Origin of the sequence: Vibrio barjaei, assembly GCF_001639065.2 — a bacterium.
GTDB classification, from domain to species: Bacteria; Pseudomonadota; Gammaproteobacteria; order Enterobacterales; family Vibrionaceae; genus Vibrio; species Vibrio barjaei.
In genome coordinates, this window is record NZ_LQXO02000009.1 from 1 (window position 1) to 397,665 (window position 397,665).

353 protein-coding genes and 5 tRNA genes are annotated in these 397,665 nt (G+C 44.6%); 205 read left to right on the plus strand and 153 right to left on the minus strand.

The annotated features are described in order from the left end of the window. The 16 genes from AWH66_RS04600 to rpsU form a co-directional block, all read right to left on the minus strand. A partial coding sequence (locus AWH66_RS04600; protein ID WP_071487843.1) for a phosphohexomutase domain-containing protein occupies positions 1-1,015 on the minus strand: 1,015 nt, incomplete at its 3' end. A gap of 60 nt (positions 1,016-1,075) precedes the next feature. Continuing rightward, positions 1,076-3,481, minus strand: a complete 2,406-nt coding sequence (locus AWH66_RS04605) for a glycoside hydrolase family 94 protein (RefSeq protein ID WP_063605889.1) — start codon at positions 3,479-3,481, stop codon at positions 1,076-1,078. A gap of 21 nt (positions 3,482-3,502) precedes the next feature. Continuing rightward, positions 3,503-5,473, minus strand: coding sequence for a beta-N-acetylhexosaminidase (locus tag AWH66_RS04610; protein ID WP_063605890.1), 1,971 nt, complete (start codon positions 5,471-5,473; stop codon positions 3,503-3,505). 9 nt (positions 5,474-5,482) lie between these two features. Continuing rightward, positions 5,483-6,361 carry a glucosamine kinase nucleotide-binding domain-containing protein gene (locus AWH66_RS04615; RefSeq protein WP_063605891.1) on the minus strand — a complete coding sequence of 293 codons (879 nt, stop codon included), beginning with the start codon at positions 6,359-6,361 and terminating at the stop codon, positions 5,483-5,485. Next, positions 6,354-8,075, minus strand: coding sequence for a glycoside hydrolase family 9 protein (locus tag AWH66_RS04620; RefSeq protein WP_063605892.1), 1,722 nt, complete (start codon positions 8,073-8,075; stop codon positions 6,354-6,356). The genes AWH66_RS04615 and AWH66_RS04620 overlap by 8 nt, the downstream gene beginning before the upstream one ends. A gap of 53 nt (positions 8,076-8,128) precedes the next feature. Continuing rightward, entirely contained in the window at positions 8,129-9,121 is a 993-nt protein-coding gene (locus tag AWH66_RS04625; protein WP_063605893.1) for an ABC transporter ATP-binding protein, read from the minus strand. 52 nt (positions 9,122-9,173) lie between these two features. Further along, positions 9,174-10,163 carry an ABC transporter ATP-binding protein gene (locus AWH66_RS04630; RefSeq protein WP_006075060.1) on the minus strand — a complete coding sequence of 330 codons (990 nt, stop codon included), beginning with the start codon at positions 10,161-10,163 and terminating at the stop codon, positions 9,174-9,176. A 2-nt stretch (positions 10,164-10,165) separates the two neighbouring features. Next, positions 10,166-11,191, minus strand: a complete 1,026-nt coding sequence (locus AWH66_RS04635) for an ABC transporter permease (protein ID WP_063605894.1) — start codon at positions 11,189-11,191, stop codon at positions 10,166-10,168. A gap of 2 nt (positions 11,192-11,193) precedes the next feature. Then, positions 11,194-12,180 (minus strand): ABC transporter permease, encoded by a 987-nt coding sequence (locus tag AWH66_RS04640; RefSeq protein WP_006075062.1) that lies wholly within the window; start codon positions 12,178-12,180, stop codon positions 11,194-11,196. Between the two features lie 149 nt (positions 12,181-12,329). Beyond that, complete coding sequence (locus AWH66_RS04645; RefSeq protein WP_063605895.1) at positions 12,330-14,012, minus strand: ABC transporter substrate-binding protein; 1,683 nt, start codon at positions 14,010-14,012, stop codon at positions 12,330-12,332. 697 nt (positions 14,013-14,709) lie between these two features. After that, positions 14,710-15,405: a VC0807 family protein gene (locus AWH66_RS04650; RefSeq protein ID WP_063605896.1), complete on the minus strand. Its 696-nt coding sequence runs from the start codon at positions 15,403-15,405 to the stop codon at positions 14,710-14,712. Between the two features lie 241 nt (positions 15,406-15,646). Beyond that, positions 15,647-15,722 (minus strand) — tRNA-Ile (locus tag AWH66_RS04655). 141 nt (positions 15,723-15,863) lie between these two features. Then, entirely contained in the window at positions 15,864-17,714 is a 1,851-nt protein-coding gene (gene rpoD, locus AWH66_RS04660; RefSeq protein ID WP_063605897.1) for an RNA polymerase sigma factor RpoD, read from the minus strand. A 100-nt stretch (positions 17,715-17,814) separates the two neighbouring features. Next, entirely contained in the window at positions 17,815-19,581 is a 1,767-nt protein-coding gene (dnaG, locus tag AWH66_RS04665; protein WP_063605898.1) for a DNA primase, read from the minus strand. An 81-nt stretch (positions 19,582-19,662) separates the two neighbouring features. Then, the gene (locus AWH66_RS04670; protein ID WP_006075067.1) at positions 19,663-20,106 is read right to left on the minus strand and encodes a GatB/YqeY domain-containing protein; all 444 of its coding nucleotides are present in this window, start codon (positions 20,104-20,106) and stop codon (positions 19,663-19,665) included. 26 nt (positions 20,107-20,132) lie between these two features. After that, positions 20,133-20,348: a 30S ribosomal protein S21 gene (gene rpsU / locus AWH66_RS04675; protein WP_001145625.1), complete on the minus strand. Its 216-nt coding sequence runs from the start codon at positions 20,346-20,348 to the stop codon at positions 20,133-20,135. 242 nt (positions 20,349-20,590) lie between these two features. Here rpsU and tsaD point away from each other — a divergent pair, with 242 nt between their 5' ends. Both tsaD and AWH66_RS04685 read left to right on the plus strand, forming a co-directional pair. Continuing rightward, on the plus strand, positions 20,591-21,610 hold the full coding sequence (tsaD, locus tag AWH66_RS04680; RefSeq protein WP_038229098.1) for a tRNA (adenosine(37)-N6)-threonylcarbamoyltransferase complex transferase subunit TsaD: 1,020 nt from the start codon (positions 20,591-20,593) through the stop codon (positions 21,608-21,610). Positions 21,611-21,721: 111 nt separating this feature from the next. Beyond that, on the plus strand, positions 21,722-22,534 hold the full coding sequence (locus AWH66_RS04685; protein WP_063605899.1) for an alpha/beta fold hydrolase: 813 nt from the start codon (positions 21,722-21,724) through the stop codon (positions 22,532-22,534). 78 nt (positions 22,535-22,612) lie between these two features. On the opposite strand, the gene plsY is transcribed toward AWH66_RS04685, so the two are convergent. Beyond that, complete coding sequence (gene plsY, locus AWH66_RS04690) at positions 22,613-23,209, minus strand: glycerol-3-phosphate 1-O-acyltransferase PlsY (protein ID WP_038229101.1); 597 nt, start codon at positions 23,207-23,209, stop codon at positions 22,613-22,615. Positions 23,210-23,314: 105 nt separating this feature from the next. Here plsY and folB point away from each other — a divergent pair, with 105 nt between their 5' ends. From folB to AWH66_RS04705, 3 genes are read left to right on the plus strand one after another with little or no spacing between them, the layout of a single operon-like run. Then, positions 23,315-23,674, plus strand: coding sequence for a dihydroneopterin aldolase (folB, locus tag AWH66_RS04695; protein WP_063605900.1), 360 nt, complete (start codon positions 23,315-23,317; stop codon positions 23,672-23,674). Next, entirely contained in the window at positions 23,671-24,153 is a 483-nt protein-coding gene (folK, locus tag AWH66_RS04700) for a 2-amino-4-hydroxy-6-hydroxymethyldihydropteridine diphosphokinase (protein ID WP_063605901.1), read from the plus strand. Before folB ends, folK begins: the two co-directional genes overlap by 4 nt. Before the next feature lie 13 nt (positions 24,154-24,166). After that, positions 24,167-24,970 (plus strand): undecaprenyl-diphosphate phosphatase, encoded by an 804-nt coding sequence (locus tag AWH66_RS04705; RefSeq protein WP_063605902.1) that lies wholly within the window; start codon positions 24,167-24,169, stop codon positions 24,968-24,970. An 11-nt stretch (positions 24,971-24,981) separates the two neighbouring features. Here AWH66_RS04705 and AWH66_RS04710 read toward each other — a convergent pair whose 3' ends face one another. After that, positions 24,982-26,208 (minus strand): multifunctional CCA addition/repair protein, encoded by a 1,227-nt coding sequence (locus AWH66_RS04710; RefSeq protein ID WP_063605903.1) that lies wholly within the window; start codon positions 26,206-26,208, stop codon positions 24,982-24,984. An 86-nt stretch (positions 26,209-26,294) separates the two neighbouring features. Between AWH66_RS04710 and AWH66_RS04715 the strand changes: the two genes are divergently transcribed. Together AWH66_RS04715 and AWH66_RS04720 are read left to right on the plus strand one after the other, a co-directional pair. Continuing rightward, on the plus strand, positions 26,295-27,959 hold the full coding sequence (locus tag AWH66_RS04715; RefSeq protein ID WP_063605904.1) for an AAA family ATPase: 1,665 nt from the start codon (positions 26,295-26,297) through the stop codon (positions 27,957-27,959). Continuing rightward, positions 27,956-28,558: a general secretion pathway protein GspB gene (locus AWH66_RS04720; protein WP_063605905.1), complete on the plus strand. Its 603-nt coding sequence runs from the start codon at positions 27,956-27,958 to the stop codon at positions 28,556-28,558. Before AWH66_RS04715 ends, AWH66_RS04720 begins: the two co-directional genes overlap by 4 nt. Before the next feature lie 35 nt (positions 28,559-28,593). Here the strand turns inward: AWH66_RS04720 and AWH66_RS04725 are convergent, their stop codons facing one another. The 4 genes from AWH66_RS04725 to AWH66_RS04740 form a co-directional block, all read right to left on the minus strand. Then, positions 28,594-30,363, minus strand: coding sequence for a PglL family O-oligosaccharyltransferase (locus AWH66_RS04725; RefSeq protein ID WP_063605906.1), 1,770 nt, complete (start codon positions 30,361-30,363; stop codon positions 28,594-28,596). Positions 30,364-30,433: 70 nt separating this feature from the next. Beyond that, positions 30,434-33,262 carry an excinuclease ABC subunit UvrA gene (gene uvrA / locus AWH66_RS04730; protein ID WP_063605907.1) on the minus strand — a complete coding sequence of 943 codons (2,829 nt, stop codon included), beginning with the start codon at positions 33,260-33,262 and terminating at the stop codon, positions 30,434-30,436. Between the two features lie 163 nt (positions 33,263-33,425). Continuing rightward, the gene (gene galU / locus AWH66_RS04735) at positions 33,426-34,295 is read right to left on the minus strand and encodes a UTP--glucose-1-phosphate uridylyltransferase GalU (RefSeq protein WP_006070978.1); all 870 of its coding nucleotides are present in this window, start codon (positions 34,293-34,295) and stop codon (positions 33,426-33,428) included. A 175-nt stretch (positions 34,296-34,470) separates the two neighbouring features. Continuing rightward, positions 34,471-35,121: a LuxR C-terminal-related transcriptional regulator gene (locus AWH66_RS04740; protein WP_063605908.1), complete on the minus strand. Its 651-nt coding sequence runs from the start codon at positions 35,119-35,121 to the stop codon at positions 34,471-34,473. 259 nt (positions 35,122-35,380) lie between these two features. Between AWH66_RS04740 and AWH66_RS04745 the strand changes: the two genes are divergently transcribed. The 26 genes from AWH66_RS04745 (at position 35,381) to tldD (ending at position 66,145) form a co-directional block, all read left to right on the plus strand. Next, complete coding sequence (locus AWH66_RS04745; RefSeq protein WP_006070982.1) at positions 35,381-35,932, plus strand: single-stranded DNA-binding protein; 552 nt, start codon at positions 35,381-35,383, stop codon at positions 35,930-35,932. A gap of 262 nt (positions 35,933-36,194) precedes the next feature. Further along, entirely contained in the window at positions 36,195-38,186 is a 1,992-nt protein-coding gene (gene csrD / locus AWH66_RS04750) for an RNase E specificity factor CsrD (RefSeq protein WP_063605909.1), read from the plus strand. Between the two features lie 12 nt (positions 38,187-38,198). After that, on the plus strand, positions 38,199-39,704 hold the full coding sequence (locus tag AWH66_RS04755; protein ID WP_143081467.1) for an MSHA biogenesis protein MshI: 1,506 nt from the start codon (positions 38,199-38,201) through the stop codon (positions 39,702-39,704). Continuing rightward, entirely contained in the window at positions 39,704-40,354 is a 651-nt protein-coding gene (gspM, locus tag AWH66_RS04760; RefSeq protein WP_063605911.1) for a type II secretion system protein GspM, read from the plus strand. Before AWH66_RS04755 ends, gspM begins: the two co-directional genes overlap by 1 nt. Before the next feature lie 10 nt (positions 40,355-40,364). Beyond that, on the plus strand, positions 40,365-40,691 hold the full coding sequence (locus AWH66_RS04765) for a hypothetical protein (protein WP_063606136.1): 327 nt from the start codon (positions 40,365-40,367) through the stop codon (positions 40,689-40,691). A 15-nt stretch (positions 40,692-40,706) separates the two neighbouring features. After that, positions 40,707-42,374, plus strand: a complete 1,668-nt coding sequence (gene mshL / locus AWH66_RS04770) for a pilus (MSHA type) biogenesis protein MshL (protein ID WP_063605912.1) — start codon at positions 40,707-40,709, stop codon at positions 42,372-42,374. 48 nt (positions 42,375-42,422) lie between these two features. Next, complete coding sequence (locus AWH66_RS04775) at positions 42,423-43,262, plus strand: ExeA family protein (RefSeq protein ID WP_063605913.1); 840 nt, start codon at positions 42,423-42,425, stop codon at positions 43,260-43,262. 2 nt (positions 43,263-43,264) lie between these two features. After that, entirely contained in the window at positions 43,265-44,338 is a 1,074-nt protein-coding gene (locus tag AWH66_RS04780) for a tetratricopeptide repeat protein (RefSeq protein WP_063605914.1), read from the plus strand. Further along, a complete protein-coding gene (locus AWH66_RS04785; protein WP_063605915.1) occupies positions 44,328-46,052 on the plus strand; it encodes a GspE/PulE family protein in 1,725 nt (574 codons plus the stop codon). Before AWH66_RS04780 ends, AWH66_RS04785 begins: the two co-directional genes overlap by 11 nt. 29 nt (positions 46,053-46,081) lie before the next feature. Beyond that, positions 46,082-47,305: a type II secretion system F family protein gene (locus AWH66_RS04790; protein ID WP_063605916.1), complete on the plus strand. Its 1,224-nt coding sequence runs from the start codon at positions 46,082-46,084 to the stop codon at positions 47,303-47,305. Between the two features lie 6 nt (positions 47,306-47,311). After that, positions 47,312-47,779: a hypothetical protein gene (locus AWH66_RS04795; RefSeq protein WP_063605917.1), complete on the plus strand. Its 468-nt coding sequence runs from the start codon at positions 47,312-47,314 to the stop codon at positions 47,777-47,779. An 89-nt stretch (positions 47,780-47,868) separates the two neighbouring features. After that, a complete protein-coding gene (locus AWH66_RS04800; protein WP_394629710.1) occupies positions 47,869-48,405 on the plus strand; it encodes a prepilin-type N-terminal cleavage/methylation domain-containing protein in 537 nt (178 codons plus the stop codon). A gap of 17 nt (positions 48,406-48,422) precedes the next feature. Beyond that, positions 48,423-48,899 carry a type II secretion system protein gene (locus AWH66_RS04805; protein ID WP_006071001.1) on the plus strand — a complete coding sequence of 159 codons (477 nt, stop codon included), beginning with the start codon at positions 48,423-48,425 and terminating at the stop codon, positions 48,897-48,899. Between the two features lie 147 nt (positions 48,900-49,046). Beyond that, a complete protein-coding gene (locus AWH66_RS26200) occupies positions 49,047-49,520 on the plus strand; it encodes a prepilin-type N-terminal cleavage/methylation domain-containing protein (protein WP_063605919.1) in 474 nt (157 codons plus the stop codon). Continuing rightward, on the plus strand, positions 49,510-50,088 hold the full coding sequence (locus AWH66_RS04815) for a type IV pilus modification PilV family protein (RefSeq protein WP_063605920.1): 579 nt from the start codon (positions 49,510-49,512) through the stop codon (positions 50,086-50,088). Before AWH66_RS26200 ends, AWH66_RS04815 begins: the two co-directional genes overlap by 11 nt. Beyond that, positions 50,088-50,816 carry a PulJ/GspJ family protein gene (locus tag AWH66_RS04820; protein WP_063605921.1) on the plus strand — a complete coding sequence of 243 codons (729 nt, stop codon included), beginning with the start codon at positions 50,088-50,090 and terminating at the stop codon, positions 50,814-50,816. Before AWH66_RS04815 ends, AWH66_RS04820 begins: the two co-directional genes overlap by 1 nt. After that, positions 50,806-51,279 (plus strand): hypothetical protein, encoded by a 474-nt coding sequence (locus AWH66_RS04825; protein ID WP_063605922.1) that lies wholly within the window; start codon positions 50,806-50,808, stop codon positions 51,277-51,279. The genes AWH66_RS04820 and AWH66_RS04825 overlap by 11 nt, the downstream gene beginning before the upstream one ends. Further along, on the plus strand, positions 51,276-55,259 hold the full coding sequence (locus tag AWH66_RS04830) for a DUF6701 domain-containing protein (protein WP_063605923.1): 3,984 nt from the start codon (positions 51,276-51,278) through the stop codon (positions 55,257-55,259). Before AWH66_RS04825 ends, AWH66_RS04830 begins: the two co-directional genes overlap by 4 nt. Before the next feature lie 151 nt (positions 55,260-55,410). Next, complete coding sequence (locus AWH66_RS04835; RefSeq protein WP_006071009.1) at positions 55,411-56,454, plus strand: rod shape-determining protein; 1,044 nt, start codon at positions 55,411-55,413, stop codon at positions 56,452-56,454. A gap of 61 nt (positions 56,455-56,515) precedes the next feature. Then, positions 56,516-57,379 carry a rod shape-determining protein MreC gene (mreC, locus tag AWH66_RS04840; RefSeq protein ID WP_006071010.1) on the plus strand — a complete coding sequence of 288 codons (864 nt, stop codon included), beginning with the start codon at positions 56,516-56,518 and terminating at the stop codon, positions 57,377-57,379. Positions 57,380-57,396: 17 nt separating this feature from the next. Further along, positions 57,397-57,885, plus strand: a complete 489-nt coding sequence (mreD, locus tag AWH66_RS04845) for a rod shape-determining protein MreD (protein ID WP_006071011.1) — start codon at positions 57,397-57,399, stop codon at positions 57,883-57,885. A 4-nt stretch (positions 57,886-57,889) separates the two neighbouring features. Further along, positions 57,890-58,459 carry a Maf family protein gene (locus AWH66_RS04850; protein WP_063606137.1) on the plus strand — a complete coding sequence of 190 codons (570 nt, stop codon included), beginning with the start codon at positions 57,890-57,892 and terminating at the stop codon, positions 58,457-58,459. A gap of 18 nt (positions 58,460-58,477) precedes the next feature. Beyond that, a complete protein-coding gene (gene rng, locus AWH66_RS04855) occupies positions 58,478-59,947 on the plus strand; it encodes a ribonuclease G (RefSeq protein WP_063605924.1) in 1,470 nt (489 codons plus the stop codon). 10 nt (positions 59,948-59,957) lie between these two features. Next, complete coding sequence (locus AWH66_RS04860) at positions 59,958-63,851, plus strand: YhdP family protein (protein WP_063605925.1); 3,894 nt, start codon at positions 59,958-59,960, stop codon at positions 63,849-63,851. A 4-nt stretch (positions 63,852-63,855) separates the two neighbouring features. Continuing rightward, positions 63,856-64,680: a carbon-nitrogen hydrolase family protein gene (locus AWH66_RS04865; RefSeq protein WP_063605926.1), complete on the plus strand. Its 825-nt coding sequence runs from the start codon at positions 63,856-63,858 to the stop codon at positions 64,678-64,680. A gap of 25 nt (positions 64,681-64,705) precedes the next feature. Next, positions 64,706-66,145, plus strand: coding sequence for a metalloprotease TldD (gene tldD, locus AWH66_RS04870; RefSeq protein WP_063605927.1), 1,440 nt, complete (start codon positions 64,706-64,708; stop codon positions 66,143-66,145). A gap of 63 nt (positions 66,146-66,208) precedes the next feature. On the opposite strand, the gene AWH66_RS04875 is transcribed toward tldD, so the two are convergent. Continuing rightward, complete coding sequence (locus AWH66_RS04875) at positions 66,209-67,585, minus strand: PhoH family protein (RefSeq protein WP_038229151.1); 1,377 nt, start codon at positions 67,583-67,585, stop codon at positions 66,209-66,211. Positions 67,586-68,076: 491 nt separating this feature from the next. On the opposite strand from AWH66_RS04875, the gene rapA reads away from it, so the two are divergent. From rapA to AWH66_RS04890, 3 genes are read left to right on the plus strand one after another with little or no spacing between them, the layout of a single operon-like run. Then, entirely contained in the window at positions 68,077-70,986 is a 2,910-nt protein-coding gene (gene rapA, locus AWH66_RS04880; RefSeq protein WP_063605928.1) for an RNA polymerase-associated protein RapA, read from the plus strand. Between the two features lie 59 nt (positions 70,987-71,045). Beyond that, positions 71,046-71,783 (plus strand): bifunctional tRNA pseudouridine(32) synthase/23S rRNA pseudouridine(746) synthase RluA, encoded by a 738-nt coding sequence (gene rluA / locus AWH66_RS04885; protein WP_063605929.1) that lies wholly within the window; start codon positions 71,046-71,048, stop codon positions 71,781-71,783. 32 nt (positions 71,784-71,815) lie between these two features. Beyond that, positions 71,816-72,778 carry a D-2-hydroxyacid dehydrogenase gene (locus AWH66_RS04890; RefSeq protein WP_063605930.1) on the plus strand — a complete coding sequence of 321 codons (963 nt, stop codon included), beginning with the start codon at positions 71,816-71,818 and terminating at the stop codon, positions 72,776-72,778. Between the two features lie 35 nt (positions 72,779-72,813). On the opposite strand, the gene AWH66_RS04895 is transcribed toward AWH66_RS04890, so the two are convergent. The 4 genes from AWH66_RS04895 to argR form a co-directional block, all read right to left on the minus strand. Next, positions 72,814-73,254, minus strand: a complete 441-nt coding sequence (locus tag AWH66_RS04895; RefSeq protein ID WP_063605931.1) for a universal stress protein — start codon at positions 73,252-73,254, stop codon at positions 72,814-72,816. 125 nt (positions 73,255-73,379) lie between these two features. After that, positions 73,380-75,959, minus strand: a complete 2,580-nt coding sequence (locus AWH66_RS04900; protein ID WP_063605932.1) for a TRAP transporter permease — start codon at positions 75,957-75,959, stop codon at positions 73,380-73,382. 254 nt (positions 75,960-76,213) lie between these two features. Beyond that, positions 76,214-77,182, minus strand: coding sequence for a TAXI family TRAP transporter solute-binding subunit (locus AWH66_RS04905; protein WP_063605933.1), 969 nt, complete (start codon positions 77,180-77,182; stop codon positions 76,214-76,216). A 334-nt stretch (positions 77,183-77,516) separates the two neighbouring features. Continuing rightward, on the minus strand, positions 77,517-77,987 hold the full coding sequence (argR, locus tag AWH66_RS04910; RefSeq protein WP_006072881.1) for a transcriptional regulator ArgR: 471 nt from the start codon (positions 77,985-77,987) through the stop codon (positions 77,517-77,519). Positions 77,988-78,325: 338 nt separating this feature from the next. Here argR and mdh point away from each other — a divergent pair, with 338 nt between their 5' ends. Then, complete coding sequence (gene mdh / locus AWH66_RS04915; RefSeq protein WP_038229161.1) at positions 78,326-79,261, plus strand: malate dehydrogenase; 936 nt, start codon at positions 78,326-78,328, stop codon at positions 79,259-79,261. Between the two features lie 105 nt (positions 79,262-79,366). Then, complete coding sequence (locus tag AWH66_RS04920) at positions 79,367-79,558, plus strand: hypothetical protein (protein WP_031496916.1); 192 nt, start codon at positions 79,367-79,369, stop codon at positions 79,556-79,558. A 56-nt stretch (positions 79,559-79,614) separates the two neighbouring features. Here the strand turns inward: AWH66_RS04920 and ispB are convergent, their stop codons facing one another. Further along, on the minus strand, positions 79,615-80,586 hold the full coding sequence (gene ispB / locus AWH66_RS04925; RefSeq protein ID WP_063605934.1) for an octaprenyl diphosphate synthase: 972 nt from the start codon (positions 80,584-80,586) through the stop codon (positions 79,615-79,617). Positions 80,587-80,858: 272 nt separating this feature from the next. Between ispB and rplU the strand changes: the two genes are divergently transcribed. From rplU to folA, 7 genes are all read left to right on the plus strand, one after another. Beyond that, a complete protein-coding gene (gene rplU, locus AWH66_RS04930; RefSeq protein ID WP_006074830.1) occupies positions 80,859-81,170 on the plus strand; it encodes a 50S ribosomal protein L21 in 312 nt (103 codons plus the stop codon). A 21-nt stretch (positions 81,171-81,191) separates the two neighbouring features. Further along, positions 81,192-81,449, plus strand: a complete 258-nt coding sequence (gene rpmA, locus AWH66_RS04935; RefSeq protein ID WP_004409945.1) for a 50S ribosomal protein L27 — start codon at positions 81,192-81,194, stop codon at positions 81,447-81,449. A gap of 268 nt (positions 81,450-81,717) precedes the next feature. Then, a complete protein-coding gene (cgtA, locus tag AWH66_RS04940) occupies positions 81,718-82,887 on the plus strand; it encodes an Obg family GTPase CgtA (protein WP_063605935.1) in 1,170 nt (389 codons plus the stop codon). Positions 82,888-83,025: 138 nt separating this feature from the next. Then, the gene (locus AWH66_RS04945) at positions 83,026-84,081 is read left to right on the plus strand and encodes an FUSC family protein (protein WP_063605936.1); all 1,056 of its coding nucleotides are present in this window, start codon (positions 83,026-83,028) and stop codon (positions 84,079-84,081) included. 109 nt (positions 84,082-84,190) lie between these two features. Further along, entirely contained in the window at positions 84,191-84,958 is a 768-nt protein-coding gene (locus tag AWH66_RS04950) for a threonine/serine exporter family protein (protein WP_063606138.1), read from the plus strand. Beyond that, positions 84,958-85,431 carry a threonine/serine exporter family protein gene (locus AWH66_RS04955; RefSeq protein ID WP_063605937.1) on the plus strand — a complete coding sequence of 158 codons (474 nt, stop codon included), beginning with the start codon at positions 84,958-84,960 and terminating at the stop codon, positions 85,429-85,431. Before AWH66_RS04950 ends, AWH66_RS04955 begins: the two co-directional genes overlap by 1 nt. Positions 85,432-85,450: 19 nt before the next feature. Then, positions 85,451-85,930: a type 3 dihydrofolate reductase gene (folA, locus tag AWH66_RS04960; RefSeq protein WP_063605938.1), complete on the plus strand. Its 480-nt coding sequence runs from the start codon at positions 85,451-85,453 to the stop codon at positions 85,928-85,930. Between the two features lie 46 nt (positions 85,931-85,976). On the opposite strand, the gene AWH66_RS04965 is transcribed toward folA, so the two are convergent. The 6 genes from AWH66_RS04965 to lptD form a co-directional block, all read right to left on the minus strand. Then, a complete protein-coding gene (locus AWH66_RS04965) occupies positions 85,977-86,783 on the minus strand; it encodes a symmetrical bis(5'-nucleosyl)-tetraphosphatase (protein WP_063605939.1) in 807 nt (268 codons plus the stop codon). An 8-nt stretch (positions 86,784-86,791) separates the two neighbouring features. Next, entirely contained in the window at positions 86,792-87,172 is a 381-nt protein-coding gene (gene apaG, locus AWH66_RS04970; protein ID WP_063605940.1) for a Co2+/Mg2+ efflux protein ApaG, read from the minus strand. Positions 87,173-87,261: 89 nt separating this feature from the next. Then, positions 87,262-88,068, minus strand: a complete 807-nt coding sequence (rsmA, locus tag AWH66_RS04975) for a 16S rRNA (adenine(1518)-N(6)/adenine(1519)-N(6))-dimethyltransferase RsmA (RefSeq protein WP_063605941.1) — start codon at positions 88,066-88,068, stop codon at positions 87,262-87,264. Beyond that, a complete protein-coding gene (gene pdxA, locus AWH66_RS04980) occupies positions 88,065-89,051 on the minus strand; it encodes a 4-hydroxythreonine-4-phosphate dehydrogenase PdxA (RefSeq protein WP_063605942.1) in 987 nt (328 codons plus the stop codon). Before pdxA ends, rsmA begins: the two co-directional genes overlap by 4 nt. Further along, positions 89,041-90,345 (minus strand): peptidylprolyl isomerase SurA, encoded by a 1,305-nt coding sequence (surA, locus tag AWH66_RS04985; RefSeq protein ID WP_063605943.1) that lies wholly within the window; start codon positions 90,343-90,345, stop codon positions 89,041-89,043. The genes pdxA and surA overlap by 11 nt, the downstream gene beginning before the upstream one ends. Before the next feature lie 73 nt (positions 90,346-90,418). Beyond that, positions 90,419-92,737 carry an LPS assembly protein LptD gene (lptD, locus tag AWH66_RS04990; RefSeq protein WP_063605944.1) on the minus strand — a complete coding sequence of 773 codons (2,319 nt, stop codon included), beginning with the start codon at positions 92,735-92,737 and terminating at the stop codon, positions 90,419-90,421. Positions 92,738-92,896: 159 nt separating this feature from the next. Between lptD and djlA the strand changes: the two genes are divergently transcribed. Continuing rightward, positions 92,897-93,745 (plus strand): co-chaperone DjlA, encoded by an 849-nt coding sequence (djlA, locus tag AWH66_RS04995; protein ID WP_063605945.1) that lies wholly within the window; start codon positions 92,897-92,899, stop codon positions 93,743-93,745. Further along, a complete protein-coding gene (locus AWH66_RS05000) occupies positions 93,745-94,287 on the plus strand; it encodes a DUF924 family protein (protein ID WP_063605946.1) in 543 nt (180 codons plus the stop codon). Before djlA ends, AWH66_RS05000 begins: the two co-directional genes overlap by 1 nt. Before the next feature lie 39 nt (positions 94,288-94,326). Here AWH66_RS05000 and AWH66_RS05005 read toward each other — a convergent pair whose 3' ends face one another. The 5 genes from AWH66_RS05005 to leuA form a co-directional block, all read right to left on the minus strand. Beyond that, complete coding sequence (locus tag AWH66_RS05005) at positions 94,327-95,106, minus strand: DUF547 domain-containing protein (protein ID WP_394629709.1); 780 nt, start codon at positions 95,104-95,106, stop codon at positions 94,327-94,329. Positions 95,107-95,235: 129 nt separating this feature from the next. After that, complete coding sequence (gene leuD, locus AWH66_RS05010; protein WP_063605948.1) at positions 95,236-95,838, minus strand: 3-isopropylmalate dehydratase small subunit; 603 nt, start codon at positions 95,836-95,838, stop codon at positions 95,236-95,238. Positions 95,839-95,851: 13 nt separating this feature from the next. Then, a complete protein-coding gene (leuC, locus tag AWH66_RS05015) occupies positions 95,852-97,252 on the minus strand; it encodes a 3-isopropylmalate dehydratase large subunit (protein ID WP_063605949.1) in 1,401 nt (466 codons plus the stop codon). Positions 97,253-97,312: 60 nt separating this feature from the next. Beyond that, on the minus strand, positions 97,313-98,401 hold the full coding sequence (gene leuB, locus AWH66_RS05020) for a 3-isopropylmalate dehydrogenase (RefSeq protein ID WP_063605950.1): 1,089 nt from the start codon (positions 98,399-98,401) through the stop codon (positions 97,313-97,315). Positions 98,402-98,521: 120 nt separating this feature from the next. Further along, a complete protein-coding gene (gene leuA, locus AWH66_RS05025; RefSeq protein WP_006074850.1) occupies positions 98,522-100,069 on the minus strand; it encodes a 2-isopropylmalate synthase in 1,548 nt (515 codons plus the stop codon). A 404-nt stretch (positions 100,070-100,473) separates the two neighbouring features. On the opposite strand from leuA, the gene AWH66_RS05030 reads away from it, so the two are divergent. The 7 genes from AWH66_RS05030 (at position 100,474) to AWH66_RS05060 (ending at position 110,792) form a co-directional block, all read left to right on the plus strand. Then, positions 100,474-101,130, plus strand: a complete 657-nt coding sequence (locus AWH66_RS05030) for a TetR/AcrR family transcriptional regulator (RefSeq protein WP_063605951.1) — start codon at positions 100,474-100,476, stop codon at positions 101,128-101,130. A 15-nt stretch (positions 101,131-101,145) separates the two neighbouring features. After that, positions 101,146-102,447, plus strand: a complete 1,302-nt coding sequence (locus AWH66_RS05035; protein WP_063605952.1) for an efflux RND transporter periplasmic adaptor subunit — start codon at positions 101,146-101,148, stop codon at positions 102,445-102,447. Next, positions 102,444-105,545, plus strand: a complete 3,102-nt coding sequence (locus AWH66_RS05040; protein ID WP_063605953.1) for an efflux RND transporter permease subunit — start codon at positions 102,444-102,446, stop codon at positions 105,543-105,545. Before AWH66_RS05035 ends, AWH66_RS05040 begins: the two co-directional genes overlap by 4 nt. Before the next feature lie 160 nt (positions 105,546-105,705). Beyond that, on the plus strand, positions 105,706-106,239 hold the full coding sequence (locus AWH66_RS05045; RefSeq protein WP_063605954.1) for a phosphatase PAP2 family protein: 534 nt from the start codon (positions 105,706-105,708) through the stop codon (positions 106,237-106,239). A 12-nt stretch (positions 106,240-106,251) separates the two neighbouring features. After that, a complete protein-coding gene (locus AWH66_RS05050; RefSeq protein WP_063605955.1) occupies positions 106,252-107,295 on the plus strand; it encodes an MJ1255/VC2487 family glycosyltransferase in 1,044 nt (347 codons plus the stop codon). Positions 107,296-107,816: 521 nt separating this feature from the next. Continuing rightward, positions 107,817-108,776, plus strand: coding sequence for a transcriptional regulator LeuO (gene leuO / locus AWH66_RS05055; RefSeq protein WP_006074856.1), 960 nt, complete (start codon positions 107,817-107,819; stop codon positions 108,774-108,776). 204 nt (positions 108,777-108,980) lie between these two features. After that, on the plus strand, positions 108,981-110,792 hold the full coding sequence (locus AWH66_RS05060; protein WP_063605956.1) for an AMP-dependent synthetase/ligase: 1,812 nt from the start codon (positions 108,981-108,983) through the stop codon (positions 110,790-110,792). A gap of 82 nt (positions 110,793-110,874) precedes the next feature. Here AWH66_RS05060 and AWH66_RS05065 read toward each other — a convergent pair whose 3' ends face one another. Then, on the minus strand, positions 110,875-112,164 hold the full coding sequence (locus AWH66_RS05065; RefSeq protein WP_063605957.1) for a peptidoglycan DD-metalloendopeptidase family protein: 1,290 nt from the start codon (positions 112,162-112,164) through the stop codon (positions 110,875-110,877). A gap of 129 nt (positions 112,165-112,293) precedes the next feature. Here AWH66_RS05065 and tyrS point away from each other — a divergent pair, with 129 nt between their 5' ends. Beyond that, positions 112,294-113,481 carry a tyrosine--tRNA ligase gene (tyrS, locus tag AWH66_RS05070; RefSeq protein ID WP_063605958.1) on the plus strand — a complete coding sequence of 396 codons (1,188 nt, stop codon included), beginning with the start codon at positions 112,294-112,296 and terminating at the stop codon, positions 113,479-113,481. A 216-nt stretch (positions 113,482-113,697) separates the two neighbouring features. On the opposite strand, the gene grcA is transcribed toward tyrS, so the two are convergent. Beyond that, entirely contained in the window at positions 113,698-114,075 is a 378-nt protein-coding gene (grcA, locus tag AWH66_RS05075) for an autonomous glycyl radical cofactor GrcA (RefSeq protein WP_031494358.1), read from the minus strand. 372 nt (positions 114,076-114,447) lie between these two features. Here grcA and nfo point away from each other — a divergent pair, with 372 nt between their 5' ends. From nfo to AWH66_RS05090, 3 genes are all read left to right on the plus strand, one after another. After that, positions 114,448-115,299 (plus strand): deoxyribonuclease IV, encoded by an 852-nt coding sequence (nfo, locus tag AWH66_RS05080; protein ID WP_063605959.1) that lies wholly within the window; start codon positions 114,448-114,450, stop codon positions 115,297-115,299. Between the two features lie 347 nt (positions 115,300-115,646). Then, positions 115,647-116,321 carry a uracil-DNA glycosylase gene (ung, locus tag AWH66_RS05085; protein ID WP_063605960.1) on the plus strand — a complete coding sequence of 225 codons (675 nt, stop codon included), beginning with the start codon at positions 115,647-115,649 and terminating at the stop codon, positions 116,319-116,321. Positions 116,322-116,421: 100 nt separating this feature from the next. Beyond that, positions 116,422-116,973, plus strand: coding sequence for a hemerythrin domain-containing protein (locus AWH66_RS05090; RefSeq protein WP_063605961.1), 552 nt, complete (start codon positions 116,422-116,424; stop codon positions 116,971-116,973). A gap of 61 nt (positions 116,974-117,034) precedes the next feature. Here the strand turns inward: AWH66_RS05090 and AWH66_RS05095 are convergent, their stop codons facing one another. The 10 genes from AWH66_RS05095 to AWH66_RS05140 form a co-directional block, all read right to left on the minus strand. Further along, the gene (locus tag AWH66_RS05095; protein ID WP_063605962.1) at positions 117,035-118,222 is read right to left on the minus strand and encodes a tetratricopeptide repeat protein; all 1,188 of its coding nucleotides are present in this window, start codon (positions 118,220-118,222) and stop codon (positions 117,035-117,037) included. After that, positions 118,219-118,845, minus strand: coding sequence for an energy transducer TonB (locus AWH66_RS05100; protein ID WP_063605963.1), 627 nt, complete (start codon positions 118,843-118,845; stop codon positions 118,219-118,221). Before AWH66_RS05100 ends, AWH66_RS05095 begins: the two co-directional genes overlap by 4 nt. Beyond that, positions 118,845-119,249 (minus strand): ExbD/TolR family protein, encoded by a 405-nt coding sequence (locus tag AWH66_RS05105; protein WP_006075432.1) that lies wholly within the window; start codon positions 119,247-119,249, stop codon positions 118,845-118,847. The genes AWH66_RS05100 and AWH66_RS05105 overlap by 1 nt, the downstream gene beginning before the upstream one ends. Then, positions 119,246-119,824, minus strand: a complete 579-nt coding sequence (locus tag AWH66_RS05110; protein WP_063605964.1) for a MotA/TolQ/ExbB proton channel family protein — start codon at positions 119,822-119,824, stop codon at positions 119,246-119,248. The genes AWH66_RS05105 and AWH66_RS05110 overlap by 4 nt, the downstream gene beginning before the upstream one ends. Beyond that, the gene (locus tag AWH66_RS05115) at positions 119,814-121,172 is read right to left on the minus strand and encodes a MotA/TolQ/ExbB proton channel family protein (RefSeq protein WP_063605965.1); all 1,359 of its coding nucleotides are present in this window, start codon (positions 121,170-121,172) and stop codon (positions 119,814-119,816) included. The genes AWH66_RS05110 and AWH66_RS05115 overlap by 11 nt, the downstream gene beginning before the upstream one ends. Then, positions 121,172-121,954 (minus strand): DUF3450 domain-containing protein, encoded by a 783-nt coding sequence (locus AWH66_RS05120; RefSeq protein WP_063605966.1) that lies wholly within the window; start codon positions 121,952-121,954, stop codon positions 121,172-121,174. The genes AWH66_RS05115 and AWH66_RS05120 overlap by 1 nt, the downstream gene beginning before the upstream one ends. Positions 121,955-122,273: 319 nt before the next feature. Then, the gene (locus tag AWH66_RS05125; RefSeq protein ID WP_063605967.1) at positions 122,274-123,014 is read right to left on the minus strand and encodes a siderophore ferric iron reductase; all 741 of its coding nucleotides are present in this window, start codon (positions 123,012-123,014) and stop codon (positions 122,274-122,276) included. Between the two features lie 6 nt (positions 123,015-123,020). Continuing rightward, complete coding sequence (locus AWH66_RS05130) at positions 123,021-125,165, minus strand: TonB-dependent siderophore receptor (protein WP_206360038.1); 2,145 nt, start codon at positions 125,163-125,165, stop codon at positions 123,021-123,023. Between the two features lie 132 nt (positions 125,166-125,297). Continuing rightward, positions 125,298-126,215, minus strand: a complete 918-nt coding sequence (locus AWH66_RS05135) for a helix-turn-helix domain-containing protein (protein WP_143081469.1) — start codon at positions 126,213-126,215, stop codon at positions 125,298-125,300. A gap of 153 nt (positions 126,216-126,368) precedes the next feature. Beyond that, positions 126,369-126,554, minus strand: a complete 186-nt coding sequence (locus AWH66_RS05140) for a DUF3545 family protein (RefSeq protein WP_063605969.1) — start codon at positions 126,552-126,554, stop codon at positions 126,369-126,371. 705 nt (positions 126,555-127,259) lie between these two features. Between AWH66_RS05140 and AWH66_RS05145 the strand changes: the two genes are divergently transcribed. Further along, positions 127,260-128,696, plus strand: a complete 1,437-nt coding sequence (locus AWH66_RS05145) for an alanine/glycine:cation symporter family protein (protein WP_038225549.1) — start codon at positions 127,260-127,262, stop codon at positions 128,694-128,696. 107 nt (positions 128,697-128,803) lie between these two features. Next, positions 128,804-129,577 carry a peroxide stress protein YaaA gene (gene yaaA / locus AWH66_RS05150; protein ID WP_063605970.1) on the plus strand — a complete coding sequence of 258 codons (774 nt, stop codon included), beginning with the start codon at positions 128,804-128,806 and terminating at the stop codon, positions 129,575-129,577. 99 nt (positions 129,578-129,676) lie between these two features. Here the strand turns inward: yaaA and srmB are convergent, their stop codons facing one another. Together srmB and AWH66_RS05160 are read right to left on the minus strand one after the other, a co-directional pair. Next, positions 129,677-130,900, minus strand: coding sequence for an ATP-dependent RNA helicase SrmB (gene srmB / locus AWH66_RS05155; protein WP_006075412.1), 1,224 nt, complete (start codon positions 130,898-130,900; stop codon positions 129,677-129,679). A 99-nt stretch (positions 130,901-130,999) separates the two neighbouring features. Beyond that, positions 131,000-131,722 (minus strand): tRNA1(Val) (adenine(37)-N6)-methyltransferase, encoded by a 723-nt coding sequence (locus AWH66_RS05160; RefSeq protein WP_063605971.1) that lies wholly within the window; start codon positions 131,720-131,722, stop codon positions 131,000-131,002. A 297-nt stretch (positions 131,723-132,019) separates the two neighbouring features. Between AWH66_RS05160 and brnQ the strand changes: the two genes are divergently transcribed. Then, positions 132,020-133,330, plus strand: a complete 1,311-nt coding sequence (gene brnQ / locus AWH66_RS05165; RefSeq protein WP_006075410.1) for a branched-chain amino acid transport system II carrier protein — start codon at positions 132,020-132,022, stop codon at positions 133,328-133,330. A gap of 75 nt (positions 133,331-133,405) precedes the next feature. Here the strand turns inward: brnQ and fldB are convergent, their stop codons facing one another. Continuing rightward, positions 133,406-133,924, minus strand: coding sequence for a flavodoxin FldB (gene fldB / locus AWH66_RS05170; protein WP_062457033.1), 519 nt, complete (start codon positions 133,922-133,924; stop codon positions 133,406-133,408). A 150-nt stretch (positions 133,925-134,074) separates the two neighbouring features. On the opposite strand from fldB, the gene xerD reads away from it, so the two are divergent. The 8 genes from xerD (at position 134,075) to AWH66_RS05205 (ending at position 142,728) form a co-directional block, all read left to right on the plus strand. Continuing rightward, on the plus strand, positions 134,075-134,989 hold the full coding sequence (gene xerD / locus AWH66_RS05175) for a site-specific tyrosine recombinase XerD (protein WP_370736768.1): 915 nt from the start codon (positions 134,075-134,077) through the stop codon (positions 134,987-134,989). 30 nt (positions 134,990-135,019) lie between these two features. After that, positions 135,020-135,805 carry a bifunctional protein-disulfide isomerase/oxidoreductase DsbC gene (dsbC, locus tag AWH66_RS05180; RefSeq protein ID WP_063605972.1) on the plus strand — a complete coding sequence of 262 codons (786 nt, stop codon included), beginning with the start codon at positions 135,020-135,022 and terminating at the stop codon, positions 135,803-135,805. A 42-nt stretch (positions 135,806-135,847) separates the two neighbouring features. Further along, on the plus strand, positions 135,848-137,587 hold the full coding sequence (gene recJ / locus AWH66_RS05185) for a single-stranded-DNA-specific exonuclease RecJ (protein ID WP_062456800.1): 1,740 nt from the start codon (positions 135,848-135,850) through the stop codon (positions 137,585-137,587). Between the two features lie 104 nt (positions 137,588-137,691). Next, positions 137,692-138,790, plus strand: a protein-coding gene (gene prfB / locus AWH66_RS05190) for a peptide chain release factor 2 (protein WP_096441785.1) whose coding sequence is annotated in 2 segments (ribosomal slippage) — positions 137,692-137,766 and positions 137,768-138,790 — 1,098 coding nt in all. Because the reading frame shifts where the segments join, the coding sequence is not laid out codon by codon here. A gap of 34 nt (positions 138,791-138,824) precedes the next feature. Continuing rightward, the gene (gene lysS, locus AWH66_RS05195) at positions 138,825-140,342 is read left to right on the plus strand and encodes a lysine--tRNA ligase (RefSeq protein ID WP_063605973.1); all 1,518 of its coding nucleotides are present in this window, start codon (positions 138,825-138,827) and stop codon (positions 140,340-140,342) included. 216 nt (positions 140,343-140,558) lie between these two features. Continuing rightward, the gene (locus AWH66_RS05200) at positions 140,559-141,887 is read left to right on the plus strand and encodes a sigma-54-dependent transcriptional regulator (RefSeq protein WP_063605974.1); all 1,329 of its coding nucleotides are present in this window, start codon (positions 140,559-140,561) and stop codon (positions 141,885-141,887) included. A 349-nt stretch (positions 141,888-142,236) separates the two neighbouring features. Beyond that, positions 142,237-142,362: a hypothetical protein gene (locus AWH66_RS26205; protein WP_256200709.1), complete on the plus strand. Its 126-nt coding sequence runs from the start codon at positions 142,237-142,239 to the stop codon at positions 142,360-142,362. A 114-nt stretch (positions 142,363-142,476) separates the two neighbouring features. Further along, on the plus strand, positions 142,477-142,728 hold the full coding sequence (locus tag AWH66_RS05205; RefSeq protein ID WP_063605975.1) for a DUF1127 domain-containing protein: 252 nt from the start codon (positions 142,477-142,479) through the stop codon (positions 142,726-142,728). Positions 142,729-142,780: 52 nt separating this feature from the next. Here the strand turns inward: AWH66_RS05205 and AWH66_RS05210 are convergent, their stop codons facing one another. Beyond that, complete coding sequence (locus tag AWH66_RS05210; protein ID WP_063605976.1) at positions 142,781-143,815, minus strand: NADP(H)-dependent aldo-keto reductase; 1,035 nt, start codon at positions 143,813-143,815, stop codon at positions 142,781-142,783. A gap of 146 nt (positions 143,816-143,961) precedes the next feature. Between AWH66_RS05210 and AWH66_RS05215 the strand changes: the two genes are divergently transcribed. Then, positions 143,962-144,267: a DUF6482 family protein gene (locus AWH66_RS05215; RefSeq protein ID WP_063605977.1), complete on the plus strand. Its 306-nt coding sequence runs from the start codon at positions 143,962-143,964 to the stop codon at positions 144,265-144,267. Positions 144,268-144,287: 20 nt separating this feature from the next. Here the strand turns inward: AWH66_RS05215 and mutH are convergent, their stop codons facing one another. Further along, positions 144,288-144,953, minus strand: a complete 666-nt coding sequence (mutH, locus tag AWH66_RS05220; protein WP_063605978.1) for a DNA mismatch repair endonuclease MutH — start codon at positions 144,951-144,953, stop codon at positions 144,288-144,290. 628 nt (positions 144,954-145,581) lie between these two features. Between mutH and rppH the strand changes: the two genes are divergently transcribed. From rppH to AWH66_RS05245, 5 genes are read left to right on the plus strand one after another with little or no spacing between them, the layout of a single operon-like run. Further along, complete coding sequence (gene rppH / locus AWH66_RS05225) at positions 145,582-146,100, plus strand: RNA pyrophosphohydrolase (protein ID WP_038225527.1); 519 nt, start codon at positions 145,582-145,584, stop codon at positions 146,098-146,100. Between the two features lie 2 nt (positions 146,101-146,102). Further along, positions 146,103-148,352: a phosphoenolpyruvate--protein phosphotransferase gene (gene ptsP / locus AWH66_RS05230; RefSeq protein WP_063605979.1), complete on the plus strand. Its 2,250-nt coding sequence runs from the start codon at positions 146,103-146,105 to the stop codon at positions 148,350-148,352. Between the two features lie 21 nt (positions 148,353-148,373). Further along, a complete protein-coding gene (locus AWH66_RS05235; RefSeq protein WP_063605980.1) occupies positions 148,374-149,165 on the plus strand; it encodes a sulfite exporter TauE/SafE family protein in 792 nt (263 codons plus the stop codon). 33 nt (positions 149,166-149,198) lie between these two features. Further along, positions 149,199-150,014 (plus strand): prolipoprotein diacylglyceryl transferase, encoded by an 816-nt coding sequence (gene lgt / locus AWH66_RS05240; RefSeq protein WP_038225522.1) that lies wholly within the window; start codon positions 149,199-149,201, stop codon positions 150,012-150,014. 11 nt (positions 150,015-150,025) lie between these two features. Continuing rightward, a complete protein-coding gene (locus AWH66_RS05245; protein WP_006075639.1) occupies positions 150,026-150,877 on the plus strand; it encodes a thymidylate synthase in 852 nt (283 codons plus the stop codon). Between the two features lie 43 nt (positions 150,878-150,920). Here the strand turns inward: AWH66_RS05245 and AWH66_RS05250 are convergent, their stop codons facing one another. Beyond that, complete coding sequence (locus AWH66_RS05250) at positions 150,921-151,661, minus strand: SDR family NAD(P)-dependent oxidoreductase (protein ID WP_063605981.1); 741 nt, start codon at positions 151,659-151,661, stop codon at positions 150,921-150,923. Positions 151,662-151,774: 113 nt separating this feature from the next. After that, positions 151,775-152,083, minus strand: coding sequence for a hypothetical protein (locus AWH66_RS05255; protein ID WP_063605982.1), 309 nt, complete (start codon positions 152,081-152,083; stop codon positions 151,775-151,777). A gap of 246 nt (positions 152,084-152,329) precedes the next feature. Between AWH66_RS05255 and AWH66_RS05260 the strand changes: the two genes are divergently transcribed. Beyond that, positions 152,330-152,899: a Slp family lipoprotein gene (locus tag AWH66_RS05260; RefSeq protein WP_063605983.1), complete on the plus strand. Its 570-nt coding sequence runs from the start codon at positions 152,330-152,332 to the stop codon at positions 152,897-152,899. 68 nt (positions 152,900-152,967) lie between these two features. Here the strand turns inward: AWH66_RS05260 and AWH66_RS05265 are convergent, their stop codons facing one another. Continuing rightward, the gene (locus tag AWH66_RS05265; RefSeq protein ID WP_031493676.1) at positions 152,968-154,113 is read right to left on the minus strand and encodes a Na/Pi symporter; all 1,146 of its coding nucleotides are present in this window, start codon (positions 154,111-154,113) and stop codon (positions 152,968-152,970) included. A 406-nt stretch (positions 154,114-154,519) separates the two neighbouring features. On the opposite strand from AWH66_RS05265, the gene nhaR reads away from it, so the two are divergent. Both nhaR and AWH66_RS05275 read left to right on the plus strand, forming a co-directional pair. Further along, positions 154,520-155,413 carry a transcriptional activator NhaR gene (nhaR, locus tag AWH66_RS05270; RefSeq protein ID WP_006075376.1) on the plus strand — a complete coding sequence of 298 codons (894 nt, stop codon included), beginning with the start codon at positions 154,520-154,522 and terminating at the stop codon, positions 155,411-155,413. A 177-nt stretch (positions 155,414-155,590) separates the two neighbouring features. Then, positions 155,591-155,890 carry an ArsR/SmtB family transcription factor gene (locus AWH66_RS05275; RefSeq protein ID WP_006075375.1) on the plus strand — a complete coding sequence of 100 codons (300 nt, stop codon included), beginning with the start codon at positions 155,591-155,593 and terminating at the stop codon, positions 155,888-155,890. A 64-nt stretch (positions 155,891-155,954) separates the two neighbouring features. On the opposite strand, the gene rpsT is transcribed toward AWH66_RS05275, so the two are convergent. Further along, positions 155,955-156,215 carry a 30S ribosomal protein S20 gene (gene rpsT / locus AWH66_RS05280; protein ID WP_031493675.1) on the minus strand — a complete coding sequence of 87 codons (261 nt, stop codon included), beginning with the start codon at positions 156,213-156,215 and terminating at the stop codon, positions 155,955-155,957. A 258-nt stretch (positions 156,216-156,473) separates the two neighbouring features. Here rpsT and murJ point away from each other — a divergent pair, with 258 nt between their 5' ends. The 7 genes from murJ (at position 156,474) to AWH66_RS05315 (ending at position 165,367) form a co-directional block, all read left to right on the plus strand. Beyond that, positions 156,474-158,036, plus strand: coding sequence for a murein biosynthesis integral membrane protein MurJ (gene murJ / locus AWH66_RS05285; protein WP_063605984.1), 1,563 nt, complete (start codon positions 156,474-156,476; stop codon positions 158,034-158,036). 69 nt (positions 158,037-158,105) lie between these two features. Next, entirely contained in the window at positions 158,106-159,041 is a 936-nt protein-coding gene (gene ribF, locus AWH66_RS05290) for a bifunctional riboflavin kinase/FAD synthetase (RefSeq protein ID WP_063605985.1), read from the plus strand. A gap of 62 nt (positions 159,042-159,103) precedes the next feature. After that, entirely contained in the window at positions 159,104-161,932 is a 2,829-nt protein-coding gene (ileS, locus tag AWH66_RS05295) for an isoleucine--tRNA ligase (RefSeq protein WP_063605986.1), read from the plus strand. A gap of 115 nt (positions 161,933-162,047) precedes the next feature. Then, positions 162,048-162,551 (plus strand): signal peptidase II, encoded by a 504-nt coding sequence (gene lspA / locus AWH66_RS05300; RefSeq protein ID WP_031493672.1) that lies wholly within the window; start codon positions 162,048-162,050, stop codon positions 162,549-162,551. 129 nt (positions 162,552-162,680) lie between these two features. Beyond that, positions 162,681-163,112: an FKBP-type peptidyl-prolyl cis-trans isomerase gene (gene fkpB, locus AWH66_RS05305; protein WP_038225509.1), complete on the plus strand. Its 432-nt coding sequence runs from the start codon at positions 162,681-162,683 to the stop codon at positions 163,110-163,112. Positions 163,113-163,151: 39 nt separating this feature from the next. After that, positions 163,152-164,108: a 4-hydroxy-3-methylbut-2-enyl diphosphate reductase gene (ispH, locus tag AWH66_RS05310; protein WP_083399956.1), complete on the plus strand. Its 957-nt coding sequence runs from the start codon at positions 163,152-163,154 to the stop codon at positions 164,106-164,108. 413 nt (positions 164,109-164,521) lie between these two features. After that, complete coding sequence (locus AWH66_RS05315; protein WP_063605988.1) at positions 164,522-165,367, plus strand: magnesium transporter; 846 nt, start codon at positions 164,522-164,524, stop codon at positions 165,365-165,367. Positions 165,368-165,398: 31 nt separating this feature from the next. On the opposite strand, the gene dacB is transcribed toward AWH66_RS05315, so the two are convergent. Next, positions 165,399-166,838, minus strand: a complete 1,440-nt coding sequence (gene dacB, locus AWH66_RS05320) for a serine-type D-Ala-D-Ala carboxypeptidase (protein ID WP_083399957.1) — start codon at positions 166,836-166,838, stop codon at positions 165,399-165,401. Between the two features lie 460 nt (positions 166,839-167,298). Here dacB and greA point away from each other — a divergent pair, with 460 nt between their 5' ends. Next, positions 167,299-167,772, plus strand: coding sequence for a transcription elongation factor GreA (greA, locus tag AWH66_RS05325; RefSeq protein WP_038225505.1), 474 nt, complete (start codon positions 167,299-167,301; stop codon positions 167,770-167,772). 147 nt (positions 167,773-167,919) lie between these two features. On the opposite strand, the gene yhbY is transcribed toward greA, so the two are convergent. Next, on the minus strand, positions 167,920-168,216 hold the full coding sequence (gene yhbY / locus AWH66_RS05330; RefSeq protein WP_038225582.1) for a ribosome assembly RNA-binding protein YhbY: 297 nt from the start codon (positions 168,214-168,216) through the stop codon (positions 167,920-167,922). Positions 168,217-168,328: 112 nt separating this feature from the next. Here yhbY and rlmE point away from each other — a divergent pair, with 112 nt between their 5' ends. The 17 genes from rlmE (at position 168,329) to AWH66_RS05415 (ending at position 186,457) form a co-directional block, all read left to right on the plus strand. Beyond that, the gene (rlmE, locus tag AWH66_RS05335) at positions 168,329-168,958 is read left to right on the plus strand and encodes a 23S rRNA (uridine(2552)-2'-O)-methyltransferase RlmE (RefSeq protein WP_038225504.1); all 630 of its coding nucleotides are present in this window, start codon (positions 168,329-168,331) and stop codon (positions 168,956-168,958) included. Between the two features lie 106 nt (positions 168,959-169,064). Further along, a complete protein-coding gene (gene ftsH, locus AWH66_RS05340) occupies positions 169,065-171,044 on the plus strand; it encodes an ATP-dependent zinc metalloprotease FtsH (RefSeq protein ID WP_063605989.1) in 1,980 nt (659 codons plus the stop codon). Between the two features lie 55 nt (positions 171,045-171,099). Continuing rightward, positions 171,100-171,930 carry a dihydropteroate synthase gene (folP, locus tag AWH66_RS05345; protein WP_063605990.1) on the plus strand — a complete coding sequence of 277 codons (831 nt, stop codon included), beginning with the start codon at positions 171,100-171,102 and terminating at the stop codon, positions 171,928-171,930. Positions 171,931-171,951: 21 nt separating this feature from the next. Beyond that, positions 171,952-173,289 carry a phosphoglucosamine mutase gene (gene glmM / locus AWH66_RS05350; RefSeq protein ID WP_063605991.1) on the plus strand — a complete coding sequence of 446 codons (1,338 nt, stop codon included), beginning with the start codon at positions 171,952-171,954 and terminating at the stop codon, positions 173,287-173,289. A 280-nt stretch (positions 173,290-173,569) separates the two neighbouring features. Continuing rightward, positions 173,570-173,905: a preprotein translocase subunit SecG gene (secG, locus tag AWH66_RS05355; protein WP_063605992.1), complete on the plus strand. Its 336-nt coding sequence runs from the start codon at positions 173,570-173,572 to the stop codon at positions 173,903-173,905. A 34-nt stretch (positions 173,906-173,939) separates the two neighbouring features. After that, a tRNA-Leu gene (locus AWH66_RS05360) sits at positions 173,940-174,023 on the plus strand. A gap of 55 nt (positions 174,024-174,078) precedes the next feature. Then, positions 174,079-174,155 (plus strand) — tRNA-Met (locus AWH66_RS05365). Positions 174,156-174,390: 235 nt separating this feature from the next. Next, positions 174,391-174,846 (plus strand): ribosome maturation factor RimP, encoded by a 456-nt coding sequence (gene rimP, locus AWH66_RS05370; protein WP_006072042.1) that lies wholly within the window; start codon positions 174,391-174,393, stop codon positions 174,844-174,846. Between the two features lie 33 nt (positions 174,847-174,879). Next, entirely contained in the window at positions 174,880-176,367 is a 1,488-nt protein-coding gene (gene nusA, locus AWH66_RS05375; protein ID WP_063605993.1) for a transcription termination factor NusA, read from the plus strand. Positions 176,368-176,389: 22 nt separating this feature from the next. Next, entirely contained in the window at positions 176,390-179,107 is a 2,718-nt protein-coding gene (infB, locus tag AWH66_RS05380) for a translation initiation factor IF-2 (protein ID WP_063605994.1), read from the plus strand. A 108-nt stretch (positions 179,108-179,215) separates the two neighbouring features. Continuing rightward, entirely contained in the window at positions 179,216-179,632 is a 417-nt protein-coding gene (gene rbfA, locus AWH66_RS05385; protein WP_042496581.1) for a 30S ribosome-binding factor RbfA, read from the plus strand. Next, positions 179,632-180,585, plus strand: a complete 954-nt coding sequence (gene truB, locus AWH66_RS05390) for a tRNA pseudouridine(55) synthase TruB (RefSeq protein WP_063605995.1) — start codon at positions 179,632-179,634, stop codon at positions 180,583-180,585. Before rbfA ends, truB begins: the two co-directional genes overlap by 1 nt. A gap of 118 nt (positions 180,586-180,703) precedes the next feature. Continuing rightward, positions 180,704-180,973, plus strand: coding sequence for a 30S ribosomal protein S15 (rpsO, locus tag AWH66_RS05395; protein WP_005380094.1), 270 nt, complete (start codon positions 180,704-180,706; stop codon positions 180,971-180,973). A 310-nt stretch (positions 180,974-181,283) separates the two neighbouring features. Next, positions 181,284-183,425, plus strand: a complete 2,142-nt coding sequence (pnp, locus tag AWH66_RS05400; RefSeq protein WP_063605996.1) for a polyribonucleotide nucleotidyltransferase — start codon at positions 181,284-181,286, stop codon at positions 183,423-183,425. Between the two features lie 176 nt (positions 183,426-183,601). Beyond that, positions 183,602-184,537: a lipoprotein NlpI gene (gene nlpI, locus AWH66_RS05405; RefSeq protein ID WP_063605997.1), complete on the plus strand. Its 936-nt coding sequence runs from the start codon at positions 183,602-183,604 to the stop codon at positions 184,535-184,537. Between the two features lie 122 nt (positions 184,538-184,659). Continuing rightward, the gene (locus AWH66_RS05410) at positions 184,660-185,070 is read left to right on the plus strand and encodes a MarR family winged helix-turn-helix transcriptional regulator (protein ID WP_063605998.1); all 411 of its coding nucleotides are present in this window, start codon (positions 184,660-184,662) and stop codon (positions 185,068-185,070) included. 46 nt (positions 185,071-185,116) lie between these two features. Continuing rightward, complete coding sequence (locus AWH66_RS05415; RefSeq protein WP_063605999.1) at positions 185,117-186,457, plus strand: MATE family efflux transporter; 1,341 nt, start codon at positions 185,117-185,119, stop codon at positions 186,455-186,457. 49 nt (positions 186,458-186,506) lie between these two features. Here the strand turns inward: AWH66_RS05415 and AWH66_RS05420 are convergent, their stop codons facing one another. The 3 genes from AWH66_RS05420 to AWH66_RS05430 form a co-directional block, all read right to left on the minus strand. Further along, positions 186,507-187,385 (minus strand): U32 family peptidase, encoded by an 879-nt coding sequence (locus AWH66_RS05420; RefSeq protein ID WP_063606000.1) that lies wholly within the window; start codon positions 187,383-187,385, stop codon positions 186,507-186,509. A 10-nt stretch (positions 187,386-187,395) separates the two neighbouring features. Continuing rightward, positions 187,396-188,409 carry a ubiquinone anaerobic biosynthesis protein UbiU gene (ubiU, locus tag AWH66_RS05425; protein WP_063606001.1) on the minus strand — a complete coding sequence of 338 codons (1,014 nt, stop codon included), beginning with the start codon at positions 188,407-188,409 and terminating at the stop codon, positions 187,396-187,398. Positions 188,410-188,535: 126 nt separating this feature from the next. Beyond that, positions 188,536-190,575, minus strand: coding sequence for a sensor domain-containing protein (locus AWH66_RS05430; RefSeq protein ID WP_063606002.1), 2,040 nt, complete (start codon positions 190,573-190,575; stop codon positions 188,536-188,538). A gap of 179 nt (positions 190,576-190,754) precedes the next feature. On the opposite strand from AWH66_RS05430, the gene ubiT reads away from it, so the two are divergent. The 7 genes from ubiT (at position 190,755) to AWH66_RS05465 (ending at position 195,145) form a co-directional block, all read left to right on the plus strand. Next, on the plus strand, positions 190,755-191,282 hold the full coding sequence (gene ubiT / locus AWH66_RS05435) for a ubiquinone anaerobic biosynthesis accessory factor UbiT (protein WP_063606003.1): 528 nt from the start codon (positions 190,755-190,757) through the stop codon (positions 191,280-191,282). Then, positions 191,266-191,781, plus strand: coding sequence for a GNAT family N-acetyltransferase (locus AWH66_RS05440; protein ID WP_063606004.1), 516 nt, complete (start codon positions 191,266-191,268; stop codon positions 191,779-191,781). The genes ubiT and AWH66_RS05440 overlap by 17 nt, the downstream gene beginning before the upstream one ends. A 146-nt stretch (positions 191,782-191,927) precedes the next feature. Then, positions 191,928-192,359: a DNA polymerase III subunit psi gene (locus tag AWH66_RS05445; RefSeq protein ID WP_063606005.1), complete on the plus strand. Its 432-nt coding sequence runs from the start codon at positions 191,928-191,930 to the stop codon at positions 192,357-192,359. After that, the gene (rimI, locus tag AWH66_RS05450) at positions 192,352-192,810 is read left to right on the plus strand and encodes a ribosomal protein S18-alanine N-acetyltransferase (RefSeq protein ID WP_063606006.1); all 459 of its coding nucleotides are present in this window, start codon (positions 192,352-192,354) and stop codon (positions 192,808-192,810) included. Before AWH66_RS05445 ends, rimI begins: the two co-directional genes overlap by 8 nt. A gap of 171 nt (positions 192,811-192,981) precedes the next feature. After that, a complete protein-coding gene (locus tag AWH66_RS05455) occupies positions 192,982-193,773 on the plus strand; it encodes a hypothetical protein (protein ID WP_063606007.1) in 792 nt (263 codons plus the stop codon). A 201-nt stretch (positions 193,774-193,974) separates the two neighbouring features. Then, a complete protein-coding gene (locus AWH66_RS05460; RefSeq protein WP_063606008.1) occupies positions 193,975-194,742 on the plus strand; it encodes an SDR family NAD(P)-dependent oxidoreductase in 768 nt (255 codons plus the stop codon). 13 nt (positions 194,743-194,755) lie between these two features. Then, entirely contained in the window at positions 194,756-195,145 is a 390-nt protein-coding gene (locus tag AWH66_RS05465) for a hypothetical protein (RefSeq protein WP_063606009.1), read from the plus strand. A gap of 55 nt (positions 195,146-195,200) precedes the next feature. Here AWH66_RS05465 and AWH66_RS05470 read toward each other — a convergent pair whose 3' ends face one another. Then, on the minus strand, positions 195,201-196,856 hold the full coding sequence (locus AWH66_RS05470; protein ID WP_063606010.1) for a hypothetical protein: 1,656 nt from the start codon (positions 196,854-196,856) through the stop codon (positions 195,201-195,203). 271 nt (positions 196,857-197,127) lie between these two features. On the opposite strand from AWH66_RS05470, the gene AWH66_RS05475 reads away from it, so the two are divergent. Next, positions 197,128-198,252: a BamA/TamA family outer membrane protein gene (locus tag AWH66_RS05475; RefSeq protein ID WP_063606011.1), complete on the plus strand. Its 1,125-nt coding sequence runs from the start codon at positions 197,128-197,130 to the stop codon at positions 198,250-198,252. A gap of 56 nt (positions 198,253-198,308) precedes the next feature. Here AWH66_RS05475 and AWH66_RS05480 read toward each other — a convergent pair whose 3' ends face one another. Further along, on the minus strand, positions 198,309-199,490 hold the full coding sequence (locus tag AWH66_RS05480) for an MFS transporter (RefSeq protein WP_063606012.1): 1,182 nt from the start codon (positions 199,488-199,490) through the stop codon (positions 198,309-198,311). A gap of 309 nt (positions 199,491-199,799) precedes the next feature. Between AWH66_RS05480 and prfC the strand changes: the two genes are divergently transcribed. Beyond that, positions 199,800-201,389, plus strand: a complete 1,590-nt coding sequence (gene prfC, locus AWH66_RS05485; protein WP_006071994.1) for a peptide chain release factor 3 — start codon at positions 199,800-199,802, stop codon at positions 201,387-201,389. 75 nt (positions 201,390-201,464) lie between these two features. Here the strand turns inward: prfC and AWH66_RS05490 are convergent, their stop codons facing one another. The 4 genes from AWH66_RS05490 to AWH66_RS05505 form a co-directional block, all read right to left on the minus strand. Next, complete coding sequence (locus tag AWH66_RS05490) at positions 201,465-202,430, minus strand: ABC transporter permease (RefSeq protein ID WP_063606013.1); 966 nt, start codon at positions 202,428-202,430, stop codon at positions 201,465-201,467. A 2-nt stretch (positions 202,431-202,432) separates the two neighbouring features. After that, positions 202,433-203,563 (minus strand): ABC transporter permease, encoded by a 1,131-nt coding sequence (locus AWH66_RS05495; protein ID WP_063606014.1) that lies wholly within the window; start codon positions 203,561-203,563, stop codon positions 202,433-202,435. After that, complete coding sequence (locus tag AWH66_RS05500; protein ID WP_063606015.1) at positions 203,560-205,140, minus strand: ABC transporter ATP-binding protein; 1,581 nt, start codon at positions 205,138-205,140, stop codon at positions 203,560-203,562. The genes AWH66_RS05495 and AWH66_RS05500 overlap by 4 nt, the downstream gene beginning before the upstream one ends. Positions 205,141-205,256: 116 nt before the next feature. After that, the gene (locus AWH66_RS05505) at positions 205,257-206,252 is read right to left on the minus strand and encodes a BMP family lipoprotein (protein WP_231896575.1); all 996 of its coding nucleotides are present in this window, start codon (positions 206,250-206,252) and stop codon (positions 205,257-205,259) included. Between the two features lie 318 nt (positions 206,253-206,570). Here AWH66_RS05505 and AWH66_RS25875 point away from each other — a divergent pair, with 318 nt between their 5' ends. The 7 genes from AWH66_RS25875 to deoD all read left to right on the plus strand — a co-directional run bounded on the left by AWH66_RS25875 (position 206,571) and on the right by deoD (position 213,638). After that, a complete protein-coding gene (locus tag AWH66_RS25875) occupies positions 206,571-206,693 on the plus strand; it encodes a DUF5363 family protein (protein WP_006071986.1) in 123 nt (40 codons plus the stop codon). Next, the gene (locus tag AWH66_RS05510) at positions 206,683-207,462 is read left to right on the plus strand and encodes a TatD family hydrolase (protein WP_063606016.1); all 780 of its coding nucleotides are present in this window, start codon (positions 206,683-206,685) and stop codon (positions 207,460-207,462) included. The genes AWH66_RS25875 and AWH66_RS05510 overlap by 11 nt, the downstream gene beginning before the upstream one ends. A 205-nt stretch (positions 207,463-207,667) precedes the next feature. Continuing rightward, entirely contained in the window at positions 207,668-208,933 is a 1,266-nt protein-coding gene (locus tag AWH66_RS05515) for a NupC/NupG family nucleoside CNT transporter (RefSeq protein WP_062456865.1), read from the plus strand. Between the two features lie 449 nt (positions 208,934-209,382). After that, positions 209,383-210,159 carry a deoxyribose-phosphate aldolase gene (gene deoC / locus AWH66_RS05520; RefSeq protein ID WP_006071980.1) on the plus strand — a complete coding sequence of 259 codons (777 nt, stop codon included), beginning with the start codon at positions 209,383-209,385 and terminating at the stop codon, positions 210,157-210,159. 85 nt (positions 210,160-210,244) lie between these two features. Then, positions 210,245-211,579, plus strand: coding sequence for a thymidine phosphorylase (deoA, locus tag AWH66_RS05525; RefSeq protein ID WP_063606017.1), 1,335 nt, complete (start codon positions 210,245-210,247; stop codon positions 211,577-211,579). A gap of 15 nt (positions 211,580-211,594) precedes the next feature. After that, positions 211,595-212,815: a phosphopentomutase gene (locus tag AWH66_RS05530; RefSeq protein WP_063606018.1), complete on the plus strand. Its 1,221-nt coding sequence runs from the start codon at positions 211,595-211,597 to the stop codon at positions 212,813-212,815. Positions 212,816-212,918: 103 nt separating this feature from the next. Continuing rightward, positions 212,919-213,638, plus strand: coding sequence for a purine-nucleoside phosphorylase (gene deoD, locus AWH66_RS05535; RefSeq protein ID WP_063606019.1), 720 nt, complete (start codon positions 212,919-212,921; stop codon positions 213,636-213,638). Between the two features lie 88 nt (positions 213,639-213,726). On the opposite strand, the gene AWH66_RS05540 is transcribed toward deoD, so the two are convergent. Then, positions 213,727-214,326, minus strand: a complete 600-nt coding sequence (locus tag AWH66_RS05540; protein ID WP_063606020.1) for a YtjB family periplasmic protein — start codon at positions 214,324-214,326, stop codon at positions 213,727-213,729. Between the two features lie 107 nt (positions 214,327-214,433). On the opposite strand from AWH66_RS05540, the gene serB reads away from it, so the two are divergent. Then, on the plus strand, positions 214,434-215,402 hold the full coding sequence (gene serB, locus AWH66_RS05545; protein WP_063606021.1) for a phosphoserine phosphatase: 969 nt from the start codon (positions 214,434-214,436) through the stop codon (positions 215,400-215,402). Positions 215,403-215,453: 51 nt separating this feature from the next. On the opposite strand, the gene AWH66_RS05550 is transcribed toward serB, so the two are convergent. Continuing rightward, positions 215,454-217,799 (minus strand): PilZ domain-containing protein, encoded by a 2,346-nt coding sequence (locus AWH66_RS05550; protein WP_063606022.1) that lies wholly within the window; start codon positions 217,797-217,799, stop codon positions 215,454-215,456. A 262-nt stretch (positions 217,800-218,061) separates the two neighbouring features. Here AWH66_RS05550 and radA point away from each other — a divergent pair, with 262 nt between their 5' ends. Both radA and fusA read left to right on the plus strand, forming a co-directional pair. Continuing rightward, entirely contained in the window at positions 218,062-219,441 is a 1,380-nt protein-coding gene (gene radA / locus AWH66_RS05555; protein ID WP_063606023.1) for a DNA repair protein RadA, read from the plus strand. Positions 219,442-219,734: 293 nt separating this feature from the next. Beyond that, positions 219,735-221,816 (plus strand): elongation factor G, encoded by a 2,082-nt coding sequence (fusA, locus tag AWH66_RS05565; RefSeq protein ID WP_063606025.1) that lies wholly within the window; start codon positions 219,735-219,737, stop codon positions 221,814-221,816. Between the two features lie 56 nt (positions 221,817-221,872). Here fusA and AWH66_RS05570 read toward each other — a convergent pair whose 3' ends face one another. After that, positions 221,873-222,814 (minus strand): LysR substrate-binding domain-containing protein, encoded by a 942-nt coding sequence (locus tag AWH66_RS05570; protein WP_063606026.1) that lies wholly within the window; start codon positions 222,812-222,814, stop codon positions 221,873-221,875. Positions 222,815-222,905: 91 nt separating this feature from the next. On the opposite strand from AWH66_RS05570, the gene AWH66_RS05575 reads away from it, so the two are divergent. Beyond that, complete coding sequence (locus AWH66_RS05575; protein WP_063606027.1) at positions 222,906-223,121, plus strand: DUF1127 domain-containing protein; 216 nt, start codon at positions 222,906-222,908, stop codon at positions 223,119-223,121. Between the two features lie 41 nt (positions 223,122-223,162). Here the strand turns inward: AWH66_RS05575 and AWH66_RS05580 are convergent, their stop codons facing one another. From AWH66_RS05580 to chrA, 3 genes are all read right to left on the minus strand, one after another. Beyond that, entirely contained in the window at positions 223,163-224,848 is a 1,686-nt protein-coding gene (locus AWH66_RS05580; protein WP_063606028.1) for an AMP-binding protein, read from the minus strand. Between the two features lie 204 nt (positions 224,849-225,052). Then, positions 225,053-226,186 carry an HD domain-containing phosphohydrolase gene (locus AWH66_RS05585; RefSeq protein ID WP_063606029.1) on the minus strand — a complete coding sequence of 378 codons (1,134 nt, stop codon included), beginning with the start codon at positions 226,184-226,186 and terminating at the stop codon, positions 225,053-225,055. A gap of 171 nt (positions 226,187-226,357) precedes the next feature. Then, entirely contained in the window at positions 226,358-227,515 is a 1,158-nt protein-coding gene (gene chrA / locus AWH66_RS05590) for a chromate efflux transporter (protein WP_063606141.1), read from the minus strand. A gap of 148 nt (positions 227,516-227,663) precedes the next feature. Between chrA and AWH66_RS05595 the strand changes: the two genes are divergently transcribed. The 6 genes from AWH66_RS05595 (at position 227,664) to AWH66_RS05620 (ending at position 236,211) form a co-directional block, all read left to right on the plus strand. Further along, positions 227,664-228,608 carry a LysR family transcriptional regulator gene (locus AWH66_RS05595; protein WP_063606030.1) on the plus strand — a complete coding sequence of 315 codons (945 nt, stop codon included), beginning with the start codon at positions 227,664-227,666 and terminating at the stop codon, positions 228,606-228,608. Positions 228,609-228,862: 254 nt separating this feature from the next. Further along, entirely contained in the window at positions 228,863-230,122 is a 1,260-nt protein-coding gene (locus AWH66_RS05600; RefSeq protein WP_063606031.1) for an ABC transporter substrate-binding protein, read from the plus strand. A 72-nt stretch (positions 230,123-230,194) separates the two neighbouring features. Then, positions 230,195-231,112, plus strand: coding sequence for a carbohydrate ABC transporter permease (locus AWH66_RS05605; RefSeq protein ID WP_063606032.1), 918 nt, complete (start codon positions 230,195-230,197; stop codon positions 231,110-231,112). Then, positions 231,112-231,927, plus strand: a complete 816-nt coding sequence (locus AWH66_RS05610; RefSeq protein ID WP_063606033.1) for a carbohydrate ABC transporter permease — start codon at positions 231,112-231,114, stop codon at positions 231,925-231,927. Before AWH66_RS05605 ends, AWH66_RS05610 begins: the two co-directional genes overlap by 1 nt. 13 nt (positions 231,928-231,940) lie before the next feature. Next, positions 231,941-235,045 (plus strand): beta-galactosidase, encoded by a 3,105-nt coding sequence (locus AWH66_RS05615; RefSeq protein ID WP_063606034.1) that lies wholly within the window; start codon positions 231,941-231,943, stop codon positions 235,043-235,045. Positions 235,046-235,125: 80 nt separating this feature from the next. Continuing rightward, entirely contained in the window at positions 235,126-236,211 is a 1,086-nt protein-coding gene (locus AWH66_RS05620; protein WP_063606035.1) for an ABC transporter ATP-binding protein, read from the plus strand. Between the two features lie 55 nt (positions 236,212-236,266). Here AWH66_RS05620 and AWH66_RS05625 read toward each other — a convergent pair whose 3' ends face one another. Then, positions 236,267-237,610: an MATE family efflux transporter gene (locus AWH66_RS05625; protein WP_063606036.1), complete on the minus strand. Its 1,344-nt coding sequence runs from the start codon at positions 237,608-237,610 to the stop codon at positions 236,267-236,269. Between the two features lie 442 nt (positions 237,611-238,052). Here AWH66_RS05625 and mglB point away from each other — a divergent pair, with 442 nt between their 5' ends. The 7 genes from mglB (at position 238,053) to galM (ending at position 246,418) form a co-directional block, all read left to right on the plus strand. Next, complete coding sequence (gene mglB / locus AWH66_RS05630) at positions 238,053-239,027, plus strand: galactose/glucose ABC transporter substrate-binding protein MglB (RefSeq protein ID WP_063606037.1); 975 nt, start codon at positions 238,053-238,055, stop codon at positions 239,025-239,027. A 135-nt stretch (positions 239,028-239,162) separates the two neighbouring features. Beyond that, positions 239,163-240,671 carry a galactose/methyl galactoside ABC transporter ATP-binding protein MglA gene (gene mglA / locus AWH66_RS05635; RefSeq protein WP_063606038.1) on the plus strand — a complete coding sequence of 503 codons (1,509 nt, stop codon included), beginning with the start codon at positions 239,163-239,165 and terminating at the stop codon, positions 240,669-240,671. A gap of 10 nt (positions 240,672-240,681) precedes the next feature. Then, the gene (gene mglC / locus AWH66_RS05640; protein WP_063606039.1) at positions 240,682-241,689 is read left to right on the plus strand and encodes a galactose/methyl galactoside ABC transporter permease MglC; all 1,008 of its coding nucleotides are present in this window, start codon (positions 240,682-240,684) and stop codon (positions 241,687-241,689) included. Positions 241,690-241,988: 299 nt separating this feature from the next. Then, positions 241,989-243,008, plus strand: coding sequence for a UDP-glucose 4-epimerase GalE (gene galE, locus AWH66_RS05645; RefSeq protein ID WP_063606040.1), 1,020 nt, complete (start codon positions 241,989-241,991; stop codon positions 243,006-243,008). Positions 243,009-243,059: 51 nt separating this feature from the next. Then, the gene (locus AWH66_RS05650; RefSeq protein WP_063606041.1) at positions 243,060-244,112 is read left to right on the plus strand and encodes a UDP-glucose--hexose-1-phosphate uridylyltransferase; all 1,053 of its coding nucleotides are present in this window, start codon (positions 243,060-243,062) and stop codon (positions 244,110-244,112) included. Between the two features lie 78 nt (positions 244,113-244,190). After that, positions 244,191-245,348, plus strand: a complete 1,158-nt coding sequence (galK, locus tag AWH66_RS05655) for a galactokinase (RefSeq protein WP_063606142.1) — start codon at positions 244,191-244,193, stop codon at positions 245,346-245,348. Then, positions 245,345-246,418, plus strand: coding sequence for a galactose-1-epimerase (gene galM, locus AWH66_RS05660; RefSeq protein WP_063606042.1), 1,074 nt, complete (start codon positions 245,345-245,347; stop codon positions 246,416-246,418). Before galK ends, galM begins: the two co-directional genes overlap by 4 nt. Before the next feature lie 52 nt (positions 246,419-246,470). Here galM and AWH66_RS05665 read toward each other — a convergent pair whose 3' ends face one another. Next, positions 246,471-247,487 (minus strand): LacI family DNA-binding transcriptional regulator, encoded by a 1,017-nt coding sequence (locus AWH66_RS05665; protein WP_006071920.1) that lies wholly within the window; start codon positions 247,485-247,487, stop codon positions 246,471-246,473. Between the two features lie 218 nt (positions 247,488-247,705). On the opposite strand from AWH66_RS05665, the gene AWH66_RS05670 reads away from it, so the two are divergent. Together AWH66_RS05670 and AWH66_RS05675 are read left to right on the plus strand one after the other, a co-directional pair. Next, positions 247,706-248,776, plus strand: coding sequence for a cellulase family glycosylhydrolase (locus tag AWH66_RS05670; RefSeq protein ID WP_062456900.1), 1,071 nt, complete (start codon positions 247,706-247,708; stop codon positions 248,774-248,776). A gap of 69 nt (positions 248,777-248,845) precedes the next feature. Then, a complete protein-coding gene (locus AWH66_RS05675) occupies positions 248,846-250,231 on the plus strand; it encodes an MFS transporter (protein WP_062456904.1) in 1,386 nt (461 codons plus the stop codon). A gap of 65 nt (positions 250,232-250,296) precedes the next feature. Here the strand turns inward: AWH66_RS05675 and AWH66_RS05680 are convergent, their stop codons facing one another. Together AWH66_RS05680 and AWH66_RS05685 are read right to left on the minus strand one after the other, a co-directional pair. After that, positions 250,297-251,298: a substrate-binding domain-containing protein gene (locus AWH66_RS05680; protein WP_006071916.1), complete on the minus strand. Its 1,002-nt coding sequence runs from the start codon at positions 251,296-251,298 to the stop codon at positions 250,297-250,299. 228 nt (positions 251,299-251,526) lie between these two features. Continuing rightward, complete coding sequence (locus AWH66_RS05685) at positions 251,527-253,419, minus strand: PTS fructose transporter subunit IIABC (protein WP_038225452.1); 1,893 nt, start codon at positions 253,417-253,419, stop codon at positions 251,527-251,529. Between the two features lie 431 nt (positions 253,420-253,850). Between AWH66_RS05685 and AWH66_RS05690 the strand changes: the two genes are divergently transcribed. Then, positions 253,851-254,681 (plus strand): helix-turn-helix transcriptional regulator, encoded by an 831-nt coding sequence (locus AWH66_RS05690; protein WP_006071913.1) that lies wholly within the window; start codon positions 253,851-253,853, stop codon positions 254,679-254,681. On the opposite strand, the gene AWH66_RS05695 is transcribed toward AWH66_RS05690, so the two are convergent. Together AWH66_RS05695 and AWH66_RS05700 are read right to left on the minus strand one after the other, a co-directional pair. After that, positions 254,676-255,470: a PTS sugar transporter subunit IIA gene (locus tag AWH66_RS05695; RefSeq protein ID WP_063606043.1), complete on the minus strand. Its 795-nt coding sequence runs from the start codon at positions 255,468-255,470 to the stop codon at positions 254,676-254,678. The genes AWH66_RS05690 and AWH66_RS05695 overlap by 6 nt on opposite strands. Positions 255,471-255,472: 2 nt before the next feature. Beyond that, positions 255,473-255,784, minus strand: a complete 312-nt coding sequence (locus AWH66_RS05700; protein WP_063606044.1) for a PTS fructose transporter subunit IIB — start codon at positions 255,782-255,784, stop codon at positions 255,473-255,475. 256 nt (positions 255,785-256,040) lie between these two features. Here AWH66_RS05700 and AWH66_RS05705 point away from each other — a divergent pair, with 256 nt between their 5' ends. Further along, positions 256,041-257,225 carry an NnrS family protein gene (locus AWH66_RS05705; RefSeq protein ID WP_063606045.1) on the plus strand — a complete coding sequence of 395 codons (1,185 nt, stop codon included), beginning with the start codon at positions 256,041-256,043 and terminating at the stop codon, positions 257,223-257,225. A gap of 71 nt (positions 257,226-257,296) precedes the next feature. Here the strand turns inward: AWH66_RS05705 and asnB are convergent, their stop codons facing one another. From asnB to nagA, 4 genes are all read right to left on the minus strand, one after another. Then, positions 257,297-258,961, minus strand: coding sequence for an asparagine synthase B (gene asnB, locus AWH66_RS05710; protein ID WP_063606046.1), 1,665 nt, complete (start codon positions 258,959-258,961; stop codon positions 257,297-257,299). 227 nt (positions 258,962-259,188) lie between these two features. Continuing rightward, complete coding sequence (locus AWH66_RS05715) at positions 259,189-260,769, minus strand: cation:proton antiporter family protein (RefSeq protein WP_063606047.1); 1,581 nt, start codon at positions 260,767-260,769, stop codon at positions 259,189-259,191. Positions 260,770-260,870: 101 nt separating this feature from the next. After that, positions 260,871-262,085, minus strand: coding sequence for a DNA-binding transcriptional regulator NagC (gene nagC / locus AWH66_RS05720; protein WP_063606048.1), 1,215 nt, complete (start codon positions 262,083-262,085; stop codon positions 260,871-260,873). Between the two features lie 2 nt (positions 262,086-262,087). Beyond that, the gene (gene nagA / locus AWH66_RS05725; protein WP_063606049.1) at positions 262,088-263,224 is read right to left on the minus strand and encodes an N-acetylglucosamine-6-phosphate deacetylase; all 1,137 of its coding nucleotides are present in this window, start codon (positions 263,222-263,224) and stop codon (positions 262,088-262,090) included. 466 nt (positions 263,225-263,690) lie between these two features. Between nagA and nagE the strand changes: the two genes are divergently transcribed. Beyond that, positions 263,691-265,259 carry an N-acetylglucosamine-specific PTS transporter subunit IIBC gene (gene nagE, locus AWH66_RS05730; RefSeq protein WP_038222489.1) on the plus strand — a complete coding sequence of 523 codons (1,569 nt, stop codon included), beginning with the start codon at positions 263,691-263,693 and terminating at the stop codon, positions 265,257-265,259. Positions 265,260-265,462: 203 nt separating this feature from the next. Beyond that, entirely contained in the window at positions 265,463-267,130 is a 1,668-nt protein-coding gene (glnS, locus tag AWH66_RS05735; protein ID WP_006071895.1) for a glutamine--tRNA ligase, read from the plus strand. Between the two features lie 91 nt (positions 267,131-267,221). Here glnS and fcrX read toward each other — a convergent pair whose 3' ends face one another. Further along, positions 267,222-267,668 (minus strand): ferric iron uptake transcriptional regulator FcrX, encoded by a 447-nt coding sequence (gene fcrX / locus AWH66_RS05740; RefSeq protein WP_006071894.1) that lies wholly within the window; start codon positions 267,666-267,668, stop codon positions 267,222-267,224. A gap of 191 nt (positions 267,669-267,859) precedes the next feature. Between fcrX and AWH66_RS05745 the strand changes: the two genes are divergently transcribed. Together AWH66_RS05745 and AWH66_RS05750 are read left to right on the plus strand one after the other, a co-directional pair. Beyond that, positions 267,860-268,372: a DUF4442 domain-containing protein gene (locus tag AWH66_RS05745; RefSeq protein ID WP_063606050.1), complete on the plus strand. Its 513-nt coding sequence runs from the start codon at positions 267,860-267,862 to the stop codon at positions 268,370-268,372. 74 nt (positions 268,373-268,446) lie between these two features. After that, positions 268,447-268,854, plus strand: a complete 408-nt coding sequence (locus AWH66_RS05750; protein ID WP_143081471.1) for a hypothetical protein — start codon at positions 268,447-268,449, stop codon at positions 268,852-268,854. Positions 268,855-268,903: 49 nt separating this feature from the next. Here AWH66_RS05750 and fldA read toward each other — a convergent pair whose 3' ends face one another. From fldA to AWH66_RS05765, 3 genes are all read right to left on the minus strand, one after another. Beyond that, positions 268,904-269,437 carry a flavodoxin FldA gene (gene fldA / locus AWH66_RS05755; RefSeq protein WP_006075773.1) on the minus strand — a complete coding sequence of 178 codons (534 nt, stop codon included), beginning with the start codon at positions 269,435-269,437 and terminating at the stop codon, positions 268,904-268,906. 48 nt (positions 269,438-269,485) lie between these two features. Then, positions 269,486-269,707 (minus strand): DUF2788 domain-containing protein, encoded by a 222-nt coding sequence (locus AWH66_RS05760; RefSeq protein ID WP_006075772.1) that lies wholly within the window; start codon positions 269,705-269,707, stop codon positions 269,486-269,488. Positions 269,708-269,805: 98 nt separating this feature from the next. After that, on the minus strand, positions 269,806-270,564 hold the full coding sequence (locus AWH66_RS05765; protein WP_063606143.1) for an alpha/beta fold hydrolase: 759 nt from the start codon (positions 270,562-270,564) through the stop codon (positions 269,806-269,808). Positions 270,565-270,657: 93 nt separating this feature from the next. On the opposite strand from AWH66_RS05765, the gene seqA reads away from it, so the two are divergent. The 6 genes from seqA to rlmM all read left to right on the plus strand — a co-directional run bounded on the left by seqA (position 270,658) and on the right by rlmM (position 276,348). Beyond that, entirely contained in the window at positions 270,658-271,188 is a 531-nt protein-coding gene (gene seqA, locus AWH66_RS05770; protein WP_063606052.1) for a replication initiation negative regulator SeqA, read from the plus strand. Positions 271,189-271,279: 91 nt separating this feature from the next. Continuing rightward, positions 271,280-272,926 (plus strand): phosphoglucomutase (alpha-D-glucose-1,6-bisphosphate-dependent), encoded by a 1,647-nt coding sequence (pgm, locus tag AWH66_RS05775; RefSeq protein WP_063606053.1) that lies wholly within the window; start codon positions 271,280-271,282, stop codon positions 272,924-272,926. Between the two features lie 400 nt (positions 272,927-273,326). After that, positions 273,327-274,235, plus strand: a complete 909-nt coding sequence (locus AWH66_RS05780; protein ID WP_038225434.1) for a transcriptional regulator GcvA — start codon at positions 273,327-273,329, stop codon at positions 274,233-274,235. After that, entirely contained in the window at positions 274,228-274,851 is a 624-nt protein-coding gene (locus tag AWH66_RS05785; RefSeq protein ID WP_063606054.1) for an alpha/beta family hydrolase, read from the plus strand. The genes AWH66_RS05780 and AWH66_RS05785 overlap by 8 nt, the downstream gene beginning before the upstream one ends. Further along, positions 274,844-275,260: a DUF423 domain-containing protein gene (locus AWH66_RS05790; protein WP_031493794.1), complete on the plus strand. Its 417-nt coding sequence runs from the start codon at positions 274,844-274,846 to the stop codon at positions 275,258-275,260. The genes AWH66_RS05785 and AWH66_RS05790 overlap by 8 nt, the downstream gene beginning before the upstream one ends. Continuing rightward, positions 275,257-276,348, plus strand: a complete 1,092-nt coding sequence (gene rlmM, locus AWH66_RS05795; RefSeq protein ID WP_063606055.1) for a 23S rRNA (cytidine(2498)-2'-O)-methyltransferase RlmM — start codon at positions 275,257-275,259, stop codon at positions 276,346-276,348. Before AWH66_RS05790 ends, rlmM begins: the two co-directional genes overlap by 4 nt. Before the next feature lie 14 nt (positions 276,349-276,362). Here rlmM and xni read toward each other — a convergent pair whose 3' ends face one another. The 5 genes from xni to queF form a co-directional block, all read right to left on the minus strand. Then, a complete protein-coding gene (gene xni / locus AWH66_RS05800) occupies positions 276,363-277,145 on the minus strand; it encodes a flap endonuclease Xni (RefSeq protein ID WP_063606056.1) in 783 nt (260 codons plus the stop codon). Positions 277,146-277,208: 63 nt separating this feature from the next. Beyond that, positions 277,209-278,570: a nucleotide 5'-monophosphate nucleosidase PpnN gene (gene ppnN / locus AWH66_RS05805; RefSeq protein ID WP_063606057.1), complete on the minus strand. Its 1,362-nt coding sequence runs from the start codon at positions 278,568-278,570 to the stop codon at positions 277,209-277,211. A gap of 290 nt (positions 278,571-278,860) precedes the next feature. Next, a complete protein-coding gene (locus AWH66_RS05810; protein ID WP_063606058.1) occupies positions 278,861-280,429 on the minus strand; it encodes a GGDEF domain-containing protein in 1,569 nt (522 codons plus the stop codon). A 104-nt stretch (positions 280,430-280,533) separates the two neighbouring features. Then, positions 280,534-282,798 carry a tetratricopeptide repeat protein gene (locus AWH66_RS05815; protein ID WP_063606059.1) on the minus strand — a complete coding sequence of 755 codons (2,265 nt, stop codon included), beginning with the start codon at positions 282,796-282,798 and terminating at the stop codon, positions 280,534-280,536. A gap of 29 nt (positions 282,799-282,827) precedes the next feature. Further along, positions 282,828-283,673 carry an NADPH-dependent 7-cyano-7-deazaguanine reductase QueF gene (queF, locus tag AWH66_RS05820; protein ID WP_063606060.1) on the minus strand — a complete coding sequence of 282 codons (846 nt, stop codon included), beginning with the start codon at positions 283,671-283,673 and terminating at the stop codon, positions 282,828-282,830. 110 nt (positions 283,674-283,783) lie between these two features. Between queF and syd the strand changes: the two genes are divergently transcribed. Continuing rightward, positions 283,784-284,329 carry a SecY-interacting protein gene (gene syd, locus AWH66_RS05825; RefSeq protein ID WP_063606061.1) on the plus strand — a complete coding sequence of 182 codons (546 nt, stop codon included), beginning with the start codon at positions 283,784-283,786 and terminating at the stop codon, positions 284,327-284,329. 2 nt (positions 284,330-284,331) lie between these two features. Next, on the plus strand, positions 284,332-285,108 hold the full coding sequence (locus AWH66_RS05830; RefSeq protein WP_063606062.1) for a Zn-ribbon-containing protein: 777 nt from the start codon (positions 284,332-284,334) through the stop codon (positions 285,106-285,108). 86 nt (positions 285,109-285,194) lie between these two features. Here the strand turns inward: AWH66_RS05830 and AWH66_RS05835 are convergent, their stop codons facing one another. From AWH66_RS05835 to metN, 3 genes are read right to left on the minus strand one after another with little or no spacing between them, the layout of a single operon-like run. Next, positions 285,195-286,004, minus strand: a complete 810-nt coding sequence (locus AWH66_RS05835; RefSeq protein ID WP_062456951.1) for a MetQ/NlpA family lipoprotein — start codon at positions 286,002-286,004, stop codon at positions 285,195-285,197. Positions 286,005-286,037: 33 nt separating this feature from the next. Beyond that, the gene (locus AWH66_RS05840; protein WP_063606063.1) at positions 286,038-286,715 is read right to left on the minus strand and encodes a methionine ABC transporter permease; all 678 of its coding nucleotides are present in this window, start codon (positions 286,713-286,715) and stop codon (positions 286,038-286,040) included. Next, positions 286,705-287,739 (minus strand): methionine ABC transporter ATP-binding protein MetN, encoded by a 1,035-nt coding sequence (gene metN / locus AWH66_RS05845; protein ID WP_063606064.1) that lies wholly within the window; start codon positions 287,737-287,739, stop codon positions 286,705-286,707. Before metN ends, AWH66_RS05840 begins: the two co-directional genes overlap by 11 nt. Before the next feature lie 199 nt (positions 287,740-287,938). Here metN and gmhB point away from each other — a divergent pair, with 199 nt between their 5' ends. The 5 genes from gmhB (at position 287,939) to treC (ending at position 293,258) form a co-directional block, all read left to right on the plus strand. Next, positions 287,939-288,490, plus strand: coding sequence for a D-glycero-beta-D-manno-heptose 1,7-bisphosphate 7-phosphatase (gene gmhB, locus AWH66_RS05850; RefSeq protein WP_063606065.1), 552 nt, complete (start codon positions 287,939-287,941; stop codon positions 288,488-288,490). Between the two features lie 37 nt (positions 288,491-288,527). Then, positions 288,528-288,896 carry an MliC family protein gene (locus tag AWH66_RS05855; RefSeq protein ID WP_083399958.1) on the plus strand — a complete coding sequence of 123 codons (369 nt, stop codon included), beginning with the start codon at positions 288,528-288,530 and terminating at the stop codon, positions 288,894-288,896. Further along, complete coding sequence (gene treR, locus AWH66_RS05860; RefSeq protein ID WP_063606067.1) at positions 288,896-289,840, plus strand: trehalose operon repressor TreR; 945 nt, start codon at positions 288,896-288,898, stop codon at positions 289,838-289,840. The genes AWH66_RS05855 and treR overlap by 1 nt, the downstream gene beginning before the upstream one ends. Positions 289,841-290,074: 234 nt before the next feature. Next, the gene (gene treB, locus AWH66_RS05865; RefSeq protein ID WP_063606068.1) at positions 290,075-291,499 is read left to right on the plus strand and encodes a PTS trehalose transporter subunit IIBC; all 1,425 of its coding nucleotides are present in this window, start codon (positions 290,075-290,077) and stop codon (positions 291,497-291,499) included. Positions 291,500-291,575: 76 nt separating this feature from the next. Then, positions 291,576-293,258, plus strand: a complete 1,683-nt coding sequence (treC, locus tag AWH66_RS05870; RefSeq protein ID WP_063606069.1) for an alpha,alpha-phosphotrehalase — start codon at positions 291,576-291,578, stop codon at positions 293,256-293,258. Positions 293,259-293,306: 48 nt separating this feature from the next. Here treC and AWH66_RS05875 read toward each other — a convergent pair whose 3' ends face one another. Next, the gene (locus tag AWH66_RS05875) at positions 293,307-293,906 is read right to left on the minus strand and encodes a YitT family protein (protein ID WP_063606144.1); all 600 of its coding nucleotides are present in this window, start codon (positions 293,904-293,906) and stop codon (positions 293,307-293,309) included. Between the two features lie 348 nt (positions 293,907-294,254). Between AWH66_RS05875 and glyA the strand changes: the two genes are divergently transcribed. Next, positions 294,255-295,505 carry a serine hydroxymethyltransferase gene (gene glyA, locus AWH66_RS05880; protein WP_063606070.1) on the plus strand — a complete coding sequence of 417 codons (1,251 nt, stop codon included), beginning with the start codon at positions 294,255-294,257 and terminating at the stop codon, positions 295,503-295,505. A 104-nt stretch (positions 295,506-295,609) separates the two neighbouring features. Here glyA and AWH66_RS05885 read toward each other — a convergent pair whose 3' ends face one another. The 13 genes from AWH66_RS05885 to leuS all read right to left on the minus strand — a co-directional run bounded on the left by AWH66_RS05885 (position 295,610) and on the right by leuS (position 308,567). Then, positions 295,610-295,939 (minus strand): hypothetical protein, encoded by a 330-nt coding sequence (locus AWH66_RS05885; RefSeq protein WP_031493179.1) that lies wholly within the window; start codon positions 295,937-295,939, stop codon positions 295,610-295,612. Positions 295,940-296,091: 152 nt separating this feature from the next. Continuing rightward, complete coding sequence (gene lipA / locus AWH66_RS05890) at positions 296,092-297,057, minus strand: lipoyl synthase (protein ID WP_063606071.1); 966 nt, start codon at positions 297,055-297,057, stop codon at positions 296,092-296,094. 4 nt (positions 297,058-297,061) lie between these two features. Then, on the minus strand, positions 297,062-297,703 hold the full coding sequence (lipB, locus tag AWH66_RS05895) for a lipoyl(octanoyl) transferase LipB (protein WP_063606072.1): 642 nt from the start codon (positions 297,701-297,703) through the stop codon (positions 297,062-297,064). Positions 297,704-297,878: 175 nt separating this feature from the next. After that, entirely contained in the window at positions 297,879-298,157 is a 279-nt protein-coding gene (ybeD, locus tag AWH66_RS05900; protein ID WP_031493181.1) for a DUF493 family protein YbeD, read from the minus strand. A 142-nt stretch (positions 298,158-298,299) separates the two neighbouring features. Further along, positions 298,300-299,478, minus strand: coding sequence for a serine hydrolase (locus tag AWH66_RS05905; protein ID WP_063606073.1), 1,179 nt, complete (start codon positions 299,476-299,478; stop codon positions 298,300-298,302). A gap of 100 nt (positions 299,479-299,578) precedes the next feature. Next, the gene (locus AWH66_RS05910) at positions 299,579-300,379 is read right to left on the minus strand and encodes a septal ring lytic transglycosylase RlpA family protein (RefSeq protein WP_038225413.1); all 801 of its coding nucleotides are present in this window, start codon (positions 300,377-300,379) and stop codon (positions 299,579-299,581) included. Then, the gene (gene rodA, locus AWH66_RS05915) at positions 300,379-301,500 is read right to left on the minus strand and encodes a rod shape-determining protein RodA (RefSeq protein WP_063606074.1); all 1,122 of its coding nucleotides are present in this window, start codon (positions 301,498-301,500) and stop codon (positions 300,379-300,381) included. The genes AWH66_RS05910 and rodA overlap by 1 nt, the downstream gene beginning before the upstream one ends. Continuing rightward, positions 301,497-303,380 carry a penicillin-binding protein 2 gene (gene mrdA / locus AWH66_RS05920; protein ID WP_063606075.1) on the minus strand — a complete coding sequence of 628 codons (1,884 nt, stop codon included), beginning with the start codon at positions 303,378-303,380 and terminating at the stop codon, positions 301,497-301,499. Before mrdA ends, rodA begins: the two co-directional genes overlap by 4 nt. 11 nt (positions 303,381-303,391) lie before the next feature. Next, positions 303,392-303,862 (minus strand): 23S rRNA (pseudouridine(1915)-N(3))-methyltransferase RlmH, encoded by a 471-nt coding sequence (rlmH, locus tag AWH66_RS05925; RefSeq protein WP_063606076.1) that lies wholly within the window; start codon positions 303,860-303,862, stop codon positions 303,392-303,394. A 4-nt stretch (positions 303,863-303,866) separates the two neighbouring features. Further along, positions 303,867-304,184, minus strand: coding sequence for a ribosome silencing factor (gene rsfS, locus AWH66_RS05930; protein ID WP_063606077.1), 318 nt, complete (start codon positions 304,182-304,184; stop codon positions 303,867-303,869). Between the two features lie 69 nt (positions 304,185-304,253). After that, positions 304,254-305,273, minus strand: coding sequence for a DNA polymerase III subunit delta (gene holA / locus AWH66_RS05935; RefSeq protein WP_063606078.1), 1,020 nt, complete (start codon positions 305,271-305,273; stop codon positions 304,254-304,256). Between the two features lie 19 nt (positions 305,274-305,292). Then, a complete protein-coding gene (locus AWH66_RS05940) occupies positions 305,293-305,859 on the minus strand; it encodes an LPS-assembly lipoprotein LptE (RefSeq protein ID WP_063606079.1) in 567 nt (188 codons plus the stop codon). A 134-nt stretch (positions 305,860-305,993) separates the two neighbouring features. Further along, positions 305,994-308,567 carry a leucine--tRNA ligase gene (leuS, locus tag AWH66_RS05945; RefSeq protein ID WP_063606080.1) on the minus strand — a complete coding sequence of 858 codons (2,574 nt, stop codon included), beginning with the start codon at positions 308,565-308,567 and terminating at the stop codon, positions 305,994-305,996. A gap of 183 nt (positions 308,568-308,750) precedes the next feature. Here leuS and AWH66_RS05950 point away from each other — a divergent pair, with 183 nt between their 5' ends. Further along, entirely contained in the window at positions 308,751-309,221 is a 471-nt protein-coding gene (locus AWH66_RS05950) for a zinc ribbon-containing protein (RefSeq protein ID WP_063606081.1), read from the plus strand. An 80-nt stretch (positions 309,222-309,301) separates the two neighbouring features. Here the strand turns inward: AWH66_RS05950 and cysZ are convergent, their stop codons facing one another. Continuing rightward, positions 309,302-310,039 carry a sulfate transporter CysZ gene (cysZ, locus tag AWH66_RS05955; protein ID WP_063606082.1) on the minus strand — a complete coding sequence of 246 codons (738 nt, stop codon included), beginning with the start codon at positions 310,037-310,039 and terminating at the stop codon, positions 309,302-309,304. 182 nt (positions 310,040-310,221) lie between these two features. Here cysZ and zipA point away from each other — a divergent pair, with 182 nt between their 5' ends. From zipA to AWH66_RS05970, 3 genes are all read left to right on the plus strand, one after another. After that, positions 310,222-311,220 carry a cell division protein ZipA gene (zipA, locus tag AWH66_RS05960; RefSeq protein ID WP_063606083.1) on the plus strand — a complete coding sequence of 333 codons (999 nt, stop codon included), beginning with the start codon at positions 310,222-310,224 and terminating at the stop codon, positions 311,218-311,220. Between the two features lie 67 nt (positions 311,221-311,287). Continuing rightward, positions 311,288-313,291, plus strand: a complete 2,004-nt coding sequence (gene ligA, locus AWH66_RS05965; protein WP_063606084.1) for an NAD-dependent DNA ligase LigA — start codon at positions 311,288-311,290, stop codon at positions 313,289-313,291. Between the two features lie 483 nt (positions 313,292-313,774). Continuing rightward, complete coding sequence (locus AWH66_RS05970; protein WP_063606085.1) at positions 313,775-314,899, plus strand: porin; 1,125 nt, start codon at positions 313,775-313,777, stop codon at positions 314,897-314,899. A 213-nt stretch (positions 314,900-315,112) separates the two neighbouring features. Here AWH66_RS05970 and AWH66_RS05975 read toward each other — a convergent pair whose 3' ends face one another. Beyond that, positions 315,113-315,742 (minus strand): YccT family protein, encoded by a 630-nt coding sequence (locus tag AWH66_RS05975; RefSeq protein ID WP_063606086.1) that lies wholly within the window; start codon positions 315,740-315,742, stop codon positions 315,113-315,115. A gap of 175 nt (positions 315,743-315,917) precedes the next feature. Here AWH66_RS05975 and cueR point away from each other — a divergent pair, with 175 nt between their 5' ends. Beyond that, the gene (cueR, locus tag AWH66_RS05980) at positions 315,918-316,328 is read left to right on the plus strand and encodes a Cu(I)-responsive transcriptional regulator (protein WP_063606145.1); all 411 of its coding nucleotides are present in this window, start codon (positions 315,918-315,920) and stop codon (positions 316,326-316,328) included. Between the two features lie 33 nt (positions 316,329-316,361). Here the strand turns inward: cueR and AWH66_RS25880 are convergent, their stop codons facing one another. Both AWH66_RS25880 and AWH66_RS05985 read right to left on the minus strand, forming a co-directional pair. Continuing rightward, a complete protein-coding gene (locus AWH66_RS25880; RefSeq protein WP_006075229.1) occupies positions 316,362-316,535 on the minus strand; it encodes a hypothetical protein in 174 nt (57 codons plus the stop codon). Positions 316,536-316,944: 409 nt separating this feature from the next. Further along, complete coding sequence (locus AWH66_RS05985) at positions 316,945-317,793, minus strand: TraB/GumN family protein (RefSeq protein ID WP_063606087.1); 849 nt, start codon at positions 317,791-317,793, stop codon at positions 316,945-316,947. A 551-nt stretch (positions 317,794-318,344) separates the two neighbouring features. Between AWH66_RS05985 and AWH66_RS05990 the strand changes: the two genes are divergently transcribed. From AWH66_RS05990 to AWH66_RS06000, 3 genes are all read left to right on the plus strand, one after another. After that, positions 318,345-319,055 carry an oligogalacturonate-specific porin KdgM family protein gene (locus tag AWH66_RS05990; protein WP_063606088.1) on the plus strand — a complete coding sequence of 237 codons (711 nt, stop codon included), beginning with the start codon at positions 318,345-318,347 and terminating at the stop codon, positions 319,053-319,055. 223 nt (positions 319,056-319,278) lie between these two features. Beyond that, entirely contained in the window at positions 319,279-319,632 is a 354-nt protein-coding gene (locus tag AWH66_RS05995; protein WP_083399959.1) for a DUF2799 domain-containing protein, read from the plus strand. Between the two features lie 322 nt (positions 319,633-319,954). Further along, positions 319,955-320,701: a hypothetical protein gene (locus AWH66_RS06000; protein WP_063606089.1), complete on the plus strand. Its 747-nt coding sequence runs from the start codon at positions 319,955-319,957 to the stop codon at positions 320,699-320,701. A 57-nt stretch (positions 320,702-320,758) separates the two neighbouring features. On the opposite strand, the gene AWH66_RS06005 is transcribed toward AWH66_RS06000, so the two are convergent. Together AWH66_RS06005 and AWH66_RS06010 are read right to left on the minus strand one after the other, a co-directional pair. After that, the gene (locus AWH66_RS06005; protein WP_063606090.1) at positions 320,759-321,208 is read right to left on the minus strand and encodes a DUF411 domain-containing protein; all 450 of its coding nucleotides are present in this window, start codon (positions 321,206-321,208) and stop codon (positions 320,759-320,761) included. A 58-nt stretch (positions 321,209-321,266) separates the two neighbouring features. Next, positions 321,267-324,029 (minus strand): heavy metal translocating P-type ATPase, encoded by a 2,763-nt coding sequence (locus AWH66_RS06010; RefSeq protein WP_063606091.1) that lies wholly within the window; start codon positions 324,027-324,029, stop codon positions 321,267-321,269. 163 nt (positions 324,030-324,192) lie between these two features. Between AWH66_RS06010 and gltX the strand changes: the two genes are divergently transcribed. Next, entirely contained in the window at positions 324,193-325,620 is a 1,428-nt protein-coding gene (gene gltX / locus AWH66_RS06015) for a glutamate--tRNA ligase (protein WP_063606092.1), read from the plus strand. A 109-nt stretch (positions 325,621-325,729) separates the two neighbouring features. Here the strand turns inward: gltX and dxs are convergent, their stop codons facing one another. Genes dxs through xseB form a run of 3 tightly spaced genes read right to left on the minus strand, consistent with a single transcriptional unit; the run spans position 325,730 to position 328,765 of the window. Next, the gene (gene dxs, locus AWH66_RS06020) at positions 325,730-327,595 is read right to left on the minus strand and encodes a 1-deoxy-D-xylulose-5-phosphate synthase (RefSeq protein WP_063606093.1); all 1,866 of its coding nucleotides are present in this window, start codon (positions 327,593-327,595) and stop codon (positions 325,730-325,732) included. Between the two features lie 22 nt (positions 327,596-327,617). Further along, complete coding sequence (gene ispA, locus AWH66_RS06025) at positions 327,618-328,502, minus strand: (2E,6E)-farnesyl diphosphate synthase (RefSeq protein WP_063606094.1); 885 nt, start codon at positions 328,500-328,502, stop codon at positions 327,618-327,620. Between the two features lie 20 nt (positions 328,503-328,522). Continuing rightward, a complete protein-coding gene (gene xseB / locus AWH66_RS06030; RefSeq protein WP_063606095.1) occupies positions 328,523-328,765 on the minus strand; it encodes an exodeoxyribonuclease VII small subunit in 243 nt (80 codons plus the stop codon). A 343-nt stretch (positions 328,766-329,108) separates the two neighbouring features. Here xseB and pomA point away from each other — a divergent pair, with 343 nt between their 5' ends. The 3 genes from pomA (at position 329,109) to thiI (ending at position 332,537) form a co-directional block, all read left to right on the plus strand. Further along, positions 329,109-329,873: a flagellar motor protein PomA gene (gene pomA, locus AWH66_RS06035; protein WP_031493735.1), complete on the plus strand. Its 765-nt coding sequence runs from the start codon at positions 329,109-329,111 to the stop codon at positions 329,871-329,873. Between the two features lie 39 nt (positions 329,874-329,912). Beyond that, on the plus strand, positions 329,913-330,848 hold the full coding sequence (locus tag AWH66_RS06040; protein ID WP_063606096.1) for a flagellar motor protein MotB: 936 nt from the start codon (positions 329,913-329,915) through the stop codon (positions 330,846-330,848). Positions 330,849-331,088: 240 nt separating this feature from the next. Continuing rightward, entirely contained in the window at positions 331,089-332,537 is a 1,449-nt protein-coding gene (gene thiI, locus AWH66_RS06045) for a tRNA uracil 4-sulfurtransferase ThiI (protein WP_063606097.1), read from the plus strand. Between the two features lie 93 nt (positions 332,538-332,630). On the opposite strand, the gene AWH66_RS06050 is transcribed toward thiI, so the two are convergent. After that, complete coding sequence (locus tag AWH66_RS06050; protein WP_063606147.1) at positions 332,631-333,398, minus strand: DUF1853 family protein; 768 nt, start codon at positions 333,396-333,398, stop codon at positions 332,631-332,633. Between the two features lie 84 nt (positions 333,399-333,482). Between AWH66_RS06050 and AWH66_RS06055 the strand changes: the two genes are divergently transcribed. Beyond that, positions 333,483-334,241, plus strand: coding sequence for a Nif3-like dinuclear metal center hexameric protein (locus AWH66_RS06055; protein WP_063606098.1), 759 nt, complete (start codon positions 333,483-333,485; stop codon positions 334,239-334,241). Positions 334,242-334,316: 75 nt separating this feature from the next. On the opposite strand, the gene AWH66_RS06060 is transcribed toward AWH66_RS06055, so the two are convergent. After that, positions 334,317-335,606, minus strand: a complete 1,290-nt coding sequence (locus AWH66_RS06060) for a citrate synthase (RefSeq protein ID WP_006074261.1) — start codon at positions 335,604-335,606, stop codon at positions 334,317-334,319. A gap of 395 nt (positions 335,607-336,001) precedes the next feature. Here AWH66_RS06060 and sdhC point away from each other — a divergent pair, with 395 nt between their 5' ends. The 8 genes from sdhC (at position 336,002) to sucD (ending at position 345,596) form a co-directional block, all read left to right on the plus strand. Further along, entirely contained in the window at positions 336,002-336,394 is a 393-nt protein-coding gene (gene sdhC / locus AWH66_RS06065; protein WP_038222929.1) for a succinate dehydrogenase cytochrome b556 subunit, read from the plus strand. Continuing rightward, on the plus strand, positions 336,388-336,735 hold the full coding sequence (gene sdhD, locus AWH66_RS06070) for a succinate dehydrogenase, hydrophobic membrane anchor protein (protein ID WP_006074263.1): 348 nt from the start codon (positions 336,388-336,390) through the stop codon (positions 336,733-336,735). The genes sdhC and sdhD overlap by 7 nt, the downstream gene beginning before the upstream one ends. After that, a complete protein-coding gene (gene sdhA, locus AWH66_RS06075) occupies positions 336,736-338,502 on the plus strand; it encodes a succinate dehydrogenase flavoprotein subunit (RefSeq protein ID WP_063606099.1) in 1,767 nt (588 codons plus the stop codon). Between the two features lie 15 nt (positions 338,503-338,517). Beyond that, a complete protein-coding gene (locus AWH66_RS06080) occupies positions 338,518-339,228 on the plus strand; it encodes a succinate dehydrogenase iron-sulfur subunit (RefSeq protein ID WP_063606100.1) in 711 nt (236 codons plus the stop codon). A 102-nt stretch (positions 339,229-339,330) separates the two neighbouring features. After that, a complete protein-coding gene (gene sucA / locus AWH66_RS06085) occupies positions 339,331-342,141 on the plus strand; it encodes a 2-oxoglutarate dehydrogenase E1 component (protein WP_063606101.1) in 2,811 nt (936 codons plus the stop codon). Positions 342,142-342,169: 28 nt separating this feature from the next. Next, complete coding sequence (gene odhB, locus AWH66_RS06090; protein WP_006074267.1) at positions 342,170-343,375, plus strand: 2-oxoglutarate dehydrogenase complex dihydrolipoyllysine-residue succinyltransferase; 1,206 nt, start codon at positions 342,170-342,172, stop codon at positions 343,373-343,375. A gap of 182 nt (positions 343,376-343,557) precedes the next feature. Beyond that, on the plus strand, positions 343,558-344,724 hold the full coding sequence (gene sucC / locus AWH66_RS06095) for an ADP-forming succinate--CoA ligase subunit beta (RefSeq protein ID WP_038225388.1): 1,167 nt from the start codon (positions 343,558-343,560) through the stop codon (positions 344,722-344,724). Beyond that, a complete protein-coding gene (gene sucD / locus AWH66_RS06100) occupies positions 344,724-345,596 on the plus strand; it encodes a succinate--CoA ligase subunit alpha (protein ID WP_006074269.1) in 873 nt (290 codons plus the stop codon). The genes sucC and sucD overlap by 1 nt, the downstream gene beginning before the upstream one ends. Positions 345,597-345,673: 77 nt before the next feature. On the opposite strand, the gene znuB is transcribed toward sucD, so the two are convergent. Both znuB and znuC read right to left on the minus strand, forming a co-directional pair. Continuing rightward, positions 345,674-346,459: a zinc ABC transporter permease subunit ZnuB gene (gene znuB / locus AWH66_RS06105; RefSeq protein ID WP_062463085.1), complete on the minus strand. Its 786-nt coding sequence runs from the start codon at positions 346,457-346,459 to the stop codon at positions 345,674-345,676. Continuing rightward, positions 346,456-347,238: a zinc ABC transporter ATP-binding protein ZnuC gene (gene znuC / locus AWH66_RS06110; RefSeq protein ID WP_063606102.1), complete on the minus strand. Its 783-nt coding sequence runs from the start codon at positions 347,236-347,238 to the stop codon at positions 346,456-346,458. The genes znuB and znuC overlap by 4 nt, the downstream gene beginning before the upstream one ends. An 81-nt stretch (positions 347,239-347,319) precedes the next feature. Between znuC and znuA the strand changes: the two genes are divergently transcribed. Together znuA and AWH66_RS06120 are read left to right on the plus strand one after the other, a co-directional pair. Continuing rightward, positions 347,320-348,207 (plus strand): zinc ABC transporter substrate-binding protein ZnuA, encoded by an 888-nt coding sequence (gene znuA, locus AWH66_RS06115; protein WP_063606103.1) that lies wholly within the window; start codon positions 347,320-347,322, stop codon positions 348,205-348,207. Between the two features lie 306 nt (positions 348,208-348,513). After that, on the plus strand, positions 348,514-351,858 hold the full coding sequence (locus AWH66_RS06120) for an AraC family transcriptional regulator (protein ID WP_063606104.1): 3,345 nt from the start codon (positions 348,514-348,516) through the stop codon (positions 351,856-351,858). Here AWH66_RS06120 and AWH66_RS06125 read toward each other — a convergent pair. From AWH66_RS06125 to AWH66_RS06135, 3 genes are read right to left on the minus strand one after another with little or no spacing between them, the layout of a single operon-like run. Next, positions 351,855-352,796: a 5-oxoprolinase subunit C family protein gene (locus AWH66_RS06125; protein ID WP_063606105.1), complete on the minus strand. Its 942-nt coding sequence runs from the start codon at positions 352,794-352,796 to the stop codon at positions 351,855-351,857. The two genes, AWH66_RS06120 and AWH66_RS06125, sit on opposite strands and share 4 nt — an antisense overlap. Continuing rightward, on the minus strand, positions 352,781-353,479 hold the full coding sequence (gene pxpB / locus AWH66_RS06130; protein ID WP_063606106.1) for a 5-oxoprolinase subunit PxpB: 699 nt from the start codon (positions 353,477-353,479) through the stop codon (positions 352,781-352,783). The genes AWH66_RS06125 and pxpB overlap by 16 nt, the downstream gene beginning before the upstream one ends. Further along, a complete protein-coding gene (locus tag AWH66_RS06135) occupies positions 353,476-354,216 on the minus strand; it encodes a 5-oxoprolinase subunit PxpA (RefSeq protein ID WP_083399961.1) in 741 nt (246 codons plus the stop codon). The genes pxpB and AWH66_RS06135 overlap by 4 nt, the downstream gene beginning before the upstream one ends. 562 nt (positions 354,217-354,778) lie before the next feature. Here AWH66_RS06135 and AWH66_RS06140 point away from each other — a divergent pair. From AWH66_RS06140 to AWH66_RS06150, 3 genes are read left to right on the plus strand one after another with little or no spacing between them, the layout of a single operon-like run. Continuing rightward, positions 354,779-355,006, plus strand: coding sequence for a FeoA family protein (locus AWH66_RS06140; RefSeq protein ID WP_006074277.1), 228 nt, complete (start codon positions 354,779-354,781; stop codon positions 355,004-355,006). Then, a complete protein-coding gene (gene feoB, locus AWH66_RS06145; RefSeq protein ID WP_063606108.1) occupies positions 355,006-357,276 on the plus strand; it encodes a Fe(2+) transporter permease subunit FeoB in 2,271 nt (756 codons plus the stop codon). The genes AWH66_RS06140 and feoB overlap by 1 nt, the downstream gene beginning before the upstream one ends. Beyond that, positions 357,273-357,503 carry a FeoC-like transcriptional regulator gene (locus tag AWH66_RS06150; RefSeq protein ID WP_038225379.1) on the plus strand — a complete coding sequence of 77 codons (231 nt, stop codon included), beginning with the start codon at positions 357,273-357,275 and terminating at the stop codon, positions 357,501-357,503. The genes feoB and AWH66_RS06150 overlap by 4 nt, the downstream gene beginning before the upstream one ends. Before the next feature lie 50 nt (positions 357,504-357,553). On the opposite strand, the gene AWH66_RS06155 is transcribed toward AWH66_RS06150, so the two are convergent. From AWH66_RS06155 to argS, 3 genes are all read right to left on the minus strand, one after another. Next, the gene (locus AWH66_RS06155) at positions 357,554-358,057 is read right to left on the minus strand and encodes a YqhA family protein (protein WP_063606109.1); all 504 of its coding nucleotides are present in this window, start codon (positions 358,055-358,057) and stop codon (positions 357,554-357,556) included. Between the two features lie 168 nt (positions 358,058-358,225). Beyond that, positions 358,226-358,654: an HIT family protein gene (locus AWH66_RS06160; RefSeq protein ID WP_063606110.1), complete on the minus strand. Its 429-nt coding sequence runs from the start codon at positions 358,652-358,654 to the stop codon at positions 358,226-358,228. Between the two features lie 110 nt (positions 358,655-358,764). Further along, positions 358,765-360,498 (minus strand): arginine--tRNA ligase, encoded by a 1,734-nt coding sequence (gene argS / locus AWH66_RS06165; RefSeq protein WP_063606111.1) that lies wholly within the window; start codon positions 360,496-360,498, stop codon positions 358,765-358,767. A gap of 177 nt (positions 360,499-360,675) precedes the next feature. Between argS and AWH66_RS06170 the strand changes: the two genes are divergently transcribed. Both AWH66_RS06170 and AWH66_RS06175 read left to right on the plus strand, forming a co-directional pair. Continuing rightward, entirely contained in the window at positions 360,676-361,278 is a 603-nt protein-coding gene (locus AWH66_RS06170) for a VOC family protein (RefSeq protein WP_063606112.1), read from the plus strand. Between the two features lie 163 nt (positions 361,279-361,441). Then, positions 361,442-362,251: a hypothetical protein gene (locus AWH66_RS06175; protein WP_063606113.1), complete on the plus strand. Its 810-nt coding sequence runs from the start codon at positions 361,442-361,444 to the stop codon at positions 362,249-362,251. 109 nt (positions 362,252-362,360) lie between these two features. Here the strand turns inward: AWH66_RS06175 and purU are convergent, their stop codons facing one another. After that, entirely contained in the window at positions 362,361-363,194 is an 834-nt protein-coding gene (purU, locus tag AWH66_RS06180) for a formyltetrahydrofolate deformylase (protein ID WP_006074285.1), read from the minus strand. A gap of 270 nt (positions 363,195-363,464) precedes the next feature. On the opposite strand from purU, the gene AWH66_RS06185 reads away from it, so the two are divergent. From AWH66_RS06185 to rnd, 8 genes are all read left to right on the plus strand, one after another. Beyond that, a complete protein-coding gene (locus AWH66_RS06185) occupies positions 363,465-363,662 on the plus strand; it encodes a hypothetical protein (protein WP_031494254.1) in 198 nt (65 codons plus the stop codon). Between the two features lie 146 nt (positions 363,663-363,808). After that, on the plus strand, positions 363,809-365,767 hold the full coding sequence (locus tag AWH66_RS06190; RefSeq protein ID WP_063606114.1) for a DNA repair helicase YoaA: 1,959 nt from the start codon (positions 363,809-363,811) through the stop codon (positions 365,765-365,767). Next, positions 365,768-366,469 (plus strand): tRNA (adenosine(37)-N6)-threonylcarbamoyltransferase complex dimerization subunit type 1 TsaB, encoded by a 702-nt coding sequence (gene tsaB, locus AWH66_RS06195; RefSeq protein WP_063606115.1) that lies wholly within the window; start codon positions 365,768-365,770, stop codon positions 366,467-366,469. A 45-nt stretch (positions 366,470-366,514) separates the two neighbouring features. Beyond that, positions 366,515-366,832, plus strand: a complete 318-nt coding sequence (locus AWH66_RS06200) for a hypothetical protein (RefSeq protein WP_063606116.1) — start codon at positions 366,515-366,517, stop codon at positions 366,830-366,832. 34 nt (positions 366,833-366,866) lie between these two features. Beyond that, positions 366,867-367,415: a Slp family lipoprotein gene (locus tag AWH66_RS06205; protein WP_063606117.1), complete on the plus strand. Its 549-nt coding sequence runs from the start codon at positions 366,867-366,869 to the stop codon at positions 367,413-367,415. Between the two features lie 2 nt (positions 367,416-367,417). Next, positions 367,418-368,284 carry an alpha/beta fold hydrolase gene (locus AWH66_RS06210; protein ID WP_083399962.1) on the plus strand — a complete coding sequence of 289 codons (867 nt, stop codon included), beginning with the start codon at positions 367,418-367,420 and terminating at the stop codon, positions 368,282-368,284. A 168-nt stretch (positions 368,285-368,452) separates the two neighbouring features. Continuing rightward, positions 368,453-370,153 carry a long-chain-fatty-acid--CoA ligase FadD gene (gene fadD, locus AWH66_RS06215; RefSeq protein WP_063606118.1) on the plus strand — a complete coding sequence of 567 codons (1,701 nt, stop codon included), beginning with the start codon at positions 368,453-368,455 and terminating at the stop codon, positions 370,151-370,153. A gap of 74 nt (positions 370,154-370,227) precedes the next feature. Beyond that, positions 370,228-371,346, plus strand: coding sequence for a ribonuclease D (rnd, locus tag AWH66_RS06220; RefSeq protein ID WP_063606119.1), 1,119 nt, complete (start codon positions 370,228-370,230; stop codon positions 371,344-371,346). A 45-nt stretch (positions 371,347-371,391) separates the two neighbouring features. On the opposite strand, the gene minE is transcribed toward rnd, so the two are convergent. Genes minE through minC form a run of 3 tightly spaced genes read right to left on the minus strand, consistent with a single transcriptional unit; the run spans position 371,392 to position 373,155 of the window. Continuing rightward, complete coding sequence (gene minE, locus AWH66_RS06225; protein WP_031494240.1) at positions 371,392-371,655, minus strand: cell division topological specificity factor MinE; 264 nt, start codon at positions 371,653-371,655, stop codon at positions 371,392-371,394. A gap of 3 nt (positions 371,656-371,658) precedes the next feature. Beyond that, positions 371,659-372,471, minus strand: a complete 813-nt coding sequence (minD, locus tag AWH66_RS06230; RefSeq protein ID WP_062463132.1) for a septum site-determining protein MinD — start codon at positions 372,469-372,471, stop codon at positions 371,659-371,661. A 21-nt stretch (positions 372,472-372,492) separates the two neighbouring features. Next, a complete protein-coding gene (gene minC, locus AWH66_RS06235; RefSeq protein WP_031494241.1) occupies positions 372,493-373,155 on the minus strand; it encodes a septum site-determining protein MinC in 663 nt (220 codons plus the stop codon). 180 nt (positions 373,156-373,335) lie between these two features. Between minC and AWH66_RS06240 the strand changes: the two genes are divergently transcribed. Together AWH66_RS06240 and AWH66_RS06245 are read left to right on the plus strand one after the other, a co-directional pair. After that, positions 373,336-373,611, plus strand: a complete 276-nt coding sequence (locus AWH66_RS06240; RefSeq protein WP_006075752.1) for a YcgL domain-containing protein — start codon at positions 373,336-373,338, stop codon at positions 373,609-373,611. 24 nt (positions 373,612-373,635) lie between these two features. Next, entirely contained in the window at positions 373,636-374,613 is a 978-nt protein-coding gene (locus AWH66_RS06245) for a lytic murein transglycosylase (protein ID WP_063606120.1), read from the plus strand. Positions 374,614-374,668: 55 nt separating this feature from the next. Here the strand turns inward: AWH66_RS06245 and folD are convergent, their stop codons facing one another. Further along, positions 374,669-375,532 (minus strand): bifunctional methylenetetrahydrofolate dehydrogenase/methenyltetrahydrofolate cyclohydrolase FolD, encoded by an 864-nt coding sequence (gene folD, locus AWH66_RS06250; RefSeq protein ID WP_063606121.1) that lies wholly within the window; start codon positions 375,530-375,532, stop codon positions 374,669-374,671. Positions 375,533-375,737: 205 nt separating this feature from the next. Between folD and AWH66_RS06255 the strand changes: the two genes are divergently transcribed. Together AWH66_RS06255 and AWH66_RS06260 are read left to right on the plus strand one after the other, a co-directional pair. Beyond that, positions 375,738-375,814 (plus strand) — tRNA-Arg (locus tag AWH66_RS06255). A 103-nt stretch (positions 375,815-375,917) separates the two neighbouring features. Continuing rightward, on the plus strand, positions 375,918-377,111 hold the full coding sequence (locus AWH66_RS06260; protein ID WP_063606122.1) for a DEAD/DEAH box helicase: 1,194 nt from the start codon (positions 375,918-375,920) through the stop codon (positions 377,109-377,111). Positions 377,112-377,171: 60 nt separating this feature from the next. On the opposite strand, the gene AWH66_RS06265 is transcribed toward AWH66_RS06260, so the two are convergent. The 3 genes from AWH66_RS06265 to AWH66_RS06275 form a co-directional block, all read right to left on the minus strand. Next, positions 377,172-377,624, minus strand: coding sequence for an NfeD family protein (locus tag AWH66_RS06265; RefSeq protein ID WP_181359012.1), 453 nt, complete (start codon positions 377,622-377,624; stop codon positions 377,172-377,174). Continuing rightward, positions 377,621-378,556: an SPFH domain-containing protein gene (locus AWH66_RS06270; RefSeq protein ID WP_063606123.1), complete on the minus strand. Its 936-nt coding sequence runs from the start codon at positions 378,554-378,556 to the stop codon at positions 377,621-377,623. The genes AWH66_RS06265 and AWH66_RS06270 overlap by 4 nt, the downstream gene beginning before the upstream one ends. 222 nt (positions 378,557-378,778) lie before the next feature. After that, complete coding sequence (locus AWH66_RS06275; protein WP_063606124.1) at positions 378,779-379,633, minus strand: co-chaperone YbbN; 855 nt, start codon at positions 379,631-379,633, stop codon at positions 378,779-378,781. A gap of 72 nt (positions 379,634-379,705) precedes the next feature. Here AWH66_RS06275 and AWH66_RS25645 point away from each other — a divergent pair, with 72 nt between their 5' ends. Then, entirely contained in the window at positions 379,706-379,912 is a 207-nt protein-coding gene (locus tag AWH66_RS25645) for a hypothetical protein (protein WP_143081474.1), read from the plus strand. Positions 379,913-380,009: 97 nt separating this feature from the next. Here the strand turns inward: AWH66_RS25645 and AWH66_RS06280 are convergent, their stop codons facing one another. Both AWH66_RS06280 and AWH66_RS06285 read right to left on the minus strand, forming a co-directional pair. Then, entirely contained in the window at positions 380,010-380,837 is an 828-nt protein-coding gene (locus AWH66_RS06280) for an SDR family oxidoreductase (RefSeq protein WP_063606125.1), read from the minus strand. A 63-nt stretch (positions 380,838-380,900) separates the two neighbouring features. Further along, positions 380,901-381,815, minus strand: coding sequence for a TIGR01777 family oxidoreductase (locus AWH66_RS06285; RefSeq protein WP_063606126.1), 915 nt, complete (start codon positions 381,813-381,815; stop codon positions 380,901-380,903). Between the two features lie 234 nt (positions 381,816-382,049). Between AWH66_RS06285 and AWH66_RS06290 the strand changes: the two genes are divergently transcribed. The 5 genes from AWH66_RS06290 (at position 382,050) to yfcE (ending at position 384,941) form a co-directional block, all read left to right on the plus strand. Beyond that, positions 382,050-382,784 (plus strand): DUF1538 domain-containing protein, encoded by a 735-nt coding sequence (locus tag AWH66_RS06290; protein WP_038225354.1) that lies wholly within the window; start codon positions 382,050-382,052, stop codon positions 382,782-382,784. After that, entirely contained in the window at positions 382,781-383,590 is an 810-nt protein-coding gene (locus tag AWH66_RS06295; RefSeq protein WP_063606127.1) for a DUF1538 domain-containing protein, read from the plus strand. Before AWH66_RS06290 ends, AWH66_RS06295 begins: the two co-directional genes overlap by 4 nt. Then, positions 383,580-383,930 (plus strand): P-II family nitrogen regulator, encoded by a 351-nt coding sequence (locus AWH66_RS06300; RefSeq protein ID WP_038225352.1) that lies wholly within the window; start codon positions 383,580-383,582, stop codon positions 383,928-383,930. Before AWH66_RS06295 ends, AWH66_RS06300 begins: the two co-directional genes overlap by 11 nt. Further along, the gene (locus AWH66_RS06305) at positions 383,927-384,331 is read left to right on the plus strand and encodes a CBS domain-containing protein (RefSeq protein ID WP_038225351.1); all 405 of its coding nucleotides are present in this window, start codon (positions 383,927-383,929) and stop codon (positions 384,329-384,331) included. Before AWH66_RS06300 ends, AWH66_RS06305 begins: the two co-directional genes overlap by 4 nt. 64 nt (positions 384,332-384,395) lie before the next feature. Continuing rightward, complete coding sequence (gene yfcE, locus AWH66_RS06310; RefSeq protein ID WP_063606150.1) at positions 384,396-384,941, plus strand: phosphodiesterase; 546 nt, start codon at positions 384,396-384,398, stop codon at positions 384,939-384,941. A gap of 98 nt (positions 384,942-385,039) precedes the next feature. On the opposite strand, the gene crr is transcribed toward yfcE, so the two are convergent. The 9 genes from crr to miaB all read right to left on the minus strand — a co-directional run bounded on the left by crr (position 385,040) and on the right by miaB (position 394,812). Beyond that, positions 385,040-385,549: a PTS glucose transporter subunit IIA gene (gene crr / locus AWH66_RS06315; protein WP_031494205.1), complete on the minus strand. Its 510-nt coding sequence runs from the start codon at positions 385,547-385,549 to the stop codon at positions 385,040-385,042. A 41-nt stretch (positions 385,550-385,590) separates the two neighbouring features. Further along, entirely contained in the window at positions 385,591-387,318 is a 1,728-nt protein-coding gene (gene ptsI, locus AWH66_RS06320) for a phosphoenolpyruvate-protein phosphotransferase PtsI (protein WP_063606128.1), read from the minus strand. Positions 387,319-387,454: 136 nt separating this feature from the next. Further along, entirely contained in the window at positions 387,455-387,712 is a 258-nt protein-coding gene (locus AWH66_RS06325) for an HPr family phosphocarrier protein (protein ID WP_006075478.1), read from the minus strand. Positions 387,713-388,010: 298 nt separating this feature from the next. After that, positions 388,011-388,979, minus strand: a complete 969-nt coding sequence (gene cysK / locus AWH66_RS06330) for a cysteine synthase A (RefSeq protein ID WP_006075477.1) — start codon at positions 388,977-388,979, stop codon at positions 388,011-388,013. 202 nt (positions 388,980-389,181) lie between these two features. Continuing rightward, the gene (gene lnt, locus AWH66_RS06335; RefSeq protein WP_063606129.1) at positions 389,182-390,687 is read right to left on the minus strand and encodes an apolipoprotein N-acyltransferase; all 1,506 of its coding nucleotides are present in this window, start codon (positions 390,685-390,687) and stop codon (positions 389,182-389,184) included. Positions 390,688-390,730: 43 nt separating this feature from the next. Then, positions 390,731-391,627 carry a CNNM family magnesium/cobalt transport protein CorC gene (gene corC, locus AWH66_RS06340; RefSeq protein WP_006075474.1) on the minus strand — a complete coding sequence of 299 codons (897 nt, stop codon included), beginning with the start codon at positions 391,625-391,627 and terminating at the stop codon, positions 390,731-390,733. 87 nt (positions 391,628-391,714) lie between these two features. After that, the gene (ybeY, locus tag AWH66_RS06345; RefSeq protein ID WP_063606130.1) at positions 391,715-392,179 is read right to left on the minus strand and encodes an rRNA maturation RNase YbeY; all 465 of its coding nucleotides are present in this window, start codon (positions 392,177-392,179) and stop codon (positions 391,715-391,717) included. Next, entirely contained in the window at positions 392,179-393,270 is a 1,092-nt protein-coding gene (locus tag AWH66_RS06350; RefSeq protein ID WP_006075472.1) for a PhoH family protein, read from the minus strand. The genes ybeY and AWH66_RS06350 overlap by 1 nt, the downstream gene beginning before the upstream one ends. Positions 393,271-393,387: 117 nt before the next feature. Beyond that, complete coding sequence (gene miaB / locus AWH66_RS06355; protein WP_063606131.1) at positions 393,388-394,812, minus strand: tRNA (N6-isopentenyl adenosine(37)-C2)-methylthiotransferase MiaB; 1,425 nt, start codon at positions 394,810-394,812, stop codon at positions 393,388-393,390. Positions 394,813-395,105: 293 nt separating this feature from the next. Between miaB and AWH66_RS06360 the strand changes: the two genes are divergently transcribed. Continuing rightward, entirely contained in the window at positions 395,106-396,266 is a 1,161-nt protein-coding gene (locus AWH66_RS06360) for a 2-octaprenyl-3-methyl-6-methoxy-1,4-benzoquinol hydroxylase (protein WP_063606132.1), read from the plus strand. Here AWH66_RS06360 and AWH66_RS06365 read toward each other — a convergent pair. Beyond that, on the minus strand, positions 396,253-397,278 hold the full coding sequence (locus tag AWH66_RS06365) for a lactonase family protein (protein WP_063606133.1): 1,026 nt from the start codon (positions 397,276-397,278) through the stop codon (positions 396,253-396,255). The two genes, AWH66_RS06360 and AWH66_RS06365, sit on opposite strands and share 14 nt — an antisense overlap. 194 nt (positions 397,279-397,472) lie before the next feature. Continuing rightward, positions 397,473-397,557: transfer RNA gene (locus AWH66_RS06370), tRNA-Leu, on the minus strand. Positions 397,558-397,665 lie beyond the last annotated feature (108 nt).

A 397,665-nucleotide genomic window follows, 5' to 3' on the forward strand; every position in this document is an offset into this window, starting at 1 on the left:
TTAACCCGCCGGAGCTTTCACCGCCGATTAACGAGTCGTCAGCCTCCATTTGGGCACTGATGTGCTTAAAGCCTACGGGAACCTCAAAGCTTTTTTCACCATAACTCTGTGCGATTTTGTCGAGTAGGTGAGTTGTGGCGATGTTACGCACTACTGAGCCTTTCCAGCCTTTGTATTCTAGAAGGTAGTAATAAAGCAGCATCAAGACTTCATTGGGGTGAATGAAGTTGCCTTTCTCGTCAATAATCCCTAAGCGATCAGCGTCGCCATCAGTACCAATACCAATATCGTATCCTTCTGCTGCCACTAAGTGTTTTAAGCGATATAGGGTTGCGGCGCTAGGGGATGGCATAAGCCCACCGAAATCAGGGTTCTTCCCATCGTTAATCACATCGACATCACAGCGACCATTAATCAGTACAGTTTGTAGTGCATTTTTGGCTACGCCAAACATAGGGTCGATCAACACGCGTAGATTGGCTTTTTTAATGGACTCAATATCAATAAGCTCAATGATTGAATCGACAAACTCGTTCATAGGGTTTATTTCGATGATCTGTTGCTTGTCCACGGCGTGCTCGAAGTCGACAGATTTTACCTCCGTAGCAGTTAAGGTCGCGATTTGAGACTCTATCTTTTCTGTAATCACTTCATCGGCATCGCGACCACCTTCAATAAACACTTTAATGCCGTTGTAATCAGCAGGGTTGTGAGATGCGGTGATGCAAGCCGAGTAAGCGCAGTTCATGCTCTTGGCTTTAAACATAACGATGGGCGTTGGTACAAATTTATTGATAAAGTGCACTGGAATTTTGTTCGCGGCTAGTACTTCGGCAAACCAGCGGCCTGCTTTGTCCGATAAAAAACGTCGGTCATAGCCGATGATAAATCCTCGTTCTGCGACGTTTTCATCATTGATGATGTTAGCCAGCGCTTGCGCTACCAGTTTGACGTTATCACGAGTGAACTCTTCACCAATAAAAGCGCGCCACCCACCTGTTCCAAATTTGATCATACATTGCTCCTTGAGAAGAGCCCCGTAGGGCTCATTATTATGGTCAACTCAGGCTGTTGATTAGCCGAGAACAACGTTGACTTGGTTAACGCTACCCGTAGGTTGCGCAGGAATAGCACCTTCAATGTCGTCACCGTTTAAGGTGATACTTGTGACGCCTTTGCTGACATGGTTGGGGTTGGTAACTTTGATATGGTAAGTCGCGCCTTGCCATTCACGAGTAACTTCAAACTCTGGCCAGCTTGTTGGAATGCACGGGTCAACGACAAGACCATCAAAGCTTAAGCGAACCCCAAGGATGTAGTTAGTCGCGGCAAAGTAAGCCCATCCTGAGGTACCTGTTAACCATGGATGATTGGCGCGGCCATGATCTTGATGGTCGCGCCCCATGATAAATTGCACATAGGAGTACGGCTCGGTAACACGAGTTTCAATCATGTCATTCTGGTTATACGGATTTAGAGCGTCATAGAACTTCATCGCTTGATCACCGCGCCCTAACTTGGCTTCGGCGACCCAAGCCCATGGATTCGGGTGAGAGAATATTGCCCCGTTTTCTTTTACCCCTTGGTAAACCCGAGTGACGAAGCCAATATCGTCGTTAGGAGTGGCGAAAGATGGTGCGTTGAGGTGTAAGCCGTAATCGGAATAGAGGTATTCATCGACCGCATCCATAGCTTTCTTACCGCGATCTTCGGAGACCGCACCTGACACTACCGCCCAAGTGTTTGATTCTAAATGAACCTTGCCTTCGGTCTGTTCGTTGGTTCCGACTTTATCGCCATTTTTGGTAATACCACGGATGTACCAGCCACCTTCCTCATCCCAAAGGTGAGTCTCACAGGCATCTTGAACTTTTTTCGCCATCTGTCCATAGTGCGCCACATCGTCAAGTTGTCCCAATTTACGAGCTAAGTCGACAAACTCTTGTAGCGCCCAGTAGTGAAGGAACGCCACCATGGAAGATTCTCCTCCGCCTAAGTTGAGGCAGTCGTTCCAGTCAGCACGCAGACCTTTTGCAATACCAGTAGCACCAACATGTTTGTCTGTGAAATCAAGCGCTGCTTTCATATGCTCATACACAGTGGCATCACCACCATCTGCGTAAGGTATGACTTCATTGAAGAAATCCATCTCGCCAGTTTCCATCACATAGCGGCAGATAGTTGGCACTAACCATAGGTGGTCATCAGAACAGGTATCCGCGATACCGTGGATCTTATCTTCATCGCTAGGGGTTGGTACTACCGTCGGGGATTTAGAAGGTTTAACGTCCGCTTTCTCTGGATCGAACCAATCAGGATCGAACAGGTGCAAACCATAACCAGCCTTAACTTGGCCACGAAGCAGATCGACAATGCGTTTTTTAGTCATTTCAGGAGCAGAGTGAGGGACGGCCATGGCATCTTGGGCCGTATCTCGGTATCCCAAGCCAGTGCGACCTCCCACCTCGATAAATGAAGCAAAGCGAGACCAAACCACACAGGTTTCAGCTTGGTACAGAGTCCAAGTATTCAACATGGTATCTAAGCCTTCATTCGGAGAGCTGACTTGGAATTTCGCGCAGCGTGTCTCCCAGTGAGCTTTGATGGCCTCAAAGGCACTATCCACTTCAGATAGGTTTTGATATTTAGCGCGAAGTCTGGCCCCGTTGCCCTTGCCAATACCTAGAATGTAAGCGAATCGAACCTCTTCTCCTGGCTGAATAGTGAATTGCTTATGCAGCGAGCCGCAATGGTTATAACAGGTTTGCGTATGATTTGAACAACGTCCTTGTTCAACGGCAATAGGGTTCGATTCATCTCGGTAAGCACCAAGAAAATTGTCTCTTTGACCATCGTAGCTATCGGGATCAAAGGTTGATGCTAGGTAGTAGAAGCCTTCAAAATCGTTGGTGTTGTAGAACAAGTCATACTCGATCACACCATCGCTATAATTGGTGCCTGCTGAGTAAAGTGACATCTGGTGGTTTTGGTTATCAGAGGCGATATGACTGAATGAGAACTCAACAAAAGAAAAGGCACTGATAGTGCGAGGCTTATTGCTGGTATTACGAATGACAACATCCCAAACCTCAGCATCCTCACCCTTAGGAACAAACAAGGTTTTGGTTGCTTCAATGCCCGCATAGTCACACTTAAATTTCGAGTATGAAAGACCGTGACGAACCTCATATTGAGCCTCGTCGAGGCTCTTTGCTACAGGCTGCCAAGAGATAGACCAGTAGTCTCCGGTTTCATCATCGCGTAAGTACACATAGTGCCCTGGGCGGTCAAAGCTTGCATTTGGTCTGAATTTGGTGACTCGATTGTACTCTGGTGAGTTGTAGAACGAGTAGCCACCGGCATTATGAGAAATCACCGTACAGAATTTTTCAGTACCAAGGTAATTGGTCCATGGCGCAGGAGCATCGGGACGAGTGATGACGTATTCACGATTCTCGTTGTCAAAGTAGCCGTATTGCATGTCTATATCCTTATGGGGAAATTAAATTTTATCGTTGTTATTGTTGTTCGTCTGGTGATGCGCGTTTTCAGGTTCCTCGGTATGAGTCCAAGGATCTCGATAATGAACACCTTGGCGTTGCAATAAGCTAAGGTGAGCTTTCAGCCTGGCTAAAAAGGCGCTGTAGTTTTTTCGACTCTCTAGACCCCAAGCGGTCTCTGCTAGAGCGAGTAGTCGGGGGAATATCATGTAATCTAGGCGTTGCTGGTGGCTGACTATTTCAGTCCACAGCGCAGCTTGCATCCCTAGTATTCGCTTTTTGATTGGGTCATTGGAGCTCAGCTCAGAGAGAGGTTCATATAGGTAGGCTTGCTCCAGTGTGATGACGTTTGCCCAATCAACACCAGGCTCTGTTGGGCAGTGATCTTGTGCCATATCTAGATAGGTGGTTTGACCCGGCTGCAGTACGACGTCATAGCCGAGTTTGGCGCAGTTAATGGCAGCTTCTTCACTTAGCCACGAGTATATGACGGTGTCTTTGCTGACTTTGTGTCCAAAGTGTGCCTCTTCCCAACCCAGCATGCGTTTACCCAGAGACTTCAGTTTGTCTTCGGCGTAACGAAGTAAATGACCTTGCAGCTCTTTAGAACTACTGTAGCCGTGAGTTTCCATTAAAGCTTGGCAACTTGGGCTTTTCTCCCAAACACCCACTGGCACTTCATCTGCACCAATATGAACGTAAGGAGCAGGGAATAGCTCGCTAGTCTCTTCTAAGACGATATCAAGGAAGCGATACGTGCCATCAATACCTGGCGACAGCGTATTGTCGTTGTAATGTTGGACACTGCGGTAGATAGAGCGGTCATCAGGATCAACCAGCATATGTGGTAATGACTTGATGGCGGCACGGCAGTGACCTGGAATATCGATTTCTGGAATCACTTGGATGCCGCGTTGTGCTGCAAATGCGATGACGTCCTTAATATCTTCTTGGCTATAGAATCCGCCATAACGCTGATTGATATGATGGAACTGAGCCTCAAGGGTTTCATTTGGGCCTCGCCAAGCGCCAATCTCAGTGAGCTCAGGTAGCGCTTTTATCTCAACACGCCATCCTTCATCATCCGTTAAATGCCAATGGAAGGTATTCAATTTATAATGAGCAAACAGGTTGATAAGACGTTTGATGTCTTCAACCGATTGGAAGCTACGCGCACTGTCTATCATCATTCCACGATAAGCAAAACGAGGCTTATCATGAATTTGGCAGAAAGGAATGTAGAGAGTATGGCGCGCCGCATCAAAATCCATCAATTGAATTAAGGTCGCAGCACCATAGATAAAGCCTGACTGACTGGTTGACTCGATGACCACACCGTTATCATTGACGATCAGTTTATATTCTTCAGTATCCAGCACTGGTGAGTGCCTAAAATGAATATCTTGCTGACCAATGGACTTGGATTCGATACTGAACAAGCGAGTTATTTCTTCGGCTAACCAATTGGCAGCAGATTGAAACTCTGTATTGTCGACGGTTATCTGACTATAACGAGTTAGCTCATAGACACCACTATTAAAGTTCGCTGACATCGGCTCTGGAATGAGCTTATGTCTTGCTGTTTTGACGCTGGGTACTTCGGATGGTTGGTCGATCGCTTCTTTCAACACAATCGGTGACACAGATACGGTGCACTGCGTACCGGAATCTGTGGTCAGGTACGCTTCTTTTATACCATCAGAGAGCAGTTTGAATGGCGATGTAGCAATAGCAAACTCTACGTAGCAATGGTTGTTGGCATAAAGTGGCGTGCTGTTTATCGATAAAGTGCATAGGCTGCCTACTTGCGTCAGCGTTCCATGAGATAAACTGGCTTGCTCAATATGTCTGTCGAAAGCAAAATTGAGTTGCCAGTTAGCCACACTTTTTTCAGAAAGGTTATGCAGTGTTAGCCCAAAACGGCTGCCTTTGGGTAAGATTTCAATCACTGCTAGGTCGATACGAAAGTCCATAGATATACCTCAATCGTAAAGATTGTGACTTGGCTGTCCTGCCATCATCAACGCACCGTCCATTGCATCTCCTTTCGGAGACACTATCCAACGTTGCGCTGCTGGCGATAACCACTCAAAAATACGTTCGGCAATACTGCCCATTAAACAGATGTTTTCTGCCCCGCGTTGATGCAAAGTGGTAAGAAACATCTCAATATCACCGGCGGTTTGCATCAGTAGTTTTTTTGCAAGAGGATCATTGAGGTAGGCATACTCAAAAATCTGCGGTGAAAACTGACCGTAATCTCTAGGTAGAGCGGTCTTTGACCATTCAACAATATTGTCGATGTCGTTGTTAAAATGCGTCATCACGATGTCGGCCAAAGGAGATGAATCCAAAATTCCGTCTTGAATAAGCAGCACATCTTGAATCAACCTTAACCCCATGATGGCACCGCCTCCTTGATCAGAAATCGGAAATTCGCGCCCACCAACGACGTGCTGCGTTGTACCTGAAATAAACAGTCCAACAGAGCCAGTACCCGCTATCATGATGGCGCCATCTTTGCCTTTATGAGCGCCTAAGCATGCACCGTAGCCGTCGGTATTTAGAGTGATGCTGGCAAATGGATGTGGGGTCGATAGAAAAGCGAGGTAACTGGCTTTATGCTCTGCGCCTGCTAGTGCTAGACCCACATCGACTTGGTTTAAGTAGGAGTTATCCAAACCACCTTGTGTCAGCGCAATGGAGATCGCTTCGATGATTGAATCTAAAGCGACCTTGGCACCTAACATGATGTTGGCGCTACCACTTTTTCCTTCGCCGATGATCGTGCCGTTTTTGTCCAGAACTCTGGCGCGACATGAGGTGCCGCCACCGTCGATCCCTGCGATGAATCTAGCCATGGTGCTCACCTCGGCTATCGTTATGTTTTAATGCCACCGCTAACAGGTACCATGCAGCGTGAGGTATCCACTGCTCACCCCAACGCCAGTTTTGCAGCATGTCGTCCTTTTGATTTTTGGGGTTAAATGCAATATCTCGTTCATCGTCAAAGCCGCCAGTAATGCCGTTACAGATACCCCCAGCGGCATTGAAGAATCCAAGCTTTGGTAGATAGTCGGGGTTATTAAAACCGTAACCGTCTAACATACACATGTCATAGGGGTTCAACCCTAAGATCCAGTCCAGACAGTGTATAGCATAGCTCTCTAGCTGTTGCTTTAATGAACTGTCAGAGACAACGTCCTTGGCAATAAAGGCCATGGATGCGAGAGAGGCAATACGGGCATTTTCACCTTGCCACCAATAGCCAGACTCGTTGTTATGTGGAATGAAAAAGGCAGAGCGTTTTGGCTCATCAACGCCTTTTACATACTGTCTTGGGTAGCTAAAGGGGTTAAATACTTCAGCGGTTACGGTCAGTTCAAATTGACAGGCTTGTGTGACTAACTGCATGAAACGTTGCTGACGTTCTAGGTTAGCCTCAATAGCAAGATATTCTGCTAATGCAATGACAGGTAATCCAGCTTCAGCAGCGTGGTAAAACGGGCGAGAACCGTCACAATCACTAGACCAGAAGAAATCGTAGTTGTCGTCGGCCTTAGCCCGCAAGGCTAATGAGTCCGCCCAGATTCTCGCTTGATCTAAATAAAGGTCTTCACCGCTCGCTTTATAAAGCTCGACCGTCGCCAGCAGTGCACAGTACTCATCAATGATATTAGCAATACCGTCGTTGAGATATTGCGTATTATGTTCTTGTAAGTGCCAATAGCCTTTTTGGGCTAGCTCAATAAAATTCGCGGCTTGGGAAGAGGTGGCCGACTCAGATTGACTCGCTTTGGCAAGAGCGGCAATAGCGATGCCAGCACCTTGTCGAAAACCAGCTTGATAGTCTTGTTTCTTGTGACCTAATTGAGTCTCGTAGGCACAGATATCGCGCTGTTCGACATCTTTGCTCCACTTATCAAACACGGTCATGTAAAAGTAACCGTCACTATGTTGCATGCGAGCAAGAAACTCGGCGCCGTAAAGCGCTTCCTCTTGTAAACGTGCACGCACAAAATTTGGGGCGTCTTGTTGTGCGTACAGAAGATCGTCCGCTTTCAGCATATTCCAAACCACCATTGGGGTTTGCTGTGGATTGAGGTAATTGGCGTAGGAAAGGTGGCTTAGATATTTACTGACATCTCCAGAAGCATCATACCAACCACCGTGCACATCGGCGGTTTCATCGCTGCCGATAATACGCGCTTGCCTATCGTGTTCATCGAATTGTCCACCGCAGCGTTGAGATTTGAAATAATGAATGACATCAGAAAAACTGCGCGTTAATAGGTTATGTTCTTCAATAACAAAATCATGAGAGCGAACGGACTGGTAGCGAAGGTAGTAACGTCCCGCTTGCTGATACTGACTGAAGTCGATAGTAAAAAACACCCCACAATGCCAGTTGTCGACAGACTGTCCGCCTTCGAGTGTGAGCTCTAGAACGGTGTTTTCAGAATACGTATCAACTAAATATGCAGTTGTCACTTGTTGATGTGGATCAGTACACATCAACACTGCGCGTTTCGCATTGTTTACCTGATAGCCAATATGATTAGTGAGCAATTGCATCGTTTTTTCATTCACCTGTCGAGAAGAAGCGCTCCCATTACAGGAGCGTTTAATTAGTTTTCGTAGAGATAACAACGTACAAAATGGTTGTCGGCGAGTTTGGTCACTGGCGGCAAGGCTTCCGTACATTTACTGGTTGCGTGTTTGCATCGACCTGCAAATGGGCAGCCAACGGAGGCTGGTGTCCAGAGTGGAATCTCGCCTTTATTACCTTCCAACTTCTCATGGATAGATTTCTTCGGATCCGGTACCGCAGAAACAAGAAGTTGAGTGTATGGATGCTGGGGGTTTGCGATGACCTCATCGGTATCACCCCATTCCACCATATGGCCGACATACATCACCGAAATATCTTCTGCGATATAGCGAGCGGTTGCGATATCGTGAGTGATGTAAAGCAATGACATTTGTTTCTCAAACTTCATCTCTTCCATCAGGTTGAGAACGCCAGCGCGAATCGAGACATCGAGCATAGAGGTGGGCTCATCAGCCAGTACCACTTCTGCGCCAACCGCAATATTTCTCGCTAAATTGACACGCTGTCTTTGACCACCAGAAAGCTGGTGAGGGTACTTGGCAGCGGTTTCTTTAGGTGGAATCAAGCCCACTTGTTCGAGCAGATCGTACACACGCTCTTCTAGCTCTTTTTTATTGCTTTTCGACACCTTGTTATGGATCAGCAGTGGACGCGCAATATGATGAAAGATCGTGTGTGTAGGGTTTAATGAACCAAACGGATCTTGCCATACCATCTGTACGCCTTCGCGGTATTTCATCAATTCGCTGCGCGCTTTGATCTCTTGAATATCACGGCCGCGATATTTAATTTCACCACCACTTGGGGCATACATTTTGGCGATCATTTTTGCCGTTGTTGATTTGCCAGAACCTGACTCTCCAACCACCGCAAGACCGCGACTTTTGTACATTTTGAATGAGACGTCATTGATAGCACGCATCATTGGTTGTTTTAGCGTATTACTGTTTATTGCGAAATCTTTGACAACATTTTTGCCTTCAATCAGCAGTTCACCATAGTTGCTCATAATGTTTCTCCAGAAATTCCTTGTATAACTTGCTCAGTTCGTTGCTGGTTGCTTATGACAACTCTTGCGATACAGCGATGGTGTCGCCATATAAGTGGCAGTTAGAAAAACGGTTTGGTTCAATTTGGCGTAACTTTGTTGGTACGCGAGTACACGTTTCATGAACGCGATCGCATCGTGCTTGGAAACGACAACCTTGTGGAATCTCCAACAGGTTTAGTGGATTACCTGGAATGCCCGTTAACTTGGTTTTGGGACCTGTTAAAGGAGGGAATGAACTTCCCAGCCCTTTTGTGTACGGGTGGTAAGGTGAATCTAAAATCTGTTGTGAAGGGGCGACTTCAATAAGCTCACCGGAATACATGATCCCAATGCGATCTGAGAACTCCACCATAAGTGAAATATCGTGGGTGATGAACAAGATCGAAAATCCAAACTCCTCTTTGAGGGCATAGATCTTTTGCAGAATCTCACGCTGTACAACCACATCAAGCGCAGTGGTTGGCTCATCCATGATGATCATTTTCGGATTGAGGGCGAGAGCAATCGCAATCACTAAGCGCTGACGCATACCACCAGAAAACTGGTGCGGGTAGTCGTTTAGACGACTCGGATGAATATCAACAATCTCCAATAAGCCTTGAGCACGTCTTACGGCCTGTTCACGAGTCATATTGGTATGGCGCATAATAACGTCACAGAATTGCTCTTCCATTGTCAGTACAGGGTTCAAAGCGTTCATGGCGCTTTGGAACACCATAGACATTTGGCTCCAGCGGAAGGTTTGCATACGATCATCACTGTATTGAAGGATATCTTCGCCATTGAAGATCACTTCTCCACCTGAAATAAACGCGGGTGGCTTGTGCAAGCGCATTAGTGAGAAGGCAACGGTTGATTTGCCACAACCAGATTCCCCTGCAAGACCAAACACTTCGCCTTTACCTATATCGAAACTAACATTGTTGCACGCTCGGACATCACCTGCCTCAGTAATGTAATCTACGCACAAATTGCGGACTGAAATTAGTGGTTCTGACATGATTAACGATCTCCGCTCCAAAGTGCATTTTGTGGCGCGACTTGTACTTCGCGCTCCTGTTTGTCTTGTTCTGCGATTTTCTTCCAGCGTTTAAGGCCTTTGTGAGAACGAAGTTGCGGGTTGGCAATTTCATCGACGGCAAAGTTAAGCAGTGCTAAACCGGTAACAAGAAGAGTCAACGCGATACATGGAGCTAGAATTTCCCACCATGCGCCAATCAGCATGGCTGAGGAAGTTTGTACGTTATAAAGCATGATGCCCCAGCTGATGGTGTTTGGATCGCCCATACCCAAGAAAGAGATAATGGCTTCCATCAAGATGGCGTAAGACACTGAGCCGATGAAACTTGCACCAACAATTGAGATTAGGTTTGGTAGCAGCTCAACAAAAATGATGCGTAGTCGTGATTCACCAAGTACCTCAGCCGCTTTTACGAACTCTTTTTCTCGAAGTGATAAGGTTTGTGCACGAATAACCCTTGCTCCCCATGCCCAAGAGATGGAGGCAATAACGACCGCGATGGTCATTGGCCCCGCTTCACCAACGAAGGCAGCAACAACAAAGAGAAGAGGCCAGGGCGGAATCACCAGCATGATGTTCATTGCCGAGGTCAGTACACTATCAACACGACCGCCAAAGTAGCCCGCGGAAATTCCGATTACCGTGGCTAACACGCACACGATTATGCCAGCACTAAAACCAACCATCAGTGATACGCGAGCGCCGTAAGCGACTTGAGACCATACATCACGACCCATACGCGTGGTTCCCAATACATGATCTGCCTTTTTGGACATGAGTAACGTTCTACGATCATCCGCTAGATTTTGCGCAACCCAGCCGTCTGGATTAGCCTTTGCTAACTTAACCACCGCTGATGGGTATTCGTGAGGGTTACCCGTACGCTTGTCTGGTGCATGTTTGGTGACTAGAGGTGCGGCAATGGCCACAAACATAAATAAGCCGATGATGATAAGTCCGATACGCGCAGTCGTGTTGCGCCAAACTAAAGAGAGAAAACCTTTCATGACTATTTGCCTCCTTTGCGTAGACGTGGGTCTAGTACGACATACAACATGTCTGCAGCTAAGTTAAAGAACAGCATAAAGAGTGTCATAATAAGAAGTTGTCCTTGCAGTACTTGATAGTCACGAGCATGAATCGCATTTAGCATGACACTGCCAAGTCCCGGATAGTTGAAGATGATTTCGACGATTAACTGACCACCTATCGCCATACCCAACGCCATAGAAAGCGCGGTAACACTTGGCAGGAGGGCGTTACGTGCTGCGTAGTTGAATACTACGCGGTTTTCACTCAAGCCCTTACCGCGAGCCATGGTGATGTAGTCTTCTCCCAACAAGTTGATCATGTTGTTACGCATGTTCACTAGAAAGCCACCGATTTGAATGATTGTGGCGCAGAAGAGGGGAAGCGCTGCGTGATAAAGCATATCTTTGATAAATGCCCAGCTAGTCCACTCAGGAATGGTACCTGGAGTATACGCATAGCCCGTTGGAAACCATTTCAGGCCAATCGCAAAGATGAACATGGCTAACATGGCAATAACCACAGGTGGAATTGCCTGAATAATGAGCATTCCAGGGGTGACGAATGTGTCGAAACGAGAACCGCGCTTCCAAGCTGCGAAAATACCAAGAACCGAGCCGATAGAGAAAGACATTACGACAGCGGTGCCCGCCAGAAACAGTGACCAACCGAATGCGCCACCTAACAGTTCACTGACGGTTAATGGGAAGAACTGAACCGAAACACCAAGCTCCCAACTTAAAATGTTCTTCATGTACGTTAGATATTGAACGAATAAATTACCGTCAACAAAGCCCAGCAGCTCTCTCATTGCTGCGATACGCTCTGGTGTAATTTGCACCGTTGTATGAGCGAACATCATAGTGACCGGATCGCCCGGCATCGCCCTTGGAATAATAAAGTTGATAGTAGCCGCAACTAATAGCGCTACTGCATATAATGACAAACGTCTTAAAAAATAACCCATAACTCACACCTTAATTACCCAGCTTTTCCTTGGCTGGCTACGCCGCCTCCAAATTAGAGACGAGCAATCCCCTGACGACGAGCGCCAAACATCAAATAGACATAGTGAGGGGAAGAAAGCGGTACGGATGTACCGCTTTTAGTTTGTGTTTACTTAACTGGTTTTAGGTCCAGTACGTGTAGTAGACGCTCTGGAATACCTGCCCAGATATTTGGACGACCTTTGGGATTTTGCTCGTTCCACCAACCCGCAAAACGAGTGGTGTTGTATTGGTACATATAAGCACCTGACATCACTGGAATAGTGACTTGGTCTTGAGCAATGATCTTCTGGATGCCATGAGCAATTTCTAGCTGCTCATCTTTATCTGCCGTCTTATAGAAGCTATTTAGCAAGTTATCTAGCTCAGCATTCTTATAGAAGTGCATTGCAAAGCGAGGCATACCGTCACCAGCTTGAAGCGTTGAGTTATAACCAGAGTTCCAATACGTGTATGGATCTGCACCGTGGAAGTAGTTGGTATAAGCGACGTCGTAGTTACCTTCTAACATTGCTTGATTATAAACAGAGAAATCAGGCGTACGAGCTTTGGCTTTGATGCCCGCTTCAGCTAGTTGCTCTACAGCAAGTTGAACCGTGTTGTTAAAGTCTGTCCAGCCGTTAGGTGACTGGATAAATAGCTCAAATGATTTACCAGATGGAGTATCTACAAAGCCATCGCCATTCACATCTTTAAAGCCTGCTTTTTCTAGCAGTGCTTTTGCACCGTCAACATCGTAGCTGTTGTAGCCTTTGTATTTATTGTGAATCGTTTCGTCAGACCAAGTAGCGAATGCGTAGCCAAGGCCAGAAGCAAAGTCATTCACAGTACCGCCGCCATAGAAGGCGATATCGATGATAGTTTGACGGTCAAGAGCCATCGAGAATGCACGACGGAAGTCGACGTTAGTGAGGGCTTCTTTTTTCGCAGCATCATGGTTTTTGAAGTTAACAACAAACGCTTGTGTACCCGCTGGTGGATACCAGTATTGATGGTTAGGAGAAGCGGCAGCATAAGTGCGGTCGATGTCAGGAATGAACGATGACGTCCAATCCATTTCTGAGTTAACAACTTTGCCTAGGAACTGGTCGTTGTTAGCAATTTGTGGAACACGCAGACAATCAACCTCTAGGTTGTCGTTGTCCCAGTAGTTAGGATTACGACATTGAACGTATAGCTGTGGAGTGAATGTATCGATCTCAGTAAATGGACCAGAACCTACAGGATTTTCGTTAGTGAAGGTCGTTGGATCTTTAACGTCTTTCCACACGTGCTCAGGAACCACTGGCACTTTAACAATCTCGTATGGGACGTTAGAGTTTGCTTCTGTTAGATAGAACTTCACTTGGTAGTCATTCAGTTTTTCAACTTTCTCTACCCAAGAGTTGATGCCGCTTTGGTCTAGTGCTGGATTTTTCTGCACTAGATTGAATGAGAATAGAACATCATCTGCGTCGAATGTTTCGCCGTCAGACCATTTCACACCTTTACGGATATCAAAGGTTACTGTTTTTAGGTCATCAGACATTTTGAAGCCTTCAGCTAAACGGAATACAGGTTTATTGCCATGCATTTCGTTGAACACAACTAAAGGTTCGAATAGGAAATCTGTTGTAGTGTGTAGGTTGGTCGCACCCAGATAAGGGTTAAAGTTGCGTACAAAAGTGCTGAACTCTTTCGGGTGGATGGTCAATTCGCTGCGTTCCGCTGCGACGGTAACAGAGCTAAAGCCTGTTACTGAGGTTGCGATAATTGCTGTCGCTAGTGCTGTTTTTTTAATATGCGCAAGCATAGCTATTCCTTACTATTTGCTTTTGTTTCACTGGAAGGTAAGCCTACCTTCCTCACATTGTGCTAAAGCCTACCTCTTCATGTATGTCCCAAAGAGTGGCCTGTAGGCCTTAGGCGTTATTAAGAAAACACCTTAAAAGATAATTTATCAATTACTGTTCCCGTTAAAAACGTCAAAATAGTATTTTGACACGTCAAAAACGTCAAAAACCGATGATTGCGAGTGTTTTTTGAACAGATTTAGTGGTGGGTAAACATCACACTTTTAACTGATGGCAATAGTATTAGTTAGTAGTTACAAACTAGCATTGCCTTTATTTATATGGCTTGACCTTCTGTTCTTGAATTACTGTGACTGTGATCACTAGGTAAATTTAGACGTTAATTTTCAATAGAAAATTGAGTGAGCTATTTGTTGTGATTACTATCGCAAATTGATGAATAATCCATTCTTTTGACCTCCAGAATAGCGACAAATCCACTCAAATAGATTCGAATAATGTGCTTATTAATACTTAATTTACGACGAGAAAATTAAGTATTTTACATCAAAGTGTGTTTTAGATTGACGTGGTTACTGGAGACTTAAATAACACTAACAGAGTGAATTTGCGAACAGAAAAGGGGGAATCTTTGTATGTGAGGGAAAGTTCGTGTAGATGTGCCCGAGAGAAAAACTGCTCTCAGGCGTTGGAGACTTATTCGCTATGGAAGATTTGCTCGGTTTCTAAAGACGTCATCTGTCTGATTTGGCGCCACAAGTAGTAGAAGATGCCAACCATCATCAACATACTTGGAATAGCGATGATAGGGTAGCTATAAAGTGTGAGCTTACCAAGCTCCTCGTTAAACGCTGGTGTTCCTGCTGGGCTGGTAACAATCCACGTAGCCAAGAAATAGTTCATCGCTGAGGAGAAGGCAAAAGTACTCGCAAATAAGTAGTTTGAGGAGACTAAGCAACGTTGAAAACCTTCGGTATTGCCATTCTCATTCAAGCGCTGTTTGATTAACGACAGATTAAACACGTTGTCATTTAAAATCATCTTTTGCATGAATGGGTAACGAGTAAACGTTGAGCCTAGTACCGCTAAACCGATTAGGCCAGGAATCAGGGCTTCTTTAAAGGCCAACCAGCGCGTGTCTAGTTCTAAGAGGCCTATACCTCCTGTCAATAGGACGCTCACGAAGCCTAGCGCAGCGATAAAGTTAAACTTATTGTTGCGGATTAGGTCCATGCCACCGTATACGACAGGGAAGAGCAAAGCGACAACCAAAGCCATGGTCGTCCCTAAGTGTTCATCGCCGCTAAATTTCATCAAAATGAAGGACGGGATGAAAACATTAAATAGGATTTCAAATAGGGGATTCGACTTTTTAGCCGTCGTGTTATTCATAATATCTTTCAGACTCTACTTTATTGACTGCTAACTACACGTTGCAAGGCAGTGTTCAACGCCAAGAAGCAAGTGTAAAGCGTTAACTGGTGAAGTTGTGTAACGATATATTAACTAGCAGGCTTTCGATGCTCATTTGATAACGTTACTCGCTTAGCGAATTGAGTGCTAGTAGTAATTGTTTAGTACGTTTGAAAAACGAAAAAGGCGCATGGATTTCTCCACGCGCCTTTCCTAAATTTGGTGGCCCCTCGCAGACTTGAACTGCGGACCAATCGATTATGAGTCGACTGCTCTAACCACTGAGCTAAGGGGCCGATAGGTGGATGATTATAGGGGAAGGGACGCTGGGTGTCTAGACGCAATAAGGGGTAATTGCGCTTGCTTTTTAATCACTTAAACCGCATAAAACAAAAAAGGTGAGCTAGTGCTCACCTTTTTGTTAAATTGCTTACGAATTACTCGTCAAGGAAGCTGCGCAGGGTCTCCGAGCGACTTGGGTGACGCAGTTTACGTAGTGCTTTCGCTTCGATCTGACGGATACGCTCACGCGTTACGTCGAACTGTTTACCCACCTCTTCTAAAGTGTGGTCAGTGTTCATATCGATACCGAAACGCATACGTAATACTTTTGCTTCGCGAGGAGTAAGACCTGCTAACACGTCTTTGGTCGCCACTCGTAGGCTAGTCATTGTTGCAGAATCAACAGGCAGCTCTAGAGTAGTATCCTCAATGAAATCACCTAGATGAGAATCTTCGTCGTCACCAATTGGTGTCTCCATAGAGATCGGCTCTTTAGCAATCTTCAGCACTTTACGAATCTTATCTTCCGGCATTTGCATACGTTCTGCTAATTCTTCTGGAAGAGGCTCACGGCCCATTTCTTGAAGCATTTGGCGAGAAATGCGGTTAAGCTTATTGATCGTTTCGATCATATGCACTGGAATACGGATTGTACGCGCTTGGTCTGCGATAGAGCGAGTGATTGCCTGACGGATCCACCATGTCGCATAAGTTGAAAACTTATAACCACGGCGATATTCAAATTTATCTACTGCTTTCATTAGACCGATGTTACCTTCTTGGATCAGATCCAAGAATTGTAGACCGCGGTTGGTGTACTTTTTAGCAATCGAAATTACGAGACGTAAGTTCGCTTCAACCATCTCTTTCTTCGCACGACGAGCTTTCGCTTCACCGATAGACATACGACGGCTGATGTCTTTAATGTTTTGAACAGAAAGCGATGTTTCTTCTTCAATGATGTCTAGTTTTTGAATCGAACGACGAATGTCATCTTCGTAACGTTTGATTTTCTCTGCGTATGGCTTGTCAGAGGCAAGTACTTCATCTAGCCAAGCTGCACTTGACTCATTACCAGTGAATACGGCAATGAAAGACTTCTTAGGCATCTTGCCGTATTCAACAGCTTGACGCATGATCAGACGCTCTTGAGTGCGTACGCGATCCATTGAAGTGCGCAATTCGTTCACTAGGTGATCAAATTGTTTTGGTGTCAGACGGAATTCTTTAAAGACTTCTTGTACCAACTCATGCGACTTGGCCACTTGTGGACTGTCATAACCATATTCGTTGATAACCAGTTGAAGGTCTTGATAGCTATTGCGAAGCGCAGTGAACTTCTCTAGAGCAAGTTCAGGATCGATACCTGTATCTTCTTCCTCTTCCTCACTATCGTCATCTTCATCAGCTTCTTCGTCGTCTTCGTCTTCCAGATCCGCTTCAGAAAGCTCAGAACCGATATGAGTCGCTGTTGGCGCTGTCGTTTCTTCTTCGTTTGGATCGACGAAGCCTGTGATTACGTCGGTAAGGCGAAGCTCTTCAGCTTGAACCTTGTCAAACTGTTCAAGAATATAAGGGATAGTGCCTGGGTATTCAGCTACAGAGCTTTGAACTTGGTTGATACCGTCTTCAATACGTTTCGCAATGTCGATCTCGCCTTCGCGAGTCAATAGCTCAACGGTACCCATTTCACGCATGTACATGCGAACTGGGTCAGTTGTACGGCCGATTTCACTTTCTACACTTGAAAGTGCCGCTGCAGCAGCTTCTGCAGCATCTTCATCAGTGATGTTGTTGTCATCATTCAGAGCAAGGTCATCAGCATCAGGAGCAGTTTCTACTACCTTAATACCCATGTCATTAATCATCTGAATAATATCTTCTACCTGTTCAGAATCGACGATTTCTTCAGGTAGGTGGTCATTTACTTCTGCGTAGGTCAGATAGCCTTGTTCCTTGCCCTTAATGACAAGTAATTTTAGCTGTGACTGCGGATTTTGGTCCATAGACGATATCCAACTTAAGATCTGGTGAAGGAATTTTAGTATGCGAAATGCAAACCACTAATATTAACAAATTTATTCATTGCTGACTAACTGAATTGGGTTACGCTTTTAAGTCTAGCATCAAGGCTAGCAGCTCCCGTTTTTCTTCGACTGATAAGCCGACACTTCTTTCTTTGGCCTGCAGGTTTTCAATTTGTTTTTCAATGCACTGAGACAATATTTTGTCCAATGAATCGATAAATATGTCTTCTTGGTTGTCGTCGTCAAGCGGAATAACCCAACTTGCGAGACGAGACAGAAGTGCCTCATTGTTACTACCACGCCACTGTTCTAATAACTGGCCTGTAGTCATATGGGGATGCGCTTGACATTTATCAACCACTTCCACGAATAAATTCAACCCCGGTAATGATAAATCTCTTACCGTTGAGAGGTCAGGTACCATTTCAGCATAGCTCGGATTTTGCAAAAGGAGAGCTATCACTTCACGCATTGGTGTGCGTTTAATCTCTTTATGAGGCTGAGCTCGCGTTTCTTGTTGACCTTGTCGGTCAATTAGTTGCTGAAGCTGCCTTTCATCAACAAGCCCAAGTTTGCGTCCGAGAAGTTCTCTCAAGTATAGACGCAGGGTTCCACCTGGCACTTTATCGATGAGCGGAACGGCTAGCGTACTAAGCTTCGCCATACCTTCTTTTGTTCGACTATCTACTTGCTGCATTAGCGAGGAGAACATAAAGTCAGAGAGAGGCATTGCATTTTGTACTTCAGTTTCAAATGCCTCTTTACCGTTTTGACGAATGAAGGAATCGGGATCCTCACCATCCGGCAAAAACATAAATTTTAGCTGTCGGCCATCGTTTAGATATGGCAAAGCATTTTCCATGGCGCGCCATGCTGCATCTCGTCCCGCTCGGTCACCATCGTAACAGCACACGACAGTGCTGGTTTGACGAAACAGGACCTGAAGGTGATCGCCTGTGGTTGATGTACCGAGTGAGGCGACGGAGTAGTCAACACCGTATTGAGCTAAGGCAACCACATCCATATAGCCTTCAACCACCAAGATTTGTGGAGGTTCTCTATACGCCTGCAACACTTCATAAAGGCCATATAGCTCTTTGCCTTTATGGAAAATCGGTGTTTCAGGTGAGTTGAGATATTTAGGCGTGTCGTTACCAAGAACACGTCCGCCAAACCCAATCACTCTTCCGCGCCTGTCGCGGATTGGGAACATGATACGACCTCTAAATCGGTCGTATCGGTTACCTTTGTCGTTCTCAATAAGCATACCGCCAGACACCAACATGTCTTGGGTAGCTTTTTGTTGACCGAAGTTCTTTCGAACACTGTCCCACTCGTCAGGCACATAACCAATGCCAAACTTTTGGACAATTTCTCCAGAGAGTCCACGACCCTTTAAGTACTCTATAGCGGCTTTATTTGCTGAAACTTTAAGCTGATCTCGATAGTACTGTCCGATCGTACCCATGAGATCATACAAAGATCGTTTCTGCTCACTATTGGCTGTAGGCCCTTTGGAAAAATTGCCTGAGCTGCCATTACGTTGTTCACGAGGGACATCTAACCCAAGTGAAGCGGCCAGCTCTTCGATCGCCTCTACGAACTCAAGGCGTTCATATTCCATAAGAAAATCAATCGCATTACCGTGTACACCACAGCCAAAACAATGATAAAACTGTTTCTCTTGGCTAACACTAAATGACGGAGTTTTCTCGTTATGGAAAGGGCAGCAAGCACCGTAGTTCTTGCCTTGTTTTTTCAGTTTTACGCGCGCATCAATGATGTCGACTATATCTAGACGAGCCAACAGATCATCAATAAAGCTACGAGGGATAATTCCTGCCATAAAACCTTTTTACGAGAGTGAGATACAAACAAGCCGTGCGTTCCAAAGGATAGCACGGCTTGCTGCAATTTGATTGGGAGATTAAGCGAGTTTAGCGCGAACTAGACCACTTACTTTACCCATATCTGCACGGCCTTGAATTTGTGGCTTAAGCACACCCATTACCTTACCCATGTCTTGCATGCCCGCAGCACCAGATTCCGTAATCGCACTTTCAATCAGTGCAGATACTTCCTCGTCAGTCAGCGGTTGAGGCATAAAGTCCTCAAGTACGGCAATTTCAGCTTGCTCAGCTTCAGCAAGGTCTTGACGACCAGCTGCTTCAAATTGCGTAACAGAGTCGCGACGTTGTTTAACCATTTTAGTCAGCACAGCAAGAATGTCGTCTTCGCCCAGAGTAATCTGTTCGTCAACTTCACGTTGCTTAATGGCGGCTAAAGCTAAACGAATAGTGCCAAGGCGCGGTTTGTCCTTGGCTTTCATCGCTAGTTTTTGCTCGTCTTTGAGTTTATCAATCAGAGCCATAACTTAAATCCTATTGGACCTAGTTATTAGTACAGGCGAACGCGACGAGCGTTTTCGCGAGCTAGCTTCTTAGCGTGACGCTTTTGAGCTGCTGCTTTAGCGCGTTTGCGAACTGTAGTTGGTTTTTCATAGTGCTCACGACGACGCACTTCAGAAAGGATACCTGCTTTTTCGCAAGAGCGCTTGAAACGACGTAGTGCAACGTCGAACGGTTCGTTTTCACGTACTTTAACTACTGGCATATGCCTTTCACCTCAGGGGTTAACTATTCATTAATGCTGGCGCTTGTTTGTTAGGTCTAAGACGTTCCTATCGAAGTTCTTAGTTCTAAGCGATAAACCAGCTAGATCAAAAATGGTGCGGAATTTTAATCCGATCAGATGGGCTTTGTAAAGTACTTTGTCGTCTATCTCTTGTACAAAATTTGTTTGAGAGCCAATGACGAGGTAATATTGCGCCAATTTCGAAATATGTCGAGAACAATATGCGCATTTTAGGTATTGAAACCTCTTGTGATGAAACTGGCATCGCAATCTATGACGATGAGAAAGGATTGCTTTCGCATCAACTATATAGCCAAGTGAAACTGCACGCCGATTATGGTGGTGTGGTTCCTGAACTGGCGTCTCGTGATCATGTTAAAAAAACGATCCCGTTGATCAAAGCTGCATTAGCGGAAGCGAATTTAACACCAAAAGATATTGATGGTGTCGCGTATACCGCTGGTCCGGGTCTGGTTGGTGCACTATTGGTGGGTACTACGATTGGTCGAAGCATGGCGTACGCGTGGGGAGTTCCGGCTATTCCTGTACATCATATGGAAGGTCACCTGCTTGCCCCAATGTTAGAGGACAACCCACCGCCATTTCCATTTATTGCGCTTTTGGTCTCTGGTGGCCACAGTATGATCGTTGAAGTAAAAGGCATTGGTGAATATCAGATCCTTGGTGAGTCTATTGACGATGCTGCTGGTGAAGCCTTTGATAAAACCGCTAAATTGATGGGGTTGGATTATCCAGGCGGACCTTTGTTGTCTAAATTAGCTGACAAAGGCACACCGGGTCGATTTAAGTTCCCGCGTCCAATGACGGATCGTCCAGGTTTGGATATGAGTTTCTCTGGTTTGAAGACTTTTGCTGCGAATACAATCGCGGCCAATGATGATAGTGAACAAACCCGTGCAGATATCGCTTATGCATTCCAAGAAGCGGTGTGCGATACACTGGCAATTAAATGCAAGCGTGCTCTAAAACAAACTGGTATGAAGCGCATTGTTATTGCCGGTGGAGTGAGTGCTAACAAATTCTTGCGTCAAGAGCTTGAAACCCTCGCGAACAAAATTGGAGGCGAAGTCTATTATCCTCGTACTGAATTTTGTACCGATAATGGTGCCATGATAGCTTATGCCGGTATGCAGCGACTGAAAAATGGTGAAGCCGCTGAGCTCTCAGTAGAGGCTACGCCACGTTGGCCAATTGACCAACTAAAGCCGATTAAAGCGTAAAGAAAAGGTCACTTAGGTGGCCTTTTTTAACGACATATTTTAACAAAATAGCGAAAGTCTGTGACTTACTATCTATGTTAACCTGTTAAAAAACATAGGGAATGAACGAATATGAAACAATTCAAGGTTGATGGCCAAACCATGGCATATCAAGATGTGGGTCAAGGACCAGTAGTTCTTTTTGGTCACAGCTATTTGTGGGACAGTGCGATGTGGCAACCGCAAGTGCAAGCACTAAGCCAACACTATCGCTGCATTGTTCCAGACCTTTGGGCGCATGGCGAGTCCGAGGCAGCGCCAACTTCGATGTCGAATCTTAAAGATTACGCGCAACATCTCTTGGCGTTAATGGATGAGCTTGAAATTGATGAGTTTTCTATCGTTGGTTTGTCCGTTGGCGGGATGTGGGGCGCAGAGCTAACCGCATTAGCACCAGCGAGAGTCAAGAGCTTAGTCCTTATGGACACGTTTGTAGGTCTAGAGCCTGAAGTTGCTCATGCTAAATATTTCGCCATGCTAGCAACAATCACCGAGCTTAAAGCCGTGCCAGCACCGATTGTTGAAGCAGTGGTGCCACTGTTCTTTGCCAATAATGCCAAACAGGTTAATGCTGAGCTTGTTGATGGTTTTGAAACTAAGTTGTCTGCATTAAGCGGTGACAGAGCGGTTGAAGTTGCAAGGATTGGTCGTATGGTCTTCGGTCGACGTGATTTGTGCGATGAAATTGAGAAATTCGCGCTACCTGCTCTAGTCGCAGTCGGAGCAGAAGATAAGCCACGTCCGGTACTTGAATCGTATTTGATGAATGATTTGATTTCTGGCAGTGCGATCAATGTGATCCCAGAAGCTGGTCATATCAGTAATTTAGAGCAGCCAGAATACGTGACTGCCATGCTGACAGAGTTCTTAGCTCAGCATAGCTAACAGTGATAACTCTCCATGCTCGAATAGTGTTTAGCGGTGCCAATTGGCGCCGCTTTTTGCTATTTGGTTAGCTGCCAACTACGAGATTTTTTTCTTACCAAGTTTGGGTTCACTTCCATCAAACAATCGGCGAATGTTTTGGTGATGCCTCAGTAAAATAAGACAGCTCAACATAGCAACAGGAAGTGTAAAGAGTGGTCTTGCCATCCAAGTGTAAACTGGTGCAAGCAAAACAGTGACGATGGCCGCTAAGGATGAATAACGAAAGATCACAGCAACCAGTAGCCAAGTGCCAGTGATAAGCCCGGTGAGATCCCAGCCGATAGGTGCAATCGCGCCAAGTGCGGTCGCGACTCCTTTTCCGCCTTTGAAGTGAAAGAAAATAGGGTACATGTGCCCAAGACACGCAGCAATCGCAATGACACCAAGAATGACAGGGTCGATCCCCAGATAGTAGCCACTCCAAACCGGAATAGTACCTTTGAGCATATCGCACAATAGCACGCCCACCGCAGCCCCTTTGCCTCCAATACGAAGCACATTGGTAGCGCCTGGGTTATTTGAGCCTACTGTTCTTGGATCAGGTAATCGCAGCAAACGACAGATCAGCACTGCACTTGAGACTGAACCAAGTAAGTAAGCTGCGATGATCATAGCAAACGCTAATGGGGTCATTAGGCACCTTTTCGCAAGAAATTATCTAAGGGGACTGATATCATATCGAAAATAGTACGTTTTTTCCCAACAAATGGGTATCCGACCTCTAATAAAGGACAAATCATGGCATTGGATAAAGTATTTATAGAACAGCTTGAAGTCATTACTACTATTGGTGTTTATGACTGGGAACAAGAAATAAAACAAAAGCTTATATTAGATATTGAAATGGCTCACGACAATGCTCCAGCAGGAAAAAGCGACGATGTCATTGATGCATTAGATTACTCAAAGGTGAGCGAAGCCGTACTCAACCATATTGAAAACGGTCGTTTTCTGCTGGTAGAAAGAGTTGCGGAAGAAATTGCTGAGTTAATTCAAACACAATTTTCTGTGTCTTGGGTGAAAATTCGTTTAGCGAAACCGGGCGCAGTACCACAAGCGAAAAGTGTTGGCGTTGTCATCGAACGAGGCGAGGCATGATTACTGCCTTTATTGGTGTTGGTTCTAATGTGGAGCGTGAAAAACATATTCGCGCTGCGTGCCACGAGCTATCGCTCATCGCTAGTAATTTAAAGATGTCGCCGGTGTATACGTGTGAATCTTTTGGTTTTTCGGGTAATGATTTCTACAACATGGTGGTTTGTTTAGAGACATCATTGAGCTTGGTTGAGCTTAGTGCGGCTCTGAAAGAGATCGAGGTTAAGTGGGGGCGAGATATTGATGCGGCTAAGTTTCAAAATCGCACCATAGATCTCGATATCTTGCTGTTTGGAAATGAAATCTCACAAAAAAAACCGCTCGTTCCACGTGAAGACATTTTTAAATATTCATTTGTCACACAACCTCTGTATGATCTTGCTCCAGATTTGGTCATTCCAAATGATGAGCGCACACTCGGTCAGATCTTAGCGATGATTCCATCCCCTGTGGCTTTAAGAAGAATCGATTTTCAATTTTAGTTGGTAGTTAATAATGAGTTATTTTGACGCCTTTATATTGGCCCTCATTCAGGGACTTACTGAGTTTTTGCCTATCTCAAGTTCAGCTCACCTGATTTTACCTTCAGCGGTTCTAGGATGGGAAGATCAAGGTTTAGCCTTTGATGTGGCTGTGCACGTGGGTACCTTAGCTGCGGTGGTGCTCTATTTCCGCAAGGAAGTGGTTACCTTATTTGGTGCGTTATTCGGCTCTATTTTCAAAGGGGAGCGCAGCAAAGAGGCTAAGTTGGCTTGGATGATTGTCCTTGCAACTATTCCTGCGTGTATCTTTGGTTTGCTGATGAAGGACATCGTGGAACTGTATTTGCGCAGTGCTTATGTGATTGCGACAACGACAATAGTGTTTGGTTTGCTGCTATGGTGGGTGGATAAAAACTCCAAGCTAGCAGACGATGAATACCAAGCGGGTTGGAAGAAAGCGCTATTTATTGGCTTGGCACAAGCTTTGGCGATCATACCTGGTACTTCTCGCTCTGGTGCGACCATCACGGCGGCGTTGTATCTCGGATTTACTCGCGAAGCGGCAGCGCGTTTCTCGTTTCTAATGTCTATCCCAATCATCACTTTAGCAGGTGCCTATCTGGGGTTAAAACTGGTTACAGGCTCTGAGCCCATTCATGTTGGTTTCCTGCTAACTGGCATCATCGTGTCTTTTATTAGCGCATACATTTGTATTCACTTTTTCCTAAAACTGATCTCAAGAATGGGTATGACACCATTTGTGATCTATCGATTGATTTTAGGTGTGGGCCTATTTGCGTTTTTACTGATGAGCTAAGACGACAGAGTCTAAGCCTTAGGGCTTAGACTCTGTTCTACGGCTTTAACACGACGCTTATCGAGTTCTTCTTTAATCGCTTGTCCTTTAAAACCATCTGTTATGATGTCTTGTACTTCAACACTGATTGCCGCTTGGTAAGCTTGCATGAAACGTTCAGCTTGTGGATATGGGGTGCTCTCCAGTCCTTTTCGTCCTTTATGGTCTGCTTCACAGCACACCAAGACTTGCTGTAATTTTTCGGGTTTACGCCACACATCGAGCTGACCAAAAATCTTAATGAAGGTTGCCGGCCTTAGCTCGGCCGCGCGATGAACGTTGGAGTGCTGAGCACAAACTGCAACAGCTAAATCACGGTATTCATTCGGTACACGTACGCGACTGCAAAGAGACTTTATGGCTTTTTGTCCAGTGTGCGTATGAAGCTTATGACTTGGCCACTCTTCTGCAGGCGTTAGAGCTTTTCCGAGGTCATGGACTTGAGCGGCAAAACGGACGATTGGCGATGCGCTTAGCAAGGCGGCTTGCTGAGCAACCATCAGCGTGTGTATGCCCGTATCGATCTCAGGATGCCACTTTTCAGGTTGCGGAACACGAAACAACGCATCTAATTCTGGCAAAACAACTGCAAGAGCACCGCAGGAACGAAGTACATCTAAAAACACCTCAGGATGACGAGTTGTCAGTGATTTGTGCCACTCTTGCCAGACTCGTTCGGCGGTCAAGTGCTGCAATTCCCCATCGCTAACGATTGATTCCATTAAATCCATGGTTTCTGGAGCGACAGTAAATCCGAGGTGAGCAAGCTTGGCCGCGAAACGAGCGACACGCAGCACTCTAAGTGGATCTTCAACGAATGCCGGTGAGACATGACGTAACACTTTATTTTTTATGTCTTGCTTTCCGTTGTAAGGGTCAATAATACGTCCTGAACCGTCTTGTGCCATGGCGTTAATGGTAAGATCGCGGCGCATTAAGTCTTGTTCTAGAGTAACATCAGGCGATGAAAAGCATTCGAAACCGGTATAGCCTTTGCCAGCTTTGCGTTCAGTGCGAGCGAGAGCGTGTTCTTGTTTCGATTTAGGATGCAAGAAGACAGGAAATTCCTTACCTACAGCTTGAAAGCCGTCAGCCAACATTTGTTCTGGCGTTGCGCCAACCACGACCCAATCTTTGTCATAGACCTCAAGTTTAAGCAATTGGTCGCGTACTGCGCCCCCAACAAGATAGACTTGCAAATTGGCTCCCCTTTTTCGTACTTAGCCGTTGGCATTCATCTGGCTCAATGGTACTTTGCTTTGACTGATATTGTAAGGTTGAATGGATGTATAAGGATTATTTTGGTTTTTACGAGGTGCCATTTTCAATAGTACCGAGCTCTCGTTATTTATTCTTGAGTCAGCGACATCGAGAAGCAATGCAGCACCTTCAAGCTGGTCTTGGACAAGGTGGTGGGTTTGCCATGTTAACGGGGGAAGTGGGGACAGGAAAAACCACCGTAGCCAAAGCCATGTTAGCGTCACTGGATGATAAAACGGCATCTGGATTGATCCTAAATCCTACGTTTTCGAGTCAAGATCTGCTTGAAGCCATCTGCGACGAGTTTTCGCTTAGTTACCCTGAAAGGGCTTCCTTAAAACAGCTCAGCCAAGCCATATACCAATATCTAATCGATAATGATCAACAGGGCATCAATACGCTGCTCGTGATCGATGAAGCACAGCATCTCTCTGCGGGAGTTCTTGAGCAGTTGCGACTGTTGACTAACCTTGAAACGGATGATCATAAGTTGCTGAAAGTGCTGTTGATTGGTCAACCTGAGTTGCAAGACAAACTGCGCACAACCCAATTACGCCAATTGGCCCAACGAATCACTGGACGTTATCACCTATTGCCGCTCACGGAAGGGGAGACTCGCCAATATATAGAGTTTCGTTTGTCGACGGCTGGCGGTGACACTTCACTGTTTTCGAAGGGGGCGGTGGCTGTGATGAATAAAGCCAGTCAGGGCATTCCGCGTTTGATTAATCTCATCGGTGATAAAGCATTGCAGTATGCCTATCACTCAGGAGAGAAAAAAGTATCTAAGTCTTTGGCTCAAAAAGCTTGTGAGGATATTCTTTCATTCCAAGCTCCTGGTGTGGGATATTCGGTGCAAAGCACAGGTGGTGGTTTGTCAGAGTTATTGTCGACTTATGCAATGCCTGCGTTACTAGGCATTGCGGTTGCTGGGGGGCTGTACTGGAAAGGCGCCGAAGGATTAGCGTGGTTGTCATCATTATCCAACCAACAGCAAGTTGTTGAATCAGTCAGTGCCTCAAACTCTTCCTCTAAAGGAGTGATAATACCCGTTAACAATGTTGCGGAATCTTACCCTCAAGAGCTACTGCACGATCTGTTTAAACGAAAAGACAAAATATCGGCGATTCAAGAGCTTTACGCGGTTTGGGGCTACAAAGCAGGCGTACTTGATGGCATGTGTGAAGAATCACCGAGCAGTAGTTTTGAGTGCCAAAAGTATTTAGGTACCTTGTCTCAGATAGAGCAACAGAATCTGCCCGTTGTGATGTCACTGTATTTGGATGGGCAACAAAGTTATGTGGTGCTATATCAAGTTTCAGACGACCAAGTGCAAATATTGAATGGTCGGCAACGTATCGCTTTGCCAAAATCATGGCTTGAGCAGCTATGGACCGGTGAGTACTACTCTATTTGGCAACGTGAATTGCAAACGACGCTCCGATTAAATCAACAGGGAGCGCAAGTTCGGTTATTGGATGAAAAACTGTCAAAAGTGCTTGGAGGAACACCTTCTGGTAGCGATATTTTCGACGAAGCACTAAAACGTAAAGTGGAAGTCTTTCAACGTTGGCAGGATATTGAAGTTGATGGCATAGCTGGGCGCAATACGCTACGTAAATTGGAGCTGTTAACCCAGAATAATCCACCTTCCATTGAAGCCAAGCAGAACCAAGAGGGGTCACTATGAAATCTCTAATCTGGAGTAGTTTAGTGCTCATTTCTATCGGTGCAATAGCCTCTCAGAGTGCACCGGAGGACCCACAACAACCGAGCAAAGCATACTCTATTTTGGCATACCCTGATTTTTCGCAGCTTAAACCGTTGCCGAAAGTAAGCGTGCCCGTTGCTACGACTCAGGTCACTCAAGTCGCAAACACGACGAGTGCCAGTTCACTTAGTGACGTTGTGTCAGATACCAACACGGCTTCAGAACAGTCTTTTGACTTAGAGAACTTAGATCTGAGTGGCTTAGACCCTGAGATTGCTCGCAAAGTCGCGTCTGCCATCAACAAGACAGAACCTTCTTTAGTACCAAGTAATTCGGATCATATCGCTCTGGAGGATAATCAAGCTCGCTATCGTGGACGTCTGCCTGCCATGAATCTACAAACTCATATGTATTCGTCTGATGCTCAGCGACGTTGGGTTAAAATCAATGGTCAAGAGCTAAAAGAAGGGGATAGACTGAATAACATCCAGCTACTCGCTATAGAGCCTCAGTTCATTACGATTCGCTTTGATAACGATATTATTGATATTCCTGCCTTGTATGAATGGGGCGGATAATGAACGGGATGCTAAGTAGCGTCCCGTTTTCATCGTCATTGAGTGTATTTAGTTTGTAGCAGAGACTTCGCCTGCACAGGCTCGGTAGTAACCAGCTCAAACTGCTGATAAGGGAACAGATACTCCGCTTCGGTTTTTACTTGTTGAGCTTTACTCGTATCTCCCATCCCTTGGTAAGCCAATATCAGATTACGATAAAAGGCAGGGCGTGGCTTATGACGGATAATATCTACAGACCAGTCAATATAAGGTTGAATCAGCGTTTTATCGCCAGTGCGCAATCCGAGCTTTAGGTACGTGCTATAGACATCCCAATCATAGCGATCTTGCCATGCCATAGGGTTACTGACTTGCTCTAAGATGGTGACATCGACTGGGTCAGATTTTTCAAACTTAGTTAACACATAGTTGGTATGCAAAGACGCAACCATATAGGTGGTGATCAAAATTGGTATCAATAAAGACATTACTCGTGTCGATGTCTTAGTTACGCCGGATAACGATGCTTGTTTTAATCGAGGCGTGCGTTGATCTACCCAATAGATCAGGATGATAAAGGTAACCCAGTGTATCAGTGAATGATAAAACGGATACTCCAATTGACTGTGCAGTACAATGGGTAGGAATAGAGCAAATATAGCCAAGCGTGTACCGGGTTTAGCGGTATAAATTCGGCTTAAGACGAAGAGAGCGGCGAGCAATATACCCAGAACCGGCAGCAATCCCCCCTCAATCCCCCAAAACAACAATTCGTTATGTGGGTGATCCAGAGCAGGTACGCCAGCAGCAAAGTGATTGTTAAGCTGGTGCTGTCGAGCGGTATACACCATGTACTCAGGTTCAAACTTTCCTAATCCATAGCCAGTAAATGGCTTCTCGATCAGCATATCTATGGATTGGCTGTAAATCGTTGTACGAACATCGGCAAAGCTGGCTTTTTGTTCGATGAAGTTTTGGCTATTGGTGTTGCCAAATCCAAGTAAAAGTCCCAATGCCACGCCTGCTAAACTCGCAAAAGTCCAGCCTCGAAAGCGCTTCTTAGTTGAGTGTCGATACAGATAAGGGATAAGCAGCAATGTTCCGGTTAGTGCACCTAGCCAGCCTGTTCTTGAGCCTAAAACGACAATTAGAGGTAAGGTAATAACGGGTGTTAAATATAAGATGGAGACATCACTGATGTGCCAGTTATATTTATGTCGTTGGCGTGCGAGCAGGTAACCAGACAGAACCAGCGCGGTAGCGAGAAAGCTTGCCATCACATTAGGTTGTTGGAAGATGCCATAGGGGCGGTTAATAACTACGTCATAGCCCATGAAATTATCATCGGACAGCAAGAAATATTGGCCATAGCCAATCGCAGACTCAATCAGAGCTGCCAGAACAACTAACCACAGAAACCGTTGCTTCTGTTTATTGGTGAACCGAAATTGCTGCAAAACAATGAACAACAACATGCCACTCCACAGTGCAATAAAGCGAGGAGCGACGGAAACCATGTCGGGTTTGCTGTAGAACAGTGGAACACTTAACAGAATACAAGAGAGCAATAAACCAATAGTAAGTTTGCTATAACGCAATATTTGGTTGCTACCGAGTTGATAAAGCCCAATAGCTAAAGCAATGCTAAATGCAATCCATGCAGTGTTATTGAAGGTAAGTGCAAGCCCCAAACTGCCAGGATTTGGCCAGAAGGCATGTGTCGCGATGAGATAAAGCATCGCCATAGCGGCCATGAATTTTCGATTGAGCGGGGGACGAACTCGGTTTTCAGCCAGTTCTGTACCGTTGGTATGAGTAATTGCCATGCTTGCTACTAGTTAATGAACAAGAAAGAGAGTGACGTAACCATACGTCACTCTTCTAAGATGCCCTAATTTAACCTTTTAGCATAGGCTTTAGGAAGCGTGCTGTGTGAGAACCTTCGACTTGAGACACATTTTCTGGGGTGCCTTGAGCGATAATTTCGCCTCCTCCTTGTCCACCCTCTGGCCCTAAATCGATGATCCAGTCAGAAGTTTTAACAACATCAAGGTTGTGCTCGATAACGACGACGGTATTGCCATGGTCACGCAGACGGTGAAGAACGGACAAGAGCAGCTCGATATCGTGGAAGTGCAGGCCTGTTGTTGGCTCATCTAAAATATAGAGTGTTTTACCCGTATCACGTTTAGAGAGTTCTCTAGCCAGTTTAACTCGTTGAGCTTCACCACCTGAAAGTGTTGTCGCCGCTTGACCGAGACGAATGTACGAAAGACCTACGTCCATTAAGGTTTGTAGTTTTCTAGCAATTACAGGAACCGGATCGAAGAACTCACGAGCATCTTCTACAGTCATTTGTAGTACTTCATCAATGGTCTTGCCTTTGTAGCGAACTTCTAACGTTTCACGGTTATAACGCTTCCCTTTACATACATCACAAGGCACGTATACATCAGGTAAGAAGTGCATCTCTACTTTGATAACGCCGTCACCTTGGCATGCTTCACAGCGGCCGCCGCGAACATTAAAGCTAAAGCGACCAGGCTTGTAGCCACGAGAGCGTGACTCTTGAGTGCCTGCGAACAGTTCACGAATAGGTGTGAAGATTCCAGTATAAGTAGCAGGGTTAGAGCGGGGTGTACGACCGATTGGACTTTGGTCAATATCGATCACTTTATCGAAATGCTCTAAACCTTCAATCTTCTTATAAGGAGATGGTTCGGCTGTTGTCGCTCCATTGAGCTGAGTGTGCGCTATTTTAAAGAAGGTATCATTAATCAGGGTGGATTTACCTGAACCGGAAACACCAGTAATACAGCTAAATAGACCAACTGGAATGGTTAAATCGACATTTTTAAGGTTGTTACCTGTTGCACCTTGCAGCTTAACCACTTTCTTAGCATCCATTGGTGTACGTTGCTGAGGAATCGCAATTTCTCGTTTCCCGCTCAGGTACTGACCAGTTAGCGACTCTTCTGATTGGATAATGTCTTCAATAGTACCTTCAGCTACTACAGAACCACCATGAACGCCTGCGCCAGGGCCAATATCAATGACGTGGTCTGCCGTTCGGATAGCATCTTCGTCGTGTTCAACAACCAATACGGTGTTACCTAGATCTCTTAAATGCGTTAGCGTATTAAGAAGACGTTCATTATCACGCTGGTGGAGACCAATAGAAGGCTCATCAAGAACGTACATTACCCCGACTAGACCTGCACCAATTTGACTTGCCAAGCGGATACGCTGCGCTTCACCGCCTGAAAGCGTTTCGGCACTGCGTGACAGGTTTAGGTAGTTAAGGCCAACATTAACGAGGAAGTGCAGACGATCATTGATCTCTTTCATGACCTTCTCTGCTATTTGGGCTCGTTGTCCCTCAAGCTCTAATGAACGGAAAAAATCCATGGCACCACTGATGCTCATTTCGACGATTTCTGGCAATGTGGTATCAGCTATAAAGACATTACGAGCTTCTTCACGCAGACGAGTACCGCCACAAGAACCACAGGATTTTGTCGAGATATATTTCGCGAGATCTTCACGTACTGAGTTAGATTCAGTATCACGATAACGACGCTCAAGGGTATTTAGGATCCCTTCAAATGGATGGCGTTTCACGCGGATATCACCGCGATCGTTAACGTAGTTAAATTCTACCTCTGTGCGGCCTGAGCCTGTGAGCACCACATCTTTGATCTTTTTCGGCAGAGATTTAAAGGGCGCGTATAAGTCAAAGTCGTAGTGCTTGGCCAGTGAGGTCAGCATTTGGAAGTAGTAATAGTTCTTCTGATCCCAACCACGAATCGCACCTTCAGCAATGCTCAGATCTTCATCCATCACGACTCGTGCTGGATCGAAGTATTGCTGGACTCCTAAACCATCACACGTGTGGCAGGCCCCAGCAGGGTTGTTAAACGAAAACAGGCGAGGCTCAAGCTCTTGCAAGCTATAACCACAGTAAGGGCAAGCGAAATTAGCAGAAAAGATGATGTCTTCTTTTTCTGGTTCATCCATCCATGCGACACCGACGATGCCACCTGATAGTTCTAGCGCGGTTTCAAAAGATTCGGCAAGACGCTGCTGTAAGTTATCTCGAACTTTAAAGCGGTCGACAACCACCTCAATGGTGTGCTTTTTATGCAGTTCCAGTGTCGGTGGATCGGAAAGATCGCAGGTTTCTCCATCGATACGGGCGCGAATAAAACCTTGAGCTGACAGGTTTTCTAGAGTTTTAACATGCTCACCTTTACGCTCCTTAACAATTGGAGCTAGCAACATCATTTTAGAGCCTTCAGGTAGCTCTAGAACCTTATCAACCATTTGGCTAACAGTTTGTGCGGCTAATGGTGTTTTGTGCTCCGGGCAGCGTGGCTCGCCCACACGAGCATACAGCAAGCGTAAGTAGTCATAGACTTCTGTGATGGTACCTACAGTCGAGCGGGGATTATGCGAGGTGGACTTTTGCTCAATAGAGATGGCTGGAGATAAGCCTTCGATGTGGTCAACATCGGGCTTTTCCATCAAGGATAAAAACTGTCTTGCATAAGCGGATAAGGATTCCACATAACGACGTTGCCCCTCTGCGTACAGAGTATCAAAGGCAAGTGAAGACTTACCTGAGCCCGAAAGGCCAGTGATAACGGTTAGTTTGTCGCGAGGAATTGTCAGATTGACGTTTTTTAGGTTATGGGTTCGAGCCCCCCTAACTTCGATCTTATCCATTGTTGCCACTCATGTAATACGTAGTGTGACAAGTATTACATAGTGTGAAGTTTGTGCAAAGAAATACTGGATAAAAAAACAGGTCTATAAATGTAAAAAGCGCCACTTCTCGATGAAAGTAGCGCTACGGCTTACCGTTTATTCTGTGAGCTCAAGGCTTAGATTACGCTTTCTTCGTTGCGTGTTTGCCAAGCTCTGCGGTTTTCTCATCTTTTAGGTAAAGATTCTCAAAACAGTAGTTCGTTGCTTCGATATAGCCTTCTACGCTGCCGCAGTCAAAACGTTGACCTTTAAATTTGTAAGCCAACACGCAGCCAGCTTTTGCTTGTTTAAGCAAGGCATCAGTGATTTGGATTTCACCGCCTTTGCCTGGTTCTGTTTGCTCGATGAGTTCGAAAATATCTGGGGTCAGAATATAACGACCAATGATCGCTAGGTTGCTAGGCGCTGTACCTTGCTCAGGCTTTTCAACCATATCATCTACACGGAAAAGATCGTCTTTAATCATTTCACCAGAGATAACACCGTATTTGTGCGTTTCATCTTCAGGCACTTCTTGAACCGCAACGATTGAGCAGCGGAACTGTTTATAGAGCGCAACCATTTGAGCCAGTACACCTTGATCTTCGTTAACACAAAGGTCGTCCGCTAGAACGACGGCAAATGGTTCGTCACCTACAAGCTCACGACCAGTCAAAATCGCATGGCCCAAGCCCTTCATTTCACGTTGGCGAATGTAGGTGAATTGTGCCGAATCAATGATGTCGCGGATATCAACGAGAAGCTCTTCTTTATTAGTGCCACTAATCTGGTGCTCAAGCTCGTAGTTTTTATCGAAGTGATCCATGATGGAGTGTTTACCACGACCGGTAACAATACACATTCCGTCCATTCCCGCTTGAATGGCTTCTTCCACACCATATTCAATCAATGGTTTGTTAACCACTGGCATCATTTCTTTAGGCATAGATTTCGTGGCTGGTAGGAAGCGAGTTCCGTAACCAGCTGCCGGGAATAGGCACTTCTTGATCATGATAAAACCCTTTATCTTTATTCGTTTTAATTTGTTGCCACTGACGGGCGATTGGACCTAAGTCTACATAGTATCGTTAGTTTATGACAGTAGAAATGTGTCAGAGTTCGCTCTGTTTTGCTGTGAAAAATCATCGCGAACTCTCTACATAGATGAAGATGTGTTGTGTGTATTGTTAAGAGAGGAGGTTTTGATTGGCCCAAGCTATCGCTTGTAAGCGGTTTTTTACAGAGAGCTTTCTAAATATCTGATAAAGATGAGATTTTACTGTCGACTCAGTAATAAATAGGTCTTCAGATATTTGCAAATTGCTGGCTCCCGATTGCAGACATCGAAGGATCTCGATTTCTCTAGCCGTCAAATCCACCACAGTAGGACAGGTGTTTGCTGAAACTACGTGGCGATAGTGATGTAACAGTTGGCTGGTTACCTCTCGCGGTAGCCAGTTTTTGCCGTTAATGATTTCTCCCAAACCAATCACGACTTTCTTAGCGTCTTCGTGGCTGTAAAAGAGGCCTTTTATATGACCATATCTAAGGATCTCCTCGGTAGTTAACCGATGCGGAACATTGATCAGTACTGTCTCAAAGTTCTTGCTTGCTAAAGGTAGGTTTAACACTTGTTGGAAAAGATCTAAAGATTCTTCGTAATCAAAGAGCAAAATGCGATTACGAGAACCGGAAGCGGTTGAAAGTAGATCTTGAGGAGTGATGGCTTCAATAGCATTAATGCTTAGATGGGATAAGCGTTTTACCCTTTTGGTAACCGAGTCCTCTTGATTAAGAGTGACATGTTGAATGACGCGTTGGTAATTATTTCTTCTCATAGCACACTTTTACTCGTGGTTTTTATGCATACTGACGAGTATGTAGTTTATGTTCTAGTGATAAAAAAGTAGTTTGAGAGTGAGTTAAAATATCTAAGTAATTGATATAAATATAAAGTTTATCATTGTTTGCTTCGCTCGTAATAACGAGGGGGAAAGGGTTATTTTGGCATCCTCAGGATAAGCGCTGTTGCGGTACCAGTGGTTCGTGTTATCCTACTGGGCTAATTTGAAACACACTGTGGTTACGGAGCAAAACATGGCAAGCCGTGGAGTAAACAAAGTCATTCTAGTGGGTAACTTAGGTAACGACCCAGAAATTCGTTACATGCCAAACGGCGGTGCCGTGGCGAATATTACAATCGCAACCTCTGAATCTTGGCGTGATAAAGCGACAGGCGAGCAGCGTGAAAAAACTGAGTGGCATCGCGTTGCTCTGTTTGGCAAGCTAGCGGAAGTTGCTGGTGAATATTTGCGTAAGGGCTCTCAAGTTTATATTGAAGGTCAACTGCAAACTCGTAAGTGGCAAGACCAGAGTGGTCAAGACCGCTACACAACGGAAGTTGTTGTTCAAGGCTTCAACGGCGTAATGCAAATGCTAGGTGGCCGCCAAGGTGGTGGTGCTCCTATGCAGGGTGGTATGCAAGGCGGCATGAACCAAGGTGGTGGCATGCAGCAGCAAGCTCCTCAACAACAGGGTTGGGGACAGCCTCAACAACCTGTACAACAACCAGCTCAGCAAAAACCTGCTCAACAGCAGCCGCAGTACAATGAGCCACCAATGGACTTCGATGACGATATCCCGTTTTAATCAATGCTGAATATCAAATCAAATTAAGTTCTATTTGATTTTTGCATAGAAAAGCCGCGATGAATTCGCGGTTTTTTTTGTTTCTTAGAGACAACGCATTGCTTGTTGCTTAACGGGTTATAGTAAATTTGATATAACAAACAGTTAACGCGATAGCTTATTTTATATAATGTGTGCATGAATCTCTCTTGTTGCATCAACGAGTTGAGTTCGGACGACAAACGTTAATGACATCATCGGTTCAAAAAGGACTTTAGTACCTATGAGGCAAACTCCCACCCTCAAACTGAGCACTCGCTTAGTGGCTTTTGTGACAGTAATTGTCATGAGTGCCGTATTTATTCTGTTTGTTGGCGGAACACTATCCATTAAAAGGATGGGCCAAGAGTACCTCAATCACCACTTGGCTGGCATTGTTCGAGTTATCGATAAAGAACTAGAAGACCCCGATGCAGCCTATATGATGCAGCGCTGGATGCCTAAGATGTTGCAAGCCAGTAATATCATTGAGATGCAGCTGACCTCTTCAGCTGGCGTGGTATACCGATACAAAAACACTTCTCCAACCATAGATCGCACCATTGTGTATCGAGAAGGTTTTGATTTAGAGCGCAATGATGGCTATCGCGTCGAATTTACCGCGCTGCCCCCATATTTGGATGTGCGTTATTCCATTGAAGCCATGTGGTCGGTCACTTTAGCCTTTGGGTTGATTGTCTTTTGCTTAATGCAAGGGGTGAAGTGGCTTCGTAAACAGCTAGTTGGCTCAGAGTTATTGGAAGAGCGAGGACGGATGATCTTAGGTGGTCGAGTAGAGCAGTTTGCTAAAGGCGATGAAAGAGAATGGCCTTATACCGCTAGTGAAGCTTTGGACATTCTAATCGAAGAATTGCAGGATGCTCGCCAAGAGCGCAGCCGATTTGACACCTTTATTCGCACACAAACCTTCCTTGATCCATTGACCGGCAGTGCAAATCGAATGCTATTTGATAGTAAACTCGAATCTGCGATACATGAAAGTGGTGCTCAGGGTGGTGTTATGCTATTTCGCATCGAAGACTGGGATCAAGTTCAGGAGGTTCAAGGTAAATCGACGTCAGATGACTTCCTAGTGGAAGTCGGTGAAGTGATTTCCAACGCGGTTCAGAAATACCCAGATGTGATTTTTTCGCGTTACTATGACGCCGATTTTGCCGTATTTATTCCGCATCAAAGCAGCAAAGATGTTGCTAACCTAGCAAATCAATGTATCCGTCAGCTTGAAAAAATCACGCCGCCAATGCCTCTTGATGAAGAGAACTGGTGTCACATTGGTGTCAGTATGTATTCCGAAGGTGAACGCCAAGGGCGCATCATGGAAGAAGCAGAAACGGCGCTGAAAAGTGCTCAACTGCAAAAGGTGAATAACTGGAGTCGCTTTAGCAAGCAAGTCCAAAAATTCGATGAGCGTGGCAGTGTGCGTTGGCGTACATTGTTTGATAAAGCGCTTCTGCCTGAGAATCTACTTATTTTTTCGCAACCCTGCTATTTGTACGAAAAAGGGAAGGAGCTCGACGTACTTCACAAAGAATTGTTTGCGCGAATTGAAGATCCGGAACGAGGCATTGTTAAAGCGTCACGATTCCATTCTGCTTTGCTTCAAGTCGGCTACGAGTCCAATTTTGATCGTGCTGTGCTCAATAAAGTGTTACGAAACATTAAGAAAAGTCCGGCTATTCTACCGATTTCTATCAATCTTTATGTCGTGCCATTTGCCAATAAAGGTTATTTTAAGTGGTTTCGTGATGAGTTGTTACAGTTACCTATCGCGGTACGCTCACAATTAAGCTTTGAATTTTCCGAGGCAAGACTAGTTCAACATCTGGACTATATTCGTCCAGTTGTTAGAATGCTGTCCGGTTTAGGGTGCACAGTAATTGTTGGTCAGGCTGGCCGTTCGATTGTGAGTACTCATTACATCAAAGATCTGAAAGTAGATTATCTTAAGTTGCACCGCAGCTTAATTAAGAAAATTGATCATCGGGATGAAAACCAATTGTTTGTTCGCAGCATGGTTGGTGCTTGTGGGGACTCCAAAACACAAGTGATTGCCGTAGGTGTGGAAAATAAAAAAGAGTGGCATACGCTGCTTGATCTTGGTGTTAGCGGTGGTCAAGGACGTTATTTTGCAGCTGAAACACAACTCATGCCAGATCCTAAGCCAAAAGCGGCAATGATAAAGCCTGGACGAAGAAATCGTTGGAAAAGAACCTAACGCGGAAATGTTATGACGTTTAAAAACATCGTTGCTCGATTTAGGTCGCAACAAGCGAATACTTCCCCAATGGTAGTTATTATGCAGTCGGACGGCGTCTTTTTGTCAGAGAAAGGACAGCTTAAGGTTAGTAACTGTGACATTACTGCCAGCAATTGGCAAAAGGCGCTTGAGCAACTTCTGCAGCCCAAAGCAACCAAGGGCCAAGGCGTCAACGTTGTCATTGGTAGCGACCTTTATCATACCTATCAAATAGACACGCCAAGAATACCAAAATCTGAGTGGCCTCAAGCTCTGCCTTTTTTATTAAAGGATGTTATCAGTGAGCGAGTGACTGAGATTGTTGCCGATGGTCTTGAGTTGCCAAGCTTGAATAAAACAACCGCCTATGTGATTCAGAAATCCTGGCTGTTGCAGCTTCGTGGTGTATTAGAAAACTTAGGATTGGAACTATCTCAAGTTATTCCAGAAGAGCTGTTTTGGGCAAGAGCTCAAAAAGAGAGTCACAGTGCGGTTTTACTGCAAAGAAGTCGTTTTCATCATTATCGAGTCAGTGCTTTTGTTGAACAATTGCCGATTTTCCATCGAACCATTCGTAGTGCTTCTGGTCCTGTTATTCAAGATGAAACCATTGGACTTGATGTCGACAGCTTAGCACTTGAGCTGCAAAGGTCTCTTGACTATCTATCATCGCAGTTAAAAACAGGTGGCGTGTATTCGTTGCAAGTTTGTTGTGATGAAGAATCGGAAACCCAACTGGCTGAAGCGCTCACCGCACGATTGAATGTCAAAGTGATGCCTCTAGTTTCTGAGCGCACGGGGTGGTCTGGAGCGCTATTGGCTCAAATCGCCAGTGAGCAGTTGGAAGGACCAGCAGTTAACCTGTATCCATCGTATTTAAAGCCTAAACAAGAGCATTTCACCTTAACTCGAGTTGCGTCTGTAATGGCTCTGACAGTAACAGCTGCTGTTGCGGTTTATGGGTATATTTCAGTTTCAACAGCTCAAATAGAAAACGAGCTTGCACAATCGGAGTCTCGCGCGGACTCGTTACACGATGAATTAAGCCAGCAAAAAGCAGCGTTGGAGTCACATCGACCTTCTCCGGTTAAAGTTGCAGCTGTAGAGCGCTTAAAGCAAGAGATCGCCGCGAAAAAAGACGCGTTGGATGCGGTAGATGACTATGACAAAGAGCAGCAAGTTGGCTATTCAAGTGTGATGAACTCGCTTGCAACGTTGGGAAGAAACGACATTTCAATTCAACATATTTACCTTGATAAGAGCAATATTGATATTTCTGGATTAGCACGAAACGCCAGTGTGATTCCAAACTGGGTTGGGCAATTCAAACAAGAGCAAAGTTTGGTTGGAAGAACCTTTAAAACCTTGAAAATTGGTCGTAATACTAATGACGTTGTGACATTTGAATTGCGTACTAGCCCAGAAATCCGGTCTCTAGATTCTGTGGCAAATGTGGGTGAAAAGGTGGATGCGACACAAGTGCTGGAGGCTAAGTAGTGAAGGACTATTGGCTGAAGTTAGATCAGAAGTTCCTTGCCTTAAGTACAAGAGAAAAATCGTTACTCTCAATCTGTGCTTTCGTCATTGTCGCTATGATGCTTTATCTGCTGTTGCTAGAACCTAGCCTATTGCAAAAGAGCCGTTTGGAACGACAGCTTGAACAAGTTTCCAGTGAAAACATGGAATTAGAGGGGCAGCTTTCAGTGTTGAGCAGCCAACTCAAGCAAGATCCAGACAAAGACATTAATCTTGAGTTCAATCGATTAATTGATGAGAGCCAAGCGTTATCAGAACAGCTCTCTGGGTTGGTGGATAATCTTATCTCACCGGTTCAAATGACGAACCTGCTTGAATTGGTGTTAAGCAAGAGCCAAGGCTTGAAACTTGTCGCTCTTGAGTCACTACCACCAGAGCCTATTACTGGCACTGATGGAGCAAGTGAGTACTCCGGTTACTTTCTTCATCCGGTTAAGATTGAATTGACGGGTAACTATTTTGCTATCGCCAAATATCTGTCTGAGTTGGAGCAAATGCCGGTTAAATATTATTGGCGCAGCTTTAAATATGATGTGGAAAAACACCCCAAAGCTCGCTTGATTTTAGAAGTGTACACTCTGGGCACTCGCAAGGAGTTTATCGGTGGTTAGAGCAATGTTTGTGGTTAGAGCAATGTTTATCGCCTTCTTGAGTGTCTCCATGTCTTCGTGGGCGACCCAAGATCCCACTGCACCTTTAGGGTGGGCTGAGCCAACACAAGTACAAACGAAACCGAAGAAAAAAGTGGTGTACCGATTGCCGACACTGCAAAGCATTGTCTGTGAACAGGCAATGCCGTGTTCAGCCGTGATGAACGACAAAGTGGTTGAAAAAGGTGATGTCATCAACGGCTACAAAGTAGTCAATATCAACAGTGAAAATCTCTTCCTTCAGCGCGCAGGCAAGCAGTGGAAACTTGGCTTATTTGCGATGGACGTAAAAAACTAAGGCTATAAGAATATGATGCGTAAGGTAGTAGTCGGTATATGTATCGCAGCATTGGTGGGATGTTCAATGGGACATCGAGATCCGGTTGAAATAAAGCAAAGTCTCAATGAATCGGTGAACAATGCCAATAACAAGAGCCTAGATGAGTTACCCCCAACGGTGGAAGCCGACCTCATGCCTGAGCTAGACGCTCAGACGGGCTCACATTCGAGCCGAACGCTGAAGCGTTTCCGAGTGCAAGCCAATGGCGTTGAAGCCAAAGCATTTTTCACCAGTTTGGTAAAAGGAACCGAGTACAGCGTGTCTATCCACCCGAGCGTATCGGGTAAAATTACTGCTAACTTGAGTGATGTGACGTTAGATGAAGTACTGGATAACGTTAGTGATATGTATGGTTATGACATTGAGAAAAAAGGTCGAATCATCCAAGTGTATCCCGCGGGCTTACGCACAGTTTCTATTCCAGTGGATTACTTGCAGTTCAAACGTTCAGGTCGCTCATTAACCTCGATCACGACCGGAACCATCTCCAGCAGAGATTCGAGCAATAACAACAATAGCAGTAACTCAAACAATAACTCGAACAGCTCAAGTTCGAACTCGTCCAGTTCATCGAGCTCAAATAATGTTAATGGTGGTAATAGCAACAATAATGAGCAAGGTGGTACTCGCATTGAAACCACCAGTGAGAGTGATTTCTGGCCTGCGCTTGAGCAAGCGGTAAGTAAGTTGATAGGTACTGGTGACGGCCGCAGTGTAGTGGTTACCCCTCAAGCCAGTTTACTTACGTTACGCGCTTATCCCGATGAAATTCGTCAGGTTAGAGAGTTTTTAGATATGTCGCAGCAGCGGCTTCATCGTCAAGTGATTCTGGAAGCAAAAATTCTAGAAGTAACGTTGAGCGACGGATATCAACAAGGCATTAGCTGGAGCAATATTGGTGCGGCAATTGGTAGTGGTGGTGTGTCTATCTCTCGACCAGCACAAAACCCAGTACCACCTTTAAATCAGATTGGAACCCTGTTAGGTGGGCAAACCAATGTGACTATTACAGACGGACACTTTGAAGCCGTATTGAGTTTTATGGCGACGCAAGGCGATCTCAATGTCCTTTCTAGTCCTCGAATTACCGCCGCCAACAACCAAAAATCGGTTATCAAAGTGGGTACCGATGAGTACTTCGTTACCGATATCTCAACGGTTATTGGTTCTGGTGAAAATGCCAACGTAGCGCCTCAAGTTGAATTAACGCCCTTTTTCTCGGGCATTTCTTTGGACGTGACGCCGCAAATTGATGAAAAAGGTAATGTTCTGCTACATGTTCATCCCGCGGTTATTGAAGTTCAAGAAGAGAAAAAAGAGATAGAAGTGTTAGGGGACTCTATCATTGTGCCGCTAGCGAAAAGCTCTATTCGTGAATCAGATTCCGTTATCCGTGCTGCTGACGGCGACGTTGTGGTGATTGGTGGCCTGATGAAATCGGCAACCACAGAAATGGTCTCTAAAGTACCATATCTTGGCGATATCCCTGCACTGGGTCACCTGTTTCGAAATACGCAAAACGTGACGGAAAAGACGGAGCTGGTTATCTTGCTACGTCCGACTGTTGTTGGCGTGAATACATGGCAGAAAGAAGTTGAGCGTTCTCGAGACTTGCTTAACGAGTGGTTCCCTGAAGATTAAAAGGCTTAGGGCTTGACGTTTGAGTTGAAGCTATTGGAACGATAAACGGTGTACTTAGACTATTTCGGATTTGAGCAATACCCATTTGCGCTGACGCCTAATACTGCGCTGTTTTTTGGTCTATCGCCACATTATGAGGCGATTCAGACTGTGATGGCGGGAGTGGCACTTGGCGAAGGGGTCCTCAAAGTCACGGGAGAAGTGGGCACTGGAAAAACCCTAGTCTGCCGAATGTTAATCAAACAGCTCGAGGCTGATTACAGTTTAGTTTATCTGCCCAATCCGGTTTTGTCCGGTGCTGAGTTAAGAATTGCTATTGCTAAAGAACTTGGCATAGAGCAATGCCAGCAACATACGTTGCTCGATGATATTCAGAAAAAACTTATCGAAGCCAAGCAGTCCAAGCGGCCAGTAGTAGCTTTGATTGATGAAGCTCAGGCCTTATCTGATGAAGCACTAGAAACGCTTCGTTTATTAGGAAATCTAGAGACCGAAGATAGCAAGTTGATGCATTTAGTGCTGTTTGGTCAGCCTGAACTGGATGCGCGACTTGAGCAGCATCACCTAAGGCAATTTAGACAGCGAATCACCTTCAGCGCCACATTACGTTCCATGGCAAAAGATGAGTGTTTTGCTTATGTCCAACAGAGAACGATGAGTGCTGGACGTGAGGAAGAACTGTTCAGTCATCATCAACTCGTTGCCATTTGGCGAGCAAGCAAAGGCGTTCCAAGATTGGTGCACCAAATTTGCCATAAAACACTGTTGTTAGCGTTTGGTGACAACAGCCAGCAGGTATTAAACCGCCATTTGTATCTGGCGATAAAAGATACTTTCGATGCCACCAAGCCGATATTCAAATACCCAGTGCTCTGGGGATGGAAATAACTATGAGTGCGATTAATAAAGCCTTATCAAATCTGACGAGTAACCCCAATAATTCTCATGTGAATATTGAGCAAGCTGTGATACCTAAAGTGAGAAATACCTCTCCCATTGTGTGGATTGGGGTTGGAGTCTTAGTCAGTTTAGCGATGGGAAGCTGGGCATTTTCGACGGCAAATACGTCACCTTCTATGAGTATATCTCAAGAAGGTGCGCACTCTTTAGCGCAGCCTCGTGCTCAACTGAACTCACCGACAGCGAATTTAGGCTCCGCTTCTTCTGATGTGTTTGAATTACCAAAGGCAAACCTGACTGATACTCAGCGTGTATCGCTAGTCAAAGACCCGTCAAAAGCCGTCACTACGATGGCAGATACGCACGTATTACCGTCCTCTTCTGAACCTATTTTGTTAGCCCAACTATCTCCAAGTAAAGTAGAGCCGCAAGCCAACGGTGGAGAGATGGTGGTTGAGCAAGTGGAACTCAGTTCGGAACAGTTAGCGGAAAAAGCCATTCAACGTGCCAAGAAATCGATTGATGCCAATGATATTAATGGTGCACTTGAGAATTATACCGCGGCACTTAGATACGCACCGGAAAATGAGCAAGTGAGACAACGATTGTCGGCGCTCTACTACGGTAAAGGTCAGACTCGAAAATCGTATGAACTTTTGCAAGAAGGGATTAATCGTAACTCTTCTGGTGAAAGGTTACGTTTGGCGTTAACGAAATTGCTTATCAAAGAGAATCAACAGGAGGCCGCCCTCACGCCATTGGTTTATCTGCCTGAGTATCCATCGATTGAATACTTATCACTAAGAGCCGGTCTCGCGCAGCGAAATAAACAAGCCGATTTGGCCTATCAAAGCTATGAGTTACTTACCCAACAAGACGGCGAAAATGCTCGTTGGTGGATGGGTCTTGCTATTCAGCAGGAACGTAAAATGGAGTTTTCACTGGCTAAAAACTCTTATAAAAACGCGCTCGAAAAGATAGGTGTCTCAAGCCAGTCGAAAGCATTTATTCGCGACAGACTTAAGGTCATAGAAAACCTCGAAGGAAGTAATGATGCAAATTAAACTTCGTAAACGTCTCGGGGATCTACTGGTTGAAGAAGGCATTATCAATGAGCAGCAGCTGCAGCAGGCTTTGTCGATTCAGCGGAATACAGGGCGAAAACTTGGTGCAACTCTGATAGAGCTAGCTGCGCTGTCCGAGCAGCAGATGCTAACGTTTTTGTCGCAACAATTAGCTTTACCATTGATCGACTTAAGTCGGGCACAAGTCGATGTGGATGCCGTTCAGCTTCTTCCTGAAGTTCATGCGAGACGCTTGCGAGCACTGGTGATTGGTCGTCGAGATGATACATTACGAGTCGCGATGAGCGATCCTGCGGATCTTTTTGTTCAGGAATCGTTGTTAAACCAACTCGGTCAATACGCTATCGAGTTTGTTATTGCCCCCGAAAAGCAATTGCTTGACGGTTTTGACCGCTATTATCGTCGTACCAAAGAAATCGCTTCATTTGCAGAGCAGCTTCATGCTGAGCATCAGTCGACGGATGCTTTTGACTTCAATATTGAAGAAGATGAAAGCGAAGAGGTGACGGTGGTTAAGCTGATTAACTCTTTGTTTGAAGATGCCATTCAAGTAGGTGCTTCTGATATTCATATTGAGCCAGATGCCGACGTGTTGCGTCTTAGACAGCGTATTGATGGCGTGTTACATGAGACGTTATTAAATGAAGTGAATGTTGCGCCAGCAATGGTACTGCGACTGAAGCTTATGGCCAATTTGGATATTTCGGAAAAGCGTCTACCTCAAGATGGCCGATTTAATATTAGGGCCAAAGGACAATCTGTTGATATTCGTATGTCGACTATGCCTGTTGAACATGGCGAATCTGTGGTCATGCGTCTGCTTAACCAATCAACAGGTGTCAGAAGGCTTGAAGAGTCGGGGATTCCAAATGATCTGCTGATTAAATTGCGAAAGCAGTTGCGTCGCCCTCATGGAATGATCTTGGTTACTGGACCAACGGGGTCCGGCAAAACCACGACTTTATATGGTGCGCTGACTGAGTTAAATAGTCCTGGGAAAAAGATCATTACTGCAGAAGATCCGGTTGAATATCGTTTGCCTCGAGTCAATCAGGTTCAAGTAAACCCAAAAATTAACTTGGACTTTTCATCGATCCTGAGAACTTTCCTGCGCCAAGACCCCGATATCATTCTTGTTGGCGAAATGCGTGACCAAGAAACTGTGGAAATTGGTTTGCGTGCTGCATTAACCGGGCACTTGGTCCTTACAACCTTGCATACCAATGATTCTGTCGATAGTGCATTACGAATGATGGATATGGGGGCTCCTGGGTACTTAGTTGCTAGCGCCGTAAGAGCGGTCATTGCCCAACGTTTGGTGAGAAGAATTTGCCCCGATTGCAAACGTGAGCACCCAGCGGATGAGCATGTAAAGCAATGGCTGATGACTCGCTTCCCTAATCAAACGGAGATGACCTTCCATAAAGGGCAGGGGTGCCAAAACTGTAACCTAACCGGCTATCGAGGGCGAATAGGCGTATTTGAAATGCTGGAACTCGACCAAGGAATGATGGACGCCTTACGGGCGAATGATGCTGTACTGTTCTCACAGCGAGCTAGAGCCTCAAAAGAATATAAACCCTTGCTCGCGTCCGCAATGGAACTCGCGATTCAAGGAACCGTCAGCTTAGATGAAGTGATGGCACTGGGTGAAGGGGATGCTTCCGGTAGCATCGAACCTATTTACATTTAGTTTAATGGTTTATAGCTAGAGATAAGACAATGCCAACCTATCGTTATAAAGGGCGCAATCTTGATGGTTCAGAGATTTCTGGTCATCTAGAGTCTGCCAGTGAAGAAACCGCGGCGGAGATTTTGATCTCTCGTGGGGTGATTCCTACGTCGATCTCACAAGGTGGTAAGTCAACGTCATTTAGTGACACCCTAAGTGCATTGATAGCGCCGGCGGTACCTTTAGAAGTGCTGGTTATTTTCTGTCGTCAGTTGTTCAGTTTAACGAAAGCCGGTGTGCCACTGTTACGCTCCATGAAGGGCCTGACGCAAAACTGTACCAACAAGCAGTTGAAGTACGCCTTGGAAGAAGTCGTTAATGAACTAACTAATGGTCGTAACTTATCGAGTTGTATGCAGCTTCATCCTCGCGTATTTAGTCCACTTTTTGTTTCTATGATTGCTGTAGGTGAAAATACGGGACGTTTAGATCAAGCGTTAGAGCAACTGGCTGCCTATTATGAGCAAGAAGTCGAAACTCGTAAGCGTATTAAGGCGGCAATGCGCTACCCAACGTTTGTGTTGACCTTTATCGTGGCTGCGTTGTTTGTACTGAATATCAAAGTTATTCCTCAGTTTGCTGATATGTTTGCCAGGTTTGGCGTCGATCTTCCTCTTCCCACTCGTATTCTGATTACGACCTCAAATTTCTTCGTCGGTTATTGGCCGCTCTTATTGGGTGCGATGGCTGGCAGTTTGTTTGCGTTTCGTGCTTGGCTTGCTACGGCCGCTGGTAGGGAAAAGTGGGATCATATTAAGTTGAGGCTGCCTATTGTCGGCGGCATTGTAAATCGTGCTCAACTTTCACGTTTCTCAAGAACATTTGCTCTTATGCTTCGTGCTGGCGTGCCTTTGAATCAGTCATTGGCGTTATCGGCTGAAGCAATAGACAACAAGTACTTGGAAAACCGCATTATGGAAATGAAGGCGGCTATTGAGGCCGGAAGCACGGTGTCTTCAACTGCGATTAACGCCAATATTTTCACGCCGCTTGTTATTCAGATGATCTCTGTCGGAGAGGAAACGGGTCGTATCGATGAGCTTCTGATCGAAGTTTCGGATTTTTACGATCGAGAAGTTGATTATGATCTGAAGACTCTAACCGCCAGAATTGAGCCGATTTTGCTCACTGTGGTAGCTGGAATGGTACTAATACTGGCTCTTGGCATTTTCCTGCCTATGTGGGGCATGCTCGATGCCATGAAAGGAATGTAACGAGCGATGGCTATCAAGAGTGTCTTTTTCCAAAGAGATGCGCTGCGCTGGCTAATTTGGAGTTGTGTGATTTTAGCGCTTGTAGGTTTTTTCTTATCTACGGTGAATCGTAATCAGGAAAAAATCATCCGTACTCAAGCGGTAGTGATCGGTAAGATCATGCAGCAACGCATTAATGAATTACATCAAGTTTGGCTGATAGAGAAACAACCCAACTATCTACAAGTTGATAATAACGTCGTAAAATTTGACCAAACCGGTTGGATTACCTTATCAAATAATGAAAATAGAAACTGTAACTACTTGTTATCAGTGCTTTACAATGATGCAGATTCTATAAAACAGAATTTATTTATAAAATCAGAGCGAATTGATAAAAATACCTATAGTTGTGTATACGGTATAAATACTGATATTGAAATTAAAGCAATTAAAATTAATAGCTTGCATATGGAAGTCATTTTTTTGACTTGAGTAATAAAATTGACGTTAATGCTTTGTAATCATTATTTAACTAGTTATAATTTGGGCAGAAAATCACACTTTTGATATAAATGGATCAAATAATGAAAAAAGCTCAAGGTTTTACGCTGGTCGAGTTAGTCGTGGTTATTGTGGTATTAGGTCTACTTGCAGTAGCGGCTCTACCACGATTTGTTGATGTAACAGAAAGCGCAAAAGAATCTAGCGTTGAAGCGGTTGCTGGTGGTTTTGCAACTGGTGTGTTATCGGCTCGCGCGCAATGGGAAGCTAATGGCCGAACTAAGTCAGGTGTAAATAACTATGTTGATTACGATGGAACTCGTTTCTGGTTGACTCGCTCGGAAGATGGATCTACAGGCTTCCGCGATGGTTACCCAAGTAATACTAACGCTAACAATAGCAACAACGTAAATGTTGAAGCGTGTGTATTCCTGATGGAGAACTTGCTGCAAAACTCTCCAGCTGTTGAGCAGTATACAAACAGTCCTTCAAAAGGCACTAAGTACTTAGCGCAGGCAGTGAGCAGTACTAAATGTCGCTATACACAAAACGAAAGTAACCGTCATTACTTCGAGTACGATATTCGTACCGGTAAAGTTACTGTTGAACTTAAATAAGTTGTAGGAATATAAAAATGAAAAGACAAAGTGGCTTCACGCTAATTGAAATGGTCGTGGTGATCGTTATTTTGGGTATTCTTGCAGTAACTGCAGCACCTCGTTTTCTAAATCTACAAGGTGATGCCCGCGAATCATCTCTCAATGGTTTAAAAGGTGCTATTTCAGGTGCAAATGGCATTGTCTACGGCAAAGCTGCAGTAGAGGGTGTTGAGCAGCAAGCAACGGCCACCATTAATGCAGGTACTAATGAAGCAGTAACGGTTGCATTTGGTTACCCAACTGCTGATGCAGCTGGCCTTGTGAGTGCAGTAGATGGCTTGCAACAAGATTGGATGTTTGCGACTCGTCGTGATGCTCTAATTGCTACCTTTGATGATGGTTCAAATGCTAACTTCCGTACGATTCGCCAATCTAACTGTTTTGTAAGATACGACGAATCAACTCAAGCGGGCACTGCACCTAGAGTAACTGTTGAAGCGTCAGGTTGTTAATTAGCCAAGACGTAAAAAGGTCAGCTCCGGCTGGCCTTTTTTGTGTTGTGATAGGCATTCTGATTTTTAACGATTTCTAATGATAGATAGATGAGTTAGTACTGTCCTTTTGTATACTATTTATCAATCATTTTTGCAGGTACTACTATGTTAATCCCACAACGTAAGTTATTAGGATTTACGCTAATCGAACTGATCGTGGTGATCGTTTTAGTTTCGATTGTGTCGGTAGTGGCTGCGAGTCGATTTCTAAACCGTTCTGGCTTTTCTGTCATTGCGGCACAAGAACAAGCTATTGCGATTACTCAGCAAATACAGCTTGGGCGAATGCAATCCAATATCAGTGATATCGGTGAGCTCAATAGCCGCTACCAACTGGCGATTAAAGATAGTTGTTTTGGCTCTCGGTACAGTTGCACTCTTGCGAACCCTGAAGAGCAATCGGACTATTTAGCGTTAGATAACATTCAGGTCTCTGCTCCCACTAGCCTGCTGAATTTCGATTTACTTGGTCGTCCAGTATGCGAATCTTGTACTTACCCCATTACGATTCAATTCACTCAATTTAGTGAATCGGCATCCATTTGTATTAATTCAGAAGGTTTTGTCGATGCGTGCTAGAAAAATGAGTCAAGGGATGACGCTGATCGAAAGCGTACTTGCCATAGTGATCTTGGCCATCGCTTTGATTACATTGACGAGCTTCTTGTTCCCTAGTGTGCAGAAAAGCGCTTTACCGCACTATCAAGTACGAGCCGCTTCACTAGGACAAGCGGTGTTGAACCAGATATTAGCTGTGAGTTTTGATGAGCAGAGCGATCGTAACGGTAGCCTATGGCGTTGCGATGAACTTGATAAGCAATGCACATTACCCGCTGCATTAGGTCCGGACAAAAACGAGCAGCCCGCCTTCTATAATGATGTCGATGACTATATGGGCTGCTGGTATGGTGCTAACGCCCAGCAGCAGTGTCAGCGAGGCTTATCTATAACAAGCCTTCTAGGTGGTGATGAGCAAGACGATTACCGCAATTTTGTCGTTAATATTCTGGTTAGCTATGACTACGATAACGCACTCGATGGTCAAGTAACTACGCATCAAACAAGTCCGTTCAAAAAGATCACAGTCCGCGTGTCGGCGAGTAATTTCACAGAGTATGAGTTTGTGGCGTATAAGGGGAATTACTAATGTCATTCTCCGTTAAGCAATCACGCGGTTTTACCTTACTAGAAATGATCATCACCATGGTGGTAGTTGGAATTCTGTTTTTAGGAATTGCTGGTTTTGTCGAGTTTGGTGCGCGCGGTTATATGGATTCAGTTGTCCGCACTAAAATCCAGAACCAAGCGCAGTTTGTAATTGAGAAAATGTCCCGTGAGCTTAGACACGCCGTCCCTAACAGCATTCAAACCTCTTTGAACGGTCAATGTGTATCGTTTTATCCGATTACCTTTTCCGGCTTTTATCATTTGGATGAGAAGCTAGGAAACACTGAGTTTGTCGTGGGTAATATTAACCAATATCCCCATCATTTTGCCAATAGCGAAAGGCTGATTATTAATCCAAGTCGACAGCAAGATCTTGAAGGTCGTCGAGCGATAAGTTTGACAGGGATCAGCTCTGTGGTGGACGCACAATATTTCACGTTAAATCAATTACCAGAACAGAGCTCGGTTGGACAGCGCTTGTATATCTACAACTCAGCAAACAAGGTCAATTATTGCATCACTACATCTGGTCAGATAGAGCGAAATGGTATTCGTGTTGCTACCAATATCGAACCATTAAAAAGCAGTTTTACTCACCTTGAAGCGTCGCTACTTCGCTCAGCTTTAGTTCGTCTAAATCTAGTATTTAATCAAGCGGGTGAAGTGTCTAACTTCCAACATGATGTACAGGTGCTCAATGTTCCCTAGAAAACGTTCACAGCAAGGAAGTGTCTACATCGTTGCCATTTTTGTTGTGGTGGTAATGGGTATGTTGGCAATGAATCTCAATAGAATTCAATGGTCAAGTAACGAGACGCTATCACGTGAGTTGATTGGTACCAAGGCTTGGTTTTTGGCGAACTCTGGTGTTGAGTGGGCGTTGACGCAGCTCTATCCGTTAAATGAATCGAGTCTGACAGAAGAGCTGGAAATCAGATGTAACCAGCTTCAGCCATCGTCATCTGTAGCAATGTCTTATTTAATTTCTCAAGTGGATATTAACTGCCGTAGTCTTTCAGTTCAGTGTGAAACGGTTAATGGTGGCGACCTAAAACTGATTCCTAAACAGCTCAGCTATTTTAAAATTACCAGCACAGCAATATGCGGCGATGGACAAGGGTTTGATATTCAGCGTCAGCAAGAAGCTTGGGTAAAAGGACTCTCACAATGAAGCAATTGATGGCTCTATTTATTAGCTTATTCGTGGTAGCAAATAGTTATGCAATAGAATATTGCGACTACTTTCCGGAATCAGTTCAAACTAACTATCGCCAAAATGGTTATCCTTACGTCTCTCAAGTGGACTTTTCGGGACATGACCAGACGCTTACTTTTGATGTGGATGGTTTTAAAATGCCATTCAATTATCTAGCAAACAGTCCAGCTCATAACGGTACTGCGGCCCACTGTTACTATCCAAATGCTCCTACTGATAGTTGTGCAGTGAACCCAACGAATCATGCCCCAACTCTACCTGTCGATTTACCAGCCTTTCCTACGAACCTTGAACCATCAAATTGTAGTGATAAGCACTGCTCATTACCAAGTGGCAGTAAAGTCCAATCTATAACGATGAGGCAAGGTAAGACTCTTACGTTAGAAGGAGGTGAGATTTGGATTGGCTCGTTGACCTTGGAACATGCAGCAAAAATCAAAGTAAGTTCGCCCACAATCCTGCACTACCGCCAGTTCTACATAAGTGGTCATTCACATATCAATAAAGATGGCGCAGTAACTGATCTTATTTTAATTGGACACGGCTCTAACGCGGCTATCAATCTGACGAATCACAATAAGATCTCTGCTGCCCTATACGTAGATCCATCCAGTTTTCAAAAGGGATTAACGGTAAGCGGTGAACACAACGATCTTAATATGAATATTACGGTCAATCATATGTCGGTCACAGGTAAGAAGAATACCTTTAATTTATCTAAGTTGTGCGATGACACACCACCCCCGCCTGAATTCAAGCTTGATCTTTGTCCCTACTTTAAGGAAGAAGTGCAGACGACCCTTTATGACACATCCGGATCGCCACAAGGGCTTCTGAATGTGAATAGTGAATATGACGATGATAGAGACGAATGGTTTGATGATTTTGATGTCAACGCCATCGTTTTACCGAGAAATAACACTGGCCTCGCGTTTTCTCGCTTTACCAATAACAGCACTTATGGCGGCTGCTTTTATACGTCTTCATTCATTGGTTTACGTGGTTTACGTGGTTTTGGTTGGCAAAACTGTCAAGTGGAGCCCACGAAGAGCTTTGAAAACTATCCACCGCAACTGGATGATTTTCCAAGTGGGGACTATTCGAGCGACTTTAAATGTAAAGACGGCAAAGTATGCCATTTGAAATGGACTAATAATAAGATCAATAAGTTAGAGGTTAAGGATGACAGTAAGCTCATCATTGACTCTGGTGAGTATTGGGTTAATGAGCATATACATTTGGAAGATGCAGAGATCCAACTGATCAATGGGCCAGTTAAGATCAATTATCGAGGAATAAAAGCAAACGGAGACCTGTATCCGCCTCATTTCAAAGATGAGCTAAAAATCAATACATTAGGAAACAGTGAAGATTTGCTTTTTGTCGGGCATGGCGCGGGCAGTGACATTGAAATTGAGAGTGAAGACTCTGTTATCAAAGCCTATTTTTATGTCCCTCCTGAAGCCGCTACTGTCGGAACGCGAGGTTTCTTAGTCAATGGTGAAGACAACTACATCTTTGGTGGGGTTGCCGCTCCAAATGTGACGCTTGGCGAGCGTGACTATGATGATCAGAAACGACATAAAGACAGAGATGATAACGATGTTGAAGGTGAGGGTAATGTGTTGTTTGCGCGTATTCCTGTGCAATGTAAAGCACCACCACCAAGTCAAGACTACTATTTGGAATTGGAGCCATTAAAAGGCATCGCATTGAGTTGTGAAACTCAACGTGTCACGTTTAATGTGGTCGATAAGTACGGCAAGCCTATTGAGGACTACACCAAAGGCGTCAGAATTACAGCGCCTGCCTCTGCCACATTGCAATTGATAGAAGGGGTTCGTATTAGCGAGGGGCTATACAACCCAAGTGCTAACGGCCGGGTTATATTCGATGTGAGTAGCCACCATATCGAACAGCTCAGCGTGTCCGGTGAATTGGTGGAGAGCGCGAACAACACGCTCGTGACGGGTAACTACGAGTTTACGGCAAACAAGTTTGAATTTACGCCGCAAGCGTCGAGTTTGATTGCTGGCAAATCGGCAACGATCGAAGTACGCCCTGTGACCTGTAGTGTAACGCGTTCAGGCTTGTCCCAAGTTGTGGCGGCAAAAAACTATTCTGGAGTGCAAAACGTTGATATTGCAGCGACACGTTATCTAGAACCCAAATCTCCAACAGTACAAGCATCAATTAAAGTCAAAGCCGCACAGAGTAATGACTTTGTGCCAATTCCAGTGACGGATCTAGCACTAGATTTTTCTCATGGCAGCAGTACACCTGATGCTGGTCACAGTGCTCTGATGGATATTCAGTACGATGAAGCTGGGCGAGTCTCTTTTGAGTTATCTCAGACGCGTTGTGTCGATGAGAGTGAGCAAAGCCCTCTAGGCAAACAAGGGGCGGAAGCAGCGAAACAATGTGTCACATATAAAGGGGTTCACGAGCTAAAAGTAAGGCCGTGGACGTTCGCGATCTGTGATGCATCAAACTACCAGTTAGCATTGGATGGTACTTCATCTCAAGGTAGTAGTTATAAAGCAGCAGGTGAACGCTTTAACTTAGATGCAGTGCCAATTCGATGGCAGAAAAATGGCGCGACTCAAGGTCAAGTTCCGATATTGCCATCCTTTTGTCAGTCGCAATTTATCACCAAAAATTACTTCGATACTGATGCGCCTGTTTCCAGTGTTTTACTCAGTGCCACCGAGAACACGCCTGCCGTTAGGCCAGTTGACGAAAGATTCCCTATAAAAATGGATGGTGAGGACGGGTCAACATTTGTTCGTAGTAATCGAGGCAGTAATGGTGTGTTGCCATTTTACGCTCTCTATTGGGAAGATGTCGGTAGTCTTCTAGTACAGACTCAAAGTCAATCGAACTATTTGGGGATGGCAATCAATCCGAGTAGCCGCAGTATCGGCCGTTTTTATCCCCATCATCTTGCTATGATCTCCAATCAATGGGGCTATGAATCAGGGCACTCTGAGTTTGCATATATGGGCCAACCAATAAAACCAGGCTTTGTTGTGGAGGCGCGTAATCTAGAAAAATCACCTACTCCTAACTACGGTTACTTCGTGCCTAATTTGATGGTGACCTTAAACCATGTTGCTGCCAATGACAGTGGTGATAGCTACTTACCGAGAATAAGTGCGACGGCAACGAGCTGGGGTAGTGAAGCTTGGAAGTGCGATTCTACTGACTCGTCATGCAGCACTTCACGAGCTCGACTGGAGGCTAGCTTTGGTGATTATGTTTTCGCTAAACGTTATCAACTGGATGGTGTTACCTCGATAAAAGAACTACCTGTTAAAGGGCACTTTGGGGTTCAGTCTAATTTAGTTGACGGTGTAGATTTTGAAGGCCCTTCTTTAATGGTAAATGGTACCAACGCGAAAGCGTTCCCAATACAACCTGAGTTTCGTTATGGTCGTATGGTGATGGACAACGTTGGTGGCGATTTGACAACGGACATCAATATCCCTTTGAGAACGGAATATTGGACTGAAACTGGGTTTGCGCTCAATGATGCGGACAGTGGTTCTGTATTCAATGGTAAGCACTACTGCCGACAGATCTTGTGGTCAGGTCAGTTAGAGACGGATGCCAAGCTGTTTAATAAAGATGGCAATACGATAACCACAGAAGATGCTGTCATCAGCCAAGGCAGCAGCAGCCAACTCTTTGCGAGCAACAATAGAATTCGCGAACAAGTTAATTTGTGGTTAAGGCTTGATCATGGTGCCCCAATTAAACTGAACCAAAATGATAGTGCTATTAAGTGTTTTGATAGTAACGCGGGTCGTTCTTGGTTGAGATATAACTGGCGCGGTGTGGGTGATGAAGATCCGCATGCCGTAGTGACCTTCGGATCACATAGAGGGAATGATAGAGTCATTTATCGAGGTGAGCCACGCCTTATCGGGCAATAAATCCTGTGAATTTTTTGCGTTAAGTAAGGAAACTGTAAGAAAATGCGGGTTTCACCCCATGTTTCTGCTTCAATGCCTTGCTGTGATGGCAAGGCATTGGTACATTTAGTGCAATTTTTGTCTTCTCATTCTTGCAGGACGAGCGAAGAATATGTTTAAAAAACTGCGTGGCATGTTTTCTAACGACCTATCGATAGATCTAGGTACTGCCAACACACTGATATATGTAAAAGGACAGGGTATCGTCCTTGACGAGCCTTCTGTAGTAGCTATCCGCCAAGATCGTGCGGGTTCAGCCAAAAGCGTTGCTGCGGTAGGCCATGCAGCGAAGCAGATGCTAGGTCGAACGCCTGGTAATATTTCTGCTATTCGTCCTATGAAAGATGGCGTTATTGCTGATTTCTATGTGACCGAAAAAATGCTTCAGCACTTCATCAAACAAGTACACGACAACAGCGTTCTGAAACCAAGCCCACGTGTTCTAGTTTGTGTCCCTTGCGGTTCAACACAAGTAGAGCGTCGTGCTATCCGTGAATCTGCACTGGGTGCAGGTGCTCGTGAAGTGTATTTGATCGATGAACCTATGGCTGCTGCTATTGGTGCAGGCCTACGTGTCTCTGAGCCAACAGGTTCAATGGTTGTTGATATCGGTGGTGGTACAACAGAAGTAGCGGTTATCTCGCTTAACGGTGTGGTTTACTCTTCTTCAGTACGTATCGGCGGTGACCGATTCGACGAAGCGGTTATCAACTATGTGCGCCGTAACTACGGCAGTTTGATTGGTGAAGCGACAGCTGAGAAGATCAAGCACGAAATTGGTTCTGCGTATCCAGGTGATACGGTTGAAGAGATTGAAGTACGTGGTCGTAACCTTGCCGAAGGTGTGCCTCGTAGCTTTAGCCTAAACTCGAATGAAATTCTAGAAGCGTTACAAGAGCCATTAACTGGTATTGTATCGGCAGTGATGGTTGCGCTTGAGCAATGTCCGCCAGAACTTGCTTCTGATATTTCTGAAAACGGTATGGTACTAACAGGTGGCGGTGCACTGCTACGCGATCTAGACCGTTTGCTCACTGAAGAAACCGGTATCCCTGTTGTTATCGCTGAAGACCCACTAACATGTGTGGCTCGTGGTGGTGGTAAAGCTCTAGAAATGATCGACATGCACGGTGGCGATCTATTTACAGAAGAATAATGGTTTCACTCTAGTTTTGGTGTGGTACTGAAACTAGAGTCCACATCAGGATTATGAGTACATGAAACCAATATTTGGTCGAGGTCCTTCTTTACAACTTCGGTTATTTCTTGCTGTTACTTTATCAGCCGGCTTAATGCTGGCTGATAGTCGTTTAGATACATTCTCAAATTTCCGTTACTTATTGAACAGTGCAGTCGCACCGATTCAGTATGCCGCAAACCTTCCTCGTACCATGTTTGATGGCGTCTATGAAAGGCTAAACACTCGACAAGGTCTAGCCGAGCAAAATGTAAACTTAAAGCGCGAAGTGTTGCGTCTCAAAAGTGACTTGATTTTGCTTGATCAATACCGTGAAGAGAACCAGCGTTTTCGCGAGCTCTTAGGCTCATCTTTCGTCCGAGATGAAAAGAAGATGGTGACAGAGGTGATGGCAGTGGACACGTCGCCATATCGTCATCAAGTCGTGATTGATAAAGGTCGTATCGACGGTGTTTATGAAGGTCAGCCGGTTATTAATGAAAACGGTATCGTTGGTCAAGTGACCTTCGTTGGCGCTCACAATAGCCGTATTATGCTACTGACGGACTCTAACAGCGCAATACCTGTGCAAGTCATTCGTAATGATATTCGAGTTATTGCATCAGGCAATGGGTCTATCGATGAGATTCAACTAGAGCACATTCCAACAAGTACTGATATTCAGAAGGATGACCTGTTGGTGACCTCTGGTCTTGGTGGAATCTATCCCGAAGGCTATCCCGTTGCTCATGTTAAATCGGTACAACGAGACAATCGACGAGAGTTCGCCAGCATTATTGCTGAGCCCGTGGTCGACTTTGATCGACTAAGATACTTACTGTTGATTTGGCCGAGTAATGATAGACAGCAACAAGCGGTTGAAGATACGCTGAACGCGCAATAAAGGATTCTCATACTATTATGGCTAATAGTTCATTTCGCAGTCACTTAGTGATCAGTGTGTCACTGATAGTGGCGCTTGTCTTGCAAACCATACCGTGGCCAGGCGTGCTAGACTTCGTAAGACCGTCATGGTTATTCTTGGTTCTAGGTTACTGGGTTTTAGCACTTCCGCACCGAGTGAATGTGGGTACTGCATTGATCGTCGGTTTGACTTGGGATCTGCTGGTCGGTTCTACCTTAGGCATTCGCGGGATGATGATGTCGATTGTCATCTATATCGTGGCTCTTAATTTCTTGGTTCTAAGAAACATGGCACTTTGGCAGCAGGCTACGATCATGGCCTTGATCTCTATGCTACTAGAAGTGTTTATCTTTTTTGGTGAGTATTTGATCCAAGACGTCACTTTTAATCCGATGTCGCTGTGGAGTGGTCTGATTAACTGTATACTTTGGCCATGGATGTTCTTACTGTTACGTCGTGTAAGACGACATTGGCATGTCAGGTAAATCAATGACTACAAAGATAGTATTGGCGTCAACTTCACCAAGACGCAGAGAGCTATTAAGCCAGCTCGGATACCAATTCTCAGTGGTGAGCCCTGATATTGAAGAAGTGAAACAAGACCAAGAAAGTGCTCAACAGTACGTTGAGCGCTTGTCGTTAGAGAAAGCGTTGGCTGGGCTTGAGTTGAGCGATTCCAGCTCTGTAGTTGTCGGTTCTGATACGGTCGTCGTTTTAAATGAACTTGTACTAGAAAAACCCAATGATTTCGAACATGCCAAAGCTATGCTTCAAGGGATGTCCGGAAAACAACATCAGGTGCTCACTGCTGTCAGTGTTGTATCTAAGAATAAGCAGTTATCGGTCGTGGTAACGACGGATGTATGGTTCAAAACACTTAGCGAAAAAGAAATCGAACAATACTGGTTAAGTGGAGAACCTCAAGATAAAGCTGGCAGTTATGGAATCCAAGGATTAGGGGGGCGCTTCGTCACTCGAATCGAGGGCAGCTATTACGCTGTAGTTGGACTGCCACTGTATGAAACTGACCAGCTCTTGCAAGAATTTATAAATAATTAAAAATATTGAGGTGCGCTCATGAGTGCAGAGCTGTTAATAAACGTAACCCCTAGTGAAACAAGGGTTGCCATGATTGAAGGTGGCGTTCTCCAAGAAGTCCACATTGAGCGCGAAGCAAAGCGCGGAATCGTCGGCAACATCTATAAAGGTAAAGTGAGCCGAGTCTTGCCTGGAATGCAGGCTGCTTTCGTGGATATCGGTCTCGATAAAGCAGCATTTCTGCATGCTTCCGACATCGTACCGCATACAGAGTGTGTGGCCGAAAATGAAAAGAAGCAGTTTCAAGTCCGTGATATTTCTGAGCTAGTCCGTCAAGGTCAAGACATCATAGTGCAAGTGGTCAAAGATCCACTTGGAACTAAAGGTGCTCGTTTAACCACGGATATCACCCTCCCATCCCGTTACCTCGTCTTTATGCCAGGCGCGAGCCATGTCGGTGTTTCTCAACGTATCGAGAGCGAAGAAGAGCGTAACCGTTTAAAGAATGTGGTTGCTGACTACTGCGATGAAAACGGAGGCTTTATTATTCGTACCGCAGCAGAAGGTGCGAATGAAAAAGAACTGGCGCAAGATGCAGCATTCCTTAAGCGTTTGTGGACCAAAATCAATGAACGTCGTACTAAGTATAAAACGCGTTCAACGTTATACGGTGAATTGGGTCTAGCACATCGTATTCTTCGTGATTTCGTAGGGACGGAAATTACTCGTGTTCAAGTGGACTCAAGACTGATTTTTGAGAGCTTGAAAGAGTTTACCAGCGAGTTTGTGCCTGAACTGGAGAGTTTGCTTGAACTTTATGAAGGTGATAAGCCGATTTTCGATATGTACGATACCGAGAATGAGATTCAACGTTCACTCGAACGTAAAGTTGACTTAAAGTCTGGCGGTTACCTGATTATTGATCAAACTGAAGCGATGACAACGGTCGATATTAACACTGGTGCATTCGTAGGTCGTCGCAACCTAGAAGAGACTATCTTCAACACCAATATCGAAGCGACTCAAGCTATTGCTCGACAGCTTAGACTGCGTAACTTAGGCGGCATCATTATCATCGATTTTATCGATATGGGCCTTGAAGAGCATCGCCAACGTGTTTTGAACTCTCTAGAAGCCGCACTTGCTAAAGATCGAGTGAAGACTAATATCAACGGCTTCACCCAGTTAGGTTTAGTGGAGATGACACGAAAAAGAACTCGAGAAAGTATTGAACATGTTCTTTGTAGTGGCTGTCCAACTTGTGAAGGCCGCGGTTCAGTGAAAACCGTCGAAACAGTTTGCTATGAGATTTTACGCGAGATTACTCGTGTTAACCGTGCTTACGATGCCGACAAATTCGTAGCTTATGCGTCTCCTGCTGTTGCTGAAGCACTTGAAGGCGACGAATCTCATGCATTGGCTGAGTTGGAAGTCTTTATTGGTAAACAGGTTCGAATTCAAGCTGAGCCTTTATATATTCAAGAACAATTTGATGTTGTTATGATGTAATGAGTAATTTGTGAGTTCTCGCGTTAATCGGATTGTCCGTTTTTTTCTCTGGTTACTACTGACCGTATTGGTGTTGCTTGCCTCTGCGGTCACAGTGCTGCGTGTGGGTTTGCCACAGCTCAACAAAATTCAACCAGAAATAGTGACTTGGGTAAACCAAGGAACAGGTCTCAATATTTCTTTGAAAGATGTACGCGGTTTTTGGCGTAACACTCACCCCTCTATTTCGCTTCAAGGCGTTGTTGTTGGTCTTCCTGAAAGCCCTGAAACTAAATTCGAAGTCGGGAACTTAGAGCTCGAATTCGATTTGATTCAAACCATTATTCAAAGGCAGCCTGTCTTAGCGGATATGGTCATTAATGACATGATGCTGGACATTCGTTCGGTCGATTTACTAAAAGCGACCGAGCCAAAAACGGTTCAACAGCCCAAACAACCTGCTGCGAGTGGCGAGCAGTTGGTCAACCGCCTTGATAACTTATTATTGAGGCAGTTAGATCGTTTTGCTGTCGCTAACTCAACGGTGTTGTACCAATCTATATCTGGTGAAGAACGTCAATTAGATATAGAGAATTTGCAATGGCGGAATCAAAAGGCACGCCACTTAGCACAGGGCACCATCTCCATTGCTGATGCAAACTTAAATTCGCTAGAAGTGAGAGCGGACTTTATTGATAAAGGCTCGCTGTCGAATGTCTCTGGTGACTTTTACGTCGCTGTGGACCAAATGTCGCTGTCCCCGTGGCTGTCTGAAACGCAAAAGCAGCAAACTGGTATTAAAGATGGAGAGGTAAGCTTACGCAGCTGGATTACATTGGATAACAGCACAGCAAAAGAAGCTTATCTTGAAGTGTTACCATCTGAGCTTAGTTGGTCTAAAGATGGTAAAGACCACGACCTATTCGTTGAGTCTGCGGTTATGCATTTATTGCCATCAGAAGCTGGTTGGCAGCTAAATGTTCACGAAGTTCAAGCCAGAACTAATGATGTTCCGTGGCCTGAGCTGGACATTGCAGCAGAATGGAATCGCCAACAGCAATGGCAAGTGAATATTTCTCAGCTCGATGTGAACGCCTTAAAGCCACTAGCATCACTAAGTCCTGACCCGAGTGTGGAAGAGTGGTTAACTAAACTCAACCCGGGTGGGCAGATTGAAGACATTCGACTATCCCAAACTGACGGTACTGACTCCCTGAAATATTCGGCACACCTTGAGAATATGTCGATGTCGCAATGGGAACTTTTACCGGGCTTCTCTCATGTCTCAGGATCGGTGCGCGGTAATATGAAGCAAGCTCATGCCCGCGTTAACGTTATTGATGATCGCTTCCCTTATGGTGATGTGTTTCAAGCTCCGCTGAATATCAAGCAAGGTTTGGTTGATATTCATTGGCAAAATAACGGCGAGCAAGGTTGGTCGTTATGGTCTGATAAAGTGACGGCTGCGACGCCAGACTTGCAAGTGCTTGGTGCTTTTAGACTTGATTTCCCTAAGAATGACAGCCCATTCTTGTCGTTCTATGCAGAAGCGGATCTATACAATGCAGGTGAGGTTTGGCGTTATCTGCCAACTTTAGCGATGGGCCAAAGTCTCACGGACTACTTATCGGCAGCGATCCAAGCGGGTCGAGTCAACACATCTAAGCTGTTGTGGTATGGCAAACTCTCAGACTTTCCATATCGAGAACATAACGGCATGTTCCAAGCTTGGGTAGGACTTCGCGATGCTAAATTTAGTTTTGATACCAATTGGCCGCCACTGACTGACTTACAACTCGATTTATTGTTCCAAAATGAGACCATGTATTTGGACTCTCGTTCCGCGACACTGATGAATGTTAAAGGCCAGCGCATCACGGGTCGAATTCCAGTACTCAGTGGTGATGGGCACCTTGAAATAGAAGCGAAAGCGACAGGTCAAGGCAGTGCCGTTCGAGATTATATGACCGCTTCGCCGCTGGTGGACTCGGTTGGTGCTGCGTTAACTGCAGTTCAAGTTAGTGGCGATGTGAATGCCGACTTCCAACTGTATATTCCGTTTTCTGGCGACGATACGCCGTCCAGAGCTTGGGGATACGCGGAGCTAAAAGACAATCACGTCGAAATTGATGCCCCCCCAATGACGCTGGAAAAAGTGTCCGGTAGAGTTGAGTTTGACAATGATGTGGTGAAAGCGACAGGGCTGTCTGCAAACTTGCTGAACCAGCCGATTTTCCTTGATTTTCAAGGGCAGAATGCTGGCAAAGGTTATTCGGTTGGGATTGACGCGGTTGGAGATTGGAAAACCGCACCACTAGAGCCTTATGTTGGTGATAAGGTGGTTAGTCGACTGGCAGGGCATTCGCCTTGGAACCTAGACGTGGATATTCAGCTCAACGATGTTGGCTTTACTTATCAGCTTGACCTGAATGCTAACCTTGCGACCATTGCGAGTGAATATCCTTATCCACTCAAAAAAGCGTTTGGTGAATCAGGTAAAGCAAGACTTCAAGCTTCCGGAAACCAGCAAGCTATAACCGCTAGATTGCAGTTACCCTCAGTTAAATATCAAACCGAGATTGATATCACAGGAGAGGTTCCGGTTCTTAAGGCGACTAACTTGGTGTTGGGTAAAGGTGGATTCAAAATCAGCCCTATAGTTGGTCATCACTTCCAAGTACGGTCCGACAAGTTCAATGTCGATCAATGGAGTGAGTTGTTTAAAGAGCCGCCGAGTGAAAAGAAAGCGTTACTAGATGAGCTGAATAAACCGGAACTTCCATTACCTAAACGGGTAAATGTGGAAGCGAAAGAACTGATGTTAGGTGGTATTGAGTGGCACGATGTGAACTTCAATGCCAGATACAAAAAAGGTGGTTGGCAATTCGATCTTGATAGCCAAGAGGCAAAAGGGCAGGCGAGTTACAGTGACAACAACGAATTGTATGTTGCGTTGAAACGTCTGCATATCTACGTGCCAGAGTTTGATAAGAAGGCACAAGATGATGAGTCGCTTATCACTCAGGAAAACCTTGAAGCGCCATTAGTGACTGAGTTTGATAAAACCTTCTTTGATATCATGCCAGATACTCAACTGACGATTGATAACTTCTGGTTCCAAGGTTACAAAGTCGGCAAAGTGGATATGGATGTTGAACGACAAGGTAACAAGCTCGTTTGGAAAAAGCTGGACCTATCGAGTGGGACAAACAAAGTACATATTGACGGTAACTGGATGGTCGCAGGTCAGCAAAATAAAACACAGGTCAACCTAGCAGTCAGTGGTGAGAACAATAGTGACCTTATGGAACGATTTGGTATTACCTCGGGTATCCAACGTGCACCATTTGATCTCGACTCAAGGTTAACGTGGGATGGTGCACCATGGTCAATGCGAGTAAATACCGTTAGTGGTGAAATCAGTACCAAGCTAGGTAAAGGGATTATCTCTGATGTGAGCGGTGCCGCACGCTTGCTTGGTCTGTTTAGCTTGGATTCCATTATTCGTAAGATGCAGCTCGATTTTACTGATGTATTTGATAAAGGGATGGCGTTTAACTCAATTACGGGTAGCGGCAAAATCAGAGATGGCGTGTTTGTGACCAATGACATTAAGATGGATGCGGTTGCTGGTGAAATGACGATTAAAGGATTGGCTGATCTCTCGACTCAAACGGTCGATGCTGAAGTAAACTTTACGCCTGACATGACTTCAGGGATCCCTATCATTACGGCTTTTGCGGTGACGCCTCAAACAGCATTGGTTGTGCTTGCAGTGACGACAGTGATATCACCCGTGGTTGAGGTCGTGACACAAGTTAACTACTCAGTTAAAGGTCCATTGGACTCACCAACGGTAAGTGAGATTTCGAGGAGTCAGGGAGAATATAAGTTACCTGAAAACCTCAAGAAGGAGATTAAGTAACACCATGAGCAAGGAACGCTTTGGCATCATACAAATGACATCAGGACCCGAACCAGAAAAGAACTTCAAGTTCATTGAACATAAGGTTGAGTTTCTTTCTGCCAAGGGGATGAAGTGGATTCTTACCCCAGAAAACTCGTTGGTTTTTGGTTCCCGTGACGATTATCACCGTCACGCGGAATTTTTAGGGAAAGGCAAGTATCAAGACAAGTTATCTGATTTAGCAAGACGCCATCAGATTCACCTTATTATTGGCAGCTTTCCTATTCGGGTTTCTGAAACGGAAGTGACCACAACAACGCTGGTTTTTGACGCAAACGGGCAGCGTATGAATCATTATGATAAGCTGCATATGTTTGATGTCGACGTCAATGATGGTCACAAAAATTACCGTGAATCGGAAACGTTTAAAGCGGGTACAAGCATTGCGATGGTGCCGACTGATTTTGGTGCGGTGGGCTTAACCATCTGCTACGACCTGCGTTTCCCACATCTATTCAGTGCGTTGAGGGCTCAAGGGGCGAACGTAATTGTTGTGCCTGCGGCATTTACTGCGGTGACTGGAAAGGCGCATTGGGAAGTCCTGTTGCGTGCTAGAGCGATTGAAAACCAATGTTGGATAGTCGCAGCGAATCAATGTGGCACTCACCCGTGTGGAAGAGAAACCTGGGGACACTCTATGGTGATATCGCCTTGGGGGGAGGTTCAAGGACAACTTGAGCAGCAGACAGGTACGATAACCGCCGAATTGAATTTCGATGTTGTAGAAGAAGTGAGACAGAGTATGCCTGTCGCTAAACACATTCGATTTGAACAGCACTTACACTAATTATATTTCTATAAAGAGTAATCATATGGAACGCATAGAAGACGCGCTATTAGGACCTACAGGTCTGTCTGAGCAAGATATTGAAGCTACGCTTGCGAGCATTGCAACTCGCCAGATTGACTATGCGGATATCTATTTTCAATCCAGCTGGCACGAATCTCTAGTGCTTGAAGACAGCATCATCAAGGACGGTTCATTTAATATCGACCGCGGGGTTGGCGTTAGAGCGGTTGCTGGCGAAAAAACGGGTTTTGCTTATTCAGACCAAATCACACTAGATGGTCTGAAGCAAAGTGCAGTAGCGGCAAGAGGCATTGCGCAACAAGGTCAAAGCGCGCAAGTTAACGCACTTACTCGTCGTGATAATCAAGCTTACTATGCTGCGGTTAACCCATTAGAAAGTTGGGAAAAACAACAAAAAACTGAACTGCTAAAGCAGCTTGATGCCTACATTCGTACTAAAGAGCCTTTAGTTAAAGAAGTCTCTGTCAGCTTAAGCGGCGTCTATGAGCAAATGCTCGTGGCGGCGACTGATGGAACCTTCGCTGGTGACGTGCGTCCATTGGTGCGTTTATCTATCAGTGTATTAGCACAGAAAGGCGAACGTCGTGAGCGTGGTAGTGCCGGCGGTGGTGGTCGCTATGGTTACGATTTCTTCCTCTCAACAGAAGAAGGTCAACAAGTCGCTTACAACTATGCCGATGAAGCCATTCGCCAAGCGCTAGTCAATCTGGAAGCGATTGACGCACCTGCTGGTACTATGCCAGTGGTACTAGGTTCTGGTTGGCCGGGAGTACTGTTACACGAAGCCGTGGGCCATGGTCTAGAGGGTGATTTTAACCGTAAAGAGTCATCAGTATTCTCTGGTAAGCTAGGTCAGCAAGTCACATCAAACCTGTGCACGATTGTTGATGATGGAACACTACAAGACCTTCGTGGCTCGCTTAACGTGGACGATGAGGGTGTTCATGGACAGTACAACACGCTGATTGAAAATGGCACTCTGAAAGGTTACATGCAAGACAAGCTTAATGCGCGTCTAATGGGTGTAAACCCAACGGGTAACGCCCGTCGTGAATCCTATGCCCACTTACCTATGCCTCGTATGACCAATACTTATATGCTACCGGGTGAGCACTCTCCAGAAGAAATTATCTCTACCGTGAAGAAAGGTCTTTATGCACCAAACTTTGGTGGTGGTCAGGTTGATATTACCTCTGGCAAATTTGTGTTCTCAGCGTCAGAAGCGTATCTCATCGAAGACGGTAAGATTACTGCACCAGTGAAAGGTGCGACGCTAATTGGCTCTGGTATCGAAGCGATGCAGCAGGTCTCTATGGTGGGTAATGACCTGAGTATCGACCGCGGTGTAGGCGTCTGTGGTAAGGCCGGACAAAGTGTGCCAGTTGGTGTTGGTCAGCCAAGCTTGAAGTTAGATGCACTAACTGTCGGCGGTACTGACTAAGTTCACGTATATAAATCACGAACTGCCGTCATCCCCTTTTCAAGGGGATGACGTCGCAGCCACTTACAAATTTTCCTCTGCAAATTCGGCTAATCTACTTCTTACCACACCATTTAAGTGAATGTTGGCACTGCCTCCGAAGTTCTTAAAGCGCTCAACCATATACGTTAACCCTGATGTTACTGGCGTTAAGTACGGGGAATCAATTTGTGCTAAGTTACCTGAGCAGACAATCTTAGTCCCTTCACCACAACGAGTAATAATGGTTTTAATCTGAGAGGCCGTTAAGTTCTGGCACTCATCGAGTAAAACAAACGCATTTTGGATCGAACGTCCGCGCATGAAGTTAATAGATTTGAACTGAATGTTCGCTTTATCACAGATGTATTTCAGTGAGCCCTCAGTGCAGTGATCGTTTTTGTGTAGCGCTTCGAGTGTATCGGTAATGGCCGCCAACCAAGGCATCATTTTTTCTTCCTCAGTACCCGGAAGAAAGCCGATGGACTCGCCAATATCTGGTGTATTTCGGGTGACGATGATCTTATCGAACATACCTCTCTCTATCGTCATCTCTAGCGCTGCAGCCATAGCGAGTAGCGTCTTACCACTACCAGCGGCACCTGTGAGAATCACTAAATCGATATCAGGGTCGAGTAAAGCATCCATGGCCATGCCTTGGTAGATATTCTTAGGGCGAATATCCCATGCTTGTCGACACAGAAGGCGTTCTTGGCTGAGATCTCGAATTGTCACTTTATCACTATCAATGTCGGCCACTCGTCCCGCAAAATCACTACTATCATCGATCAAGTATTGATTGATAAACGTTGGGTCAATCGCGGCTCTGTCGAAAGTGTGATACGTCTTGTTGGCGAGGGTTTTGGTTTCCACCTCGTCAATATGTTCCCAAAACGCTCCTTCAGATTTTTGAAAACCTTTTGTGAGGTACTGCACATCATCGATTAGCTGATCAGTACGATAGTCTTCAACAAAGCGAACGCCTGCTCCTTTAGCTCTTAAGCGCATGTTGATGTCTTTAGTGACTAAAACGACTTCTCGAGGGGAGCGTTTGTTTTGCAAGTAGAGCACCGCATTGAGAATCCGGTTGTCGCCTTCCTTGTCGGCGAAGGCTTTGACTGTTTCTTGCAGCACATAGTCTGCCAATATTGAAATGGTTCCTGTTGCTTCCATTTGGTGAGAGAAGGGAATCCCTTCAGAAATTTCATCAGGCGTCGCTTCTTTAAAGATATCTTCAAGAGCTCTAATTGCGACGCGCGCATCACGAGCAACATCGCGTTTGCTGTCCTTAATGCGGTCGAGCTCTTCAAGTACGGTCATGGGAATGACGACGTCGTGTTCTTTGAACGAAAAAATGGCGTGGGGTTCGTGGAGAAGAATGTTGGTGTCGAGAACGAAAAATTTACGGTCGGTATCGCCCATAGAGTCTCCTTGCCGCAACTGGCGCTTGTCCTTTGCGGTTAACTCGGATGTGGAACGAGTCAGACTGGGGTCAATGCTGGCTCGGATTTCCTATCTTAGTGAGTCAACCTTGCTATGTTCAATCGATGGTGAGTCTGATTGAACCTGATACCCTTGTATCCGATTAAAACATGGTTCTTTGGTAACATGTTATTAACGTTTACAATTTGAGTATAAGTGAAAAAACTCACTTTGGTCTTTACATTTGCCACTATTTTTTTGCAGTTTGATGTCAGCCACGACAATGCAAAAAAAACTTAGGATTTCCTTGTAATTGGCGTGACCTGCATCACGCCTTCAAGTAAGATTAGCGACCTTTCACCCTAGGGTGAAAATGAGCAATATTTGCTCTATCACCTACTATTATTTGGGCGGGGTTTTGAGCTTAGTTTTCGACTGAGTTACCGTTTGAATGACCAAAAGATATCGATACGAGTTGAGGTAGTCTCTCTATGACATTTGCTTTAGGGCAGCGCTGGATTAGCGATACGGAAAGTGATTTAGGTTTAGGTACGGTCGTCGCATTGGATGCGAGAACAGTGTCTCTTATGTTTGCAGCATCAGAAGAAAACCGTGTGTACGCACGCAGTGATGCGCCAGTCACCCGAGTTATCTTTAATGTTGGCGATGTCATAGATAGCCAAGAAGGTTGGACGCTTCTGGTTGAAGAAGTGCTCGAAGACCAAGGCGTATTAACGTATGTCGGCACACGTCAAGATACAGAAGAGCAGGGCGTTGCATTACGCGAGATCTTCTTGAGCCATCAAATTCGTTTTAACAAGCCGCAAGACAAATTGTTTGCAGGTCAAATCGACCGAATGGATAACTTTGTACTGCGCTATCGTGCACTAAGCAATCAATACGAACAACACAAAAGTCCAATGCGCGGTCTTTGTGGCATGCGTGCAGGCTTGATTCCTCATCAGCTCTTTATTGCTCATGAAGTGGGTCGTCGTTATGCGCCACGTGTATTGCTGGCTGATGAAGTTGGTCTCGGTAAAACCATTGAAGCAGGTATGATCATTCACCAGCAAGTGCTATCCGGTCGTGCTCAACGTGTTTTGATTGTGGTGCCAGAGACACTACAGCATCAATGGTTGGTAGAGATGATGCGTCGTTTCAATCTGCATTTCTCTATTTTTGATGAAGAACGCTGCATTGAAGCATACGCAGAGGCGGATAACCCGTTTGATACTCAACAGTTTGTCCTATGCTCTTTGGACTTTTTACGTAAGAGTCGTAAACGTTTTGAACAAGCATTGGAAGGCGAATGGGATCTGCTGGTTGTGGATGAAGCGCACCACCTTGAGTGGAGCCAAGACAATCCAAGTCGTCAGTACCAAGTCATTGAAGCGTTGGCCGAAAAGACACCGGGTGTCCTTTTGCTAACGGCAACACCGGAGCAGTTGGGACGCGAAAGCCACTTTGCACGTTTGCGCCTTCTCGATTCAGACCGTTTCTTTGATTATGAAGCCTTCGTTAAAGAAGAAGAGCAATATGCGCCAGTTGCCGATGCAGTAACAGCTCTGTTCTCAGGAGAAGCGCTGAGCAATGAGGCGAAAAACCAAATCACTGAGCTATTGTCTGAGCAAGACGTTGAGCCATTGTTCAACGTTCTAGAAAGCAATGCCAGTGATGAGGAAAAAGCCACAGCACGTCAAGAGCTTATCGACAACCTAATGGATCGCCACGGTACTGGACGAGTGTTGTTCCGAAATACGCGTGCCGCGATTAAAGGCTTTCCAAAGCGTAACGTAAACCTTGTGCCGATGCCGATTCCGCAGCAATACACGACCTCTATGCGTGTATCAGGCATGATTGGTGGCAAGATGGCACCAGAAGCACGCGCGATGAAAATGCTTTACCCTGAAGAGATTTTCCAAGAATTTGAAGGTGAAGACTCTAGCTGGTGGCAGTTCGATTCTCGTGTTAACTGGCTGATTGAAAAGATCACAGCAAAGCGTAGTGAGAAAGTGTTGGTGATTGCGTCACGTGCAAGTACCGCTCTTCAGCTTGAGCAAGCGTTGCGTGAACGTGAAGGTATTCGTGCAACTGTGTTCCACGAAGGTATGTCGATTCTTGAACGCGATAAAGCGGCAGCTTACTTCGCTCAAGAAGAAGGTGGTGCTCAGGTATTGATTTGTAGTGAAATCGGTTCTGAAGGTCGTAATTTCCAGTTTGCTAACCAACTGGTAATGTTTGATTTACCATTCAATCCAGACTTGCTAGAACAGCGTATTGGCCGTTTGGACCGTATTGGTCAGAAGCGTGATATTGACGTGCATGTTCCTTATTTAGAGAACACCTCTCAAGCGATACTGGCACGTTGGTTCGATGAAGGACTCAATGCATTTGCTGAGACGTGTCCAACGGGTCGTATGGTGTATGACCGCTATGAAGAGAGCATCATCAACATGCTTGCCAGTGGTGATATAACTGAATTGGATGAGGTGATTGAAGGCTCAAGACATTACAACCAGGAGCTTAAGCATGAACTTGAGCAAGGTCGTGACCGTTTACTTGAGATGCATTCTAATGGTGGTGAAGCGGCGCAAGAGATTGTCGAAAAAATTGCAGCTACCGATGGTGATACCAACCTAGTCACATTTGCACTGAGTTTGTTTGACACCATTGGTTTAAACCAAGATGACAAAGGTGAAAACGCCCTAGTGGTGACGCCTTCTGAACATATGATGGTACCGAGCTATCCAGGCTTACCGTATGAAGGAGCAACCATTACGTTTGACCGTGATACGGCGCTTTCTCGTGAAGATATGAACTTTATTAGTTGGGAACACCCAATGATTCAGGGCGGTATCGATCTCGTGATGAGTGAAGGCGTAGGTACGTGTGCCGTTTCGCTTCTGAAAAATAAAGCACTTCCAGTCGGTACTATCTTATTGGAGCTGGTGTATGTTGTGGATGCGCAGGCACCTAAACAGAGTGGTATTAGCCGCTTCTTACCACCAACACCGATTCGCATAATGATGGATGCTCGCGGTAACGATCTCTCTTCACAAGTTGAGTTTGAAGGCTTCAACCGTCAGCTTAGCCCAGTTAATCGCCATTTAGGCAGTAAATTGGTGACGTCTGTTCAAGCCGATGTTCATCGATTGATTGAATCGGGTAATGAGGCGGTTGAAGAGAAAGTCGTGGCGGTTCGCAAGCAAGCGCATAAAGCGATGTATGCGAGCTTGAATGGTGAACTAGAACGCTTACAGGCGCTAAAAGCGGTAAACCCAAATATTCGTGACGAGGAAATCGAAGCGATTGAAGCTCAAATCAAAGAGCTTGATGGCTATATCGCGAAAGCTCAAGTCCAACTGGACTCACTACGTCTGATCGTTGTCAGCCACAACTAATAACACAAAATAGGACGCATATATCTGCGTCCTACTTCATTGTGATGCGGTAAATTATTATGGCCATGCTTAGCTACACACCTCCAACAGATCCTTGGATAGATACTGTATTTGAAGATGAACATATTCTCGCGGTAAACAAACCTTCAGGCTTGTTATCTGTGCCAGGGAAAGCGCCCGAGCATTATGACAGTATGTGGAGCCGCCTTGTTGAAGTTTATCCCGAGATTCAAGTCGTGCATCGGTTAGACATGTCGACCTCTGGGTTGATGTTACTAGCGAAAAACAAAGAAGCGGAACGTTCTCTAAAGAAACAGTTTCAGTATCGGCTTACTCACAAAGTTTATTATGCGCGAGTTTGGGGAACACCTGCTCAATCGGAAGGGTTAATCGATTTACCGCTTATTTGTGATTGGCCGAATCGTCCAAGGCAAAAAGTGTGCTACGAACATGGCAAGCCGTCGCAAACATACTACCAAGTGGTAAAACAGGAACAACAGACAAGTATTGTGCGCTTATTTCCTATTACCGGACGTTCACATCAACTAAGAGTGCATTTATTGGAACTGGGGCATCCTATCGTTGGTGATGAGTTCTATGCCCATGAAGAAGCGCTGATGTTCTCAGATAGATTAGAACTGCATGCGGCAGAGCTATGTTTCTACCATCCTGAAACGGAAAAGCTACAATCTATTTTTGTGCCATGCGATTTTCATCAAGTGTCTGAGCCATTAGTGGTGCAACATTTTGACCCCGCGCCAGATTTACCGGATTATAAGACCTTGCCTCGGTCATAAAATGTGTGGCCGTACGACATCAAGGAGAAGTCATGGCCACCAAGAAAATTGTCTTTTTAGATCGTGATACCATTCCAGCGTCCATCACGATTCCCACTCCAAATTTCGCACATCAATGGATCGAGTATCAGTCGACCTCGCCTGAACAAGTGTTAGAACGCATTTATGATGCGGATGTCGTCATCAGCAATAAAGTCTATTTAGGTTCAGACATTCTTGAACAGGCCAAGCAAGTAAAACATATTGCGGTGGCTGCCACTGGGGTTAATAACGTTGAACTTGATTACTGCGCGCAACGCGGTATTACCGTTACCAATGTCCAAGGTTATGCAACTCAATCGGTGCCTGAACATGTGATTGCATTGCTATTTACTTTGATGCGAAATCTTCCTGCTTACCACGACGATATCCGCAATGGTGAGTGGCAACGTCAGAATAAGTTTTGTTTCTTCACTCATCCTATTCAAGATATTGCGCACTCTACCTTAGGTATTATTGGTAGCGGAGCGTTAGGGCAGGCGACAGCAGCGCTTGCTAGAGCAATTGGTATGAATGTGCAGTTCTCCGAACGCAAAGGTGTAACACAATGCCGCGAGGGCTATGTGACTTTTGAACGATTTTTGAAAACGAGCGATGCCATTGCCCTATTGTGTCCTTTGACCGAGGAAACGACCAATCTTATCGATAGTGAAGCGTTGTCGAATATGAAGTCTACGGCAGTATTGATTAATACTGGACGTGGTGGCTTGGTTAACGAAGGTGATTTGGTTTGTGCTTTAAAGGAGAATCACATTGCTGGAGCAGGAGTGGATGTCTTTACAGAAGAGCCAGCGCCTCAAACCAATCCTCTAGTCGAGAATATGGATTTGCCCAATCTCATTTTAACGCCGCATGTCGCATGGGGAAGCCGCTCTTCCATAGAGAAGCTTTGCGAAATATTAGTGAGTAATATTGAAGCGGTAGAACAAGGCAAAACGCAAAATAGAGTGGTCTAGAAATAACTCGCCCCACGTAAAGTGGGGCGAGGAAATTAATCTGCTTGTGGTTTAACGACCAGTACATTGATGGGTGAGTTCTGAACCACTTTACTTGCAACAGAGCCAAGAACTACCTTGTCAATCTTAGAGCGTTTGTGACTTGGCATAACAATTAAGTCTGTGCCTAAACGCTCCGCATAATCAAGAATAGTCGCATAAGGTTTACCCTCAGCAACATGAACTTTATAGACGACTTCATCAGGGATGTGCTGATCAGCAAATGATTTTAGTTGCGCTTTGACATCATTTTTCATTTGCGAGGCGGCATCTTTAGGGAAATACGTAGCCACCATAGACATATGGATACCCGGCAGAACATTTAGTAAATGCACTTCGGCATTAGAGTGCTTAGCATGCCAGACCGCGATTTCTACAGCTTTGTCTGAAAAGCCTTTATCGTTTAAATCGACAGGAACAAGGATTTGCTTGTACATGTGTTTTCTCTTTTTGGTTTGTACCCTACTAGCATAGGGTAAAGCATACGCTTGGCTAGTTTTATCCGTTCCGTATTAAGGTTTTTAGACTCTGGAGTTAAAGGTGAATCCAGAGCCTGATACCTTTATGCGCTCAAGTTTTCACGACGAGCACGACGCTTTTGGTTCATCGCCATCGCGAGAAGCAAGAGCAGCGCAGGTACAAATACCCACTCTTTCATTGGTCTATCGGCATCCTGCACAATAGATTTAATTTCCCAGTCAAAGTCTAGACCGGAAGCTTCTGCTGGGCTTCCAAACTCAACCATATCGATGATCATTTTATCAGCATCTTTATCGAGCATTAGTCCCATCGAAGCGATACGCTCTTCTGCAGTGACAGCGTTATCATCGAAAGGTAGTCGAACGGTTTTTTCAACGTACTTACCTTCGAGGGTTTCACCTGCAACACGTAGCTCGATGGATTGTCCAACATTTAGCTTCTCAACAACTTGAGCTATCTCAACACCTGGCGAAAGAACTTTCGCAGGGAAAGCCATATCCCACCAAAAACCTGGTCTGAAGAAGGTAAACGTTAATACGAGTAGCAATACAGTTTCCCACCACTTGTTCTTAGTGAACCACCAACCTTGAGTGGCTGCTGAGAAAATAAGCATCGCAATAATCGCAGAGATAACCGTCAGAGCAAGGTGCCACCATGAATCAATTCCCATCATCAACAATTGAGTGTTGAAGATGAACATGAAGGGCAAAATTGCAGTTCGAATATCGTAGGTGAAGCCTTGAATACCGGTGCGGATTGGATCGGATTTCGCAATTGCAGCTGCGGCAAAAGCAGCAAGACCAACTGGCGGTGTATCATCGGCTAAGATGCCGAAGTAGAACACAAATAGGTGAACGGCAATCAGCGGGATGATCAAACCGTGTGCCGCACCCAATGTGACGATAACAGGCGCCATCAGCGTTGAAACAACAATGTAGTTTGCCGTTGTCGGTAGACCCATCCCGAGGATCAGAGAGATGATGGCGGTAAATAGCAGCATCAAGATAATGCTACCGCCCGAGATAAACTCAACGAAGTCGGTCATTACAAGACCGATACCCGTGAGTGTAACTACACCTACAACAGTACCCGCAGCAGCTGTCGCCACTCCGATACCAATCATGTTGCGAGCACCAGACACTAAGCTTTCTGCCAAATCGACAAAACCCGCTTTGATCTCTGCATTGACATCACTGGTTTTCGCCATAATTGCGATTAGTGGACGCTGGGTAATCAGAATGAAGATCATAAAGACCGTTGCCCAGAATGCAGATAGACCCGGAGAGAAGCGCTCAACAGTCAAACACCACACTAAAACCACGATTGGCAGTAGGAAATGTAAACCAGACTTGATGGTTGGACCCGGATCTGGCACTTCAGTAAGTTCTGCATCAATTTCAATACCACCTTCTTTCGCGTACTTAGCTGAGACACGCAGTAACGCGATATAAGATAGCAAGAGCACAATACCTACAATTGGGGTCGCAGCGTCACCAAATACGTCTTTGGTCCAGCCAATGCCGTAGTACACCACAGCACTAATGACACAAAGACCAAGAATGGTGCCGGTAAATGATAAAAGGCTTTGAACTAGCGTCGGATTATGGCGGCGCGGAAGACCAGTCATACCTGCTTTGCAAGCTTCAAGGTGAACAATGTAAATCAGAGCGATATAAGAAATCAGCGCAGGTAGTAGCGCCGCTTTGATTACTTCAACGTATGAAATGCCCACGTACTCAACCATTAGGAACGCGGCTGCACCCATGATTGGTGGCGTTAGCTGACCGTTGGTTGATGCGGCAACTTCCACAGCCCCTGCTTTCGTCCCCGGGAAACCAACCCGCTTCATAAGAGGAATAGTAAAGGTACCTGTGGTTACTACGTTAGCGATGGAAGAACCAGAAACCAAGCCTGACAGACCTGATGCCACAACGGCGGCTTTCGCTGGACCACCACGCATGTGACCTAATAGAGAAAATGCGACTTTAATAAAGTAAGCACCGGCTCCAGCCCGCTCCAACATGGCTCCGAATAAAACGAATAAGAATACAAATGACGTTGAAACACCAAGTGCAACACCAAATACACCTTCTGTTGTTAGCCACAGATGTGACATCGCTTTGTTCAAGCTTGCGCCTTTGTGAGCGATAACATCCGGCATGTATGGACCGCCAAAGGTATACAACAAGAATACCGCAGCGACGACCATTAGCGGTGGACCTAAAGCACGGCGTGTTGCTTCAAGTAGTAGAACCATACCCGTACAGGCAACGACAATGTCCATTGTCGTTGGTGCGCCCGAGCGGCCTGCTAATTGAGTATAAAAGAGGTAAATGTAGGCAGCAGAAAAACTACCTGCCAGTGCTAAAATCCAGTCGATGGCAGGAATTCGATCTCGCGGTGACCCCTTCATTGCCGGGTAAGCGGTAAACGCTAGAAAAATAGCAAACGTTAAGTGAATTGAACGTGCTTCTGTGTCGTTCAGTACGCCAAAGTTAAAAATGAACGGCAGTGGGGATGCGTACCAAAGTTGAAATAGCGACCAACATAGTGGAACAAGCCAAAGTATTTTTGCGGGAATCCCTTTCGGGCTTCTTGCTCCAGTGTCAGCTTGTGCGACCATTTCTTGCACATCTTGCGACGGTTGTGTTGTCTGCGTCATGTACTTTTTCCTTTATTATTTTATGGTCCAGTGTTTTTCAAACAAAATGAACGAACCATATTTCGCATTTAACATTGTAGTCAATGGATGCAAACGTGTGGTTTTAGTTGTGTTTCTTAAGGCTCTAAAAATGACGGGCTTGGAAAGAGAGCCCAAATAGCCACACCAATTGGGTTAACTGGTGTTGATTGTTTTGAGTGATACTCATATTAGAAAAGTGGTAGGGGAAGGGAGCCTTCCCCTACGGAGTCGTCTTACTTAAGAAGACCAACTTCTTTGTAGTACTTCTCTGCACCTGGGTGAAGAGGAATAGATAGGCCTGCTTGTACCATGTCTTCCTTCTTCAGGTTAGCAAATGCAGGGTGCAGACGTTTGAACGTGTCAAAGTTTTCAAACACTGCTTTTGCAACGTTGTAAGCCACTTCATCAGAAACATCTGATGTGGTTACCATTGTTGCCGCTACACCAAAGCTCTTCACGTCTTGATCCGTGCCACGGTACATACCTGCTGGTACATTGCTGTACGCATAGTATGGGTTAGCCGCTACGATCTCATCGATTTGTGCGCCTGTTGCTGGAATTAGTTTAGCATCACATGATGTTGTTGCTTCTTTGATTGAACCGTTTGGATGACCAACCACATAAACGAATGCGTCGATTTTGTTGTCACAAAGTGCTTGAGAACGCTCTGAACCTTTAAGCTCCGATGCCAGTTTAAAGTCTGCGTTTGTCCAGCCCATTGCATCCATAACAACGCCCATTGTCGCACGGTCACCAGAGCCTGGGTTACCGATGTTCACGCGCTTACCTTTAAGGTCCGTTACGTTTTCGATACCAGCGTCAGTGCGAGCGATAATGTTGAATGGTTCTGTGTGCAGAGAGAACATTGCACGAAGCTTTTTGTAAGGGCCTTGCTCTTCAAATTTGCTTGTGCCGTTGTAGCCGTGATATTGCCAGTCAGATTGAACGATACCGAAATCTAACTCACCAGCACGCATTGTGTTGACATTGTAGATAGAACCACCAGTGGACTCTACTGAACAACGAATATTGTGTTCCTTACGGCCTTTATTCACAAGCTTACAGATTGCGCCACCAGTTGGGTAATAAACACCTGTTACCGAACCTGTACCAATTGTGATGAACTCTTGAGCGTTAACAGCGCCAGTACCCATAACGGCAGCGGCAATAGCACCAATTTTAACAAGTTTCTTAAATGCCATGAATTTCCCTTCCTTATTCATTATTAGCCCTGAATAACTATAGATGTCTTCAGAGGTTTCCTATGTGGAAACGGCATCTTTTTCAATCCATATGTTGAAAAAGTGGCGCAATCATACCAAAAAAATTGGCAGAAAATTACTGAATTGTTAATGAATATAGGGGAATTGTCTGTGCTAGAGGATTTGGAAGGATGGGGGCGACTAGGGCGTAATCCAATAAAAACAAGTAATTAGACGTTTTTTGTGGCTTATTTTTCGATTTATCAAGATGTGATATAAATCACGGAACAATCATGTTCCGTGATACTTTATTCTAAATGTTAATGTTTAAAACTTAGCCGGCGTAATCAAACAGATCGCATACCGATTCAAACAATTGCTGGGTAGACACACTCAAGGTTGGTGTGATGAAGATGGTATCGTCGCCTGCAACGACCCCCAGAATCCCTTCTGCTTTACCCAGAGAGTCGAGTAATCGAGCAATCAACTGTGCAGCACCTGGGCCTGTATGAATAACGACGATAGCGTTGTTGTAATCTATATCAAGAACCAATTCACGTAGAGAGCTAGAGACGGTTGGAACGCCAAGTTCTGCAGGTAGGCAGTACACCATTTCCATTTTTGCGTTGCGGGTCCTCACTGCGCCAAACTTAGTCAACATACGTGACACTTTTGATTGGTTGATGTTCTCAAACCCTTCAAGTTTTAATGCGTCGACAATCTCGCCCTGAGAACCAAAACGCTCTTCTTTTAGTAACGCTTTAAACGCGCGAACCAGGTTGTCTTGTTTGTCATTATTGCGCATAAACGCCTCTTATTTTTGTTCAACTAGCAGTGATCCGGCTATTGTGGCACAGAACCTCGATCTTGACCAAATAATCCATGGTTTATGCCAACGGTATCACTATTATCAATGCTGAGGTTAGCGATGATAACCTTATAATTAGCAAGGGGAAAAATGGGTTCTCATCACCCTCTTGTCATGATAGCGTAGTAGCACGTAATCAGTGAGTTGCGCGAGCTCGCAAAGCTGAGGTTAATTGATTGTAATCGATTAGTGATTACTATAACTTTTTAGCTAATCGATGAAAAATTACCCTACAAGACTATTAATAAGAGATATAAATCTCAAGGAGAACTCCCATGAAAGTAGCTGTTATTGGTGCCGCAGGTGGCATCGGCCAAGCCCTAGCCCTATTGCTAAAAAACCGTCTTCCTGCTGGTTCTGATCTAGCCCTGTATGATATTGCTCCCGTCACTCCAGGTGTTGCAGCTGATCTAAGCCACATCCCAACGCCTGTTTCTATTAAGGGCTATGCGGGTGAAGATCCAACACCAGCACTTGAAGGTGCTGATGTGGTTCTAATTTCAGCGGGTGTTGCGCGTAAACCAGGTATGGATCGCTCAGACCTATTCAATGTCAATGCAGGTATCGTTAAGTCATTGGCCGAGAAAATCGCAGTAGTGTGTCCTACTGCTTGTGTTGGTATCATCACTAACCCTGTTAACACCACAGTGCCTATCGCAGCTGAAGTTCTAAAGAAAGCAGGTGTGTATGACAAGCGTAGACTGTTCGGTGTGACAACACTTGACGTAATTCGCTCTGAGACATTCGTGGCTGATCTGAAAGCGAAAGATCCAGGTGATATTCGCGTGCCAGTTATCGGTGGTCACTCAGGTGTGACTATTCTACCGCTACTTTCTCAAGTAGAAGGTGTTGAGTTTACTGCGGAAGAAGTAGAAGCGTTAACTAAGCGTATTCAAAACGCTGGTACGGAAGTGGTTGAAGCGAAGGCGGGTGGCGGTTCTGCGACCTTGTCTATGGGTCAGGCAGCTTGCCGCTTTGGTTTAGCTCTTGTTAAAGGTCTTCAAGGCGAAGAGAACGTTATTGAGTGTGCTTATGTGGAAGGTGATGGTGAGCACGCACCATTCTTCGCACAACCAGTTAAGCTAGGTAAAGACGGCGCAGAAGCTATCCTTAGCTACGGTGAGCTCAGTGATTACGAGAAAGCAGCACTAGATGGCATGCTAGAGACGCTTAATAAAGATATTGAAATTGGTGTAGAGTTCGCTAAGTAAATTCCTACATTTAATTTAAACAGCAAAAGCCGGTCTTTTTAAGATCGGCTTTTTTGATCTATACCCTATAAGACTCCGTAACAAAACGGAGCGGGAGGAAGGGTCATGGAAATGAAAGATGTAGTAAAAGGTATGTGGGTGGATTCACAACACGGCGCTGGCAGAGTGCTTGTTGTCGACGAACAGTCGCAATCCGTTTTGGTTGAACCAATAGGAAGTGAAGAGCAGTGGGCACTGTCTGTTGATGAAGTGGAAGAAGAGCTGCAGCTTCATAACGGTTGTGACAAATACTACTAAAGGTAGACGTCAAAAACGAAAAAAGGCAGTGATATAGAATCACTGCCTTTTTGGATTTATGCTGTTCTTTTCACTGCCATGTAGGCGAGTGAGACTAAGGCTTCTTTATATTCACTGTCAGGCACGATAGAAAGCGCTTCAATGGCCTTATCTGCTTCTTTAAAGGCCATGTCTTCAGTGTACTTTAATGAGCCCACACGATTCATTGTTGCCATAATGGTTTCGAGCTTATCAATCCCATTACCTTTTTCAATTGCTTCGCGAATCATCGCACTTTCGTGCTCTTCACCGTGCTGCATGGCGTGGATAAGCGGTAATGTTGGTTTACCTTCAGCTAGGTCGTCACCTACATTTTTGCCCATGTCTTCACCCGTAGAGGTGTAATCCATGACGTCATCAATAAGCTGGAACGCGGTGCCAAGGTACTTACCGTAATTCTGCAGTGCAAGTTCGACTTCTGGAGAGGCATCGTTGAGGATGGCTCCGACTTGAGTCGCTGCTTCAAATAAACGTGCCGTCTTAGAATAGATGACTTGCATGTAGCTTGCTTCAGAAGTATTAGGATCATTGCAGTTCATTAGCTGCTGAACTTCACCTTCTGCGATGACATTCACGGCATCACTCATAAGCTCTAAAATGCGCAATGAGCCAAGACCTGTCATCATTTGGAAAGAACGAGTATAGATGTAGTCACCTACTAGAACACTCGCTGCGTTACCAAAGGCGGCGTTTGCTGTTGCTTTACCTCGTCGCATATCAGATTCATCTACAACGTCGTCGTGTAATAACGTCGCAGTATGGATGAACTCAATAAACGCAGCAGCCGTTGTATGCGCGTTACCTTGATATCCTAAAGCTTTCGCTGAAAGCAATGCGAGTAGCGGTCTTAAGCGCTTGCCACCACTACTTACAATATAGAAACCAAGTTGATTGATTAGACTAACTTCTGAGTTTAATTGTGCTTGTATTGTTTCATTCACTTTTGCCATATCATCGGCAGTCAGTGCTTGGATAGCTTTAAAATCCATTACGTACCCGGTTGAGCTTAGAGCCAATAAGGCTTAGTCGTTGGTTATAATCTGTGAATAATACACTAAAAAACGTTGATTAATACATGGTGAAAGGGCATTATTGCCGCACTTTTCATTGGCGATTAGTGTTTCGCCAATTTTTTCAAAATATGGCTTGTCATAGGGTAATCATTCGCGTAGAATCTGCGCCCTATTGATGATTAGTTTAGCGCACACCCTATTTGTTTAAATAACAATCAAAAGGCTGTGCGGAAAAAGCGGAGTAAAATATGTACGCTGTTTTCCAATCTGGTGGTAAACAACACCGTGTAAGCGAAGGTCAAACTCTTCGTTTAGAGAAATTAGACGTTGAAACTGGTGCAACAGTTGAATTTGATAAAGTTCTTCTTGTAGCTAACGGTGAAGACATCCAAGTTGGCGCTCCTCTTGTAGAGGGCGGCAAGGTAGTTGCTGAAGTGGTACAACACGGTCGTGGCGATAAAGTAAAAATCGTTAAGTTCCGTCGTCGTAAGCACTCTCGTAAGCAACAAGGTCACCGTCAGTGGTTCACAGAAGTGAAAATCACTGGCATCAACGCTTAATTCGATTAGGAGAGTTTAACAATGGCACACAAAAAAGCTGGTGGTTCTACTCGTAACGGCCGCGATTCAGAAAGCAAACGTCTAGGTGTTAAGCGTTTCGGTGGTGAGTCTGTTCTTGCAGGTAACATCATCGTACGTCAACGTGGTACTAAGTTCCACGCTGGTACTAACGTTGGTATCGGTAAAGACCATACTCTTTTCGCTCTTACTGAAGGTAAAGTGAAATTCGAAGTTAAAGGTCCTAAGAACCGTAAATTCGTTAGCATCGAAGCTGAGTAATTTTAGCGCTAAGCTAAATTACGAATAAGCTTTCTAGCTGAATTCAAAAGCCCTGCCGAGTCGGCGGGGTTTTTTATTTATATGGGCAGTCGATAGAGACGAGTCTCTAGGCATAGCTATGTTGAAACAACAAGCTTTGCGCCATGGGGAATCGTCTCTGTCATCTGCTAAAATGTAGTGATAATTGATTGAGCCCACAAAGTGATCTTATGTCTTTTCGGCAGGATGGCTTTGGTGGTGGGTAGCGAAGAAGTAGTCGGAGTAAGAGATGAAGTTCGTTGATGAAGCGGTAGTAAAAGTCCAAGCAGGCGATGGCGGTAGCGGTGTCGTTAGTTTTTGGCGTGAAAAATTCGTAGCGAAAGGTGGTCCTGACGGTGGTGATGGCGGCGACGGTGGCGACATCTATATCGAGGCAGATGAGAACCTAAATACGCTCATTGACTATCGTTTCCAACGCTTTTACGAAGCTGAGCGTGGCGAAAATGGTCGTGGCGGTAACTGTACTGGTAAGCGTGGTAAAGACAAGGTAATGAAAGTACCTGTCGGTACTCGCGCTGTGGACATCCACACCAATGAGATTGTTGCGGAAGTTGCCGAACATGGCAAGAAAGTAATGGTTGCTAAAGGTGGTTGGCATGGTTTAGGCAACACGCGCTTTAAATCATCGGTTAACCGCGCACCTCGTCAGAAGACGCTAGGTACTAAGGGTGAAGTTCGCGAATTGCGCCTTGAGCTCCTTCTGCTTGCTGACGTGGGTATGCTTGGTTTACCTAATGCTGGTAAATCTACGTTTATTCGCGCAGTGTCTGCCGCAAAACCTAAAGTGGCAGATTACCCGTTTACAACACTTATTCCTAGCCTAGGTGTAGTGAGTGTTGTGCCAGAGAAAAGCTTTGTGGTAGCCGATATCCCGGGGTTGATTGAAGGTGCGGCTGATGGTGCTGGTTTAGGGATCCGTTTCCTTAAGCACTTGGAACGCTGCCGTGTTTTGCTGCACATGATTGATATTATGCCGATCGATCAAAGTAATCCAATTGAAAATGCATTAACGATCATTGATGAGCTAGAGCAATACAGTGAGAAGCTGGCTGATAAGCCTCGTTGGTTAGTGTTCAATAAAGCGGACTTGATGCCGGAAGAAGAAGCTAATGAGGTGATCCAAGAGATCCTTGATGCATTAGGTTGGGAAGAGGAATACTTCAAAATCTCTGCTATCAACAAGCAAGGGACCAAAGAGCTATGCTATAAGCTTGCTGACTTTATGGAAACATTACCACGCGCTGAAGAAGAGATTTCTGAAGAAGAGAAAGTCGACTTCATGTGGGATGATTACCATAAAGATGCTATGTCAGGTAAAGATGTGATTACCGAAGACGATGACTGGGATGATTGGGACGACGAAGAAGATGACGGCCACGTTGTCTACGTACGTGATTAATTGTCACGGATAGCGATTTAGAAAGCTGCAAAGTTACTTTGCAGCTTTTTTTGTACCCAAATTATTTCAGTGTGGCTTGTACTAAGGCAAACTAACACAGGTTCTCTTCTCCCCTTCATGCTAAAGGAAGCCTTTTAAATGGATTTAAATCGGCGAATTTCGGATGTGGATGCTCTGATATTTAAACACTACCGTGTTGTTCATGGCATTCGGATTTCCGTGGCATTTGTATTGACTCTTGCCTTAACCAGTTATTTTCAGATTCCCGAAAGCACCTGGATACTCATTACGTTAGTAGTAGTGATTGGGCCGATTTCGTATTTAGGTAATGTTTTACCACGAGCTTGGCATCGCACTATGGGAACGATCATTGGGGCATTATCAGGGATTACCGCCATTTTACTTGGACAATGGTCAATGTTGGCTATGTATACTTGGTGTGGGGCTGTGATGTTTTGTAGTGCTTATTTTGCGTTAGGTAAACGCCCCTATGTGGGTTTGCTGGTTGGGATTACCCTTGCGGTCACGATTGGAGCAGGTAATCACGATATTGAAGTCGCGTTGTGGCGTGGTCTTGATGTAACGATTGGCTGCGTATTAGCGGTGTTGTTTTGCATTATTTATCCGCAGAGAGCGTTTATTCATTGGCGCATGCGCCTAGGAGCTACGCTGGATCGGTTTGCTAAGGTCTACCAAATATCCACATCATTGAACATGTTGGAACAGCCAAATCTTGAACGCTACCAACAAACGTTAATGAAGGAGATGGTAACCTTGAGAAGTCTTATTTCTCCTTCAATTAAAGAGTCGAAGCTAAGTGCACAATTATTAGAGGTGATTCAAGTACAGCTTCGCAACATGCTTTACTCCATCGAACTTTTGAACACCTCTTATTGGAGCGACAGACACAGTCATTTGAATATGCTTTGGTCCAAGCCCCTCAATGATTGCCAGAAAATCATTGAGAAAGAGTTCGAAGCACTTGCAACCCTAATAATGACCGGGAAATTGGAGACCGAGCTTTCCGGTAAAGAAATTGCGACAGCAAGAGAGACCTTGAAAAACAGTTTGCCGAAGATTGACGGTGAAAAGACGAGTATCAATGGTTACTTATGGCTTAATTTGAAGCTAATGGAAGACCTTGTGAGCTTAAAACGATTGTTAGTCTATTCACTGAATTTGTCTCAAGAGTAGTTTTCACAAATTTGTTGTTTTCTGTCAATCACGCTCCAGTTTTTAGTTCATCAACAATGAAAATGCCCCTAAAATGGATTCAATACTGAATGACCACGAAAAAACTGGAATGGATTCTAAGCAACGAGCCGTCTCTCGGCTAATTGCGCAAGCTGGGCAAATGTTACTTGCTCATGGCGCAGAAAGTACGTTAGTTGGTGATATTACTCGAAGAATGGGTATTGCTGCTTCTATGGACGAAGTAGAAGTATCACTGTCTGCAAGTTCATTAGTGATTACCACGGTTTACAAAGAGCATTGTGTTACGACGGCAAGACGAAGCCCAGACCGTGGGCTCAATATGCGTGTTGTGACTCAGGTTCAACGTATCTGTATTATGATGGAGAAAGGCATTCTCGATTATCAGCTGGCTCAGAACAAACTTAATAAAATCAGTCCTGAACGCTATAATCGCTGGTTAGTCGTGGTGATGATTGGGTTATCATGTGCTGCGTTTAGTCGTCTTGCTGGCGGTGACTGGTCAGTGTTCGCAATGACTTTCCTAGCTTCAGCTGTCGGTATGACGGTACGTCAAGAAATCGGCCATCGCCATTTTAATCCACTACTAAACTTCTCCGTCACGGCGTTTGTTACCACACTTATTTCTGCCCAAGCAGTTATCTATAATGTCGGCGAGCAGCCTCAGCTAGTGATGGCGTCATCCGTGCTCATGTTAGTCCCCGGTTTTCCATTAATTAACTCTGTCGCGGATATGGTCAAAGGTTATGTCAATATGGGGATCGCACGTTTTGTGTTTGCCAGCCTATTAACCTTAGCAACCTGCTTGGGGATAATTGGTGCCATGAGTCTGACGGATGTTCTAGGGTGGGCTCAGTAATGACAATAATGGGATTATTATTTGCTCTACTTAACGACATGTTCTTTGCTGCTATTCCGGCAGTAGGGTTCGCATTGGTATTTAATGTTCCTCAAAATGCGTTAGCTTATTGCGCGATTGGTGGGGCAGTTGGCCATGGCTCTCGCTTTTTGATGATGCACTATGGTGTTCCGATTGAATGGGCGACTTTTTTCGCTGCAACGATTGTCGGTATGATAGGCGTTCACTGGTCGCATAAGTTTCTAGCTCATCCTAAAGTGTTTACGGTAGCCGCGCTAATACCGATGGTTCCAGGGGTATTTGCTTATAAGGCTATGATTGCTATGGTGGAAATCAATCATCTTGGTTATACCCCAGAGCTTCTAGCGACTCTAATGGAGAACTTCCTAAAGGCGATGTTTATAATTGCTGGTTTGGCTATTGGTCTTGCCATGCCGGGACTGTTATTCTATCGCAGCCGACCCGTCGTTTAATTAGGAATACAGTACCTCAATGATTATTAGCATGATTGCCGCTATGGCAGACAATCGAGTCATAGGCAAAGATAACCAAATGCCTTGGCACTTACCTGCCGACTTTATCTGGTTCAAAAAATGCACCATGGGAAAACCCGTTATTATGGGGAGAAAAACCTATGAGTCTATAGGGCGCCCTTTACCAGGTCGTCAAAACATTGTCGTTAGTCGAAATTCTGAGCTTCGCATAGATGGAGTGGAGACGGTAACTTCATTGGAACAAGCTTTGAGCTTAGTGAGTGATGTGGAAGAGGCGATGATTATTGGTGGTGGTAGCTTTTATGAGCACTGTTTGCCGATGGCTAACAAGCTTTATTTAACCTATATTGATGCAAACGTTGATGGCGATACTCAATTTCCTGATTGGGGAGAAGGCTGGAAACAAGTGCATAGTGAGCAATATCAAGCTGATGATAAAAACGCTTACGACATGCAGTTCGTCATTCTTGAGCGCTAATATTTGGCGCCTAAGATAGGTATCTTAGGCGTATTTTATTGAATATTTAACCTAAGGCTGGTTGTTCAAAAACTTTCTTATCTTCCCAACGGATCATGGTCAGGCTACCTCCCCAAACACACCCGGTATCCAATCCTATAACCTGTTCACTGATGTAGCCACCTAGTGCTGCCCAATGCCCGAATAGTACGGTTTTATTAAGTGGGACGCGGTTATCTAATTGGAACCACGGAATATATTCCAAAGGGTTTACGTCGCTAGGAGGTAGCTTGCAAGCCATATCTAAGCGCCCGTCTGGATAACAAAAGCGCATTCGGGTGTACGCATTAATGATGTAACGCCAACGTTCGAAACCGGTCAGTTCTGATTGCCAGAAGTCTGGGTCATTGCTGTACATATTATGGATGAGAGCTTGCCAGTCATCACTCTGCAGTTGTTGTTCAACTTCTCGAGCATTGACTCTCGCTTGTTCTAAAGTCCACTGAGGAGAAATGCCTGCGTGGCAAACGACAAATTCATCATGTTCTAAGAGCAAAGGCTGGTGTCTGAGCCAGTCTAACAAATCTGCTTTGTCGAGAGCTTCTAAAATCGGAAGTGTTTTGTCTTTGGGTTTCGCGTTGTGTACGCCAAGTGAGACGGCTAATAAGTGAAGATCATGATTGCCCAGACAGATTTTCGCAGCTTCTCCCATCGATTTGACGAAGCGTAGCGTTTCCAATGATTTAGGGCCTCTAGCGACGAGATCTCCGGCGATCCAAAGAGTATCTTTTTGTTTGTCGAAATGACTGTTCGACAACAGTAGTTCCAACTCATCCAAACAGCCTTGAATGTCACCAACAATGTAATTTGCCACAAAAAACCTTAATTTAGAATATTGGGAATGGCTAAGCGAAACGGCTCTATTTCGGTAATGAATTCTTTGCCGTTCGCATCGATCATTATGTAATGACCTTGCATCACGCCAACGGGAGTCTCAATAGCCGTGCCACTGGTATAAGTGTATTCATCACTTTTTTCGATTATGGGTTGTTGTCCGATCACACCTTCACCCTCGACACTGATCTGTTTTCCATTAGCATCAGTAATCAGCCAGCGTCGACTCATTAGTTGTACCGTTTGCTGACTTAGGTTTTTTATCGTGATGATGTAAGCAAAGACAAAGCGCTTATTGTCTGGGTCAGATTGCTCTTCAACGTATTTGGTCTGTACTTGGCATTTCACGCATGGCGAAGTTGTATCCATATGACTCTCCTATGCTGTTGAAAGGGCTATCTATTCACTATGACAAAAAAAAACGCTCATTAGCAAGCTAGTGAGCGTTTTTTAATGAATTAGTTATGATTTTCATCTAACCAGTTAGCCATTGCTACGAACTGTTGTAATGTTAGATTCTCTGGTCGCATAGATGGGTTTACGCCCAGCTCTTCCAGTGTTTCTGCCGACATAAGAGATTTATAGCAGTTACGAACAGTCTTACGACGCTGGTTAAAACCATCGCGACATACTCGGTCAAGCCATTTGAGACTTTTTGCTGGATAAGGTAGCTCTTCATAAGGAACCAATCTTACCACTGCGGAATCTACTTTCGGTGGCGGAACAAATGCTGTTGGCGGTACTTCAAGTACTGGAACAACTTTGCAGTAATACTGAGCCATGACTGTTAGACGGCCGTAAGCTTTTGTGCCTGGACCTGCTGCAAGGCGATTCACCACTTCTTTTTGTAGCATAAAGTGCATGTCTTGGATGTCTTTATGGAACTCAAACAGGTGGAACATCAAGGGCGTAGAGATGTTGTACGGCAAGTTACCGAAAATACGCAGCTTGTTATTTGGATTAACAAGCTGAGTAAAGTCAAAACGCATAGCATCACCTTCATGAATGGTGAGCTTATCTCCCAAGTCTGGGTGGTTGCGTAGACGCTCCGCAAGATCTCGGTCTAATTCAATAACCGTAAATTTGTCGACTTCTTTGCCTACTGGCTCAGTAATCGCACCAAGACCTGGGCCAATCTCAACTAAGTTTTGACCTGGACGTGGATTAATCGCTGATACAATTCCGTCGATAACGTAAGGATCATTTAGGAAGTTTTGACCAAAACGCTTTCTTGCTTTGTGCCCTAGGTGGACATCATTTCTCATTGTCTGCTCTCTACTAAATCTATTGCGTACGCCAGTGCTGTCTCAAAGCTGCCAAAATCTGCTTGGCCTGTGCCAGCAAGATCCAATGCAGTGCCATGATCGACCGATGTCCTTATAAAGGGTAGACCAAGAGTAATGTTTACTGAACGACCAAAACCCTTGTATTTAAGTACAGGGAGAACTTGATCGTGATACATGCCTAAGACAGCATCCGCATCGCGTAAATATTTGTCATTAAATATCGTATCGGCGGGTAATGGGCCGATAAGTTGATAATCTTTTTCTGTGCGAAGTTTCTCTAGGGTAGGAGTGATAGTATCTATCTCTTCCATACCTAAGCAGCCATCCTCACCTGCGTGAGGGTTGAGGCCACAGACATAGATATTGGGTTTGGTAATACCAAACTTGGTGACCAAGTCGTGATGCAATATATCAACAATGCGTGTAACACGCTCTTCGGTGATGGCTACAGGTACTTCCGATAATGGAAGGTGAGTTGTGACAAGTGCGGTTCTTAATCCTTCCGTTGCCAGCATCATGACCACCAGTGGTGTATTTGATACTTCTGCAAAGAACTCTGTATGGCCACTAAAGCTGACACCAGCTCGATTGATCACCCCTTTATGCACAGGGCCGGTGACAATAGCATCAAATTCACCTTTCATACAGCCTTTTGCTGCTTTTTCTAGGGTATTTAACACGTATTGTCCATTCGCTTCGTCTAACGTTCCTGCTTTAGCAGGAACTTGCAACGGCTCATGTAAAATAACCAGGCGGCCTTTGCAATGTGAATCGTGAACCGTCGGATCATAATCGAGTAGGTCAATGTCAATGCCAAGCTGCTGTGCACGCTCGGCAATTAAGTTCTTATCAGCACAGACAACCACCTGATGCGGCCAGTCTCGCTGTGAGAGAGCAACCGCGAGATCGGGGCCGATGCCTGCTGGCTCTCCAGCGGTAACAACAATACGCTTAGTTGGCATTGTTTCCTTCCTCATCATCGTTCACCATTTCTACAAATGCACTGGCGCGAAGTTCTTGAATCCAGGCAGAGGCTTCTTCATTGAACTTACGATTGAACAAGATGCGGTATGCGCGGTTCTGCATGGCTGACCCTGTCTTATCGACATCTCTACGATCTAGAACTTCGACGATGTGCCAACCGTGTACGGTTTTAAATGGTTTACTGATTTGACCAATAGGTAAGGTTTCAACCTGATGTTTGAACTCCGGAACGTATAGCTCTGGTGTTTGGTAACCTAGTTCGCCACCTTGGACGGCTGAGCCTGGGTCTTGGCTGTATTGCTCAGCCATTTCAGCAAAAGTAGATTCACCAGACTGAACTTTAGCGATGATATTGTTGAGCTCTCTTTGAACCCCTTCATCACTTAAAATAACCGTAGGCTTGATAAGGATATGGCGTGCGTTCACTTCAGTAACAGACACCGTCTCTAAGCCTTTAACGTCTTCAATTTTTAAGATATGAAAACCAACACCGCTGCGGAACGGGCCAATAATGGTGCCTTTAGTTTGCATCTTAATTTGGTCAGCAAAGATGGTCGGCATCTCTTCTTTACGCATCCAGCCCCAATCACCGCCTTCTAGCGCTTTCGGACCTTTTGAGTAGGTATACGCCATGGTGGCAAAATCTTCACCTGATTTTAGGCGTGCAACAAGGTCTTTCGCTTGCTGCTCTTGAACGCTTTTATCTTCGCCGTCGTTAAAGCGCAATTGAATGTGACGAATCTTATAGGTCACAGTAGCGTCACTTTCTTTAGCAAGCAGCTCGGCAAGGTTATCAACTTCAGCAGGTAGAATGTTGATTCGTTGTCTTACCATAGCGTTACGAGCTTCGCTGGCGGCGATTTCATCACGAATTTGTTCACGAAATGCTTCCCACGTTAGCCCTTCTTCACGTACGGATTGGCGAAGTTGCTCGATGGTTTGATTGTTGTTTTTAGCAATATCGTTAAGCGTGCTTTCTAGTCGGTTATCATCGATACGAACACCAATACGATCAGCTTCTTGTAATTGCAGCTTTTCTAAGATCAGTTTATCGAGGATTTGCTCTTGGATAATATCTGCTGAAGGTAGCTCTTGGTCATTTTTACGAGCGTTGGCAGTAAGAGTCTTAGTGGCAGAATCAATATCACTTTGTAGGATAACGCCATCGTTGACGATAACGCGAACGCGATCAAGCTCAACGGGCTCGGCAATGGCATGTAAAGCCATAACCGACAAAAGAAATGTTGAAAGGAGTTTGCTTATAAATTTCATCGATATTCCTAGTGAAAACTTCACAGACTAAGAGTCTGTGAAGTTGATAAAGTTCCTAATTCCAGTCTAACGATCAGTTATTCAGGGTAAATGGTCGGCTGTATCCTAGCGCATTTCCTGTTGGTGATGGCGGTGGAGCAGTACTTCCGCCTAAGCCAGTGATCCCAAAATTAACTCGTATATTTTGCTCAAATACGGGGTTGTTGCCAATGCCATTTTCCCACGATCTAAGTTGTTTGCTGAGGTCAAACCCAAGATACCAGCAATCAGACTCATATTGTATCTGGGCTAGCCATTCCATCGACGTCTTTTCTGTGGTGTCGTAAAAATATTGTCCCTTGAAAATCCAATTTGGATTTAAACGATAGCCTCCCAATAATCCAATCTGCGAGATTCCATTTTTGGTAATAGAATCAATATTATTCAAGCTAACAGTATTCTCTATGTATTCTTTTGTCACATAGCGGTAATTAGCCTGAATGAAATCACCACCAACGCGGTACTCAATTGCACTATTACCCAGTGACACTTGAGAACTCTCAATGTCGTATTGAATACCGCCGCGGTAGAACACACGATCATTGTAGTTGAAATCCGTTTCTATAGCCCAAGCGGAGTAGTTTGATGATGTATCATCCGATGGTGAATTTGATGGTTTCGTTTCAGAGTCTAAATAGTAAATTTGACCAAACGATACTGCCAGTCGTTCTCTATTTCCCGAATCAAAAAAGCGGCTAGTTGCGCCATAACTTACTTGATTAGCGGCAGCTATTTTGTCCACACCACTGTATTTTCTCGCGCGGAACAGACCATAGTAGTCAGTTTGTAATAGTGTTGTGTCATATTCGTAAATTCCACTTTGATCGACTTGTGGCACATAGAGATATTGAGCTTGAGGCTCCAAGGTTTGAGTATAACCACTAATGAAGGATGTATCTCGCTCTAAAACTAGGCCTGCATGTGTTCTAAATTGTGGAATATTACGAAAAACTGTTTCTTCTAAAGGTCTTACGTTGCCATTATTATCAAGAACTGGACTACGTATGTCTTGATCGTAATATGTAGATAAATAGCGAGCTTCTGTTGTCCATGTCCCCCACGTCGTGGCGAGAGGCAGAGTTAGTCCAGGCTCAATATGAACACGGGTGGCTTCAGGCTTGTTTTCATCATTTATTGTGAAATGTGAGATATGACTAACCACGTCAAAATCTAATCCCTTATAGAAATTAGGTAGATAATAGTTAGCTTCAAATTGTGGTGCTAGCTGGTAAGGTTGGCTATTTTCAACCAAAATTTGGAAATCTCGAACTCTAAGAGCAGTATCCCAATTGGCATTTCGATAGGTGACATCACCTTCTTGTAATAGCTGACCATCTGAGCGATTACCTAGACTCGAGTCCATGTCTGTAAAATAATCGATGTCACTAACTTGAGAGTAATCGACCTTCAGGCCCCAGTTGGAGTTAAATCTAGTATTGTTCGTGAATTGACTAGCCCATCGAGCGCCTTTCTCTTCGAATTTCTTATCTTTCCCTAAAACTTCAGCCCGTAATCGACCATTACTATTTGAAGTTAGGTACCTGAAATCGCCTTTTAATTGCAATCCACGGTTTTGCATATAATTGAAGGTAGTAAGCAAATCGTAGTTTTCTGCTAGGTTCCAGTAAACAGGCAGTGCAAACTCAAAACCATTCTTAGAACCTAGTGATGCAGATGGTCGTAAGACGCCTGTTTTGCGTCTGTCACCAATAGGCATCTGCATGTATGGCAAATAAAAGATAGGGACGTTCTGAACCTCAACTCTTGAATTATAAAGAGTTGCGACTTCCTCGTCTGGATCAATATCGATACCAGAGGCTAGGAAGCGCCAAGAGTTATCTCCCTCTGGACACGAAGTAATCGAACCATCTTCAATCTCATATAGCTTTTTACCAGTCTTGGAAACAAATACCGCCTCGCCACGGCCAGGAGTACACAAGAATTGATATTGCGTGTTCTCAAGCGTGATCTCATCTTTGTCGAGGTTATTTGTGGCTTTGTCAGAGACTGCTCGGATCTCACCATCATTCATTACCACGTTACCTTCAGCGACAACGATATTCTCTTTTTGATGAAGTGTGACATTATCTGCGGTGATGGTTTTATTGCCTTGAACCACCACTACGTCGCCTTTATATGTCGCGCGTTGTCCGCTGATCGCTTCTAAAGAGTCTGCTTCTATATTGATTGGCTCTTGATTGGAGTCAGAACTTTGTGCAGTATCAACAGAGCACTGCTCTGCTGGTGGCATAGTTTGCCCACTGTTTTTCGATGTTTCTTCGGCATGTGCGTAAGACGCTAGCAGCGCAGCACCTATTGAGGCCGCTAGATATGTGCGGGAAAAACGTGACATCGAGTTGTACTATCCTGTTTAACTTGATTCATTCAGTTGAATTCGATTGATATTGAATCGTTTATAAGACGGCCTCTATCATAAAGGAAATTGACCTTAACGACACTAGTAGACTGCGAATCAGCGCAAAAATTCATAAATAAAGAGCACATAAATCACATGATAGGTAAAATTTTAGGCGTATTTTTCGGCATGTTATTTGGCGGACCGTTAGGTGCGCTGTTCGGTTTATTCATTGGGCACCAGTTCGACAAAGCGAGACGATTAAATCAAGGTGGTTTTGCACGAGGTGGATTTGGCGGTGCAGATCAAGCTAAACGACAAGAAGAATTTCTCACCTCTGCCTATGCTGTGATGGGGCATGTTGCCAAAGCGAAAGGGCAAGTCACCAAAGAAGAGATTCAACTAGCGACCATTATGATGGATCGTATGAACCTTAATAGTGAGCAAAAAAGAGCAGCTCAAGAAGCGTTCCGCGAAGGGAAGTCGGCGGATTTTCCGTTAGAACGCATTCTTGATAAGGTCCGTATTTCATCGGGCGGTCGTCATGATCTGCTTCAGTTCTTTTTGGAACTGCAAATTTCAGCAGCCTTTGCTGACGGAAGTATCCACCCTGCTGAACGAGAAGTGTTGCACCGTATCGCACAAGGACTTGGTTTTTCTGCTCAGCAGTTGGAGCAGCGACTACGAATGCAAGAAGCTGCATTCCGATTCCAACAAGGTGGTAATTTCGGTGGCGGTCATTATCAAGGTGGTCAACAATCAGGAAGTTGGCAGCAAGCGAGCAGCGCGTCGCAGCTTTCTGATGCTTATGATGTGCTTGGTGTGCCTGAAGATGCCGATGCGAAGACGCTCAAACGAGCTTATCGTAAACTGATGAATGAGCATCACCCAGATAAACTGATGGCTAAAGGTTTACCACCTGAAATGATGAATATGGCAAAAGAAAAATCGCAAGAGATTCAAAATGCCTATGATTTAATTAAGAAGGTGAAGGGATTTAAATAATGCAGACAGACAAGGATGTACTGGACTTTTGGTTTGGTGAGTTAACGCCCGCAGATTGGTTCTCAGGAGATGAGGCATTAGATAGCCTCATTGAACAGCGCTTTTTGGCGCTGCATAATAAAGCCGCGCTCGGTGAGCTGTATACGTGGCGTCAAAGCTCACAAGGACGCCTAGCTGAAATCATAGTATTGGACCAATTTTCTCGGAATTTATATCGCGGTAAGCCTCAGTCATTTTTGTCCGACCCAATGGCGTTGGTACTCGCCCAAGAAGCGGTAGCATTAGGCGAAGATATGAAGCTAAGCGAAGAGCAACGTAGCTTCTTATACATGCCTTATATGCATAGCGAATCTTTGGTTGTTCATGAAGAGGCTGTGCGCTTGTTTAAACAAAGCGGTCTTGAAAATAACCTGGATTTTGAATATCGCCACAAAGTGATTATCGAGCGATTTGGCCGCTACCCACATCGGAATAAGATTTTAGGGCGACAATCTAGTGAGGAAGAGCTGGAATTTCTTACCCAGCCCGGCTCTAGTTTCTGAGACGCGATAGGTCTAGGCAAGCAAGCCTAGACCCTCATACTATTTTTTGTTTAAAGCCCAATCGTAATCGTAGTCAATTTTACCCGCAAACCCTGTTAGTTTAGGGCTGTATTTTGCTATATGAGCGATGACACCACCTTGAGCTTCGAAGTCCTCAGCAAACCAGTCGTAAATCGATGAAAGTGTTGCTTTGTCACCGTTGATATTTGCCCCTTTATTTGAATTGATGAAAGTGCTTGCCGCCTGTTCCAGCAACGCTTCTGTATTGTTTGAGGTGAATGCTTGAGGTTGCAGGTTTGGACACCCTAAACTGGCGCAGTTAACGGCGTAATGGGTTCTTGGGTCATTCCAGATAGGACGAAGAATTCTGTGCTCAATATCATTAAGTGTCAGCGTCTGACCTGTAATGGTAATGACGTCATCTCCCCAAGGTCCAAAGCTAAATAAACCACCCAGCTTTGTAATCGATTTTACTGGGTAATTATCCAAAATCAGGTCAACAGTAATCGCATTGTAGAGGTTCACCCAGTAAGCGTATTGTTCCGCTTTATTCAGCGTTCTAGGATCGATGGCTGCGAGTTCTGACAGATAACTTTTTAATTGCTGCTTATCGTTAGGAGAAACTCGAACATAACGTACCAAGGTATTGTCACCTTCTACTACCAGGTATTTATCGAGAAAGGCTTGCCAGCTTTGGTGTGACACGTTTTGAAGGTTTGCTTCATTACTAGAGTTCCAGTAAGCCCAAAGCTCAGATTTCGGCGCGGAAAACGCAGTAAAACTAAACAATATGAGAGAAGCCGTGAGTGCTTTAAGCAGTATTTTAACCATAGCAACGATCCATTTTATGTAACGCTATTCCATCAGACCTGTAAAGGTGCCGAGTTATTTCATTTGAGTGAAAAAAATCCCAGCACTTGGCTGGGATTTATCAATTCGTTTTGACATTTATTTTAGGAAGCTAGGAATGTTGGCTTCATAAGCTGCAATTTTGTCTTCGTGCTGCAACGTTAGACCAATGTTGTCTAGACCGTTTAATAGGCAGTGGCGACGGAATTCGTCAATCTCAAAGCTGTAAGACTTACCGTTAGCTGTTACTTTCATTGCTTCTAGGTCGACTGTTATCTCGGCACCTTCGTTTGCTTCGATGTATTGGAACAGTTCATCCACCTCTTGCTCCGTTAAACGAACTGGAACCATTTGGTTGTTGATAGAGTTGCCATAGAAGATATCAGCAAAGCTTGGAGCGATCATGACTTGAATGCCGTAATCTGCTAGTGCCCAGGGGGCGTGTTCACGCGAAGAGCCGCAACCAAAGTTCTCACGAGCAAGTAAAATGCTAGCGCCTTGATAGCGAGGAGCATTCATGACAAATTCTGGATTGTCTTGCTTGCCTGCATCGTCCAAAAAGCGCCAGTCGTGGAAGAGATGTTTACCAAAACCAGTGCGAGTTACTTTCTGTAAAAACTGCTTAGGAATGATGGCATCGGTATCGACATTCGCTGCATCTAAAGGTACGACTAAGCCGGTGTGTTGTTTAAATCCTGACATGTGGGTTTCCTTCTTAGTCTAGCTCTCTGATATCAACAAAATGACCTGCGATAGCCGCTGCGGCTGCCATTGCAGGACTCACTAGATGTGTACGACCGTCACGGCCTTGACGACCTTCAAAGTTACGGTTACTGGTAGAGGCACAGCGCTCATGTGGACCTAAGCGGTCATTGTTCATCGCTAGACACATTGAGCAGCCTGGCAAGCGCCATTCAAAGCCCGCTTCTTTAAAGATAGAGTCTAAGCCTTCTGCTTCAGCCTGAGCTTTTACCTGCTCTGAGCCAGGGACAATCAAAGCTTGCACATGATCTGCGACTTTACGACCTTTAGCGACAGCGGCTGCAGCACGCATATCTTCGATACGAGAGTTAGTACAAGAACCCACAAACACTTTATCTACTGGGTAGTCTTTAAGTGATTTACCCGCTTCTAGACCCATATAAGCCAGCGCTTTTTCTGCAGATGCTTTTTCTACTGGGTCAGCAAAGCTTTCTGGTGATGGAATAGGTTGGTCAACGGCAATCACTTGGCCAGGGTTGGTACCCCAAGTAACCTGAGGTTTTATATCGGCACCGTTTAGTGTAACGACAGCGTCAAACTTAGCATCGTCATCGGTTTTAAAGGTTTTCCAGTATTCAACGGCAGCATCCCAGTCAGCGCCTTGAGGAGTGAACTTACGACCTTTTAGATACTCAAACGTCGTCTCATCAGGAGCGATAAGACCTGCTTTCGCACCAAGTTCGATAGCCATGTTACATACCGTCATACGACCTTCCATAGAAAGGTCAGTAATCGCTTCACCACAGAACTCAACAACGTAACCCGTACCACCTGCTGCTGTGGTTTCACCGATAATGGCTAGGACGATATCTTTTGCCGTTACACCGGGAGCCACTTTACCTTTGACTTCAATCTTCATCGCTTTAGCGCGAGATTGTTTTAGTGTCTGAGTCGCTAGGACGTGTTCTACTTCTGAGGTACCAATGCCAAATGCCAATGAACCAAATGCACCGTGAGTGGCGGTGTGTGAATCACCACAAACAATGGTCATCGCCGGTAGCGTAATACCAAGCTCTGGGCCCATAACATGAACAATACCTTGGTATTTATGATTGATATCGTACAGTGTCACCCCAAATTCTTCGCAGTTCTTGGATAGCGTTTCCATCTGGATACGCGCCATTTCACCAGAGGCGTTGATGTCTTTGGTCGTTGTCGAAACGTTGTGATCCATCGTCGCGAAAGTCTTACCTACTTGACGTACTTGGCGACCTTTTTCGCGCAGACCATCAAATGCTTGAGGAGATGTCACTTCATGAACCAAGTGACGATCGATATATAGGATTGGGTTTTCACCCTCCGCTTCTACGGCGACGTGTGCATCGTAGACTTTTTCGTATAGTGTTTTTGACATTGCTAAATTCCTTGCTTCTTCCGCCACGCCCTCAAAGGCGTAGCGAAGGCGATGTTGTAATTATGAGTTCAATACGTAACTTGCGATCTTGTCACCCATCTCAGAGGTGCTAAGTGCTGGTTTGTCGCCTGCTAGATCCGCCGTTAACTCACCTGCAGACAGTGCTTTGCTTACCGCGGCTTCGATGTCTTGCGCTGCGGCGTCTTCACCTAAGCTGTAACGAAGCATTAGCGCAGCAGAAAGAATTTGTGCCACAGGATTAGCAATGTTCTTACCAGCGATGTCTGGTGCACTGCCGCCAGCTGGCTCGTAGAGACCGAATTGACTTTCATTAAGACTTGCTGATGGCAACATGCCCATAGAACCTGTGATCATCGCACACTCATCAGAAATGATGTCACCAAAGATGTTAGAGCAGAGCATGATGTCAAACTGAGCCGGATCTTTGATTAACTGCATGGTCGCGTTATCGATGTACATGTGGTTTAGAGTGACGTCTGGGTAGTCTTTTGCGACTTCTTCAACGACTTCACGCCATAGGATAGAGCTTTGTAAAACATTCGCTTTATCGATGGAGTAAACGTTTTTGTTGCGAAGACGTGCGGACTCAAAGGCAATCTTGGCAATGCGTTCAATTTCAAAACGGTGGTAGACCTCAGTATCAAACGCTTTTTCTGTCGGTCCTTCACCTTCACGACCTTTTGGCTGACCAAAGTAGATGCCACCTGTTAACTCACGAACCACTACAATATCGAAGCCTTTTGCTGAAATATCAGCACGGAGAGGTGAAAAGTCTTCTAGACCAGCGTGAATTTGCGCTGGGCGCAAATTACAGAAAAGTTGGAAGTGTTTGCGAAGTGGTAGAAGGGCGCCACGTTCTGGCTGGTCATTGGGTGGAAGGTGTTCCCATTTTGGACCACCAACAGAACCAAATAGGATAGCGTTTGATTCTTCACAGCCTTTCACTGTGCTCTCTGGAAGAGGACAACCGTGATTATCGATGGCGATACCACCTACATCGTATTCTTCACGTTCTAGTGTAATGTTGTGCTTCTCTGAAATCGCATCCAACACTTTATGTGCTTGAGCCATAACTTCTGGGCCAATACCATCACCTGGTAGAACTGCAATCTTGTAAGTACCTGCCATGGGGCTAATTTCCTTAAATGTTGTATTTGCTTATATTTCTTAAGCCCCTTGAAAACTATTGTCTGTACAACAACAGCAAGGGGCTAAATTTTCCTATGGTCTTGGGAATGAACGCTTACCTTAGACCGCTTCTACTTTTTTCTGCTTCATCTCTTCAATCTGATCAGCGCGATGAATACTATTGATAACATGAAGTAGGGCTTGACCAGAAGCTTCAACGATATCCGTTGAGACACCAGTACCGTGATATTTGCGACCCTTGTAGTTAGCAATAATATCTGCTTGGCCTAAACCATCTTCGCCTTCACCTTTTGCAGTCAAGTCAAACTTATCTAGAACAATGTCGTAACCCGTCACGCGATAGATACATTGATAAAGTGCATCAACAGGACCATTACCGACTGCCGCCTCACATTTCTCTTCGTCACCACATTGAATCTTGATGCTTGTCGTCGCCATGATGCTGCCAGATTGAACGCTTAGATAGTTCAACTTAAAGAAGTCGTCTTCGGCACGCAAGTTCGCAAAGTGCATTAATGCTTCTAAATCGTAATCAAAGACCTGACCTTTACGATCCGCTAGCTTTAAGAAATCTTCATATAGCGTGTCTAGGTTGTATTCGTTCTCGTTGTAACCCATAGCATCCATATGACTCTTAACAGCAGCTCGACCAGAACGACTCGTTAGGTTCAATGCTTTGTCTTTTAAGCCAATAGATTCCGGCGTCATGATCTCGTAGGTATTTTTGTTTTTTAACATACCGTCTTGGTGAATGCCTGAAGAGTGGCTAAATGCATTCGCACCAACAATTGCTTTGTTGTCTTGAATTGGCATGTTGCATAGCTGGGAAACCAGTTTACTGGTGCGATGGATTTCTTGATGTTGCAGGCCAGTATGAACACCTAGAAGTTCTTGGCGCGTTTTTATAATCATCGCAATTTCTTCTAGAGAGCAGTTACCTGCGCGCTCACCGATACCATTGATGGTACCTTCAATTTGGCGAGCACCTGCTTGGACTGCTGCGATAGAGTTAGCCACCGACATGCCTAAGTCATCATGGCAGTGCACCGAAATAATCGCTTTGTCGATGTTAGGAACTCGATTGAAAAGGGTTTGGATGATGCCACCGAATTCGTTTGGAACCGTGTAGCCTACCGTGTCTGGAATATTGATGGTACTTGCGCCAGCATCAATAGCGGCTTCGACCATACGGCAAAGGTTGTCGATTGGTGTGCGTCCTGCATCTTCACAAGAGAACTCTACGTCGTCGGTGTAGTTACGTGCATGTTTCACCGCTTTTACGCCCATCTCGACCACATCGTCATAGCTACGACGCAATTTATCTTGAACGTGAACCGTTGAGGTAGAGATGAACGTGTGAATACGGAATGCTTCTGCGACTTTTAACGCTTCAGCGGCGGCATCAATATCTTTAGCCACTGCGCGTGACAATGCACAAACTCGACTGTTTTTGATGTGTTTAGCGATGGTTTGCACTGACTCAAAGTCACCTGGAGAGGAGATAGGGAAGCCAGCTTCAATAACATCAACACCTAGACGCTCGAGCGCATAAGCAATTTGCAGTTTCTCTTTAACTGTCAGACTTGCTGAAAGTGCTTGCTCGCCGTCACGCAATGTGGTGTCGAATATTATCACCTGATCTTTCATGTTTGCTTCCTCTTTGTACAGGTTAATCGTTTACGTCCAGTTCAATCGATATAAAAAAACCCGCTTGTCTAAGCGGGTTTTTTTATAATTCTTAGTGGTGTTTTTCGTCCACAACCTACCCGCGCGATGTTTTCACGATAAGGAGGAGGTTCAGGAGTAGAGAAAAACGTAATGACACTGTTATGCATTCCACAAAATTAAGTTACAAGATTAGTACCGCACTCAAGCTCATGCGTCAAGGGTTAATCTGATTTTTCTTGGATATCGGATCAGTGAGCGCTGCAGTCTTAACGTTTTTAATAGTAAATTAATCATATGATTAAATTGTGATGAATTATTGTTCTGCATAAAGCAAAGGTATCAGTCCTATAATTAATCTTGTGATTAATAATTAAGGTTAAATTATGCAGCCTGTGGAACAAGAGAAGAGAAAGGTAGGCCGCCCTAGAAAGCAAACTGACGCTCGACAAAAGCTACTAGAGCATGCTCGTGAACTGTTTGTTGTCATGCCATACGATAAAGTATCGACTCGTCTGATTGCGCAAAGAGCGGGTGTCAATATTGCGATGATTCGTTACTACTTTGGCAACAAAGAGGGGCTATTTGAAACCATGGTTCGTGAAACCATCGCCCCGATGAAAAACAAAATGGATGAAGTTTTTATGAAAGGCGATCATCGTAACTTGTTTGATTTTATGCGTATCTATTATCACGAAATGAACAAAGTTCCCCAGTTTCCGCGTTTAATCGCTCAAATCATGCATATGCCTCCCTCGGCAACACAGAGACGACTGTTTGAAAAAGTGTTTGTTGATCTTGCTCGCCCAGACCATGACCTGATGTTTGGTCGACTGCAACAGGCTGGGTATTTACGTGATGATATTGATCCGAAGCTTTGTAAAGTATCGTTCATATCACTCATGGTGTTTCCGTTTGTCGCGCCACCTGCCATGTTGCAATTACACGGAATCGAACTGAATGAAGCCTTTCTAGATGAGTTGCTCGAACACAACATCTCATTGCTATCGCGTGCGCTGTTACGTGATCCTACTAACGACTAATCAGAATGTGACCTTATGACGTCTAAAAATAAAAAGCTGTTATTTTTTCCTGCCTTTGCAGTTGGTGTAATTGCGCTCATTGCAGCAATAAACCTGAGACCCGATGTGCCAACGAAACCCGCTGGAGATCGCTCAAGAGTAGTGGATACCATGACTCTGGAACCTCAGATGTCAGCGCCTATCGCAATTGGCTTTGGTCGAGCTGAACCGAAAGTTGAGTGGAAGGCCATCGCTGAGGTGACAGGAGCGGTGGTTTACAAGCATCCAAATTTAGAAAAAGGCACCGTGGTAGCGGCGGGAACGGAAATTCTTCGTATTGACCCTTTAGATTACGAACTCAAGCTATCACAGGCGATTGCCGACCTTAAATCAAGCGAAACTCAACTGGCTCGTTTAGATCAAGAAGAGACAAACCTGAAACAAACACTATCTATTGAGATAAATCGCTTACAGCTCGCGGAAAACGAATACCAGCGTCGTGTGGACCTCAATAAGCGTGGCCTAACGTCTCAGTCTGATGTCGATACTCAAAAACAAAATATGCTGTCGCAGAAAAAGCTGGTTCAAGATATTGAAAACCAATTGGCATTGATGCCGGATGAAAGGGGAGTCTCCCAAGCTTTGGTGAAAGTGAACCAAGCGAAAGTAGATGAAGCGAAGCGCTCATTGGAAAAAACACGTATTGTTTTGCCCGTTACGATGCGTGTTTCGGAAGTAGATGCTGAGTTAAACCAAGTGGTGAACTTGCAGCAAACCATGGTCACAGCCCACCTTAACGACGTGATGGAAGTAGAAGCGCAGTTGTCGATTCACGATTTGCAGCTGTTGTCGAATACCCTGAATTGGGATGAGAGCCAAAGTGGTAACGTTGAATTAAATAAGCTGCAAGCCACTGTGGAACTGAGTAGTGGAAACCTTACGGCAACGTGGCCAGCTAAAGTGGCACGTGTCAGCGAAACCGTTGATGCCAACCAAGCGACAGCAGGTGTGATTCTAGAAGTTTCTCAATTACCAAGCAACAACGGCCTTGCGGGTACGCCTGTGCTGGTCAATGGGATGTTTGTAAAAGCAACCATTGAAGGACAGAAACAGCCTTCTTGGCTCGTGCCTGAACGCGCATTGCACGGCGATAAAATATATTTGATGAACGATGAAAATCGCCTTGAAATGCGGTCGGTACAAGTTTCTTACCGTAGGGATAATCAAGTGATCATTACTGGTGACTTACAGCAAGGTGAAAAAGTGATTCTGAACGATATTTTGCCCGCTATTGAAGGAATGTTAGTTAGAGAAAGCATCGATGAGGCAAGCCAATGATTCGATTTTTCTCTAAGCACCCAACTGCTGCCAATTTGCTGATGTTGGCATTATTGATATTGGGTATCTCGTCGTTGTCGACCATAAAACGTGAAACCTTCCCAGAGTTTGACCCGCCTTATATTATGGCAGCTATCACCTATCCGGGGGCATCGCCACAGGAAGTGGAAGAGAGTCTTTGCGTACGAATGGAAGATGCCGTCGATGGCCTATCAAATATTGAAGAAACCAAATGTGAAGCGATTGAAGGTTCTGCACGTTTAACGCTTAAACTCAATGAGCGAGCAGATATCGGCCGCATGCTGGTGGATGTGCAAACTCAAATTAATGCTATCAACGACTTTCCTGACGAGATTGAATCTCCAGTAGTTCAAGAGTTGGATTGGAATGAGCCTGTCGTAGACGTTGCTATTACAGCAGACACTAGTTGGCCAGAGTTAAAAGCGTACGCCGAGCAGCTCAAGCGCATTCTAAAGCTGGATTATGGTGTGTCACTTGTTGATGTGAGCGGTTTCTCGGATCACCAATATCGTGTGGAGTTGAACACTCAAATTATGCGCCAAATGGGGCTCAGTATCAGCGATATCGCGGTGCAAATTGGTAATCAGAACATCAAGTTACCGAGTGGTAATGTTGAAACTGAAGACAAAAACTTCTTAATTCGTTTTGATGAACGACGAGTAACCCCGCAAGAGTTGGAGTCTATTGTTGTCGGTTCAAGTCCCAGCGGTGCACTTATTCGCCTGAAAGATGTAGCGACCATTACCGACCGCTTTGAGCTTGATGAGCAAAAGGTATTGTTCAACGGTAAGCCCTCTGCAGTACTGAAGATCAGTAAAAACAAAGAAGATGATGCGCTGCGTGTAAAAGAGCAGGTCACCAAGTTTGTGGATGCACAACGACTTATCGCACCAGAAGGCGTGACGTTAGAAATGACCAACGATATGTCATCGGTACTTTGGGATCGTCTGACCATGATGGTCAAGAATGGCTGGCAGGGGATCTTATTGGTCTTTGCGACGATGTGGTTGTTCTTTAGTTTCCGTTATTCGTTTTGGGTTGCCGCTGGCTTACCGGTGGCGTTTCTTGGTGGTCTTTTCTTGATGGCTAACCTCGGGCTGTCGATCAATATCATGTCGCTAGTTGGGCTGTTAATGGCCATCGGTATCATGATGGATGATGCTATTGTTATCGCTGAGTCGATTCAATCTCATCTCGACCGAGGACAGAGTATCGATGATGCGGTCATCAATGGGGTGAAGAAAGTTCTACCCGGCGTTATCTCCTCATTTTTGACAACCGTGTGTATTTTCGGCAGCTTACTCTTCCTGCAAGGGGAAATGGGGGCGGTACTGCGTGCTGTGCCACAAGTGTTGATTTTGGTGTTATCGCTTAGTCTGGTTGAAGCATTTTTGATTTTGCCTAACCACTTGTCTCACTCGCTGCATAAGCATAATAAAGATAAGCCTCCCGTGAAGTTCAAGCGCGTGTTACTCGAGCGGTTTGAGCATTTTCGCAATACAACATTGGTGAATGCGGTCGATAAGGTTGTTTCCTACCGCTATGCGTTTATGGGTAGTGTTTTTGCGATGTTACTTATCTCGGTAAGCTTAATCGCTGGTGGAGTAGTGAAGTTCCACCCATTCCCTTCATTAGATGGCGATATTGCTGAAGCGAGGATCATCCTGCCACCAGGAGCTTCCTTGTCTCAAACAGAGCGTGTTGTTGATAAAATCGTAGCGTCGGCTGAAAAACTGAACAAGCAGTGGAGCGACGAAATGGAAGGTGGCGAACCACTGGTAAAACAAATTACTAGTCAGTTCAATACCAACCGTGATGCCAACGAATCAGGGCCACATATTGCTACTGTGAGACTGGATTTGCTCAGTGCAGAGCAGCGAAATACCTTGATCGATGATTTTATTGCGGCTTGGAGAGAAGATGTAGGAGAGCTTGCTGATCCGATCTCATTAGTCTTCAAGCAACCGACAATGGGGCCGGGTGGCCGTGCATTGGAAATTCGCATTAAGCATGATGACCTAGACATGCTAAAAGCGGCGTCCGTTGAGATACAGCAATACTTGAATGAGTTTGATGGTGTCAGTGGTGTTTTGGACGATATGCGTTTAGGTAAAGAAGAAATCCTGGTCAAATTGCGCCCGGGTGCCGAGAGCTTTGGTGTTAATGGTCAGCTGATTGCTAGCCAGCTTCGAGCCGCGTTTTTTGGTCAAACTGCCGATGAAATACAGGTAGGGGTGGAGAACATTAAGATTGAGGTGAAACTCAACAAGCAAGATATTGGTGATATCCAGCAGCTTGCTAATTTCCCGATTTTCTTAGCGGACGGTTCACAAGTTCCTCTGGCTTCTGTCGCGACGTTAGATTTTCAGCGTAACTATGTGCGTATCCAACGTGTTGACGGTTTGAGAACTGTGAGCGTATTTGGTGATGTTGACGCATCTAAAGCTAGCTCGACCGATATTATCAGTCAGTTCCGCGCTGAAGAAGTCAGCAAGCTACAGCAAGAATATCCAGGCTTGAGATTCGATTTCGAAGGGGAAACCAAAGACAGTGCAGAAACTGGAGCATCAATGGCGAAAGGTTTCCTATTAGGATTATTTGGCGTATTCACCATTCTGAGTTACCAGTTCAGAAGTTACCTTGAACCTTTTGTGGTTATGTTGGCGATTCCTTTAGCCTTTATCGGTGTGGTATGGGGGCACTTGCTGTTAGGACATTCAATGAGTATGCCGAGTATTATGGGATTTGTGTCGTTAGCCGGTATCGTAGTGAATGACTCGATTCTTTTGGTGCAGTACATACGTCACCATGTGGATGAAGGCGATTCAGTGCATGACTCTGTGGTTAAGGCGAGCCGTGAGCGCTTTCGTGCGGTGTTCTTAACGTCAATGACGACGGCGGCGGGTTTACTGCCTCTGCTTACCGAGACCAGCTTGCAAGCTCAGGTTATTCAGCCGCTCGTTATTTCTATCGTGTTTGGTATTTTTGCTTCGACAGCCTTGGTGTTATTTATGATTCCATCGGCGTACGCCATATTGGCCGACTGGGGATTAGTCCACAAGCACGAAGAAATCTAATTCGCGTAAACACAATACGCCTTACTTCCCTTCTACAAGTTAGTGAGCTGGGTTCCTCAGCCACTAACTTTCATCATTTCTCCAATAAATCGTCACCTAATTGTCATTGTAGCTGACTACTTTTTGATCATGAGTTACTCGTTATCACAAGGAGTGAGTTATGAGAACCATTGAGCCAATTGCGCGAATGGATTTAGCTTTTTCATTGTTTTGCTTGCAGCATCGTTTTAATGCTCCGGTCGCTAAGATCAGCCGTTGGGTGTCCAGAACTGGAGATGGTCATCTTTACCTAATACTTGGGTTGATGATTTGGTCTTTGGACGATGTGGTAGGGCGTTTGTTCTTTGCCGCTGCGTTGCTGGCTTTCGCCATTGAGCTACCGATCTACTGGCTAACGAAAAACAGTTTTAAACGCCGCCGTCCTGAAGAGTTCTCTCATCTTCTTCAGGCCTTCATCACACCTTCTGATCGTTACAGCTTGCCTTCAGGACATACCGCAGCGGCGTTTCTAATGGCAACAATAATCGGGCACTTCTATCCAGCTTGGTATGACGCTGCCTTGATATGGGCGCTGCTGATTGGTGCGTCACGAATTCTGCTCGGGGTTCATTTTCTGACTGATGTGGTTATTGGTGCTGCCTTAGGTGTATCCGCTGCGCATGTATCGATCAGTTACGTGCTTGAGTTAGTTTAAAAGGTGATATTGATGAAGATTCTTTACGGTGTTCAGGGGACTGGAAATGGACATATTGCCAGAGCGAGAGCAATGTCTCAGGCACTGAAGTCTCATGATGTAGAGGTAGATTTCCTATTTTCAGGACGTGACAGAGACAAGTATTTTTCCATGGAGCAATTTGGTGACTACCAAACCCGGCGGGGATTTAGCTTTGTCACCGAGGATGGCAAGGTTAATTACTTGAAAACAATAATGGAAAATAGTTTAACCAGCTTTTTTAGTGAAGTGAGACAAATGGATGTCTCGGACTATGACTTAGTCATCAACGACTTTGAGCCAATCACGGCTTGGGCAGCACGTTCTCAGAACGTACCAACGGTCAGCATCAGCCATCAAAATGCGTTTCTATTTGATGTGCCACAAAAGGGGGCGAATTGGATTGATGACTCGGTTATCCAGCATTTTGCACCTTCTCAGTATCAACTGGGTCTGCATTGGTATCATTTCGGCCAGCCTATCTTACCGCCTATTGTTCATACCAACGGACATGATGTGACCTCAGAAGATTTCGTGTTAATTTATCTACCTTTTGAAAACACGCAAACCATTATCGATGTACTCTTGCGCTTCGTAAATCAGCGCTTTATCTGTTATCACCCTGAGAATATTGAGCAACAACAAGTCGAAAATATTTTGATGAAGCCACTTAGCCATGAGCAGTTTCAGCGCGATCTACACCGCTGCCAAGGGGTGATTGCCAATGGTGGATTTGAGTTGCCGTCTGAAGCGCTGAGTTTAGGTAAGAAGTTATTGGTGAAACCACTTGATGGTCAGTTTGAACAACAAAGTAATGCCGCAACGCTTGAAAGCTTGGGGCTTGCGCAGTCCATGGACTTCCTTGATGCATCGGTCATCCGTGCTTGGTTAGATGAAAAGCAAGCCGAACGAGTAACCTATCCCGATGTTGCTAACGAGATTACAGAGTGGCTATTAGCTGGAAACTGGGATTGTAGCCAACAACTACGTCATCGTTTATGGGAGAAGGTTGATTTTCCGAGTTACGCTTCTGTCTGACGACTATTTATCCACCTTTATCACTTTAACGAAAAGCCGCATTGAGCGGCTTTTTTGCGCTTACAGACATGTAGTGTCCGTTGTTGTATTTACTGTGGGTATTAATAATCTTCAAATAATAGATATGATGTATCTATTATTTAAATACTTTGGAAATTGTTCTATATGGTAGTTAGATACAGCTAATACGTTGTAAACTGCAGCAGATATACTTGCTAGTTATGGTTTTAGATGTTGTAACGGACAAAAGTTATTAAAAATGTAATTTATCTTTTTTTATATATAATGTAACTTATTGTTGTTAATGGATAATGTATTTATCTCGATAAAATTTGGTGATTCTTTGTCAAACTTGTTGGTGTTGGGTTTGTTATTAGTAGATAGTTTGTTTTGTCCTCGAACTATGCAGAGGATTAATAGAACGTTGTAAGGTACGTAGTGGTAGCGAGTAAACAACTCCTGTTGCTAACCATTAATCCTTACTCACATATTCGAGATTGAAATTACACGAGGCTTACTAAATGTTAGACAAAAAAGATGCTATGAGCGCTATCGCTAGCTACCGCATGGAAAGCACATTACGCGGCGTAGATCTAAACCTATTGACTGTTTTCGACGCAGTGATGCAAGAGCAGAATATCACTCGCGCGGCACACAATTTAGGTATGTCGCAACCAGCAGTTAGTAATGCCGTTGCGCGCCTTAAAGTGATGTTCAACGATGAGTTATTTATGCGTCAGGGTCGTGGTATTCAGCCAACGCAACGTGCTCGTCAGCTGTTTGGTCCTGTGCGTCAGGCATTGCAATTGATTCGTAATGAACTACCGAGTTCTATTTTTACACCAGAAACATCAACTCGCCTGTTCAAAATGGCGATTTGTTCTCCATGTGATATGCGTTTTGCTCCAAAAATCATGCACACTATTTCTGAGCAAGCGCCTCACGTTCAATTGCACTTGGACGCTGAAGCTGACCGTCAACTGGCAGATCGCATGCGTTATCAAGAGATTGATTTTGTCATTGATTACGCTCGTTATGATGCACAAGGCTTCTCTAGCACAGAGATCTTCCAAGATGAACTGGTTGTAGTTGCTGCCAAGAATCACCCACGAATTCATGGGGTAGTGAGCACTGCTCAGTTAGCACATGAAAAGCACGCGAAGTTATCTAAGGTACACGGCGTGCGTAGTTTCTCTGAGCAAGCGTATCGTGAACTGGAGTGCCAAGCATCCTATGAAGGTACAAGTTTAAGCAATGTACTGTATGTGGTTGGTCAATCTGAGCTTGTTACTATCGCACCACGTTGGCTGGTAGAAAATGCGGTCAATAAAGAACAGCTACAAGTGCTTTCACTGCCATTAGAAAACACTAAAATCAGCGGCTACTTAAGCTGGCACGAGTCGAGTGAGAAAGATAAAGGTCACATCTGGTTGCGTGACCAGCTGATGGTCATCTGCGGCGAAGTTGTCGCGTTGTCATAGTCTATTACAACTTTCTAAAGCAAGCCCTGAGCAGTATCTGTACAGGGCTTTTTTAGTTTTTACAGAAAGTTATTATCATTGAATGATTAAACCGATAACTATTATTGATAACTTTGATATAGGTCGGTTGCCTTTTTTACGAGCATAGGTACACTTGTGCGCTCAAAAAGCTTACATGTGTAAGCCAAAAGGTAAAGATAGAACATGGCTAATTTAGATTTCCATATTGTAAAGAAGATTCGTGACCGAATCGCACAAGGTGGCGATAAGATCGCCTTACGACATAAAATCAACAATGTGTGGCAAGGGATTAGCTGGAAGGAGTTTGGGGTAAACGTTGATGCGTTATCTCTGGCTCTACTTGGAAAAGGAATCCAACCTCAAGACAAAATCGGCATCATTTCCAATAACATGCCGAAGTGGACAATTGCTGACTTAGCAGCATTGCAAATTCGCGCGGTAACCGTACCGCTATATCCTACAAATACCCCAGCTCAAACCAGCTATATCGTTCAGAACGCAGACGTTCGTATCTTGTTCGTTGGCGAGCAAGCGCAGTATGACGCGGCTTTATCTATCTATGAAGAGTGCAGCCAGCTAGAGCTTATTGTTGCGATGAGTGATGACATCGTTCTGGCTGAAAATGACTTCAGTGTGAGTTGGCAAAGCTTTATGTCTGATGCCAGCATTGAACAGCAGTCTACGCTATCAGAGCGACTAGAACAGGCCAATTACGACGATCTGCTAACGCTGATTTATACGTCTGGTACCACAGGTCAACCTAAAGGCGTTATGCTAGATTATGCTAACATCGCAGCACAGTTGAAAGGTCATGATGCAAGATTAAGTCTTACAGATCGAGACGTATCATTGTGCTTCTTACCGCTGTCACACGTGTTCGAGCGTGCTTGGACGTTTTATGTATTGTATCAAGGCGGCACCAACTGCTATCTACAAGATACAATGCAAGTTCGCGATGCATTGAGTGAGATTCGTCCTACAGTGATGAGTGCGGTGCCTCGTTTCTACGAAAAAATCTTCTCAGCCATTCATGAACGTGTTTCTAAAGCGCCTGTTCATCGCAAGATCATGTTTACCTGGGCGGTCAACATGGGTGCGAAAATGGCACAGTGCCGTCAGGACAATGCTGAGCCTTCGTTGATTCTTAAGAAGAGCCATGCATTGGCAGACAAGTTGGTGTTGAGCAAGTTACGTGAGCTACTAGGTGGACGTATTAACTTTATGCCTTGTGGTGGCGCTAAACTTGATGAAACTATTGGCCGCTTCTTTCAAGCCATTGGTATCAATGTCAAGCTTGGCTATGGTATGACCGAAACAACGGCAACCGTCTCGTGCTGGGACGACACTTGTTATAACCCAGACTCTATCGGTATGCCGATGCCTGGTGCGGAAGTGAAAATTGGCGAGAACAATGAAATATTAGTTCGCGGACCAATGGTTATGCGTGGCTACTATAAATTGCCGGAAGAAACCGCGCAGACGTTTGATGCTGATGGTTTCTTAAAAACTGGCGACGCGGGCCAATTTGATGAACGAGGTAATCTGTTTATCACTGACCGTATTAAAGAGCTAATGAAAACCTCAAATGGTAAGTATATTGCCCCACAAGCGATTGAAGGTGCGATTGGTAAAGACCATTACATCGAGCAAATTGCTGTAATTGCCGATACCCGTAAATTCGTTTCTGCGCTTATCGTGCCATGTTTTGATACGCTAGAAGAGTACGCTAAAGAGCTCAATATTAAATATCATGACCGTCTTGAGCTGATTAAGCATAACGACGTGGTTGAGATGTTTGAGAAGCGTATTACTGAACTTCAAAAAGAGCTGGCTAAGTTTGAACAGGTGAAAAAGTTCAAGCTGTTGCCGACGGGTTTCTCTATGGATAAAGGGGAACTAACACCGACGCAAAAGCTTCGCCGTAAAGTGATCAACGATCGCTACCAAGACGAAATTGAAGAGATGTATCGCGATACACCAAATAAGCCGCACTAAGCTCTAGCTATTAAGCCGCAGTTAAATAGAAAACCCTAGCTATTCGCTAGGGTTTTCTATTTTGGTATTCTGATTTTTGAACTTAGTTATTGGCGTATAACAGTTCACTGTATCTATCTAAAGTATTGAGTCGGTTCTCAGCATTGGCTAGATAAGTCTGCTTAGCTTTACCTGTTAACGACTTAGACTGCGGCAGTTTCACCGTTCTCGGGTTCTTATGGACGCCATTTACTAAGAATTCATAGTGAAGGTGAGGACCAGTTACACGACCTGTTCCGCCAAGTGTACCAATAGTTTGACCTTGTTTTACTCGTTGTCCGGTTTTTACGGTTCGTTTCGTCAAGTGTAAGTACTTGGTGATATACGTATTGCTGTGTTTGATGAATACATAATTACCATTGAACTGGTTATAACTGGATTTCTGGACAATACCGTCACCGGCTGCCCAAATTGGTGTGCCGACTGGTGCGGCATAATCGGTGCCTCGGTGGGCGCGAACTTTTCCGGTCACTGGATGGCGACGAGTTGGGTTAAAGTTTGAGGTTACACGGCGAAAATCGAGTGGAGAACGTAAGAACGCTTTCTTCATTGCGCGACCATTTTCGTCGTAATAGTTACCCGTCTTATCGTCTAGTATCGCCTTGAAGGTATCGCCCTGGTTTTTAAAAATCGCAGCAATAATTTTGCCACGGCCGATCACTTCACCTTCCACGACTTTTTCTTGGTATAGCAATTGAAAACTATCCCCGGAGCGAATATCTAACGCGAAGTCGATATCCCAACCAAAAATACCAGCCAACTCCATAATTTGATTGGCAGTCAATCCTGCTGAAATCCCAGCGTTCCAGAAGTTAGATGAAATTTGTGCTTGTGCGTAATTGTATTGATAGTCGACCTCTTTTTTATCCCAAGTTGAGGTAAATCCGTCATCAGTACGAGTGATCTTGAACGTTTCGTAGTCGTTAATTCTACGTTTTAGCTGGATAAAGTCGCTGTTCTCGTCGAATCCGAATGTTAGCTTATCTCCCGGTCTCAATTTTGAGAGCTGCTGTTTTATATCGTTATTGGTATAAATTAACTCATGCAGCAAGCGTGGCGACAGTCCTAAACGCTGAAAGAGAATGGCGGCGCTTTCTCCAGAGCGAACAGTATGCTCTTCCCAATTGAGTACAACGGTTGGTGGAATGGCATCACCGATTGGAAACGCGCTATTGTCAATCGTTAGGGCGTAATGCTTGCCGACTTCAAGTCGGTCATTCCCATCATCCAGCTCAGTAACGTCTGGCAGGAACAGGGCAATAACGATTAGTGCCGTAAAAAAGGCGATGAGCGCACGGTGAAGCCAAGGCAGGCGCTTAAAAACAGATACCATGAGAGTTCAATTCAACATTATTTTTGAAATTTCCTAAACCAATTAGTCTAACTGGTTTCAAAAAACATCGCTATTCAAGTAAGATGTCCAACTATTATATTTTTGCCAAATCTGTGGGAGTGAACAAGAATGGCGAACCTTGAAGCAGCGTTGGCTGAGATCAAACGTGGTGTTGACGAGCTAATTCCAGAAGAAGAACTGATTGCTAAGTTAAAAGAGGACCGTCCTCTACGCATCAAACTGGGTGCCGATCCTACAGCACCAGATATTCACCTAGGCCACACAGTAATTTTGAATAAGTTACGTGCATTCCAAGATCTAGGCCATGATGTGACTTTCTTAATCGGTGACTTCACTGGTATGGTTGGTGACCCTACGGGCAAAAACACGACGCGTCCACCGCTAACTCGTGAAGACGTTTTACGTAACGCTGAAACGTACAAAGAGCAAGTGTTTAAGATCTTAGATCCAGCGAAAACGACGATCGCATTTAACTCTGAGTGGCTATCAGAACTGGGTGCTGAGGGTATGATCCGCCTTGCAGCCAACCAAACTGTAGCTCGTATGCTAGAGCGTGATGACTTTAAAAAGCGCTATGGCAACAACCAGCCAATCGCAATTCATGAGTTTATGTATCCACTGCTACAAGGTTACGATTCAGTAGCGATGAAAACGGATGTAGAGCTTGGTGGTACAGACCAGAAGTTCAACCTATTAATGGGTCGTGAGCTTCAAAAGTCACACGGTCAGAAACCACAGGTTGTACTGACTATGCCGCTTCTAGTGGGTTTGGACGGCGAGAAGAAGATGTCCAAGTCTGCACACAACTACATCGGTGTCAGCGAAGCGCCTTCGGAGATGTTTGGTAAAATCATGTCTATCTCTGATGAGCTAATGTGGAGCTACTATGAGCTGCTGTCATTCCGTCCTCTAGGCGAGATTGAACAGTTCAAAGCCGATGTTGAGAGTGGTGCAAACCCTCGTGATATTAAGATTCTACTTGCGAAGGAAATCATTGCACGCTTCCATACTGAAGCGGATGCCGATGCGGCTGAGCAAGAGTTCATCAACCGTTTCCAAAAAGGCGCGATGCCGGATGAAATGCCAGAATTCGAATTCGAAGCAGGCCTTCCAATTGGTAACCTTTTAAAAGAAGCTGCACTGGTTAACTCAACGTCGGATGCAATGCGTATGATTCGTCAAGGCGCAGTGAAGATTGATGGCGAGAAAGTGGAAGATACTAAGCTCGTTCCAGCTGCGGGCCAAGCGGTTTACCAAGTCGGTAAACGTAAGTTTGCTCGAGTGACACTGAATTAATCGGTGATATTGTAAGCGCATTAGTTAGATCCCTGCCTACGCAGGGATGACATCTCTAAGATGGATGACATGACTGAAATATGAGTGTGTGCTTGATGTGCTTTGAAAACCTCCTTCGGGAGGTTTTTTTGTATGCGTCGGACACCGTTTTACATACATAAAAAAACAGACGCTTGCGCGTCTGTTTTTCTGTATTTGCTTACTTCACGTCTCTAATTATAGAGACTCAGTAAATGTACGAGCGATAACGTCACGTTGCTGTTCTGGAGTTAGCGAGTTAAAACGTACTGCGTAACCAGAAACACGGATAGTTAGCTGTGGGTAGTTCTCTGGGTTAGCAACAGCGTCTTCTAGAGTTTCACGCTTAAGAACGTTTACGTTTAGGTGTTGACCACCTTCGATGCGAGGTGCAGCTTCGATTGCTACTTCGCGGCTTTCGTATTCGCCTAGGTCACTAACAGAGATAACTTGGTCAGCTTCAAAACCAGCATTTGCTGCAACGCAACGTGCTTCGTTTTTGTCACCGTCGATCAACCAGATTGAGTTTAGTAGATCGTCATTTGCTGCTTTAGTAATTTGGATACCTTGAATCATCACTATCTCCTAATCCACTTTCAGAGTGGCATTTTTGTGGTGTTAATTTTCAATTCTTGTCGAGCTGGCTTATATATAACCCGTTATGGGTATTTTAGTATTGATTTAGATCAAAATACAACAAAAAACATTAATGAAGTTGTGGTTAATTTTTTGATTGAAGTCAATCAAACCTTTAAAAATGGTGCTTTAAAATGATATTTTAATAATTAAAATTTATTTGAATTGATGTTTTGTAGTAATAAAACAACAAATCAACCTTAAAAAGCTAGCTATTTAGGTAAAATCAATGGCTTCCATAACCAAAACTGAAAGTATAAGATCGCTAAATAACAGTTCAAAAACTGTGAACTCGATCAGGTAGTCAATCATATGAAAAAATTTATTGGTGCACATGTCTCCGCCGCTGGTGGGGTTGATAATGTGCCACAAAGGGCAAATGAAATCGGTGCGAACGCATTTGCACTTTTTACTAAGAATCAGCGACAGTGGGTGGCAAAACCGTTGACCGAAGAGGTTATCCAACGATTTAAATCGGAATGCCAAAAGTACGGCTTCCGTGCGGAACAAATTCTTCCGCACGACTCTTATCTCATTAACTTAGGTGCGCCGGAGTTGGATAAACTGGAAAAGTCTCGAGCTGCTTTTGTCGATGAGATGGAGCGGTGCCAACAATTGGGGCTTACACTGCTTAACTTTCATCCGGGAAGTCATCTAAAAAAGTTGTCTGAGAGTGATTGTTTAGACCGTATTGCCGAATCCATTAATTTGGCGCATCAACAAGTACCGGATGTCATTGCGGTCATTGAAAACACCGCAGGTCAGGGCACTAACCTTGGCTGGCGCTTCGAACACTTAGCTCACATCATTGATAAGGTAGAAGATAAATCGAGGGTCGGCGTATGTCTTGATACCTGTCATACCTTTACGGCTGGCTACGACTTACGAACTAAAGAGGCATGCGAGCACACTTTCGCAGAGTTTGACCGAATTGTTGGTATGCACTATTTGCGAGCCATGCACCTTAATGATTCAAAGATCCCACTGGGAGGTAAGGTCGATAGGCATCACTCGCTTGGTAAAGGAGAGATTGGGTGGGCGTGCTTTGAGTACATTATGCAAGATCAACGATTTGATTCTATCCCATTGATTTTAGAAACAATAGAGCCCACTATTTGGCCTGATGAGATCCAACAATTGAGACATTTTTCAATAAATTGCTGATTTTTTCGTGTACTACATGGCATTTTGGCATCTTTCTTTCATACTATGTTACATGCATGTTGCATAAATGTGTGATTCGATAAGGTAGGTGCCATTATGACTCGTCCAGTAACTCCTAGGCCAAATGCTACGCGTTCTACTCGCTTTCCGACCCCAAACCGACATATTCATGGTCAAGGTCATTACCGAACACCGCAGATAAAGCATCCTAATCATTGAACGATAAATAATCTAATAAGCACTGCCTCTGGCGAGGAAAAGTGCATGGCGATACGCCAAATTGACAGTAGTGGTGACCCTTCGTTGAGTGATAGACTACCTGAAGTATTCATCTTCAGGGACCCACAATGACAACACTCACATGGCACGACGTAATCGGTAATGAAAAGCAGCAAGAGTACTTTCAACAGACCATGGCGTATGTTGAAGCACAGCGTTCTCAAGGGAAGGTTGTTTTCCCTCCTGCTCAAGATGTATTTAATGCATTTCGATTTACTGAATTCTCGGATGTGAATGTGGTGATGTTGGGGCAGGATCCCTATCACGGACCTAATCAGGCTCACGGACTTTGTTTTTCCGTCTTACCAGGCGTAAAGACACCACCTTCTTTGGTCAATATGTATAAAGAGCTCGCTCAAGATATTGAGGGTTTTGAGATACCTGCGCACGGTTATCTAAAGAGCTGGGCAGAGCAAGGTGTGCTGATGTTAAACACAGTCTTGACTGTGGAACAAGGGCAGGCACATTCTCATGCTAAATTAGGTTGGGAGACATTTACTGACCGAGTTATAGAAGCTTTGAATCAGAACGGTGAAGGCATTGTCTTCCTGCTATGGGGCTCACATGCTCAAAAGAAAGGTAAGATGATAGACCGTAGCAAACATCACGTATTGACTGCGCCTCATCCTTCCCCATTGTCTGCACACAGAGGCTTCTTCGGAAGCGGCCACTTTTCTAAAACAAATCAAATACTTCAAAGTATGGGTAAGCGACCTATTGATTGGCAACCACAGCTGGATTAAGCATTCTTAGTCAATTGGTGGTTTTTCGAGCATCCTCAAAACATGATCCTACTTTCTCTTATACACTTACAAAGAGTATGGAAAATTAGGGAGAAGGATCATGATGATCGAAAGGATTAGACGCGAGCACGGCTATATGGTGCGATTGCTCGCGATTTTAAATCGAAAATTGCACTTATTAGAAAAAGAGCAGCCAATTAACTACAGTATCGTCAAAGAGATCGTCGATTACTTAGCCAATCATTCTGAAAAAATACATCACCCCAAAGAAGACATTCTCTATCACTACTTTATTGAAAAATACGGTGCTCAAGAACAAGTAGAGAACCTTGAGACCGACCATCTAGAACTGTCAGAGAAGACGCATGCTTTTCTAGATGTTGTCGAGATGATTCTCCAAGACTCAGTGGTACCTCAGGAAGTATTCATGGGGCGTTTATCAGAGTTCATTCAAGATCAAAAGCGCCACCTTGATTTGGAAGAACAATCCGTACTGCCTTTGATCGAAAAACGGTTTACTACCCAAGATTGGCAAGTAGTAGAAAGCCAATGGACGGTGACTGAAGACGATCCGGTCTTTGGTGATACGATAGCTGACCGTTACAAACAGCTAGCTGCTCGCATCAGACAAAATGATGTCGAAAGTGTTTAGTTTTGACATTTGAAAATGAAAGAGCAATAAAAAACCCAAGCTGAGCTTGGGTTTTTTCGTGTTAGCGAGGTTGACTCATTTGTTCTAAATACTGCAACCAGTCTGCGGTTTGCGTGGTTGGCTTTTCTCTATGCGCTGCTTGAGCAACCTTGGTCGCCTTGGCGTAATCTTTCAGGCCCACATAAGCTCTCACTTGCAGTAACAGTTTCTCTTGTTGATTAATGTCAGTGACTTTGTTGAGTGAACTTAGCGCCTGCTTGAATGCGCCTTGCTGAAGCTCCAACCTTGCCACCTCTTCATAGTACTTACCGTTAAGTCTTGCTGCTGCCAGCCATGCAGTTTGAGCATTGGACCATTCACGAGCCATTTGCCAATGCCTTGCCTGCTTGATAATGGTATCAATATCGCTCTCTTTAACTTGCAAATTGGCATAGGACTGAGCAGCTTTCTCGGGAATACCTTGCTGAGAATAAAGCTGAGCTTTACTGACCTGAAGATTCTCTGGTAACTTAATACCAGCGCGTTCGGCGGATACCAAGGTTGCCAGTGCTAATTTGTACTGCCTAGTTTGCATATAGAGTGAGCTCAACTGCTGCCACCACATTAGGTTATCCGGCTGTAACGCCAATAACTTTTGTGTCGTCAAAATCGCACTCTTCAAGCGTTTTAACTGCATCTCACCTGTTAATTGCAAACTCAATGGCTGTAGCTTAGGGGTATTGTCACGCTTGTGATATTCATTAATTGCCGCCAATAAAGGTTTCCATTGCTGCAATAAGTAATGAGTTCGCGCTTTATTGAGCCATACTCCGGTGATTTGGTCTTTACTGATGTTGTTTGCTTCAGCGCTTTTGGTCAGCTGATTGAAGTGCACTAAGGCTTGCTCAGGTTTATCTTCAGAGAGTAATAGTTCTGCCAGCATACGTTCCGTTTGCCAACCTTGTTCATCTTCGAATGCACCCGTACTCACGGCTATTTGCAGCTGTTTAACGGCTTTGTCAGCTTGTTCTGCTTGCCAATAATAGATGCCTAGCATGCGGGCCACATACGCTTTGTCGTAATTGGCACTCGGCTTTAGTCCCTCTAAGAGCTTAATGGCTTCGCTCAGTTTATCCTCTTGCTCCAGCTCATAGGCCTTGGAAACTTGCGTTGCTGTTCGCATACCAAGTTGCGGGGCAGCAGCTACGCTAGTGGTCACTAAGAGGCTGCTCAGAGCTAGGGCGGAGATAACAAATAGACGCTTTATCATTGATTTAACTTAAACTCTAATTTGACGGTTTGGCCGATGCGCGGAGTCGCTTTGCCATTCACAATCATTGGTTGATATTTCCATTGTTTAAGCGCCACCATCGCCTCACGTTCAAACATTCGTCTTGGTTTTGCTTCCACCACTTGAACATCCGTCGGGCGACCACTTTCATCGATAGTAAAAGACATCACCACATAACCTTCGATATTACGTTGCAATGCACGACGTGGATAGCGAGGCTCTTTACGGTGTAATGGCATGACTTGCTGGTTTTGACCTATATCTGGAACGGTTGGAGCATTAAGCGCCACACCCGCCACTTGAGTTGAAATGGCGATATTGGGTAGTTGAGGTGTACTAGGTGTTTGTACACTTGATACCTGTGAGCTTTGTTCTACCACCGCTGCCGAGGGAGGTGTTGAAGGCATTTTTGGTGGCTCAGGGAGCACACGTTGACGCCTTGCTGTTTCACTATCTGGTTCCACCATCACTAAATCATAACTCAGCCTTGGCTTATCATCGGGCTTAGCTTTAGGCCCTATATCGATCATCCAACTCATAAAAGAGAACAGGGCAAAAGCTAACGCGGCTGCAAGTGGGACACTAGCCAGTAGTCGAACCATTATGGGCTCTCCGTTGCCAATGCAATCTTCGTGACTCCTGCTCCTTTAGCGCTGTCCATCACCTCTACCACAGTGCCGTTGAAAGCGTGCTTGTCAGCCTGAATGACCATCGAAGCATTAGGTTGTTCTAACAACAGTTTCTCAATTGTTGCTTGCACACGTTCCACATCCACGCGACGTTTATCAATGTAGATATCGTTAGCAGAAGTAATGGCTACAAAGATCCCTGCATCTTTCTGGCTAACGGCATGGCTTGCCTGTGGTCGATTAACATCAACGCCAGACTCACGAACGAATGAACTGGTGACGATAAAAAAGATCAACATGATAAATACAATATCGAGCATTGACGTCATATCGATATTGGCTTCTTCGGTCTGTTTTCTACGATGACCTAATCTCATTGAGAGTCTCCTGAGTGAGCCACATTGGAACACAAGTGACGCTCACTTCTAAGTAACTGTTCAAGTTGAAGTAGGCTTTTGCTACTCCATTTTTGAATACGTGAATAGGCGAGCATGCCCGAGAGTGCGGCGACCATGCCTGCCATAGTCGGAATCGTCGCCATTGAAATACCGGCTGCCATTAAGCGTGGCTGTGCGCTACCTTGAGCGGCCAGGGTGTCAAATACTGTGATCATACCGGTGACCGTTCCAAGCAGTCCCAGCATGGGACATAAGCTAAGTAGGCACTTCAACAAGTTTAAGTTTTGCTTAAGCTTATTCTCTGCTTCACTTAGCATGGCATTGCGCTGTGACTGAGCATACCAAGAGTAATGATCTTGACGCGCTACCCATTTCTCAACCCAGTTTTTTTTCTCGGTAGGAAAGACCTTGGCGAAATAGATCACTCGTTCAAAGGCCACTAACCAAAAAATAAACACCACCGCGGCGAGCCACCATAATACAGGCCCACCTTGCGTCATAAACTGGTTCAGATGCTCGCTACCGGGTAGCCAACTGAATAGGTTATGCGGCATACGCTTCCTTATGCTCAATGGTTTGGGCTTCGGCTTGCTCTGCAACAAGACCAACACTCTGACGTTCTAGGATATTGCGAATCGTTTCGGCTTTAGAACTCAGTAAGTTGTGAGCAAGAAGTAGTGGCATCGCAGTAATCAGACCGAGTACGGTTGTGACCAATGCCATAGAGATACCACCCGCCATGACGCGGGGCTCGGCATTACCAAATTGGGTAATAACTTGGAAGGTTTCGATCATACCGGTAACTGTACCTAACAGACCTAGCATTGGTGCCAGAGCTGCCAATAGCTTAAGCATGCTTAGACCGCGTTCAAGGTGCTGTTGCTCATCCATGATGGACTCAAGCAGTCGTAGCTCAAGTGCTTCAACATGAAGCTGTTTCTCGCTGTTGTAGACACTAAGAACACGGCCTAGTGGGTTATCAGTAGGAGTGTTCGGTGATTTTAGTTGTTTGTTGATCTTTTGCTCAGTGGTAATCAGAACAGCTGCTCTATATAGAGCGATGATCATGCCTAGAGCAAAGAGCCCTGCAATGATCTTACCGACAATACCACCGTGTTCGAATCGCTCGGTTAAGGTCGGGTTATCCGCCAGCTGCTTGTAGATATCACCACGGCTTGGGTCGATAAGGGCGGCGGTTTGGCCTGTCACAATACCAGCTGCATCCGTTGAGGTCGGAACGTTTTTAGGAAGGCGAGGGAAATCACTAGCCAGCTTGCCATCCCAATCAATAGGACCATGGTTAGACAGCAAAGCAAAGTTTCCTAAACGAACCGCATCGAGTTGGGTGATTTCACCGTTACCAGCGACAAATGGAACTTGGACGTTGGCGTAAGTTGCGCTGGAGGCTATTTGGGCTTGATAAGCACGCCACAGTCCCGTCAGCTCCTGAATGGATGGCAGTGTTTTCGCCGCGACGATACCATTGATGTCAGCGATTTGCTTAGCTTGCTCAGTATTCGCGACAGAATGATCGAGTTCCACTTGCAGCTCTTTGGCTGACTGTCTGACTACGCCAAACAGTTCACCTAAACTGCCTGTTTCTAAATGCAGCTTCTTTTGTTGCTCTGCCAAGGTGCGCTCATTATCAGAAAATGCAGTGCTGAGTGATTCAATGCTTACGTCCAGTTGAGCTTTACGTTTCTCTAGCTCAGCTTTACGGACCGCTAGTTGCTGCTCTTGCTTCTTAAACTCAGCTTCACGGTCTGCATTGTGCTGACTCTCTTGTTGCTGAGCAGTTTTGGCTTTTGAAGTTAGACTCTCAGCGGCTAAAGAAGGTTGTGCTAATCCAAGGCTTAGCAGCGCAACCATAAGCGGAAATTTATGCAATGATAACGTACGCATTAGCTAGGATCCTGTGTTTGAGTCGCTGGGGTCAATGATACTGGAAGTTCAACAAGCGATGGAGACGCTTGCTTGTGAGCAATAGCAAAGGCTTTGTCAATCTGTGGGGCTAACGCACTATCAACGGCAACCCAGCGGTTTTGGTTGATATCCCATGACCAATATTGGTTTCTGTCTAGACTGCGAGCGACCAGAGAAAGGCGGCCTAAATAAAGCTGCTCAGCTTCAATGTCGTTGCCAACATGGATAAGGCCTCGGTAACTGCCTAGCTTAATGCCGTAGTCCATTTCAATCTGATACGCTTCTAAAATACGACGGTACTTTTCTGCATCACTGACATCAGCTTGAGGCATCAAAGCCTTCAACTCTTCAAGTCTTGCTAGACGTGTATCAATTCGAATTGGTTTGTCCTGCTTAATATGTGCTTCAAGCCCTGCAAGCATTTGATACATCAATGGCACAACACCTTGGCGAGTTGCACTGATTTGCTCTAACTGAGTATCAATACTAGCCATCTCTTCTTCTTGATTAGCAACAACGGCTTGCAAGTGCTTTTCGTATACTTCTAAGTTCGCCACTTCTTGCTCAAGCATCGCGATATCAGACTTCAGTTCAAATGCTTTATCGCTACTTTTGTTGATGCGAGTTTGGCTTTGTGCACTTTGCGTGATGGTTTGCGCCTCGACATTTCGAGCACTATTAAGATCGTTGGCGGTCGCGAAGCTGCTTACGGACAGCAGTGGGAGCGAACACAAGGTCAGGCGAAGAGCCGTTTTGTTCATTTCAAGAGCCTTCTGCTTTCTAGTAGAAAGTACCAGTTATTTAGTTGAATTCGGGTTCCAAATGTCTGCTACTGATTTGCGGAGTTAACGCAGCGAATCGAGTCAGAAAGAATGGCATTAAACGAGTCGTGTTACCGTTTTCATGTCTGCATTGGAAGCGCGGTTATTGTATTGCAACTGCGTGGAGAAATACAGTCTAAATGATATTGATATGAGTTATCATTTGTTATCTCTTAATCAATATCTTGTAACGAAATATCATCAGTTTTTGGTAGAGAATAAATACTTCATATAAATCAAAGCTTTTACTAATGTTATGTTATTTCTTTTGAGGACACCCTTGGCAATAATCACCGTCTGCACGTCGGTAATGCATGCAGCAGGCGCGTCGTTGGACGAAATATTCCCCCTCGATGGAGACATCGAGCCGTCCAAAGCGAGTAAGCGGCAATTCCAGAGCCTGTTGCCAATGCTGAAGTTCATGAGCAAACGTAGGGTGCAGTTGTTCTTTGGTTAGTAGATTTACGCTGACCATATGATTGAGTCCGCGAAGCAACATTTCCATCACAGTGTCAGCAAGCAGCTTCTCTTGAGTGGCTGGGCTCATTCTGCATACATCATTGAGTTGTCGCGCTAAATCGGCAAGAAGTAATTTTAGCTCTTTGGCGGCAATGGCTAAGCGCTGATGTTGGTCGCCAAGTAGCCAATCGTGTTCAGCAAAATCAAACTGTCCAACAACACCGTTATCAAGATTTACCGCTTGTTTCATTGTGCTGATTGACGGTACGTGTTCGACATAATAAGTACTGACTAAAGCGATGGTAATTGGCTGCCAAACTAACATGGTCCAAGTACGTGTTTGCCAGTAGACCGCACCAGCTTCGGGGTAGTGTTGCTTCCAGTATTGATAAAGCGACTGTACTTCTTGGCGTGATGTTGAATTGGGTTCAATAACGTGTGCTCCCTCTGTCAGTTCAACTAGCAGAGGGGAGACTTGTTGTGAGACATGCGTCAACGCCTCAAGACGTGACGCATGTTGATTAGCGAGTGAGGTTTGCATTAAACATTAAAAACCAAATTTCAACCTAGCAACGATGCGACGTTCGTCGTTTGCCCAACAGTTTAATGAGTCATAGCATGTGTATGTTTCGTTATTGAACAAGTTGGTAACCGCAACGGATGCAGATGACCCTTTCATACTGCTTCCTAGTGTGCCTAGGTCATAACCTAAAGATAAGTCGACAACAGTGTATCCCGGAATAGTTCCAGAGTTAGCCGCGTCGAGCTGAGTTTCACCGATGTAGCGCACGCCACCACCAAGAATGGCACCGTCTAGCGCAGTTCCGTAGAAGTTATAATTAGCCCATAAGTTGGCCATTTGGTCTGGTACCCACACCGGTTTTTTACCAATTTGAGTCGGATCGGTATCTTCCGTAATTTCCACATTTTGGTAGGTATAGTTAGCCGCGAGATCTAAACGATCCGTCGCGTACCATTTACTTTCAACTTCGACCCCTTTAGAAACGCTTTCACCGACCTGTATTTGATGCTGCGGTAACGAGCCATTTGGATCTTTGACCAGTGCACCTTTCTTAGTGATATGGAACGCAGCAATATTTAGCATCTTGGTCATGTCGGCAGAGTTGTACTTCACACCCGCTTCCCATTGATGACCTGTGGATGGCTTGAAGGCATTACCGTTTTTATCCGTTCCTGCAACAGGCTCAAAGCTATCGGCGTAGTTGATGTATGGCGATATACCATTGTCGAACTCGTACAAAGCACCAACACGATATGAGGTGTTATTTTGGTCCAGGGTAGTTGTCGCGCCTGTTGAGTTGGCTGTTGTATCGCTCTTGTAATTATCAAATCGAACGCCAGCGATCATCACAAGGCGGTTAAGGCGCATCTGATCTTGCAAATATAGACCCAGCTGTTTCGAATCGACTTGGTTGCCGTAATTCGTCGCACTAGCCATCTGCTTTTTGATCTCTTCTTCACTTAGCTGATTGTTGTTAGGGTTATAGATATCAATGGTTGATGTGACAACGTCAAAGTAGTCCACTTTTGAATCTAGCTGCTGATAATCCAAGCCAATAAGCAAGTTGTGCATCAAGTTGCCCGTATTAAAATTACCGTTTACCTGCGCATCAGACACCCAACCTTTGGACTTTTCATCGGTTAGATAGGCGTTACGACTCAAGGTTCGACCGCCTACAGCTAAGCCAGTACCGTAAGTATTGTGCTGTAGAGCAGAGCCATCCATGTAGCGAGTATTTACTAGTAAGGTCCAGTCATTACTGAATTCATGATTCAGTTTAACCCCGTAGAGGCCGACTTCTTTTTCAAACTTGTTCCAGTTTTGATCGCCGGTGAAGAGGTTTTTGCTGAGATCGCCGTTTGGATTAGGCAGTACCGTGCCGTAGCCTGGCATAGAAGTATAAATGCCCGCTTTAGGGTCATTTTGATAGTAGGCATTAAAGTTAATCAGTGTTTTGTCGCTGACGTTCCAATCGACAGAAGGTGCGATTAAGTAACGCTCTTCTTCGGAAGTATCTGCCATACCGTCTCTTTTTAGAGCTTTTCCTAAGAAACGGTAATTAAAGTTGCTATCGCCAATCTGGCCGCGAGAGTCGATAGTGAACTCTTTGTGAGCGTGAGAACCACCCGCTACGCTAATGTCTGTAGCGCGCTCTTGTGTTGGTCTCTTGGCCACTAAGTTGACCATACCACCCGGAGGCATCGCTCCATAGAGCACCGATGTTGGACCTTTAAATACTTCGATTTGCTCAACAGCGAACGCATCCACTTGAGGTTGAAGGTTCCATGCATTGTATTGGAGTTGGAGACCGTCGTAATAATTCTGGTAGTTGGTAAAACCGCGTATGTTAAATAGGTCCAGACGACCTACTGCGCCGCCACGCAGCTGAGTATGTACCCCTGGCGTATAACGTAGGGCCTCAGCTACTGAGTTGACGCCGCGCAGATCAAGTGTTTCTCGATCAATGACCGAGATGCTTTGCGGTGTCTCTTCCGGCGTCAGTGAAGTTTTAGTGGCAGTATTGCGATAAGTCTTACCCAGTACTGTCATTTGCTCGTCGGTTTGAGGTGTTTGACTTGTCTGGTTATCTTCTGCAACTGAAAGTGTAGGCACGGCGATTAGCATGCTTACGGCCACTGCTATTGGGCTAAGTTTTGTTTTTAACATCATAGAAAAGGTTCTTAAAGAGTATGTAAATGTTATTGATAATTACTTTTATTTACAATTCTAAGGATTTTGATTCTGTGATACTTAACAATTTGGTGCAAGTTTTTTCTTGGAAACGATTTGTCGAAAGTGCTGCTATAACGATTGAATAGGTAACCAAAACTCCATTTTGGCGTCGTGGCTTTCCAGTTGATAATCTCTTGGATAACACTCTAGCTCAAATCCCTCCAGACCCATGTAACCGGAGCTTGGTAGCCAACTTCGCAGTACCCACTCGAGTGTTTTTGGAAACGTAGCGGCAGGCCCTACGTGGGTAATGACGGCATACATCTGTGCAGGGATGGTAACGTGCTCAAGCTGTGAAATTTGAGAAAATGCTGGGTTATCACTGGCTGCCCAATACACTAGCTGTGAGTTGGGCAATACTCGCACTGTATCGACAATACCGTAATAGAAGTGATTTGGGGCGACCGAATGTTGCAGTGCGATTTGAGTAAAGGTGCCCCAAATATCGAGAACTTGCTGACTAAATTGTGGATTCGCTGCATAGATGGAATCGATGGGCCCATACACTCCCCAAAACTGAGTTTCTGGTTTGCTTTCTATTCGAACGACTTGTGTTGCGGCTTGAGCAAGAGGCAATTCTGGGCTCATGACTAAAGGTAGCCTGATACCATTAAGTTTGCCTACTAGGCGATATTGTCTTGGAGAGATGGTAAAAAGCTGCTTAAAAGCACGGCTAAAGCTCACTTCGGAATTAAAACCAAAATCGAGCGCAATGTCGGTGACCTTTTGGTCACTCTTTAAGAGGTACTCTGCTGCGCGGCTGAGTTTTTGTTCTCGCACGTACTGGGCAAGGTTGTGATTGGTTTGTTCTTGAAACACACGTTGTAACTGCCAGCGAGACCAGCAACTTATATCGGCAAGTTCAGTGACCGTAAGCGGTTTATCTAAATTCTGATGAATGTAATCAACGATCTTTTCGACGCGATTTAGATGGATAGGTTTTCGCTTTGAGACCATAACCGAAGTTAACGTGGTTAAACATCGCACTATCTTGACACTTTTGTCACCGGAGGTCGAATACAACGCACAGTTCGAGAAAAAACAAAACCCTCTATAAAAGAGGGTTTTGTATGTTATCACTTATGAAGTTTCAGGCTCTTCACAAGCGAAAATTCTTATTGAGATTGAATCAGTGGTGGTTTAGAGATCAACGTCATCAATTGAGAAGTCGAGTCCGATATCCATATCGTTCAGTTCTTTTTGTAAGCGCTGTCTGTCTTTAATGGCTTCAATTTCTCGCCATTTCCTTTTTACCGGTTTAGAGCGTCCTGCGCGAGCACGTGGAGCACCTAGTTCCGCAATGTCATCCAGTTCAAAGCCTTCCATAAGCTACCTCTACTATTGTTATTCTCCTCACGGAGACCTTTTAGTACCACATTCCAAGGCAGACTAACTTTGATTTGTTTCTCATTTGTTTCGCAAGTATGAAGTTTTTATGCCATTTTGAATGCAACCTCACACTTTTTAGTAACTCATTTGTCTAAAAAACAACCGATTGAATCACATTATGAAAAAGAAATTGCTCGGTGAGATTGTTAATACCGTGTGCTGAGAAGGGAGTAGATAGCGAATCGTGTGCTACGAGAAAGGTTCTCATTGCGTGATAATGTCTAAAAAGTATTCCATTTGGTAAAACAACGTTCATCCGTTGCTATGTCTAGGCTTGCCCGCAAACAAGCGAATGCAAAGATGATTACTTGCTATGCTTATTTATTGTTAATAAAACAAGTCGAATTTGATAACGGCAAGTGACCAAGTTGCTTTGTAAAGTGTTAACTTTTCGTGATTTTATGGTGAAAAATAACAATAATATACCTCTTGTTGCGTATTGATTTTTGCGCGCCATGACTGCAAAATCCGCCCCGTCAAAAAATAAGCCGACTTGTGTGTCGTTCCCAATGGGTAAGAAATACAAGCTAAATTGCAGTGAAAAACAGTGGAATTAACAAAACCACATGGATGGGATAACCACGCAGTTTAGGACGCACTTGGATGTGCAGCTCGGTACTCTAACTTTAAGTGAGGTTTAAAGTGACAGACGTTATTAATCTAATGAATGATCTTCTTTGGGGATCGATTCTGGTTTACTTACTCGTAGGTGTGGGGATTTACTTTACAGTACGCCTAGGGTTTATTCAGTTCCGCCATTTTGGTCACATGTTCAGTGTGCTAAAGAACAGCCGTAAAGCAGACAGCGCTGGTATCTCTTCTTTCCAAGCTCTTTGTACCAGTCTTGCAGCACGTGTTGGCACCGGTAATATGGCAGGGGTTGCCGTTGCGCTAACCGCAGGTGGCCCAGGTGCAATCTTCTGGATGTGGCTCATTGCCATGCTAGGTATGGCGACATCATTTGCTGAAAGTACGCTTGCACAGTTATACAAAACCAAAGATGACGACGGCAACTACCGTGGTGGTCCTGCATACTACATGGAAAAAGGTTTGGGCATGCGCTGGATGGGCGTGTTGTTCTCAATCTTCCTGATTATTGCTTTCGGTTTGGTATTTAATGCCGTACAAGCGAACGCTATTGCGAACGCAATGAACACTGCATTTGGCTTCGACCCTATGATTGTCGGTGTTGCCATAGTACTTATCTCTGCGTTCGTGATTTTCGGTGGTGTACGTAAGATTGCTCGTACCGCTGAACTTATCGTTCCAATCATGGCGTTGGCTTATCTTGCGCTTGCGATTGTTGTAATGGTAATGAACCTTGAGAAAGTGCCAGAAGTTATTGCGTATATCTTCAAGAGTGCCTTCGGTCTGCAAGAAGCAGCTGCTGGTGGTCTAGGCTACGCCATTGCGCAAGCGATGATTCAAGGTATCAAGCGAGGTCTGTTCTCAAACGAAGCTGGTATGGGTTCTGCGCCAAATGCTGCAGCATCTGCTACGCCTTATCCGCCACACCCTGCTTCACAAGGTTATGTGCAAATGCTTGGTGTGTTTACCGATACCATCGTAATTTGTAGTGCAACAGTAGCGATTATCCTGATGTCAGGTGAGTACGTGCCTCACGGTGAAGTGACAGGTATTGAACTGACTCAACGTGCATTGAGTTCACAAGTGGGTGAGTGGGGTGGCATTTTTGTTGCTGTGGCGATTTTCTTCTTCGCATTCACATCAATCATTGCTAACTACTCTTACGCAGAAACCAACCTTATCTTCCTAGAGCACAACCATAAAGCGGGTCTTGGCCTGTTCCGTATTATCGTACTGGGTATGGTAATGTTTGGCTCAGTAGCGACTCTGCCAATGGTTTGGGCTTTGGCCGATGTTTCGATGGGCCTGATGGCTATTGTTAACTTGATTGCGATTATCTTGCTATCGGGCATCGTGATTAAGCTTGCTAAAGATTACAACAGACAGCTAAAAGCGGGCAAAGTGCCTACATTTGATGCTAACGACTACCCTGAACTTAAGTCTCAACTTGAGGAAGGTATTTGGTATAGCAAAGAGACAGATAACAAGTAATCACTTTTACCTATCTCAAAAATAGATTAAGCCATGCACTATTTGATTGAAGAAAGTGCTTGGCTTTTTTTATACTGGGTAAAACCATTATTAAAAAGAGTACAGTCATGCTTATCGTTGTTTCACCAGCAAAGACCTTAGATTACGAGTCACCACTCGCAACCGAGCGATTCACTCAACCAGAACTTGTCGAGCAGTCTGCGGAGCTTATCGAAGTGTGCCGCAAGCTAACGCCTGCTGATGTATCAGCGTTGATGAAAGTCAGCGATAAGATCGCAGGGCTGAATGTGGCTCGATTTGAACAATGGTCTCCGACATTCACCACTGATAATGCTCGTCCAGCCATTCTGGCTTTCAAAGGCGATGTGTACACGGGCTTAGCCGCAGAGACGTTATCTGAAGATGATTTTGACTACGCACAGCAGCACCTGCGTATGCTGTCTGGTCTTTACGGTCTTTTAAAGCCATTAGACTTAATGCAGCCATATCGTCTAGAGATGGGAACCAAGCTCGCTAACGCACGTGGGACCAACCTTTATCAGTTCTGGGGCAATATTATTACTGATAAGCTGAATGAAGCTTTGAATGTTCAAGGTGATAATGTGTTAATCAATCTTGCCTCGAACGAATACTTTAAAGCGGTAAAGCCTAAGCAGTTAGACGGCAAAGTTATTACTCCGGTCTTTAAAGACTGTAAGAACGGTCAATATAAAGTGATCAGTTTCTACGCTAAAAAGGCGCGAGGTATGATGGCTCGTTATATTATTGACAACCGCATTGACTCTATTGAAAAACTCACCGCATTTGATGTGGCGGGTTACTACTTTGTTGAAGAAGAGTCGACGGCAACAGAGCTAGTTTTCAAGCGAGAAGAGCAGTAAGTTTCTTTTCCTGCTTCGCGTGATTACAGGTTACAACAATGAAAAAAGGCTCTAATGTTTCATCATTAGAGCCTTTTAGATTATTGAGAGAAAGTTAACTTACTTCTTCTTGCCATTTTTCTTTTTCACGGCTTTTTTCTTGTCTTCTTTCTTCTTCTTTTTCTTAAACACAGGCTTTTTGTGTGTAGGACGTAAGCCATCAATAAAGCGCTCTTTTATCAGCTCTTTAGTGTAACGACCTACACGATCCATCATTGGCTGGTCGTGAGCTTCCACAATAGAGATTGCTGTACCTTTTTTACCAGCACGTGCAGTACGGCCAATACGGTGCAGATAAACATCAGCACTGCGTGGTAGGTCGTAGTTGATCACGTGTGAAACGTCGGGAAGGTCAATACCACGAGCAGCAACATCAGTTGCCAGTAGGATATTCACGCTACCGTCACGGAAACGGCTGATCGCATTGTTACGGCGATCTTGAGGCATTTCACCTTGAATCCATGAGCATGGGATTTGTGCACTGTCTAGTTGCTGACGAAGTTCACCTAAGCGTTCACGGGTCTTTAAAAATACGATAGTGCGCTGAGCTTGTTCAGTGAGTATATGCTTGAGCAATGCCAGTTTGTGCTCAGCATTGTCGGCACGGTGATACCACTGAGTGATTTTTTTACGTTCACGCGTTGATGGCTCTGCAGAAATCTCAGCAGGAGCTTTCAGTAGATCGGCAGTGAAGCCTTCTACACCACGACCTTCCAATGTGGCAGAGAACAGTAACGTTTGCTTGCGCCATCGGCATTCTGCAGACAAGCGGTCTACGGTTGGCCCAAAACCAAGGTCGAGCATGCGGTCTGCTTCGTCCAATACCAACCACTCAATCGCGCGGCAATCAAAACGCTCTGATTCGATGTATTCCATCAGACGTCCTGGTGTCGCTACCACGATATCTTGGGTTTGAGCGAGCGTGTCAGCATGAGTGTCGTAAGTCACGCCACCAGTAATGGTAGCTACTTTCAGACGGGTGTGTTTTGCCAGAGCTTTGGTGTGCTCAGCCACTTGCATCGCTAGCTCACGTGTTGGCGTTAAAACTAGAATACGCGCAGGGCCAGCTTTTTTGCGTGGAAAATCCAGCAGATATTGAATCGCTGGAATAGCAAAGGAAGCGGTTTTACCAGTCCCTGTTGGCGCTGAGGCTAAGATGTCTTTGGCATCAAGTGCTTGTGGGATAGCCTGTGCTTGGATCTCTGTAGGGCGGCTATAGCCCATTTCCTCTATCGCTTCTAAAAGGACAGGATCTAAATCTAATTCAGCGAAGGTTCTGATCACTATGGTGTCTCCACAAGACGTAAGTTAGCCCTGAGCAAAAAAACAGCAATCAGGGGAAAAGTAGGGCGGCTATTATACTCAAACAGAGCCAGAGCGCACTTACATTTTAAGGTAAAAGTCTTTGGTTAGGGCAATAAAGTCTTTGGAATAGCCCCCAGTCTCGGAATGAATGATCAAATGCTCTGTATTTAATGAGATTGCTTGTTTGCAAAGGGTAAATAGAAGTCGGTGACACGGCTTTTTTGTTGTCGATTGGATTTGGCAAATTCGGTTTAAATGCCAGCCTTTTTGTTGTGCGATATCAATAAACTGTTCGCCCTCTACTTTAGGCAGAACAAAACTGGCTTCGCCCTCGTCCGATAACAGATTAAAACAGGCATCGAGTAATTGATCGTGAGAGAGTGTATCAGTGTGGCGGGCTGTTGCTCGGTGCTGGTTCTTAGATTGCTTACCACTATTAAAATATGGTGGGTTGCAGATAATGCCACTAAATGACTCAGAAAATGGTGTAGTTAACACATCACTATGAAGAAGAGATACTCTTGAATGCCAAGGTGAGCGATTGATATTGATCTCGGCATCTTGAATCGCCACTGCATCAATATCGATAGAGGTGATTTGAGCGTCGCTATATCGCTGAGCAATCATTAAGGATAGTAAACCTGTCCCCGTTCCAATATCCAAAATATGTGTTGAATCGCGGTATTGTGCCCACGCTCCTAATAACACTCCGTCAGTGCTCACTGGCATGCCGGAATGACCATCGTGGATGGAGAACTGTTTGAACTGAAAACCTTTGGTTTTTGTTGTGCTAGAAGTCATGGTTTATTTTGTTAATCGTTTGCTTTTGAGTAAATATCACTATTGTTAAATAATTGAGTAGTGATATGTTCTGTCTGTGATCGACTTGTTTGAATTTTAGGTTAGTATAAATAATTGCTTATTTGTTTTAATCTAGAGAATCTAACTGCTTTTTAAAGGTCAAAGCAAATTAATGTAGTGTTTATTTCTATATCTATTGCTTATTGACTAGTGATTCGTCATCATGCCCGCCTTATTTTTACGGTAGAGCAAAGACTTTTCCGGCTAACACACAACATAACAAGTAAGGGCATATCTGTGAAACAGACGTTGAAAACAACAGATATTATAGCAGTCGGCTTTATGCTGTTTGCATTTTTCCTTGGCGCGGGAAACATCATCTTCCCTCCATTGGCAGGTCAATTAGCGGGTGATCATTTATTACCAGCAATGACTGGCTTCCTTCTCACTGCTGTAGGTCTTCCTCTTATTACCATTATTGCCGTTGCAGTGGCTGGGGGCTCATGGGAGCACTTGACTAAGGATCTTCCTAAACGAGCGGCAACATTGATTGCTGTACTCATCTTTATCATTATTGGACCTGCATTTGCAGCGCCACGTACTGGCTTAGTGGCTTATGAAATGGCCGTTCGTCCATTCTTTGCTGACGCTGCTCAAATGCACCTGACTGTGTTCTCAATCCTGTTCTTTGCTATCGCCATGGCATTTGCTTGGTCTCAAGGCAAGTTGATTGATGTGATTGGTAAAGTGCTAACGCCTGTGCTGTTTGTTGGTTTGATTGTGTTGGCTGGCGCGGTATTCATTGATCCTCAAGGTGAAATGATTGCGCCGGTAGGCGATTATCTTACTCAACCTCTGACTAAAGGTTTCCTAGAAGGTTATAACACCATGGATACGTTTGGTTCACTGATGTTCGGTATGTTGATCGTCGATGCGCTTCGCAAGAAAGGCATTACGGAACAAGCGGCAACGACTAAGTATTTAATCAGCTCAGCGCTTATTGCTGCGGCTGGTCTGGCGTTTGTTTATATCTCTCTATTCTACTTAGGCGCGACCAGTGCGACAGTGGCAGCAGGAGCTGACAACGGCGGTGCGATTCTAAGTCAATATGTTCAAGCGCTATTTGGTCCATACGGTCAAATCGTGTTATCAGTAATTGTATTACTGGCTTGTCTAACAACAGCAATTGGCCTGATCTCTGCGTGTTCTGATTACTTCAGCTCACTCACGTCTATCAGCTATCACAAGTGGGTCATCATTATCGGCGTTGCTTGTGCAACCGTGGCGAACATCGGCCTAGCTCAGCTTATTTCGCTGTCTGTACCGGTTCTGTTTGCACTTTACCCAGTAGCTATTGCATTGGTTGCCTTGACGTTTGCACGCAAGAAACTAGCAAACCCTAAACTGGCGTATCGTGTGGTGGTACTTGTTGCACTGACTTTCGCACTGATTGATGCTGCAAAAGTATCGGGTATCGATGTATCGTTCTTCAACGTGCTACCACTGTTTAGTGTTGGTATGGGTTGGGTAATGCCAACATTTGCAGCGATTATCTGCATGTGTTTCATTGGTCGAAATGATCAAGAATTCACGCAAGAAACGGCGTAGTTTACTGATTGATTACAAAAATGGCGCTTCTTATGAAGCGCCATTTTTTATGCGTGAGAATGTACAGAGTAGGGTTTACAGCAGCTCTTGGTACTCGACTAATATCTGTTCACACCAGGTTGCAATGCGTTCGTCACTGAGTTCGTATTGAGAGTCTTCATCTAATGCTAAACCAACAAACTGGCTGCCATCTTCCGTTAAAGCTTTTGACGCATCAAATTCGTACCCAACATTAGGCCAGTAGCCAACGAATTTCGCTCCAGTGACCTTTAGTTCATCGTGAAGCATGCCCATTGCATCAAGGTACCATTCACCATAGCCTTCTTGATCGCCAAGACCGAATAGGGCAACCACTTTTCCTTGCAGTGATATGCCAGAAACTTGATCCCAAATCGCGCCCCAGTCTTCTTGAATTTCACCAAAGTCCCAAGTCGAAATACCAAGAATTAACAGGTCATAGTCGCTCATATGAGAAATAGGCGTATCTTTTACGTTGAAAATGTCGACGATGTCTGGACCTATAATCTCGCGAATTTTCTCCGACGCCATTTCGGTATAGCAGGTTGACGAACCGTAAAACAAACCTATTTTCATCATTCTTTCTTGCTGTCGTTCTATATGATTCGAGATTCTACCCTTAATCTGACTATCTTTGCAGCGCTTATTCATCTTCTATAGGTTTTTTATGGCATTATCGTTTCTTCTCGCATACTCTGTTGAAAGTACTGTATAAACATCCAAGAGGTGGTTGTGAGCGACGTAAATATCCAAGATCAAGGCTTAGTGGAGCAATTTTTAGACTCCATGTGGATGGAGCGAGGGCTGTCTGAGAATACCCTTTCTTCGTATCGCAATGATCTCTTTAAGCTATTGAAATGGATGAATGAGCACAATTACCGACTAGACTTTATTAGCCTGTCGGGATTGCAGGAGTATCAAACGTGGTTAATGGACCAGAATTATCAGCAGAGCTCACGGGCAAGAATGCTTTCTGCTATTCGTCGTTTGTTTCAATACCTCCATCGTGAAAAGCTGCGCTCCGACGACCCAACGTCACTATTGGTGAGCCCTAAGTTACCCAAACGATTACCGAAAGATTTGACGGAAGATCAGGTGACCGCTTTATTGGAAGCGCCAGATCCTAATGATCCCATTGAGCTTCGTGATAAAGCAATGTTGGAGTTGTTGTATGCTACGGGGCTACGTGTGACTGAACTGGTTAGTCTAACCATGGAAAACATCAGTTTGCGTCAAGGCGTGGTGCGAGTGATTGGTAAGGGCAATAAAGAGCGCTTGGTGCCAATGGGTGAAAATGCGATTGATTGGATCAGCGAGTTTATTGAAAAAGGGCGTCCGGCCTTACTCGGAGATAAAACCTCTGACGTTGTATTCCCAAGTAAACGTGCAAGGCAAATGACCCGGCAAACCTTCTGGCACCGTATTAAGTTTTACGCCGTATTGGCGGATATTGATACCGAATTGCTTTCACCGCATGTTCTTCGCCACGCTTTCGCGACGCACTTATTGAACTATGGCGCTGATCTTCGTGTCGTACAGATGTTGTTAGGGCATAGTGACTTATCGACCACACAAATTTATACTCACGTAGCAACAGAACGATTGAAAAATATTCATAGCCAGCATCATCCAAGGGCTTAACTTAACGTTTTTTATACAAAGGTGATTTTAATGAGCGTAATGCGCCGTTTGACTCTACTTACTCTTCCACTTTTTGTAACTGCTTGCGGTGCGGAAGAAACACAAGCAACTCCTCAAAAAGCGGAAACGGTGGCGGTTGCAGCCGTGCAGGCTGATGAGGCTGCTATTAAGGCTCGATTTGCCAAGATTGGTATCGAAGTCGATGAGATTGTTGCTTCAGACATTAATGGTTTGGTAGAAATACGCACTGCTGGAGGTGTTCTGTTTGCTTCGCCAAACGGCGAGCACTTTATTGCTGGGACACTGTACTCTTTGGATGAAAATGGTAACTACAAAGACGTCATTGCTGAGCGTCAGGCTCCAATCAATGCAGAAAAAATCGCGCAGTTTAGCGATAGCATGATTGAGTACAAAGCCAAAGACGAAAAATACGTTGTGACCATCTTTACTGATATTACTTGCGGCTACTGCGTTCGTCTCCACAGTCAAATGCAGGGTTATAACGACCTAGGTATCACAGTACGTTATCTTGCTTATCCACGCCAAGGCGCAACAGGTCCAGTGGCAGAGCAAATGGCGAAAATCTGGTGTTCAGAAGACCCTGCAGCGGCAATGCATGATGCTAAAGTCAACCGTCAAGAGCCTCAGTTTGATGGCGACCTACAACAGTGCAAAGAAACAATAGCTAAACATTACAACTTAGGGCGTGAGCTAGGCATTAGCGGTACACCTGCTATTTTCCTACCAAACGGTGAAATGGTTGGTGGTTACTTACCACCAGCTGACCTTCTTAAGCGCCTAGAGCAAATCAAATAACTATTAGGATAAGGGCTCGATAATACGAGCCCATTTTTGTTTATGATAGAAATTCAACGTCGTCCTGAAGTCGATATTTCCGCTTTACCTGATTCCATTCCTCCGCTGCTAAGACGCCTGTATTTATCGCGAGGTGTTACCGATATTGCTCAGCTAGAAAAAACAGCACGCGGCCTTATTTCATACCAACAATTGGCTGGTATCGATGCAGCTGTTGCTTTGCTGTTTGAAGCGATTAAGCAACAAAAACGCATCATCGTTGTGGGTGATTTTGATGCCGATGGCGCGACGAGCTCCGCGTTATCAGTTCTAGCTCTGCGAATGCTAGGCAGTCGAAATGTCGATTATTTGGTGCCAAACCGCTTTGAAGATGGCTATGGTTTAAGCCCTGAAGTAGTGGACCAAGCAATCGAAATTGGCGCAGAAGTGATCATGACCGTTGATAATGGTGTGTCTTCGATTTCTGGCGTGCAATACGCTAAAGACAATGGCTTACAAGTGTTGGTCACCGACCACCATTTACCGGGTGCAGAACTTCCCAATGTGGATGCCATGGTGAATCCAAACCTTAATGAATGCGGCTTTCCTTCTAAGGCATTAGCTGGTGTTGGCGTGGCATTTTACCTCATGATGGCGCTTTGCGTGTTCATGCGTAAACAAGGTTGGTTTGCCAAGCAAGGTATGGCGGAACCTAAGCTCATGGAGCTCATTGATTTAGTTGCGCTTGGTACAGTCGCAGACGTAGTGCCATTGGATGAAAATAACCGAATTTTGGTGCATCAAGGTTTGCAGCGTATTCGTGCTGGTAAGGCTCGTCCCGGTATACAAGCGTTAATTGAAATCGCCAAACGCGATGCGCGTAAATTGGTGGCATCAGACTTTGGTTTTGCGTTAGGGCCAAGAATTAATGCCGCAGGACGACTTGATGATATGTCGTTTGGCGTTGAATTGCTGATGTCCGATAACATTCATGCAGCACGACGTATGGCGAGTGAACTTGATGGTTTGAACCAAACTCGTAAAGACATTGAAGAAGGTATGAAGCAAGAGGCGCTGGCGTTTTGTGAGCGTTTGCAAATCAGTGATAAATCCGAGCTTCCTTACGGTTTAGCCCTGTTTCAGCGAGATTGGCACCAAGGCGTTATTGGAATTCTAGCATCTCGAATTAAAGATAAATTTCATCGACCTGTTATTGCGTTTGCTGATGGCGGAGAAGGAACCATCAAAGGCTCTTGCCGTTCCATCCAAGGACTACATATGCGAGACGCTTTGGATCGAATCGATACGCAAAATCCGGGACTTATCTTGAAGTTTGGTGGGCACGCCATGGCGGCTGGTCTGACTATCATGGAGAAAGACTACGAACGTTTCAGTAAGTTGTTCGATGAAGTGGTTCGTGCTGAGTTAGGGGATACCGCACTAAAAGGCATTATATTGTCTGATGGCGAGTTAACACCTGAAGAGTTCTCTATGCACACGGCGGAGCAGCTTCGTGCCGGTGGACCTTGGGGTCAAGCGTTCCCCGATCCGCTGTTTGATGGTGAATTTAAAGTGCTCCATCAAAAGCTGGTGGGCGAAAAACACCTAAAACTGATGGTTGAGCCAATGCACAAAGGGTTTGGCACTAATATTATGTTGGATGCAATAGCCTTCAACGTAGATTTACGCCGTTGGCCAGATGCTTCAGTGAAAACGGTTACGTTGGCATATAAATTGGACATTAACGAATTTCGCGGAAACCAATCGTTACAGTTGATGGTAGACCATATAGAACCTCGCTAGAACTGGATATTTTAGGTCAAGGAAGTTCGATATTTTTCTGTATCTTCGTCACATTTTTGAGTAGAATTCTTCGGTTAAATTCTACTCATAAATGCTGAGCAAATATGTTTGAAATCAATCCAATTAAAAACCGTCTACAGGATGTGACTGAGCGCACTAATATCCTGAGGGGGTATCTTTGACTATGACGCCAAGAAAGAGCGTCTAGAAGAAGTTAATGCAGAACTAGAGCAACCGGATGTATGGAATGAACCTGAGCGTGCTCAAGCGCTAGGTAAAGAGCGTGCATCACTTGAAGCTGTCGTGGAGACTATCGACCAACTTGACCAAGGTGTTGAGGATGTTGATGGCCTTCTAGAGCTTGCGGTTGAAGAAGAAGACCAAGAAACCTTCGACGAAATTGAACCTGAACTTGCTGAACTGGAAGCTAAGTTGGCTAAGCTTGAGTTCCGTCGTATGTTCTCAGGTGACCATGACGCCTCAGATTGCTATATCGACTTGCAATCTGGTTCTGGTGGTACGGAAGCACAAGACTGGACCAACATGATGCTGCGCATGTACTTGCGTTGGGCTGAAGCGAAAGGCTTCAAGACCGAAGTGATCGAAGTATCTGAAGGTGAAGTCGCAGGTCTAAAAGGCGCAACAGTGAAGATCTCTGGTGAGTACGCTTATGGCTGGCTTCGTACTGAAACGGGTGTACACCGTTTAGTTCGTAAATCACCTTTTGACTCTAGTGGTCGTCGTCATACTTCATTTGCCTCTGCATTTGTCTATCCTGAGATTGATGACAACATTCAAATCGATATTAACCCTTCTGATCTTCGTATCGACGTCTACCGTGCTTCGGGCGCAGGTGGTCAGCACGTCAACACGACAGAATCTGCGGTACGTATTACTCACGTTCCAACCAATATCGTAGTGCAGTGTCAGAATGACCGTTCTCAGCACAAGAACAAAGACCAGGCGATGAAACAGCTTCGCGCAAAACTGTTCGAATTTGAACTTCAAAAGCAAAATGCTGAGAAGCAAGCGAACGAAGATGCGAAATCTGACATCGGCTGGGGTAGCCAAATTCGTTCGTACGTTTTAGATGACTCGCGCATCAAAGACTTACGTACAGGTGTCGAAAATCGTAACACTCAAGCAGTACTTGATGGCGATCTAGACAAGTTTATCGAAGCTAGCCTTAAATCAGGCCTTTAAGCTTTTCACCAATTTAAAACGGGATACATCGAAAATGACTGATGATGTTCAAAATGAAAACCTACAAGAAGAAAACAAGCTGATTGCTGAGCGCCGCGCTAAATTGGAACAAATCCGAAAGAGCTGCAAGGCGAACGGACATCCGAACGATTTCCGTCGTGATGCGCTTGCTGGTGATCTGCAAAAAGAATTTGGTGAAAAGAGCAAGGAAGAGCTGGAAGCACTAAACCATGTAGTGTCAATTGCTGGCCGTATCATGGCGAAACGTGGTCCATTCCTTGTAATTCAAGAAACTTCTGGCCGTATCCAAGCGTATGCTGCAAAAGATGTTCAGAAAGAACTTAAAGAAAAATACCAAGGTCTAGATATCGGTGACATCATCGGTGTGAAAGGTGCGCTTCACAAATCTGGTAAAGGCGATCTTTACGTAAACATGGAAGAGTACGAGTTGCTAACCAAAGCACTTCGTCCACTTCCTGAGAAGTTCCACGGCCTGACTGACCAAGAGATGCGCTACCGTCAGCGTTATGTTGACCTGATCGTAAATGAAGATTCTCGCCAAGCATTTATTGTACGTTCTAAGCTTGTGTCATCGATTCGTAACTTCATGAGCTCTAAAGGTTACCTAGAAGTTGAAACGCCAATGATGCACGTGATCCCTGGTGGTGCGACGGCTCGCCCATTCATCACGCACCATAATGCACTGGATATCGACATGTACCTACGTGTTGCGCCTGAACTATACCTGAAGCGTCTAGTGGTTGGCGGTTTTGATCGCGTATTCGAGATCAACCGTAACTTCCGTAACGAAGGTCTTTCTCCTCGTCACAACCCAGAATTCACAATGATGGAATTCTACCAAGCTTACGCAGACTACAAAGATCTGATGGATCTTACTGAAGAAATGCTAAGCACAGTTGCGATGGATGTTCTAGGTTCTACTTCAATGCCTTACGGTGATGAGACGGTAGAATTTGGTGGCAAATACGCTCGTATGAGCATGTTTGATGCGATCAAACACTACAACCCTGAGCATGCGCAAATTCAAGCGCTAACAGAAGAAGACCTAACTGATCGTGAGCTTATGGTTTCTATCGCGAAATCAGTACACGTTGAAGTGGAAACGTTCTGGACATGTGGTCAGCTTCTAGAGGAAATCTTTGGTGAAACGGCAGAACCAAAACTGATTCAGCCAACCTTCATCACGGGTTACCCTGCGGATATTTCTCCATTGGCTCGTCGTAGCGATGATAATCCATTCTTCACAGACCGTTTCGAGTTCTTTATCGGTGGTCGTGAAGTGGCTAACGGTTTCTCTGAGCTTAACGATGCAGAAGACCAAGACGCTCGCTTTAAAGCACAAGTTGACGCAAAAGACGCAGGTGATGATGAAGCTATGTATTACGATGCAGACTACATCACAGCGCTAGAGCACGGTCTACCGCCAACAGCAGGTCAAGGTATTGGTATTGACCGTCTGGCAATGCTGTTTACTAACACTCACACGATTCGTGACGTGATTCTGTTCCCAGCAATGCGTCCACAGCAATAAGCTGAAACGGTGACTCATTCCTACAAAGCCTCTCATTGAGAGGCTTTTTTCATGCCATATTTCTAAAAATGTTTATAGAAAAGTCATAAATCGTGCACTAGTCTTAATTATGAGACAGTAGCGATTGTGTTAATTGCGATAGTTCTATTTGATAGCTATGACGAATTCAATAGAATTAACAAGTTGAATCTAAAAGCAATAATAAGGAATGATGTAATGGGAACCGAGTTTCGGATGGATTCTATCCCCGGCTCTTTAGTCGTAGTGGGTGGAACCTATGAGCCATGGCTATCTGTATTGGAGCAAGCTGGGTGGCGATGCACGCAATGTTCCGACTTGAGAAAAGCCGATGCCTTGTTTTCAGAGATAGGTCCTTGTATTGGGATTGTAGACTTAACAAGGGATGATTTTAGCCTTAATGGCATTGCGAAACTTGTAAGTACACACAAGCAAGTTCGTTGGATTGCGTTTATCCGTGAATCGCAGCTGAGTTCGGATACTATTTGCCAATTTATAGTTAACTTCTGTATTGATTTTTTCACTACGCCTATTCCAGATTCCCGTTTAATGAGCACGATAGGTCACCAGTTAGGAATGCTAAAACTGGAACAAAAAGTGTGGCCCCATAACGGAAATGACAACGACCTTGGTTTGGTTGGTCAGTCACTGCCAGTGAGACGGTTGCGTGATCAAATTAGACGTATCGGCCCCACCGATGTCAGTATTATGATTCATGGTGAAGTTGGAGCAGGGAAGGAGTCAGTGGCTAAAGCCATTCATCGCTGCTCTGCACGTTCTCAAAAACCCTTCATCGCCGTCAACTGCCGAGCATTTTCCGACGCGCGTTTTGAAAATGAATTCTTTGGCATGCATGATGCCGACCGAGCATCGCTTTTAGATCAAGCCTCAGGCGGAACCATTGTTCTGAACGACATTTTTACCTTACCTCCTAAACAGCAACTTAACCTGCTTAAGTTCTATCAAGATGGCCAAATAGAGACCGCTAAGGGCATCAAAGAGTTTGATGTGCGTATTTTAGCAGCGGATACATCAGATATTGAAAAAGCCTTAGGCGATGGCATGTTCAACGAAGAGCTATTCCACTGCATCAATGTACTTCGTATCAATGTACCAAGCCTTAAAGAGCGTGCGACGGACATTGGTTTGCTGGTCAGTCACCATATCGGTCAGTTTGCTAAAGAGTTTAATTCTCCAGTCAAATCTATCGATGATGATGCTCTGAAAACGCTGACGTATTACCATTGGCCTGGAAATGTGAAAGAGCTGATGAATCAGGTGAAACGTGCGGTGCTGATGACGGAAGAAGAAGTTCTGACTAAAAAGCATTTTGAGCTGCCTGGTACTTTCTCTGGTAAGCGCAGCTTGAAGAGTATTCGAGAACGTTCTGAGCGTGATGCGTTGATCTTAGTGCTAGATAGCCATAATGGACAGGTTACACTAGCTGCCAAAGAGTTGGGCATTTCTAGAGCGACGATGTATCGTTTACTCAATAAACATAATTTGATTACAGAAGAGACAGTGTAGTCGTTCTCCATGATTAAAAAAGGCGCGGTCGCGCCTTTTTTAGTTTCTGTAGGGATAATTGCGTATTACTGTTAATTAAGTGATATGAATCTAAATATTACAGAGTCATACAATATCTAGTTGTTTTATTTGGAAATAAAACGAATCACTAATACAAGCTACTTCTACAGTTCAATACATTGGGTATAAGTTATTGCAACGGAATATATTGAAATATTCCTTTGTTTTTACATTTCTTGTTACATGTCTGTTGAAATTATCATCGATTTGCATAAGAATTACCCCTGAGCACTACGCTCAACCTTTCAAATTTATTTCGGATTATTAAGTGAGTATGGAGGCACAGAAAATGATGAATCGTATTTCTTTTATCAATATTTGTGCTGGTCGTTTTACTCATGCGGATCGAATCGCGACTGATCTATCTACTGCAATGGCAGCGGATAAACCGTCAATCGATACAGCACACGCTTAATTAGTCCGTAACCTCAAGAGGCTGCGGAAATAGCAGTCAACTGAGGAATCACAATATTTCTCCTTATATCCTGACAGCTATTTCTCTCCTCAAATTATTTTCTAGGAGAAAACTATGCGTACTTCAATTTACTTAACTGTTGCAACTTGGCTTATTAAAGCAGACATCCAAAAAGAAGAGCGTGAGTGGAGACGACGCTACCGTCGTAATGCACACCACTTGCCACTCCACAATGAGCACTTGTTAAAGGACATTGGTTTGGATAAACATGGCCGTCCACTTGGTCAAGTTGCTCCACCTCACATTGTAGCGAAACGTAAAACTCGTCACCTTCGTCGAGAATTACACTCTAGAATAGCTACGTAAAAAAAGGGCAGGTTGCTTATCGCGACCTGCCCATACTGTTTGAAAAACCTATTTAGGGGCATGGGTTAGAATATTTAGCCCCTATTTCTTGAAGTTCATTCAAGAGTTCATCAGAGAGTTCTACGTCGATGCTGTTTATGTTGCTTTCTAACTGCTCAAGATTGGTTGCACCAATAATATTAGAAGCGACAAATGGACGTTGGTTAACAAAGGCTAGTGCCATCTGAGCAGGGTCTAGGTTATGCTCGCGAGCTAGGCTCACATAAGCTTGTGTTGCTTCAATACCCTGCGGAGTAAAGTAACGTACAAATCGCTCAAATAGACTGCAACGTGCTCCCTCTGGACGTTGTCCATCAAGATATTTTCCGCTCAAACAGCCAAAAGCGAGTGGTGAGTATGCGAGTAATTCTACACCTTCGTGGTGGCTAATTTCAGAAAGGCCGACCTCAAAGCTACGGTTGAGTAGGTTATAAGGGTTTTGGATCGAGACAATTCTTGGCAGATCATGTTTTTCGGCCAATTTAAGTAGCGTCATGACTCCCCAAGGTGTTTCATTAGAGACTCCGATGTAGCGTATTTTTCCAGCTTTGATGAGTTCGTTCAGTGCCTCTAATGTTTCGATTAGTGTAACTTCTTCATTTCCTTCAGGATAAGGATAGTTGAGCTGTCCAAAACAATTGGTTTTTCTTTGTGGCCAGTGCAATTGGTATAAATCGATATAATCGGTTTTTAAACGACTTAAACTATCGTCTACTGCCAAATGTATATTGCGTCTATCTAGACTCATATTGTCGCGGATATAAGGAATATTTCGCGGTCCAGCGACTTTAGTCGCTAACACTACTTTTTGTCTTTTATCTGAATGCGAAAGCCAATCGCCAATATATTGTTCAGTTTTTCCTTGAGTCTTAGCACTTGGAGGAACGGGATACATCTCTGCAGTATCAATAAAATTAACACCGCGTTCTAGAGCAAAATCGAGCTGACTGAATGCTTCCTGCTTGGTGTTTTGCTCACCAAACGTCATTGTCCCTAAAGCTATCTTGCTGATTTCTAGCGAAGAGTGCGGGAGGTTATGATATTTCATTGAGCCTTCCTTGTTTGTTGTTGTTTTTATCCACTATACCTCGTTTTGGTAAAAGATCTGCTTGTTTAGTACCCAATGTGATTATTTTTACTAAACTGACTTTTATCAGTAACGCATTATCCACAAAAAAAGTAAGGGGGTGGAATATGCAAAAACATCAGCTCGATCGTTGGCTACATGGGTATCACAAAGACACTTATAAACAACCCAAAGTTTTTGTGATTGGTTGTGCTGATATTTCACACTATCTGTTAGCAGTGGAATACAAACATAAATTAGAACCAATTAAACAAGATGATGAGCCAATTCATTTTGAGTCGTTGGACTCGGTGAAAGAGGAGTTGCATCGACTAGGTATCGAAAAAGCGTACCTTAGATTGCATAACGCTTACGATGAATGTGGCAGTACAGAAATGAATCGCTATTGTGATATCGAACTAAAACTTCATTAACTGGTTCGAAAATTTTCTGTTTAGACAAAGTACTGTTCAAGTATATGAGCAGTGAAGCGTGCTCTGAGGTAGAAACCTCGGGGTAGGGTACGTATTTTTTGTCCTGATGTACCATAAGCTTCCGTTTTCACGCGGCTGTTGGCAGCTTTAGGGCGAATTTGTAACACCTCGCCAGTGTGGGCCGTGATCTGATTGACTTGACCTAATGAAATAAGCTCCATCAATTCTTCCCAATCATTTTTCAACATGGTCTCTTCTTCTGGAGATGGGCTCCAGATTAATGGAGAGCCAACATGTCGCTCTGCAACGGGGATCTCTCGTTCGCCCTCTACTGGCAGCCAAAGGACACGAGACAGTTTATTGCGTATATGGCTAGTTTCCCACGTCACTCCATGAATGCCGGTAAGCGGTGCAACACAAACGAAAGTTGATTCCAAAGGTTTGCCGGTATGGCTAATCGGAAGGCTTTTGAGCTCAATGCCAATGTTGGGGAAGTCTTGAACAGGCTTACTACCTGCCTTTGCACCTAAGTGCCACTCAAGTAGTTGTCCTACCCAACCTTTATCGCGCTTAAGATTATCTGGTACACACATGCCTGCCTGAGCAGCGAGTTCGCCAAATGTTAATCCTGCGATATCACGAGCGCGTTGTAATAGTTCTGTTTCGGAGGTTGGGGTTGGTTTCATAAATACGTTGTAGGTTAATTTTGGCCCAATAGGGAGCTACCTATTCTATCATGGCGATGAAGAATTTATCGGTATAAAAAAAGATCAGTCTGTTTGAGATTTGATCTATTCATGACTTATCCACAGAAAATTTATTCTCCAAGTTGAATTTAGCATGTGCTGTATGAATAATCAGTGTTTTAAGGCGGATTAACACTTGATAAATCGAGGTTTGTTTGAAACTCGACAGTTTCAGTGTGGATAAAATAGCCATAGGTTGATCTTTGACCGATCTGAGTGTGTGTATTTATTTGTAGTAAATCAGAGGCTTTTACTTGATTGGTTTTATTTTAACTTTATGAAAATTATAGGCTTAATATTATCGCTTCGATCTTGAAAAAATCTGGCTTGGTAGAAAAAGAACCAAAAAGACGTAAAGATCATAGATTCTTCACATGGTTATTCACAGAAAAGGTGAATAAATGTGGGCTGGGTCTCATTGTTGTGTTGATAACTAAGGCTTTGCGCGAAACTTATCCAGTATGGCAGCATTTAATGGTAATTGTTCAAATTTACGGGCGACTAAGTTTGCTCAACTTGGGGATATGTGGAAAAATCAGGGTAATGAAAATTTAATTGAGGTTGGCCAGTGATAGATGGCGATGGTTACCGACTTAATGTTGGTATTGTGATTTGTAACAACCATGGTCAGGTCTTCTGGGCTAAGCGATACGGACAACATTCATGGCAGTTTCCTCAGGGCGGTATTGACGATGGTGAATCCCCTGAGCAAGCCATGTATCGAGAACTTTATGAAGAGGTGGGATTAACCAAGAACGACGTCAAAATCGTTGCAGTTAGTCGCCATTGGCTGAGATATAAGTTACCTAAGCGATTAGTGCGCTGGGATTCGAAGCCAGTCTGTATTGGGCAAAAACAGAAATGGTTTTTACTGCGTTTAGATTGTGATGAATCTAAGATCAACATGCAGCGTGGTAATACCCCTGAATTTGATGGTTGGCGCTGGGTTAGTTATTGGTATCCAGTCAGGCAAGTGGTTTCTTTTAAACGGGATGTGTATCGACGTGCGATGAAAGAGTTTGCATCATTGGCAATGCCGTTTAAGGAACGTAAATTTAAAGGCAAGAGAAAGCATCGAAGAGGGTAAGTATGCTATCGCAACTAAGGGATATAGTTGAGCACGTTTCAAAGGTTGAAGATGTGCACGCCGCCCTCGAAATTCTTGTTCAACAAACTTGTGCAGCTATGCATACTGAATGCTGCACAATTTATTTGGCAAATAACGATAAACAGCGTTTGGAGTTAATGGCGACACAGGGCCTGACCTTCAAAGGCGACACTATCCATATCAATTTTAACGAAGGCCTAGTCGGCCTCGTAAAACGAACCGCCGAACCGATTAACTTGGCAGAAGCTGCCAAACATCCCGCATTTAAATTCTTCCCAGAACTTGGTGAAGATATCTACCACTCTTTCCTCGGTACACCGATTATTCATCGTAAACAAGTCCTTGGCGTTTTGGTTATCCAGCAAAAAACGTCGCGTCAGTTTAGCGAGATGGAAGAGTCTTTCTTAGTCACACTCGCAGCTCAGATAGCGGTTTTGATAGCGCATGCAACAGCACAGGGTCATGGTTTCTTTGACGATAATAAAACGGCGGTGATTAAAGGGATTGGGGCGTCATCAGGGGTCGCTATCGGCCCAATCTGGTGGGATAACACTCAACCTGACTTAAACAATGTATTTCCAGCTTCCGCGTTAGATATTGCGCGTGAACACGAAACATTATCGGTCGCCATCGAAAATGCATTGGCTGACTTTAAGCGCATGCGTAAGAAGTTGGACCTTGAATTAAATAAAGATGCACTAGCAATATTTGATCTGTTCACTCACTTGCTCAACGATCCTATGCTGCGCAATGATTTAAAAGCGCAGATACAAAAAGGCGATCGAGCAGACTGGGCTTTGCGCCAAGTAGTAGAAAGTTATGCGAATCGTTTTGCCAAGATGTCTGATGTATACATGCGCGAGCGTGCTCAAGATGTCAAAGAGCTGGGCCAGCGTTTGCTGTTTTTCTTACACAATACTGAGCAGCCTATTCATGAGTTCAACGAGCCCGTTATTCTTGTTGTACGTGAACTTACTGCGTCCATTCTCGCTTCAGTACCCAAAGAACAGCTACTAGCTGTGGTGTCTCTTGAGGGGGCGGCGAATTCTCATGCGGCTATCTTATCCCGAGCGATGGGAATTCCTGCTGTTATGGGAGTGAACACTAACCCTGAGCGCTTAAGTGGCAAGGTTGGTATCGTTGATGGTTATAGCGGTGAGATTTTCCCTGACCCTAGCAATGAATTACTGCTTGAATACCAAGAGTTAGTGACTGAAGAGACAGAGCTGTCTCGAATGGTTGAACAAACCGTTGATCTTGAAGCAAGTACAAATGACGGTAAACGCATTCAAATTATGCTGAATGCTGGACTTAGCGCGGATACCAGTATTTCTTTGAATAAGAATGTTGATGGTGTGGGGCTATATCGAACCGAAATTTCCTTCTTGCTTCAGCAACAGTTCCCTTCGGAAGAAGAACAGGTGCATCAGTATCGTTCGGTGCTCGGTGCTTATCCAACTAAACGAGTGGTGATGCGTACGCTCGATATCGGCGGAGACAAGCCATTGCCTTATCTGCCCATTGATGAAGACAATCCTTTCTTAGGTTGGCGAGGCATCCGCTTTACTCTCGATCATCCTGATATTTTCTTGATTCAGTTGCGTGCTATGCTTCGTGCGAGCGAGGGGTTAGATAACTTAAGCATTCTTTTACCTATGGTGTCGTCGGTACAAGAACTTGATGGCGCGACAGCGCTTATTGAACAAGCTTATCAAGAAGTATCCGCAGAACATCCGAAGGTAAAACGCCCGGAAATTGGCGTTATGATCGAAGTACCTTCTATGTTGTACCTCTTACCATTTATGGCACAGAAGGTTGATTTTGTTTCGGTTGGAACTAACGACTTAACGCAATATTTATTAGCCGTAGATCGCAACAATGCTCAGGTGGCTGATATTTACGAAACCCTGCATCCTTCGGTGTTGGCGGCGATGAAACATATTTTTGAAACGTGTCGGTCGTATCATCTTCCTGTTTGCATTTGTGGTGAGTTGGCGGGTGACCCTATTGGTGCTCTGCTGCTGGTGGGGCTTGGTTACGATACTTTAAGCATGAACACGTCTAACGTCGCGAAAGTGAAGTACTTGCTCAGACAAACTTCACAGCAGGAACTTAAGTTACTTGCTGACAAAGCATTGATGCAACCGTATGGCGAAACCATTTATAATCAAATGCGTGATTACTTTGAGGATAAAGGACTAGCTGGCTTCATCCGTGCAGGTAAGTCTTAAACCAACCCTTTTGGAATACATGTGAACTACGAATTGATCTTATTACTACTGTGCCTTGGCGCAGTAGTCGGCACCATGTCCGGATTGCTCGGCATTGGCGGGGGACTTATTGTTGTCCCAGCGCTGGCCTTCATCCTACCTAAATTTGGTATCGCGAGTGATATGGTTATGCATATTGCGCTGGCTACCTCTTTAGCCTCTATCATTGTTACGTCAGGCTCTTCGGCACTTAACCATCTTAAACTGGGTAACGTTGATCTGTTTGTTATTAAATGGCTTATGCCTGGCGTGGTGATTGGCGGATTTGCGGGATCCAATGTCGCAGAGTGGATTCCTTCTCACTATCTACCGAAGGTATTTGCTGTCATTGTACTGCTACTGGCGATTCAGATGTTTTTGTCCATCAAATCGCAAGCGACGCGTAATCTTCCTAGTCCTTTTATCACAACATGTTGTGGTGCGGGAATCGGTATGGTATCGAGCTTAGCGGGAATTGGCGGCGGTTCAATGTCGGTTCCTTTTCTTAGTAAACATGGCGTTGAGATGAGAAAAGCGGTAGGCTCTTCGTCAGTATGTGGTTGCGTGATCGCGATCGCAGGTATGATTGGCTTTATTATGCATGGTGCTAAAGCACAAGGGCTACCGGAATACAGTATCGGCTATGTCTACTTGCCGGCTTTGCTATCCATTGCTGCCACTTCAATGTTAACAACGAAATTTGGTGCAAAATTGGCGACAACTATGCCAACACCGAAACTAAAGAAGATTTTTGCAGTCTTCTTATTATTCGTTGCATTTTCAATGATGTTTTAATCTCAATATTCAAACCTGATAAGTGAGCGTTTTATGTCTCAGGGATATATCCAGTTTCCTAATATCGACCCAGTTCTCGTTGAATTAGGTCCCATTTCTATTCGTTGGTACGGCTTGATGTATCTTGTCGGCTTTGCATTCGCGATGTGGTTAGCTAATCGTAGAGCCGACAAGCCAAATTCAGGATGGACACGAGAGCAAGTGTCTGATCTGTTGTTTGCAGGTTTCTTAGGGGTGGTGCTAGGTGGCCGGATAGGATACGTCCTATTTTATGGTTTTGATGAACTGCTGCGTGACCCGCTCTACTTGTTCAAAGTATGGACCGGCGGTATGTCGTTCCATGGTGGATTGTTAGGTGTCATTACCGCTATGTTCTGGTATGGCAGAAAGAACGGACGTACGTTTTTTAATGTCGCAGACTTCATCGCGCCTCTTGTTCCTTTTGGTCTAGGTATGGGACGTCTAGGTAACTTTATGAACAGTGAACTTTGGGGACGAGTGACCGATGTGCCATGGGCGATCATCTTCCCTAATGGCGGACCTTTACCGCGTCACCCATCTCAACTGTACGAATTCGCCTTAGAGGGTGTTGTACTGTTCTTAATTTTGAATTGGTTTATCAAGAAACCTCGCCCGGAAGGGGCTGTATCAGGTTTATTCCTTCTTGGTTATGGTACATTTAGATTCTTGGTCGAGTTCGTACGTGAACCGGATGCACAATTAGGACTGTTTGGTGGCTTTATTTCTATGGGCCAAATCTTGTCTTCACCAATGATTATTCTTGGTGCACTAATGATTGCATGGGCATACAAAGTCAACGGACCGAAACTACAAAAAGTATCAAAGTAATAGGAATTGTCGTGAAGCAGTATTTAGACTTATGTCAGCGAATCGTTGACGAAGGCGTTTGGATTGAAAATGAGCGTACGGGTAAACGTTGTTTAACCGTAATCAACGCAGATCTGACCTATGATGTCGCCAACAACGCATTTCCTCTAGTTACTACAAGAAAGAGCTTCTGGAAAGCAGCCGTAGCTGAGCTATTGGGATATATTCGTGGCTACGATAACGCGGAAGACTTTCGCAAGTTAGGAACCAAAACATGGGACGCTAACGCGAACTTAAATGAAGCGTGGTTGAACAATCCTTACCGCAAAGGTGAAGATGATATGGGCCGTGTCTATGGTGTGCAGGGTCGCGCATGGGCTAAGCCAGATGGTGGTCATATAGACCAACTTCGTAAGATTGTGGATGACTTAAGCAAAGGGATCGATGATCGTGGTGAGATCCTAAACTTCTACAATCCAGGTGAGTTTCATATGGGGTGCTTACGCCCATGCATGTACAGTCATCACTTTTCGCTGTTGGGTGATACGCTGTATTTGAATAGTACGCAACGTTCGTGTGACGTTCCGCTTGGTTTAAACTTCAACATGGTTCAAGTCTATGTGTTTCTAGCGATTATGGCTCAGATTACCGGTAAAAAGCCGGGGCAAGCATTTCACAAGATCGTGAATGCGCATATTTATGAAGACCAATTGGAGTTGATGCGAGATGTTCAGCTAAAACGTGAACCACTGGCGGCTCCGACGTTCCGTATTAACCCAAAGATTAAGACTCTTGAAGACTTAGAAACCTGGGTGACACTTGATGACTTTGAAGTAGAAGGTTACGAGTGCCACGAGCCTATTCGATATCCATTTTCTGTCTGACAATAAGGCCGAGCATTGCTCGGCCTTATTTTTTTAACGAGAACTACCAGTTAATTTTCTCTCTTTCACTAAAGAATCCCGCTGTTGGTCCATCCGCATCTAGCGTTGCTAACCAAATGGCGGTATCTGCGCCCTCTTTGGGGGACTTTAATCGAATATGTTCACCATAATCAGGCAGCTCATCCAAATTCATCCCTGAATCAACCCATCCAGGACAGTAAGAGTTTACTTTAATTCCAAATGGCTCTAGCTCTTTTGCGAATAATACTGTGTTGGCATTCACACCAATCTTTGAGGATTGATAGGCTGCGCATACATCGTCTTTAATCGGTGAGGCCATGTCAGAAAGTTGAGCAAGTTGCCCAGCTTGACTGGAGACATTGACTATTCTGGCTTGTGAGGATTTTTTGAGTAGTGGCGTTAGCGCACGAGTCAGTAAGAAAGGACCAATCTGGTTGACCTCAATCACTCGGCGGTAGGTATCTTCATCAATAAGAGAAGGGTGTCTACCAAGATCGACTAAGATAGCTGCATTATTAACGAGTACATCAAGGCGACCAAATTGCTCTTCGATCTTGTTAGCCACCGCAGGAAAGATCGATGACATGGCGAGGTCCAATTTAAGGTGGGAGGCGGTATAGCCTTTCTGACGAAAATTATTAACTAATGCTGAGCAGGATTGAATGTCGGCCATGATGACATGAAAGCCTTGTTCCATTAATAACTCAGAGGTGGCTAAGCCGATGCCCTGATAAGCACCGGTGACTAAGGCAATTTTCTGCATGACTGACCTTTTTGTAGATTACATTTAGGTCAGTCTATCGATGGGACTATCAAAAGGGGAGTAACAAGGGGAATGTTACTCTGTCCTATCCGTTATGTCCTCAATGGCAATGCTTAGTCGTAATAGGCATCCTCGATAATTTCCTCTTCGACTATTTCTTCTTCTACGACAACCTCTGTCGCTACTTCACAGGCACCTTCATCGTATGCACCGTCAACGGTTCCTGCAACCGCACCCGCACCGCCACCAATTGCTGCTCCAGCAGCGGCACCAGACCCACCATCTACAATACCGCCAACGACTGCACCAGTAATAGCCCCGTCGACTGCACCATCAATAGCGCCTTCAGCGGTTTGATCACAGTAATAGGCATAACTCGGTGAAGATAAGATTAGAGCTAGGGCAAAGAGCTTGAGTTTCATGGTTTTTTTCTCGATTAATGAATTCGCCTACTAGCCTAAGTGATTGAATTGGTTATTATAAGTAACATCTCGTCAAACCTTGGTTAGTTTCGAGTGTGTTTATTGTTGAGAGTGATTGACAGAAGTAAATGGATTTTCGTCACTGATAGTATCGTTAATAAATTAAGGTAGGGAGTTAGAAGCTACTTGCAAGGTAGTAAATAAGTCACTCATACTTAAGCTAAAAGAATTGTGTAGGGAGGGAGCATGCGATTACTAGTGATGGCGTTGAGTCTTATAATAATAGGATGCAGCAGTGCACCTAACCAAATCAAAGTTGCTGATGAGAAATTATTGGTTGAGTTTAATCAAGCAGTAAAAGAGGCGACACCGTATGTCGGTCAGCCTGCTAGATGGGGGGGAGTGATTGCAAATGTGACCAGTTCAACCCCTAACTCCAGTGAGCTACAAATTAGTCAATTTGCATTGGACTCAAAAGGTCGTCCTGATGAGACTCAGCAGGGCAGCCAACGATTTGTCGTCAATGTCGATAGGTTTTTAGACCCTAAGGTGTTTACTCAAGGTAAATCAATGACATTTGTTGGCGTTATAGAAGGCATGGCTTCAATTACGGTTGGGCAGCAGGAGCTAAAGGTTCCGGTATTAAAAGCTTCAAACTACTATCTTTGGACTGAAGATAAACGCATTAAAACTTATTATGTTGGTGACCCATATTATAACTACTATTACGACCGCTATTATTACTGGGATGATATCGACGACGCCGATTTGATCGAGCACTATGATGACTTTGATTATGACTACGGTGATTTCTAGATAGTAAAAGGCCCAGCTAAATGTAGCTGGGCCTTTTCAGTAGAGCTTAGTGTCCGGCTACTTAGTGTCTATGCTGTTAGCGCTAGAATAGTGCCTGGAATAACAACAAAGATAGAAGCAAGGTAACCGGCGACGACGGCTTTGTTCTTAATAGCCATGTCTGAGATATAGTCTGCACCTTTCACTGGCAGTTCTCTCAAGAACGGAATACCGAAGATAAAGACAGTTGCCATGATATTAAATACCAGGTGCACCAGCGCGATTTGCAATGCGAACACTGCGTATTCTCCAGAAACTGCTGTCGCTGCCAGTAAGCCAGTAATACACGTACCGATATTAGCACCTAGTGTAAATGGGTACACATCGCGAACTTTCAGCGCACCTGAGCCAACGAGAGGCACCATAAGGCTGGTCGTTGTTGACGAAGATTGCACAAGAATCGTAACGATAGAACCTGATGCGATACCATGTAGCGGACCACGACCAATAGCGTTTTTCAAAATTTCACGTGCACGGCCAACCATCAGGCTCTTCATTAGCTTACCCATAACAGTAATCGCCACGAAGATAGTTGCAATACCAAGAACAATCAGTAGTACGCCACCTGTTACGCTGCCGAATGAGCTTAATGGCTCCTGAATCGCACTTACAACAGGCTTGGTGATTGGCTTGATGAAGTTCAGGCCTTTCATGCTCATGTCACCTGTTGCTAGCATTGGTGATACAAGCCAGCTAGAGATTTTGTCTAGAATGCCAAACATCATCTCCAATGGAAGGAAGATAGCAACGGCTAACAAGTTAAAGAAGTCATGGATCGTTGCACTTGCAAAAGCACGTTTAAACTCAGTGTTACAACGAACGTGACCCAAACTTACTAGTGTATTGGTAACCGTAGTACCAATGTTTGCACCCATGATCATAGGGATGGCTGTCGTTACAGGTAAACCACCAGCAACCAAACCAACAATAATCGAAGTGACGGTACTAGAAGACTGAATTAGTGCAGTAGCAACTAGGCCAATCATTAATCCAGCTACAGGGTGTGAGGCAAATTCAAATAGTACTTTTGCATGTTCACCTGTTGCCATTTTAAAGCCACTACCCACCATTGAAACAGCAAGTAGCAATAAATAAAGCATGAACGCCAAGTTAGCCCAGCGTAACCAACGCGTCGTATTCGACATTGGAGTCGCAGCTGTTGTTGCTTGGTTCATCATAGTTTTCTCCATTTGGCCGTGTAATTCGTAAGTTGGCCTGTTGTTGAATCTGAGGCGATATTAGATCTCAAATATTACAGAAATATGACGTTTCTATTTCTGTGTTAATTAACTGCGATGTTTGCTTGGTTTTTGTACTTTTTGGTGCTTAAAAATTTCACAAGTTATTGATTTTAATTGATTATTTTATTTTAGAGAAAAAGAGATTAATTTGCCGTCATCAATGAATAAATTCGATTTAGAGCGAGGGTTATGATGCTTATATGACAGTGAGGTGGCGAATGTGACAATTAAATGTTCGGAAATTCCATTGTATTTTAATTGTAACGTAAGTTTTATCGAATATTGTCGCATAGGGAAGATTTTGCTATAAATGAAACACACTCATTTTAGGCGATATCGCATGTCACACCTTAACTATAATCACCTCTATTATTTCTGGATGGTCTGCAAACAAGGCTCGGTTACGAAAGCCGCTGATGCGTTATTTTTAACGCCTCAAACAGTAACAGGGCAGATTAAAGCGCTAGAAGAGAGAATGGATGGCAAGCTCACTAAGCGAAATGGGCGTAGCGTTGAGCCAACTGAGTTAGGGCAGTTGGTATATAAGTATGCTGACCGCATGTTTGGTTTAAGCTACGAAATGTTGGATATCGTAAACTATAGCCAGCGTTCGAATGTACTGTTCGATGTTGGTGTGGCGGATGCTCTTTCTAAACGCCTGGTCAGTAAAATATTGATGACCACTATCCCGCCAGATAACAGTATTCATCTACGCTGTTTTGAATCCACTCACGAAATGTTGCTGGAGCAATTGGCTCAGCATAAGCTAGACATGATCCTATCGGACTGTCCTGTGGACTCAAGTCAAAGTCCTGGTTTGTTTAGTAAGAAGTTAGGTGAAAGCCGCATGAGTTTCTTTACGTCGGGCTATATCGATAATGTGAGTTTCCCTGAGATTCTTGAACAAAGACGTTTGCTGATACCCGGTAGTCGTACCTCAATGGGACGTAAAGTACTGCAGTGGTTTGATCAACAGGGTATTCAACCTAATATTCTTGGTGAATTTGATGATGTTGCGTTGATGAAAGCCTTCTCTATGTATAAAGAGGATGTCATCTTTCTTGCTCCAAGTATTTATATGTCAGAGATGAGAGATAAGCGCCACCTTCAACTAATTGGCGATATTGAAGATTTGAAAGAAGAGTATTACGTTATTTTTGCAGAGCGAATGATTCAACATCCGGCGGTAAAGAGTGTCTGTGAAGCAGATTTCACCGATTTGCTAGCGTTCTAAGATTGGCGTTAGGTAACAAATTAGTAAAGAGAAATACACTATTTTAAACAAAGCGCTACTAACAACATTTTTATCCATGTAAAATGTGATGAGATTTATGGATTTATTGCGAGAAAGATGGTTAGCATCCAAGTGATAAAAAGGTAAATAAAGACGGATAAAACATAGAGGTAAAGTATGAACTTGCAGGAGATGGAAAAAAACGCATCACAAGCGGTAGTTCTCCTTAAGGCGATGGCAAATGAGAGACGCCTGCAAATTCTGTGCATGCTCCACAATACAGAGTTATCAGTAGGGGAATTGTGTACTCGATTAGAGCTCAGTCAGTCAGCACTGTCACAACATTTGGCATGGTTGCGTCGAGATGGCTTAGTGTCGACGAGAAAAGAAGCGCAAACGGTCTACTACACATTAAGTAGTAAAGAAGTTCGACAGTTGATTGAACTATTACACGGCCTTTATTGCAGCTCAGAATAGTGTGATTTACAGATACAAAAAAACCGGCATCAGCCGGTTTTTTTAACACAATACAAAGTCTAAATTATAGAGCTTTGATTGCAGCAGAGAAGCGTGCCTTGTGACGAGCTGCTTTATTCTTATGAATAAGGCCTTTAGTCGCCATGCGGTCAAGGATTGGAGTAACTTCTGCAAATGCTGAAGTTGCTGCTTCTTTATCGCCAGCTGCGATAGCTGCGATTGTTTTCTTCATGTAAGTGCGCATCATAGAGCGACGGCTAGCGTTGTGCTGACGACGTTTCTCAGCTTGGATAGCGCGCTTCTTAGCAGATTTACTGTTTGCCAAGGGTCTAACTCCCAAAAACTTAGTTCGGTGACAATTTAAGGGCGAGGAATATCCCTCATTTGCGCTTAATTGTCAAATGATTTGTGCAAAAACCCGACGATACAAAACAACTTTTGATATCTGTGGGCTATCGCGGTTAAGATGGCGGGGATTCTAACAGTATTTTTCGACCAATGCTAATACTAATCCTCTCTTCAATAACAAACGCTATTGAATCCGATAAATAGCAGGCATTGGCTAGGTAATTCAGAGGTTATTGTGAGTAAACGCCTTCTTAAGTCAGGCATGATTGTGAGTGCTATGACGTTGGTGTCTCGTGTATTGGGACTAGTACGAGACGTTGTAGTTGCCAACCTTATGGGGGCAGGTGCAAGCGCAGATGTTTTTTTCTTTGCGAATAAGATTCCTAATTTTCTACGTCGCCTGTTTGCTGAAGGTGCTTTTTCCCAAGCATTTGTTCCGGTGTTAACGGAGTATCACGCATCAGGCGATAAAGATAAAACTCGTGATTTAATAGCGAAAGCGTCAGGTACCTTAGGCGTCATTGTGACGATAGTGACCTTATTAGGTGTGATAGGGTCAAGTGTGGTCACTGCATTATTTGGTTTCGGTTGGTTCTTAGATTGGCTAAACGATGGGCCTGCTGCGCCTAAGTTTGAGCTGGCCAGTCTGATGCTTAAAATCACCTTTCCTTACTTATGGTTCATCACTTTTGTGGCGTTATCTGGGGCTATTCTCAATACCTTAGGTAAGTTTGCAGTATCTTCTTTTACCCCCGTCTTTCTGAACGTCATGATTATCCTCTGTGCGTGGTTTATTTCACCAAACCTTGCCCAGCCGGAAATTGGCTTAGCCATTGGTGTCTTCTTAGGTGGTTTTGTCCAGTTTGCTTTTCAATTGCCTTTCTTAATAAAAGAGGGCGTATTGGTAAAACCTAAGTGGGGTTGGCGCGATCCTGGCGTAGTGAAAATCCGAACCTTGATGATTCCAGCATTATTTGGTGTGTCAGTTAGTCAAATTAACCTGCTTTTTGACACCTTTATTGCTAGCTTTCTTGCCACGGGCTCAATTAGCTGGCTTTACTACTCCGATAGACTACTCGAGTTCCCTCTAGGCTTGTTTGGAATTGCCATAGCGACGGTTATTCTTCCTGCGTTGTCACGCAAACATGTAGATGCGCATAGTGAAGGGTTTGCTAGCACGATGGATTGGGGAGTTCGAATGGTTATCCTGTTAGGTCTTCCTGCCATGTTAGGGCTGATGGTGTTAGCCAAACCGATGCTGATGGTCCTGTTTATGCGCGGTGAGTTTACCCCTCACGATGTTCATCAAGCGTCATTGTCACTGCTAGCTTACGCATCTGGCCTGCTTAACTTTATGTTGATTAAGGTGCTGGCTCCAGGTTACTACTCGCGTCAGGATACCAAAACACCCGTGAAATATGGCATTGTAGCCATGGTGTCTAATATGGTCTTCAATGCCATTTTTGCTTACTTCTATGGTTATGTTGGATTGGCGATGGCGACCGCGTTGTCGGCATTTATCAATATGGCGTTGTTATACCGAGGGCTACACCTACAACGTGTTTACCAGATTAGCCGCCAGACTATTGGTTTTGTGGCACGTTTAGTGGTGGCGGCCGTTGCTATGGTGCTAGTGCTTTGTTGGCAACTACAAGATATGCAGCAATGGCTGACTTGGGGCTTAACAGAGCGTGTATATACGTTGATCGGATTGATTTTGATTGGCGCTGTGAGTTATCTAGTGAGCCTATTTGTTCTTGGAGTTCGAGCTCGAGATCTAAAAGCAGCGACAGATTAACAATGATTGGTTATAATCCGTCGGTTTCACACTAGTATTATTTCATTAAGCAGGTGGTTTAGTCGTTTCATGGAACTCATTCGAGGCATACATAACCTAAAAAATCAGCACCATGGCTGTGTGTTAACCATCGGAAACTTCGATGGTGTGCATTTGGGGCACCAACGTGTACTCGAACAGGTAAAGAAGAAAGCACTGCTTTTAGGTTTGCCTGCTGTAGTAATGACTTTTGAACCGCAACCGATGGAATTGTTTGCTAAAGATAAAGCACCGGCTAGACTGACTCGCCTTCGTGATAAGTTTGAATTGCTTGAAGCAATGCACTTGGATCGTTTGTTGTGCGTTAACTTTAACCGCCGCTTTGCCTGCATGTCGCCGGAGTCTTTTATCAAAGACTTGTTGGTGAATAAGTTGGGTGTTAAGTTCCTTGTTATCGGCGATGATTTTCGCTTTGGCAAAGGGCGTGAAGGCAACTTCGATATGCTCAAAAAAGCCGGTGAAGAGTTCGGTTTTGAGGTGGTGAATACCGCTAGTTTCTGTGTAGAAGACACTCGTGTGAGCAGTACGGCGATTCGCCAGGCACTAGCAAGTGATCATCTTGATGAGAGTGCAGAAATGTTGGGGCGTCATTATACGCTGTCTGGGAGAGTGGCTCACGGTCAAAAATTGGCGCGTGATTTTGGTTTTCCAACCGCTAACATTTCGTTGAAACGTTATGTGTCACCTGTGCGTGGTGTTTACGCTGTGCAGGTCTATGGGGTTGATAGTCAACCGTTACCCGGCATTGCCAATGTTGGTAAAAAGCCAACAGTAGCAGGGATAACCCCAGATTTAGAAGTGCATATTTTCGACTTTGAAGGCAACCTTTATGGTAAGCAAATTGAAGTCGCTTTATTGCATAAAATTCGTGATGAGAAAAAGTTCGAGTCACTTGAGCTGCTTAAGCAGCAAATAGAATTGGATGCTGATGTAGCAAGGGTGTGGCTACGTCAGTTTAAGGGTTAGCGGAAGATTCCACCGTTAACATAATGTCTAACTTTCGCCCAATACAACGGAATTAAGAATCGATGAGTGAGTATAAAGATACCCTGAACCTACCTGAAACAGGGTTTCCTATGCGCGGCAATCTGGCAAATCGTGAGCCAGAAATGCTTAAGCGTTGGTATAAAGAAGATCTTTACGGTGAGATCCGTAAAGCTAAGAAAGGCAAAAAATCCTTCGTGCTGCACGATGGACCTCCATACGCGAACGGTGACATTCACATTGGTCACGCACTAAATAAGATTCTTAAAGACATTATTATTAAATCCAAAACACTTTCAGGTTTTGACGCCCCTTATATTCCTGGTTGGGATTGCCACGGTCTACCAATTGAATTAATGGTAGAAAAGAAAGTTGGCAAACCTGGCCAGAAGGTAACGGCTGCTGAGTTCCGCGAAAAGTGTCGTACTTATGCAGAAGGCCAAGTTGAAGGTCAAAAAGAGAGCTTCAAACGCCTAGGTATTCTTGGTGAGTGGGATAAGCCTTATCGCACAATGGACTTTGATACTGAAGCGAACATCATTCGCGCGCTTGGTAAAATTGCCGATAAAGGTCACCTGTTAAAAGGCTTCAAGCCTGTTCACTGGTGTACAGACTGTGGCAGTGCATTGGCTGAAGCTGAAGTAGAATATAAAGATAAAGTCTCTCCTTCTATCGATGTACGTTTTAAAGCGGCTGATGAAAGCGCACTTATCTCTAAATTCTCATTGAATGAAGGTCATGAAGGTCAAGGTGATATCTCAATCATCATCTGGACAACAACACCTTGGACTCTGCCAGCAAACCGCGCAGTATGTCTACGTGATGACCTAGAGTACGTCTTGATTCAGACAGAGGGCGACAACCCTGAGCGTATTATCGTTGCGTCTGAGTTAGCAAAAGATGTAATGGATCGTGCAGGTATTGAGCACTTCCATAACCTAGGTTTTGCGAAAGGTGCAGATCTTGAGTTATCTCAGTTCAACCACCCATTCTATGACTTTACAGTACCAGCGATCCTTGGTGATCACGTTACTACCGATTCTGGTACTGGTGTAGTGCATACAGCACCAGGTCACGGTCAAGAAGACTTTGCAGTAGGCCAAAAATATGGTCTGGAAGTAGCGAATCCTGTCGGTTCTAACGGTGTTTATCTGCCTGACACTGAGCTATTTGCTGGTCAGCATGTATTTAAAGCTAACGATGCCGTTGTAGAAGTACTTAAAGAAAAAGGTGCACTACTGCATCACCACGCTTACGAGCACAGCTACCCACACTGCTGGCGTCATAAAACGCCAATCATCTTCCGTGCAACCCCACAATGGTTCGTATCGATGGACCAAGCTGGCCTGCGTGCTAAAGCACTAGAGTCAATTAAAGGTGTTGAGTGGATGCCTGAGTGGGGTCAAAGCCGTATCGAAGGTATGATTGAAGGTCGCCCTGAGTGGTGTATCTCTCGTCAGCGTACATGGGGTGTGCCAATTGCGTTGTTTGTTCACAAAGAAACAGCTGAGCTTCATCCGAACTCGCTAGAGCTTATCGAAAAAGTAGCTCAACTTGTTGAACAAAAAGGCATTCAAGCTTGGTGGGATGTTGAGCCTGCTGAACTATTAGGTGATGAAGCCGACAACTACGAGAAAGTGCTTGATACACTAGACGTATGGTTCGACTCAGGTGTGACACACTACTCTGTTGTGGATGCACGTGAAGAGTATAACGGCAATAGTGCTGACCTATATCTAGAAGGTTCTGACCAACACCGTGGTTGGTTCCAATCGTCGCTAATTACGTCTATTGCGATGAAAGACGAAGCACCATACAAGCAAGTGCTGACTCATGGCTTTGTGGTTGATGGTCACGGCCGTAAGATGTCGAAATCTATCGGCAACGTTGTAGCTCCAAAAGATGTTACCAACAAATTGGGCGCAGATATCCTTCGTCTGTGGGTAGCTTCAACAGACTACACTGGTGAAGTAGCGGTTTCTGATGAAATCCTTAAGCGCTCTGCTGATGCTTATCGTCGTATTCGCAACACGGCTCGTTTCTTCCTAGCGAACCTAAATGGCTTCAACCCAGAAACGGATCTTGTTCCTGCTGATGAAATGGTAGCACTTGACCGCTGGGCGGTTGGTCGTGCGCTAGCTGCACAAGATGAGATTGTGAAAGCTTACGGTGAGTACAACACACACGCCGTAACACAACGTTTAATGCAGTTCTGCTCTATCGAGATGGGCTCTTTCTATCTTGACGTGATCAAAGACCGTCAATATACAGCGAAGCTTGGTGGTCACGCACAGCGTAGCTGTCAAACTGCGCTTTACTATATCGTAGAAGCACTAGTTCGTTGGATGGCGCCAATCATGTCGTTCACAGCAGACGAAATCTGGAATGAAATGCCGGGTCAACGTGACAAGTTTGTGTTTGCAGGTGAGTGGTTCGATGGCCTATTCGGTCTTGCGGAAGGCGAAGCGCTAAGCAACGAATTCTGGACTGAAATCCAGTCAGTTCGTAACGCGGTAAACAAGCAACTTGAATCTGCACGTGCAGAAAAAATCATCGGTGGTGCACTACAAGCAGAAGTCACGCTTTACGCAGACGATACACTGACGGCAACTATCAACAAGCTTGAAGATGAGCTTCGTTTTGTACTTCTTACTTCAGCAGCTGCAGTTAAGCCGCTGTCAGAGAAAACTGACGCAGCGAAAGAGACGGAAGTTGAAGGTTTGTTTGTTGAGGTTGACGCAACGGAAAACGAGAAATGTGACCGTTGCTGGCACCACACTGCAGATGTAGGCACGATCGAAGGTCACGAGAAGATTTGTGGTCGCTGTGTTTCGAACATCGCAGGTGAAGGTGAAGTTCGTAAGTTTGCTTAATTGACAGTAAGCCAACGGAACTTTTAACGAATATGACAGCCCCAGTTTTTACTGGGGCTACTTTTAGCTAGTACTTTTCTTATGCTTGTTTAAGCATGACAATTTAAGGATTGGAATGAGCGAAACAACAATTACCTTTAAGCAATCGGGTGTGCGCTGGCTTTGGTTGGCTATTGTCATTTTTATTGCCGACATTAGCATCAAGCTGGTTGTTATGGACAATATGGGATATGGCTGGGCAAATCGCATTGAAATCCTGCCATTTTTCAATTTACTGTACGTTCACAACTATGGCGCTGCGTTTAGCTTTCTAAGCGAACAAGCGGGATGGCAGCGTTGGTTGTTCACCGGTATTGCGTTTATTGTTACGGGGCTATTAACTTATTGGATGAGCAAGCTCCCAGCGAAAGAAAAGTGGAACAATATTGCGTATGCCATGATCATTGGCGGGGCGGTTGGTAATGTGTTTGACCGTGTTGTACATGGTTTTGTTGTTGATTACCTGGACTTTTACTGGGGAACATACCATTGGCCAGCTTTCAATTTAGCTGATATGGCTATCTGTATCGGTGCCGGTATGATTATCATCGATAGCTTTCGCAACAAAGAGGCGAAGTAATAATTGCCAATAACCTTAAGCGCTGTGCGTTGATATGCACGGCGCTTTTTTATATAACAATAGCGATAACGAAACGACAAATAACAAAGAGCAATACTAAGACTCTTTGAAAGCAAAGGAAGCAGTAACGTGAGTAAAATTTCCCAAGATAGTGCGGTCACTCTACATTTCACCATTAAATTGAAGGATGGCTCAGTCGCAGATAGCACCCATAATATGGGCAAGCCCGCTAAATTTATTATTGGTGACGGAAGTTTAAGTGAGAACTTTGAAAGTTGCCTGATCGGTTTATCAGTGAACGAGAACAAAGCTATCGAGTTGAAAGCAGAAGACGCTTTTGGTATGCCGAATCCAGACAATATTCATCATATGGACAGAGCGAAGTTTGTGGGTGACTCTGAGGTGGAAGTCGGTACAATAATGGCCTTCTCTGGTCCTGATGGTATGGAAATTCCAGGTATTATTACCGATATTGCAGGTGATTCTGTAACGGTTGATTTTAATCACCCGTTGGCCGGACAAGACGTGACATTTGAAGTGGAAATTCTTGAAGTAGAATAGTCAGCAGAGATAAGCAGAGTAAGTAGAAGCGGTTGATCAATGAGTAATGAAATGAAAATCAAGTTAGCAAACCCACGAGGCTTTTGCGCCGGCGTAGACAGAGCGATCAGTATTGTGGAGCGTGCTTTAGAAATGTATCAGCCGCCAATTTATGTTCGTCATGAAGTGGTTCACAACCGATTTGTGGTAGAAGGTCTAAAACAGCGCGGTGCAATCTTCGTGGAAGAACTCAGCGAAGTGCCAGACGACAACATAGTGATATTTTCTGCTCATGGAGTTTCCCAAGCGGTTCGTAAAGAAGCTAAGCAACGTGCTCTCACCGTGTTTGATGCGACGTGTCCTCTGGTAACGAAAGTTCATATGGAAGTAGCACGCGCCAGTCGTAAAAACATGGAAGTTGTTCTTATTGGCCATGCTGGTCATCCAGAAGTGGAAGGCACTATGGGTCAATACTCTAGTGAGACCGGCGGAATGTACCTTGTTGAGCGACCAGAAGATGTTCTTACGCTTAAGGTAAACGATCCAACCAACCTTCATTATGTAAGCCAAACGACCTTATCTGTGGATGAAACAGCCGATGTGATTGAAAAGTTGCGTGAAGTGTTCCCTGAGATTCAAGGGCCTCGCAAAGATGATATTTGCTATGCAACACAAAACCGTCAAGATGCAGTCCGAGAGCTAGCACAAGCCGTGGATGTGATGGTTGTTGTTGGTTCAACAAACTCATCGAACTCCACTCGTCTTAAAGAACTTGCAGAAAAGCTAGGAACACCGGCTTATCTGACCGACACTCCTGACTTGATTGAGGCGTCTTGGTTTGAAAGTAAGGGGTTAGTGGGCGTAACCGCGGGCGCTTCAGCTCCTGAAGAACTCGTGAATCAGATCATTGATAAAATTAAAGACTTGGGTGCTGATGACGTTGAAGAAGTGTTAGGCAGAGAAGAAAACATGTTCTTTGAAGTTCCTAGAGAGCTGCAAATCAAGCAGGTTGATTAACATGAAAACGCCGCATCATGATGCGGCGTTTTTTATTAAGTATTGATATTACTAAGGCAGCTTTATAAATCATTGCGTAAAGATTACGAAAGGTAAAAAATCGTTTCAACGAAGATAATCACCTTTACTCATTGACGAATTTTGGTATCCTAGCGCCGCTATCGAATCGATAGTTTTTTCGGAGATAACTATGAACAATACCGACCATCCTCCTAGTATCAAGGGAGAAAAGTAACAACTCGTCGGTAATTGCGATCTTCGTGCCTACCTTCGAGGTAGGGCTCCTTTCCTTTTAATAACTTATCGTTATTTTTCTCCTTTTTGCTATTTCGTTGAGACGTCTGCACATTCACGTGTAAGGCTATTATTTTGACGTTTGATGGTCGTTACCAACGCTAATCGGGAGATTCGCCATGACGGTAATGAACAATACTTATATTGAGAGTACGCCACTGTTTTCAGAAGAAGAAATCAGTGCGGCAACTCAAGCATTTTTGAAATACGACACAGCACAGCAATTGAATCTATTGACCGTGATGCCAATAGACGAAGCCGTTGGCGTGCTGCAACACTGTGCTTTAGGGCAGGTGCAATATTTAATCGAACAACTCGACTTACAAGGCCATGATAGACGAGCCAGACATTTTGCTCACCAATTGGGACTGATTCACTCTGAAGCAGAGACCACTGGTGGTTATCTGACAACAGGTGTTATGGAACACGTAAAGCAACGCATTGGTTGGATCATTACGTTGGCACTGTTAGGGATTGTCTCGGGTCTTATTATTGCTCAATACGAAGATACGCTTAGCCAGCTAGTGCTGTTAGCGGTCTATATGCCTGTAATAGCCGCTGCTGGTGGTAATACAGGTACCCAAGCTGCGACATTGGTAATTCGTGCTCTAGCAACTGGAGAGCTAAGAAAGCGTCAGTGGCTAGAGGTACTTTGGAAAGAAAGCCGAGTCGCAGTCTGTCTTGCTGCTGCGGTTGCTTTAGTTATGGTTGGCCGAATTCTCGTCTTTGGTGATGTGAACTCAGCGGGTGGCTTTGATATCCATTTAATTGCCATGGCCATTGCAGTCGCGCTGTTTATTCAGGTAACGGTATCAACAACACTGGGTGGTGTACTGCCTATTATTGCTCGAGTCTTCAAGCTGGATCCAGCAGTACTGGTGAGCCCAGTACTGGCATCGATTGTTGATATTTCGGGGATGTGGATTTACTTCACTGTAGTGAATCATTTCTTAGGTTTATCTTAAACCTGTAGAGAGTCACTTAAGTAAAGCGCAGCTAGGGCTGCGCTTTGTTTTTTGAACGTCCCAAAGAGTAACTATAGTCTACTACTTGACGATAGTAGCTCTGCTCAAACTGTGTTAATGGTGAAATAGTGGGAGTTTTCGTTTTCGGCTTTTGAGGGTGATAGTCGGTGACAAACTGCACGAACAGACTCTCTGGTTTCCCCTTATCATCAAGGCCATATCCCATCATGTTGTAAGTTCCGAATAGCGACCCACTTTTGGCGATAAGTGCGCCTTTGATAGGAGCTTTTCTCATACTAGAGCGATATTTCAATGTGCCATTGTTGCCGGAAACCGGCATGAGCTTGATGAGCTTTAATGTACTGTCATGGTCATAGATATAGCGCAATACTTGCTGCATTTGGTTGGCAGTAAGACGATTATTGCGTGAAAGCCCAGAGCCATCTTCAAGCACGGCAGATTGAATGTCGATACCGGCTTTAGTCTGCAAAATCTCTTTAATTGCGGCTGTTCCGTTATTAAATGAACCTGCTTGACCGTAATAGCGAGCGCCGAGTGTTTTGGTGATATTGTCGGCATAGAGGTTATTGGAGTCTTGAAGCATCACGGCCAATAACTCAGGAAGAGGTTTTGAGCGTTGGATAAATAGTGGCTGCTCATTCGCTATGTCAGGGTTACCTATCTTTATCTCACCTTTAAGATTCATTCCTAAACGCTTGAGCTCTGCTTTGATAACTTCTGAGGTAAATAAATTGGGTGAGGCGACAGCAAATTTAAGTGGTAAGGGGGAGCTTCTATTGACCACACAACCATCAATTGAGTAGTGGTTTTGTCCATCAAATTGAAGTTCGAGGTCGCAGTGAGCTTGTTCTTGAGCTTGTTTAGAAAGACTAACGGCAGAAGTAGAGACAGTAATAGGCTGGTGAGCAGGAACATTTACCCGCGTAGTGCCATTTTTATTGGTATAAAGGGCACCTTGGACACAGTTACCATCTAAGGTAATCGCTGAAGATGGGGCGCTATAGCAGACACCGAGAATGTCCCACGGCCATCCGACAGCTCTTTCGTATCCGCTGAACACAGTATCATCGAGCCATATCGTATCGATGTTGTTGCCGACACTTGATTTAGCTTCTTTTAGCATCGTTCTTAGCGCTTCGCGGCTAAAAGTTGGATCGCCTGTATAGCGAATAATCAAGGTGTTTTTAGAGTGTGATAGTACCGTTTCAAAACGAAAATCATTGGGTAGCGCGAGCTTTGCCGCGAGCGCAGTGACCACTTTAAGCGTGCTAGCGGGAGGAAAAAACTGGTTGGCATCTAGTGAGATGAGCGCTTCTGTTGGTGAATGCAATGGCGCTAAGAGTAATGCGTTGCGGCTACCGTCTGGCAAGTAATGAGTCGCGTCGACTCCAGTAGCGAAAGAGGAAAAAGGTAGCATCATTAATGCAGTGAGCAAGCATTTGGATTTCATAAGTCGGTTCGTTAAGGTGGGCTTAGTTTTAATGTAGGCTAACAACCTATTAAGTCGAGATAAAGTGATAAATTATCAAAGAAATCTATGAAGTTTTTATCTCATGATAGACAGTGAAATACGATATGCATTTGTTGACAATATAAGTCTCAACTTAGTTGAGTTGACCTTGCTTATGCTAAGAGACCTAAGCTATATTGTCTTGCTGACCAGTAAGCTTTCGAACTTAAGGCAGAATAGAGCCAGTGTTCACTTCGAAACACACAGATAGTCGTCGCAATTGTGAATCTTAAGATGATTGATTGTTTCTAGCATCAATAAACGAATGTGTGAATTTCAGTGATTTGTATACGCACTTTGATTACACTAGGCTTAATCCAGTTATTTTTTAAATTGTACTCAGGCTCGCTTGAGTAGGGTTTTATTGTCCAAAGTCCGCTTTGGAAAAGAGGTTGTTAAAATGGAAAAGGTTCCAATGACAGTACGTGGCGAACAACAGCTACGTGAAGATTTAGATCGTCTACTTAAGCTTCGCCCACAAATTTCTGAAGCTATCGCTGAAGCTCGTGAGCTAGGTGACCTAAAAGAAAATGCTGAGTACCATGCAGCGCGTGAAGAGCAAGGCATCTGTGAAGCTCAAATTCGTGATATTGAATATAAACTCTCTGTAGCTCAAGTTATCGATGTGACTAAGCTAGACAACTCTGGCAAGATTATCTTTGGCTCTACAGTGACTTTGATTGATATCGATACTGACGCTGAACAGACTTACCAAATCGTTGGTGATGACGAAGCCGATATCAAGTCAGGCCGTATTTCAGTGAGTTCTCCAATTGCACGTGGACTGATTGGCAAAATGGAAGGCGATGAAGTGACCATCGTGACTCCAGGCGGTCAAAAAGATTTTGAAATCGATAAAGTTGCTTATATCTAAGCTGATTTCACTGAGAAAAAGTCGCCAATGGCGGCTTTTTTTGTTGATGAGGTATGTGTTCAGGATGTAAGAAAAATGAAAAGGCCGCTGTTGCGACCTTTTCCACTTTGAAACAAAATGTTTCAATCAAATCAAACGGTGAGCAAATTATTTGCGTGGCAGTTCGATTTTCTTTTGCTCTGACTGACGGTAAAGAACAAGCGTCTTACCGATAACCTGAACTTTTTCAGCTTTAGTTTCGCGCACAATAGCGTCGATAATCAGTAGCTTAGTTTCACGGTCTTCTGATGCCACTTTCACTTTAATCAGTTCGTGGTGGTCAAGAGCGATTTCTACTTCCGCTAGAACAGCCTCTGTTAGTCCATTTGCGCCTAGAAGCACGACAGGTTTAAGTGCGTGTGCTAGGCCTTTTAGGTGCTGCTTTTGTTTGGTGCTTAGGTTCATAACGCGGCCAAATTTATTTACTATTAGGGTTGAAAAGTCGTATTTTAACGCCATCTAATGACGAAGACTATACTTTATTCTGAGGGCGTGCCCTTATTGAGTTGGAATTTGAATGAGTAAGCAAAAACATTCGGCCAGTTCTGGTCGTTGGTTGAAAGAGCATTTTGATGATAAATATGCGAATGAAGCCAGAAGAAAAGGTTACCGCTCTCGTGCTATCTTTAAGATTGAAGAGATTCAAAATAAAGATAAGTTGCTGAAACCTGGGATGACAGTCGTTGACTTAGGCGCTGCTCCTGGTGGCTGGTCTCAATACGCCGCAAAGGTTTTAGGTGATGAAGGACAGGTAATTGCTTGTGATTTATTACCGATGGATCCAATATCAGGTGTAAGCTTTCTTCAAGGGGACTTCCGAGAAGAAGCGGTTCTAAATGCACTACTCGAAAGAATCCAACCGGATATGGTCGACGTAGTAATGTCTGATATGGCTCCTAACATGGCAGGTAACTTATCTGTCGATCAGCCTAGAGCAATGTATCTTGTTGAACTAGCATTAGATATGTGTCATCAAACTTTGGCGCCGGGCGGCAGTTTCGTAGTGAAAGTGTTCCAAGGTGAAGGATTTGATGAATATGTCAAACAGGTGCGTGATGCCTTCAAAGTAGTGAAGATTCGCAAACCAGACTCATCTAGAGCTCGCTCTCGTGAGGTGTTTATTGTAGCTAATGGTTTCAAAGGCTGAACATTAGTTTACAAAGACAAAATTAACAATGTAGCTACAGCCGAAAAACTGTAGTACCCTACCTTTAATTACAATTAGTTATCGAGAGGCTGACACCTTGAGTGACATGGCAAAGAATTTAATTTTGTGGTTAGTCATCGCCGTTGTGTTGATGTCGGTATTCCAAAGCTTTGGACCAGGCGAAAGCAACGGTCGAGCGGTAGATTACACCACGTTCGTACAGGAAGTTGGCAATGGCCAGATTCAAGAAGCTCAATTTAAAGACAGCGAGATAACCTTTACTCGCCGTGGCGGTGGCAGTCGCTTTGTGACTTACATGCCAGTTTATGATCAAAAGCTACTTGATGACCTAATTAACCAAAACGTAAAAGTTTCAGGGACACCACCAGAAGAACAAAGCCTACTGGGCACTATCTTTATCTCATGGTTCCCAATGATTCTTCTTATTGGTGTTTGGATTTTCTTCATGCGTCAAATGCAAGGCGGCGGTGGTAAAGGTGCCATGTCGTTTGGTAAGAGCAAAGCTCGTATGATGAGTGAAGAGCAGATCAAAACCACATTTGCTGATGTTGCAGGTTGTGATGAAGCAAAAGAAGACGTAAAAGAGCTAGTAGATTACCTACGTGATCCAAGCCGTTTCCAGAAATTGGGTGGTAAGATCCCAACTGGTGTTCTAATGGTTGGTCCTCCAGGTACTGGTAAAACGTTGCTTGCTAAAGCTATCGCTGGTGAAGCAAAAGTACCGTTCTTCACTATCTCTGGTTCAGATTTCGTTGAAATGTTCGTTGGTGTCGGTGCATCTCGTGTACGTGACATGTTCGAGCAAGCGAAGAAAGCAGCACCTTGTATTATCTTCATCGATGAGATCGATGCGGTAGGTCGTCAGCGTGGCGCTGGTGTTGGTGGCGGTCACGATGAACGTGAACAAACATTGAACCAAATGCTTGTAGAAATGGATGGCTTTGAAGGTAACGAAGGTATCATTGTTATCGCAGCAACTAACCGTCCTGACGTTCTCGACCCTGCACTACTTCGTCCTGGTCGTTTCGACCGCCAAGTTGTGGTTGGTCTACCGGATGTTCGTGGTCGCGAGCAGATTCTGAAAGTTCACATGCGTAAAGTACCTCTAGCGTCAGACGTAGAGCCATCTTTGATAGCACGTGGTACTCCAGGTTTCTCAGGTGCAGATCTCGCTAACCTAGTTAACGAAGCAGCACTATTTGCTGCGCGCGGTAATAAGCGCAATGTATCTATGGTTGAGTTCGAACTTGCGAAAGATAAGATCATGATGGGTGCAGAACGACGTTCTATGGTTCTTTCGGAAGAAACCAAAGAATCGACGGCATACCACGAAGCGGGTCACGCGATAGTTGGTCGTTTGGTTCCTGAACACGATCCAGTGTATAAGGTCTCCATCATTCCACGTGGTCGTGCACTGGGTGTGACTATGTACTTACCTGAGCAAGATCGTGTGAGCATGTCGCGCCAACACTTAGAGTCTATGATTTCTAGCCTCTATGGTGGCCGTCTTGCTGAAGAGCTTATCTATGGTAAAGACAAAGTGTCGACTGGTGCTTCGAATGATATCGAACGTGCAACTGATATTGCTCGTAAGATGGTAACGCAGTGGGGCTTTTCTGAGAAATTGGGTCCGTTGCTATATGCAGAAGACGAAGGTGAGGTATTCCTTGGTCGCAGCGTTACTCAGACTAAGCATATTTCTGGTGAAACTGCGAAACTAATCGATGAAGAAGTTCGTCTCATTATTGACCGCAACTATGACCGTGCGAGAAAAATCCTAGAAGACAACATGGATATCATGCACACGATGAAAGATGCGTTGGTCAAGTACGAAACCATCGACGCAGGTCAAATTGATGACTTGATGGAACGAAAAGACGATATTCGTGAGCCGGCAGGTTGGGGTGACCAAGTTAAGTCTCAGCAGGAAAGTGCTCCAGAGCCAAAAGCGGAAGCCAAGCCGCAACAGGTTGAGCCCAAAGTAGAGGAGTCTGCACCTGCTGTAGATACTGACGCGAAGGCTGAAAAGGTAGATTCTGAACCAACGAAAAAAGATTCAGAATAAACATTAATAAATAAGCCCCGAGTCTTGCTCGGGGCTTTTCTTGTTTATGGCAACTATGATTCTAAAAGCAAACAATAAATCCCTCCCTTTGGATCGCCCACATGTCATGGGTATCGTTAATGTTACCCCTGACTCGTTTTCTGACGGCGGAAAATTCAATTCTATCGATGCAGCTCTGACTCAGGTTAAATCTATGATTCAAGCGGGTGTATCGATCATTGATATCGGTGGCGAGTCAACACGTCCTGGTGCGCCAGACGTGACACTCGAGGAAGAATTATCACGCGTAATTCCGATTATCCAGGCGATTCGTGAACGCTACGATGTCTGGATCTCAATTGACACCAGTAAAGCTGAAGTGATGCAAAAGGCAATTGAAGCGGGTGCGGATATCATCAATGATGTTCGAGCACTACAAGAGCCCGGAGCACTCCAAGTCGCCGCTAATTCTGGTGTTCCGATTTGCTTGATGCATATGCAAGGTCAGCCTAGGACCATGCAAACGAATCCAACTTATGATGATTTACTTGCAGATGTGGCTGAGTTTCTAGAGCAACGCGTTAAGGCCTGTGAGGAAGTAGGAATTAAAAAAGAACAATTGATTCTTGACCCTGGATTTGGTTTTGGTAAAACGCTAGAGCATAATTATCACCTTCTGGCTCATCTGGAGAAATTTCACCAGTTTGGTCTGCCAATACTGGCGGGGATGTCGAGAAAGTCGATGATCTTTAAATTACTTGATAAAGCGCCAGCAGATTGTCTTGCTGGGAGCTTAGCTTGCGCGACGCTTGCCGCAGCTAAAGGTGCCCAAATTATTCGTGTGCACGATGCAGAAGAAACCATCGAAGCGATGAAAATTGTTCAGATGATGCAATCAAATATATAAAAATAAAATTAGGGAAATACTATGTCACAACGACGCTATTTTGGTACTGATGGTATTCGTGGAAAGGTCGGTCAATTTCCGATCACACCAGACTTTGTACTGAAACTAGGTTGGGCTGCTGGCCGAGTGCTTGCAAAGCAAGGCACTAAAAAGGTTATCATCGGTAAGGATACTCGTATCTCTGGCTACATGCTGGAATCTGCGTTGGAAGCTGGTCTTTCTGCGGCAGGTCTAAAAGCTATTTTCACCGGCCCATTGCCAACACCAGCCGTTGCTTACCTTACTCAGACGTTTCGTGCCGAGGCTGGTATCGTTATTTCCGCGTCACACAACCCATATTACGACAACGGTATTAAGTTTTTCTCTTCGGAAGGCACGAAACTGCCGGACGCGATTGAATTGGCCATTGAAGAAGAGCTCGACAAAGATATTGAATGTGTTGAATCTGCTGAATTGGGTAAAGCAAGCCGTTTAAATGATGCAGCTGGTCGTTACATTGAATTTTGTAAAAGTACTTTCCCACATGATCTGAGCCTAGCGGGATTAAAAATTGTTCTAGATTGTGCTCATGGTGCGACGTACAAAATTGCACCGTCTGTGTTTGCCGAATTAGGTGCTGATATCATCACAATGGGTGTTGAGCCAGATGGGACGAACATCAACCACGAAGTAGGCGCAACGGATGTACGTTCTTTACAAGCTCGAGTGGTCGCTGAACAAGCAGATATAGGCTTAGCGTTTGATGGTGATGGTGACCGCATTATTATGGTTGACCACCTAGGCAACAAAGTTGATGGCGACCAAATCGCTTATATTATTGCTCGTGATGCACTGCGCCGCGGTGAACTAAAAGGCGGTGTTGTTGGTACATTGATGACCAACTTAGGGATGGAAAACGGCCTTAAGCAGTTAGGAATTCCTTTTGTTCGCGCAGCAGTTGGTGACCGTTACGTAATGGAGCAACTGTTAGAGAAAGGTTGGCGTATTGGTGCTGAAAACTCTGGGCACGTTATTCTTCTTGATAAAGTCACCACTGGTGATGCGATTGTTGCGGCACTGCAAGTACTGGCTTCTATCGTTGGTGCGAAAATGTCACTCAATGAACTAGCAAGTGGCATGACGCTTTATCCTCAAGTACTGATTAATGTTCGCTTTAGTGGTGATGAAAACCCATTGGAAGCGGATGCTGTTATTGCTGCAGTGAAGAAAGCAGAAGCAGATCTAGGTGATAAAGGTCGAGTGCTTCTGCGTAAATCAGGTACTGAACCGCTGTTGCGAGTTATGGTTGAAGGTGAGGATGAAACTTTGGTTAACGACTCAGCTCAGTACATTGCCGATATTGTAAAAGAAAACTGCTAACCTTCGCGGGCTATTGTATTTAACAAGAACCAAAAATTGCTTTTGGTTCTTGTTTGTTTTCTATATGATTAACCGCTTCTTCTTTACGATAATTGAGCTTTCGCCTTTTTTTTGAGCGGTTAACGGCTCGGCGAAAGATTTTTGTCATTTTTCTCTTGTCAGTCAGTGCGGCATTCGCTAGTATTGCCACCGCCTTCTCTTAGGAGGTCATAGCCAGGTTTTCAATGCATGTAGCAATGGAAGCAGCGCTGGCTCAACAATTTGGAACATAGGTGGACAAATGATTCAAGTTCTACTTGTGATTTACCTGTTGGCTGCGCTTGGTGTTATTGGCCTAGTGTTAATTCAACAAGGTAAAGGCGCAGATATGGGAGCCTCATTCGGTGCTGGCGCGTCAAACACTGTGTTTGGTGCTAGTGGCTCAGGAAATTTCCTAACCCGAATGACTGCAATTTTTGCAATCGTATTTTTTGTTATCAGCTTAGTACTTGGCAACATGTACACTCACAAAGGTGAGTCTCAATGGGTTGACCCTTCTCAAGGTCAAGTTGTTGAACAGCAAGTTGATACAGTGAGTGATGTTCCTGCTAAAAGCAGTGATGAAATCCCTCAATAAGTTAGTCGTTATTTGCTAGACGATTAGCTTAAATGCCGAGATGGTGAAATTGGTAGACACGCTAGCATGAGGTGCTAGTGCCTTTGGTGTGAGGGTTCGAGTCCCTCTCTCGGCACCATTATTTATAAACTTGTAATACAGTTTGGTGAGCGTATAATGCTCAGCAAGTCGGACGCGGGGTGGAGCAGCTTGGTAGCTCGTCGGGCTCATAACCCGAAGGTCGTCGGTTCAAATCCGGCCCCCGCAACCAATACTTTCTAAGTGTTGATGGATTGCAAGTTTAGCAGTGTGAAAAAATCACTGCACACTAAGAAAACACTAACTAATATCATTAGAGTGTTACTTTTTCTTAGTGATCAGGGTCCAGCAACAAAAAACCCCGACTTTCGGGGTTTTTTGTTATTTGAGCTTTTTGAAAATGCTTGAATAAATGCTTGGAATTTAAATTGGGCTATATGCCCTTTTTTTGTTTCTGGAGTGGTTAAATGACTGGTTTAGAAAGACAACTTACAGAATTGCTCGAAGCGCCTGTTGAGGCACTTGGCTACGAGCTTGTTGGTTTAGAGTTCATCCGTGCTGGTGAGCATTCTACCCTTCGTATCTATATCGACCATGAAGATGGTATTACTGTTGATGCTTGCGCAGAAGTAAGTCATCAAGTAAGTGCAGTAATGGATGTTGAAGACCCAATTACGGTGGCTTATAACCTAGAGGTGTCTTCACCAGGCTTAGAAAGACCACTTTTCAAAGCAGCACACTACGAACAATTTATTGGTCACGAGGTCAGCATCGTCTTAAAAATGGCTGTGGGTAACCGTCGTAAGTGGAAAGGTACAATCCAATCTATTGAAGGCGAGACTGTCACAATCATTGTTGACGGCAACGAAGAAGAAATGGCACTAAGTAACATTTCTAAAGCTAACCTGATCCCTAAATTTTAGGTCCCTAATAATAAAAGCTTAGAGGCTAGATAAATGAGTAAAGAAATTTTAGCGGTAGTAGAAGCAGTTTCTAACGAGAAAGCTGTTCCTCGTGAGCGTATTTTTGAAGCGCTAGAAATTGCACTAGCGACATCAACTAAAAAGAAACACGAAATCGAAATTGATGTACGTGTAGCTATTGACCGTAAAACGGGCGAATTCGAAACATTCCGTCGTTGGATGGCAGTAGAAGAAGTTGAATTCCCGACAAAAGAAATCTCAATCGAAGCGGCTCAATATGATGACGAGTCTGTTCAAATTGGTGACTTTGTTGAGGAAGAGATTGACTCGGTAACATTTGACCGCATTACGACTCAAACAGCAAAACAAGTCATCGTACAAAAAGTACGTGAAGCTGAGCGTGCACAAATTGTTGAGCAGTTTATTGATAACGAAGGCGATCTAGTAACTGGTGTGGTTAAGAAAGTTAACCGCGACACTATCATTCTAGACCTTGGTAATAACGCTGAAGCGGTTATTCTTCGTGATGATCAGCTACCACGTGAAAACTTCCGTCCAGGCGACCGCGTACGTGGTCTTCTGTACAAAGTGGCTCCAGAAGCTCGTGGCTTCCAGCTATTCATTACTCGCTCTAAGCCAGAAATGCTAGCAGAGTTATTCCGTGTTGAAGTGCCGGAAATTGCAGAAGAGCTAATTGAACTAAAAGGTGCAGCTCGTGATCCAGGTTCTCGCGCTAAGATCGCTGTGAAAACTAACGATCGTCGTATCGACCCAGTAGGTGCGTGTGTTGGTATGCGTGGTGCGCGTGTTCAAGCTGTATCTGGTGAACTAGGTGGCGAGCGTATTGATATCGTGCTTTGGGACGATAACCCTGCTCAGTTTGTTATCAATGCGATGGCGCCAGCTGATGTGGCTTCTATCATCGTTGACGAAGATGCGCATTCTATGGATATCGCTGTTGAAGCCGATAACCTAGCACAAGCTATCGGTCGTAGTGGTCAAAACGTACGTCTAGCTTCTCAACTAACGGGTTGGGAACTGAACGTAATGACGGTTGCAGACCTACAGAAGAAACACCAAGAAGAAGCAGTTGCTTCTATCGAAAACTTTATGAAGCACCTCGATATCGAGCAGGACTTTGCGGAAATGTTGGTTGAAGAAGGCTTCTCAACTCTAGAAGAAGTGGCGTACGTGCCAGTAAATGAGCTTCTAGAAATCGACGGCTTAAACGAAGAGCTTGTAGAAGAACTTCGTAGCCGTGCTAAAGATGCCCTAACTACACTTGCACTTGCTCAAGAAGAGTCATTTGAAGGTGTTGAGCCAGCAGAAGATCTACTAGCACTTGAAGGTCTTGAGCGTGAAATGGCATTTAAACTAGCTGCCAAAGGTGTAGCTACTCTTGAAGATCTTGCAGACCAAGGTGTAGATGAGTTAGAGGGTATTGAAGGGCTTACAGAAGAGCGCGCAGGCGAGCTAATTATGGCTGCACGTAATATCTGTTGGTTCGGCGACGAAGAATAATAATCAGCAAGGAGGTAGTTGCATGACAAAACTTACGGTTAAAGCACTTAGCGAAGAAATTGGTACGCCAGTGGATCGCCTAATTGAACAACTTGCTGATGCTGGTCTTAACAAATCAGAGAGCGATCAGGTGAATGATGAAGAGAAGCAAACGCTTCTTACTCACTTGAAAAAAGAACATGGTGATACATCGGGTGATGCTGAACCTACACGTCTTACACTTCAACGTAAGACACGTAGCACACTATCTGTTTCTGCAGGTGGCGGTAAAAGCAAAGATGTACAGGTAGAAGTGCGTAAGAAGCGCACTTATGTCAAACGCAGTGCGATCGACGAGCAAGCAAAACGTGAAGCTGAGGAAGCAGCAAATCGTGAGGCGGAAGAGCGTGCACAACGTGAAGCCGAAGAGCTAGCCAAACGTGAAGCTGCAGAAAAAGCACAGCGCGAAGCTGAAGAGAAAGCGAAGCAAGAAGCCGAAGAAAAACGTTTAGCTGAGGAAAAAGCGAAACGTGAAGCGGATGACAAACGCGACGTAGACTCAACAGCAGAAAAGCGCGACGAAGCGGAAAAGGCTAAGAAACAAATGAACGCAAAGAATGCTGAAGCGAAGAAAGAAGCGGACGAGCTGAAGCGCCGTCAAGAAGAAGAGGCGCAACGTAAGGCAGAAGCTGAAGCGGCTCGTCTAGCAGAAGAAGCTCGTAAACTGGCTGAAGAAAACGCAGCTCGTTGGTCTGAGGAAGAGAAGAAGTCAAAAGACAGCGAGAAAGCTGACTACCACACGACGACTTCAACTTATGCTCGTGAAGCAGAAGATGCTCAAGACCGCAGCGAAGAAAAAGCACCTCGTCGTCGTAAGAAAAAATCTGCACAAGAGCGTGATGATTCACGCGGTGGTCGCGGTGGTCGTAACCAGCGTGGTAAAAAAGGTAAGTTGGCTAAACCAACTTCTATGCAGCATGGTTTCGACAAGACAGCAACTGTTGCTAAGCAAGACGTTGTAATTGGTGAGACGATTGTAGTTTCTGAGCTTGCTCAGAAAATGTCAGTAAAAGGCACTGAAGTCATCAAAGTAATGATGAAAATGGGTGCTATGGCGACAATTAACCAAGTTATTGACCAAGAAACTGCAGCTCTTGTTGCAGAAGAAATGGGCCACAAAGTTGTTCTTCGTAAAGAGAACGAGCTGGAAGAAGCTGTACTGTCTGACCGTGATGCTACTTCTGACGCGGTATCTCGTGCTCCAGTTGTTACTATCATGGGTCACGTTGACCACGGTAAGACTTCAACACTTGACTACATTCGTCGTACACACGTTGCTTCTGGCGAAGCGGGTGGTATTACACAGCACATCGGTGCATACCACGTTGAAACTGAAAACGGTATGATCACCTTCCTTGATACTCCAGGACACGCGGCGTTTACTGCTATGCGTGCTCGTGGTGCTCAAGCTACGGATATCGTTGTTCTTGTTGTTGCTGCGGACGATGGCGTAATGCCACAAACGGTTGAAGCTATCCAGCACGCTAAAGCGGCCGGTGTACCTCTAATCGTTGCGGTAAACAAGATCGATAAAGAAGACGCGAACCCAGATAACGTTAAGAACGAGCTGGCACAGTACGATGTTATTCCTGAAGAGTGGGGCGGTGAGAACATGTTCGTTCACATCTCTGCGAAACAAGGTACTAACATTGACGGTCTTCTAGAAGCTATCCTGCTTCAATCTGAAGTACTAGAACTAACAGCCGTTGCTGACGGCATGGCATCGGGTGTGGTTGTTGAGTCATTCCTAGATAAAGGCCGTGGTCCAGTTGCTACCGTACTTGTTCAATCAGGTACTCTACGCAAGGGCGACATCGTACTATGTGGTCAAGAATACGGCCGTGTACGTGCAATGCGTGATGAACTAGGTAAAGAAGTTACAGAAGCTGGTCCTTCTATTCCTGTAGAAATCCTAGGTCTGTCTGGTGTGCCATCATCAGGTGATGAAGCGACTGTAGTACGTGATGAGCGTAAAGCTCGTGAAGTAGCAAACTACCGTCAAGGTAAATTCCGTGACGTGAAACTTGCGCGTCAGCAAAAAGCGAAACTAGAAAACATGTTCTCTAACATGACAGCTGGTGACGTTGCTGAGCTTAACGTAGTACTGAAAGCAGACGTTCAAGGTTCTGTAGAAGCAATCGCAGACTCGCTACTGAAACTGTCTACTGACGAAGTTAAAGTAAACATTGTAGGTTCTGGTGTTGGTGGTATTACAGAAACTGATGCAGTACTTGCAGCAGCATCTAACGCTATCATCCTAGGCTTTAACGTACGTGCAGATGCATCTGCTCGCCGTGCTGTTGAGACTGAAAACCTAGACCTTCGCTACTACTCAATCATCTACCAATTGATTGACGAAGTGAAACAAGCAATGGGCGGTATGCTTGCTCCTGAATTCAAGCAAGAAATCATCGGCCTTGCAGAAGTACGTGATGTATTTAAGTCTCCAAAACTTGGCGCTATCGCAGGTTGTATGGTGACAGAGGGTACTATCAAGCGTAACAACCCAATCCGCGTACTGCGTGATAACGTTGTAATCTACGAAGGTGAGCTAGAATCCCTACGCCGCTTCAAAGATGACGTTCAAGAAGTTAAGAACGGTTACGAGTGTGGTATCGGCGTTAAAAACTACAACGATGTTCGCGTTGGCGACCAAATCGAAGTATTCGAAATCGTTGAAATTAAACGTACTCTAGACTAATTGACAAAATTGCTACTCAGCTTTTAACTTGAGTATTGATGGTTGTTGAATACGCCATGGGGGGCTGGTTAATACCATCCCCCCATTCTTTCTATAGTGAGAAAAGAAATGTCAAAAGAATTTAGCCGCACACAACGTGTTGCGCAGCAACTACAAAAAGAGCTTGCTCTTATCCTTCAACGCGAAGTTCGTGATTCTCGCCTAGGTATGGTGACGATTTCAGACGTAGAAGTCTCTCGTGACCTAGCATACGCAAAAGTATTCGTTACTTTCCTATGTGTAGGTGAGCAAACCCCTGAATCTAGCATCGCTGCACTTCGTGAACACGAAGCTCACATTCGTATGATGCTAGGTAAGCGCATTCGCTTGCGTCTAACCCCAGAAGTCCGCTTCCAATACGACAACACGCTTGTTGAAGGTATGCGTATGTCTAACCTTGTTAGCGAAGTGGTTAGCGAAGACAAGCGTAAGCAAAACGAAGCAGGTCGCAGCGAAGAAAACGGCGCTGAGGGAGAAGAGCAGTAATGGCTAGACGTCGCAAGGGACGTCCAGTCAACGGCGTTATCCTCTTAGATAAACCTACCGGTATTTCATCAAATGATGCGCTGCAAAAAGTAAAGCGTATCTACTTTGCTGAGAAAGCAGGGCACACAGGTGCACTTGACCCACTAGCAACAGGCATGTTGCCAATTTGCTTAGGTGAAGCAACTAAGTTTTCTCAGTTCCTCTTAGATTCAGACAAGCGCTACCGCGTAATTGCTAAGCTTGGTGAGCGTACCAACACCTCTGACTCAGACGGTGAAGTGGTTGAAACTCGAGATATCAATGTAACGCCAGAGCTTCTTGATGAGTGCATCGACAAGTTCCGTGGTGAGTCTGATCAAGTTCCGTCGATGTTCTCTGCGCTGAAGTATCAAGGTAAGCCTCTCTATGAGTACGCTCGCCAAGGTATCGAAGTGCCGCGTGAAGCACGTAAAATTACCGTGTATGAAATCGTCTTACATCGCTTTGAAGGTGATGAAGTTGAGATGGAAGTACATTGCTCAAAAGGCACCTACATTCGTACTATCGTCGACGATTTAGGGGAAATGCTGGGCTGTGGTGCACACGTGACTATGCTACGTCGTACTGCTGTTGCTAAGTACCCGTATGAGAACATGGTTACTCTTGAACAGCTTAACGAGCTGTTCGAACAGGCAAAACGCGAAGAGCGTCAACCGCGCGAGCTGCTTGACCCATTACTGATGCCAATGGACAGCGCAGTACAAGACCTTGAAGAAGTGAATGTATTGCCAGAGCTGGGTGACCTGCTCCAGCATGGTCAGCCGGTGCAGGTTCCTGGTTTACCAGTTGATGCACCTGTGCGCATGACCATGGGTGAAGATCGTTTGTTTATTGGCGTTGGTGCCATGAATGATGATGGCAAACTAGCACCTAAGCGACTCGTTGTTTTCCGTGAGGAAGAAAGTGCTCAATAGAGCGACGAATACTCCTTGCTCTAGCTAGAATTATTCCCTATAATTCGCGCTTCGCGTAGCGGCTGAATCAGAGATTGGCTGCTACAAATTTTAAACTTACTCTTATTAGGAGAGAATTATGTCTCTGAATGCAGAAACTAAAGCAGCAATCGTTGCAGAATACGCACAAGGCGAAGGCGACACTGGTTCACCAGAAGTTCAAGTAGCTCTACTTACAGCTTCTATCAACCACCTACAAGGTCACTTCAAAGCACACAAAGGCGATCACCACAGCCGTCGTGGTCTTCTACGTATGGTTTCTCGTCGTCGTAAGCTTCTAGATTACCTAAAAGGTAAAAACCTAGCTCGCTACCAAGACCTAATCAAACGTCTAGGCCTACGTCGCTAATCAGCGTCTGCATAGAAAGTTTGTTAAAAGGGGCTATATGCCCCTTTTTTGTTAGCTAAATTTCTTAGTTAATAGCAAAACTTCCACTAAGTAGTTTATACTACGTCCCGTCTAAACTGAGTTGTGAAGAGCAAGCACGTTTAGTCACAATTTGCTCAGTACGTTACAGTCCATTTAGTCGACCTCAGGGTCGCGACTATTCCAAGCACACTTACTTTTTCAAGTGAAGTTTGTTTGAACTAGTCGCGATTTGTAATGCATTGAGCGCACAATCAATGATCTGGAATGATTCCAGAAAAAAGGAAATACAATGTTCGAAAAACCAGTTGTTAAGTCGTTCCAATACGGCAACCACACTGTGACGCTAGAAACTGGCGTTATCGCACGTCAAGCTACTGCAGCTGTAATGGTAACAATGGACGATACGTCAGTATTCGTTTCTGTTGTTGGTAAGAAAGAAGCAGTAGAAGGTCAAGACTTCTTCCCGCTAACAGTAAACTACCAAGAGCGTACTTACGCGGCAGGTAAAATCCCAGGTGGTTTCTTCAAGCGTGAAGGTCGTCCTTCTGAAGGCGAAACATTGACTGCACGTCTAATCGACCGTCCAATTCGTCCTCTTTTCCCAGACGCATTCAAAAACGAAGTTCAGGTAATCGCGACAGTAATGTCTGTAAACCCGAACGTTCAACCAGACATGGTAACAATGATCGGTACTTCAGCTGCTCTTGCTATCTCTGGTATTCCGTTCAACGGTCCTATCGGTGCAGCACGTGTTGGTCATATTGACGGTCAACTAGTTCTAAACCCAAGCAACACTGAGCTAGAAAACTCTAAACTAGACCTAGTAGTTGCAGGTACTGAAGGCGCTGTTCTTATGGTTGAGTCTGAAGCAGACAACCTAACAGAAGAAGAGATGCTATCAGCAGTGGTTTACGGCCACGACCAACAGCAAGTTGTTATCAAAGCAATCAACGAGTTTGCAGCTGAAGTTGCTACTCCAGCTTGGGACTGGGTTGCTCCAGAAGAGAACACGACTCTTAACAACCGCATCGCTGAACTAGCAGAAGCTAAGCTTGTTGAAGCGTACCAAATCACTGAAAAGATGGCTCGTTACGATCGCATCCACGCGATTGCAGCAGAAGTAAATGAAGTACTACTTGCTGAAGATCCAGAAGCGAACACCAAAGAAATCCACACTATTTTCCACGACCTAGAGAAGACGGTTGTACGTCGTAGCATCATCGCGGGTAACCCACGTATCGATGGCCGTGAAAAAGACATGGTTCGTGCACTAGACGTGCGCACTGGCGTTCTTCCACGTACTCACGGTTCTTCACTGTTCACTCGCGGTGAAACTCAGGCAATCGTAACTGCGACTCTTGGTACGCAGCGTGATGCTCAAATCATTGATGAGCTAACAGGTGAGCGTAAAGATCACTTCCTACTACACTACAACTTCCCTCCATACTGTGTTGGCGAAACTGGTTTTGTAGGTTCTCCAAAGCGTCGTGAAATCGGTCACGGTAAACTGGCTAAGCGCGGTATCGCAGCAGTAATGCCTTCTGTTGAAGAATTCCCATACACAGTACGTGTTGTATCGGAAATCACTGAATCTAACGGTTCATCTTCAATGGCTTCTGTATGTGGTACGTCTCTAGCACTTATGGATGCTGGTGTTCCAATCAAGTCTTCTGTTGCGGGTATCGCAATGGGTCTAGTTAAAGAAGGCGACGACTTCGTTGTTCTTTCTGACATCCTGGGTGATGAAGACCACCTAGGTGACATGGACTTTAAGGTGGCAGGTACTAACACTGGTATCACTGCACTTCAAATGGACATTAAGATCGAAGGTATCACTAAAGAGATCATGCAAATTGCTCTTAACCAAGCGCAAGGTGCACGTAAGCACATCCTATCTGTAATGGATGAAGCTATCTCTGGTGCTCGTGAAGATATCTCTGAGTTTGCTCCACGTATCCACACAATGAAGATCAGCGCAGACAAGATCAAAGACGTTATCGGTAAAGGTGGCGCAGTTATCCGTCAGCTAACTGAAGAAACGGGTACCACTATCGAGATCGAAGATGATGGTACTATCAAGATCGCAGCAACTGACGGTGACCAAGCTAAAGATGCAATCGCTCGTATCGAAGCGATCACTGCAGAAGTTGAAGTTGGTAAGATCTACACGGGTAAAGTTGCTCGTCTAGCAGACTTCGGTGCATTCGTAACGGTTCTTCCAGGTAAAGATGGTCTAGTACACATCTCTCAAATCGCTCACGAGCGTGTTGAGAAAGTGACTGACTACCTGAAAGAAGGTCAAGAAGTTCAAGTTAAAGTGCTTGAAATTGACCGCCAAGGTCGTGTACGTCTAAGCATGAAAGAAGCAATGGAAAAGCCTGAAGCGAAAGCTCCAGCAGCGGATGAAAATTCAGCGTCTGACGCAGAATAATTCGCTTTTCTAGACCATTACGTTAAAAAGCGTGCTATAAAGAGGGGGCAATAGCCCCCTTTTTTAATGCGCGAAGGATAATTCCCGCTACTACGCATTACGCTGTGCAACTATAACGATACTTTAAATGTTGCCAATAATAGCGACGCCATAGTGGGTACAAGGAGAATGATATAGTGAAGTTGTTTCGAATCTTAGGATTAAGCTTAGTGGTGGCAGTGACTGGTTGTGCTACCAACTCGTCAACACAAGATGAACAATGGTTGAACCCACCAATGGCTGTGCCATTACAGGCAAATGTTCAATACGAAGTTCAAGTCGCCCGATTGACACAGCTTCTGCAGCGCAGTGACCTTGAGAATGACGTCAGAGCAAAAATGCACTTCGAGCGAGGCTCCTATTACAACAGTCTCGGATTACGTGACTTGGCTCAGTTAGACTTCAATCAGTCATTACAACTTAACCCTGCGCAACCTGTCGTTTTTAACCAAGTGGGGCAGTACTTTACCCAAATTGGCGATTTTGACTCTGCGTATGAAGCCTTCGATTCGAGTTTAGAGCTTGACCCTTCAAACTCTTATGCGTTAAGAAACCGTTCTATTGCGCTTTACTATGGTGATCGTATCCCATTAGCGATTGAGGGTATGACGCGTTATTACCAAGAGAACCCTGCCGATCCGTATCGTGCACTTTGGCTCTACATCATTTCTCGTGAGGCAGGTCCACTGGATGCAGCTATTGCACTAGAGAAGCGCTACCAAGCACGTAATAATGATTGGGGCTGGATTCTAGTTGCGCTGATGTTAGATAAAGTTTCTGAAGAGCAGGCGTTTAAAGCGATTCTTACCAGCAGCAGAGACAATAACGTGTTGGCGGAAAGACTCACCGAGGTCTATTTCTACTTAGCGAAGCGTCATCAAATTGACGGCAATTATCCAGCAGCAGTTTCTCTTTATAAACTGGCCATCGCCCAGAATGTCTACGATTATGCCGAGCATAAGTACGCATTTCTTGAGTTAACAAAAATCTTTGAAATTGTGAGAGCACAGCAAGCGGAGCAGGCGAAGCAAGAAGCTAAGCAAGCAGAAGCGAGTGCCACTGAATCACAGTAATGTGAACTTCTCATCATCATTACCATTAAAACACTAGCTTAGCGCTGGTGTTTTTTTTATGAATTGACTCCAGTTCTAATTTGGCTAAACTAGTTAGCTAGGCTAATTAATAGTTAATATGAATGACTATAGAAACTAATTTAGAGAAGATGGAGCGGCTGACGTCGAAAGTATGGCGTAGTTACAGCAAAGAAGATCCGCTAGGACACTTGAGCTTCAATGAATACGATTATTTAAAGGCAATACAATCCTCAGCAGAGCCGATTCGATTAACCGATTTGGCAAAAGAGTTAGAGGTATCCAAACCTTCGGCAACCAATATGGTTAAGAGACTTGAGCGTAAAGGTTTGGTGAAGCGATTGCCATGTATCGAAGACGCGCGTTCAAAGCGAGTTACCTTGACTGAGAGGTCACGATTACCGCTAATGTCGGAAGCTGAGATATACAGTGTGGTAGCAGATAAACTACGAGCACATTTAGATGATAAAGAATTTGCAATGCTTGACACGCTATTGACCAAAGCACTGAGATAAAAATTTAAGGATTTAGTTAGCTAAGATAACTAACTATTTTGATAATATGACTGAGAAATCAATCTATAAACAATTCTGGCGCTATGCCATTCCGACCGTTGCGGCCATGTTGGTTAATGGTCTTTACCAAGTGGTCGATGGCATCTTCATTGGACAGTATATGGGAGGGGATGGCCTAGCCGGCATTAACCTCGCGTGGCCAATAATCGGTACGATTCTTGGCCTAGGTATGATGATCGGTGTAGGTACGGGCGCGCTAGCCTCTATCAAGCAAGGTGAAGGGGATTTTTCTGCCGCAAAAAGTGCATTGGCAACAGGGGTAATTGCGCTTGTGGCCTTAAGCCCTATTATTGCTGTGATTTTGTGGCAATACTCAGGGGTATTTCTAAGTATTCAAGGTGCAGAAGGGCGAGTACATGATCTGGCTATGCAGTACTTGGATATCTTGATTATTGGTAGTGTGTTTACGCTGGGCTCGATAGCAGTGCCATTTTTGCTACGTAATGATGATAGTCCTAACACCGCCACTATGTTGATGGTGTTAGGTGCCATTATTAATATTGCCTTGGACTATTGGTTTATCGCTGTTCTTGATTGGGAGTTGCGTGGTGCCGCGTTAGCGACAGCGATTGCTCAAGCGGTAGTGACACTGCTAGGTTTTGCCTACTTCTTTTCAGATAGAGCTAAGATGCGCTTAACGGTAGGCGATCTTAAGTTCCAATTTAGTTTGCTGCCATCAATCATCTCTATTGGTCTGGCGAGTTTCTTCATGTATGCCTATGGCTCGTTTATGGTCGCTCTACACAATGGACTGTTTGCTGATTATGGTTCGGTTACCTTAGTGGGGGCCTATGCGATATTGGGTTATATCGTCGCGTTTTACTATCTTGTGGCAGAGGGATTGGCAAATGCTATGCAGCCATTACTGAGCTATAACTATGGCGCGAGAAGACAAGATAATATGCGCAAGCTATTTAATATTGCGACTTTGAGTGCGGTATTAGGTGGTGCTATTTTTGTCACTGTGTTAAACCTGTTCCCATATCAAACGGTATCAATCTTTAACTCAAGTGAGCCATTGTTGATTGAGCACACCGTAAACGGGATTCGTCTCCACTTATTCTCAATGTTCTTAGATGGCTTTATTGTGGTGGCTGCCGCGTACTATCAAGCGATCAGTCATAGCCGCAAAGCGTTATTCGTGACGCTAGGCAATATGTTGGTTCAGTTGCCATTCTTGTACATTATGCCCAAGCTATGGGGTGTGGATGGTATCTGGGTGGCGTACCCACTTTCCAACATCGCGATCAGTTTGGTAGTCGGTGTTATGATATGGCGTGACATTAGTAAGCTTGATAGAACGGCTTTAAAGCCGGTCACTGCCTAACAAAAAGACCTCGCGTATCGGTGAGGTCTTTTTCATTTCGAGTCTGAGATTAAATCTGCTTGATATCGAGCCCGGCGATTTGATGCCAGTAGCCGTTACATTGCCTATCCAATATTTTTGCTGGTTGTGAGCCATCTTCGTTCGCTTTAAATCGATCAACTTCGGCGAAGGTATCCAACCCTAGTGGGCTCAGCCTTACCACATCTACCAAACCTTGCATAGATTTCAGGTCATTGATCAAGTTGTATTGGTAACCAGATTGAGTCTGAATACCATTGAGGTTAAAGACCGACTGACCTTCTTGGCTCTCCACTTGAAGACCTGTTGGATACTTGATGCAGCAAGTTTCGCAATCGTCTTTTGCTCGGTTCTCTGCGCGAGCAGTAAAGCAGCGTGCGGAGTAGGCTAGCGGTAGATAACCGTGACTAAAGACTTCTACCTCAAATTGATCGCGGATACCAATACTGTCGGCTTGATCTAGAGCGTTGCTTAGCCATTCACGTGATAACTCAACAGGCATACACCAGCGAATCATGCCTTGTTTGACGAATAGCTTCAGTGTGTGGGCATTGTAGGTATTAACGGCAGGACCCACAACAAATGGAACTTTGTGTTCACTTGCTAGTTGAATCGCTGAGACATCATTGGCTTCGATAGCAAAGTCACCATTATCGATGTACTTTTTCATGATGTTAACTTCGCTTGGTGCTTCTAGCAGTGCCATCGTTGACAGAACGACCTGCTTGCCTGCTAGATTTAGCTCCTTAGCGACATCTAACCAGTGTGTTGGTTTCATCTCTCTGCGTTTTGAGCAAACGGTTTCTCCAAGATACACGATATCTGCGGAGCTCGATTTAGCTTGCTCATAGAAACTTTCAACGTCTTGCTTTGGCCAAAAGTACAGTAATGGGCCTAATGCGTATTTCATAAGTTGCTCCTTACTGCCATTTTCTATGGTAGGCACCCAATGTGGTTTGGGTTCCCTCAGAGACATTTGCCAAGGCTTGATCCCAGGTTGGTTTCACTTGATAGTTCTCAGGGTTACGTTGATATGCATCGATGGCTTCACGCCAGGTTCGAGTGACTTGCTCAACGTAAGCTGGACTGCGCTGACGTCCTTCAATTTTCACCGACGCGACATTAGCGGCGAACAGTTCAGGAAGCATAGACAAAGTGTTCAAACTGGTTGGTTCTTCAAGCGCATGGTAGCGCTTACGCTCTCCTTCTATTTCGGCTTCAAAGCGGCCTTTACAGAGTGTTGGATAGCCAGCATTTTCGCCCTTAGCGTAACGATCGATAAGAATGTCGTTGAGACGAGATTCTAACCCTTGCTCTGTTTCTTGCCAGCGCACGTATTTCGCTGGAGAACATGCGCCAACCGTATTAGGTGATTCACCAGTCAAGTACGACGATAAATAGCAGCGCCCTTCAGACATGATACAAAGACTGCCGAACGCGAAGACTTCAAGTTCGACATCAGAGGTAATGTTTCTAGACAGTTGCTTTACCTGATGAATAGATAGCACTCGAGGCAATACAACACGCTTTACATTAAAGTTTTTATGGTAGAAGTCTACAGCAGCCACATTGGTCGCTGAAGCTTGTACTGAGAGGTGTAACTCTAGATCAGGATACTTATTGGCAGCGTAGTCCAACACGGCAATATCGGCGACAATCAATGCATCGACACCAAGATCGGCAGCTTGGTCGACGGCATTGGTCCAGCGCTCAAAGCCATTAGGGTGTGCGAAGGTATTCAACGCGATATGTAGCTTTTTATTGCGATCGTGAACATATTGAGCCGCACGATCGAGTTTCTTTCCCGTAAAGTTCAGACCAGCGAAATGACGCGCGTTGGTATCATCTTTGAAACCGATGTAAACCGCATCCGCACCGCAATCAATTGCAGTTTTTAGAGCAGGCAAATTCCCTGCTGGGCATAAGAGTTCCATATGCTCATTACCATATTTCTGACAGTAGCCCGCATTTTATGAACAATTATGAACAGCGAATTTGATGTAAGGCAGGTTTACCTTAATAAACACGTAATTAACACCAAAGAGGTAACGTTAACACGGTCAATTTCGATGACGACGGTTTTGCGCAAATAGTGCTTCGACTTCGTGCTTAGGCTGTGGTCGGTGGAAGTGGAAGCCTTGTATGGAGTTACAGTTAAGATTGGAGAGCAGTGTCGCTTGATGGCGTGTCTCCACACCTTCGGCGACCACAGAGAGATTGAGTGATTTACCGAGGTTGATGATGTTTTCGATAACGGTGAGCTGTTTTGGTAGTGTATCGATGTCCATGATAAAGGCGCGGTCGATTTTAAGTTCATCTATTGGGAAGTGCGCTAAGTAGGATAGCGAAGAGTACCCTGTACCGAAGTCGTCAATAGACAACGCAAAGCCGAGTTTCTTAATGGCATCGAGCATTTGCAATGTGTGTTCACTGTTGCTCATTACCGCACTTTCAGTGAGTTCGAACGTGATACAGCTAGGATCCAGTCCCGTGCTGCGTAATAAGCGCTCCATATAATCGATAAGCTTAGGGTTGCCAAATTGTTCTGGAGACAAGTTGATCGCCACGCGACCCGGCAAGATACCTTGTAGTTTCCAGCGTTTGACGGTGTTGAACACATCACGCATGACCACTCGGCCAAGGCTTTCGATTAGTCCTGCTTGTTCTGCCACTGGGATGAACGAAGCTGGGCTTATATAACCTTCGACGGGGTGCTTCCATCGAACTAGCGCTTCTGCACCGTTGATACTAAAGTCACGAGCATTGACTTTGGGTTGATACCATACTTCCAAGCCATTCTGTTGTAGCGCTTTTTGCAGTTCTATTTCTAACCAAAGACGCATACGCGCTTCTTTGTTCATTTGGTCGTTGAACTTAACGAGACGGTTCCTACCTCTGGCTTTGGCCTCATACATGGCGGTATCAGCATTTTGCAGCAGGATACGTGCATCATTTCCATCGTTTGGGTAATGAACACTGCCAATGGAGCAAGCAAGGCGTTTGCTGAAGTGGTGTAAATCGAAAGGTTGGTTGATGAGACCAATGATTTTCTCAGCCAACATTTCTACCGTGCTGTTGCTTTCGGGTTCTGGGAGAATTATTCCAAACTCATCACCGCCTAAATGGGCCAATACCGATTGTTGAGGAAGATGACGCTTCAGTCTAGAAGATACCTCCTGAATCACTCGGTCGCCAATGTGGTGTCCTAAAGAGTCATTGATGTTCTTAAAGTTATCAATGTCGAGGTACAGCATGACGAGCGGAGTTTTATCTTGAATAAAATGATCCAAGCAACGGGTGAAACCTAGTCGGTTGTACAGCTTCGTCAGGGTATCAATGTTGACGTCTTCATTGCTGTTTTGAGCCACTGGGTTTGGCTTTTCGTCCATATCTTGAATTAGGACTAAGTGAGCACTGTTGCCAAACAGATTAGCGTCATCGACATGCAGCGACAGTCGGCGCTGCGTTCCGCAGTACTCACTGGTCAAAAAGTGCAGTGGTGTGCCGTTAACGATATTGGCTAAATCGAGTTGCACACGATTGTTATTTTTCTCGTTACTTAGTAAGCGATTTAACGACTCACCTAGTAAATCGGTACTTTTTGCGTAACCAAATAGACGTGCAGACGCAGGGTTGGCCGATAAAATACAATCGTCTTCAACCAGAATTAATCCATCTGGGATAAGCTGAGAAAGTTTAAGGAATTTGCTTTCTGATTCTTCGAGAGAGCGGGTTAGGATCTGTTTTTCGGATGTGTCAATGGCATGGAATACGATGTATTCGATGATGCCGTCATTGAGGATTGGCGACACACTGAAATGCAGACTGGATTCCACATCCGACTCATCGAGTGTCACTTCCGCTTCAATCGACTCGCCTTGTAGCGCTCGATCGTAATAGGGTTTTAACTGGTTATAAAAACGCTCACCTAGTATTTGCAAATCATTCATGCCAACTAAGTCGCTGTGTGTTAACCCTGCCACATCACAATAACGGTCGTTGACCATACAGTAATGATGTTCGTCATCCAAAATAGCAAAAAAGAAGGGGCTATTGGATGTTAACTTCGCAAAGTATTCCTTTAACATTTTGGATGACATCAATGTACTACCAGTTCTCCGGAGAGCTTATATATCAGTAACCCCAACACTATAACTGTGATTTATCAGTTAGAAAAGGGCAAAGGCGAAAGCAAAAAATTTTTGATGCACAACAGGATTTTTTTTGTACTAATACCGTATTATTAGCCTTCTGAACTACAAATTAACGGAAAAACCGCGTGTTAGACAAGATTCGAAGTCAACTAGTTAAAAACGCAGCACAAATTTTGCGATCTCCAGTCCACTTTCTGCCAACTAAAATCCAGAATAGAGCTTTGCTTGAAGGGCTAAAAACCGTTTTTAAAGAAGCACTTGAGGACGGTGACTTTGAATTTCTCGAAGAAAAATGGCTAAAAGTTCATATTCGTGATCTAAACCTCAGTTGGTATATTTCTTACAGCGATGAACAGCTGGTCGTTTCTGAAACTATCGAGCAGGAAGACGTCAGTTTTAGCGGTAATTTAAATGATTTAGTATTGATTGCGGGTCGTAAAGAAGACCCAGATACTTTATTCTTCCAACGCCGCTTGAGTATTGAAGGTGATACCGAGTTAGGCCTAGAAGTGAAGAACTTGATGGATAGCGTTGATCTTGACGCATTACCGAAACCAATGCTTTCTGCATTGACTCATTTAGCGGATTTTGTTCAGAAAGGCATGCAGCCTGCAACAAATCCTAACGAGGTAGCGAATGCTTATTCGAACTGAAGCGCCGGCCGATATACTTACCATTGATCGTTTACTCAAATCGGTATTTGATACGGATGCAGAAGCCAATTTAGTGATGGCATTGCGAGAGAATGGCCGCCTAACGTTATCTTTAGTTGCGTGTTCTGATGAAGGTGAAATCATTGGGCATCTGTTGTTTACACCTGTCACTATCGATGGCGACGACTTGTCATGGCAAGGTTTAGCACCGTTAGCGGTTGCCAAAGAGCATCAGGGTAAAGGAGTGGCATCTGCACTCGTTGAAGAAGCATTCACCACTTTACCTGAGTTCGGTTATCCCGCTTGTGTGGTGCTTGGAGACCCAAGCTATTACGGACGATTCCAGTTTTCTGCTGCAGCTGACTATGATCTTCATTGTCAGTGGGAAGTGCCAGAAGGCGCATTCCAAGTTCGTTCATTGACGGAAAACTCGGTGGCTGAACAGCTTGCTGGCCGTAAAGGGTTGGTGGATTACTGTCCTGAGTTTAACGGTTTGTAATAGCGTTCAAAATGAAATACCAAGCCTAGCGCTGTATTATCACCGCTAGGCTTTGCTTTATCCGGACGCTGATATCTTGGTAATCAAATAGAGCTCTGCTAAACTGCGCGTCATTATGACGGCGAACTACTTGGCGCAAATCAATCATGCAAGACAGCATAAAACTACAGTTAATGGGCGTTCAAACATGGGAGCTAACTCACCCAGAGCGCATTCCTGTGCGCAGTAGCCCTTCGTTGTCACTTCGGCCTGACTGTCGACTCTTGTTTGTGTCATCAGTAAAACCGCAAGGCGACAGTGTACTGTTCTATCAGAAGATCCTTAAAGCGATGAAGTTGGATCTTAGTGAGACGTTACATATTGCTCCAGAACAACTACTTAGTATTGATGGTCAACATATACCAGAATGGATATGGTTTGCTGGAGAAGAACAGGCAAACGAGCGTTTTGCTCAATTAACGCAACAGTATCAATTCACCACGTCCCCGAAAAAACTCGTTTCTCCGCAACTGCCTAACATTGATGGTAATGACATGGAAAGACGTGCACTTTGGAATCAAATCCGCAGCTATGGCTAATCTTACCTTTGCAATCATGGATACTGAGCATTTAGATGCCATTTTATCCATAGAAAATATGGCGCACTCCCATCCTTGGAAAGCCTCCATGATCACCGACTTGAATGGACGAGGAGCTTTCAATTATGTGCTTATGGCCGATGAACGCGTTGTTGGCTACTTTTATGCACAGAACATTGTAGGTGAAGTTTCGTTGCTAAATATTGCCGTTTCACCGAGAGAGCAAGGTAAAGGCTACGGTAGGGCATTGCTGAATCACTTTTTAGAGCAGTGCGAATCTCGTGAAGCAGAAAGTGCTTGGTTAGAGGTTCGAGAAAGTAACCAAGCCGCGGTTTCTTTGTATCTTGATGAAGGGTTTAATGAAGTTGACAGACGCCGTGATTATTACCCATCAGACCAAGGTCGAGAAGACGCGGTCATCATGAGTTATTATTTTTTATTCTCGAGTTAATTTTGCGGTCTATTTCTGAATCACTGAAGGTAGTAACCTATCCGCTCTGCCCTCAGTGAAGTGCGGTAATCTAATCGTTTTGTAAATAGGTTACATTACCCGTAGTTACTTCGATAAAAAAACGTTTTCCTCATACTTCCTATTAGTTATTGATAACAATAGGAATAGAAAATGAAACACTTCTCTGCACTTTCTACGGCCTTACTGAGTGTTGCTAGCGCTCAAGTAATGGCAGATGAGGCACAAGTGAATGATCCTGCCGATGTAACCCGCCCTCAAACTTATCTTAAAGTTGATTCTGGAGCCAAAGGTAAAGATGGTATGACTCGCCTACAGCTAAACATGGCAGGCTCATACAGCGAAGATATTGGTTATTTAGGCCAGTTCGAAACAGACTTTCAAACTAATCTGGATGCGCAGCAAGGCAAATCTAAAGACTTTGGTTTGTCGCGTATTCGAGCTCGTTACTTTCAAGTGCACGCAACGGGCTTAGAGGTGCTCCCAGAAATTGGTTTCTCACTGGATTACATCAGCTATGGCTCTAACTGGGTAGCTAAAAACTCAGGCACAGAGCAAACTGCTGCTATTGGTGCCGTGGCTAAAGTGATCACGCCATTTGAAAACTGGGTCTCTTATCCAAATTTGGCGGTAATGAAGAATGAGTACGACAATGGTCGCTCAGAAAATGGCTGGCAAGCGAATTGGTTTAACTCTTTCTATCTAACCGAAAAAGGGTCCTACATTACAGTGAACCCACAGTACGCCAACTACAACAATGCTATCGGTAAGAACGAACAATCTCTTGAATTGAATTTTGAAGGTGGCATTCCGCTCACCAATGACGGCAGCATCTGGGGTAACGTGACCTATTCTGAACACTTCTTTAAAGCGGCGGGTGAATCCCGTATGAAACACTTAGACGGTAACCGAGAAGTTCGTATCGGTGCGACTTGGTTCTTCTAGCCTCATTGCTTTATTCAGTCTAAGGCACGGAAGCCTTAATTCATCCTCTCTAATAGGTTCTTACTTTTCCTTTGTGTTACTGGATCGATTCCAGTTAATAACTCAACAGCGGTTATCGGTCGAGATAGAGTGCATTTTGACTTTGTATCCATGTTACTCAGCTCGTTTAATCCAGTGTGAACAATAAAAGAGAGACTAATAATGAAAGTGCCATTTCAGCTAACAGACCGAGTTGTAGTCATTATTGGCGGGACTTCCGGTATCGGAGAGGCGATTGCTCAGCGTTTTAGCTCCGCAGGCGCCAAATTGGTCATCGCTGGAGTCAATGCGCTGGACAAAGAGTTACAGTCACTAGAAGCCCTCTATATCCATGCAGATGTGACGGATGAGTTGTCACTAAGTGAACTGATGGCTATCACCTTCGAGCAATTTGGCAAAATTGATGTGTTAGTGAATTGCGCAGGCTCAACCAATGGTTACAGCACCATAGTGGAATCTAAAAAAGATGAGTATGAAGCCAATTTCTCCGTCAATGCACTAGGGACGGCATTGTCAATGAAGCATGCGGTGCCCTATATGCCCAAAGGCAGCAGTATCATCAATATTGCTTCGGTGTCAGGGACTCAAGGTGTGCCTTACCTAGGCGCGTTGGCCAGTTCAAAGTGGGCTGTGCTTGGCATCACTCAAACAGCGGCTTTGGAACTAGGTAGTAAACAGATTCGTGTCAATGCTGTTTGTCCCACTTCGGTCGATACCCCTCGTGCTTATGCCAAAGGTGGAGAACCTCAATTGAGAATGGAAAGGCGTTCGATTCCTATGGGAAGAATTGCTCAGCCTGAAGAAGTGGCGGCCGTTGTACACTTCTTGGCCTCTGAAGACAGCAGCTTTGTTAATGGCCAATCCATCGGTGTAGACGGTGGTTTTAGTGCAGGTATGAGCATTGAAGCCTACAACCAACTTGCGCAGTAATTGAGAGCAAACAATGAAAAAATACATTCAAATCACTTTAGCACTACTATTATCAACCAGCTTTAATAGCTTCGCGTACTACTGTGACCAAACAGCAGAAGGGACCATTGTGGGTGCCGTGGATGGAGCAATAACTGGAGCCATCGTTGGTGGTATTGTTGACGGTGGCGAAGGCGCAAAAACCGGTGCAGTTATTGGTGGTGGCGCAGGGGCAGTCGGTGGTGCTATCGATGGCGCTTATTATGAGGGTGCTTGTGAGATGGCAACTGACGCTATTGTAGAAGATGAGATCATCGCTGAAGAGTATATTGCTGAGGAATATATCGAAGAAGAATACATTGCCGAAGAAATCGTGGAAGAAGAGATTATCGAAGAGGAAATGTATGATGATTATTACGATTAGAATCTAGACAAAAAAGAGAGCAAACTGCTCTCTTTTTTAATGAATAATTATGAGGTTAAAGCCTGCCTAAAGCATCGAGAAGCTTTGTTTTTATCTCTGGGCTTGCAATATAAGCGCTGAGATAGTGCTCTTCATTGTTCTCAAAATCTGGCTGCATTTGCAGCATTTCTTTATAGCTGGCTTGAGCCTGTTTGAACTCACCTTTATATACTTGAATGATCGCTTTTAGCATCGGAATCCAAAATACACGGCGTAATGACAGCTTGCTAATGGCTTTATCGGCACCATCAAAATCATCAAGCATGATTTTGTGAATAATAGAGGCCACAGAGAACCATGGCGGTCTAAATGGGTTCAGAGCTTTTGAGTCTTGGATAAGTTGCAATCCTCGGTCAAATTCCCCTGCCATGCATAATGCCCAGCCGGATAAGCCAATTTGATAGGCGGCATTAGGGTTAATCGCAATCACTTTATCGACAGTCTCGATGACGCTACTGACGTCTCCAGCAACTTGGTGCGCCATTAACATCGCTATTTGAGACTCTTGGTTAGTCGGCTCTAGCTCAACTGCTCGTTTGGCATAGTTAAGGGCTGTTTCTACTGCACTGTCGACCTTATTCATTCCTAACATGTCAGCATCAAAGTAAAGTACAGCTAACATAGCATGCAGCAACGCAACATCAGGTTCATTTTGTACAGCGCTCAACAAGGCTTGAGTGGCCTGCTGGTGGGTATCTTCCGAGAGTGTCATTAAGTAGTGACGATAACGCAGTGTCGCTTCATAGGTAGAGAGATGCTCAATCTTTTTCTGGTTACAGCTTTGATAGATTTCTCTGTGAATAATGCCAAAGCTGGAAGCCAGTTCAGCCACGACTTCCGCAATGATGTCATCTTGAACAGAGAACAGATCGTCGGTTGCTAAATCACAGGTGTACTTCTCAGCCCAAACTTGCTCACCGGAGTCAGTGCGATACAGTTTGGCATAGATTCTCACCTTATTACCTAGTGCCTGCATGGTGCCGGAGGTAATAAACGACACACCTAGCTTTTCACCTAAACCTTTGACATCGGCAGAGGTTCGAGGATCAATGCTCGTTTCACCGAGAGCATGCATTGAGACGACTTTGAGCATATCAAAGCGAGCAAGCTCAGTGGCTAACTCTTCGCCGAAACCTTCAGCAAAAAAACGTTTCTCAGGATCATCTGACAGTGAAAGAAACGGTAATACCGTCAAAGTAGGGCTTAAGGATTTCTGAGTTTCACGAGCAAACTGAGCTAAGGATGCGGTTTGTCTTGCAGCTTGAGGCGCTTGCGGGGTAAACAATGGGCTATAACGCCCTTTTGGAATTGACAGGACAATGGGGTCATTAACGCCTTCGGTAAGGTAGTAGGTTTCTAGAGTTCGGCGAACTCGCCCTGCTTGAATTCGAACGATAGGATCAGCTTGGTGGTCAAAATCGGCATCACGATCAAACACTTCAGTTGCGATCGTAAACTGTTTTAGACGATCACCGTTACCAATGAGAGTCTGCTCAACAACAAAAGACAGTAACTCTTTCATCTTCGGGCTTTGATCAAATGCTTTACTCGAAAGAATGCGGTTAAGCTGATCTTTGACTCGGGTTTGGTTCTCTTCTATTCGAATATCTAATGGAGCTTGTTCTGACACCGTAGTTAACTCTCTTATCGTAGGATCTGGGTATTTTGCCATTTTAAGACAGCTAAAAATAGTAATGAGTTCACTATTTGCGACTGCTTACCTGTGTTATTTAAGGTTAGCACTAAATGGCTGAGACCTTAGCTAGAAAGCATTGAAGTGTAGGGTAAGTCCGAGATTTATTGATAGATCTTGTCAAATTGCCTTAGTGTAGTAGCAAGTTTTTGAAATGATGTATATTTAGTTGGATAATTGTTAAAACATATAACTAGCAAGCTTTTCATTGCTTTGATGGATCGGTTTGCATAGCGTTCAAGGAAGAAATATGAAGAAGCTACCAGTATGGTTGTTGGGTGGTATGGCAGCGGCGTCTTCTGTCTCTGCGATGGAACAGTTCCTCGATCCTAAAGATGGCATGTTCGATGCTAGTAAATGGGTACTTGATAATGCGGTTGGCTTTATGCCTGTGCCCATAATTATTACCGATCCCGCTGTTGGGGCTGGTGGTGGTGCAGCGTTGCTGTTTTTCCACGAATCAGAAAAACGTAAACAACTACGTGAAGAGAATCCCGATGAAGTCGTGGGATTACCGCCGAGTGTGACGGCGGTTGCCGCTGCTGCGACAGAAAATGGCTCGTGGTTAACCGGGGCGTTTCACTTCGGCTCATGGCTGGAAGATACGTGGCGTTATCAAGGTGGTCTGTTCTACGGCTCATTCAACCTAAAATATTACGAAGGTGATATTCCTTTCGATTTCAATATTGACGGCTTGTACTTCATGCAGGACATTGATTATCGCATTGCGGGCAGCGATTGGTTTGTCGGTGCCAAATATTCCCTCCTATCTTCCCAAAGTACTTTTGATATTGGCAATATTATTCCGGGTATACCGCCTATCGATTACGACATGAATGACGCGGGGGTTGAATTAAAAGTCACTTATGACAGCCGAGATACTATTTTTACACCTAATGACGGTCTGAAAGCCAAGCTGAGCGTCGATTTTCACAATTCGGCTTTTGGTGGCGATGTGGACTACCAAAAAGGACGTTTTCAAACCAACTATTTTGCACCGTTAACCAGTGATTTTGTTCTGGGGCTGCGTGGCGATTATCAAACCGTTTCCAACGACGCACCATACTATGCTCGTCCATTTATTAGCATGCGTGGTATTCCAGCAATGCGCTATCAAGGCGATGAAATGGCGTTGGTTGAAGTGGAGGCTCGATATGACCTTACCCCTCGTTGGTCGCTAATTGGTTTTACCGGCACTGGCAAAGCGTTTGATGACGGCGATAGTTTTTCAGATGCCAAATATCAAAATGTAGTTGGCGGTGGTTTTCGCTATTTGGTGGCGAGACAGTTAAACATGCGCGCTGGTGTCGATGTTGCAAAAGGTCCTGAAGAGTGGGCGTACTATATCACCGTAGGTCATGCTTGGCAGCTGTAGTAATAGAGTATTCAGAGTGATTAGAGCCAGCTATACGCTGGCTCTATTGTTAGTGGTTATTTTGCTTTTGATATTAGAGTGGTAATCGCAATGGCTATAGCGACAACAATGCTTCCCGCGCAGTAATTGACAACAGCAACAAACCCTTCATTTTCGATCAGTTGACCCGCAATAAACGTACCTACGCCAAATCCGCCCGCCATTGAGAATAATAACAAGCCTTGAGTTAAAGCAGGCGAGCTTGGGCTCAGGCTATCAGCGATCGATGGAATGGCCATATCAAACCATGAAATTGCCTGCATCATCAGCATGATCAGCAAGATTGGAATGAAACTTGGGATGGTCGAGCCTACAGCCAGCCACAAGCCGAGAGCGGTAATGGCATAGCAAAGTAGGGCGGCTATCCATACAGCGTAGGCACCATACTTTTCTGCGAAACGACCTGCGGGTTCAAGCAAGACCATAGTTAACACCGCAGAGGCTGATAATCCAAAGGCGGAGTGTCCCAAGTCGACGTTGAACACCTCCTTGATGATTAATGGCCCTGTTTCCATTAGGTTGCTCGAGGTAAACATCGAAATGAATACTGTCGTGAGGAACAACACAAAAGCGAGAGTTCGTGGTGTTGATGTTGGTGTGTCATTCGCTGAAGGTAACTCGCTGTTATCTGTCTCTGTAGTCATCTCAATCTTAGGCGGTGGTGACACAAACACCGCAAGGAGAGAAACCATGACCAATCCCATCAGGAGTATCAATTGCTGTTCACTACTCCAGCCTAATAGGCTCACGATACCGACCAGCAAACCAGCAACGACGATACCGAAAAACTGCAATTGAAATAGTCGACTCAATCCGCGACTGTGCGCTTCTTTTGGTAGTGCGTTAAGAACGAAGGTTGGGTTAAGAACCAGTTGAGTTACCGTGCCGATACCGATAGACAAACCGACTAGTACATATAAGTAGGCTTGATTGGTGGCAAAATAGAGCAAAGCTAGCGAAAGTAGGTGGGCAAATAGCGCTACCTTTTGCATTTGGCGATGAATGGCGTATCGATCGCATATCCAGCCAATTAACGGTGCACAGATTCCAAATAGCCCAATAACAGACATGACAACGCCCATAAGCGCGCCACTTCCGGTGCGCTCTATAATGAGTGGTGTCAACATCAAGGCGATACCTACCCATTGCACGACACCGATAGACATTTGTGCCAGATACCAAGGACGAAATATTTTCATAAATGATTTACCTATAGAGAAGTGATAGGTAAACACTGGGTTGCAGAACTTAGCTATCGCCACTTTAATTCACTCATAGTGTAAAAAGAGGTAGCGACTTGCCGAAGTGTATAACCCGTAATTACTTTGTTGGAATAGGTATGTTACTTACTAGAAACCTAGGTACAGAGAAAACTATTGATTGAGAAACCTAGCTAGATCGGTGAAAATAGCGCCCATTATTTTTTCGACGCCTTCGAATAGCTTAAACACCTGTAGATCTAATAGGTGTTCGAGCGGCTATTCTACAAACCAAGAAGATCGAGATTCATGTCAAATCCACAATTTCAGCAACAAGTTTCTAAGCGTAGAACTTTTGCGATCATCTCTCACCCGGATGCGGGTAAAACCACCATTACTGAAAAAGTACTGTTATTCGGAAACGCTATCCAAAAAGCAGGAACTGTCAAAGGTCGTGGCAGTGCGCAGCACGCCAAGTCAGACTGGATGGAAATGGAAAAAGAGCGTGGTATCTCGGTAACAACGTCCGTGATGCAGTTCCCTTACAATGACTGTTTGGTTAACCTGCTTGATACTCCTGGACACGAAGACTTCTCGGAAGATACCTATCGTACGCTTACCGCCGTTGACTCATGTTTGATGGTAATCGATGCGGCAAAAGGTGTCGAAGACCGTACCCGTAAATTGATGGAAGTAACTCGTCTGCGTGACACGCCTATCGTGACCTTCATGAACAAATTGGACCGTGATGTACGTGATCCAATGGAAGTGCTGGACGAAGTAGAAAGCGAACTGGGTATGATGTGTGCACCTATCTCTTGGCCAATTGGTTGTGGTAAAGAGTTTAAGGGTGTTTATCACATTCACCGTGACGAAACGATTCTGTACGAATCTGGCCATGGTCATGAAATCCAAGAAGTTCGTATCATCAAAGGGTTAGATAACCCAGACCTTGACGACGCGGTAGGTGCTGATTTAGCAGAAAGTGTTCGTGAAGAGTTAGAGCTAGTGATGGGCGCATGTCCTGAGTTTGATCTTGATTCTTTCCTTAAAGGTGAGCTAACTCCAGTATACTTTGGTACCGCACTTGGTAACTTTGGTGTTGACCACATGCTAGACGGCCTGACTAAGTGGGCACCAGCACCACAAACGCGTCAAGCGAATGAGCGTGATGTTGAAGCGACAGAAGAGAAGTTTTCTGGCTTCGTCTTTAAGATTCAGGCAAACATGGATCCAAAGCACCGCGACCGTATCGCCTTTATGCGTATTGTCTCCGGTACCTATTCTCAAGGTATGAAGATGAACCACGTACGCACCGGTAAAACAGTCAGCATTTCAGACGCGGTTACGTTTATGGCGGGTGACCGTTCTCGCGCCGAAAAAGCGTATGCCGGTGATATCATTGGTCTTCATAACCACGGCACCATTCAAATTGGTGACACCTTTACTCAAGGTGAAGCGCTGAAGTTCTCTGGCATTCCAAACTTTGCACCGGAGCTATTCCGTCGTATTCGTCTAAAAGATCCATTGAAGCAGAAACAGCTATTGAAAGGTTTGGTTCAGCTTTCTGAAGAGGGTGCTGTTCAGGTATTCCGTCCGCTACAAAACAACGACCTTATTGTTGGTGCGGTTGGTGTGCTTCAGTTTGACGTGGTTGTTGCTCGTCTAAAATCTGAGTACAACGTTGAAGCGATTTATGAAAGTGTTAACGTTGCAACCGCTCGTTGGGTTGAGTGTGATGATGACAAGAAGCTTGAAGACTTCAAACGTAAGAACCAACAAAACCTTGCGCTTGATGGTGGTGACAACTTGAGCTACGTAGCACCAACTATGGTTAACTTGAACCTAGCGCAAGAGCGTTTCCCGGATATTAAATTCCGTGCAACACGTGAGCACTAATCTATAGTTGCTAATACAAGATAATAAAAAACCGCTCATTTGAGCGGTTTTTTTCGGTCTGCATATCGCATCCGGTTATTCGCGTTCTTTAGTGTAAGGCACGCCGATGGCTTTTGGTGCTACCGCTTTACCAATAAATCCTGCCAGTAGGAATACGGTTAGCACATACGGTATGGCTTCAATTGCTTGCACCGGAATAGGGAAGTCACCAATGGTCACCCCTTGCATACGGATTGCCAGGGCATCTAAGAAGCCGAATAGTAAACATGCACCCATCGCGGTAAACGGACGCCACTTACCAAAAATAAGCGCTGCCAATGCCATATAACCTTTACCTGCACTCATGTTTGGAATGAACTGAGCCGTTTGCGCTACCGACAAGTAGACGCCACCAATGCCCACCAATACCCCACAGATTGCTACTGCGGCGTAACGCATACGAACCACTGAAATACCCGCAGTATCCACTGCTGATGGGGATTCACCAACGGCACGTAGGCGTAAACCAAAGCGAGTTTTAAATAGCAAATACCAACAAGCAGGAACAATGAACACAACAAGGTAAACTAAGATGGAGTGACCACTAATTAGCTCGGAATAGATGTCGCCAAGAATAGGTACATCCGCAACAGCATCAGCGCCGGGGAAGGTTATCGGAGCAAAACGAGCGTCACCAGACAGCGCAGGCGTTTGACCACCTTGTTGGAACCAGTGGCGACCTAACGTAATGGTTAAGCCTGCGGCGAGAATATTAATTGCCATACCACTGACTACTTGATCCCCTCTATGAGTGATACAAGCAAAACCGTGAAGTAACGCTAATAGTACCGAGACACCAATGCCAGCAAATAGGCCGAGCCACGCTGAACCTGTGACATGTGCGGTTGCTGCACCAGCAAAAGCTGCGGCCAGTAGTTTGCCTTCTAGTGCGATGTTAACAATCCCTGAACGTTCGCAGAACATACCTGCCAACGAGGCAAGAATCAGTGGCGTAGCCACACGTAAGGTGGCATCAAGCATGAGAATAATCGTTTCAAACATAATCAAGCGACTCCTTTCTCTGCTTGTTGCTCGTTGTTTTTGCTACCAAAAAGCTTGAGGTAAGTGCGTTCTAGTGAAGGACGGAACATGTGCTCTAACGCACCTGAGAATAGAATCACTAGACCTTGCAACACCACGACGATATTTCGGTCAACGCCATATTCGAAACTAAGCTCGGCCCCACCTTGATATAAGAAACCAAATAGCAAACTGGCTAAGAGAACACCAACAGGATGGTTACGTCCCATGAGGGCAACCGCAATACCAGTAAAACCAAAGCCTTCAACGAAGTTGAGTTTGATTTGATGTAGTTCACCTTGCAGCACGTTCAAACCAAAGAAGCCCGCTAGCATGCCTGAGATAAGCATGGTGAGAACGATGATTTTTACGTACTTGATGCCGGCATAGCTTGCTGCTGAGGGGTTTGAACCGACAGAACGGATTTCGTACCCCCAACGTGAGTGCCACATAAATAGCCAGACAAACACACAACACAAAAGCGCAAAAATGAAGCTCAAGTTCATTGGGCTCGGTGCCATTTCAATACCGACCACCGCGAGCATTTCATGCATCTTTGGTAGCCAGCTTGACACGGCGAACACACGGCTTTCTGTTGCCATCGTGTTTTCAGGCTTCAAGATATCGACCAGTAGATACGCCATTAAAGAAGATGCGATGAAGTTGAACATGATGGTCGTGATTACGATATGAGAACCGCGTTTTGCTTGAAGGTAAGCGGGAATGAACGCCCACGCAGCACCAAATAGACCGCCAGCAATAATGGCAACCGGGAAGACAATATACCAAGGTGCGTATTCGCCGAGAGTCAAACAGACCAAGCCAACGCCCAAGCCGCCGATATATGCTTGTCCTTCACCCCCGATGTTGAATAATCCCGCATGGAAGGCAACGGCCACAGCAAGGCCGGTAAAGATAAAGCCTGTCGCGTAGTACATGGTGTATCCAAAGCCTTCTGCATAGCCAAAGGCTCCCGTCCACATGACTTTTGCCGCGTCAATTGGGTTAATATCAATATAAATAAACAGCAGCGCCGATACCAAGAATGCAACTAATACGTTGATAGCTGGCAGCAGTGCCACGGTTACCCAAGCGGGTACTTTTGCTTGGCTCATGCGCTTTCTCCTTGTGGCTCTGCGTGTTCCTTGGATGCTTTAAGATGCTCTGGCATAATATTGGCCATCATTAATCCCAGCGTTTTCTCATCGGCATCTTCAATGGAGACTTCACCGACGATAGAGCCATCAAAGACCACCAAAATGCGATCAGATAGGCTTAGGATTTCATCCAGCTCAACCGAGACCAGCAAGACCGCTTTGTCTTCGTCACGTGCAGCAATGATTTGCTGGTGGATGTATTCGATAGCACCGATATCTACCCCACGAGTTGGTTGACCGACCAAAAGTACATCTGGGTTCTGTTCCATTTCGCGCGCGATGACTAGCTTCTGTTGGTTACCACCGGAAAAGTTTGCGGTTTTTAATGTGGTGTCGTTAGGACGAACATCCCACTTATCCATGCTCTTCTGACAACACTCTTTAATGGCTTGCTTATCTTGCAGTAAGCCTTTGTTGTACTGTGGTAAGTGGTGGTAGCCTAGGATATACGCTTCTTGAGCTTCGAACTTGTTGATAAGACCCTGCTTATGACGGTCTTCAGGAATATGACCAACACCAATGGCACGTACTTGTTGAGGGTCGAGAGGGCGGTGTTTGTCGATGTGGCTGCCATTAATCTCTATGCTGCCGGAATAAGGCTTAATAATCCCAGACAGCAGACCAAGTATTTCTGATTGACCATTACCAGAAACACCAGCGATACCAACGACTTCACCCTGTCTGACGCCAAAGCTGATACTTTTGACGCGTTCAACACCTGCGTCATCAAAGAACTGTAACTTATCGACTTTGATAAGCTCTTTTTTCGGATTCGCTTCAGATTTATCCACTTTTAGGCGAACCTTGCGTCCCACCATGAGTTCTGCCAGCTGCTCTTTGTTCGTTTGTGCCGTCACCACGTGTTCGACCATTGTACCTTGGCGCATTACCGAAATATTGTCAGTAATCGCCAGGACTTCACGCAGCTTGTGCGTAATGATCATGATGGTAGTGCCTTGAGCACGAAGTTTATCTAAGATACGGAAAAGGTGATCGGCTTCTTGGGGTGTGAGTACACCGGTTGGTTCATCAAGAATCAGGATTTTTGCGCCACGATACAGCGCTTTTAAGATTTCGACACGTTGCTGAAGACCAACAGGCAGCTCGCCTACAACAGCATCAAGGGGAACTTCGAGCCCGTAATCCTGTGCTAACGCTTTCAGCTTTTTGCGCGCTTTACCTAAACTTTCATTTAGCTGCCATCCATCTTCGGCACCGAGAACAATGTTCTCTAATACGGTAAATGTTTCCACTAACATAAAGTGTTGGTGGACCATGCCAATACCTGCTTTGATTGCTTCCTGAGAGTTCGCGGGCTTGTAAGGAGCGCCGTTCACCGTCATTTCACCAGCATCAGCATGATAAAATCCGTAAATAATACTCATAAGAGTGGACTTGCCAGCACCATTTTCACCAATGATGCCGTGAATCGTGCCCTGAGGAACTCTAAGATCGATAGCTCGGTTAGCGTGAACGGCTCCAAAGCGTTTATCTATCTGGTTAAGTTCGATGGCAATAGATTGTCCATTTGTCACTAGATACTGCCTTATAATTATACGCCGCTGTTTTTAGGCAGCGGCGTTGTTATGTTTACTTAGCTTATTGATAATAAACAAAAATAAGCTGAGTCTTTCATTCTGAGCTAGGACGCTTAGAAGTTACACGTGTTATCAGACATGTAGTCGTGAACTTCGATCTTACCAGCGATGATGTCCGCTTGAAGCGTATCTAGGTATGACTTCATTTCAGGTGTGATTAGGTCTTTGTTGTACTCGTCGTAAGCCCACTCAACTGCGCCTTCTTTTAGGCCAAGTACTTTGATGCCAGCTTCCCAAGTACCGTTTTCAGCGTCGTCCCAAGTGTTGTATGCAGCAACACCGACTTTCTTAACCATAGATGTCAGCATAGTGCCTGGCTGAAGGTGGTTTTGGTTTGAGTCAACACCGATTGCGTACTTACCAGCATCTTTAGCTGCTTGGTAAACACCCATGCCAGTACCGCCAGCTGCTGCATAGATTACGTCAACGCCTTTAGAGAATTGAGATTTAGCAAGCTCTGAACCTTTCGCTGGGTCAGCAAAGGCTGCAGGAGTAGAACCTGTCATGTTTTGGAATGTTTCGATTTCTGGGTTCGCGTATTGTGCACCTTGACGGTAGCCACATTCGAACTTACGAATCAATGGGATATCCATACCACCAACAAAACCTACTTTGCCAGTTTGAGAAGCCTTTGCTGCCAATGCACCAACAAGGAAAGAACCTTCGTGTTCTTTAAAGACGATAGATTGAACGTTCGGTTTATCAACGACCATATCGATGATCGTGAATTGAATATCAGGGAATTCAGTGGCAACTTTTTCTACAGCTGATGCCATGTTGAAGCCAACAGCAACAATTGGAGTGAAGCCACGGCTTGCTAGACGACGAAGGCCTTGCTCACGTTGTGCTTCGTTTTGAGGTTCAAATTCACGAACTTTAATGCCTTTGTCCGCATTAAATACTTTTACACCGTTTTGGAAAACAGCTTCGTTGAATGATTTGTCAAATTTACCGGCTGTATCGTATACCACTGCTGGTTTCGCTGCGAATGCACCAAATGAAGCTACTGCTACTGCGAGCGCAGACATTTTTAGAATAGTTTTTTTCACGATCAATTCCCTTGTAGTGTCGAATGATGGGGCATCATTGACGATTCGATAGGCTAGGCTCATTCCAGTTTTTAGGTGCCTAGAAAATGGTCGCATGTAAACGACACAGAAATGACGATAGAGACAATTTGTGTGGTTTACAAACAATAGGCAACATTTTATCGTTTGCGTATATGAAAAAAAACCGCTTCTATCACAGCATTGAGGGGTAAGTCACAACTTAGTGATAAAACTCTAACTATTGCGCTATCCTTTGTAACATAAGGATTTGAGATAATATCGATTGCAATCGATTACATTTATTTAGGTAAATTTACCATGGTTGAATTGCTCAAAAAGTGGCTTAAAAAATACGATGACTGGTGTGCCTCATTAGGGCTCACACCAGAGAATAAACGTAGTTGCGTACCCTACCGAAAAGAGCCAAAAGATGGTGATTGATAGCCATTGCCACCTCGATCTATTGGCAAAGAAAAAAGACATAAACCAAGTGCTATTAGAGGCAGCAAAGGCTCAAGTTGCCGCTATCGTTGTACCTGGTATTAATGAGCAAAATTGGCTGACCATAAATAAGTTAGCCAGTGAGCATGCAATGGTGTATTTCGCGTTAGGGTTTCATCCCTTGTTTCTTAAGGAAGTGGATAATGAGTCTATCATTCGCTTAGAACAGCGTGTTGCTGAGTTGAAGAACAACCGTAAGCTTGTCGCAATAGGGGAGTGTGGTCTCGACTTCTATCAAGGTAGAGAAAACGAGCTTTTACAAAAATCACTTCTTATTGAGCAAATTCGCATTGCCAACCAGTACCAACTACCCATTATTCTTCATTGCAGGAAAGCACACCAAGATCTTATTGCCTTATTGAAACAGAATCCTCCTCTATATAGTGGTGTTATTCATGGATTCAGTGGCAGCTACCAGCAAGCGATGGATTACGTCAATCTCGGTTTAAAAATAGGTGTCGGTGGCGTCATTACTTATGAAAGAGCGCAAAAAACACGCTCTACTATCACTAATCTTCCGCTAGAAAGTTTGTTATTAGAGACGGATGCGCCTGATATGCCTCTTTATGGATATCAAGGTCAGCCTAACGAGCCCAAAATGGTAAACTTGGTTCTATCATCGTTAAACATGCTGAGAAGTGAAAATGAGCAAACGGTTACGTCACAGCTACTGAAAAATAGCAAATTTACGTTTAATTTTTGTGACTAAATGTACTGTTAATTGTGAATTCGAAAACGTTTGCAGAGGTTAATTGTGATCAGGATCGCAAAATGGCGTGTATCTTTTATGTGTTCAAGACGAAAGTGTGAGGGGGGTACTACTTTCTTTTCTGTGGGTTTGTATAATCGCCCCCGCTTTTGAGCTTCAAATTTTGTTACACGCCAAATTATTAAATATAAGGAAGTCATAAACTATGAGCCTGTTTATGAGCCTGGTTGGTATGGTTGTACTGATTCTTATCGCAGTACTTCTATCGGATAACCGCAAAGCTATTAATATCAGAACTGTGGCTGGCGCTTTTGCTATCCAATTTGCACTTGGTGCGTTTGTTCTTTATGTACCTTGGGGTCAAGAGATCCTACGTAGTTTCTCTGACGCTGTATCTAGCGTAATTAACTACGGTAACGACGGTACGTCATTCCTATTCGGTGGTCTTGTTTCTGACAAGATGTTCGAAGTATTCGGCGGCGGCGGTTTCATCTTCGCATTCCGTGTACTACCGACACTGATCTTCTTCTCTGCGCTTATCTCGGTACTTTACTACCTAGGTGTGATGCAGTGGGTTATCAAGATTCTTGGTGGCGGTCTGCAAAAAGCACTAGGCACATCTCGTGCGGAATCTATGTCTGCTGCGGCAAACATCTTCGTAGGTCAAACTGAGGCTCCACTTGTTGTACGTCCTTTCGTGCCTAAGATGACTCAATCTGAGCTATTCGCTGTAATGTGTGGTGGTCTAGCTTCTATCGCTGGTGGTGTACTTGCGGGTTACGCGTCAATGGGCGTGCCAATCGAGTACCTAGTAGCAGCATCATTCATGGCAGCACCTGGTGGTCTTCTGTTTGCTAAGATCATCAAGCCAGAAACTGATGAGCCAATTGACCAGCTTCACAGTATGGAAGCGGAAGGTGAAGATAAGCCAGCCAACGTTATCGACGCAGCTGCGGGCGGTGCATCAGCAGGTCTTCAACTAGCTCTTAACGTAGGTGCAATGCTAATCGCATTCATCGGCCTTATCGCCCTAGTTAACGGTATGCTTGGCGGCATCGGTGGCTGGATCGGTATGCCAGAACTACGTCTAGAAATGATTCTAGGTTGGATCTTCTCACCACTAGCATTCCTACTAGGTGTGCCATGGTCTGAAGCGACAATCGCTGGTGAGTTCATCGGTATGAAGACTGTTGCGAACGAATTCGTAGCATACGCGAACTTCGCACCATACCTAGGTGACGCAGCACCAGTTGTTCTTTCTGAGAAAACTAAGGCAATCATCTCATTCGCTCTATGTGGTTTTGCGAACCTTTCTTCTATCGCAATCCTTCTAGGTGGTCTGGGTAGCCTTGCGCCTAAGCGTCGTGGTGATATCGCACGCATGGGTGTGAAAGCAGTAATCGCAGGTACGCTATCTAACTTGATGGCAGCAACGATTGCTGGTTTCTGTCTAAGCCTAGCTGGCATGTAATTGCTCGCGTAAAGGTTATTAGTATATAGACGCCGTATTAAATCGCCCCGTAGCAAGAAATTGCTGCGGGGCTTTTTTGGTTTTAGGAGCCAGATAATTCCTAATGAATCGTTACTGGATAAGCGATTCAACGACTGAATGGAAGTTTTTTGAGAAGCAAACCGTTTGCGTTTTAATCAGCTCTACCGTTTTGAACGAGAGTCCTATACTGTATAGGCTACTAAGTAATTCTTTCGTGTTTTCGCGAAGCTTTATGTAGCCAGAGCCAGTTCTCACCAAGATAGGAATCAGGTGATTTTAACGAGCAGGTACTGTGCGGTGACAAGGATAGCAATTGGTCTTCAGCTTTAACCTAATAGCTGAGCCGAGTCTTCAAGGAACCAAGTCCGTTCATTTATTGCTGACGAGTTTGTCAGGTAATTAATTGAATATATTGACCGGAGATAGAAATGAGCGATTTAAAAGCAGCAGCTCTACGTGCACTAAAACTTATGGATCTAACCACGCTAAATGATGACGACACTAATGAAAAAGTGATCGCGCTATGTCATGACGCAAAATCGCCTGTGGGTAACACGGCGGCGATCTGTATTTATCCTCGCTTTATTCCTATTGCAAAGAAAACGCTACGCGAACAAGGTACACCAGAAGTACGTATCGCGACTGTGACTAACTTCCCTCACGGTAACGATGACATTGAAATTGCAGTAGCTGAGACTAAAGCAGCTGTTGCATACGGTGCAGACGAAGTGGACGTTGTATTCCCATACCGCGCACTGATGGCTGGCAACGAAGAAGTAGGCTTCGAACTTGTTAAGCAATGTAAAGAAGCGTGTGGTGATATCCTTCTAAAAGTGATCATCGAAACTGGTGAGCTTAAAGAAGAAGCGCTTATCAAGAAAGCTTCAGAAATCTGTATTAAAGCAGGCGCGGACTTTATCAAAACATCAACAGGTAAAGTGCCAGTTAACGCTACTCCTGAGTACGCGCGCATGATGTTAGAAGTGATTCGCGATATGGGTGTTGCTGAGAAAGTTGGCTTTAAGCCTGCTGGTGGCGTTCGTACTGCGGAGGATGCTGCTGCTTATCTAGCAATGGCTGATGACATTCTAGGTGCAGATTGGGCAGACAACATGCACTACCGTTTTGGTGCCTCTAGCCTTCTAACTAATCTCCTGAATACATTAGAAGTAACAGACGAAACTGCAGATCCATCTGCATATTAATCTGAGCCTTTTTGTTGGTGGCTGATTTCCAGCCACCACTATTCCCTCTATCCCTATAACCCAAGCTTAGACTGGGGAGGTACTAATGTATTTACCACAAGAAATTATTCGTAAAAAACGTGATGGCCAAGAGCTAACTGCTGAAGAAATTAATTTCTTCATCCAAGGTGTTGCCAAGGACACCGTATCTGAAGGTCAGATTGCTGCCTTTGCAATGACCATCTTTTTTAATGAAATGACTATGCCAGAGCGTATTGCTCTTACATGTGCAATGCGTGATTCTGGCATGGTTATCGATTGGGGCCACATGAACTTCGGTGGTCCGATTGTTGATAAACACTCAACAGGTGGCGTTGGTGATGTAACATCACTGATGCTTGGTCCTATGATTGCTGCATGTGGTGGCTTTGTACCGATGATTTCTGGTCGTGGTCTGGGTCATACGGGTGGCACGCTGGACAAACTAGAATCTATTCCTGGCTATGACATTACGCCAACCAATGACGTGTTTGGTGAAGTGACTAAAGACGCTGGTGTAGCGATTATCGGTCAAACTGGCGATCTTGCGCCGGCTGATAAGCGTGTTTATGCGACTCGTGATATCACTGCAACGGTTGACAATATTTCTCTGATTACTGCGTCTATCTTATCGAAGAAACTGGCGGCAGGTCTTGAATCACTAGTGATGGATGTAAAAGTCGGTTCTGGTGCTTTCATGCCAACTTATGAAGCATCAGAAGAGTTAGCCAACTCTATCGTTGCCGTAGCTAACGGTGCTGGCACTAAGACTACGGCTATCCTTACCGATATGAATCAAGTGCTTGCTTCTTCTGCAGGTAATGCAGTTGAGGTTCGTGAGGCAGTACAATTCTTGACGGGTGAATACCGCAACCCACGTTTGTATGAAGTGACGATGGCACTTTGTAGCGAAATGTTGGTGCTAGCGAAGTTAGCTGAGAACACTAAGCAAGCAGAAGCTAAGCTGAATGAAGTACTTGATAACGGTAAAGCGGCTGAGTGCTTTGGCAAAATGGTCAAAGGTTTAGGCGGCCCAGCAGACTTCGTTGAAAACTACGATAATTACCTAGAGAAAGCGGAAATTATCAAGCCAGTATACGCTGACAATGAAGGTATTGTTTCAGCGATGGATACTCGAGCGATCGGTATGGCTGTAGTTGGCATGGGTGGTGGTCGCCGCGTGGCAACAGATACCATCGACTACGCAGTAGGCTTTGACCAATTTATTCGATTGGGTGAGAAAGCAAGCGCAGACAAACCACTAGCTGTTATCCATGCGCGTAATGAAGCGCAATGGCAAGAAGCAGCAAATGCATTGAAAGCCGCAATGACAATCGGTGAGCAAGCTTACGTAGAAACGCCTTGTGTGTACCGCCAGATTCGAGCGGAAGATCTCGCATAAGCGTGAGGAGAAATTATGAAACGCGCATTTATTTTAGTATTAGATTCATTTGGTATTGGTGCAGCAGCCGATGCTGAGCAATTTGGTGATGTTGGCTCAGATACAATGGGCCATATTGCTGAGCAGTGTGCAAAAGGTTTGGCTGATAACGATCAGCGTAGCGGTGAGCTAAAGCTACCGAATTTGAGCAAGCTCGGCCTAGCCATGGCGCATAAAGAATCTACCGGGGCTTTGGCTCAGGGCCTTCGTGATGACGTCGAAATTATCGGTGCTTATGGCCACGCAGCAGAGTTATCGTCAGGTAAAGATACGCCGTCCGGCCACTGGGAAATTGCTGGTGTTCCTGTTTTGTTTGATTGGGGTTACTTCACTGATAAGCAAAATAGTTTCCCGAAAGAGTTGACTGACCGCATTCTAGAACGTGCAGGTTTAGACGGCTTTTTAGGTAACTGTCACGCATCAGGGACTCAAGTACTTGATGACTTAGGCGAAGAGCATATGAAGACGGGCAAACCTATCTTCTATACGTCAGCGGATTCAGTTTTCCAGATTGCATGTCATGAAGAAACTTATGGTTTAGATCGTCTGCTTGAGCTTTGCCAAATCGCTCGTGAAGAGCTTGAGGATTACAATATTGGTCGTGTTATCGCGCGTCCATTTATTGGTCCAGGTAAAGGGCAATTTGAGCGCACGGGTAACCGTCGTGACCTTTCTGTTGAACCGCCAGCGCCAACCGTGTTATCGAAGCTTGTTGAAGAGAAGCAGGGACAAGTGGTATCTATCGGTAAGATTGCTGATATTTACGCGAACTGCGGTATCACTAAGAAAGTGAAAGCCACAGGCATTCCAGCGCTATTTGAAGCAACCAAAGAGCAAATCAAAGAAGCGGGCGACAACACGATCGTTTTCACTAACTTTGTTGATTTTGATTCAGCGTATGGTCACCGTCGTGATGTGGCGGGTTATGCAGCTGCGCTTGAGTACTTCGATTCTCGTATTCACGAAGTAATCGAACTGATGGAAGAAGACGATGTTCTTATTCTGACGGCTGACCATGGTTGTGACCCAACTTGGCCAGGTACTGACCATACACGTGAACACATTCCTGTTATCGTTTATGGCCACAAGGTTCCAGCAGGTTCTTTAGGTCTTCGTGATAGCTTTGCTGATATTGGTCAAAGCCTTGCAAGTTACTTTGGTACATCCTCAATGGATTACGGAAAGAACTTCCTATAATCATTAACGAACAACGCTCAAGTCTCACTTGAGCGTTGTACATTTAACATATCTCTAGGCACTAAGTCCTAGGAACAAGCACTGAGAATAAAGGGAAACAGTCATGGCTACTCCTCACATTAATGCGGAAATGGGTGATTTTGCAGACGTAGTATTGATGCCGGGCGATCCACTTCGCGCAAAATACATTGCTGATACGTTTTTGGATGATGCTGTACAAGTGTGTGACGTACGTAATATGTATGGCTACACAGGCACTTACAAAGGTCGTCGCATCTCTGTAATGGGTCACGGTATGGGTATTCCATCATGCTCTATTTACGTTACTGAACTGATCAAAGATTTTGGTGTTAAGAAGATTATCCGTGTAGGTAGTTGCGGTGCGGTCAACGAAGACATTAAAGTGCGCGACGTTGTTATTGGTATGGGCGCATGTACTGATTCTAAAGTGAACCGTATTCGCTTTAAGAACCATGACTTTGCGGCGATTGCCGACTACCACATGGTTAAGAACGCTGAAGAAGCGGCAAAAGCTCGCGGTATTAACGTAAAAGTGGGTAACCTATTCTCTGCTGAGCTGTTCTACACTCCTGACCCTGAAATGTTCGATGTAATGGACAAATATGGCATTGTTGGTGTAGAGATGGAAGCGGCAGGCATTTACGGTGTTGCAGCAGAGTACGGTGCAAAAGCACTGGCTATCTGTACCGTATCGGACCATATCAAGACCGGTGAGCAAACGACGTCTGATGAGCGTGCAACCACATTTAATGAAATGATGGAGATTGCTCTAGATTCTGTTTTGCTAGGTGACAAAGAATAAGCAAGACGTTTAAAAACGTATCAAGAAAAGCCTCGCTTGTGCGAGGCTTTATTGTATCTGGGAATGGCTTATGTCTACAAAGGGTGCTCTATTGCTTGAGCAGTAAATTCTCGCCTTTGGTTTTCGGTTGTTTTCTAAGGATGATCATCAATAGTACACCAGAGATAAAGCTCATTAAGATCATCATATACATAAAGCGATCACTCTTACGGTAGTGATGATCGGAAATTGCGGTTACCTTTCCGGTTTCAAAGGTGATTCGAACAAAACCGATGATGGTATGATCGTTGATGATCGGTTCGACAAGTTGTTGGCGACCAATGCTGGCGGTAGAGAGGGGCGTATCGAGGCCTAAGACTTCACGTGCAGTTTTTGCGTCAGTACTGGCGGCGACTTTTACCCCTTCAGAATCATAAACGGTAGCATCTAGTACCAGACGCTCTTGTGCTAACTGGTTGGTCAGAGCGCCTAAACGCTCCTGGTCTTGATCAATCAGCATCTGCCTTGCAGTGAGTGATGCCTGAGAAATCAGAATCTTAGAAAGCACTTCTAACTGATTCGCTTGAATGCGCTCGTTACCTTTACTGATAACAAAGCTATTTGTTGTGATGAAGAACACCATAGCAGCGATTAAGCAAAGCGCTACTAACCTCAAAAAGTTGCGAAACGAAAACAGCGAACCGTCCATATAAGTTTAAAAGTACTATGAAATTACTGATTGGTTCATATTGATACTTGCACAACCAAATTGCAATAGGTTAACGTTTTAGGAGCTTTTTAAAGGAAGGATTAGCCATGGACGCTGTAAAGCCGTTAGCGATTACCAAACGTATTCCATTGAAGGAACGTTTCCCTGAGACACTCATGTCTCATCAACTGGAGAAAAATAAAGCCAGTTGGATTATGTATTCTCACTATTTGTCTCCTGATATTTTCAATGATATGGATTTCTACATCGGTGAAACCAGTCGAATTCTCGACATTTGGCAGGTCGGACAATATGAAGTGGCACTGATGGATGGTCAGTTAACCGCCGACCATAAAGTGATTTTGAATGAGCTAAAAGTGGATTGCGCAGCACTGTATGATGTTCCCGACCTCAATAAGCCAGGAGTGATTGTCTTGGATATGGACTCGACTGCGATTCAGATTGAGTGTATTGACGAGATCGCCAAACTCGCTGGAGTAGGCGAGCAGGTTGCTGAAGTGACAGAGCGAGCGATGCAAGGAGAGTTGGATTTTGAGGCGAGTTTGCGCCAACGTGTTGCAGCATTAAAAGATGCAGACGAAGCGATTCTTGAGAGCGTTCGTTCACAGTTGCCTTTAATGCCAGAATTAGAAGAAATGCTAAAAACCCTTCAGTCTTACGGCTGGAAAACGGCCATTGCATCCGGTGGGTTTACCTATTTTTCTGATTTCTTGAAGCAGAAATTGAATTTGGATTTTGCTCAATCAAATACGTTGGTGATTGAAAATGGCAAGCTAACTGGTGAAGTGCTTGGGGACGTCGTCTCAGCGCAAACTAAAGCAGACATCTTGTTAGAGTTAGCGGAAGAGTATGATGTGGAGCCGCATAACACCATTGCCGTGGGCGATGGCGCTAATGACTTAGTGATGATGGCGTCGGCTGGCTTAGGTATTGCGTATCACGCAAAACCAAAAGTTGAAGCTCAGGCACAGGTGGCCATTAATCATGCAGGTTTAGGTGGAGTTGTGTGTGTGCTGTCAGGGTTACTCGCAAGGCAAAAACGAATCAACTGGTAAGTGAAAGACAACAAAGGGCGCATTGAGCGCCCTTTGTTTTATAGGTGAAGCTTAATGATTTAGCTCTAAGCGAATCAATACTTCTTCGGTAATGTCGATAAGCTCGCAATAGCCGCAAATGGACGTCATCTCATTTTCTAAGTTGCGAGCGTGGCTCAAACTCAACGAGAGCAGTTCATTGATGTCTTTCTTCATCAAGGTTGTCAAAGCGTCATACACCGGGCCAGAGGAAATTCTTAACACGTAGAGTTCGCCCATACTTAGCGCATCTTTAATAAACTTAATCCGGCTCTGGGTGGATTCAAAGTCCTCGCGTAATTTGGTATGAATCGACTGAATACGTTGCCCGAGCTTCAAGACACCAATATACAGTTCGTGATAGACCGGCTTTGCTCCGGGTTTCTTCTTCATCGGTTCTGCAATTAACGTATTGCTACGTCCTTTAAAAATGGGTTCTAAGGCAAATTTTTGATCGTGGCCAATTCGCTCTAAGAACTGCATATAGCCTGGCAGAGGGAAATTGACTCCAACAGTTCGACTCTTTATTGAGGTCCCTCGTTTATCGATATAGATAGGTGTTGAGACCATTTTAGCCAATAAGACGTTATGCAAGGATTCCAGTAAAGCGGGACTTGGAAGCAGCTCTTGTTTAGCGACTAATTTATCTTGATTGTTATCAATCATGCCATTGAAAAAGGCGATGGTCTTAATGGTTTTGCCTGACTCAACAATCGATAAATGTACGGTCTTGCGATCCTGAGATAGCCGAACCACCTCATAGGGGACTCGGTTCAATGGCAAACGGTCGTTATAGCGCTTCAGCTCTAAGTAATCTATCGAGATTAACGCCCCTGTTTTAATTGGCAAAGGTTCCAATAGCTCTATGCTTGCGCCACGTTTAGACAAGTCGAGCGTTTTTCCACGAATGACAGTGTTTTCATCACATTGAACAAACAGCGGCGTGCTGAATTGATATCGCGGTTCTTTGCGTCTGGATTGCGCGTCGAAATACAAACCTCTTGGCTGGCTTTCTACTTTTCTAGGGTGTCTAAAACGATTTAGACTGTTAGCCGGAAGACGAGGTTTTTCTGTAAAGAGGTAGTCAGCGGCTGAACTGGCGTCACTGATCTCTTGCAGAATACCGAAGTGAGTCAATTTTTCATTACCATTCACGAGATCGCTGTAGTTGTGTGAAATCGTGGTGACATCTTCTTCGGACAGCTCAAACACGGAGAGACGAAATGCTTTCCAGCTATCTCGACGTCCGCCAATATGCCAGAACAATTGACGTTCTTGACGATCCGCTTCTGGCATCATCATGGAATAAAACAATTTCATCCCCTGATGTTCGTGGGTAAAGGTATAAAGTACGTTGCTACAGCCTTTGATGCCTGCTTTGACCAGTAAATCCATTCTCTCTCGAGAAAACAAAGCACCCAGCGATTGTTGATTGCGCTCATCATGCCAGTAGTGCCAAATGTCTTGGTTATTTTCTGTTAGCAGTGCCACTTTCAGTTCATTACCGCTAAAAAACAGCGGTAGGTTACACGCGTGTTTAAGGTAACTGTGTTCGAAACCTCGAGTACGAGCTCGGGTAATCCTATCTTGATTATCGTGGCGGATTTTTTTTGATTCAGTATTCAGTAGCTTTTCAACCACCATTTCGACCGCGTTAGTGCGCGACAATCTTAGTGTTCTTAGATACTTAACCGGGGAGACACCGTGCAGACCATCGACACCGAGTACACGATATTCGATGGGTTTGGTGATTTCCTTAACTTGACTGGTTTGGGCGAGTTCGTCAAAGCTAACACTAATGACTTGGCCTAAGTCGTAATCAAAGGTACCAGGCACTTTGAACTTGGCTCCTGAACTAGAGAGATCGACACTAAGTCCAGTGACCACGTCTCCATTTTCCAATTGAATAGACACTTGAGATTCAAGTTTAAGGCGATTCTCTTTGCGCTTTAGGTCGTAACCTAAGTTAATGGCGTCCGCCAGATAAGGGCTTTGTGGATCGGTCAGTTCGCCCTCATGTGCGGCACGTTGCTCATCACCAAGATTGCTTAAGGTTTTCTTATTAACTAACGATTCCCATACGCCCTCAGTGTAGCCGCCAAATTTCTTGGTCAGTTTGTGGTAACTATCAAATGCACGGTCATCAAGCCAGTGAGCGAGCCCATTAAGTTGGTACTCATGGCAATTGCTGGTGACTCGACCACGAAGGTCAATACGCTTATGACAAGGGGCCATAAGGCGATTGAGTTCCATTTTAACTAGGAGTTTTGTCGAGGGAGATTCACCCTCGGTCACTTGACTAAGTACATAATCAAAGTCATCAGCGTGATACGCCGAAATCAAGCGTTCTGCGATGGAAAGTATTTCAGGTTGCTGCATGAGTTTTGTTAAAGTGTCCCTTTGAGATGATGAGTGTCATCAAGAAATAGCACAGCGTGAAGCTATTATATCGGCTACCATGCCGAAAACCTTAATGTTATCTACTGATAAATATAAGGTAATTATCGGATCTATTTTTAGATTCTTGTCGATTCTTGACAAATTTTATCGCTGAACATTTTCGAAAATTAATACATTTCTCAATAAAAGGTGCAATGGATTGCATTTATTTGAGCATTTATCGTGACGGGTTGAGTTAAAAATGGCAAAAGCGAAAAGAGCTTATGTATGTAATGACTGTGGGGCTGACTTCCCTCGTTGGCAGGGGCAATGTAACGCATGTGGTAGTTGGAACACCATTAGTGAGGTTCGTTTAGCGGCATCACCTCAAGTCGCTCGTAATGAACGCTTGACCGGTTACGCAGGCAACTCCACGGAATCCAGTGTCCAAACCTTGTCTGAGATTGACCTACAAGAGGTCCCGCGATTTACCAGTGGTTTTAAAGAACTTGACCGTGTGCTGGGCGGTGGGGTGGTCCCTGGGGCAGCTATCCTAATTGGTGGTAACCCCGGGGCAGGTAAATCGACACTGCTTTTACAAGCAATGTGCTGGCTATCGTCGCAGATGCCAACTCTTTACGTCACGGGTGAAGAATCCTTGCAGCAGGTTGCCATGCGAGCATCTCGTTTAGGCTTGCCAAAAGAGCACCTAAAAATGCTTTCTGAAACCAACGTAGATCGTATTTGCCAAGTAGCAGAGAAAGAACAACCGAAGCTGATGGTTATCGACTCCATTCAAGTTATGCATGTGGCTGATGTCCAATCGTCGCCAGGCAGTGTGGCTCAGGTAAGAGAGTCGGCAACCGCATTAACTCGATATGCTAAACAGAATAACGTCGCGATCTTCATTGTTGGTCACGTGACTAAAGATGGCACGTTGGCAGGTCCTAAGGTTCTTGAGCATATTATTGACTGTTCGGTGTTGCTCGACGGTGGAACGGACAGCCGATTTAGAACATTACGTAGCCACAAAAACCGTTTTGGTGCGGTTAATGAGCTAGGCGTATTCGCCATGACGGGACAAGGTTTGAAGGAAGTGAGTAACCCTTCGGCGATTTTCCTTTCTCGTGGTGAAGAAGAAACGTCAGGCAGCTCGGTTATGGTGGTGTGGGAAGGTACGCGTCCACTATTGGTTGAGATTCAAGCACTGGTGGATTATAGCCAGCTAGCAAACCCACGCCGAGTTGCAGTTGGCTTAGAGCAAAATCGCTTGTCTTTATTGCTTGCTGTTTTGCATAAACATGGCGGTCTGCAAATGGCTGATCAAGATGTATTTGTGAATGTGGTTGGTGGCGTCAAAGTCACCGAAACCAGTGCTGACCTTGCCTTAGTGATGGCGTTACTTTCAAGCTTTAGAGATCGTCCATTACCCAAAGATGTCGTCGTGTTTGGTGAAGTTGGGCTGGCGGGCGAAATTCGTCCGGTTCCAAGTGGTCAAGAGCGATTAATGGAAGCGTTTAAGCACGGTTTCAAGAAAGCCATCGTACCTGCGGCAAATATGCCAAAAGGCGGTATTGAAGGCATGCAAATCCACGGAGTTAAGAAGCTATCTGAAGCGATTTCTGCTTTCGATGAACTTTAATGATGGTTTTTGTGAAAAATTAGGTAGAATGTCGCCAACAAAATGTATGATTTTGCGAAATGACATCGAAAAATCACGAAGAGCAGCTAAAATTAACTGCGAACTAACAACAGCAGCCAACACTGGTGAAGCTAGGTGTAACAAGCGTTTAGAGGCAGTTTTGCTCTATTTGGCACCTTAATACGCCACGAAGGCATAACTTTTTTTTAATACGAATGCACGCAAAGCTATCCGTCTTGACAGATTGTGATATACTCTGCGCGCATTTTATATCCTATTAACAGAGTAAAACGATGACTGATTTATCAAAATACAGAAATATTGGTATTTTCGCGCACGTTGATGCGGGTAAAACCACAACAACTGAGCGTATCCTAAAACTGACTGGCCAAATCCATAAGACTGGTGAAGTTCATGATGGTGAATCAACTACTGACTTCATGGAGCAGGAAGCTGAGCGTGGTATTACTATCCAATCAGCGGCAGTTAGCTGTTTCTGGAACGATCACCGTCTAAACGTTATCGATACTCCTGGACACGTTGACTTTACAGTTGAAGTATATCGTTCTCTGAAAGTACTAGATGGTGGTATCGGTGTATTCTGTGGTTCTGGTGGTGTTGAGCCTCAGTCAGAAACTAACTGGCGCTATGCGAACGAATCAGAAGTATCTCGTATCATCTTCGTTAACAAACTTGACCGTATGGGTGCAGACTTCTTCAACGTAGTTGATCAAGTTAAGAACGTTCTTGCTGCAAACCCACTAGTAATGGTTCTTCCAATCGGTCGTGAAGACGACTTCGTTGGTGTTGTAGACCTACTAAGCCGTAAAGCATACGTATGGGATGACTCTGGTCTTCCAGAAAACTACGAAGTTAAAGACGTTCCAGCTGACATGGTTGACGACGTTGAAACTTACCGTGAAGAGCTTATCGAAACTGCTGTTGAGCAAGACGATGACCTAATGGAAGCGTACATGGAAGGTGAAGAGCCTTCAATCGAAGACATCAAGCGTTGTATCCGTAAAGGTACTCGTGACCTAGCATTCTTCCCAACATTCTGTGGTTCTGCATTTAAGAACAAGGGTGTTCAGCTAGTTCTTGACGCAGTTGTTGATTATCTACCAGCTCCAACTGAAGTAGATCCTCAGCCACTAACTGATCCAGAAACTGGTGAGCCAACTGGTGAAGTTGCAACTGTTTCTGCTGAAGAGCCTCTACGCGCTCTAGCATTTAAGATCATGGACGACCGTTTCGGTGCTCTAACGTTTATCCGTATCTACTCAGGTGTTATGAATAAGGGTGACACAATCCTTAACTCTGCAACTGGTAAAACTGAGCGTATCGGCCGTATGGTTGAGATGCAAGCTGACGAGCGTAACGAACTAACTACTGCACAAGCTGGTGACATCATCGCTGTTGTTGGTATGAAGAACGTTCAGACTGGTCACACTCTATGTGATCCTAAGCACGAATGTACTCTTGAGCCAATGATCTTCCCAGAACCAGTAATCTCTATTGCTGTATCTCCTAAGGACAAAGGTTCTACAGAGAAAATGGGTATCGCGATTGGTAAGATGGTTGCAGAAGATCCATCTTTCCAAGTTGAGACTGATGAAGATTCAGGTGAAACTATCCTGAAAGGTATGGGTGAACTTCACCTAGACATCAAAGTTGATATCCTTAAGCGTACTTACGGTGTTGAGCTTGAAGTAGGTCAACCACAGGTTGCTTACCGTGAAACTATCACTCAAGCAGTTGAAGATAGCTACACGCACAAGAAACAGTCTGGTGGTTCTGGTCAGTTCGGTAAGATCGATTACCGTATCAAACCAGGTGAGCCAAACTCTGGCTTCACGTTCTCTTCAACAGTTGTTGGTGGTAACGTACCTAAAGAATTCTGGCCTGCAGTTGAGAAAGGTTTTGCATCTATGATGGAAAACGGTGTTCTTGCTGGCTTCCCAACGCTAGACGTTGAAGTTGAACTATTCGACGGTGGCTTCCACGCAGTTGACTCGTCTGCAATCGCATTCGAAATCGCAGCGAAAGGTGCATTCCGTCAATCTATGCCAAAAGCTGGTGCTCAACTTCTAGAGCCAATCATGCACGTTGACGTATTCTCTCCAGAAGATAACGTTGGTGATGTAATCGGTGACCTTAACCGTCGTCGTGGCATGATCAAAGACCAACAAGCTGGTGCTACTGGTGTTCGTATTAAAGCTGACGTACCTCTATCTGAGATGTTCGGCTACATCGGTCACCTACGTACAATCACTTCTGGTCGTGGTCAGTTCTCTATGGAGTTCTCACACTACAATGCATGTCCAGCAAACGTTGCTGAAGAAGTTATTGCTAAAGCGAAAGAAGAGAAGAAGTAATTCGTCTTTTCCTTTGAATAAAAAAACCGCCTTATGGCGGTTTTTTTTTGCTGTCTTTATAACGGCCTGAGTACGTAGTCGGTGTCGATAATATCTAAATGAGACATATCGCACTGCTTAAAGTCGGCGACTTCTTGCTGTAGCCATTGAATAAAGATTTTGAGTTTAGGTCGATTGAAGTAATGCTCGGGAGCACATAGGTAATAGGCAAACTTAGGCTTGAGTGCGTAATTACCGATTCGCACTAGGGTTCCTTCTTTAATGTAGCGGTAGGCTAGGCTGTGTTTGATAAGCCCAACGCCTTGAACAGACAGTGCGCCTTCGACAACGAAGTGCGAGCCGTTATATTGTAGCGTTCGATTGCCTACTGGTGCACCGACATGTTGTAGCCACAAGTTCCAATCCATATCCGGCCAAGTATCTTCAATCAGGTCGGCTCGATGCAAATCTTGAACATCATAAATCTGGTGTTGCTGTTGGTATAACGGATGGCACACAGGGTAGATAATATCTTCCATGAGTAAGTGGCTTTGCACGCCCTCATAGATACCTTCACCATAACGTAGACAAATATCAACGGATTGATCCTGAAAAGAGACCAATTGGTTGTTAGGCTCGATCAACAGAGCAATATCAGGGTTTTGCTGACGAAAGCTTTGTATTCTCGGCACCAACCAATGCTGAGCAAATGATGGTAAGGTCGAGATGGACAAACGATTGGGATTGGGATCTTGGTTGACACTCTGAACTCCGGTGAATATATGTTCAAAGCCTTTAGCAAGTTCTCTATAAAGTTGTTGGCCCTCTAGCGTTAATAACACTTTCCTGTGCTGCCGATAAAATAAATGACAACCTAGGCTCTCTTCCAACTGTCGAATTTGTTGACTAACTGCAGCCGCTGAAACAAACAGGCGATTGGCGGCCATCTTAAAGCTGCCTAGCTCAGCCGCCTTATAGAAATAGTAAAGTCCTTGAAGAGGAGGCAGTTTTTCTTTCACTTAAGTTTTCCTTAACTCAAAGCCAAAATAGATCGTTTGTCACATATTGATGTTTTGCATGAAAATTATACAAAACAGAGGAGAATAGGCAATGGATAAAACAATCAACTCCGATCAATATGTACAAGATAAAGCAGAGAAAGGCTCGCTGACTAAGTTAATCTTAACTTACGTCAGGCAATGGCGTCAGAATCAACGCACTAGAAAAGTGCTATCGGAAATGCCAGATCATCTGTTGGAAGACATTGGAGTGACCAGAGAGCAGGCCAATAGAGAAAGTCGAAGACCATTTTGGCAATACAAATAAAGAAGGCGACTAACGTCGCCTTTATCTAGTATACGAGAGTGTTACTCTTCCCAAACAACCAGTTTATCTTTAGACCAGCTATGGCCGACTTCATGGTACTTCTGTTCAAGCAAGTGGCGTTTGATTTTCAGTGTCGGTGTCAGTAACCCATTCTCAATACTCCATGGTTCCTTAACCATTAGCACACCTTTGATTTGCTCATGAGACTCAAGTTCTTGATTCATGCGCTTAACGACACGCTCAGCGGTACGTGCGTAGCGTGCTTTGTCAAAGTTAGGGAAGTCGTGAGGCACAACGAGTAAGATTGGAGCTGGTAACCCTAAGCCTATTAAACACATCATTTCGACACGGCTGTATTCCGCAAGCTTTTTCTCGATAGGCACAGGCGCGACAAACTTACCTTTAGCCGTTTTGAAGGTGTCTTTCTTACGACCTTGAATGGTTAGGTAGCCTTCGCCATCAATAGCGCCAATATCGCCAGTATGCAACCATCCCTCGCTATTAAATGCTTCTTGAGTAGCGATGTCATTTTTGTAATAGCCCGAAAAGAGACCTTGGCCTCGAACCATGATTTCATCATCCTCGGCAATCCTAAGCTCAATACCTGGACCTGCATTACCAACAGTACCTATTTTATCTGCCCTGAATGGGTAGTTGATAGTGCTATACGCGAAAGATTCAGTCATGCCCCAGGCTTCAGTGATATTCAGTCCGACGCTGTGATACCAATCTAACAGAGCTGGTGGCACTGGAGCGGAACCACAACCAAGTACTCGTGCTTGGTCAAGGCCTAAGCCGTCTGCCAACTTCTTCTTAATCAAGGAATTGACGAACGGTATCTTGAGTAGAATGTTGAGTTTCTTCTGTGGCAGCTTATCTTGAATACGCTGCTGGAACAGAGTCCATAGTCGCGGCACTGAAATGAACAGTGTTGGACGCTGCATCTTCACATCTTCAATAAAGGTATCTAGTGATTCTGGGAATGCAGTCTGTACGCCTCCTACTACTGATGAACCAAAGATGTACACTCGCTCAGTAATATGAGCTAGTGGCAAATAAGAGAACAGACGATCGTTAGGTTCAATGCCAATATGGTCGATAAGTCTTTGAACCGACCAGCTAAATGCGCCATAGGTCAACATGGCACCTTTTGGTAGCCCAGAGGTACCCGAGGTATAAACTAACGACATCAGCTTGTCGTCGTAGTGGACAGGACGTTCTTCACTTGGCTTGCTATCGGCTACCAATTGATTAAACGTGTACTGGCAATCTGGCGCGGTATCGTAAGGCAGAGAAATCGTGATTAGGTCACCAAGAGATTCAATGACAGAGGTGGTTGCTTTAGCATCATCAAGTTTACCTGCAATCAACACCTTACTTTCACTGTGTGTTAGACAGTATTCGATGGTATCGGCACCAGCGGTTGGGAAAATTGGTACACTGATGTAGTCGCCAAGCATCATCGCTAAATCGCAAATAAACCACTCTGCGCAGTTTTTGGAAATGAGCGCGACTTTTTCGCCTGGCTGTATGCCAAGACCACGAAGAGCAGAAACAAGACGTAGTGCTTTATCTGCTACATCAGCATAAGTGAATTCGACGAACTCACGATTAATAATTTGTTTTAAGTAAACTTCATTCGGTCTTTCTTGCGCCCATTTTAGGATCATCTCGTTGGGCGGCGGTAGGGTACAACTTGAGAGAGTGCTTTCATTAGGCAGTATCATTCCTGAACTCCGTTTTCGTGTAGAACGATAATTTATAGTTATTGTAATGTTAATGTGTTGTTAACATTACAATACTAGTCACTATGGGTAAGTACCGCAAGATGCTAATGACGGATTATTGTGGGCTCAAGCACATTATTGGAGCAAAAGCTCCAATAATGTGAGTTGAGTGGAATATAAGGATTTGGATTGTCCGCTTAGATTTTAATGCCAAGGAATGTGACTGGAATACATCACAAGCTTGATTGCGTCTTGCTGGCAGCGCAATGCGTGCACGCAGTTGCTATCAATTTTTCCGAGTGCGACCATCTTTTCCAGTTCCAATAATGCATGGATCAAAGACCAAGATTCACTGTAATGACGGTGACTGGTTAGGGCATCAAAAATGTTAGCAACGGTAACAATACGAGCGGCAATCGGAATTTCGGCATGACTTAGTCCGTTTGGCGCACCCGATCCATCTAAATACTCATGATGATATTGGATAATATCTGTTAACAGTTTCATACTGGTTGGCTGTCGGTCGTGAATCTGTCTTGCTAGCTGGCTTACTAAGTTTAGCCCTTGCTGAATTTGTCCTTGCATCACGATGTTGCTATGCCACATTTCTTGCCATGGAGAACTCTGTTTCGAACTCAGTGAAGAGTATTTACCTATGTCGTGTAACTCCGCAAAGTGTACGATATAGTCGATGGTTTCATCATCGAGTTGATACAGCTCAGCCACTTGCAGCGCAATGAGCCTTGCGTACTGACCGACTCGGTAAGCATGATCGAGGCTCTCATCTAGATGTTCGAAATTGGTACTACGAACGGTATAGCCCATATCAGCCATAGCATTGACGTAGCTGCGCTGTTCGTTGACCGCTTTAGCGAGCTCATTGGTACAAGAGGTTAATTGTTCAACCGTAGTATTGTCGAAAAACTGGGGTTGATTTGCATCTAAAAATAGTAACCCAGTAAAGTGACCATCGTTGAGGACGGGTAAGGTTAATGAGGCCGCATAAGGCTGTTGTAACAACCAACGCGAGTGTTGCGATGAGTTAGTAATGGTTGATGAAAGGTCATTAATGACGCGATGTTTATGCTTGCAGGCCAGTTGCCCAAGCGCGGAGTTAGCGCTAATAGGAGCACTGTATCGAAGCAGGGGCTCTCCTAGTAATGTACTATGCGCAAATGTGCTCAACCTAGCATGTTGGGCATCGAAGAGCGCGACAGAGATTCTAACGATTTCGGGAGCATGAAGGCTAATGGCATGATGGGCACGTTTTAATTCATCATTAATAGAGCCTCGGCTCGAACTCCGATGATGGCTCCCAATAGAGCAGTCCTTCCTCATAACTCACCCCCCTGTTTGTGTAGGTGTTTTAGCACCTAATCACTGCTTGTCGATATAAAACCCTTTTATTGAATTGAAGCTGCAATGAGGGGAACTCCCCTCATTAATTAGTGTATGACTAAGCTGAAACTCTGACGAGAAATATTACCTAAAATCAGAGTGATAATTGATTTAGATTAAACTTACCACGGCTGGTGATAGTAACCCTGCAAAAGCAAAGAACACCACCATCCAAACGATAGGCAGTTTAAACTGCTTCATAAGGAGTGCACCTAAAAGCACCCAAGCAAGATCCATTGCACCAAAAACAGCGCTAACAAAGACAGGCTGGTAGAGGGCAGACAATAACAAACCAACTACGGCGGCGTTTACGCCCACCAATGCACCAGAAATCGCCGGTATTTTAGCGAGTTGCTGCCAGTTTTTTAACACGCCGACAAGGAGCAAAAAGCCAGGAACAAAGACACCAAGTGTTGCAACAATCGCCCCCCATACTGGTGCCGAAGGCATTAGCTCATAACCGATGTAAGTAGCAAAAGTGAACATTGGGCCTGGCACTGCCTGCGCTGCGGCATAACCCGTCAAGAAAGCGTCTTGCGTTAATTGATCGCCTACAATATTTTGTAGCAGAGGAAGAACTACGTGACCGCCACCAAATACCAAACTGCCTGCTTGGTAGAAATCGGAGAAAAGTGCTATCGATGACGACCATTGACCTATAAACGGTAGGGCGATAAGAAGTACGACGAAGCTGACTAATGGCAATACGGAGAAAGACAGTTTACTGGAGGTATTTACGGTTTCTGTATTTGCTAGATATCGGACGCCTAAAAGGGCTGCTACAACTAAAACCAGAGTTTGCGCTGCAATACTTTGGAACAAAAGCAGTGCAATGCCCGTAGCGATACAAATAGAAACAGTGAGTTTAGATTTGCAGAAATTCTTATACATACCCCAAGTGGCGTCAGCGACTACTAACACGGCGAGAAGTTTTAGGCCATGCACTACACTCTGAAAGTAATTGGATTCAGTGAGCTGACTGCTCAAGACTGCAAGGGCAAGCATAAGAATTACCGATGGCAGTGTGAAGCCAAGAAATGCCATGATACCGCCGCCAATGCCTGCGCGTTGATAACCGACAGCAAAACCGACTTGGCTTGAACCTGGGCCTGGTAGAAATTGGCTTAAGGCAACAATTTGGGCGTACTCTTCATCGCGTAGCCAGTTGAGTTTCTCAACAAAGGTATTGCGGAAATAACCAATATGAGCAGCGGGACCGCCAAAGCTGACCCACCCTAGAGCGAAAAAAATCTTAAATATAGCAAACAATGACTCATTGCTGTTTGAGTGGTTGTTTGTAGTTTCTTTGCTTAACGTAGACACCCGAGCACCTATCTTATGAAAATAACAATTTCGATTAGCGCCGATGCTACTGACTCATCTATAATGATTCAAATTAATAGATTTGATAGATACTATGAACGAAACTGGACGAGAGAAGATTGATTGGAAACGCATTGATTTAAATTTGTTGATCGTATTCTTTCACCTTTACCAAACACGCAGTGTGTCTGTAGCGGCAGAGAAGAGCTTTGTCAGTCAGTCAGCAATGAGTCACAGTTTATCTAAGTTACGAACTTTGTGTGGGGAGCGACTTTTTGAACGCAAAGGTCATCAAATGGTACCAACAGAGCGAGCTGTAGAGCTGTATCCAACGGTAGAACAGATATTAAATCTGGTGCAATTTAACGTGTTACCCACAGAACAATTCTTGGCAAAGAATTATCGCGGAATCTGCAAAATAGGATTAACTGATTACGCAGAGTTTATCTTTGCTCCAACTATTTATGACGCCATAGTGTCACAGGCACCCTGCGCCAAAGTCAGTTTTATCAACGTTAATCGGCACAATTATCGTTCAGTCAGTGAGCAGGAAAACTTAGACATCATCATCGGAAGTATTCCCGATTTAGAACAACAGTTTAGTGCACAAAAACTCTACACTGAAAAACATGTCTGTATCTATGACAGTAGTTTAGTGAAGGTTGGCGAATTGGATACTGAAACCTTCGCCTCGCTGCCACATTGTTTAGTCAGCCCGGAGGGCAACTTCACGAGTAACGTCGATAAGCACCTAGAGTCGATAGGATTATCACGTGAGGTTACTGCCGTTTCGCGAAACTTTCTGACGATAGGGCGTTTAGTTACGGGTCGTGAGATGTTTGCTATCGTGCCTGAAAAAATGGCTAAGATTAACCTGATTCAAACTAACCTCACATCCGCTCCGCCACCAGTACCCGTGGCTGATTTTGATATCTCGATGATTTGGAAAAAGCAGTCGCACATGAGTGATAAAATTCATTGGCTAAAAGACACCATATATGAAGCCATTTTGTCGTCGCTGCATGAAACCACACTTTAGTGGTAAGGATTACACAAATTTGTTCTGTAACAATTGTTAACGTATCCAAATTTGGCAGTTAGTTGCATATAGAAGCTAACTGCTAACAATTCTGTTAAGAAAGTGATCAGACCCACAACCTAAGCAATTTCTAGCGGTAATAGATCAAAAATCCCATCTCTCCCCCTTTAATTCCAAAAAATAAATGCTAATTTCTTTGTGTAAACGTTTCCAAATGGAAGCAAAAACCCCTACATAAAATGAGAATAACAGTTATGAAGAAGCAAATGGTTAAAGGATTAGTGGCCTCTGCAGTAGGTCTAGCTTGTTTCAGTCAAACAGCATTCGCGAAAGACATCACGGTATGGGCATGGGATCCAAACTTTAATGTGGCTATCATGCAAGAAGCCGCTGAGAAATACGAAGCGAAGCATGAAGATGTAAACATTAAAGTAGTTGATTTTGCGAAAGCGGATATCGAACAGAAGCTGCACACAATGCTAGCGTCTGGAATCACGTCGGCATTGCCTGATGTGGTATTGATTGAAGATTACAATGCTCAGAAATACTTGCAGTCATATCCTGGCTCATTTGCTCCTATGACAAATGCCGTTGATTACACTAAGTTTGCTCCGTACAAAGTGAATGTAATGACCGTCGGCGATGAAGTATATGGCCTACCATTTGATACAGGTGTTTCTGGCCTTTACTACCGTACTGATATTCTTGAAAAAGCAGGTTTCAGCGCTAAGGATATGGAAAACATCACTTGGGACCGTTTCATTGAAATTGGTAAACAAGTGAAGGAGAAAACGGGCGTTTCCATGTTAGGTAATAATCCATCTGACCTTGGTCTACTGCGTGTCATGATTCAAGGTGCAGGCAGTTGGTACTTCAACCAAGATGGTAGCCTAAACATTGCTAACAACAAGGCGCTTGAAGAAGGCATTAAGATTTTCCGTGACCTTCATACCACAGAAATTGCGCGTCCTACCATTGGTTGGTCTGAGTGGGTTGGTTCGGTAAATAGTGGCGCTGTTGCTTCTATTACTACTGGTGTTTGGATTACAGCATCAGTGAAAGCAGGCGAAGGTCAAGAAGGTAAATGGGCCGTTGCGCCAACACCACGCCTGAATGTAGAAGGGGCAGTGAACAGCTCTAACCTTGGTGGTTCAAGCTGGTATGTATTGAGTGCATCGAAAGAAGCAGATACAGCCATCGACTTCTTAAATCAAACTTTTGGCTCTGACAAAGAGTTCTACAACGAAATTCTTAAGAAGCAAGGTGCAGTTGGTTCTTACTTACCAGCTGGTAATACGCAGGCCTACCAATATGAAGATAGCTACTTTAATAACCAAAAGATTTACGCAGACTTCAACAAGTGGGCTGCTGAAATTCCAGCGGTTAACTATGGCATGTACACCTATGAAGTCGATGCAGCGATTGCAGCGCAGATGCCTTCAATCATGCAGGGTGCACCAATCGACAAAGTCTTAGAAAGTGTTGAGCAACAACTGAAATATCAGATTCAATAATCGTTTTTCCTTTGCCCCCATCTCTGCTGCGAGTCAGGGTGGGGGCCTTTTCTTCTCTTTGTTGGTGTCATTATGAGTGAATTAGTCAAGACGATTAAGTCTAACTCCAAAAACAATAAAAATAGCTTTCAGCGTTTTTATGATATTAATGGCTGGGGTTTCGTATTACCTGCCGTCATATTAGTGTCCTTATTTATGATCTATCCAATAGTGAACTCACTTTGGATGGCCATGCACTCTGGACGTGGTGTTATTATGGAGTTCGTTGGTTTTGGCAACGTAACTCGTTTATTTAACGATCCTGTATTTTTAAAAGCGCTCTCGAATACGTTTATTTTCTTGATTATTCAAGTGCCTATTATGATCTTGCTTTCGTTAGCATTATCGTCTTGTTTAAACTCACCAAATCTTAAGTTCAGAAGCCTATTCCGCTTAGCGATTTTCCTACCATGCGTTACTTCCTTGGTAGCTTACTCGATTCTATTTAAGAGTATGTTTGCTTATGAAGGCATTGTGAACTCATTCCTTATGTGGACCGGCGTTGTAAGCGACCCCATTCCGTGGATGGCTGACCCATTTTGGGCCAAAGTAACCATCATTATTGCGATTACATGGCGCTGGACAGGCTATAACATGATTTTCTTCTTATCCGCCATGCAGAACATTGATAAGTCAATTTACGAAGCCGCGCGTATTGAAGGTGTGAGTCCTATTAAACAGTTCTTCTTTATTACGGTTCCCTTACTTAAGCCGGTAATCCTATTTACTACGGTTATGTCGACTATTGGTACATTGCAGTTATTCGATGAGGTGGTGAATATTACCGCTGGTGGTCCTGCGAATGAAACCTTGACGTTATCTATGTATATCTATGACTTGTCATTTAAGTTTGTTCCAAACTTCGGTTATGCAGCAACGGTATCGTACGTCATCGTATTCTTTGCCGCTATTCTAGCAATGCTTCAATTTAGAATTGCGAGGGATAAATAATGAATAATAAAAACAAAGTGATGCGTGGTTTAATGTACGCATTTCTATCAATATTCTCGTTAGTCTCATTATTTCCGTTTTATTGGATGATTGTGTCCAGTACTAACACAACGACTCAGGTTAATACGGGTAAATTCACGTTTGGTGACCAATTACTGATTAACTTAGCTAAATTGAATGAGCAAATTGACCTTTGGCTTATTTTCTACAATACCTCGAAGATCGCCATTATTAGTACGCTGTTTACGCTGCTTATCTCATCCATGGCTGGTTATGGTTTTGAAGTGTATAAGAGCAAGGTGCGTGACCGTGTTTACAGTGCCATGCTACTGACAATGATGATTCCATTTGCCGCGCTGATGATTCCACTGTTCACGCTAATGGCTAAGGCAGGTCTGTTGGATACTCATCTTGCAGTGATGCTGCCGACCATTGCTTCAGTATTCATTGTGTTCTATTTCCGTCAATGTACTAAAGCGTTTCCATCAGAACTTATTGATGCAGCGCGAGTTGATGGTGTGAAAGATTGGAAAATCTACCTGTTTGTTTATATGCCCGTGATGAAAACCACGTACGCGGCCGCCTTTATTATCGTCTTTATGACGTCTTGGAATGCCTTCTTATGGCCGTTGATTGTATTGCAATCTGCCGAACTAAAAACAATTAACTTAGTGCTGTCCTCTTTGTCGTCAGCCTACTTCCCTGATTTTGGCATCATTATGGTGGGGACTGTGGTGGCAACCATTCCAACCCTAGCCGTATTCTTTTTGATGCAGAAGCAATTTGTGGCCGGTATGACTGGCTCTGTGAAATAGTGAGATGTTTAGAATGAGAACTTTCGATCAAGTAATTTCCGCTAGAGAGTGGGAAAACCAGCATGTAACGCATCATAACGTTCTGGACGCACATGCGCCGCTTAATGCGTTTCACAGTGAAGTTGCTGCAAAAGAGAACCTACCGTCTGAGAATATGCGCTCGCTAAACGGTGAATGGAAATTTAAGTTGTTCTCTCAACCGGAGCAGGTTGAAGCATCGTGCGTTGAAACTGCATTTGACGACAGTCAATGGGACGCGATTCAAGTGCCAAGTAACTGGCAACTACAGGGTTTTGATAAACCTATCTATACCAACGTTAAGTACCCGTTTGCTGATACCCCACCAATCGTGCCGCAGGATAACCCAACGGGATTGTATCGTGTGTCATTCACACTTGACGGAATCAAAGCAGATGAGCGCCAAACCGTAACTTTCGATGGTGTGAACTCGGCATTTCATATCTGGTGTAATGGAGTATGGGTTGGTTATTCTCAAGACAGTCGACTGGCGGCAGAGTTTGACCTGACTGATTTTGTTGTTGAAGGTGAAAACCAATTATCAGTGATGGTTCTTCGTTGGTCTGACGGTTCGTATCTCGAAGACCAAGATATGTGGTGGCTGAGTGGAATTTTCCGCAACGTCACTCTGCGCACTAAGCCCAAAACAGCCATTGCTGATGTACAGGTCAACACTGAGCTTGATGCGTGCTACCGCGATGCAGTGCTAAAAGTTACCACTAAGCTTACTGAGAAGGCCTCACCATTTAGCGTCAATATTGAGCTGTTTGATGAATTGGGCAATAGCATCTTTGGGCGCAAGTCTGCACTATGCGGTCAGCGCATCATTGATGAGAAAGGTCCGTGGCAAGAAATCGCTGAGCACCAGGTTGCCATTGAAAACCCGAAAAAATGGAGTGCTGAAAAGCCGAATCTTTACCGTCTAGTGGTTTCTCTTAATGACGAAGATGGTCAGTTGGTGGATTGTGAAGCCTACAACGTTGGTTTCCGCAGCGTTGAGATCACTGACGGTCAATTGAAGGTGAACGGTAAGGCACTGTTGGTACGTGGGGTTAACCGTCACGAACATCATCCAGAAATGGGTCACACTATGACTCGTGAAGGCATGATTGAAGACATCAAACTGCTGAAACAATACAACTTCAATGCGGTGCGTACCGCCCACTATCCGAATGACCCACTCTGGTATGAGTTATGCGACGAATACGGCTTATACCTAGTTGATGAGGCCAACATCGAAACGCACGGTCAGTTCCCAATGTGTCGTCTGTCAGATGATGTCACCTGGATGAACGCGTATATGCGTCGAATGACTCGTTTGGTTGAGCGTGATAAGAACCACCCATCCATTATCATTTGGTCTTTAGGCAATGAATCAGGTATTGGTAACAACCATCATGCGATGTACCAATGGACTAAACTTCGCGATCCATCACGTCCGGTACAATATGAAGGTGGCGGTTCCGATACGGCGGCAACCGATATTATCGTGCCTATGTATGCTCGCGTAGATAGCGATCAGCGCCATCATATCGACCCAACGGTCACACCAAAACTTGCCATCAAAAAGTGGCTTGGAATGCCGGGCGAAGAGCGTCCGCTTATCCTTTGCGAATACGCACACGCAATGGGGAACAGTTTAGGTAGCTTCGACAAATACTGGGATGTGTTCCGTGAGTATCCACGCTTACAAGGTGGTTTCATTTGGGACTGGGTAGATCAAGGTTTGACTAAAACCGACGAAAACGGCAATCAGTATTGGGCATATGGCGGTGATTTTGGTGATGACATCAATGACAGACAGTTCTGTATCAATGGTCTCATTTTCCCTGACCGCACCGTGCATCCTACTTTGTTTGAAGCGAAAAAGGCTCAGCAATTCCATCAAGTTACCCTTCGCTCTACTGAGCCTGTAGTGATTCGAGTGGAAAGTGAGTACCTATTTACGTCACCAAGCGATGAGGTATTGAACTGGACGATTACAGAGGATGGTTTTGCCATCGCCCAAGGCTCTACGGAGTTAATTATTTCTCCAGAAGGTCATCTAGATATTCAGTTAGCTGAAGCATTACCAGAAACTAAGTTAGGTAGTGATTACCACCTTAATGTTGAGATTGTAAAAACCTCAGCAACCATATGGTCTGAGGCTGGTCATCTCGTGTCAGCAGAGCAAATAACCCTGCCTGCGAAGTTTGGTCTAGCACCGCGACTAAGTAACGATTCGGGCTTGCCTGATGCAGTAGTGAAAGGCGGTTCCTTGACACTGACTGCGGGTGAACAATCTATTACGTTTGATAGCGCAACAGGATATCTCACGTCTTGGTTGGTAGAAGGACAAGAGTCGCTACTGCAAGCGCCAAAAGACAACTTCTACCGTGCGCCATTGGATAATGACATCGGCACCAGTGAAGCTGACCGAGTGGACCCAACAACCTGGCTAGCTCGTTGGGATGCGGCAGGTCTGCCATCGTTGACGGCTGAATGTATTGGTTTTGACCACTTTGTTCGCGGCAAATACCACCAAGTAGAATCTCGCTACGCTCATACGTTTGAAGGGCAGTTGGTGTTCGAAACACTATGGACTTATCAAGTATTCAATGATGGTGAAGTCAACGTAAACGTAACGGTCAATGCGGCTAAAGGTCTGCCATCACTGCCTCGAGTCGGTATGGAGTTAGCACTTGCTAACACTATCGATTCGGTTAGCTGGTATGGTCGTGGTCCTTTTGAAAACTACAGCGATAGAAAATTGGCGGCGCACATGGGACGCTATCAAGCGTCTATTGAAGAGATGCATACGCCGTATATTTTCCCAACCGATTGTGGCCTACGCAGCGATGTTAAACAGAGCCAAATTGGCGCGTTATCAATTAGTGGTGAGCACCATCTGTCCGTCAGTCGCTATAGCACTGAAGTGATGAAAGCAGCGAAACATACCAATGAATTGATCGACAGCGGAAAACTGTTTGTGCGCATTGATGGCTTCCATATGGGCGTGGGCGGTGATGACTCATGGACACCAAGCGTTCATGAAGAATTCAAGTTGCTTGCTGAGCAATATCGTTATCAATTGACGCTGCGTATGTCGGTGCACGCATAGCGTTTCATCATTCATAGAGATTGAACTTCGCTTGCAGAGGAGACGCTCAGCAAGCGAACAAAAAGAATTAAGGATAGAACATGGCAGATATTAAACTTTCCAATGTAGTGAAGCGCTATGGTGATGCAACCGTTATTCACGGTGTGGATCTTGATATCAAAAAAGGTGAATTCGTTGTTTTTGTCGGTCCATCTGGTTGTGGTAAATCAACACTACTACGTCTAATTGCAGGTCTAGAAGAGATCACCGACGGTGTTTTAGAAATTGATAACAAAGTAGTTAACCACGTTGACCCAGCTGAGCGTGGAATTGCGATGGTATTCCAGTCGTACGCGCTGTATCCGCACTTAACGGTTGAGGAGAACATGGGCTTTGGGATGAAAATGAACGGCTTCCCTAAAGACGAAATCAAAACTAGAGTAGACCGCGCAGCAAAAGCTCTACAACTTGATCATCTCATGGATCGCAAACCCAAAGATATGTCAGGTGGTCAGCGTCAGCGAGTGGCAATTGGGCGTGCGATTGTTCGTGATCCAAAAGTATTCCTGTTTGATGAGCCTCTATCCAACCTCGATGCTGAGTTGCGTGTAGACATGCGCTTGCAAATTGCCAGTTTACACCGTGAACTTGATACTACGATGATCTACGTTACCCACGATCAGGTCGAGGCGATGACCCTAGCTGATAAGATTGTAGTATTACGTGATGGTCAAGTAGAGCAAGTAGGTTCGCCGCTTGAGCTATATAATAGCCCCGACAATGAGTTTGTGGCAGGCTTTATCGGCTCACCAAAGATGAACATGTTACCTGCACACGTTACTAACGTAGATGAAGGTTGTATCACTATTTCTCTGCCAGATGATCAGTCGATTGAAGTAAAGGTCGACACATCTAAGGTAAAAGAAGGCGATAAAGTGACGTTTGGTCTGCGTCCAGAACACATTGTTTTGGATAATTCCGGCGAGCAAAAACTTCACTTCTCTACGCAAGCGGTAGAACGTTTAGGTAACAGTACTTATCTGTTTGGCATGGTGGCGGGCTTTGATAACTATCGAGTTCATGTATCAGGTGATTTTGAGGTTGCACGTGGTGACGAGCTTGATCTGAGCTTCAATATAGAAGATTGCCATATCTTCCTAGATTCACTTTGTATCTCTAACATTTAAATAAAAATGGGCTAGCACTTGCTAGCCCATTTTTCTATCCGTTACTTTCTATCCGCTACGTCAAGGCGAAACGTGTCCATACTTTAGAACGCCAGCGTCGAATCATTACGACACCGCGAACCCACTCATCCATGCCAATAGCAATCCAAGCGCCTATTACGCCGTAGCCCCAATGGATGCCAAGCAGATAGGCAAAAAGCACCGCAATACCCCACATACTTAAGATACCCATTTTTACTGGGAACTTAATATCGCCAGCACCTTTGAGCGCGGCGATAAAAATTAAGTTGGATACGCGTCCTGACTCGACAAATATTGACCCACCAATAAGCAATGCCACTAATACAACAATTTCGCTATCTTGCGTGAACAGATCAATTAATGGGTAACGGAACAGGAACAGCAGTATAACAATACCGGTTGATGCGATTAGACCCACTAAATAGTATTTTTGAACTCGGCCTAAGATATCGTCGATCCTGCCCTTACCGATAAAGTAGCTGGCCTGAATTTGTCCGGCTTGCCCCAGAGCTAACGCAAAGGCAAACGACACGCGAGTGATATTTTGTGCATAAGTATATGCGGCAAGGGAGGAGGTTCCCATCTGCACCACGAAATATACGATGGTCATTTGCGCCATGTTGTAAGAGAGAATTTCTCCGGCGTTCATGGCACCGATCTTCATAATCTTTTTATATAGCGCTTTAGGGATCTCGCGCCATTGGTTAAATGGCAGCTCGATGCGTTTTTTACCAACGACCCAGATCATCAATAAGGTACCGATCACTTGGCTGACGACTGTCGCAGTTGCAACGCCGCTAACGCCAAAGACTGGCAATCCAAATGGCTGGTACAGCGCGACATAGTTACCGGCGATATTAATCACCCCAGCGATGAGGTTGATGACCATAGGGGAGCGTGAATAACCATGACTACGCAATATTGTAGTAAGCACTATGCCTATGGTGACATTGAATGTCATGGAACCGCTGATGATCAGGTATTCGTAACCAAAGGCTGCTACTTGGTCTTCAAGACCAAATAGCGCAATAAAATGTTCGGCCCCTAAAAAAAGTGACAGACTGAGAATACCACCAACGACTACTGCTAACAGGATACTAGCAACACCTGTGTGTGCAGACTCACTGAATTTGGATGCGCCGTTGTATTGAGCGATGAGTATCCCCGTACCACTGCTTACCATCATGGAAACAACAATAAGGAAGAAAGTAATTTGGGTAATAACACCAACTGCGGATACCGCTAAGTCGGAGTACCCACTGAGCATAAACACATCCGTGGTATTAAGTGCGGTTCTTAGCAAAACCTCAATAAAGATTGGCCAAGTCAACGCTACGATATTCATTCGTTTGCTGAGCGCTGAAGCATTTTCAGACATTCGATTACGCCTAATTAAATAGAGGAGCTGATTAAAGGGGCGGCAAGTTTACTCTCAAATAGAGTAAACGCAATACCACTAGTAAAGGTAGGGGATAGTTTGACATATTTCGAACTATTGTAAACGTTCTCATAAGAGTTCGAGAGTGCGTAAGAATTACAGCAGTAAAATTTAGCAAAAAAGGAGACCAAGATCTCGATGTTACACTATGAAACGTTCAGAGAGCTTGTTTTTACATGATATGTTAACCATTTCAAACAAATTAAACAACTCGTTACAGTTGTTGTTACGTTTGTAAATTTTTTTAACTTCCTCACATTAATTGTTCATTTTATCACTATACTCTGGGTTAAACGTTTTCACTTTGAGTGTAATTTAGTCAAACAATAACGTTTTTATCCCCTACATAAACACTATAAAATTAACAAATAGGACTTGTTCAATGAAAAAGTTAACTCTTCTAGCTGCGCTATGTGCTGGTATGGGCTTTGGAACTCAAGCAGTTGCAAGCACAACAGTAGGTTTTACTATCTACAAGTACGACGATAACTTCATGTCTGTAGTTCGCCAAGCTATCGAGAAAGAAGCAGGCCAAGACAGTGATACTCGCATCCTGATGAACGATTCTCAGAACAGCCAGTCTATGCAAAATGACCAAGTTGATGTAATGCTTGCTCGTGGCGTTCAAGCGCTTGCTATCAACCTAGTTGACCCTGCAGCGGCACCAACCATCATCCAGAAAGCGAAAATGGATGACGTGCCAATTGTTTTCTATAACAAAGAACCAAGTGCTAAAGCGTTAGCAAGCTACGATAAAGCTTACTACGTAGGTACTGACTCTAAAGAGTCTGGCATTATCCAGGGCGACCTCATTGCTCAGCAATGGAAAGCGAACCCATCTTGGGACAAAGATGGTGACGGTAAGCTTTCCTATGTATTGCTAAAAGGTGAACCAGGTCACCCAGATGCTGAAGCTCGTACAACGTATTCTGTGAAAACTATCAATGACAACGGCATCGAAACTGTAGAACTGCACATGGATACAGGCATGTGGGATACAGCGATGGCGAAAGATAAGATGGACGCATGGTTGTCTGGCCCTAACGGTAACAAGATTGAAGTGGTTATTGCTAACAACGACGGTATGGCAATGGGCGCAGTAGAAGCTCTGAAAGGTGCGGGTGCTGATATCCCAGTGTTCGGTGTTGATGCTCTAGCGGAAGCACTAGCGCTTATTAAGTCTGGTGAAATGGCGGGTACTGTACTTAACGATGCAGACTCTCAAGCAAAAGCAACATTTGAATTGGCTCGTAACCTAGCAAATGGCAAAGCGGCAACTGAAGGCACTCAGTGGGAACTAAACAACAAAGTTGTACGTGTTCCTTATGTTGGCGTTGATAAGTCAACTCTAGAATAATCTCGCAAATAAGGGAGAAGTGATAACTTCTCCCTTAATCCCTACCAAGCATATCGATACCAATCATTAAAATTATTGGTACGGGATTGTTTTGTCTGATTTCTACCTAATACCAGATAATTAATAAGTGATGCCATGGAAAATCAACAGCATGAATTTCTGTTAGAAATGACAGGGGTGAGTAAGTCTTTCCCAGGGGTTAAGGCATTAGACAAGGTAAATCTTAAAGTTCGACCACACTCTATTCATGCGTTAATGGGTGAGAATGGGGCGGGTAAGTCGACGTTACTAAAATGCCTATTCGGAATATACGAAAAAGATGAAGGCGATATTGTTTTCCTAGGAAAGCATGTCGATTTTCAATCATCAAAAGAAGCATTGGAATCTGGGGTTTCAATGGTTCACCAAGAATTGAACCAGGTACTGCAATGTACCGTTATGGATAATATTTGGCTTGGCCGCTATCCAAAGAAAGGCCTCTTTGTCGACCACGAAAAAATGTACCGTGATACTAAAGAGATCTTTAAAGAACTCGACATCAATATCGATCCTAAAGTAAAAGTGAATACCTTATCGGTATCACAAATGCAGATGTTGGAAATCGCTAAAGCGTTCTCTTACGATGCAAAAATCGTCATCATGGACGAGCCAACCTCCTCTCTGACTGAGAAAGAGGTAAACCACCTGTTTACTATTATCAAGAAATTGAAAGATAAAGGGTGTGGCGTTGTTTATATCTCACACAAAATGGAAGAGATCTTTGCCATTTGTGATGACATTACCATTCTCCGTGATGGTCAATGGGTTGATACGCGCCCTCTTGAAGGTCTCACTATGGACTCTATTATCGCCATGATGGTAGGTCGTGAACTGACGCAGCGTTTCCCAGAAAAAAGCAATGTACCTAAAGAAACGATTCTTGAGGTCAAAAATCTCACCGCACTTAACCAACCTTCTATTCAAGATGTCTCATTTGAACTTAAAGCCGGCGAAATCCTAGGGGTTGCAGGTTTGGTGGGTTCAAAACGAACTGACATCGTGGAAACCATTTTTGGTGTTCGAGAGCGCAGCGAAGGCACTATTTTGCTTAACGGCAAAGAGATGCGAAATCGAGATGCGCATGAGGCGATCAACAATGGTTTTGCTTTGGTTACCGAAGAGCGTCGCTCGACCGGTATCTACGGCAATCTTGATATTACCTTTAACTCTTTAGTGGCGAACGTTGAGGAATATAAAACCAAGTCTGGTTTGCTAAGCAATAAGAAAATGAAAAGTGACACTCAATGGGTGATTGATTCGATGAGCGTGAAAACGCCGGGTCATGAAACGGCAATTGGGTCACTGTCTGGTGGTAACCAACAAAAGGTCATCATTGGTCGCTGGTTGTTAACGCAACCTGAAATTCTCATGCTTGATGAACCAACTCGTGGTATCGACGTTGGTGCGAAGTTCGAAATCTATCAACTTATTTTAGAGTTAGCGAAGAAGAACAAAGGCATCATCATTATCTCTTCAGAAATGCCGGAACTATTGGGTATCACCGACCGAATTCTTGTTATGAGTAATGGTCGTGCTGCTGGTGTCGTCGAGACGAAGACTACTACTCAGAATGAAATTTTAGAGCTGGCCTCTCGTTACCTCTAGGAAAAATATTATGGACTCAGTAAAAACATTTGCACTAAAGCACCTCAAAGAAGGCGCTATTTATGCGGTTCTTTTTATCTTGTTAGCGGTCATCGTGATTCAAGAGCCGTCTTTCTTAAGTTTACGTAACTTCAGTAACATCCTGACGCAATCCTCGGTGCGTGTCATTATCGCTCTAGGTGTGGCTGGCTTGATTGTCACTCAGGGTACTGACCTTTCAGCGGGTCGTCAGGTTGGCTTAGCTGCGGTAGTTTCCGCTACCTTGCTGCAATCAGTCGACAACGTAAACAAGGTTTTCCCTAATATTGGTGAAGTGCCGATCTTCGCGGTTATCCTCGTTGTATGTGCTTTGGGTGCAATTATCGGTCTAGTGAACGGTATCATCGTTGCTTACCTCAAAGTAACACCATTTATCGCTACTCTAGGTACGATGATCATCGTTTATGGTATTAACTCTCTTTACTACGACTCTGTAGGTGCATCACCGATTGCAGGCTTCGATGAGCGCTTTTCTGTGTTCACGCAAGGTTTTATACGGATGGGAGATTTTAGGTTCTCCTACATAACCTTCTACGCCATTATCGCCATCATCTTTATGTGGATTCTATGGAATAAGACGGTCTTTGGTAAAAACATCTTTGCAGTGGGTGGTAACCCAGAAGCTGCGAAAGTATCGGGCGTTAACGTACCAATGACACTGTTGAAAGTGTACGCGTTGTCTGGTGTATTCTACGCTTTCGGCGGTATGTTAGAAGCAGGCCGTATAGGTAGTGCCACCAACAACTTAGGTTTCCTCTACGAGCTTGATGCAATTGCGGCCTGTGTGGTAGGTGGTGTGTCTTTCGCGGGTGGTGTCGGTAGTATCGCCGGGGTCGTTACGGGTGTTCTTATCTTCACTGTTATCAACTATGGTATGACTTATATTGGCGTGAGCCCGTACTGGCAGTACATCATTAAAGGTTCCATCATTATCTTCGCTGTCGCACTTGACTCAATGAAGTATGCGAACAAGAAGTAACTTCCAATAGGCGTCCATTTCGGGCGCCTTTTTGTTTCCTTTTCACAGCTATTGGTTAAATTCGTGTAATCGTTTAACTTTGGTCTTTGGGTTTAGGGTCCTTAACTAAAGGTGTTCATATCCACTTTTACGCTATCGGTAGCTGTTTTTTATTGAAATTAGTGTAAACGTTTACACTTTTTGCGCTTGATCACAGATCGATCTTGCTGGCTATTGCTACAATTTCCTCAGTTTGAAAATAACGAGCGTATTCGCGTAACAACTCGCTCAATAATCAGAGTTTAACGTAGGAGTGTAATGTGAAAGTACTAGTGACGGGTGGAATGGGCTATATCGGCAGTCATACCTGCGTTCAAATGCTGGAAAGTGGTATCGAGCCTATCATCATCGATAATTTGTGTAATGCGAATCAAGCTGTGCTATCACGCATTGAAGCATTAACGGGTCAAGTACCGACATTTTATCAAGGTGATATTCGCGACGAAGCACTACTTGACCGTATTTTTGAGGAAAATGAAATTCAGTCGGTGATCCATTTTGCTGGTCTCAAGGCTGTGGGTGAGTCTGTTGCCAAACCTATCGAGTACTATGACAACAATGTGAATGGCACATTAGTACTTGCACGTTCAATGAGAAAAGCAGGCGTGAAGAGTATTATTTTCAGCTCTTCTGCCACGGTCTATGGTGATCCAGAAGTAGTACCTATCACTGAAACGTCTCCTGTTGGCAATACGACTAATCCGTATGGTACCAGCAAGTTTATGGTCGAGCGCTGCCTAAGCGATGTATTCACATCGGATGAAGAGTGGAGCATTACCTTACTGCGCTATTTCAACCCAGTTGGCGCACATCCGTCGGGCACTATGGGCGAGGATCCAAAAGGTATTCCGAACAATTTGATGCCATTTATTGCTCAAGTAGCTGTTGGTCGCCGTGAAAAGTTAGCGGTGTTTGGTAATGATTACCCAACACCAGACGGCACTGGCGTTCGCGATTATATTCATGTCATGGATTTAGCGGATGGTCACATCGCTGCGTTAAAAGCCGTTGGTCTTAAGTCTGGATTGCATATCTATAACCTTGGCACAGGCAAAGGCAGCAGTGTACTAGAGATGGTGGATGCTTTTGCGAAAGCTTGTGGTAAGCCAATTCCTTATGATTTGCAGCCTCGCCGTCCTGGTGATATTGCAGAGTGCTGGGCAAGTACGGCCAAAGCAGAAGCCGATTTAAACTGGAAAGCGTCACGTACATTGCAAGACATGACCGCTGATTCATGGCATTGGCAGTCAAACAATCCTAATGGTTACGACAGCGAATAGACCGCTTTGTTATCCAATTGATTTTTAGAATTTAACTATTGAGTAAGCATTATGTCGAGCATTGAATTTAACCCAGTAGATCACCCACATCGCCGTTATAACCCTCTCACAGGCCAGTGGATCCTAGTATCGCCACACCGTGCTAAGCGCCCTTGGAGTGGTCAGAATGAAGAGGTCTCTCACGTTCAATTACTAACTTACGATGAGAAATGCTTTTTGTGTCCGACCAACGAGCGCATTTCTGGTGATGTAAACCCAGATTACAAAGGCACTTACGTGTTCGGTAACGACTTTGCGGCTTTGATGCCAGATTCTCCGGATGCTCCTGAATCAGACAATCCGTTGTTTAAAACCCAAGGGGTACGCGGTTTAAGTCGCGTTATCTGCTTCTCGCCAGACCACAGTAAAACGCTTCCTGAGCTTAGCCCCCAAGAGCTTCGTTGTGTCGTTGATACTTGGAATGAGCAAATTGAAGAATTGGGCAAAGAATACCTTTGGGTTCAAGCATTTGAAAACAAGGGTGAAGCAATGGGCTGCTCACAGCCGCACCCTCATGGCCAAATTTGGGCGAACAGTTTTCTTCCTAATGAAATTGAACGCAAAGATCGCTTAATGCGCGAATACTATCAGCAACAAGGCTCAAACCTGCTGGTGGACTATGTTACTGCAGAGATGCAAGACGGTGCCCGTACGGTAGTAGAAACAGAGCACTGGCTTGCAGTGGTCCCATACTGGGCGGCGTGGCCATTCGAAACTATGTTGCTCCCTAAGACGCACATTCGTCGCATGAGTGAACTTAGTGAAGAACAAAAAGGCGATTTAGCGGTAGCAATTAAGAAGCTGACGTCTCGTTACGACAACTTATTTGAGTGTTCATTCCCTTATTCCATGGGGTGGCACTACGCGCCATTCTTTGATGAAGGAGAGAGCACAGAGCATTGGCAGCTGCATGCTATTTTCTATCCACCATTATTGCGCTCTGCAACCATTCGTAAGTTTATGGTGGGCTATGAAATGCTGGCCGAATCGCAACGAGATTTAACCGCTGAGCAAGCAGCAGAGCGTCTCAGAGCATTAAGCGACGTTCATTACAAACAACAATAATTTAAGAATTTGATGTTGCTGCGTACCGAACGCTTTAGTTGGTACGCAAACCAACATCAGGTATTGAGAGACGAAAACATGAAAGACCTAATCCAAAACGTAGCGAACTCTTTTGAAAACGTACTGGGCTACAAGCCGACACACGTTATCCAAGCTCCTGGTCGTGTAAACCTGATTGGTGAGCATACCGACTATAATGACGGTTTTGTCCTACCGTGTGCCATTAACTATCAAACGGTAGTAGCGGCCGCTAAGCGTGATGATAATCTCGTCCGCGTTGTGTCTGTGGATTATCAGGATGCCACTGACGAATTTGATATCACTCAAGAGATTACTTTCCAACAAGATAAGATGTGGGCGAACTACATCCGCGGTGTGGTTAAGTTCTTAATGGCTCGCGGTTATCAAATTGGTGGTGCGGACATTTCTGTGTCTGGCAATGTACCGCAAGGTGCAGGTCTGAGCTCTTCTGCGGCACTAGAAGTGGTTATCGGTCAAACATTTAAAACGCTTTATAACTTAGAGATCACGCAAGCTGAAGTCGCACTTAACGGCCAGCAAGCAGAGAATGAATTTGTGGGCTGTAATTGCGGCATCATGGATCAACTTATTTCTGCTGAAGGCAAAGAAAATCACGCATTGTTGATTGACTGTCGTAGCTTAGAGACTCAAGCAGTCTCAATGCCAGAAGATATGGCGGTTGTGATTATTAACTCCAACAAAAAGCGTGGCTTAGTCGACAGTGAATACAACACTCGTCGTGAGCAATGTGAAGAAGCAGCTCGCATTTTTGGTGTGAAAGCGTTGCGTGATGTCACTATTGAGCAATTTAATGATCGTGTCTCTGAGTTGGATGAGATGGTGGCTAAACGTGCTCGTCACGTTATTACTGAAAACGATCGTACGGTTGAGGCGGCAAAAGCACTAAGTGCTGGTGATATGAAGCGTATGGGTGAGCTAATGGCACAGTCTCATGCATCGATGCGCGATGATTTTGAAATCACAGTGAAAGAGATAGACACCATTGTTGATATCGTTAAAGCGGTAATCGGCGACCAAGGTGGTGTGCGTATGACTGGCGGTGGTTTCGGTGGTTGTGTGGTTTCTCTTATCCCACCAACGCTTGTAGAAGCAGTTACGACGGCTATTGCAGAGCAATATGAAGCGGCTACAGGTTTGAAAGAGTCGATTTATGTCTGCCAAGCAAAAGATGGCGCAGGAGTTGTCTCACAATGATCACCACAAGCGAGCATTTTAGTACGATTGAAGACGCTATGACCCAATCAGCGTCATTTGATGGACTGCCTGCAAAGGTGCTCCATCTTAAAAATGCATCTGGTATGACGGTTTCTTTTATGGATATCGGAGCAACGTGGCTGAGTTGCTCGCTCCCCTTGCCAGGGGAACAACGTGAAGTGTTGTTGCGTTCGCCAAATATGGCTGAGCACATGAGGCAAGGGGCTTATTTTGGTTCAGTGGTGGGGAGATACGCCAATCGAATTGATAAAGGGCAATTCGAGATAGGTGGCACGTCGTATCAAGTCACTTGTAATAATGGCGAAAACGCTTTGCATGGGGGTGTAGAGGGTTTTGATAAGCGTCGTTGGAGTATCGACTCGCACACTGAATCAACTCTTGTTATGTCGTTACAGTCGGAAGATGGTGATCAAGGTTTCCCTGGTACGGCTAAGGTTCAAGTTGAATACCAGCTAACTGACGATAATGCGTTGAAGATTACTTATCAGGCGTCTTGCGATAAGACAACGCCGATGAACTTGACCAATCATGCGTATTTCAACCTAGCTGGCGAATCTAGTAAGGCGAAGAGCACGGATCATAAACTGCAAATGTTTGCTGATGCCTATCTACCTACTAGAGAGGATTTGATCCCTCTTGGTGAGCTAAAACCGGTAGAGGGAACTAGCTTTGACTTCACAGTGCTGAAGCAAGTGGGTCGAGATTTTCTGTCGGAGCAGGACCAAATCACAGCAGGTGGTTACGATCATGCGTTTGTGTTTGACGCCAAGCTCACTGATGGCAGCGCTGTGGTGGCGAAATTGGAATCCCCTGAGCAAGATGTCTTGATGGAAGTACTGACCACCAAGCCTGCAGTGCAATTCTATTCGGGTAATTTCCTTGATGGCACACCTGGCTTAAGCCGCACTTACGATAAACTTGATGGTTTAGCTCTCGAGACCCAGTTCTTCCCTGATGGGCCAAATCGCCCAGAGTGGGGGAGCAGCAATGGTATACTTGAAGTAGGAGAAAACTACCAACATCAAACCACCTATCGTTTCAAGTTTTAGTGTATTGGTGAAGTAACTTGCCTAGTAAAAAGTGAGCAACTGCTCACTTTTTTTATGCCTTAGTGGAAGAAGCACGGACAATCAGTTCGCCTTCGACTTTTCGTATTTGCGACAGTAACGGCTGTTCTTGGATTTGTGCAAGGATATTATCTACAGCCAGCCTACCCATGTCAGCGTAAGGCAGTTCAATAGAAGAAAGTGCTGGGAAGCTCTCTGAGGCAATTTGTTGGTTGTCATAACCAACAACTGCAATGTCTTTAGGGATTTTTAATTGACGTTCAGCAATCGCTTGGTAACAGCCCATCGCCATATAATCACTACTACAAAATATAGCTTCGGGCGGAATAGCCAAATCCAGTAAACGATTTGTTTGCTCGTAAGCTTCTTTGAGGGACCAGTTGGCCTCTAAGACGTAATCCTCGTTAGGAATAATATCCGCATCAATAAGCGCTTGTCTGTAGCCATCAATACGTTGTGTCGATGCATACATCCAACTCTCTCCAGCTAACATAGCAATTCGTCTGTAGCCTTGATTCGTTAGGTGCTTGATGGCTTTATAAGCTCCGATCATATCTGCTGGTAGGATGGATGGCGTGTTTTGTTGATCGCTCATGGTGCAATTGAGTAAAACCGTCGGTAGGTGAGTTTGTACTCTTTGCGTTGAAAGCTCACGTGTCATGCTCGATGCATAAATAAGCCCCGCATAATCACCGTTATTGATCTCTGTTTCTATTTTATTGGCGAGTATTTCATCGTGATTGTAGCTAAAGGTAATCAGTAGATAGTCGTTGTTCCACGCTTCTTCTCTCGCCGTATTGACAGCGTCTATGAAAGGATCGTAACTGGTTAGCCCATTGACGACCATAGCAATTTTCTTCGACCTTCCTAACGCATGAGCGACCTTCTTGCTTTGATAGCCCAATTCTTTCGCAGTATCGAGAACTTTGCGCTTCGTTGCTTCTGAGATTTTTACCGTTTGAGAGCCATTGAGAACTAACGATACGGTAGGTTGTGATACGCCCGCTGCTGCAGCAATGTCACTCATAGTGATCTTTTTACTTTTCGTCATTCTGTCTCTGCCAATATTTTTATTAGCTATATATTAGCGAATTGCCTACTTAAATGCACCTTCGAAAGATCGTGATCACAGAATGCCTTAATGATCCTCTAGTAGATGTGACGCATAACACGTATTCATTGCTTTTATCTTTAATTGAAATAATTAATAAATATATTAGCTAATATTATTAGTTAAGTTATTAATCTTATTAATTCAAGGTGAGTAAGATGCAAAGATGGTCTGAAGAGAAAGCGTGGCAATGGCAAGAAACTCATGGTTGGTTGCGTGGCTTTAATTATTTACCTCGTACGGCTGTGAACTGGACGGAAATGTGGCAGGCAAACACTTTTGACCCTGAGATCATGGAGCAAGAACTCGAGTGGGCGGCAAGCGTGGGGTATAACACGCTAAGAACCAATCTGCCGTTTATTGTGTGGCAAGTCGATCGCGAAGGTTTACATCAAAGGATTGACCGTTTCCTTGATATTTGTGAGCGAAACAAAATCAAAGTAATGATGACTCCAATGGATGACTGCGGTTTCTCTGGTGACCATCCATATCTTGGCGAGCAGAAGTTACCTGTACCAGAGCTTCACAATAGCCAAGCAGCAGCAAGTCCAGGCCGTAATGTTGTTATGGACAAGTCTCAATGGGGAGAGGTTGAAGCGTATATTCGTGACATTATCTCAACTTACAATACCGATGAACGCATCGTTATTTGGGATTTATATAACGAGCCAACTAACCGAATGATTTTTACCACCTCTGGTGAGCTTGCTTTCGATGAAGAGATGGAGCGTTATAGTCATGAATTGATGGAAAAAGCATTCCAGTGGGCGCGTGAAGAACAACCCGTTCAACCTTTGACGGTTGGTGCTTGGCACGCTCCGAGTATTCTTGACCTATCTTTGCCTCTCTATGAACACCCAACAGATCGGAAAGCGATGGAGCTATCTGACATCATCACTTTCCACGCCTATTTGCCTCTTGAACAGTTCAAACAAGCTGTCGAAATCGTTAAACAACATAACCGACCAATGATGTGTACCGAATGGTTAGCGCGTCACGCTGAGTCACATCTTCTTGAACAGCTGCCAGTGTTTCAGGCGGAACAAATCGGTTGCTATCAATGGGGGCTAGTTAAGGGCAAAACGCAAACACACTTACCATGGCCTGAGATTAAGCGTAGTGATGAGAACTACGCGCAACGCTGGTTCCATGATCTGCTTAATGATGATGGCACACCCTATGACCCAAAGGAAGTTCACCTAATTCAATCGCTAGCAACATTGGACTGAGGCTAGTGTTCGCCAGTGGCTTAAAGAAGCAACTGGCTTTACTATAATAATTCTGGATGAGTACACATTATGAATACCCTACAAAACAAACTCTCGAATAAGGAACTGATGTCCTATTTTGGATATGGCGTAGGCCAATGCTTTAGCTTTGGTCTCGTGGGTTCCTTTATCCTCTACTTTTATACTGATATTTTGGGCATTTCTCCCATCGCGGCGAGTACCATATTTCTAATCGCTCGAGTGTGGGATGCGGTGAATGACCCTATCATCGCCGGATACATGGATACCTTAGAGTCTCGCTTTGGTAAATTCAGACCCTATATGTTGTTTACGCCAATACTTATCGTATTGGTGACTATTGCGTCGTTCTACAATATAGATGCCGATACATCTACAAAAGTAATGTACGCCGGTATCACCTATATTCTTTGGGGCACGTTATACACTATTTCGGATGTTCCGTTTTGGTCGATGTCTTCTGTTATGACAGATGAACCACAAGAGCGTGCAAAAGCAGCAACATGCGCAATGCTAGGTGTTAATGCGGGTATTGGTGCAACACTGGTGCTATTTCCTAAACTGAGCGCTTACTTTGCTGACGGCCGCGCGGACCAAGGTTATTTACCTGCAGTTATTGTCCTGATGGTGGCGGGTTTGCTGTTCATGTGGAATGGCTTCTATAACACCAAGGAACGAATTTCTACGGCGAGTGAGAAGGTTACACTTAAACAGACATTCCAAGCAGTGCGCAAGAATAAACCGTTGTTTTTTATTCTTGCTGCGTTCTTTATGAATGTGTTCTTTAACTTAGTTAATGGCCTGTATATTTTCTTCTTCACTTACAACATGGGTGATGCTGGACTAGTCTCACTGATCGGTACGATTACTTTAGTCAGTGCGATTGCCTGCTTAGCGACGCCAGTGTTAACGAAGCGCTTTAAGAAACGTGATATTTTTATCACGCTATGTGTATTAGAAATTATTGCACGTGTTGGTTTCTACATGACCGGTTACGATAACCCGACGGTTGTGATGTCATGGTTAGCCGTGATTACCGCTATCTTTATGATGACTAACCCCCTGATTTCAGCAATGATCGCTGACACCGTAGAGTATTCGTACTATCACAGTGGTAAGCGTACAGCGGCAATTACTTTCTCTGGTCAAACGTTTACTGGCAAATTATCTGTAGCGGTTGCTGGTGGGTTAACAGGCCTTATTTTAGCTTCGATAGGGTATGTACCTAATGCAGAGCAGACAGAGACAGCGCTTGATGGCATGTTCTTCTGTATTGCGTTATTGCCTGCACTAGGGGCGCTGATTCGAATCTTTATTATGTCGAAGTACACGTTTACGGAAGATCAACATGCGATTCTTCGTGAAAAATTACAGCGTGGTGAGTTTGCTGAAGGCGTTAATGTTGAAACGGTTAAAGCACAGCAAGTAACAAACTAACGAGTTGATAAGCAATAAAAAACACGGCAAAAGCCGTGTTTTTTTGTTTATGCATTGGAATCAAATTAGTTCTTACGAGCTACAGATGCTCGCTGTACCAATGTTGGTGAGTAAATCATTGGGTCGGTTTCAACCGATTCACTTTTTGATAATGCCAAAGCGATTTGCGCTGCTTTTTCGGCCATCATTTGAATTGGGTAGCGGATCGTGGTGAGTTTTGGGTGAAGGTATTTGGCAATCAAACCATCATCAAAGCCGATAATGGACATTTGATTTGGCAAGGCATATTGGTTTTCTTCAAGCACTGATAGAGAACCCGCTGCCATATTATCGTTGTAAGCCACCACAGCAGTAATTGGCAGTGATTTGGTTAGTAGATTGGTCATGGCGATTTCGCCGCCATCACTGTCTGGAGAGCCGTATTCAATATAGCTGGCGGACAGCTTTATATTATTGGCCTTAAGGGCATCTCGATAGCCTTCTAGTCGCTGATCTACGTCTTCGATATTGTGTGAAGATGCCACACAAGCAATGTTGGTATGTCCATTACGAATGAGATGCTCGGTCGCGATATAGGCTCCTTTATAGTTATCTAGCGAGATACAACGGCCAGGGAGTTGGGGGATGTCGCGATTAATGTAGACCAAGCCTTTTACTTCTTCAGCGTATTGAATGAGCTCTTCATCAGACAATGCTTTGGAATGTATAACTAAGGCATCACAGCGGCTGTTGATGAGCAGTTCAATTGCTTTACGCTCTTCTTCAGCATCGTGATAGCCATTGCCCACTAAGATATGTTTTCCATGTTGGTGTGCAACTTTGTCTACGGCTTTCACCATGGTGCCAAAGAATGGGTCAGACACATCACTTACCAAAACACCTACAGTATTGGTACTTTGACTGACTAAAGCTCTAGCGTTTGCATTTGGGCGGTAGCCTAACTTTTTCATTGCGCTGGTGACGGATTCTATTGATGCCGCGCTTGCTTTTGGGGACTTGTTGATTACCCGGGAAACCGTTGCTACTGAAACGCCAGCTTCCTTTGCTACGTCTTTAATCGTTGCCATTTGAAACCTCTCATTCGATATGACTTCATTAGACTCCTATCGTGTAAATATCGCAATGTAAGTTTCACAAAGTTAGACATTTTGTGATGTGTAACGCCTTGTAGATATTGAACTTGATGCCAATGTAAACGTTTCGCACTTTGAGGGAGTTATATATCGTTCTAGAACAAAAAAGCCCCGAGTCGGGGCTTTAAAGATAGGCGCAGGGGGCACCTTTAGGAGCTCGGGTTATGCAACAGCCATTTCTGCTTTTGCTGCACGCATTTTTTTCAAGCTGATACAAACTAGTGCTGTCACAACCGTACCTGCTGCCATACAAACTAGAGCAAGTAGAGGTTTGTTCATTGCGCCAAGTAGAGCCACAACTGGACCACCGTGTGCCACGCTGTTAGTGATACCGAATGAGAACGCCATGACTGCCGCAACCATTGAACCAACGACGTTTGCAGGAATTACTGACATTGGGTCTTGTGCAGCAAATGGGATAGCACCTTCGGAGATACCAACTAGACCCATTGCACCTGCAGCTTTACCAGCTTCAAGTTCAGACTCTTCGAACAGGTTGAACTTACGGCCTAGCACAGTCGCTAGTCCCATACCGAGTGGTGCAACTGGGATAGCACATGCCATAGCACCCATGAATTGAGTTTGACCACTTGCAATCATGCCAACAGAGAATAGGAACGCTACTTTGTTGAATGGACCACCCATATCAAAGCCAGCCATGCCACCCAGTACGATACCGAGAAGAATAACGCTACCTGTACTCATGCTGATAAGCATCGCATTCAAGCTGTCCATAAGGCTTGCAATTGGCGCGCCGATTACGAAGATGAACAGTGCTGAGATGAAGAGAGAGCCAGTAATAGGTGCAATCATAATCGGCACAAGTGGTTGAATAAACTTGTGATAGTTACGAGTGACAACCCATTTGACGAAGTAACCGACAAGTAGACCAGCAACGATAGCGCCGATAAAGCCTGTACCTGCCTCAGCACCATAGAATGAACCGTTGTTTGCAATCCAGCCACCAATCAAGCCAGGGGCAAGTCCAGGGCGGTCGGCAATAGCGTAAGCAATATAACCGGATAGAACAGGAATCATTAGAGTGAACGCGACGACACCAACATCCAGTACTTTCTGCCACATGCTACCTTCAGGGATAGCCATGCCAGCTTCGCTAGGTTGACCACCCACCGCAAGAGCCAAAGCAATCAAGAGACCACCAGTTACAACAAACGGGATCATGTGCGATACGCCGTTCATCAAGTAACGGTATAAGTCAGAACGCTTCGAAGAGTTGTCTTCCGATTTAGCGGCTTTAGCATCAGCAACAAATTCAGGCGCTTCAAGCGCTTGGTTGATAACAGCTTTTGCATCGCTGATAGGGGCTTTAACGCCAGTTTCGATCAGTTTTTTACCCGCGAAGCGATTCATATCCACTTGCTTGTCTGATGCGACGATGATGGCATCAGCGCGAGCAATTTCATCGGCACTTGGTGAATTTTTTACGCCGATTGAGCCATTAGTTTCTACCTTGATTTGATAACCAAGCTCGGCTGCGCCTTTTTCTAATGCTTCTGCTGCAAGGTAAGTATGTGCGACGCCCGTTGGGCAGCCTGTTACGCCGATAAGAAAGCCTTTGTTTGCTTCCAGCTGATTAGCTGGTGCTTCAGATTTAGCCAGCAGCAACTCTAACGCTTGCTGCTCTGTTTCTGCCTTTAGGAAATTCTCAATAAAACCATCTTCAATCAGTTTGGAAGATAATTCAGCAAGCACTTCAATATGATGATCAGAGCCGCCATCTGGAGAGGCGATCATGAAAAAGAGTTTTGACGGTTGACCATCTTCAGCGCCGTAGTCGATCCCAGATTGACTCACACCAATCGCAACGGCTGGTTCAACAACCGCCTTACTTTTCGCGTGCGGTAGCGCAACACCATCTTCAAATCCGGTATTGCCAATTTCTTCACGAGCATAGATATCGGTTAGGAATTGTGCTTTATCGCTAATTCTGCCTTGAGCATGGAGCAACTGCGCCATTTCTGCGAATACTTCGTCCTTGCTCGTTGCTTTTAGATTTAGGCAGATCAGTTTTTCATTAATGAGATCCGTAATCATAATGATTGTCCTATTGACCATTGTAGGTGGAGGTTGGACTACACGATTTCTCATTTACAACATATTGGCATCCCAAGTAGTGGGGTGACCGATTCGCTGAGAAGTGATGTAGTCATTCGATAGGGTAATTATCGGTGGGTTTGGCAAGAAATTTTAGAGCACCATAAAGGCTTTTACTGGATTATTGTACCTATGGAATTTTAATGTGAACTGGCTCAATATTTTATATAACCCATTTTTGGTAAGTGATATGTAATAATTTTTTTATTTATCAGTCGCTTATTTATTTGTTTCTACTTGTTATTATTGTCGCAATTGTCATTATGTTAGACTTGGCTAGAGCTTTGTAACCTCATAAATGACACGGAAATGCATGATGCAGCTCACGAAAAGAGCTCATATTTCTATTTGGTCGCTGGAGAAACTCGCCAATGTTCCACAATTTAATTGAAACGTTAATTGCTGAAAGGGAGCATTTCAACCGAATCTGGTTTGCTGCCGATCAGCTCACGCCACCACCGTTTAGCTATCAAGTTAATTTCCCAAGGCTTGAGTTAGTAATTAGTGGAGAGTATGAGAATGAACTTGAAGATCCTGAACAGGGTATATCCTCAATCAAGGTATTATCGGGTGATGCGTTGTACATTCCTCCGAACTGTTGGAACAAACCAAATTGGCAAGGGGACTGCTCAGTATTAAGTTTGCTGTTTGGGAAGCGCCAACTAGGCTTTAGCTTGGTGAGTAAGAGACAGGGTGAAACAGGGTTTTACGATATCCAGAAGCACAGTGTGCAAACACGTACGGGTCATGCCATTGACCATATTCTCGAGGCGCTTAATGCGATAGCAAGAGAGCCGAAAAAGTCCCCAATGGATGAGCACTTGCTCATGGCGTTACTTTCCTATAGTCAGTCTATGGTGTCAGAACCATCAGATAATTTACGAAGTGGCGACCTGTATCAGGGTATCTGTATTTACATTCAGGAGAATTTCCACCGCACTATTACTCGCAGTAGTATTGCTAAGCGATTTCATATTAGTCCTAATCACCTATCGAGACTGTTCCGCCAGCAAGGGCACATGACTTTAGCGGACTACATCACGTGGGTGAGAATGGAACGCGCGAAGTTTATGCTGAAAAAATACGACTTTAAGCTGCAGGAAGTGGCAACACGCTGTGGCTACCAAGATGTGAATTACTTTTTTAGAGTATTTAAGTCAAGAACAGGGCAAACGCCAAGCGAGTACCGGCAGGTATTATAAGGCATTTGCCCGTTGACCTTTGACCAGCTGATGAATCAATATCGCTTTGATTGCTTCTGGCTCTCTACTGGTGGTCAGCAGGTGACAAAACTCCTCATCCAATAGCGATTTGGTGAGGTGAGTAAAACTCACTAATAGCGAGCGCTCCGGAGGAGAGGGGAGTATTAGTGCGATAACCAGAGTAACAGGTCCTAGTTTAGGTGCTTGCCAATCGACAGGGTTCTCACACTTAATGACGGTTAGCGATGCTTTATCTACGTCACTAGTGAGTATGTGTGGTAATGCGATCATTTTACCCGTTGCAGTTGACGAATACTGTTCTCGTTTCAGTAAGTTCTGTGTCATCTCTGCGGTGTTAACTTGGGCCGTCAGATTAGCGACTTGCTCCAGAATAGTGGTTTTATCGTTGCTGCTGTCACGAGCAAAATGATAGTCGATTTCAAATGGTAACCGGAAGGTGCTTAATCCTCTCAATAACGATAGATTGGCGTGCTTATTGGAGCGATGAGCCGTATTCACCAACATAAAGTGTTCAGCAATAAAGTCCATCAAGACCATACAAGCAAGCTCAGCATCTGATCCTTCAATGTGCAGTTGGCAAAGGTCATCTTGTTTACCGGCTAATGAAAGAATACGCAGTGGATGCTCTATATTAGCACTATCCCAGCAGGTTAAATTACGCAGAATCACCACTGAGCGAAACATGTTACTCAGTGTTTTTAATCGATTGATTTTCCAACCAGAAAACCCATCTTCCGGTAGGACAAAGGTGATTCTACGTTCTATCAAGGTTAACCTCTAACAAGCCCTATGCAACGCTGCACAACCGAATCAACATCAGTTAGAACCTCTTCGATTGTGACGCAGTGTATTTTACTACCCGTAAATCGAGCTCGGTGCTCAACTTCAATATCGGAAGCAATGAGGACAAGATCGGCGTTAGCGATATCTTGGGTGCTCAGTTGTCCTTCAATACCCATTGCACCTTGAGTCTCTACTTTGATGCCTATATTTTCTTTTTGAGCCGCTTTTCGAATAGCGTCAGCTGCCATATACGTATGAGCAATACCAGTTGGGCAAGCCGTGACCGCAACCATTTTCATTGTCTATTCTCTATATTATCAACCAGAATAAAGTGAGCGTTAGAGTACTAATTTGTCATTGATTCGTATAGCAAAGAGATCAAATTTCGGATGATTTAAATTGAACCTATATGAGTCATAATGACTTGTATTTTATCTATGTCCATTTGACTTTATTTTAAGTAATTTGGACTCGTGGTGCCCGAAATATGGGGCCTTTGTTACTTGGTATGATTTGTGCACTTACACAAATGTATGTCATTTTAAGTGAGTCGTTATGCTAAATATTACTGATAAAAAGGTTGAAGAGAAGATACCAGCTTGGCTTCGTCTTGGTTTTCGTCCTTTTTTCTTACTCGGAAGCGTTTATGCCATCATTGCGGTGGTGGCCTGGGTCATCATGTTCCAGAAAGGTCAGCCTGAAGCGTTGCAAGTCCCCGCGTTATGGTGGCATGCCCATGAAATGATATTCGGTTTTGCGATGGCAATCGTGGTCGGTTTTGTCCTAACAGCAGTGCAGACATGGACCGGAGTTAACGGAACTAAGCATTATCGCCTGTTATTGCTCGTTGCACTGTGGGGGCTAACACGTGTTTTGTTTTGGACGCCAATACCGTTATGGTTGACGTCTAGTATCGAGTCGCTATTCATCCTGCTAGCCGCATACGAAGTGGGTTTTAGGGTTTACCAGTCAAAAGGCTGGAAAAACTTGTTTTTTGTGCCTTTGTTTTTGTTAGCTATTTTTGCCAACTTTGCCAGTTATGCCACCGTTAAAGGAATGCCTCCATTTAGTTCAAGTGCGGTATGGGGCGCGATGATCTGGTGGTTCACTCTCCTGATCTCAGTAATGGGCGGTAGAGTGATTCCGTTTTTCTCTTCGCGCCGATTCCAGTTTGATAAACCCCAGCCATTATTTTGGCTGGAGTGGCTAGCGACGCTGCCTCTGATGGGGTTATTCGTGTTGAGTTTCTTCCCATTATCATTTGCTGTACTGGGTAAACCGCTTATGCTGATTGCAGGGCTGTTTCAGTTGGTACGTTGGTTGCGTTGGAAGCCTTGGCTGACATTCTCTGAACCTTTAGTTTGGTCATTAATGCTGACTTATTTATGTCTGCCATTAAGCTTGTTGTACCGAGGAATGCTGAATGATGCTTTTGCATCACACGCTATGCTGCACTTGTTTGCGGTAGGCGCGTTAGGTGGTGTGGTTTTATCTATGATCAGTCGCGTAACGATGGGGCATACTGGTCGTGCTATCTATAAGGGCCCTAATATGACATGGGCATTTGTCGCTATTATTGTTGCAGCAGTCATTCGTAGTATTGGTGTGGCCGTGTGGCCACAGCACATGTTCCTGATGATTGATATTAGTGCGGGGCTTTGGGCCTTTGCGTTCGGTATGTATGTATACCACTTTGGCAAAATGCTAGTCACTCCAAGAGTGGATGGTCACCCGGGCTAACATCAATTTAGTGTTCAAATAAAAAAACCAGCCGTGAGGCTGGTTTTTTTAGATTAGGTTAACTTTGACATTTAGTAAGAGTCGTTGTGAACTGCTTGAACAGCTCGACCTGAGGGATCAACACAGTTCCGGAAAGACTCATCCCATTCAAGTGCTTTTGCAGAAGAGCACGCTACCGACGGGCCACCTGGAACACATTGGGCCGCAGATTCGAGTGGGAACAGCTCTTCGAAGATTTCACGGTATGCGTAACCTTCTTTTGTTGTTGGCGTGTTGTATGGGAAGCGGAATGCTGCGGTTTCCATTTGTTGGTCAGTCACTTTCGCTTCAGCCACTTCTTTTAGTGTATCAATCCAGCTGTAGCCAACACCGTCAGAGAACTGCTCTTTTTGACGCCATGCGATTGACTCTGGAAGGTAGTGTTCAAAACACTCACGCAGGATGTGTTTTTCCATCTTACCGTTGCCACACATTTTGTCTTCAGGGTTTAAGCGCATTGCTACATCGATAAACTCTTTATCTAAGAAAGGTACACGGCCTTCAACGCCCCATGCTGCAAGTGATTTGTTGGCACGTGCGCAGTCAAACATGTTCAATGCAAGCAGCTTACGAACTGTTTCTTCGTGGAACTCTTTCGCGTTTGGCGCTTTGTGGAAATACAGGTAGCCACCAAAGATTTCGTCAGCCCCTTCACCAGAAAGAACCATCTTAATACCCATTGCTTTGATCTTACGTCCCATTAGGAACATAGGCGTTGAAGCACGGATTGTAGTGACGTCATACGTTTCGATGTGGTAGATAACATCGCGAATCGCATCCAAACCTTCTTGAATGGTATAGGTCATCTCGTGGTGAACGGTACCGATTTGGTCGGCCACTTCACGAGCGGCTTTGAGATCTGGAGCGCCTTCGAGGCCAACCGCAAATGAGTGAAGTTGAGGCCACCATGCCGCTGACTTTTCATCGTCTTCAATACGCATCGCTGCGAAACGTTTTGCAACGGCAGAAGTGATAGAGGAGTCAAGACCACCTGAAAGTAGTACGCCATAAGGTACGTCTGTCATTAGCTGACGTTTTACCGCCGCTTCTAGTGCTTCAGTCAGATCTTCTTTGCTTGTACTGTTGCCTTGTACTGCTGCGTATTCATTCCAGTCACGAATATAGTAACGCTGAGGCTCTGCATCTTTAGAGCCATAGTAACTGCCAGGAGGGAACTCACTTATGGTCTTACATACAGGAACCAGCGCTTTCATTTCTGACGCAACATAGTAGTTACCGTGTTCGTCGTAGCCTTGGTATAGCGGAATGATACCAATATGGTCTCGGCCAATAAGATACTCATCTTTCTCTTCATCATAAAGGACGAAAGCGAAAATGCCGTTTAGTTCTTCTAGTAGGTCTGCGCCCATGTCTTGGTATAGCGCTAGAATGACTTCGCAATCTGAGTCAGTTTGGAACTCATATTTGCCTTCATAGCGAGCACGAATTTCTTTGTGGTTGTAGATTTCACCATTAACAGCAAGGATGTGTTTTTTATCTTGGCTGTAAAGTGGTTGAGCACCACTATTAAGGCCAACGATAGCTAAGCGCTCATGCGCAAGAATTGCTTTGTCTGAAGCATAGATACCAGACCAATCTGGTCCACGATGACGGAGCTTTTTAGACATCTCTAATGCGACTGGACGTAGAGCGGCTGCATCACTTTTTATGTCTAAAATGCCAAATACTGAACACATACAACTTCCTTTTAGATGAAATTTAACGCTGTTGAGTTCAATTTGCCATCTGCTCAAAAAAAAGCAACCGTGATGAACGAAAAAGATGATAAAAGTGATGTTTGATTAAATATTTTTTAATTAAATTATCAATTTGATATATGGCGTTTAAATGTTGGTGCTTTGATGGTCAATTAACTACAAAAAAAGCCGGTCAATCCGGCTTTTAAATATGTTTGTAGACGTTGTTATTTGAGATTTGGCTGCAGCTGATCGCACACATGACGTGCGAAACCACTACCCGCTTCGCTGTAGATGTTAAATGCTGCATTGACACCCATCTGCTCCAGTTCATCCAATTGATCTGGATAAGCGGCGATAGCAGCTATCTGCCCTTTAAACTGCTTTTGGTGAAGTAGGTCTAACGCAGTTTGGTTACCTTGATGGTGAGGCATTGCCAGCAATACTAACTTTACATGAGCCGTGTCGAGAATACGTTCCCAGAAATCAGGGTCAGTGGCATCGCCTGCTATGACATTTCTGCCTTCCTCGCGATGTTGTTTAGCGGCTTCTTCTCGCACCTCTACACCTAGGCTAACTTTTCCATATCGTTGGTAGAGCTCGTCATAAGCACCAGTGCCGATTCGTCCCATGCCAAGAATCAGAACCTGAGCTTCGCCTGGATTGATGAATTGGTCGCGGGTATTAATTTTCTCTGCTGCTTGTTCTTTTAGCCATTTCGCACTGCGCAAGTAAATGCTGTGTCCAATTCGGTTTAGAGGGGCAGAAATGATAAAGGACAAGGATACGGCAATGGCTAACGCGACTAAGATGTCACCGGATATCCAACCTAGTTTGTAAGCCAAGCCACCGACAATGAGACCGAACTCACTGAAGTTAAACAGAGTGAGTGTAGTCAGAAGGCACGTACGGACTCGGAATTTAAATGCATTGATGACCACAAAGTAAAGGATGCCTTTCAGTGGCAGTAACAAGAGGAGCAATGCACCGAGCACAAAACCTTCGATTGTCGGCTGATCAGCAAGACCGATATTAAGGAAAAAGCAGACTAAGAACAGCTCTTTTAAATTGAAAAGTGATTTTGATAGCTCAGAAGCTTTAGAGTGCGAAGCTAACAGCATACCCAAGATAAGCGCACCCAAATCCGGCTTCATTCCAACCAATTCAAATAACCCTGCGCCCATGACGAGTGCGAAGAAGATGCCACTTAATACGAGCATTTCGCCATGTCCGGCTTTATTTAAAAGCTTAAACATGATGGGACGAAGTAGAGGAAGAGCAAATAGCCCGATGGCATACCATTCTGGGAACTTGCCTGTCGATGCTGTTAAAAAGATGACCGCGAAGATATCCTGCATAACCAGAATACCAATGGCGAGCGTGCCATAGGTAGCATTCATTTCACCTTTTTCTTGCAAGGTTTTCACTGCAAATACAGTACTTGAGAAGGAGAGAGCAAAGCCCAGTAGAATAAGTTGCTCAATGTCGAGCGTAGCAAGACTAGAAACGCCCAGAATTTTCAAACCTAGTAACAAAACGGCGAACAAAAGTGTCGAAAGCAGATTGTGAATGGTTGCGCCGGCCCAAATTTCTTTGGACAACAAAGTTTTTATGTCGAGCTTTAAGCCAATAGTAAACAGTAGCAGTGTCACGCCGAGGTCGGCAAGGGTGGTAATGGTATCGGTCGATTCAAAACCAAAGTGATGCAAAATAAACCCAGCAAGTAGAAAACCTACTAAGGGTGGCAGTTGACATTTCAATGCGAGGAAGCCCGCGATGAAGGCGACGGTTATAAGGATCAGTTCCATAGTATTTTTTATTATCTGAAGACAAAAAGACCACACCTAAGTGTGGTCATATATTCTACATAATTTATGTAAGGGTTTGTTTGTTATTTCAAAACATTTTCTCAATCTTCGAGTAGTTTTTGTAACAAAACCCCATTTAGCATGGCGCGTTTGATCATAGCGAATGCGCCCATTGTCGGTTGCTTATCGATTTCTGAAGCAACAATCGGTAGTTCTGTATGGAATGTCGTTAACGACTGGTTTTCTACATTACGACGGATCGCTGGGAAGACAATCTCTTTTGCCATGGTAATGTCACCGGCAATAATGATTTTTTGCGGGTTGAACAGGTTAATAGTGATTGCGATGGCTTTGCCGAGTTGGTTACCCACTCGAACTAAGCTCTGTTTTGCTAACTCGTCGCCATTTAATGCGTGTGAGCAAACATCTTCAATAGTGATGTGCTCTTTTAGAGCAAGCGTTGACTCATATCCTTGATCAATGAGCTTTTTTACACGTTTGACAATTGCTGGGTTAGCTGCAACCGTTTCTAAGCAGCCAAAGTTGCCACACTGGCATTGTTCGCCTAGCGGATCGATTTGGATGTGACCAATTTCACCCACATTACGGTTGTGCCCTAAGAAAACTTGTCCATTGACGATAATACCAGCACCAGTACCACGGTGAACACTGACCAATATCGAATCTTGGCAGTCGCGGCTTGCGCCAAAGTAATGTTCTGCCAGAGCTAAACCACGAATATCGTTACCTACAAAACACTCTACTTTGAATTGAGCTCTAACTAGATCTGCGAGCTCGAGTTTGTCGATGTCGGTATTTGGCATGTATTCAACAACACCCGTAGTCGGGTTAACTAGACCGGGTAGGGTAATGCCAATAGCAATAAGCTGCTCGATTTTAGGACTGTGTTCTTTTAGAAATTCGCGAAGCGATGTCACTAAGCCTTCGCTAAGTTCACTTTGATTGGTGTAGTAAAAATCATTATGGGAGAAAGCCATTTCACGGCCACCCAAATCGTAAAGAGAGAACTGCACATAATCTCGGCCGAGACGTACTGCGACAGAGTGGAAGGGCTCCACTGCTGTCGTTAGAGAGATGGCTCTGCGTCCACCTGTTGAGGCTTGTTGAGCGACCTCTTTGATAAGGCCGCGCTCCAACAATTGGCGGGTAATCTTGGTAACGCTTGCGGGTGCCAGCTGGCTAACATCAGCAACTTGAATGCGAGAAATAGGCCCTTGTTGGTCTATTAAACGGTAAACCGCTGCACTGTTAAGTTGTTTTACTAAATCTACGTTACCTATTTGTCCGCCATTCATGCTCAATTTTGCTCGTATTGTCCGTTAACAATTGTGCCTTGGACATTATAATCTCTATCGAATACGGTCAAGTTAGCAATCATGCCTTTCTTAATACGGCCAAGCTTGTTTTCTAAACCCATTGCCTTAGCTGGGTAAAGCGTCGCCATTCGTAGAGCTTCGTCCAAAGCGATACCAGCGTGTTCAACTGTGTTTTGAACCGCCTCAATCATTGTAAGTGCGCTGCCACCTAGCGTGCCGTTTTCATCTACGCACTTACCATCCTTGTAATATACTTTCTTACCGACAAAAATAAAGTAATCCATGTCAGCACCCGCTGGAGCTGTGGCGTCCGTCACTAATACTAACTTTTCACCTTTCACTTTATGCGCGATGCGAATGTTCGCATAGTCGACATGGAAACCATCGGCAATCACACCTGCGTAGACATCTGGTGTATCGTAAATAGCACCAACAACGCCCGGCTCACGACCTGTCATTGGCGTCATCGCATTAAATAAATGCGTTGCGAATGTAATGCCAGATTCAAAACCTTTACGGGCTTCTTCGTAAGTGGCATTAGTGTGGCCAATTGAGACCACAATACCTGCTTTACGTAGCTTTTCGATATGCTCTGGTGCGTTTTGTTCTGGAGCTAAGGTCACTTTTGCGACGAGGTCGCGGTTTTCACAGATAAGGTCGATCATTGCATCGTCAGATTGACGAATGAAGTCAGGGCTATGAATGCCTTTTTTCGCAACGTTTAGGTAAGGACCTTCTAGGTGTAGGCCAAGAGAGTGGTTTTGGTTCTGGCTGTGGTATTCGCGAGCGGCGGTCAATGCTTGGCGCATATTGTCATCAGATGAAGTAATCAGCGTAGGTAAGAAGCTAGTACAGCCTGACTTAAGGTTAGCTCTATGCATGGTATGGATAGTGTCCGCGGTTATTTCGTCATTGAACATCACACCGCCACAGCCGTTTAGCTGCAAATCAATAAAACCCGGGCTTAGGTTTGCGCCGTTTAAATCCACGCACTTAATGTCACTTGGAAGCTCTGCGCTAGGCAGAACCGACTCGATTTGGTCACCATTGATTAGCACCGCATGATTGGTGAGAACGTCACTACCCGTGAAGATCTTACAGTTAGTTAATGCATACATAGTTAGCGAATCCTTGTGTTGTATTCTCTTTAGCTCATTGCGGTTATCGAAACAGTGAAGATTCGACTTAGTTTTCTGCTTGTAGCAATGAGACGGATTTAGTAGTCAGCAAGTTTTAATTAGATAAAACAGTCAAAGTAACTTAATGATAATGAGGGAGTTATTGTTATTTTATGTGTAGTCATTACATTGGAAAAGTTGATTCCAATCGCAAAATAATCGCTACTTAGTGCAACTCTCTCAGGCAAAATCCTACTTAGATTTTGCTATTTTTTCGTATGATAAAATAAGTTTTATGATCTAGCTAGCAAAAAGCCTCTATTTTGGCAAAAACTGGTGATTATGATCACAAATGGTGAGGTTTTAATTTGCGGAGCAAAATTAATTTCATAAACTGAATAGGACTAAATTGAACGGCTAAAATAAGTCGTCCAACAAAATTCAAATCCTATAGGGGGAACTTAAGGTGAATATGCTAGGATATGCACAGAAGCTAGGTAAAGCGTTAATGCTACCTATCGCAACGCTTCCGATTGCGGCGCTTCTACTACGTTTGGGTCAAGGCGACCTTTTAGACATTCCATTTATGGCGCAAGCTGGTGGAGCGATTTTCGGTCAACTACCTCTGCTATTCGGTCTAGGTATTGCGATTGGTCTTTCTAAAGACGGTAACGGTGCAGCAGGTCTTGCTGGTGCGGTTGCTTACTTCGTTCTAACTGCGACAGCAACAACAATCAACGCTGACGTTAACATGTCATTCTTCGGTGGTATCTTCGCAGGTATCATTGCAGGTCACTCTTACAATGCATTCCATGCGACTCGTCTTCCAGAATGGTTGGCATTCTTCGCAGGTAAGCGTCTAGTTCCTATCATGGCTGGTCTATTTGCTCTAGTAGCAGGTGCGATCTCAGGTGTGGTTTGGCCTAGCATCCAAGGTGGTCTTGACGCTCTAGCACACGCAGTATCAACTTCTGGCGCAATTGGTCAGTTCGTTTATGGTACGCTTAACCGTGCACTTATCCCTGTAGGTCTTCACCACGTTCTTAACTCATACTTCTGGTTCGGTATGGGTACGTGTCAAGAAGTTCTAGTTACTGGCGCTCAAGCTGCTGGTCAAGCGCTTCCTTCTCTACAGCAGCTTTGTGTAGACCCAGCTCTTGCTAAGACTCTAGTAGCTGGTCAAGCTCATACATTCGAGTTTGCTAACTCTGTAACTCCTGAAATCACAGCAACAGTTAAAGAAGTTACTGAAACAGTGAAAACTGGTGACCTTCACCGCTTCTTCGGCGGCGATAAGAGCGCTGGTGTATTCATGAACGGCTTCTTCCCTGTAATGATGTTTGGTCTACCAGGTGCAGCACTAGCAATGTACCTAGCAGCACCTGCTGAGAAACGTAGCCAAGTTGGTGGTGCACTGTTCTCTGTAGCATTCTGTTCATTCCTAACTGGTATCACAGAGCCACTAGAGTTCATGTTTGTATTCCTAGCACCTGCACTATATGCAATGCACGCAGTATTTACTGGTCTAGCTCTAGTTGTTGCTAACATGTTTGGTACACTACACGGCTTCGGCTTCTCTGCTGGTCTAATCGACTTCGTATTGAACTGGGGTCTAGCTACGAAACCATTCACACTACTACTAATCGGTCTAGGCTTCGGTGCTCTATACTTCTTCACATTCAGCTTCGCAATCCGCGCTTTCAACCTGAAGTCGCCTGGTCGTGAAGACGATGATGTAGAAGTAGAAGTTGACGGTGATGTGAAAAACGGTGACCTAGCTCGCCAATACCTAAAAGCCCTTGGTGGTCACGATAACCTAACTTCAATCGATGCTTGTATCACACGTCTACGTCTAACGCTTAAAGACCGCTCTGTTGCTGACGAAGCTGTACTTAAAAAGCTAGGTGCGAAAGGTGTAGTGAAACTAGGTGAAAATAACCTACAAGTTATCCTAGGCCCTCTAGCTGAAATCATTGCCGGTGAAATGAAGTCTATCGGTGCTGGTGAAGACTTATCAGAAGTAAAACTTCCATAGTCTAGCTACTCATTGATTTCCATAGTAAAGCCTCTCATATGAGAGGCTTTTTTTATGCCTCTTTTCTTCTGCTTTTTCACCGTTCAAGTTTCAGTACTAAAATAATCTTGTGAAAATGCGAGTTCTTGTTGAGGTTTCGCAAGGAATTGTGGATCATTAGCGTTTATATATCTGACAATACTTAAAACATAGAGGTGTTATAGATGAGTGAAGCTGAGGCTCGTCCATCGAACTTTATTCGCCAAATCATTGATAAAGATTTAGCGGATGGCAAGCATACTAGCGTGCATACTCGTTTTCCGCCGGAGCCAAATGGTTACCTGCATATCGGTCACGCAAAATCTATTTGTTTAAACTTCGGTATTGCTCAGGACTATCAGGGACAATGTAATCTTCGTTTTGATGATACAAACCCTGAAAAAGAAGACGTTGAATACGTTGAGTCGATTAAGAATGATGTAAGCTGGTTAGGCTTTGAGTGGTCTGGTGACGTGTGTTATTCATCAAACTACTTCGATAAGCTTTACGAGTATGCGGTTGAATTGATTAATAAAGGCTTAGCGTATGTTGACGAGCTAAGTCCAGAGCAGATCCGCGAGTATCGTGGAACGCTTACCGCACCTGGTAAACCAAGCCCATATCGTGATCGTTCAGTTGAAGAGAACTTAGCGCTATTTGAAAAAATGCGTGATGGCGGCTTCGAAGAGGGTACAGCTTGTCTTCGTGCCAAAATCGACATGAGTTCATCATTTATGGTTATGCGCGATCCTGTGCTTTATCGTGTTCGTTTCGCTCACCACCATCAAACAGGTGACAAGTGGTGCATTTATCCGATGTATGACTTCACTCACTGTATTTCAGATGCGCTTGAGGGCATTACCCACTCGCTATGTACGTTAGAGTTCCAAGATAACCGTCGCTTGTACGACTGGGTTCTTGAAAACATCACTATTGATTGCCAACCGCATCAGTATGAGTTCAGTCGTCTGAACTTGGAATATACAGTGATGTCAAAGCGTAAGCTTAACCAACTGGTGACTGAGAAACTGGTTAACGGCTGGGATGACCCGCGTATGCCAACGATTTCTGGTTTGCGTCGTCGTGGATTTACGCCTGCTTCAATTCGTGAATTCTGCAAACGTATCGGTGTGACAAAACAAGAGAACATGATCGAGTTTGGTTCTCTAGAGTCATGCGTTCGCGATGATTTGAATGAGAACGCTCCTCGTGCAATGGCTGTTTTAGATCCTGTGAAAATTGTGATCGAAAACTACCAAGGTGAAGGTGAAACCTTATCAATTGCAAATCACCCGAATAAACCAGAAATGGGTACACGTGAAGTACCATTTACTCGTGAAGTTTGGATTGAACGTGAAGATTTCCGCGAAGAAGCCAACAAGAAGTATAAGCGTCTTGTTTTAGGTAAAGAAGTTCGTTTACGTGGTGCTTATGTCATCAAAGCAGAGCGCATTGAGAAAGACGAAGCTGGCAATATTACTACGATTTTCTGTAGTTACGATGCTGATACGCTAGGTAAAAATCCAGCTGACGGTCGTAAAGTGAAAGGCGTTATTCACTGGGTATCAGCGGATAAAGGTCTACCTGCTGAGATTCGCCTGTATGATCGCTTGTTTACTGTTGCTAACCCTGCGGCGGCGGATAACTTTGCTGAAACCATCAATCCAGAGTCTCTAGTTGTGTCAAAGGGCTTTGTAGAGCCAAGTTTGGCAGCAGCAGATGCTTCTCAAGGTTACCAATTTGAGCGTATGGGTTACTTCTGTGCGGACATCAAAGACTCTAGTGCTGAATCTTTGGTTTTCAACCGTACCGTTGGTCTACGTGACACTTGGGCTAAGGTCGAAGCAAAATAATCACTTTAAGCCTCTCTTTTCTGAGAGGGGCTTTAGATACTAAAAAACCAGCCACAATGGCTGGTTTTTTTAATTCTACCCATTTAGCGTGTTAACGAGGTTCGTGCGCTTTAGGGTTATCTTTGCATGCACCACCAATGCACTTACCATAGAGGTAAAGGCTGTGGTTGGTGAGTTCGATATTATAACGAGCTGCAATCTCCTTTTGACGAGTTTCAATCACATCGTCAGAGAACTCGATAACCTCACCACAATCTAGGCACACAAGGTGATCATGGTGGTGCTGAGTAGAAAGCTCAAATACCGATTTACCACCTTCGAAGTGATGGCGTGTAACAATACCCGCATCATCAAATTGGTTTAGAACACGGTAAACCGTTGCTAAACCGATCTCTTCTCCAAGATCGATGAGCTTCTTGTACAGATCTTCTGCACTGATATGTTGGTACTCTGGCTTCTGCAGTACTTCTAAAATTTTTAGTCGCGGCAGCGTGACTTTTAGTCCCGCGTCTTTAAGTGCCTTATTGTTGTCTGACATAAACTTTCCTGTAATGATCTGCAGCAATAAACAGATTTCAGTAATCTATTCATTATAGGGTACTACAGCGTAACAATAAACCTCGAACTTCAAAGGGTTACTAAGTATTAACATAGAAGGCGAACAATGTCACTTTACAAACACATCTGACCAGTTACAATTCGTTTACATATGAAGTTGGATTGCGAGTTATGGATAAACGATTAGCGAAAATTTATAAACCCAAATATGTGAAGTTTGCATTGAACATCTGGCCACCTTTTTGGGGAGCTGGGATAAAAATCACTGAGATCAGTGAGGATTTTCGTTCAGTTAAAGTGCGGTTAAAACTGAAGTGGTGGAACAAAAATGCCAATCGTTCCCAGTTTGGCGGCAGTATTTTCGCCATGACTGATCCTATCTATTCGTTGATGTTGATGGGAATCCTTCGCGAGCAATATTATGTTTGGGATAAAGAAGCCAGTATCGATTTTATCAAGCCAGGTTTTTCTGACTTAAATGCTGAGTTTGTAGTGAGTCAAGATATGTTGGACGGCATTCTACACAGCACGGCAACAGGGGATAAGTGTTTTCCGGAATTTGTCACCCACATTCACAACCAGCATGGTGAGGTCGTCGCCACCATTCAACGTAAACTTTATATCCGTAAGAAGCCTAAATACCGTGCAGAAACGGAAAATGAAACGACGTCGGTGCAAGCTTAGTTTTTGCCAGTAGTACACAACACGGTTATGGTTTGGTTTATTATTAACTGAATTAATGATGTAGTGAGGTGGCAGTGAAGCGTTTTATCATTTTGGGTTTAACCGTGCTTTTTAGCGGTACTGCACTTTCAGAAACCTTAACACCTGAAATTTTGAGCCAGCTCAATGACGATCTTGCTCATACTCAATTTAAGCAAGTTGACCCTAAAATCACAATCTCTGATATGCATCTTGCGCTGAAGGATGGGATTTTGTTTAGAACGACCACATATCGATATGCGGGAGACCCTGAAACAGAATCAATGACTACCTGGATGTTAGAGGCGATGACTCAGCAAGTCTGTCAGCAACTGATGCCTATACTTAATGGGCGATTTAGTAATGTTAGCCAAATTGCTGCGACAGAGTCGATTGAGTTTGAAACAGGTCAAATAGCATCAAAAACCCGAATTTGTAGTGCTTCAGATACACAACCAAAATAAAAAAAACCTCCGAAATGGAGGTTTTTTTGCATTCACTTTGAGGAGTGAATTAGTCTTCTAGCTCAGCTAAGCACATTTCTTCATAAAGTTGCTTAGTCCAGTTAGATACACGCTCGTCAGTTAGTTCTGGTTGGCGATCTTCGTCGATACATAAACCAACGAATTGTGACTCATCGCCTTCAACAAGTGCTTTAGAAGCTTCAAATTCGTAACCTTCAGTTGGTGTGTAACCAATGATAGTGCCGCCTTTTGCTTCAACGATGTCACGTACTGTACCCATAGCATCACAGAAGTACTCTGCGTAGTCTTCTTGGTCACCACAGCCAAAGATAGCAACAAGCTTAGTTGAGAAGTCAATGCCTTCTAGCTCAGGGAAGAAATCATCCCAATCTGCTTGAGCTTCGCCGTAATACCAAGTTGGGATACCTAAAAGCAGTAGATCGAAGTTGTCGATATCTTCTTTGCTGCTTTTTGCAATGTCTTGAACGTGAACGAGCTGTTTACCCAATTGTTTTTGGATCATCTTTGCAATAGCTTCTGTGTTGCCAGTATCGCTACCAAAGAATAGACCTACACTTGCCATAGATTCAGTACCTTTTCATTGTCTGTGTTGGATTAAGGAACCGGAACGTTAGCCGAGTCCTGTGCCTTCCCAGCTGAGCTGAATAATGCCTTTTGCGACAAAACCTGCACACCCTAAGAACAGCACAAGCCATACAATACGTCGACCAAAAACAGGAACATTACCTTGTTTGAGGACATCTTTGATTGCCATACCGATCAGAAAGAAGATCGCTGCAAACAGTAGATCCAAACCAATAGATTCCAGTTTGTTTATGTAGTCGTAAAGCATGGTATTCCTTTATGCCAATATGCTTGCGCGGAACTATACCACTGTTGTTCGATAAAGTTAATGCGTGCTCGTAGCCGAGTAATGGTTTGAGGTCAAATTTAGATAAATTTGCGTATAGCTCTTAGTACTTCTGCCGGTTTTTCTGCATGAAGCCAATGCCCAGTATTGGCAATGACATGCGCTTTGGCATTTGAAAATTGAGCTTGTATCAAAGGCTGATGTTCGGTCATGAGGTAATCTGACTCTCCGCCTTTAATAAATAAAATCGGAACATTACTTTTCCCAATTGGTTGCCAGCTCAAGATAGCTAAGTAGTTACGCTTCAAACTCTCAACATTAAAACGCCAAGCAAGGTAGTCATCGTGTTTATACAAAGATTTACCAAGAAATTGGCGAACCCCTTCCATTTCGATGTGTTGACTCATCAGCGCCATAGCATCGGCGCGCGAGGTTGGCTTATTGGCAATCACCGCGTCTAGTCCAGACAAAACATTGTCATGTCTGCGCACAGTGTATTCGACTGGAGACATGTCCATCACGATCAGTTTTGAAAGTGGGTAGTCAAAATCACACAAACGCATAGCAACTTTGCCACCCATTGAATGACCGATGACGATTGGTTCGGTGATATCTAATGATTCAAGCAGTTGCACCACATCTTGAGCCATCAAGGTGTAGTTATGTTCATCGCTATGGAAAGAACGACCATGGTTACGTAGGTCGATACTGACGACATCAAAGTCTTGTTTTAGGTCTCTAGCCAAAACACCGAGGTTGTTCAAGTCTCCGAACAGACCGTGGATGAGGACGACAGGTAAGCCTTGACCTTCTCTTTTATAGTTCAATAAAGCTGACATTTTTCTGTTATTCGTGATGTGTTTAACGTAGAGGTTCATCGCGGAACTCGTTATAATCACCCAGAGTTTAAACATAGAGACTGTGAAAAGCGAATGAAAACAATTGAGGTTGATGAGGATCTATACCGTTATATTGCAAGCCAGACCCACCACATTGGCGAAAGTGCTTCAGATATCTTACGACGTTTATTAAAGGTAGATGCAGCCGAAACGGAACAGAAACCAGCTGCCGCTAAAACTATCGTCGTTAGTAAAGAGATCCCTCAGATAGAGGCGGTAGATTCAGTAAAAGAAATGCGCTCGCTGCTGATTTCTGATGAGTTTGCTGGACTGAAAAAAGCTATCGATAGATTTATGTTGGTACTATCAACTCTGCATCGCTTAAATCCGGAAGGCTTCTCTGAAGCTTCACAAGTTAAAGGTCGCAAACGCGTTTATTTCGCAAATAATGAAGCGGCTTTGCTAGAAAGCGGCAATACGACAAAGCCGAAAGCAATTCCCAATACCCCTTTCTGGGTTATCACTAACACCAATACCAGTCGTAAAAGGCAAATGGTGGAGCAGGTGATGACCATGATGGATTATCCCGCCGAGCTCATCGAAAAAGTGACGGCATCCATCTAAGATTTCGATTCAAACCTCATAATGTTCACATTGAAACGAGTATTATGAGGTTTTTTTTATATTTAAGCTTAATTTTGAAAGGACGTCTGTTATGGCTATACACCCACGCGCGGGCCAAAAGGCTCAGCAAGAAGACCTGCATAATATTCCTGCGCTCGTTGCTAATTACTTTTTAATTCAACCTGAAGCCGGCAACCAAGCACAAAGTGTGCAATTTGGTACTTCTGGTCACCGCGGTTGTGCTGACAAAGCAACCTTCAATGAAAATCACATTTTAGCGATAGCGCAAGCTGTTGCTGAAGTTCGTGCAGAAAAGGGCACTACAGGACCACTTTTCGTTGGTAAAGATACTCACGCATTGTCAGAGCCTGCATTCTCAACGGTTGTTGAAGTGCTTGTGGCGAACGGCGTTACTGTGATTGCTCAAGAGAACAATGGCTACACCCCAACACCGGGTATTTCCCACGCGATTCTTACTTATAACTTAGCAAACGCAGATAAAGCGGATGGCATTGTTATCACACCATCGCATAACCCACCACAAGATGGTGGCATCAAATACAATCCAACGCATGGCGGTCCAGCAGAAGCAGAGCTTACGCAGGCTATTGAGGATCGTGCTAATGAAATTATTGCTAATGAAATGAAAGACGTAAAACGTCTTCCTATTGCAGTAGCAAAATCTCAAGCTTTATTCCAAGAACGTGACCTTGTTAAGCCGTACATCGATGACTTGGTGAACGTTATTGATATGGAAGCGATTCAGAATTCAAACCTGAAAATCGGCGTTGATCCATTAGGTGGTTCTGGTATCGATTATTGGCGTCAAATTGCCAGCGCTTACAATTTGGATCTGACGTTAGTCAGCGAAGCGGTAGACCCATCATTCCAGTTTATGTCTTTAGATAAAGACGGCGTGGTTCGCATGGACTGTTCATCACCTTATGCGATGGCGGGATTACTGGCGCTTAAAGATGACTACGATTTAGCATTTGGTAATGATCCAGATTATGACCGTCACGGTATTGTTACGCCAAAAGGTCTAATGAACCCGAATCACTATCTGGCCGTTTGTATAGACTATCTGTACCGTCATCGTAACCAGTGGCGTGACGACGTGGCAGTAGGTAAGACGCTAGTATCGAGTGCACTAATTGACCGTGTGGTTGCCGACCTTGGCCGCACACTTTGTGAAGTGCCAGTGGGCTTTAAATGGTTTGTAGATGGTCTGTATAACGGCGAGTTCGGCTTTGGTGGTGAAGAAAGTGCTGGTGCATCCTTCTTACGTAAAGACGGAACACCATGGTCAACGGACAAAGATGGCATCATTCTTTGCTTGCTAGCGGCTGAAATTACCGCAGTAACGGGTAAGAACCCACAAGAGTACTACGAAGAACTGGCAGCGAAGCACGGTGAATCTAAGTACAACCGTATTCAAGCTGTTGCCAATACCGAGCAAAAGAATGTACTGAAGAAACTGTCTCCAGAAATGGTAGCGGCAGAAACATTAGCAGGTGATGCAATCACAGCTCGTTTGACGCACGCGCCAGGGAACGGTGCTGCAATCGGTGGTCTGAAAGTGACGACAGAAAACGGCTGGTTTGCGGCTCGTCCGTCAGGTACAGAGGACATCTATAAGATTTATTGTGAAAGCTTCAAAGGTGAAGAGCATTTGAAACTGATCGAGGCAGAAGCGCAAGAAATCGTCAATCAGGTGTTTGCCGCGGCAGGTCTGTAATCTTAATCTGACAGATTAACGATTAGTTCTACTATTAATAATATTGTAATAAGCGGTCGCAAATTGCGGCCGTTTTTTTATGCAATAGTTTCGAATAAAACGCAGATAAAAAAACACCGCCATTTAGGCGGTGTAAGAAAATTTGACAGACAGGTCAAAAATACAGGAAGTACACACATCGACTAGGGGATAACTAGCCAAAGTGTGGTGGTAGAATCTACCTAACTCGAAAATCGAGATTGCAAACACAACATCGCAAGCGCAAGTCAATTGATTCTACAGAGAATCAAGCCGTTCAGACTCGCGTTTGCGGGATGAAATATAGAATTTCTCTGGCTGTTCGGCAATGGACAATTTATAATGTTTCAGATTAAAAAAACTAATGCTTTAGAGAGTCGCTATGTCTAGACGTTTGCCTCCACTTAACTCGCTAAAAGTTTTCGAAGCTGCAGCGCGCCATTTGAGTTTTACTCGCGCAGCCGAAGAACTGTTTGTGACCCAAGCTGCGGTCAGTCATCAGATTAAAGCCCTTGAAGAATTCTTGGGATTAAAACTGTTTCGTCGCCGTAATCGTTCATTATTACTTACCGAAGAAGGGCAAGGGTATTTTCTTGATATCAAAGATATATTTACCTCTTTAGCCGAAGCGACAGATAAGGTGTTAGAGCGAAGCGAAAAAGGTGCGTTGACCATCAGCTTACCGCCGAGCTTTGCGATTCAGTGGTTGGTTCCTAGGCTTGCTGACTTTAATGAGCAAGAACCTGACATTGATGTGCGCATAAAGGCGGTGGACATGGATGAGGGTTCGCTAACGGATGACGTTGACGTAGCGATTTACTACGGTCGCGGCAATTGGCCTGGTTTACGTGCTGATAAGCTCTATCAGGAGTTTTTGGTGCCACTCTGCTCTCCAGCACTGTTACTTGGCAATAAGCCTTTAGATGCGCTATCCGATTTGTCAAAACACACCTTATTGCATGATACCTCTCGTAAAGACTGGAAGCAGTTTGCGAAACAAAACGAGATTGATGGCGTAAATGTGAATCATGGCCCGATATTCAGTCACTCGACTATGGTGCTGCAAGCTGCGGCACATGGGCAAGGGATTGCTTTAGGGAATAACGTATTAGCCCAACCCGAGCTTGATGCTGGGCGATTGATTGCTCCGTTTGATGAAGTGCTGGTCACCAAGAATGCGTTTTACGTCGTGTGCCATGATAAACAAGCAGATATGGGACGTATCGCGACCTTTAGAGATTGGATGTTAGCTAAGGCACAGAGTGAGCAAGAGGAACTTCTGGATGAATAATGTTGTGTTTGATGGCCCAGAAAATGGACCACTGTTCTTATTTGCTCACGGTGCGGGCGCTGGAATGGACCATGAGTTCATGCAAGATGTCACCACGCGTTTGGCCGAAAAAGGGGTTCGCGTTGCTCGTTTCAATTTTCCTTATATGGAAAAACGTGCAATAGATGGCAAAAAACGCCCACCTGATCGTGCGCCTAAACTGTTAGAGGCGATGACTGCAGTCATAGAGGAAGTTGCTGATGGTCAGCCGATAGTGATTGGTGGTAAGTCGATGGGAGGACGCATGGCATCCATGCTATCTGAACATCCCATGGTTCAATCCATTGCTTGTCTAGGTTTCCCATTCCATCCTCCTGGTAAACCAGAGAATTATAAAGGCGCACATTTAGCGACGATCGATAAACCGATTCTTATTATCCAAGGAGAGCGAGATACGTTTGGGAAATTTGAAGAATTCGAACAGTTCGAGTTTTCAGACCAAGTCTCAACCAGCTTTATCCCCGATGGTGATCATAGCTTTAAGCCTCGCAAGTCTTCGGGGTTCACGGAAGCCCAAAATAGACAGTTAGCCGTAGATCGTCTCGCGTTGTTTATCAAAGGGATCTCTGATGTCTAGCCGCTTTCTTGTCATAGTCGCTTCCATCTCAGGGCTGTTGAGTGTTGCGCTTGGGGCGTTTGCTGCCCACGGTTTGAAAAAGATACTGTCGCCTTATCTTATTGGCGTTTTCGAAACGGGCGTGACTTATCAGTTTATTCATACTTTAGCTATCCTACTGTGTGCTTTGTTGGCAACGATCGTTAGCAACCCTAATTCTCGAAAGGCATTTCATCGTGCTGCAATTTGCTTTATTATCGGCATCCTTTTCTTTAGCGGTAGTCTATACGCCTTAGCGCTAACAGGGGTGAAGTGGTTTGGACCTATCACTCCAATGGGCGGCGTGATGTTCATGGTAGGTTGGGTATTTCTCGCCTACGCTGGATATCAGATGACTGACGAAACAACCAAAGATGGAGTCAATCAGTGAAACAAGTAATGCTTTATTGCCGCTCTGGATTCGAGAAAGAGTGTGCAGGTGAGATTCAAGACAAAGCGAATGCCATTGAAGTATTCGGCTTCCCTAGAGTGAAGAATAACTCTGGCTATGTGATATTTGAATGTTACCAAGCAGGCGATGCAGATAGATTGATTCGTGAGATCGATTTCCAATCACTGATTTTTGCTCGTCAAATGTTTGCCATCGCGAGTGAACTAGAGTCACTCCCAGCAGAAGACCGTATTACGCCGCTACTTGAATCATTGGAGTACATTGAGCAATTTCCTCGCTGTGGGGATTTACGTATTGAAACTCCTGATACCAATGAAGCAAAAGAGCTTCTTAAGTTCTGTCGTAAGTTCACGGTGCCGGTTCGCCAAGCGATGCGTGGTAAAGGTTATCTGTTCAATAAAGAGCATAGTAAGAAGCCAGTGCTGCATATTTGCTTTATTCGTTCAGGACACTGCTTTGTTGGTTACTCCTATCCAGAAAATAGCTCAGCGTTTTTCATGGGTATCCCTCGTCTTAAGTTCCCGGCGGATGCGCCAAGTCGCTCAACATTAAAGCTTGAGGAAGCATTCCATGTCTTTATCCCTAAAGAAGAGTGGGATACTCGATTAGCATCAGGCATGTGGGGCGTTGATTTAGGTGCTTGTCCAGGCGGTTGGACGTATCAATTAGTGCGTCGTTCGATGTTTGTTCATGCTATCGATAATGGCATGATGGCAGACAGCTTAATGAATACTGGTCAAGTTAAGCATCATCAAGTCGATGGTTTTAAGTTTGAGCCACCACGTAAAAACGTTACTTGGTTGGTGTGTGATATGGTTGAGAAACCAGCTCGTGTTGCTCATCTGATGGGCGAATGGCTGATTCGTGGTTGGGCGAAAGAGACTATCTTTAACCTGAAGTTGCCAATGAAAGGTCGCTATGACGAAGTTCTTCAGGATATTGAAAACCTTAAAGTATTCTTAATCGAGAACAAGGTGAAGTTTAAGCTTCAAGCTAAGCACTTGTATCACGACCGTGAAGAAATCACAGTGCACATCCAAGTGCTATCCAACATCTCGCCTCATTAAAGCGTATTGGGGGCTTAAGACTGAGCGCTTGAGCCCTCGAATCTGATATCTTGTAAATTAAAGCCTAACTCAATGTCGGTTTTGAGTGCGGCAACCTGCTTACACTTTCTCGCCATTTCAATATGCTCATCTAACTTCTTACGGTATTTAGCTGCGAGGTCCTCTGAGGCATAAGCCGACTCGATATCGTCGAACTGATTAAGGATTTCCTTGGCCGCTTTAGGTCCTACCCCGGCAACCCCGGGTACTTGTGATGAGCTGATTCCGGTTAACCCCCAGTAGTCGGCAAGTTGCTCCGGTTTGACCCCAAATTCTTGCTCAACAAATGGTGCGTCTAGCCAACGGTGTTGGAAATAATCGCGAATTTGTAATGTTGGCGAAAGTATCTGGCAATAGCCTTTATCGGTAGAAATAATGGTGACTTTCTCGTTGTGACTGGCTACTTTTACCGCCAAGGTCGCGACCAAGTCATCAGCTTCATCACCTTCAGAAAGCAAGGAATCGATGCCTAATTGCCACCAAGCATCTTGTATTTTTTCCAAACCATTGAATAAAGGCTCAGGCATGGGTTTACGGTTTTGCTTGTATTCAGGAAGGATGTCAGCGCGCCAACCTCGATCCTGTTCATGATGGTCAAACACGGCAATGATATGCGTGGGTTTGGACTCGTCTAAAATGCGATGTAAGGTTCTCGACGTGGTTTGAATGGCTCTGTCGATATCTGTTGGGTCGGGTTGAACCGCATGTACTCGGCGGATGAGGTTGAGTGCATCGATGATAACGAGATGAATTGACATAAATTTAAGGCCACTTGAGAACGTGGCCTTATTGTAAATAATCTTTAGTTGAGTTTCAGTGTTTTATTCGCCGTTGGCGATTCGATAACATGGAACATACTCAGATCCCGGTAACTTCATACGTTGTTGGGCCACGAAATCACTTAACAATCGGTCCATTTTCTTCATTAATGATTTATCACCGTCAATGATAAATGGTCCATGTTTCTCTATCTCTTTGATGCCTTCAGCTTTAACGTTACCAGCCACGATGCCGGAAAACGCTTGGCGCAGGGCAGCTGCTAGGTTTTCAGGTCTTTGGTTAAGGTGTAAATCTAACCCTGCCATATTTTCATGAGTAGGGTCGAACGGAAGTTGGAACTCAGGTTCAATATGCAGTGACCAGTTGTAGCTGTATGCATCACCCGTTTTTTTACGATGTTCTTTTACCGTTGGCATCGCCTGCTTCATGATTTGTGCAGCTTTCTCTGGATTATCAATAATGATCTGATAATACTTCGTCGCTTCTTCGCCAAGGGTCGAACGGACAAATTCGTCAATGGAGCGGAAGTAGGCTTCGCTCTCTTTGGGACCCGTCAGGACGATTGGCATTGGCTGGTCGGCATTATTCGGATGCATCATGATACCAAGGATATATAGCAGTTCTTCTGCTGTCCCTGGACCACCTGGGAAAATAATAATGCCGTGGGCAATTCGAACAAACGCCTCCAAGCGCTTTTCAATGTCAGGCATGATGACCAGTTCATTGACGATTGGGTTTGGTGGCTCGGCGGCAATAATTGATGGCTCGGTTAAACCAAGATAACGCTGCTCAGTATAACGCTGTTTGGCGTGACCAATCGCAGCTCCTTTCATTGGGCCTTCCATCGCGCCTGGACCACAACCAGTGCAGATATTAAGTTCTCGTAGGCCAAGTTCGTTACCGACCTCTCGAGTGTACTGGTATTCTGTTGGGTTTATGGAGTGTCCGCCCCAACAGACAATCAAATTAGGCTCGATCCCCGGAATCAATGTGCCCGCATTACGTAAGATACCAAACACTAAGTTAGTGATATGGGTAGAGTTGGTCAGGTTAAGTCGCTGACTATCGGCCAAGTGCATGTTGACGTATACGATGTCACGTAACACTGAGAAGAGGTGTTCTTGGATACCTTTGATAATATGGCCATCCACGAATGCATGTTCTGGTGGATTGGCGAGTTCAAGTTTGATGCCGCGCTCACGGCGCATGACATTAACATCAAAAGTCTGATATTTGTCGAGCAGCTCTTTTGAGTTGTCGGTGTGGCTGCCGGAATTGAGTACTGCTAAGGTACAGTTGCGATACAGTTGATAAAGGTCACTAGATGCGGTTTTTTTAAGACGCTCTACTTCTAGCTGAGACAGCAGGTCCATACTCCCTGCTGGGCTAATATGCGTGATCATAAGCATTTCCTTTTCTAGAACCGAAAGCGATTAGTGTCTCGCTACTGTTTGTATTTGTTGGTTGAAAGCTTAAGAGTCAAATATCAAGCAGTGAATCAATCGCCTTAGTTATTCGTGTAGTTATAGTTATTTGTGTTGCTAAAGTTACTCGCGCTGTGCAGTCGGTCGCGTAGTTTTAGTTATTGGCTGTGGACTTAGATCCAGCAATAGCTACGGTTAAGTACACAGATAACTATTAGATTAGCAAATGTGACACAAGTTTCTATAACTATTTGAAAAATAAAAGAGGACTAGGGCTTCCAAGCCAATTGGTTAGGACCAAGTTTTTGAGTGTGGGCGATTGTCTTATGCAAACGCTCAAGCACTTCATCTGGGGTGTCATTGTGACTAAAGGCCGTGCTTGCCGCTGATAGAGTAATAGTGATCAGTTGGTCACGGAATTTGAATGGTAAGTTGCTGATTTTAGTTTGTATTTCTCTAACTTTAGCTTGGCAGTGAGCTTCATTTTGCTCAGGCATAATCAATACAAACTCTTCGCCAGAGAAGCGAGCAACGGTATCAGTCTTTGAAACTGTACTTGAAATGGTTTTAGCGATGATTTTAAGAGCCTTGTCTCCAGCGCTATAGCCAAAGTTGTGGTTTATGCTCTTAAACTTATCGATATCAAAGATAATAACCCAAAGTGGATGCTGATTCTTAAGCCAGCGACGATATTCGATCTCAAGTTTATCCAGCAAAGCGGTACGATTGTAGACCTTAGTAAGAGGGTCTAACAGCATACGTTTGGATTGATCCTCTAGGCGGCGTCGATAGTCTTGAGTGACATCGTAGAGTGACTCAAGCTGGTTATTGCTATGTGTCATTCTTTCTAACAAGGCTTGTTCACGAGCTTCGGCATGTTGTAGACGCTCGGTTAGGGAAGCAAGCTGAGCAAACAATGGGTTCATGGTTCGCTTAGCATCCTCTAAGTCTTGTAAGTTGGCGATACTATTTTGTCCCGTAGCCACTAAATCACTGAGCTCTTTACTCATGATTTGTCGCTGCTCAAAGTAGATTTGATTCTGATCGAGGTTTTGAGCATTGCTTTTTAGTGAGGACGAAAGCGAAGTATTCACTCGCTCTAAAAATTGCTCTGAGTTGCGGCGCTCATATTTGGTGGCATCAATAACCAAACGTAGCACTTGTAAGGTCAGCTCGAGCAGGTTATTGCCGGAGGCGTTAGTAAGTAACTTAGAGCGAATTTCAAACAGTTGCTCCCCAGGCTCACCGTCAAAATCAAGTTCTGTAATCAGGTTCTGAAGCTCGTCACCTAAGGTTAACAGTAAGGCGGAATCCGCACTGATTTCTGGTTCTTTGGAGGCTAAGGCAGAGTTTGAGGTAATAATCTTGATGGCACGTTCATAAATCGCCAGTAGCTTCACCGCGTTATCGGTAAGTTTTAGCGAGTTGTTGTCGTTATAAGCAAGAATAGAGCGCAGGTCACGCTTGATTTGTGCAGGTAGACCGGCAACGCGCTGTAGCGTTTCGCCACTGCGCCGAGTCTGCTCTTCCAGTGAGCTTTGTTGTTTTTCCATGGCAACTGCCTTTTGACCGATCAGGCGCTCCAAAATAGCAAACTTTGGCACCAAACTGCTGATGTCTTTGTTATGCTCTAACTCATGGCGTAATTCAATCAGTTTGTCATCAATTCGCGAGTGTGAACCAATATGGGCGTGACTTAAGGTACCAATAAAGCGTTTTAGAATGGTTTGCTCACGACGAGATTTCAGCGATGCATCTCGTTGAGCAACGCGTAATTGCTCCAACTGCATTCTAAGCTGATGGAGATTCTCCATTGTCTCGCTATCCTGTGAGCCCATAAATCCTATAAAAACAAACTAGTTGTCAAACTTATTGATGTATTGATTGATAATATCAAAAAACATCACAACGTCACGTAATCTTGTGTTCAAGTGCCGTATTTTTACTCACTAGTCAGTATTTTTTTGAACCCGTCCTCATTCTGAGAGGATGAGTGCACTTTTATTAGTCCTTGTTTTATAGCGGTTCGACATGCTTGTCGGATATCTTCAGTCGCTAAGCTTGCGGCAGGCGCATTATCTATCGCCTTCAAATAGACCCAATGACTTTTACTTTCTTTCATACTGACATCACGTGCCATATGTGTGGCGATGAGTAAGATGTCAAGCAGCTCTTTATCATTGATGGCGGTGTAGGCTCGTGGCAAGAATGGATAGTTGGCCATGCCGACACGAACGATACGATTGATGTTTCGATTTGGCTCAAATTCGTCCACCCAACTTTGAATTTCTTCGAATAAACTCTCTGCGGTTCGCGGCTTAATACTAGGTTCAATGTAGAGTAAGTTAGCGTCTGAGAAATGATAAATACGAGCAGGGCTTTCTATCTTGCCGCGGATAAATTCACCAAATGCTCGTTCTAGTTCGAGACCCGATTTATAGCCGTTTTGCAGGTACATGTTTCTTAGAAATGGTACATCGATCATGACAAAACGAAGACGATCGCTTAAAGGCTCGTTAATAAGCTCACCAACCTGCCACTGTTCAAAATAGCTTTGGGTACGCTGCAACGAACTTGGTAAGTTAGCGTTCAATAAACGTAGGTTTGGCAAACCGGAGCGAGCATGGGTAAATAGCGTGTCATTAAGCTCTTTTAGCTCGGTTTTGTTACGTCGATAAACATAGAACAATCTCAGCCCCATTAGTGCCATGACAGAGAGGGCACAGAACAGACCAAAAGCGACTTTCTGGAATTTTTTCTGTTGTAGTAGAGCATCTTTGAGCTCTTGTTTTTGCGTCTCGTAGTGTAGACCCTGTTCAACAAACTGCTTTTGCTGCCTAAAGGCATCTTCACTTATTTGATTAAGCTGATCTTGCTGGTAAATGCGCAGCGAATTAGCTTTCTTAATTTCATCGAGTGCTTGTTGGTAGTGACCTTGCTGTTCATGGCCTAACGCTAACAACTGGTATGCTTGCTGTTCTAGCGACGTTTGATTCAGGGATTTACTCAGCTCAAGTGCCTTAGTGGCATGTTCAATGACTTTGTCATTTTCTTGCTGGTGATAAGCCAGCCCTGCGTATAAGAGAGATGCACGCGCCTTAAGCGCCGGGTAATCGGCATAACTTAATAAGTTTTCTGCTCGAGTAAGATACTGCTCGGCAAGCGGATAGTTGTAGAGTTGCAAATACGTGGATGCCAAACTAATTCGAATATCGATGACTTTTTCGATATTTTTATCGGTTGCTTGGTGGTCGATAACATTAAAGTAATGCACTAAAGCCAAATTGTATTTCCCCTGAAGGAAATAAATGTCCCCCATGAGCTTTAACACATCCGCGAGGATGGGTGACTCAGGGTAATTGCCATAAAAATCGGCGGCTTGTGACAAGTGTTCAAGCGCTTTATCCAGTACCTGACGCTGCATAAATAACTGCGCTAGCAGTTGGTTAATATGCGCTAGTTGATCGCTACTGTTCAGTTCGATTGCAGTCCAATAAGCGAGCAAGAGCTCAGATAGCGCTTCATTATAGCGTCGGTAGCGCAGGAAGTGGGTGCCATAAGCAGTATGATATTCAACTTCCCATTTCGAAAGTTTGTCTTGAGGGACGAATTCATTCGCCTTTTGGTACATATGATTAGCGAGATCGTATTCATTTTCCGCCGAAGCAATCTCTGCTTGTAAGATTTTGATGCGGTAACTGGTGCGGTTAGCAATGCTTTGGCCTTTACGAATCGCCTCAAGGTCTTTTTCTATTGCCTTGAGCGCATCCAACGCTTTTGCCCCTTCGCTGTCTGTCAGCCACAATAAACGTGTCTTGAGAATACGTACATCCAGCTCTAAAAATAGCAAGTGATATTGCTTGGTCATCGACTCGGCTTTATCCAAGCCTTGCAAGGCTTCGCGGACTCGCCCCAAGTTAAACTGAGCTTGAGAAGCGATGATTAACGCATTTACCGAACTTAAGGGTGTTCGAATGCGTTGGTCGGTATCGTCACGAGATAGGTTTGGGAGACGATCATCATTGGGCTCTGCAAAACTGCGGTTTGTCAGGTAATCAGTCGCGATTTCTAGTGCTTTGCTGGGCTCAATTTCAACCAACTTATCCGCCTCAACCAAGAGGGGAGAAGTAAAAGACGACGTTGCATTCGCCACACTACTGAGGAGCGCTGCAAAAATCCCTAATACAACCCAAAATTTAGAGCCCATGAAAGTGTCCATTTCCTGAAGTTTAAAGGTTACTGTCTTGCCATACGAGCATTGTGCTCAGGTGCTTGATATTGATTAGAACGGTATGGGTTGATGTCTAAACCACCACGACGAGTATATCTTGCATACACAGTTAACTTAGTTGGATTACAGTATTGCATCAAATCAGTGAAAATACGCTCAACACACTGCTCGTGGAACTCATTGTGCTCGCGGAAAGACACTAAGTAACGCAGTAACGCTTCTCTATTTATTTTTGCACCTTGATATTGTATTTCCACGCTGCCCCAATCTGGCTGATTAGTAATCAAGCAGTTCGATTTTAGCAGGTGGCTATGAAGCGCTTCTTCAACGATTTCATCATCCGCAGCGTCTTTAAGAAGCTCTGCATCAAATTCGTAGTTGTCGATGGTAATATCTTGGTCATCAATACATTCGCCTGCCATACCTACAATGTTGGTATTTTCGAAATCCGCGACGGGGATCAGTTTGACACTGACCGTTTCGCCTGCGCAGTTAGACAGATCAGCTGCAATTGTGGACTGCACTTGCTCCCAAGTTGCAAATCGGGTTTGATTGTAGCTATTCAAATACAGTTTGAATGACTTCGACTCGATAAGGTTTGCACTGGTAGCTGGAATGGACACTTCACCGACCGCGACTTGAGGTAAGCCTTTAGTATTGAGCCATGAGATTTCATACAGCGTCCAAATATCACACCCTTGGAATGGCAGAGTTTCCCCTAGTTCGAGGTCATCACGATTTAAGCTTCTCGGTACTGGTTGCAGTAAATTGGCATCGTAGTGATTGGCGTACTCGGTTTTTTGGCCGAGGGTGAGACCTGAAAGCTCTTTAGCGTTGGAATATTTGCTCATAATTGTGTGATATTTCGATTAGAATAAGCTGAATTTTACGAGATCCCTGAATAGCTGTCATCCTTTGTCGTGGTAAAACGCGTTGCAAGCGAAGGATAACTGGAGAGAATATGAATCAAAGTGTACAACAAGCTTTGGAGGCGTTTTCAAAACGCTATCAACAAGCATGGCAAGAAAAACATCAAACACTTCCTGCTAATGAAGAATTGCATGGATTAGTTTCCCCATGTATTGATAGCAAAGACGAGCAACAGGTTTATTGGACACATTGTCTTCGCGATGCTCCTGAGACGCTCGAAAACATCGAGCAAGGGATTGAATTGAGCCTTCATGAGGACATTAAAGGTTTTTACGGTCATCAATACAGTGCTGATATGGAGGCAACTTGGCAGGGTAACGAACTGACCTTACTGCAAGTTTGGAGTGACGATGACTTTACTCGCCTGCAAGAAAATATCTTGGGCCACTTGGTGACACAAAGAAGGTTGAAGCTTAAGCCTACGGTATTTATCGCTGCGACCGATGCCGATATGGACGTGATTTCAATCTGCAATATCACCGGAAATGTCATTCTTGAACGCTTGGGTACCGACAGAAGAGATATAATTGCTGAAGATATCGTCACTTTCCTCGATGGATTGGAGCCTAACGTTTAATTATGTATGTTGTTGAGCTTCATTTTGAGTGTTTTGATAACACCACTATCAGCGCAGTAGAAAAAGGCATTAACGGCCTGATGGATGCGCTGCGATATAACGGCCAGGTATTAGGGCGTGAATTTCCCATTGTGATGGGAGAAGGAGAGTTTTTTGTTCGGGCTGTGTGTCCTGAGCAAGAAAGCCTACATCCCAAACATCACTCTGATTTTGTGAAAGTCTGCCTTAAACGTTTATCAGATGCCTGCCTGCTCGCACCTAAAGTAAGATTGTTGGGGCGTGATATTAACTCAGAGCAAGCGGCAGAAGATGAAGTGCCAAGTTGGCAAGTGCTTTATACCACCTATGTGCATACCTGTTCTCCACTTCGCAGTGGTGAGACCTTATTGCCTATTCCGCTGTATCGAAACCCTCCTACTTTAAATGGAGACCATAAGTCGGTCATTAAATGGCAAACCGAATGGCAAGCTTGCGATGAGATTCAGATGTCAGGGGGATGTAAAGCGGAGCATGCCGCACTGCGAGAACTATCGGACATTGGCAGTGATATTTTCCGTCGTGGTTGGGATATTCGTGGCCGCATTGAGTACATTACACAAATTCCAACCTATTATTACCTCTACAAAGTTGGTGGTAAGGATCTAGCAGAAGAGAAAGCTCGCAAATGCCCTAAATGTGGCGGTGAGTGGCTACTTGATGAGCCTTTGCATGACATTTTCTACTTCAAATGCGATACCTGCCGAATAGTGTCGAATATTTCTTGGGATCATCTGAAGTAGAACGTTTGAACGCAGGGGTTTAGAACGTAAAAAAGGTTGAAGCGAGATGCTTCAACCTTTTTTGTATCCGAGTTAAAAGCGAGTCATTACCAGCCTTTAACAACACCACCTTGGAAGATATCAGAAGCGGCGTTGTAGACCTCGTCAGTTTGGTATGCTTTAACGAAGTTTTGTACATTTTCAGCGTTTACATTGTCTTCACGAGCCACGATAAGGTTTACATATGGAGACTCTTTATCTTCAACAAATACACCGTCTTTTTGAGGTGTTAGGTTGATAGAGCTAGCGTACGTTGTGTTAATGACTGATAGCGCAACATCGTCGAGTGAACGTGGAAGTTGAGCAGCATCAAGCTCAACGATAGTGATGTTTTTCGGATTGCTCTCAATGTCACGAACGGTAGCCAGTAGACCGACGCCATCACGTAGCGTGATCAGACCTTGTTGTTCAAGAAGCAGTAGAGAACGACCTAGGTTTGTTGGATCGTTTGGTACTGCAATGCGAGCACCATCTTGGATTTCATCCACAGACTTCACTTGCTTAGAGTAACCAGCGATAGGGTAGACAAATGTGTTGCCTGCAACAGTCAGTTTATAGTTGCGGTCAGCAACTTGTTGATCCAAATATGGTTTATGTTGGAACGCGTTGATATCAATAGAGCCATCATCTAACGCAGCGTTTGGCGTCACGTAATCTGTGAAGGTAACCAATTCAACATCAAGGTTGTATTTTTCTTTTGCTACTTTCGCGGCTACTTCTGCTACCTGTGCTTCTGCACCGGCCATAACACCAACTTTGATTTTGCTAGTATCGGCTTCTTTCTCACCACAACCGGCTAGAACGAGTGCAGACGCTGCTGCTGCGATTGCGAGTAAATTCTTAACGTTGAATTTCATGACTCTCTCCTTGTTATAAATCTAAAACTTCAATTATCTGTGGTCGACTCGGCGCACAATAGCGTCGCCAATAGACTGAATAATTTGTACTAACACGATGAGCATGACGACAGTAACTGCCATGATAACTACATCATATCGGTGGAATCCGTAACGTATCGCGACATCACCAAGACCACCGCCACCCACTGTGCCAGCCATTGCTGAGTAGCTTACAAGTGTCACTAATGTGATTGTCACTGAATTGACAATAGTCGGTAATGCTTCAGGAAGCAGCACTTTAGTAATAATTTGATAAGGGGTAGCACCCATTGACTGCGCCGCTTCCACTAAGCCCGTTGGAACTTCAAGCAAGGCGCCTTCAATTAAACGAGCGACAAATGGAATAGCCCCTACTGTTAATGGCACGATGGCTGCTGTTGTACCAATAAAGGTACCAATGAGCATTTTGGTCACAGGAATGATGGCGACCATTAACACTAAGAATGGTACGGAACGACCTATGTTTACTATGGCACCTAGCACACTATTTAGGCGTGGATTTTCCAGCAAACCACCTTTCTTCGTTGTATGGAGAATCACCCCTAGTGGAATACCCACAGCGAAGCCAACAATGCCAGCAACAGCGACCATGTAGAGCGTTTCCCATGTCGCGCCGAGCAGTAGATTACTATTAAGTGATAGCCATTCAGAGACAGTATTAAAGGACATAGCCAAGTACCTCTACTTTTACGTTGTGGTCACGAAGGTATTGGATTGCAGCATTATCATCGCTTTCATTACCGAATAGCTCTGCGACCATCATGCCAAATTTAACCCCACCGGCATAATCAAGATCTGAGCTGAGAATGCTCACATCGATGTTGTATTTGCGTGCAATTTGCGTCATTAGCGGAGCGTCAACGGTTGCTCCAGTGAACTCAAGACGTACCAGTGGGTAACTACCTTCAACTCGTTTGGTTTGCAAGCGAGCTTGATAATCTTCCGGAATAGAAAGGTCGAGTGTGGAGCGAATAAATTCGTGCGCGAGCTCGGTTTTAGGGTGGGCGAAGATTTCGCCCACAGTACCTTTCTCTACAAGGCGACCATCACCAATAATTGCGACTTCATGGCAGATGCTTTTTACTACATCCATTTCATGAGTAATAAGTAATATAGTGATTTTAAGTTTACGGTTAATTTCTTTGAGCAGTTCAAGAATGGACTGAGTTGTCGCTGGGTCTAGTGCGCTCGTCGCTTCATCACATAGGAGAACTTTAGGGTCAGAGGCCAGAGCTCGAGCAATGGCGACGCGCTGCTTTTGTCCGCCACTTAGGTTAGCTGGATAGGTGTCACGCTTGTCGGCAAGACCCACTAATTTAAGCAGCTCAGAGACTTTGTTTTCAATATCAGAGCTCGCTTTACCTGCAAGTTCAAGTGGTAACGCGACGTTCTCAAATACGGTGCGAGATGAAAGCAGATTAAAGTGCTGAAAGATCATGCCTATATTGCGGCGCGCTTCGCTGAGCTCTGACTTGGACAGTTTAGTCAGGTCAATACCATCAACAATGACGGCTCCAGACGTTGGGGCCTCTAGCATGTTAACGCAACGAATGAGGGTACTTTTCCCCGCACCGGATGAGCCAATCACACCAAAGATGGTGCCTTCAGCAATATGAAGGTTAATATCAGACAAAGCGTTGATTTCCTTTGTCCCTTGATAAAACACTTTGTTTACCTGATTAATTTCGATCATCTAAGCAACCTAAACCCAATGAGTAGCATAAAAGTTTGAACTACATCTCAATTGATAGAAGATGCTATGGGTTTCACCGATTTGTGTCAATAGATATTTTTACGTCTAGACGTCTAAACGGCATTTTCATAGTGATGTGGATATAAAAGCATGTAATAATTCATGTCATTAGCACTTATCTAGAGCAAGAGAGTAACCTGTGGCAAAACCAGCTGTGTTTTTAGACCGTGATGGCGTAATCAATATCGACCATGGCTATGTAAGCGATGAACATGACTTCGAATATGTTGAAGGTGTGTTTGAAGCGACTAAGAAGTTACAAGATATGGGCTACATGCTCGTGCTAGTAACGAACCAGTCTGGGATCGCTCGTGGGATGTTCTCAGAAGACCGCTTTTTGTCTCTAACTCAATGGATGGACTGGAACTTCTCAGATAATGGCGTCGAATTTGACGGTTTTTACTACTGCCCTCATCATCCAGAGCACGGTGTTGGTGACTACAAACAAGATTGTGACTGTCGTAAGCCAAAGCCAGGGATGTTCATTTCGGCAAGAGATTTTCTCAAGATAGATATGGCGAAATCCGTTATGGTGGGTGACAAAGCAGAAGATATGATGGCGGCTGAAGCGGCTGGTGTGGGTACTAAGATTTTAGTTCGTACAGGTAAGCCTGTTACTGAACGCGGTGAGTCCATTGCGACTGCGGTTCTTGATAGTATCTGCGACGTACCTGCGTATCTTTCTAAATAGACACAAACTGAATGGGTGTTAGCCTTAAAAAGGAGAAATGATGCTTTCAATTGCAAAAAAGACGTTGTTACCCGTTTTATTGGTGAGTGGATTGGCGGCATGCAGTAGTGGCGGACAAACGGAATCCACAGCTGGTAACTATCATGTGCTCCAATATGAGTGTGATAGTCAAAATTTCCAGGTCACTCAACTTTCCAGTGAACAAATCTTATTGCTGATAGGGAAGACGGAATATCCGTTGCATCGAGTCCCCTCAGCATCCGGCGTGCGCTATGCCTTGGATGGCGAGTCGCAAGCCGATTCTAATATTGAGTTGTTCAGTAAAGGCCGAGAAGGCATGCTGACAATGAATGGTGTCACTGATAAGTCCTGCCGTATGACCACACGTAGTATTCCGAAAGGCTAATGACTAAAAAACTGACCATACTTGATATCGCGAAACTATCGGGAGTCGGCAAATCGACCGTCTCCCGAGTGTTGACCAATGACCCCAAAGTTAAGCCTGAGACTCGCGAAAAGGTAGAGCGAGTGATCGCGGAACATGGTTATGTTCCGTCAAAATCGGCTCAGTCTATGCGAGGTGGTGGAACTCAGAACGTGATTGGTGTGATCATTTCTCGACTGGATTCCCCATCTGAAAACAAAGCCGTCAGCAGCATGCTTAATGTACTTTATGCGGCAGGCTATGATGTGGTGATTATGGAAAGCCAGTTCGATCCGGTGAAAACCAATGAGCATCTTAACGTATTGCGAAAGCGAAATGTGGATGGGGTGATAGTGTTTGGTTTTACCGATTTGGATCTGGATGCCGTGGCAGATTGGGACGAAAAAGTAGTTGTGATTGCTATGGATACCGATCGAGTGTCGTCGATTAATTACGACAATGCCGGTCTGATCCACGCGGTTCTCAATAAGCTTAAAGAGCAAGGCGTGAGTGATCTGGCGTTTATTGGTGTAGACCCTGAAGATAAAACTACAGGCTTGGCTCGTTTAAACGCTTATCAAGTCTGGTGTGAAGAGCAGCAATTGCCGACTCGGTTTCGTACCGGAGCACTTCATCATGAGAGTGCATACTCATTAGTGGATGATGTGGTGAGTGACTCTCTGCAAGCCATTGTCTGCGCGAGCGATACTCTAGCACTGGGCACCATTAAACGCTTACAAGAGTTAGGAAGAGAGGACATTATTGTCACGGGTATTGGTGGTAATGAATTACTGTCATTTTTGTTCCCAAATATCTACAGTATTGATCCTGGCTATCATCAAGCAGGTGAAAAAGCAGCTAACCTATTGATTAAACAATTGAAAGGCGAAAAACTCGTCTCTCATCTCACACAAGAAGCTGTGTAAAAACGGCTTCTTACTCTGTCTTCTCATCCTTTTCTGTTGATGCATTTCTCTACAATTATTGTGATCACTCTCAATTAATGGGAATGTTCCCATTTACGTTTTTTTCTCGTGTGTCACACTGCATTTAGATTTTTGGGAATGTTCCCATTGACGCATTGCGGTATTATTAATACAACGAGACACATGGACGTTTGTTATCCAACGTCTCTATATCAGTAAAAAGGTGTACATACGATGAGCAAGATAGCGAAGCAAGACATTGCAGCCATCATCGAAGGGGTCGGCGGAGCCGACAACATTGCCAGTGTGAGTCACTGCTTAACTCGTCTGAGATTCGTTCTTAACGACACAGAGAAAGCAGATAAGTCAGCACTGGAAAGCTTAAAGGTTGTTAAGGGCTGCTTTACCAATGCAGGTCAATTCCAAGTGGTGATTGGTACTGAAGTCGATGAAGTATATAAGTTACTTATTGACATGGCGGGCAAAAAAGCCGCATCAAAAGATGATGCTAAACTGGCTGCTCGCCAAAATATGAATATTCTCGAGCGTGGTATTTCGCACTTAGCCGAAATTTTCGTTCCTCTTTTACCTGCGATTATCACTGGTGGTTTGATTCTCGGTTTTCGAAATGTGATTGGTGACATTCGCATGTTCGATGGCAAAACGCTGGTTGAAATCAGCCAATTCTGGGCCACCGTTCACTCGTTCTTATGGTTGATTGGTGAAGCAATCTTCTTCTTCCTGCCTGTTGGTGTGTGTTGGTCGACAGTGAAAAAATTAGGAGGCACGCCAATTCTGGGTATTACACTGGGTGTGACTTTGGTGTCGCCACAGCTAATGAATGCCTACTTAATCGGTAAGCAGGTCCCTGAAGTCTGGGACTTTGGTTTGTTCGTGATAGAGAAGGTGGGCTATCAAGCTCAGGTCATTCCAGCCATGCTAGCCGGTGTTGCATTGGCCTTTATCGAAACTAACCTTAAACGTATTGTCCCAAGCTACCTGTATCTGGTTGTGGTGCCTTTCGTTTCAATCATTCTATCTGTGATTTTAGCGCATGCACTTATTGGTCCTTTTGGTCGAGTACTGGGTGACGGTGTTGCATTTGCAGCGAAAGCTGCGATGACGGGTGATTTCGCGGTTCTTGGTTCTATGGTATTTGGCTTCCTATACGCACCACTTGTGATAACGGGTATCCACCACACGACTAACGCCGTTGATTTACAGCTTATGCAAGACCTTGGTGGTACACCAATCTGGCCTTTGATTGCTTTGTCAAACATTGCTCAAGCTTCTGCTGTTGTCGGTATCATCATTATTAGTAAGCGTGAAGGCGAACGAGATATTTCAGTTCCTGCTGCTATCTCTGCGTACTTAGGGGTAACAGAGCCTGCAATGTACGGTATTAACTTGAAGTACAAATTCCCGATGTTGAGCGCCATGATTGGCAGTGCACTTGCTGCAGCAATTTGTGGTAGTGCTGGCGTAATGGCAAACGGCATCGGTGTTGGTGGTCTACCGGGTATTCTTTCCATCCAACCTCAGTACTGGACGGTATATCTAATGGCGATGCTAGTCGCTATGGCGGTGCCAATTGTCCTAACCCTGTTCCTGTATAAACGCGCTCAGTCAAAAGGCGAGCTAGAGCTTGCAAGCGCGTAACGCCCCCATTAGTGGCTCAATTTGAGCCACTGTTTTCTTTTTGTTTCTTTTGTAATGGTAAGTGAGATTGAAATCGATGAGTCAACAAACTCAACAAGACTGGTGGAAAACCGCCACTATTTATCAAATCTATCCGAAGAGTTTTTGTGACAGCGGCAACAAAGGGATGGGGGATATCAAAGGCATTACCTCAAAGCTTGATTACCTTGAGCAGCTTGGTGTTGATGCTATCTGGTTAACTCCTGTCTATGCCTCACCAATGATTGATAACGGTTACGATATTGCTGACTATTACGCTATTAACCCCGATTTTGGCACGATGAAAGATTTTGATGAGCTACTAGAACAAGCCCATCAAAAGGGTATTCGTATTATCATGGATATCGTAGTGAACCACACGTCAACACAGCATGAGTGGTTTCAGTCGGCTCTTGGAGATAAGCAAAGTCCTTATCGTGATTATTATATTTGGAAACCTGGTCGTGATGGGCAAGCCCCAAACAACTGGCAGTCTAAATTTGGTGGTTCTGCCTGGGCACTAGATGAAGCCACAAACGAATATTATTTGCATTTGTTTGCCAAAGAGCAGGCCGATCTGAACTGGGAGAACCCTGCTGTTCGAGACGACGTAAAACGTGTGATTGAGTTCTGGGCGCAAAAAGGAGTAGATGGATTTAGGTTAGACGTCATTAACCTGATTTCAAAGCAGCAAGATTTTGCAGATGATCATATTGGTGATGGCCGCCGCTTTTACACTGATGGCCCTAGAGTGCATGAATATCTACAAGAGATCAGCGAAGCGGTATTCCAAAAGTATGGTTCGGTGACGGTCGGTGAAATGTCTTCGACAACGCTTGAGCATTGCCAGCAATACAGTGCATTAGATAACAGAGAGCTGTCGATGGTGTTTAACTTTCATCACTTGAAAGTTGATTACCCAAATGGAGAGAAGTGGACTAAAGCGGATTTTGACTTTGCACAGCTCAAGCAGATTTTCAATCATTGGCAAACGGGTCTGAATGGCAAAGGTTGGGGAGCACTGTTTTGGTGTAACCATGACCAGCCTCGTATTGTGAGTCGCTTGGGTAATGATACCCGCTATCACAATAAGTCGGCGAAAATGCTCGCAGCGTCCGTCCATTTAATGCAGGGAACGCCATACATATTCCAAGGCGAAGAGATTGGCATGACTAACCCAGGCTTTACTGACCTTGCTCAGTATCGTGATGTGGAAAGTTTGAATATGTACCAGCTAATGGTTGAAGAGGGTACAACGTCTCATGATGAGATGATGGCAATCTTGCAGCAAAAATCTCGAGATAACTCGCGCACGCCGATGCAATGGGATGGCAGTGTTAATGCTGGCTTTACTTCAGGAACACCTTGGATCGAGGTCTCTAAAAATTACCCACAAATCAATGCGCAGGCAGCACTTCAAGACGAACAATCCGTGTTCTACTTCTACAAGGAACTGATCGCTCTTCGCAAAACGGTGCCTGTGATAACCGATGGTAGTTATACTGATATGTTCCCTGAGCATGAACAGGTGCATGGATATCTGCGAGAAAACGCGGAAAGCATGTTGCTATGTCTGAATAACTATTTTGGGCAGGAGACTCAGGTCACTCTGCCTGAATCTTTCGTTGCACTCACAGGACAACGAGTCTTGAGCAACTACGACCTCGAAGGCAAAGTATCCCTTGATAAAAAAGTGGTCATGAAGCCGTATGAGACGGTGGCCATTTTGATTGATAAGTAACGAGTAATGCCCTTCGCCGAACTGAGAGGAAAGCGAAGGGCATTGATATTAACCGTAAGTCACCACGTAGCGTGTAGGCTTATGGTTCATAGCAAGAACAAGGTTGAGCATCACTGCGCCCAAGATGGAGATCATAATGACGTTCGGCGAGACAAAAAAGAACGACGCGATTAGGATCGAGCAGTCTATCGCCATTTGCGTTTTCCCTACTGAAATACCGAATTTGTCTTGAATAAACAGGCAAAGCACATTGAATCCGCCAAGACTTGATCGGTGCCGGAATAGAATCAGCATACCGAGCCCCATCAACAAGCCGCCAGCAATGGCACAATAAATATCGTTAATCTGATCCAGTGATACAACACGGTACATGTTATCTGTGATAACAGAGACCAACGCACCTGAAATTGCACTGCTCGCAGCAAAACGTTTACCAAAGCGTTTCCACGCTAACAGATAGAATGGGCTATTGAATGCAAAATACAAGGTACCAAAAGAAACAGGTACAAACTGGCTTACAAGAAGCGCTAGACCTGTAGTGCCGCCAGTTAATAGTTGAGCTGATTGGAGAAAGAAAATACCTTGGGCAACAATAAATGTACCAGTCAGTATCGCTATCCAATCTTCTCTTCGTGAGTGTTTTTGCATCAGTTCAAAATTCTTCTTAGTAATAATCGCCGCAATAGTATTGAAAAGATGATCTTTTCGGTAGCTTGAAGGTGAAATTTGCGGTAAACCTATGTAATTCAAATTTTACACTTTGTAAATGGAATTATTGACACTTAGTGTACACATTGTCGTACTAATTCAGGCGCCCATGATGATACCTAAGGTTCACTATGAGAAAACTGCATGAGAAATTTCCAATTTTCTCTTTATGACCTAGATCAAATTATGTATGATGCAAGTCATCAAATGTGGTGACGAAAACGTTTGCTTTTGGTCATTGTATGGTTTTTTTGAAACTTTCGGAACAATCTGAGTCAGGAGATACAGATGCTTAAGCGTGATATGAACATCGCTGATTACGATGCGGAGCTATTTGCAGCTATTCAAGAAGAAACCCTTCGTCAAGAAGAGCACATCGAGCTTATCGCTTCGGAAAACTACACTAGCCCTCGCGTAATGGAAGCGCAAGGCTCTCAGCTAACAAACAAATATGCTGAAGGTTATCCGGGCAAGCGCTATTACGGTGGTTGTGAGTACGTCGATAAAGCGGAAGCACTGGCGATTGACCGTGCGTGTGAGCTATTTGGTTGTGAGTATGCGAACGTTCAGCCTCACTCTGGCTCTCAAGCGAACAGCGCCGTGTACATGGCTCTACTTAACCCAGGCGATACTGTTTTAGGTATGAGCTTGGCTCACGGTGGTCACCTTACTCACGGTTCACCAGTTAACTTCTCTGGTAAGCACTACAATGTGATTCCTTACGGTATCGATGAAGCTGGTCAAATCAACTACGACGAGATGGAACAGCTAGCACTTGAGCACAAGCCAAAAATGATCATTGGTGGTTTCTCTGCGTACAGCCAGATCGTAGATTGGGCTCGTATGCGTGAAATTGCAGATAAAGTTGACGCGTATCTGTTTGTTGATATGGCGCACGTTGCAGGTCTTATTGCGGCTGGTGTTTATCCAACGCCTGTTCCTCATGCACACGTTGTGACAACCACAACACACAAAACACTAGCGGGTCCTCGCGGTGGTCTAATCCTGTCTAATGCAGGCGAAGACATGTACAAGAAACTAAACTCAGCGGTTTTCCCTGGTGGTCAAGGTGGTCCTTTGATGCATGTTATCGCTGGTAAAGCAGTAGCATTCAAAGAAGCAATGGAACCTGAGTTTAAAGATTACCAAGCTCGCGTGGTTAAGAATGCAAAAGCGATGGTTGCCCAGTTCCAAGAGCGTGGTTACAAGATTGTGTCTAATGGCACTGAGAACCACCTGTTCCTTGTTGACCTAATCGACAAAGACATTACAGGTAAAGAAGCGGATGCAGCGCTAGGTGCGGCAAACATCACGGTAAACAAAAACTCAGTACCTAATGACCCACGCAGCCCATTCGTAACGTCTGGTATCCGTGTTGGTTCTCCAGCGATTACTCGCCGTGGTTTTACTGAAGCTGATGCGACTGAGCTTGCTAACTGGATGTGTGATGTTCTAGACAACATCAACGATGAATCAGTGATTGAAGCGACAAAAGCGAAAGTACTAGAGATCTGTAAGCGCCTACCTGTTTACGCTTAGTTAGACTTACTTTAGAATAAAAAAGCGAGCTTTGAGCTCGCTTTTTTATTCTTGTATTTGATTGATTTCTTATGGTTTCTTTGTGTGTGAATAGCAAGCTCTGGCTATTTATTGATATTCAGTAAAGTTCCAGATTTACACTTGAATGAATAGTACTTGCGGCTTTCACTAAATTGCCCCAAGCCTTCACCATTACAGTAATCAATATTAATGTCACGCATGATATCCAGCGTTTTCTCGCTGTTCAGTGCGAATTTAGCGCCGTCTTTACAAACGATACGAACTCGACCATCGTCACTCACCGAGTACAGATTCACTTCGGTATTACACAGTTCAAATGACGCTTCTAAGTAGTTGTCTTGTTGAGTATTCTGCGCGCAACCACCAATAACAGTAGCGGCTAAAATAGGCAAACCAACTTTAAGTAACTTCATGCTACACCCTTGATTGAATAATATTTTTCTTTAAGCCTACCTAAATATAGCGAAAATGCGAGTATGAGAATGTCATCTTGGCGATTTTTCTTAAAAAAAACACGGATGGCTCTAAGAGCGAATCCGTGTTTAACAAGAAACCACAAATGGAATTATTTAATTTCTACGCCTTGAGCCTGTAGGTCCGCATGATAAGAAGAACGAACGAATGGGCCACATGCCGCGTGAGTAAAGCCAAGTTCTAGTGCAATATCTTTTAGCTCATCAAACTCAGAAGGTGGAACGTAGCGTTCTACAGGTAAGTGGTGACGGCTTGGCGCAAGGTACTGGCCTAACGTTAACATGGTAACACCGTGCTCACGAAGGTCTTTCAGTACTTCCACGATCTCTTCTTTCGTTTCACCTAAGCCCATCATTAAACCTGACTTTGTTGGTACGTCAGGGTGCATCTCTTTAAACTTCTTAAGTAGTTGCAGCGACCACTTGTAGTTTGCACCTGGACGAGCTTTACGATACAGACGAGGAGCTGTTTCTAGGTTGTGGTTGAAGACATCTGGTGGGTTGTCTTTCATTGCCTCAAGCGCAACATCCATACGGCCACGGAAATCTGGAACCAGTGTTTCAATGCGAATTTCTGGGTTAAGTGCACGGATTTCGCGATTACAGTCAGCAAAGTGTGTCGCCCCACCGTCACGAAGATCATCGCGGTCTACAGAAGTCACAACAACATACTTCAGCTTCATGTCTTTGATTGTTTGCGCTAGCTTTTTAGGTTCACCAACTTCTGGAGCGTTGGGGCGACCATGAGCGACATCGCAGAATGGGCAACGACGAGTACAGATTGCACCAAGAATCATAAATGTTGCTGTACCGTGGTTGAAGCATTCAGCTAAGTTAGGGCAGGATGCTTCTTCACAAACAGAGTGCAGGTCATTTTTACGCATTGCTGATTTGATATCTTGAATACGCTGGCTGTCTGCAGGGAGTTTGATCTTCATCCACTCAGGTTTACGAAGGATCTCTTTTTGCTCAGTAGGCATGTTCTTAACTGGAATCAATGCCATTTTGTCAGCGTCACGGTACTTAACGCCTTTTTCCATTTGGATAGGTTTGCTCATCGTCTTATGCTTCTTCGCTGAATTCTACTTGCTCGTAATCAAGTATTGTTATGAGTGCTTTGATTAATTGGTCTTCTACGACGGACACTTGCTGTGGACCGCCCAACTGGCTGACCTGAACCATTTCCATTCCGGCATAGCCGCAAGGATTAATTCTTAAAAAGGGAGTGAGATCCATATTGACGTTTAGCGCCAGCCCATGGAAAGAACATCCTTTTCTGATGCGTAAGCCCAATGAACACACTTTTTTATTGTCAACATAGACGCCAGGTGCGTCGGGTCTCGCTGCCGATTCGATATTGTATTCTTTTAGCGTTTGAATAACGAGGTCTTCGATATGAGTAACCAGTTCACGAACGCCCAGTTTTTTACGACGGAGATTGATTAGGAAATAGGCCACTAACTGACCAGGACCATGATAGGTGACTTGGCCACCACGGTCACTTTGTACAACGGGAATATCACCAGTGTTAAGTAGATGCTCAGCTTTGCCTGCTTGACCTTGTGTAAACACAGGGTTGTGTTCAACTAACCAGACTTCGTCGCGCGTATGTTCTGTGCGATTATCAGTAAACTCATGCATCGCTTTCCAGACAGGCTCATAGTCCTTTCTACCAAGCTTTTTTACAACTAGTTGATTTTCCACCAATCACTCCGCTGCCACTTAATAAAGTATTCGCATTATAAACATGTTGGTGGTTTTGAACTACCAATAAATAACGAATTCTTAACGACTGAATCACTATTAAGTGCTAGGTTTTTGAAATATAAAAAGAAAGCAGCCCAAGCTGCTTTCAAAAAAAATTTAAATTTTCAAATTTTTATAGAACCATGCGAACAATGTCGATTTCGCCAAGTTCTTTGTACAAGGTCTCCACCTGCTCGATAGACGTTGCAGTGATATTAATCGATACTGCATGGTAGTTGCCTTTTGCACTTGGTTTGATAGTTGGGCTGTAGTCCCCTGGCGCGTGGCGCTGGATTACTTCCACTACCTTTTCAGGAAGTTCTGGCTTAGCGTAACCCATCACTTTGAATGTAAAAGAGCAAGGGAACTCTAGTAGGTCTTTGAGTTTTGCATCAGAGTTGATGGTCAACATATTAGGGACTCCAAAAATACCAATTCGTTATAACGATGCGAATAGTAATGCCTTATGTGGATGATCTCAAGCCAACAAAAAGTAAAGCCGCATTATGCGGCTTTACGGAAACTTGATTACTTTTAATTCTATCGTTCGATTATTAGAACAAGCTCTTGAAAAGTAATACGATGTAATCCCATAGACGACTGAATAGGCTACCTTCTTGAACATCTTCAAGTGCAAGTAGTGGGTATTCAGCAACATCTTCGCCGTCTAGTTGATAGTATAGCTTACCAACAACATCGCCTTTAGATATTGGTGCTTCAAGCTGTTTTTCAAGTACGAAACTTGCTTTTAGGTTCTTCGCTTGCCCGCGTGGTAGTGTGACGAAGGTATCTTGGTTAACACCTAGTGCTACAGCATCCTTGTCACCCATCCAGACTTTTTCTTCTACGAAGGTTTCGTCGGCTTTATGTGGATTCACTGTTTCGAAGAAACGGAAGCCATAGCTCAATAGTTTTTTACTTTCAGATTTACGTGCATTGGCACTCTTAGTACCCATAACTACCGCAACTAAACGCATTTTACCTTCAGTTGCCGAGCTTACTAAGTTATAACCAGCTTGGCTTGTGTGGCCAGTTTTAATGCCATCAACATTCATGCTCTTATCCCACAACAATCCATTGCGGTTATATTGAGTGATGCCGTTGTAGGTGAATTTTTTCTCCGAGTAAATACGGTACTCATCTGGAACGTCACGGATCAACGCGCGACCAAGTAATGCTAAATCGTAAGGCGTAGAATATAGGTTCGGGTTATCCAAGCCGTGAACGTTGGCGAAGTGTGAATTGTTCATGCCGATAGACTTTGCCCACGCATTCATTAGATCGACAAACGCGTCTTCTGAACCTGCGATATGCTCAGCCATTGCAACACATGCATCATTGCCTGATTGAATAATGATGCCTTTGTTAAGCTCTTCAACGGTTACTTTTGTGCCAACTTCGATAAACATCTTCGATGAATCAGGGAAGTTCTTTGCCCAAGCATTTTTACTGATGGTTACTTCATCTTCTGGAGTGATGTTGCCACGCTTAAGTTCTTGGCCGATAACGTAGCTGGTCATCATTTTTGTCAGGCTAGCTGGGTGAAGTTGAGTGTTCATCTCTTTTTCAGCTAGGACTTTACCTGAGTTGTAGTCCATCAAAACGAAGCCTTTGGCTGCGATTTGAGGAGCATCCGGCATAACAACAGGCGCCGCAGAAGCAGAAGTTGCTGCTAAAGTTGCGGTAAGAGCAATGGAAGTTAGAAGTTTCATAGAAGGTTTATTCTTATTCATTTGAATACAATTTTTGTTTGTTGTCCGTATATTAACAGAACGGCCTGGGCAAACTAGATAGCTTACACTAAGTAACAACCGTTATTTATGTCAATGATGTTTACATTTTTTTGACGAAAGCTGAGGAGTAGCCAATCTTTTTCACTTGTTCGAGAACATCTTGAGTCTGCTTGTAGTCTTTGAAAGGACCAAGCATTAGACGGTAGTTGCTATTTACAGGTGCTAGAAATGTGTCCACTGATAGCTTTTGACCAAGTTCTTTCGATAAAGTTTCGACGCGATCCTTATGTGGAGATGCGGCAACTTGAATTGTGTACTCTGGGTGTTTGTCCACTTTATGTTGGCTGGTGGAGCGCTCGACAATGATCACTTCAATCTCGACATTGGCGGTACCTGTTTTAATAACATCGAGTTTCTTTGCAGCAGCATAGCTCAAGTCAATGATTCGCCCTTCGTGAAAAGGACCTCGGTCATTGACGCGAACGATAGTTTCTTTGCCATTGTCTAAATTGGTGACCTTAACATAGCTTGGTAGCGGCAAGGTTTTATGAGCAGCCGACATAGAATACATGTCGTACACTTCACCATTCGACGTCAGATGGCCATGAAATTTTTTCCCATACCACGAAGCCTGTCCGCGCTCTTTAAATCCGGTTGGATCTTTAATCACCTTGTAGCTGTTTCCTCGCAAGGTGTAGTTTTTATTGCCGCCTAAGCTATAAGGTTCATATTTAGGTTGAGCACCTTCAATATGGTCAACAGAGATAGGACTTGAAGGTGCAACATCATCGCTTAACTCATAGCGACTGTCTGACGACGAACAACCAGCAAGAGCGACCAATCCCACAGTAAAGCAAAGCAATGTTTGGTAGTGACGGTGGCGGATAGAAAATCGATTCATTACGTTGCCTTTGAAAATGCCTTTCTGTGCGTATGGATAGACATTAAGATGCCGAAACCAGCCATTAACGTCACCATGGAGGTGCCGCCATAACTGACAAGAGGTAGAGGTACGCCTACTACAGGTAATATACCGCTTACCATACCAATATTTACGAAAACGTAAACAAAAAAGCTAAGTACAATGCTGCCTGCCATCATTCTACCGAATGCGGTTTGTGCTGAACTGGCTAAATATAAGCCACGGCCAATAATAAACAGATAGAGGGCAAGCAATAATAAAATGCCTATCATGCCCCATTCTTCGGCGATAACTGCAAAAATAAAGTCAGTATGTCGTTCTGGAATAAATTCAAGCTGTGATTGAGTGCCTTGCATCCAGCCTTTGCCAGTAATCCCACCAGAACCAATGGCAATCTTACTTTGGATAATATGATAGCCAGCACCGAGTGGGTCTGATTCTGGGTCGAACAAGGTTCTGACACGGACCTTTTGGTATTCACGCATCAAGAAGAACCATAACACAGGAACAAAGGCTCCGAGCGCTACAACCGCACTAATAATGATTTTCCAACTAATACCAGCAAGGAAGATCACGAAAATACCAGAAGCGGCAATTAGTATGGAGGTACCTAAATCGGGTTGTTTCGCGATAAGAATGGTTGGTACAAATACCATAACCAAAGACATCACTAAGGTTTGGAAGGTGATGGGAAGTGAACGCTTACCTATGTAACGTGCGACCATTAATGGCACGGCGAGTTTCAGTAGTTCTGAAGGCTGAAAGCGAACAAAACCTAAATTAAGCCACCTCTGCGCGCCCTTAGACGCTTCACCAAAAAACAACACTCCGAGTAACAGCAATACACCTACAAAGAACATGATTGGTGCGAGTGACTCGTAGGTTCTCGGGGAGAATTGCGCGAGCACAATCATAACAACAAGGGCGAGAACCATACGCATGGCTTGCCTGTCCATCATTTCCAAACTCTGCCCACTAGCACTGTACATAACAACTAGGCCAAAAGCCATTAAAGCCAGAATACCTAATAGCAGTGGCAAATCGATATGGAAACGTTCGAATAGAACTCTATTTTGTCCTGTCGATGGATCAAATCTCATTCTTCTTCACTCTTTTCGTCTCGAAGGGCCAAGTCAAACAGCTGTCGTGCTACAGGCGCACCGTTTGAAGAACCTCCACCAGCGTTTTCTAGTACAACGGTCACTACTACCTTTGGATCTTTGAAAGGTGCAAAACCCGTAAATAGGGCATGGTCTTTTAGGTGCTCTTCCAGTTCCTCAGCGTTGTACTCTTGGTCTTGAGCCAAGCTAAACACCTGTGCCGTACCTGATTTACCCCCCGACTGATAAGGCATGTTCTTAAAGGCGCGGCGTGCGGTACCTTTGACACCATGGTTAACCAATCGCATTCCTTCGAGTGCGATGTCCCAGTAGCTCTCTTTCACTCCAGTAATCGGCGGGCGAGAGTCAACTTCAGCCATTGTTTGGTGTTCAAAGCTATCGCCATTATCGATAGTGGCACGTAATAGATGCGGAGATAAAACTTCTCCATGATTAACCAGCACGGAGGTAGCTTTGGCTATTTGCATTGGCGTTGCAGTCCAGTAACCTTGTCCAATACCTACTGGAATCGTATCACCTTGATACCATGGCGTGCGATGACGTGCCATCTTCCACTCTCGTGTCGGCATATTCGCTTTACTTTCTTCATAGATATCAATGCCGGTATAGTCACCAAAACCAAACATCATCATCCACTTAGATAGTCTATCAATGCCCATGTCATAGGCGATTTGATAGAAGAAGGTATCCACTGACTCTTCAATGGCTTTAAGGATATTGACTTTACCGTGCCCCCAACGTAACCAGTCACGGAAGGGACGTGTTTTCGAGTTTGGAATTCGCCAATACCCGGGGTCATTACGTGTGGTTTGAGGCGTAATGACGCCCTCTTGGAGTGCTCCAACCGCAATAAAAGGTTTTACCGTTGATGCTGGTGGATAAATACCAAGCGTTGCACGGTTTACCAGTGGACGGTTTTTATCTTCCAAAAGGGCTTTATAGGCTTTACTTGAAATGCCATTTACAAAGGCGTTAGGGTCATAACTAGGGCTAGACACCATCGCGAGTACGCCGTTGTCATTTGGATCTAAAACAATTGCGGAACCGCGTCTTCCTGCTAACAGTTTATGAACTTTAAGTTGTAGTTTGATATCGAGGTTTAGCACGATATCTTTGCCCGGAATTGGCGGGACGAACTTTAAGGTACGTAGTACTCGACCACGGCTGTTAACTTCAACTTCTTGATAACCTGCGGTGCCGTGTAGAATTTCTTCGTAGTAGCGTTCGATGCCTAACTTACCAATGTCACGCGTAGCTTGGTAATTCGCATCTCTTTCTTCTCTGACAAGACGACGCATATCACGATCATTTATTCGTGATACGTAGCCAATAACATGTGTCAGTACATCGCCAAATGGGTAGTATCGCTTTAGATTCGCCGCTATTTCTACGCCTGGAAACTTGTGTTGATTAACAGAGAATACGGCGACTTGCTCTTCGGTTAATTGTGTAAGAAGAGGAATAGATTTGAATCGGCGAGTTCGCTTTCGGTCTCGTTCAAATGCTTCAATACGTTCTTCTGGAATATCTAAGAATTCGCGCAGCCCAGCAATGGTTTTATCCATGTTCTTCACCTTTTCAGGGGTGATTTCTAGGTTGAAGACTGGACGGTTCTCTGCCAGTAGGATGCCATTTCTGTCATAGATAAGCCCGCGATTTGGTGCGATTGGTACAACTTTAATGCGGTTGTCATTAGAGCGAGTTTTGTAGTCTTGATACTGATTAACCTGAATATTATAAAGGTTTGCAACAAGCACTAGCATCATGGTAATGATAAATACGAATGCAACGACAGCACGGCTTTTGAACAGCCGTGCTTCTGCCTGATGGTCCCGTATCTGGCTACGTTTACGTCTCATAACTTGTTGGCTTACTCTCTATGGTAAGGATGATTTGCAGTAATTGACCAAGCGCGATAGAGGCTTTCTGCCATGACAATTCTCACGAGAGGGTGGGGAAGAGTTAGCGCAGAGAGCGACCAGCTTTGATCGGCTGCGGCTTTACAGGCTGGTGCAAGACCTTCAGGACCACCAATCAATATAGAGACATCGCGCCCATCAAGCTTCCAGCTCTCGAGCTGCTCAGCAAGTTGAGGGGTATCCCATTTCTTACCTGGAATATCTAATGTCACAATACGGTTTCCTTTAGGAACCGCAGCTAACATCGCTTCGCCTTCTTTTTGCAAGATTCGTGCGATATCAGCGTTTTTGCCTCGCTTCCCCGCGGCAATTTCTACCAGTTCAAGTGGCATATCATGAGGGAAACGACGCTTATATTCTTGAAAGCCTTCTTCGACCCATTTCGGCATTTTTGTACCGATTGCGATGAGTTGGAGTTTCAATGTATTAGCTCCAAAGCTTTTCTAATTGGTAAAGCTCACGGTGCTGTTCCTGCATGACATGCAGCATGGTTGACCCCATATCGAGAACCACCCATTCACCTTCTTGCTCGCCGTCAACGCCGAGAGGTTCCATCCCCGCTTTCTTCACTTCAGAAGCAACATGATCAGCAATTGAAATAACATGTCTTTTTGACGTACCAGTACAGACAATCATAAAATCAGTCACGCTAGACTTACCTTCAACATCTATCGTTACGATGTCTTGTGCTTTCATATCGTCGGCTTTGTCTGCTAGAAATAGTTTCAATTCTTCGCGTTGCAAAAGATTTTCCTCGTTGTTCTTAATTAAGTTGAGCCTTAGACTCAATTGACCTGCAATTATACCACGAAATTATGGATGTAAAGACAGGCTGCTGTCAGTAGCACTCAGGTTGAGCGTTAGCTGGTGTAGAAAGGGCCATGGGCTTATCTCGTATTGGGTCTTTACTTGGACCTCGATTGAAGCGAGTAGTTGCATGGCTTGTTTGAGTCGTATTGCGGTAAGGCGCTGAAGAGCAGCACTATAGAGCGGTTTTTTGTTTTGCCATACTCTGAAACTATCGAAGACTTGGTTAAGCGAAGATTGAGTCAGCATCTGTTGCATCTTGATGAGTTGTTGGAGCTCTTTTTGAACTGAACGCAACAAAATAACAGCTTCAATGCCTTCTGCTTCAAGTTGCAAGAGAATTCGATTCGCTCGCTTTGGCTTACCCTCTAAGATCGCGTCTATCCAGTGAAATACTGTGAAATGGTTATGACGGCTTAGTGACTCTTGAACACGAATCAGATTGAGTTGTCCATCAGGGTAGAGCAATGACAGCTTCTCTAAGCTTTGAGAAAGAGCAAACAGGTTTCCTTCATGCCATTGGCATAGGAGCTGTATTGCTTCACCGTCAGGCTTAAGTCCTGTGGTATTGCATCGCCTCATTACCCATTGAGGGAGGTGTTTGACATCAGGGGCGGCGCAGCTCACTAAACAGCCATTTAGAGCCTTGAACCATTTTGCTGATTCTTGAGCTCGCGTTAGCTTGGTCCCAGTGAGGATAACAACAATGTCTTCATGTAAGTGCGATGATATTTCTAACAGCTGTTTGGCGATTGCAGCGTTAATGCCTGACTCAGGGATGGATAGTTCTATAATTTGCTTAGATGAAAACAAGCTAAGTGCTTGTGTGCAGTCATAGACATCATTCCAGTCCAGTGAGCTGTCCACTGAGAAACGATGATGTTCTTCAAACCCTAATTGTCGAGCATGACGAATGATCAAATCTCGACTTTCTTGAACAAATAATGGTTCGTTACCAAAAACAAGGTAGCAGCCATGCCATTGACGGTTCAGTGTTTCTGCAAGGCGGTCAGCAAATACTCTCACGTTGTTCTACTCTGCATCACTAGGATTGAGGAGACGCGGTAGCGTCTGACTCTATAGCTTTTTGCTGCGTTTCGTATTGTTCAATATCGGTTTTAAGGCGTGCCATTTGGCGCATCATTTGTTGAGCTGAAAAGTTTCTCATCTCGTCTTCAATCAAAGAGCGCTCTTCTGACTTTGCCAGAGCTGAAAGTGGGTTATCGAGGTAGCTACGTGTGATTTGAGCCGAAAAACCTTTAGAGCCAAGCTCAGGAACCGTCACACGATAATTCACGATATAGGTCAGTTCTTTTTCGGCCGCTCTTGTATTTTGATACAAAGATAGTGTGCGGTCGCTGATAGACTCTCCGGTAATATGGAGGTTAGGGATGTCAGGCTCTGGGTTGACGATTTCTATTTTGCTTAATCTTAGTTGCTCTTTAACCAGTCGGGTGATTTTGCCATATGGGTCAAAACTGGTGACTGAGATTTCTTTGATATCTTCGGGAACGTTGTACTCTCCACGCAAGTGAAAACCACAAGCAGTCAACAAAGTAGATAAGAAAAGGACTAAGCTGACTCTTGCAGTGTTGTTTTTTAGTAGGCGCATAGTGCTCGCAGACTCTGTTAAAAAGGCTTATGTAAGTTTCATCAGAGAGCAATACTTACATAAGGCTTTTGTGTGGCTTATAAAAGAGTCGCGAAGTATTCTTCGCGACTCTTGGTATCATAAAGACAACTAAATTAATTAGCTACAATATTCAATAGTTTACCCGGTACGTAAATCACTTTACGGATGGTCTTTCCGTCAGTGAATTTTGTTACGTTCTCGTCGTTAAGACCAAGCTCTTCTACTTGTTCTTTAGTTGCATCCGCAGCAACGGTCAATTTAGCGCGTAGCTTGCCGTTAACTTGAACAACGATAAGTTTCTCATCTTCAACGAGGGCCTTTTCATCAAATGTTGGCCACACAGCATTGTCGATATCTGCATTACCCAGTGCCGTCCACATCTCGAAACAGATATGCGGAGTGATAGGATAAAGCATGGCAACGACCGCTTGTAGTGCTTCATCAAGAATCGCACGGTCTTGTGCTGTGTCTTGAGGCGCTTTAGCAAGCTTGTTCATGAGTTCCATGATGGCTGCAATCGCCGTATTGAATGTTTGGCGACGGTCAACATCATCGGTTACTTTTGCAATGGTCTTATGAACATCACGGCGCAGGGCTTTTTGGTCAGAAGATAGAGCCGAAACGTCAACGCTTTCTGCTGCACCTTTTTCTGTATGCTCTTTTACCAACTTCCAAACACGTTTAAGGAAACGGTTTGCACCTTCCACACCAGACTCTTGCCACTCTAATGTCATATCCGCAGGTGATGCGAACATCATGAATAGACGTACAGTGTCAGCACCGTATTTGTCTACCATTTCTTGTGGGTCAATACCGTTATTCTTCGACTTAGACATTTTGATCATGCCTGAGTGTTCTACGTCACGACCTTGGTTGTCTGTTGCAGAGGAAATACGACCTTTACCGTCACGCTCAACGTTTACATCTGTTGGAGCGATCCACTCTTTCGTGCCTTTTTCGTTGGTGTGGAAGAAAGCATCAGCAAGCACCATACCTTGGCATAGGAGTTTCTTAAATGGTTCGTCGGAAGTTACATAACCAGCATCACGAAGCAACTTGTGGAAGAAGCGAGAGTACAGTAAGTGCATACATGCGTGCTCGATACCACCGATATATTGGTCTACAGGTAGCCAATAGTTCGCTTTTTCTGGATCCAAAATATCATCAGCTTGCGGAGAACAGTAACGTGCATAATACCAAGAAGACTCCATAAAGGTGTCGAAGGTGTCTGTTTCACGTAGTGCTGGCTCACCGTTGAAGGTCGTTTTTGCCCACTCTTTATCAGCTTTGATTGGGCTAGTCACGCCATCCATAACAACATCTTCCGGAAGAATTACAGGAAGTTGCTCTGCTGGAACTGGGTGAACTTCACCATCTTCAGTCGTCACCATTGGAATTGGAGCACCCCAATAGCGTTGACGAGAAACACCCCAATCACGTAGACGGAAGTTTACGGTCTTGTGGCCTTTACCTTCGGCTTCTAACTTAGCAGAAATAGCATCGAACGCAGCTTGGAACTCAAGTCCATCGAACTCGCCAGAGTTAAATAGTACGCCTTTCTCAGTATAAGCCGCTTCTGAAATATCAAGCTCGCTACCGTCAACAGGTTTGATTACTGGAAGAATATCTAGGTTGTACTTAGTAGCAAACTCAAAGTCACGTTGGTCATGACCTGGAACCGCCATAACTGCACCTGTTCCGTAATCCATCAAGACGAAATTAGCAACAAATACTGGCACTTCACGACCATTCAATGGATGAATCGCAGTAAGGCCGGTTGCCATACCTTTTTTCTCCATTGTTGCTAGTTCAGCTTCTGCAACCTTGTTGTTCTTACACTCATCGATAAATGCAGCTAACTCAGGGTTGTTTTCAGCCGCCGCAGCAGCAAGAGGGTGGCCAGCAGCGATACCTACGTATGTAACACCCATAAGAGTATCTGGACGCGTCGTATATACTTCAAGGTCTTGATGACCCTGTACTTCAAACTTCAGTTCAACACCTTCAGAGCGACCAATCCAGTTGCGCTGCATGGTTTTAACCATTTCAGGCCAACCTTCTAGGTTGTCTAAATCGTCAAGAAGCTCTTGGGCGTATTCTGTGATTTTAATAAACCACTGTGGGATTTCTTTTTGTTCAACTGGAGTATCACAACGCCAGCAACAGCCGTCTTCAACCTGTTCGTTTGCTAGAACAGTTAAGTCATTTGGACACCAGTTAACGGAAGAGGTTTTTTTGTATACTAATCCTTTTTCGTAAAGCTTAGTAAAAAATTCTTGCTCCCAACGGTAGTACTCTGGTGTACACGTAGCGAACTCACGGTTCCAGTCGTAGCCAAAACCAAGCAACTTAAGTTGGTTTTTCATGTACTCAATATTTTCGTAAGTCCATGGTGCTGGGGCTGTGTTGTTTTTTACCGCTGCGTTTTCGGCAGGTAGGCCAAACGCGTCCCAACCAATTGGTTGCATTACGTTTTTACCTTGTAGGCGTTGGAAACGAGATACCACATCACCGATGGTGTAGTTACGAACGTGACCCATATGCAGTCGTCCACTTGGATAAGGGAACATAGACAGACAGTAGAATTTTTCTTTATTTGGGTCTTCACTTACAACAAAGGTCTTATTGTTGTCCCAGTGCTGTTGAACGTTACGTTCAATATCTTGCGGGTTATATTGTTCTTGCATCGATGATTTCCGGTTATCTTGGAATTTGTGAGTTCTGTTACCACAGAAACTATTAGATCGTCATAGAATACCTAAAGGAAGCCCGGTCAACAATAGTCAATATACCCTTCGAGGGGGAAGAGGTGATGCACGTTAACGGTTATCACTTAGTGTTCTGCTACTTTGGTGAAAATAGGGGGATGTATGCCTAAGCGTAAAGCCAGTTATGAAGAAATGATTGAAGATGTGGTTGACAACCTAAAACACAGTCCTGAAGAGCTACAGCACATGCTTGAAAAATCAGGACAAGTGGTTGAGGCCGCTAACGATATGACCAAGGACGAAATGGCGTTAATTTCTGCGTACGTTAAGTCTGATCTAAGGGAGTTTGCCGAAAACTACGAAGAGAGTAAAAGCGGACCCTTTTATCTCATGATTGCTAATTCAATTTGGCAAGGCCTGCTTGATATCACGGACAGAACAAAAGTCGAGTGGGTCGAGCTGTTCCAAGATCTTGAGCATCAGGGCGTTTATTCCTCAGGAGAAATGATAGGGCTAGGTATCTTGGTGTGTGAACAGTGTGGGCATAAAATAGAATACAACCATCCAACAACTATTTCTGATTGTCCAAAGTGTGGTCACAGTACATTTAGTCGCCAGCCGTTAAAGCCATAGAAACCATTGGGCTAGAGACTGTATGACTTGCTTACAGTCTCTTTAGATTCTGCTCGATTGTGAGGGAGAGTGAGAAGCACCTATTTATATTGCTGTTTGAATTCTTGTACCCACATCGCAGTTGCACCACACACTGATACTGGAACGATAAACAGGTTAAGTATTGGGATCGTCGTAAATATCGAGACAAGCATACCGAAGCTGTAGGCTTTTCCTTGTTTTTGCTTCATAGACATTCGCATGTCGTTAAATGGTACCTTGTGGTTATCAAATGGATAATCACAGTATTGAATTGCTAACATCCAAGCGGTAAAAATGAACCATAGAAAAGGTCCTATCGTTTGCCCAAGCGCAGGGATAAGTAGCAGTAAGAATAAGCCGATAGCTTTAGGCAAGGTATACAATAGCTTGCGCCATTCCCGAGCCATAACTCTTGGGACATCTTTGACAACGCTCATTATCCCATCTTCGGAAACTTTTTGACCGGTTAGCATTTCTTCCACTTTCTCCGCTAAAAGGCCATTGAATGGAGCGGCGATAAAGTTAGCTAATGTGCTAAAGAAGTAAGAAAAGGTCGCTAATATAGTGATGGCGAGTAGTGGCCAAAGCACATAGCTCAACCAAGAGAGAAATTCAGGCAAATAGCCCAGCCAGCCTTCAATCCACGCGTTGAGGTTGGAGAAAAGGTAGTACATTGCTGAACCAACTAACAAAATATTGGCAAGTAATGGTAGCAGTACATAACGACGGATACCCGGTGTAAAGGCGATTTGAAAACCTTGATGAAAGTAACCGAATCCGGTTTTGGCCTTGTTCAAAATATGCTTCCTTTTACCTTTTACTACAGTTGTTTCTTAGCGACTATATCAAAAAAGACTTAAGGAAATCACAAACTTCTTATACTAAGGTGTTCTAATAGTCTATAGAGTTTTGGTAAAGTAGAGTGAGCTGAGGTGTATTCACCTCATTAAGGACTATTTTTTAACGTTGAGAGCAAACAATGCAGGAATTGCGATTCGTACTCATTATTGTCGGTGCCCTAGCTATCGCGGCGCTGCTGTTCCATGGCCTATGGTCTAGCAAAAAAGAAGGACAGAAGAAGTTCGGTGATAGGCCGTTAGGGAAGTTGGATGACAACGCTGAGCAAGAAGACGAATACGTTGCGCCAGAAGACGATTTCGAAATTATAAGAAAAACGCGTAATGAACCTGACTTTGGTTTGAACCAACAACAGTCTAATTATGATCCCTTAGATGATGTCGCCAGCCATTCTGAACAGAGTTTTGAGCATGAAGAGCCAGTTCATCATGAAGCTGTTGAAGAGCAATCAGAAAAGCCTAAGGTCTTTGCGCTATCAGAAGATATGATTGAAGAAGAGCTTCCCTCGTTTTCAGCTAAAGCCGATGTCGAACCTGAAGAATTTGAAAAGCTTGAGCCTCAGCTAGATTTAAACAAATTCGAAGACGTTAACGAGGGATTGGAAATAAAACCTCAGCCTATTGAGGCATCAACCTTGGCGACGGCAAAAGAAACGAGTACACCTATAAAGGCTGAAAGTGAACCTAAAGAACCAGAAATGCAGGTGATAGTGATGAACGTGCACTGTGCTGGCTCTGAAGATTTTGTTGGTACTCAGCTGTTTGATAGCATGCGCCAGAATGGTCTTATCTACGGTGAAATGGATATCTTCCACCGTCATGCCGATTTATCAGGCACTGGAAAAGTACTGTTCAGTGTGGCAAATATGATGCAGCCAGGTACGCTTCAACACAATGACCCTGCCACTTTTACTACCAAGGGTATCTCGTTCTTTATGACTTTACCTTGTTTTGGCGAAGCCGAGCAGAACTTCAAGCTAATGCTAAGAACAGCGCAGCAAATTGCTGATGATCTTGGAGGCAACGTTCTTGACGACAAACGTAACTTAATGACACCGACAAGACTTGATGCCTATCGTAAACAAATTCAAGACTTTAACGCAGCGAAAATAAGCGCGTAATCGTTCCACTTATGTTAGAGAAAAGGCTCCTCGGGAGCCTTTTTTATCCGTACTACCAAGGTATACCATGTCGCAACAACGATTAAATGAACTGAAAGAGCAACTTCACTATCATGGCGTGAAGTACTATGTAGAAGACCGTCCTGAGATTCCAGATGTCGAGTACGACAGACTGATGCAAGAATTGCTCGCTATTGAAGCAGAGCATCCTGATTGGGTAACAGTAGACTCGCCAAGTCAACGAGTCGGAGGGTTACCACTTGATAGTTTTACTCAAGTGACACATGAAATTCCGATGTTGTCTTTGGATAATGCTTTCTCGGATGAAGACTTAGATAGCTTTAATAAGCGCATTTGTGATCGAGTAAATAGAACCGACATTGGTGCTTATTGTTGCGAAGTAAAACTCGATGGATTAGCAGTGAGTTTACTTTATGAAAACGGAGTACTTGTTCAAGCCGCAACTCGTGGTGACGGGACAACCGGGGAGAATATTACTGAGAATGTTCGCACGATTAGCGCCATTCCTCTGAAGTTGCAAGGCGACGACATTCCAGCGCGCATTGAAGTACGCGGTGAAGTATTTATGCCTAAAGCTGGGTTTGCAAAACTTAACGAGCTTGCCGCTAAAAAAGGCGAGAAAGTGTTTGTAAACCCGAGAAATGCGGCGGCAGGTAGCTTACGTCAATTAGACTCTCGTATCACAGCAACTCGTCCTTTAAGCTTCTACGCCTACAGTCTAGGCATTATTGAAGGTACCGAGCTGCCAGCAAGTCATTATGATCGTTTTCTAAAGCTCAAGTCTTTAGGTTTCCCAATGGGACCTGAAACCAAACGTGTTAACAATATCGAAGAAGTCAAAGCCTATCACAAAGCAATACAAGATAAGCGTGACGAGCTAGAGTATGAAATTGATGGCGTGGTCATCAAAGTTGATAACATTACTCTTCAAGAACAATTAGGTTTTGTGGCTAGAGCACCTCGCTGGGCGATCGCCTACAAATTCCCGGCTCAAGAAGAAATTACAGTACTGAACTCTGTCGACTTCCAAGTTGGACGCACAGGGGCTATTACCCCAGTAGCGAAGCTAGAGCCAGTGTTTGTTGGTGGGGTGACGGTAAGCAACGCTACCTTGCATAATGCTGATGAAATTGAGCGTCTCGGTGTGAAAATAGGTGATAGTGTTATCATTCGCCGCGCAGGTGATGTTATTCCTCAAATTGTCTCTTATGTACTAGAGCGTCGACCTGCGGATGCAAAAGAAATCGTATTTCCTTCTGAGTGCCCAGTTTGTTCGTCTTTGATTGAGCGAATTGAAGGGGAAGCCGTCGCACGTTGCACTGGTGGCTTAGTGTGTCAAGCGCAGCGGAAAGAAGCGCTAAAGCACTTTGTTTCTCGCAAGGCTTTAGACGTTGATGGTCTTGGGGAAAAAGTAATAGAGCAGTTAGTGGATAAAGAAATGGTCGAGACACCGGCTGATTTATTTAAGTTATCCGCTGGGCAATTAACCATCCTAGAGCGTATGGGACCAAAATCAGCACAGAACGTCGTTAATGCTCTCAATGCTTCAAAAGAAACAACGCTAGCAAGATTTCTGTATTCACTTGGTATTCGTGAAGTGGGGGAAGCGACTGCTGCGAACCTATCATTGCATTTTAAGACGCTAGAAAATGTGATGAGTGCGACTCATGAACAGTTGATCGATGTACCAGACGTTGGTGAGATTGTCGCTAAGCATATTCGCTTCTTTTTCGCTGCCGAATCTAATCAAACAGTGATTGAGGCATTGATTGCAGCAGGTATTCATTGGGCAGCAGTGGAAGTGCTTGCTGAGGATACTCCTCAACCGCTAGCGGGTAAGATAGTCGTCCTAACGGGGTCGCTATCAAAGCTAAACCGCAACGATGCTAAGGCTGCACTTCAAGCTTTAGGGGCAAAAGTGACCGGCAGTGTCTCTAAGAAAACAGATATCCTATTTGCTGGTGAAAATGCAGGTTCTAAATTGGCGAAAGCACAAGAGCTTAATATTGATATTAAGTCAGAAGATGACTTAATAGAATTGATAGGTTGATATAAAAGATAGATTTAAAGAGCTCCTATATATGGGGCTCTTTTTTTTGCGAGCGAGTTCAAATAAAGATTCTAGTACTATCCCTGTCATAAAAAACAATCGTATAAATAGCGTTTTTTTATTTAATTAAATTAAATAAAAAAACCATGCGAGTCACATCACGAAGGTTAAGGTTGTATTGTTTTTAAGTTGTTGAAAATAAAGGGTGTAAAGCATTTCATTGTATGAAGATTTGAAAAGTAAGATCTTCATCAATAACTAAGGTAAAAGTTTGTAGTGCGTCCTATTTTTTTTAGTTTAATTGATTTTGAAATTGATAATTTTCTCTGCGAAGTTAGTCTTGTGAATATGGATACACAAGGTGTAGACAGGAAAATTAACCAGTCTATTTGGTTAAATAAATAAGGAAATATTTCACACTTCGGCGGCCAACTTAAGAGTGAAATATAAAAAACAGCTATATCCATTTTTAGGAGTTATTCCATGGAAAAAATGTTTAAACGCACTCTTATCGGTGCAGCAGTGGCGTCTTTAACAATGGCGGGTGCAGTACAAGCAAAACCAGCGACAGATACAGTCGATCTTTATGGTCAAGTTGCATTGTCTGTATGGCAATACGGTGAAGATAAAATTGGTGGCGGCGATGCTCCACTGAAACTAGAAAATGAATCTCGCTTTGGTTTACGCGGTTCACATGAACTGGCACGTGGTCCTAAGTTTATTTGGCAATTGGAAGGTGGTAACGTTGGTGATGACGGTGCTGGTAGTGGTCTAGGTGTTCGTGATACCTACGGTGGTTTTGAGTTCGAAGATGCTGGTCGCGTACGTATTGGTCGTATGTTGACACCACTTTATGAAATCATTGACTGGCCATATTCAGGCCAACGTGCTGGTGCTATTTTTGACTGGGGTGGTGATGTACTAGGTGGCGCACGTTATGACCGTCAATCGAATATGGTTCGTTATGACTCCGCTAATTTAGGCGGCTTTACATTCAACTTAGCGGCTGGTCGTGGCGACGAAGCAAGTGCTGACTCAAACTTCTATGGCTTAGGCGCGCACTATACTGTTGGTATGCTAACTCTACACGGTGGCTATGAGTATGGTAAGGATCGTAAGTTTGATACTCTCAATTCAGCTTACCAGAACTTCTTGAAGCAAAACCCAGGTGCACCAATTATTGGTGATAAAGATACAGTTAATGGTCGCTCAGATACACAAGCTGGATTGTTAGGCTTTGAACTGAACTTTGACACATTTGCCTTTAATGGTGCATGGAAATACGAAGAAGCAGACTATAAAGAGTTGAAAGACAAAGACGATAATGATCTTCTACAGTATGGTTCGAAAATTTCTCAGAATAGCTACTCGTTAGGTGCTGTATTCAGTGGTGTTGAGAATTGGCAGTTCAAGCTTAATTATGCGGCGAATCTAGATCCTAAAATTGATAGTACCGATGCCGATGGCTATGCAGATTACATCGTTTCAGCACAGGCACTGTATTTCTTGGATGACTCAGCGATTACCTATGTACGCCCTTACATGATTTCTAAAGATGAATCTTCGGCAGAGTTCGGCTGGGGTCTAGGCGTAGAATACTACTTCTAAAATACAATCTAATACTGCCTTATACTTTCGGCTCCTAGTAATAGGGGCCGTTTTTTATTGTTGATATTTATCTAGTTATAGCAAAGCAGAAGAGCTGTTGGATAGTACACATAGGAGATAAAGAAAAACAAAGCTAAATTGGAACGAGGTAAGACAAGGGGCTTTAGTTACAAGGGAAAAATGTGCCCGCGAGTGCGAGCACAGTAGGTTGAATTATTCTTCGAGGTTGCTGATTGCCCAAGTAAGAAACTTCTTTCTTTCTTCGTATGATGCACTTTTGAAAGAGTGCTTTAAAGATTGGTACACATCATCATCAAGTTGGGTGTCTACTGCTTCTGTGTTGGATTGTGAGTAGTGCGACAAGCTAGCGACGGCATTGGTTTGGTTGTAGTCTTTTACTTCTTGCGCCATATCCGCAGTTAGACTGAACGTTAAACCTAACTGATCTTTCTTCACGTCGACGAGGGCCTTTGAGTCGCTAACAAGTTCAAACGTTGGTTTACTATTGAACTCCATACCTTGTTGCAGTGTCTTAATGTTAGGCACGGATATAGAGATATCCTTGTCCTTTGCATCAAACGTTGCAACTAAAGGTTGAGATTTAAATTTGGTTTTGTCCGAGCCCGTTTCCATAACTATTTTAGAAATTCTGAAAACCAGTTGGTTTACACCGTTATCGAGAACGATGTTGTCTTTACTATCAAAACCAAAGTTTGAGTAGCCAGCGTCTTTACCATTAACGGTGAGCAGCTGGACGCCAGACGGTACGTCAATGGTCACTGACGAGCAGGCTAGTGACGGTGCCAAAATTAGACTCGCAAGTAGTGTTTTTGTTAATCTCATTACCACTCCTTAGTACTTTGCCAATATGGCAATTCTCTTGTAGGGTCTAGTTCATCTTAGTTTTTTTACATCGCGAATAATAGCGTTGTCATGAAAGCAGAAAGCGTCTGTACAGAAAATTGCGAGTCACTTATCATTTGAATAATTGTGTAGGATTGCCTGAGTGGAGTTCGATATGAACATCAGTGAAGTTGCTAAAAAGACCGGTCTAACAACGAAATCAATTCGACTGTATGAAGAAAAGAAAATCATCTCGTCACCGTTGAGAAGCGATAATGGCTATCGTATCTATTCTGCCAAGCACGTTGATGAATTAAGTGTTGTTGCTAAGGCCAAACGCGTCGGTTTTACGCTCGATGAGTGTCGGGATATGGTGTCGTTAGCCTTCAAAACGGACAGGACGAGTGCCGAAGTTAAACATCGAACCAGCGAAAAACTTGCGGAAGTTAAACGTAAAATCTCAGAGTTGCAAGCTATCGAACAGCAACTGGAAGTCTGGCTCTCTCAGTGTCCGGGAGACACTAATTCGGCGTGTCCAATCGTTGATGATTTGATGCAAGGCTGCAATACAAAAGTCCAAAACTAGTGTTTGTACTATGCAGCCAAGGGTGCTGCTCTATCAAAAGCGTTTTTGACCACCCAAACGTTCGCAACGCTCAATAGGAGTATAGGTTTGAGAGCCATCACTTAGTTGGCAGTCGACATATGGACCTAATGCTGAACTGTTTGAGGCATGGGTGATTGGAGCAAGCGTCAGCATGATGCCGAAGATTAGTGCTGAGAAAATTTTCATAACGATCCCTTTCGATTATTCAAAATTTGGAAGCATCTCACACTTCGAGATAATCCTAAGTATGAACAAGAGAGAATAAAGATCAAAAAAAAGAGTAAGAATTAAAAAATTTTTAATTCCAAAAAAGTAGAACTTATTAATCGTGTTAAATTAATAACCAATTGATTTAATAGATAAAAATAACACGTGGTTTTGTCGCGTAATATGAGGAAATACCGTTCAACTACTTAAAATAACTTACTTAGTTTCTAGAATAATCTATGAGGATGACTGTTAACTAGTTGGTAATTAAGGAATCTTAGGGAGCCTCGATTGCGGTAACATGCTATCAGCTCAAAAAGAGCCCGTTTTCTATACTTTGTTCCAATTAGTCTGTGAAATGAACGAATTTCCACAGCAGCTAGTTATTCTAACTCGTACTAGATATCGAACAATTTGCCTTGTTTGGTGTGGAAAGTAGGGTAATGGCATAACCTTGTTCTCCTAGCAATTCAACAACACTGTGTTTTCCAACAAGGTGCAGAGCGCCCACTGCCACAAAATAGGTTCCTGTTTTGTATTCTTGTGATTGGCTTAATATCTCGACCCAATTTTCGTTTCGCTCGTAAATAAATGAGTGATAAAAGTCATCGTTATAGGCCTCTGCTTGTAACACTTCTTCAAGGTTATCCATATCTCCCATACGCCAAGACTCGACTAAGCATTGGATACTTGCTGCACTATTTGGCCACTCTTGGATTGTTTGTTTCAACATATCTAATCCGTCATCAGGCTGATTTGCGAGTAAATCGATTTGAAATTGTAAACTCTCTAATCCCTTTATTGGCAATTGATGAGTGTTTGCCCACTGAACAAACTGCATATCAACACCGAACTGAGGCTGGTAGTTAAGAGATTGGAATTGTAATTGCTGTAAGGTTAGGGCTGCTTGCCAAGGTGGTAAATTCAATATTGTGGCTGGAGCTAGGGAGGTCTGTTTTAAGATTGTAACCAATGTTGCTACGTGCTCTTCGTCTAATATTTGCTTAGCGCTTGGTTGTGGTTCTTGCGGGAAACGAACTTTTTCATTTAAGCGTGTTTCGACAATCAAGCTATCAGAGCTATCTAAAGCTTCTGTCACTTTTCTAGAAAATGGATCGAGCTCGGTATCCCCAACGTGAATTGTCCCCATGAGATAGAGGCGCTGTTCACCTTTGTCTGCTTGCCATAGCAATGGCTCTGCATGAGAAAAAAGCGAAATCAATAACAGAAGGCTCATGAATAAAGGCTTCAAGTGAGCTCTCTTTATATGACTCGGAACATCTCTAAGCAATTTTTCCACCACTTCTAAACTACGGTTGAGTGTTCAGACTAACACAAGTTCGTTATTCAAATGAGATGATTGAAGTAGAGAGTTACTGCTCTAGGTTATTTTTCATCAATAAAACTACTTTTTCAATGCGAATTAAACACTGTTTTAAATCTAAAAGTACGTTTGATGTCACGATTTTATAAGAGTGATTTTAGCCTTGTTGTGGTTTTTACGACATTTTTGTCATCATTTTGACGATGTGAATATGATTTTTGTGACTCTTATCATGAATAATTTTAACCTGTAAATTTATAGTATTTTATTTTATTTGTATAAGCACTTGTTTTTTTAAGTATTTATATTTTTTCTCTTTTTGTTATTGTGATTTTGATCACTTCGGTGAGTTAATTATTTGTTGGCGCGAATTAAATCTAGTTATAGTGTGCTCAAGCCAAACGGCAGCATATCAAGGCAGCAACATAAGCTGCTCAAAAACTAAAGCATATATAGGTGTTATAATGAAAAAAGTTCTCGCTCTAACCGCTCTTGCAGTTGCATCAACTAGCGCTTTCGCAGGCTCTTCTTACGTAACTGGTAACGTTCAGTTTCACGATACATACCTTCAAGGTTCTAAAGCAACGTCTACGCTAGAAGCTGGTCACACATTTGACTCTAACACTACGCTTTTAGTTGAGTTTGATGCTATTCCACTGGGTAAAGTACAAGATGGTGCTAGTCCACTACCAGCGACTACTTTGGGCGTGGAACAGGTCTTCAACGCAACTGACCACCTTTGGTTTGCGGCAGGTTACCATCACTTGATTCAAGGCGGTGAAACAATTCAATACCGCCCACTCATCAAGATCGGTTATAACTTCGATAATGGTCTTTCATTGAGCAACCGTACTCGTATGCACATTAACAACCAGCTAGATGGCCAAGCACGTAAATCAGATACTGATGTTCGTTTGGACAACAAAATTGCTTATCAATTCGCTGATCAGCCGGTAGCTCTTTCTTATAACAACGTTTACGTAGTAGCTGGCGACAAAGATGCGAACGGCAATGATAAAGTTAATACGATGGACCACGAGCTTCGTGCAACTTGGACTCGTGATGGCGTACAACCATACTTCGAGTTCCGTAGCCAAGCTCACGGCCTGAAGAATGCTGACGGCAGCAGCGCAGTAAACAATGCTGTTGTGTTCGGTGCTTCATACGGTTTCTAATCTATCCCCCAAGATTGTTCATATTTCCATATTTAGGGCTCCGTCAGGAGCCTTTTTTTTTGCTCTGAGTTCGGCTTTAGAATAGAAGTGCCTCGCATTTTCTTTTTATCCATCCCTTGTCCTAAGAGAGACACGATAAAATACATGAACGACACTGAACGAATATTCAAGTCACGGCGTACTATATTTCTTAATGTCAGTAATGGCTTAAAAGGATGATGAAATGAACATTAAATTTCTTGTATCTAGCTTAATCACAGTTGTATTTATGAGCGGTTGTACGCAGACAGCTTTTCCTACAGATGGGACGAGTGATTCATGGCAAACGTTTGGTTATGAGCAATCAAAAAAAGGCTACATGAAAAAAACACCTGAAGAACTAAGTGTCAATGACGCGGCTTTAGAGACTGCTTACTCAAAGGGGTATGAAAAAGGCCGAATTGAATACTGCGCGCAAGATGCCTACAAGTTAGGGATTATGGGGAAAAGCTATCTGGGGATTTGTGACGACCTCGATTGGCGATTTCGAATGAAGTATAACGATGGACGTTCAAATCAAAGCCTTGGCCGCTTATAGCGGAATTGAGGTGGTACGCTGATATAAATCTGAACGTTTAGGTTGTTTTAAGAAATTTGCTGTTTACTCAGCACCTTTTACCTTTCCTTTTTGAGGTCGACTATTGGTCGTCCTTTGTTGTTTTTCTGTTCAGAAAATGTGTCTTTCAGACGATTTACTTACATGATGAAGTTTAGATGAATCTAGTCGATTGAATTTTCTATATTTATCTGATTTTTGGACGATTTGTGTCTTGCAGAATCATGACTTTGTTAGGATTTGCTACATGGCAAATCGAGCGCCAAGATGCGTTTTTTTTTCTGACTAAGTTAGGATTAACGTCTTGCGTAAAGTTTCATTCTTTGCACTCGTCTTTAGCTCGAGTACCGCATTTGCTGCATCTTCATATATTGAAGGCAATATTCAGTTCAATAGCAGTTATCTCTATGATTCCAAAACCACAGCTAAGATGGCGGCAGGCCATACTTTTGATACGGATACGACGATTAAGTTCAAAATAGAAGATATCGCGATTGGCGCCACGCCACACAGTGATGGTCACCATCACCACCATAATATGTATTATGGACACCGCGTGAGGGCTCCTTTGGTAACGCTAGGAGTCGAGCAGCGTTTTCAAATGTCGGACAACTTCTGGCTAGGGGCGGGCTATGAACACCTAATGCAAGTGGGTGAAACCATGCAGTACCGTCCACTGTTTAAAATCGGTTATGACTTTGAACAAGGTCTCTCGTTGAGTCACCGCACGCGAATCGAAGTTTATGCACAACATGACCGTTGGGGGTATAAGCCGGATACAGATTATCGATTTGATAACAAGATTGCCTATACGTTCCAAACACACCCAGTGAAAATCCACTATAACAATGTCTACCATGCCATAGGGGCTTACGGACCATACTACCCATACACGGACAGCACTATGGATCATGAGTTTAGGCTGACGTTAACGAAGTACGCGTTTCAGCCGTACTTTGAGTACAAGAGTCAAGGTGATTTCAAAGTATCACGCTATGGGCGTGGTGTAGCGAATAGTGCGTTTCTAATAGGTGGGGTTTATAACTTTTAACCCGATAAACGCCAAAGCGGTTGCGATGGCGTTTTCTCTAGTATCACTGCTTGAACGTTACATGTTGTAAGCACGGAAGCTGTAGACTTGACCTTTCTCATTGTAAGCATAGACATGATAAGGGTCTTTCTTATCGCCATACTCCATACCGGGAGAACCAACGGGCATGCCCGGGACAGCAAGTCCCTTGGCGTTCTTAGGTGGGTTCTCTAGGAAGGCCTTGATGTCATCGGCTGGAATATGGCCTTCGAAGATATAGTCACCGATAACCGCAGTATGACACGATGCTAGTTCTGGTTTTATACCTAGTTTCTCTTTTATCGGGTTCATATTCTTATGCTCTTCAACCGTAACGTTAAACCCAGCATCTTCCATATGTTTTACCCACTCTTTACAGCAGCCACAGTAAGGTGACTTATACGTGAGCATATCCGTGGCAAACGCTGAACCTGTTACCATCGCAAACGACAGTGTTGCCAGTTTGAATAGACGTGTTTGCTTTGACATATTGAATCCTTTTTAACAAGTAATTATTGGCTCTATCGTTATCGGTAAACGAACTTGATTAGCCTTTATATTGAAAGTTTCTGAGTCTATTTGCGTTGCTGACAACGGTAATAGAGGACAGTGCCATGGCTGCTCCAGCAAAAACAGGGTTGAGCAGAAAACCAAAAATCGGGTAAAGAATCCCAGCTGCGATCGGGATCCCTAACGAGTTATAGATAAACGCACCAAATAGGTTTTGTTTGATGTTCTTCACCGTCGCTTTAGACAGTGAAATGGCGTAAGCCACAGTCGCTGGGTTACTATTAAGCAATGTCATTGGCGCACTTTCGATGGCCACGTCACTACCTGAGCCCATGGCAATACCGACATCAGCAAGTGCTAAAGCAGGTGCGTCATTGATGCCATCACCAACCATAGCGACAGGCCCAACCTTAGCCTTTAGTGACTCTACATGAGAGGATTTCTCATCTGGTAATACTTCAGAAACCACCTCGTCGATACCAAGCTTCTTAGCGATTACGTTAGCAACATGTCGGTTGTCACCCGTTAGCATCACAGTATGAATACCTTGCTGTTTCAATGATGCCACTGCAGACGCCGCTTCTGGTTTAAGCTCATCGGCGATAGCAATCACAGCTACGGCTGAGTTATCAATAACCACGACCACTGGTGTCGCAGCCATATTTGCTGCTTCATCGAGGCCACCTTGAATCGGCGTTGTATCAATGTTCAAACTTTGTACGTGGTTGAGTGATGCAATGGTTATTTGCTTATCGTCGACTATCCCTTTAACCCCTTTGCCTTTAAGGTTCTCAAATTGTTGGGGCTCACTTGTGTCAGTGGCAGACCAATATCGAGTGACCGCTTTCGCTAGAGGATGCTCTGAACGTTTTTCTAATGGCAATACCAATTTGGCCAGCTCATGTTCTGTCAGCTCATGTGCTGATAGGTTCGATGTAAATACTCTCTGTACAGTTGGCTGACCCATGGTCAGTGTGCCGGTTTTATCGAATACGACGACTTTTACTTTACTTAGCTTTTGTAAGGCGTCGGCATCTTTAATTAATACGCCTGCTTGGGCTGCTTTGCCTATACCAACAGTAATAGACAGTGGTGTTGCCAAACCTAAAGCGCATGGGCAGGCGATGATGAGTACTGTTGTCGTCACAACAAGCATATAACTGGCTCTAGGCTCTGGTCCGACAAAGAACCAAACTGCCGCGGCTAACAAAGCGATAACCACAACGACGGGAACAAATACTGCTGAGATAGAGTCTGCTAATTTGGCAATGGCAGGTTTACTGCTTTGCGCTTCCCTTACTAGGTTAATTATACGCGACAACATAGTATCTGCGCCCACACCTGTTGCCTTGATAACTAAGCTACCGTCGGTGTTTAATGTGCCAGCAGACACGGTGTCATTAATGTCTTTTGCCGAGGCCACAGGTTCACCCGTCAACATGGATTCATCAACATAGCTGTGACCTTCAAGGACTAGGCCATCAACAGGAACTTTTTCACCTGGCTTTATTCTAAGCAGCATCCCAAGACGAATATCTGACACTGCCATAGGCTGATCTTGACCATCAATAATGGCAGTCGCATATTGTGGTTGAATGTTCATTAACGCTTGAAGCGACTGATTGGTTTTAGACTTTGCTTTGGCTTCGATGTAGTGCCCGAGGGAAATTAATCCTACAATCATCGCGCTTGCCTCAAAATAGACATGTCTAGATTGATGGGGGAACCAACTAGGTTTGACCACCACTAACATAGAGTAAAACCATGCTGCCCCTGTGCCTAACGCGACGAGGGTATCCATTGTTGCTCGTTTGTGTGTTAGCGCTTTATAAGCATTTACATAGAAGCCACGTCCAGCGGTGGCGAGTAGCCATAAGCAGATGACTCCAATTAGCCCCCAGGTCATTTGGTCTAGAGGGTTGCGGATCATCATGTTGCCACCTAATACTCCCCAAAGCATGAGCGGAGCACCAATGGCTAAGGCAACAATAGTGTGCTTTTTTTGAGTCGCTTGATGGTCTAGAAGCGCTTGCTGCTGTTGACTTTGGCTTGTGGCTAAGTCTTGAACTAGCTCCCCTTGGTAACCAGCACTCGAAACAGCAGCGAGCAAAGCGTCATTGATGCTTTCTACATTTTTGGAAGCTACCACCAGAGCACTTTGTTCAGCAAGGTTAACGCGAGCGTTCTCTACGCCATCAACACTGGCTAGCGCTTTCTCTACCGAACTCACACAGCTAGCACAAGTCATTCCATGAATCAGGTAATGAAGTCTGTAGCCCTCTTGTGTTAACAGAGGCTTGTCATTCGTGGCTTTTAGCATCGAGGTATCAGCGACAATGGGCTCAATACTTTCAATTTGCTCAATACTTTCAATTTGCGTAGACGTGTTAACATCATTGCTGCTGATAGAATTGGCCGCTTGCTTTGCTTGATATCCAACAGCTTCTACGCTATCGATAATAGTTAGCGGGTTGTCTACTGTTGCAATGGTCAACTCTGATTTACTCAAGGAGAGAATTTCGCAGTCTTCCAATGATTCAAGCTGAGTGCGCAATTTCGCTACACATTTGCCGCAATTCAGACCTGAAAGAGCAAAGTGCCACACGGGGATAGCTTGGTAGTTAAGAGATTGAACGATGGAAATAATGTCTTGGACATCCGATGAACTTTCCACGATGAGTTGTTTCGTAGTGAGTGTTTTGATATCCATTGATAACGGAGAGGTATCGAGTGCTTTTTGCAGCTTATTCACGCACCCCATACAGGAGAGTCCTGATAGATTTAGCGTATATTGATTCATAAAACACCTCGAAGAAATATTGAACTGTGACTAACGATAAACCTTACCGCAAGGGTAAGGTCAAGCTATTGATTGTAGATTTAGCTTAAGGTGATAAAATAGCGCCCAAATTTGCAACGCACGATGAAGCGCATCGTGCGACGTTGACAACAAGGTACATTCGATGACGGTTAAAACACGTTTTGCTCCTAGCCCTACAGGCTATCTTCATGTCGGTGGTGCACGTACTGCACTGTATTCTTGGTTATTTGCTAAAAACCAAGGCGGCGAATTCGTTCTTCGTATCGAAGACACCGATCTAGAGCGTAACTCGCAACAAGCAGTGGATGCGATCTTGGAAGGCATGCAGTGGATGGGCTTGGAATGGGACGAGGGTCCTTATTACCAATCTAAACGTTTTGATCGTTACAATGAAATGGTTGATAAGCTACTTGCCGAAGACAAAGCATACAAATGTTATGCGCCGAAAGAGTTACTAGAAGAGATTCGTGCAGAGCAAGAAGCGAACAAAGAAATTCCTCGCTATGATGCGAATCACCCTAAAATTGTTGCAGCGAACGCAGCAGCAAAAGAAGGTGACCCATGTGTTATTCGCTTCCGCAATCCGAAAGAGGGTAGCGTGGTGTTTGATGACCAAATCCGTGGTCGCATTGAAATCTCAAATAGCCAAATGGACGATCTGATTATTCGTCGTACCGATGGCGCGCCAACATATAACTTTGTGGTGGTGGTTGATGATTGGGATATGGGCATTACACATGTTGTGCGTGGGGAAGATCACATCAACAACACACCTCGTCAGATCAACATCTATGAAGCTCTAGGTGCTCCAGTACCTACATTTGCACACTGTGCAATGATCCTAGGTGATGATGGTGCGAAACTGTCCAAGCGTCACGGTGCGGTTTCTGTGATGCAGTATCGTGATGAAGGCTACCTTCCAAATGCTTTGAACAACTACTTGGTGCGTCTGGGCTGGTCTCATGGTGACCAAGAAATCTTCTCACAAGAAGAGATGATTGAGCTGTTCTCTTTGAATGCCATTTCAAAATCAGCATCTGCGTTCAATACTGACAAACTAAACTGGTTGAACAACCATTACATCAAGACATCTGAGCCAGAGTATGTGGCGAAGTATCTACAATGGCACCTTGATGAACAGAAGCTAAACACAGAGAATGGCCCTGCTATCACAGAAGTCATTAAGTTAGTTGGTGAGCGTTGCAATACATTGGTTGAACTCGCACAGCAAATCCGTTACTTCTACGAAGATTTCTCTGAGTTCGAAGCTGGCGCTGCGAAGAAACACCTACGTGGTGTCGCTAAAGCGCCTTTAGAAGCTGCGCTAGCGAAAGTAGAAGCGCTGGAAGAGTGGACAACAGTAAACATTAAAGAGCAAATCATTGCCGCGGTCTGTGAAGAATTAGAAATTGGTATGGGTAAAATCGGTATGCCACTTCGCGTTGCAGTAACAGGCGGTGGTCAATCTCCATCGGTTGATGCAGTTATGGAACTGGTTGGCAAAGAGCGTGTTATTGCTCGCATCAAGATGGCTTTAGCATTTATTGCTGAGCGTGAAGCGAACGCTTAATTGCTCTTACTCGATGAAATTGAAAAGGCCGCAATAAATATTGCGGCCTTTTTTTCATAAAAGCAAAAAAGCGGCTCACAAGCCGCTTTTCGTATGGAACTAAGTAAGGTTACTTCTCTATATAGTCTCGAATGGATTTTTCTATACCCGCCGCATCCAATCCAAGCTCTGCGTGCAACTCATCTTGAGTGCCTTGAGCGACAAATCTATCAGGAAGCCCTAGGTTTAGTACAGGCTTCATTAGTTTCTCACTCATCATGAACTCAATTACGCCAGCACCAGCACCACCAGCAATGGCGTTTTCTTCTAGAGTAACTATGACGTCGTGACTATCGCAAAGCTCTCTAATTAGCTCTTTATCAAGCGGTTTAACAAAACGCATATCAGCGACGGTGGCGTTGATGTTCTCCGCCGCGATAAGCGCATTGTCTAAGAAAGTACCGAAGGATAATATCGCTACTTTTTCGCCTTCACGTACGATGCGACCTTTGCCGATTTCTAAAGCGGTAAAATCAGCGTCTGGTGTTGTTCCATTGCCTCCACCACGTGGGTAGCGCACGGCACTTGGACCATTGTGCATGTGACCAGTGTAGAGCATCTGGCGACATTCATTTTCATCACTTGGTGCCATGATGACCATGTTAGGGATGCAGCGCATAAAGCTTAAGTCAAATGCACCTTGGTGAGTTTGACCATCAGCCCCGACTAATCCTGCTCGATCGATAGCAAACATTACAGGCAAATCCATAATAGCAACATCGTGGATCAGTTGGTCATAGCCGCGCTGTAAGAAGGTAGAGTAAATGGCAACGATTGGGCGGTTACCAGCAATAGCCATACCAGTGGCTAATGTCACGGCGTGCTGCTCTGCAATCGCGACGTCGAAATATTGGCTCGGATACTCTTTCGAGAAACGCACCATGCCAGAGCCTTCACGCATGGCAGGAGTAATTGCCATCAAAGAAGGGTCTTTGGCCGCCATATCACATAGGAAATCGCCAAAGATCTTTGAATAGGTTGGTTTGCTTGAGCTGCTTTTTGGCAGACAAGAGTGAGAAGGGTCGAACTTAGGTACGCCGTGGTAACCAATAGGATCTTTCTCTGCCGGTTCGTAGCCTTTGCCTTTCTTGGTCATAATGTGCAGGAACTGCGGGCCTTTGAGCTCACGCATGTTCTTTAACGTTTTGACCAGTTCATTGACATCATGACCATCAACAGGCCCGATGTAGTTGAAGCCTAGCTCTTCAAATAGTGTGCCTGGAACGATCATACCTTTTAAATGTTCTTCCGTACGACGAACTAGCTCTTTAATTGGTGGCAAACCCGATAGTGCTTTCTTACCGCCTTCACGAATCGAAGTGTATAAACTACCAGATAAGACTTGAGCGAGGTGATTGTTTAGAGCGCCAACGTTTTCCGAGATAGACATTTCGTTGTCATTGAGGATTACGAGCATATCAGGATGGACATCACCAGCGTGGTTAAGTGCTTCAAACGCCATCCCAGCAGTAATGGCGCCGTCGCCAATAACGCTGACCACTTTACGATCCTTGCCTTCTTTAGCCGCAGAGATAGCAATGCCAAGTCCCGCACTGATAGATGTGGATGAGTGGCCAACGGATAAAACGTCGTACTCACTCTCTTCACGCCAAGGGAAAGGGTGAAGCCCATCTTTTTGACGAATGGTCGACATCTTCTCGCGTCGACCCGTCAAAATTTTGTGTGGATAAGCCTGGTGGCCCACATCCCAAATCAATTGGTCGAAAGGCGTGTTGTATACGTAGTGTAGGGCGACAGTTAATTCAACCGTGCCTAAGCCAGAAGCCAAGTGTCCGCTTGATTGGCTCACAGAGTTTAACAAATACGTTCTAAGCTCCTCACAAAGCTTCGGAAGTGACTCTTTTGGCATCAAGCGAAGTTCTTCCGGTGTATTTGCTAATGTCAGTGTTGGATATTTTGAAATATCAAGTGTCATAGTGTTAGCGCTTTAATTCTGTTTAGTTGTTGCGCTCGATGACATATCGGGCGAAATCTTCGAGTAATTGAGTATTGTAGGGTATAGCCTCTAAAGCACAAAGTGCTTCTTCAAAAAGCTGCGCTGCTTTTTGCTGAGCCCCTTCTAATCCTAGCAAAGCAGGGTAAGTACTTTTGTTAAGTTCGACGTCTGAACCCTGAGGTTTGCCTAGGGTTTCCGTGTCGCCGACAATATCTAAAATATCGTCTTGTACCTGAAAAGCGAGTCCAATTGCATCAGCGTAATTTTCCAACTGAGGTAGGTATTGCCCCCCTTTATCGCCAGCTGCTAAAGCACCCAACTGGACAGCACACTTAATCAATGCCCCTGTTTTATGACGATGTATACGCTCAAGCTCTTCCAGCGTCACATTGCGGTTCTCCGCTTCTAGATCGAGCGCTTGCCCAATACACATGCCAGCAGCACCCGAAGCGTGAGCGAGCTTTTGTACCATAGTAATACGTTGCTCATTGGCAAAGGATGCCAATTTACCTTCAGATAAAATGGTAAAGGCCAGCGTTTGTAGTGCATCACCAGTTAGAATTGCAGTCGCTTCATCGAATTGAATATGGCAAGTCGCTTGACCTCGACGGAGTTCGTCATCATCCATTGCAGGAAGATCGTCGTGGATCAGCGAATAGGCATGAATACACTCAATAGCAGCGGCCGGAGTATCTAATTGCTCATTGGTGCAACCAAAAATCTGTCCGGTAGCATAAACAAGGAAAGGGCGAGCGCGTTTACCGCCAAGAAGCAATGCATATCGCATTGCTTCTATTAATCTTTGCTCTTGGAAAGGGTAGTGGTCGAGCCAAGCGTCCAGTTGCTCGTTATTACGTTGTTGATAAGACTTTAAAGCCTCAATCATGGGGATACTCACTTTTGGTTCTATTCTGCTGACTGGGAGAAGTCATCAAGTTCTGCGTCGTCATCTTTGGCTAGCAGGATGCTGACTTTTTGTTCTGCTTCTGTAAGCTTTTGTTGCCCAGCGCGAGCTAAAGCGATACCACGTTCAAACTTCTTCAAAGCGTCGTCCAATGCAAGGTCACCATTTTCTAATTGTTCGACAAGCATATCGAGCTCATCCACTGTCGCTTCAAACGACATGTTCTCTGGTTTTTTCGTCGCCATAACTTACTTGTTTTATCAGAAATGTTCGAACGTTACATTAGCCTTAACGGATGGTCAAACTAATGGTGCCAAAAATGTAACCAAGATGCTTTCCACTTTTTGTTTCTGCTACAAATTTGTTCAACAGGATGGATATAGAAACTGGGGAAGGTGTTGTTTTATGGCGATTTCTCGAATTCACTCCGACCTAAAGAAGAGGGAAAGGGGAATTTTGTGATTTTCAGGTCATAAATTACTTAAAGATATGGGCATGTGGTCGATAACCTGAATATAACGCGATAGACTCGTGCGGATATTCAGGTTCGTCAATGTCGATTGATGGCAATTATTTATGGAGTGTTGAGTGGATTTAGCAACGCTGATAGGCCTAATTGGTGGGGCCGCTTCGATCATTATGGCGATGGTGCTAGGTGGCAGCATCATGACTTACTACGATACCACGTCGGTATTCATCGTAATTGGTGGTTCGACATTTGTGGTGTTGATGAAGTTCACTCTGAGCCAGTTCTTTAGTGCAACGAAGATTGCCGGCAAAGCTTTCATGTTCAAAACCGATGAACCTGAAGACTTAATCGCGAAAATTGTCGAAATGGCGGATGCGGCACGTAAGGGTGGTTTCCTTGCACTAGAGGAAATGGATATCCAGAACAGCTTTATGCAAAAAGGTATCGATCTGCTGGTTGATGGTCACGATGCAGAAGTCGTACGTAACGCGATGCAAAAAGACATCGCATTAACCGATGAACGTCATGTGAAAGGAGCTGGCGTATTTAAGGCATTTGGTGACGTCTCTCCTGCAATGGGAATGATCGGTACCCTTATCGGTCTAGTTGCGATGCTTTCTAACATGGACGATCCAAAGTCGATCGGCCCTGCAATGGCGGTGGCACTATTAACAACCTTGTATGGAGCCATTCTTTCCAACATGCTTTTCTTCCCGATTGCTGACAAGTTGACGTTGCGTCGCGAGCAAGAAAAACTCAATCGTCGTTTGATTATGGATGGTGTTTTGGCGATTCAAGATGGTCAAAACCCTCGCGTGATTGATGGCTATTTGAAAAATTACCTCAATGAAAGCAAGCGAGCCTTTGATTTGGACGGTGAGTAACATGCTGGTCTCACACATTAAATTGGCGTAGGAGGAGCTGTGGAAGAGGAACAAAAATGCGATTGTCCACCACCGGGTCTTCCCCAATGGATGGGTACATTTGCGGATTTGATGTCGCTACTCATGTGCTTCTTTGTACTTCTGTTGTCATTTTCAGAGATGGATGTACTGAAGTTCAAGCAGATTGCGGGCTCTATGAAGTTTGCTTTCGGGGTACAAAATCGCCTTGAGGTGAAAGATATCCCTAAGGGTACCAGTATCATCGCACAAGAATTCCGACCAGGTCGCCCCGAGCCGACGCCAATTGACGTCATTATGCAGCAGACTATGGACATCACTCAGCAAACGTTGGAATTTCATGAAGGAGAGTCGGATCGCGCTGGTGGTAATCAGCGAGACGATGGAAAAATGACGGGTGGTCAAACAGCGGACAGGACTCAAAAGAACCAGATTGGTACAGCGTCGGCACAGAGCGAACAAGAAAATGAAGATCTCGATAAACTAGAGGAGATCATCAAGAAAGCGTTGCAGCAAGAGATTAATCAGGGTGCCGTTGAAGTGGACAACTTGGGACAACAACTGGTGATTCGAATTCAAGAAAAAGGTGCCTTTCCAGAGGGGTCGGCCTTCTTGCAGCCTAAGTTTAGGCCTCTGGTTCGTCAAGTGGCAGATTTGGTCAAAGATATTCCGGGTCAAGTTCGTGTTTCTGGGCATACCGACAACTTGCCCCTGGACTCTGAGCTGTATCGCTCCAATTGGGACTTGTCCTCTCAGCGCGCAGTCTCCGTGGCTCAAGAGATGGAAAAAGTAAAAGGCTTTTCTCATCAACGACTGCGAGTTCTTGGAGTCGCTGATACCGAACCTTTGGGGCCGAATGATACTGAGCGACAGAGGGCTCGTAACCGCCGTGTTGAAATCAGCATTATGCAAGGGGAGCCTGTGTACACCGATGAGGTGTCCGCAGACGGCCAATAAACGAGCATTATTACTATGAAGCACCAGCGTTCTACGCTGGTGTTTTTTATTGTGCTGAACGCTACAATTGCAACACTCGCATCTTAACTACGTAGAGTATATACTTGCGCCCCAAAATAGACGAATGCCCGCTCTAGTCTCAAACTTGGCACGATGAGTTGGGTGAGTTTGTACTACAGTTGATATTTGTTACCTATACTGTCGTGCTCAGACAGCATTGCAACGAGATGTGAAAAGACTATGAGATTTATCGTAAAGCCCCATCCAGAGATTTTTGTGAAAAGCGATTCAGTGCGTAAGCGCTTTACAAGAATCTTAGAGTGCAACCTGCGAATTATTATCCAGCGCCGTACGGAATCTGTAGCGGTATATAACCGTCGTGACCACATTGAAGTGAATGCTAGCTCTGATGAATACTACAACGAGGTGTTGGAGATCCTAACTCACACCCCGGGTATCCATCATGTTCTTGAGGTTCAGCAATCTGATTTTGAAGATATGCACGATATCTACGAGCAGGTGTTGGAACTAAACGGCAGCCGTATCGAAAACAAAACTTTTGTTGTTCGAGCTAAGCGACGCGGCAAACACGACTTCACCTCGATCGAGCTTGAGCGCTATGTTGGCGGTGGCTTGAACCAAGCTGTCGAAAGTGCTCGTGTGAAACTGTCTAAGCCTGATGTAACAGTAAACATCGAAGTCGCGAACGATAAACTGAATCAAATCATCGCTCGCCATAAAGGACTTGGTGGTTTCCCTCTCGGAACACAAGAAGATGTGCTGAGCTTGATTTCAGGCGGCTTTGATTCTGGCGTGTCGAGCTATCTGCATATTAAACGCGGTTCTAAAACGCATTATTGCTTCTTCAACTTGGGCGGTCCTGCTCACGAGATTGGCGTTAAGCAAGTTGCACATTACTTGTGGAACAAGTACGGCTCTTCTGCGAAAGTAAAATTCATCTCGGTGGACTTTGAGCCAGTTGTAGCTGAAATTCTTGAAAAAGTAGAAGACGGCCAAATGGGCGTTATTCTTAAGCGTATGTTTATGCGTGCTGGTGGAATGCTTGCTGAAAAGTTTGGCATTGAAGCCTTGGTAACGGGTGAAGCACTCGGCCAAGTATCCAGCCAAACGCTGACTAATTTACGTCATATCGATGGTGTCACTGACACATTAATTCTGCGCCCTCTGATCAACTGGGATAAAGAAGATATCATCGACCTTGCTCGTGAAATCGGTACTGAAGATTTCGCTAAGACCATGCCAGAGTACTGCGGTGTGATTTCACGTAAGCCAACCGTGAAGGCTGTGAAAACTAAGCTAGAAGCTGAAGAAGAGAAGTTCAACTTTGGGATTCTTGAGCAAGTCGTGCGTGATGCGCGAATGATGGACATTCGTGATATCGAAAAAGAAAGTCAGGAGCAAGCGCCTGAAGTTGAGCAAGTTCAAGCAGTTGAAGAGCACGCTATCGTTTTAGATATTCGTAGCGCAGAAGAAGAGGAAGAGAGTCCGTTGGAACTCGATGGCGTTGAAGTTCAACACCTTCCATTCTTTAAGTTAGGAACCAAGTTTGGTGACTTAGACCAGTCGAAAACGTATCTGCTGTACTGTGATCGCGGTGTAATGAGTCGTCTTCAAGCACTGTATTTGCAAGAACAAGGTTTTAACAATGTGAAGGTGTATCGCCCTTAAGGATCTTCTTTGAAGCGATATACAAACTCACAAGGTAAAAATGGGCACTTTATTAGGGCCCATTTTTTATGCCCGTTAGTTATGGCTTTAAAGTCACATACTATTCTGCGGCCAGTCATCGGGAACGATAAACCAAAACTGACCAGTTTCAGACTGACAATGAATAAAGTGTTTTGGCAGTTCGGTCACTGGCACTTTGTTTTCGTTGTTGAATCCCGTTGCCCAAAGAGGTTTAGGTAGTTGGTACAAAGGTTCCGTCACCTTTTTAAACTGACTTTGATAACACCAAAAGCCAGTGACTCGCTGCGGATTGATCTTCAAACCTAAGCAGTATTCTGGAACTTCAGTCTTTTCAAATGGGTTGACGTAAAGTCTGCCTTGCATCAGTAGGTGCTGAGAAATGTCATCAATGTTCGGATACAGAGCTTGAAACGCTTCTGTGCGAGTCATCATTAGTTGGTGTTCAAGCATGCGATGCAATTTCTTATCCAGGCGATCTTTGGCATTTGGTCCATACCAATAGCCGTCCTTGAGTAAATAGAACTTTATTGCCACTTCCCAATGCTCGATTTGCTCAGTAGCAAGGTTATCCAGAATAAAGTCGATAGCACCAATAGTTCGGTTATTTTGCTGCAACTGCAATTCTTCGACTATAACCTGATATTCATGACTTGCTTCAAACTGTCGACGACACAGTTCCTGATATAAAAAACCGAGTCTAGGGTTGCCGTCATAGTCGCTGTGAACCGCAACGTTTGAATCCATATCGACGCTGGGGAAGTAGGGGGAGATTCTGTGGTCATTCATCATTAGACTAGGACTTGTCCTTATCCAAGATAAGAATTCCTTTATTGTATTCATGCTCATGTGTTTGCGTTTTCCTTTCGACAACCCTAGATTAAATTGCTATAACCACGGAAATCAAGAAATTGCTCAGGAAGTGCTATGAATAACTTACAACTCGAAGCGGTGCTCAATGAAAAGCTGTCGCCTCAACTGATTAAAGACTATTGTCCAAATGGACTACAAGTTGAAGGCGCGAGTGAAATAAAAAAGGTAGTGACAGGTGTTACTGCCTCCCAAGCGCTAATCGATTATGCGGTATCTGTTAATGCGGATGCTCTATTGGTTCATCATGGTTATTTCTGGAAAGGCGAACCTGAAGCCATTCGTGGTATGAAAGGTAAACGTATCCGCACCCTTATTAGAAATGATGTTAATTTGTATGGTTACCATTTACCTCTGGATATACACCCTGAACTTGGCAACAATGCGAGATTAGCTGAATTACTCGACATTGAAGTGATTGAGGGACTTGAGGGGCATCCTCAGTCTGTAGCTATGTTTGGTAAACTGGCTCAACCGATGACTGGTGAAGCCTTTGCCCAGAAAATTGCTCAGGTTCTCTCTAGAGAACCGCTTCACATTGCACCTGAACAAGCGGATAAAATGATTGAAACGGTTGGTTGGTGCACCGGTGGTGGTCAGGACTATATTGAACTTGCTGCATCTAAAGGACTCGATGCATTTATCTCCGGTGAGATCTCCGAGCGTACAACCTACACAGCTCGTGAATTGAACATTCACTATTTTGCGGCGGGCCACCATGCAACTGAAAGATATGGTATTAAGGCTTTGGGTGAGTGGTTAGCATCGGCGCATGGCCTTGAGGTCGAGTTTATCGACATTGATAATCCAGTATAGATTTTCTTCCAATAAAAAAGAGCAGCTTACGCTGCTCTTTTGTTTTCAGATGTTGTATCTGATTGATGTGCTCTGTTATTCACGTTCGTGAAGCGGTTTGAAATCACGCATTTCTTCACCAGTATATAGCTGGCGAGGACGACCGATACGGTTGCCCGGATCGCTGTGCATTTCGTTCCAGTGCGCAATCCAACCCACAGTACGAGACATCGCGAAGATAACCGTAAACATAGAAACAGGGATACCAATCGCTTTAAGGATAATACCTGAGTAGAAGTCTACGTTTGGATACAGTTTCTTCTCAACAAAGTACTCATCTGAAAGTGCTATACGCTCAAGTTCCATTGCCACGTCGAGCAGTGGATCTTTGATGTTTAGTTCTTTCAGTACTTCGTGACACGCTTCGCGCATTACTGTTGCACGTGGGTCATAGTTTTTATAAACACGGTGACCAAAGCCCATTAGGCGGAATGGATCGTCTTTATCTTTCGCGCGCTCGATGAATTCAGGAATCTGATCAACGGAACCGATTTCTTCAAGCATACGCAAACATGCTTCGTTGGCACCGCCGTGAGCAGGGCCCCATAGTGATGCAATACCAGCTGCAATACACGCAAATGGGTTAGCACCCGATGAGCCAGCAAGACGTACTGTAGAAGTCGAAGCGTTTTGCTCGTGATCTGCGTGCAGGGTGAAGATTTTATCCATCGCACGTGCAACGATAGGGTTCACTTCGTACTCTTCACATGGGTTAGCAAACATCATGTGTAGGAAGTTTTCCGCATACGTTAGGTCGTTACGAGGATAGATGAATGGTTGACCGATTGAGTACTTGTAACACATAGCTGCAAGTGTCGGCATCTTAGAAATCAAACGATAAGCCGCGATTTCACGGTGTGTATCATTATTAATGTCTAAAGAATCGTGATAGAAGGCTGCAAGAGCTCCTACAACACCGCACATAACCGCCATTGGGTGAGCATCGCGACGGAAACCGTGGAAGAAACTCGCGATTTGTTCATGAACCATGGTGTGGCGTGTAACGATTTGTTTGAAACTCTCATATTCTTCTCGTGTAGGGGCTTCACCAACAAGAAGGATATAGCAAACTTCAAGGTAGTCTGCATTATTAGCTAACTGATCGATTGGGAAGCCACGGTGCAGTAGTACACCTTTGCCGCCGTCGATATAAGTGATTTGAGATTCACAGGATGCAGTGGCAAGAAAACCTGGGTCAAAAGTAAAGTAACCATTGGCTCCAAGTTTACGAACGTCGACTACTTGTGGTCCGATAGAACCATCCATAATCGGCAGCTCGATTGGCGCTTGACCTTCAATATGAAGGGTCGCTTTCTTATCTGCCATAACAATCTCCTTTGTTTATTATTTAATCCGTCCAGGATGTTTGTGTGCCAATTTTTTACTTCGCTTCGCAGTTAAAGTCAATTTTTAAACGGTGATGTGTGCACTTGTTATGATTTTTTATAGAAAAATGGTTAAAAATCTGTTCTGTGTAGCATATTTTGTTACACCAATTGTATTAGAATGTTGCCAACCGTATAGTTGCGGTGAAATTGTTGGTCAAATCCTTATAAATTCTAGGGTACAAACCGAGGTGAGGTCGATTTGGATCTTAGTCTGTTAACATTATTGTTACAATTATCTCTCTTGTAACACGAATTTATTGTTAACTTTATGTTAACTTTTGAGGCTTACGGACCAAAATTTATTCATAACAATAAATGGCTCAATGGAGCTGAGTGAGCAAGCCCGTGAAAGAAAGAAAGTCCAGACCTGTTAATTTAGATTTGCAGACAATTCGCTTTCCGATCACAGCAATCGCTTCCATCCTGCACCGTGTGTCGGGTGTGATTACGTTTGTGTCGATCGGTATACTTCTTTGGTTACTATCCAAATCACTCTCTTCTCCGATTGGTTTCGCAGAAGCTGCTGACATCGTCGATGGTTTCTTTGTGAAATTTATCCTTTGGGGAATTTTGACGGCATTGGCGTACCACATTGTTGGTGGTGTACGTCATTTGATTATGGACCTAGGTTATTTTGAGGAGCTCGAGTCGGGCACCAAAAGCGCTAAGGTTGCCTTCATCGTGACAGGCGTTCTGTCACTGCTGGCTGGAGTATTGGTATGGTAAACAACGTCTCAACATTTGGTCGTAATGGCGTACACGATTTCTTATTGATTCGTGCTACCGCTATCATTATGACGCTTTATACGATTTATCTCGTGAGCTTCTGCGCGTTTGCAGGAGACATTTCCTACGTATCGTGGACCAATTTCTTTGGTGGTACTTTCACTAAAGTCTTCACTATGTTGGCGCTAGCTTCAGTGCTGATTCATGCGTGGATTGGTCTATGGCAAGTTCTTACAGACTACATCAAATGTGCCAAGCTTCGTGGTGCGCTGCAACTGACTTTCATCGCAGTGCTACTTGGTTACTTCTTCTCTGGTTTCTTTATTCTGTGGGGTGCGTAAGTGTCTATTCCAGTTCGTGAGTTTGATGCCGTAGTAATCGGCGCTGGTGGTGCGGGCATGCGTGCTGCACTACAAATTTCAGAGCAAGGCCTATCATGTGCATTGCTATCCAAAGTATTTCCTACTCGTTCACATACAGTATCCGCTCAAGGTGGTATCACAGTAGCGCTAGGAAACTCTCATAAAGACAACTGGCAGTGGCATATGTATGACACTGTTAAAGGTTCTGACTACATTGGTGACCAAAACGCTATTGAGTATATGTGTAAGAATGGTCCTAAGTCTGTTATTGAACTAGAAAAGATGGGTCTACCGTTTTCTCGTTTTGAAGATGGCTCGATCTACCAACGTCCATTTGGTGGTCAGTCTAAAGAGTTTGGTGGTGAGCAGGCAGCACGTACTGCAGCTGCAGCAGACCGTACTGGTCATGCTTTGCTTCATACGCTTTATCAACAAAACATTAAGCACAAGACCACGATCTTCTCAGAGTGGTATGCGCTAGATCTAGTGAAAAACCAAGACGGTGCGATTCTTGGTTGTACCGCGTTATGCATGGAAACTGGTGAGATTTGTTACTTCAAGTCTAAAGCAACCATTCTAGCGACAGGCGGTGCAGGTCGAATCTACGCTTCTACGACCAATGCTCACATCAACACGGGTGATGGTGTCGGTATGGCTCTGCGTGCAGGCGTTCCTATGCAAGACATGGAAATGTGGCAGTTCCACCCAACGGGTATCGCTGGTGCTGGTGTACTGGTAACAGAAGGTTGTCGTGGTGAAGGTGGCTACCTTCTTAATAAAGATGGCGAACGCTTCATGGAACGTTATGCACCGAATGCAAAAGACCTTGCTGGTCGTGATGTAGTTGCTCGTTCAATGATGATTGAAATTCGTGAAGGCCGCGGCTGCGATGGTCCTTGGGGTCCACACATTAAACTGAAATTGGATCACCTAGGCAAAGACGTACTTGAGTCACGTCTGCCAGGTATTTGCGAACTTTCTCGAACGTTTGCACACGTTGATCCAGTTAAAGAACCAATCCCTGTTATTCCAACGTGTCACTACATGATGGGTGGTGTACCAACGCAAGTTTCTGGTCAAGCTATTAAACAAGATGCTTCAGGAAACGACTTTGAAGTTCAAGGCCTCTTTGCTTGTGGTGAAATTGCTTCTGTATCGGTTCACGGTGCTAACCGTCTTGGTGGTAACTCATTGCTTGACCTCGTGGTATTTGGTCGTGCGACTGGTCTTCACCTTGGTGAAACTCTGGCCGCGCAAACAGAAGCTCGTCCAGCGACGGAATCAGACATTGAAGAGTCACTGGCACGTACTATGCGCTGGGAAAACAGCACTTCAGGTGAAGACCCTGTCCAAATTCGTAAAGATCTGCAAACTTGTATGCAAAACAGCTTCTCGGTATTCCGTGAAGGTGATGCAATGGCAACAGGTCTAGAAGAGCTAAAAGTGATTCGTGAGCGCTTACAAAACGCACACCTTGCAGATAAGTCTTCAGAGTTTAATACCCAACGCGTTGAGTGTTTAGAGCTTGATAACTTGATGGAAACGGCATTTTCAACAGCGGTTGCGGCGAACTACCGTACAGAAAGTCGCGGAGCACACGCCCGTTTTGACTATCCAGACCGTGATGACGAGCAATGGCTATGTCACTCTATCTACAACCCGGAAACTGAACAGATGACGAAACGTGATGTCAACATGACGCCTGTTCATCGTGAAGCTTTCCCACCGAAAGCACGTACGTACTAGAGGGAGGACCAGACTATGAAACTTAAATTCTCTCTATACCGTTACAATCCGGATGTAGATAATAAGCCTTACATGAAGGCATACACGCTTGAAGTCGATGAAGGCTCTGACATGATGGTGTTAGATGCTCTGATTCTTCTGAAAGAGCAAGACCCAACGTTATCATTCCGTCGTTCTTGTCGTGAAGGTGTTTGTGGCTCTGATGGCCTAAACATGAATGGCAAAAATGGCCTGGCTTGTATCACGCCACTGTCAGCTTTGGAAGGGAACGAGATCGTAATTCGACCACTTCCTGGATTACCTGTAGTTCGTGACTTGATTGTCGACATGACTCAGTTTTATGATAACTACGCGAAAGTTAAGCCGTTTCTTATTTCGGATGGCAATTTGCCACCTTCGCGTGAAAATCTGCAGATGCCAGAAGAGCGAGCGCATTTGGATGGATTGTATGAGTGCATTATGTGTGCATGTTGTACGACATCCTGCCCGTCATTCTGGTGGAATCCAGATAAATTCATCGGACCAGCAGGTCTACTTGCCGCGTACCGTTGGTTGATTGACAGCCGCGATACAGCAACAGATGAACGCTTATCAAATCTTGACGATGCATTTAGCGTTTTCCGTTGTCATGGCATCATGAACTGTGTCAGTGTATGTCCTAAAGGATTAAACCCGACAAAAGCAATTGGCCACATCAAGTCAATGCTTGTGAATCGTTCGGTGTAACAAATAATAAAATTGCCGGCTCGACCTTTAGGAAGAGCCGGCTTCTAATAGCTCGGCGTAGACCGAAGCATACGTGAAAACTACTACTGGTTAAGGGAAAATATGCACAATGGTGTGATGAAGGCATGGCTCGAGTCTTCACACTTGGCAGGCGCCAATGCAACGTACGTAGAAGACCTCTACGAACTGTATCTAAGTGATCCCGATCAGGTAAGTGAGGAGTGGAGACGTGTTTTTGAAGGGTTGCCTGTGCAACCTGACGATGTGGTTGAACAACCGCATTCACGTGTCCGTGATTACTTCCGACGACTCGCTCAAGAAACAAAGCATTCAAGTGTTCAAGTAAGTGACCCCGAGGTCGATGCTAAACAAGTTAAAGTACTGCAGCTAATCAACGCTTACCGCTTCCGCGGTCACCAAGCTGCTAACCTAGATCCGCTGGGTTTATGGAAACGTCCGATTGTTGAAGAGCTGGAACCTGCTTTCCACTCTCTTACTGAAGATGATTTAGATGAGACATTTAATGTTGGCTCTTTTGCTATTGGGCAAGAAAGCATGACATTACGTGATCTCCACAAGGCGCTGCAAAAAACCTATTGTGGCTCCGTTGGTGCAGAATACATGCACATGACCAACACCGCACAAAAACGTTGGATCCAGCAGCGTTTAGAATCAGTAGTCGGTCAACCCTCCTTTGATATTGAACATAAACACACTTTCCTTGAAGAACTGACTGCTGCGGAAGGTCTTGAGCGCTATTTAGGCGCGAAGTTCCCAGGCGCGAAGCGTTTCTCTCTAGAAGGTGGTGACGCCCTTATTCCAATGACTAAAGAACTTATCCGCCATGCTGGTAGCAAGGGGATGCGTGAAGTTGTGATTGGTATGGCGCACCGTGGTCGTTTGAACATGCTGGTCAACGTCTTGGGTAAGAAACCACAAGACTTGTTTGATGAGTTTGCTGGTAAGCATGACGAAACATGGGGTACTGGTGATGTTAAGTACCACCAAGGATTCTCTGCTGACTTTGCAACGCCTGGTGGAGATGTGCATTTAGCTCTAGCATTTAACCCATCTCACCTTGAGATCGTTAACCCAGTAGTTATTGGTTCTGTGCGTGCTCGTCAAGATCGCTTAGGCGATAAAGATGGTCGTTCGGTACTGCCTATTACCATCCACGGTGACTCTGCAATTGCGGGTCAAGGTGTGGTTGCTGAAACGTTCAACATGTCCCAAGCACGAGGCTTCCGAGTCGGTGGTACGGTTCGAATTGTTGTGAATAACCAAGTAGGCTTTACTACTTCAAACCCACATGACATGCGCTCTACGATGTACTGTACAGACATCTCTAAGATGGTACAGGCACCTATATTCCATGTTAATGCTGATGATCCTGAAGCCGTTGCATTTGTTACTCAAATCGCATTGGACTTCAGAAATGAGTTTGCGAAAGATGTGGTCATTGACTTAGTTTGTTACCGTCGCCACGGCCATAACGAAGCAGATGAACCAAATGCCACTCAGCCATTGATGTACCAGAAAATCAAGAAACACCCAACTCCACGTAAGTTGTATGCCGATGTGCTTATCGAGCGTGAAGAGAGTGATATTGAAACTGCGACTCAAATGATCAATGAATATCGTGATGCATTGGATAGAGGCGAAGTGGTATGTAAAGAATGGCGTCCTATGGCTCTGCACTCAGTCGACTGGTCTCCATATATGGACCGAGAGTGGGACGAAACATGGGCAAGTGAAGTGAAGACAGAGCGTCTTATTGAGCTTGGTCAACGTCTTGGCCAGTATCCAGATAGCCATAAATTGCAAAGCCGAGTAAATAAACTCTACAACGATCGCGCTGCTATGATGAGTGGTGAAAAAATGATCGATTGGGGTATGGCTGAAACCCTAGCGTACGCCACACTTCTGGATGATGGAAAACGTATTCGTATTTCTGGTCAAGATTCAGGCCGAGGAACCTTCTTCCACAGACATTCGGTTCTGCATAATCAAGATGATGCAAGTACTTATATTCCTCTAGCTAACCTGCACGACAAACAGGGACCTTTCCAAGTCTTTGACTCCGTACTGTCTGAAGAAGCAGTACTGGCATTTGAATACGGTTATGCTACAGCGGAACCAAGCGGCCTAACCATTTGGGAAGCGCAATTTGGTGATTTCGCTAACGGTGCACAAGTTGTCATCGATCAGTTCATATCTTCTGGTGAACAAAAGTGGGGGCGTTTGTGTGGTCTAACTATGCTATTGCCACACGGTTATGAAGGCCAAGGCCCAGAACACTCTTCGGCAAGACTGGAGCGTTATTTGCAGCTTTGTGCTGAACAAAACATGCAAGTGGTAATCCCATCTACGCCAGCTCAGGTCTATCACATGATTCGTCGTCAAGTGGTTCGCCCGATGCGCAGACCGCTTATCGTAATGTCGCCAAAATCGCTACTAAGACATCCACTGTGTACTTCAACTATTGAAGAGCTTGCACAAGGTACGTTTGAGCCTGCGATCGGGGAAATTGATGATATCGCTCCAGAGAACGTGAAACGTGTCGTTTTCTGTTCAGGTAAAGTTTACTTTGACTTACTTGAGCAGCGTCGTAACAACGACCAAGATGACGTTGCTATCGTTCGTATTGAGCAGTTGTACCCATTCCCAATGGATGACGTAAGAGCGAAGATTGCTGCTTATACCAACGCTAAAGACTTTGTGTGGTGTCAAGAAGAGCCTCAAAACCAAGGTGCTTGGTATTCGAGCCAACATAACTTCCGTGCGGCAATCCCTGTAGGAGCAGAGCTGAACTATGCTGGCCGACCAGCATCAGCATCTCCGGCAGTAGGTTATATGTCAGTACACTTAAAACAACAGAAAGCGTTAATTTCAGACGCGTTGACTCTAGATTAAGAACTAGAAGTAAAAGGAAGACACAGATATGACAATTGAAATTCTGGTTCCAGACTTACCTGAATCAGTTGCAGACGCGACAGTCGCAACTTGGCATAAAAAACCAGGCGAAGCGGTAGCGCGTGATGAAGTTATCGTTGATATCGAAACCGATAAAGTAGTTCTAGAAGTACCGGCTCCTGATGCGGGTGTTCTAGAGGAAATTATTGAAGAAGAAGGTGCAACGGTACTTTCTAAACAGCTAATCGCTAAGCTTAAGCCAGGCGCTGTCGCGGGTGAGCCAACTAGCGATACGACTGACTCTACGGAAGCTTCTCCAGATAAGCGCCACAAAGCGTCGCTAACAGAAGAATCTAATGATGCATTGAGCCCTGCGGTTCGTCGCTTATTAGCTGAGAATGATTTGACGGCAAATGATGTGACAGGCACTGGTGTTGGTGGTCGTATCACACGTGAAGATATTGAAGCGCACCTAGCGGCAGCCAAAGCGGCACCTAAAGCGGAAGCTGAAGTAGCTGTGGCTCCTGTGCTTGCTCGTAGCCAGAAGCGTGTTCCGATGACGCGCCTGCGTAAGCGTGTTGCTGAGCGTTTGCTAGAAGCGAAGAACAGTACGGCGATGCTGACAACATTTAACGAAGTGAACATGAAACCTATCATGGACCTTCGTAAGCAGTACAAAGACCAATTCGAAGAGCGTCATGGTACACGTTTAGGTTTCATGTCTTTCTATGTGAAAGCAGTAACAGAAGCATTGAAGCGTTACCCTGAAGTTAACGCGTCGATTGATGGCGATGATATTGTGTATCACAACTACTTTGACATCAGCATGGCCGTCTCCACTCCTCGTGGGTTGGTTACGCCGGTACTTAAAGATTGTGACACTTTAGGTTTTGCTGACATCGAGAAAGGTATCAAAGAGCTAGCGATTAAAGGTCGTGACGGTAAGCTAACTGTTGAAGAGTTGACAGGTGGTAACTTTACTATCACAAACGGCGGTGTCTTTGGTTCTCTTATGTCTACGCCGATCATCAACCCTCCTCAGGCTGCTATCTTGGGTATGCACAAAATCCAAGATCGCCCAATGGCGGTGGACGGCAAAGTAGAAATTTTGCCGATGATGTACCTAGCTCTGTCTTATGATCACCGTTTAATCGATGGTCGTGAATCCGTAGGCTTCTTGGTAACCATCAAGGAACTACTGGAAGATCCAGCACGCTTGCTACTTGATGTGTAATTAAGCGTTGTTTTTATTTTGGACGTATAGACGTCTAAAATAAAAGGAGCTAGACTTGCTCACGCCTAGCTCCTTAGTAAGCCCTTAAGGCGACTCTAACGAGTACTCCTACAGACGTATAACCGATACCGGTTTTATGGAAATAAAAAATCCCTCAGGGATATAACAAATGGAATCGCACAATGAATTTGCATGAATATCAAGCCAAACAGCTGTTTGCAGAATTCGGATTGCCTGTACCAGAAGGCTACGCATGTGACACCCCACAAGAAGCGTTCGAAGCCGCTGGTCGTATCAGTACTGAAAAGAAAGTAGTCAAATGTCAGGTTCACGCTGGTGGCCGCGGTAAAGCGGGCGGCGTTGAACTTCACGATACCAAAGACGGTGTTAAAGAGTTTGCTCAAAAGTGGCTAGGCAAAAACCTAGTGACTTACCAAACAGACGCCAATGGTCAGCCAGTTACAAAAATCCTAGTAGAAGAAGCATCAAATATCGCTAACGAGCTGTACCTTGGTGCAGTCGTTGATCGCGCTTCACGTCGTATCGTTTTCATGGCATCAACAGAAGGTGGTGTGGAAATTGAGAAAGTAGCAGAAGAGACACCTGAACTGATTCATAAAGCAGCAATCGATCCATTGGTTGGTCCTCAAGCTTACCAAGGCCGCGAGCTTGCATTTAAGTTGGGTCTTGAAGGCGATCAAATCAAACAATTTGTGAAGATCTTTATGGGTCTTGGCAACATGTTTGCACAGTACGACCTCGCCCTACTGGAAATCAACCCTCTTGTTATTACTGGCGAAGGCAACCTATTGTGTCTGGATGGTAAGATCAATATCGATTCAAACGCGCTTTACCGCCAACCTAAGCTTCGTGAAATGCACGATCCTTCACAAGAAGACGAGCGCGAAGCACATGCCGCACAGTGGGAGCTAAACTACGTAGCTCTTGATGGAAGCATCGGTTGTATGGTTAACGGTGCAGGCCTAGCGATGGGTACTATGGACATCGTAAACCTTCACGGTGGTCAACCTGCGAACTTCCTAGATGTTGGCGGCGGCGCGACAAAAGAGCGTGTTACAGAAGCATTTAAAATCATCCTATCTGACAGCAATGTAAAAGCTGTATTGGTAAATATCTTCGGCGGTATTGTACGTTGTGATCTAATTGCAGACGGTATCATCGGTGCGGTTGAAGAAGTAGGTGTTGAAGTCCCTGTAGTTGTTCGACTTGAAGGTAACAATGCGCCTCTAGGCTCAAAGAAACTAGCAGAAAGTGGTCTTAATATCATTGCTGCAAACTCGCTAACAGAAGCAGCGGAAAAAGTAGTTGCTGCAGCGGAGGGCAAATAATGTCTGTACTAATTAATAAAGATACAAAAGTTATCTGCCAAGGTTTCACTGGTGGTCAAGGTACGTTCCACTCAGAACAAGCGATTGAATACGGAACACAAATGGTTGGTGGTGTATCTCCGGGTAAAGGTGGTCAAACTCACCTAGGTTTACCTGTATTTAACACTGTGCGTGAAGCTGTTGAAGAAACGGGTGCAACAGCATCTGTGATCTACGTTCCTGCACCATTCTGTAAAGATGCGATCCTTGAAGCTATCGATGCAGGTATCAAGCTTATCGTAACTATTACAGAAGGCATTCCGACCCTTGACCTCCTTGATGTAAAAGTACGTCTCGATGAAGCCGGCGTGGTGATGATTGGTCCAAACTGTCCGGGCGTTATCACTCCTGATGAGTGCAAAATTGGTATCATGCCTGGTCACATCCACAAGAAAGGCAAAGTGGGTATTGTTTCTCGTTCAGGAACACTGACGTATGAAGCGGTAAAACAGACGACTGATGAAGGCTTTGGTCAGTCTACTTGTGTCGGTATCGGTGGTGACCCAATACCTGGTTCTAACTTTATCGACATTCTTAAGCTGTTTGAACAAGATCCAGAGACTGAAGCGATCGTAATGATCGGTGAAATCGGTGGTACGGCAGAGGAAGAAGCGGCGGCGTTTATTAAAGATAACGTCACGAAGCCAGTAGTGTCTTACATTGCTGGTGTTACAGCTCCTCCAGGTAAACGTATGGGCCATGCTGGTGCGATTATCTCTGGTGGTAAAGGTACCGCTGAAGACAAGTTTGCAGCATTAGAAGCAGCAGGCGTTAAAACGGTTAAGAGCCTAGCCGATATCGGTAAAGGTCTGCGTGAAATTACTGGTTGGTAATTCGACGTATAAAAAAAGCCCCTGCCTTGAAAAAGGCAGGGGCTTTTTTGTGCAGGGGCTTACATTGTATTGACGGGTTAAGCTCTCGATGGAACCAACTGTGCCAGTAAGAAAAAGCTTGCGGCACTGATGACCACCGATGGGCCAGCCGGTGTGTCATAAAACCAAGATAAACTCAGGCCACAAAATACTGAGATGATGCCAATAAACGAAGCGGTGATTGCCATCTGCTCTGGTGTCACGGTAAATTTTCTCGCTGTCGCAGCGGGAATGATCAATAGCGACGTCATGATTAACGCGCCAACGAATTTCATACCTATAGCGATAACTAACCCGACCATTAACATAATGATAAGACGCATTAGGTCTACATTGACGCCTTCAACTGCGGCTAGATCCTCATTAACCGTGGTAGAGAGCAGTGGTCGCCAAAAGACGAACAGCAAGGCGCCTATGACTGCCACTCCAGCATAGATATACACTAAGTCAGTTGGCGATACCGCAAGCAAATCACCAAACAAATAACTCATCAAGTCTACTCGGATGTTATCCAAGAAGCTGACGGCAACTAAACCTAACGACAATGCACTGTGCGCGAGAATACCGAGCAGTGTATCTGTGGCAACCAGTCGTTGTTTCTGCAAGGTCACTAAGATAATAGCTAAAGCCATGCAGCAGACAATCAGGGCTAAATAGAGATTGATATCCAGTAGAAAACCCAATGCGAGCCCCATTAGTGAAGCATGGGCCAGTGTATCGCCAAAATAGGCCATACGACGCCATACGACAAATGAGCCAAGAGGTCCGGCAATTAAAGCAATACCTATACCTGCGATAATAGAAGGTAGTAAGAACTCAATCATGATGTATGTCCGTGGTTGTGGTGAGCACATTGCGAAGCGTCACCCTTCACAGGTTCACCGGACAAATCATGATGATGGTGGGTGTGCTGATGTTGATAGAAAGCGAGTGTCTCTATAGTTGCACTGCCAAACAGTGCGATATACGACGGGTGCTGCGTGATGGTTTGCGGACTGCCTTGGCAGCAAATATGGTGATGCAAACAGATAACGTCGTCGGATTTTGCCATAACGAGATGTAAGTCATGAGAGACCATAAAAACCGCGCAGCCAAAACGGTGGCGCAATGTATCAATGAGTTCATACAGGTCAATCTGACCTTGAACATCGACGCCTTGCGCAGGCTCATCTAAAACGAGCAAGTCAGGTCTTTGTAATAGAGCGCGTGCTAGCAAGACTCGTTGATTCTCGCCGCCGGACAATTGATGCATATTACTCTTCATTAAGTGCTCTGCACCGACAAGTTTGAGTGCATCTTGTCTTTCTTGTGCGCTGTATTTTCCGGCAAGTGCAAGAAAGCGTTCCACGTTAAGTGGAAGGGTGTCATTTAACTTAAGTTTCTGAGGGACGTAACCAATTCTAAGCTTTTTGGCACGGGTAATGTTTCCCTGAAAGCGAGTTTGCAGGCCAAGCAACACTTTGACTAGTGTCGACTTACCAGCACCGTTTGGGCCAATAAGCGTTAAAATTTGGCCTTTATTTATCGTGAGGTTTATATCGTCCAAAACCTTACGTTTACTGAACTCAACGGTTACACCGTTCAGCTTTATCAGTTCAGTCATGAATAGAACTCATTTGCAATTGCTTATTGTTATAATGTAACATTTCGAATCATCACACGCTAGTAGACAATTAGAGGGCACATGTACCGTTACATTCCGATCTTGGCACTTACTACACTGCTTCCATTTAAATCGCAAGCATTTGAAGTACTTAATAGTATAAAACCGTTCGAGATGATTTCCCATGAACTGATTCTGGATGATCAAACGGCTTCTTCGTTGTTAAGCGCAAACGCCTCACCTCATGATTATGCCTTAAAGCCCTCTGATGTGAAAAAATTACGAAGTAGTGAACTGGTCATTTGGTTTGGTAGCGACCTGGAGAGCTTTCTTGAAAAGTCTCTTGAGGGGAAAAATAACGTGCTGGAAATTCAAACGGTTCCTGGCTTAGCGTTGAGAGAATATGGCGACGAAGATGGCCATGATCACGGTCATGAAGGACACCACCATGGTAGCTACGACCCTCATGTATGGTTAGGGCCTGCACAATCGCGACAGGTCGCAAAAGCCATTACTGCGAAGTTAATAGAGCTCGACCCTAAAAACGAAGCCGGCTATTTGGCAAAGCTCAAAGCATTTGAGGCTAACTTAGATGCAACGGAAACGAAGATACAGCAGCAGCTCAAACCGATTCAGTCGGAAGGGTATTATGTTTTCCACGATGCTTATGGTTACTTCGAAAGTTACTTCGACTTGAACAATCTAGGTCACTTTACGGTGAGCCCAGAACGCAAGCCTGGAGCGAAAACACTGATCTCGATTAAAACCACGCTTCGTGAGCAAAATGTGAAGTGCGTTTTCGCTGAACCGCAATATACGCCTGCCGTGATTCAATCAGTTACTCGTGGCACCAATACTTCTATCGGAACGCTAGACCCACTGGGGACCGACATTAAAGTGGCAGATGGTAGCTATTTCACTTTTCTTGAGTCAATCTCGACCAATATCGTTGATTGTATGACTCAATAATTGATCTGTGCCAGATTAATCCTACTTGATGCTTGAGGTGTTAGTTATTTTCTGAATTTTTCGGATGATGACCATCACCTCTAGCGTGATCCAACAATCATTTATATGAGTGAAGTCACACTATTACTTTCCCTGACTAAGTAAATCTATTAAATTATCGATAATTATCGATGCAAATTAACTAGGTTTATTTTGACCCATTGCTTTCATTACTCATCAACGAATGTCTTACCGCTACCTCATAAACGCGGCGGAAGCAGGGGGTTTTCATCATACTTGTTTTGCTTTATAGCAAAACTATTGAGCATGGCTGCGTTGGGGGCTTATTCTGTCACTACATATGCCGTCGAATTACCGCCAATATTCTACCCACTCACTCTGCAAACCGAAGGAAAGTTTCTTGCTGCGAAACAGCTATTCCCCGGAGAAGAGGGAGGGTTATGGTCTATTGATGTACATGATAAAGTGCGATTTTTCGATGGTTCTCGTTTTGTTGAGCTCAATGGTGCATCCTTCAATAGTCGTACCGTTACATTTGCAGATGGCCAGTTTTGGTATGCCAGAGATAATCAGCTATTGACTCGCTACCCGCTTGGCAAAGAGCAAGTTGCCTATCAAGTAGAAATCACTGGTAGCATAAAACGTATTGGTCATAGCGGACCGCGAGTTTGGTTTGCCGACCAAAAACACCTTTACGTTCAGGATATAAATTCGCAGAACTTTTCTCAAATCGACCTAGCTATCTTTGATCGGTTCTACAGTGGCTCAAACATTGATATACGTGCCGTTTTGAAAGTTGATGGGACTTGGTTCTTAGGGACAAATGTAGGTGTGTTTAAGTGGCAAGACCAAGCCTTGACCCAACTCAAGACCAGCCATAGAGGCATGGTTACCGAATTATTCTATTCGTCCTCAACACGCCAGCTTTTGATAGGATATAGTGCGGGCGTGGAGCAGTTTTCCTTAGTAAACCAAGAGTCACACTACTATTTACTGAATCGCGCTCATGTACTGACACTCCAAGAATCTACTCAATACTTCTGGGTTGGAACGGAGCATGGTTTGTTCCTAATTGATAAAGCAACGTATCGCGCTGAACGTGTAGAACATAACATTAATGACAAGTTCAGTTTATCTGGTGAAAAGATATATGCGTTAGTATCAGACAAAATGGATGGAATGTGGATCGCCACTGACAATGGCATGCGCTATTTCTCGGAATATGGTGATCTATTTCGCCGTTTTACGGTGTCGTTAGAAGATGAGCTACAGCGCGTAGAGGCGAAATTGGAAGTCGTAGCAAACCCATTGGGAGGCTACTGGATCATTACGCCATCTGCACTCTATTCAATAGACCGCAAGGGAATCTCAACACTGGTATTTTGGGGACGTGTATCATCACTGACCCAACAAGACAAACAATTATGGTTAGTGACTGACAGAGGGCTGTTGCAACTCGACCTTGCCAAATATCGGGTCACGCCTATTCGACAATATATTGATAGCATACCAACACACGTTGATCACTTGGCGATAGGATCGGGCAACAGCCTGTGGCTGAGTGATGGATTAAGGTTGATGAGCGTAAATACAGTGACTAAAAAAGTCACAGACTTTGGTGACGAATGGGTGGTGAGCAAACATTTACCCGCAAAGGTCACTGAAATTGAGGTTGTTAATCCAGAGCTCACCGTAGTTGGGACGGACCACGGACTTTATCTGATTGAAAATGGCAAAAGTCACTTTATTAAGCAGAGTGAACCCTTCGGCAGTGTTATCGAAATTTCCTCTTCTGATGAGCAGGTTTGGGTGGCGAGTGGTTATGGAGCTTTTTCGTTATCACTGCCTAGTCGAGCCTTTAGGACCCTTCCTTTATTTCACGACAACATTCGTCCAGTATGTATTACTCAAGCGGATGAGCGTGTTTGGCTCGTGACATCAGCGGGGATTTCTGCCTATTCGACCTCAGGAGATATCACTAAACATTTTAGTGCGCCTTATGGGCTAATCAATAATGAGTTTATCAATGGCAGTTGCAGTTACAGTCAAAAAAGTGATGAAGTGATCGTAGGTTCACGCTACGGCATTGTCGAGTTCAGTTCGAAAGCATTACTTGATGCACAGCTGCCTTTACCGGAAGTCTTAGTGTCGAAGGTATCGATTAATAACCAGCCCATTCACCTTGGTGGTGTAGCAGGATTAACACCTAAAGTGGAGTTTGGTGATTCAATTGCTTTGCAGTTAGGTTTATGGCCATTTGCCCAAGGGAATAACTTGGTCTATCGGATTGGTGATTCCAATTGGCAGCAATTGCAGGGGCAGCAGTTAAATATTGATAAACCAAAGCCCGGGAAGCAACATATCGAAATTGCAATATCGGGCGAGCAAAATAGCTCTAGGACCAAAGTGTTCGAGTTCTATGTTCTTACACCTTGGTATATGACAGGGTGGTTTTATACCTTTCTCGGTGTGAGCTTTGTTTGTGCTACGGCGATGTTTATCTATTGGCGTTCACGCCGAATACAAGCAATGAATACCGTTCTGAAAACACAAGTTGCGTTGAAGACGGAACAGTTACAACATCAAAGTCGTGTTTTGGTGGGGAACAATCAGCAACTTAGAAAGGCATTTAATATACGTCATCAAGTGCTTCGAGAACTTACGGAGCAGGCGATCAGTCACTCTAAACAGTTTAAGCTAGAAAATTCCAGTTACTCTCACAAAAGCAATGAAGCGAGTGAAAGCCTAAAAAGTGTGCGTGCTGTGTTTGAAGATAGCAATCAAAAGCCCATGTTATGCTCGGTTATGCGAATCCTAAAGTTTACGCTGGCTGCATGGCAGAAAGAGTTGGACAGCTATGGAATCAATGTTGAGTTGGTTAATCACGCCAGTCGCGATATTGTGTTAGTAGACAGTTGTGACTTAGACATTATATTTAACTCAATACTTGCTAACGCAATGAGACGTTTGGTTCGTGGTCAAGTCATACGTATTACTCTGGATGACGACCAAGCAAAACTGAGCGTTTGCTTTGAAGATAGTGGTCTACCACTCCCTAATTTTAGCGAAAGCAATGCAACTCAGTTAGATACGATGGCCGTTAATCAGTTGGATTTCAGTCCAAGTAGTCTTCCTTTCCACATACATCACTCTGGTGGTGAGTTGAAACCTGTAGAGCGAAACGGTCGAAATCGAATTACCATGCGTTGGACTTTGTCAGGTGAGCAGTCAACGACGGGATCGGCAGAGGTGAAGACTCGCTCTATACTGAATCCAGAGACAGAAATCTCATCAGTTGAAGTAAAAACTGACAAGTATGAAAGCTGGAAACGCCAAGTGACTCAATTGGTATCAGTACACTTTAATGATCCTGAGTTTAGTACCGCTATGGCGTCTAAATCTTTGTTTATCTCCGAGCGCAGTTTTCAGCGTCGCTTTAAATCACTTTTTGGTGCGACATTTACTGACTATCTGACGGATGTGAGAATGGAAAAAGCGTGTGAGATGCTATTACACGGAGAAAAAGTGGCTGACGTGGCGTTTGCTTGTGGTTTCAACGACCCGTCATATTTCTCGCAACGCTTCAAACTCTATTTCGGTTTACCGCCCTCGAAATTTGCTGCCATGGATATAGAAGAAACGAGCGATTAGAGTTTAAAGTACTGATAAAAGGCGCGTTGTTTGTGGCGTTCGACTTCAAGGTTAGTTAGGTGAAACTCAATGTGGTCGCCAGGCCTTAACTGGGCAAGTCTCGCCAAGTCTCTGAAAGCGACGGTGCCAAGTTTTTTGTAGCCACCTAACGTTTGTCTATCTTGCAGTAGTATAATTGGCATCCCGTCCGGCGGGAGTTGAACAGCTCCGCAAACAATACCTTCTGAGATCATCGAACCAACAGCAGGTAAAGACGTACGGGTTGATCCGTTTTCGTTTTCGAGCCTGATACCCATACGATTGCTATTGGCTGAAATTCGATATTGCGATGTCAGTATTTCATTGATCGTCTGCGATGGCAGTTGATGGTGTTGAAAAGTGGGGATGAGCCTGAGTCGATAATTGGACGTATAACGTGGAATTACCGAATTTGGCATCTTGACTGGTGTGGTGTGGGCTCTATCCGCTATGTTTAATATATCCCCAATAGCGAGTGGTTTTCCTTCTCCTAGTCCTCCTACTTGGTTTCTTTCAACTGTTGCGACACTGTGTAGAAAAGGCGGAATTTGGAACTCTCCTTGGACCGATAAATACGTTCTTAGCCCTTGTCTAGGCGTGGATAAGTGTAATTCTTCGCCATCACGTAAACGAAAGGGTTGCCACTGAGGCAAGGCAATACTGCGAGTAGCGTTGATTGCGCGACAATCAGCTCCGGTAAGAACAGCATCGATATTGCCAATAGCACGCAGCTTTATTCGCCCAAGCAGTATTTCGATGCTGGCGTTGGTCGACGGGTTACCTAACAGCTTCTGGCCCCAGCAGTGGGCGTGCAGATCACTAACTCCACCAGGACTTAGCCCAAATTGCGCGCAATGGTGGCGTCCAAGATCTTGAATAGTTGCGTGATGTCCTTGATTGAGCACTACCAATTTTGGCATATCTTGCCTCCAAGGCGAACGAACTCTTGCTTGTCTATTGCTTCGAATCGAACGTTATTTCCAACCTTCAACTTACTGTCTTGTGGCTGCTGAGGGTTATAAAGTTCAATAGGACAATTACCGATGATTTGCCATCCGCCAGGCGTATCTTGAGGATAAACCGCCGTTTGATTATTAGCGATACCGATACTTCCTTTTGGAACAAAGTGTCGCGGTGTGACCAGTCTGGGAACTTGGATGGTTTCTGACACCTGAGCTAGAAAAGCAAACCCTGGAGCGAAGCCGATAGCGCAAACGGTATAAAGTGTCTGGCTGTGTATTTCAATAATACGCTCAATTGCAAGAGATAAGTCACGAGACATGCTGTCTAATTCTGGGCCTACCTCTGGCGCGTAGTAGGCGGGTAAAACCGTAATTGACGACGTTGTAGATAGATTTGTTTCGATTAACTTGATGTTTGTGATGAACTGGTGAAGTTGCTGCTCATTCACTCTTAAAGGATGATATTCCACCAATAGGCTGGTGTAGGAAGGGGTGAGATTGAGTATACCTTCCCCAAATTGTTGCTCTATCCGGTCGCTGAACTGACGAATCGCATTTGGTAAAGAGAGTTCAATTTCATCGCCAAAGTACACCATAAGTGCCGACTCAGATACCGCAATGATGCGTAAGTTGGTATTCATGATAAGGCCTGAGCGTCAATAAGTGAGCGGATTGCTTTGGCGACTCGAATTGACGCCTCATTGTCTCCATGCACACAGAGTGTCTCGGCATCTAACTTCAACGTTTTATTGTCAATGGTTTGTACAGAATGTTGTGAGACTAAGGATGAGGCTTGCCCAAGAATATCGGTTTCAGAGTGAAGCACTGCGCCTTCTAGATTTCGCGGCGCCAATAAACCAGAGGTTTGGTAGCGTCTATCAACAAACGCTTCGAATATTAATGATGCTCCACATTGACTCGCCATTTTGGAGTGGGTCATGGCACGATTTGTTGCCAGTAGCATAAGAGGCAAATTCATAGAGGCCGACACCATTAGCATACACCTCAAAATATCATCGGACTGCATCATATCGTTATATAACGCGCCGTGTGGCTTAAAATAACTTACATGACTGCCTTGGTATTCTGTCAGTGCTTTAAGAGCGCCAATCTGATAAAGCACGGAGTGAATGAGGGCGTTTTGTGTCATTGGTATTGAGCGCCGCCCAAACCCCTCTTTATCGGCATACCCAGGATGGGCACCAATTGTAACCTGATGTGTGACACAGAGTTCGATAGTCTTAATCATGTTGTCAGGATCAGAGGCATGAAAGCCACAGGCAATGTTAGCCATATCAAGAAGTGGGATTAAGGAGGCATCTTGTCCCATTTTCCAAGGGCCGAAACTTTCACCAACATCTCCGTTAAGTTTAAACATAGTGTCCAATTCCATTTGACCATCTATTACTGAGTATGGGGAATAGGTTAATTGTTTACAAATCAGAAAAGTAGACGTGAGAAGGAAGTTTGAGAGACGAGTAAGAAAAAAAATTCGCGGCATAGCCGGGGGACCATACCGCGGGTGCCAATGACACCTTCGCTTGCTGCCGGAGTGATGCGGTTAACCACATCACCTCTGGAATTTCGATTAACAGGAGCAGGTTTGCTCTGTTGGGATTTACTATAAGCAGTTCCACTTATTTTCCTTATAAAAAAAACGGCAACTTATTATGAGTATTACGCCATTGTTTTTTGTTTTTGTTAATATATTGATATTAAAGGGTTTTATTTTTATTTATCTTTTTTGCTAGTCATCTTTTCGTCATGAAGGTTGGGTTTGTTTTCCGAAATTGACGTAATTGACGGAAACATTTTGACAAATATTGCAGTTGCGTTGGCGCTAAAATTGATTTAGCGCAATGCGAAACCTTAGTTTTTAAATATAAAATTATTGTTAATGTTAATATTTCTCATTACCAATCATAGTTTGGGTGGATTTAATGAAACTTGCTGATTTGAATATCGGAAGCAGTGGAAAAATCACTGCACTGACAGGACTGTCGAATGATGTCCGTAAAAAACTGATGGTAATGGGATTATTACCTAATACCGAAGTTAAAGTTATTCGTCGAGCTCCAATGGGTGACCCTCTGCAAATTGAGGTTCGTGGCGTCTCTTTGGCTGTTCGCAATAACATAGCGCAAGCTATAGAAGTGGAGTCAGTGTAATGAACTACACCATTCTGACAGTCGGTAACCCGAACAGCGGTAAAACGACCTTATTCAATGGTCTTACAGGTGCTAAGCAACAAGTTGGTAACTGGGCTGGTGTCACGGTAGAAAAGAAAACTGGTCAATATCATCACGCGGGTGATGACTTTCAACTTACAGATTTGCCGGGGATCTACGCGTTAGATAGTGGCAATGATGGTAACAGTATTGATGAATCGATAGCTTCTCGCGCTGTCCTGACTCATCCTGCTGATCTTATCATTAACGTTGTTGATGCCACCAGTTTAGAGCGCAGCTTGTATATGACGCTCCAGCTACGTGAGCTGGGTCGCCCTATGGTAGTTGTACTTAACAAGATGGATGCGTTAAAGCGTGAACGAGTAAAATTGGATATTGCCGGGCTTGAGAAAGCGCTTGGCTGTCCGGTGATGACGCTATCTGCGACGGATAAAGACCAAGTCAGAAATCTAAAAGAACGGCTACACAAAACAGTAGTTCAAGGTCTTACCCTTGATGCTCTTGCCATTAATTACGGCGCAGAAATGGAGCAGGCTATTGCGAAAGTGGAACCTGTTTTTGCCGGAGAAACGGTTAATTCGCGAGCACTAGCGATTCGTGCATTAGAAAAAGATGTGATGGTGTTGAACTCATTGACATCAGAACAGCGTGACGACATCGAACTGGCTGGCAAGCAAACTCAACTTGATATCGATCTACAGGTTGCTGATACCAAATACACGTTCCTGCACGAACAATGTAAGAAACTTCGCCGTAGTGAAGGTAAGCTAAGTCGCAGCTTCACTGAAAAAGTAGACGCACTTATTCTGAACAAGTGGGTGGGTGTGCCATTCTTCTTTGTGGTGATGTACCTAATGTTTATGTTCTCCATTAACATTGGTAGCGCATTTATCGACTTCTTTGACATTGGTGTCGGTGCGTTGCTGGTTGATGGTGGACACTATCTACTGGATGGACATTTACCTGTTTGGCTTGTAACGCTTATTGCTGACGGTGTCGGTGGCGGTATTCAAACGGTAGCTACCTTTATCCCAGTGATTGCAGCTCTGTACCTTTTCCTTGCTGTTCTTGAGAGCTCTGGTTACATGTCTCGTGCCGCGTTCGTGCTAGATAAAGTTATGCAAAAAATCGGTCTGCCGGGCAAAGCATTCGTACCTCTGGTTTTAGGTTTTGGCTGTAACGTACCTTCCATTATGGCAACTCGTACCCTAGACCAAGAGCGTGAGCGCAAACTCGCCGCATCCATGGCACCATTTATGTCGTGTGGTGCTCGCCTTCCTGTGTATGCCTTGTTCGCCGCGGCTTTCTTCCCAGAAAGCGGTCAAAATGTGGTATTCGCTTTGTACATCCTTGGTATTGTAGCGGCAGTATTTACAGGTTTAATACTTAAGCACACCATCTACCCAGGTTCGAGTGATAGCTTAGTTATGGAAATGCCAGACTATGAGCTGCCAACCTTCCAAAACGTCATGATCAAAACATGGCAGAAACTGAAGCGCTTTGTATTAGGTGCAGGTAAAACTATCGTAGTAGTTGTGACTATTTTGAGCTTCCTAAATTCTGTTGGTACAGACGGCTCATTCGGTAATGAAGATAGCGAAAACTCAGTACTGTCGAAAGCGGCTCAAGTGGTTACTCCGGTCTTTTCACCTATGGGTGTACAGCAAGATAACTGGCCAGCGACGGTGGGTATTATCACTGGTATTTTTGCGAAGGAAGCGGTCGTGGGTACACTCAATAGCCTTTACACTTCGAGTGAAGGTGAAGAGAGTGAATATGATTTGATGGGTAGCCTACAAGAAGCGGTTGAATCTATTCCGGCGAATCTATCTGGCCTTAGCTACTCTGATCCTCTAGGTGTTGATGTTGGTGATCTTACTGATTCCTCTGCCGTAGCTGAAGAGCAGGCCGTAGATACATCAATCTTTGGTAACCTAAAAGGCTACTTTGTCACTGGCAATGCAGCGTTTGCTTACTTGATATTTATCTTGCTTTACACGCCATGCGTTGCAGCAATGGGTGCTTACGTTAAAGAGTTTGGTCAAAAATACGCACGCTTTATCGCGGTATGGACAATGGGTCTAGCCTACGGAAGTGCAACGCTGTATTACCAGGTTACTCATTTCACGGCTCATCCTATGACTAGTGCTGCTTGGATCGCTGCCATTCTGTTAGTGTGTGTACTGGTGTTCAAGCTACTGCAAAGCGAAGGCCGAAAACAGAGTGCACTAGAGGCGCAAACTGCATGATTCTTACAGAGTTAAAATCATTCATTGAAATGCATCCTGGCGCGAGTCGTCAGGAGATTGCTAAGAAGTTCTCGCTCAGTGAAGATGGTGTTGACGCGATGTTGTCCGTATGGATTCGTAAGGGCACAGTATCACGCATGCTTGATACCAATAAATCCGATCAAGTGACACGTGTGCGTTACGCTATGAATCGTAACGATGGTTTATCGGTTACCGTTACTATGTAAAACGTGATTGAGTCATTATATAAATAGCCGCCCAATTAGGGCGGCTTTTTTTATTTATGTTGATTGAGACCTAATAACTTGAGGCCACCGCTTAGCAAAACAATCGCACTTGGCAAGACCAGCATTTCCCACTGAAGTTGGTTAAAGTTGATCAGCACCAGTTCAAGGAACTTGACGAAGAGGATGATGATAATGACCTCGGCCAGTTTGTTTTTTAAGTGACCGATGTTTGGCGTTTTAATCCAGCTCAGAGTTGAGTCTGTCTCTTTGGCGGTTTTATTCTTGATAAATAAGGTGTACACCCCATGTGAAAAAATAAACAGCACTAAAGCGACTAAGAAGGTATCCAAAGATTTAATAAGGTAGCTGATAGCAATATCAGCGCGGTCTAGGTGTAGTAACTCGGAAGGTGGCTCGGCGTTCAACAAGAACACACCAAACGCATTGTAAGTCTTTGCGGCACCAATTAGGAACAATAAGACAGAGCCAGCCATAGAGCCAATGATGGCAATCCAGCTGACATAACGGAATTGAACTAATAATCTTTTGGTCATGACTTGCTCCTATATTTCAACGGGGCAAGTTTATAGAGAAATTGGATTCGTGATAATAATAGGATTTCTTTAAAGATTATTACGAATACGTAATAGTACCCAAGATCTTTATTCGAGCAGAGATCTTGGGTAAAAAGGCCAATGGTCAGTCGCTGTTAATAGGCGACATTAACCGCGTGTAAACAAGCTGCTTAAGGAAAGGACATTACCGATGCGTGTCATGATGTCCGCTTGTTCTTCATAGCTGCGTTGCTCGCCTTTGGTGTTGCCCCATACAGGACCTGGCCACGCAATGTCGTCTTTGAATCGAGCAATATGATGGATATGCAGTTGCGGCACCATGTTTCCTAATGCGCCAAGGTTGAGCTTGTCAGGTCTAAAAGTCGCTTCGAGCGCTTGAGCCACGGCTTGAGACTCTAGCAAAAACTGCTGCTGTTCCTTCATTGGTAAGTGATGAAGTTCTTTTAAGTTTTCACGCTTCGGAACCAAGATGACCCAAGGAACCGCACTGTCCTTGCTCAGGAGGGCAACGCAAAGTGGAAAGTGACCGATGACAGTAGTGTCTTTGGCGAGTTGAGGGTGCAGTTCAAAGCTCATGGTGTTAATTCCGTTGTCATAATGAGGGACTCAGTATACGTCAGATAAAACAAAAGGTTGACGCTTTCACGTCAACCTTTGTGTATTCATTACCATTTACGGAGTGGTAATTACATGCGTTCTAGCGTTTCGATACCAAGCAGTTCTAGACCTTGCTGGATAGTCTTAGCTGTTAATGCTGCGAGTTTTAGACGGCTTTGCTTAACGCTTTCATCTTCAGCAATAAGAATTGGACATGCTTCGTAGAAGCTAGAGAATTGACCTGCAAGCTCAAATAAGTAGCTACACATAATGTGAGGCTGACCTTCACGAGCAACAGATTGTACGGCTTCCTCGAATTGCAGTAGTTTAGCAACTAACGCTTTCTCTTTCTCATCAGTGATCTTAATGTCACCAGAAAGCTCGTCCATTGATACGCCAGCTTTTGCAAAGATAGACGCTACACGAGTGTAAGCGTACTGCATGTAAGGAGCAGTGTTACCTTCAAACGCTAGCATGTTGTCCCAATCGAACACGTAGTCTGTAGTACGATGCTTAGAAAGGTCTGCATACTTAACCGCTGCCATTGCTACCGTGTTAGCGATATTTGCTTTCTCTTCAGCATCTAGTTCTGGATTTTTCGACTCGATTAACGCTGTAGCGCGCTCTACTGCTTCGTCTAGAAGATCAGCAAGGCGAACCGTACCGCCTGCACGTGTTTTGAATGGGCGACCATCTTTACCTAGCATCATACCAAATGCGTGGTGCTCAAGGCTGGTTGATTCTGGTACATAACCAGCCTTGCGAACGATAGTCCAAGCTTGCTGTAGGTGTTGGTGCTGACGTGAATCGATGAAGTAAAGAACGCGGTCTGCACCAAGCTTCTCGTAGCGATATTTCGCACAAGCGATGTCAGTCGTGGTGTATAGGAAGCCGCCATCACGTTTTTGGATGATAACACCCATTGGCTCGCCATCTTTATTCTTGTATTCGTCAAGGAATACCACTTGTGCGCCGTCATCTTCAACTGCTAGACCTTTTTCTTTCAGGTCTTGCACAATGCCAGGTAGCATGTCGTTATACATACTTTCACCCATCACATCGTCACGCGTTAACGATACATTTAGGCGATCGTAGTTGCGTTGGTTCTGGATCATAGTAACGTCAACGAGCTTCTTCCACATTTCAGAGCAGAACTCATCGCCACCTTGCAGTTTTACTACGTAACCACGTGCGCGCTCTGCAAACTCGGCATCTTCGTCATACAGCTTTTTAGATTCGCGATAGAATGCTTCAAGGTCAGAGAGTTCCATTGAAACTTCACCAGACTCTTGTTGAACGCGTTCTAGGTTAGCGATAAGCATACCGAACTGAGTACCCCAGTCACCGATGTGGTTAGCACGGATAACGTTATGACCTAAAAACTCTAGGGTACGAACAACCGCATCACCGATGATGGTTGAACGAAGGTGACCAACGTGCATTTCTTTCGCTACGTTTGGTGCAGAGTAGTCAGCAACGATGGTTTGTTGTTCTTGAGAAGCTACACCTAGGCGTGCATCCGCCAGTGCTTCATCACCTTGCTTTGCAAGAAATTCTTCGCTTAGGAAGATGTTAATAAAGCCAGGACCAGCAATTTCAGTTTTGCTTGCAATTCCATCTAGGTCCAAAACGTCCAGAACCTTCTGTGCGAATTCTCGTGGATTTGTACCCAATTTCTTAGCAACGCCCATTACGCCATTTGCTTGGTAGTCACCAAACTGTGGTTTCGCAGATTGGCGAACAGCAGCAGGACTGCCTGCAGGTGCGCCAGCGGCTTCTAGAGCCTGAGATACTTTGTCGTTGATCAGTGCTTGGATATTCACACGCGTTTCCTTCAATTCTTGGAATTGGATTTCATGTTGTTCATGAAACTGTGGCAATTTGGCGCACATAATAGCAACTTTAACGCCAGTGACCTAGAGGGGAAGTTTGTATTTTTTCTGATTCTGGTCGAATCCTGCTACTATTTGGCGTTTGAAGTACAAAATGAGCGCTAAAAAATGGAACAAACCCTGCTACAAAAAGGTCTAGTGCCTTCTCAAATGTTGAGTGAAACTGATGCCTTTCTCGATAAAATCCAGGCATTATGCAGCAAGTTATCTATAGATTTAGCAGACTACCAAGCCGATCATCTTGCTTTGAGAATCAATGATTCTGACGTGGCGAAAGCGGCTCATACCGCGTGGCTAGAATATGGCAATGTTATTTCTGAGGCGCAAATAAATGGTCGTCCAATTATCGTTTTGCAATTTGACCAAGCAATAACAAGTCGTGGTTGGTCGATTGAATGTCTTGAATTGCCTTATCCAGCAATAGGGAAGACACACCCTATTGAACACTGGGAGCACGTTGAGTTTGTTGTACCTTCAAAGGCAACAACAGCGGACGAATACTTAGCGGATTTATGTATCATTTTTCCAGCGTTGGCTCATCGTTTGGAGCAGTTGGATGTTCTTAACATTAAAATGAAGCTATCCAGTCCTAAAGGCGAAGGAGAGCGCTTAGCTAACCCGACGGTGGCATTTAAGCACGATAACATCTGCATCAAACTTCATCCGCATAGTCTAAAAAACATTGTTGCTTCTGAACAAGCTGATATCTAGAGCAAAATGGTGTGAGTTATAGTTATTCGGGTAATGACATTAAGTGAAAGATCATTACCTGAATAAGGGCTAACTTCACAAAGCCTCGACAGGCTCTTACCGATCAGTTTATCGTCAACGACTAAACTTGTAGCTGTAAACCTAGTCTGTAAGGAAACGGCAAGTGATAACAGCAACGATAAATAAATGGGGGGTAGTGCTGCTCCTATCAAGCACCTCCTTTCTAACCTCCGCCGCTGGTTTTGATATTGATAATCCCACCTGTGAAACCAGAACGAGTCGACAAGTCTCTAACGGTCGCCTCGATCTCAATCTACATTTTTGCAATCAATTAGTTCTTGATGATGGTAAAAAAGCACCATGGAGTAAATCTTACATAGCTCCTTATGAGCGCGCGGCTAAGCGATGGCTTGAAGTGCTTACCGCCGTCGATGGCGCTGACAAACATACACTAGACATTAACTTCTATGTGGTACCGCTCGAAGATGCGAATGGCATGGCAGGGCCTGAAGATGAAATTGATATCAGTTGGCGTCTGATTCCCACAAAAGGGTCGGTCTTTATCGGCAGCCATACCTATGAGCCTGGGTTTGACCCGGTTGAATTCAACGCCAATATTCTGCACGAAATGGGTCATGTGTTCGGGGTGGGGGCGTATTCTACCGACTATACGCGTCATGATGGACAACTGGGTAAAGTGTTTTTAGTCAAAGATAGCCAAGCGGTGAAACGGTTTAATCGACAATATCAGGTAAATTATCGCGAACTGCCAATAAGTGACGATGGTGGCCATTTATATGACTCAAAGTGGAGTGAAGACAAAAAGCGCTACGATAAAAACGGTGTTCCAGTACCAGACATGAGCCAAGAGCTGATGGCAAATGGTACTTTGATTGGACCAGTGACATTAGGTCTATTAGATGACTTGGGCTATCAGGTGGACTATTCGAAAGGGGACCGTTACTCAAATTAACGCTGGTTACTCGAACAAACCGAGCCTGCGTCTATCTGTTTAGAGTTAGCGAAAGTCACTCGCTACCATTGCTCAATGATGATTCAACCATGGTAGCGAGTTATAAAGGCTACAGAATGACAGTCTTATTGCCATAAACAAACACATGGTCATTAATGACTTTGTTTAACGCTTTGGAAAGTACGTTTTTCTCAACATCTCGTCCAGCTTGAGCCATGTCTGCGGCACTAAAGTTGTGATCCACAGGGATAACGTCTTGTTTGATGATTGGGCCTTCATCTAGATCATTGGTGACGAAATGGGCTGTCGCGCCGATAATCTTCACGCCGCGATCATACGCTTGCTGGTATGGTTTAGCGCCGATAAATGCAGGCAAGAAACTGTGGTGAATGTTGATGATTTTATGATGATATTGTTCCACGAACGTTGGCGTTAGAACGCGCATATATTTTGCCAGCACTAAATAATCGGCCTCATATTGGTCGATCACTTCTAACATTTTCGTTTCATGCTCCTCTCGGCTTAGTCCGTCATGAGAAACACAGTGGTATGGGATATCAAACTTCTCGGTTAGTCCTTGAAGTATATCGTAGTTACCAATGACAGCGGCGATCTCCACATCTAGGCTACCATCAAAGTTTTTCATTAGGATATCACCTAAGCAGTGTGCTTCTTTGGTGACCAGAATAACAATGCGCTTACGTGATGAATCGACTAACTTACGTTTCGTGCCTTGTGGGAGTGCTTGGTCTAAATCTGCTAAAAAGGTTTCATCGTTGAAGTAACCTTCCAACTCAGTGCGCATAAAGAAGTGACCACTGGTGTTATCTACAAATTCATTGTTGTGAATAATGTTCAGCTGGTGCTTGTAACAGATGTTGGTGATTTTTGAAATGAGACCAGGCGCATCGTTGCAATGCGTCAATAACGTTTTCTTTTCCATGATTTACTGCTTCCGTGAAATTTAAACTTTGACCTCTTCGTTATTCTGAAACTCGATATTCATGGTCCGGAAGGAGCACAACATATTGATGTGAATCTAAATTTACGAATTTGAGGATTTAAAATGGTGCGTTTGTTGAGGTAGTACGCAATCTAATCAACATTATTAATCTATTCTGGGCAAGGTTTCAACAAAAGAAGTCCGCCACGACGGCATTCCGGCTTGTCTCGATTTGTTGGAGCATCCTCAATTTGGCTTTAGGAGAGTGTTATGGATAAAGAACTACTCGCGCGCAAACTCTACGACCAAAGAGTCTCAGAATTGGTTGGAGATTCGGCCATTGACCAGCATGAGCTTGATGAGCTTTGGAACAGTAAAGTCTCGCCTTCACAAGCAGCAGAACAATTAAAGCAATCGGACAATGTCATCGCCCCTGGATGGCTTACACGTTACCTGAATAAGCACTAGCCACTCTAAATTCTTCCCTCGTTTAAGCGCTCTTATTCGCTGTTCTACGAATAAGAGCGCTCAATTCAATTTTCAACTGCAAAGCGATTAGGTATACACTAGGCCGATTAATATTAGGTAGCGGCAATCAGTGGTTTCAACAATAAATGGTTTCACGAACAATTAAAAAGGCTTTCGCCTCTGATGGCGCATTGGGAAGGGTTATCCCCGGCTTTCAGCCCAGACAACCACAACTTGATATGGCCGATGCCGTTGAACAAGCTATTCATAATGAAGACCAGCTTGTGGTAGAAGCGGGTACGGGTACGGGCAAAACCTTTGCTTATTTAGTCCCTGCGCTGTTAAGCGGTAAGAAAACCATTATCAGTACCGGCTCGAAAAACTTACAAGAACAGCTTTTCCATCGTGATTTACCGTTAATGGTTGAAGCGTTAGGTTTTCATGGGCAAGTTTCGTTGTTAAAAGGGCGTTCCAACTATTTGTGTTTAGATAGACTGAGCCGCCAAATGGTGGAAAGTCACACTACAGAAACGCAAACGGATTTGTTGTCACAGCTGGTCAAAGTTCGGTCTTGGTCCTCGGAAACCAAGTCTGGAGACTTGGGGGAATGTGATGCGATTGCAGAAGATAGCCCAATTATACCCACCATAACGTCTACCAATGACAACTGCTTAGGCAAAGAGTGTCCAAGCTACCAAGATTGCTTTGTATTGAAAGCTCGTAAACGAGCGTTGGACTCTGATGTCGTGGTGGTAAACCATCACTTATTTATGGCGGATCTTGCTATCAAGGAGACTGGCTTTGGGGAGCTGATTCCAGAAGCGGAAGTGTTTATCTTTGATGAAGCACACCAAATACCAGATATTGCTAGTCAGTATTTCGGGCAATCTATTTCAAGCCGTCAGATCCAAGATCTCGCGAAAGATATTGAAATCGGTTATCGCACTGAAGCCAGAGACATGCGTCAATTGCAAAAAGCAGGCGACAGACTCTCCCAATCAGCGATGGATATGCGTATTGTGCTAGGCGATACAGGTTTTAGAGGAAACTGGCGCGATGCCGTTGCCTCACCAAGTATCAAGCGCGAATTAGACCGACTGCTGGATGCCATAAACTTAGTGATTGATGTACTTAAACTCGCTTTAGGTCGAAGTCAGCTATTAGATACCGCATTTGAGCGAGCTAATCTTATTAAAGGTCGTATTGAACGAGTGTGCGATGTCACTATTACCGGTTACTCCTATTGGTACGATACGTCGCCTCGTCATTTTAGTCTGCATATCACCCCGTTAACGGTTGCCGATAAGTTCCACGAGCAAGTGGAGATTAAGGGCGGTGCATGGATTTTTACTTCTGCAACTTTAGCGGTTTCCGACGACTTTGGTCACTTTACCTCTCGATTAGGTCTGATTCCGAAGCAGCAGTTTTCTCTACCAAGTCCGTTTGATTACCCCACTCAGGCTAGATTGTGTGTACCACGTTATTTGCCTGAACCAAATAGCCAAGGATTAGCGCAAAAGCTAGTGAACATGTTGTCTCCGGTCATTGAAGAAAACCAAGGACGCTGCTTTTTCTTGTGCACCTCACACAGCATGATGCGCGAACTGGGCGAAAAGTTTCGTGAAAGCTTGTCACTGCCCGTATTACTTCAAGGTGAAACCAGCAAGCAAAAAACGCTCGCAGAGTTTATGGAACTGGGCAACGCTTTGCTGGTGGCGACAGGGGCATTTTGGGAAGGAATAGATGTTAGAGGTGATACGCTGAGCTGTGTTATCATCGACAAATTACCGTTTACAGCCCCTGATGACCCACTGCTTAAAGCAAGGATCGAAGATTGTAAATTACAAGGTGGTGACCCGTTCCAACAGGTACAACTGCCTGATGCCGTAATTACGTTAAAACAAGGTGTTGGCCGATTGATTCGAGATCAGAAAGATCGTGGCGCATTGATCATTTGTGACAATCGATTGGTGACCAGAGATTATGGTGCGACGTTCTTAGCCAGCTTACCGCCTATTCCTCGAACGCGCGACCTTGGAACGATAAGACAGTTTCTAGCACTTGACACAGAGTCGGATGTTAAAGAAGAAAAAATTGAGAAATAAATGACTTATAAAATTCTAGCTATCGATACTGCAACAGAGAACTGCTCAGTGGCTCTGTTGGTTGGTGATACGATTCATACTCGCAGTGAACTTGCTCCTCGCGATCATACGAAGAAAGTACTTCCTATGGTCGATGAGCTGTTAAAAGAGGCGGGATTGACACTTGCAGAACTGGATGCCTTGGCGTTTGCACGTGGTCCGGGCAGTTTTACGGGTGTGCGCATTTGTATCGGGATTGCTCAAGGGCTAGGGTTTGGTGCCGACTTACCAATGATTGGAATTTCAACACTTAAAGCAATGGCGCAAGGCTCATATCGTATGAATGGTGCCACTCGTGTGGCTAGTGCTATCGATGCACGCATGAACGAAGTGTATTGGGGGCGTTTCGAACAGCTAGACAATGGCGATTGGCAAGACGTTGACCAAGAACAAGTGATCCCACCGAGCATCTTAGCGGAGAATCTGTTTGCTGATGGCATGCAGTGGACGCAAGCTGGAACGGGTTGGGAAGCTTACGCGGACACAATGAACACATTGGCTATCGATACCATCGCTTCTGATGTCAAATATCCGGAAGCGCAAGATATCGCATTTCTTGCCAAATTCGAACTAGAGCGCGGTAATACTGTGCCAGCGGAAGAGGCAAGTCCGGTTTATCTTCGCGATACGGTAGCTTGGAAAAAGCTGCCAGGCCGCGAATAACGGGAGAAAGCTAGCGCGCGAATAACGCGCTAGCTTAATTAACTCATGGTCTCGATTAACGGCCTTCCTTCTATTCCCAACCAGCGCAAGACACAAAAAGCCAAAACGAATAAGGCTGTGTCGAAAGCGTCGACGCCTTCAAGTACTAACGCAACTAATCAAACCACACAAGTCACTAAAGTGGCTCAAGCTGTTGCTCATTCGGTAAAACATTTATCAGACGCTGACGTAGCGCGTGCTCAAGTCCAATATGATTTACCGGAAGGACGCTCCAAAAAGGCATTAGAAGCCTATATGGGTGTGATGAATCGAGCCAAACGAGAGGAACTTGAGCAGTTACTTGGTGTCGATATTTTTATATGATAATAAGAGTATTTTTCATTTAAGGATAAGAAGTATGAATTTGGTGACGAAAATCGTTAGCCTGATTGGTTTCAGTATAATGTTGTCGGCGTGTGGTAGCTTACCGGAGCAACTTGCCACAACGAACGAAAACGTTGTTTCCCAATATCAACAAGTGGTTGATGCTAAGGATGGAACTGAAGTTCGCCTTGGCGGTGTGATTGATACGGTTAAAAACTTGCCAAGCCAAACTCGCATTGAGATCGTCAATCTTCCGATCGATAAGTATGGTAAGCCTGACTTAGACCAAGAACCCAATGGTCGTTTTATTGCTTATGTTGATGGATTTGTCGATCCTGTAACGTACTCACGTGGTCGCTTAATTACCGTTGGTGGTCACAAAGGTGGTGTGGAGCGTGGCAAAGTGGGTGAGTTCGAAGCGGACTTTCCTGTTATCAAAGTATATGGGCAGTATCTGTGGCGAGTAGAAGAGCGCTTGATCATAAATCGTAACCCAAGTTCTTTTCATTCCTGCTGGGGTTATTATTGTGACGACTTCTACTACGGACCAACACAGGGAAGAGTTATCAAAGAGGTGAAGTAGCATTGCTTGCAGAAATAGAAGAAAAATCAGTCAAGATAGATGACAGGTACGTGGCCTATCTTGAATTGAACCCTAAACTAACGGCCGCTAAGACGGTCGTTTTTATTCATGGTTGGATGGATAATGCAGCTAGTTTCCACTCTTTAATCGAGCAGGCCGCTGCACATCAGGTACCTTGGCGAGTTATTGCGATTGATTTATCAGGGCATGGTCATTCAACACATAAGTCTGCGCACCATTTTTACAATTTTCACGACTACATCGATGATCTTCACCGCATTTTGCTCAAAATTGAAGCAGTTGATGTATACCTAGTGGGACATTCACTTGGTGCATTAATCGCGAGTTGCTATAGTGCGGCCTTTCCTGAAAAAGTCGCAGGATTAGTTCAAATCGAAGCGCATGTCCCTCTATCTGAATCCCCAGAGCAGAGCGCAGAGCGACTAAGAAACGGCATTGAAAGTCGTGAGCATTGGCGAGAAAAATCACCACGTGCCATTCCATCCAAACAAGATGCGATCAAAATGAGGATGCGAGCAACAAAGTTGCGGGAAGAAACCGTCCTCCCGATTGTTGAACGTGACCTGCAATTGATCGATGGTCAGTGGTTTTGGCGTCATGACAGTAAGCTTAAATGTGAGTCGGTCTATCGTATGACGCAAGAGCATGCCAAGGCCATTATGTCTGCGATTACTGTTCCTCATTTGGTGATTCTAGGGCAGCGTGGTTATCACTATTTACAGAACCCTCAAATCTTATCTCTTCTTGTCGATGCACAGATAGAAAAGGTCGAAGGCGATCACCATTGCCATTTAGAGTCGCCAAAAAAGGTATTTGAGCTAATACTTGGACTAGTTAACAAAAATTAAACAAGTGTTTGAGTCTTTCGTGCGCAAACTGGTCTGCTGTGTTGTAATGGCAGGAATAATAAAACATTCATAGAGATTCTAAGTGTTAACAAGTTTTTAAACTCTACACTGATTTAACTGCCAGTCTATGAATACGAAAGAGTGACCTTACACGCAAGGAGTATAATTGTGGATAAACCTTGGCTTTCGCGATACCCAAGTGATGTGCCGGAACAGATTAATCCGGACCAGTATCCTTCTTTAGTAGAAATGTTCGAACAGTCAGTACACAAATTCGCTGACCAACCAGCCTTCGTTAATATGGGTTCGGTGATGACATTTCGTAAGTTGGAAGAGCGCAGTCGCGCTTTTGCAGCTTACCTACAAAACGAGTTAAAGCTGAAAAAGGGTGATCGTGTCGCGATCATGATGCCTAACTTGCTGCAATATCCAGTTGCCTTGTTTGGTGTCTTACGTGCTGGCTTAATAGCCGTCAACGTTAACCCACTGTATACACCGCGTGAGCTAGAGCACCAGTTAAACGACGCTGATGCTAAAGCTATTATTATCGTCTCCAACTTTGCTAGCACGCTTGAGCAAGTGGTCGAGAACACGCCAATTAAACACGTAGTGCTAACCAGTCTTGGTCAAATGTTGCCAAGAGCAAAAGGGACGGTGGTCGACTTTGTCGTGAAATACGTCAAAGGTATGGTACCTAAGTATGATTTGCCAGGTGCGATTTCATTTCGAAAAGCGCTGCATAAAGGCCGCCGCTTGCAATACGTGAAGCCGTTTATGACGGGCGATGACATTGCGTTCTTGCAGTACACCGGTGGTACGACAGGCGTAGCAAAAGGCGCGATTTTGACTCATCGCAATATGATTGCCAACGTGATGCAAGCTAAGGGCATGTATGCGCCGGTCTTGAATGAAGGTCGCGAGCTGGTGGTGACAGCGCTGCCGTTGTATCACGTTTTTGCGTTGACGGTTAACTGTTTACTGTTCATTGAAATGGGCGGTCAAAACCTGCTGATTACCAACCCACGTGATATTCCAGGGTTTGTTAAAGAGCTCCAAAAGTATCCGTTTACCGCAATTACTGGCGTAAACACGCTATTTAATGCGTTGATAAATAACGAAGATTTCCATGAGTTAGACTTCCGCGGTTTAAGACTGTCTGTTGGTGGTGGTATGGCCGTTCAACGCGCCGTTGCTGAGCAGTGGAAAAAGACCACAGGTTGTTTGCTACTTGAAGGCTATGGCCTAACTGAGTGTTCTCCTCTTGTTGCTGCCTATCCGCACGATTTAGAACAATACAACGGCTCGATTGGTCTGCCAGTGCCATCAACGGAAGTGCGAATTGTTGATGAAGACGGTAACCCTGTGACAGATGACTCGAAAGGTGAGTTGCAAGTTCGTGGTCCACAAGTGATGCAAGGTTACTGGCAGCGTACAGAAGCTACGAAAGAAGTTATCAACCAAGAGGGTTGGTTATCGACTGGTGACATCGTTCAATTCGATGAAGACGGTTTCTTGCATATCGTTGACCGTAAGAAAGACATGATTTTGGTCTCTGGCTTTAACGTTTATCCAAACGAGATCGAAGATGTGATTGCTCTGAATGACAAGGTGCTTGAAGTGGCGGCGATAGGTGAGGCCAACGAAGCATCCGGTGAGATTGTGAAAGTGTTTGTGGTTAAGAAAGACTCTTCATTAACCAAAGAAGAGATCATTGAACACTGCCGTAAGCACTTAACAGGCTATAAGATTCCTAAGCGCGTGGAGTTTAGAGAAGACTTACCAAAGACTAATGTGGGTAAGATCCTGCGCCGCGTACTTCGTGAAGAGAACGACGCCAAGTTGACCAAAACCTCAGAAAAAACGGTTTAACGTTAACCTTTGATTACAATCAATGCTAGAATGCCAGCCCTCAAAGCTGGCATTGTTTTTTTAAGAGAGACTGAGTGGAATATCAAATAGTAACCGAGTTGGCCGAACTAGAGTCGGTATGTAACAAGGCTCGTGAATCCGATGTGGTCATGTTGGATACTGAGTTTGTTCGTATCCGTACCTTCTACCCTAAACTGGGTCTCATCCAGCTATACGATGGTGAGCAGCTGTCACTTATCGATCCGTTGACTATTAGCGATTTCACCCCTTTTATTGAACTGCTTCAAGATGCCTCTGTACTCAAAGTACTCCATGCCTGCGGAGAAGATTTGGAAGTGTTCGTCAACAGTTTCGGATGCATGCCATTCCCAATGGTCGATACTCAAATCATGGCGGCCTTCTTAGGTCACGGATTATCGACGGGGTTTGCTGCATTGGTTGATGAATACCTTGGTGTAGAACTCGATAAGAGTGAATCACGAGCTGATTGGGTTGCTCGTCCGCTGACTGATAAGCAACTGGATTATGCAGCGGCTGACGTTTATTACCTATGGCCTCTGTATTTCAAACTGTTTGCTCAAGTGGAAGCAAAAGATTGGTGGGATGCCGCACAGCAAGAATCTGACTTGTTAATGCAAAAACGTGGTAAAACGCCAAATCCAGATAGTGCTTATCTTGACATTAAAGGTGCTTGGCAATTGAAGCGCAAGCAATTAGCCATTCTCAAACCTTTAGCAACGTGGCGAATGAATGAAGCACTCAAGCGTGACCTTGCACTAAACTTCGTCATCAAAGAGCAAGAGTTGTGGAGCATTGCACGTTTTGCGCTTAAGAAGCCTAAGCAGATGGAAGAAGAGGGCGTGGATCCACGTGCTATTCGTCGTCATGGTGAACGCATTGCTGCTATCGTCAAACGCGCACAACAAACACCAGAAGACGAGTACCCAGAAAAAATCGAGCGCCTAATGGATTTTCCGGGTTACAAACAGGTCTTTAAGAAGCTCAAAGATGAAGTGAAAAAAGCGGCTCAGCACAGTGGCTTAGCGACTGAATTTTTAGCATCGAAAAAGCAACTTAATCAGTACCTTTCATGGATATGGAAGTACGACCGAGATCCGGCCAGATTGCCTGATGTGATGCAAGGGTGGCGACTGGAATTGTTTGGTCAAAACCTAGATAAGATTATGGATTAAAAAAATGGCTCGCAGTTGCGAGCCATTTTTCCATTCGTTATTCAATTACTTTTCATCTTCGGGTAGTTGAACGTTTAGTTCAAGCACCGAGATGTCATCGTCTTTGTGCTCAAACGACAAGTCCACCATGGATGGGTCAACTTCAACGTATTTGGCGATAACTTTAAGAATGTCTTCTTTCAGTTGCGGAAGATACGATGGCGAAGGTGAACCTTCACTGCGACGCTCTGCGACGATAATTTGCAGGCGCTCTTTCGCTAAGTTCGCTGAGCTCTTTTTTTGGGGGCGGAAAAACTCTAGTAATGACATGAATTAACCCCCGAATAGACGTTTGAAGATGCCTTTCTTCTGCTCCGTTAAGAAGCGGAAATCAACTTGTTCACCAAGTAGGCGATTTACAGTATCTGCGTAAGCAAGACCGGCATCTGATTCATCGTCAAAAATGACAGGGACGCCTTTGTTTGACGCATTAAGAACCGCTTGGCTTTCTGGAATAACGCCAAGTAGAGAGATGTGCAGGATCTCCTCCACATCTTCGACAGACAGCATTTCACCTTGTGTCACACGAGCTGGGTTATAGCGTGTCAGCAGCAAGTGCTGCTTAACTGGTTCCAAGCTCTCTTCAGCTCGACGTGATTTAGAGTCCAAGATACCAAGGATACGGTCAGAGTCGCGTACCGAAGAAACTTCTGGGTTTGTGGTAACAATGGCTTCATCCGCAAAATACAGCGCCATCAATGCGCCTTGCTCGATACCTGCCGGTGAGTCACAGATAACAAAGTCAAAGCCCATTTCATCGAGGTCATCTAACACTCGACGAACACCTTCTTTAGTCAGTGCATCTTTATCGCGAGTTTGCGATGCAGGCAGGATGAACAGGTTATCAGAACGCTTATCTTTGATGAGTGCTTGGTTTAGTGTCGCTTCACCGTTGATCACGTTAACAAAGTCGTAAACGACGCGACGTTCACAGCCCATGATCAAGTCTAGGTTACGCAAACCGATATCAAAATCGATGACTGCGGTTTTTTTGCCTTTAAGGGCAAGGCCAGAAGCGATTGCTGCACTGGAAGTGGTTTTGCCAACGCCGCCTTTACCTGACGTTACAACAATAATGCGTGCCATTATCTGTTTTCCTTAAAATTATTATATCGTGAGGATTTCGAAATCGAGTTGGTCGTTGGTCATGCCAAACATTACCTTTTTGCCCCAATATTCACGTTCAATCTGATCGCTAAGCCAGTAATTTCCTGCGATAGAAACTAACTCAGCTTGTAAGTCGTTACATAGGATCTTAGCTTCACTGGAGCCACTAGCTCCGGCAATCGCGCGTCCTCTAAGCGTGCCATGGATATGGATGGTACCGTCAGCTATTACTTCTGCGCCTGCACTCACATGATTTAACACCACAAGGTCTCTGTTTTTAGCATAGATTTGTTGACCGGAACGCACTGGGGTTCTGACTATCATTGTCGGTTCCATCTTCGCGGGTGCTTGAGAGGGGGCTTTACTTGCGGTCATTACAGCAAAGCCTGCTTCAATTGCGAGATTTTGAGTGCGTTTATCTTGGCAACCGGTAATACCTACTGGGATCATACCAAGTTCTTCTACGCCAAGTTTTAGGTCTAGGAAGTTGATATCGCCGTCAACTTTACTGATGTTTAGAACCACAGGAGCCGATGCAAAAAATGTCGGTGCTTGTGAGACTTTTTCTTGCAAAAAATGAACTGCTTTAGAAACATCGTTGTCAGAAAGATGCAACACCGATAAGGTGAAGCTACTGCCTTTCAGATCTGGGGATTGAGACATTGCTGATCAAATCCTTGTGCCAATGACATTGCTTTTTAAATAGGATAATCATGTTATATTTCAACACTACATACAGCAAGCTATCTTGCGTTCAAATGGATAATTAACTCTCAATTTTCCATAAACTAACCAAATACTTTCTTCCGGATGAGAAGATTGGTGACGAAAAGAGATATATCAATGCTTTGTTCTATCTATAAAAGCACGAAAAAGGAAGGGGCGTACCTATATATCGCCAAGAAGGATGACTTTTCACCAGTTCCAGATGCGCTGATGCAGATGTTTGGAAAGCCAACTATGGTCATGGTGGTCAACCTTGCAAAACGTACACTGGCTCAAGTGGATGTAGAGAAAGTAAAAGCTTCTATTGAGAATGAGGGCTTTTTCTTACAGCTGCCTCCACCACCAGAAAATCTATTAGAGAAATATAAAGAGCAAAAAGCTCAGCAAAAATAGCCTAGATGCTCAGGGGAGGGCACGGTGAAGAGATTATTGTCAGTTATGCTAGGAGCAAGCCTAGCCACAAGCGCACTTGCGCAAGATAAGGGAACGTTTGAAGAGTACGTTGCTGGGCTTAAAGAAGAAGCTCGCCAGCAAGGTATCTCTGAACAAATTCTTACTGAGGCATTTAAAGGTGTCGAGTATAAGCCGAGAGCTGTCACTGCTGACCGTAACCAACCTGAAAAGAAGCTAACGCTGGACGAATATATTCCAAGAGCAGTGCCTGATTGGAAAGTGAAGCAGGCCAAAGAATTGCACAATAAGTATTATGCTGAGCTAAAACGTATCGGTGATGAATACGGTGTCCAACCAAGGTTTATTGTCGCGCTTTGGGGTGTAGAAAGTAACTTCGGACGTTTTACCGGTAATTATCGTGTAATCGATGCCTTATCGACGTTAGCTTATGAAGGACGCCGTGAAGCCTTCTTCCGCAAAGAGGCGCTAGCGGCACTAACGATTCTTCAACAAGGACATATTGCTCCTGATGATATGAAAGGTTCATGGGCGGGTGCAATGGGTCAAAGCCAGTTCATGCCGAGTTCGTTTTTGAATTTTGCCGCTGATGGTAATGGCGACGGGAAAAAAGACATTTGGGATAGTGAAGCCGATGTATTTGCATCGACAGCGAACTACCTAGCGAAATCTGGTTGGGACGATAAATATACTTGGGGTCGTCAGGTCAAAGTACCACATGGTATTTCACCCGATTTACAAGGGCGCGAAGCTGAAAAAGGCAAGTATCTTAAAGAGTGGAGTAAGCTCGGTGTCACTCGTTACGATGGTCGACCATTGCCTCAGTTGGATGAAGATATCAAAGCATGGCTTATTATGCCCGATGACGAAAATGGCCGTGTGTACTTGGTATATAACAACTACAATGTCCTGATGAAGTGGAATCGCTCATATTACTTCGCCCTCGCTGTGAGTCATCTAGCAGATCGTATTGCTATGGATTAAATAAAAAGGACTGGCGTCTCTGACGTCAGTCCTTTTTTAGAAATCGAACAACCGATTATTTTTTCGTGGTGTGAAACTGTTCGCAGGCAATCATCGTATTTTCAATCAAGCTGGCAACCGTCATCGGGCCGACACCACCTGGTACAGGGGTAATGAAGCTAGCGTTTTCTCTTGCCACATCATATTCTACGTCACCTACCAAGGTACCGTTCTCTAAGCGGTTGATACCGACATCGACTACAACAGCCCCTTTCTTGATCCAATTACCTGGAACAAAGTTTGGTTTACCTACGGCGACAACAACGATGTCAGCCTGACGCACATGGCTTTCAAGATCTTTGGTGAAACGATGACACGTGGTGGTGGTGCACCCGGCAAGTAGCAATTCTAATGTCATTGGACGACCAACAATGTTAGACGCACCAACGATCACGGCGTGCTTGCCTCTCGTTGGGATATTGTAACGGTCTAGAAGCGTAATAATACCTTTAGGCGTACATGAGCGTAGCTTGGGGATACGTTGTGCTAGACGACCGACATTATAGGGATGGAAGCCATCAACATCTTTTTCTGGAGTAATACGTTCTAAAACGTGTGTAGTATCGATTCCAGCCGGTAGAGGCAACTGAACCAAAATGCCATCGACTTCTGAGTCTTCGTTTAATTCATCAACGAGAGCTAGCAATTGCGCTTCACTGGCATTTGCTGGCAGGTCGAAGGACTTGGAAACAAAACCAACTTCTTCACAAGCACGGCGCTTACTACCCACATAAACCTGTGACGCAGGATCTTCACCGACTAAAACGACCGCCAGTCCCGGCGCTCTTAACCCTGCATCCGTTCTCGCTTTAACACGAGCAGCGACTTCAGAGCGTACGGTTTGAGAAATAAGTTTCCCGTCAATGTTTTGAGCAGACATAATTTTCCTTGAGAAAGTTAACTGGCTGTTATTTTTGTGTGCATTGTCCCAGAAAATTATTTCAAAAGCTACAGCGCAAACGTTTGCATTGGTCTGTTTTTCAGCTTTTATTGATATGTTGACTTTTTTTTGGGCATTTAAACCGGTAACGCTAAGAAAGCCATTGATTTACCTCTCTCATCTCGTATAATCCTTTCCCTGTAGCGCGCCCTTAGCTCAGCTGGATAGAGCACGTCCCTTCTAAGGATGTGGTCGTAGGTTCGAATCCTACAGGGCGTGCCATTATTTAAGACCCCTGATAGCTCTTTGAGTTGTCAGGGGTTTTGCGTTTTATGGACGTATGTCTGCTACACTATCTGCAATTTCATCTTCAAGAGAGTTCACCATGTCCTTTTCTAAACTAGGGTTAAGCCAACCATTACTAGATGCTATTAACGAGGTTGGTTATCAAAAACCAACAACGATTCAGACTAAGGCGATTCCTATTGTTTTGAAAGGCAGTAATCTTATCGCTGCGGCGCAAACTGGAACGGGTAAAACAGCCAGTTTTGTTTTGCCTATTTTAGAGAGACTCAGTGCAGGTCAAACTGAGCGCAAAAAGCGTGCACGTGCGATCATCTTAACGCCGACGCGTGAACTGGCACTGCAAGTGAACCAGAGCATTGAAGCTTATGCACAGTTTACGTCAATAAAATCTTTGGCGATGTTTGGTGGCGTTGATTACGCGCCGCAAAAGCAAGCCTTGATTGATGGTGTGGATATTGTCGTAGCAACTCCAGGTCGTTTAATAGACCTATACGGTCAGCGTGCGATTCACTTTGATGAAGTCGAGACTTTGGTGTTGGATGAAGCTGACAAAATGCTGGATATGGGCTTTATCGAAGCGATCAACAAGATTATTGCTCGTGTACCAGAAGACGCTCAAAGTTTGTTGTTTTCAGCAACATTGTCTAATCCTGTCCGCGATCTTGCTAAGTCTGCCATAGACAACCCAGAAGAAATTGCTATCACTAAGCACAGTGCTTCTAAGAGCAATATTAAGCAGTGGATTGTCACTGTCGATAAGGACATGAAATCCTCGCTTTTAAGTCATCTATTGCAGCAGAATCAATGGAAACAAGCGCTTATTTTTATTGAAACCAAGCATGGTGCAGCTAAGCTTGTCAGCCAGTTAGAAAAGCGTGGCATTGCTGCTGAGGCGTTCCATAGTGGTCGTAACCAAAAAGTTCGTCAGCAATTGATCGAATCATTCAAAGCCGGTGAGATTCAATATTTAGTGGCAACTGGTGTTGCTGCGCGTGGTATTGATATTGAAAACTTGCCAGTGGTGATTAACTACGACTTACCTTATCCAGCGGATGAGTACGTTCACCGAATTGGGCGTACTGGTCGTGCCGATGCAGTGGGTGAGGCGGTATCGCTAGTATCAAAAGATAACTTTAAAAACCTGTGCATGATAGAAAGCCGATTAGGCCATTTGCTTGAGCGAGTTGAATTTGAAGGCTTTGTACCAAGAAAACCGGTGCCGATTTCTATCCTCAATTATGTTCCTAAGCATAAACGTGGAGAAGAACGCTAATCCGGCTTAGAAATACCAATGAAATGAAATAGACACCTATTTGAGGTGTCTATTTTCGTTTTATTCTGCTTTCTCAATCAGTAAGGTTATCCCATCGACATCTATCACTTTGACCAAGGTACCACTAGGTAAGTCTGAGTCAGAGTATGCGGACCATGAAGTATCCCCCAGTTTGATTCGACATTTTCCTCTGGTGATGTCTTGTTCTAGCACTGAAGTTTGACCTATGAGCTGTTTGTCTTTCTGATTTAGACTTCGCTGCTTATCTGATTGCTTATCAACTCGGTGTTGTTTACGCCACCATAGCCAAGTCAATGCTAACGCAAACACCCCAAAGCTCATCCATTGCAGTTGCCAGCTGATAGGAATGAAGGCGAGCACAATACCCACCAACATTGCTGCGATGCCAATCCACAACATGTAGCCAGCGGTGCCGAGTAACTCGCCACACAGCAGTAATAATCCTAGAGCCAACCAGTGCCAGTAATTGACTTGGCTAAGCAGTTCTATCACATGTTATCCTTCTTTTGTTGAGGCTTTGACTGATTAAACATTTCTGCAATACCAGCTACAGAACCCATGAGTCCCGTAGCTTCCAGCGGTAACATGATAATTTTACCATTCTCGGCCTGACCAATCGACTTAAGAGCTTCGGTATAGCCTTGTGCAATAAAGTAGTTAACCGCTTGCATGTCGCCCTGAGCAATGGCGGTTGAAACCATCTCAGTTGCTTTAGCTTCCGCTTCTGCGGCACGCTCACGTGCTTCTGCTTGAAGTATAGCAGCCTGCTTCTCACCTTCGGCTTTAAGGATTTCCGATTGTTTATGACCCTCGGCTTTAAGGATCTCTGCTTGTCGCACACCTTCGGCTTCTAAGATGTCAGCACGTTTATTACGCTCTGCTTTCATCTGAGCATTCATCGCCGCGGTTAGGTCTGCTGGTGGCTGTACGTCGCGGATCTCAATACGAGTCACTTTAACTCCCCACGCGTTAGTTGCTTCATCGACAATCGCAAGCAGCTTGGTATTGATAGAGTCACGTTGGCTCAACATTTCATCCAGCTCCATCGAACCGAGAACAGTACGCATGTTAGTCAATGTCAGGTTGCGAATAGCATGCTCAAGATCGTTCACTTCATACGCAGCTTTTGCCGCGTCGATAACTTGAACAAAACAGACCGCATCAATGACCACGTTAGCGTTATCTTTGGAGATGACTTCTTGTGGGGGAATATCAAGAACTCTTTCCATCATATTGATTTTACTGCCAATAGAATCAATGAAAGGGATAATCAAGTTCAGCCCAGGTCTAAGCGTATGGGTATAGCGACCGAATCGTTCTACGGTCCAGTTGTTGGCCTGTGGTACTGTTTTGACCCCGGCCACAATAAAAATAATTGCGACCAGAATGAAACCACCTATGGTGACCATTGCATCAATATCCATGAGTCTATCCTTGTATTAAAAATGTACAATCCTCAACAGTATACAGCGTTGTGAAGACAATACTGTGTAAAGGTATGTATTTTTTCGACGAGTAATCATTAAATTTATCATGGAGTTAAACTGATTACCGATAGGTAGGAAGGACAGTTCACCGTTATAGATTAGCGTAATATGAAAAAAGGGAAGCCAGCGCTTCCCTTAAAATGGCGTGTGGTTAAGTTATTAGTAAAGCAGAGAATACAGCTGACGACGATATTTCGCGGCGATAGGGTTACCTTGACCAAGTGCAGACAAGATATCCATAAAGGCTTTTTTTAGTTCTCCATCAAGCGCATTCAAATTACGGCTCAGAGGTGTCCAGATCAGAGCAAGTGCTTCTTCATCACGATTCACTTGGTGGTATTGAAGCCCCAGTTCTGCGACCAGTTTAAGATCGTCAGGGTTTGCTTGTAATGCCGCTTCTAAAGATTGAATCTCAGGGCTATCAGCGGCTTGTTTGTGCAGTTCTAACTTCGCCACTAAGCTCTTATAGTGGTTGTCTTTGTATTCCATTGGAATGGTGTTGAGTACTTGTTCTGCACGTTCAAATTGATTGGTCTCAAGCAAGCAATTGGCCACTGCCAATTTGATTTCACCTTTATTTTGATACTCTTCAGAAAGGGCCCCAAACGTAGCAATAGCCGTCTCAAACTCACCTTGTTGTGATAACTCTAGCGCTTTGCGAGCGTTAAGTTCATCTTCACTTGGAAGATGTTTAGTCAGCATTGCTTTGACTGCTTCAATTGGTTGTGGACCACCTAGTCCGTCTACAGGTTGGCCATTCACGAATAACGCAATCGTAGGAAGCGCTTGAACACCGAATTGTCCAGCAATCGCTTGTTGCTCTTCACAGTTCAGCAATGCCAGTGTATAGGCGCCGGCGTATTGTTCTGTTAATGCCTTTAAAGCAGGAATTAACTGAGCACTTTCTTCACTCATAGGTGCCCAAAAGTGGATCAGCACAGGAGCTGTCATTGAGCCTTCGAGGACTTCGCGGAAATTTTGCTCATTTAAATCAACAATGTACGCTGGTTGCATTGAATTATCCTTATTAAGTGATTCGCATTGTTCTCTTTTCAAGATTGGTATTGGTGAACCAAAAATCAAGGTTTGTCGAAGAGATTACAGAATTTAGATGCCAAAACGCCGCGCTATGAAGCGCGGCGTTTATGGATTTCAGAAATGCAGCAAGCGAAGGTGTTTAAAACATTACAAAGTATGCAAGTGTTACACCCACAGCCAGCCAGTTTAGCTGATTTAGCGTCATTTTTAGAATTCCAAATTGATATCGCTGTGAGCAAGGTGTTAGAGAGATGATTCCAACTTGTGTAGGGTATGGTTTCGTCTCTTGTATTTAACTACGTTGAGCAATATATCCTTCATATGTGACACTAAAATTACAAATGATCATTTTTTATGCGGCTTTTCGCAGAATCGGATCTAACCATTTGCTTGGAAGCAGACGTTTTAGTACGGCAAATACCTTCGTTGGTGTGGTGACTCGATAGCGTAACTTGGGTTTGTCCGACTCGAGGGCATCTAAAAGTGGCGCAACGCAAGATTCCGGCGGCAGCACGAATTGATTATTGGAGCCCTCCGCTGATAATCGACTTAGTTGTTGCTGGTAATGCGCTTTGTGTACGCTGGAATCAATATCAATCCATTTTAAAAACGCGGCCTTGGCATTGGCTCTAAATTGTGTCTCAATAGGACCTGGTTCTATGAGCGATACTTTGATGTTCGTTTGGTGTAACTCAAGTCTGAGAGTGTCGGTCCACCCTTCGAGCGCAAACTTAGAGGCGTTATACGCGCCACGGTACTTCATTGCAGCAAATCCGAGGACAGAGCTGTTTTGAATAATACGACCGTAGCCTTGTTTTCTCATTACGGGCAGTACTTGTTTCGTCAACTCATGCCAACCAAAGAAGTTTGCCTCAAATTGTTCTCTTAGTGCATCGGTTGGCAGGTCTTCTAAGGCTCCGGGTTGGCCGTAGGCGCCATTGTTAAACAAGGCATAAAGATTCCCCTCACACAGAGCGAGTGCTTTTTGGACTCCCAATTTAATGCTTTTGGTATCGGTCAGGTCGAGTTGAATACAAGTCAGCCCTTCTTGGTTGAGCCTATCCACATCTTTTGGATCGCGGCACGACGCAATGACCTTGTAGCCTTTATTTTGCAATTCATGTGCTGCGACGTAACCAATACCCGTTGAACACCCAGTGATAAGAATAGCCTTTCCCATTTTTCCGCTAACCCTATGATTTATTTCCTTTCAGTTAAGGTTAACGTTAATGGTAGGCAAGGTCTAGCGCGAGTTTGCGACGATGTTTTTCAGCGCTGAGTCGATGTGAGGGAAGGAGAAGTTAAAGCCGATCTCTGTGAGCTTTTTAGGTTTTGCTCTCGTGCTGTCAAGAAGTAAGCATGATGCCTCTCCCATAGCGAGTTTAATCGCCCATTTAGGAGTAAACAAAAAATGAGGGCGTCCCAACGAATTGGCCAGTGTTTTACTGAAAACTGCGTTAGTGACGGCATGAGGTGCACAGAAATTATATGGCCCGCTAGCGTGTTCAGTTTCCAGCAAACAAACAATCGCACGCACCATATCTAGTATATGTATCCAAGGAATATATTGCTTTCCGTTACCAATTGGTCCACCGAGTCCCAGCTTATAGGGTAGCAGCATCTTGGCTAATGCTCCGCCACCTTCACCCAGCACAACACCTGTACGTAATAGACACACTCTTGTTTGGTCGGACTGTGCTCGCAAAGCGATGTGTTCCCAACGTTCACAGACGTTATGAGCGAATGTGTCTTGATTGACATGCAGACTTTCGTCGAAAGGATGATCTTGTTGATCCCCGTAATAACCGACAGCTGAGCCACTAATGAAAATTGCAGGAGGTTTGGTACTGGCGTGAATCAACTCCACAAGGGTTTCGGTGATCTTCCAGCGGCTGTCACAAATACGTTTTTTTTGAGTCTCGCTCCAACGTTTATCTGCAATAGGTTCTCCCGCGAGATTTATGATGGCATCAAACTCATTGAGGTCGTTAAAGCTATCTAATGAATCGAGATAGTGAATATTGCCACAGTCAGTGTGATGTAGCGTTTTTCTCGCTGTCTGTTCATCACGGGTCAGCAGAGTGATGGAGTAGGTGGTTAGGTGTTTCAGTAACTCTCGACCAATAAACCCTGTGCCACCTGTTACAAGCAAATTCATCTCTGTCTTTCTCCTCAGTAATTGACAACTTACCGATATGACTCAGTTGCTGAATTAGTAAATATAGCAATGAATCAGAGGATTAACTAACGTTGTTGTGGCTGTAGCACATGTTGCACTAGTCACACTCTTGTGGATTGAAGCAAGCATCACGCAATATTGCCATTATTGTCACATCTTCTTACATTTAATGTGTGCCATCATGAAATTATCGTATGGAAACGGAGGAAAGCGATGCAGGGATTGAAAGCGCTTCTTCATTCAATGGCCAGTAGTTTCAAAGATCTACTGCCTATCGTTTTGGTCGTGCTGTTTTTCCAATTGGTCGTACTGCAAGAGCCGCTTCCTAATGTTCTCTCTATCTTATTTGGTCTATTGCTTGTGGTCCTAGGGCTGACCTTTTTTGTATTTGGGTTAGAAATGGGGTTATTTCCCATTGGTGAGTCCATGGCTCAATCGTTTGCACGAAAGGGCAGCGTATTCTGGCTGATGGTGTTTTCGTTCTGTCTAGGCTTTGGGACTACCATTGCGGAGCCTGCACTAACAGCAGTATCTGCTGAAGCAGCTGAAGTGGCGGCGGAAGGAGGGAAAATTCCAATGACGGAAGAGGCCATGCAAGATTATGCGGATGGCTTACGTTTGGCCGTTGCCATTTCAGTTGGGCTTGCCATTGTATTAGGTGTGCTGCGCATACTTAAAGGGTGGCCTATCCAGTGGATGATTATTGGCGGTTATGTCGGTGTGGTGATACTGACAGGATTCGCACCGGAGTACATTATCGGTGTGGCTTATGATTCTGGTGGCGTAACGACATCAACAATAACAGTACCATTAGTCACCGCGCTAGGTGTAGGGTTAGCCAGTACCATTAAGGGGCGTAATCCTATGCTGGATGGTTTTGGTCTCATCGCCTTTGCGTCGCTGTTACCAATGATGTTCGTTATGGTTTACGGGATGATTGCAGTATGACTATCATCTTGGACTTTCTCACCACATTGTTGCTCACGGTTCGTGATGTTACGCCGATCATGGTGATCATTTTCGGATTCCAGTTTGCCATCTTAAAGAAGCCTATTACTAACCCGTTAAAAGTTCTACTTGGATTTGGTTATGTGATTCTAGGGTTAAGTTTGTTTTTAGTGGGATTAGAACTTGCTCTGTTTCCGCTAGGTGAAACCATGGCGATGCAGTTAACGGCTCCTGAATTCTTGCAAGAGTTTAAGGTGACGGTAGGCCAGTCATTGGAGTGGATTGATTATTATTGGGTCTACCTGTTTGCTTTCTGTATAGGGTTTAGTACCACGATTGCAGAACCATCGTTATTGGCGGTCGCTATCAAAGCGAATCAAGTTTCCGCTGGTTCGATTTCAGTAAATGGGTTAAGAATCGCGGTGGCACTGGGCGTTGCTGTTGGTATATCTCTTGGCAGCTACCGTATTGTTGTTGGAGATCCCATTCACTATTACATCATTGCAGGCTACATTTTGGTGGTGATTCAAACCTATTTTGCGCCCAAATTTATTATTCCGTTAGCGTATGACTCTGGCGGGGTGACCACCTCAACGGTCACGGTCCCTTTGGTGACGGCGTTGGGGTTGGGGCTAGCTTCCACCGTGCCGGGACGAAACCCTATGATTGATGGGTTTGGTTTGATCGCTTTTGCTAGCTTATTTCCTATTATTTCCGTGATGGCGTATGCACAGTTGATTCAATTTTTGAGTCTACGTTCAAAGCATCGCGATCTAGCTTCAAAGGAGAAGAACAATGCGCTTTAAGCTCATTCTGGCATTTGTTGAAGACAGTAAAACAGACTCCGTTCTTGATGCGGCTCGTACAGCGGGTGCCACAGGTGCAACGGTAATTAATAACGCGAGAGGGGAAGGACTTAACAAAAAGCGAACCTTCTTTGGACTTACTTTAGAGGTTCAAAAAGATGTACTGCTGTTTGTAGTAGAAGAGCACTTATCACGGCAGATATTAGAGACCATTAATCAGGTCGGAGAGTTCGACCAAACTTCGGGACAGGGGATTGCGGTGCAGATCGATATAGAAGATGCAGTAGGTGTCGCTCACCAAGTCGAGACATTAACCAAAGTGGTAGAGGATGAGCTATGAGCCGACATGAGAAAGTCTGTGTACGTGATGTCATGGCAAACAGTTATGTGATGGTTGACGGGTTAAAGACAGTGCATGAGGGCATCGTTTTGGCTCGTGAGCATCAGGTAAAAGCACTGGTTGTCGAAAAGCGTCATGATGATGATGAATACGGTATCGTATTGATGAATGACATTGCCAAAAAGGTGTTGGCGAAAAACCGCTCTGCCGAGCGAACAAACATCTATGAGATTATGACTAAGCCTGCACTGTCTGTTGATCCTAATATGAATGTGAAATATTGCGCTCGCTTATTCGAGCGGTTTGGGATTAGTCGTGCGCCTGTCATTGAACACGGTAAGGTTATTGGCATGGTTAGTTACAATAACATTGTTGTGAATGGCATGGCTAAAGAGGAATGAGACAGGCGAACGAGGTTTAGCTGAGTTACAATATCCCCCATTAATAAATGGTGGAGATAAACCAGTGAAACTATTTTTCGCTTCTGATTTGCATGGCAGTCTTGATGCCACTGAACAGGTTCTAGCAGAGTATCATCGCTCAGGTGCGGAACACTTAGTGATTTTAGGAGATGTGCTTAACCACGGGCCGAGAAATCCAGTACCAGAGAGCTATAACCCACCTAAAGTAGCTGAACGGCTTAATGAGCTCAGTACCAGTATTATTGCGGTACGAGGCAATTGCGATAGTGAAGTAGACCAGATGCTATTAGACTTTCCCATGATGAGTGACTATGCATGGGTAATGTTGGCAAATGGACAACGATTGTTCTTAACTCATGGGCATCTTTATAACACAGATAAACGACCTGCGTTAAAGCAAGGTGACGTGATTGCTCATGGACATACACATATACCAGTAGCAGAGTGGCAAGGGGAGCAAATTATTTTCAACCCTGGCTCCATCACATTCCCGCGAGATGGTTATGCTGCGAGTTATGGATTGCTTGAAGATAGCACTCTCAGCGTAAAAACATTTGCTGGAGACGTTCTAGCATCAATCTCGCTATAAAGGTGAGTAGCTAACAAGGCAATTAAATAGTTCAGACAAGTCGCAGATATAAAAAAACGCAGCCAAGGCTGCGTTTTTTCTACGTCGAGATTAACTAATTACTTAGTTACGCGTAGTACTGGCGTTTCACCAACAGTTACAGAACCAGCAAGCTTGTTCAGCTCTTTGATTTCGTCCATGTTAGAGATAACAACAGGAGTTAGCGTTGACTTAGCTTTCTCTTCAAGAAGTGCTAGGTCGAATTCGATGATAGTGTCACCTGCTTTTACTGATTGGCCTTCTTCAGCGATACGCTTAAAGCCTTCACCTTTCAGTTCAACAGTGTCGATACCGAAGTGAACAAATAGCTCGATGCCGTCGTCAGATTCGATAGAGAACGCGTGGTTCGTCTCAAAGATCTTACCGATAGTACCGTTAACAGGAGCTACCATCTTGTCACCAGCTGGCTTGATTGCAATACCGTCACCAACGATTTTCTCAGCAAATACGACATCTGGCACATCTTCGATGTTTACAATTTCACCAGAAAGAGGTGCGATAATTTCGATTGCACCAGTGTCAGCGCTGTCGTCAGATACTAGCTTCTTCAGTTTGTCAAACAGACCCATGTTGTGCTCCTAAAGGTTTGATTTTGTTCTGCTCAATTATATTAGCAGTTTGTCTTTTCTGCGATAAATTTTTCGACGTGTGCCTCAATTTCTGCAGCAGTCGCCATTTCTAGCGCTTCATCAGCCATTGCTTTTACTTCTGCGAAGTTAGCGTTGCGGATTACTTTCTTAACCTTAGGAATTGAAATACCGCTCATACTAAACTCATCTAGGCCCATGCCCAATAGAAGTAGAGTCGCACGCTCGTCGCCAGCAAGCTCACCACACATACCAGTCCACTTACCTTCTTTATGCGAAGCGTCGATCACTTGCTTAATTACTGTAAGTACAGCAGGTGAAAGTGGGTTGTATAGGTGAGAAATAAGCTCATTACCACGGTCTACTGCTAGAGTATACTGAGTTAAGTCGTTAGTACCAATACTAAAGAACGAAACTTCTTTCGCTAGGTGGTGAGCAATCGCTGCCGCAGCAGGAGTTTCAACCATTACACCGATTTCGATGTTTTCGTCAAATGCTAGACCTTCAGCACGAAGTTCTGCTTTGTACTCTTCGATAGCAGCTTTCAGTTCACGAATCTCTTCTACAGAGATGATCATTGGGAACATGATGCGCAGCTTACCGTGTGCTGATGCACGTAGGATACCGCGTAGTTGGTCACGAAGGATTTCACGACGATCCAAGCTGATACGAACTGCACGCCAACCAAGGAATGGGTTCATCTCTTCTGGAAGGTCTAGGTAAGGTAGATCTTTATCACCACCGATATCCATAGTACGGATAATTACCGCGTGACCGTGCATTGCTTCCGCAACTTCTTTGTAAGCTTGATACTGTTCTTCTTCAGTAGGAAGAGCAGTACGGTCCATGAATAGGAATTCTGTACGATACAGACCAACACCTTCACCGCCGTTACGGTTGATGCCATCGCAGTCTTTCACTGTACCGATGTTACCGCAAACTTCTACACGGTGGCCGTCTAGAGTTTCTGCTGGTAGGTCTTTAAGTTTTGCAAGTTCCTCTTTTTCTGCAAGGAACGCTTCACGTACCGCTTTAGCTTCGTCAATCTGAGCTTGAGTTGGGTTTACGATGATCTTGTTGTTCATCGCGTCAAGAACCAACATGTCGCCGTTGTTCACTTTCTTAGTGATGTCGTTAGTACCAACAATCGCAGGAAGTTCTAGTGAACGTGCCATGATAGAAGTGTGCGAAGTACGACCGCCGATATCACATGCGAAACCTAGTACGTAATCAAGGTTGATTTGCGCAGTTTCAGATGGAGTTAGGTCGTAAGCTACTAGGATAACTTCCTCATCGATATCACCTAGTGAAACGATGTTGATGCCTAGTGCGTTCTTAACGAAACGAGTACCGATATCACGGATATCAGTTGCACGTTCTTTAAGGTATTCGTCATCTAGAGATTCTAGTGCAGTCGCTTGCTCTTCGATTACTGTGTGAATCGCGTTGTCTGCAGATAGTTTGTCTTTTTTGATGAGTGCTAGGATTTCCTCTTCTAGCTCTTCATCTTCAAGAAGCATGATATGGCCTTCGAAGATAGCCTCTTTCTCTTCACCAAAAGTCTCAAGCGCTTTTTGCTTAACGACTTCTAGTTGTTGAGCTGACTTGTTGCGAGCGTCAAAGAAACGCGCAACTTCTGCTTCAACTTGGTCATCTGAAATAGTCGACGTGTTTAGAACAATCTCGTCTTCTTGAAGTAGTAGTGCTTTACCAATAGCAATACCAGGAGATGCTAGGATGCCTGAAATCATAGCTTTACCTTTATTTGGTCTAATGTATTAAAGATTGGATAGTTATTAGCTACTTATTATGTGTAGCTGATAGCTAGAGCTATTTCCAATAAAGCCATTCTGTTTTCACAAAATGGCTCTAAGGAGAACTGGGTTCTTAGTGAAGCTCAGGGATTAGAGCTACTAGGTGGTCAACTGCTTGTTGAGCTTGTGGGCCTTCAGCAGAGATTGTGATAGTAGTGCCTTTAACTAGACCTAGAGTTTGTAGTTTGAATAGGCTTTTTGCGCTAGCGCTTTTGCCGTTAGTAGCCACAGTGATGTCAGCGTCAAATGCTTTTGCTTCTTTAACGAACTGAGCAGCCGGACGAGTGTGAAGACCGTTTTCTGCTGTGATTTCTACTTGCTTCTCGTACATTTTTTATACCCCAATTGATTTATTTTATGTTTAGTTTCTAAACCAAACAAAGCTTATCGTTAAATGTTACGTCTCGCTATAGTGCGAAAGTCATAACTGTTAAGAATTGTGTCGGTCTAGAATTGTAGGACATGATTGCAGTCTTCGCTGTATACCTGTCTTACGAAATTCTGTAATTAGCCTATTTATTTTTTGGCTTAAAATAAAACTGACCTGATATTACCAAAGGCTGACAGAGTTTCAACAAAAAAGCCCCTTAAAGGGGCTTTTTTCGTGCAAAAATTGATTTGGCAACATATTACTGTTGAATCTCTTTGTCAGTAAATATACCGGCAAACAATGCAGAACTTAGGTAACGTTCACCTGAACTCGGAAGTACGGTGACAATGGTTTTTCCTTTGAATTCAGGAAGTTCAGCAAGCTTGTTAGCCGCTACAACGGCTGCGCCTGATGAGATGCCAGCTAGGATCCCTTCTTCTTCCATTAGACGGCGCGCCATTTCGATGGCTTCTTCAGAAGTAACCAGTTCAACACGGTCAACGAGCTCAAGATCCAAGTTCTCTGGGATAAATCCTGCACCGATGCCTTGGATTTTGTGAGGAGCTGGTTGGATCTCTTGACCTGCTAGCACTTGAGAAATGACCGGCGATTCTGCTGGCTCAACGGCAACTGAAACAATTGCTTTACCTTTTTCACCCTTAATATAGCGGCTAGTACCTGTGATAGTACCACCTGTACCTACACCAGCGACGAATACATCGATTTCACCATCCGTTGCTTCCCAGATCTCCGGCCCCGTTGTCTTTTCATGAATAGCTGGGTTTGCTGGGTTGTTGAATTGTTGAAGTAATAGATACTTTTCTGGGTTTGAAGCGACAATTTCTTCTGCCTTAGCGATAGCCCCTTTCATACCTTTCGCTGCTTCTGTCAGTTCAAGGTTAGCACCTAGTGCCTTAAGAAGCTTACGACGCTCAAGACTCATAGACTCAGGCATAGTAAGTGTGAGTTTGTAGCCGCGTGCAGCTGCAACGAAAGCAAGAGCAATACCTGTGTTACCACTGGTTGGCTCAACTAGCTCGACGCCTGCTTTTAGACGACCGTCTTTTTCCGCTTCCCAAATCATGTTTGCACCGATACGGCACTTAACGCTGAAGCTTGGGTTGCGTGCTTCAACTTTAGCAAGCACATTACCATTACTTACTTTGTTTAGGCGAACTAGAGGGGTGTTACCAATTGTCAGTGAATTATCTTCGTAAATCTTGCTCATTATAATGTTCCTTCATTCAACCGTGGTGGTTATTGATTACCAGATAAGAATATGACTTTGTTTGGCAAGGGAAAAGAACCAAATAGTTATATATTATGGAAGAAAGTTTATGAAGTGCGTTTTTCGATGGGATTTTCTCGGTAAGAAGAGCAGCTCGGCCATTGATACTGAAGGTGTTCAATGGCCGGTGTAAAAGAGGTGATTACTTATTGCGTCTAATGATGCCAAACCCTAGGCAAAGTACTACCCACGCATATAAAGGCCAAGTTCCTACTTCACGATACCAAGTTGTCCCGTCGGTTGGAGTGACGTCAGTTCTAAGCACAGCGGTTTCAAACTGAGGGATATGAGCAGTAATCTTACCTTTGTGATCAGTAACGGCAGTCACACCATTATTGGTCGAACGAATAAGTGGTAAGCCAAGCTCTAGTGCGCGCATTCGTGCAATTTCCATATGCTGCAATGGGCCAATAGAGCGCCCAAACCAGGCATCATTGGACAGCGTCAACAGGTAATCGGTGTCATCAGTAACATTCTGCCTAACTTGTTCCCCAAAAATAATCTCATAGCATAATGCTGGCGCTAGATGCATACCGTTAGCCACAATATTAGGCTGTACGTAAGCACCACGGCTGAATGAAGACATAGGCAAGTTAAAAAACGGGGCGATAGGTCTTAATAGATCTCCAAATGGCACGAATTCACCGAACGGAAGCAAGTGGTGTTTGTGATAACGTTCATCGAGATCCATTTCGTAATCACCGTAAGGTGTCTGTCCTACAACCAATATGCTGTTGTAATATTCACCGGACTCCGTTTTGTTGATGACCCCAGTGATGATCGCAGAATCATTCATTTTAGCGGCAGAGTCCAAGTTACGCAGAAATGAAGGTAATTCGAATTCCATTGCGGGAATTGCTGCTTCTGGCCAAATGATAATGTCCGCATCCCAGTTTTCACGACTTAGATCGGTATATTTCATTATTGTTGGCCATCGGTGATTGGGCATCCACTTCATGGCTTGATCGATATTACCTTGAATCAATGCGACCGATTTAGTGCGGTTTGGAGCGGGAGTGACCCAGTCGTAGTTACGTAGACCGAATCCAGTGGCGAATATGACCAGAGGGATGATAGCGAGTTGCCACTGCTTTGTTACGGTTAAGTAAGTTAGGCTGGCAGCCATTACGAGCAGTAGCAAGGTAATGAGTTCAACGCCACCAATAGGTGCAAAGCTAGCTAACGGTGAATCAATTTGACTGTACCCTAACCACAGCCAAGGAAAACCCGTCATTACCCAACCGCGAGCCCAATCAAAGACTAACCAGAGTGCTGGCGCGGCGACAAAATAACGAGTTTTATTGTCTGACGGGAAGAATCGGTTTAGAGACCAAGCAAACAGAGCTGAGTAAATGGATAGGTAGCCAACTAAGAGTGCCATTAAGAACACGCTGGCAATTTTCGGCATACCACCAAAAGTATCGATACTGACATGTACCCAACTGATGCCAGTGGCAAATTGACCTATTCCCCATGCATAACCTGTCCAAAGCGCACTTTTTGTACTGCGGCCTTTGATAAGGAGAAGAAGGAGAAATGGGCTCAGAATAGCCAAAGGCCATAGCTGATAGGGAGCAAATGCGAGAGTGGTGCTGGCACCAACAAAAGCGGCCCCGATGGGCCGCAATATGCGAAGATTTTTCTTCATTTAAATATCATCTCACTTTTTTGGTGAGCAGCAAGTGGTGAGGTTACTCCTCGACACTTGAAGCCGTTTCTTGGTCAGGTATTGTTACTTGGACCTGAACCACACGACGATTATCCGCCGCTGTCACCTTAAAGTTGTAATTTTCTATTTCAACCACTTCACCACGTGAAGGTAAGTGACCGAATGCAGTCATGACTAGGCCACCTACAGTGTCGACTTCCTCATCACTAAAGTTAGAGCCGAATGTTTCATTGAACTCTTCAATAGTAGTGAGCGCTTTCACTGCGAATGTGTGCTTACTCAGTTTTCTGATATCAAGCTCATCATCGTCATCGAATTCATCTTCGATTTCGCCAACGATTTCTTCGAGAATATCTTCGATGGTCACTAGACCTGATACTCCACCAAATTCATCGACAACGATGGCCATGTGATAACGCTCTTCACGGAACTCCTTCAGTAGGCGATCAACGCGCTTACTTTCAGGAACAACAACCGCAGGGCGAATCACTTCTTCAATATCAAACGGGGCGCTTTCTGAGCCCAAATAACGGAGGAGGTCCTTAGCTAAGAGGATGCCTTCTACATGGTCTTTATCTTCACTAATAACAGGGTAGCGAGAATGCTGTGCATCTGTCATTAGTTCGATTAGCTTATCGAGGTTATCAGAACGCTCGATAGTGACCATTTGCGAGCGTGGCAGCATAATGTCGCGCACTCGCATTTCAGAAATTTCCATGACACCTTCGAGCATATCGCGGGTATCGTGGTCAATTAGGTCGTTTTCTTCAGAGTCGCGGATAACATCTACAAGCTCTTGGCGGTCTTTTGGTTCGCCTTGAAAAATTTGACCTAGGCGCTCAAAGAAGGACTTTCTACTCGGACCTTCCGACTTTTTACTGTTTCCCTCTGGCTGAGAGGGAGAAGACTCTTCGTTCATGACTTCTCAATTCAGAATGCTATCAGATGTGTGATAGCGCACATGCGTAAACAAATTCTTTTTAGCGCGAACGCCAGCGAAATGTGCTTACTCCTTTTCTACTAAATATGGGTCATCAAAGCCCATATCAAGCATGATTTCGGTTTCCAAAGCTTCCATTTCTTCTGCTTCGTCATCCTCAATATGATCATAACCTAGCAGATGAAGACTCCCATGTACAACCATATGTGCCCAGTGTGCAATCAAAGGCTTGGATTGCTCAATGGCTTCTTTTTCGACAACTTGACGACAAATGATCATGTCACCAAGTAGATCCATTTCCACCCCTGGAGGTGCTTCAAAAGGAAAAGAGAGCACATTGGTTGGTTTATCTTTACCACGGTAGTCGCGGTTGAGCTGTTGGCTCTCTTCTTCATCGACGATACGAATCGTCAACTCAGCGTTTTGTTGAAACGGAATAATGGTTTTGTCCAACCAACGTTGAAACTCGTCAGCACTTGGTAACCCTTGTTCTGATTCGACTGCAATTTGAAGATCGAGTTCAATCGCCATTACTTTCCATCCACGGTTGCGCTAGCAGATGCAGCATCAAGCAGCTTTTGCGCGGCTTCGCGTTCTTCACGTCGCTTGCGCTCGATTTCTTTACGTTCTTTGGCATCTTTCGCTTCCCATTTTTCGTAAGCGTTTACTATTCGGGCGACGACAGGGTGACGTACGACATCATCTGACTGGAAGAAGTTAAAGCTGATTTCGTCAACTTCACTCAGCACTTCAATCGCATGACGAAGGCCAGATTTAGCGCCGCGAGGTAAATCGATCTGTGTCACGTCACCAGTGATAACAGCACGTGAGTTAAAGCCGATACGCGTCAAGAACATCTTCATTTGCTCAACAGTAGTGTTCTGACTTTCATCGAGAATAATGAAGGCATCGTTAAGTGTACGACCACGCATGTAAGCGAGAGGTGCAACCTCAATGACATTACGTTCAATGAGTTTCTCTACGCGCTCAAAACCGAGCATTTCAAACAAAGCATCGTACAGCGGGCGAAGATATGGGTCGACCTTCTGACTTAAATCACCTGGCAGGAACCCCAGTTTTTCACCCGCTTCTACCGCTGGACGAGTCAGTAGGATACGGCGAATCTCTTGGCGTTCTAGTGCGTCTACTGCAGCAGCTACTGCTAGGTAGGTTTTACCTGTACCAGCAGGGCCAATACCGAAGCTTATATCATGAGTGACCATGTTCACTAAGTACTGAGCTTGATTAGGTGTACGCGGTTTGATGATGCCTTTCTTGGTCTTCACGAAGACTTCTTTTCCGTGAGCGATTTCTGATTCAGTATTTTGCTCAAGTACACCAGATTCTTTAACGGCTAAGTGAATTTGCTCAGGCTCAATATCAGGGATCTGACCACGCACAGGCGCTGTGTCTACATAAAGCGTTTTGATGATATCTAGAGCTGCGGCGCTAGTGTGCGGCTTGCCCACGATCGTAAAGAAGTTGCTTCTGTGGTTGATCTCGACACCTAAGCGGCGTTCTAAATGTTTGATATTGTCATCGAAAGGACCGCACAAGCTGGATAGACGGCGGTTGTCTGAAGGTTCTAGATGAATTTCTAGAGTTACGATTTGATTACTCAATGTTGCCTCACATTTTGCCCTTAAGGGCGATGTATGAAGCCCGACTGTGACCGGGCTTCGCATATTTTTACCCAATTAACTCCAAAATAGCACATTGAAGCTGTTTGGGTATAGGCGTTAAGGCGTAAAGGTCGCCACACCTAGCTCATCTTCGCGCTTGGTTTTTGCCATCATTTGTGTTGGTGAAATAACACTGCGAAGATCCATGTCTTTTTCTGTTCTTACTAGCTCACCACGTAGTGAGTTGGCGAACACGTCAGTGATTTTCACGTCAACAAACTGGCCGATTAGCTCTGCACCACCTTCGAAGTTAACCACACGGTTGTTTTCGGTACGCGCACGAAGCTCCATCAGGTTCTTCTTAGACGGGCCTTCAACTAAAACGCGTTGCTCAGTGTCTAGCATCTGACGTGAATAACGCATCGCTTGCGAGTTTACAGTTTGTTGTAGCTCGTATAGGCGGTCTTTCTTAGTTTGCTCAGGAAGATCACATGGGTAATCTGCTGCTGGCGTACCTGGACGAGGAGAGAAGATAAAGCTGAAGCTCATATCGAAATCTACGTCCTTGATCAGTTTCATCGTGTCTTGGAAATCTTTGTCCGTTTCACCTGGGAAACCAACAATAAAGTCTGAACTGATTTGAATATCAGGACGCGCTTTGCGAAGTTTACGAATGATAGACTTGTACTCAATCGCTGTGTGTGGACGCTTCATCATAGTCAAGACGCGGTCTGAACCACTCTGTACTGGCAAGTGTAGGAAGCTAACAAGCTCTGGTGTGTCTTCGTAAACAGCAATGATGTCATCAGTGAACTCTAGCGGGTGACTGGTCGTAAAGCGGATACGATCAATACCATCAATAGAAGCAACCAGACGTAGTAGCTCTGCAAAAGAACAGATATCGCCATCGTGCATTGGACCACGGTAAGCATTCACGTTTTGGCCAAGTAGGTTTACTTCACGCACGCCTTGATCAGCAAGCTGAGCAATTTCAAACAATACGTCATCCATTGGACGGCTTACTTCTTCACCACGAGTATATGGAACGACGCAGTAAGTACAGTACTTAGAGCAGCCTTCCATGATAGAAACAAATGCGGTAGCGCCTTCTGCACGTGGTTCTGGCAGACGGTCAAATTTCTCGATCTCTGGGAAAGAGATATCCATTACTGGCGCTTCATCGCTTTGTGACTGCTTAATCATTTCAGGCAAGCGGTGAAGAGTTTGTGGGCCAAAGATCACGTCAACAAATGGTGCGCGTTCACGGATATGGTCACCTTCTTGAGTTGCTACACAGCCACCCACACCGATAACAACGCCATCTTTTTTGTCTTTTAGGGTTTTCCAACGACCAAGTTGGTGGAACACTTTCTCTTGCGCTTTTTCACGGATAGAGCAAGTGTTCAAAAGTAGGACGTCTGCTTCCGCTGGATCTTCAGTTAGCTCATAGCCATTTGCTGCATTAAGCAGATCGGCCATTTTAGATGAATCGTATTCGTTCATCTGGCAGCCCCAGGTTTTAATTAGCAGTTTCTTACTCATCACTATCGCTCGTCGGTTATTTAAATCTTTTTTAGCACAGGTGCCGTATCGCAAAAACAACATAGCAGCTGTTTAAATTATGACCACCATCTTGGCGGTAAGCGGCGTATTGTACTGCTTTAAAAACCGCCTGACTAGGGGTAGTGTAAAATCTCTTTGAGAGCTTATATTTCAATTGCTGTAAGCGGTTATTAGGCCTCACAAAAGCAGGGTTTTTCGAAGGAATTCGCTCGCGCTTTTAGAGCGGGCTACGTACAATGAACAGACATTGAATTTAGGGTAGTAAGAAGACGATGGAACAGTTTGAAATTGCAGTTGTTGGTGGTGGCATGGTGGGGGCAGCGATGGCGCTGGGTCTTGCTAAACAAGGGCGCTCAGTCGCTGTTATCGAAAAATTTACCCCTCAAGCTTTCGAAAGTTCGCAGCCAATGGACCTGCGTGTTTCTGCTATTTCTCATCGCTCCGTTGATCTACTGACACACCTCGATGCTTGGAGTGCCATAGAGGCGATGCGTGTATGCCCTTATGCACGTCTTGAAACGTGGGAAGCGGAAAACTGTCGAATTCGTTTCAATGCCGAATCTCTACATCTAGAGCAACTGGGCTACATTGTCGAAAACCGCGTGATCCAACTAGGGCTGTGGCAGCAGTTTCATCGTTTCGACAACTTGAAAGTGATTGAAGGTGATGGTGTTGAAAGCTTAACGCTTGACGATAAAGGCTCAAGCATCATCTTAGAATCAGGGCGTGAAATTGCTGCGACTCTGGTCGTTGGTGCGGATGGTGCGAATTCAAGAGTGCGACAAGCCAGTGGCATTGGCGTGACAGCATGGGATTACCGTCAAGAATGCATGCTGATTAACGTTGAGACAGAACTTCCTCAACAAGACATCACGTGGCAGTGGTTTACCACGTCAGGACCTCGTTCATTTCTACCACTATGTGGAAACCAAGGATCATTAGTTTGGTACGATTCCCCTAAACGGATTAAGCAGTTAAAGAATATGAGTCATGCCCAGTTAGAGCAGGAGATTGTGGAGTACTTTCCAGCTGAACTGGGTAAGGTTAGCGTGTTACAGCGCGGCTCATTCCCACTTACACGTCGACATGCACAGCGATATTACAAACACGGTTGCGTATTAGTAGGAGATTCAGCGCACACGATAAATCCGTTGGCTGGTCAGGGCGTTAATCTTGGCTTTAAAGATGTAGAAACCTTGCTGAAAGCGTTTGAAGATAAAGGGGTCTCTAATGAAGCATTGCGTCGTTATGAGCTAGACCGTCGTCCAGATAACTTGTTGATGCAAACGGGCATGGATGTATTCTATAAAGGGTTTAGTAGTAACTTACCTCCGCTGGCATTTGCTCGAAATGCTCTACTGAAAGTGGCAGAGCATTCCGGGCCGATTAAAGAGAAAGTCTTAAAATACGCGATTGGCCTTAATAATAAATGACTAGACAGACTGGGGCCGTGATAGAGTCTGATAGTGATTCTAGCGTTGGTGTCCCGGTTACTTCATCAACGGTGAACAGAGCTAAATTGTCAGAATGCTGGTTTGCTGTCATAAGATACTTTCCATCTGGAGAAAGACACAAATCTCGTGGGAACTCTCCCCCTGAACTGACAAAGCCTTGATAAAGAGGTACCTCAGGGTCACTTAATTCAAACCAAGAGACGATAGACTCTCCGCGACCTGTTAAATAGACAAAGTGGTTGTTTGGTGAAAGTTTAACGGCCGCCGCCGCTTCATGGCTAATATGTTCAGGAAACGCTGAAGTAGAGTAAATTAGCTGCCATTTCCCCTGATTGTTACGCTTGATAACATTCAGTGATTCATCGAGCTCACACAGCACATAACCAAATTTACCATCTTGGGAGAAGTCTACATGTCGGGGACCACTTCCCTGCGGCATCAACAAAGACTGAGATAGAACCACATCAGTTTCGTTATATTCATAAAAGCTCAGTGTGTCGATACCTAAATCGACCGTCACGAACTGCTGACTACAGGGGATAAACTGCAACTGATGCCCATGAGGAGTTTGCTGGCGAGTAGGGTGAACACTAGAGCCTTCATTAGCCAGTAAAGCTATACGTTCTCCAATAATGCCATGTGCCCTTAGGGCAAATATCTCGAAGTTACCTGTTCCATAATGCGCGACGCCTAATAATTCTTTATTCGGAGATATTGCAAGGTGGCATGGGTAATCACCATCAAGCAATCTTACTTGATGATCTTCACTGTTTGTAGGCACGAATATAAGGGCCGATCCTTCCTGTTGAGAACATTCGGAAACGAGATAATGTCCTTGCTCTGTATACAGAAGATAAGAAGGGTTGAAAGCATTTGTTATCGCTGAAGATATTGTAAGGTCATGAGGAGTGTTGAAATGCGCCGTCTTGAAACCTAAATCATCGCCTTTTGAATACTGTCCAATAGCAACGGAGTAATCTTGGGAAGTCATAAATATCCTTGAAGATCAGTGTATTGACCTAAGGTTGCCTGTCTATCCTAGAATGAACAGTAGCAAAATACTTTTCTGTGAGCCAATAGAAGAAATTAACAATATTGAAGAAACTTTCAAAGACTCAACTAACGTAATTGTCAGAGAGGAATAGATAGAAAAAAAGCCCGTCAAATGACGAGCTTTCTTAATAATGGTGCGGAAGGAGAGACTTGAACTCTCACACCTTGCGGCGCCAGAACCTAAATCTGGTGCGTCTACCAATTCCGCCACTTCCGCAACAAAACTTATAGTTAAGAGAGTAATTGGTAAAACTCGATCTTAACGTTGTAATTAATGGTGGCTACGACGGGATTCGAACCTGTGACCCCATCATTATGAGTGATG

What these genes read in the sequence shown, in the direction of transcription:
- AWH66_RS04605 (WP_063605889.1), bottom strand. Translation starts at nt 3,481, where the DNA reads ATGCAATACGGCTACTTTGACAACGAGAATCGTGAATACGTCATCACT.
- AWH66_RS04610 (WP_063605890.1), bottom strand. Translation starts at nt 5,473, where the DNA reads ATGGACTTTCGTATCGACCTAGCAGTGATTGAAATCTTACCCAAAGGC.
- AWH66_RS04615 (WP_063605891.1), bottom strand. Translation starts at nt 6,361, where the DNA reads ATGGCTAGATTCATCGCAGGGATCGACGGTGGCGGCACCTCATGTCGC.
- AWH66_RS04620 (WP_063605892.1), bottom strand. Translation starts at nt 8,075, where the DNA reads ATGCAATTGCTCACTAATCATATTGGCTATCAGGTAAACAATGCGAAA.
- AWH66_RS04625 (WP_063605893.1), bottom strand. Translation starts at nt 9,121, where the DNA reads ATGAGCAACTATGGTGAACTGCTGATTGAAGGCAAAAATGTTGTCAAA.
- AWH66_RS04630 (WP_006075060.1), bottom strand. Translation starts at nt 10,163, where the DNA reads ATGTCAGAACCACTAATTTCAGTCCGCAATTTGTGCGTAGATTACATT.
- AWH66_RS04635 (WP_063605894.1), bottom strand. Translation starts at nt 11,191, where the DNA reads ATGAAAGGTTTTCTCTCTTTAGTTTGGCGCAACACGACTGCGCGTATC.
- AWH66_RS04640 (WP_006075062.1), bottom strand. Translation starts at nt 12,180, where the DNA reads ATGGGTTATTTTTTAAGACGTTTGTCATTATATGCAGTAGCGCTATTA.
- AWH66_RS04645 (WP_063605895.1), bottom strand. Translation starts at nt 14,012, where the DNA reads ATGCTTGCGCATATTAAAAAAACAGCACTAGCGACAGCAATTATCGCA.
- AWH66_RS04650 (WP_063605896.1), bottom strand. Translation starts at nt 15,405, where the DNA reads ATGAATAACACGACGGCTAAAAAGTCGAATCCCCTATTTGAAATCCTA.
- rpoD (WP_063605897.1), bottom strand. Translation starts at nt 17,714, where the DNA reads ATGGACCAAAATCCGCAGTCACAGCTAAAATTACTTGTCATTAAGGGC.
- dnaG (WP_063605898.1), bottom strand. Translation starts at nt 19,581, where the DNA reads ATGGCAGGAATTATCCCTCGTAGCTTTATTGATGATCTGTTGGCTCGT.
- AWH66_RS04670 (WP_006075067.1), bottom strand. Translation starts at nt 20,106, where the DNA reads ATGGCTCTGATTGATAAACTCAAAGACGAGCAAAAACTAGCGATGAAA.
- rpsU (WP_001145625.1), bottom strand. Translation starts at nt 20,348, where the DNA reads ATGCCAGTAGTTAAAGTACGTGAAAACGAACCGTTCGACGTTGCACTA.
- tsaD (WP_038229098.1), top strand. Translation starts at nt 20,591, where the DNA reads ATGCGCATTTTAGGTATTGAAACCTCTTGTGATGAAACTGGCATCGCA.
- AWH66_RS04685 (WP_063605899.1), top strand. Translation starts at nt 21,722, where the DNA reads ATGAAACAATTCAAGGTTGATGGCCAAACCATGGCATATCAAGATGTG.
- plsY (WP_038229101.1), bottom strand. Translation starts at nt 23,209, where the DNA reads ATGACCCCATTAGCGTTTGCTATGATCATCGCAGCTTACTTACTTGGT.
- folB (WP_063605900.1), top strand. Translation starts at nt 23,315, where the DNA reads ATGGCATTGGATAAAGTATTTATAGAACAGCTTGAAGTCATTACTACT.
- folK (WP_063605901.1), top strand. Translation starts at nt 23,671, where the DNA reads ATGATTACTGCCTTTATTGGTGTTGGTTCTAATGTGGAGCGTGAAAAA.
- AWH66_RS04705 (WP_063605902.1), top strand. Translation starts at nt 24,167, where the DNA reads ATGAGTTATTTTGACGCCTTTATATTGGCCCTCATTCAGGGACTTACT.
- AWH66_RS04715 (WP_063605904.1), top strand. Translation starts at nt 26,295, where the DNA reads ATGTATAAGGATTATTTTGGTTTTTACGAGGTGCCATTTTCAATAGTA.
- AWH66_RS04720 (WP_063605905.1), top strand. Translation starts at nt 27,956, where the DNA reads ATGAAATCTCTAATCTGGAGTAGTTTAGTGCTCATTTCTATCGGTGCA.
- AWH66_RS04725 (WP_063605906.1), bottom strand. Translation starts at nt 30,363, where the DNA reads ATGGCAATTACTCATACCAACGGTACAGAACTGGCTGAAAACCGAGTT.
- uvrA (WP_063605907.1), bottom strand. Translation starts at nt 33,262, where the DNA reads ATGGATAAGATCGAAGTTAGGGGGGCTCGAACCCATAACCTAAAAAAC.
- galU (WP_006070978.1), bottom strand. Translation starts at nt 34,295, where the DNA reads ATGATCAAGAAGTGCCTATTCCCGGCAGCTGGTTACGGAACTCGCTTC.
- AWH66_RS04740 (WP_063605908.1), bottom strand. Translation starts at nt 35,121, where the DNA reads ATGAGAAGAAATAATTACCAACGCGTCATTCAACATGTCACTCTTAAT.
- AWH66_RS04745 (WP_006070982.1), top strand. Translation starts at nt 35,381, where the DNA reads ATGGCAAGCCGTGGAGTAAACAAAGTCATTCTAGTGGGTAACTTAGGT.
- csrD (WP_063605909.1), top strand. Translation starts at nt 36,195, where the DNA reads ATGAGGCAAACTCCCACCCTCAAACTGAGCACTCGCTTAGTGGCTTTT.
- AWH66_RS04755 (WP_143081467.1), top strand. Translation starts at nt 38,199, where the DNA reads ATGACGTTTAAAAACATCGTTGCTCGATTTAGGTCGCAACAAGCGAAT.
- mshL (WP_063605912.1), top strand. Translation starts at nt 40,707, where the DNA reads ATGCGTAAGGTAGTAGTCGGTATATGTATCGCAGCATTGGTGGGATGT.
- AWH66_RS04780 (WP_063605914.1), top strand. Translation starts at nt 43,265, where the DNA reads ATGAGTGCGATTAATAAAGCCTTATCAAATCTGACGAGTAACCCCAAT.
- AWH66_RS04785 (WP_063605915.1), top strand. Translation starts at nt 44,328, where the DNA reads ATGCAAATTAAACTTCGTAAACGTCTCGGGGATCTACTGGTTGAAGAA.
- AWH66_RS04790 (WP_063605916.1), top strand. Translation starts at nt 46,082, where the DNA reads ATGCCAACCTATCGTTATAAAGGGCGCAATCTTGATGGTTCAGAGATT.
- AWH66_RS04795 (WP_063605917.1), top strand. Translation starts at nt 47,312, where the DNA reads ATGGCTATCAAGAGTGTCTTTTTCCAAAGAGATGCGCTGCGCTGGCTA.
- AWH66_RS04805 (WP_006071001.1), top strand. Translation starts at nt 48,423, where the DNA reads ATGAAAAGACAAAGTGGCTTCACGCTAATTGAAATGGTCGTGGTGATC.
- AWH66_RS26200 (WP_063605919.1), top strand. Translation starts at nt 49,047, where the DNA reads ATGTTAATCCCACAACGTAAGTTATTAGGATTTACGCTAATCGAACTG.
- AWH66_RS04815 (WP_063605920.1), top strand. Translation starts at nt 49,510, where the DNA reads ATGCGTGCTAGAAAAATGAGTCAAGGGATGACGCTGATCGAAAGCGTA.
- AWH66_RS04820 (WP_063605921.1), top strand. Translation starts at nt 50,088, where the DNA reads ATGTCATTCTCCGTTAAGCAATCACGCGGTTTTACCTTACTAGAAATG.
- AWH66_RS04825 (WP_063605922.1), top strand. Translation starts at nt 50,806, where the DNA reads ATGTTCCCTAGAAAACGTTCACAGCAAGGAAGTGTCTACATCGTTGCC.
- AWH66_RS04830 (WP_063605923.1), top strand. Translation starts at nt 51,276, where the DNA reads ATGAAGCAATTGATGGCTCTATTTATTAGCTTATTCGTGGTAGCAAAT.
- AWH66_RS04835 (WP_006071009.1), top strand. Translation starts at nt 55,411, where the DNA reads ATGTTTAAAAAACTGCGTGGCATGTTTTCTAACGACCTATCGATAGAT.
- mreC (WP_006071010.1), top strand. Translation starts at nt 56,516, where the DNA reads ATGAAACCAATATTTGGTCGAGGTCCTTCTTTACAACTTCGGTTATTT.
- mreD (WP_006071011.1), top strand. Translation starts at nt 57,397, where the DNA reads ATGGCTAATAGTTCATTTCGCAGTCACTTAGTGATCAGTGTGTCACTG.
- AWH66_RS04850 (WP_063606137.1), top strand. Translation starts at nt 57,890, where the DNA reads ATGACTACAAAGATAGTATTGGCGTCAACTTCACCAAGACGCAGAGAG.
- rng (WP_063605924.1), top strand. Translation starts at nt 58,478, where the DNA reads ATGAGTGCAGAGCTGTTAATAAACGTAACCCCTAGTGAAACAAGGGTT.
- AWH66_RS04865 (WP_063605926.1), top strand. Translation starts at nt 63,856, where the DNA reads ATGAGCAAGGAACGCTTTGGCATCATACAAATGACATCAGGACCCGAA.
- tldD (WP_063605927.1), top strand. Translation starts at nt 64,706, where the DNA reads ATGGAACGCATAGAAGACGCGCTATTAGGACCTACAGGTCTGTCTGAG.
- AWH66_RS04875 (WP_038229151.1), bottom strand. Translation starts at nt 67,585, where the DNA reads ATGGGCGATACCGACCGTAAATTTTTCGTTCTCGACACCAACATTCTT.
- rapA (WP_063605928.1), top strand. Translation starts at nt 68,077, where the DNA reads ATGACATTTGCTTTAGGGCAGCGCTGGATTAGCGATACGGAAAGTGAT.
- rluA (WP_063605929.1), top strand. Translation starts at nt 71,046, where the DNA reads ATGGCCATGCTTAGCTACACACCTCCAACAGATCCTTGGATAGATACT.
- AWH66_RS04890 (WP_063605930.1), top strand. Translation starts at nt 71,816, where the DNA reads ATGGCCACCAAGAAAATTGTCTTTTTAGATCGTGATACCATTCCAGCG.
- AWH66_RS04895 (WP_063605931.1), bottom strand. Translation starts at nt 73,254, where the DNA reads ATGTACAAGCAAATCCTTGTTCCTGTCGATTTAAACGATAAAGGCTTT.
- AWH66_RS04900 (WP_063605932.1), bottom strand. Translation starts at nt 75,959, where the DNA reads ATGACGCAGACAACACAACCGTCGCAAGATGTGCAAGAAATGGTCGCA.
- AWH66_RS04905 (WP_063605933.1), bottom strand. Translation starts at nt 77,182, where the DNA reads ATGGCATTTAAGAAACTTGTTAAAATTGGTGCTATTGCCGCTGCCGTT.
- argR (WP_006072881.1), bottom strand. Translation starts at nt 77,987, where the DNA reads ATGCGCAATAATGACAAACAAGACAACCTGGTTCGCGCGTTTAAAGCG.
- mdh (WP_038229161.1), top strand. Translation starts at nt 78,326, where the DNA reads ATGAAAGTAGCTGTTATTGGTGCCGCAGGTGGCATCGGCCAAGCCCTA.
- AWH66_RS04920 (WP_031496916.1), top strand. Translation starts at nt 79,367, where the DNA reads ATGGAAATGAAAGATGTAGTAAAAGGTATGTGGGTGGATTCACAACAC.
- ispB (WP_063605934.1), bottom strand. Translation starts at nt 80,586, where the DNA reads ATGGATTTTAAAGCTATCCAAGCACTGACTGCCGATGATATGGCAAAA.
- rplU (WP_006074830.1), top strand. Translation starts at nt 80,859, where the DNA reads ATGTACGCTGTTTTCCAATCTGGTGGTAAACAACACCGTGTAAGCGAA.
- rpmA (WP_004409945.1), top strand. Translation starts at nt 81,192, where the DNA reads ATGGCACACAAAAAAGCTGGTGGTTCTACTCGTAACGGCCGCGATTCA.
- cgtA (WP_063605935.1), top strand. Translation starts at nt 81,718, where the DNA reads ATGAAGTTCGTTGATGAAGCGGTAGTAAAAGTCCAAGCAGGCGATGGC.
- AWH66_RS04945 (WP_063605936.1), top strand. Translation starts at nt 83,026, where the DNA reads ATGGATTTAAATCGGCGAATTTCGGATGTGGATGCTCTGATATTTAAA.
- AWH66_RS04950 (WP_063606138.1), top strand. Translation starts at nt 84,191, where the DNA reads ATGGATTCTAAGCAACGAGCCGTCTCTCGGCTAATTGCGCAAGCTGGG.
- AWH66_RS04955 (WP_063605937.1), top strand. Translation starts at nt 84,958, where the DNA reads ATGACAATAATGGGATTATTATTTGCTCTACTTAACGACATGTTCTTT.
- folA (WP_063605938.1), top strand. Translation starts at nt 85,451, where the DNA reads ATGATTATTAGCATGATTGCCGCTATGGCAGACAATCGAGTCATAGGC.
- apaG (WP_063605940.1), bottom strand. Translation starts at nt 87,172, where the DNA reads ATGGATACAACTTCGCCATGCGTGAAATGCCAAGTACAGACCAAATAC.
- rsmA (WP_063605941.1), bottom strand. Translation starts at nt 88,068, where the DNA reads ATGAGAAATGATGTCCACCTAGGGCACAAAGCAAGAAAGCGTTTTGGT.
- pdxA (WP_063605942.1), bottom strand. Translation starts at nt 89,051, where the DNA reads ATGCCAACTAAGCGTATTGTTGTTACCGCTGGAGAGCCAGCAGGCATC.
- surA (WP_063605943.1), bottom strand. Translation starts at nt 90,345, where the DNA reads ATGAAATTTATAAGCAAACTCCTTTCAACATTTCTTTTGTCGGTTATG.
- lptD (WP_063605944.1), bottom strand. Translation starts at nt 92,737, where the DNA reads ATGTCACGTTTTTCCCGCACATATCTAGCGGCCTCAATAGGTGCTGCG.
- djlA (WP_063605945.1), top strand. Translation starts at nt 92,897, where the DNA reads ATGATAGGTAAAATTTTAGGCGTATTTTTCGGCATGTTATTTGGCGGA.
- AWH66_RS05000 (WP_063605946.1), top strand. Translation starts at nt 93,745, where the DNA reads ATGCAGACAGACAAGGATGTACTGGACTTTTGGTTTGGTGAGTTAACG.
- leuD (WP_063605948.1), bottom strand. Translation starts at nt 95,838, where the DNA reads ATGTCAGGATTTAAACAACACACCGGCTTAGTCGTACCTTTAGATGCA.
- leuC (WP_063605949.1), bottom strand. Translation starts at nt 97,252, where the DNA reads ATGTCAAAAACACTATACGAAAAAGTCTACGATGCACACGTCGCCGTA.
- leuB (WP_063605950.1), bottom strand. Translation starts at nt 98,401, where the DNA reads ATGGCAGGTACTTACAAGATTGCAGTTCTACCAGGTGATGGTATTGGC.
- leuA (WP_006074850.1), bottom strand. Translation starts at nt 100,069, where the DNA reads ATGAAAGATCAGGTGATAATATTCGACACCACATTGCGTGACGGCGAG.
- AWH66_RS05030 (WP_063605951.1), top strand. Translation starts at nt 100,474, where the DNA reads ATGCAGCCTGTGGAACAAGAGAAGAGAAAGGTAGGCCGCCCTAGAAAG.
- AWH66_RS05035 (WP_063605952.1), top strand. Translation starts at nt 101,146, where the DNA reads ATGACGTCTAAAAATAAAAAGCTGTTATTTTTTCCTGCCTTTGCAGTT.
- AWH66_RS05040 (WP_063605953.1), top strand. Translation starts at nt 102,444, where the DNA reads ATGATTCGATTTTTCTCTAAGCACCCAACTGCTGCCAATTTGCTGATG.
- AWH66_RS05045 (WP_063605954.1), top strand. Translation starts at nt 105,706, where the DNA reads ATGAGAACCATTGAGCCAATTGCGCGAATGGATTTAGCTTTTTCATTG.
- AWH66_RS05050 (WP_063605955.1), top strand. Translation starts at nt 106,252, where the DNA reads ATGAAGATTCTTTACGGTGTTCAGGGGACTGGAAATGGACATATTGCC.
- leuO (WP_006074856.1), top strand. Translation starts at nt 107,817, where the DNA reads ATGTTAGACAAAAAAGATGCTATGAGCGCTATCGCTAGCTACCGCATG.
- AWH66_RS05060 (WP_063605956.1), top strand. Translation starts at nt 108,981, where the DNA reads ATGGCTAATTTAGATTTCCATATTGTAAAGAAGATTCGTGACCGAATC.
- AWH66_RS05065 (WP_063605957.1), bottom strand. Translation starts at nt 112,164, where the DNA reads ATGGTATCTGTTTTTAAGCGCCTGCCTTGGCTTCACCGTGCGCTCATC.
- tyrS (WP_063605958.1), top strand. Translation starts at nt 112,294, where the DNA reads ATGGCGAACCTTGAAGCAGCGTTGGCTGAGATCAAACGTGGTGTTGAC.
- grcA (WP_031494358.1), bottom strand. Translation starts at nt 114,075, where the DNA reads ATGATTCAAGGTATCCAAATTACTAAAGCAGCAAATGACGATCTACTA.
- nfo (WP_063605959.1), top strand. Translation starts at nt 114,448, where the DNA reads ATGAAAAAATTTATTGGTGCACATGTCTCCGCCGCTGGTGGGGTTGAT.
- ung (WP_063605960.1), top strand. Translation starts at nt 115,647, where the DNA reads ATGACAACACTCACATGGCACGACGTAATCGGTAATGAAAAGCAGCAA.
- AWH66_RS05090 (WP_063605961.1), top strand. Translation starts at nt 116,422, where the DNA reads ATGATGATCGAAAGGATTAGACGCGAGCACGGCTATATGGTGCGATTG.
- AWH66_RS05095 (WP_063605962.1), bottom strand. Translation starts at nt 118,222, where the DNA reads ATGATAAAGCGTCTATTTGTTATCTCCGCCCTAGCTCTGAGCAGCCTC.
- AWH66_RS05100 (WP_063605963.1), bottom strand. Translation starts at nt 118,845, where the DNA reads ATGGTTCGACTACTGGCTAGTGTCCCACTTGCAGCCGCGTTAGCTTTT.
- AWH66_RS05105 (WP_006075432.1), bottom strand. Translation starts at nt 119,249, where the DNA reads ATGAGATTAGGTCATCGTAGAAAACAGACCGAAGAAGCCAATATCGAT.
- AWH66_RS05110 (WP_063605964.1), bottom strand. Translation starts at nt 119,824, where the DNA reads ATGCCGCATAACCTATTCAGTTGGCTACCCGGTAGCGAGCATCTGAAC.
- AWH66_RS05115 (WP_063605965.1), bottom strand. Translation starts at nt 121,172, where the DNA reads ATGCGTACGTTATCATTGCATAAATTTCCGCTTATGGTTGCGCTGCTA.
- AWH66_RS05120 (WP_063605966.1), bottom strand. Translation starts at nt 121,954, where the DNA reads ATGAACAAAACGGCTCTTCGCCTGACCTTGTGTTCGCTCCCACTGCTG.
- AWH66_RS05125 (WP_063605967.1), bottom strand. Translation starts at nt 123,014, where the DNA reads ATGCAAACCTCACTCGCTAATCAACATGCGTCACGTCTTGAGGCGTTG.
- AWH66_RS05130 (WP_206360038.1), bottom strand. Translation starts at nt 125,165, where the DNA reads ATGATGTTAAAAACAAAACTTAGCCCAATAGCAGTGGCCGTAAGCATG.
- AWH66_RS05140 (WP_063605969.1), bottom strand. Translation starts at nt 126,554, where the DNA reads ATGGAAGGCTTTGAACTGGATGACATTGCGGAACTAGGTGCTCCACGT.
- yaaA (WP_063605970.1), top strand. Translation starts at nt 128,804, where the DNA reads ATGCTTATCGTTGTTTCACCAGCAAAGACCTTAGATTACGAGTCACCA.
- AWH66_RS05160 (WP_063605971.1), bottom strand. Translation starts at nt 131,722, where the DNA reads ATGACTTCTAGCACAACAAAAACCAAAGGTTTTCAGTTCAAACAGTTC.
- fldB (WP_062457033.1), bottom strand. Translation starts at nt 133,924, where the DNA reads ATGAAAATAGGTTTGTTTTACGGTTCGTCAACCTGCTATACCGAAATG.
- dsbC (WP_063605972.1), top strand. Translation starts at nt 135,020, where the DNA reads ATGAGCGTAATGCGCCGTTTGACTCTACTTACTCTTCCACTTTTTGTA.
- recJ (WP_062456800.1), top strand. Translation starts at nt 135,848, where the DNA reads ATGATAGAAATTCAACGTCGTCCTGAAGTCGATATTTCCGCTTTACCT.
- lysS (WP_063605973.1), top strand. Translation starts at nt 138,825, where the DNA reads ATGACTGATGATGTTCAAAATGAAAACCTACAAGAAGAAAACAAGCTG.
- AWH66_RS05200 (WP_063605974.1), top strand. Translation starts at nt 140,559, where the DNA reads ATGGGAACCGAGTTTCGGATGGATTCTATCCCCGGCTCTTTAGTCGTA.
- AWH66_RS26205 (WP_256200709.1), top strand. Translation starts at nt 142,237, where the DNA reads ATGATGAATCGTATTTCTTTTATCAATATTTGTGCTGGTCGTTTTACT.
- AWH66_RS05205 (WP_063605975.1), top strand. Translation starts at nt 142,477, where the DNA reads ATGCGTACTTCAATTTACTTAACTGTTGCAACTTGGCTTATTAAAGCA.
- AWH66_RS05210 (WP_063605976.1), bottom strand. Translation starts at nt 143,815, where the DNA reads ATGAAATATCATAACCTCCCGCACTCTTCGCTAGAAATCAGCAAGATA.
- AWH66_RS05215 (WP_063605977.1), top strand. Translation starts at nt 143,962, where the DNA reads ATGCAAAAACATCAGCTCGATCGTTGGCTACATGGGTATCACAAAGAC.
- mutH (WP_063605978.1), bottom strand. Translation starts at nt 144,953, where the DNA reads ATGAAACCAACCCCAACCTCCGAAACAGAACTATTACAACGCGCTCGT.
- ptsP (WP_063605979.1), top strand. Translation starts at nt 146,103, where the DNA reads ATGCTATCGCAACTAAGGGATATAGTTGAGCACGTTTCAAAGGTTGAA.
- lgt (WP_038225522.1), top strand. Translation starts at nt 149,199, where the DNA reads ATGTCTCAGGGATATATCCAGTTTCCTAATATCGACCCAGTTCTCGTT.
- AWH66_RS05250 (WP_063605981.1), bottom strand. Translation starts at nt 151,661, where the DNA reads ATGCAGAAAATTGCCTTAGTCACCGGTGCTTATCAGGGCATCGGCTTA.
- AWH66_RS05255 (WP_063605982.1), bottom strand. Translation starts at nt 152,083, where the DNA reads ATGAAACTCAAGCTCTTTGCCCTAGCTCTAATCTTATCTTCACCGAGT.
- AWH66_RS05260 (WP_063605983.1), top strand. Translation starts at nt 152,330, where the DNA reads ATGCGATTACTAGTGATGGCGTTGAGTCTTATAATAATAGGATGCAGC.
- AWH66_RS05265 (WP_031493676.1), bottom strand. Translation starts at nt 154,113, where the DNA reads ATGAACCAAGCAACAACAGCTGCGACTCCAATGTCGAATACGACGCGT.
- nhaR (WP_006075376.1), top strand. Translation starts at nt 154,520, where the DNA reads ATGTCACACCTTAACTATAATCACCTCTATTATTTCTGGATGGTCTGC.
- AWH66_RS05275 (WP_006075375.1), top strand. Translation starts at nt 155,591, where the DNA reads ATGAACTTGCAGGAGATGGAAAAAAACGCATCACAAGCGGTAGTTCTC.
- ribF (WP_063605985.1), top strand. Translation starts at nt 158,106, where the DNA reads ATGGAACTCATTCGAGGCATACATAACCTAAAAAATCAGCACCATGGC.
- ileS (WP_063605986.1), top strand. Translation starts at nt 159,104, where the DNA reads ATGAGTGAGTATAAAGATACCCTGAACCTACCTGAAACAGGGTTTCCT.
- lspA (WP_031493672.1), top strand. Translation starts at nt 162,048, where the DNA reads ATGAGCGAAACAACAATTACCTTTAAGCAATCGGGTGTGCGCTGGCTT.
- ispH (WP_083399956.1), top strand. Translation starts at nt 163,152, where the DNA reads ATGAGTAATGAAATGAAAATCAAGTTAGCAAACCCACGAGGCTTTTGC.
- AWH66_RS05315 (WP_063605988.1), top strand. Translation starts at nt 164,522, where the DNA reads ATGACGGTAATGAACAATACTTATATTGAGAGTACGCCACTGTTTTCA.
- dacB (WP_083399957.1), bottom strand. Translation starts at nt 166,838, where the DNA reads ATGAAATCCAAATGCTTGCTCACTGCATTAATGATGCTACCTTTTTCC.
- greA (WP_038225505.1), top strand. Translation starts at nt 167,299, where the DNA reads ATGGAAAAGGTTCCAATGACAGTACGTGGCGAACAACAGCTACGTGAA.
- yhbY (WP_038225582.1), bottom strand. Translation starts at nt 168,216, where the DNA reads ATGAACCTAAGCACCAAACAAAAGCAGCACCTAAAAGGCCTAGCACAC.
- rlmE (WP_038225504.1), top strand. Translation starts at nt 168,329, where the DNA reads ATGAGTAAGCAAAAACATTCGGCCAGTTCTGGTCGTTGGTTGAAAGAG.
- ftsH (WP_063605989.1), top strand. Translation starts at nt 169,065, where the DNA reads ATGGCAAAGAATTTAATTTTGTGGTTAGTCATCGCCGTTGTGTTGATG.
- folP (WP_063605990.1), top strand. Translation starts at nt 171,100, where the DNA reads ATGATTCTAAAAGCAAACAATAAATCCCTCCCTTTGGATCGCCCACAT.
- glmM (WP_063605991.1), top strand. Translation starts at nt 171,952, where the DNA reads ATGTCACAACGACGCTATTTTGGTACTGATGGTATTCGTGGAAAGGTC.
- secG (WP_063605992.1), top strand. Translation starts at nt 173,570, where the DNA reads ATGATTCAAGTTCTACTTGTGATTTACCTGTTGGCTGCGCTTGGTGTT.
- rimP (WP_006072042.1), top strand. Translation starts at nt 174,391, where the DNA reads ATGACTGGTTTAGAAAGACAACTTACAGAATTGCTCGAAGCGCCTGTT.
- nusA (WP_063605993.1), top strand. Translation starts at nt 174,880, where the DNA reads ATGAGTAAAGAAATTTTAGCGGTAGTAGAAGCAGTTTCTAACGAGAAA.
- infB (WP_063605994.1), top strand. Translation starts at nt 176,390, where the DNA reads ATGACAAAACTTACGGTTAAAGCACTTAGCGAAGAAATTGGTACGCCA.
- rbfA (WP_042496581.1), top strand. Translation starts at nt 179,216, where the DNA reads ATGTCAAAAGAATTTAGCCGCACACAACGTGTTGCGCAGCAACTACAA.
- truB (WP_063605995.1), top strand. Translation starts at nt 179,632, where the DNA reads ATGGCTAGACGTCGCAAGGGACGTCCAGTCAACGGCGTTATCCTCTTA.
- rpsO (WP_005380094.1), top strand. Translation starts at nt 180,704, where the DNA reads ATGTCTCTGAATGCAGAAACTAAAGCAGCAATCGTTGCAGAATACGCA.
- pnp (WP_063605996.1), top strand. Translation starts at nt 181,284, where the DNA reads ATGTTCGAAAAACCAGTTGTTAAGTCGTTCCAATACGGCAACCACACT.
- AWH66_RS05410 (WP_063605998.1), top strand. Translation starts at nt 184,660, where the DNA reads ATGACTATAGAAACTAATTTAGAGAAGATGGAGCGGCTGACGTCGAAA.
- AWH66_RS05415 (WP_063605999.1), top strand. Translation starts at nt 185,117, where the DNA reads ATGACTGAGAAATCAATCTATAAACAATTCTGGCGCTATGCCATTCCG.
- AWH66_RS05420 (WP_063606000.1), bottom strand. Translation starts at nt 187,385, where the DNA reads ATGAAATACGCATTAGGCCCATTACTGTACTTTTGGCCAAAGCAAGAC.
- ubiU (WP_063606001.1), bottom strand. Translation starts at nt 188,409, where the DNA reads ATGGAACTCTTATGCCCAGCAGGGAATTTGCCTGCTCTAAAAACTGCA.
- AWH66_RS05430 (WP_063606002.1), bottom strand. Translation starts at nt 190,575, where the DNA reads ATGTCATCCAAAATGTTAAAGGAATACTTTGCGAAGTTAACATCCAAT.
- AWH66_RS05440 (WP_063606004.1), top strand. Translation starts at nt 191,266, where the DNA reads ATGCTTATTCGAACTGAAGCGCCGGCCGATATACTTACCATTGATCGT.
- AWH66_RS05445 (WP_063606005.1), top strand. Translation starts at nt 191,928, where the DNA reads ATGCAAGACAGCATAAAACTACAGTTAATGGGCGTTCAAACATGGGAG.
- rimI (WP_063606006.1), top strand. Translation starts at nt 192,352, where the DNA reads ATGGCTAATCTTACCTTTGCAATCATGGATACTGAGCATTTAGATGCC.
- AWH66_RS05455 (WP_063606007.1), top strand. Translation starts at nt 192,982, where the DNA reads ATGAAACACTTCTCTGCACTTTCTACGGCCTTACTGAGTGTTGCTAGC.
- AWH66_RS05460 (WP_063606008.1), top strand. Translation starts at nt 193,975, where the DNA reads ATGAAAGTGCCATTTCAGCTAACAGACCGAGTTGTAGTCATTATTGGC.
- AWH66_RS05465 (WP_063606009.1), top strand. Translation starts at nt 194,756, where the DNA reads ATGAAAAAATACATTCAAATCACTTTAGCACTACTATTATCAACCAGC.
- AWH66_RS05470 (WP_063606010.1), bottom strand. Translation starts at nt 196,856, where the DNA reads ATGGCAAAATACCCAGATCCTACGATAAGAGAGTTAACTACGGTGTCA.
- AWH66_RS05475 (WP_063606011.1), top strand. Translation starts at nt 197,128, where the DNA reads ATGAAGAAGCTACCAGTATGGTTGTTGGGTGGTATGGCAGCGGCGTCT.
- AWH66_RS05480 (WP_063606012.1), bottom strand. Translation starts at nt 199,490, where the DNA reads ATGAAAATATTTCGTCCTTGGTATCTGGCACAAATGTCTATCGGTGTC.
- prfC (WP_006071994.1), top strand. Translation starts at nt 199,800, where the DNA reads ATGTCAAATCCACAATTTCAGCAACAAGTTTCTAAGCGTAGAACTTTT.
- AWH66_RS05490 (WP_063606013.1), bottom strand. Translation starts at nt 202,430, where the DNA reads ATGTTTGAAACGATTATTCTCATGCTTGATGCCACCTTACGTGTGGCT.
- AWH66_RS05495 (WP_063606014.1), bottom strand. Translation starts at nt 203,563, where the DNA reads ATGAGCCAAGCAAAAGTACCCGCTTGGGTAACCGTGGCACTGCTGCCA.
- AWH66_RS25875 (WP_006071986.1), top strand. Translation starts at nt 206,571, where the DNA reads ATGGTTGAATTGCTCAAAAAGTGGCTTAAAAAATACGATGACTGGTGT.
- AWH66_RS05510 (WP_063606016.1), top strand. Translation starts at nt 206,683, where the DNA reads ATGGTGATTGATAGCCATTGCCACCTCGATCTATTGGCAAAGAAAAAA.
- AWH66_RS05515 (WP_062456865.1), top strand. Translation starts at nt 207,668, where the DNA reads ATGAGCCTGTTTATGAGCCTGGTTGGTATGGTTGTACTGATTCTTATC.
- deoC (WP_006071980.1), top strand. Translation starts at nt 209,383, where the DNA reads ATGAGCGATTTAAAAGCAGCAGCTCTACGTGCACTAAAACTTATGGAT.
- deoA (WP_063606017.1), top strand. Translation starts at nt 210,245, where the DNA reads ATGTATTTACCACAAGAAATTATTCGTAAAAAACGTGATGGCCAAGAG.
- AWH66_RS05530 (WP_063606018.1), top strand. Translation starts at nt 211,595, where the DNA reads ATGAAACGCGCATTTATTTTAGTATTAGATTCATTTGGTATTGGTGCA.
- deoD (WP_063606019.1), top strand. Translation starts at nt 212,919, where the DNA reads ATGGCTACTCCTCACATTAATGCGGAAATGGGTGATTTTGCAGACGTA.
- AWH66_RS05540 (WP_063606020.1), bottom strand. Translation starts at nt 214,326, where the DNA reads ATGGACGGTTCGCTGTTTTCGTTTCGCAACTTTTTGAGGTTAGTAGCG.
- serB (WP_063606021.1), top strand. Translation starts at nt 214,434, where the DNA reads ATGGACGCTGTAAAGCCGTTAGCGATTACCAAACGTATTCCATTGAAG.
- AWH66_RS05550 (WP_063606022.1), bottom strand. Translation starts at nt 217,799, where the DNA reads ATGCAGCAACCTGAAATACTTTCCATCGCAGAACGCTTGATTTCGGCG.
- radA (WP_063606023.1), top strand. Translation starts at nt 218,062, where the DNA reads ATGGCAAAAGCGAAAAGAGCTTATGTATGTAATGACTGTGGGGCTGAC.
- fusA (WP_063606025.1), top strand. Translation starts at nt 219,735, where the DNA reads ATGACTGATTTATCAAAATACAGAAATATTGGTATTTTCGCGCACGTT.
- AWH66_RS05575 (WP_063606027.1), top strand. Translation starts at nt 222,906, where the DNA reads ATGGATAAAACAATCAACTCCGATCAATATGTACAAGATAAAGCAGAG.
- AWH66_RS05580 (WP_063606028.1), bottom strand. Translation starts at nt 224,848, where the DNA reads ATGATACTGCCTAATGAAAGCACTCTCTCAAGTTGTACCCTACCGCCG.
- AWH66_RS05585 (WP_063606029.1), bottom strand. Translation starts at nt 226,186, where the DNA reads ATGAGGAAGGACTGCTCTATTGGGAGCCATCATCGGAGTTCGAGCCGA.
- AWH66_RS05595 (WP_063606030.1), top strand. Translation starts at nt 227,664, where the DNA reads ATGAACGAAACTGGACGAGAGAAGATTGATTGGAAACGCATTGATTTA.
- AWH66_RS05600 (WP_063606031.1), top strand. Translation starts at nt 228,863, where the DNA reads ATGAAGAAGCAAATGGTTAAAGGATTAGTGGCCTCTGCAGTAGGTCTA.
- AWH66_RS05605 (WP_063606032.1), top strand. Translation starts at nt 230,195, where the DNA reads ATGAGTGAATTAGTCAAGACGATTAAGTCTAACTCCAAAAACAATAAA.
- AWH66_RS05610 (WP_063606033.1), top strand. Translation starts at nt 231,112, where the DNA reads ATGAATAATAAAAACAAAGTGATGCGTGGTTTAATGTACGCATTTCTA.
- AWH66_RS05615 (WP_063606034.1), top strand. Translation starts at nt 231,941, where the DNA reads ATGAGAACTTTCGATCAAGTAATTTCCGCTAGAGAGTGGGAAAACCAG.
- AWH66_RS05620 (WP_063606035.1), top strand. Translation starts at nt 235,126, where the DNA reads ATGGCAGATATTAAACTTTCCAATGTAGTGAAGCGCTATGGTGATGCA.
- AWH66_RS05625 (WP_063606036.1), bottom strand. Translation starts at nt 237,610, where the DNA reads ATGTCTGAAAATGCTTCAGCGCTCAGCAAACGAATGAATATCGTAGCG.
- mglB (WP_063606037.1), top strand. Translation starts at nt 238,053, where the DNA reads ATGAAAAAGTTAACTCTTCTAGCTGCGCTATGTGCTGGTATGGGCTTT.
- mglA (WP_063606038.1), top strand. Translation starts at nt 239,163, where the DNA reads ATGGAAAATCAACAGCATGAATTTCTGTTAGAAATGACAGGGGTGAGT.
- mglC (WP_063606039.1), top strand. Translation starts at nt 240,682, where the DNA reads ATGGACTCAGTAAAAACATTTGCACTAAAGCACCTCAAAGAAGGCGCT.
- AWH66_RS05650 (WP_063606041.1), top strand. Translation starts at nt 243,060, where the DNA reads ATGTCGAGCATTGAATTTAACCCAGTAGATCACCCACATCGCCGTTAT.
- galK (WP_063606142.1), top strand. Translation starts at nt 244,191, where the DNA reads ATGAAAGACCTAATCCAAAACGTAGCGAACTCTTTTGAAAACGTACTG.
- galM (WP_063606042.1), top strand. Translation starts at nt 245,345, where the DNA reads ATGATCACCACAAGCGAGCATTTTAGTACGATTGAAGACGCTATGACC.
- AWH66_RS05665 (WP_006071920.1), bottom strand. Translation starts at nt 247,487, where the DNA reads ATGACGAAAAGTAAAAAGATCACTATGAGTGACATTGCTGCAGCAGCG.
- AWH66_RS05670 (WP_062456900.1), top strand. Translation starts at nt 247,706, where the DNA reads ATGCAAAGATGGTCTGAAGAGAAAGCGTGGCAATGGCAAGAAACTCAT.
- AWH66_RS05675 (WP_062456904.1), top strand. Translation starts at nt 248,846, where the DNA reads ATGAATACCCTACAAAACAAACTCTCGAATAAGGAACTGATGTCCTAT.
- AWH66_RS05680 (WP_006071916.1), bottom strand. Translation starts at nt 251,298, where the DNA reads ATGGCAACGATTAAAGACGTAGCAAAGGAAGCTGGCGTTTCAGTAGCA.
- AWH66_RS05685 (WP_038225452.1), bottom strand. Translation starts at nt 253,419, where the DNA reads ATGATTACGGATCTCATTAATGAAAAACTGATCTGCCTAAATCTAAAA.
- AWH66_RS05690 (WP_006071913.1), top strand. Translation starts at nt 253,851, where the DNA reads ATGTTCCACAATTTAATTGAAACGTTAATTGCTGAAAGGGAGCATTTC.
- AWH66_RS05700 (WP_063606044.1), bottom strand. Translation starts at nt 255,784, where the DNA reads ATGAAAATGGTTGCGGTCACGGCTTGCCCAACTGGTATTGCTCATACG.
- AWH66_RS05705 (WP_063606045.1), top strand. Translation starts at nt 256,041, where the DNA reads ATGCTAAATATTACTGATAAAAAGGTTGAAGAGAAGATACCAGCTTGG.
- asnB (WP_063606046.1), bottom strand. Translation starts at nt 258,961, where the DNA reads ATGTGTTCAGTATTTGGCATTTTAGACATAAAAAGTGATGCAGCCGCT.
- AWH66_RS05715 (WP_063606047.1), bottom strand. Translation starts at nt 260,769, where the DNA reads ATGGAACTGATCCTTATAACCGTCGCCTTCATCGCGGGCTTCCTCGCA.
- nagC (WP_063606048.1), bottom strand. Translation starts at nt 262,085, where the DNA reads ATGAATGGCGGACAAATAGGTAACGTAGATTTAGTAAAACAACTTAAC.
- nagA (WP_063606049.1), bottom strand. Translation starts at nt 263,224, where the DNA reads ATGTATGCATTAACTAACTGTAAGATCTTCACGGGTAGTGACGTTCTC.
- glnS (WP_006071895.1), top strand. Translation starts at nt 265,463, where the DNA reads ATGAGTGAAGCTGAGGCTCGTCCATCGAACTTTATTCGCCAAATCATT.
- fcrX (WP_006071894.1), bottom strand. Translation starts at nt 267,668, where the DNA reads ATGTCAGACAACAATAAGGCACTTAAAGACGCGGGACTAAAAGTCACG.
- AWH66_RS05745 (WP_063606050.1), top strand. Translation starts at nt 267,860, where the DNA reads ATGGATAAACGATTAGCGAAAATTTATAAACCCAAATATGTGAAGTTT.
- fldA (WP_006075773.1), bottom strand. Translation starts at nt 269,437, where the DNA reads ATGGCAAGTGTAGGTCTATTCTTTGGTAGCGATACTGGCAACACAGAA.
- AWH66_RS05760 (WP_006075772.1), bottom strand. Translation starts at nt 269,707, where the DNA reads ATGCTTTACGACTACATAAACAAACTGGAATCTATTGGTTTGGATCTA.
- AWH66_RS05765 (WP_063606143.1), bottom strand. Translation starts at nt 270,564, where the DNA reads ATGTCAGCTTTATTGAACTATAAAAGAGAAGGTCAAGGCTTACCTGTC.
- seqA (WP_063606052.1), top strand. Translation starts at nt 270,658, where the DNA reads ATGAAAACAATTGAGGTTGATGAGGATCTATACCGTTATATTGCAAGC.
- pgm (WP_063606053.1), top strand. Translation starts at nt 271,280, where the DNA reads ATGGCTATACACCCACGCGCGGGCCAAAAGGCTCAGCAAGAAGACCTG.
- AWH66_RS05780 (WP_038225434.1), top strand. Translation starts at nt 273,327, where the DNA reads ATGTCTAGACGTTTGCCTCCACTTAACTCGCTAAAAGTTTTCGAAGCT.
- AWH66_RS05785 (WP_063606054.1), top strand. Translation starts at nt 274,228, where the DNA reads ATGAATAATGTTGTGTTTGATGGCCCAGAAAATGGACCACTGTTCTTA.
- AWH66_RS05790 (WP_031493794.1), top strand. Translation starts at nt 274,844, where the DNA reads ATGTCTAGCCGCTTTCTTGTCATAGTCGCTTCCATCTCAGGGCTGTTG.
- xni (WP_063606056.1), bottom strand. Translation starts at nt 277,145, where the DNA reads ATGTCAATTCATCTCGTTATCATCGATGCACTCAACCTCATCCGCCGA.
- ppnN (WP_063606057.1), bottom strand. Translation starts at nt 278,570, where the DNA reads ATGATCACGCATATTAGCCCAGCAGGGAGTATGGACCTGCTGTCTCAG.
- AWH66_RS05810 (WP_063606058.1), bottom strand. Translation starts at nt 280,429, where the DNA reads ATGGGCTCACAGGATAGCGAGACAATGGAGAATCTCCATCAGCTTAGA.
- AWH66_RS05815 (WP_063606059.1), bottom strand. Translation starts at nt 282,798, where the DNA reads ATGGGCTCTAAATTTTGGGTTGTATTAGGGATTTTTGCAGCGCTCCTC.
- queF (WP_063606060.1), bottom strand. Translation starts at nt 283,673, where the DNA reads ATGAGCAAATATTCCAACGCTAAAGAGCTTTCAGGTCTCACCCTCGGC.
- syd (WP_063606061.1), top strand. Translation starts at nt 283,784, where the DNA reads ATGAATCAAAGTGTACAACAAGCTTTGGAGGCGTTTTCAAAACGCTAT.
- AWH66_RS05830 (WP_063606062.1), top strand. Translation starts at nt 284,332, where the DNA reads ATGTATGTTGTTGAGCTTCATTTTGAGTGTTTTGATAACACCACTATC.
- AWH66_RS05835 (WP_062456951.1), bottom strand. Translation starts at nt 286,004, where the DNA reads ATGAAATTCAACGTTAAGAATTTACTCGCAATCGCAGCAGCAGCGTCT.
- AWH66_RS05840 (WP_063606063.1), bottom strand. Translation starts at nt 286,715, where the DNA reads ATGTCCTTTAATACTGTCTCTGAATGGCTATCACTTAATAGTAATCTA.
- metN (WP_063606064.1), bottom strand. Translation starts at nt 287,739, where the DNA reads ATGATCGAAATTAATCAGGTAAACAAAGTGTTTTATCAAGGGACAAAG.
- AWH66_RS05855 (WP_083399958.1), top strand. Translation starts at nt 288,528, where the DNA reads ATGATGCTTTCAATTGCAAAAAAGACGTTGTTACCCGTTTTATTGGTG.
- treR (WP_063606067.1), top strand. Translation starts at nt 288,896, where the DNA reads ATGACTAAAAAACTGACCATACTTGATATCGCGAAACTATCGGGAGTC.
- treB (WP_063606068.1), top strand. Translation starts at nt 290,075, where the DNA reads ATGAGCAAGATAGCGAAGCAAGACATTGCAGCCATCATCGAAGGGGTC.
- treC (WP_063606069.1), top strand. Translation starts at nt 291,576, where the DNA reads ATGAGTCAACAAACTCAACAAGACTGGTGGAAAACCGCCACTATTTAT.
- AWH66_RS05875 (WP_063606144.1), bottom strand. Translation starts at nt 293,906, where the DNA reads ATGCAAAAACACTCACGAAGAGAAGATTGGATAGCGATACTGACTGGT.
- glyA (WP_063606070.1), top strand. Translation starts at nt 294,255, where the DNA reads ATGCTTAAGCGTGATATGAACATCGCTGATTACGATGCGGAGCTATTT.
- AWH66_RS05885 (WP_031493179.1), bottom strand. Translation starts at nt 295,939, where the DNA reads ATGAAGTTACTTAAAGTTGGTTTGCCTATTTTAGCCGCTACTGTTATT.
- lipA (WP_063606071.1), bottom strand. Translation starts at nt 297,057, where the DNA reads ATGAGCAAACCTATCCAAATGGAAAAAGGCGTTAAGTACCGTGACGCT.
- ybeD (WP_031493181.1), bottom strand. Translation starts at nt 298,157, where the DNA reads ATGTTGACCATCAACTCTGATGCAAAACTCAAAGACCTACTAGAGTTC.
- AWH66_RS05905 (WP_063606073.1), bottom strand. Translation starts at nt 299,478, where the DNA reads ATGAATAAGAATAAACCTTCTATGAAACTTCTAACTTCCATTGCTCTT.
- AWH66_RS05910 (WP_038225413.1), bottom strand. Translation starts at nt 300,379, where the DNA reads ATGAATCGATTTTCTATCCGCCACCGTCACTACCAAACATTGCTTTGC.
- rodA (WP_063606074.1), bottom strand. Translation starts at nt 301,500, where the DNA reads ATGAGATTTGATCCATCGACAGGACAAAATAGAGTTCTATTCGAACGT.
- mrdA (WP_063606075.1), bottom strand. Translation starts at nt 303,380, where the DNA reads ATGAGACGTAAACGTAGCCAGATACGGGACCATCAGGCAGAAGCACGG.
- AWH66_RS05940 (WP_063606079.1), bottom strand. Translation starts at nt 305,859, where the DNA reads ATGCGCCTACTAAAAAACAACACTGCAAGAGTCAGCTTAGTCCTTTTC.
- leuS (WP_063606080.1), bottom strand. Translation starts at nt 308,567, where the DNA reads ATGCAAGAACAATATAACCCGCAAGATATTGAACGTAACGTTCAACAG.
- AWH66_RS05950 (WP_063606081.1), top strand. Translation starts at nt 308,751, where the DNA reads ATGCCTAAGCGTAAAGCCAGTTATGAAGAAATGATTGAAGATGTGGTT.
- zipA (WP_063606083.1), top strand. Translation starts at nt 310,222, where the DNA reads ATGCAGGAATTGCGATTCGTACTCATTATTGTCGGTGCCCTAGCTATC.
- ligA (WP_063606084.1), top strand. Translation starts at nt 311,288, where the DNA reads ATGTCGCAACAACGATTAAATGAACTGAAAGAGCAACTTCACTATCAT.
- AWH66_RS05970 (WP_063606085.1), top strand. Translation starts at nt 313,775, where the DNA reads ATGGAAAAAATGTTTAAACGCACTCTTATCGGTGCAGCAGTGGCGTCT.
- AWH66_RS05975 (WP_063606086.1), bottom strand. Translation starts at nt 315,742, where the DNA reads ATGAGATTAACAAAAACACTACTTGCGAGTCTAATTTTGGCACCGTCA.
- cueR (WP_063606145.1), top strand. Translation starts at nt 315,918, where the DNA reads ATGAACATCAGTGAAGTTGCTAAAAAGACCGGTCTAACAACGAAATCA.
- AWH66_RS25880 (WP_006075229.1), bottom strand. Translation starts at nt 316,535, where the DNA reads ATGAAAATTTTCTCAGCACTAATCTTCGGCATCATGCTGACGCTTGCT.
- AWH66_RS05985 (WP_063606087.1), bottom strand. Translation starts at nt 317,793, where the DNA reads ATGAGCCTTCTGTTATTGATTTCGCTTTTTTCTCATGCAGAGCCATTG.
- AWH66_RS05990 (WP_063606088.1), top strand. Translation starts at nt 318,345, where the DNA reads ATGAAAAAAGTTCTCGCTCTAACCGCTCTTGCAGTTGCATCAACTAGC.
- AWH66_RS05995 (WP_083399959.1), top strand. Translation starts at nt 319,279, where the DNA reads ATGAACATTAAATTTCTTGTATCTAGCTTAATCACAGTTGTATTTATG.
- AWH66_RS06005 (WP_063606090.1), bottom strand. Translation starts at nt 321,208, where the DNA reads ATGTCAAAGCAAACACGTCTATTCAAACTGGCAACACTGTCGTTTGCG.
- AWH66_RS06010 (WP_063606091.1), bottom strand. Translation starts at nt 324,029, where the DNA reads ATGAATCAATATACGCTAAATCTATCAGGACTCTCCTGTATGGGGTGC.
- gltX (WP_063606092.1), top strand. Translation starts at nt 324,193, where the DNA reads ATGACGGTTAAAACACGTTTTGCTCCTAGCCCTACAGGCTATCTTCAT.
- dxs (WP_063606093.1), bottom strand. Translation starts at nt 327,595, where the DNA reads ATGACACTTGATATTTCAAAATATCCAACACTGACATTAGCAAATACA.
- ispA (WP_063606094.1), bottom strand. Translation starts at nt 328,502, where the DNA reads ATGATTGAGGCTTTAAAGTCTTATCAACAACGTAATAACGAGCAACTG.
- xseB (WP_063606095.1), bottom strand. Translation starts at nt 328,765, where the DNA reads ATGGCGACGAAAAAACCAGAGAACATGTCGTTTGAAGCGACAGTGGAT.
- thiI (WP_063606097.1), top strand. Translation starts at nt 331,089, where the DNA reads ATGAGATTTATCGTAAAGCCCCATCCAGAGATTTTTGTGAAAAGCGAT.
- AWH66_RS06050 (WP_063606147.1), bottom strand. Translation starts at nt 333,398, where the DNA reads ATGAATACAATAAAGGAATTCTTATCTTGGATAAGGACAAGTCCTAGT.
- AWH66_RS06055 (WP_063606098.1), top strand. Translation starts at nt 333,483, where the DNA reads ATGAATAACTTACAACTCGAAGCGGTGCTCAATGAAAAGCTGTCGCCT.
- AWH66_RS06060 (WP_006074261.1), bottom strand. Translation starts at nt 335,606, where the DNA reads ATGGCAGATAAGAAAGCGACCCTTCATATTGAAGGTCAAGCGCCAATC.
- sdhD (WP_006074263.1), top strand. Translation starts at nt 336,388, where the DNA reads ATGGTAAACAACGTCTCAACATTTGGTCGTAATGGCGTACACGATTTC.
- AWH66_RS06080 (WP_063606100.1), top strand. Translation starts at nt 338,518, where the DNA reads ATGAAACTTAAATTCTCTCTATACCGTTACAATCCGGATGTAGATAAT.
- sucA (WP_063606101.1), top strand. Translation starts at nt 339,331, where the DNA reads ATGCACAATGGTGTGATGAAGGCATGGCTCGAGTCTTCACACTTGGCA.
- odhB (WP_006074267.1), top strand. Translation starts at nt 342,170, where the DNA reads ATGACAATTGAAATTCTGGTTCCAGACTTACCTGAATCAGTTGCAGAC.
- sucC (WP_038225388.1), top strand. Translation starts at nt 343,558, where the DNA reads ATGAATTTGCATGAATATCAAGCCAAACAGCTGTTTGCAGAATTCGGA.
- sucD (WP_006074269.1), top strand. Translation starts at nt 344,724, where the DNA reads ATGTCTGTACTAATTAATAAAGATACAAAAGTTATCTGCCAAGGTTTC.
- znuB (WP_062463085.1), bottom strand. Translation starts at nt 346,459, where the DNA reads ATGATTGAGTTCTTACTACCTTCTATTATCGCAGGTATAGGTATTGCT.
- znuC (WP_063606102.1), bottom strand. Translation starts at nt 347,238, where the DNA reads ATGACTGAACTGATAAAGCTGAACGGTGTAACCGTTGAGTTCAGTAAA.
- znuA (WP_063606103.1), top strand. Translation starts at nt 347,320, where the DNA reads ATGTACCGTTACATTCCGATCTTGGCACTTACTACACTGCTTCCATTT.
- AWH66_RS06120 (WP_063606104.1), top strand. Translation starts at nt 348,514, where the DNA reads ATGGCTGCGTTGGGGGCTTATTCTGTCACTACATATGCCGTCGAATTA.
- AWH66_RS06125 (WP_063606105.1), bottom strand. Translation starts at nt 352,796, where the DNA reads ATGCCAAAATTGGTAGTGCTCAATCAAGGACATCACGCAACTATTCAA.
- pxpB (WP_063606106.1), bottom strand. Translation starts at nt 353,479, where the DNA reads ATGAATACCAACTTACGCATCATTGCGGTATCTGAGTCGGCACTTATG.
- AWH66_RS06135 (WP_083399961.1), bottom strand. Translation starts at nt 354,216, where the DNA reads ATGTTTAAACTTAACGGAGATGTTGGTGAAAGTTTCGGCCCTTGGAAA.
- AWH66_RS06140 (WP_006074277.1), top strand. Translation starts at nt 354,779, where the DNA reads ATGAAACTTGCTGATTTGAATATCGGAAGCAGTGGAAAAATCACTGCA.
- feoB (WP_063606108.1), top strand. Translation starts at nt 355,006, where the DNA reads ATGAACTACACCATTCTGACAGTCGGTAACCCGAACAGCGGTAAAACG.
- AWH66_RS06150 (WP_038225379.1), top strand. Translation starts at nt 357,273, where the DNA reads ATGATTCTTACAGAGTTAAAATCATTCATTGAAATGCATCCTGGCGCG.
- AWH66_RS06155 (WP_063606109.1), bottom strand. Translation starts at nt 358,057, where the DNA reads ATGACCAAAAGATTATTAGTTCAATTCCGTTATGTCAGCTGGATTGCC.
- AWH66_RS06160 (WP_063606110.1), bottom strand. Translation starts at nt 358,654, where the DNA reads ATGAGCTTTGAACTGCACCCTCAACTCGCCAAAGACACTACTGTCATC.
- AWH66_RS06170 (WP_063606112.1), top strand. Translation starts at nt 360,676, where the DNA reads ATGGAACAAACCCTGCTACAAAAAGGTCTAGTGCCTTCTCAAATGTTG.
- purU (WP_006074285.1), bottom strand. Translation starts at nt 363,194, where the DNA reads ATGGAAAAGAAAACGTTATTGACGCATTGCAACGATGCGCCTGGTCTC.
- AWH66_RS06185 (WP_031494254.1), top strand. Translation starts at nt 363,465, where the DNA reads ATGGATAAAGAACTACTCGCGCGCAAACTCTACGACCAAAGAGTCTCA.
- AWH66_RS06190 (WP_063606114.1), top strand. Translation starts at nt 363,809, where the DNA reads ATGGTTTCACGAACAATTAAAAAGGCTTTCGCCTCTGATGGCGCATTG.
- tsaB (WP_063606115.1), top strand. Translation starts at nt 365,768, where the DNA reads ATGACTTATAAAATTCTAGCTATCGATACTGCAACAGAGAACTGCTCA.
- AWH66_RS06200 (WP_063606116.1), top strand. Translation starts at nt 366,515, where the DNA reads ATGGTCTCGATTAACGGCCTTCCTTCTATTCCCAACCAGCGCAAGACA.
- AWH66_RS06205 (WP_063606117.1), top strand. Translation starts at nt 366,867, where the DNA reads ATGAATTTGGTGACGAAAATCGTTAGCCTGATTGGTTTCAGTATAATG.
- minE (WP_031494240.1), bottom strand. Translation starts at nt 371,655, where the DNA reads ATGTCATTACTAGAGTTTTTCCGCCCCCAAAAAAAGAGCTCAGCGAAC.
- minD (WP_062463132.1), bottom strand. Translation starts at nt 372,471, where the DNA reads ATGGCACGCATTATTGTTGTAACGTCAGGTAAAGGCGGCGTTGGCAAA.
- minC (WP_031494241.1), bottom strand. Translation starts at nt 373,155, where the DNA reads ATGTCTCAATCCCCAGATCTGAAAGGCAGTAGCTTCACCTTATCGGTG.
- AWH66_RS06240 (WP_006075752.1), top strand. Translation starts at nt 373,336, where the DNA reads ATGCTTTGTTCTATCTATAAAAGCACGAAAAAGGAAGGGGCGTACCTA.
- folD (WP_063606121.1), bottom strand. Translation starts at nt 375,532, where the DNA reads ATGTCTGCTCAAAACATTGACGGGAAACTTATTTCTCAAACCGTACGC.
- AWH66_RS06260 (WP_063606122.1), top strand. Translation starts at nt 375,918, where the DNA reads ATGTCCTTTTCTAAACTAGGGTTAAGCCAACCATTACTAGATGCTATT.
- AWH66_RS06270 (WP_063606123.1), bottom strand. Translation starts at nt 378,556, where the DNA reads ATGGATATTGATGCAATGGTCACCATAGGTGGTTTCATTCTGGTCGCA.
- AWH66_RS06275 (WP_063606124.1), bottom strand. Translation starts at nt 379,633, where the DNA reads ATGCAACCAGCGTACATTGTTGATTTAAATGAGCAAAATTTCCGCGAA.
- AWH66_RS06280 (WP_063606125.1), bottom strand. Translation starts at nt 380,837, where the DNA reads ATGGGAAAGGCTATTCTTATCACTGGGTGTTCAACGGGTATTGGTTAC.
- AWH66_RS06285 (WP_063606126.1), bottom strand. Translation starts at nt 381,815, where the DNA reads ATGAATTTGCTTGTAACAGGTGGCACAGGGTTTATTGGTCGAGAGTTA.
- AWH66_RS06290 (WP_038225354.1), top strand. Translation starts at nt 382,050, where the DNA reads ATGCAGGGATTGAAAGCGCTTCTTCATTCAATGGCCAGTAGTTTCAAA.
- AWH66_RS06295 (WP_063606127.1), top strand. Translation starts at nt 382,781, where the DNA reads ATGACTATCATCTTGGACTTTCTCACCACATTGTTGCTCACGGTTCGT.
- AWH66_RS06300 (WP_038225352.1), top strand. Translation starts at nt 383,580, where the DNA reads ATGCGCTTTAAGCTCATTCTGGCATTTGTTGAAGACAGTAAAACAGAC.
- AWH66_RS06305 (WP_038225351.1), top strand. Translation starts at nt 383,927, where the DNA reads ATGAGCCGACATGAGAAAGTCTGTGTACGTGATGTCATGGCAAACAGT.
- crr (WP_031494205.1), bottom strand. Translation starts at nt 385,549, where the DNA reads ATGGGTCTGTTTGACAAACTGAAGAAGCTAGTATCTGACGACAGCGCT.
- ptsI (WP_063606128.1), bottom strand. Translation starts at nt 387,318, where the DNA reads ATGATTTCAGGCATCCTAGCATCTCCTGGTATTGCTATTGGTAAAGCA.
- AWH66_RS06325 (WP_006075478.1), bottom strand. Translation starts at nt 387,712, where the DNA reads ATGTACGAGAAGCAAGTAGAAATCACAGCAGAAAACGGTCTTCACACT.
- cysK (WP_006075477.1), bottom strand. Translation starts at nt 388,979, where the DNA reads ATGAGCAAGATTTACGAAGATAATTCACTGACAATTGGTAACACCCCT.
- lnt (WP_063606129.1), bottom strand. Translation starts at nt 390,687, where the DNA reads ATGAAGAAAAATCTTCGCATATTGCGGCCCATCGGGGCCGCTTTTGTT.
- corC (WP_006075474.1), bottom strand. Translation starts at nt 391,627, where the DNA reads ATGAACGAAGAGTCTTCTCCCTCTCAGCCAGAGGGAAACAGTAAAAAG.
- ybeY (WP_063606130.1), bottom strand. Translation starts at nt 392,179, where the DNA reads ATGGCGATTGAACTCGATCTTCAAATTGCAGTCGAATCAGAACAAGGG.
- miaB (WP_063606131.1), bottom strand. Translation starts at nt 394,812, where the DNA reads ATGAGTAAGAAACTGCTAATTAAAACCTGGGGCTGCCAGATGAACGAA.
- AWH66_RS06360 (WP_063606132.1), top strand. Translation starts at nt 395,106, where the DNA reads ATGGAACAGTTTGAAATTGCAGTTGTTGGTGGTGGCATGGTGGGGGCA.
- AWH66_RS06365 (WP_063606133.1), bottom strand. Translation starts at nt 397,278, where the DNA reads ATGACTTCCCAAGATTACTCCGTTGCTATTGGACAGTATTCAAAAGGC.